Origin of the sequence: Clostridium sp. DL-VIII, assembly GCF_000230835.1 — a bacterium.
In the GTDB taxonomy this organism is placed as follows: Bacteria; Bacillota; Clostridia; order Clostridiales; family Clostridiaceae; genus Clostridium.
Genome location: NZ_CM001240.1, coordinates 925,515 through 1,386,887, shown reverse-complemented (window position 1 = coordinate 1,386,887; position 461,373 = coordinate 925,515). Strand labels below are relative to the sequence as shown.

Sequence of the window (461,373 nt, the reverse complement as noted above, 5' to 3'; positions counted from 1 at the left end):
GCCTCTTTATTTCTGATAAAGAAGCTATTAATCTTTCAATCGCAAGGTTACGATCTCCTACAGAAATTATTGCAAGAATATTTCCTATGTCACCGAACTCTATCTGAATGCCGTATTCATCTCTCAACATATCATATACTTCAATTCCTGCAAGACCTATATCTCTTGTAAATATAGATAGCTTTGTTATATCAAAATCATAAACTGCATCTCCATCAATTAATTCCTTTGAAAAAGCATAGTAACCACCAATTTTATTTACTTCGTTTCTTGCATATTCTGCAATTTGTGTCACTTTTGCAAATATTTCTTTTCCATTTAGCACAAGATCTCTTCTCGCTAAATCAAGTGATGACATCAAGAGATATGATCCGCTTGTTGTTTGAGTTAAATTTATTATTTGACGAACATATCCTACATGTAAATCACAGTTTAAAAGTAAGAAGGAACTTTGAGTTAAAGACCCTCCAGTTTTATGCATGCTGACAGCCGCCATGTCTGCTCCTGCTTCAACTGCAGATACAGGCATATTTTCACCAAAATAAAAATGAGTTCCATGCGCCTCATCTACTAAGACATACATACCATGTTCATGTGCAATTTTAGTAATCTCTTTTAGATTCGAACAAATACCATAATAAGTTGGATTGTTAACCAATACAGCTTTAGCATCTGGATTTTCTTTGATTGCCTTTTTTACGTCATCTACTGACATTCCTAGTGGAATTCCAAGTTTTTTATTTGTTCCTGGATTTATATAAACAGGAACAGCTCCAGTTATTACTAATGCATTGATAGCACTCCTATGAACATTTCGAGGCATTATAATCTTTTCCCCTCTTTTACAAACGCTCATAACCATCGCTTGAACTGCAGAACTTGTTCCATTTACCATAAAAAATGCATGTTTTGAACCAAATGCATCTGCTGCAAGTTCTTCTGCTTCCTTAATAACTGACACTGGATGACAAAGATTATCTAGTGGCTTCATTGAATTAACGTCAACTGACAAACATTGCTCTCCTAAAAACTCCCTAAGCATAGCATTTCCTCGCCCTTGCTTATGCCCTGGAACGTCAAATGGAACTACTCTGGCTTTCTTATACTCTATTAGTGCTTCATAAATTGGTGCTCTTGAGTGGGATTCTTTATTTTTCATTTGCATTCATCCCCCATTAATATATATTAGTTCCACTGAATATCTCGATCATTTCTTTCCTTAAATTGTTTTCAATCTCAAGCCTTTGTTTTGGCTTAATCTCATAAACATCTCTATTAAAAAGATAATTCTGAAGTTCAATTTCTTTTATCAACATTTTAGTGTGAAATATGTTTGACTGATATACATTTATATCCATAGCATCATACTTCTTTAATGTTCCTTCATCAATATAATCTTGTATTGATGTTATTTTGTGATCTATAAATAACTTCTTACCATCAACATCTCGGGTAAAACCTCTGACACGATAATCTATAGTTATGATGTCTGAATCAAAACTTCCTATAAGATAGTTTAATGCATTTAATGGAGAAACCTCTCCACAAGTGGATACATCAATATCCACACGAAAAGTAGCAATTGAGTTATCTGGATGATATTCTGGGTAAGTATGCACCGTTACATGACTTTTATCTAAATGCCCTACGACAGTATCTCTGGATTTCAAAATTTCAATTTCACCTTTATTACAAGATTCATCTATTTTTTGTGTCCCTATATTTTTTTCCGATATCAAAATAGTTACACTTGCACCTTGAGGATCATAGTCTTGTTTTGAAATATTAAGTACATGTGCGCCAATACTCCCTGTTACATCACACAAAATTCTTGTAAGTCTTTCTGAATTGTATTGCTCATCAATGTAAGCAATATAGTCCTTTTGCTCCCGCTCACTTTTTGCATAGCATACATCATAGATGTTAAAGCTAAGTGTTTTTGTGAGGTTGTTAAAGCCGTATAACTTCAGCTTATTTTCCAACCCTAACATCACAACCTTTCTGGCTAAAATAAAATTATAGTTGCAACTTATAAAAACATTTTTTATCATACAACATTGACATTTTACTATATTATCTTTAAAAATGCTACTGTTTACGTCAATATTTCTTTAGTATGCTTCATAAATTTATTTGAAGTCATTATTTCTTCATTTTATTCAAGAATACTTCTTATTTCTCATACATATATACATTATTTAATTGTTTTTTTTCATAGCTTTTTCTTTCACATACTTATTGTATTCTTCTATTGGATAAACTTCCGGTTCTCGTACTTCTTCTAAGAAATGTGAGGCTTCAGCATCAGCATTACTAAAGGCCAAAACAGATTTATACATCTCTATAGCCTTATTATAATCTCTATACTCATCTTTAGGTACATACGCTCCCATATGCCATCTTATCATTAAACATTCTTCTAGAGATAGTTTGACAAATTGCTGAAGTAAAATTACACTTTTTTCTCCGTGACCTAAAGGAATTCTGTCATCAAATTCGTAAGAAGCATATCCTATCCACTTTCCAGTAATCTCATCCTTTTTTAGTCTCATAGTTTTTTCATAAAGATTACATTTACATAAATCATGCAGATACCCTGCTAAGTATATAGTATCATCACTAAGTCCCAGTTTATATTGTTTGTTCTTTTGAAGCATTAATTCAACAACATTGTCCGAATGATATGCAAGCCCTCCATCAAAATTCGAATGAAACTTTGTTGAGGCTGGTGCCGTAAAATAATCCGTTCTTTCTACAAGGTAATTTATCAATTCATCTATTCCATCTCTTTTAACAGAGTTTAATCTTTCTAATATTTTGTCTTTTAATTCCTGCATTTCCTCCACTGCTTTAGCTTTTGTCAATTCTTTTAAATCGCGTAAATCGCTCATTGATACATCTCCCTTACACTTATAGTTAGGTTCCTATAATTCTTAATTTTTTCCTATAAGCATATATATATTCACTAATATCATGCTCTTTAACTATTTTAACACTTTTATAAAAAAACTCATATCATTTAAGCATATAAATGATACGAGTTTTTTAATTAAATGTATTCCTTTTTAATTTCAATTGTTACAGATTTCTAATTATTTCGTCATAACCTGTAAAATACAAATTATTCATCTATTACTGGCAATGAACTTAAATTGTTTGATTCATCATCATCTCTTAAACTTCTTAAATATTCTTCGCCTTTTCTTGAGGTTGAAACAGATACTCCTGATATAGATCCAGCTTTAGCTAACTCTACACCTTTTTCTTTAGTTATTTTTTCTCCATTTGAAAGCTCATATCCTGTTATTTCTCCAGAATGCTTTATTATTGCTTTTATGGAATTCTGTTCAGCATTCCCATATGATTTAGACTCTAAGTTATCCTTACCAAATTCCGAGATATTTTTACCAGCATCACCTGATGCATTTTCCATAACCAACACCTCCACTTTTTAGCTTATAAATATAAATTCATTCTAGAAAGCTTCATTATAATATTGCCCAATAGATATGCATTTAATTCATAGAACTTTTCAAGGAAAACTTCATCAATCCCTTGAAACATCGAAGTCTTTACGGTTATAAAAATATATGCAATTTCAGCAATACACCACATACGTTTATGTCTAGATATTTATATCGAATTTCTGTAATTCTGCTAACAAGTTTTTAGGATCATCTAAAACAATTCCTTTTAATCCTAATTTTCTAGCTGCTTTCACATTAACTTCCGTATCGTCAATGAATATAGTTTCACTTGACGTTAGATTATATTCTTGTATTATTTTGTCATATATTTCTCTCTCAGGCTTAAGTAATTTTTCTTTAAATGAAAATACTCCTCCATCAAATAATTTGAACAAATCATATTTTTCATCCATATATTCAAATGCAGCACAATGAAAATTAGATAAATAATATACTTTATATCCATTTTCTTTTAATTTTTTTAATATGTCCACACTATTTTCTATAGGAATTAAGATATCGTACCAATTATCGAAAACTGCATTTATTAAATCTTCATTCTCTATATTTCTGCTAATTATATTTCTTCTAGCATTTTCTTCATTAATTGTTCCCCTATCAAGCATTGGCCATTCTTCACTTTGAAAGATGCATTTATATATTTCTTCCACCTTTTCTTGAGCAATTTTGGATTCAGCATATTCTTTAGGGCTGAAATCTATCATTACATTTCCAAGATCAAATATTATATTCTTAACCAATTTTTCTCCCTCCTTAAAATTATTATCAAGATAATACCACTATAATACTTTTCAAGCAATATTATCAAATGATTGAGCTTCTTTATTTATAAAGTATAAAAAACATCATTTATCACATAATACAATTGTTAATTACATTATTCTAATTTATAGGAGGAAGCTTAAATTATGAGTCCAAAAGAATTATCGTATATTAAAGATACACTAAGTCATGAAAAACATATGCAAACAAAGTGCACAGAATGTGCAAATCAAATTCAAGATGCTGAGCTAAAATCATATGTTCAGCAATTAGCTAATACTCACCAAAGAATCTTTAATCAATTCTATCAATTATTATAATAAATAAAGGAGATTTAAGTTATGAATGATAAAGAGTTATTTGAAGACATTTTAGTAGCAGTAAAAACTAGTTCTGATTTACTATTACACGGAACTATAGAATCCTCTACTCAAAATGTTCATTGTGCTTTTGATACAGCCTTGAAAGATACCTTAAACATGCAAAATCAGCTCTACAATAAGATGTCACAAAAAGGATGGTATCCTTCAGAGCAGGCTGATCAAAATAAAATAAATCAAGTTAAGCAAACTTTCTCAGCTCAAAAATAAAAAATTCTAAAATAATTAATGTTAAACAAACTCTTCACTAAAAAAGCAAGGAGCTGTCGCACTAAAGTGTGAGGCTCTTTTACTATAAAAAATAAATCTCAAGTCTAATACGCTTGAGATTTATCGTAAAAAATATTACTACGCAGCCAAAAAACATTTTAGCAAAAAACTGCACTTCTCATAAAATAATAAGAATTTTTGAAAACTAAAGCTTTTTTGTTATTTTGTTTCACTTTCTCTATGTGACCTGTCTCTCAGTCTGCTTATGACTTTTTTTTCATTATATCTATTATATGGCCATACTCTCGTTTCCACCTTACATCTTATCCACTCAGCTTTCAAATATATCTGTACAATTTCATCAATATCTTCATTTAATTCACCAATTTCACACTCATATTTTTCTATTATCTGATTACTTTCATTATTTATTCTTTTTACCAATTCCGGATTGTTCTTACATGCTAGTTTAACTTGATTTTTTAATCCTATCAGATTTAATCTCTCTATTGAGTCCATTTTCTCAAAATTATTATTACTCATTGCTAAATCCCAAATATCCTGCAATACTTTTTTTTCACTTATTACTTCAATAACTTCATAAAATTCATTCACAAGTTCACTATTGTTTTCTATAGATTTGATTTTATTCTTACAATAATACATTAATAAATAACTATTAATTGTAGATTTTAGTTCTTCTACCTTAGAAATTAATTCTATATCAAGCTTTCCTGTAAAATTCAAGTGCATTTTTATTAATGCTACGACTTTTTCCAATTCCCTTCTATAAGCTATTTTATTAGTTCCATCTTTTGTTCTTACATATAAATTAGTTATATTACTTAATTCTTTTAAACATGCAATATGTGTTCTAAATGTGGTAATCCATACTACTCTAAATCTTGTAATATTATTTATGTAGAGACTTTTTTTATTTTGAGATAAATTTAATACACCCGTCAAAAATGTTATTAGTATTCCTGTAAATGTTATTATATCAATTATCGCTAATTCAGTTTCTCCAATTTTCATATCTTGCTCCTAATTTTTATGGTTTATATTTTTCTTCTTTTCGCAAATCAATTGGTAAAAAATACATAAAAAAGAACTAAGATTGTCTTTCTCAGCTCTTATTATTGTATTTATTTTATTCATTTTTTCTTCTTTTATTCTATCCATTTAAGTATTGTCTACTTTACTTTATTTATTTTCTAAAAGATTTACTATATTTTATTAATTTTCTACATATTCTATATGATTTTTTATCTCTGAACCTCCTGCAAGCTTTTACCATCTTCTCCACAAACACATGGTATTATTTATAAAATTAATGTATAATGTATAGCAATATACATTATATAACAATTTGTTAATAATTAATTCTTTTTATAACGAATTAGTGAAACATTAGGAGGAAATAATGAAAATTTCAAAGAAAGTTAACCATAACTTTATTAATACTAAAAACAAATCAAGTAATTCTTCATTAAAAAAGGCATCATTAATCGAAAAGATTAAGAAATTAAATTTTAAACCAAGAAAAAATTATAGTTCTCCAGCTACTAGTAATCTTACCAAAAGTAAAATTAAGTTAAGCAAAAGTTCAATTAGCTTTAAGGTACTTTTGACAGTTTTGCCAGTTGTAATTATAACTTTATTATTACTTACAATTTTTACTTATACTCTAGGAGAAAATGCTTTATATTCTAATAGTGAAGAACTACTTACTCAAATAAGTAATATTACCGCGCAGGATATAAGTGATGTAATGGATGAAAAAGTTAAAGCAATTGAGAGTTTAGCTCATAATCCAACTATTGTAGATCAACAGGCAACTATACATGATAAATTAAATATATTATCTGAAGAAAAGAATTTTCAGCAGTATTCTGATATGGGTATAGCTACTCCTGACGGAAAGTTAACACTTCTAAGTGGAGCTACAGTTGATATTAAATCTTATGACTATTTCACTTTTGCCCTTTCTGGGAAATCATATGTTTCAGAACCTTTTCAAAGTAATTTTAGTAAAGATTTATTAATAGCAATATCGGCTCCAATAAAAGATGAAAACAAAACAATTGGTGTTTTAGTTGCATTTAGACACGGAGATGATATATCAAATCTTAGTAAAAAAATATCATTTTTAAATACTGGTAAAGCATATGTAGTTAATTCTAGTAGTAAAATAATTGGACATTCAAACGATGAGTATGTGCAAAAAGGTACTAATCTTAGTGAAATCATAACAAATCCTGATAAATCAGCTCCTTATGATTTAATCAGTAATATTTCTCAAGGAGGAAGTGGTTTTGCTGAAATTATCTCTGACAATAAACTTCAAACTCTATCTTATTCTGTAGTACCAAGCACTGGCTGGTGTGTTATCGTAACTGCTGAAAAAAGTGATTTACTAAAATCATTTGGTTCCTTAAAATTTGCTAATATAGTAACTGGTATTGTAAGTCTTATAGTAATATCCTTAGTTTTAATTTTTTCAATATCAAGGATTTCTAAAAAAATACTATATGTTGTCAGTATAATGAAAGATTTTTCACAAGGTGATTTTTCTACTCAAATAGATGAAAAACATTTAAGGGATTCTTCTGAAACTGGAGTTATGTGTCATTCATTAACAAATATTCAACATTCTTTAAATAACAGTATTGATACAATTAAAACAAATTCTGAGAATCTCAATGAGCAGTCCACTGGTCTTTCATCTATCTCTGAAGAATTATCTTCACTTATTGGGACTATAGCAAAAGCAATCAGTGATATTTCAGAAGGAACAGCCAATCAAGCTAATAATTTAACTAGTAGCACCGATAATTTAAACAAATTTGCAAATAAACTTTCAACTCTTACAAATAAGGTTAATGACGTTACTATTACTTCTTCAGATATTGGTACTAAGGCAAAAGAAAGTAACGATGAACTAAAAATACTAATTGCTTCAATAGAACTATTAAATACCAATTTCAATAACTTTAGTAATGCACTGACATTAATGACTACAGATATTAAAGAAGTTAATAATATGACAGATTTAATAAATGGAATATCTGAACAAACAAACTTGCTTGCTCTAAATGCTGCAATTGAAGCTGCTAGAGCTGGTGAAGCTGGAAAAGGATTTGCTGTAGTTGCAGATGAAATAAGAAAGCTTGCAGAAATGAGCCAAAGTTCTGCTAAAAAGATTTATACCATAGTATCAAAGGTTCTTAAAAATACTGATGATATAGTACTTAGCACAGATAGTATTACCCAAGATGTTAAAAATCAAACAAATATTATTAATAATACAATTGTTGCATTTAAACATATCTCCACAGCAGTTGAAGATATGATTCCTAAAATGTATTCAATAGCTAAAGATTTTACTGAATTGGATTCCGAGAAAGATTCTCTGGTAACTAATATTACAAATATTTCTGCAGTATCAGAGCAGATTTCAGCAACCACACAAGAAATTTATTCTTCATCTGATGAATTAAACTCTGCAAGTTCTGAAGTTGCTGCTTCTGCTCAAAAGGTAAGCAGTTTATCTGATGAATTGACACAAAGCTTTGATCAATTTAAATTTTAAATATCCCTAAAGTAGTATCGTTTTATACATCTTTGCAATAAACTATAGTAAAACAATTAACAAAAAGGTGGTAAAATGAATCCTCTATTAAATATGATACTTGCTTCCATTTTTAACGGTATTACGGGAGGAAATAGAATGAATAATCCTATGATGCCTAATCAAAATAGCCGGGATGGAACAAATCAAATGAATGGTATGAATAATCCTAATATGATGACTGGCAATCCATTATTAAATATGCTTATGGGCGGCCTAGGTGGCGGCATGAATGGTATGAATGGAAATCCATTAATGAACATGTTAATGGGAAACATGGGAAATAACATGGGTGGTGCTAACAATAACAACAACATGGGCAACAACAGCGGCAACATGGGTAATAGCAATGGTAATCCACAATTTAATAATGGAAATAATGCTAACATGAATGATATTGGTTCACTCTTAAATATGCTTATGGGCAATCAAAATGGTATGAACCCTAATGGTATGAATATGAACAATATGAATAACATGAATGGCATGAATAATAATTCAGGTAGAAATTCTCATTCCAAAAGATAATGAGAATGCTAATAGGCAGCTTAAAACTTAAGCTGCCTATTTGGATTTATAGGTAAACATGTTTGGACTTAGACTTATGTTATAGCTAACCGAAATTATAAATATTTTTATTCCGAAAAACTATGAAAACATCGCTGAAGGTTCTAAGTTGCAGGTTGCATCCACATTAGCATGCTCCAACTTTTAGTTTGACAAGCTAATGTGGAACAACCTACAACTAAGAACCTTTAACAGCTCATTTTCAAATGTTTTCTTCACAAAAATATTTATAATTTCTAGTGGAGATATCAACTTAATGACTAAGAAATATAATAGACAAGATTTATTTTCTTCATACGTCTCGCCCATAAAAGTTCTTAATGTGAGCTTGTTCTATTTGCTGTTTGTCACCAACTTGTTTCGAAATGGGTGCATACTCACATTTACAACTTTCAGCGAAAGTTTCTCAAGCCCTGTGGAATAAGAATGTATGTGATTTCGGTAAGCTACTACATGAGCCTAAGTTTAAAGTTAGATATCTATGTAGAACTAATATATAGATTAAAATTAAAGTGCAATATAGAAACTGATTACTATATATACTTAGTATATAAGCTAGGTCGCTTAAAACCTGTTGTTTCCTAATAGATTAGTCACTTTATTTTATATTTGGAAATTAATTATAAAAAATTTTTTCATAACTATTTACTTTTTTATAGTAAGCGGTTACTATAGAATTATAAAGGAGGAATAAAGTATGGAAAATATTAATGTGTTAAAAAATAATTTTATTGAACTATTTAATAAGGAAAATGAAAATGTTTTCTTTTCGCCAGGAAGAGTTAATTTAATTGGTGAACACACTGATTATAATGGAGGTCATGTATTCCCATGTGCTCTTACTATTGGAACTTATGCTCTGGTAAGAAAAAGAGATGATAAGAATGTATTAGTTAGTTCTTTAAACTTTAAAGAGTTAGGAATTATAGAATTTAGTTTAGAAAATATGATTTATGACAAACAACATGATTGGGCTAATTATCCTAAAGGAGTAATTAAAACTTTTGAAAATCATGGATTTAATATTCCTGCTGGTTTTGAAATACTTTTCTATGGTAATATTCCAAATGGTTCTGGTTTATCTTCCTCTGCTTCAATCGAAGTATTAATGGGAGCTATATTAAATGACCTATTTAACTTAAACATTGATATGGTGGATATAGTTAAAATGTGTCAAGAAGCCGAAAATAAATTTATAGGTGTGAATTGTGGAATAATGGATCAATTTGCTGTTGGAATGGGAAAAGATAATTGTGCCATTCTTCTAGATTGCAACACACTAAATTATTCTTACAGTAATATAAATATGGACGGCTATAAAATAGTAATCGCTAATACTAACAAAAAACGTGGATTAGCTGATTCAAAATATAATGAAAGACGAAGTGAGTGTGAAACTGCCCTAGCAGAAATTCAAAAAATCAAAAATATAACTTCCCTTGGTGAGCTTACAGAAGAAGAATTTGATCAAATAAAAAATTGCATTTCTGATCCAATAAAAATAAAGAGAGCCAAGCATGCAGTTTATGAAAATAGAAGAACATTAAAAGCAGTAGAAGCCCTAGAAAAAAATAATTTATCATTATTCGGAAAACTTATGAATGATTCTCATGTTTCCTTGAGAGATGATTATGAAGTTACTGGTGTAGAATTAGATACTTTAGTTTCTTTAGCTTGGAAAACAGAAGGTGTAATAGGTGCTCGTATGACTGGTGCAGGTTTTGGCGGCTGTACAGTCAATATAGTGCAAGAAAACTGCATCGATTCTTTTATTGAAAAAGTTACAAAGGAATATACTGATAAAATAGGCTATGAACCAAGTTTCTATGTTGTTAGTATCTCAGATGGTGCGAGAAAATTAATTTAGGCCCATGAAAAATTTATACTCTATACGTTGAATTGTAACAAAAGAGGTTTATCATAATATATATGCTCTAAATTTATTAAACTTCTCATTTTTAAAGTTATACTGTTGATAATTATTACAATATAGTGTAAATTTAGATGAATTAGCTTTTTAGAGCATATATTTTTAAGAATAGAGGAGATGTTAATATGTCAATTTTAGTTTGTGGCGGAGCTGGATATATAGGTTCACATACAGTACATGAACTTATAAAACAAAATAAAGATGTAATTGTAGTTGATAACCTACAATCTGGTCATATCAAAGCCGTAAATTCAAAAGCAAAATTTTACAAAGGTGATATAAGAGATTCTGAATTTTTAGATAAGGTTTTTTCTGAAAATAATATTGAGGCTATAATACATTTTGCTGCTAATTCCCTAGTTGGAGAAAGTATGGAAAAACCATTATTATATTTCAATAATAATGTATATGGTATGCAAATTTTACTTGAAAGCATGGTAAAACACGATATTAAGCATATTGTATTCTCTTCAACTGCAGCTGTATATGGAGAACCTAAGAAAATTCCTATACTTGAAGACGATGAAACACATCCTACTAACACTTATGGTGAAACAAAACTTACTATGGAAAAGATGATGAAATGGGTTAATAAGGCTCATGGAATAACTTTTGTCTCTTTAAGATATTTTAACGCAGCTGGTGCGATAGAAGATGGAAGCATTGGTGAGGATCACTCTCCTGAAAGCCACCTAATACCATTAATTCTTCAAGTTCCTCTAAAAAAGAGAGAGGCCATCACTGTTTTTGGAGAAGATTACGATACTCCAGACGGAACATGCATTAGAGATTACATTCATGTACTTGATTTAGCAGATGCACACATAAAAGCTGTTGATTATTTACTAAAGGGTAATGAAAGTAATATTTTTAACTTAGGTAATGGAGTTGGCTTTAGCGTAAAAGAAATGATAGATTCAGCGAAAGAAGCTACTAATGAAGAAATTAAAGTCATTATAGGTGACAGAAGAGCTGGAGATCCAGCAAGATTAATTGCTTCAAATGAAAAAGCAAAGAAAATATTAGGCTGGAACCCTAAATATACAGATGTTAAAGATGTAATAAGTACCGCCTGGGGATGGCACAAAACTCATCCAAATGGCTTTGAAGACAGATAATAAATACTAGTTATGAATTATAAGTTAGGAGTTTAAGGAAGAAAATCCTCAGGCTTTTCAAAAAACATTTTAAGAAATCCCCAAGTTGGGGATTTCATCTTTAACTTATAACTTATTATTTATAATTCATCACTAAAAATCAGGGAGGTTTTAGCATGGTAAATATAAACCTTGAAATAAACAGACTTATAAACTTTGCATTAAATAAAAAACTTATAACTGCTGAGGATATGATTTATTCTACAAATATGTTGCTTGGCACATTAAATTTAAATGAATTTGAATTCATTAATATTGAAGAAAATTTAGAAACTCCAGCACCTATTTTAGAAAATATTTTAGATTATGCTTGTGAAAAGGATTTACTAGAAAATACTACTACTGAAAGAGATTTATTTGACACAAAAATCATGAACTGCGTAATGCCAAGACCTTCAGAAGTCATAAATAAATTTAATGAATTATATAATTCATCCCCTGAAAGGGCTACTGAATATTATTATAATTTAAGCATAGCTTCAAATTACATAAGAAAAGATAGAATTGATAAAAATATTATCTGGAAAGCACCTACTGAGTATGGTGATCTAGATATAACTATAAATCTGTCTAAACCAGAAAAAGATCCAAGAGATATAGCCAAAGCTAAATTAATTAAATCAAGTTCTTATCCAAAATGTCTATTATGTAAAGAAAATGAGGGCTTTTATGGCACTTTAAATCATCCTGCCAGGCAAACTCATAGAATTATCCCTTTAGACTTTGGAGAGAATCAAAAGTATTTCTTGCAATACTCTCCTTATACTTATTATAATGAGCATTGCATAATCTTAAACGATAACCATATACCTATGAAGATAAATAGGGATACTTTTAGAAACCTATTAATATTTACAGACATACTTCCCCACTATTTTGCCGGTTCTAATGCAGACCTTCCTATAGTTGGCGGTTCTATACTTTCTCATGATCATTATCAAGGCGGACACTATACTTTTGCCATGGAAAAGGCTTCTGTAGAAAAAAGTTATTCTATTTCAGGATATGATGATGTAGAAATAGGCAGAGTAAAATGGCCTATGTCTGTTATTAGACTTTCTAGTAAAAATAAAAATCTATTATTAGATTTAGCAGACCGTATATTAATTTCCTGGAGAAATTATTCTGATGAATCTGTAAATATATTAAGTCATACTGAAAATGAACCTCATAATACCATAACTCCTATTTCAAGAAAAAGAAATGGTAAATACGAACTTGATTTAGTGCTTAGAAATAATAGAACAAGTGATGAACATCCACTTGGTATCTTTCATCCACATAACGAAGTTCATCACATAAAAAAAGAAAATATAGGACTTATAGAAGTCATGGGGCTTGCAGTTCTTCCTGCAAGATTAAAAATAGAACTGAATATATTAAAAGATAAATTAATTAATAAGGTAGCAGATATTTCGACTGATGAATCCATATCCAAACATTCAGATTGGTATAAATATCTTCTAAAAAAATATCCTAATATATCTTCTGACAATGCTTACGACATATTAAAATCAGAAGTTGGTTTTAAATTTTTAGAAGTATTATGCCATGCCGGAGTATTTAAAAGAAATGAACAAGGATTTGCTGCTTTTGATAAATTTGTAAGTCATATAAAGTAATACATCAGATATGCTATATATAACTTAATATTTTATGAATATAGCAAAATACATTATGAGGTGGAATAATTATGAAATTAACTATAGCAGATGTGGCTAAAAAAGCAAATGTATCCGTTGCAACTGTTTCTAGAGTAATGAATGGGAATTATCCTGTAAAAGAAGAAACTAAAAAAAGAGTCTTAGAAGTAATAGAAGAACTAAAATATATTCCTAACATGCAGGCACGCGAGCTTACTAGGCAGAAATCATCTACTATAGGTGTTGTAGTTCCAAGTATTAATAATATGTTTTTCCCTGAAGTTATTAATGGTATACAAAACATCCTAAAACTTAATTCCCAATCTCTAGTTTTAGTTTGCAGCGAAAATGATAAAAAAGAAGAACAAACATGTATTAACAATTTACTATCTAGAAATGTATCCGGAATAATTGTTATAGATCCAAATACCGAAAATATTAAATCTAAATTTTATAATAATATATCAAAGCAAACTCCCATAGTCTTTGTCAATGGACATTCAGTGTCTGCAAATATTTCATCTGTTGCCAATGATGAAGCAATGGGAGCAAGTATGGCATTAAATCACCTCTTGGAAAACAATCATAAAGATATCTTATTTGTCAGGGGAAAAGATAGTTACTCTTACGATATAAAAGAAAAAGTATATAAAGAAACAATGACAGCACTAAATAATTTTAAACCCGAAAATATTATCAACATAGGTAATGGAAACAGCAGCGAAACTGTTGATAATACTCTTAATATTTTTATAGATGTATTAAAAACTTCTTCCGCTACTGCTGTTTTTGCATGTAATGACCTTATGGCTGTTGGAGTTCTTAATGCCTGCAAGAAATTAAATTTAGAAGTACCTGCTAAATTATCTATAATAGGATTTGATAATATAGATTTAAGCAAATTTGTAGAACCCAAACTGACTACCATCGATCAAAATATGTTTCTCCTTGGAACAAATGCAGCCATTTTATTATTAGAAAAAATAGATTCTAACAATTCTTTAAGTAAGCGTATAATACTCATAAATTCTTTAATTGAACGCGATACTGTAAATTCTATATAATCATAAAATTTAATCTTTTATATCTTACTTATTTAATATTAGAATAAAAAAACAAGCTTATAGAATTAAAGCTTGTTTTTATGTTTAAGTATTTAATTTAGATTCTATAGTAACTATATATGTTGCTATTAAAAATTTACAATGTACAATTGTAAACTGTACATTGCAATATATATAACTGATATTTTATTAAGATGATTTTGGTTTATTAATTATCCTCTCACATAATCAGATATATGCGATACGCTTTTTTCTAATTTCTTATCTACTTTTCCTGCTTCTTCAATATGTTGTGTAATTTGATTATTAGTTACTGTAAGAATATTATTAACTTCGTTTATTGTATTAAATGTTTTATCAACATTATTTTTTTGTGAGTTAATTGTGTTAATTAATTTTCCTGCTTCACCTTCAACACTATTAAATGAATTTAAGGCTTCCTCTATCTTTTCAAGTGCACCTTTTGACGAGGTTACACCTTCTGTCACTACTAATGTACTTTTTTCAACACTCTTCAATACCTCTCTTGTTTGTGTATCTATTCCACTGATTAACTTAGTTATATTACTACTGCTTTCACCAGTCATTTCTGCTAATTTTCTAACTTCATCGGCAACTACTGAAAAACCTTTTCCCTGCTCTCCCGCTCTGGCAGCTTCTATTGCTGCATTAAGCGCAAGAAGATTTGTTTGCGATGCTATTCCACTAATCAATTGAGCTATTTCTCCAATTTCCTTAAGTTTTTCACCTAAAGAAGTAATATTTTTATAGGTATCTTTCGTTTCTACGTCTAGGTTTTCAATTACCTTAACCATGCCTTCAATTGACTCTTTACCTTCAATTGATTTTCCCACAGTATTTTTTGTAGCATTTAACAAATTTTCTCCTTGGTTATGCAGCTCATCTGTTGAACTATTAGTCTGCTCAGTTAAATTTAATACTATTTTCATTTGCTTTTCAATTTGTCCAGCTAACTCTGCAAGCACATCATGTTCACTGTTAACTTTATTATGTTGATTTATTATATCTTCAATCTGAACACTAATTTTCTTTAAAAATTCTATTGTATCAGTATTTTTTGTTTGAGTTTGAATTTTTTCTTCATCTAAATGTTTTTCTTCAACAAATTCATTTTCTGTACTTTTTCTCTTGAAAACATTAATCATATATATCCCTCCAATATTTGTTATAGATATCAAGCTTTGAACTTAACTTATGTGGTAGCTTACCGAAATCACAAAAATTTAATAAGAATAGATAATTATTTTATATACAAATCAAATTTCTAAGTTATATATCTATATATTCAATAATTATGTTATCGAATAATTTTATAAAAACTAAATCTAAATAATGAAGAAATATGCGTATTATAAGTAAAATCTAGGTTAAAATTACTTATTGAATTAGAACATACATTCGTATATAATATTATACAAATGTATGTTCTATAAATCCTCACTTATAAAGGAGTGTTAAGATAATGGACCTAATGGAAAAATTAAAAGTTTTATCTAATGCAGCTAAATATGATGTATCATGTTCTTCATCCGGCTCAAAAAGAAAGAATACTAATAATGGAATAGGTAATGCTTCTGAAAGTGGTATTTGCCATAGCTTCACCCCTGATGGCCGCTGCATTTCCCTGCTTAAAATATTATTTTCTAATGATTGTGTTTTCGACTGCAAATACTGCATAAATGGTGCCTCAAGAGACTTTTTAAGAGTTAGTTTTACTCCTGATGAAGTTTGTGAGCTTACTATCAATTTTTACAAACGTAATTATATAGAAGGACTTTTTTTAAGCTCTGCTGTAATCAATAATCCTAACTATACTATGGAACTATTACTTAAAACTGTGAAAAAACTTCGTATTGATAAAAAATTTAATGGATATATTCACCTTAAAGCGATACCTGGTGCTGATGAAGCTTTAATTGAAAAAGCCGGAATCTATGTTGATAGAATGAGCGTTAATATAGAACTTCCCTCAAGTGACAGCCTTAAACTCTTAGCTCCTCAAAAAAGTAAAGATAAAATTTTAAAACCAATGGGCGTAATTAAAAATTCCATAAATAATTATACTGAAATGAAAAAAAACATAAAGAGTACTCCCCTTTTTGTTCCTGGGGGACAAAGTACTCAGCTAATTGTTGGAGCTACTCCTGAAAATGATGGAAAAATACTCAAGCTTTCAGAAGCTCTTTATAGCAAGTACAGTTTAAAAAGAGTTTATTACTCCGCTTATGTTCCTGTAATTAAGGATAACAAACTGCTTCCAGATATAACTCATCCACCTATGCTTAGAGAGCATAGACTTTACCAGGCTGATTGGCTTCTTAGATATTATGGCTTTAAGGCAAAAGAACTTTTAAAAAATGATGATGACAATTTTGATTTAAATTTTGATCCTAAAACTTACTGGGCTTTATCAAACTTAAATGAATTTCCTGTAGAAATTAATAAAGCTCCTTATGAGAAATTATTACGCATCCCTGGTATAGGTGTGACTTCTGCTAAAAAAATCTTAAAAATTAGGAGAGTTCATAACTTGACCTTTGAAGACTTGAGAAAACTGAGAATAACCCTTAAAAGAGCAAAATATTTTATTACCTGCAACGGTAAATATCATGGTAATGTTTTATTTGATCATATTAGAATAAAAAATAAACTTTTAGAAGGGTCTATTTCAAAAACTGCAAATATAAATCCTGATCAGATATCATTTTTTGACAGCTTCTCGTTAGATGAGACATATACACCTTCTGGAATCATCCTTCCTAATGGTTATGATTTTTCTTCTAATGCAATTAACCACAATAAAAATGTATCATCAAATTTTTTATTACCTAAAGTTAATGCTATTAGCTTAGGCGAAAAAATTACTGCAATAAACGGAGAATTTTAATTATGTTAATTTACATTTATGACAATACTTTTGAAGGGTTATTAACTGCTGTATATAATGGTTTTTACTCAAAGAATCCACCTGAATTTATTTATAGTAAATCTGAATCTAATATCCCTCTTTTACTAGGAGAAATTATTGAAGTGACAACTGATGAAATTAAATTTAATAAAGTCAAAAATGCAATTATAAATACGATAGATCTTCTTGCATTAAAAAAAATATATATGACTTACTTAAGCAATTATAAAGATAAATCCATTCTCATCTTTAATTATTTGAAGATAGCATTTAAGCTTAAGCATGAGGTTCACAGTTTTCTTAATATTGATGTAATAAGGCTTGTTGATGATATAAACAGACGGGTTATGTTTGAATGTCACAACTTTGAAGGTTTTATAAGATTTAATTATCTTGATGAAAAATTCTTATATGCTTCTATAGAACCTGACAATGATATTTTAGAGCTTATTGGAGAGCATTTTAAGAAAAGGTTCCCTAAGGAGTATTTTATTATTCATGATATCTCTAGAGAAAAAGCCTTAATATATGATACCCTTTCCTATGAAATTATAGAAATGGCTGCAGATATATATGAAAAGCTTAGACTTCATAATGATGAATATACAGAACTTTGGAAAACTTATTTTAAAGCAACAACTATTGAGGAAAGAAAGAATCTTAGATTACAGCGCAGAATGATGCCAAAAAGATATTGGAAACACATACTAGAAACAGATGCTAGTGATAAATGATAAATTAAGAGTGGCAAGTTTAGGAAGAAAAAACCTTAATATCACAATTAATATTTTACAGGAGACGCAGAACCTTCTCCTTGTAGTTTCCTCCTAAAGCTTATCATTTATTACTTACTATTTGTCACTAGTTATTGTTTATCTCCGTTTATTATAACTTCAAGTTCTCCTGTTTCAGGACTGATAAGTAAGCCATGCACCCTTACCTCTTTAGGAAATAATGGATGGTTTTTTATCATTCTTACACTTTCCTTTATTGACTCCTCAACTGATTCAAATCCACGAAGCCATTTTTCAACATTAATCCCTGCATTATTTAAGGTTAATATAGTTTCTTGTTTTATGCCTCTATTTATCATTTTATCTACAAGACTTCTTGTATCCAGATTGCTCATTCCGCAGCCATGATGCCCTATTACAAAAACATCTTCCGCACCAAACTCATACACAGCGACTAATATACTTCTCATTACTCCGCCAAATGGATGCATAACAGTTGCCCCTGCATCTTTAATTATTTTTGCATCACCATTTTTTATGTTCATTGCCTTTGGTAGTAACTCTGTTAATCTAGTATCCATACATGATAATATAGCCATTTTCTTCTTAGGTATCTTAGTTGTTACATATTGTTCATAGTCTTTGTTTTCAACAAATCTCCTGTTGTATTCGATTATTTCTTCTAATTTACTCATTTAGCCCCACATCCTCATTAAATTTATTTTTCAATCTAGTTTCCGTAATTTTATTTTATTATTATAATATTATATTAACTTTAAAATATTGTAAAGCTAACTATTGTTTTCTATATATTCTCTATAAGGAATACGAACAGAAACTCCAGTGCTATCAAATTTATATTCTGTACCTTCAAGTGGAGGCCTATTATGAACTAAATTCATTCCAATATCATAGACTGCTTTTGTCATCTCATATGCATCTTGAATAACTGTTCCTGCCATTTCTCCCTTTCTAATTAATTCTCTTGCTTCTGGTATAGCATCAACTCCAACTACTGGTATGGTCTTATTTACATCTCCTTTGTTATACCCATATTTTTGTAATACTTCAATAGCCCCTATTGCCATTGCATCATTATTAGAAATTATAGCTTCAATTTTATCACCATTTTGCAGAAACACTTGTTCCATTGCCACTATGGCTTGATTTTTATCCCAGTTGCAAACTTTTAAAGCTAGTTCCTGAGTTTGTATTCCTGCATCATTAATTGTTGATACAGAATACTTAGTTCTTCCAATTGCCTCTAAATTATCCTTATTTCCCATTAAAATAACATATTGCATTATATTATCATGATTTTTATCCATGGCTGCTTTATTTTGATTCCACAACCTTACAAGTATTTTCCCTTGAAGCATTCCTGCTTCTTCTGGATTTGTTCCAACAAAATAAGCTTTATTGTATGACCTAAGTGCATCCATATTAGGTTCTTCTATGTTAAAAAAAACTACTGGAATGTTTTTCACCTTAATTTTATTAATGATACTTTGTGTTTCTTTAGGATCTATTATATTTATTAATATAAGATCTGTATTTCCTTCTTCTAGTACATTATTAAGTAACTTGTCTTGCTCTGCCTGATTATTTTTAGAATCATAAAAATTAAATTCTATTTTTCCTTTATCTTGATTTTGAATATTCTCCAAATTCTCCTTTAGCAACGCATTATATGGATCAGCTGGTTCACGTAACAATACACTAGCTCTAACTGGTCTATTCGTTTCCGCTTGGGCATATGCAGCTGGACTATAAAAAAATACCTCAATGATTGATGTTACAACTACAGTTACTATTAATATCTTCCTTAATAATTTCATTTTAGCCTCCATATTATCATTATCTATTAAAAGCTAATTTTATTATGCGTATTAGTAAAAGCATTTATGCTAATAGCACAAATAAGACATTTTACAGTTACTAATTTACAATATATAATTAAATAAAAAAAGCCTTTACGGCTTTTCTTATTCTTGATTATATTCTTTCATTATTTATAATTTCACTTTATCAATTAACAATTCCGTATATAATATAAATTTACGCGCATCTGAAATAATCGTTATATTATTTACCTTCTAAAAATGAATCTACATTTTGGCTTGTGACTTCAGTATGAGAAGTTCTAATATATTGTCCCTTTTCTAATCCATCAACTGAATTGATATTTCCATGTGTAGCTAATGTATATGCAATATTGAAAATGCCCTCTGCCTGTTTTTTTGAATCATTATAAATAGTTCCAATCATGGTTCCATTCTTTACTGCTTCTAAAGCTTTAGGAATTCCATCAACACCAACTACTAGAGGTCTATTTTTTACATTAGCATTGTCTAATGCGTATATAGCTCCAAGTGCCATATCATCATTATTACTGAATACCACCTCAATTTTATCACCAAAATTCTTAATCCATTGTGTCATTTTTGTGGTTGCCTGAGCATTTTGCCAATTTGCTGTATCATCTGCAAGCTTTTCTAATTCGATTCCACTTTGAGTTATAGTTTTAATACAATATTCAGTTCTAATTAAGGCATCCTGATGACCTGGTTCTCCCTCAAGCATCACATATTGAATCTTTCCATCCCCATTTTTATCTACATTTCTGCTATTTTCTTTATAAGCATTTATAATAATATCTGCCTGCATTTCCCCTGATTGTTCCGCCTTAGCTCCTACATAATATAATTTATTCCATCTTTCCATATCTTCTTCCACTGGTTCACGATTAAAGAAAACAATCGGTATATTGGCTGCCTTTGCCTTGTCAATAATAGTTGATGCTGCAGTTCTATCAACCAAGTTTACACATATAACATCGTAATTTTGAGCAACAAATTTATCTACTTGATTATTTTGATTAATAGAGCTTCCCTTTGCATCCAAAACATCTATGCTCATTTTATATTTGCCTTCATTTTCTTTTTCCTTTTCTTTTGCGGCTTCTTGAATATTTTGAGCAATTAGGGAGATAAATGCATCATCCTGCCTATACAAGGTCACACCAATTTTTATCTCTTTAATGTTATTATAACTTCCTGCCTTTACATTTGCGTCACATGCTGATAATACATTAAATACTGAAATTATTGCTAAGAATCCTGATAATTTTTTAATTAACCTCACTATAAATCCCTCCGCAATATATTTATATTAAATATTTATCTAATGAATGGAAACAATAACCTTTGGTTTTCTTCTGAATACATATTTTCTCTATTTACTACAGTTGAAGAAATATTACTATTGTCCATGTTTTCACCTTTAATTCTATTTACTGCTGATTTTATACTTAAATACCCTACATTAAATTCATTTTGAATGGCAATCGCTTTTATTGTTTTATCTTCCAATAAAGAAATTATTTTGCTTGTGCTTCCTGCTCCATAAATCTCAATGGATGCCTTCTCTTTGTTTGTATTTATTAAATCTTTCTTTGCCTCAGAAATACCTTCTAGTATTCCTGTATCAAAGGTAACTACTACATCAACATTATTATTTTCCAACAAGCTCTTTCCTTGATTATAGTAATTCTGCTGCTTTTCATCTTTAAGTTCCCAAAAAATATAATTATTTTCTGCATTCTCCATAACACTCATGAAACCATCATATCTTTCCTTTATACTACTGCAATTTAAATTATTCTTTATAATGGCAATATTACTGCACATCTTTCCATTTTTTATTACTTCTTTTCCTAAGTTAACCCCAAGGTTATAATTATCACAGGAAATACTTGGTTCGACATGCTTTGAGTCAACAGTTGATTCAAATAATATAACAGGCACCTTTTTCATTGCATTTTCTATTGGATTAGCCATTTTTTCAAAATCTACAGGTGATATGATTATTGCATCCGCGTTATTTTTAATTTCCCTTTCTATTAGTTGATTTTGTTCATCAATGCTATTATCTTCTGATAAAGTAACAAAACTTGTATTTACATTCATTTCTGAAGCCGCCTGATCAATTCCCTGTTTCATTATCAGTAGACTTTCACTATTCTTTCCTCTAGTTATAATTGATATATTATATATTTTTTTGTCTTTTTCATGCCATAGAGTATCATTTAAGAGCAGTGGAAAAAATGAAATTAATAATAGAAAGGCAATAATAATTATTATTTTTTTTCTTTTTTTCACTAATCTTCTTCCCCTTTCTTCTTAAGCTCATAATAATCCATGCATGGCATATGAATCCGAATTGTAGTACCTTCATCCGGTTCACTATAAATTTCAAGACCATACCTTTTTCCAAAATATAATTGTATACGTTCATTAACATTTTTTAGTCCAATACCTGAACTCTTCTTTTCTATCTTACTTTCACTAGTTAGAAGTGCATCAGCAACTTCTTGCGGCATACCAAGACCATTATCAACAACATCAATAAACAAATCATTTTTCTCGGCATGAGCTCTTACTAAAATCTCACCATCTCCCCCCATAAATTCCATGCCATGATAAATAGCATTTTCAATTAGAGGTTGAACTATTAGTTTTATGCTTGCGAGATTGAGTACGTCTTTATCAACATCTATGCTATATGTAAATTTATTTTTATAACGTATATTTTGAATTGTTAAATAGTTACGTGCATGTTCAATTTCATCTTTTACCGTTATTATATTTTTTCCCTTGCTTAAGCTTATTCTAAATAGTCTTGCCAAAGCTGTTACCATAATAATAGCTCCATCATAATTTTCATTTTCTATCATCCATATTATAGAATCTAATGTATTATACAAAAAGTGTGGATTAATTTGAGCCTGAAGTGCGTTTAATTCACTTTTTCTCTTAGATTCCTGCTCAGCCATTATATTATCCATAAGCAGATGCATTTGATTAACCATAGATTTTATTGCTTTTCCTAAATGCTGCACTTCATATGACCCACTAATTAAAACTTCTACATCCTTTTCTCCGTTTTCAAGTCTTTTTACAGACCTCTCTAACGATTTAACAGGATTAGCTATACGTGAGGATACAAACATATTAAGAAAAACAAGAATAAAAATAGCAAAAAACATAATAAATGCTGCAAAAACTTTCATTTGGTAATAATCCGATGTTATATCGGCCATCGGGGTCACGCCTATTATCTTCCATCCTGTATAACCAACAGTTTTTACTGTAACTAGTCTCTTTTCTCCCTGAAAGGTTTCTATATGATCTCCATCATCATAAGCAGCTTCATTTGGGTTATTTTCTTGAATTAAATTTGAATAAATTAATTGTTGTCTAGGATGATATATTATTTCTCCTTCACGGTCAATTAAGTATACATACCCAGTCTTACCCATGTTTACATTTTTACAAATCTGCTCAATACCACTAAAGTTCATATCTACTAATAACACTCCAAAGGTAGTTTTTTTGTTACTTGTCAATTCTACTGCACGGCTTAAGGACACAACCCAATGATATTTATTGTCTAAATCTACAAATAAGTTTTGTACATGAGGTGTTGAGAAATGTAAATTTTCTTTTCTACTCATGGCTTTAGAAAACCAATCGCTTTCTCTTGGATCAACTGAACTTTTCAATTGTCCTACTGGAGATGCCGCAACAACTTGACCATCTTCTGAAAATACAGAGATGCTTATAAGTGAATCTTTGTTGGTCTCATAGAGCAGATCCATCTCCTTATCCAAACTATCCGTAGCTATATCCTTCTTTTTTATTACATTATAATAAGTTGTATCAGATACCTTCATCATATTTCTTAAATAATTATCTAAATTTAAATTTACCTGTTCAAGGATAGATTTATTATTTTCAGATATCATCTCCTCAGTTGAATTTATATAACGTAAATATAGACCTCCTCCAACAATTATCATTCCTACAACAGCTATTACTGTAAATGAAACTGATATTATATATTGTATACTTGCATTTTTAAACCATTTTATTATCCTTTTCATTTCAAATAAATTAAGCATAATAATTCACTCAATTCTTTCTGTACTTTGACGGTGATACTCCAAACTCTTTTTTAAAAACATAACTAAAATAATTTGCTTCTGGATATCCAACCTTATCTGCTATCATATATGTTTTATAATCAGTAGTATTTAAAAGTTTCACAGCTTCTTCTAAGCGCACTGATGTTAAATAATTAACAAAATTCATGCCTGTCTCTCTTTTAAAAATTGTAGAGAAATATGTAGGACTAACGTGTAATTCAGAGCATAGTTTCTCCACAGAAATATCACAGTCACTATAATTTTCTCCAATATACTCTTTTGCTTTTTCAATAAGTAACATTGATGAATTTATACGTTCCTTTTTTATAGAAACGTTTACCTTGACAGCCTTTTGTATTAGCCATTCTTTTACTTCGTGTATAGAATCAAAAGAATCCAAATAGCTATAACAATTAAAGTCTCCTCCAAAGATATCATTCATTTCTAGCTTATAAGTTTGTACAAGTTTTAATAAAGATGTCATCATTTCCATAATATAAATTCTATATTGGTTAAATGGCAAAAGTAAATCTTCTACTTTCTTAAATAAATTTTCTATTGTTTTCGCAATTTCATCTTCTGTAGATATTTTTATTGAATTTAACATTGCACGTTCCTCTTCTTCATCAAATCTAAGCTGGATAGAATTATCTGGTTCTACATCATCAATATAAATTGCTTTACCCGTACCAAGTATAAATCTATAATCTAGTGCATTTCGCGCAGTTCTATATGAAGAGCTTATTTCTGAAAAGCTAGGGTAAGTATAACCTATTCCGGCTGATATTGTTAAATTCATAATACGTTCATATACCTTACAAACCTCATTTATTCCTTTTATAAAAGATAATATATCTTCCTCTTCTTGAAAATTTCCTATAACTACAACCGTATCAGAATAAAGAAAGCTTACAAACTTACAATATTTATATAAGGTTTCATCTACTATATTTTTTATGGATATTGGTACCAGACTTGTTTCTTTTTCAATTAATTCATCGCTACCCTCATTTAATTTTAAAGTACCATCCGCATGAATTAGTGCTACATTTACATATTTATAGTTAAAGTCTATACTTAAATCTTCTGCTTGTTCTTTCCATTTTTCTTCAGTTATCTTTCCCTCTATAGCTCCTACTAAGAATTGTTCTCTGATTACCGGAAGACTTTTCACGTAGTATTTATATAAATTTTCTAAATTTCTCTTTTCACTATATTCCCTATCTAACTGTTCCTTAAGCCTTTTTAAAACTTCAATTAGTTCGATTGAGTTAATTGGTTTTAAAACATATTCAACTACATTTATTTTGATTGCTTTATGAGCATATTCAAAGTCATCATATCCTGAAAATACTATTATTTTCGTAGATGGCATTAATTCTACAAGTTTTTCCCCTAATTCTAGTCCATCCATAAATGGCATCTTAATATCAGTCATTATGACATCTGGCTGAAGCTTTTCAGCTTTTTCAAGTGCTTCCTGTCCATTTTCTGCATCTCCAACCACCATGAATCCGTTTTCATTCCAATCAATCTTTTTTATAATACCGAGTCTTATTTCTTCCTCATCATCTACAATCATGATTTTATATAAACTCATTTAATTACCTCCAATAGATGAACTAAATTATTCAAACATTTCATAAGATTCAGATATTATTATACATTAAGAACTTAATTATTACCAGTAGCATTACAAATTTTTTCCACAACCTTCTTTGTAACAAAAATACAGGTAAATCTTTTATATTACATTAAAAGATTTACCTGTATTATACACTTTCCTTATTTAATTTCTATTTTCTTCTATACTTTGCCATATCGATAGCAACAGCAACGGCAATTATAATACCTTTAATAACTTGCTGCCACATAGGACTTACAGCGATAAATTGTAATCCATACTGAATAACAGTAAATATTAAAACACCGCTTACTATTCCTCCTACTTTACCAACACCACCATTTAGTGAAACACCACCAACAACGCAGGCCGCAATTGCATCAAGTTCGTAACCATTACCATAATTATTGGTTGCACCAGCTGTTCTAGCTGCCTCTAATACACCTCCAACACCATATAAAAGTGCTGCGAAGATAAATATTCCCATTATAGTTGCAAATACATTAACACCTGAAACTATAGCTGCTTCACGATTACCTCCGATTGCATATACATTCTTACCAAATACAGTCTTATTCAAGATGAACCAAACTAGAATAATAAATACTACAGCAATTGGAACTAGAATTGATATTCCTGGGAAACTTCCTATTTGAAATAGTTTTGTCTGTCCTAAAGCTATAAAATCCGGTCTAATACCACCAATTGGTTGTGATTTATTAGGTGGCATATCAAAATACAAAGAAGTTGCACCATAAACTATAACTTGCGATGCCAAGGTAGCTATAAATGGATGCATGTCATATTTTGCTACTAAAAATCCATTGAATACTCCAAATAAAGCGCAGGCAAGTACAGCTAGTATTATAGGAATAATAACTGCTATCTGCGGTAATCCTGGGAAAAACCTATTAGCATAGTCTGGATTTTGAAGCATTGAAGTAGATATTACTGCTGCAAGTCCAACCATACGACCTGCTGATAAGTCAGTACCAGCAATAAGTAATGTAAAACAAACTCCAAGGGCAACAATCATTTTTGTTGATGATTGTGTTAATATATCAAGAAATACAGCGTACTGCATGAACCTTGGCTGAATTACCATGATTACAATAACTAGTATTAATAGTGCTAAAATGATAGCATTATCTGTCAAAAAGTTCTTAACAGTTTTTGCTGAAAAAACAACATCCATATCCGCATTTTTCTTATCTATATATTGCTTGCCTCCAAAGATAAGTACTGCTATACCAACTCCCATAATATAAATTGGTAAATCATAAAAAACCCTTGGATTTAGAATAAATTTAAAAACAATTCCTAAAACCACAAAAAGAACACCTATACCTAAAAATATTTTTCCGAATTCTTTTCGTGAAATTATCTTTTCTCCACTCATATTATATACCTCACTTTCTTTCTCCTATAAAAGTCCATTTATTATTAGATTTATTTACAGAGGAGATATGCCTTATTGCATAAATTTTGTAGCTAAATTCATAACCTTTACAGAATCAGCTTCGCTTTGCTCTAAAATTCCAGTAACCTTACCTTCACACATAACCATTATTCTATCTGACATTCCAAGCAATTCTGGCATTTCAGAAGATATCATAATGATTGATTTACCTTGCTTAACCAATTCATGCATTATGGTGTAAATTTCATACTTAGCACCAACATCAATTCCTCTTGTAGGCTCGTCCAATATAAGAATATCTGGATTTGTAAGAAGCCAGCGGGCAATTAAAACCTTTTGTTGGTTTCCTCCCGAAAGGTTTTGAATTAATTGTTCTAAGCTTGGAGTTTTAGTTTTAAGTTCATTATTTGACCTTTTAGCAGCTTCATATCTGCTAGAATCTTGTAATACACCAGCTTTAGAATATTTCTTTTGACTTGCAATTACAGTATTATCTAATACAGAAAGAATACCAAAAATTCCACTAGCACGCCTTTCCTCAGTTAAAAGTGCAAAGCCACTCTCTTTCGCATCTCTTGGAGTTTTAATTTTAATCTCCTTTCCATCTTTCTCTATCCTTCCAGATTCTACTTCACGAAGTCCAAACAAAGCTTCTACTAATTCTGTACGTTGTGCACCAACAAGTCCGCCTATTCCCAAAATCTCGCCTTTGTACAATTCGAAACTTACGTTTTTAAAGGATTTAGGTAGCGGAGATGAATAATCCTGTACTCTTAAAACCACCTCTTTTGTTGGTTTATATGTTCTTGGTGGAAATCTATTAGTCATATCACGTCCAACCATACGCTTTATTATTAAATCTGTTGTAAGGTCCTTTGCATCCCAAGTTCCTACATACTGACCATCTCTCATAATTGTTACTTCATCTGATATTTTAAGAATTTCCTCCATCTTGTGGGATATATATATAATTGCACATCCCTTATTTTGAAGCTGTTTTATTATTTTAAATAAATGCTTAGTTTCATTTTCTGTTAAGGATGAAGTTGGCTCATCCATAATGATAATTTTTGAATTATAGCTAACAGCCTTTGCTATCTCAACTAATTGAAGATTAGAGGCTGAGAGTTTTCCTGCCAATATTTCTGGATTAATATCTAACTCAATTTCATCAAACAATTCTTGTGTCTTTTTAATCATGGTTTTTCTATCAACTGCAATTCCTCTCATTGGAAATCTGCCAAGCCAAATGTTTTCCATAACTGGACGGAAACGAATTGGGTGTAATTCTTGATGGATCATTGATACGCCTAAATCCAATGCTTGCTTTGAAGTATTTATCTCCATTTTCTTTCCATCTAGTATAATTTCGCCACCATCTTCATGATAAATACCAAAAAGACACTTCATTAAGGTTGACTTTCCTGCACCATTCTCTCCCATTAGTGCATGAACGCTTCCCTTGCGGACTTTGAGTGTTACGTTATCTAGTGCTTTTACGCCTGGAAAAACTTTTGTTATATTATTCATCTCCAGTACATATTCACCCATTAAAACCATCCTCCTTTTATAAATAACAATTCTGGGATGAGGACTTTACCACGTATCCCTATTTAAGTTATGAGTTAAGAGTTAGGAGTCAAGGAATAAAAGCCCATAGCTTTTAAAATATCCTTTATAAAATCCCTATGAGGACTTTATCCCAAACTCATAACTCTTAATTCTTAACTTTATAAGTTTTAGGCACATGAAGATAAATAACAAGTCCAAAGTTATCATGAGTATTTTCATCAGGCAAGAAGATAAATTGCCATCACAGTGGGACTATCAGGTCGATTTGCCGCTACAGCATGATATAAAATATGCTGACAAATGGACTTGTTATTTTTTTGATTGTGCCTTATTTCATATAATCTTTATAATTGTCTTGAGTAACCTTTACATAGTTTATCCATATATATTTTCCATCTGTTACATCATAACCAATGTTATCTTTATTGATTTCTTTACCTTGAGCAGCTGCTAAAGCAATGTTTACAGTTGCTTTACCTTGGTTTGCTGCATCATTTAATACTGTTCCAAGAAGAGAACCTTCCTTCATAGCTTGTAATGCTGGTGCTGTTGCATCTACTCCAACTACTGGAATATACTTGCTAGCATCTCCTTTATTATATCCTTCTGCCTTTAACGCTTCTATTGCACCAAGAGCCATATCATCATTGTTACAAAGAACTGCTTCTATTTTATCAATACCTTGTCCTGTAATAAATGCTTTCATAAGGTCAGTTGCTTTTGCTTTATCCCACATTGCTGTATCTGCAGCAAGCTTTTCTGTTTTAAGTCCAGCATCTTCTATAGCCTTTACAGAATATTGTGTACGAAGAGTTGCATCTTGATGTCCTGGTTCTCCTTGTAGCATTACATATTGCACTACTCCATCCTTATTTTTATCAGCTTCTGGATGTGCCTTGAAATAGTCAGCTATTAATTCACCTGACATGGTTCCAGATTGTTCTGCATGTGCACCTACATACCATGCTTTATCATAAGTCTTCATATCAGCATCTGATGGTTGACGATTTAAAAATACTATTGGAAGATTCTTAGCCTTTGCTTTTTCAATAATTGGGCCTGCAGATGTACTATCAACCGGATTTATTGCTAAAGCGTTTACACCTTTTGTAATAAAGGTATCTACTTGTTCGTTTTGTGTAGGCTGCTTATTTTGAGAATCCACTAACTCAATAGTTGCACCCTTATCCTTAGCTTGAGCTTCCATAGCTGTACGAACGCCTGTCATAAAAGTATCATCAAATTTATATATAGCTGAACCAATTAAAACATCTGAAGATTTAGAGTCTGATTTCTTATCTCCTCCAGCACTTCCTGAATTACTGCTTGATCCACAGCCTGCCATTGTGGCAGCCACCATAACTACTGACATAACGATTGGTAATAATTTTTTAAACCTTTTCATTTATACCCCTCCACATTCTTTAAGTATACTTCGGCACAATCAAAAGATAGATATAACATCTTTATCTATTATTTCTTTATATGCCTTAGAATAAAGATTTGTTTTTTGTTACTCGTTTACATTCCTAATTATATAGGCTTTATAATTTAATCTCCATATGAAATTCTTCACAAAATTATCGAAATTCTTAGGAAATATTTTCTAAAATGCTATCAATTTCATTACATGAATTTTCTTAACCTTAGAGAATCTATAGTTTCGTACAAATAAAAATAGACTTATCCTTGCAAAATATATGCTTTGGATAAGTCAATTAATTATCGATTAGAATCTAAAATCACGTTTTCCTTCATGTAAATCTTCAAGATGTTCTAATACAACTTTTCTCACTTTTTCATTAGGTATTCTTGGAATTTCATTTTTGATTGCTTCTTCGCCTTTTTCTTTTGTGTCAGCAGATGCATAGTCTTCTAAATATTCTTTTAAAGTCATAAGAGCATTAGGCTGACAGCAATTTGCTATCTGTCCGGACTTAACAAGGCTCATAAATCTATCTCCAGTTCTTCCTTCTCTATAACATGCAGTACAGAAACTTGGTATGTGTCCCCTTTCAAGTAACCAGTTTACGATCTCATCTAAAGTTCTATTATCACTTACATCAAATTGTGCTGAATTGTCTTCTTCTTTTTCTCTTTCTGCATATCCTCCAACACTTGTGGATGATCCTCCACTTATTTGAGAAACTCCAAGTTCAAGTACCTTCTCTCTTGATTTTTGAGATTCTCTTGTTGAAACAATAAGACCTGTATATGGAACTGAAATTCTAAGCACTGCAACTATCTTTGCAAATATATCATCTGAAATTGCATTACTAAATTCTTCCGGATTAATATCATCAGCTGGTCTTATTCTTGGTACACTTATTGTATGTGGTCCAACTCCCATTGCTGCTTCTAAATGTTCTGCATGCATAAGAAGTCCAACAAAATCATATTTGTACATATTCAATCCAAATAATACTCCCATTCCAACATCATCAATTCCGCCTTCCATAGCTCTGTCCATAGCTTCTGTATGGTAAGCATAGTCGTGTTTTGGTCCTGTTGGATGAAGTTCTTCATATGCTTTTTTATTATATGTTTCTTGGAATAATATATATGTTCCTATTCCTGCTTCCTTTAGTTTTCTATAATTATCAACAGTAGTAGCTGCAATATTCACATTAGCTCTTCTAATAGCGCCATTTTTATGCTTTATGCTATAAATTGTCTTTATACTTTCTAGTACGTATTCAATTGGATTATTTACTGGATCTTCCCCAGTTTCTAGAGCGAGTCTCTTGTGCCCCATGTCTTGGAGTGCAATAACTTCTCTTTTAATATCCTCTTGAGTAAGTTTTTTTCTTGCTATATGTTTATTTTTATAATGATATGGACAATAAGTACATCCATTAACACAATAATTAGAAAGATATAATGGTGCAAACATTACTATTCTATTCCCGTAAAATTTCTGCTTAATTTCTTTAGCTAACTTGTACATTTTTTCATTTTCATCTTCTAATTCACATTCAAGTAAAACTATCGCTTCTCTATGGGAAAGCCCTTTGCAATCTTTAGCTTTTTCTAAAATTTGATTAATAAGTTCTCTATTATTCTTATTTTTCTTTGCATACTCGAGACTTTCTAATATCTCTTCTTCATCGATAAATTCTGTTGCTACTTTTGATTTAACATTATACATCAATCAACGCTTCTTTCTTTAATTGAATTTTTTGTTGTGTAACACGCTCTGATTTAAAATTTTATGATTCAATTTGGGCAAAAACAGTTTTATTTTGCAGTTTTAGAATACATTGTTTTTACACTTATGCCTTCAATCATACCAAGCTTACCTGACAATGAACTTATAATATCATTTGTGGCATCTATAACTACGCTTATTATACCGACATTTTTTTGACGGTAAGGTATGCCCATTCTTCCAACCATATACTGTGAATATTCATGTAAGATGCTATTAAGTTTGTCTGTTGAATTCATATCTTCCACTATAATTCCTATCAATGCAATTCTTGTTTCCATATCTTTTATCCCTTTCAAGAAGAAATTACCTATCTTTTCATATAAAGTGAAACTTGGCTTCAGAGGGAGTTTTAATCTCCAACTGAAAGTTAGTTGAACTTATCTAGGGCCGCGCCACTGTTATCTACCACTTTGATATAAGATGGGAGTGTTACAGTTGCTAAGCATCAGATAAATTATGCTATAGAAAAAATAAATCCTTGTGCCAAAAAAGACGCAAGGATAGCATATATCTCTATATCTATAATACCGCCTTGCCATTTGGGCCGAACCCTCATGTATCTCAGAACGATTACCATTTAGAAGTCTTTCTTCTTTGGCTTCCCATTAAAGTCAGACTACAATTTTATTTTAACACAAATATTGTTTATATCAAGCTTTGAAAAAATAAATCCTTGTGCCAAAAAAGGCACAAGGATACCATATATATCTATTGTAGAAATGTTCTCCTATGATTAATAGCAGATTACAATTCCTCCATCATCAGCATAGACTGTACTTAAACCTCCACCTTCAAAAACAATAATATCTTTGAAATTGTATTTACTCTTTATTGCTTCCTTAAGTTTCTCTGCCTTTTCCTTTGCGTTTATATGCCCTATTCCGAGAATTTTATTTTTAAAATCTATACTTTCTTCACCAATCATATCAACCAGTCTATTAAAAGCCTTTTTCTTTCCTCTTACCTGTTCTTTAAGAGTAATTTCTCCATCTAAAGCAGTCATAATTGGAATAACTTGCAGTAATGAACCCATTAAAGCTTTCATGCTGCTTATCCTTCCATTCTTGACCAAATTATCTAACTTTTCTAATACAAACAACGTTTTCATACCATGTATATACTCTGTGACCTCTTCTACAATGCGCTTATTTTGAACTTTTTCTTCAATCAATTGTTTTATTTTTAAAACAACTAAATCAGCCCCTGAAACCGCTGTTTTACAATCAAAAACATGCACAAAGCTCTCTGGAAATTCCTCTAATAACATTTCTTTAGCTAAAATAGCACTGTTGTATGAGCCGCTAAGTTTTCCCGAAATAGTAACAATAAAATTGTCTTTAGATTTTTTTAACGCTTCTAGAAAATCATTCGGTGATGGACAAGCAGTTCCTATTTTATTTTTACTATTTTTCATTTTTTCAAGCAGTACAGTTCTATCTAAATCTTTATCAATTATTTCCTCATCATCAATTATAATTTTAAAGGGTATTCTTTCCATATACTCTTCATTTCCGAAGACTTCATAATTAAAATCTACACAACTGTCCACTATTATTCTAGCTTCCATTATATTCACCCATCTTTTCATTCAATTCTAATCTATATAAATATTAAGTTTTTTATTATTTAGTTTATACTTTCACCTAATTATATATTAATTTTGCTATCATTAACAGTTTTTTTTATATTTACTTCCATAAGCAATATCTAACTAAGTAATAAATTTCTTAGGCTATTTATTTAAGTTGCTTTATATAATTTCAGTTTTTTCTTAGTTCTTTATGGCTTTTATTCATTTTACTACATTTTCCTTTCTTAATTGTTTCCATTTAAGCTAACTCTATTTAAGATGTAGAAAAAGAAAAACTCCAATATAAATTCTACTACTAGAATATATTGGAGTTTTATCTATATGCAATTCTTAAATTATAAAACCTAATAAGAATATTTATTATAAAAATGTATCAATATTTATCCAAAAGATTGAAATAAATTATTTCAATGTTCTGCAATTCGTATACCTACATATTATTTAAGATTCCATTAACCCAACAACTTTTCCAATAGAACGATCATATAGGTACTTTTCAATTTCTTCCAATGATTTTCCTTTTGTTTCATAAAGGACATATTTTGCAAATAAAAATCCTATTACGCAAATTGCAGCAAAACCAAAGAATATTACAGACAATCCCACTGTCTCAAGCAATATTGGGAAGAATAGTGCTACTAAAATATTTCCGAACCAATTAACTGTTGACGCAATTCCAGTTGCAAGTCCTCTAACATGACTTGGAAATAATTCTCCAACTACAATCCAAGTAACAGCAGCCCAAGAGTATGCATAAAATATAACATATAAGCAGATGAAGAAAAATACAGTCCAAGTTGCCCATGCATGATTGCTTTGTGCCGCAGGATAAATTAATCCTACCAATAATAAACATGTTCCCATACCAATAGATCCTGACATGAATAAACTACGGCGTTTGAATTTATCTACAATTAGTAGAGTTACAATTGTTGCTAATACAAATACAATACCAATACCAACTGTGCTGATAACTCCAGCTATTGATGAACCAAAAACCTTCTCTAAAATTTGTGATGAGTAATAAAAAATTGTATTAGCTCCTTGAATTTGTTGTAATAGTGTTAAACCACAGCCTGCAACTACGGCAGGTAGAGCTCTTTTTCCAAACAAATCTTTAAATGAACCTGAATCAGAGTGGTTTACATTAATAATTTCCTTATATTCACTTTCTGCTTCCTCAGAAGAACGTAATGCTAGTAATACTTGTCGTGCTAATTCGTTTTTACCAATTCTAACCAAGAATCGTGGTGATTCTGGTAATAAGAAAGCTCCGAATAATAATATCGCAGCTGGAACCATGGCACCACCAAGCATCCATCTCCATCCCTCAAATACATGTACAAATGCATAATTTACACCATATGCAATAAGCATTCCTACAGTTATCATTAACTGATTTAAACCAGATAGCTTTCCACGTGTCTCAGCAGGACTAATTTCTCCCATATACATTGGAACCAAAGCTGAAGCTCCTCCTACAGCTACTCCTAAAACAATACGGGAAGCAATCAAAAAACTTGTACTATTAGAAATACCAGAACCTATGGCACCAATTGCAAATACAATTGCACTCCACATAATCATCTTACGGCGACCAAAGCGATCTGCTAATGAAGCCATTAGCGAAGCTCCAATCATAGCTCCTGCAAATAATCCGGAAGTAATTAACCCTTCTAACCATGGATCAATATTCCATGTTGTCTTAATTCCAGGTAAAGCACCGTTAATTATCCCGATATCATACCCAAACATAAACCCTCCAAAAGCTCCAAAAAAGTAAATTAGTGCTGGTGATATTTTTCTCTTCATTGTAATCTTCCTCCTTAACATTGGTTTATAATATTTATTCAGGTAAACTCTCATTTTCTAATTCAAGAGATTATTGAATTAGAAATATACTGTTGTGTTAAAATAGAAATTGCTACAAATGAATGCAAATTAGGTTTAAATTATTTATATTGCTACAACTATAAGATTGAAACTGCTTCATATTGGCCAATCTACATTCGGAAATATATATTTCTGTTTACGTTTACTTATATTCTATAAAAATACCCTTTAATTTCTTAAGTAATTTCAACTTTCATACTTAAATCAAGTAATCTACTGCTGCTTGCTCAATAGGAATTCCTTTTTTATAACGCTTCATAAATTGTTCAAAACCATCTACATCCTTTTGTTCAGGTTTTACTTCTTCAGCTACGTAACCAGCAAATACTCTTTTTGATAAAAACTCTGGTAATGATATAGAGTGATTCTCCTTCTCTTTCAGATAACTAGCCAATAATGCAATTCCCCAAGCGCCACCTTCTCCTGCTGTTTTCATAACAGATACTGACGTATTTACTGCAGCTGCAACAGCTTCTTGTCCAACAATAGGTGTCTTAAATAATCCTCCATGCCCAAGTAATTTATCCAATTTTACTCCCTCGTCCTTTAATAAAATATCCATTCCTATTTTCAATGCACCTAAAGAAGTAAAAAGATGTGCTTTCATAAGATTTGGCAAGCTAAAATTACTTTTTGGCTTCCTTACTATCAAAGGTCTTCCTTCCGAAACACCAGTAATATTTTCACCTGCGAAATAATTATATGCAAGAACTCCTCCACAATCTGGATCACCCAAAAGCGCTTGGCTATATAGTCCCATATAAAGAAGATCTATTGGAATATTTACATTTATCGCCTCAGTAAATTGTTTAAATATATTAACCCATGCTTCTATATCAGAGTAACCATTATTAGCATGAACCATCCCAACCAAATCTCCTGATGGTGTAGTTACTAAATCAATCTCTGTATGCACATTAGCAAGTGGTTTTTCAAGTACAACCATAGCGAAAATCGATGTACCTGCTGAAAGGTTTCCTGTACGCTGTGCAACTGAATTTGTTGCAACCATTCCTGTGCCAGCATCTCCTTCTGGTGGACATATCGGTATTCCACTTTCAAGATTTCCACTCACATCAAGTTTTTTTGCTCCTTCTGGAGTTAATATACCTGCATGTTCTCCTGCTAATAATACTTTAGGTAAAAGCTTTTCTACATCTATTGAATGTTTTGTAACTTCTGATAAATTGTTAAATGTTTTCAACATATCGTTATCATAATTATGTGTATTCATATCAATTGGGAACATTCCTGATGCATCACCAATACCTAAAACCTTTTCACCTGTCAATTGCCAATGAATATATCCAGCTAATGTAGTTAGAAAATCCAACTTTTCAATATGAGGCTCATCATTAAGAATAGCCTGATATAAATGTGCTATGCTCCACCTTTCAGGAATATTGAACTTAAACAATTCTGTTAACTTTCCTGCTGCTTCTTCTGTCATCGTATTACGCCAAGTCCTAAAAGGAACAAGAAGATTTCCTTGTTTATCAAAAGCCATATATCCATGCATCATTGCCGAAAAACCGATCGAACCAATTTTTGAAAGCGTAACTCCATATTTTTCTTTTACGTCGGCAAAAAGTTTTTGATAACTGTACTGAAGACCACTCCAGATTTCTTCTAGTGAATATGTCCAAATCCCATCCTCTAGGCTTGCCTCCCATTCGAAGCTTCCGCTAGCTAATGGTGAAAAATCGTTTCCAATAAGAACCGCCTTAATACGCGTAGAACCAAATTCTATTCCTAATGATGTCTTACCATTTTGAATTTCTTCTATTCTTTTCTCCTTTATAGTCATATAAAAGACCTCCCCTCAAAATAATCACAAACTATTTCCTTAAAATAATAGTAAACGGTTAACCTAAAACAAATATATCACATTTGTACGTACATGTCAATACAAAAAGAGCCAAAAATCCTCGCCTGGTCTTTTTTGTTATATACATTTTTCAGTTTTTTATTTATCCATAAACCGCGTGTTTCTAGTACTTCATAATAAATTTCAAAACTAATACGAATAGAATTCTTTTCTGAAAGAATTTAGTAATTCTAACATATTCAATTCATTCTAGGGGATTGCCCCGCATCTTGTGCATACATGAATCATTTTATATATTATCTAGCTATAAATATCATTAACACACAATATTTTTTTATATTAGTTATTTATACGCTCATAAAAATATTGATATGTTACTATTAAATTCCACTTTATTATAAAACATGGTATGTAAATCAGCTTAATATTAAGAGTAACTTACCCAGTGTCTGCCACCATTCCTTGTATTTAGTTTTTTTCAGTGGTCAGACATCAGATAAATTATCTTATTATATTACTTTCTATATATGCCTAATCCATATTATTTTCATTCTTTTTCAATTATCAATTAATCATCCTTCCTTATATATTTAATTTTTTAAGATAATTTATATTAATAAGCTACTCTTTTTATTACACACATCTTTATACATATCTTTTTATAAATTTTATTTTTTCAAAGGAAGCCTATTAATTCTAATATTTTATAGATAAAGTATTAATTATTTTGAAACAACTTTAATTGTTCTTTCAACCACATTCTCTACAGTAAAGCCAAACATTTTAAATAATTCTTCGGCTTTACCTGAAGCTCCAAAAGTATCTAGAGAAATAACTTCTCCATCAAGTCCTACATATTTATGCCATCCAAAGCTTGTTAATGCTTCTACTGCAACTCTTGCTCTTACTGCTTTTGGCATTACAGACTCTTTATAGCTTTCCTCTTGAGCATCAAATAGCTCAAAACTTGGCATGCTTATTACTCTTGCATCGATTCCTTTAGCTGAGAGTTCTTCTGCTGCCTTAAAGATTAATTCTACTTCTGAACCTGATGCCATTAATAGTACATCTGGTGTTTCTTTCTTAGAATCTTTAAGAATATATCCACCCTTTAAGGCTCTCTTTGGGCATCCATCATATAGCGGTAAGTTTTGTCTTGTTAATACTAATGATGTTGGTGTAGTTCCATTAGTTACAGCATAATACCAAGCTGCTGCTGTTTCCTTTGAGTCAGCTGGTCTAAATACTGTCATGTTTGGCATACTTCTTAGTGCTGCTAACTGTTCAATAGGTTCATGAGTTGGTCCATCTTCTCCTACTCCAATACTATCATGAGTTAATACATAAGTTACTGGAAGTTTCATAAGAGCTGATAATCTCATAGCACCCTTCATGTAATCACTGAATACAAAGAATGTTGCGCAGAATACCTTAAGTCCGCCATGAGCATACATACCGTTAGTTATAGCTGCCATCGCATGTTCTCTAACTCCAAAATGAAGATTTGATCCACTTCTGTCTTCTGCTGAGAAGTCGCTACGACCATCCATATGAGTCTTATTTGATGGTGCTAAATCTGCTGAACCTCCTATAAGGTTTGGAATTAATTTAGCTAATCTATTTATCATTATTCCTGAAGATTGTCTTGTAGCCATTTCTTTATCAAAGCTCCAAAGTTCTTCATTATTTAATAAGCTTTCCTTATCGATTTCTCCACTCATCCAAATTCCATATTCTTTTGCTAGTTCTGGATAAGCTTTTTCATATTCCTTAAATAAGTTATTCCATACTGTTTCTTTAGTCATACCTTTTTCTATGTGCTCATTCATATTTGTATACACTTCGTCTGGTACGTAAAATGCTGGCTCAGCCTTCCAGCCTAAGTTTTCCTTCATAGCTTTTACATTATCAGCACCTAAAGGTTCTCCATGAGCTGAAGCTTTACCTTGTTTTGCAGGACATCCAAATCCTATTTGGTTTTTAACTATTATAATTGATGGTTTAGCTGTTTCTGCTTTTGCTTCTTCTATTGCAGCTTCTATAGAATCTATATCATTTCCATCTGCTACTTTTAATACTTGCCAGCCATAAGCTTCGTATCTCTTTCCTACATCTTCTCTAAATGCTATATCTGTATTTCCTTCAATTGAGATGTTGTTTGAATCATATAATACGATTAATTTTCCAAGACCTAAGGTTCCAGCAAGTGATGATGCTTCTCCTGAAATTCCTTCCATAAGACATCCATCACCAACTATTGCATATGAATAATGGTCAACTACCTTATAATCTGGCTTATTGAATTTTTCTGCTAAGTGTGCTTCTGCAATAGCCATTCCCACTGCATTACATATACCTTGTCCAAGTGGTCCTGTTGTAATTTCAACACCTTTAGTGTGGCCGTATTCAGGATGCCCTGGTGTTAAACTTCCTATTTGTCTAAAGTTCTTTAAATCCTCAACTGTAAGTCCATATCCAAATAAGTGTAATAATGAATATTCAAGCATTGAACCATGTCCTGCAGATAATACAAATCTATCTCTGTTATCCCAACTCGGATTCTTTCCATTATGATTCATCTTTGTCCACAAAGTATACGCCATTGTAGCAGCTCCAAGTGGCAGTCCTGGATGTCCTGATTTTGATTTTTCTATCGCATCTGCTGATAATACTCTTATTGCATTAATAGATAATTTATCTAACTCTCTACTCATTTTTCTCCTCATTTCACTTTTAAAATTTCTAATATTACGGCTTAAGCCTCATTATTACTATAACTTTTTATATTGTTTTATTGTTATATTGTTTTTTAAGTTAAATTCTTTTATGTTTTTATATTTAAAGTGTTTAATTATTAACTTTATTAATTGCTTTCTTTTTAAGTTCTTTTATTTTAACTTGATTTATTGTTTTAAATTTAACTTCTTAACTGTTTTTATTGTGCTTTATTTGTAAATTCTTATATTCTTATATTCTTATAAATAAACAAATTATAAACTTGACTTATATATAGAATAATTATCTATTTAAGCTAAACTTCTGTGTGCATCTATACTAGAAATCATATACATTTTTATGAAGCATGCATTTGAAATTGAGCTGCTGAAAGTTCTTAATGGGAGCTCGTTCCATTTATTGCTTGTCACGAACTTGTTTCGGGAACATGCAGAAATGGATGCGAGCTTGCATTTAGAACTTTCCAGCAAAAATTTCATAAGTCCTGTGGAATAAAAATGTATTTGATTTCGGTAAGTTACCACATAAATCTAAGTTCAAAGTTATTTGTCTATATATTCTTAAGAATATAAGAATTTATATTTTCAAGAAAAGCTGTAAGCTTTTCCTCCTCAACTGTTAACTGTTAAACGCTGCTGCCCAGTCTGCCTTAAACTTTTCAAGTCCTTGATCTGTTAAAGGATGTTTTATCATCTGCATTACTAAGTTATAAGGTACTGTTGCTATATCTGCTCCTGACTTTGCTGCTTCTATTACATGAATTGGATTTCTTACACTTGCTGCTATTATTTCTGTTTCTATTCCATGTACTGCAAATATTTCTGCTATATCTCTAACTAAATCCATTCCTATCATTGATATATCATCTACTCTTCCTAGGAATGGGCTTACATATGTTGCTCCTGCATTTGCTGCAAGTAAGGCTTGTGTAGCTGAAAATATTAATGTTACATTTGTTTTGATTCCTTCTCTTGCTAATACCTTTGTTGCTTTAAGTCCTTCTGCTGTCATTGGTATTTTTACTATCATATTTTTATGGATTGCAGCTATTTCTCTTCCTTCTTTTATCATTCCTGCTGCATCCTCGCTTACTACTTCTCCGCTTATTGGTCCATCTACTATTTCTGTGATTTCCTTTATTACTTCATTGAAATCTCTTCCTTCTTTTGCTATTAGTGATGGATTTGTTGTTACTCCACTTATTACTCCCATTTCATTTGCTTCTTTTATATGTTCTACATTTGCTGTGTCTAAAAAAAATCTCATTCTCTTAACATCTCCTCTTTATATATAAAAATAAATTACTTCTTACACATTTATTTAAGTAAACTTAACTTTCATTCGTCTATTAAATAATTCCATAGAGCAAAACCATAAATTTTACTTTAAGGAGAATTTCAAAATAGGAGTTCCAATCATAATTTTGAAATTCTTCTTAAAAATATAAGTTTGAGTTTATCATATCTTATTGACCATAGTATGCATTTACACCATGTTTTCTAAGATAATGTTTATCTAAAAGATGTTGATTAACACCTTTTACATCTTTGTTTAATGTCATTGTTTTATAGGCCATTTCAGCAACCTTGTCCAATACAACTGAATTATAGACTGCTGCATCAGCATCTTTTCCCCATGCAAATGGACCATGATTTTTTACTACAATAGAAGGAATTTCCAAAGGATCCTTATCTCCAATTGTTTCTACTATTACATTTCCTGTTTCTTTTTCATATTCGCCACTGATTTCCTCGTCTGTTAAATCTCTAGTACAAGGAATATCACCATAAAAATAATCTGCATGAGTTGTTCCAAAAGCCGGTATGCACATTCCTGCTTGAGCAAAAGTTGTCGCCCATTCTGAATGAGTATGCACAACCCCTCCTATATTAGAATACTGCCTGTAAAGAACTAAATGAGTTGGAGTATCTGTTGATGGCTTATATCTTCCTTCAACAACATTGCCTTCTAAATCCACAACCACCATATCTTCTGGCTTCATGGCATCGTAACTAACCCCACTTGGCTTTATAACAACTAATCCTGTTTCTCTGTCAATTTCACTTACATTTCCCCAAGTATAAATAACAAGTCCTTTTCTTTGAAGTTCCATATTAGCTTCATAAACTTTTTCTTTTAATTTTTCAAGCATATTAACACCTCGTTTTATTATAGTATAGATTAATATTAAAAATTATAGAGAATAATTTTTATCAGCAATTATTTCTTATTTTTTCATGACATTTTACTATAGATTTCAAGAAGAATACTTAACATTTATTTTTATCAGTATACGGTTACATGAATTTTAATCTTGCAGCCTTTTTTATAAATATTAACTTCTTCCTGCTGAATTAAGCATCATACTTTATTTATATAAAACACTTAAACTTTATTCCTCCGTTTCCTCTTGTTGTACATATGTACGTACAAGTATATGCGGAATATTTTAAATTATATTTAAATTTATTCTTACTTTATATTATTAAAGTAAGAATAAAACTTAAATTCTTGAACATGAATCCCTAACAATAAGTTCAGCACTATAAGTATATTGAGGCTTATCTATTCTACCTTCAATCATATCTATGATACATTTTGCTGCCCTTACTCCCATTTCTTCTTTCGGATGTTTAATTGTTGTAAGCTTAACATCAGATGAAATAGCTAAACTTGAATCATCAAAACTTACAATTGATAAATCTTTTGGTATTTTTATATTTTCTCTTCTGCAGTTATCTATTATTCTTAAAGCAACTTTATCATTATAACAAAAGATTGCAGTTGGTCTATTATCAAGGCTTAATATTCTCTTGATAAATTGATCTATATACATTTCCTGATTATCAGTTATATATTCTCCAACTATATTTTTGTCAAAATTCAAGTTGTATTCTTTAAGAGCTTTTATATAACCTCTTCTTCTCTTTTCACCTTGCAGGTCATCAGCTTTAAACAATGCTGCAATATTTCTATGGCCAAGCTCTAGTAAATAATTTGTTAGTTTATAACCACCTTGTTCATCATCTACCACAATATAAGCCGAGTTTTCTTCATCACAATTAGCATTTATTGCAATATATTTGATATTCTTTTTTTCTAATTTTTTTATGCTATCATGATGTAAATTGTTTATGGTACTTTGTGCTGGTTCTACTATTAATCCTGCTATATCTTGATTTATAATGTTTTCAAAACAAATCCTCTCATTTTGAATGTCATTATTACTATTGAATAATAACAGGTTATATCCTTTTTTTCTTAGTTCTTCTTCTATACCGGATATAATTTTAGGAAAAATGTAATCTGATATGTAAGTTGTGAGTACAGCTACATTTTTCTTAGTTTCATTTGCCTTTTTATTAGAATAAAAACTTCCTTTTCCTCTTTCTTTGTATATCCAGCCTTCCTGTACCAAATAATTAAGCGCTTGTCTTACAGTGTGCCTGCTTACATTGAATTTATTAGCTATTTCATTTTCAGAAGGTAATTGGTCTCCTGCTGAAACCTTATTTTCTTCCATAAGGTTAATGTAATATTTCTCAATAATTTCGTGCTTTGTTTCAGCTTCTTTCATTTTTTCAACTACTTTCATCGAATAAAATGTGCGTCATTATCTCAAACTAATTTGTAGTTTTTAATTTGTACGCACTTGATATTTAGATTATATATTGTTTTCAAAATTATATCAACAGTTTATTACAAATTTATTTATTACAAATTTACTTTTCATAAATTATTTATATGGCGTTTAATTTCTTTATAAAAACGTAGTATAACGCTTGATATACTTGTTCGAATACCGATATTTCACTTATGCACACTTTAAAAATTCGCTTAAAGTTTAAACACTTTTTAAAATAATGTTTATATTTTTTAAATTTTAAGCTTGTACGTACAATGTTATTATATTATAATATTGTTGTACATATATCATGATTATTTATGTACATGAGAAGCTATATCTAGTTTCAATTAATATTCATTATATCTAGGAGGAATGTTATATGATAAAATTAAAAAACTATGAATTTTGGTTTGTTACAGGAAGTCAACCTCTTTATGGTCCTGAAGTAATAGATCAAGTATCTGAAAATTCTAAAATAATAGTTGAAGGTTTAAATACCAAAGATCTACCTTACAAGATAGCATTTAAAACAGTTGCTACTGATTCCCAATCAATTAGAAAAGTATGTAATGATGCGAATAATGATGAAAACTGTGCTGGTATAATCACTTGGATGCATACGTTTTCTCCAGCTAAAATGTGGATTCATGGTTTGACCCAGCTCAGAAAACCTTTACTTCATCTTCATACTCAATTTAACAAAGAAATTCCTTGGGGAACAATTGATATGGATTTTATGAACTTAAATCAAGCCGCTCATGGAGATAGAGAATTTGGATATATTGGAGCTAGATTAGATATCCCTCGTAAAATAGTAGTTGGTCATTGGACTGATGCTTCAGTTGCAGCCGATATAGCTAGATGGATGCCTTCTGCTGTTGCAGTTACTGAAGGGCAAAACATTAAAGTTGCCCGCTTTGGTGATAACATGAGAGATGTTGCAGTTACTGATGGTGACAGAATTGAAGCTCAAATCAAATTTGGCTGGACTATTGATTACTACGGAGTTGGTGATTTAGTTGATTCAATGGAAAAAGTTACTGAAGGTCAAATTGATGAACTTATGAATGAATACTCTAAATTATATGATATAGACCCTAAATCTTCTATAGACTCAATTCGTGAACAAGCTAGAATTGAGATAGGTCTAAGAACTTTCTTAGATTCTAAAGGATATACTGCTTTCACAACTAATTTCCAAGCTCTTCATGGAATGAAGCAGCTTCCTGGACTTGCTGCTCAGCACTTAATGGCAGAAGGCTATGGTTTTGGGGCTGAAGGTGATTGGAAAACAGCTGCACTTTTAAGAGCTATGAAAATTATGGCGAACGGAAAGGGTACAGGCCTAATGGAAGATTATACTTATAACCTTGATTCCGAAAATGGATTAATCCTCGGAGCACATATGCTTGAAGTCTGCCCTACTCTAGCTGGTACAAAGCCAGTTATTGAAGTTCATCCACTTGGAATTGGTGATAGAGAAGATCCTGCTCGTTTGGTATTTAAAGGTGCTTCCGGCCCTGCCGTTGCTGCTTCATTAATTGATATGGGAAATAGATTCCGTTTAATTGTTAACAGCGTTGATGCTGTTGAAATGACTGAAGATATGCCTAATTTACCAGTAGCAAGTGTACTTTGGAAACCACAACCATCATTAAAGGAAGGTGCTAAAGCTTGGATTCTTGCTGGTGGTGCTCACCATACAAGTTTTTCATTTGTAATTAACGAAGAGCAATTAGTTGACTGGGCTGACATGGTAGGTATTGAATGTGTAGTAATCAATAACGATACTAAGCTTTCAACTTTTAAAAATGAACTAAAGCTTTCAAGTATTGCTTGGAAATAATCAATTATTGTTAATCCCATAATTATATAGATTAAATGGTAAATATACTATAATTCAGGAAACCTAAAGTACTAAAATTGCAAATAAATATTTCCTCCATAAAATAATATTTACCATCTTATTTCCCTATTAATAAAAAAGATAAAGCTTAGGAAGAGAGCTTTATCTTTTTTATTTAATTATTGGATGCCTAAGTTCCACGATGGTTCCTTCTTCATATATGCTCTTGTAAGTCAATCCATATTCATCCCCATATATAATCTTTATTCTCTCATTAACATTGAAAATTCCATATCCTATTTCATTTTCCTCTATGTTTCCATTTCTTAGCATATGATTTATTTTATTTAACATTTCTTTTTGTATTCCCTTCCCATTATCAATTATAGTAAAACATAAATAATTTTCTTTAACCTTGCCTCTAACTATAATTTTCCCATTTCCTCTCTTTTCTTTTATTCCATGATAAATTGCATTTTCCACCAAAGGCTGCAATATAAGTTTTGTTAATTTATATTGCAATATATCCTCATCAAAATTAATTTCATAATTTAATCTATCCTCATATCTTATCTTTTGTATTTTTAAATAACTTTCTATATGTTTAAGTTCTTCTTTTACACTTATGATTTCTTTTCCTTTGCTCAAACTTATTCTAAGCAAGTTAGTAAATGCCTCTATTATTTCTACTATATCTTCCTCCTTATGTTCTTCTGCCATCCACCTTATAGTATCTAGAGTATTATACATAAAATGTGGTTTTATTTGAGCTTGCAAAACATTCATCTCAGCTATTCTCTTATTCTTCTCTTCTATTTGAACCAAATTTATAAGATTATTAATTTCTTTAACCATAGTATTAAAAGAATTTCCAAGTTCACCTATCTCATCATTATATTTAGCTTTAAAAGATACTGACAAATTTCCTTCCTGAGCCATCTTCATAAGCTTCTTTAATTTATGAATTGGCTTTACAATAGATTTTGTGAAAATTACAACCAAAATTTCAGCTATTATAAGTGCTATAATAGCAACAGCTACAGAATAATAGTTTATATATTCAATAACACGTAAACTTTCCTTTTCCGGAAATACTCCTATCGTCCTCCAACCAGTATACTCAGATTCAACTTTAGTTAATTGATAGTTTTCCCTATTTATATTTTTTATTATTATTTTATTATCACTATCATCAATCCACTCGTTTTTTATTCTATACACTATATTATTTACCGGAGTATACACTATATCATTATTTTTATCCATAATATAAACAAAGCCTGCTGTACCTGGCTTTGAATTTTCTATAATATTCTTTATGGCATCTAACTTAATGTCAATTAAAATTACTCCTTTTATCTTATCTTTTGATAAATCTACAACTGCTTTCGATATTGAAAAAACTTCATCAGCTGAATACTTAAAAATATTATCAATATTCCTCCCAGTTGGCTTAGTGAATAAGTGTATTTTCCATGGATCGTTATAAGCCTTTGAATACCATTCTTCATTAGTCAATGATTCTCTCGATACCTTATTCATAACATCGCTTATATAGCCACCATTACTGTTAACTATCATTATTCCAGCTATTTCTGGATTAAACTTCACAAAATTATATATAGACTTATATGCCTCATCTTCTATATCATCATTCTCAAGTTTATTATCGTTTAAAAATTTTATTATCCTAGGATCTATAGACATATAATTGATTATATTTTCAGTATTGTTAACATAAGATTCTATATTGTTATTTATTTGCTTTATTATTTGATTAGTATTTTCATTTTGAGAAAAATTAATTGAATTTCTATATGACAAGTTCCCTAAAAGAGTAATAGTTGTTGTTAAGATTAAAATGACACAAAAAAAATAAAATATAAGCTTACTGCCTATGCTTTTATTCATAAAGTATACTCTCAATTTATTCAACATAATTCCCCCAATCATAAAAAGCCACTCTTCATCCAAATTATACCATTTAATGTATCTTATATGTAATATAAATTTTAGTTTACGCAACTCACAATTATAGGTTATGAATTAATCTATCAAAATGTCAGTTGCAAGTTATACGTGTAATTAACATATCTATAACTGACACTAGACCTAAACATATATTTTCACTAGAAAAACAGATACATTGATATCATCTTAACTATCATGTATCTAATTTCATCCTATATATGCCTAAGTCTAAATTATCCTGTATATACTAGGTTATAGCATTTTTTCGTTTTTCATCTCTAATAACGATAACTCTTTGTAACACTATAAATATAAACAATAACATTCCAACTGCTATTTTAGTCCACCATGAATTTAAGGTTCCATTAAACATTATAAGGCTTTGAATAATTCCTGTTGTAAGCACTCCAAATAATGGTCCTATTATATTTCCATAACCACCAGTTAAAAGTATACCTCCTATTACGCATGCAGCTATAGCATCCATTTCCATACCATTGCAATGAAGTCCATAACCTGAAAGTGTATATATTGTAAATAATAAACCGCCTAAAGATGAGCAAAATCCTGAAAATGTGTATACAAGTATTTTAGATCTTTCAACTGGCAAGCCCATTAACTTAGCTGAATTTTCATTTCCACCAATAGCATACACTGTTCTTCCAAACTTTGTGAACCTAAGCATATAATAAGCTGCAGCTACTACTATTAAGCTTACAACAACATTAATCGATATAAATGCATCGGGCAATATCGGTATTCTAATTGATGAAATTTGAGTAAATACGGGATTATCAATTATAATTGTATCTATGCTTATAATATAACTAGCGCCTCTTGCAAAGAACATTCCTGCAAGGGTTACTATCCATGGATGTAAGTTGAATTTTTGGATTAAAACGCCTTGAACTGTTCCAAAAAATAGTCCTACTATAAGAACTATTATTATTACTAAAAATGGATTTACTCCCTTTTGCAGTAAGCTTGCAGCAATCATACTTACAAAAGCTATCATAGCTCCTACTGAAAGATCTATTCCTCCTGTTAATATTGCCACTGCTTCACCTGTTGCAACTACTATCAAATATGCATTATCTATAAATAAATTAGCAAATACTTGCGATGATAAAAAGCTATCATATAGAATAGAGCCTATTAAAAATAGACCTACAAATAGTGCGATTGTAGCATAGATTGCAATATAGTCCTTGTTAATCTTAAATATTTTCTTATTTGCTATTGATCTATTCATGCTCTAATCACCCCTTTTTCTTTTATTTCACCTTTAGGAGTTTTTTTCACTTTAAGCATTTTTCTAAACTCTGGAGATTGAATTATACATACGACTATAACAACTATGGCCTTTACCACTAAGGTTATTTCTGGCGGAACTCCTAAGCTATAGATTGTGGTTGTTAATGTTTGAATAAATAAAGCGCCTACTACAGTACCTGCAAGATAAAATCTTCCTCCAGACATAGAAGTTCCTCCTATAACCGTTGCAAGTATCGCATCAAGCTCAAGCCACAAACCTACATTATTAGCATCTGCACTTTTTATATTAGAACAAAGTATAATCCCTGCTATTCCTGCAAGTATTCCACTTAAAACATAAAGAGAAAACACAACTTTTCTAGATTGAATCCCTGCAAACTTTGATGAATTACTATTTACACCTATAGATTCTATAAATAACCCTAGGGCTGTTTTCCTTATTAAAAGATACATTAAAAATGCAATTATTATGGCAATGTATATTGCTACCGGAAGCAGTATATAACCTGTCCCAATAAATATAAAATCTTTATTAGTAAAGGTTAATATTTGTCCATCTGTTATAAGCTGAGCAATTCCTCTTCCTACTATATATAAAATCAGTGTACCAACCATAGGCTGAACCCCTATATAAGATACTAAAAATCCATTCCAGCCCCCACATATAATTCCACTTATAACTCCTATGATCACAGCTAGCGGAACAGACCCACCATCAACTATTACGGTTGCTGAAAGTGCAGCACTTATTGCTATTATAGAGCCAACAGAGATATCAATTCCTTGAGTTGCTATAACAAGTGTCATACCTATAGATATTAAGATAAGGGGAGATGCACGATTTAATATATCAATGGTATTTCCAAATAAATGTCCATCCTTCATTGTTATACTTAAAAAGCCAGGCGTCATTATGAAATTGAACAGCAGCAATACAATCAGACTAGTCAACGTCCAAAATATTTTTGAACTATAGATTTTTTGAAAACTGCTTTTTTCCTTATTCTTTATCATGCTGTTGCCCCTCCTGCTATAGTTTTCATTATATTAGCCTCCTCTATTTCATCCCCAGTTAATTCACCTATAACATTTCTATCTCTAAGTACTATTACTCTATCACAACATTTGATTATTTCTGGTAATTCAGATGAAATAAATAAAATAGTCATACCATCTCTTGCTAATTTTAAAATTAATTCTGTTATTTCTCCTTTTGCACCTATATCTATTCCTCTTGTAGGCTCATCTAAAATCAATAATTCCGGCTCAGTTGCAAGCCATCTTGCTAAGATTACCTTCTGTTGATTGCCGCCACTTAAATTATTTATTTTCTGTTCCATGCTTGGTGTCTTTATCTTTAATAGGTCTATATATTTTTTTGAAATTTCCTGTTGCTTTTTCATGGGCAAATATTTAAAAATGCCCCTATTAGCTTGAAGGGCTAGTACTATGTTTTCTCTTATGGTTAAATCACCAACTATACCTTCTACCTTTCTATCCTCTGGGCAAAATCCCAAGCCTTCTTCAATTGCTTTTTGAGGATAAATATATGAATATTTCTTTCCATTTATAGTTATCTTACCACTTGTAGATTTATCTATTCCAAATATTGTTCTTGCGCATTCACTTCTACCGGAGCCAAGAAGTCCTGCAAATCCAAGAATTTCTCCTCTTTTTATCTCTATATTAAATGGATTAATGGTTCCTGTTCTTCCAAAGTTATCAGTTTCTATAAAATTTTCTCTTTTAACATTTTCAGTTTCCTTTTTGCTTCTTGTATTTTTTTCTATTTCACTATAGTCCTTACCTATCATTTTAGAAACCAATTCAATTCTTGGCAGTTCATTCGCATCATATGTTCCAACTAATTCCCCATTTCTAAGTACTGTAATTCTATCTGATACTTCATACACTTGATCCAAAAAGTGAGTTACAAATATTATTGACATACCTTCTTCCCTAAATTTTTTCATGATTTTAAATAGTTGTTTTACTTCATTATCATCTAAACTTGATGTCGGTTCATCTAAAATCAATATTCCTTGCGATATATCAACTGCCCTTGCAATAGCTACCATTTGCTGTACTGCAACAGAATAATTATTCAATGCTTTTTTTACATCTATCTTTAAGTTTAATCTCTCTTGCAATAATTTATCTGCATCACTATTAACCTTTTTCCAATCTATTCTTCCATTTTTCTTTGGTTCACGCCCAATATATATATTTTCTGCAACTGTTAGATTTGAACATAAATTAACCTCTTGATAGACAGTGCTGATACCAAGATTTTGAGCTTCCTGCGTAGATGAGATTTTGATATTTTGTCCCTTTAATATAATTGATCCCTCATCTATTTCATAAACTCCTGTTAATACTTTAATAAGTGTTGATTTACCTGCACCATTTTCACCCATAAGGGCATGAATCTCTCCCCTCCTAAGATTAAAATCTACGTCTGAAAGAGCTCTAACTCCAGGGAAGAATTTACTGATATTTTTCATTTCTAAAACTATATCCAAATTCCCCATTTATATCACTCCCCGTCTTTTATAAAATCAATTAATAGTTAAAAAGCAGGTGCTAAAAGCTTAAGATAAACTCCTCTTAGACAATTAGAAGTTATTGTTAATAGATAAAATCTCTTTAATATTTTATTTATTATTTTTTACGAAAAGCCCTTTCGGGCTTTTCTTCATTAACTCTTAACTTTAAACTCTCAACTTTTAACTAGACTTAGTATTTTCTATTAGGTAATTCTGCTGCTGCATCCTTTTGTAAGAATTGACCTTCTTTTGAATTTATGCTCTTTTCAACTTCTTTACCATCTAGTATATTTTTTGAAACTTCTAATAATTGTGGTCCAAGTAGAGGGTTACATTCTACGGTTGCATTTGACTTACCATCAACCATTGCTTGGAATATATCCTTAATGCCATCAACTGAAACTATAAATATGTCTTTTCCAGGTTTTTTACCATATTCTTCTATAGCTTGTATAGCTCCCATTGCCATATCATCATTATGAGACCATAGCACATTTATCTTATCTCCATCAGATTTCAAGAAAGCTTCCATAACTTCCTTACCTTTTGCACGAGTAAAATCACCTGTTTGTGATTTTATTATCTTATAGTTAGGACAGTCTTTTATTGTATCATTGAATCCTTGCTGCCTTCCAACCATGGCTGTAGATCCAACTGTACCTTGAAGTTCTGCTATATTAAGTGTTGCATCTTTTCCAAATTGATCTATTATTATTTGTGCTGCTTTTTTGCCTTCTGCAACCATATCTGAGCCTAGGAAACACTTATAGAGTGAATCATCTGATACTGTTACTTTTCTATCAACAATTACTACTGGAATCTTAGCATCTTTAGCTTCCTTAAGCACTGTATCCCATCCTGTTTCAACAACAGGATCTAAAGCTATTAAATCAACTTTTTGAGCAATAAATGATCTTATTGCTTTTATTTGATTTTCTTGTTTTTGCTGACCATCAGAGAATTTCAAATCAAAATTAGGATCTAAGGTTGGAATTGATTTTATTGAGTCTGTCTCTGCAGTTCTCCAACCACTTTCTGCTCCAACTTGTGCAAAGCCAATTACCTTTTTAGCAGATGAACTTTTAGCAGCAGTTTGTGCTGACTGACCTCCTGATCCTGAGCTTCCGCAGCCCACAAACATACTAACGCATAAAACTGCGCTTGCCATTAATGCAATCATCTTTTTTAACTTCATAATTCTTTCCCCCTATATTTATGATCTCGTTTTCATAAATTAATTATATATCTATAGTTTAAAATTGTATTTGCATTAATTAGCACTTTTGTGCACTTTTATGATTTCATTGAATTTATATTTTAGGCATATGAAAGAAAATAACAATTCCAAAATAGGCTTGGCAGATGGACTTGTTATTTTTTTATTATGTCTTATTCCAATGTATCCTTGGTAATTTTTTTACATTCTAATAATACCTTTTTAGGAATGTCCCCTTCTTTATTTAGAATTTTTATAGCATATTCAACTGCTTCTTTTCCTCCAGTTTTGCAAGTAAATGTCCCTTGTAATATTCCATTTCTGACTAATTCAATCCCACCCTCATGTCCCTCAAGTCCATCGACTCCTATTATTTTGATATTTCTTGAATTTGTATTTACTGCAGCATAATATGCTCCAAGTGCCATATAATCACTATGAGCAAATATTATATCCACATTTTTATCATCTTTTAATATCTCTTCTATTTTATCTTGTGTTTCATTTTCCTGCCAATTTCCCACAATCGTTCTATCAATATTAATGTTTTTATAGTTTTTAATAGCATCTTTGAAACCATTAGTAATCTCTTTATCTGTGCTTGAATCTAGTACTCCTTGTATTTCTATAACATTAACTTTATTATCACTCGCCAATTCTCTCACAAAATTTCCTGCTTGAAGCCCTATAGATTCAGCATCAGATCCTATATATATTGTGTAATCGTATCCACTTACAGCTCGATCTAACATTATTACAGGTACAGATTTGTTCACTTCCCCTACTGTTCCTGTAAGTTCTTTCGAATCATTAGTTGATACTATAAGTACATCAGCCCCAAAATTTATCAAATCCTGAATATCTTTTTTTTGTTTTTCAGTATCTCCTCCTGCATCCTTAAATATTATCTTTATGTTATCATACTTTTTAGCTTCTTCTTGAATTTCTTTATTCATTTGAACTCTCCATGGCTCATATAAATTAGCTTGAGACATTCCAATTATAAAAATATCTTTTTTTTCAGAGTTTGTCCTATAAACGTATATTGTTAAAAAAATCAATGATGCTGCAAACATTATAATTATGCAAAAATAAATTATATGCTTTTTATTCTTCATTTTATTTTCCTCTCTTATATTCCGTTGGAGAAACTCCAACAACCTTTTTGAAAGCTCTGCAAAAATAATGTTGATTACTATATCCAATAAGCTCAGCTACATCGTATATTTTAATTGTAGGTTCTTTCATAAGATACATTGCTTTTTTTATTCTTGTGTTTGTCAAATAATCAATAAATGATAATCCAGTTTCTTTTTTTAACAACTTGCTTAAATAAGAAGATGTTACTTCAAGCTTATCGGATATATCATTTATACTTAAATTATTTAAATAGTAGCTTTCTTCTATATGCTTTATAGCTGCCAAGGTCATCGGATTATATTTTTTCTTTACATTAACACTATTTATTAATTTTAAATACTCACTTTTCACTTTTAAAATTCCATCACACACATTTGCCTGTTCAACTATTACATTGCATTTTAAATACTCTATTATTTCTGTTTCTAATTCATTTCCAATACTTACCCACTTGATCATATCCTGAATACTACTTATTAATATAATATTTTCACTGTCATCATTAAAAATAAACTTTTCTTTAAATTCCTTAAATTTATCACTTAATAAATTAGCAATAGCAAAATCCAATAATTCTTTATTCCACTTTTCACCAATCGCTTCAAAATTTAACTTCCCCAAAAGTTTTATAACAATTATTCCAACTTTCTTATCAAACTTTATATTAAAAAATTTTATTTCATTTAACATCTCTTCATCATTTATCTTATTACTTAACCATTCACTAAAAAAATTCTTTTTTAATGTATCTATGTTTTCATTTACTTGCGCTTTTACCCATTCTAAATAATTATTTTCTTTTCTATCTTCAGCAATTTTACAAACTGCCTTCTTAATTATTTCTTCAATATCTTTTCTACTTACAGGTTTTAAAATGTAGTCAAAAACATTGAATCTTAGTGCCTTTTGTGCATACGCAAACTCATCATACCCACTTATTATTATTACAATACTGTTATTATTTATAGCTCTTAACCTCTCCAAAAGATTTAATCCATTTAAGAATGGCATATTTATGTCTAGAAGAATTATATCTGGTTTTTTTTCAGTTATCACTTTCAGTGCAAGTTCCCCATCTTCTGCTTCCCCCACTATCTCGATATCATAATCCTGCCAATTTAAAATACCTTCAATTCCTCTTCTAATCTTAGGTTCATCATCAGCAATAACTAATTTCCACATAGAAACCTCCAGCTCTATTTTTTACCAATAAATTCCTTTTTATACTTAGTAATATCTATATTAAATGTATATTTACATTATTTCAATATATATGGAAAATTATTTTATTTGAACAATTGTATGTATAATCTCTTTGTACTATAATATACTTGTACATACATGAAATCAGGTCTTTATGTAAATGTATACAATAAGAATTTTACTTAACTATTATTAGGAGGTGTTCACAATGGCAATAGAAAAAAAACTTTTTGGAAAAATGCCTGATGGAAGAGAAGTTGATATTTATACTTTAAAAAATGCTAATGGAATGGCAGTAGAAATTTGTACTTATGGAGGTGCAATTGTCTCATCACTTGTTCCTAGTAAAACAGGTGAGTTTTGCGATGTAGTTTTAGGATATGATACTTTAGAAAATTATTTAAAAGGAGATAGATTTTTTGGTGCTTTAATAGGACGTTTTGCAAATAGAATCCAATATGCAAAGTTTACTATAAACGATAAGGAATATAATGTAGCTCAAAACAATGGTGAAAATCATCTTCATGGTGGAATCAAAGGTTTTGACAAAGTTGTGTGGGATGCAGAAATAATTGATAGTCAATCCAACTCATTGCAGCTTTCCTATCTCAGTGTTGACGGCGAAGAAGGATATCCCGGTAATCTTAAAGTTAAAGTGAATTATGTACTTACAGATGATAACGCTATAGAAATAAATTATAACGCAGTTTCTGATAAAGACACAATAATAAATCTTACTAATCATACTTATTTTAATTTATCTGGTCATTCCTCTGGAGATGTACTTAACCAAAAACTTATGATCAATGCAGATAAATTCACTGTAAACGATGCGTATTCAATTCCTACTGGGGAAATAAAAGCTGTAGAAGGAACTCCTATGGATTTTAGAAACCTCACTCCAATTGGCCAAAATATAAATAGTGATTATGAACAAATTATTCTTGGAAAAGGTTTTGATCATAACTGGGTATTAAACACTAATGGTTCAGATAAAATAAAAGCTGCTCAGGCAATTGATGAAAATACCGGTATAGTTTTAGATGTTTATACAACTACTCCTGGAGTTCAATTTTACAGTGCAAATTATTTGAATGAGTCTGATATTGGTAAAAATAAATCCGTTTATAATAGAAGAAATGCATTCTGTCTTGAAACTCAATATTTCCCTAATTCTATAAATTGTAACAGCTTTAAATCTCCGCTCTTTAAGGCTGGAGAGGAATATAACCATAGAACAATTTATAAGTTTTCTACATTATAATAAACAATAATGTAGAATACATTTATTAGTTAATGCCTATGAAAGAAAATAGGCTTCATAGATTGATTTGTTATTTTTTGATTATGCTTAACTATATGTTATTCTATTCATAAAAATATAAGTAAATATTACAATAAAAGCTGAGTGATTCTTTAATTGTCTCATTATTTATAAATTGGACAAGTAAAGAATTTCTCAGTTTTTAATAACAAAATTATGATATCAATTTTCCTATATTCAGCATTTCATAAAACTTGATTTTACATGTATACTCTTATTTCTGTTCTTCTAAAATTTTGTAAATTGCCTTTGCAACTCCTAAATTATCATTTGTATCAGTTATATATTTTGCTATTTCCTTTATTTCAGGAATAGCATTTCCCATAGCTACTGATTCTGTGAATTCTGTAAACATTGAATAGTCATTAAAACTATCTCCAAGTACTAAAACTTCCTCTCTTTTAAGGCCCATCTTTTCAGCTACTTTTGCAAGTATAATTCCTTTTTGTGCTGTAACATGAGTAATTTCTATATTATCAATAAACGAAGAGGAAACAGCAATTCCTTCTATTTCTCCTATGACTTTTTTCATTTTATTTATAAGTTCTATGTTATTGTGAAAGGCCACAAATTTTCTAACTTCTATTCCGCTATTTAAGAATTCGTCTAAATCCGAAATATAATTGAGATTAATAAAATATGGCTGCATTTTAGCAATTTCTATAGCCTCATTTTCGGTAAGTTTTGGATTAAAAGACAAAGTCCTATATACCATCTCTTTTAATGCTTCTTCTTTACTATCCGTTGTATATATACCTTTATTTGTAAATATTCGTGCAGATACTTTTTCTTGGTGAAGTATATTTATAATTTTAGATGCTTTATCAAGTTCTATATTAATTTCTTCTAATATATTTCCATACTCATCTCTGTATTCTGCACCATTCATGAGTACACATTGACATATTATATTATTTTCTTTTAAAAGTGGCTCCACAGTATCATATTCTCTTCCTGTTGAAATAGCAAATACGATTCCTGCTTCTTCTGCTTTATTTATAGCTGCTACAGTTTCTTTATCTATTTTATGATTTTTATTTAATAGAGTTCCATCCATATCTGATGCAATAAGTTTTATCATTTGAAATCATCTCCTTAATCTTATACATTATGCTTCTAACAATATCTATTATAGCAGAATTTATCTAATAACACTAAGAAGCTTCTTGCACTTTCTACTCATTCCAATTGTTTCTACTTCATAATTCATCCTATATTTTTTCCAAACTCATCTTTAATATGTCCTCATTTTTTCCTTAAGCTTCTTTGTATAACTTGAACAATATTGACAGTAATTTTATAAATATCTATCAAATTATGCTTATAACTTAAAATTGCTCCTTCGTCTAAGTTAAGTCAATGACAAAAATAGTTACAAGTGATAAATAGTAAGTTATAAGCTAAGAGTAAAATCTCTTTTATGAAAAAATGAGTTTTCAAATCTTATATTTGAGATTCCTTCCTAACTGCTTACTTATTGTCACTTGTAACTATTATAATTCTTCATAATCTACATAAGCTAAATATTATCTATATAGATATATCTTAAGAAATGGACTTATAAGTTAAAATATATACCATACCAGAAAGGACAGGTACTCTTTTATGCAGTGTTACATTAGAGAATTTGTTGTAGGTATTTCTTCATCAGAAGTTGTTCCATTTTTGCTTGTCACAAGCTTGTCTTGGGAACATGCTAAAATGGTGCAACTTTTGATGTTAGAAATCCACAACTAATTCTCTTAAGTAACCGAAATAATAGAGTACCTGTCCTTTCGGTTAGTTATCTCATACCTCTAAACTTAAAGTTGGATATGTATGCTGTTAGTTAGAAAATGTTTGTGTTCCCATACATTTTCCGTTTCCGTTAATAACGCCTATTCCAACTTTATTATAAGAAGGTTTCATCATATTTGCCTTATGCTCTGGTGAATTCCACCATTGATTAAATAATTCAACAGGATCATAATTATTATATGCTATATTTTCACCCGTGGACATATACTTATAACCTATTGCATCTAGCCAGCTTGTCCAATTATTTCCTTCTGGAGTAGTATGGTCAAAATAATTATATTGTATCATATGATCACTTTTATACCTGGCAATCTGTACTAATGTATTATCTAGCATTAATGGTTGTAATCCAGCTTCTGTTCTTTTCTCATTCATTAATTCAAGAATTTGACTTTCAGCAGAAGCTTGTACACTTATAGAATAATTGTTTGGCAATTGTGGCAAGCCACTTACATCTACCGCACTACTATCTGCTGCAATCTTACTGCTTTCTGCTAAGTAATCCTTTGTTTGCTGTAATTCACCAGATTCATTAAAGCAATATAGCTTATCTGAAATATTTACAGTTCCTGTTTCCATTACTCCATTGCTATCTGCGTAATACCATTTTCCATCATCTCTTATCCATCCCGTTTGCATAACTCCAGAATAGTTTAGATAATACCACTTTTCGTTATCCATAATCCATCCTGTTTTCATTTCCCCAGCCGAATTCAAATAATACCAATTCCCACTATCAGAAACCCAGCCTGTTTGCATTATCCCATTTGTGTTTAAGTAATACCATATTCCTGAAACATTTTTCCATCCTTTAACCTTAGTATTTTCATCTAGATAGCTCCATGTTCTATCAGAATTTTGATACCACTGTGCAGATGCTCTAAACGGTAATAGTGCAGTAATTGTTGCTGTTGCAATACATACATTAATGATTCTTCTCGATACAGCTTTTTTCATAGCTTTTCTCCTCTTCTTTTGTACTTAGTAGTTACTACAATTATCATCCTTCTTTATTAAACGTTTTCATTTATATTCTTTTATTAGGTCTCATATTTTAATTTTAACACATATCCGCCATTTTTCAATGGTTCATAATAGATTATTTCATTGATTAACTCTAAATTAACATTATATTTATATTATTTTAAAATACAATGTTTTTACTACTAATCCTTATCTGTAATGAAGACTTTTAACAATTTATATATAAAATCATATACTAAACATTAGATAATATTAATGAGGATTTGTGATGTATAATAAAGGTGATTTTCATATTCACTCAACCTTTTCAGATGGAGGATGTACCCCTAAAGAAATAGTGATGATGGCTAAGAAAAAAAATGTAGACATTATTGCTTTAACTGATCATAATAACACAGATGGCATAGATGAAGCTATTTTAGAAGGCTATAAACTTGGTATTAAGGTAATTCCAGGAGTTGAACTTTCAACTGTTTATAAAAAATCTAAAGTTCATATTTTAGGATATTTTAAAGATAATAGTTACAAAAACGAACTTCTAACAAAAATATTACAAAATATAAAAAAACATAAAATTTCTAAGATTAAGTACTTATTTGAAGCTCATATGCCTTTTGATAATAGAAACGATAAATTATGTGTAGAAAATGGAATAGAAATTCTGAAATTTTTTGGTGCAGTAGTTATCCTAGCACATCCTGTGCTTTTAAATAGATCTGATTTCAAAGAAATTATAAAAATGAACCTTGATGGTCTCGAAGCTAAATATTTTAGTAACAAAACTGAAGATACTGAATATTTTTTAGAAATAGCAAAAAATAAAAATTTACTTTATACAGCGGGTTCAGATTTTCATAATTATAATAAATTTCATAGAACTCACGGCTTAATAGGTGATGTTTATCTAAATAGAATTGAAATATATAACTTTCTGACAGGCGGTAATTTACCTTATTTTTAAGTCTATTTTATTAATAAATATACTTTCAATTATAGTCGAAAACTAAACTCTAATAATTCTTCTTTATTGTAAAAAATTGTAACTATAATATAGATAAATCTATATTATAGTTACAATTCTAGTTGTAAAGCTTATTCACCACATTATCCCAATTTTTAAGCATACATTCTGCTATTTGAGAATCATACATTATACCTTTATTTTTATTTATTTCCTCTCTGCATATATCATCACTTATTGACTTCCTATATGGTCTATCACTCTTCATTGCATCTACAGAGTCACAGACTGCTAGTATCCTTGACGCTAATGGTATTTCCTCTTCTTTTAACCCTTTGGGATATCCACTTCCATCCCATCTTTCATGATGATATAAGACCACTTCAGAAATATCCTTAAAAGTACTTGCTTTACTAAGTATAGTGTATCCTATGAAAGGGTGCTTTTTCATTAATTCCCATTCATTAAATTCCAGTTTTCCTGGCTTATTTAAAACACTATCGGGCACTCCAATTTTTCCGATATCATGCAAATCTCCCGCAATGTGTATCAGCTTTAATTCCTTTTCTGTCATTCCCAAAATTTTTCCTAGAGTATATGCCATTTCCGCCACTCTAGTTGAATGACCATATGTATAAAAGTCCTTAGCTTCTAATGTAGCTACCATACTGTTTATAATATCCTGATACATATCATAATTATATTCCTCAAGCATTTCTTCACCACCCTTTTTGCTTTCTTCTCCTCATTTCATATATTATCACACTATTAACTTTGTTTAAACAAATATTTGTTAAAATTAAGGTTATTTTTACAGTATTAACTTTAAAATAACACAATATCCTTTTTTATAATATTAACATTCATTATTTTTTTTAATCATTTTCGTGAATCTTAGAATAAATTTTATAACTTCATTCAATATTATTATTAAAAGTGATAACGCTACTACTTTAATCCACATTAATAATGATAATGTCACAGAATTGAAAAATGTGGTGAAAAACTGAGTGAATATGATTTGTGCTATTCCTGTAATTAAAATTGTCTTAATAGCTGTAGTATTCTTTAAAAAATTAGGTAATATACTATCTATACCAAATTCTCTACAATTGAAAGCATTAAATAATGCATTAAACGCAAATAATCCAAATAAAACAGTTTCCATTTCACTTGCTGACCCAATCTTCTCTTTAGATGCACCTAAAACATTAAATTTCATTTGAATAAATAAAACCAATGTAACATATATAGCATTAAACAATATGCTTGTAATCATGGTTTTGGTGATTATACTTGAATTTCTGGCTACTGGCTTTTTATTAAACACATTATTTCTTATAGGTTCTAATCCTAAAACTAATGCTGGTGGTCCGTCCATTATTATATTAATCCACAATAACTGAATTGTAGTAAATGGCATATCAAAGTTTAAAATTTGTGATATAATCGCGATTAAAAATGCAATTATATTTACTGTTAACTGAAACTGTATAAATCTTTGGAAGTTTTCATATACTCCTCTTCCCCACTCTATACCATGAATAATTGTGGCAAAGTTATCATCTGTTAAAATTATATCAGCTGCATTTTTAGAAACTTCTGAACCCGAAATTCCCATTGCTATACCAACATCTGCTTTCGTTAATGCTGGTGCATCATTTATTCCATCTCCTGTAACTCCAACTACTTCCCCGTTATTTTGGAGTGCTTCTACAATTCTCATCTTTGTTTCTGGCTTACTTCTAGCTACAATTGCTATATTTTTAATTTCATTTTGCAACTCTTTATCACTTAAGGTATCAATATATGTTGCTTCCACTGCTTTCATTCCATTTTTAAGCATTCCGAGCTCATTTCCTATTGCAACTGCTGTATTTATATTATCACCAGTTAACATCTTAGTTTCAACGCCAGCATTCTTAGCTATCAAAATAGCATTAGCTACATCCGGTCTTAATGGATCTTTTATTGCTACAAAGCCGCTAAATATTAATCCACTTGTTTCCTTACCTGATTCCACTTGTCTTAAAATACTTATTTCACTAGTAACAGCAGCTTCCGCTTCTACCTCGTCTATAATTCTAAATCCAAAGCCTAAAATCCTCATTGACTTAGCTTGAAGCTTCTGTATATCCTGCATAATTTCATTTTTTCTTTCTTTTGTTAACTCTTTTTGACTACCATTTAAAATTTCATGAGTAGCATTAGATAATATTACTTCTGGAGCACCTTTAGCAAGCACTACTTCATCTTTATTTATCTTTACTACTGTTGCCATAAATTTGCTCTTAGAACTAAATGGTATCTGATGAATTATTTTATTTTCTTTTCTTTCATCTTGATAATCATATTCCTGCAAATATGAAAGCAATGCACATTCTGTTGAATTTCCTAAATAATTGAACTTTCCATTTTCAAAATTAATATGAGCAGTGGAATTAATAAGACAATTTTTTATGAAATATTCATCTATCTCCTTTTTATCTTCTAGAAATCTTCCATTCAAATAAAGATTTTCTACAGTCATTCTATTTTGTGTTAGAGTTCCTGTTTTGTCCGAACAAATCACACTGACAGAACCTATTGTCTCACATGCTTCTTTCTTAGTTACCAATGCATTAATTTTAGCCATTTTCTGCATTGTAATTGCTAAAGTCATGTTAATCATTGTTGGCAGCCCCTCAGGCACAGCTGCAACTATTAAGGCAATACATACTATAAATGCAGTTTTAACTGGATCTATTGAATCTAAAAAAGGTATTATTCCAGATGTATCAATATTTAATTTATCTGACAACATCATCTTTACTACCATAAATATAAATAGTATTGCTGCTATAACGCTAGATATTTGAGTGATTACTTTCCCAAAGTCACCCAATTTTCTTTGAAGAGGGGTTTCTTCTTCCTGTCTTTGAAGTTCTTCTGCAATTTTACCCATTTCAGTATTATCACCAATACTTGTTACTACCATCATTGCTTTACCATAAGCAATTAGAGTTCCGCAAAAGCCCATGTTAACCTGTTTTGCAGGAATTGGATCTTGAGCCTTTTTATTTCCGCTTATTTTTATTTCTTCCATCTGAATTATGGCCTTAGCATCTTTTTTTACATCATCAGATTCTCCAGTTAACATATCTTCTCTGACCTTTAAATCTATAGTTTCAATAAACCGGCCATCTGCTGGAATCATATCTCCAGTTTCAAGATAAACAAGGTCTCCTGGTATCAAATCACTTTTGCTTATTTGTACTACAGTAGAATTTCTCAATACTTTCACAACAATATCTTCTGTCATTTTAGCTAAAGCTTCAGCAGCTTTCTTTGATTTTCCTTCTGTGATTATACCAATTGTTATTCCTATGGCTACAGCACATACAATGCCAATAGAATCATAAACCTCACCAATAATTGCACTTACCAAAGCTGCAACTAAAAGAATAAGCATCATTGGTTCTAGCAAAGCGCCCTTTATATCTTCAAATATGCTGCCCTCTTCTCTAGTTGTAAATTCATTTTTTCCATATGTCTGATTTCTTTTTTCAACTTCTGTTTCTTCTAAGCCGCTTTCTAAATTGACATCTAAATCTTTTAAAACAGATTGTATACTTTCATTGAAATATTTCATTAATTAAACTCCTTTTACAGTAACGCTTTTAATCTAAATCTCTATACTTGTCTTAATTTAGATACACTTATAACTTGCCAATGTGTTTTCGAGCAAAAAATATATAGCCAATAATAAATTAATCTAATTATTGACTATTTTCTTATATGTTATAAGCTTATATTAATTTTAACATATTTTCAATTCTATTTATATATTCATAAATCACCATATGTTCTTTTAGGCACAATCAAATAAATAACAAGTCCACTTGCCAGCCTATTTTCCATCATCCTGCATCGGCAAATTGGCCTAATAGACTCGCTATGAGGTAAATTCACCTCCTTGCCTGATAAAAAATATTCAAGGCAACCTTGGATCTGTTATTTATTTTCATGTGCCTTATTTTGTCATTTCTTCCTCTCCGAATGCCTGTATTATATTTAATATTTCCTTCCCATAAGCTTCGATTTTCTTAACACCAACTCCTCTAATTTCTAATAATTCATCAAAATTTTGAGGTTTACTATTTGATATTGCAACTAAGCTTGTATCAGAAAATATTATATATGGTTTTATGCGCTCTCTATAAGCTTTGTCTTTTCTCCACTTCTTTAAAGCTTCGAAAAGTTGTTTATTTAAAAGAGGTTCCTTTTTATCTAGAATTTTAAATACCACCGTTTCTTGACTTTTTAATAGTTTCATTGATCTAGCATTTAACTTCAGCATTGAATATGTACCTTCTTTTAAATCAACAAAGCCTTCATTTAGAAGACTCTTAATTAAATCCTTTATAAATGTGCTGTCATATTCCTTCATTAATCCATATGTAGTTATCTTATCAAGATTATTTTGAACTATCTTTGGTCCCTTAAATCCTTTTAGAATATCTATAAGCACTGATATTCCATATCTTTCTTTAGTTCTAAAAACTGTTGCCAGTATCATCTGGCTCTCTCTTGTAAAGTCTTTTAATTCATCATTATTTAAGCAATTGCCGCAATTATTGCAATAATTCAGTTTACGCTCATTTCCAAAATAATTTAATATATACTTTCTATAACACTCTTTAAAAATACAATAATCAATTAAAGCTTGGAACTTTTTAAGTTGAATCTCCCTTCTACTTATTAAGGAACTTTTGTTTATTATGTATTCTACCCTGCTTATATCTGCCTCACAATAAAATAAATAGCAGTCACACCTTTCTCCATCTCTGCCTCCTCTGCCTATTTCCTGATAATAAGATTCTATATTTTGAGGAAGAGTAAAGTGTATTACAAATCTAATATTTGATTTATCAATCCCCATACCAAAGGCATTGGTTGCAATTATTATATCTATATTTTCATATAAAAATTCTTCTTGAAATCTTTCTTTTTCCTCATCCTTAAGACCACCATGATATTTACCTACATTATATCCTAAATCTTTTAAATAATAATATAAACTGTCTACTTCCTTTCTTGATGCGCAATAGACTATTCCTGCTTCTCCCTCTTTTTCTCGTATTATATCTTTTAATGTTTCCAGTTTATCTATTTCTTTAAGTACACTTATATTAAGATTTTCTCTATTAATATCGCCCTTATATACATATGGATTATTTAATCCTAAGAGTTTTATAGAATCTTCTCTTACTTCCTCAGTTGCAGTTGCAGTAAAAGCTGAAATTACAGGTTTATTTTTAAGACTGCTATAAAATCGTGAAATTTCCAAATAGCTCTTTCTAAAATCATGTCCCCACTGAGATACGCAATGTGCTTCATCTATTGAAATCTGGCAAATATGAAGGTCTTTAATCATATCTCGGAAAATTTTAGATTCAAGCCTTTCTGGTGAAATATAAAGTATTTTATATTCTCCCATTGATGCTTCAATTAATATATTTTTTATTGTATCCATATTTTGAGTACTGTTTATATATGCTGCCTTTATTCCAACCCCAAGCAGATTATCCACCTGATCTTTCATAAGTGAAATCAAAGGAGATATTACTATAGTTACGCCCTGCATAATTATTGCTGGTATTTGATAACAAATAGATTTCCCGCCTCCGGTTGGCATAAGACAAAAAGTATCCTTACCACTCAAAATGCTATTTATGATTTCAAATTGGCCTTTTCTTAGGCTGTCAAAACCATAATATTTCTTTAAAGCATAAAAAACTTTTTGTTTAATATCCATACTTGCATTACCTTTCACTTAATAATAAGAATATAATTTGAAACCTTTTTTACAAAAGTAACCTTTTTCTTTAAATTCATACTAGTTATAGTATATACCACATATTCAAAATCTTAAACAAAAAAACAATAGTTAGATTTTCTATATAAAAAACTAACTACTGTTTTATTTAACGTGTCTAATGTAAGTTTTCTGAAACACCTTCTGCAATCGCTTCTGCTATTTTTTGCTGACTATTAGGATCTGCACATCTTGCTGCCTCTTCTGCATTTGAAATAAATCCAACTTCAATTAATATCCCTGGCATCTTAGTATTTCTAAGAACAAATAAACTTCCTACTGCCGCATTAGCATCACTTTTAATACCTCTATTATTTGCTCCAATTTCATTTGCAATCTTATCATTTATTGCTTGAGCAATTTCCTTAGATTTCTCTATTTTGTCAGAGTCTAAGTCACCTCCATATGCTGCATCTTTAGGATGTACACTATAGTAGGTTTCAACTCCCTCTGCTGTTGGTATACCGTCAACAGCATTATGATGTATACTTATAAATAAATTTGCATTAGTATTATTAGCTGTATCAACTCTATGCGCAAGGCTTGAACTTAATGAACCATAATTTGGCATCTCGCCTTCATCTCTTGTCATAACTACAGTGTAACCTTTTTTTTCAAGTTCATCTTTTAACTTAGCTGCAATTTGAATATTGAGATCTACTTCTTTATAAGTTACACCATTTATTGTATATACTGCTCCACCATCACTGCCGTAATCATGACCTGCATCTATTGCTATTATTTGGCCATTACCGCCTTCTCTTCTGCCGTCTGCTCCAATATTAAAGCCATTTATTTTAGTATTAGTAAGCATTTTACCTGCTTGGTCCAAATAATATGCACTACCATTATATGTAATCCAGCTTCCTGCTGCCATAGCTCCACTACTTTTTAAGTAATACCATGCTTCGCCTGATTTAAGCCAGCCAGTTGCCATTGTTCCATCACCATATAAATAATACCAATTATTATCAGGTTTGATCCAACCTGTTGCCATCTTATGGTCTTGGTTGTAATAATACCAACTTCCATTTGATTTTGTCCAGCCGGTAACTGTACTAGCTCCAGAATGTAAAATCATCTCTTGATATAATGCACTGATTTCATCACCATATGTAACACTTGGAGCCCACTTTCCATCTAATGATTCTACAGTAGGTGCGACTCCTTTAATTGTTCTGAATTGTCTTTGGTCATATGTATTATCTCTTGGATATCCATCTGCTCCTGCATATAGTGCTAAGTGATCCAAGTGAGCTTGTACGCCTTGATCCCAATTATCGAATCTTATATGAGCATCCTTATCTGTATCAGATCCACCAGCTGCTATCTTTAACCCACAAGGATTATGAAAACTTTCATCCAGCACGCCACCAAAGTTACCAAAATTGGTTTCCTTTGCCGCTTGTGCATAAGCAATTGCCGGATTTATATTTCCATGATCTGAATAATATTTAAAATACAACTCTGCTAAACTAACAAATGTATCTGTTGCTCCTCTTGATTTTGCCCAACTTTTAGCTTGATCAGCAGTAACTTGACTCTTTGATATTATGTTAACATCACTGCTATCTGCCTTTGCTTCCATTCCTGGAAATAAACTTATTATCATAGCAATAAAAATTGCAAGCATAATAAATTTCCTTTTAATCTGCATAATACATCCCCTTTCTTTCCATTTTCCATTTTAGCATAATTATGAGAAATTACAATTGTAAATTATGTCCAAGCGCCTGATTTTAAGGATATATAGTAAAAAAATTAAGAAGTACCTTTTCAGACACTTCTTAATTTACATTACCTATATTAAATTTTTTATTTATTTGAAGCTCTATAACCTGTTGAAAAATCAACAACATTCATAAGTTTTTCTCCATTAATAAAACTTCTTAAATTTTTTGCACTAATTTTAACTATCTTGTCCAATGTTTCTGGAATATGATATCCACCAGAAATATGTGGAGTAATTACTATATTTTCTATGTCCCATATTCTATGATCTTTAGGAAGTGGTTCTGGATCAGTTACGTCCAACCCTGCTCCTAAAATATGTCCGCTTTCCACCAAATCGCATAGCGCTTCTGTGTCCAATACATTTCCTCTTCCTACATTTAATAGAACAGCTCCTTTTTTCATACACTTTAATCTTTCCATAGAAAACATCTTATAGGTCTCTTTAGTGGAAGGAAGTGATAATGCAACAACATCTACCGTTGGAAGCAGTTCATCTATTTTATCCATTAGATATAATTCATCAATACAATCTGGTTTTCTACTGTTTGACCTTCTTACACCTATGGTATAAGCTCCAAATGCTTTTACTCTTTTTGCAAATTCTTCTCCAATGTTTCCAAGTCCAATTATCAAAACTCTAGAACCATAGATTGATTTAACTTCACCTTCATCCTGCCAAAGATGTAATTTCTGATTGTTTCTATAGACATTAAGTTTCTTAAATATTTGAAGAAGTACTCCTATCATATGTTCAGATATTGCTAACCCATATGCACCTGTTGCATTTGTAAGCACTACTCCATTATTTAATACTCCTTTCTTTATATAAGCATCACTTCCAGCGCTATTTAACTGTAACCACTTCAAGTTTGTTGAATCACTAAGCATTTCTGCAGGTGGATTTCCAATTATTATATCAGCACTTTGAACTATCTTTTTATTTACAGTATCATATGTTTCATATGTATACTTAGCATTAGGTACTGCACTTTCTATTAACATTTTTTGTTTTTCATTTATAGGTAATAATACAAGTATGTTGCTAACATTCATAAATTTCACCTTCAATCAATTTTTATCCTAAAGCACCATTTTACCTCTATTTAATAATTTTATTCCTTTATTGAAAAATTAACAATATATATTTTAACGAAATTTATTCAAATAAAATATTACCGCCTTATTAAGGAATGTTAAAATTATTTTGGCTTATATTACCTTCTACCAAAATAGCCTAACATCTTTTTATTAGCTCAATGCCATAATCCTAAGTTATATTACTTTATCTACTTTGAATATTGTGATAAACAGCTTTTAAATAATTACAACAAATTCATAAGCCTTATTATATTTTCAGCTGTCTTTTCGATATTTTCTTGTCCTTTTTCTAGAGCTTCATCCAGAGAAGTTGCCCCTTTAGTTATACCAAATATTGAATCTATTCCATTTTCATATAGACTCTCTATACCTTCGCCAATTCTTCCAGCTAGTGCAATCACTGGTTTATTGTATTTTTTTGCAATAGTTGCAACCCCTAAAGGAGTCTTACCATACTGAGTTTGAAAATCTATACTTCCTTCTCCTGTCCAAACCATATCTGCATCCTTTATCTTTTCTTCTAATGCAGCATATTCTATAACCATTTGAATACCTTTCTTCAAAGTACCATTTAAGAATGCCATAAGCCCAGCTCCTAGTCCTCCTGCAGCTCCTGCTCCTGGTACATTTAACACATCTTTTCCACAATCCTTTTTAATCACCTCTGCATAATGCTTTAAGTTATCATCTAATATTGATATCATTTCTTTTGTGGCCCCCTTTTGAGGACCAAATACACTTGAAGCTCCTTGTTTCCCACAAAGTGGATTATTAACATCACAAGCTACTTCTATTACAACTTCTTTCAATCTAGAATCAAAGTTTGATAAATCAATACAATTTAATTTTCCTAATTCTCCACCACCGAAGTCTAGCTCATTACCTTGTTTATCTAGCAATTTTCCGCCAAGCGCTTGAATAACTCCTGCTCCCCCATCATTAGTGGCACTTCCTCCAATACCTATTAGTAATTTCTTCACTCCATGATCTAAACAAGTCTTTATAAGCTGACCAGTACCATAAGTTGTAGTCAACAGTGGATTTCTTTTTTCTGCTGGAACTAACTGTATTCCACTTGCACTAGCCATTTCCAATACTCCTACGTCTCCAGCTCCTAAAATTCCATACTGCGCTTCCACCTTATTTCCAAGCGGTCCGATAACCTGTAAAGAATATACTTTCCCATTAGTTGCATCTACTAAGGACTGCATTGTTCCTTCTCCTCCATCAGCCATAGGCACATGTATACAATTGATATTACTATTTATTTTTTTTATTCCTCTTTCCATAGCCTCACAGGCTTCTTTAGCTGTCATACTTTCTTTAAAAGAATCCGGTGCTAATACAATTGTTAAATTTTTCTTCATACTTAATGCTCCTAACTTCACTTTTATATATTTTTTAAATTATTAATTATAAAATTCTAAAGTATATAAATAATTATATTAAAAATTCGTGTATTATTGTAGCTGTAATGGCCATCAATCCTCCAACAATAGATTTAAACGTCATTAATTTCATACGTTCCTTTATATTCATGAATAAAAAACTTTTTTCTATCTTCAATTTACTTACAATTAAACCACAAAAAATAGCAGAATATATTAAGCAATCTTAAATTGAAAATATATTCTGCTAAAATTCAAGGCCTCCACTTTATTAAGTTATTTTGATTGTAGACGTTAGGTTTTAATCTTACATATAGATGTCTTACTAAAGTTTTTCAACAGACACTTTTAATTTTGCAATTATTATCTTAATCTATAGATTCGTAGCATAATGATGCTTGGCTTTCTAATACACTTCCAATATATTTAGCCACTTCAACGTGTACCGGATGAATTAAGTAAGCATCTAAGGCTTCTAATGAATCATATTTAGTAATCAACATGATGTCATAATTTCCTTTACGTACATCAACCTCTACTTTTATATCCCTAAGACTTTCAATCTTTCCTTTCATGCTTAATAATGTATTTCTAGCCTCTTCAATACTTTCCTTGTTATTGTTCTTGAGCTTAATTAACAGATTATTTGTAATCATTTTTATCCCTCCAGTTTTATCTTTAAATATAGTCGATATTCTATATTTATTACAGATATAGTTATATCCATCTATAAGATAATTATAATATTTATAACTTGACAACATATAGTCATATTATTAATTTATATTTTTAAGCTGGTTAATTAACATTCATTTATCCTACTAAATATAATATTTATGGCATAATTAATCCTGAATTAGTTTAATTTTTATTCAAAATACACTTTCCTTTTCCAAGGCATCCATTACAAGATACACACTTAGTTTTGCTAGTATCTCCACTTTCCCATCTTTTAACTAGGTCAGGCTCCGAAATCAAAGGCCTACACATAGCAAAATATTCGATTGTTGTTTCATTCAATATGTTACTCATAGAATCAAAATTTCTATTTCCTCCAACTAATATAACTGGAACTTTATTCTCTGCTGCAATTTTTTCAGTATACTCTTTAAAATAAAACTCATCTTTAGAATTAAATAACTGATACCACGCTCCACTAATTTCTATAGCATTAATACCTTTATTAGCAAGTTCTTTACATGCATATCTTAATCCTTCATAAGTTATCCCTTGATCAATACCATCCATACAATTTATTTTCACAAAAATGGGATATTCGTTTCCAACTGCTTCTCTAACTTCACTATAAGTTTCCAAAACCATTCTTGCTCTGTTTTCAATTGTTCCACCATATTCATCAGTTCTTCTATTATAATAAGGTGTTAAAAATTGATTTAGTAAAAAGCCATGAGCTGAATGAAGTTCAACACCATCAAATCCTGCTTTTTTAGCACGAACTGCTGCCTCTGCAAAGGCCTTCTGTATATGTTTAATATCTTCTTTACTCATTTCCTTAGGCATAATTTCTACACCTCTATATTCTAGTGCTACTGCACTTGGTGCCAATATTTTTTTGTTTCCTATTTCCCCTGATGCATGGGAGCCATAATGAACCAGTTGAAGGATTATTTTTGAATCATATTCATGTACCATGTCTGTTAATTTTTTATACTCTGGTATAAATGAATCGTCATAAATTCCAAAAGATCCTTCGCTTGGAATATCTGAATCAAGAATATATGTATATCCAGTAATTATCGCTCCTACTCCACCTTTAGCAAGATTCCCATAAACTTCTAAGTCCTTTTCTGTCATATGACCATTTACAGCATATCGATCTCCTGCTGCTGCTCGAATTAATCTATTTTTTAGCTCCATAGTTCCTATTCTAGTTTTATCAAATAAAGTTTTCATCAGTAAACACACTTCCTATCTTCTAATACTTATTTTGATTTTTTACTTTAAAAAATATTAACCATTTTAAAATTTTTTAAATTATTTTTAGTATATTATTTAGAGCATACTCTAAGTCAATAATCAATTTAAGATTGACGGCTAAAATGAAAAGGTAACTTCTTGATTATAAGAGTAATTTAATCATAAATGTTGTAATTTTCCTTGAAATATTAAAATTAGGGCTTGTAAATCAAGCCCTAATTTTAATATTTCAATATATTTTTTTAACTTCTTCGTAATATACAATTATTCTTTTATTTATCTTTTCTTAGATTCTCTTTATTTTGCATAACACATCCAAAATTATAACCATAGTCAAAAGCTTGTTTCAAGTCATCCTCACTTGGTTTAAATTTTATACGAAGTCCATCATCAACAACTCTCATTCTAAGCTGCTTTAATCTTTCTATGATATGTGGAACTGCTTCCCCGCTCCATCCATAGCTTCCAAAAGCACTGGCAAATTTATTACAATGAGTTCTTGCAAAAATTGATGTTGTTAAATCCCAAATAGGTTTTAATGCCTCACCTACTATTGTAGGAGTTCCAAATAAAATACCATCAGCAAATTCAAGTTCCTCAAGTACCTTAGCTTGATCTGCTTCTACCATGTCATAAAGCCTTACATCAATATCTCCACTTTCTTGAATTCCTTTAGTAATTTCATAAGCTAATTCCTTTGTATATCCATAAGCACTTACATATGGTATAATTACTGTCTTCTTAGGATTTGGATTAACAACATTACACCACTTCTTGTAATATTCCATAATTTCGTCTATTCGAGAGTCAAGTACTGGCCCATGACCTGTGCATATCATATCAATTTCTAAATCTTTAATTCTCTCTAAGGCTTTTGACATAAACGGATTTTTAAAAGGTCCAATTATGCAGTCAAAGTAATATTTAAGAGCTCTTAGGTATCCCTCATTATCTGTAACCTTACTTAATAAAATTTCATCAAAGCTATAATGAGCTCCAAAAGAATCACAAGTAACTAATGTTTTATCTTCTTCAATATATGTATACATTGTATCAGGCCAATGTAAATTAGGAAGCATCATAAAACGTAGAGTTTTATTTCCTAATTTTAAAGTTTCATTTTCCTTTACAATTATACTGTTAAATTCATGGTTTACAATGTTTTTTAGAAAACCTATAGCAACTTGAGTCCCAATAACTTTAATATTAGGATTTATATCAACAAGTTTTTCTACACTGCCTGCATGATCTGGTTCTGTATGATTCACAACAATATATTCAATGTCTTTAATATCGACTAATTTATTCAATGCTTCTAAATATTCATCGAAAAACTTAGCCTTTGCTGTTTCAAATAAAACCACGCTTTCATTTGTTTTAAGTAAGTACGAGTTATAAGAAGTTCCAAATTCTGTCTCCATTACAATATCAAATACTTTTAAATTAGGATCTAAAACACCTGTCCAGTATAAATCCTTTTTTAATTCTAATATCTTCATATAAAATCCCTCCTAGTATGTTTTCTACACATAAAAATATTATACATCTTTTTCTAAGAAATGATTAGAGTTCTTGTGCATGAAAATAAATTTACTTATAAAAGTTCTACTTATTTATTAATTTTACATCTTAAATTTGCTTAAATATTTCACTTATTTCTTTTGCAGCTTCTGCAATATCCTTTTGCGCAATAATAGCAGAAACTATTGCAAGTCCATCAATTCCAATTCCTTTAAAATCTCTAGCTGTAACTTTATTTATTCCACCAATCACTACTATAGGGATAGATACATTTTCTCTTATTTTCTTTAGCTCTTTCATACTAGTTGGATTTGCATCCTTTTTAGTTCCAGTTGCATACATTGCACCAACACCTAAATAATCAGCACCATCTTTTTGTGCTTTAAGAGCTTGTTCTAGTGAACCTGTTGACACTCCAATAATTTTATCTTCCCCAATTATCTTTCTTACAATTGCTGCCGGCATATCACTTTGACCTACATGTACCCCTGCTGCATCTACTGCGAGTGCAATATCTAATCTGTCATTTATTATAAGTGGAACATTGTATTTATCAGTGATTTCTTTAACTTTCACAGCAGTACTATAAAAATCAAGGGATGAACAATCTTTTTCTCTTAATTGAATTAATGTACATCCTCCAATAATAGCTTGCTCTACAGCTTCTTCTAAAGTCTCTGTACTCATTAAATCCCTATCTGTTACAAGATAGATACTATAATCTATTTTAGGTTTCATATATAAATCCACTCCATTTCTCTATTAATATTTTTTTATTTAATTTAAGCGTATATCTAATTTTACTAGATATACGCTTAAAACACACTTAAAAAATGTCTTATTATTCTTTAATTTTAGCCATTTTTTTAATTATTTCAGAATTTAAATTACTTATCGCATCTATAATGGAAATATGAAAACTACCTGTTCCAATATTCCCTGCCTTTTCAAATGCAATTTCTCCTGCAATTCCCATTGAAATAATTCCTGAAATAGCTGCAATGAAATAATCTGAACCTGCACCACAATATGCTCCAACTAATGCACTTGTCATGCAGCCAGTTCCTGTTACATTTGATAACATTTTTGTTCCATTTTCAAGTATAGCTACTCTTTCCCCGTCAGATATAATGTCTATTACACCTGTAATAGCTACAGTACAATTAAGTCTATCAGCTAAATTTTTAGCTACATTAATGCCTTCATCACTTCCACCTTTTGTATCAGCTTCTGAAGCATCAACACCTTTTGTAGTTGCTTGTAAACCTGCTATAAATTTTACTTCAGACATATTTCCACGTAAAACACTTATTTTAACTTCATCTATTATTCTCTTAGTGGTAGCATTTCTAAATTCTGATGCCCCTGCACCTACTGGGTCAAAAACAACTGGTATGTTTAATTCATTTGCCTTTTTTCCTGATGCAATCATTGATTCAATAGTTCTTTCGTTTAATGTACCAATATTTATTACAAGTGCAGATGAAATTTTAGTAATATCTGCTGCTTCTTTAATATCATCTGCCATAATTGGTGATGCTCCTAATGCAAGCAAAATATTAGCACAATCATTTACTGTCACATAATTAGTTATGTTATGCACAAGAGGTTTGTTATTCCTAACCTCATCTAATAACTTCCCAATCTCTAAAACTAATTTATTCTCCATAAAACTTCAGTAAGAATTTATCTTTAATAATAGTAATATCAAAATTCTTACTAACCTCCCTCCTTTAAGCAATCCTTTTTTCCATCATATAAGACACATGAATGAAAATATCAAGTTCAAATATGCCATGATTATATACTCCAAATTTATTTTTGATCAAAAAGTTCTACTTTTTCACCATTTAAAATTTTATTAGTTGTTCTTACTGCACACATTTTTCCACACATTGAGCAGCTATGTTTGTCTTCTGGTGGTATGCTTTCAAAATATTCTCTTGCCTTCTTTCCATCTATGGCAACCTTGAACATCTCTTCCCAATCTAATTTTTGACGAGCATCTGCCATTGCATTATCTCTATCTCTTGCTCCTGGAAGTCCATTAGCTATATCTGCTGCATGAGCTGCAATCTTTGAAGCAATGATTCCTTCCTTAACATCTGATAAATCTGGAAGTCTTAAATGTTCAGCAGGTGTTACATAACACAAGAAGTTTGCTCCATTAGTTGCTGCAATAGCTCCACCAATTGCTGAAGTAATATGGTCATATCCTGGGGCAATATCAGTAACAAGTGGTCCAAGTACATAGAATGGTGCTCCATGACATAATCTCTTTTCAATCTGCATGTTTGCTGCTATTTCATTTATAGCCATATGTCCAGGTCCTTCAATCATAACTTGAACATCTTTTTCCCAAGCTCTCTTTGTTAATAACCCTAATTCTATAAGTTCTGTAACTTGTCCTGCATCAGTTGAATCATCAAGGCAGCCTGGTCTCATAGCATCGCCAAGACTTATTGTAACATCATACTCTCTAAGAATTTCAAGCAATTCATCATAATGCTCATAAAATGGATTTTCATTTCCTGTCATCTCCATCCAGGCAAATAATAAAGATCCTCCACGAGATACTATGTTCATCTTTCTCTTATCTTCTTTAAATATTGAAACTGTTCTCTTATTTATACCTGCATGAATAGTAACAAAGTCAACTCCAGCCTTCGCATGAGCTCTAACTACTTCAAGAAAATCCTCTGCTTTTATGTTTAAAAGATCCTTTTCAAGATATCCAATTGCATCATACATTGGAACTGTTCCTATCATAGCAGGAGAATATTCAATAAGTTTTTCTCTAAATTCTTGAGTCTTTCCATAATTACTTAAATCCATTATAGCTTCAGCACCAAAGTCTATTGCCATTTTTACTTTTTCCATTTCTCTGCAATAATCCACTGAGTCTCCAGATATGCCTAAGTTAACATTTATTTTTGTTCTTAGTCCATCACCGATTCCTTCTGGGCTAAGTGATTTATGATTAATATTTGCTGGAATAACTATTTTACCCTCTGCTATAAGCTTAATTAATTTTTCTTCTGAAATTTTTTCTTTCTCAGCTACTACCTTCATTTCTTTAGTAACTATACCTTTTCTTGCTGCTTCCATTTGAGTTTTATAATTCATTTTATTTTCTCTCCTTTATCACATTTTTTATATAACAAAATTTTAAATTTACAATTTTTTAATTCTAGTACATAACTTTTAAACCACTATTTCTTTAGAATTCTGTAAAGATTGTATCTTATTGCTAGTTAACTCTTACTTCTTAACCCTTAGCTAATTTAAATATTTGCTTTTTTGTAGAGTTCATAAAAATGATTAGTAGGTCCTACACCTTTACCAAGCTCAAAACCATGCTCAATTGCAACTGTTATATATCTCTTTCCTTCTTTAACAGCTTCATCAATACTCATATTCTTTGCTAAATTTGCTGCAATAGCAGATGATAAAGTGCAGCCAGTTCCATGAGTATGCTTTGTATTTATTCTTTCTTGCGGTAAAAACATAAAGTTCTTTCCATCAAATAGTAAGTCTGTTGCATCCTCTTCTAAATGTCCGCCTTTAACTAAAACAGCCTTTGGTCCAAGTTCCTTAAGTTTTAAAGCTGCTTCCTTCATTTCTTCTAAATTGCTTATTTCTATACCTAAAATTTCTTCAGCTTCAGGTAGATTAGGAGTAATTAGTGTTGCTAAAGGAAATAATTCCTTAACTAAGGTATCCTTAGCATCTTTTGATAATAAATTAAAACCGCTTTTTGAAATCATAACAGGATCTAAAACTATTACTGGTAGTTTTTCAACCTTTTTTAAAGCTTTAGCTATAGCTTTTATTGATTCAATTTTAGAAACCATACCTATTTTTATTGCATCAACCCTAATATCATCAAAAATAACATCTATTTGTGATTCTATCATTTCTGGATTTATATCTTGAATTCCAAAAACCCCCATGGTATTTTGAGCTGTTACAGCCGTGATAACGCTCATTCCATAAACTCCATTTGCAGAAAAAGATTTTAAATCCGCTTGAATTCCCGCTCCTCCACAAGTATCTGATCCTGCAATAGTTAATGCTCTAAACATAAAATCATCCTTTCATTTAAATTTGATTAGTACTATGTTTTTCATCTATTGGTGACTCATTCTCTATTAACATTTTCTTTATAACAGGAATATTTACAAAGAAATATGCTATTATTGCTCCAACTGTGCAGCTTGATATAAATGGTATTACATAGACAAATACTGCAACATTCTTACCCAAAATAATTTCTGTCACTGGATAAGCTAATAATGCTCCTAATATTCCTGTACCAATTATTTCTCCAAGTACAGCTATACTTGGTTTTCTAAATTTCTTATAAAGAATACCTGCAAGAAACGCACCCACCATGCTTCCTGGAAACGCCAATAAACTTCCTGTTCCCATAATATTTCTTATAAGTGATGTAATAAATGCATTTGCAAGAGCATACACTGGGCCAAGGGTTATTGCACCAACTACATTTACAAAGTGCTGCACCGGAGATATCTTGGCCGCTCCAATTGGTACAGAAAATGTTCCAAATATCACAGAAATCCCAATTAACACCCCACTTAATGCAATTTTCTGCGCTTTACTTCTTTCCTTCATTTTAATGACCTCCTAAAAAATAAAATAGATTATTTTTTTAAGATTTTTTAATTGATTAACTTTGAAGAAGTTAAATATTTTAAGCAAAAAAAATGTATCCCAACGGGATACATTAACAACCATATGCACACAAAAATATTAATATACTTCCCTACGTTGGTACTAACCAAATCAGGTTATAAGAGTCTAGGAAATCAATTTTTCCAATCTCAGCTAAAATATTAGCTCCCCTAGTTATTCAATTATAAAATTATCTTTTACAATTTAAACATTATACCATTAACCTTAAAACGTCAAGCAATATTTTTAGTGATAAATTATAAACAACAATCAATATTTAGTGATAAATTAAAAGTTATGAGTTATGCTACTAAAAGTAAGAATCTAGAAAGTGAATGTTTAAGTTTTATATATGATTAGCATAACTTTCTCTGTTAGCTTTATTCTTAACTTTGTCACTTATCATTCTTAACTGATCTAATTGTTCTTTACTAATACATAGTATTTTCCATATCTTTTAACAGGTTTTATTACCTCAAATCCGTTGATAAGTTCGCCTATCACTTGATCTTTAGCAACCTCAATTAAAATTGTTTCCTTCTTTTTCTTAACACGTTCTGCTGTTATTACGGCAGGTTTTCTGCCTATGTTAGTTCTGCTTTTAGATGGCATTTTATTTCATACTCCTATTAATATTATAATCCTGAGATTATTATATTAATAATTAATATAATTGTGTCTAAATATATTATTTTGCCTGACTTAAAGCATCAGCTACAGCACTCATGATTCCTTTTGAACTATAAGTAGCACCAGAAACTGTATCAACCTGAGCTGTCTGTTTTGAAATTATTCCCTTAGATATAGTTCCAAAGGCCCTATTATAATAATTAGAAGTATCTTTATCAGATAATGTTGTTATATCTGTTATTTTTCCACCTGCTATTGTTACAGAAATTTTAGTTGTCCCTCCTCTAAATCCTTGTCCGTTTCCTGTATATGTTCCATCTTTATATTGTACAGAACTATTGGAAACAGAACCTTGAGAAACCTCATTTGAAGTTCCACTTGATATTACACCTGCCTTAGTTAAAGCATCTGCACTAAAATTACTTAATCCATATGTTCCAATCATTGCTGCTAATGCTACAGACCCTGCTAAATTTTTATTTACATCTTGTCCAAGAATATTTATATTTGCATTTCCTCTAGGGCATATTTCTGTACACTTTAAGCAATTGATACAGTCACCACCTTTAGCACCATCCACTTTATAAAGCTTTAATCCCATAGAACAATTCATAGTACAAGCTCTGCACTTTCCACAATCAGTTTTAGGTTTATTAATTTTTACTATTCCAATTTTGGAAATTATAGAAAATACTGCACCTAATGGACACAAATATCTACAAAAAAATCTTTCAATAAACGCTGCTCCTATTGTAATTAAAATCAAAAGCACTAAACCTATAAATAAGTTATTAAATATACCAGATACATCAGACATTTGTCCAAACACATCCCAAGGACTTGTACTTTGTAAAATATTACTTCCTAATGTCCATGAAATAATTATTATAAGCAGTAATATCACATACTTTGTATATTTTAATATTGAATCAATTTCTTCGCTTATTTTAAATTTTCCTTTGAATATTTTTTTAGATATAGCATATACAAAATCATTATATGCTCCAAAAGTACATACCCATCCGCAAAACCATCTTCCCATTAGTATTGTTATAAGCATCACAGCTGTGAATTCTATTAAGCTTGGAAATGCTTGAATGAAATTAAAATTACCTTCTATAATCATTTTGTACACTGTTTTTATTTCACTAAATGTCATGGAATAAAGTCCAGGCATTATAAAAAACATAATTATTTGTACAGCATGCCTTAAGACCTGTGATTTCTTTATTTTTTTAGCCATCTCTTTTTCTCCTTCTAATAAAATCTTGTATTTTTATAACTGGAAATATTTTTATAGCTGCAAATTAAAAGAGTTAAGAATTATTTATCCTATTATTAGTTATCCCTTATTAATGGTTAATTTTTTATTATTAGAAAAAACATCACTTGCCCTAAATGCGCTATTTAATCCTTTCAACAATAAAAATTATAACAATTAAACCTTAAGACAACCTTAGTGTAAGCTTAGAATTTGCTGAGAATAGCTAAAAATGTGAAATTAATAGAGAATTACACTTATAAAACCAAAAAATAATAGACAGTCTTATGATTGCCTATTATTCCGCTATTGTATCTTATTTATTTTCTGAGGTAAATTCTTCATCTGTTACTATAAAAATTTCATTAATGCTTGATGTGGTATATACCTTTTTATCTTCTGTAACTAATATTGCTTCAACACCCTCAATTGACTCTATAATCCTTAAGGACTTTTCTACTCCAAGAATATAGATTCCTGTTGATAACCCATCGCCATCTATTGAATTATCTGATATAATCGTTGCACTTATAATTTCACTTTCTGATGGATATCCTGTTCTAGGATCCATTATATGATGAAACCTTTTTCCACCTTCTACAAAATATCTTTCATAATTTCCTGAAGTAACAATTGACTTATCCTTAACACTTAGAATACCTATGAATTCCCCTCTAGGTTTAAAAGGATTTTGAATTCCAACCTTCCAAGATGTATTATCCTGCTTATTACCTAATGCAAAAATATTTCCACCTAAATCAATTAATGCACTTTTAATATTATTCTTTATAAAAATATCCCTAACTTTGTCAGCAGCAAAACCTTTTGCTATACCTCCAACATCTAAGGCCTGCTTCTCTTGTCTTAACTTTATTGAAGAGTTACTTTCCTCCAAAATAACATCATTATAATTTACAAGCTTTAATACCTTGTCTATTTCAGACCTTTGTGGAATTCTTTCCTCCTTTGTACCTATCCCCCACAATTTCACTAAAGGTCTTATTGTAGGATCAAAGGTTCCTTCTAAAATTTTACTGTACTCTATAGATTTTTTAACCACGAAATATGTATCACCGCTTACAGTCTCAGCATTTGTTCCAGAACCAAAATTTATTTTTGATATTTCACTATTTTCTTTAAATGCGGACATTTTATCATCAATATCATTTAACTTTTCAAAGGCTTCATCAATTGCAGCTTCCGGCGCATTTCCATATGCTCTCAAATTAATTAACGTTCCAAGAACATAACCGCTTCTAGCCGATTCACGCATTTCCTTACTCCTATTATATTTATTAATAAACTTACTAATTAAAAGAAAAATAATAACTATTGCACATATTGCTAATAAAATATTTATAATACTCACCTACCAAACACACTATTAATTTTATAATAACCAAATCATAACACTTAGGCCTTAGTTTATTCTTAGCATAAGCTTAGAATTTACTGAGAATTACTAATTAAATAAAGGATACTATATTGTTTTGACTACTATGCAGTCTCCACAAAAAATATCCTTAATATTATCTGTAATTTTAATGTTAATTAAACTTTCAATTCATTAATCTTTTATTCTCATGTATACCGTAAATGTTGTACCAACATTTATCTTACTTTTAACTTCAATTTTTCCTCTATTACTATCTACTATGGCTTTAACTATTGAAAGTCCTAAGCCATATCCTCCCTGCTCTCTTGATCTATGACTTTCACTTCTAAAGAATCTGTCATATATCTTAGTAATATCTTTTTCAGATATTCCAGTTCCATTATCTGTTACTTTTATGACTGCAAAGTTTTCACCATTTATACTTTCGAAATCTGTCGCTATGGTTATAATTCCATTATCATTATCTGTATGAAGTACAGCATTTTGAGTTAAATTAAATATAACCTGCTTCATTTGATCCTTGTTTATAATTGCCTGTATATTATCCTTAAGTTTAAGCTGCAATGACCTATTCTTACAAAGTATTTTAAGCTGAGGTTCAACTTCCTGCACTAATTCGTTAATATCTTCTTTTTTAGTTTCTACAACTGGCTTCCCATCTAATCTAGTTAAAATCAAAAGATCATTTACAAGTTTTGTGAGCCTCTCACTTTCTATCAATATGCTATTTAAAGCTAAATCTAACTGTTCCTTACTTCTAGCTGCCCCTCTTAATAAAACCTCAACAAATCCATGAATTGAAGTTAATGGTGTTCTTAATTCATGTGAAGCGTCTGATACAAAGTGTCTCATTTTTTCTTTAATTTCCTGTTCCTTATCAAAAGATTCTTCTATTCTCGCAAACATAATGTTAAAGGATTTAGCCAGCCTATCTATTTCTAATTGTCCATTTCCTTCTTTAAGCCTCTTATTCAAATCAGTTATTCCTATTCCTTCAACTGTATCTGTTATGTCATATAAGGGCTTTAATGTTTTATTAAAAATTGTGGTTCCAAGTATTGTACCTATTATAAGAATCAAAATTGAAAGACCTGCATGGGTATAAAACTGTCTAGCCAAAATTTCATTAATATCATCTATAGGTGTGCTTATTTGTATCAATCCAGATGGAGAAGATATGTTTCCAACTTTTATCCATGCAACCATTTGACAATTATTATTTTTGTCTTCTACAATTTTATATACATGTTCTAAATTCCCTGACTGATTACAGATATCTATATATTGATCTTTTGATAATACTGGAACTTGTACCTCTGGTTTTTTCTTTTCTTTTATATCCTTAGAATCATCATCCCCATCATTATCATCTTTTAGTATTAATCCCTCTGCATTATTAAATAACACTTCCCCATTTTTATTAATTAATGCAGTTCTCATATTTTTACTTGCTAAATTGTTTAAAAGTTGCATGGCATCTTTTTCATCCATAGTATCAACATCTTCTTTAGATACCACATCAATAAAATCCAGACTATGAAACCTTTGCTGTAATACTTGTCTTTTAGTTTCATAAAAGTAATGCTCCATATCTATGTATTGAAAAATTCCCATTGCAATCAATAGAATTATTAATATTACGAAAAAACGAAACAACAACTGCCATTTGAGACTCTTTATTTTAAATTTACTTTTTAAGTTTTTCATTATATCACCACTTTATAACCAACACCACGAACAGTTCTAATAATACTATGTTCCTTATCATCAATTTTATCTCGTAAGTATCTTATATAAACCTCAACAATATTTTCTTCACCATTAAAATCATATCCCCAAACTTTCTCAAGAATTAAAGATTTACTTAATGCCATTCCATTATTTACAACTAAAAATCTTAATAAATTATATTGAGTTGGTGGTAAATCTAATACTTTACCATTATATGTAATTTCATGTGCTCTATCATCTATCACAAAATTACCTAGCTGCTGAATATTATTTAATTCTGGAAAACTATTCCTTATTCTTGCATTAATTCGCGCTAAGAGTTCTTTAAAACTAAACGGTTTTGCCATGTAATCATCCGCTCCAATATCTAAACCTCTAACTTTATCATCAACATCATCCCTTGCTGTAAGCATAATTATTGATGCTCTAATATATTTTTTAATTCTGGAACACACTTCATATCCATTCATTCCTGGCAGCATAATATCTAATATAACTATATGTGGATTAATTTTTTGAGCTAATTCAATCGCTTCATTTCCATCAAATGCAGAGTATACATCATACCCCTCTGCTTCTAAACCCATTTTAATAAAATCAACTATACTTTTTTCGTCATCCACTACTAAAATAGTAATTTGTCCTCTTGTTAATGAATTCATAATATTCCTTCCCTTCATTAATAACATATAACAATTCACAGTTAGTAAATTATGATTCAGGCTCTACATTTTATAATTACACATTTTGAGTCTTAGCTTATAATTTTTATTGCTTTCCAAAAACTTGCTCCTTAAGCCTTAGTCCTTCTTTTGTTGTTGCTACTCCGCCAAGAGCTGTTTCTCTAAGTGCTGGAGGTAAGCATTTACCTACTTTGTACATTGCACTTACAGTATCATCAAAGGGAATTTTAGAAGTTACGCCAGCCATTACCATATCGGCTGTACAAAGTGCGGTTACAGCACCTTGTGCATTTCTCTTAGCACAAGGTATTTCAACAAGTCCTGCCACTGGATCACATACAAGCCCTAAGACATTCTTAATTATTATAGCTGCTGCATCTAAGCTCATTTTAGGAGTTCCGCCCATCATTTCCACAACGGCAGCCGCTCCCATTGCAGATGCTGAACCACACTCTGCCTGACACCCACCTTCTGCACCAGATAGTGTTGCATTTAGTCCTATGATAGTTCCAATTGCTGCTGCTGCAAATAATCCTTTCAGCATTTCTTCTTCATCTAAATTTAATTCTCTACCTGCTGATAGAATTACTGCTGGTAAAATTCCACATGAACCAGCTGTTGGGCAAGCTACTATTTTCCCCATTGAAGCATTGACTTCTGAAGAAGAAATTGCCATTGCCATTGCCATTGTTGTCGCAGTTCCAGTAAGGGTTTTCCCACTCTTTGCATAGTTATATAATTTATGTCCGTCTCCACCTATTAGCCCACTAACTGAATAAACTTCCTTTTCCATTCCTTCGTTTGCTGCTGATACCATAACCTTTAAATTTTGTCTCATTTTATTCATTACTTCTTCTCTAGTTAAGTTCTGCTCTTCCATTTCACACATTATCGCATACTCACTTAGTGAAATATTATTTTTTTCACATATTTCTAAAAGCTCTAATCCTGTTCTTGCTATCATAAAATAACTATTCCGCCTTCCTTTATTTTCAATCCTATAACTTTTGGTCTATTAAATTTGCCTTACTTAAAATAATCTCTATACAATAAAATGCCTTAATTAGTTATGAATTATTAGTTAATGGAGAAAAGCATATAGCTTTTCAAAAATAATATTTTTTTACTTATAACTTTTAATTCATAACTCTTAACTATTTCTCGCTGGACTTATTGAAATTGCATTATAAACCAATTCTATATTTTTAATTTTTTGCATTAATTCATTGTTTACCTTATTATCCATTTCAAAAATCATTGTAGCTTCTTTACCTTTATGATTTCTAAAAACTCTCATAAATGCTACATTTATATTTTCACTATAGAGAATACCTGTTACACTGCTAATAACTCCTGGAACATCTTTATGATCTATTATTAAAGTTTCATACATTCCAGAGAAATCAACTTCATTACCATTTACCTCTATAATTCGAATACTTCCCCCGCCAATAGATGATCCCATAACTTCACAATGCCTATCATCCTTTGTCCTCATAATAAATTTTACTGTATTAGGATGGACATCTCCTAAATCAGCTTCTTTAAATAAAAACTCAATACCTTTTTCTTTTGCAAGCTCCATTGAATTTCTAAGTCTTTCATCACTTGGTTCCATGCCTAATATACCTGCAACTAATGCTCTATCAGTTCCATGACCTTTATAGGTTTGAGCAAAAGATCCATGTAAGAGGAAAGTCACTTCTGCTATCTCTCCATCAGCTATACTCCTCGCAACTTTTCCAAGTCTTGCTGCGCCTGCTGTATGCGAACTTGATGGACCTATCATAATAGGCCCTATAATATCAAAAACTCCTATACCTTTCATATTTCTCCTCTTTCTTACAACTTTTATATAAGTCTATCCTTAGTTTGTATATTTTTTATATTAATTAAACCACAATATCACTAATTTTAGTATATAAAATTAATCATTATTCACAGCTGTAATTCCAATTTCAAAATTCCTTATCTATGAAAACTACACTCTTTTTCTATCATATTTTAATTTTTGAAACAGATTCTATAACAAAATCTTTAAATATTTTAGCTGAAGGAGTCATATATCCATTCTTTAACCATCCCATATGCACAGTTCTATAGCAATGTGGCTCTTTTATTCTTAATACCGATACTTCTTCAGTTATTAAATTTTGGGTGTTAGGAACTATAGAAATACCAAGACCTGCACTAACAAACCCTGTTACCACCATACTGCTTTCATTATATTCCATGGATGTTTTTGGGATGAAACCAATACTTTCAAAAATAGAACACATTTTCCCTTTGATTCCTTCTGAAAAAAACACAAAAGTCTCTTCTTTCAAATCTTTTAGTAGTACTTCTGTTTTATCAGCAAGATGATGATTTTTAGGTACTATGACAACAAGTTCCTCATTTTTTATAGGGACTGACTCTATTTCTTCATATCCTTTAATATCTTCAAATTCATCATAAAAACCAAAATCAAACTTACCATCCTTAAGGTCTTTTAAAATATTAAAAGTTGATTGAATCCCAAATTCAAATTTTGTATTTGGACTTTCCTTCAAAAAATTACTTATAATCGAAGGAATAAAATGTGTTCCAATAGTATACAGTGAAGATATGGAAACTGTGCCTACCATAGGATTAATTGCATCCTGTAATTCCTGAATTCCTTTACTAATCTCATTTATTGCAGCGTTAGCATGTATTAAAAACATACTGCCAAAACGAGTTAATTTTATATTGCGGCCATTTTTTTCAAATAATGGTACATTTAACTCTTCTTCTAATTTTGAAATAGCTTTACTCAAGGCTGGCTGAGTTACAGAAAGTAAATTAGCTGCTGATGTAAAATTCTGTGTTTCTGCTATAGTTTTAAAATATTCTAGTTGCTGCCAGTTCATAAATGCACTCCTTAATTTATAATATTTTAAGTTATATAACACCAATAACAATTTATAACTTTTAGTTATTGATTTGATGAAAAATATCAATTAGACATACAATACATATATTGATATCATTATATTACTTTATAAATTACATTTAAATTTTGATAGGTTAATTATAAATTTAATTTATATATTAGTCAAAAATAATGATGTTTTTTTATTAAGCAAGAAGTTTACATATTTTATTATCATATAGTAAATATATAAATTAAAATGTCTTTTAAATTGAAAGGAGAAAAACTATGAATGAAGTAATACAAAATATCTTAACAAGAAGAAGTATAAGAACTTATAAAGAAGATCAAATTTCTGATGCAGACTTAAATACAGTTTTAGAGGCTGCCCAATTTGCACCAACAGCTATGAGTAAACAAGGCTGGCATTTCACAGCAGTTCAAAATAAAGAAAAAATTGAAAAGTTAATTTCTGCAATCAAAGAAGCTATGTTAAAGTCATCTATAGAACAATATAGAAAAATGGGTGAAAATCCTAATTTTAATCCATTTTATAATGCACCTACAATAGTAATTACAGCTTATGATGAAACTTTACCTACAAAGGAATCTGATTGTGCTACTGCACTTCAAAACATGCTTTTAGCAGCTCATTCACTTAATATTGGATCATGCTGGATTCATATATTAGCTCTTACAGGAGAAGATCCTAAAGTTAAAAGCATACTTACAGAGCTAGGTGTTCCTGAAGATTATGCAGTGTTTGGTACTGCAGTTTTGGGCTATAACAGTAAAGAAGAACCTAAAGCAGCACCTAGAAAAGAAGGAACTGTTAATATAGTAAAATAAAATTTTAACGCTGGCAAAAAGCTTTTATTGCTTATTGCTAGCGTTAGCTATATTATTAAATCATTTTACTTTTACACATACTACATCACCTAAATATAGTTTTATATGGTGTATCGTTCATCTCATCTAATTTTATTTGTTTTTAATAAATTTATCATCAGTTTATGATATGGTTCACCCTTCATTACCCTAAACCTCTTAGAATCTTATTTAATAACTTCAAGAAAAGACTAATACTTTTTTAGCATTAGTCTTAATCCTTACTGTGCAATTCTAATTATAAAACTACGTTTTTTGTTGCAATAATATTTACACCAGTTTCTAATATATTTTTAATTATAATATCACCTATTTTAACAGGAGCTTTTATTGTGACTTTGTCGATTTCCTCCATGCATTCCATAATAAGACCTTTTGGTATTGCCTTTTCGGTTTTCACTGGAACTACTGGTGCTTCTCCGCCAGTAACCTTAACTGTTGAAGTTACTATTCTAACAGGATTTGTAACTTCATTTACTCCATATTCAGCTCCCTTAGGACAGCTATTACCAGTAACAGTTAAACTTTCTTCATCAACTTTTAAATGACATCCCTTAGGACAACTTATACATATTAATTCTCTTTCCATTTTATTCACCGTCCTCTAATGATATTGTAATATCACCTTTAATCTTATCTAGCAGTACCTTACTTAAAACTACTTTTTCCATTTCTGATGGTGCTAAATGAGCTCTCTTAAATTTAGCTATAACTTCCTCACCACTTCTAACTACTAATGCTTTATTGTGATATATATTATTTACTCTCATAAAGATAGTTAATTTATCCTGAACATCATCTATATCAAGTCTTTGTGGTACTGTGTAATTAACATTTGTACCATTTATTATATTAACATATTTATCTTTCTTAAGTTCATTCTTAATATATCTTGCTGCTGAAATACCAGTACGCTTTGATTCTTCTGTTACAAAGTCTACTAAGTCATGAACATGTACTACATTTCCACATGCAAATATTCCATCTGCAGAAGTTTCCATACTTTCGCTGACCATTAAACCATTTGTTCTCCTATCACCTTCAATTCCTGCATTAAATGATATATCATTTTCAGGAATTAATCCAACTGATAACAATAAAGTATCTACATCAAATTCCTTTTCAGTTCCTTTAATTGGTCTTCTATTTTCATCTACTTCAGCTATTATAACTTTTTCAAGTCTTTCTTTTCCAACAATATCTACTACTGTATGAGATAAATATAATGGAATATCATAGTCATTTAAGCATTGAACTATATTTCTATTTAATCCATTAGAATAAGGACATAATTCAACAACTGCTTTAACTTTTGCACCTTCAAGTGTCATTCTTCTTGCCATTATAAGGCCTATATCTCCTGACCCTAAGATAAGAACTTCCTTACCTGGCATATATCCTTCTACATTAATGTATCTTTGAGCTGCACCTGCACTATATACACCTGCTGGTCTATCCCCTGGGATATTAATAGCTCCTCTTGTTCTTTCCCTACAGCCCATTGAAAGAATTACAGCCTCTGCTTGAAGTTCCATATATCCTTCTTCTGAGTTTATAGCATACACCTTTTTATCTTTTGTTATTTCTAATACCATTGTATTAAGCTTAACCTCAATATCTGTATCCTTAACCATATCAATAAATCTGCTTGCATATTCAGGTCCTGTAAGTTCTTCTTTAAATGTATGAAGTCCAAATCCATTATGGATACATTGATTCAAGATTCCACCTAATTCGTTATCTCTTTCTAAAATTAATATCTTTTTTATTCCATTGTTATATGCCTCATATGCTGCTGCAAGGCCTGCTGGTCCTCCACCTACTACTATTAATTCATAACTCATAATACTACCTCGCCCTTCTACTTAGATTTTCCTACTAATAAATAAGAATTATCTTTTTCTAAAACAACACTTTCTAGTGGTACATTATATTCTCTTGCAATTATTTCTTGAACTCTTGGTCCGCAGAAACCACCCTGGCATCTTCCCATTCCTGGTCTGCATCTTCTCTTTACTCCGTCTAAAGAAAGTACTCCAAAGCTTCTCTTTATTGCATCAACGATTTCACCCTCTGTTATAGTCTCACATCTACAAATAATTCTTCCATACTGTGGATTTTCCTTTATAAGTTTAGCTTTTTCTTCTGGTGATAACTCCATGAAGTGAATTTGCTCTCTCTTAGCTTTAAAATTCTCATTCTTTTCTAACTTACATCCTGCCTTTTCTAATATATCTACCACACCTAAAGCTATAGCTGGTGCAGAAGATAAACCTGGTGATTTCATTCCTGCTACATCAATAAATCCTTTAACTTCGTCATTTTCTTCTACTATAAAATCTCCTGTATCTGGATTAGCCCTTAGACCTGCAAAATTTCTTATGCTCTCTCTAAAATTAACCTTTTTAGTTGTATGCATTGATGCTTCTCTTATAGAATCTAACCCTTCTGAAACGGTACCTAGGTCTTCTTTATCTTCTATATCTCTTGCATCAGGACCAACAAGTAAATTTCCATGAACAGTTGGAGTTACTAAAACTCCCTTTCCAAGCTTTGATGGGCATTGGAATATTGTATGACTTACTACGCTTCCTTGACTTTTATCCATTACAAAGTATTCGCCACTTCTTGGAATTATCTTGAAACTTTCCTTACAAATTAAATTGTGAATTTTATCTGCATATAACCCAGCAGCATTTATAACAAATTTAGCTTCTATAACTTCTCCATCACTAGTTGAAATCCTAAATGTATCACCTTTTTCTATAGACACTACTTCTTTTTTAAGTTTAAGCTCTCCACCATTTTGAACTGCGTTTTCAGCTAATGCGATTGTATATTCAAATGGTCCGACTATGCCTCCTGTTGGTGCATATAAAGCTCCTTGCACCTCTTCACTAAGATTCGGTTCCATTTCTAAAACCTCTTCCTTAGTTAAAACCTTTAATCCTTTTACACCAATTTTAGTTCCATTCTCATAAAGGTGATTTACTGTTTTCATATCCTCTTCGTCAAATGCTAAAATTAATGATCCATTTCTTTTAAAAGGAACACTTAATTCTTTACATAAGTCTTCAAACATTTCATTTCCTTTTACATTGTACTTTGCCATTAATGTACCTTCTTTAGGATCATATCCAGCATGAACTATTGCTGAGTTTGCTTTACTTGTTCCCATCGATACATCTTTTTCTTTTTCTAAAGTGACTACCTTTAAGTTATATTTTGTTAGTTCTCTAAATATGGAACTTCCAATAACTCCTGCTCCAATTATTGCTACATCATACATATAAAATCCTCCCTTTATTTAGTTCACAATTTACAATTACTTATAATTGTGATTTATTTCTGATTTTCTTTGCACAAAAAAAGCCAAGCTAAAAACAGGTGTAACATCACCTCTGTTTTTATGCTTGACTCTAAATTCTCTAAGCATTTATCTTTAATTATATCTATATTATACTCTGTAAATGTATACTTGTCCAGTCCTAATAACTTAATATTAAAATTTTTCTGATTAATTTGTGATTCTGTCCCAAATTTCTAAAAAATACTCTAAAGAAAGGTCTCACTTAGTTAAAAGTAATATGTGAAAAGTTATGAGTTGAGGAAGAAAAGCCGATAGCTTTTCAAAAAATAATGTATTTTAGAAATTCCTATGAGGAATCTCCTCCTCAACTATAAACTTTTAACTCATAATTCTTAACTGAGCTTATTCTTCTTCCCAGCCCTCTGCTCTTTTAACAGCTTTCTTCCATCCTCTATATAATTTTTCTTTCTTATCCTCTGATAGATTTGGTGTATAAGCCTGACTTACAGCCCATTTTTCAGCAATCTCCTCTTTTGATTTCCAAAAACCTACAGCAAGACCTGCTAAATATGCTGCACCAAGTGCTGTTGTTTCAGTTATTATAGGTCTTACAACTTCTGCACCTGTAATATCTGATTGGAACTGCATTAATAAGTTATTTCTACTAGCTCCACCATCAACTTTAAGCCTTGTTAACTTACATCCTGCATCCTCCTGCATTGCATCTATAAGATCCTTTGATTGATATGCAATAGACTCTAATGCTGCTCTAATTATATGATTTCTATTTGCACCTCTAGTCAATCCAAAGATGGCTCCTCTTGCATACATATCCCAATATGGAGCACCAAGTCCAGTAAATGCTGGAACGATGTATACACCACCATTATCCTCTACCTTACTCGCAAAATACTCTGTATCAGCAGCATCATTAACTAACTTAAGCTCATCTCTAACCCATTGAATAACAGCTCCTCCAACGAATACTGAACCTTCTAATGCATATTGAACTTTATTATCTATTCCTATTGCAATAGTAGTTACTAGACCATTTTTACTTTGAATCATATTTTCTCCTGTATTCATAAGTAAGAAGCAGCCTGTACCATAAGTATTTTTAACACTACCTTCTTCAAAACAAGTTTGGCCAAATAGTGCGCATTGTTGATCTCCTGCCATACCAGCTATTGGAACTCTTACACCTCCAGTACCACCAAGGTTTGTATGTCCATAAACTTCTGAGGAATTCTTAACTTCTGGCAACATTGATTTTGGAATATTAAGTTTTTCTAAAATTCTTTCATCCCATCTCAATTCTTTTATATTATAAAGCATTGTTCTAGAAGCGTTTGTGTAGTCGGTTACATGAACTTTACCATTTGTAAGCTTCCAAACTAACCAAGTATCTACTGTACCAAATAGCAATTCACCTTTTTCAGCTCTTTCTCGCGCACCATCCACATTGTCTAATATCCATTTTATCTTAGTTCCTGAGAAATATGCATCTAGTAATAATCCTGTATTTTCCTTTACATATTGTGCGAACTCTTTATCTTCTTTAAGCTCTTCCACTATAGCTGCAGTTCTTCTGCATTGCCATACTATTGCATTGTAAACAGGTTCCCCTGTATTTTTATCCCATACTATAGTTGTTTCTCTTTGATTTGTAATTCCTATTGCTGCTACTTCATCTTGAGTAATACTTGTTTTTGCCATTACTTCTTGTAAAACTCCATATTGGCTTGCCCATATTTCTAATGGATTATGCTCTACCCAACCTTGTTTTGGATAAATTTGAGTAAACTCCTTTTGGCTCACTCCCATTATGTTTTGATCCTGGTCAAAAATTATTGCTCTTGAGCTTGTAGTTCCTTGATCTAACGCTATTATATATTTATTCATAATATTGCACCTTTCTTTCTTAACATATTTTATTAAAATACTTCATTAAAATTCTAATATTAAACATCTAGATTAATTTATATCTCTCTTATTTAAGCTTTAAATATGGAATATATAAGCATTGTAAGTAAATTTGCTGAAAATTATAGCCCCATAAAACATTAATTCATACTCCTGCAATATAATATATTATCCTTACTGCCTTGTATAAATTTAAAATCTATTTAGTCCAAATAAACTTATCTAAATAAACTTAGTTTTATGTGGCTTTATTCTCTAATTCTCTATAGCCTACATGTTCCAAATTTCTTTTTTGGTTGTAGATACGCATGTTGCTCCTGAATTTAATGCCTGTATTACCTCTTCTTTGGTTTCAATTAGTCCGCCAGCAACAACTGGCTTATTAGAGTGTTCTGATATAATTCCAAGTACCTTAGGAATTATTCCTGGTAATACTTCTATTGCATCACATTCAGAAATCATGTGATTTTTAACAGTGCTCAATGATAGAGTATCGAAAATAAAAACTCTCTGAACTCCTAATAAATCATATTTTTTAGCGAGTTTTACAACCTGTGGTTTTGTGCTGATTATTCCACTAAATTTTGTTCTTTCTTTGATATATCTTATAACCACTTCCTTATTTGTAAATCCTTCAACTAAATCTATATGAATTATTCCTATCTTGTTTTTAGATGTAATAATTTCACTTATTTCTTTAATATTCATCACATCTCCAAACAAAACAAATATAATTTGAGCATCTGAATCTACTGCTAATCCTAATTGTTCTTCGTTTTTTACTGCTGCTATAACTGGATTTTCCTCTAACAATTCTTTAATATTCATATATACTCCCATGTAATTGTTTTCTTTTTATTTTAAGTATTGCATACTTACCTTTCACTGTCAAATCCAAATATTAATAAGTTTTTATAATATTCCATGTAACATTACATAAAATAATGCAGCTAAAATTGCTCCTACAATTGGGGCAACAACAGGAATCCATGCATATCCCCAATTAGAATCTCCCTTATCAGGTATAGGTAATACTGCATGTGCGATTCTTGGCATTAAATCTCTTGCTGGATTAATTGCATATCCTGTTGGACCTCCTAAACTTACACCAATAGCCAAAATTAAAAATGCTACAAACAATGTTCCCATTCCATTTGATAGATTTTGATCTCCCATTCCTAAAATTGCATAAACTAGTACAAATGTTCCTACAAGCTCAGTTATAAAATTAATTGAAGTATTCTTTACTTGAGGGCCTGTACAAAATACACCAAGTTTGCTTCCTTTATCTTCAGTAGCTTTAAATTGATCATTATAAACAATAAATACCAAAACTGCTCCTAAAAATGCACCAATACATTGTCCAGCTAAATAAATCGGAACTTGAGCCCACGCTACTTTACCTATTACTGCTAACGCAATTGTTAATGCTGGATTAAAATGAGCCCCACTATAATTTCCAAAAATCAATGCTGGAATTCCTACCGCAAAAGCCCATCCTATTGCAATTACTATTAATCCTGCTCCTGATCCACCTGATTTTTTTAATACGACATTGGCTACAACACCGTCACCTAATAAAATAAGTAATAAAGTTCCTACTAGTTCTGCAAAAAAAATTGTCATAGCATTATCTCCTTTCTATTCTTACAACATTTAATTTATTTTTCCTTACTCTTAAAATGTAGTACATATTTTAGTTGATATACACCTACTTTCAAAATAAATATTTTGTTTGATAATCCTAGAAAGCAATACATCAGCAATCTTCAGCGTTAAGAATTATTTTAGTAAGATTGATTAAAAATTCTAAATTGCTATTAATTTTGCCAATAATAATAGCCACATAAAACACCCTTATACTTTAAACAATAATGAATTCTTCATATTGACTAAATATATAAGCTTTAAATTTACCTAAAATAAAGTAGTTCTTCTAAGTAAATTTAGTTTTATGTGGCTCTTTTCTCTAATTCTCTATAGCCTACATTTACAAAGGGATCTCCCCACAGAATCTAAATGTAATTGTTTTCTTTATGTTATTAGTATCACACATTTATTTCTTAGTGTCAAGGATAGTTAATAATATAACAATCCTTATATAATTTATTTTTTATTCTCTTTTCATATAGATCCTAATTAATAGCCAATCTTCATAAGTCATACGATAAAGTGATATTCCATTCACGGATATTATTGCATTATAAATCACTAGAGAATAAAACAAAAGTGACTACTCGAGAATCGCATTTTTAATAATTTATTTAAGAATAACTCTTATTATATGCTCAATATCTTCCCCCATTGAAGTTATCACTTTTCTTTTGATAACAGGTTGTCCATAGAATTTATATTCTTGTCCATCAATATAAACTTCGCTCACTTTATACTCTCCATATTCTTTATTATAACTATTTATATATTCAACTTTAAGTCGTCTTTCAGCAAAATTCATTTTAATAGAAGCTTTACTTTCATCATTAAATTGCCTTGCCAGAATCTTAGGTTCAAATAATAAATCCCCCATTTCACCTTTTATTCCAAACATTTCAGTTAATACTGTTAATATCAACCAACTTGCTGATCCAGTTAAATAATGATACATACCTCTTCCTTTTTCATTTATATATTCAGGCACACCTGGATATATCCTGCTAACATCAAAATTATTACAATGACTGTAAAGTGTATCAATAACCTTAAATCCTTCAAATGCAAAACCCCTTTGATAGAGTGCATTTGCATACATAATGTCCATGTGGCTAAATACAGCGCCATTTTCCTTATGTCCATACGCAAATCCAAACATTCTTCCTAAATCAGTTTTTACTTCATTGAAGTTGGTATTTAATCTGTAGCCACCAACAGATTTATCATAAAGATATTTATCAGCTGCTTTAATAATACTTTCAACTTGCTCCTCTGCTGCCGTATTGCTCATAATTGTAAACACTTGTCCAGTAAGCATCATACGAGTTCCTGATTCTCCATCTCCTTCGACTCTTCTAGCATTATTATCATAGTAGCCATTATACCAACTATAGCCATCCTTATTACTTATCCATTCATTTCTTTGAATATGTTCCTTAAGCCATTTTGCTTTTTCTTCAATGTTACTAATCAATTCATCACAGTCTATGTTAGCTACTTTTCCACTAATATTATGCTTGCATTTATCACAATAATTTTTTAATATACTTTGTTTTTCTTCTACGTTGTCATAAACTTCATTATTACCAGTTAAAAGCAATTGTAACTCTTCAGCTAACTCTATACTTTTTACTTTCTTTACATCTCTTAAGTACTTTAATAACTCAGCAATATCTGTAAGATTTCCTCCATAAAGAGCACTAAAAGCAACACTTTCACCGTGTTTTTCTGCCATATCAAGACCATCATTCCAGTCTGCACCATGTAATTTTAAATTATTATGCTCTCCAACATCATAAAATGCTGTTAAGTGTTGTACTAAAAGATGCTCTAAAATAGTTCCTTTATGTTCTTCTAAATTTTCTGTACGAACTCTATTTCCTTGACTTAAGTCCCATAAATTATCTTTTTCTGTGCCTCTTCCTACTTGAAGATCTTTAAAATAGCTTTGTTTTTCTAAAAGAAAATCTATGTCTCCTGTTTGTTCAATATATAGCTTAGTTGTTAAGAAAGGCCATGCTCCATGATCCATCCAAACACGTGTTATATTATTTCTATCTGCAATAAACTCACCTTGTTTAGTTCCGATAATTGTAGCATTAGTTCCATCAAAACGAACTCCACCAAAATTATCTAAAAGCATACCACGTACTCCGCTTGGATCCATTGCAAGTAGAGCTAAGCAATCTTGCCATAAATCTCTCCAGCCTCTTCCGCCCTTACCATAATCATGATGTGGTAAAAATGAACAGCCATAAATCCTTCTAAGCATTGGTTGGAAATTAACCCAATACATCCAATTATCAAACTGCTTATCCTCTGTTTCATATGAAATATTAATTTTTTTATCCCAATATGCTTTAGTTTTTTCAAGAAGCTTATCAAAAGCTATTTCTTTCAAATTTCTTTCAGCAATATTATTAAAATCAGATTTTGAATCTCCAAAACCTATTGCTACAATATATGTTTTAGATTCATTAGGCTCAATTTTTACCTCATCAAAACGAATAGCTCCAATTGCCTCATAACCTTCTAATTTTGTATCCGCCTTAACTTTAAATTCCTCATTTAATAAAATACTCTTTGGAACTTCAAATGATCCGCCTTCTCCAATATATTCTTCTACTATTGGACAAAAACTTACTGGCTTTTCTCTATCACCTGTTGCTGCAACAACGCCATAAACAACAGTATTTTTCTTATGTCCTCTTTCATCAAATGTCAATGTTGGATTCACTATAATTCCATCTTCTGTGGTTTCTATTCTATTTAAAAGAGATGTCACATGTCTGTGATCTCTAATATTATCTGCGGAACGGCAATATAATGGTATTGCTACAGTTGGTGTTACCTTTTTAGAATTATCACTTGTATTAGTAATTGTTACCTTCATTAATTCTATTTTCTCATCATTGGAAGGTACAAAAGATATTATTTCACTTTTTATACCATATTTCTTTGACTTCCTAGTCATCTTATGCCACATAATTCCTGCTTCTAATTCTGTTTCTTCTTTATCCTCACTAAAAGCTTCTGCTTGCTGAGCTGCTGAAACTCCTGTAGCTGACCATGCACCTATACCTTCAACATATATCCAAAAATTTCTCGATGATTTATTATTATGAAGCTCTTCACTACTTACTGGTGCAAGTAAAAATGTGTTCTGCCCCATCTTACAATCTCCATTTAAAGTTGGGGTTATACTAGACATAACTCCAGCCTCATTTGCAAGTGGAAAATACAAATAGCTATTATTTTCTGGATTTTTAAGCTTAAATGTTCCTTTATTATTTATAAATTTACAATTTGCCATACCGCGAAAACCACCTTTACAATGTTTTATTAAATATTATTTTTTATTTGTTTCTACTAAATCTAATTTCTTACAAGAATCTCTTTCAATAAGCTGCACTGGTATAATTTTATTAATTTTGAGTTTAGCTTTTTCATTAATTTGCTTTACTAATAAATCAACTGCAGTTTTTCCAATTTCTTTACGATCTTGTCTTATAGTTGTTAATTTAGGTGTGATATATCTCGCTAACTCTATATCATCATACCCTATTATTGAAATATCATCTGGCACACTTAAACCTTCCTCTTTTAATGCATCTATTGCTCCAATTGCTATCTTATCTGCTGATGCAAAAACTGCTGTTGGTATTTCTTTAAGCTTTAGTAAACCTTTCATTGCATTATAACCACCACTAACATCAAAATTTACTCCATCTGCAATATATCCATCAAGTATTTCTAAATTAAATTTCTTCATAGCTTTTTCATAGCCTTTTCTTCTTATTATGCTTGGCCAGTTATCTAATTTATTTGCACCCGTTATATGTGCAATTCTTCTATGTCCCAAATCATATAAATGCTTAATAGCCAAATAACAACCTTCTAAGTTATCTGAAGTTACTGTTGATGTATTTTTATTAATTATATCTATTACTACAATAGGGAAATCACTTTCTATAAGCTCTAAAGTTTCTTTATCATATGGGTCCGTACAAATTATAGCGATTCCATCTACGCATCTATATTTGAAATATTCTAAAAAAGTATCATTCTTTAATCTATCGTTTTTAGAGCCGAATAATAATGAATATCCGTGCTTATCTGCTTGATTTTTAAAAGCTTCTATTACTCCTGAAAAGAAAGCATGATTAAGTCCAACTCCAAGATTTTCAAAATATACAATACCTAATGTCCATGTTTTCTTGGTGGATAAGAACTGAGCTTGTGCATTTGGCAAAAATTTTTCCTCATTAAGAATTTTTTGTATTTTGGCTCTTGTTTTATTACTTACATCAGGATAATTATTTATTACTTTTGAAACTGTAGTTGGAGAAACTCCTGCTATTTTTGCTATTTCATAAATTGTACTCATGCTGTATATCTTCCCTTCTATAAGCTTTACATTATCAATTATATTGTCTCTGCAGTAGTATAAATAAAATTTATCTTCAAACTCATTATCTATTTCTAACTTCACAGGCTTATCTTTATTTTCTTTATCAATTTATTAATTTCCTACTCTCTTATAGAATAGTAGCTTGAATTTCTACTACTTCTTTATTTCTAATTTTTTCAGCTAACTCTCCACATACTTCATTTCCTTTAAATTTACTCATATTGTTGTTTGCATCAACTAAAATAATTTCTTCTATTATTCCTTTTTCAGATCCAAAAGTGTCCTTATTATTTTTATTTACATAAACAAGCTTAGTATTTCCTAATATTGTAGTAATCAAAGCACTATCTTTAAAGAAATCTTTTGTTAAAATAGGATTTAGCCTAAATTTCAAAATTCCATCTTCATATACAAATAAATTTTCTCCAACCATCATTAATTTCCAAATATTAAGCATTTCTACAGTTGTACCACTTAATCTTGCTACAAATCCTCTTCCATGAATTCTTTCATCTGGATTGCTGCTACTTGCAATAAACGATGAATTTTCTAGTATACTCCTTCCATATATTTTGGGATTCATAAACGGCGGCATTGCAGTTCTTATATCCTCAAAGAATTCTTCATATAATCCATTTTTTATTAATTCTAAAATGTACTTAAATTCCATGTGCATAAATACTGATTCTCTTTCAAGCCAACCAGCTGTAAAGCTTCTTGCTCTCCCAATTTCGAAAGATACATCTTCTAATGATTCTGAAGTTTTGTACATTTTTAATTTTTTATCATAAACATTACTTTTCTTAATAGATTTATATAATCCGTGCTTTTCAACATAATCTAATTTGGTTTTAAAATATCTGGTAGGACCTTCTAAAAATAGTGGTAAGAAATTAATTTTAAACTCTAATGGTTTTATTACTCCTTTAACTCCTTTATTATCTATTTCATATTTAGCTACATCATAATACATAAATGTAGGAATGTTACCTTCATTCATGTCCTTTGCTTTCTCAATTCCCAAATCAAGCTTAGAAATCATTTTGTTAATTATAATTTCAATAGCTGTGACTTCTATATTCGAATTATTTCCACTTATTGAATATTTGATTTTTTCTCTATATTCTTCTCTTATTGTAGAAACCTTGTCCCAATATTCTAATTGAGTTAATTCCTCATTTAAATTTAATGAAAGAACTTTTTCTACTTCGCATATAGATTCATAAAATTCTTCTGGCAATTTTACTGAGTCTTCTGCGACATTTAAATTTCCCTTTATGAATAGTAATAATCTTTTTAACTCTGCAGTTTCCGAAAAACTTGAACCAAGTAACCCTGGAAGTCCATTCATAGCATCATTCCAACCTGGCTTTCCTGCTTCCATCTCTATTCCAAATCCCATAGGATCTAAAGTCATGAATTTAATTCCTGCAAGAATTAATAACTTTGAAAATAAATTTGTTTTATATAAATTACCATGACTATCAAAAATCCAGCTATCGCATATATTTTCCTTTTTGGCTAAAGCTGCATATTGCCTAACTTTTTCATCTTCAATACTATATTTATATTTTCTAGGCAATACGTATTCTGGAGAATTATAGAACTTATAACTTTCATCCTTAATTAATAATTCTCTTATCTTATCTGGATATATATTTAAATATTCTTCTATTAAATCAAGATTATAAGTCCAGTGATCACTCCAAAACCCTTCACCAAAGTCTGCTTCTATAGATTCACTACACATTTCTATAATATTATTCATAATCTCATTGATTTTTTTACTTTCAATACCATTTATATTTCTTAATGAAGAATACAATTCACCAACAGTGAATTTACCATCTAAAGTTTTTATCAATTCTTCATTTTCAAATGTATTAACTAAATTTAATATATTTTCTTTTTTATTTTCCTCTATATAGAATTTCTTTCCTTTAATAACCAAAGGATTATAACCATCAAGCTGAATTAGATCATTAAATAATTTAATATTTTCTACTCCTGTAAATGGATGAATATATATATCCATTCTTCTATTTTGATTTACATCTCTAAAGTTTCCATTTCCTTGAGAATAGAAATTCGGTTCTATACTAAAGAAGTTATAGTCTCTTTCTAAATCCCCATGTTTTCTAGAATATACATAGTATATCTTTTTATCTACATTCCCAAACTCTAATGGATATCCGCCTCTTAAAACATTATCTATATAGCATTGTTTTATATATTCATCGAATAGTGGATATGCAGTTTTAGTATCCACATGCTTGCTAATACTATCTACCAATTCATTACTTTCACTTATTTTCACATCAAAGTAACTTTTTTTGCATATTTTATTTAATGATTTATTAACATCATCACTATTATTCATATATCCTATATAACTGTATATACATGTTGTATTATTTCTATCTAAGAATGTTGATTTTCCTGTAAACGCGCAAGGAACTTTATTATAAGAAATATTATTACCATTGAGTAATGTTCCGATAATATTATTTTTAAATTCTACTGGTTCTTTTAATGATGTATCATATCCAAATATCTTTTCCGAATCTACTATGGGATTTAATATATCTTCATTTTCATCAAATGCTACGTAAAAATAACTATTTTCTACTGTTCCCATTTGAGTTGTGTCTTCAGAAGAAGATCTTAACTTATAGACAGCAGTTCCATCTCCTTTAATTTCTCCCTGCATATAACTTCTTAACGTATTTCCAATTGCTTTGTAGGTTTTATTATCGGATCCATATGGTAATATTGCAGATAATCCATCTAATATTTCTATTTCCTTTTTTACATTAGATGTATTTACAACTTCTACTTTTCTTCCAAGTGCTGAAAATTCTTCATTAGGAATTGTATAATAAGTTATTTCAATATTTATATTTAATTTGCTATTTATTTCAATTAATCTTAATTCATTATTCTTAATTTTTATTATTCTACTTATATTCTCATTTGTAGTCATAGAAAATGGTTCAAAAACAAATTCTTCTTCATTGCTTTTAACCTTTATAAAAGTTCTAAACCCATTACTATACACCATTTTATAAGCTTCATTAGCTGGAAAAAACTCCATTATACAATTACTTTTATCCCTTATTCCAATACTGCTTATCGCTTGTCCTCTGTTAACGTAAAATGACCACATAGGTATTCCTTCTATACCCGCAATACCTGATAAAAAACTAGCAAAAGGAGCTTTTTTATCATAATCTTCTATAACATAAAATCCTAGCTCATCTATATAATCCTTCTTAAATTCATTTTTCTTCTTCATTAAAACACCTCTTATCTATAGGTCATACTTCCATTTTTATTTCCTAATCAATTTAGTTCCAATAGCTACTGCTAAGGTGATAATTAGTAATATTTAAGTCCACAAAAACTTTTACTTTTCACACCCTAGCACTGCATATATATTAGAAGATTATTTCTACGTTATGCTCCTTACCATCTTCAAAATTCTTTAGGATATTACCTTCAATTTTCTCACCATCAACTTTTATATAATATGAAGAATCTTTCATTCTGTAAAAACCTTTAGGTTTTGAGATTCTGATATCAAAGCTAGCCTTACCAGTATTGAGAATCAAGTTTATGGATTCTTGCTCTTCTGCAAGTATTGGATTTATCTCTATACCTCTTACTGTATATTCAACACCAAATGCATCAAATAGTGATAATGTAAGCCAAGTAGAGGTACCACTAAGTGTAGGCCCTATATTTTCTCCAGTATCACTATTGTTATATTGAGTACAAAATCTTGGATTTCCACATGTTTCATATGGATGTTTCATTGTGTTGTAAGGTAAGACTAGATTTATCATCCAATATGCTGTACTAGTTAGCTTTCTTGCTAATTCATCACTCTCAACTATCTTAGCAGCTTTTAGCATAGCACTAGTAGCCATCATTGTAGCATGCTTAAATATTCCACCATTTTCTCTATCTCCAGGAAAATATTCTCCTGTAGCAGTTCCACTTGCAACCTTCCCTAAATCTGTTGGACTAATAAGCTTTAATCCATAAGGAGTTTTTAAATGTGCCTCTATAGATTCAAGCATTATTTTAATTTGTTCTTCTGTTGCAGAATTAGATAAAACTGCCCAGCTGAAAGAATTTAGGAAATATGTGCCGTCTTTATTGGAATCTGCCGAAAGATTATCACCTTTAGCACCAAGATAAGTAAATTTCCCATCTTTGTATCTATTAAATAAAACTCTTGCAAAGAAATCCTCTTTCCAAGCATATTGTTGCAGATTATCATAAAGTTTATTAGAAGCCTTTTCAATGTTACTTAAATATAATGTATCTTCTTTCTGCTTTCCAATTTCAATCATTTCGTCCATAGCAACCTTTAATAAGAATCCATTCATAACACTTTCAGAATAATCACTTTCAAATGGCTCTCCATCTCTTCCTGTTCTAGCTACCTGTGCCTTGTATCTTCTCTCTTTTTCAACCCCATTTATAAAATTAGTGTCAAGCTTTAGACAGTCATTCCAATCTGCAAAATCAAGTAGAGGTATTCCATGTTTTCCTATTGAAATTTCTCCTGAATATCTTAAAATAGCTTTCATTGTATCATATAAGCTTCTTTTCTTTATTGGATTACTTCCACCAATAACGAACTGTTCATCCAAGAAGCCAACATCGCCAGTAACATTTACATATCTATATACAGCTTGGATTAACCACAATCCATCATCTGACCATTTTCCTGGCTCTTTACCAATCCAAAAGAAATTATGGTATGCATAACCAAATTCAAATACCTTTTCAGCCCATTCCTTTATTAAAGTTTTAACTAAATCTTTTTTACCCATTCCTATAAAGTAATACATTGATGCGTAAATATCTTGAATTTCTCTAAAACCTATTTCTCTATAGCCTTTTTGTGTTTGGTCAAAGGAACGTGATACAAAAGTTTGATATAAAACTTGGAAAGGTAGATTTTTATTAACATAAGTATCGAATTGCTTATCACAAGAATTAACTTGTAGGTAACTACTATATTTATTTATAAAGCTCATGCTATTATTAAAAGCATTTTGCACTTCTTTTTCATTACTATATTTAACAATTAAATTTTGCACTTCAGTTTTAAAAGTATTTTCATTAAAGTTATCGTTTGTCTTATTTGAAACTAATCCTGTTAAGTTATTAATAGAAATTTCAGCTACAGGTTGCAATGTGATTTCACTGCTAACAGCAAAGAAACCTGGTCCTTTTCTATTTAAATTACTGCTAAGTTTGTATAACCCTTCTGGTCTTTCTAATGAACCACTTCCAACGAATTCACTATAACTTGTACAAAATTCCTTAGGAAGAACTACCCCTTTTTCATTATGTGTGATCATTGTATGAAATCTGTAGTCACCACTTGTATACATTGGATAATAATCTGAAGATATAGCCATTACTGAGCCTTCGTCATCAAGTAATACCTTTGCCTGCATAATTACATTGCTGTATAAAACATCCTCCATCAATGCACTTGGCGCAGCACTTCCAAACATACCAGTGCAAACTATTTTTATATTCCTTACACTATTTGTATTATTCTTTATTTTAATTTGTTGTGCCTCAACAGCTATAGGCATATTTTCTTCTTGAGGAAGTAAGAAAATCAATCTTTCAATTTCTAATCCACACTTAGTCTTATAAATAATTTTAGTATGATTTTGAGAATGAATGCATTTCCCTGATTCTATATTTTTGTCTGTAACATTTGCTGAATAGAATATTTGCTTTCCATCCTCCACCAAATAAAACTGACGACTTGCAGGAAAGCCATTTTCTTCTTGAAGCATATCCCATCTTGTGGCCAATACTTGAGTAGCTGCATGAGATCTAAAGCTTCCTCTTCCTAGTTTATCCACTACGCTCTTCGGGGTAGTCTGTAAAGGATGAGAAAAATCAATTCTATTTCCTAACAATAAATTAGTATAAAAATGTGGACCAGGAGCTGGAGCTAATAAATCTATTTCATGCTCTCCCTCTTCATTGATGCTTCCCACACCATAAGTTATCTTTTCTACTATTGTGTTTATCTTATTACTAATCTCAAGGTCTAACTTTATTTCAGTAATTAATCCCTTGTTATATGATAATAAAATAGTGTCATCTACATTTTTAGTAAATTTAATGATCACAGATTCATTGTCTTTTAAAATCGTATCTAATAATATAGCTATTTCTCTATTCTTAAACATTTCTAAAGTAACAGGAATTTTGATTGGTAAATTAGCAACTCCCACTGACTTCCTATATGTGCTATCGTAGAAGATACCATCTATAACAGCTTGCTTTTCAAGCCTTTCATTAAATATTTCTCTTAATTTCTGCTCTGCAGACTGTTCAACTTTTCTAGCTACAACTTCTCTCATTATTTACCTCCCAAATATATATTAATTTTTATACTTTTATTTTCATTATTTAAATATGTCTATTTTTATTGAACTTCAGCGTCCTTATTATTGTATTTTTCTTCAATATCTATGAGCATACTTTTTTCCATAAGCATCACTAAGTAACATACAATACTTACAAAAAACAATGGAAGTATCACTATAAACTTTATTTTAATGAATATATTCCATAATATAAAAGCAGCTGCAATTGAAATTATACATACATAAATTTTCTTAATTAGGTACATTAATGATAATGCAAAAATCTCTTTTTTCTTCAAATAAAACCTTGATAATATAGGAAATATATGAAACCATATAGAAACACATATAAATATCAAAATCACAGGTATAATTTTCACTAGAGTCAAACTAAAATTATTATTAAAGTATAATAATTCAATCCAAGCTAAAGTTAAAATAATTATCTCTAATGTCCAAAAAAATACTGAATCAAGAAAATTTACCTTATAAGCTTCAAAAAAGTCTTTTGTAATATCAATATCTCCCTCTCTCGTTAGCTTACCCATTATACTTAACAATGCTGTTAACGCAGGTCCAATAGGTATTGATGACAACATTAAAATAATAATCATATACACATCTATAGTCTCATAATTGTTCATTCCTAATGCTACAAATATAAATGGAATATTTAAAATCCAAAAATAAAAATTTGCTAATAAAAACCACCATACATAATTAAAAAATTTAACAATAACACCATCATTGAATTCTCTTTTTTTACTCATAATTTTTTCCTATCTCTATCAACAACTTTAATTGATATAGCAATACTCCTAATTTCATCGCTAAATTTAGAAAAAGTATTATTTCTTTTTTATTTTCAACTACACACAAGGAATTAATCCTATGTTACTCTTACCTTTAACCTTTTACTCCTCCAATTGTCAATCCACCAATTATCTTCTTTGACAAGAATGCAAATGCTATCATTATTGGAACAACAGAAATTGCAATACATGTATATATTGCACCAAATTCAGTCTTGTAAACACCTTTTGCAACAACCTGCATAATTGGAAGTGTATACTTATTCATATCTGATATTAGAATAAGAGGTGTTAAATAGTTATTCCAAGTTCCTATAAATGTAAATATAGACATAGTTGCAACAGAAGGCATAATAAGAGGTAATCCTATTTTGTTAAATATAGCAAATTCACCAGAACCATCTATTCTTGCTGCTTCAATTAAGGATTCATGAACTGCACCATCTGTATAACCTTTAATAAAGAAAACAGAACTCGCATTAGCTATTGAAGGAATTATTAAAGGAATATAACTGTTAAGCAAATGCATTTTGCTTATTAATTGATAAAATCCTATGAATCCTAACTGCATAGGAATCATCATTGAACCTAATACAATTGCATAAAGCATTTTATTACCCTTAAATTTGTATCTTGAAAATCCATATGCAGTAAGTGCACTAAAATATCCACTTACTACTGTAACAGCAACTGCAATGAATAAGCTGTTGGCAAATCCTCTCCATATAGGTACACTTTCCACTAACCTATGGTAATTATCTAATAATGCTGTACCTGGTAAAAGCCATAATTTTGATGCTATTTCTCCATTGGTATGTGTACAATCTATGAGCATTATATAAAAGGGAACTAAACATATTATAGTAAGTAAGATTAAAAAGATATACCTAACTATTGTTTTACTACTTGTCCTCATATTATTAGTTCTTTTAACTTTTGTTTCCATTAATATCCCCCCTAATCATTCTCAACATTTCTATTAATAAACTTGAAAGTTATTATAGAAAATATGAGTATCAATATAAATAAACCATATCCAATAGCAGAACCATATCCATAGTTTGAATTTTGGAAAGCAGTATTATATAAATACATAACTACCGTTAATGTCTTATTATTAGGATTTCCTTGTCCACCAGTCATAACATAAGGAATATCAAATGTCTGCATACCACCAATAAGTGATGTTACAGCAGCAAATAATAAAGTTGGTTTTAAAAGTGGCATTGTTATACTCTTAAAACTCTCCCAAGGAGTTGCTCCATCTATGCTTGCAGATTCATACAATTCTGCAGGTATATTATTCAAACCAGCTCCAAAAATTATCGTACTATATCCAAACCACATCCACCATGATATAAGTGACATTATTCCTCTAGAAGAAAATTCACTCAAAAACCAGTTAACAGGTTCCTTAATCAAATGTAAATTTAAAAGAACCTTATTAACCGCACCAGTTTGCCAGTCAAATAGAAATACAAATAACACGGCTACAGCTGCTGGTGTAACAAGGTTAGGAAGATACATAGCTGCTCTAAAAAATTCTTTTCCCCTAATTTTTTTTGCACTATTAAACAATACTGCAAGTAGAAGTGCCAAAACCATCTGTGGAATTACAGCGCAAATCCACATTATCAATGTATTGGCTATAGCCTGATAAAATAAAGAATCATGTATAAGAGTAACATAGTTCTTAAGTCCTACAAAAGTTTGGTTTAGTGACATCCCATCCCACTTTTCAAGACTTATAATTAAAGTATATATAATCGGATATAATGAAAATAATAAGAATACAACAAAATATGGAATAATAAAGTATATTCCATATCTCCCTTTATCTACTCTGTTTTTTTTCTTTGGCATCAAACCGCCTCCTAATTTAAATTACTTATTAGGCACATGAAAGAAAATAATTGACCAAAGATGCGACGCATATTTTGCGTCAGACAAGGAAGTGAATTCTGCTCATAGCGGGCTTATTAGTAGAATTTACTGATGAGCAGTGAACCAAAATCTATGATTTTGTGTGAATCGCTTACTCAGCGAGCATATGCGAGTCGAGCTTCCTCTATAACGTAAAATAGGCTAGCATACTGATCAATTATTTTCTTGATTGTGCCTTAGCTGCTTAAAATATAATAAACAGCTAATAAGTTCTTATAAAGTTATTCTACAGTTATATCTGGGAATGCAGCCTTAACATCTGCTTTAAATTGTTGTAAAAATTCTTCTTTTGTTTTTTGTCCTGTTACATATAAATCTAAATCAGATTGAAATTTATTGTTGATAGTTTCATCATACTTAGTAACTAACTTACCAGAAATAGATGGAATTATCTCATTATATGTCTTAGCTAAATTTTGTCCATCGCAAAAAGCATTTTTTCCATCATCAGTAGTTGCAAATTGCTTACTTACGTCTGGCATAGATGAGAAATCACCATTTGTTTTCATGTCCCATGTTTGGAATTCCTTAGAATTGAAGAACTTAACAAATTGCCATGCTAGTTCCTTATTTTCACTCTTACTGTAGATGCCTAACCAAGTACCACCATTGTAGTAAGCTGCTGGTGCCTTAGCAAGTCCCCAATCTCCCTTTGAGTCTTTAGCATTAGTAGCTATTTCATATGGTAATCCCCAAGTTGGAAGTGCATAAGCTAATACGTTTGTCCCATCTACTGCACCAGCCATTGATGCTGACCATGGTGCTGACCATGTATTAAACTTAGCATCTATATCTGCATCTCTGATTTTCTTTGCATTATCAGCATATTCCATCATCTTGTCATCGATAACTAATTTATTGTCTTCTACCCAGCCATGCGATCTACTTCCAGATGCAATAACGAATCCTTCAGAATAATTTGGAAGTAGCTTAACTGTGCCACCACTTTTTTCGTTTAATTCTTTACCAGTTTCAATTAACGAATCCCATGAACTAAATTTCTTAGAAATTTCGTCTGGATCATCTGTTCCAAGATATTGTTTAGCTAAACTTCTCTTGTAGAATAATCCACCTGGAGTTGCTTGCCAAGATAGTGCTCTAATGCTATTATCTTGTACATTTCTTCCAAGATCTACAACATATTGAGCCTCAGTTTTTCCAATGTCTTCTGCATTATATGGAGCCTTAGAAAGATTTTCATAGTAATCAGTATTAACATATTTGTTTACATTTGCAACTTCTGAAGTGAAAACATCAGGTACACCTGATCCTGAAGCTAATACTGATGAAAGTTTTGTTGAGTATGCATTGTTATCAGTCGGTATAACTGTTAACTTAACCTGAATGTTTGGGTATACTTCATTAAATTTTTCGATAAAATGTGATGATTGAAATTCATCTGTAAATGACCACATGTTGATTGTTCCTTTATAATCCTTTGGATCCTTCTCTGTAAAAGCGGTTGGTTTTGATTCATTTTCACTTTTTGAGCTACCACAACCTGTGAAAACAGATCCCACTATTGCAACTGACATTGCAAATATTAATACTTTTTTTAAATAATTTTTTTTCATAATTACAATTTCTCCCTTATAATTAATTTCTATTAAAATATATGTCCTAAAAAAATTAGCTCAGTTTTTGAAATTTTTTAAAAACTCATTTCCAGAAACCCCTTTCGATAATTTATAAAAAAATATTTATTAATATTTTTTATAATGCAGTATTTCAAAACCAGTTTCGAAAGTTGATAAATTTAAATTTATTTAAGCTTTTTCCTCCTCAATCCTTATTACATCTTTATGATACATAAAAAAAACGTTTACTAGAATGGTATAAAATTACGATATAGTATTAAAAAATTACTCAATTTAAACATTTACACAAAAAAAGAGACTCTTTGCAGAATCTCCTTTAGTTTTTAAATATTGCTTTTTTTATATTCGGCTGGAGTAAAGCCAGTAAACTTTTTAAATAATTTACTAAAATACGCTTTCTCCTTATAGCCAAGCATATCACTAACTTCATAAACTTTATAGTCATACCTCTTTAATAATAGTTTTGCTCTTTCCATCTTTGCTTTTGTTGCATATTCTAAAAAGTTTTCCCCTGTTTTCTGCTTAAATATTGAACATAAATAGTTCTTGCTTATATTTAAACTATTAGCTATAGACATTAATGTAATATCCTCATCTATATGGTTAAGCACATATTCACAAGCTTTTTGAACAATATTATCACTCTTATTTAGATTGTATTCCTTTATAATATTTATAAGCTTCTCTATATTTCCAATAAGTTGTTCCTCAATATTGTCAAGAGTTTCAACTCCTACAAAACCAATCTTAATTATTTGGCTTAAATCATATACTGCTTGTAAAAAACTATATTTTTTGAGCACATTATTGTAAATATTATATATTAACTCTGTTAACGCAATATTAATACTAAAGATATTAAAATTCAATATATTCGCTATTTCTTTTACTAGATCTTTAAGCATAATTACTGAATCATCTTTACCTATAAGTATTGAATTTATTAATTCTTTTTCTTTCTCAATCGGATAAACAAAATTCTTCTGCCTAAGCTCTGTCAATTCGTTTACATGAATTAACTTATTTGTGCCTAACACATATTTGTATTTTAGTGCTTCTTTAGCATTCAAATAACTTTTGTAAATACTATATACTTGATTATAGGCTTTTCCAACCCCAATATTTAATTTTGTTTGCAAGCCTTCGCTGCCATTTGCAAGTATTCTTTTTAGTACTGTACGAAAACTTTGATCAAAATCCGATATTTCACTATCATCGCTAGCTTGTACAATGATAACTTTTTTTCCAAAGTCCCCTTCTAATACAGAGAAATATTTTATAACACTATCATTTAATTCTTTTTCTATTAAATCATTAACCTTGTTATTCAAATGGTTCCATTCACCATTTTCAGTTAAATCCTGACTACTAATAACAATTTCATTGATTTCAATAATCGCCACTTGAACTTTACCTTTAATAAGAGGAAGATTATACTTGGAAATATATTCATCCATCATCATTAGATTTTTTCCTCTTAATAAGTCATACAGTATCTTCTCACCAGATATAACTTTATTTACATTGTATTCATAATCTTTTTTTTCTTTCGTAGTTAGTTTATTGTAAGCACTTATTAATATGTTTTTTAGTTTTTGAGAATCTAACGGCTTTAGTATGTAATCAAAGGCTCCTAGTCTTATGCCCTCCTGCGCATATGAAAATTCATCATATCCACTTAATAATAGAACTAACGTATCTAATTCCTTTTTCCTAATTGCCCTTAGTAGCTCAATTCCAGTCATTTTGTGCATCTTAATATCTGATACAATGAAATCTATACTATGCTCCTTAAGTAATTCAAGCGCTTCTTCCCCATTACGGGCTTCGCAGACTATATTAAAACCGTATTCTTCCCAATTAATTATTTTCTTTAGCCCCATTCTAATAATTGGTTCATCATCTACAATCATTACTGAATACAAATTTCTCCCCCCTTAAAAGTTCTTATTTTATTAATTTAATTTTTCACTAATTGTCTAATCCATTAGGCAGCTTAAGTGTTATTTGAGTATAACACCTTTCTTTAGATTCAATCATAATACCATATTGTTTTCCATAGAAAAGTTTTATTCTGTCGCTAACATTTTTAAGACCAAGGCCATATCTTTTATCTGTCTTTCCATTTATGTGGCTTTGCAGTTCATTCACTTTACTTATATCCATTCCTTTTCCATTATCCTTCACATTTAAATACAGATATGTTTCATCAATATCAAGAGATATAGAAACTATACCATTTTCACTCATTAATTTCTCTGAAAGACCATGCTTCACTGCATTTTCTACTAAAGGCTGAATAGTTAATTTTAATATTTCTCTATCAAGAAATTCAGAATCAATATCAATCTTTAAAATTATTTCAAAATCATATCTAAGAGTCATTAATGATATATAATTCTTAATATGGCTTATTTCTTCACTTAGTGGAACAAACTCATTGTTCCATTTCATGTTATACCTCATCATATCACCTAAAGATGCCAAACAATCCGATACCATATAATTCTCTTCAACAAGTGCCATCATCCTAATATTTTCAAGAGTATTATATAAAAAATGTGAATCTATTTGAGTTTTTAATGCTTTCAACTCTGCTTCCTTGGTTATTATTTCTTTATCTATACTATCCTTAATCAGTGTATCTATAGTTTTCATCATCTGCCTAAAGTTATGAGCAAGTACTCCTACTTCATCATTACCATATACCTCTATACTCGGCATTAAATCTCCAGTTCTGACTTGCTTAACTGCAGCAATTATCTTATATAATCTTTTTAGAATAGTTTTAGTTGCATAATATACAACTACAGATAAAAGTAGCAGTAAAAAAACAGAGCCCCAAATAACCACGTGTCTAGAGTTTTTGATTTCCTGTGAAATACTATTTAATGGTATAACATTTACCAAATAATTGTTTGGAATCGGCGACTCTTTGTATAATATGATATAGCCTTCATTCCCTTGATTATAATTCACTTCTCCTTTTTCATATTCTAACTTATCTTTAATAAATTCTTGAAAATTTTTTTTATCAAAATTAAAACTTCTAAGTAGTGCACTATTTTCATCTGTTTCTATGTCCATGTTTTCCTTATTTACTAACAATATTTGTCCACTTTTCAAATCATCATCTTCATACATTTTGGGAAAGAAGTCTTTAGATCGCATAGTAACTCTACTTATGCCTAAATATTTATCACTCGGATAATTAATTTTCTTATTAAGTGAGACTACTATATCTTTTGATTCATCATTTAAGGTTGATTTAACTACAATATCATTGTCATAGTGACTAACATTCCAATATTCCCCACCATTTTTTTCAATAACTTTTTTATACCATTCATTATCGATGATTCTATCTATTTTATAAAACGTAGGCCAAATCTCATTAACTTCTGAATTGCTAGTAAATATGTTTATTTGCTTAATTGTTGGATTATTATTTTGCAGATTAATTAGCTGTTTATAAGTTGTTTCTCTAAAATCAATTAGTTCCTTTGCTTCTTTATTATTATTACCTTGTAAATATCCCATTACTTTATTATCGGATTCTATAGCGTTAATTATATTTCGCATTATGTACACATTCTTTTCAACGCTATCATATTCAGTACTAAGATCATAATTAGCTCTACTTATTGCATTATGCTTCGCATTATCTGAAAGTGAATGAAATATATATATGCAAAATATTAGTATCGGAATACCGATAATGAATATATACGTAGTTATTAATTTTTTTATTAAACTTTCATTATTTAGTACTTGCTTAATTTTCCCCCACAAAATTACAATATTATTTTTCATTTAAGCAGCTCCTATTTTCATTCATTTAACTACATTTAGCTTTTTCTTATTTTCTTCATATTTTTGCTGAATATATTTTTGTATCTTATCCCAACCCTGTTCTTTTCTATATGCAATAAATTCATTTAATATTCTATCAAATTCATCCTCATTCTTAGCTATAAGTAAATTTTTCAAAGTGCTTCCCCACCTTATATTTATTCTAGAGAACGCTACGCCTTCCTCGCTATCTCCATATGGATAAATGTTATCAAATAAAGAATAATTATATGTCTTTCCCTTTGACCAATCACTTATCATCTTTATCGCTTCTTCACTAGGTGGTGTCCATTTCTGTACCAAATCCCCGTCTTCCAGCATCCAATAAGTACTTGCCGCACCATATTTGTTATCAAAAGCTATTCTATCCTTATTTAGTAAATCTACAACTTCAGGTTTAAACTGTTCTTTTCCATCAATTTCATCCCAGGTAAAACCTTTTATTCCTAAATATAAATCTTTATTGCCCTCTTCACTAATTAAATAACTTAAAAAGCTTATAGCTCGTTTTGGGTCTTTGCATGTTTTTGAAATCAGAGTAACTGTCCATCCCGAAATACTGTCTCCTGCGAGTTTAGGTGTGTCACCTTTAGAGTTTGAAGGTCCATCAATTGCCATATATATTTTATTTTTATCCTTAGAATATAATTCTAGTTGCTGAGCAGACATATCAGAACTTTGATAAAGCATTGCAAAATATCTTCCTTCTGTAATATTTTCTTCTATCTGAGCTCTTTTATCTACAAATATTTCCTTTGAAAGCAATCCTTTCTCATTAGCTGTTCGTAATGTTTTTAACCATCTTATGTAGTCTTTATCTGTAATTTTATTATATACTTTACCATTTTCTTCTCGTGGAACTGCTAAAAAATTTGGTAAAATGCTATCTAACGAAAGATTTCCGTCGTCATTAAACTCATGAAATCCTAATGGTATTAATTCTTTACCATCAACGATTGGAAATTGCTTTTTTGCTCTTTCAAGCGCACTCAAAAATGCCTCTGGTGTACTCATATCCGGTTTTCCTAAAGCTTCATAAATATCTTTCCTTACTAAAAATGTTTGATTTGATGGTTTTTCTTCTTTATAATTATTAAAATCAGTCACTGGACTAGAAAAATTTGGATAGCAATAAACATGTCCATCACTTTGCCTATACCAGTCCAATTTTTGTTTATCTGCCACTTTAATAAAGTATGCATCGTATTGTTCTGATAATTTGTCAAGAGGTAGTGCTAAACCGTTTTCTATAACTCTTTTATATCCATCATCTTGGGAACTTAGTGTAATAAAATCCGGCAATTTACCTGTTTCAATCATAGAATTTAGTTTTTCTGCCTCATCACCGCTTGGAGTTATTAAATTTAAGCTAACACCTGTTTTATCAGTAACATATTTCGAAACAGGATTAGTGCCCCATTTAGTTTGAAACCATGAAAAATCAATGTACCAATCAAATGTTATTGGTGTAGTATCTGACTTCCACCCTTCTTCGTCACAGTTATTTTTAATCACATTACCCGTTTTCTTTCCAATTGTACCGCATGTTGTAAAGACCACAGAAATTAAAATTAAAGTCATTACCCCTCCGCAAACCTTTACAAATAGATTTTTCATAGGCCCTCCTCCATTTTAATACTAAAAAGTTCAAAATAACAATAAATAAGCTTTTAATTACTTATATTCTATAATTTATACTAATATCCAAATAAAAACAAGTATATATAATAATAGTGTAGCATATGCTGAATATGACTGTAAACACTATATAGTTATTCAAAGTATCCTCAATAAGTAATAAAAATGAAAAATAGAACAATTAAAAAATTATTTTTATCAATAAAAAATAAAGCAAGAAATCATGGCTATCATTTCCATTATTTCTTGCTAACATTTCTTTTCGCTATTTAAACTTTCACCAATCATTATGGCTTATACATTGTGATAAATTAATACTCATAAAAAATAGATCCTCCAATGAATTCTCTTAATAATGAATTCTTAGGCACTTCAGCTATTTCTATTTCTGTAAAAAAACCTAAAAAAGATTTTAATCTTAGAGCTTCTGAATAAACTGAACTTTCTTCCGTTATTTTATCTAACTCCTGTAATGCATATGGCTTTAATACTCCAAGTTCATAAACTAGTGTAGAATTAAACGCCACATCAGCTTCTTCCTGATAAACAAATATATTCTTTTTCTCTCCTTTTTTAATGGAAGGCCACATTTTTAAAGTATCTTCTGCCTTATATCCCCTAGATAATGAATCCCTCACTATTCTTCTTACTTTTCTTACATCAGTTGTAGAAATTCTATTATGATTATCTATATTTAGCTGCGTTAATGCTGAAATATAAATTTTAAAAACATTACTATTTAAATTGTTTGAGATTAAACTTGGATTTAGTCCATGAATTCCTTCAATTACTAACACCCCATTTCTAGGTAATTTAACCTTATAATCCTTCCATTCCTTTTCACCTGTTTTAAAATTATAAATCGGAAGTTCGACTTCTTCTCCAATCATTAATTTTTCTAAATCTTTATTTAACAATTCTAAATCTAAGGCATTAATCGACTCATAATCATAATCACCATTTTCGTCTTTAGGTGTATTTATGCGATTCACAAAGTAATTATCTAACGATAATGGTATAGGGATTAATCCATTTACTCTTAATTGTATACTCAGCCTATTTGCAAAAGTAGTTTTTCCTGAAGAAGATGGACCTGCAATTAGAATAATTTTAATATCTTTTCTATCTAGAATTTCATCAGCAATATTGGCAATTTTCTTTTCATGAAGCCCTTCTGCAACCATGATTATATTTTTTAATTCATTATTAACTATTCTTTCATTTAATGTTCCAACATCCTCTAACCCCAATATATTTAACCATCTCTGTGTTTCTATAAAAATCTTAGTTAAGCCCTTTTGCTCCATAAACTCAGCAAGTTCATCCATATTTTGTTCTTGAGGCCTTTGCAATATAAACCCTGTTTCATATTTAAATACATCAAATTTTTTTATTACTCCAGTAGAATATCCCATACATCCATAGAAATAATCATATCTTCCATCAAGTTCGTAAAGATGGACATATTTTATATCATAGTATGTTAAAAGTTTAACTTTATCTTTCATCTTATAACTTTTAAAAATGTCCATAGCATCCTTTTTAGTTGTTCTGATACTTTTTATAGGTATGTCTTTACTTATTATTTCTTGCATTTTTACTTTAATTTTGTCAATGTCTCCTTTGCTCAGAGGAACATCTTTATGCACTTCACCATATATAGCATCGCTTATAGCATGGTCAATTGTTATCTTTGCTTCTGGAAATAAATCTAAAGCAGCTTTTATAAAAACAAACTGTAATGTTCTAGCATAAATTTTCATTCCTAGTTCAGTATTAAAGCCAATGAGTTCGACCTCTCCATCATCCTCTATTATTTCAGTCAATTCACAGTATTTCCCATTAAGTTTACATATAGCAACATCTTTAATTATATCTTTGCAATTGTCAATAATTAATTCATAAAATGTTAAGCCCTTTTTAGCTTTAATAATACCTTTTTCTAATTCAAACCCATTCTTACTCCTCATACAATTAACCCTTTCCTTCTAATAATATTTCACTAGACTTTAAACTCATCTGCCCCCAAAAGCATGAATTCTTTCAAAATACTCAATTATTTTAATTTTTTGCACCCTGTATAGGTAGCATCAACTATATTATATACATTTTTCCTAAAAAAGATAAAAGTATTTTTATTAGAAATATGAAATAAAATAACAAGTCTGAATTTGTCATATATATTTTCATAAGCTAAGAAATGAGCTTACCTATAGCTGACTTGCTAAAACAATCTTATGTAGAATAAATATTTAAAATAAACTAATTCTTTATTCTGTTACTTTTTAAATTGCCCTTAGTATATTAAATTTTATTTTTGCAAATATTACTTTCGAGGTGATTTTTTATATGTTTGTAGTGTCAATTAGAACTGCTATTTTATATTTACTAGTTGTATTAACAATGAGATTAATGGGAAAAAGACAAATAGGTGAGCTTCAACCTTACGAGTTTGTAATAACAATTATGATTTCAGATTTGGCATCTTTGCCAATGCAAGATACAAGATTACCATTACTCCTTGGAATTATTCCTATAATAACCTTATTATTTTTAAAGACAATTCTAACTCAAATAGGTTTAAAATTTCAATCTACAAGAAAAATTGTTGACGGTGAACCATGTATACTAGTTCACAATGGAAAAATCAATTATCCAACTTTAAAAAAACAGCAATTAAATATAGATGAATTATTGGAAGAGTTACGTCTAGCAAATTATTTCAATCTTGATGAAATTCAATATGCAATATTAGAGAATGATGGACAAATATCTATACTACCTGTAGATTATAATTCTTCAAAAAAATCCAATTCAAGTTCTGATAATACATCTAAAACTATTAAAGCTAAATTGCCTAAAGTTCTAATTTCTGACGGTAAGATAAATAACAATTCGTTAACCTCAATTAATAAAGATGAAAAGTGGATAACTGATTTATTAGGTAAGCATAATATTTCATCAATAAAACATGTATTAATTGCCTTATATGATACTGAAGGAAAGTTTAAATATCAACTTTTTGATGAATATGAAAGGGAGCATATAAAATGAGAAATGCAATATTATCAATATTTCTATTTATCTTAACTATGATATGCGTATATTTTCTAAATAATTCTATCCTAAATTTATGTGATAACATCAAAACACAAACAGAAGATATAGAATTAAAAATTAATGATGGAAAACTTGAAGATGCATATTCTGAATCACTTGAATTACTAAACTCAATTGAAGAAAAAAATCTCCTAACTTCCTTGTATCTCAGCCATCAAGAATTTGATAATTTGTTAAATGAGGCTGTGAAATTATCTACGTACTTAATTCATGATGATGAAACAGAAGCTCACGCATCTTTACACTTAGTTAAATATAATAGTGATCATCTAAAAAAATTACAGCTTCCAAGCATTGAAAATATATTTTAGTCTTTTATAATTATGCATCGTTTTATATCTTTATACTATATTGAATTTTATGCATAAAATCCAATATACTTTGCATAAAATATTAATTTTTTCTTATTTTTTTATTTAATTATGTATATTTAATATATTTTTATGAATATTTTTGCATTTATTGCTTGATTATTTTTGTATGTAGCTGTATAATTATAAACATAAATCAAGTTAGAAAATATTTAATTATAAGGCATCTTTTAACTAGCATTTTATCTTATGTGTCTTATATTTCTATTATATAAGGAGGGCTTTTAAAATGACAAAATACAACAAGGTAGTTTTAGCTTATTCTGGGGGGTTAGATACATCAATTATTATTCCATGGCTTAAGGAAAACTATGGCTGTGAAGTTATAGCTGTATGTGCTAATGTAGGTCAAAAGGATGAACTAGACGGTTTAGAAGAAAAGGCAATAAAAACAGGCGCATCAAAATTATATATAGAAGATTTAACTCAAGAGTTTGTTGATGATTATATCTTCCCTACTATTCAAGCTGGTGCTATATATGAAGGTAAATATCTTCTTGGAACTTCATTTGCTAGACCAATAATCGGAAAAAGATTAGTTGAGATTGCAAAAAAAGAAGGTGCAGATGCAATCTGCCACGGATGTACAGGTAAAGGAAATGATCAAGTAAGATTTGAAATGGCTGTTAAAGCATTTGCTCCTGGTATGCCAATAATTGCTCCATGGAGAATATGGGATATAAAATCAAGAGAAGATGAGATAGATTATGCCGAAGCAAATAATATTCCATTAAAGATCAATCGTGAAACAAACTACAGTAAAGATAAAAATATTTGGCATTTAAGCCACGAAGGTTTAGATTTAGAATTTCCTGAAAATGAACCACAATATGCTAAAATCTTAGAACTTTCAAAGACTTTAGAAGCTGCTCCAAATGAACCAACTTATATTACCTTAAATTTTGAAAAAGGAATTGCAGTTAGCTTAAATGGAAAGAAAATGAACAGCGTTGAGCTTCTAGATGAATTAAATAAAATTGGCGGAGAAAATGCTGTAGGAATTACTGATATGGTTGAAAACAGACTTGTTGGTATGAAATCTAGAGGAGTTTATGAAACTCCAGGCGGAACTATTCTTTACAAGGCTCATAAGGATTTAGAAGAACTTTGCCTTGATCGCGAAACAGCTCATTATAAAGAACAAATAGCTTTAAAATTTGCTGATTTAGTATATAACGGACAATGGTTTACTCCACTTAGAGAAGCATTATCTGAATTTGTTACTAAAACTCAAGAAACAGTTACAGGAGAAATTAAATTAAAATTATATAAAGGAAATGTTGTCAATGCCGGTATGACTAGTCCATACTCACTATACAGTGAAGAATATGCAACCTTTGGAGAAGATGGAGTATACGATCAAAAGGATTCTGCTGGATTCATTAATCTATACGGTCTTCCAACTGTTGTAAGAGCTAAGATGCTAGAAAAAGTCAAGAAAGAGGAAATATAATGAAGCTTTGGGGCGGACGATTCAAAAAAGGCACTGACAAATTAGTTAATGATTTTAACTCCTCTATAAATGTTGACCAGAGAATGTATAAAGAAGATATCGAAGGAAGTTTAGCTCACGCTTCAATGCTTGGAAAACAAAATATAATTCCAAAGGAAGCCAGCGACAGAATTACTTCCGGTCTTTTTGAAATATTAAAAAGAATTGATAGTGGAGCTATTGAGATCGATCAAACTTCTGAAGATATTCATAGCTTTGTTGAAGGTACCCTAACCTATTATATAGGTGAATATGGAAAAATGCTTCACACTGGAAGAAGCAGAAATGACCAAGTAACTTTAGATTTAAGATTGCATTTAAAGAAAGCAATCATATCTTTAAACGAAGATATCATAGCTTTGGAAGAAGTACTTCTAGATAAAGCTAAAGAGAATATAAATACTATAATGCCTGGATATACTCATTTGCAAAAAGCTCAGCCAATAACCTTTGCGCATCATATTTTAGCTTATGCTGAAATGTTTAAGAGAGATATTGGAAGACTTACTGACTGCTATAACAGAATGGATGAAATGCCTTTAGGTGCTGGAGCATTGGCTACTTCTACTTATCCAATTGATAGAGAATCGGTTGCACGTGATCTTGGTTTTTCAAAAGTTACCTTAAACAGTTTAGATTCTGTTTCTGATAGAGACTATGTAATTGAGACATTATCCTGTCTTTCAATTATAATGATGCACTTATCGAGATTCTCTGAAGAAATAATTCTTTGGTGTACTAATGAATTCAGCTTCATTGAACTCGATGATGGCTATAGTACTGGAAGCAGTATCATGCCTCAAAAGAAAAATCCTGATGTTGCAGAACTAGTTCGAGGCAAAACAGGAAGAGTTTATGGTGATCTTATTACCTTATTAACTGTTATGAAGGGAATTCCACTTGCTTATAATAAGGATATGCAGGAAGACAAGGAAGCTCTTTTTGATGGAATAGATACTGCTACCCTTTCACTTAAAACTTTTTGTGGAATGATTAAGACTATGAGAGTAAAGAAAGATAACATGAGAAAAGGTGCAGCTCTTGGTTTTACTAATGCCACTGATGTAGCTGATTATTTAGTAAAAAAAGGAATGCCATTTAGAAATGCTCATGAGGTAGTTGGAGAAATAGTTCTCGCATGTATAAAAGAAAATAAGATGATTGAAGAATTATCTCTTGAAGAGTTTAAAGTCTTCTCTCCTATTTTCGAAGAAGATATTTACCACGCAATAGATTTATTGACTTGTGTAGAGGAACGTAAAGTTATAGGCGGTCCTTCTACAGAATCAGTAAAAATGCAAATTTCTGCATTAGAAAACTTTATTAATGAATTTAAATCAGTTAACAATTAGGCACAATCAAAAAAATAACAAATCTATTGTTAACTTTGTCATATCGGGGGTAATTTACAATGGTTAAGATCGGAATAATCGGTGCTACTGGATATGTTGGTGCTGAACTTTTAAGATTACTATTATCTCATCCTAAAGTTGAAGTTGCAGCTTTAAGCTCAGTTTCTTTTGAAGGTCAGGAAATTAGTAATGTATATAAAACTTTTTTTAATAAAACAAATTTGATTTGCAAAACTGCAGAGGATGTAATTGAAAAATCAGATGTTATTTTCACTGCTCTACCTCATGGCTTAAGTGAAGATATTGCGAAAAAGGCTATTGACAATAATAAAATCTGCATTGATATGGGTGCTGATTTCAGATTATCTAGTGAAGATGAATATGAAGAGTGGTACGGCAAGAAATTTACACAGCCCGCTCTCCATTCAGAAAGTATTTATGGACTTCCAGAATTGAATAGGGAAAAAATTAAAAACTGTTCCCTAATTGCGAATCCTGGCTGCTATCCGACAACTATTGAACTTGGCTTAATGCCGCTTTTAAAAAATTCATTGATAAAATTAGATAACATCATTTGTGATTCAAAATCTGGAACTACTGGTTCTGGAAGAGGTTTAACTTTAAATACTCACTTTCCAGAAGAAAATGAAACTTTCGCACCATATAAAGTTGGTGCCCATAGACATACGCCTGAAATTGAAGAAACATTATCTGCTATGGCAGAAGATAAAGTAAGTGTAACTTTTACGCCTCACTTACTTCCAATTAATAGAGGAATTCTTTCTACAATTTATTGTATTCCAAAAGATACAGTTAATCTTGAAGAAATTCATAAATTATATGTAGATTTTTATAAAGATGAACCATTTGTTAATATATTACCTCTTGGGGAAACTGCTTCAATTAAAAATGTAAGATTAACGAATGATTGCTTTATTTCATTACACTTAAATCATAGAAAAGACCAAATTATTGTTGTAAGCACAATAGATAATATGGTTAAAGGTGCTGCCGGACAAGCAATTCAAAACATGAATATAATTCTAGGTTTTGATGAAACTGATGGATTAAATCTAATTGCACCAGCATTTTAAAGAGTTAAAAGGGGGTTATTAATTTGAATATAAATTATATAGATGGTGGAGTTACAGCTCCCAACGGTTTTTTAGCTTCTGGTGTACACTGCGGATTAAAACAAGGCAGTCTGAAGAAGGACCTAGCTTTGATTTATTCAGAAGTTCCTGCAGCTGCTGCAGGAATGTATACCAAAAACAAAGTTAAAGGTGCTCCTATTTATGTTACAAAAGAGCATCTAACTAACAAAAATGCACAAGCAATAATCATAAACAGCGGTAATGCAAATACCTGCAATGGCGATGATGGGTTACAAAAAGCAAAAAAAATGACCAGTCTTCAGGCTAAGGAGTTAAATTTAAAAACTGACGATGTTTTAGTTGCATCTACAGGAGTTATTGGGGTTCCTTTAAACATAGATGCTATTAAAAATGGCATTCCACTGCTTACTGAGAAATTGTCTAAAGAAGGTTTTAACGATGCATCTTCTGCCATAATGACCACAGATACCTTCAAAAAGCAAATGGCTTTAGAATTTTATATAGGCGATAAGAAAATAACAATTGGATCAATGGCAAAAGGCTCTGGAATGATTGAACCTAATATGGGAACAATGCTTTCTTTCCTCACAACTGACTTATCCATTTCTCCAGAATTATTAAATGAAGCCCTAAAATCAAGCGTTAGTGTAACATATAACAGAGTCAGTGTTGATGGAGACACAAGCACTAATGATATGATATTAATTTTAGCTAACGGTTTGGCTGAGAATCCTACTATAACAGAAAAAGATGATAACTATGATACTTTTGTTAAAGTTCTTACTGAATTAAATACACATATGGCTAAGAATATTGCTAAAGATGGTGAAGGTGCAACTAAATTATTAGAATGCCAAATAATAGGTGCAAAAAGTGAAAAAGATGCAGTTACTTTAGGTAAAAGTGTTATTAATTCTAGTTTAGTTAAAACAGCAATGTTTGGAAGCGATGCAAATTGGGGACGAATTCTTTGTGCACTTGGCTATGCAAATATTGACTTTGATCCTGAAAAAGTTGATGTTTCCTTCGAAAGTGCTGCTGGTTATATAAAAGTTTGTGAAGCTGGTAGTTCCTTACCTTTCGATGAAGATATAGCAAAAAAAGTTTTAAGTGAAAATGAAATTATCATCAAGGTCGATTTATTCTTAGGTGATCATAGTGCCTATGTTTGGGGCTGCGATCTAAGCTATGAATACGTAAAAATAAATGGAGACTACAGAAGCTAAATATATGGGGGGTTTATTTTGAATTATACAGAAAGAGCTGAAGTCTTAGTTCATGCACTTCCCTATATTCAACGCTATTATGGAAAAATCATAGTAGTAAAATATGGTGGAAATGCGATGGTGAGCGATGAACTTCGTGAAACAGTTATAAATGATATTATTTTAATGAAATGTGTTGGAATTCAGCCTGTTGTAGTCCATGGAGGCGGACCAGATATTTCAGATTTTTTAAATAGATTAGGTGAAAAAAGTCAATTTATTAATGGCTTAAGATATACAGATGAAACTACTATTGATGTAGTTCAAATGGTTCTTGGTGGAAAAGTAAATAAAGATTTAGTTTCTTTAATAGAAAAATTCGGAGGAAAAGCCATTGGCTTATGTGGCATGGATGGTTCTCTTCTAAAAGCTAAAAAATTAGAATCTGAGGTTGATTTAGGTTATGTAGGTGAGATAACTCAAGTAAATACTGAGATTTTAAAGATTGCTATGGATTCCGGTTATATTCCTGTTGTTGGAAGCGTAGCTTTAGGTGAACATGACAATAAGCCGTATAACATAAATGCTGATATTTGTGCTTCAAAAATCGCAGCTGCACTTAAAGCTGAAAGATTAATACTACTTACTGATGTGCCTGGAGTTATGAAAGATCCAAAAGATATTTCCAGTCTTATTAGTGTATTAAGATTACATCAAATACCTAAATTATGCCTTGAAGGTGTAATTAAGGGCGGTATGATTCCAAAAATTGATTGTTGTGTGGAAGCAATTCGAATGGGCGTTGAAAAATCGACTATTCTCGATGGTCGTGTACCTCACTCTCTCCTTTTAGAATTATTTTCCCCTGAGGGAATTGGAACTATAATTTACTAAATCTATTTTACAGTTAAGGCCGAAATTCTTTCGGAATTTCTTAAATACATTTTTAAATTTCCTTAAGACTCTTTATGCAAATTGTTAACTTTGAATACCTGTTAAATTGAGATACAATGAAAATATAACATAATATAATTTCCAGAAATTCTGAAGGAGTTTCTAACAAAGGCAGTTAACTGTAGATCGTTAACTGTAAACTAAAAAAAGGGGTGATTTCATGTCATATAATTATGATGAAGCAAAAGAGCATGTTGTAAACAGTTATGGTCGTCTAGGTCTTACAATTACTCACGGTGAAGGTGTATATCTTTATGACCAGGATGAAAACAAATATCTGGATTTTACAAGCGGTATTGGTGTTAGCAGTTTAGGATATGGACATGAAGCATGGGTTAAAGCTACAAGTAAGCAGATAAAAACTCTTGCTCATGCCTCTAACATATTTTATACTGAATCAAGCTTAAAGCTTGCTAAAGAATTAACTGAAAAAGCAAATATGAGTAAAGTATTTTTTGCTAACTCTGGTGCAGAAGCTAATGAAGGCTCAATTAAACTAGCTAGGAAGTACAGTTATGACAAATATGGCAACGGAAGAAATAAAATTCTTACTCTAATAAATTCCTTCCATGGTAGAACAGTAACTACGCTAAAAGCAACTGGCCAAGAAAAATTTCATAAGTATTTCTACCCTTTCACTGAAGGTTTTGATTATGTAAAAGCAAATGACTTAGAAGATTTTAAAGAAAAACTTTCAGATGATGTCTGTGCTATAATGCTTGAAGCAATTCAAGGAGAAGGTGGAGTTATTCCTCTTGATAAAGAATTTGTTCAGAAAGTAGTTAAAATCTGTAATGAAAAAGATGTGCTTGTAATATTTGACGAAGTTCAATGCGGTATAGGCAGAACTGGAAAAATGTTTGGTTATAACAACTTTGATGTAGAAGCTGATATAGTTTCTGTAGCTAAAGGTCTTGGTGCAGGGCTTCCTATTGGTGGTATACTTTGTTCATCTAAAGTAGCAGATGTATTCAAACCTGGAGATCATGGTTCAACCTTTGGAGCAAATCCTGTTGTATGCGCTGGCGCTTTAGTTGTTCTTGATGAAATTTGCAATGAAAAATATCTTGAGAAAATAACCAAAAGAGGTGCTTATGTAAAAGAGCTTATTGAAGAAGCTAAAAATCCTCAAGTAGAAGATGTACGTGGCATAGGCTTAATGATTGGAATAAAAGTAAAATGTGATCCAGCTCTAGTTCAAAAAGAGGCCATGAAAAAAGGTTTATTGGTATTAACAGCTGGAAGAGATGCAGTAAGACTTCTTCCACCACTTGTTATAACTAAAAAAGAATTAAAGGCTGGTATAGATATTATTCTTGAAGTTTTATCCAATATAAAAGAATAATTAATAATTTAAGAATTAGCAATTGACAATTAGAATTTGATTTCTTACATTTAATAAGTTTCTTTAAGATTTCTTCCATAATTCTATATTGTTAATTGTCTATTGTACATTAGCTTGGAGGCATTTATTATGAAAAAAGATTTATTAAAAATGGATGATCTTTCTAAAGAAGAAATCTTAGATATATTGAACTTAGCAGATCAACTAAAATATGAACAAAAACATGGTATAGAACATCATCATTTAAAAGGTAAGAGTTTAGGAATGATATTTGAAAAATCATCTACTAGGACTAGAGTTTCTTTCGAAACTGGCATGTATCAACTAGGTGGTAATTCGTTATTCTTGACTGATAAAGATCTTCAAATTGGACGTGGTGAACCAATTGAAGATACTGCAAGATCTCTTTCAAGATTCATACAAGGCATAATGATTAGAACTTTTTCTCAAGAAGAAGCTGAAAAACTTGCTAAATATGCATCGATTCCTATTATAAATGGCTTAACAGATGATGAACATCCATGTCAGGTATTAGCAGACCTAATGACAATAAGAGAAAATAAAAATATCCTAGAAGGACTAAAGGTCGCTTTTATAGGTGATGGAAACAATATGGCAAATTCTTTAATGATTGGCTGCTTAAAGGTTGGAATGAATTTTGCAATTGCTTCTCCAAAAGAATATATGGCATCTGATAAATATTTAAATAGAGCAAAGGAAATTGCTAAAATTGAAGGAGTAAACTTCACAGTAACTACTTCTCCATATGAGGCTGCTAAAGATGCTGATGTATTAATTACAGATGTCTGGGCAAGCATGGGACATGAAAAAGAAATTGCTGAAAGAACTAAGGCTTTTAAGGATTTTCAAATTAATAAAGAATTATTAGAAGCTGCTGATAAAAACGTAATGGTACTCCATTGCCTTCCAGCCCACAGAGGTGAAGAAATCACTGCTGAAGTTTTAGAAGAACATGCTGATTCAATTTTTGATGAATCTGAAAATAGATTACATGCTCAAAAGGCTGTACTTGTTAAATTAATGAAATAAATTTATTAGACCTTTAGAGTAAATTATTGATGTATAAGTGTCAAAAAACAAGTAATCAAAATTTTAGGCACATGAAAAAACAGATAAGTATGCTTGTCTATTTTTCATGTGCCTAAGTACTTTTTACGTGATCTAATGTTTTTTCTTTTCTATTTCTAATTATAAGTAAATTTGTTAAACTCCAAATAGTTACTGCGCACAAAAATGACAGAATGATATTACTTATTTTTATAGTTGCTTTTATATCTAAAGTCATATATTTTATTAATTTTACTTTACAGTTCCAAAATCCTTTAGTGGATAATATCTAAATTGAACTTTTCCTTCAATATCAGCTGCATCCACATAAGGATTCTTCCAAAGTCTTGAATCTGCAGAATCTGGCCGATTATCTCCCAAGAAAAAATACTTTCCTTGTGGCACTTCATATGTTCCATTAAATGCATCTTTATTCTTTACATAATCTTCATTGAGCTTTTCGCCATTTCTAAATACGACCCCTTCTTTTATATCTATTTTATCTCCTGGAAGTCCTATTAATCTCTTTACTAATCTCTCATTAAATTCATTAGAATGAAAAACTATGATATCACCAACCTTAAGATTTTCTTTATTGTATACTTTAGTTACAATAAACTTATCATTAATATTTATAGTTGGCACCATTGAAGGAGTTGGTACATATACATTAAAAAATATGAACTTATTTACTAATAATGCTACTGCTATTGCTGATATTACTGGTATGATCCATTCTTTAAAGAAATTCATATTATTTTTTTTAACTATTCGCACTTTAGTATTTTTTCTTGAATTATTAATTGTGATTTTCTTTGAATTCAATACTTTATTATCGTTTCTAATCATCTCTTAATACCTCCATATTAACCATTACTTTAATAATTTTTATTCAAAATAAAACATCTCTTCGAATTTTTTATCTAATGCTATACATATTAATAATGCCAATTTTGCACTTGGACAAAATTGTCCTGTCTCTATAGAACTTATTGTCTGCCTAGATACGTTAACCATTTCTGCTAAATCTCCTTGAGATAAATTTTTTTCTGCTCTAGCTACCTTTAATCGATTCTGTAAAATTAATTTTTCCTCCATAAATGCCCTTTCTATTTACAAGTTATAGTAAGAAATTGAAATAAAAAAAACATACCGCTAATACTAAAAAAACTTCCTAATATCAATAGTTTTTTATATCTCAAGTAATAATATTTGTAAAATGATTCAGTTGCAACATAAGCCATAAAAATTGTCCATATATCCCCTGTTGGAAGATGTTTATAACATTTAAAGATTGCTAAAGCTAAAATTATTAAGCTAAAGATAAATTTTGCACTTAATCCCGCTTTTCCATTAATATATTGTTCCATTTCATCCTCATTATCTATATTACTTTTCTTGTTTCTTTCCAATATATCCTCTTTATTCATAAAATCAACTCCATTCCTATTAATGATTATTATACCTTAATTTTACATATTGTCAAGTTTACTTGTCATCATGACAAGGGTGCTTGTCCATGGCTTCATATAAAATATAGAAATGGTTAATTGAAAGACCAGATGCCACTTTGTAAAATAAAAAGTCATATTTCCAGTTCCAAACTTAATTGTTAAAAATCCACATATCATAAAATTATTAATTAAGGCACATGATAGAATCATAATAGTAAAATAATTAATCATCTTATGGAGGAGATTACGTGGACATAAAAGAAAAAGTTAAAATATTACCTTCCTGCCCTGGTGTATATCTCATGAAAGATTCTCTCAAAAATGTCATTTATGTTGGGAAATCTAAGAATTTAAAAAATAGAGTTAGTTCATACTTTCAAAATTCAAAATTTCACTCTCCAAAAGTTATAAAACTAGTCCAAAATCTTAAGGACTTTGAATATATAATTACTGATACAGAATTTGAAGCATTTTTACTTGAATGTGAGTTAATAAAAAAAATAAAACCTGCGTATAACAAGCAAATGAAAAGCCCTAAATCTTATTGCTACATAAGAATAAACCTTAACGAAAAAAATCCTGATATATTGATATGCAATGAACATAAAAGTAGCGATGAATGTATTTATTTCGGACCATATACCAATAAAAACACGTTAAGGAAGGCTATTCAAAACATAAGAGAATACTTTAAAATAATCTGCAATAATAATTTACAAAAAACTTCATCCTGTATTAATTATTCCTTGGGATTATGTATTGGAATGTGTTTAAATGATACTTCAAAAAAACAGTATATTGATATATTAAAAAGATTGATCTATTTATTTAACGGAACTGATAAAAGTATTCTTAAAGAACTGGAACTAAAAATGCTTGATGCATCAGAAAAATTTGACTTTGAAACAGCTGCTAAATACAGAGATTATATACAGGCAGTAAATTATTTAATCAATAATGTGAAAGTTGTAAAATTTGTAAAGGAAAATAAAAATATTGTTTTGCTTGAATCTTTAAACAATAGCGTAATTAAACTTTTTCTTATTAACGGCAATAAAATGCTCTTTAGTGAAAAATATTCAATGAATGATTTGAATTTAGAAAAGTTAAAACTAATTATAAAAAACAATATTTCATTTTACTTTAATAATGAAAATTTAAAGAATCCAATAGAAATTGGCCGTGAAGAAATAGATGAGTCTCAAATAATTTATACATATTTAAAAAATAAGTCTAATAATTGTAAATATTTTATAGTTCTTGAGAGATGGTTAAACACTCCAGATGGTTACATGAATATATTAAACGAGCTTGATAAACTAATATCTATTTAGGGATATAGTCATAAAAATTGATATCCCTAAATAGATATCAATTTTTATGATAAATACAATATACTTATTTCCTAACATGCTCTTTTCAGCTTTATACTTATTTATACTAACTCATAATATATTGTCCATAGATTAATCTTTATAATTATATATTTCTTAAAATTTCATTTGCTATAACAATTTGTCCCAATGCTACGCCACTATCATTAGTTGGTATTAATTTATTTGTATACACACTAAAATTTTCATTTTCTAGTTCGTTTATTAGACCTTTAAGCAAAATACAGTTTTGAAATACTCCTCCGCTTAATGCCACTTCATTAATACCTGTATCTTTTCTAATTAGTTTGCACATATCTTTTGCTAAGCTAATTATTGTATTATGAAATTTATCTGACATAGTAGAAGCTTGTTTACCTGACAATCTATCTTTTATAATACCTAAAATAATTTTTTCTGGCTTTATAACATAGAACTCTTCCTTGACTATATCATAATCATAAGTACTTAAACTATTATTTAGCGCAATATTTTCAAGTTCTATGGCTGCCTGCCCCTCATAAGTAATATTATCTCTAACTCCAATTAGACTGGCTGCCGCATCAAAAAAACGTCCCATACTTGAAGTTTCTGGACAGTTAATATCTGCTTCAAGCACAGCTATAATATTAGCTGCTTTATCACCATATAATTTAATTAATATTTCTCCAATTGATAGGTCTGTGTTGTATTCACTCCACATCTTTGACTCAAACATCTTATATATATACGATACAGCCATCCTCCAAGGTTCCTTAACAGCTTTTTCACCACCTGGCATTTTTACATAATCTAAATATCCAAGTCGTGTGAATTCTTTATTATCACAGATTAAAAATTCACCACCCCATATTTTTTTATCAGTTCCATAGCCCGTTCCATCAAAAGCAATCCCAATAACTTTTTTATTTATATTATTTTCTACTAAGCAGCTTACAATATGTGCATGATGATGCTGAACCTCAATTTTGGGTATTGCTGAATTATAGGCATATTGTGTTGAAGCATAGCTTGGGTGCATATCACAAGCTACATACTTTGGGACGAAATTAAATATATTCTTAAAATATTCTATATTATTTTCATAATGTTCAAAGGTCTCCAGATTTTCTAAATCTCCATTATACTGACTTAAAAATAAATTATTTTCTTTTCCTACACAAAAAGTATTTTTCATATTGGAACCACAAGCTAAAATCTCTTTTGTATTCTCCATTTTTATAGGTTCTGGTACATATCCTCTTGCTCTTCTTATCATATAAACTTCATTATTTATCATCCGTACTACTGAATCATCTATTGGCATATGAATATCTCTATTATGTAGTAGAAAATAATCTGCAATCTCAGTTAACTTCTTAACTGCACTTTCATTTTTATATTCTAAAGGTAAACTATTAATATTTGCACTTGTCATAACTAAAACCTTTACGCTATCCTCAAACAATAAATAATGCAAAGGAGTATATGGAAGCATTACCCCTAAAGTTTTTTGATTTGGTGCTATGTACTGTGATAAATTGTAGTTATCAATCTGTCCTAGTATTACTATAGGCTTTTTTGAACCTGTAAGGATTTTTTCTTCTTCTTCATTTACATGGCAGTATTTTTTTACTGTCTTTATATTCCTTACCATAACCGCAAAGGCTTTGTCAGGCCTTTTTTTTCTACTTCTTAGCAGCCTCACTCCTTCCTCATTTTCAGCATCACAAACTAAATGAAATCCTCCAAGACCTTTAATTGCAAAAATTTTACCTTCTTTAAGCTTTTGTCTTGTCCATTTCAATACATCATCAACTTTAATCTCCACTCCATAAGTATCTTCAATCCAAAGCTTAGGTCCACACTCCTTACAAACATTAGGCTGGGCATGAAATCTTCTATTAACTGGATCTATGTATTCCTCCTGGCATTCTCTGCACATAACAAATTTTTTCATGGTTGTATTGGCTCTATCATATGGAATAGCTTTTATTATTGAAAATCTTGGACCACAATTTGTACAGTTAGTAAAAGGATATTTATATCTTCTATTGGATGGATCGTTAATATCCTTAATACATTCTTCACAAACAGCTATGTCTGGAGAAATTAAAGTTAACTTTTCTTTTTTGCTTTCGCTTTCTCTTATTTCAAAATTTTCATAATTAAAAAGCTCTTTTTTATTTACAATTATGTTGTCTATTTTAGCTAAGGGAGGCTTTTTGAATTTAAGATTATTAATAAATGTGTTTAAATTATCTTCTTGTCCTTCTATATCGATGTATACTCCTTCTGAATTGTTATTTATCCATCCTTTCAGTTCTAGTGAAATCGCCTGCTTATAAACAAAAGGCCTAAATCCCACGCCTTGTACAATTCCTTCAACTTTTAAAAATAATCTCTTAATAATAACACCTTCAATCAATAAAAATTCAGAGATTTTCCTTTTAGCCTTTCAAAAATTTTTTCATATTTCTGTAAAATATGAGTATAGTTCATACCTCAAGATATATACTTGTTTTTTTAATTTTATGATGCATTGCTTAATCCCTTATCTGTCTATTAAATATGCTTAAGCACAATCAAATAAATAGCAAGTTCATGTGCCTTACATTATATATTGTTCATCGATATCCTAACAAATTCTAGGCAATTGCTCTCCTGAAGGCATATCTACTATTCTTTTTCCACCTATAATAGTTTTTAAATAAACCTTTTGTGATGATTGTTCTACTACTTTCCCAATAATCGCTGCATTAACCCCAAGTGAATGCTTTCTCATTACTCCAAGCACATAACTTGCATAAGCCTCTGGGACAAAACAACACAGCTTGCCTTCATTTGCAACATATAAAGGATCTAAACCTAAAAGCTCACAGCTTCCTTTCACTTCTTCACTTATAGGAATTGAATTTTCGTCTAATTCAATAGATACTTGGCTTGTCTCTGCAATTTCATTTAATACCGCTGCAACACCGCCTCTTGTAGCATCTCTTAACACATGGATATCAGAACATACTTCAATCATGGAATCTACAAGAGAATTTAAAGGTGCACAATCGCTTTTTAAATCTCCTTGTATGTCTATTCCACTTCGCTGGCACATAATAGTCATTCCGTGATCTCCTAATGTTCCATTTACAATAACTACATCGCCAGCCTTGGCATTGCTTGCTTTAATATTTGTATTTTCATAAATCGTCCCTATTCCTGAAGTATTGATAAATACTCCATTCACACCGCCTTTTTCAACCACTTTAGTGTCTCCCGCAATAATTTGAACTCCTGCTTCTTTTGCTGCTTCCGTCATAGATTTCACAATAAGTTCTAGTTTTTCTAATTCAAAGCCTTCTTCTATCATAAATGCACTTGTTAAATACAAAGGCTTAGCTCCACTCATGGCTAAATCATTTACTGTACCACAAACTGCAAGCTTTCCAATATTTCCACCATTAAAAAACATAGGTTTAACTACGAAAGAATCAGTGGTAAAAGCAATTTTACTGCTATTTAAGGCAAACTGCGCTGAATCATTCATTTCATTTATTATTTCATTATTAAAATACTTTAAAAACAAATCATTAATTAAATTGTTTGTTTGTTTTCCTCCGCTGCCATGACTTAATAATATTTTATTATCCATTATTTATACACCCCCAAGAGTAAGTTTACTGTTATATAGATATCCAACTTGAAAACTAAATTTATGTGGTAGCTTACCGAAATCACATACATTTTTATTCCACAGGACTTGTGAAATTTTCGCTGAAAAGTTCTAAATGTGAACATGCATCCATTTCTACATGCTCCCGAAACAAGTTCGTGACAAGCAGTAAATGGAACAAGCTCTAGATGAAACTCGACTCACGTTCGTTCGCTGAGTAAGCGATTCACGCCAAATCATAGATTTGGGTTCTCTGCTTAAGAACTATACCTATAGTAAGCTGCGCAGGTACCTTCTGAGGATACCATACAGGAACCTACTGGATTCTCTGGCGTGCAGGCTTTTCTAAACAATGGACATTCAAAAGGAGTTATCTTTCCTTTAAGTATGTCACCACACCTACAGCCTGGACTTCCATCATAATCTTTATAGTTTATGTCAAAATGCTTTATAGCATCAAAATCTTCGTATTCCTTATTAATCTTATATCCACTATTAGGAATAGTGCCTATTCCTCTCCATGTACTTTTAGTTATTTCAAAAACTTTATCTAAATATTCTAAAGCCTCTGAATTTCCATCATCTCTTACTATTCTTTTATACTCATTCACTATTTTATAATCCCTTTTATCTATCATATTTATAAGTGTATTTAAGCTCTTAAGTATGTCTAAAGGCTCAAAACCAGTTATTACTCCAGGAATGTTATATTCATCGCTTAAAAATTCATATGGTCTTTTACCTATAACAGCACTAACATGTCCTGGAAGTAAAAATCCATCTATATTGATTTCTTTATCCTCTACAAGAGCTTTCATTGCAGGAGGAACAATCTTATTAGCTGTCAAGAAAAATAAGTTTTTTATTCCTTCCTTCCTTGCCTCTATGGCAGTTATTGCTGTCATTGGCGTTGTTGTTTCAAATCCAACTGAAAGAAATACTACTTTTTTTGATGAATTGTTTTCTGCAAGCGTTAATGCATCCATCGGTGAATATACAATTCTGATATCCGCACCTTCTGCTTTTCTTTTCATTAAAGAAGTCTCTCTTCCTGGCACTCTTATCATATCTCCAAAGGTCGCAATTATGACATCTTTATTTGAAGTCAGTCCTAAAGAAGTATCAATATAACTTTGAGGAGTAACACATACCGGACATCCTGGTCCAGATATTACCTTTATATTGCCTGGTAGTATATCTCTTATACCATATCTAAATATAGCCCTAGTATGTGTACCACAGACTTCCATGATATTTATCTTTTCATCTGTTATATTTTGCAGCAATTTTACGAGGCTTTTAGCATATTCTCCATTTCTAAACTCGTCAACAAATTTCATTATCTGATAACTCCTTTATTAATTCTAGAGTTTTTTCTGCTTCTTCCTCATCGATCGTTTCTATTCCACAGCCTGCATGAACAAGAACATATTGTCCAATTTTTGCATCTGGAATTAAATGCATGAAAACTTCTCTTCTAATACTGCCTATTTCTATAACTCCTTTAAATCCATCTAAACTTAAAACTTTCCCGGGAACTGCTAAGCACATAGTAAACCCTCCTATAATTATTGTCTCTTTCTTGGTACGTAGAGTTTTATATTTCAACCTTTACTTCTCCTCATTTTTTCTTTCCACAAAATAAACAATCCATATACTTATTTCATATAATATAATTATTGATAAAATTGAAAATTTATACTTCCATTCTAGTTATAAAGCCGTCTGTTATAGAAAAATATACAAGATTTAAAAGCAAATACACCAATTTTAAGAACAAATAATTTTTAATGTGGCCATTATACCCCGTTAAAACTCTATCTTTTTCTATTTAATTACTGTATATTAGTAATAACAAGAATTTAAGGCATAATCAAATAAATACCAAGTCAACTTGCCGGTCTATTTTCCATCATAAAGGAAGCCCGACTCGGATATACTCCCTGAGTACTCTCAGAATAAGCGACCCTCATCAAATCATAATCATAGATTTGAGATGTCTACTTAACTAACCGATTCACACAAAATCATTTTTATAGGGATGTTAACTCATAAGCGAATTAACTAAATTCAAGTAGCGAAATCAAAGATTTGTACCCTTGCTTATCTGCTTATCGGTAAATTGACCTAATAGGCTTACTATAAGAGCAATTTATTTCCTTGCCTGATGCAAAATATTCACGGCAACTTTAGACTTGTTATTTATTTTCATATGCCTAAAAATCTTAAATTATAATGAGGTGAGATTTTAAATGAAAGTATTACTTATTAATGGTAGTCCAAAAGCTCAAGGATGTACTTATACTGCTTTGAGCGAAATAACTAATGAATTAGAAAAAGAAAATATTGAAACAGAAATTTTCCATCTTGGAAATAAGCCTATACGTGGATGTGCAGGTTGCGGAGGCTGTCATAAAAATGGAGATGGTAAATGTGTATTTAACGATGATGTTGTAAATGCTTTTTTAGAAAAGGCTAAAGAGGCTGATGGCTTTATATTTGGTTCACCTGTCCATTATGCAGCTCCATCTGGTGCAATCACATCATTTTTAGATAGAGCATTCTTTGCTGGAGGAAGTACATTCCAATTAAAACCTGGTGCTGCAATCGTAAGCTGCCGTCGTGGTGGATCAACTGCTGCTTTTGATCAATTAAATAAGTATTTCACAATTTCTAATATGCCAGTTGTATCTTCACAATACTGGAATATGGTTCATGGAAATACTCCTGAAGAAGTAAGGCAGGATTTAGAGGGAATGCAAACTATGAGAGTTTTAGGTAGAAACATGGCATGGCTTCTAAAATCTATAGAAGCAGGAAAAAAGGCTGGAGTCTCATTACCAGAAAAAGAACCTAGAGTTGCTACTAACTTTATACGTTAAGATAAAACTATGGTTATCCAGCTTTAAACTTAGACTTATGTTGTAGCTTATCGAAATAACATACACAAAAAGTTTAGCTTAAATAAATAATTATTATATAATATAAGCTAAATTTATGAGTTGTTTATTTATGAAGAACTATATATAGTCATCACTGTCCAATACATTGCTTTAATATATATATTGTAACTTGCAACATATATCAAAAATATATGTTGCAAGCTATGAATCTATTTTATATACGTATTTCTATAAACTTCCTCCATTTGTGGCAATTACATTTTTAAACCATTCAAAGCTTTTTTTCTTATATCTTTTTAAATCTCTCATATCAGTTTCATCACGATTGACAAATATAAATCCATATCTTTTTTTCATTTCGCCTTGAGAGCTTAAAATATCAGTACATCCCCAAGTTAAATAGCCTATGACATCTACACCTTCTTCTATTGCAAGCTTCATTTGCTCAATGTGTGTTTTTAAATACTCTATTCTATAATCATCTTCTACTGTGTTATTTTCATTCAATTCCTCTTTTACACCAATCCCATTTTCTGTTACAAAAATCGGCATTTTATATTTTGCATATATATCTTTTAAAGCTATTCTAAAACCTATGGGGTCAACAGCCCATCCCCATTCATTTTTCTTTAATAGCGGATTTGGACTAACGCCTTTCATAATATCATTATCTTCTTCTCCATAGTTTTCTACAATTGTACTTTGATAATAACTGAAACTCAAATAATCAACTGTATTTTCTTTTAAGAGCTCTACATCCCCATCTTCAAATACTGGCTTTATATTTTTCCTTTCCCAATCACTTGTTACATACGATGGATATTCTCCATAAGTAAATACATCAAAGTATAAATCATTAAAAAACTCTTTAAACTTTAAATTTGCTAATGCATCTTCCGGTTTACAGGTTGCTGGATATGTTGTCATATAAGTAACCATCCCGCCCATTTTACCATCTGGAATTATTTCATGTAAGAGCTTCGAAGCTTTAGCATGAGCTATAAAAACATTGTGACATACCTGATAAGATAGTGCTTCTCTATCCACTGCATTTGTTATTGTCACACCCCATAATTGTGGACGAACAAGTACTAAATTCTGCTCATTAAAGGTTATCCAATATTTAACTTTATCCTTAAAACTTTCAAATACAACTTTTACATATCTTTCAAACAAATCTACAACTTTTCTTGATGCAAACCCATTATATTTTTCAGCCAAAGCTTGTGGTAAATCAAAATGATAAAGAGTAATAACTGGCTCTATTCCATTAGCTATTAATTCATCAAATAAATCGTGGTAAAATCTTAAACCTTCTTCATTTACTTCACCTTCGCCATCAGGAATGATTCTAGTCCACGAAATGCTTGTACGATAACTATTAATGCCCAATTCTTTAAATAATGCAATATCTTCCTTATACCTATGATAAAAATCAACAGCTATTTCCCAATTAGAAAAACCTTCTTTTACTTCTCTCTCATCAACTATAGAAATTCCTTTGCCTCCTTCTTTTGAAGCTCCTTCACTCTGAAATGACGTAACTGCACTTCCCCATAGAAATCCTCTTGGAATTATTTTAACTTTTTCTTCCTTCACAGTAGTTCCTCCTCTTATTCACAAAATCTAAATCTTATATTAATTGTAAACTCACTAAATTCAACTTTCATTACCTGTCTATACAAGAAATTTTGAAGCTATGTTATAATGTTTTTAATTATTAAGCTTATTATTTGGAGGTTAAAATTGAAAAGCGATTATATTATTAATGACTTAATAGAAAAGATTACATCAAGAAAAATTGAAATAGCCTCTCGTATTCCTTCTGAAACCCAATTATCAATCAAATATGAATGTAATAGGCACACCGTAAGAAAGGCAATTGGACACTTAATTGAGCGAGGATATTTATTTAAAACTGATGATGGTTCAACCTTTGTCAGTGATATCACTCATTATAATAATAGTATTCTTTTTTTATCTTCTCTATCAGATTATTTTAATTCAGAAAATATTAAATCAGAGGTTAAAGAATTTGAATTAATTAAAGCTTCGGCTAAACTTAGTGAATTGCTCCAAATTGAACAAACTTCTAAGGTTTGGCTTATAAAAAGAGTCCGCTATATAGACTCACGTCCTATTCATATGGAGGAAATTTATATGCCTTATTCTCTATTTCCTAATCTTACTGCTATGGATTGTACGGCAAGTCTTCTTTCTTATATTGAATCTCAATATGATTATAAAATAAGCCATGGTATTAGAACTGTGAGTCCTGTTAAATTAAATGAATATAAAAGTCAGTTATTAGATTTACCTAATGAATCTATTGTTATGCAAATTGAAAACATAGGTTATTTAACTAATAAACGAATATATGAGTATTCTATAAGTACAACGCGAGAGAATAAACTCCAATATTACTGCAGACGATAGAATTCAAGCCTTGCTGTGTTTAAATAATAATATTTTCTAAAAATTAATATACTTCTTACTTATGGAAGAAAAATAGGACTATTATATAAAGAAGAAAAACTACAATACATTTAATTAGATTTTCAAATTTCAATACAATGTATTATGAGTGATTTTCTTAATTTTACAGTCCCATTTTTAAGTATTTATAATTCTAAAAATATATTACTTTATAAATTTAGATTTTATTTAAAATTACTTCTTATTGCAGGTATCACATTCTTCTTTACATGTTTTGCTACTCTTTTCTTCATGATTACCATCCATTAACTCTTCCGAAAATTCTGTTGAAAACTTAGATTTATATTTTCTATTATTTATCTTCATGTATGTATTTTTAGTCGAATTATTTAAGAAATTCATTCCCATATAAATTAATGAAAAAAATGCTACCATTAGCAATCCCACTATAAGTGCTGGAGCCTGATCAGGAATAAGAGGCATACTAAAAATAACAATTATCATACTTATTAGACCGATCCAAGATGTGTATGGATACCCAGGCATTTGGCACTTTCCATCTGGCGGACATCCATTTCTTTTACGGAAGCGTATATGAGTTGCCATAATTACTGCATAGGTAAACAGTAATGCAAATCCACCAGAGCTTATTAAGAATAGGTATATTCTAGGGAATAATAATCCAAAGCCTAAACCTAAAAGCATAGAAAAACCTGAAACTAATATTGCCTTATAAGGAATATCTCCTTTATCTTTCAACCACTTCGGAGCATCTCCTTCATCTGCAAGAGATCTTAGCATTCTTGCGATTCCAAACATAGATGCAAGAGATGCAGAAAGTATAGCTGTAATAAGTACCAAATTTATAATATTACCTACCCATGTAATTCCCCATCTATTAAGTGCTGCTACCATGGGACTTATGTCTTCATTAAGCTCCGAAGTGGGAATTAATGGTAGTAATGCCGCAATATAAAGTATATATAAACCAACAAGAGTTATGACCGTATAATTAATTGCTTTAGGAATTGTTTCCTTAGGATTATATGCTTCTGAAGCTGCGAGCCCAATTATTTCAAACCCCGCATAAGCAAAAACAACTATGAGCATGCTTCCGGCAATGCCTCCTGTTCCCCCTGGTATTAGAGGTTCACGCATTAATTCTCCTGCCCCAACAGCTGCTCTTCCTGAAATTATTCCTGTAACTAATAATAATGATATAATTATGAAAGAAATTATAGTTATTAATTTTATTGCAGAAAGTCCACTTGTGAGCTTACTTAATTTGTCTGCCCCTAAAAGATTGAGCAACGTTACACCTATTATTATAATAGTACCACCAATGGCTATTGATATGCTTGGAATCCATTCCTGTAACAAAATGGACACAGCTGTAGCCTCACTAGACATTGAAAGTATCATTCCAACCCAATAAACCCAGCCTACAACAAATCCCATTCCTGGTCCAAAAGCTTGGGTTGCAAAAGTTCTGAAAGATCCTGAATCAGGATTAGCCACAGTCATTTCCGATAAAGCGTATAATATAAAATACACCATGAATCCTCCTAATATGTACGATATTATAATAGCAGGCCCTGCTGCATTTATAGCCACAGATGAGCCAAGAAAAAATGACCCTCCTATAATGCTTCCAAGTGCCATCATTGTAATCTGCCAGGCAGATAATCCATTATATTTTTTCTTCATAATATTTCCCTCCACTTTTATGCATCTAAAACTTCGTGTTTACTAATGCTTTAAATAGCTTCTAGAATATTATTCCGCAAAATCGATATAACATGTGTCAATTTAAATATAAAGTTATTTAAAATTGTATTTATTATATAGGTTCTAAAAAAATTAGTTCATAAATATCTAATTTAACCTCTCAGTTCAGTTATTACTAACCAAGTAGCTCTATAAAGAATGAATCATATTATTTAGAACTTATATATATATATAAATTTTCGTTCAAATCTACAAATAATAATAAAAAAAGCTAATGCAATAATATTAAAGCATTAACTTTTATCTTGAGTTAATTTTATAAATATACTTTTTTAATTTAGTTTTCTTCTTCTATTTTTCCAACAATAAATATATAGGACAACGCACCTATTAATGCTAAAATTCCTATCAATGCTATTGCTGGGGTAAAGTTTCCGCCTGATACAATTATACCAATAACAATTGGAATTACTATTGAGGATAAGGCTCCTGTACAATTAAATACACCACCAGCTAAACCCACTAAATTTTTAGGTGCTAATAATGATACAAACACCCAGGTAATAGTAGCTAGTCCATTTCCAAAGAATGCTATAGCCATAAACATTACTATTAATGGAGTACTGTCAACAAAATTAGCTCCTATTATAGTAGTTGTTAATAATAACCCTATTATTATCGGAGTTTTTCTTGCTACGCCCATAGAAACCCCTCTTTTTATAAGATTATCTGATACAAAGCCTGAAACTAAAACTCCGCAAAATGCTGCTAAATATGGGACTGATGATACAAAACCAGATTTTATAAAACTTAAATGTCTGTATTCTACAAGATAAGTTGGGAACCAAGTTAAGAAAAACCAAAATGTTGATGATATAGTAAATTGTCCAATATATATTCCTATCAACTTTCTATTAGAAAACATCATCTTTAAATCACTAAATTTAAATTGTGTTTTAGGTTTAACAGAAGTTAAACTTGCATCTGCCTCTATTATGGCCCCTCCATCTTTTATATAATTTAATTCAGCATCATTTATACGTTTACTTTTGTTTGGATCTCTATATAAAGCATACCACACTATAGACCATGCTATGCCCACTACTCCTGTTAGTATAAACAAAAATTTCCACCCGAACTTATCTTCTAGTATAAATAACAATGGACTTACAAACGCTAATCCAACAAATTGTGCTGATGAATATATTGCAATGGCAGATGCGCGTTCATTTGTTGGAAACCAGCTCGACGCAACTTTATTGCTAGCTGGCATTACTGGTGCTTCAAAGCATCCTATAGATAAACGTAATCCTAATAATGAACCGAAACCACCAACAAGGCTTTGCAATAATGTAGCCAGTGACCATATAAATAAGCTGCAGGCATATACAGCACGTGGTTTAAATTTATCAACTAAATATCCACTAGGTATTTGTAATGCTGCATATACCCAGCCAAATGCTGAAAATATTAATCCCATTTGAACAGTTGATAATTGTAAATCTTTTGACATATGTGATGCTGCTACAGATATATTAGAACGATCCATGTAGTTTATTACTATATTCATAAATATTAAAGCTAATACAAAGTACCTGATTTTAGTAGGTTTCTCTTGAACCCCATTAATTTCATGATTTCCGTTAATATTCATATTCTATTCCTCCTTATATGTGAGTAAGTTATTTTGTCAATAAACTCTTACTTCTACAAGTTCAGCCCTTTGACTGCCATTTGTGGATTCAATAATAATTCTCAATTTATTTGTTGAAATTCCCTTTAAATCCTTAAATATTTGTTTTCTCTTACGGTTATCTTTTTTAACTATAATAGTTTTCCATTGATTATCTTCCCATATATCAATCTTATAATCTTTTACTAACTCAGGTATCACCGAAAAATCAGTGTAGTGATGATGAAGATTTATAAGATCTTCATTTACATCGTCATTAAAAGTAATATGAATTTCATTAATTTCGATATTATTTTCCCAATCAAGCTCAATCCATTGATTACTATCTCTTATTTCATCAGATACCCACATATGTGAACCCCCATAAGGTCTTAGATAACCATCTATGATTTTATCAGGAGAATATATATCTGTTTCCCCATTAATCTTAAAGCAAAATTCTTTTCTAACCATATCCTTCATTGACCATTCAACAATTGGGTTTGCTCCTATATAATCATCTAAATTTGTATTTTCTATTGCTTTTTTAGTAAAGGAAAGTACTCCTGTTAATGGTTTATAAGATAAATGTACTGATACTTTATCATTAGCTCTTACAATTAAAAATATATTTTTCCCTATTTCTGATTTTAAGTCTAAACCAGTTTTAATCCATTGATTTTTTCCTTGTTGTAACCTTATCTTCGCACTCTTTTCAAGACTCTTAGGGATATAGTTTTCAGCCCTGCCTGTATTCCAAAGTTCGACTTCCAAATTAGTTTCTTCTAAACTTGAAACTAATATTTCTATATCATCTATCTCTCCTTCGATTGGAAATAATATACCAATATCAGTAATCAAATTATACTCAGCTTCTGAATTATTGATTTCTATTTTTTTTAGATAACCAGATGCTTTTACCGATGAAAATTGAGCTTTATCCTCTTCATCCTGATTTTTTATTCCTATAATAGATCCATCCTGTTTTAATAACATTTGCTGTAATTTCGTGATATATTTCTTATACACATCTCTTGGTTTGATTTTCTTATCAACGCATAGGACTGCTGCTGCTCCAACTGCTTCACCTATAGTTGCACAAGTAGCCATAACCCTAGTTGCTCCAAAAGCTATATGTGATGCACTAATATTTCTTCCGGCAAACATCAGATTTGATACGTTTACAGAATAAGTGGAACGGAATGGAATGTGAAAAATGCCATCTGCTTGTATATTTCTTGAGCCACTACTTTCTTCATATATTCCCTTTTCAGGATGAAGATCAATTGACCATCCGCCAAATGCAATCCTATCCTCAAATTCAGTCTGATTAATAATATCATTTTGATTTAAGACATAATCTCCAATAAATCTTCTGTACTCTCTCTTACCTGGTATTGATCCAACCCATTCCAATGTTAGATTATCAGCATCATAATTTCCTGAATTTTTTATATAATCCCATATTCCATAAACTAATGCCCATAATTCATCCCTTATGATTTCATTATTTTTAACAATATCTATTTCTCCCCCTAGTTCTATCCACCAATAACAACATCCAGAATCGCTGCATTTTATAACTCTATTTTTAGGAATACTAGTTTTACTAATATCTTTTGCAAAATTAGGCGGTACAAATCTAACTGTGTGTCCAACATCTTTAGTGTAAAATAATATAGTGCTTCCTAATAAAATCTTATCAGCCTTTTCAGGTGCTAATAACTCATTAAACTCATGGCGTGATTCTCTTCCAATATTATATTTAGCTCCTGCCAATGCCCCAACTAAGCCATCCCCTGAACAATCCAAATATATATCGCTTTCAAATTTAGTCTTTATTTCTGATCCAACAGTCCATCCTATTACAGATTTTATTTCATTTTCTCTTTCCACCTCAACTACATCCAACTCTGACACTTCTGTATTTAAAAATAATGAAATATTTTCTTCATCCTTTACTTTCTCTAGTAGCAATAAATCCCATATATAGGAATTCCCATCTGGATTTCGATATTGATTTTCTAAGAACAATTCTCCCATGATTCCTGTTTCCCTAGCATATCTATTAATACCATGCTTAGTTGCTCCACAAACCCATACACGAATTTCACTACTAGAGTTTCCACCTAAAACGCTACGATTTTGAATTAGTGAGACAGTTTTTCCATTTCTAGCAGCAGAAATTGCAGCACATACACCTGCTAATCCGCCTCCTATTATAGTTATATCTTTTTTTACATTTTTGTAATCCATAACGCGCTCCCTTTATAGACAGATTAATTTACTTTTATGCTTTAACTAACTTTTATTTAAATGTTTACAATGCATTGTATAGTTCTCCATAACCAGCATTAAACAAGATTATACATTATTTTTCTTATCTCATCCTCACTGATTATATTTCTATAATATATCAACACGCTTATTTTTTGAATTCACTAACATATCATTTCCATATACTTTATTTCATATAGGAACTAGAACTTTTCTTAATTTAACTAAATAATATAAATCAAAATTAAAATGTTTACATTTTAACTTTATTTCTTTATAATTTCTATATACTTTTTTGTTCTTTAGGGGGGATTTACAAAATGTTTGCGTTAAATAATTTAAATATAACTATTAATCAACATATTTTCTGGGATAAGAAAGAGCATTTTTTACTGGATGAAGATATAGATTCTAATTGGGTGTTATATGCTATTGAAGATGGTGAATGTGATTTTGAAATCTCATCTCATAAAGGATTGGGGAAGTTTGGAGATATTATTATTTGCCCTCCTGGCATGATTTTCAAAAGAAAGGTTATAAATGAGTTGACTTTTCACTTCATAAATTTTTCAATACATAATCAAGATGATGTAAGCTCTTTTCCTGTTGGTAAAATATCGGTCTCTGATCTAAAAAGACTTAATAATACATATTATTACTTAAAGCTATTTTGTCATAACAATAATAAAGAGCTAAATCAATGGAAAAACTCATTAATAAGTGACATTATTAAACTTTATTATATAGAGACACAATTCGGTAATTTTCCTAAGAACTTCGTTCAAGATGAACTTATAAATTACTCTCTTAAATATCTAAATAAAAATGCTTATAATTCAATTAAAATTAAAGATTTATCTGATTCATTAGGACTTAGTTCTGTACAATTCACAAGAAGATTTAAGAAATGTATTGGGACGACTCCAATAGAATATGTGACTTCTCTACGCTTAAGAAGAGCTCAGGTATTATTGCTAAGAACAGATGACACACTAGAATGTATTGCTTCCAAATGTGGCTATGATAATGGCTTTTACCTTAGTCGAGTATTTATGAAAAATTTAAAAATCACTCCTTCTAATTATAGAAAAAAGTATAAATAAAACTCTAGCCTCACTAAATAGACTAAAGTTTTATTATTATGTAACATATAATTATTTTTCAATATAATTAATTACATTTTTCACTATTAAATTTATTGTTCCATCGCCATTTCTTTGTATTTCAAATTTACTTGAATCATGATAAGTGTTTTCATTTATGTACAAATCAATTTGCTTATCAATATTAAGTCTGACTCTTTTTAATTTTTTCTCAACCCAGGTCTTATCGACTGCTACTTCTTCATTTAGCCCTTGTTGCTTTATATAACTTGAAAATCCCTCTTTTACTTCGGGCTGTTCATTAAATAACTCTGCTGAAAAGTCATCAATATTTATTGTGTCTTCTTCTTTAAGCTTAGCTTTAATGGCTGTTCTAATCTCTTCTGCCTTTCCTGCATCTTCTGTAATATTTTTTCTAGTCCAGTTTTCAGCTGCCTTTACAAAAGTTTTCGTCATATCTCTCTCATTTGTAACTATATTGGCACCTAAAAATGTATTTATAAAATAGTTTGCTCCATATTCATCTTCTTTACCGCTTCTTTGCTTATCCAAAATCATCAGATTGTATCTATCAGTATCTTTAATAGGCTTAATAAATGCAGCTTTTTGAATCTTTTGCCCACTACCTGGAAGACCTGCTAGCTGTGGCACTATTCCTATTCCTATTTTTTCATCAATAAACTGAACTTCATGAGTAAAATTTTTAACATAATCCATTTTAAGTATTCCAACCATTGGACCTTGATCAGTTGTTATTGATGTTATGATTAAATCCCCAGATGGAATATTCACATTAGTCTTCATTATCAAAAATAATTGACTCGCCAATTCTTTTGATACATTAACTAAATCATTATCTATACCCTTTAAATAATTTTGTACAACTTCTTTTACTATATTTCTTTCATAATTAAATCTTCCATATTTAAGTTCATCATCCTTTAAACACTTTTCTACATGCTTATATAAAAATGCATATATGTCTTCATCTAATTCTAAACTATATTCGTTTAAAATAGGTTCTTCCCCATTACTATCTAATATGTGAATTATTGCTTCATTTATATTAATTTCATTTATGTATTCCATATGTATTTCACCATCCAAAAATATTTGTACATTAGATATTATAAACTTTAATTAAAATAAAAAAAAGTTTTTCAATATTTTCTTTTAATGTGCTGGTATTTCTTGATTTTTTCCAAATGCTTTTTCATATTTAGGGCATCCAAAGTGCTTTGCAAACCACTGCACAACAAAAGGACATAAAACTGCAGATAAAATTGCTGCACAGGATATCTGTATAGTTGCTACCTTTACGTATGGAAGAAAAGCAGGTACTATTTGTCCAATCATCGCTGGTACTGCAATAGTGTTTCCTGCAACAGATACAGTTGCCATTCCACCATATCCCGGCCTCTTTAATATAAAACGATCTACAATAAACGCAACTGGTCCAGTTACAAGCATTACTATAATAAAAAGTAAAATTCCGCTAAATCCAGCTGTTACAACTTTCTCAAGATCAATATTAGCTCCTAATATAAATCCCATTATTGGTAATATTAATGCATTACCTGTTTTTGTCGCTACTCTAATTTCTTCGTCAATACTTGATAGTAAAATCCCTATGCATATTGGCAGCAAAATAGTCGCATATTCCTGCCAACTGATGAAACTAGCACCTGAAACCCCTATAGTCATTAATGATAACATAGGTCCCGAATTTAAATTAAACATGGATCTTGCTACAATGTCAGCATGATCTCCATAATTCTCCATGAGCCCCATATATAAGCTTCCATTATTGTTTGTTAAAGCACATAATAGTGATAAGCTGCATACTCCTAAAATCCCTTCATATCCAAAGAAATGAAATACAAGAATATATGCACCTGCTCCTGCTAAATATTTAAATAGAACATGACTACCTCCACGTTTTAACGCTTCTGGAATGTCTTTAACTTTCATCTGAGTTCCTGTAAATAATAAGGTTAAAAACATGATAATTCTTAATCCATCATCAGAAAGCAGCGCTTGACTATAACTACCTATCCTTAAAATCCATGGACAAAGTGTATTTAAAATAGCTGCCACAAATAATGGTATAATCATTGTTCCAGCTGGCACCTTATTTACTGAATTCAATAACTTCATTGCTCTCTCCCCTCTTCATCTAATCGTTTTATTTCTTATTAATACTTATTTAAAAACGCCTCTTATTTTTATGTACTAACTCTACTTTAAATACTTTCTTTATACTTTTCAAGTATAAACTCAAAAATAAAAAAAGTGAAAAAGAGAACATTTTTTACGAATCCATTATGATTCTTAAACGTCTCTTTTTCACTCTCTGATACTTTTACTTAAGATATGTTTTATAAATTATGATATAACTTTTTATTTACATAACTTTCTAAATTCATCTGCAACAAATTGTACTTGTGTTCCTACAACGACTTGTACACTTGTTTTTCCCGGCCTAATTACGCCTGATATTCCTGCAGATTTAATGACTTTTTCATCTACTAATGTTTGATCTTTAACTTCTAAACGTAATCTAGTTACACAGTTATCAATAGAAGTTATATTTTCTTTTCCACCAACACCTCTTAATATGACAGCTGCTACTTCAGTGAAGTTATCATTTGAAAGTTTTACATTAACTTCCTCTGCATCATCATCTTCTCTACCTGGTGTCTTTAAGTTAAACTTTGTAATTACTATACGGAATACAACATAGTAAATTACACCAACAACTAAACCAATTGGAATTAACATAAGCGGATTTTCAGCCATTGGAGCTTGGAAACTTAAGAACCAATCTACAAAACCGGCACTAAAGTTAAATCCAGCTCTTACTGGTAATAATGTACATACGAATGCTGAAAGTCCTGTTAAACCTGCATGAACTAAATATAATCCTGGAGCTAAGAACATAAATGCAAATTCTAATGGCTCTGTAACACCAGTGAAGAATGAAGATAATGCTGCTGCTAATAATAAACCATAAACTACTTTTTTCTTTTTATCTTTAGCTGTATGATACATAGCTAAAGCACCTGCTGGTAAACCAAACATCATTACTGGGAAGAATCCAGTCATATACATACCTGTCTGACCTTTTACTCCTCCTCCAGTAGTTCCCCAGAACTTACCAATATCATTAATTCCAGCTACATCAAACCAGAATACTGAATTTAATGCATGGTGAAGACCGAATGGTATTAATAATCTATTAAAGAATGCATAAATACCTGCTCCAACTGCACCTGTAGATATAATAGCTTCACCAAAAGCTACTAATCCTCCAAATATAATAGGCCATGCGAAAAATAATATTACTGATGCAATAATTGAATATAATGCTGTTACAATAGCAACACACCTTTTTCCACTGAAGAAACCTAATGCATCTGGCAATTTAACCCCCTTAAATCTGTTATAGCAAGATGCACCAATTAATCCTGATAAAATACCAATAAATTGTGTTTGAATCTTTCCAAAAGCGGCTGGAACTTCCTTAACATCAATGTGCTTAAACATTGCTACAGATGCTGGATCTAATAAAGTTGTAATCATAAGCCATGCAACAAGACCTGCAAGCCCAGCTGTTCCATCATTATCATCAGACATTCCAACAGCAACACCAATTGCAAATAAGATTCCCATGTGGTCAATTAAAGCACTACCTCCTTTTAAAAGGAAGGCTGAAACCACATTATTTGCTCCCCAGCCTGTAGGATCAATCCAATAACCAATACCCATTAATATACTAGCAACAGGTAAACAAGCTACTGGAAGCATTAGTGATTTCCCTAGTTTTTGTAAATACTTCATCATAATAATATAATTCCCCTTTCATCATATATGATATATAAAATTTTATTTTAAGGATTTTATATCCTAAAATACATAATTAAGAACAAAATCACAAGTGGCTATAAAGCTCAATATAACTTCTTAAATAATAAAAAAAGACTTTTTTATTTACTATAATTATAGAAAATAAAAAAGCCGAAAAGGATAATTGAAAATTTATCCTTTTCAGCTAATGCCCACTTTAATCGGTTACACGCCTACACATTTTTCTTATACATATCTTACCTTAATTTTTCTCTATAATCAATACCTTTTTGATTTTTTTTATTATTGACACTAATAATTTAAAATAATATAATTATCAATATAGATGTGTTACTGTTAAATCAGGCATAAGTTTACGTTTTTTCCGGAAGCTTATGCTTTTTTTTTATTACTAATACACATGAAATAACAAAGGAAAGGAAGTGACTATTCCTAGTAACTATAGGAATATAAAATATGTTTAATTTTTTCAAAAAGAATACAACAAATGAAACAAAATTATTAGCTCCTGTAACTGGTAAAACAATAGATTTATCACAGGTACCTGACCAAGTTTTTGCAGAAAGAATGGCTGGGGATGGAGTTGCTATAGATCCTACTGGTAATGTCATAGTCGCACCTGCTGATGGACATCTAGCTCTCGTATTTAACACTAAACATGCATTTGCCTTAGCATTAGATAATGGCGTTGAATTGCTAGTTCATATAGGAATTGATACTGTTTCCTTAAATGGTGAAGGCTTTGAACAATTAGTTGAAGCTGGAAATAAAGTTAAAGCTGGGACACCAATTATAAAGATTGACAGAGATTTTATATTAAGCAAAGGTTTTTCTTTAATAACTCCTGTTTTAGTTACAAATATGGATGCAGTAAAAGATTTAAAAGCTGATGTTAATAAAGATGTAGTTGCAGGTCAAAGTGAAGTAGTTACTTTTAGCTTATAAAAAACAGCTAACATATTTTCAATATGTTAGCTATTTTTTTATGCCTCTATAGTAGCCCTTCTAAATCTTTCTATATGCATTGCTAAATATGCTATCTCATCTTCAGCAATATCTTTTTCCAATCTATCTATCAATATATTGGATACTCCTTTTGCTATTTTATATGATAATTTATACTTGGACTTTATTTCTTTTATAAAATCATTTTTGATTGATATATCTGCTGCTATTCTCTTTATTGCAAATTTCAAGTGGGTTAAGAACCTTGCATAATCTAAAGACGTTTTATCTATTTGTATTCCTAGCTTCTCTTCTATAAAGCCAATTATAGAATTTATTAAATATGTATTTTTTATTGTATTTGATACTTTTCCAGAATTTCTAGCTGAGTGTATATGCAATGCTATAAACCCAATTTCACCCATTGGAATGCTTACCTTCGTTTCATTTTGTAAAATTTCTGAAACTTTTTCTCCTAATTTATATTCTTTAGGATATAGAGCTTTAATTTCTACTATGAAAGGATTTTCTATTTCCTCGTTATTGGACAATCTTTTTAGTGCAAAATTTAAATGATCCACTAATGCAATGTGTATTCTCTCATCCAAGTTTTCTTTTAATTCAGCTTCTATATAAGATATCATTTTTTCACATAATATTAAAAATTCTTCATCAACATTTTCAATTACCTGCTTGAAATTTCTTAAATTATCGTCATCTTCAATAACAAATATTTTCTCAACTTCAGTACCTTTCTCAATAACATCTCCAAGCTTCTTTCCAAATCCAATGCCCTTACCAAAAAGTACTCTTTCCTTCTCATTCATTTTTACAGAAACTATATTATTATTATAAGACTTTATTATGACTGCTGAATCAATAATTGTACTCATGCTCCCACCCTTTTTATTAATTATTATAATATATTTAATTTTAATATATTATGTACGTGGCGACCTCATTCTTCACTAAATTAAAATACCTTTTATTTATTCCTGTTGACTTAAGGCTAAGGCACAGTCAAAAAAATAATAGGCCAGTATGCTTACCTATTTTGTGTCATACTGCGTCAGCAAATTTTACTAATAGACCCGCTATGAGTAGAATTTACTTCCTTGCCTGACGCAAAATATGCGCCACATCTTTGGTCTATTATTTTCTTTCATGTGCCTAAATCATAAGGTTATTACCACTTAATATTTATATAAATTTAAATTGTTACGTTTAAAATTTCTAGCATCACATTTATTAAAACATATTTCATTATAAAAGTCTTAATTTTTTATTATATGTTCTTTAAATTAAAAATTCCATTTCTAATTCCTTACTTTGTAAAATATATTATTTTTATGTTAAATAATTCTACTTTTTTATATTCATTTTAACGTAATATATATTTTATTGTAAAGTATATAGTGAAAAATATTTTACTATGTTAATTGCAAAAATTTTACATAAAATTAAAAGGCAGATTCAAAAGAATCCGCCCCATTGCGTACATTTATTAGTATAAAACCAAATTATATTTGCTTATTATATCACTAACAATTATGCTTGTCAATTTGTGCAGTTTTACAGTTAATTGTGGAATTTTACACTTAATTAAACTTACATATTAATACTTTTCGAAGCTTCTTCTCCAGCGGTTGCTTGCCTGCCTGCAGCATATACAAATGGCATATATATTAGTACGCTTACAACTAAACATATTAAAGCTGTAACTCCTCCCATAATTGAATTAGTAGATATTATTGCTCCTAAAATTGGTGGTGTGGTCCATCCTGCCATTAATGATACCTTTGGTACAAATCCTATTGCTGTTAGCATATATGCTATTAATACAGAAGCCATTGGAGCAAGTATAAATGGGAAGAAGTACATAGGATTTAAAACTATTGGAAAACCAAAAATTACTGGCTCATTAATATTAAAGCATCCTGGTCCAATACCTAAATTAGCAATCATTCTTTGTTGAGATCCTGCCCTCTTTCTTAAAATATATACGGCAATTAATAATCCTATAGTAGTTCCTGAACCTCCCATATTCACATAAGAATCCAGAAATTGACTATTCAATATGTTTTCTGGCTGCAATCCAGCATTTAATTTATCTGTATTAGCCAAAAGTAATGGAAGCAATAAAGCATTTATAACTGGTGCAAGTATATTAGCTCCATGCAATCCAAAGAACCATAATAGTTGTATTAAGAAAACTATTATAAGAACTCCGCCTAAACTTCCTACAATTCCTTGTAGTGGTTTTTGTAATGTGAAAAATAAAGCTTGATGTATATCTGCTACATGCATTAACATAAATAATTCCTTAACACCTGCTGCTATTGCTAAAATTATAATTGATGGAAATAAAGCTGCAAATGACTTAGCAACTGCTGGTGGTACCCCTTCAGGCATTTTTATTACTAATCTAGGATTGCCTATTAATTTAACAAAGATTTCTGTGCCAACCAATGCTACTATTAATGCAATAAACAAACCCTGTGAACCTAAAAATGTCATTGGAAATGCCCCGTCAGGAGTTGTTGAATACAAAATTATTGAAGCTGCTGTTACTACAATTCCAGCTGCTAGTCCATCTTTATCGTATGATGTTGCCAAATGATATGATATTGTGAATACAATTAATATTGACATAACGCCAAAAGAACCATTCCATATAGCACCACCCCAAGCTGTCCAACCTGTTGGTAATAACCAGTTCATGAAATTTTGATATCCTTTAAATCCTAAGTTATTAAACAATACCGCAAAAGCGCCTGCAATTATTAAAGGTGTAATTGTAGCAAAACCATCACGGATTGCTACTAGGTGCCTCTGAGAGCCAATTCTGGATGCTATAGGAACAAAATGCTCTTCCATCCACTCAAAAAATTTGTTCATAAATAAAATTCCCCCTTTATTATAAAAATATTAATTTAACCTAAAGCCAAAGTTCATCCAAGGTTTGATATAATCTAATAAAAATATTTCATCATCTGCTATTCTTCCTATCACATTAGTCTTACCTGAATTCTTCATATCTTTTAAAGCGACTTGAAGCTCACCTGCATACCTAGTATATAAATCTGAATCAATTAATATATCTCCTCGTCTAATATCAACGGTATTTGCTGCTGGAAAACTTTCTCCTTTGTACTTAACTCTACTTTGTGTAGACCGTATCATGTATTCAGAAACGTCTCCTCTGCTAAAATGATATTCTTCCAGAACAATTTTCTTATCTAATTCTGTTGCGCTATCATTAAAGTTGACTTTAAATGTCAATTTTTCTTTATTTAATTTGCTCAACAATTCAAGTTCCTCTTCTGATGCAAAGGAATTTGCTATAATTACATCATCAATTAATCCAGTAGCCAAAAAGTGTTTAGTTTGTATATCTATTGCCAGATCTCTATGCATTTCTAATGTACATAGGCCTTCTGAAACTGGCCACGGACCATACTTAGCATCTTTTGAATTTACAAATGCTGCTGTGTTTAACCCGAGTTCTTTAAACTGTTTTGAGCATTTTATAAAATGTTCAAGAGAAATTCCTGTATATTTGTGTGGATAAAAATTATGACATCCATATAAATTATTTGGATTAGCTTGATAAGATAAAATATTATCAATATACTTTGTTCCATTACTCATATTTAATTCTATTTTTAGTCCGTATTCATTAAAACTCATGATTGCTTCTTCATGTCCGCTAAAGCCCATGTCTAATCTTATCCCATCTAATCCAATATCTTTAAATACTTTCAAATCATAAATAGAAGCACCTAATTTTTTAAATATGTTCGGCTCTAAATCTGCAATGATCTCCATATTTTCTTCCTTTGCAGCTTTTGTAATAACTTTAAATTCTGATATTATATCTTCTATATTCCTATCCGCTATAGAGATTAAACATGTAAATATTCTTTTAAATCCATATTTTCCAGCCAAATGAATATAGTTTACAATTTGAGTTATATTGCTATGGCTTGGATAAACTGAAATTCCTAGCTTCTTCATTGTTTCACACTCCATTTTCTTCTTTTAATTTGCCTATATATAATCTCTACCTTCTACTTTCTGCAAATAAAGTTCTCTCTTTTATAAATTTTTCATGCACATCTATGATCTCAATTGCAAGATATTTTAATGTCATGCTAGTCATAAAGTGATCCTGTGCATGTACCATAAGTAGTGAAAGTTCTGTTTTTCCACCATCAGCTTCTTTTTGTATTAATGATGTTTGTATATTATGTGCTTTTGATAATTCTACCTCAGCTTTTTCTATTAACTTTCTTGCCTCAGTTATGTCTTCATTTTTAGCACATTGAATTGCTTCTATTGAATAACTTCTAGCTTCTCCACTGTGTATTATAAGATTCATAATTATTTCTTCCATTATGTTTTACTCCTTTTAACTACTTATTTCCTATAAGCTCTAATGCTCTCTTTAAAACCTTTTCTCCATCCATCGTTCCATAATGCATCGTATTTATCACTTCTACTGGTACATTTTTATCTGCTAAACTCTTTTTAAATTTTGACAATAAAAATCTTACTTGAGGCCCTAATAGTAACACATCTATATCATTTATATAATTTTTAACTTCTGATTCTCCTGTAGCTTGAACACTACATTCAATCCCCTTTTCTTCTGCTGCTTTTTCCATCTTAGAAACTAATAAACTTGTTGACATTCCTGCTGAACAAACCAATAATATTTTTTTCACTGTAAACGTCCCCCTTTAAACTATATTATTTTCAATATACTAGCTATATTTTCTTACACCATTAATATATAGCAATTATAGTGCCAACTTTCAGCATACCTGTAAATTTTATCAAGTGCCTTAAGTACTTGGTTTCAATTATAATTTTTAATGTGTGTTATATGGAAGAAAGTGTGCAATTCACTTTACACACTTTCTTTATTCTTACACAGTAATTAAATTTTCTTTGATCATTCTAAGTATATAGGCTAACTCATCATCTTTAATTCTTATTTCATAATTATATTCTAAAACTTGCACAGCTTTTTTGATTAATATAAATTCCTTGCTATACTTACTTCTGTAATCTTCTAAGTTTTTGAATGTAATTTCTTTTCCCCCGTGTTTTAATCTGTCTATGAGGAAACTGACATGAATTAATATTCCAATCTGTGCATCATGTTGTATCTCGACATTTAAATTTTCTTCTATCTGTCTTATTATTCTTCTAATATCTGAAAGTAATTTTATGCAGTTTAATTCCTTTATCTCATTGACTAATGCTTTTTGTACTTTTAAGAAATCATATTCAATATTTATTAAATATTCTAATTCCTTTATGCCTTTTTCTACAAAAATATCTTGTGCGGGTATAAATGGTACCCCTTTAATAAATATATTTACTGTTCCTACAACCGCTAATATTACATACCTTTTTTTTAATTCACTTACTTTCTTTAAAAAGTCCTCTCTATCTAAAATATCCAGAGGAATAAGTTCTACTCTTTCTATATTTTCCAGACTAAGGTTTATTCTTGTTTTTATTCTCTCTGCTGCCCCTTCACCTGTAAAGCATGTCGTAATTATAGCAAGTTCTTTTTCTTCTTCATAATCTTCATTAGACATTTGTATAGATGCCTTTCCTATATCTTTACATGAACAATATATCTCATCTAAATTTCTTCCAATTAAAGCTTTTCTTCCAGCTTCCATAACAGTTAGCGTTGTTACCATATCTATTGTTTTAATTTTAATTCCTAATTCGCTTCCGATAATACTTCCAAAGTTAATCAATGATCCCATATCTACCAATATTAAAATGCCTTTTCCACTATTCATTCCTTTGATTTTTTCCTTAGCCTTTTCTAACATGTACTCCGGCTTCATTGTCAGTGGCATATCCAATGCTTGTATATATTCCTCTCCTATCAAAGAATTTGCCACTTCTGCCATGCTGCTGGCTGTACTTGTCCCATGCATCATGACCAATATTCTAACAGTTTCTTCTAGCTGTTCATTACTTTCCTCATTATATTCAGATAAAAACATAGTTATATAACCGATTTCATCCAGTGGAACATCTAAATTAAATTCTTTTTCTATAATTTTAACTATCTCCATTGCCACAATAAACTCGTCTCTATATTGTACCCTAACAACATTTAACTTTGGATGATATATTTTCTTTCCTGAAACAATTCTTTTAATACTCCCTTGCAAATGAAGTGATAGCCCAAAGAAAACCTTTTGTTCAAATTCCCTGTTTAATTTTTTTGATGCTATATTAAGCATTTTTTCAACTACATTTGCTACCTTAAAATCAACAACTTTAGCAATCTCATCTTTTTTAAAATTTGAATTTATGGTACTAATATATTTTTTAAAATACTTCTCTAAATCAATATTCAAAATATCATTAATCTTACTTTCATCAATACCTTGATTTTTTAAATCTTCCATTTTATTTTCTATTATGGAATAAAAGCTGCTATCTTCAGAAGTTTCTGACTTATTAAGCTCTAAATCCAAATTTTTTAATACATTATCTTCACTTGAAAATCTTAAAATATCTGTCATATTTTTTGACAGATTATCTATTTCTTTTCTGTATTCACGAATCTTCATTATTCCTTTTTGAACCTTTGGCTGTAAATCACTTTCATCAATTAAAATATAGTTATTTTTGTTTATTTTGTAATTCAAAAATGCCTTAGCACAAGAAAGTTGAATATCACTTTTTAACTGACCTATATTATTAGGGCAATCATATAGTAAAAAAGATATAACTGAATTTTTGCTAATATATATACTTTTCCCTAATCGTAATGATTCTGCTACTATAAATTCATTTAATAAATAATATCGTTCTTCAAATGTTCTTTCTCGTAATGGCGGTAAGACTATCATCATAGGAATTCTTCTCATAAAAGTTTTTAACAAAAATGATTGAGGTTGTTCAGTTGTTGCAGCTATAATCTGAACTTCAACCTTTATTTTCTTTTCAGTATCGCCAAGACGCCTGAAATATCCTTTATCAATAAAAGTGAATAACATCTCCTGACCTTGTGGCGATAACCTGTGTATTTCATCTAAAAAAAATATTCCTCCATCTGCTTTCGTTAATAATCCTTCTTTATCACTATCTGCACCCGTAAATGCTCCCTTTTTTACCCCAAATATCTGACCTACTACTAGTTGTGGATTATCAGCATAATCTGCACAGTTAAATCTAATAAATGGTGCATCATTCTCTATCATATTTGACTCTTTAGCAAAACTGTACATAACTTCCGCAAATAAAGACTTTCCAACTCCAGTTTCTCCAAGCAAAATAGTGTGTAAACCTCTAGGTGGATATAATATTGCCGCCTTTGCCTGCTGTATGGGTAATTTAAGCGATTGCTTAGCTCCTACAAGTTTTTCTAAACTATCCTGCTTTCTAGATAATCTGCCTAATCCATTTTCCAACAACTCCTTATTATGAGGCTTTGAATTCTTAATACTGCTATATATAACCGGTCTTCCATCTCTTTTATTTACCCTTTTTTCTTTGTATAATCTATTTAAGTATCTGCTTATATTAGCTCTATCTAATCCTATGTATGAACTTAATTCTGCTGCTGTTATTCCCCTCTTCTTATCATTTTCAAGTTCTATTAAGCACTTTATAACTTCTTCTTTCCTCGTTAATTCTCCCATAAATTTTTCCCTCACTAGTAATAGATAGTTTTATTGAAGCCCAAGATTAAATGATTTCGCACATATTTTTCCAGTTTTTACTTAATTATATAATACGAATATTTCCACTTGCAAGAACATTGGGAATTTTTATATACCCATAGCAGAAATAATTAGAATAAGTTATACTTAATAAATGAATACTATTTCAAATAGTTAAACTGCTATATTATAAAAATTTACTAATGGCAGAGATTACATAAAAAAACTAAAAAGGAGATAGCTTTTATGCAAGAATTAGAAACTAGAATTGTTGATATCGATGTTGACTCTATAAGAAATATCTTGTTATTAAATGGTGCAGAAAAAGTTAAAATGGAAAATCAAATTAATGACATATATGATTTTGAAGACGGCAGGCTTTTAGCTGAGAAAGGCTATGCACGTATCAGAACAGTAAATGATATGCTTAATAATAAAATTATATATTTCATGACTACAAAGAAAATGTTGTCACAAGAAAGATTTAAAGTAATGGAAGAAAATGAAGTCATAATTAATAATAAAAATATGGGCGAAGGCATCTTTAAATCTTTAGGATTAGTACTCAAGGAATCTAATAAAAAATATAGAGAGAGTTATAAATTACATGATTGCTTAATTGAAATAGATATAAATGATAAAAAATTTTGTCCGTTTCCTTATTTAGAAATAGAAACTACATCTGAAGAGAAATTAGAGAGAGTAGTAAAACTGCTTGGATACGCACTCGATGATACAACTTCTCAAACTATTTACGATATTTTATCTCAAAGAGGATTACTTAATAAAGTTCCTAAAGGACTTTGATAAGGCACAATCATAAAAAGGAGGACCTTATGGAAGGTTATAGTGAAAATTTAAAGTATTTAAATTTACTAGCCAAGCAATATCCCACAATTGCAGCTGCATCCACAGAAATTATTAATTTGGAAGCAATTTTAAACCTGCCTAAAGGAACAGAACATTTTTTAGCCGATCTTCATGGTGAATACGAGCCTTTTGTTCATGTTTTGAGAAATGGATCAGGTGCAGTAAAGAGAAAAATTGAAGAGGTTTTTGGTAATTCCTTAATGGACTGTGAAAAAAAAAGCTTAGCTACGCTAGTATATTATCCTGAACAAAAATTAGAAATTGTTCTAAAGGAAGAAAAAGATATAAATGATTGGTACAAAATTAATTTATATAGATTAATTGAATTATGCAGACATGTATCATCAAAATATACAAGATCAAAAGTAAGAAAGGCTCTTCCTAAAGATTTTAGCTATATTATAGAAGAATTACTACATGAAGAAGCAGATAATGCTGACAAACAAGGTTATTATGACGGAATAATGAATACTATTATTGAAATCGAAAGAGCCCAGGAATTTATAATAGCCTTATCCAAGTTAATCCAAAGACTAGTAATAGATAGGCTCCATATAATAGGTGACATATATGATAGAGGCCCAAGACCTGATATTATAATTGATACTCTTATTGATTATCATTCTGTTGACATACAATGGGGAAATCACGACATATTATGGATGGGGTCTGCCTCAGGTAATACAACATGCATAGCAAATGTCTTACGAATAGCAGCGAGATATTCAAATTTAGATGTAATTGAAGATATTTATGGTATAAATTTATTACCGCTTGCAACTTTTGCACTAAAGCACTATAAGAATGATTCTTGTACTGAATTTATACCTAAAAATTCTGATGAAACTGTACACGGAACTTCTGAAATTGAACTTATTTCAAAAATGCATAAAGCTATTACAATTATTCAATTTAAACTTGAACATGAAATAATTACGCGAAGACCTGAATTTAAAATGGAGCATAGATTGCTTTTAAGTAAGATAAATTATAAAGACGGTACCATAACCTTAAACAATAATACTTATGAACTTAATGACAAAAATTTTCCTACAATTAATCCGAAAAGGCCTTTTGAGCTTACAAGTGACGAAAGAAAATTAATCGAAAAATTGCAAAGTTCATTTATAAATAGTGAAAAACTTCAAAAGCATGTTTTATTCTTATTTAATAAGGGAAGAATCTACTTAACCTTTAACTCAAATTTATTATTTCACGGATGCATCCCTTTAAATAAAGATAAAACTTTTAAAAGTATGACTATTAATGGAAAGGATTATCAAGGCAGAAGGCTCTTGGACAAGTTTGACTCTTTAGCTAGAGAAGGTTACTTCAGTAATAGAGGTAGCGAAGAAAAACTATATGGAATGGACATAATGTGGTATTTATGGACTGGTGCCTGCTCTTCTCTTTTTGGTAAAGAAGATATGGCCACCTTTGAAAGATATTTTATAAGCGACAAAACTACCCATAAAGAAAAGAAAAATCCATATTATGATTTTAGAGATTCTGAAGAAATGTGTAATATGATTTTCGAAGAATTCGGCTTAGATCCATCAGAATCAAAAATAATAAATGGACATGTTCCAGTAAGAAATAAATTTGGTGAGAATCCAATAAAATGCAATGGAAAATTAATAGTTATTGATGGTGGCTTTGCTAAAGCTTACAGAAGTCAGACTGGACTCGCTGGATATACATTGACTTATAATTCATATGGATTGCAATTAATATCTCATCAGCCTTTTAAATCAATTGAAGATGCATTTAGTAGAGAAACAGATATTTTATCTTCAACTAAAATAGTAGAAAAATTGGATCGAAAAAAAGTTGGAGACACAGATGTGGGAAAAGAACTTAAAAACCAAATTAAAGATTTAAAATTGCTGCTAAAAGCTTATAGAAAAGGTCTTATAAATGAAATAGGATAAACTTTGCATCAACTTGCGATCTAACAAAAGTATTACTAGAAATCAGCACTTCTAGTAATACTTTTTGTTGTTTATTTAATACTTACAGTTCTAAATTCTATTTTATCACTTCTATGGTGTGCTTTTGAATATTCAAACGGCTGACCATTATCCAAGAAGCCTACCTGTTCCACCTCTAATATTGGAAAATTATCTGCTATCTGAAGACACTCCTGTTCCAATTCGTTTGGTAAAATTGCACGAATTATTCTATGACCACTTTTTATTTTTAACTTTAACTCTTTTTCAATATAACTATAAATTGAATTCAATAGAACATCATTTTTAATTCCTGGTATAAGGCTTATAGGCATATACATATATTCAACTACATATGGTTCATCATTAGCATATCTAGTTCTTATCATATAATAAACAAAATCATCACAAGTTATTTTTAATTTAGTTGCTATTTCTTCACTTGGATGAATAACTTCAAAGTTAATAATTTTCGAAGTTACCTTCTTGTCCTTATGAGCTTGGGAAAATCCGCCAAATTGTTTTGCCAAGCTTAATTCTTGAACATCATCATCATCAAGTGCCTTTACAAAAGTTCCTGAACCTCTCCTCTTTATTACTAACCCTTGGATAACTAGCTCATCAACTGCTTTTTTTATTGTAATTCTACTCACACCATATTGTTCACACATCTCTTTTTCTAAGGGTAGCTGTTCATTAGGATTATATTTACCACTTAATATTCTATTTCGTATATCTTCAGCAATTTCCTCATACTTTGCCATAATATTTTTCCCCATTCCTTATAATATAACTTTTTACTTTATTAAGTATATCTTTTCCTTATCTTATTATATACTAAAATCGGCTATTTCCGCAACTTTACCTATTTTTCTTTATTTACTCCATTAATATTTTAACCTAAAAAAGCTATATTTAAATAAAAAAAGCTATATAAAAATAATTTTATATAACTTCAAACTCAAATCATCTATTTTAATAATAGTTTAGTTTTCTTATTTAATTTTTTCTGCCATCTTTTCATCTATTATTACAACTACATCTTTATGCAGCTTTAAGATTGTTGCTGGATTATTTGTTGTAATCTTTCCATTCAATAATTCTTTTATTGCATCTGCCTTATCTTCGCCTTTTACTAATAATAGTATCTTCTTCGCCTTCATTATTTGTCCAATTCCCATAGATATAGCTTTAGTAGGAACTTCTTCTATCGAATTAAAGAATCTAGAATTTGCTTCAATTGTACTTTGAGCTAAATTAGTTACATGTGTTTCTGAGATTAAAAATTCATCTGGTTCATTAAATGCAATATGACCATTGCTTCCTATCCCAAGAATTTGTAAATCAATTCCACCTAATTCATCAATTCTTTTATCATAGTTTTTAGTTTCTTCGTCAAGATCTTTTGCTAATCCATTCGGAACAAAAGTATTCGATTTATTTATATTAACGTGATTAAATAAGTTTTCGTTCATGAAATATCTATAACTTTGGGGATTCTCTTCTCCAAGTCCAACATATTCGTCTAGATTCACGGTTTTTATTTTAGAAAAATCTATTTCTTTATTTTTATTCATTTCAATAAGATATTTATATAATCCAACTGGAGTGCTACCTGTTGCAAGACCTAAAATAGCCTCTGGCTTTTCATTAATAACTTCTTTAAATGTTTCCGCTGCAACTTTACTCATTTCTTCATAATCTTTAACTACTAGTAACTTCATTGTTTATACTCTCCTTTATTGTTAATTTTTCAAACAAACTCTATATCTATATTTATCTCCTCTTGCTATAGTTATGGTATATTCAATGATTTCTTCTTGCTCATATGCTATTCTTTCGAATTTTAAGGCTGCATGTCCTTGCGGTACCTCTAGATAAACACTTTCTAATTTGTTTATTAATACACTTTCTATCACTTCTTCTGCAGAAGTAATCTGAGCATTGAATACATTTTTAAATATTTCATATAAAGGATTTTCTTCAATCATCTCTTTAGAAAGCTTTTTAAATCTTTCATATGGCAGATATGTTATTTCATATATCATTGGTATATCATCAGCAATTCTTATTCTTGAAATTTTAAATACAAGTTCATTTTCTTCCATTTCCAGTTTTCTAGCCACTTTATTGCTGGCTTCTATAACCTCAAAATTTAATAATTTAGATGTAGGATTCTTCCCATGTTTTTTCATTTCTTCAGTAAATGAAGAAACCTTTATTAAATCTTGCTCTACAACTCTTGGAGATATGAAGTTTCCTTTTCCTTGTACTTTATAGATATATTTGTTTTTTTCAAGCTCGTCTAAAGCTTCTCTGACTGTCGTTCTACTAACATTATATTTTTTACAAATTTCTCTTTCCGAATCGAGCTTGTCATTTTCCTCCATACTAGTTTCTATTTTTTCAATAAGAATATTCATCAATTGAACATATAAAGGAATTGTTGAATTCTTGTCTATTGCATCCATAAATACACCTCATTTAGTTCTAGCAGTTTATCAACAATTATACTCTTACTTATTTGAAAAGAAAATATAAATCGCTCAATTTAAGTAGATTATTTGAAAATATTGTTATAAAAACTAAGTCTAAAGTGGTAATTACCACTTCAATAACAGTATAATTTATTATATGCCACATGTCAATATATACTTGAAAAACCTTTTATAAATGCGGTATACTTAATACATACAACTGATAATATCCACTTTTCATCAACTACAGATTCACAGTTTAAACTTATAAATTTAATGACGAAAAGTATTCTACTTTTCTAAACATTTATACCTGCAAACTATATGATTTTAAAAATTTCTTTATATAAAGGAGGAGAAAAATGTTAATAAAAAATTGTAATATTATTTACTTAGATAGAATAGAAGAAGGCTCAATTCTTGTTGAGAATGGCAAAATCAAAGCAATAAATCCTAATGATTATGGTGATGAAAATATAATTGATGCAAAAGGTTTATATGTATCCCCTGGTTTTATAGATGTTCATATCCACGGTGCAGGCGGTTATGATACAATGGACGGTACCAGTGAAGCAATTAATACAATTGCCAATACCATAATTAAACATGGAACAACCTCATTTACTCCTACAACCATGACTGTTTCTATAGATGAAATCAGAAAATCCTTGAAAGTAATAAAAGATTTGAAAACAACTGGTAATGACGGGGCACATATTTTAGGTGTTCATTTAGAAGGTCCTTTCGTAAGTCCCAAGGCAATTGGTGCTCAAAATCCTAACCACCTTTTATCTCCATCAATTTCGGCGTATCAGGATATAATAAAAGATTATGAAGATATTATTGTCTCCATAACACTCGCACCAGAAGTCGATGGGGCTAAGGAGCTTATTAAGTATATAGCTGATAGTGGGGTTATTTGTTCTTTAGGCCACACAAATGCAACTTATGAAGAAATGCTTGAGGCAATTAAATGCGGAGCAAGTCATTCAACTCACCTTTATAATGCTATGACTCCTTTAAATCATAGGAATCCTGGAGCTGTAGGTGCTGTTTTTGATAGTAATATAACCACCGAAACCATTTCAGATGGAATTCATATTTCATATCCTGCTTTAAGAATTGCATATAATCAAAAAGGAACTGATAATGTTTTATTAATATCAGATGCTATGATGGCCTGCTGCATGCCAAATGGAGAATATTCATTAGGCGGGCAAAAAGTCATTGTAATTAATGATGAAGCGCGTTTAGAGAATGGTGCTCTTGCAGGATCTGTACTTACTCTTGATAAAGCTATAAGAAATGTATATAAAAATTCAGATATACCACTATATGAAATTGTGAAGATGGCCTCTTTTAACGGCGCTAAACATTGTAAGGTTGATGACCACAAAGGACAAATCAAGGAAGGTTATGATGCAGATTTAGTATTGTTTGATGATGACATTAATATAAAGAAAGTATTTGTTTCAGGGAAAGAAATATAATAAATCACACATACTTTTAAAAAATTAATTTACACTTAAATTTAATTTATACGCTGGATATCCATCTATATATACCCATTTATTTAAAAGTATAAAAAGATTTTTTTATCAAATAATATTACTGAAATTAAATTTAAGGAGTGATTTATATGTCATGTAATAAAAGTATAGGATGTTCAGTAAGACCTTGTAAATGGCACGGTGGTGATGAAAATTATTGTACCTTAGAGCAAATTAAGGTTGGAACTCATGAATCAAGCCCTAAACAAAAAGAGTGCACTGATTGTGAATCTTTCCAATTGAGCTAATTAAACAAAAGCAGCTGCTGTATTACTTTTCAGCAGCTGCTTCATGATTTTTATCGATTCTTTAACAAATTAACAAATAATACTTAGACAATTTTTTTATAAAAGTATTCTATTATTTTTCTCTTTGGAAATAATTGCATAATGCGCCTAATTTATTTGCATCATTCCCATATTCACATGTTTTTATTTCAGGTTTTATGAGTCCCTCCAAACCATGCTTAGTCATTATATCCAATCTTTTATTTATTTCTTCAACATAATTTTTTCTTTCGCTTATTGCTCCCCCTAAGATAATCACTTCTGGATCATAAGTATATTGAATATTATAAATACCCATAGCCATCATAAAGTAGTACTTATCAACTTCCTTACAGGCAATTTTATCTCCCTTATCACACAATTCAAATACTTCTTCACCATTAAGATCTCCCTCGTCCAAACCTTTTAACTTTGCAACATTTTCTGCTAATACTTTAGTAGCTCCAATTTTACTCCAACTTATGAATTTAGGAATTTCTCCTAATTCATAATTCATTACACAATATCCAAATTCTCCACCGTGTTTATGAATTCCAACATGAATTTTCTTGTCTTTAACTATAGCTCCACCAATGCCTGATCCACAGACTATAAATGCTAAATCATTATTGTCCTTTCCTGCACCAAGCCAGCATTCTCCAAGAGCTGCGCAATTTGCATCATTTTCAATTTCAACATTTATTCCTGTACCTTCTTTTAATATTTCCTTAAAATTAGGTCCATGTATATATGGTATTGCACTTGTACCACCAATTAATCCAGTATCACTATCAACTGCTCCTGGAGCACTTATTGCAATTCCTTTAACATCGTATTTTTTCTTCATCTCATTTGATATCTTAATTAATTCACTAAAAAATTCATCAGCTGTTTTGGCACAAGCAAGTTTATTGCTCTCTTTGAACTCTCCTTTTTCAGTAATGACTGACCATTTTGTAGAACTCCCCCCAATATCAAAAACCATAAAATTTCTCATTTTATAAGCTCCCCTTTCCGATGCTTTTTAAATTTCGATTTGATATATGAAATAATTATCATATAAGAAATTTATTACATATATGTATTTTAATACAAAACTTTTACATAATTCAAGATGCTGTCTTAATTTAAGACAGCATCTTTATAAATTACTTAAAACCCGTTATTTTCTGACACTTCTTTAATCCATCTTCCTGATTTTTTAATAGTTTTCTTTTGAGTATCTAAATCTACAGCAATAAATCCATATCTATTTTTGTAAGCATTTGACCACGACCAGCAATCTATTGGTGTCCATGTATGATAACCAAAACAATTTGAACCTTCACTTATTCCCTTATGAAGATATTCTAAATGTTCTTTATAAAAATCTATTCTATAATCATCCTCTATTATGCCTTCGGAATTTATATACTTTTCTTCTCCTTCAACACCCATTCCATTCTCTGAAATATACCAAGGAACATTATTATAGTTATCTCTTATATTAATTGCAATATCATACATACATTCAGGATATATCTCCCATCCTCTATAAGGATTCATCCTTCTTCCTGGCATTTCATAATCATCAAAGTACTTATTAGGCATCCATCCATTTGATTCATCAAACTTTGTTTCCTTAGCCTTAGCTCTTCTTGGTTGATAATAGTTAACGCCTAAGAAATCAATCTTATTATTTTTAATTATTTCTAATTCTTCATCTGTTGCTTCCCATATAACCTTATCATTTTTTAATACCTCTACTAAAGATGGTGTGAATTCACCTTTTATTGCAGGATCCAAAAATGAATTATTAAAGAAATCTTCTACAAATCCAGCTGCTTTTATGTCTTCTTCATTTTGCGATCTTGGATATGATGGAGTTAAGTTAAGAATTATACCAATCTTTCCTCCATTTTTATGACATTCTGAAGCTTTAAACTCTCTTATTGCTTTTGCAGAAGCTAAGTTCAAGTTATATAAAACTTGTACTGCTTTCTTTCCGTCTACTATCTTTGGATAATGGAATTTATATAAATATTCTCCTTCAACAACTACCATAGGTTCATTAAATGTAGTCCAATGTTTAACTCTATCTCCAAATAGCTCAAAACATTTCTTCGCAAAAATCGCAAATAAATCTACAACATGCTTTGACTCCCAGCCTCCATATTTATCATATAATTCAACTGGAAGATCAAAGTGATGCAAATTCATGACTGGAAGTAAGTTATTCTTTATACATTCGTCGATTACATCATTATAAAACCTTACTGCGTCCTCATCAACTTCTCCTGTTTCAAAATCTTTCATTAATCTTGTCCACTGAATTGACGTTCTAAAACTATTTAAGCCGATTTCTTTAATTAGTTTTAAATCTTCTTTGTAGCTATTATAAAAGTTTGATGCTACATCGGGTCCTACTCCATTAAAAAATGCTTCTGGTTCTATATCAAACCAATGATCAAATACGCTATCATGTTTTTTGTTAAATCTTCCTTCACTTTGTGGTCCTGATGTTGCTGATCCCCACCAAAAACTTTCTGGGAATTTATATTTTATACTCATATTTTTCTCCTCCTGCTTCTTATGTTTATTGGCACTTTTATTTTGATAGATTACATATTCTATTTAAGTTAACTGTCAATTGCTAACTATTTAAAGCATTGCTGCTCCAATAAGACCTGCATTATCACCAAGTTCAGCTATTCTTATATCTACGATTTTAGGATCGGCAACCTTTTTCTTTGCACATTCAATAATCTTAGCCAGTAAAAACGTGTTATTTATCAATACTGCTCCGCCAATAACTATAGCTTCTGGGTCAACTACTGCTATTATATTGGCAATTCCTATTGAAATATTGTCTATCCATTTGTCTATTACAAAAATAGCTTTTTCGTCATTCTTTTTATACAAATTAAATACTTCTTTAGTTATCAATGTTTGTCCATATTGTTCTGATGCTACTCTAGCTATATTTACTCCACTACATTGGCCTTCCAAGCCACCTTTATTTAATCCTCCCTGACTGTAATTATCTTCATTTATTATCATGTTATAGATTTCGCCTGTCTGGCTATGGGCTCCGTTTATGATTTTCTTGTCTAATATAAACGCACCACCTACCCCTGTGGAAATGGTTATATAAAATACCGATGTACATTCCTTTGCACTTCCAACTATACTTTCTGCAAGTCCTGCCACATTAGCATCGTTATTAACGTTTACAGGGAGTTTAAGCTTTTCACTTAAATATTGCTTTATATTGAAATTTGCCCACTCCTTTAAATTAACTGGATTTAATAATTTTCCTTCTTTTAAGTCTATAGGTCCTGGCACTCCAACTCCAACTTTCTCAATCTCATATTTACTCCATTCTTTTTCAATATGATTAACCAGCTTATCTAAATTATAAGGTGCACCCTTGCTCACTTCATTCTTCACTTTAAAAACATCAATTATTTCACCTTTTTTAGAAATAACTGCAGCTCTTAAGTTTGTCCCTCCTATGTCGATTCCAACTAAATAAGACACTTTAAACACCTCCTTAAACTTCTTTATAAATAAATGTATTATTCTATCACATAATTTATAATTCAATTATATATTAGTATATACAATTATTCAACATATGTCATATCTTTTAATTAAAAAAATATACTTTTTATACAATTAACTTTAATAAATATATTTTTTCTACATTATTTATTTCAACATAAAAAACCATATATGAAATAAGCAATGTATATTTCCTTCTTTTCATAACACTTAAACTCTATTTTTTATTTTTACATATATTTTCTCTAAAATTAGTATATAGTAAAATAGGGCTTTTGTTATTATCTTAAATAACAAAAGCCCTACATACTTATAATTTTTCACGCCTCTTAGTAGATTTTATAAATAACTCTTTTAGAGCTTCTTTATCATCATTTTCTATTGCGTGTTTTATTTTGTCTAATTCAACCTCGAAATTTTCTATACTCGTCAGCAGATTTTCCTTATTTCCCAGGAAAAGTTCACTCCATAAATCTTCATTTATATTTGCTATTCTAGTTAAATCCCTGTAGCTATCTCCAATAAAGCTTCCAGTTTCTCTTCCTTCTAAATCACTATTAACTAGTGCTACAGCTAAAGAATGAGGAAGCTGACTTGTATATCCTATCATCTCATCATGATGCTCAGGAGTTATCCTTCTAATTCTCTTAAATCCAAGCTTATAAACTAAGTCTTCTATCATTCTTAAATTTTCTTCTTTATTTCTAGCTACTGGTGTTAAGATATAATTTGCGCCTTTAAAAACTGTACTGCTTGCAAAATCTATTCCCTTTTTTTCTCTTCCTGCCATTGGATGGCCAAAAACAAAATCAATATTTTCTGGTAAAATCTTTATTATATCATCAATAAACATTTTCTTAATTCCAGTTGCATCTGTTATTACAGCACCATCCTTAAAGTTTTCATTATTGTCTGTTATAAATTTCTTAACTAATCTAGGATATAAGGAAATAATTATAAAATCTGCACTTTTAACTATTTCATCCCCACTAGTAAACCCTTCTTTTATTAATCCAAGTTTTTTTGCTTTTTCTAGGGACTCTTCATTAATATCTATACCATATACATCATCATACCCAGCTTCCTTTAATGCCATGGTAAATGATCCTCCAATTACTCCAAGACCTACAACTACTATCTTCATATTAATAGCTCCCTTTATCTACACAGAATTAAATTTCTTTACCTTCGATATCTGCTACTGCTTTAACTTTAGCCATAAGTGCATCAAATTGATCTGGAGTAAGTGATTGCTGTCCATCACTTAATGCATTTTCTGGATCATTATGAACTTCTATCATAAGACCATCTGCTCCTGCCATAATTGCTGCTTTAGCCATTGGTTCTACTAGGTAAGCATAACCTCCTGCATGACTTGGATCTACAATAATAGGTAAATGTGATAATTTCTTTATCACTGGAACTGCCTGTAAGTCTAATGTATTTCTTGTAATAGTTTCAAAGGTTCTTACTCCTCTTTCACAGAGAATTACATTTTCATTTCCACCAGCCATAATATATTCTGCGGACATAAGCCATTCTTCTATAGTTGCTGATAAACCTCTCTTTAATAAGATAGGTGTTTTAGTCTTACCAACTTGCTTTAGCAAATCAAAGTTTTGCATATTTCTAGCACCAATTTGAATCATATCAACATTTTCAACAAAAGTATCTAAATAATCTGTTGACATAAGTTCTGTTACTATTGGAAGGCCTGTTTCCTGTTTTGCTATTTTTAATAGTTTTAAACCTTCAAGTTCTAATCCTTGGAAGCTGTAAGGTGAAGTTCTTGGTTTAAATGCTCCTCCTCTCAAGAAGTTAGCTCCAGCAGCCTTTACTCTTTTAGCTACTTCAATGATTTGTTCTTCGCTTTCTACAGAACATGGACCAGCCATTATTCCAAGTCTTCCACCACCAACTATAGATCCTTGAACATTAACTATTGTATCTTCTGGTTTAAATATTTTATTGGCTTTCTTAAAAGGTTCTTGAACCTTCATAACTCTATCAACGCCTTTAAGTACCTGCATTTTTTTAGGATCAATTATAGATGTATCTCCTATAATACCTACTATATAGTAAGTGTCGCCTTTTGAAAGATTAACCTCTAATCCTTTTGCTTCGATTACTGATGTTACCTTTCTTACTTCTTCTTCTGTTGCCTTTGGGTTCATAATAATTATCATTTTTACTTTCCTCCTGTACTCCTACTTTTAATTTTTTACTACTATACTTCTATACTACTTTTGTCAACTAGCAGTTCACAGTTTGCAGTTCATAGTTGTATTTGAAATATCTGACTAGATTTTTCAAAATTATATTTATATATTTTCTTCTACTATTTACTGCAAATTATTAATTGCTAATTAACTTATATAATAAACTATTTAGACATCTTTTTCAATTCTAACGCCTTCATAGCTAATATATATCCCTGTTCTCCAAAACCACACATTTGGCCTATACATGCTGGTGCAGTTACAGATTTCTTTCTGAAATCTTCTCTTGAATGTACATTAGATAAATGTACTTCAACTGTATCTATATTAATTCCTTTTATAGCATCATGAATCGCATAACTATAATGAGTATAAGCTCCTGGATTTATTATTATTCCATCATACTTCTCAAAATATGCTTTTTGAAGTTCATCTATTATTTCACCTTCACAATTGCTTTGAAACAAGGTTACTTCATGACCTCTATTTTTGCCTTCTTCCTTAATATACTCACATATATCTTCAAAGGATTTTGTGCCATAGATTCCTTTTTCCCTAACTCCAACCATGTTTAAATTAGGGCCATTAATGACCATAATCTTCATTAATATTCCTCCTAATCTAGCTCTAAATTAAGTTTTATAACTTCTTTCGCTATACTTATTACATTTTCAAGTTCATTATCATTCCTGATAATTTCATCTGCATATAAATTATATAATTCATAGCGTTCATCATATAACTTGATTAATTTATCTCTGCCTTCTTTTAACAAGGGTCTTCCTGAAATATCTATATCTTTCAAAAGCTCCTCTAAAGGCCTATCTATAAAGACAATATAAGACTTTTCTTTTAATATATCCATATTCTCTTTTCTCTTTATTACGCCTCCACCTGAAGAAATCAGTATATTATCCTTTTTAGATAATTCCCTGCAGGCTAAGGTTTCAAAATCTCTAAAGTAAGTTTCTCCCATTTCAAAAAGCTGAGGAATTGTCTTAGATGTCATATCTTCAATATATTCATCCATATCATAAAATTTTAATTTTAGTTCATTACTTATTACTTTGCCGATTGTGCTCTTTCCACACCCAGGCATCCCAATAAGCACTACTTTGTCTTTCATATATGCCACCTACTTAAATTCATCTTCAAACAGTGAATGTAACTTTTCTGTCACATCCTTATCCAAAGAATGTTCCTGCCATATTTCCTCAGATTTTATAGCTTGCCCAATGAGCATTTCGATTCCTCCGCATACTTTTTTGCTTAATTTTTTACCTATTTTTAAAAACTTTGTTTCCTTAGGATTATAAATTATATCTATTAAGGTATTAAAATTATTTATTATGTCTTCATCAACTGGTGTAGCATCTACATTAGGATACATTCCAAGAGGAGTCGTATTTATTAAAATATCTCCTTTTATATCGCCTATTTCTTCATAAGTTTTAATTTCAATTTTTTCATCATTATAATCAGAACTGATACTTTTTCTTCTGGAAACTAAATAAATCTTTTTAATTCCTTGATCCAGCAAATAGGTTATAACAGCTTTAGCTGCTCCACCATTTCCAAGCACCATAGCTATATTATCTTTAATTTCAATACTATTATTTTTAATAATAGTTCCAAAGCCAAAATAATCTGTATTATAACCATATAACTTTCCATTATCTAAATGGATTGTATTTATTGCACCTATTTTTTGTGCTTCTTCCGATATAAAATCTAAATATTTCATTACATCCTGCTTATACGGAATAGTAACATTTACTCCCTTTACCTTAAGAACTTTTATTGCCTCTACTGCTTTACCTAATTCTTCTTTTTTGACCTCAAAAAGCTTGTATGCACCTTCAATATTTGAAGCTTTAAAAAAATTATTATGAATTTTAGGTGAAAGGCTATGAGATAATTTTTCTCCGAACAATCCATAAAAATCCAAATTAATCCCCCCACTTTATTCAGTTAACAGTTAACTATATTTCTTGTATCCTCCAATAAGTTTAAAGTAAGCACTGCTTTGCTCTATTAGACTTAATGCTTTTCTGACTTTTTCACTTTCCAGATTTCCTTCAAAATCAACATATAAGAAATACTTCCATGCCCCTTTTTCCATTGGTCTTGACTCAATCTTCATCATGTTTATGTCATTTTCTGCAAAATGACTTAATAATTTATATAATGTCCCAGCTTTATGTTCAAGAGAAAACACTACACTTACCTTATTACAACTAGAATTTGTTTCAAGTTCCTTTGATATTATTATAAATCTTGTAGAGTTTTCACTTTGATTATTTATATTTTCTTTTATTATTTCTAAATTATATATACTTGCAGCTCTTTTACTTGCAATAGCTACCTTAGACTTATCATTTAAATCACTTACAAGTTTAACGCTATCGGCAGTACTATGAAAAGGAATCAGCTTCCAATCATTATGCTTTTTAAGAAACTCCGTACTTTGCTCGAAGCCTTGAGGATGTGAATATACTTCTTTAATGGTTTCTAATTTTGTATCTTTTACACCAATTAAATGTTGATTTATCTTAATACATTCCTCACCAACAATATAAAAACCATATTTATATAAAAGATCATAAACTTGTGAAATAGCACCTGTTGACGAATTTTCTATTGGAACTACTCCATAATCAATTTCACCATCTTTAACTGCAGCAAAAACATTTTCAAATTCTTCATAAGCCTTTGCTGCTTTGATATCTCCAAAGTACTTCATCATGGCTTCCTCCGTAAAAGATCCTTTAACCCCATAATAACCAATCTTCTTTTTATTTATAGAACTTTGACGTTGCGTAAATTTATATTCTCCAACAGCCTTTTCAATTTTTTTATTTTCAAGTTTCTTAGCAATTTCCATTATCTGAGTGAAGAACTCTCTAGTTCCTTCTTCATAGTTTTTATTTTTAAGATATCCTAAGTTTTTTTCAATAACTTCTTTTTCTCTACTTTCATCAAAAACTGCTAAATTATTATTCTTTTTATATTCTCCAACTTTAAGAACTACATCCATCCTCTTTTCAAATAATTCCGTTATTTTTTTATCTATTTCATCAATGCTCTTTCTATAATCATCTAATTCCGTCACTTTACTCTCTCCTTTTAGATCTGTTATAAATCCACAATTAACAGTTTTGAATAAAGATTTTATAAAACTTGCGTTCTAAACTCTTAATTCTTGACCTTTAACTGATTAAATCTAATATTCCTATTGCAGTTACTGCTTCAATTACTGGAACGGCTCTTTGCACAATACATGGATCATGTCTTCCTTCAATTATAAGCTCTGATTCTTTTTTTTCTGCAATATCTATTGTTCTTTGAACTTTAGATATTGATGGCGTCGGCTTCATTGCAACCTTAAATAATATTGGCATTCCATTTGTAATTCCGCCTGTAATTCCACCATTATTGTTTGTATAAGTCTTTACCTTATCACCATCATAATAATATTCGTCATTGCAATTTGAACCCTTAAGTTTACTCATTTCAAAGCCCTTTCCAAATTCTATTCCCTTAACCGCTGGAACAGAGAACATTAAGTGAGCTAAAGTTGACTCAACTGAATCAAAAAACGGATTTCCGATTCCTGCATTTATACCAAGAACAGTGCATTCAATAGTTCCTCCAACAGAATCCTGCTCTTTTTTTGCTTTAAGGATTGTCTCCCTCATTTCTTCCTCTTTTTCTGAAATTAAAAGAGGCAATTCTTTATTTTTTAAATCTTCTAAAAGTTCTTTATTTAATTCGACCTCATAAAAACTTTTATCTTCAATATCACCAATACTTTTAATATGAGCCCCTATACTTATTCCCTTACCTGCTAGTACCTGCTTACAAATAGCACCTGCAAATACTAATGGTGCAGTAATTCTTCCCGAGAAAGATCCGCCACCTCTATAATCATTAAATCCATTGTATCTAACATACCCTGGATAATCTGCATGACCTGGTCTCATTAAATCCTTAAGCTTTCCATAATCCTTAGAGCGCATATCTGCGTTTCTGATCACTGCACAAAGAGGAGTTCCTGTGGTCTTTCCTTCAAAAAATCCACTTAAAATTTCTGGTGCATCAGCTTCTTTTCTTGCTGTAGATAAGTTACTTTTCCCTGGAGCACGCCTAGCCATTTCCTTCATAACTTCTTCTAGGTTAATTTCAACACCAGAAGGAAGACCATCTATTGTAATTCCTATTCCAGTCCCATGTGACTCACCAAAAATAGACACCTTTAATTTATTTCCCCATATTCCACTCATCAAATACACCTCCTAAACTTTTAAAATCTTCCCAAAACTGAGGATATGATTTAGAAACACATTCGTAATCCTTAAGCACTATTGGATCTTTACATACAGTAGATGCTATAGCTATAGTCATTGCAATTCTATGATCCTTGTGACTCCAGACTTCTGCTCCGCCCTTTAGCTCTTTAACTCCCTCTATTATTAAACCATCTTCTCTTTCTTTAATTTTAGCTCCTAACTTATTAAGCTCAGACGTTACAGCTGCTAATCTGTCGCATTCTTTAATCCTGAGTCTTCCAGCATTTATTATTTCTGTTGTACCTGTGCTTAGTGCTGCAACTAAAGCTACTACAGGAATTATGTCTGGGCATTGAGAACCATCAATTATAGTTGCTTTTAGTCTTTCATTTGCTATTCCGATTAACCCATTATTTTTATTAATTATATCTAATCCCATTCTTGTTAAAATATCTATTACTTCTTTATCTCCTTGAAGAGAGTCTAACTTTAAATCATTTAAAATTACATTATTTAAAAGTGCATCTGCACAAAAGAAAAATGCCCCTTGAGAATAATCTCCTTCAACTCGATAGTCCCTGCTCTTATAGGTTTGATTTCCCTTTATTATAAATTCTTCATAATTGTTATTTATAATCTCTATACCAAAGTCTTTCATTGCACTTAAGGTTAAATCAATATATCCCTTTGATTCCATTTCTGTTGTTATTAGAATTTTAGAATCTCCATCTAAAAGAGGAAGAGTAAATAATAAACCTGTTATGAACTGCGAGCTGATATTTCCTTTAACTTTAAATTCCCCTGACTGTAATTTACCTTCTGTCTTTAAATCTAATACGCCTTCTTTATAGGAATACTTTATATTCTGTTCATCAAATATATTATAGTATGTATCTAAAGGCCTTTTCCCTAAATTACCTCTTCCAACAAATCTGTTAACACCATCAAATAACGCTGCAATAGGTACTAAAAATCTTAAGGTTGAGCCTGATTCATTACAATCTATAAGCCTTTCGCTCTTTACTAAATTAACTTCAATATTTTCAGGACTTTTAATCCCACAAACTTCAAGATACTCTTCTTTTTTTGTTATCCTTGCTCCTAATGATGACATAGCTTCAATTGTTGCTATAATATCATCAGAGTAATCTATATTTGTAACTTTACTTACTCCATCTCCAAGGGCCGCACAGATTACTGCTCTATGAGCCATGCTCTTAGAGGGTGGTATCTTAACTTCGCCATTTAATTTCTTTGGATATATTTTAAAATCTCCCATTTCATCACCTCTTAGTTAGGCACAATATAAAAAATAACAAGCCCATCTGCCAGCATATTTTCATGCACCTTAATTCACAATATAAAATTCATGATGTATATTACTTATTTGAAAAACTCCACACTAGTCTTTTCTAAAAACGACTCACCAATATTTTTTAGTAATACTACCTTCAAGGAATTATCGATATTTTTCTTATCTAAAGCTATGGTGTCTAAAATTGCAGAATTATCTTTTATCTCGACTTCATAAGGAAGCCCATATTGAATTAGTATTTCTTTAATTTCTTCACTTACACCTTTTTCAGTAAGTCCTTTATTTTCTGCAATTCTGCTTATTTCATACATACCTATAGCAACGCCTTCTCCGTGAGTAAATTTTTTAAAATTGTAATAAGTCTCTATTGCATGACCTAAAGTATGTCCAAAATTTAACAGCATTCTTTCTCCTGTGTCTTTTTCATCATTTTCCACAACGCATTTTTTTATAAAGCAGCATTTGTGGATAATTTTTTCAATATTGTGCATAACTTCTTCTTTAGTTTTCAAACTCTTTAAGAAATGGAAGAATTCTCTATCCTTTATACATCCATATTTAATTACTTCACCCATACCATCTTTAAAAAACTTTTCATTTAAAGTTTTTAATACATAGGGATCTATTAAAACAGCTTTAGGTTGATAAAAACTTCCAACTAGATTTTTACCTCTTTCTAAGTCAACTGCAACTTTTCCTCCTACGCTGCTATCAACCTGAGCCAGTAAAGATGTTGGTATTTGAACAAAATCTACCCCTCTTAAAAAAGTAGCTGCAACAAATCCACCAAGATCTCCAATTACTCCGCCACCAAGAGTTATAATTAAATCACTTCTTGTAATTTTAAAATCTAAAAGTTCATTGTATATTACAGGCAAAGTGCTGAAAGCTTTTGTTTCTTCGCCTGCTTCTAAAGCCATTATTTTAACATCATATCCTGAATTAACTAAGCATGATTTTATCTTATCTCCATAATAAGAATTTACGTTTTTATCAGTTAATATAAATATTTTTTTTCCTTTGTAAATCTTCTCAATTTCAACATTTACTTCATTCATCAATCCTTTTTTGATCAGGATTGGATAACTTCTTTCTCCAAGTTCAACAACTAGATTTTCCACTACTTAACACTCTCCTTCTTATTAATCGTGTAACCTACTATACTTCTGTTTTCTATAGTCATTGTTTGAATAAAAATTCCAATAAACTACTTATTAAGCAGTCCCTTCAATAACCTTCAGTACTTCTATTTATATTTGCCCCCTTACATATATTTAATTATATTTAAAAAAAATGGAACTCATATATAATGAGTTCCATGAAATATCGATGTTATAAGATATTGAAATACTCTATGAAAATTAAAAACTCATTAGAAAGATATTTTTTTCAGTTTTTTTGCAAAATAAATAGCCAGCGCTAAAATAAAAGCCCCAGAACATAAAATAAAAAAAGCTATAAAATTTTTGCATAACTGATTTTACAATATCCTTTTCCATGATTTTCTCCATTTCTAAATTAATAGTTATTATTTACGAATAATAACACAAAATTTTCTTTTAAAATTTATCTTTTTTCCATTATAACAAACTATATCACAATGTCAATATTTATTATTACTTTTTCATTTTTTATCTCTATATAATATTTATTTATCATTCAAAATTTTACTTATTTATTATTTTCACAATTTTAGACTTTATTTTTTTAAAATTTAACAAAACCCGCCCTTGACTGTTTTATCTTTAATACTGCTCATTCCTAAAGAAATATCTCCATATGATAGTTTGTCCTTAACATTTCTATCTGTATGTTTCTAACCAAAATATAAATATAAAAATAAAAAAAATATAAGTACACATAATAAAAGTACACATAAAAAGCAAGGTGATGATGCAAATGACAAGTAAAAGATTTCTGTATACTTTTATGATAATTTTAATATTACTTTCAATAGGCTGTAGTAATAATAGTCTACTTAAAAATAACAGTTCAAGAAAAATTTTAAATGAAGATTCCTTAAAAAAAAATGATGGACTTAACACAGATTTTTCTAGCTTTACTGGCTTTGATATGCCTAAGGATAATGTAAAATTTATAATTAACGGCAAAACTCTTAAGCTTAATTTACCAATATACTTAGATAAAAATCGATATTATATATCTCTAAATGAATTCATTCAAGAACTTGATGGAAAAATAAAAAAACGTAATGACAATCTAGTTATACGTCTTAATAACGATATTTACACAATTTACTTACATGATAATATCATAAAATCTCCAAATAATAATTTTCCCTTAAAGAAACCATTATTAGTTAAAGATAATTTTTATTATATTGGATTATCTGATTTTTCACGCATGTTTAAACTTTACACCAGGTGGGATAAGGATAATAAAATAATAAGTTGTAAAATAGATGGTTTTCCAAGTGCAAATATCATCCCATATAAATCAAAAATAAAACAAATAGGTCTTATTCGTTTTGAAGATATAGGAGTAAATTCACAGCCTTACTCCAAAGAATATTTTGAAAAACTCCGCATAATAGCAGACTATATGAATCAAAAGAAAATCCCTTATCACATAGCATGGATTCCAAGGTATGTAATTCCTAGTCAAAAAGTTGATAATGACCCGTTAACTAAAAATAATTTTGAAATAGCTGAAATGGTATATAGTTTAGATTTTTTTACTACACATAATGGATCAATTGGCCTCCATGGTTATACTCATCAATCTGGTAATACTGAATCTGGTGCTGGTTTTGAATTCGGAAAACTTAATCCTTCTGAGAGTACATTTAAAGAAAAAATCGAAAAGGCTATCAAAACTGCATCATACTTGGATATACCGATTGATTTCTTTGAAGCACCACATTACGAAATTACACCAGCCCAAAATAAAATTGCAGAAAAATATTTCAAAATTTTATATTACCCATTTAATGATTTTGGCAAGGAAAAAGCTGATTTAAAAAAGCCTCAGCGTAGTCCTTATAACAAATCATCATTTTATATTTCAACTCCTCTTGACTATATTCCTGCTAAAAAAGAGGAAGAAGCTTTAGCTAAGATTAAAGAAACTAGTACAAATAATATGGGCAGTGTATTTTTTCATCCTTTTTTAGAAAATGATTATATATCTTTAACTGAAGATGATAATTCCGCCCCAACCTTTACTTATGCTGAGAACTCAATCTTAAAAAGGTTAATCGGCATATTAGAAGAAAAGGGATTCAAAATGATTAAAGTAACAGATCTTTAACTTCCTACTCATAAATTAGTAAGTTTTAGCTACAATATACTTCTTCTCTCCTGGAAGAATCTTTGCAGCAATTAATGTAGAAATTATTATAATTGCAAATCCAGATAAATACATTATATTGTACCCAAACTTACCTTGGATTGCACTAAAAATTTGAGGATAAACAAAATTAGCACCTGCTGAACCTAATATTGTTACTATTGAATATGTGCCTGCTACAAATTTGTCATCAACAACATTTCTAATATATTTAAATAAGAAAGTCAAATAACACCCATACATTAATCCATGTAGTTGATCACCTAAAACAACCAAAGGCACATATCCTGTTGAAAATAATAATATTCTTGCTGATGCTATAATAAAAGCCACAATTAAATATTTTTTAGGTTTATTATTCTTTAAAACCTTACCAACAAACATAAATGATAAGAACTCAACAACAACCCTGAAAAATATAGATTTACTATATATTGAGTTAGCTAAAGCAGTATTTCCTGTTATATCTATTAAATAGGTTGAATATGCAAATTCTATTGCATTGTATGTTCCAATAATTAAAATACTAGTGAGACCAAGAATTAATGAATTTTTATTTTTTAATATATCTCTTAGTTTTACCTCATTTTTCTTAGCATCTGCTTCAATATTATTAAATTTCAATCCTATAATAAATATTACAATACTTATCATAGCAATTCCCATTATGTAAATAGTTTTAAATTCAAATCTTTCAATTATAATTCCACACAAAAGTACTATACAGCCAAAACCTATAGATCCCCATTTTCTTATTTGAGAATATTCCATACCTTGTTTCACGGATAGTCTCTCCACATATATTTCATATATATTTCCAGTTGTTTGTACAATAATTCCATATAAAATTGCAAAAATGTATATTGTAAATTTATTTGCAATAATAAAAAATATAGTCATAAGGATCAATGCACTAAAATGTATCATAACAAATTTCTTTTTATTGTTACTCCCAGAAAGTCTGCCTACTAAAAATTGCTGAGAAAAAATTGCAGATAGTGCACCTATGGATACTACCTTTCCAACTTCACTTAATGATAATCCAACCACTTGATTTAAATACGGTACATAAAAGGTAGTTACTATACTTAACACTCCATAAACAATGTAGGTAGATAATGAATAATAAAACTTAATTTTGTCTTTCACAATACTGCTCCTATCCAAAGTATATGAAAATAGCGTATTATGGATAATTCATCTCAATATTCAAAGGCTATATTTTTTCATATCTTTTGTTTATCATAGCTTATAATTTATATCTTAACTTAGGTATAGTCAAGCTTTTTTATAAGTTATACATAGATTCCTAATTTATCATTAATTCCTTAAAGAATAAAAAAATGATTTCTTTATTGAGAAACCATCTTTTTATTCATTCTATTTATAATTTAAATAAATAATGAAGACATATTAAATGCCTATAGTATTGGAGATACTAATCTAATTAAAGATTCTTTGATTCTAAGTGAAATGCTTCTGTTATCATATATTTCCTTTGTTATTTCCTCAGAATCTTTAATATCTTTCATAAATTCAATTTCTCCATCTCTTGCAATTCTATTATCAAAAATAAATGCATTTACCTCAAAATTAAGCTTAAAACTCCTGATATCCATATTAGCTGTTCCTATACTCATTACTGCACCATCGGCAACTATAGTTTTTGAATGGATAAAACCTTTTTCATAATTATAGACCTTTATTCCTGCTTCTAATAACTCACCTATATATGAGCTTGCCGCCCACTTCATAAAGAAATGATCTGGTTTTCCTGGTATTATAATTCTAACATCTACTCCTGATAACGCTGAGATTTTTAATGATTCTAATATTGGTCCATCCGGTACAAGATATGGAGTTTCTAAATATAAATTATTTTTAGCATTATTAATCAGCTTTAAATATGCATTCCTAATATATTCTTCCTTATGGTCAGGTCCGCTTGTTACAATTTGCATGCCTACATCACCAAAATCTTCGCTAAATTCTTCTGAATAATTTTCATAATTCTCTATATCTTCCTCAGAAGCATGGCACCAGTCAAGCAAGAATCTTTCATTTAAATAATCAACCGCTTCACCCTGTATTCTCACATGTGTATCTCTCCAAAAACCAACTTCAGGATCTTTATTTATATATTCTTTTCCAACATTAAATCCACCTACATATCCAAATTTACCATCAATAACAACAATTTTTCTGTGATTTCTATAATTTATACGTGTATTAAGATGTGGTAAAATTCCTGGGAAAAATATCGAAAACTTTCCTCCAGCATGAATATACTCTTTAAGTGCTTTTTTCGTTAATTTTCTTGAACCCATACTATCTACTAATAGTCTAACTTCCAGACCGCTTTTTGCTTTTTTTGTAAGTTCATCTATTATACTTTTTCCAAGTATATCATTCTTAAAAATATAATATTCAATATGAATATATTTCTTTGCATTTTTTATGTCTTCTATTAATTGTTTAAATTTATCTTCACCATTTACATATACATTAACTCTATTATTAGTTGTGAGCCTTGCCCCTGAATGGTTGAAATTCATATTTATTAAATCGAGAAATCTCTCCCTTACATGATGACAATCATCATTGCCTATTTCATATTTATCACTTAAGTTTTTTCTTTTATTCTCATCAAATTTTATTTTCTTTTTGAAAATCTTCTGTCTGCTTAAATTTTGTCCAAGAAGAATATAAATAATAAATCCTAAGCCTGGTAAAACCATAACTATTAAAAGCCATGCCCATGTTGTGGTAGGATCTTTTCTCTCTATAAAGATTAACGATAGAGAAAGAAGCGTATTTAAAATTAAGATTATAACTGTTAAGCCTAAGAATATATTCATCAATTCACTTCCTTATTTTATGACATATCTTTATTCAGTTTACCAAATATCTCTTATTTTTTTTATGCTCTCATATTATTTTATCATAATAATCTAATATATTGCGAAGGTATATTAAATAAATTAACGACTTGATTGTGACTTATACCTCTAAAACCTCACTAAAAAAGCTATCTTAAAATTATTTTTCATTCTAAGATAGCTTTCAATGAACTCTAATTATTTTCATCTTACCCAATTTCGTAGATAATTATTAAAATAATAGTCATTATATAAACTTTTTCTATAATTTAATTTTATTATTGCAGCATATATAATTCTATGAGTTAAACCTATACCCTGTTCCCCAAAGCGTTTCTATGTATTCTGGATTTCCAGGATCCTTTTCAATCTTCTTTCTAAGCTTCTGTATATGAACCGCTACAGTAGCTGTATCTCCATAGTACTCTTCTCCCCATATTTTATCAAATAATTGTTCCTTAGTAAAAACTATATTAGGATTAGAAGCTAGAAAAACCATGAGTTCATACTCTTTTGTTGTAAGAATAACTTCTTTTCCATTTATAAAAACTTTATGTGAATCAGTCATTATCTCTAAAGCTTTATGGCTAATAATGCTAACTTGTGTTTTCTTTCCAGATAACCTTTCATATCTGATTATATGCGATTTTATTCTAGCTACTAATTCTGCTGGACTAAAGGGCTTTGTTAAATAATCATCTGCTCCAAAACCCAGGCCCTTTATCTTATCAATATCTTCACTTCTTGCTGATACAATTATTATAGGTATTTCATATTTTTTTCTAATCTCTTCTACTATTGAATATCCATCTTTACCTGGAAGCATTAAATCGACGATAATAAGATCAAATATCCCCGTAAGGGCTCTCTTTAAGCCTTGACTTCCATCTTGAACTATTTCAACCTTATATCCATTTAATTGGAGATATTCTTTTTCTAATTCTGCAATATTTATATCATCTTCAATAATTAATATTTGTTTCATGTACTTCCTCCTTTTTATTATTTACTGGGAGCTCTATAGTAAACGTACTTCCTTTTTCAATGATGCTAGATGCATAAATTTTTCCTCCATGAGCTTCTACCATTTCCTTTGCAATTGCAAGACCTAAACCTGTGCTCATAAAATCTTTTGTACGTTCTGTATCTATACGATAAAATCTATTAAATATATTAGAAAGTTTATCTTCTGGAATTCCAGGTCCATTATCCTTAATTTCTATTTTAATCCATTCATTATTACTACTTAATTCTACTTGAATTATCGCATCTTCCTGCCTTCCATATTTCATAGCATTTCCTATAACATTTCTAATAACTTGATATATTCTTTTTCCATCTATGTTAACCTCTAATTGTTTAGATAACCTGTCTTCAAATTTAAATTTAATATTTTTTTCTTTAAGGATGAAATCAAATTCTTCCATAAGATCATTCATAAATGGTCTAAGCTTAACTACTTCAAAATTAAAATCTAATTTCTGCATATCTAATTTTGAAAATAAAAATAAATCGTCAATAAGATTGTTTATATAAATAGCATTATTATGAATTATATTCAGATAATTATTTACCTTATCTGGTGAGGTTACAACACCATCTACCAATGCCTCAATATATCCATTAATTGAGGTAATCGGCGTTTTTAAATCGTGAGAAATATTTGCTATAAGTGCTTTTCTATTTTCTTCATATTCCCGCTTCATTTCTTCAGACTGCTTTAAAGTTTCAGCCATTTTATTAAAATCATATATTAAAATTCCAATTTCATTATATACATCATTATCAATTTTTATATCATAATTACCTCTAGCTATCTGCTCAACACCATCTTTTAATTTTTCTATGGGTTTCATAATTCTTTTTTCCATTTTCATAGTGACATATATATGAGAACTCTGATGAACAACAAAAATTACTGCAAAGAATATGGTAACTGCCTTTATATCTACGAATTTAAATATAGAAAAAACAAGTAGTATACTTATTAAGATTCCCGTTGGACGCATCCATCTTAAATATCTATGTATTCTATTAAATTCATTAAATTGTTTATGATGAGATTCATGATGTAATTTTTGATGCTCATAAACTAATTCATTACGCAGTTTATGCAATTCATTAAGCTTTTCAAAATATTCCCGATGTTCTTCATCAAATTTATGACGAAAATGAGAATGAATTTTTCTTTTAAGTCTTCTAATCACGTCCACCACCTTGAAATAAATTTTAATTGTTACAATGATTATAACATTGCAAATTACCTTTTGATAAATTAAATTACATTAAACTCACATATTAATAATCCTAATAAAGAGCAACATTCATATTCACCTTATGGATGTTACTCTTTTTATATATTTTATAATGATTCTGCTACTACTCTCAAGAAAGCCCTAAAATGCACTTATATTCATTATAGATGTGCATTTTATAAGTTAATTGATTCTTATTAACTTACCAAAGTAGATCTAACGCTCCATTTACAGCACTCTCACCTGTAGACGAAATTTCAACTTTTTCAACTTCATTATTTTTATTTGCGTATATTTTTAGCTTAGCATCACTATCTTCAGAAAATAACAATTTCTTTATAAATTCATGATGCTTGTGAAAATCTTTATCACTGCCTTCATTCATTTGTTTTATATGCTCCATCAACTTTTCCTTATCTATTCCCTCATGGAATTCTTTATGCATATCTTTGATTTCCTTGAATACTTCTTTCAATTCTAAAGATATTATAGTTTTTTCATCCTTCTCTTCAACTTGTACATTATTTAATAGATTCAACATAAAAGTAATTTTTGAAAGGCCTCCCTTTATTCCACCGTGACCATGCATTCCATGATTATGCATATGCATTCCTCTGTGGAATCCATGATGTGGACAATCCTTTATATTAAATTCTGAATTACTTTCATGTTTTACTTTTTTACCCTCAGCATCTAAATCAACATTTATATTAGCTTTTGTTTCTCCACTTTTAGTATTAGTTTCAAATTCATTAGAAAAAGATAATACTTTCACATCTCCTTTTGCTGCTTCTAGCTTTATATTCCCTTTGAAAACTTCTTTTTCCTTCATAGTCTTAAAAACATCGTATAATACTTTAATTTTATTCATTTATAACGCCTCCTAATATTTTCAAGAAAACTCTACTCGCATCCATTGTCTGCTTAAGTATCTTAGTATTTTTCCTTGATGTTATGAGTTCATTATAAAATCCAACTTTAAAAATCCCTTAAAACAATTTTAAAAATTTTATAAAAAAATATAAAAAAAATGTAAAGGTAAATCTACTTTCAAGCATACTTATATCAATAGTTTATATACAGGTTATTATCTATAAACTTATTTTTTATAAATTGCCAATGTATCTTCAAGTCTTCGGATGACTTCTAATCTAATATTTTCTGGTTCAAGACATTCACATTTATCACCAAAGTGAAGTATGATACTATACCAATAATCATCTTCTACAAATGGAAGGTAAGCTATAAATTTATTATTTTTGAAAGGCTCAACATTGTCTTTCCCACAAAATTCTATCATTAAATCTTTTATTGATTCATCAATAAGAACTTTAATTCTAATAATTTCTCTATCTGTTCCAAATGGTTCATTAAGGGATTCATAATCAAACTCTCTTAAAAAAAATTTTTCATTAAGTACTTCAAGCGATGACATATGGGATAGTCTAAAAACTCGAAAATCCTTTTTGGTAGTGCAGTAGCCATGGATGAACCAGTTTAAATTTTTAAAGAATAATTTATATGGTTCGATTTTTCTTTGACTCTTATTACCCACTCGATCAAAATAATTAAAAGATATAAATTTATTTTCACGAATAGCAATTTTGATTTTTTGAACATATAGTTTTGTGGTTTTATTTTCAAACCAAGGGGAATGATCAATAGCAACTTGGTCAGATTTTGATTCAATATCTTTAATTTGTTCTGCTGGAACTAGACCTTTCACTTTTGCAATTATATTAATTATTTCTTCACTTGGAAGGAGTGAATGAACACTCCCAAGTCCTATTAATAGCTCTGTTATATCTGAAATTGTAAAGATCTTTTTTTCTATCTTATATTCTTCCATAATACTAATACCGCCGTTAACACCAGGATAAGAAATAATCGGAATACCTGCTAAGTTTATTGTTTCTATATCTCTATATATTGTTCGCGGTGTGACTTCAAACATCTCAGCAAGCTTTGTGGCACTTACTTTTCTATGTTCAAGCAATACCATAATAATTGATATTAATCTAGCAATTTTCACTTATACCACCTCAAATAAAATATTTTTGACATTAATATAAAACCATGACATACAGTTGTCAAGGTTTTGTATGTTATTATAAACCCAACAAGATGATAATAATAAAATATACAAATAGATGCTTAGCAAATTAAGCGGTATCTATGAATAATAATTTTAGAAGGAGAAATAAATTTATGAATAAATCAAGGACAGTTTTAGTTACAGGAGCTAATCAAGGAATTGGCTTTGAAACAGCCAAAGAACTTGGAGCTATGGGGTTTACAGTACTTCTAGGAGCTAGGAGCAGTGATAGAGGTAAAGAAGCTGAAGAAACTCTTGTAAAAGAAGGGATTAAGGCACACTTTGTTCTGCTTGATGTAACAAAGCAGGATACTATTGATAAAGCTGCAACATTTATAGAAAATAATTACGGTTCTCTTGACGTTCTTATCAATAATGCCGGGATAGCTGTCGAGAAAGGAAGACAACCAAGCCAGTTGGATACTCAAGACCTAAAGGAAACTTTTGAGACAAATTTCTTCGGATTGTTTGCTGCTACTAAGGCTATGCTTCCATTATTAATGAAATCTACTGCAGGCAGGATAGTAAATATATCTAGTGGAAGAGGTTCATTTGCAAACAATCTCAAGCCTGTTGACAAAAGCCTAAACGCCTTGGCTTACAATACTTCCAAATCTGCTGTTAATATGCTTACATTAACTTTCTCAAAAGAACTAATCGACACTAATATTAAGATTAATTCAGCAGCTCCCGGCTACACAATTACGGCAATTAACGACTTCAAGGGCCACAGGACTGTTCAGCAGGCTGCAGAAATTATAGTGAAACTTGCGACTCTAGATGAAAATGGCCCTACAGGTGGATTTTTCGATGAAAATGGAACCGTTCCATGGTAAAACATAATGCTAAATCATCAACATGAATTAAAATTAAGGCAAAGGTGTTAAATCGATAAAAGTATAAGCTAAATTAGGCTAAAAAATAGAAATCCCTTTTAAGGGATTTCTAAAAATTCAATTAAAGAAAGAAAAGTACTAATGCTTTTTCATCCTAACTATTAACTTTCAACTAACCTTTACATTACATTTTGAGGAGTTCCCTTTAGCCATTTTTCAATATTGTCAAAAACAATAACAGCTCTCTTTTCAAAAGCTTCTGCTGTAGCGAAAGCAACGTGAGGTGTTACTATTAAATTCTTTGCTCCAAATAATACATGGTTAGTAGGAATTGGAGGTTCAACTTCAAATACATCTACCCCTGCCCCTGCTATTTTTTCGCTGTTTAAAGCTTCCGCAAGAGCTTCGCTATCTACAACAGGTCCTCTTGCTGTATTAATTAAAATTGCATTTTTCTTCATTAAAGATAGGTTCTCTTTATTTATTAATCCCTTAGTATTTTCATTTAATGGAACATGAAGTGATACAATATCACAAGTTGACATTAATGTATCTAAATCCACAAATTTAACTCCTTCTATTTCCTTTTTAGTTCTACTATAAGCATATACTTCACATCCAAAAGCCTTGGCAATCATTGCTGTTCTAACACCTATTGCACCTGCACCAACAATTCCAAATTTCTTTCCTGCTAATTCAAAACCAACAAGTCCATTTTTAGTTCCACCTTCTCTTGTTACCTTATCACAAGGTATTATATTTCTATACAGAGAAATCACCATTCCAAATACTAAATCCGCAACCGCAACTGTTGAATAGCCTGCACAGTTACATACCGTAATGTTTCTTTCTTTGCAATAATCCATAGCAACATGATCCACCCCAGTAAAAGCTACACATATCATTTTCAAATTTGGACAATTTTCAATTACTTCTTTTTTATATGGAAGATTAGAAAGCACTACAGCATCAGCATCTTTACTTCTCTCTATTAGAGTTTCAGTATCCTCTACTCTTGTATCATAATATATTACATCTAACTTATCGCCTAAGGTATCCTTTGCCATTCCCAATAATTTTTCCTTGCTTATCCCTAATGGTTCTAAGATTACTAATTTCATTTTTATCCATCTCCTATTCATATCTCGTGTACTTACCTGTACACTTCCTAAAATGATATTATTTTGCAAGTTTTTTATTTTTAATAACTTTAACTCCATTACTTGTTCCAATAATAATATAATTACACATATTTATAAATAAACCAACTTCTAAAACTCCAGGTATTTCTTTAACTTCACTATAAATTTTACCTATATCTATAGGCTTTCCTATGTGTAAATCAACAATGTAATTACCATTATCAGTTATAAAAAACTCATTTGATTTCATTCTTGTTATAGGACTTAAAGAATATTCTTTAAGTTTTCTTATTACATGTGTATAGCCATATGGTAATACTTCAACTGGCAAAGGAAATTCACCTATACTGTCTACTAATTTACTATCATCCATAATCCATATTACTTCTTTAGCTAAATTAGCAACAATCTTTTCTCTAAATAATGCTCCTCCACCTCCTTTAATTGCACTAAATCCCATATCTATTTCGTCAACACCATCAATTGCTAAGTCAATTCTATCTATTTCATCTATTTTAACTAATGGAATCTTCAATTCTTTTGCTAACTTCTCAGTACCTTTTGAAGTTGCAACTGCTTTTAAATCCATTCCACTTTCAACCAGTTCTCCAACCTTTTTAATCATGTAATATGCTGTAGAACCAGTTCCTAATCCTAATATCATTCCATTTTTTATATATTCTGTTGCTTTTTCTGCAGCAATTCTTTTTGCCTCCATACTTACCTCCTAATACCCTAAAGCTTTACATGTTCATAAACAATATTTCCATATAATAAAATATTGTTTAAATTATCAATCTCTTCTGTTTCCATTCTCATCGAAATTCTTTTTTAATTCCTTCTCAACAGGAAAAATAGATACAATTACTATAATCGTTTGTATGATAATTAATGTAAAATTAATTATTCCTTGAACTTTATCATCTAGTATAATTCCAATTATACTAAAGCCAATAGATACAACTAACATTATTAAGCCTAGTTTTGTCCATAACTTGCCACAGTATTTATGAGCAAATTCCCAAGTCTCTTTACTTTTCATTGACCTTGAAGTTCTATAACCATAAAACCCATTAATATTTTTAGGACTATGTTCTTTAAACTTCACGCCAAAAAACAGCATTATGATTGGAATAATTAAATTGCAGACAAATATAACTATTTTAATTCCCATATACCCCTCCAAAATTTATACTGAATATTTTGTATGGATTACAATTCTACCTCTTGTAAACTCATCTTAAAGGTATTTCAATAGTACTAAAGTTCCAATTCATTTCTTTCAATTCTATAAAAGTATATCTAACATATTAAATTATACGCTTATATTATTATTTTTTTAATATGAAATTAAAATTTTCATGAATGATCCATTCCTCAATACATGTTATTGACTTTTTTTAGCTTATTAATATATAATGATATTAAATTTTATATTACGTGCTATGAATAGGAGTATTAGTAATAAATATATCTTAAGAGAGCTGTTGTTAGACATTTTATTCTGTCTTAGGTGCAAAACAGTGATGTGTTATTATGAACTTGCCTAGGAGCTTACTTGCCAAAAGCAAGTACGGTAATACCGTTATAATATCGAGTGAGAAGAATCAATTTATTTGTTCTTCTAATTAAGAGTGGTACCACGGAAATTACGCTTTCGTCTCTTTTATTTAAGAGATGAAAGCCTTTTTTTAGTTAACTGTTAACTGATTAAGTTAGCTTTATATTATTAAAATTATAAAAATTTTCTACGCAGTTATTCAGATAATATTTTACAATTGTTAGAGATCGCGCAGTGATCTCCTCCTTCAACTGTAAACTGTTAACTGTTAACTGTTAACTGATTAAGTGGAGGTTGTTATGTCAAATTACGGAACTAAAATCGATGAAAAATGGCAAAAAATATGGGAAGAAAATGAAACTTATAAGTTTAATCCTGAAAATTCAGCTAAGAAGCTTTATACACTTGAAATGTTCTCTTATCCATCAGGTGCTCAGCTTCATGCCGGCCACTGGTTTAACTATGGACCAACTGATTCATGGGCTAGACTTAAAAGAATGCAAGGCTACAATGTATTCCAGCCAATGGGGTTTGATGCTTTTGGATTACCAGCAGAAAACTATGCAATAAAAACTGGTATACATCCACAAGATTCTACTTTAAAAAATATTGAAACAATGGAAAAGCAATTAAAATCCATGGGAGCTATGTTCAACTGGGATAATGAAGTTGTTACCTGCCTTCCAGATTACTATAAATGGACTCAATGGTTATTCTTGAAACTTTATGAAAAAGGATTGGCTTACAGAAAGAAAGCTCCTGTAAACTGGTGTCCATCTTGTAATACAGTTTTAGCTAATGAGCAAGTTATTGATGGAGTTTGCGAAAGATGCAGCACAGAAGTAGTAAAGAAAGATCTTACTCAATGGTTCTTTAAAATAACAGATTATGCTGATGAGTTACTTGATAAATTAGATGATTTAGATTGGCCTGAAAAGACTAAATCTATGCAAAAGCACTGGATTGGGAGGTCTTTCGGAGCACAAGTTACCTTCAAGGTAAAAGATTCAGATTTAAAATTTGATGTGTTTACTACAAGAGTTGATACTTTAAATGGAGTTACTTATGTAGTTTTAGCTCCTGAAAACAAATTAGTAGATGAATTAACATTGCCTGAATATAAGGATGCTGTAGAAAGCTATAAAGAAGCGGCAGCTAAACAATCTGAAATTGAAAGACAATCCGTTACAAAGGAAAAAACAGGAGTATTCACTGGATCTTATGCGATAAATCCTATCAACGGTAAAGTAGTTCCTATTTGGATTTCTGACTATGTATTAGCTACTTATGGTACTGGGTGCGTTATGGCAGTTCCTGCTCATGATGAAAGAGACTTTGCTTTTGCAACTAAGTTCAATTTACCGATTGAAAGAGTTATAACTGATAAAGAAAATACTGATCCTAAGCTTCCATACTGCGAACATGGAATACTTGTTAACTCAGGTAAATTTGACGGTTTAGAAACAGATGAAGCTAAGAAGAAAATAGTTGAAGAACTAGAAAAAGATAAGTTAGGTGAAATGAAGGTTAACTTCAGACTAAGAGACTGGTTAGTATCAAGACAAAGATACTGGGGCGCTCCAATTCCAATTATCTACTGCGATGATTGTGGCATAGTTCCAGTACCTGAAAAAGATCTTCCAGTAAAACTTCCTTATGATGTTGAATTTACTCCAGATGGTAAATCACCACTTAGTAAATCTGAAGAATTCATAAATACTACTTGCCCTTGTTGTGGAAAGCCTGCAAAGAGAGAAGCAGATACTTTAGATACCTTTGTATGTTCTTCATGGTACTATTTAAGATATGCAGATAATAAAAATACAGATGCACCTTTTGACCCTGAAAAAATCAATAAGGTACTTCCTGTTGATAAATATGTTGGTGGACCGGAACATGCATGTATGCATTTATTATATGCAAGATTTGTAACAAAAGCTTTAAGAGATGCTGGTTACTTAAACTTTGATGAACCATTCTTAAGTTTAACTCACCAAGGCTTGATCTTAGGACCAGATGGACTTAAGATGAGTAAATCAAAAGGAAATACAATTTCTCCTGATGATTATATTAAAGAATATGGTGCTGATGTATTTAGAATGTACTTAATGTTTGGTTTTGGATACACTGAAGGCGGAGCTTGGAGTGACGATGGAATTAAATCCGTAGGTAAATTCGTAGATAGAATCGAAAGAACTTTAGAAACTTGTAGAGAAGCCATAGCTTCAACTGAAAATACAAAGGATTCTATTGATTCTCCTGAAAAAGAATTAAACTTCTGGAAGCATACAGCTATAAAAGGTGTTACTGAAGACGGAAATAAAATGCAATTTAACACTGCAATAGCAAGACTTATGGAATTTACAAATGCAGTCAGTAAGTACCTTCAAGAAGAAGTTAAGAATACTAAGTTCTTAAAAGAAACTGTAAGTGATTTCTTAAAATTACTTGCTTCATTTGCTCCTCACTTTACTGAAGAACAATGGAGCTTACTTGGAAATACTTCAACAATCTTTAATCAAAGATTACCAGAATTTGATCCTTCTGCTTTAGTTAAAGATGAAGTTGAAATTGCCATTCAAATAAATGGTAAGATAAAAGCTAAGATTAATATTCCTTCAAACTTAGATGAAGAAGGTATAAAGAAAGCTTCTCTAGAAAATGATACTATTAAGGAAAATACTGAAGGTAAAAATATAGTTAAAGTCATTGTAATCAAGGGAAGACTTGTAAATATAGTTGTAAAATAAAAATCAGACTATTTTATAGTAAATAACACAAAAGTAATAAGTTTAGACTAACTTGCTAAACTTATTACTTTTTTTGCTTACAATTTACTATTTATCTTTTGCCTGTAATTAATAATTCGATTAATTGTACTCTTAATATATATTGCGATTTGCAATGCACAGTTTACAGTAAATTTTTGATTGTAACATATATATTATTTAATATTTTCCGAAATCTCTATCGCTTAAAACTATTTTAGTATTCTTAGATGTTGATGATGTTTCACTAAATTCCATATCATTTACTCTATTGTAAGGCTGCTTAATAGCTTCATTATTTAGTTGAGTGCTTCTATCAATATTATTATTTTTTAATTTAAAAGTAGCAACCATATTATTAAGCATTTTAGCTTGACTTGAAAGTTCCTCACTAGCTGATGCACTTTCTTCAGAAGTTGCTGAATTTGTCTGTACCACTTGCGATACCTGTTCAATACCTACATTTATCTGAGCTACACCAGCTGCCTGTTCCTCTGAAGCTGCAGCTATTTCTGATACAAGAGTTGCCGCCTTTGATACTCCATCTACTATTTCATATAAAGCTTTTGCTGTATTGTTTGCAATTTCAGTTCCTTTTTCTGCTTTCTTTATAGATCCTTCTATAAGTGTTGTTGTTTCTTTTGCTGCATTAGCACTTCTTGCTGCTAAGTTTCTTACTTCTTCTGCTACTACAGCAAAGCCTTTTCCATGCTGTCCTGCCCTTGCAGCTTCTACAGCGGCATTAAGCGCAAGTATATTAGTTTGAAATGCGATTTCATCTATTACCTTTATTATTTTAGATATATTTGCAGAAGATTCATTTATTTTTCTCATAGATTCAAGCATTTCTCCCATATGCTTATTCCCTTCCTCTGCATTTTCTTTTACTGCTAGTGCAAGTTCCTTAGCTTCATTGGCATTATCGGAATTTTCCTTAATTTGTGCTGCCACTTCAGCCATAGATGATGTCAGCTCTTCAATAGCACTGGCCTGCTCCGTAGCCCCTTGTGATAAAACCTGACTGCCAGTTGAAACTTCATTTGCTCCTGAAAATACCTGATGTGATGCAGTATTTATTTCACTTATAACAGAATTTAGAGATTCTATTATCACATTTAACGAACTAGAAATTCCCTTAAAGTCTCCTTTAAATTCTCTTACAGTTTCAATATTAAGATCTCCCATTGAAATTTTTCCTGTAACTTCAGAAATTTCTTTAACAATTGTTCTTAAGCGTTCGCCTAGATTATTAATTGATTTTCCTAATAGTTCAAATTCTCCTTTATAATTTCCAGTAATCAGTACAGATAAATTCCCTTGGGACATTTCTCCCATTACACTAATAACTTCATCGATTGGCTTCACAATTACTTCTATTAATTCATTAATTCCTTGAATCATTTCTGCCCATGAGCCCTTGAATTTAGATGCATCCGCTCTTTTTGATAAATCGCCCTGTTTAATTTCATTGATTATATTTATCTGCTCCTTTGATATGTTTAGTAAATTAATTCTTAAATTATTTGCATATTCATTAACCAAACCATATCGTCCCTGGAATTTTTCAAGTTCAGTGGAGAAATCTCCTTCTGAATATTCTTTTAGTACTGCAAATAACTTTATAAATATTTCTATTGATATCCACATGGCATTATTTATAGAATCCGCCATTTCTTTGTAAACTCCTTTAAATTTAGAGCTATCTATTTTATCTCGTGTATTTCCAACCCTAAAAGTGCCTTGAAGCCAGTGTATCTGTTCTTTAAAGTCATTTATGTTTTTTGATATTATTTTAAGCGAATAAGCTAATTCGCCTATTTCATCATTAGTTTTAATATCTATCTCATTTTCATAAAGGTATCCATTTTCAATGTTCTTAGCGATATCATTAAGTTTTTTCATAGGCTTACAAATTGAATTTATTAATAATAATCCCAATATCGCTGTAACTATAATAGATAATGCTGAGGCAATGACCATATTATTTTGTACTTCTCTTATTAATTGTACGTTTTCCATGCCCTTATAAGCTACAGTAAATAAAATTCCCTCCATTACAATTATCAATATAAAAGCTAGACCTATTTTACCCCTGATTTTTAATCCATTCATATAAATATTCCCGTCCTTTCTATACTAACTTCTGCCCATAGACCAATTATATCAAAATATACTATATTATGATATAATTCTTAGATAAATTTAACAATATTAGCATTATAGTAACAAAAATACTAATTAAGACAAAATTTTTTCTTGAACTTAATTTAATTGAAATTGATTACTACTTAAATTTTTAGCTTTATTATATTTCTTTCTAATATTCTGAATAAATAAAAAAGTTGAAGCTGCTACAAAAATAATTTTGCAGTAACTTCAACATTTATTTTAATAAAATTTATTCACTTGATAGACATCTATATATTTCATCCAAGTTGTATTTCATTGCCTCTATATAATCTTTATCATCTTCTTTAGATTCTAATGTTAATATAGGCACCACATCTGCTTGAACTTCTTTTGCTAATGTTTCTGAGACCTTAGGACTTGCCAATGATTCTGAAAAAACAGTCTTTATATTATTTTCCCTACAGTAATTAACTAACTCTTCTAACTGCCTCGGAGTTGGTTCTCCTTCAGCAAATAAGTTTTCTACTGATTTTTGCGTCAAGCCAAAATCTCTGCACAAATAACCAAAAGCTGCATGACCAGTAATAAAGTTCTTTTTATTTAGTGTATCAAATTTAGGTTTATATTCATTATATACGCCTTCTAATTCTTCCTTAAATTTATTATAATTTTCTTCATAATAATCTTTATTCTTTTCATCTAGCTTAACAAGAGTATTTTTTATGTTCTCAGATTGTATTTCTGCATTTTTTAAACTTAACCAGCTATGAGGATCAATTGCATCTCCTTCTTTTCGAGCTTCTATCCCAGCACTTGAATCTACAACAAGCACGCCACTTTCCTTAATAGCTTCACTTACTTGATCCACCCACTCTTCCATCCCTAAACCATTGTAAATGAAAGCTTTGCTGCTAGTTAATGTCTTAAAATCCCTGGTCTTAGGTTCATAATCATGTGGATCCATGTTATCTGGAACTAAACAAGTTACTTCTGCCTTGTCTCCAGCAATTTTCTCTGCAAATTCTTTTAGAGGATATATTGAAACTACAATATTTAATTTATTATCATTTACTTGTGGTGACGTAGTTTTTGCATTTATTCCACAGCCAATCAGCGTAATACTCATTAGTATTGTTAACGCTGCCGCCATAATTTTCTTTTTCATCTCATACCTCTTCTGCATTTGATTTGCATTTGCGCTCTGTTAATAATATTACTGTCAAAGTCCTAATATGTCAATAACAGAAATTTTTATTCTATAAAGTTAAGAAAATAAATCAGCCTATATCACTATTTCTATGCAAAACATGATATAGGCATTATTATAAACATATTAGTCACACTCAAATAAATAGCAAGTTCATTTACCAGCCTATTTTCATGTGTCTTAATTTAAATTTATTAGTTTATACTCATATTGATTCTTATTTAAGATATTCTTTTCTATTTCCTGACATGTAAAAAATATTATCTGATTAAAATTTTCATTTATTAAAAGTTTTAATGCTGTCTCTCTTCTTTCATCATCATATTGAACAAATGCATCATCTAAAAATATTGGAACTTCTTTATTCTTAAATAACATATTTATAAAAGAAAGTCTTAATGATAAATACAATTGATCTTTTGCACCATTGCTTAAAATGTCACCATCAAGCAATACTCCTTCATGTCTTATTCTTAATTTATATTCTTCAGATATTTTTGCTTCTTCATAATTTTCATTGGTTAAAAAATTGAACTTATTTATTACCTTTTCATTTAAATCAGGGCCAACATTTTTTTTAACTTCATCAAATGCTTCCTGAAGTATGTCACTTGCTAGATTTATTGCTTTAGATTCCTTCTCTAACTTTATAATTTTTTCATTATTAATCAGTATTTCTTCTTCTATTTCCGGAATTTCTCTTTTTCCTATATACCGTTTTTCTATAAGATGTTCTAAATCTTTTATCTCTTTTTCAACTTTTAATAATTCATTTGATTGTCTTCTGATCTCATTATCTATTTCTTCTTCAGATTTATAAGAATAATTTATATCCTGACTTACTATTTGTTTCATTTCCTCTTTTATTTCATCTATATTTCTATCTTTTATTAAAACCTTATAAGTTTCTTCCACACTTTGCATGGCACTTTTTATTTCTTTCATCTTATTTATTTTCTCTTTATACTCTTTTAAGTAGATATGCATATCTGCTATTTCTATATTTTCCAAGCCTAATATAGAAGTTTTCTTTCTAATTTCTTCTTCCTTATCAACTAATTGTTCATTTATATTTTCTATCTCTTGCTTAATTCTATCAACTTCATATTCACTTATAAGAATTTTTTCCTTTAATTGTTCATATATTTCTAATTTACTTAATACTTCATCTAAGGAACTACATGATAACACACTATATAATGAAGCTATTACTCCTTTATTTCTGTTATGACTGGATTTTAATTCTGTAATATTATATTTGTTAATCTCTTCTTCTTTACCCTTAACCGCTAAGTTAGTACTATCTTTATAGCTTTTAAACTTATCATATTGAGTTAATTTATTAATAAATTCCTCATAAGATTTACAATTTGTCTTATTAATATACAAATTTAATTTTTCTTCATATTGCGAAATTCTTTCCTTTATATTTTCAACTGACTTCTTATTTTTGCTGATAAGTTCTTCATTCTTTATTGCTATAGAATATTTTAAATAAAATCTTATCAATAAAATAAATATAGGAATACAAATGATCATAGCAGGAACTATTTGCTTAATTGCCCCATAAGTAAAAAATAAGACACTAACAATACCTACTATATATATAATATTTACCTTTGTTCTTAAGCCTTTTAAATCTACTTCTTTCTTATCATAACCTTGATTCTCTATCTTATATTTCAATTCTTTTAGAGCTTCCTTGTATGAATTAAGTAATTGTTCTATTTCCTCTCTACTCTCACTTAATAATTCTAAATTTTCAATAGCTGCGGCTTTTTTGCTTATATCCATTTTAAGTCTAGATATGGAATTTTTGAGATTAATAATATCATTAAGTTTGTCCTCTAAGTTTTTTTGCTCAGCTTTTAAGGTGTATATCTTATCTTTAATATTATTTCCCATAGAAGAAAAGACTTTATAACTTCCAATATCATCACTTTTTCCTTTTAGTTCTTTCTCTAACTCAGTAAGTTTATTTAATTTTTCCTGCTTAACATCTAATAAACTTAAGTATCTGGAACATTTCTCATTAATATCATCTAAAAACTCAGTAGTTATATAGTCATCACCTTTTTTGAGTTCTTGTATTATAGCATCTTGTTTTCTTTTTAACTCTTCGCCTTTTATTAGATAATCGCTTATTTCTTTATAATCTTTTTGAAGCTTTATTTTCTTTACATACTTCTTATACAAATCTAATTTTTGAATCTGTTCATTTATATGAATCTTTAACTCTTTTTTTCTTATTAAACTTTCTTCATTATCAACATTTTCTTCAGCTAATTTATATGCTTCCCAGAGTTCTGCTTTAAGAGCATCAGCATTATCCTTCAATAAATCAAGTTCTCCGCCTTTTCTAACTCCAGTTAATTGTTTTTTCCTTTTTTCTAACTTTTCAATTATTTTTTTTACAGATGTGTTTTCATCTCCGGTGTTATATATATTTGTTATTTTTTCCATTATTTCTTCTTCTTTATCTTTTGAAACCATAACTCCTAATTGCCCTATAAATAAAGTTTTTATGAAAGTTGCCAGATTTATATCTAAAAAATACTTTCCTGGTTCATTTTTATTTTCAATTTCTATAATCTCGCCAGTTATCTCATCTAAGATTTCGCAAGTATCATCTTTTTTGGTTGCTCCAAAGCTTCTCTTTATGATATATCCTTTTTCTTCATGCTCTAATACTAGCTCACCAGAAATTTTTTCCCCAGTTAACGGTGAATATTTTTTTCTATCATTAAACTTTCCCCTTGAATTATCAATTCCATACAACCATATTTTAATGAAATTTTCAATTGTACTCTTTCCCTTTTCATTTTTTCCATAAATTAAATTAAATCCATCCTCAAAATCTAATCTTTTTTCTTTAAGTCCGGCAAAAGCTTTTATATTAACATTTTTAATTTTCAAAAAACTCACCTCTTTTACAAGATAAGATGTATCTCTTCATAAATTTTTCCATATGTTCACTTATACCAAGCATAAATCTACAACTCACAAGTTCATATGTTGTTAATTTATCCTTCATAAATTTTTACCTCTTCTCCCGAAATACTTTGAAGTCCTATTTTTAGCGCTAAGGTTATAAGTTCCTTTTCCTCTTCTGTCTCTGCGCTTTGCAGTTTATCATATATTTTCTTAGCAAACATGCTTTTAAGAGAATATCCCTTCATTAATTCACTCAAATTCAATTTAATTTCACTTTTATCTATAAGTTTTATAAAATAAAACTCTCCCTTAAGAAGATCTTGCAAAACTTCTTCATTAATTACAAATCCCTCGGATACCTGTCCACTTAAAATTATCTTATAAAAATTATTTTTTCTATAATCATTTGAAATTTCATTAACAATTCTGCTCTTTACCTCGCTATAGCCAAAACATCCTTCAATGTTTATCTCTTTTTCATAATAGTTTCTAATGGATGTTCTAATAAACTTACTTTCAAGAAATCTATCTTTAATCTCTAATAAAACTATTCCTTTATCTTCAAGTTCATCAAAACCTCTTCCTTGAGGACATCCACTATAGCTATAGTAAGTATTTTTTATTTTCTTTACTTCTGAAAATTTATGTCTATGGCCTAGTGCTATATAATCCATATTACTTTCCGCTATATCCTCTTCTGTAATAGGATTATACTCATTTCCATCTTTTATAGAAGCAACTTCACCATGTATGACCATTATATTGTTATAGTCCTCTACTCTTTTCACTTCTTTTAGCATAGATTTATTAACATGGGAAGTATTAAATCCAGCACCCCAAACTATAGTCTTTAGATCTTCTAATATTACTTTTTCCATCTTTCCCTTGAAAATATAAACATTTTCAGGCCAATCTACAATACTATAAAAAGATTTTTCATTAAATGGATCATGATTCCCTGGACTTATAAATACTTTAATGGTATTTATTTTTTCAAGACAATTTTTAATAAAATAAAGAGTAGTTTTATTTACAGATAAATTATCAAAAATATCTCCTGCAATTAAAAGAATATCTATTTCTTTCTCTAGTGAAATCTGTATTATCTTTTCAAAAACCTGTTTTAATTCTTCTTTACTTTTCAATGCTTCTTTAGGTGACATTCCACTAAAAGGCGTATCAAAATGTAAATCTGCTGTATGTAAAATCCTAATCTTTCTCATATAATCACCTATAATTATTCTATCGAACTTTTGTTCTAATTTTATCACGAAATTCACAATCAGTCCAAAATGTTTAAAATTTTAAGGCATATGAAAATAAAATTTAGTACACATAAAGAAGAGATACATTGCGCAACTGCGTAATGTATCTCCCTGATTTTAGAATATGATTATGTTATTTCAACATATTAGCTTTTGAATTTAATTTAAAATTTAATAACTTTAAACTAGATTCTGCTTTCATATTCCTTTACCATTCTTTTTACCATTTCTCCGCCTACTGAACCACATTGTCTAGAACTTAAGTCTCCATTATATTCTTTAAATGGAACTCCTAGTTCTTGAGCTACTTCTGTCTTGAATTTTGCCAAGCCATTTTTTGCTTCTGGAACTACTGTTCTATTACTATTGTGTGACATAACGATCCCCTCCTCGGTTAATATGGTATACATCAATAGACAAAATATTTTATTTCCCCTACCGACAATAGTATTTTAACCTTAAAGGTAACTTTTATTCTTATTAATATATGGTTAATCTTCAATATTAATCCTAATAATCCGAATTACTTCTTGTTATATTTCATATACTTTTCTTAAAAACATGTAATTCTTCAGTAAACTCAAATAATCATTATACCACCATTTCCTTTAATACAGCCTGTATATCCATTTTTAAATTAATAGAGATATCATTTTCATCATTAATTAAGCTATTTAATAAATCTATTGCTATCAAATTCATTTTATTAAGTTCTCTATCCATAATTAAATCTGCGCTTTTAATCCTTTTCAAGTATCTGTTCATATCTTTGAAAAATATGAAAATTTCATCTTTAATCATCTTTTTAGATACTGCTTCTGAATTTATGTCTAACAATCTTTTTCTTAAATCTATTACCTTTAGTGGAAACAATAAATACATTTTTTCTTCGAATAATCTTCTAAAATCATATTTCCAACCTTTAACTACATTTATTTTATATTTCATATTTTTTTTATTAAAACTTGGCTTGCGTTCATATACATCTGGTACTCGAACTTCTGAGTCTAATACTATCATGCATTTATCCTGACATTCTTTTAAGTTACTCATAATATTTGAATTATTTTTTCTTTTACTAAAAGTAACTATGTTCTTATTCGTTAAGTCCTTCTTACTTATTATTATTCCTAGATTCTCATAATCACTAATTTTAAATTGTATCTCATATTCAAAATTTCTATACTCATCCTGAGCGAAAATTTTAATATTATAATTTAAATTTTGAGAAATTACTATTTGACTATTTTCAATACATCTAATTTGGGTGTTTATCTTTAAATTATCATTATATATTGCATTTATAAAATCTATTATTAGCGTATCATTATTTAATAAAAAAATTCTATCTATAATCAAACTTATATCTTTTTCATTATCAACTCTTTCATTATTTAAGTCATCTGACTCTTTGCTATCTTTAAATAAATTAAATTTTTCTTCAAACGTAATATAAGACTCTTCACAAACTCTTTCATTCTTAATTTTATCTGATATTAATAATTGGCTTTTCTTTTTTTCATCTCTTACTTCATTTAATAAAATTAGTTCGCTCATTTTGATTCCACCTCAAAATGGATTATTGCCATAATATGCTTGCACTATTCTAATATTGAATTAATTTTTTATAAAAAATAAAAAAGCCGTAGCACAACGTGCTACGACCTTTGTGGCAGGGGCAGTAGGATTTGAACCCACAACCAATGGTTTTGGAGACCACTACTCTACCGTTGAGCCATACCCCTAAGACATTAAGTATTTTATCATGCAATCATGGTTAGTGTCAAGAAAATTATTATTTTAATTTTTTAATCCAAGAAATATTATTATTAAAATAGAATCTTTGCCTTGTAAATACTCATTTATAAGGTAGTTTTTTAAATATTTCTTGTTTAAGTACAAATATTATTTTATAATAGAGTATAATGCTTTGATTCTCGAAGTATTTTGATTATCGAAATATTTTATTGTCGAATTTCTCGTGAAAGGATATATGTAAAATGAATTTTAATTCTCTTAAGATTGGAAATTTAATTGCCCCTATTCCTATTATTCAAGGAGGTATGGGTATTGGTGTTTCATCTTCAAATTTGGCTGCTGCTGTTGCAAATGCTGGCGGTGTTGGAATTATTTCTGCTGCACAGCTTGGTTACAATGAGGATGATTTTATAAAAAACCCTTTAGAAGCGAATTTAAGGGCTTTAAAGAAGCATATTACTCTTGCAAAGTCTAAAGCAGTAAATGGAATCATTGGTATTAATGCTATGGTTGCAACAAATAATTACGAAGCTCATATAAAAGCTGCAATAGAAGCTGGAGTTGATTTAATAATATCTGGAGCTGGACTTCCTACAATGCTACCTAAAATAGTAAAAGGTTCTTCTGTAAAAATTGCACCAATTGTATCTTCTTTAAAGGCGGCAAAAGTAATTCTAAAGCTTTGGGATAAGCATGATAATGTAGCCCCAGATCTTGTTGTTATCGAAGGCCCAAAAGCTGGTGGACATTTAGGTTTTAAGGTTGAAGAATTAGAAGACGGAAATATAGATTTTGACAAATCCGTTGCAGATATAATAGATGAAACAAAAAAATATGCAAAAAAATACAACAAAGAAATCCCAGTAGTAGTTGCTGGAGGAGTTTTTGATGGATATGATATTGCTAAGTACTTAAAATTAGGAGCTAGTGGTGTTCAAATGGCAACAAGATTTGTTGCAACTGAAGAATGTGATGCTTCTGATGAATTTAAGAATGCTTATATCAATTGCAAAAAAGAGGATATCCAAATAGTAAAGAGTCCTGTAGGAATGCCAGGAAGAGCTATTAGCAATCCATTTGTTAAAAAGGCTCATTCTGAAGGCGAAAAAGTAACTCATTGTTACAATTGTCTAACGCCTTGTAATCCTGCGACTACTCCTTATTGCATTAGTAAAGCATTAATAAACGCAGTAAATGGTAAGATTGATGAAGGTCTTATATTCTGTGGTGAAAATGCAAGTAGAATTACTAAAATTACGACGGTAAAAGAACTTATGGATGAATTGGTTTCAGAACTAAAAAATGCCTAAAATAAAAAATTGTCCACAAAACAACTTATTTCTAAAGTAAATCTTGTGGACAATTTATTATTTTGTTCATAAATTTGTGAATAGTCCATTTTTTATTTGATTATGCCTAGAGCTACGCACTTATTAATAAAGCAAAATATGTCATGCACTGCTTATATTTTATGAATTTTTGCAGGCTATCACTTCAACTTCACATAAAACTCCCTTAGGAAGTTCTTTTACAGCCACACATGAACGTGCTGGATTGCTAACAAAATATTTTGCATAAACTTCATTAAATTTAGCAAAATCACTCATGTTTGCAATAAAACAAGTTGTTTTAATAACATTCTTAAACTGAGTGTCACTTGCTTCTAATATAGCTGAAATATTCTTCATGACTTGAAGAGCCTGTTCTTCTATATTAGTCCCTACTACCTCGCCAGTTACAGGATCTAGTGGTATTTGTCCTGATGTAAATAATAAATCTCCAAAGCTTATTGCTTGTGAATATGGTCCTATGGCTGCTGGAGCCTTTTCTGTGTTTGTTACTTTTAACATTTTTCATTCCCCCAAATCAAAATTAACTTATTTAATTATCAATTATACATATATTATCCTATATATCAAGTATATAAAGGTTAATTCAAAAAATATATTTTTAAATGACCATCATTTCATCTCCGCATTTTATCTTTCCGCCTTTAATAACTTTTGCGAATACGCCGTTTGTTGGCATGATGCATTCTCCCATTTTTTTATAGATTTCACAATGACTGTGACACTCTTTGCCTATTTGTGTCATCTCTAAAATCACATCATTGCACTGTAGCTTTGTTCCAACAGGCAGTTCTGTAAATTTTATACCGTCTACTACTAGATTTTCACCAAATGCTCCATCTATCACATTAGCACCCTTTTTATTAAATTCATCTATTTTTTCATAAGACAATAAACTTACTTGTCTATGCCAATCTCCTGCATGAGCATCTTTTTCTATTCCAAAGTTTTCTATAAAATTAGCCTCTTTAATGTTAGTCTTTTGTGTACCACGTTTTTCACTTATACATACTGCTATGACTCTCCCCATAACTAACCTCCGATTTGTGACATTTTCCTGATTTCAATTTTATCTGATTTCTTCTTTTCATTAAATTCATGCTTTTCAGGTTTACTTAAAATACCAATTTTTATTGCGTTTGTTAATTCTTTTTCATCAATCCTATTTCTAATTAAATTTTTTATATCAAATCCTGATCCATAACATAAGCATGGTTTTAAAAAACCATCTGCAGTAACTCTTATCCTATTACAATTCTTACAAAATTCATTGCTTACTGCACTAATAAATCCTATGCTGCCCCTAAATTCTTTATTTCTATAATATGTAGCAGGCCCATTACCATCTATGTTTTCTATCTTTGAAAACTCCCCATACTCCTTTTCAAGGACTTCCAATATCTCTTTGCTTGATACTCCTGAAAAAGATTGACCTAAACCCATTGGCATCATTTCTATAAATCTAACATCTACATTTTTTTCTTTGCTAATTAATGCAATATTAGTTATTTCATCAAAATTAAAATTTTTAATAGGGACGCAATTTATTTTTACTTTTATTCCATTCTTTATTGCTTCCTTTATACCTTTAATAACTGCATCAAATTCTTCTCTTCTTGTAATATCATTGAATTTTTCTTTTACCAGTGAATCTAAGCTTACATTTATACTATCAATTTCTGATTCCTTAAGCTCTTGAATTTTATCATAGAGAAGTGCTCCATTTGTTGTCAATGTGACATTATTTATAAGGGGTAACCTTTTAATGCACTTTATAAGTTCTATTACATCTTCCCTAAGTAGCGGCTCTCCACCTGTTATTTTAATCTTTTTAATCCCTAATTCAGAGGCACTTTTACAGATTTTAATTATTTCATCAAGAGTTAAAATTTCATCATTCTTTAAAGAATCAACATTACCTTCTGGCATGCAGTATTTACATCTAAAATTGCACTTATCTGTTATAGATATTCTAAGATAATCTATAGTACGTCCAAATAAATCTAACAAAATCTGCACTCCTCCCTATTTATCTTCATTTGAATTTTATCCCAGCTAATGACTACGCTTTCTATAATATACTTTTATTTTCTATATCCCCGCTTTTACCGCCTGTTTTCTTGTATAGATATACTTCACCTATTTCCATAGTTTTATCCATGGCCTTACACATATCGTAAATTGTAAGCAGTGCTACTGTTACACCAGTTAAAGCTTCCATTTCAACCCCTGTCTTGCCACTTATCTTAACAGTACAGGCTGCTTCAACTTCAAGTTCCTCTTCATGCATTTCAAATTCAATGCTGCTTTTAGTAATCATTAGAACATGGCACATTGGTATTAAATCTGCTGTTCTCTTAGTGGCCATAATTCCAGCAACCCTTGCAACTCCTAAAACATCGCCTTTTTTAGCAGTTCCATTTTTTATTGCTTCAAATACATCCTTATTTACTTTTATTTTTCCTTTTGCAATGGCTAATCTTTCTGTAACTTCCTTTTCAGTTACATCTACCATAATTGCATTTCCATTACTATCAAAATGATTTAATCCCATATTTATCACCCTTTCTTACATTCCTTTTCCAAATCCACAATTAGGAAACGTGCATACATTACATGATAAACATAGACCTCCATGCCCCATTTCAATTAAGTCTTTATCGTATAACTTTATATCTGCCATTATTCTTGGTAGAACTAAGTCAAAAATTGTGCGCTTAGAATACATTACGCAGCCCGGCAAGCCAACTATTGGAATATTATCTTTATAATAGGCTAATAAAAACATTGCTCCTGGAAGTACTGGCGCACCATAAGATATAATCTCAGCATCTGTTCTTTTTATGGCACTTGGTGTTAAATCATCTGGATCAACGCTCATGCCTCCTGTGCAAATTATCATGTCTGCACCCATTTTTAAAAACTTATCAATAGCTCCAGTTATATTTTCAAGATTATCATTAACTATTTCCTGTCCTAAAATTTCAACCTCATATTCTGATAATTTCTCTATTATAACAGGGCCAAAGGTATCATTAATTCTTCCATAAAAAATTTCATTCCCAGTAGTAACAATGCCGACTTTCTTTTTACTAAATTCAATAACATTGAGCAGCGGTTCATCTGAAGCTATTTTCTCAGCTTCCTTCATTTTTTCTTTTTCTATAACAAGAGGTATAATTTTAGTTCCTGCTAATTTATCCCCTTTTTTAACTGGAAAGTTTCTATGGCGAGTTGAAACTATAATTTCTCCCAAGGAATTAATCTTATTTAACCTTTCTACATCAACTTGTAGAATTCCATCCACCTCTGATATAAGTTCAACTTTGCCTTCTTTTACTTCAGTTCCACTTATATTTTTTCCTCTGCATATCCTAAATAAAACATCTGCTGCTTCATTTTCATGCATCATCTTCTCATTTTTTTCCCATATGTAGATATTATCTTTTCCTAAGGAAAGTAACACCGGAATATCTTCCTCTTTTATAATATGACCTTTCTTGAAGGCAACTCCTTTACTTACTCCTTTTATTATCTGAGTAACATCATGACATAACACATTACCAACAGCCTCTGTTGTCTTTATCATCTTCATATCTTCTGCCTCCTTTTTCCTTATATGTCTCTCCATAGCTAGCCAATAATCCTCGTATATAGATACCCAAATCAAAAAGTAAATTTATAACATTGTAGAAGTCTTTTAATTTATAGTTCTTACGCCAATGTATATGTCAAAGTCTTAAATTGGATATCTATAGATAAAATAATTATAAACTTAACTTATATAGAATAATTATCTATGTTAAGTTAAACTTTTGTGTGTATCTATACTAGAAATCATATACATTTTTGTGAAGCAGGCATTTGAAATTGAGCTGCTAAAAGTGCTTAAGCAGAGAACCCAAATCTATGATTTGATGATGGTCGCTTACTCTGTGAGTACTCAGCGAATGAATGTGAGTCGAGTTTCCTCTAATGTTTGTTCCATTTGCTGCTTGTCACGAACTTGTTTCGGGAGCATGCAGAAATGGGTGCATGCTCGCATTTAGAACTTTCAGCGAAAATTTCATAAGTCCTGCGGAATAAAAATGTATGTGATTTCGGTAAGCTACCACATAAGATTAATTTTAAAGTTAGATATCTATATACTCAAATAAAACTTTTATATTCCCTCCACAAGCCATCCCAAGCTTTGATGCTGCTGAATTTGATAGATTATAACTTTCTACAAGTGACTCTTTCCTTTTAATAAGATCTAAAGCTAGTTCATAAACAGCATTTTCTACGCTTCCTCCACCTATGGTTCCACTAAATTCTCTATTCTCATATATAAGCATCTTAGTTCCAACTCCTCTGGGAGAAGAACCATGTTTTTCAATTATCGTTGCAAGCACCATAGGTTCCTTTCTATTACAAATTGGATTTAAAATATCTTCATCTATGTTACCTGTCTCTATTTTATTCTTTTCTAAAATTATTTCCCCAGCAATACTTACAGCTATTTCGGCTGGAGTCTGACCTCCAATATTAAGTCCAATTGGTGTATGTACCTTTTCTATTTGCTCTTTTGTATATCCATTTGCTAACATATTATTAATGACAAAGGCAACTTTGCTTTTACTACCAATCATCCCAACATAAAAGAAATCCTTTGTTAATATCTTTTCTAAGCATTTTCTATCGTCTTTATGCCCTCTTGTAACAATAACAAAATAAGTGCTCTTATTAGGTTTTACTTCTTCTATTGCTTCATTAAAATCTTTACATAAAACTCGATCTGCCATAGGAAATCTTTCAGCACTCCCAAACTGAATTCTGTCATCAATTATAGTTGTCTTAAACTCCAGCATCTTTCCTATATTACACAAAGGCAATGCAATATGTCCTCCACCGCAAATAATTAGATTAGGTTTATCCAAAATATACTCTATAAATACTTCTGTCTCATCATCTAATACTGCTGTATATGTTCCTTTATTTAAATTAACATTATTTAAAATTTTCTTCCAAAACTCTGAAATACTTTCACTTTCCATGAATATAGTATCTTTGCTCTTTACGAGCTTTTCTCCTATAATACTTTTCCCGTTATATTCACCACTCATTATTGTAATAACATGAACTTCCCCATTTACCTTCAACAAATGTGCCAATTTATTATAGAAAAATTTTTTCATCTCCTTGCCCCCTTTATAATTATCTATAATTGCTTATTAAAATTTAACTAAGATTAAAGCATAAGCCTATTCTGCCTCTTAATCTTAGTTTAACTTATAATAATATGGATGCTCTTATTTTTCAAGCATTCCCATAACTATTTTCTCTGCTGTTATTGGTAATGTTCTTATATTTACTTTTGTAGCATTGTAAACTGCATTAGCCAAAGCTGGAGATGGTGTATTTATTACAATTTCACCTATTGATTTTGCGCCAAATGGTCCTGTTGGTTCGAAACTGCTTTCAAATTCTACTCTTATATTACCTACATCAAGACGAGTTGGTATTTTATATTGCAGGAAGGAATCATTTCTCATCCTGCCATTCTTGTCATATGTAATATCCTCATATAAAGCCATTCCTATTCCTTGGACTATTCCACCTTCAGTTTGAATTCGCGCAAGATTTGGATTTATAACAGTTCCGCAGTCTACAACTGCAACATAATCTATTATTTCAAGCTTTCCTGTTAATTTATCTATTTCAGTTTCTACGATTCCAACCATAAACGGTGGTGGTGAAATCAGCGAAGAATTTGATTCACTAGCACTTAACATACTACTTCCTGCAATATATGTGGCATTAGCTAATTCCTTTAAAGTAATACTTTTATTATCTTCAAGTGAAAATATCTTTTCACCATCAAAATCTAAATTTTCTGCTAAGCAGTTAAGTAACTTAGAACTTTCTTCAATTATCTTTTTTCTTAATGTCTCACAGGTCTTCACTACTGCCCCACCAGTAATATAAGTGGTACTTGAAGCATAAGAACCTGTATCATAAGGTGATTGGTCTGTATCAACTCCATGGACAATTATGTTGTCAATAGCACAATCTAAACAGTCTGCTGCCATCTGAGCAAGTATTGTATCACAACCCATTCCCATTTCTGATGCACCTATCATTAATGTGTAAAAACCATCATCATTTAACTTTATTTCAACCGCTGCAGTATCTACATTAGATATTCCTGATCCCTGCATAGCCATAGCAACACCTACTGATCTCACTTTTCCATTTTCCATATCTCTGCATGGATATTTTTTATCCCAGTCAATCATTTCTTTTGCTTTTTCTAAGCACTTATCTAACGCACAACTATTAGCTGTTTCATTATAATAAGCAGGCATAACTTGTCCTTCTTTTACCATGTTAATTTCTCTTATCTTAATTGGATCCATATTAAGCTTGGCTGCTAATTCATTAACTGCAGATTCTAATGCAAATATTCCTTGTGTTGCTCCATATCCTCTATAAGCTCCTCCACCCATTGTATTTGAATAAACAACATCAAAATTAAATCTATATGCATTAACTTTACCATAAAGCGGCATCGATTTATGTCCAGATAGTCCAACTGTAGTTGGTCCATGTTCACCGTATGCTCCTGCATTTGATAATGTGTATACATCTATAGCTTTAATCACACCATTTTTGTCTGCACCCAGCCTGACTTTTATCTCCATTTCATGTCTAGGACTTCCGTTAGTCATACTTTCTTTTCTAGTAAAAATCATTTTAGCTGGTTTTCCTGTTTTCAAGGTTACCATAGCAGGAAAAATTTCTGCTACAACACTTTGCTTAGCACCAAAACCTCCACCGATTCTCGGTTTAATTACTCTTATTTTAGATTTTGGTATTTCAAGGGCATTTGATAATATTCTTCTTACGTGGAAAGGAATTTGAGTTGAACTTGTTATATTTAATCTTCCATAAGTATCCAACTCAGTAAAGGTTCTAAAAGTCTCCATCATGGCCTGGCTGTTAGCTTTTGTATGATAAGTTTGTTCAATTACGTAGTCACATTTGCTTAATTCTTGTTCTACATTTCCAATTTCGAGTTCATCACACGAGCAGATATTTCTTTTAGCGTTTGCTCCAACATCACATAACACCTTAAAATCTTCCTCTGGATGCACTAAAATCTTATTGTCCTTAGCTTCTCTAAAATCCAATATAGCATCTAAAACCTCATATTTTACTTTAATTAGTTTTAATGCTTTATCTACACATTTATTATCAATACCTGCAACTATTGCAACAGGATCTCCAACGCATCTAATTTTTTTATCTAAAATTAATCTATCATAAGGGCTTGGCTCCGGATAAGATTGCCCTGCCATAGTGAATCTAGATTTAGGAACATCTTTATAGGTTAAGATACATTCAATCCCTGGTACTTTATTAGCTATTTCTATATTAATATCTTCCACTGAAGCATGAGCATGTGGACTTCTTAGAACTTTTACAATTAAACAATTACTTGGTGCTATATCATCTGTATACACTGGCTTACCTGTTACAAGCGACATTGCATCTTTTTTTCTTATCCCCTTGTTTACAAAACTCATCTTAATTCTCCTTATTTAACAAACTTTTCTGTATAATTTCAACTACGCTCCAACATTATCAGCTACATATTCAAATATTTTTTCACTGCTCTTAACTGGCTCATATATCCTGTGCATCGGCACAAATTTCCTACAAGATATTGTTTAATTTCTTCTTCAGTTGGATTTTTCAGTTCTTTCTTCATTGCTAAAATATTCATTACAAAACCTGGACTACAGAATCCACATTGTTCTGCTCCTTGATCCGCCATAAATGCACCAAATTCTTCTGCCTCATCTTGCAGCCCTTCAAGTGTTGTTACATGAAATCCATTTACCTTCATGACTAAAGTGCTGCAAGATAAAATTGGTCTTCCTTCTAGATGTACAGTACATAAACCACAATTTGCAGTTTCACATCCTCTTTTAACACTATAAAAGCCCTTGCTTCTTAAATAATCAATTAGCAGCATATCAGCCTGTATATCATCTTCAAACAACTTATTATTTATCCATAATTTAATTTGCATAAGTGCCTCCCGTGATTTCCTCTATTGCTCTGTTAACAAGTACTTTAGCTAGAATTTGTCTATATTCTTTGCTTCCTCTCATATTGCTTTCAAATTTAACATTTTTAATTATTCTGTTCAATAAAGACTCAATTTCTTCTCTACTTGGAATTTCACTGAGTATCTCTTCTGAATGCTTGACTGACATTGCCTTCTGAGGTCTGGCACCTAATACTACTCTCCATTTACCTTCATTTCTGGAAACCGCAACTGCTAATGTTGGAATATCTGTTGCACTCATTCTATGTGTTAAATATGATACTAATCTAGAATCTTTTTTTATTATTATTCTTAATAAAATATCATTATCATATTGCATATCCTTATATACATCTAAATGAATTATCCCGCCTTTATAAAGCTCTACATAAGCATCTAAAGCCGTTAATACTGTTAAAATATCAGAAAAACCAAAACGTGAATAAATACTTCCGCCAATAGTTGCACAATTTCTAAATTGTACTCCAACTATATGAATTAATGATTTAGTTATTGCACCATTGAAATAAGAATTTAAAGTTTTATGTACTTCTAAATCTCTTAATGTGCACATGCATCCTATTTTAAAAGCTTCCTCATCTTCTTCAATCTTATCTAGTCCAAGTTTAGATAAATCAATTGCTGTATCAATATTACGATTTCCCATTTTGAGCCAAGCTATCCCGCCTAAAATAGTATTATTCTTTTTCTGATTTAGCTCATAAGCCTGCTCTAGGTTTTCTGCTACCACATAATTCTTAATCGTAAACAAATTCTTCTTACCTCCATTTTAGGCATTATCAAAAAAATAACAAGTCAATTTGCCTGACTATTTTTCATCATCAGAAGAACTATAACAAGGAGGTTAAATTGCATGCGCAATTTAATTCCTTGTCTGATGAAAAATATTATCGGCATATTTGGACTTGTTGTTTTCTTTCATATGCCTTATTCATATGTAAAAATATTATTTTTACATTCAATTGTTAATTCCCATATTTCATTAATAAACCTTACACATTAAAATATCCACTAAGCATTTATTAATATACGTTTAGCGGATACTTTGATTTTAAATATTCTATGTCAATTTTTGATTATGTCTTAATTAGTCTCAATAAATAAATTTAGTATTTCTAAATTTATTTTATCACACTTACCATCCGCATTCTATAAATTTTGACAATCAACGTATTATCTTTTTGCAAAATTTCTTATAGCACCCACAATAACATGTCATTCCTTTAATTTATCTCTATTTGTTTTATATTCTCTAATTCTTTTCTTGTATCAATATCTGTTATCTCCAATTTATCATGAATTTCAAATCTTACTAAATCATCTAAATTTCTATTTATTATATACTTCCCGCCAATGTCTCCATTTAAGTTTATCAAATCATTTTTATACTTTTTTGAAAAAATAGCTGGGTTTCCTAAATTGTCTCCATATTGTAAACAAGCTAATCCCTTATTACTTTTCATATATAAATCTATTAATGCTTTTATGCTATCCAAGGTTATAAATGGTTGATCGCATACCATAAACATATAAGCATCTACATCCTGATATTTCTGTATTCCAAGTTTAATTGAATGAGATATTCCAAGTTCATTATTATAATTCATGATCACTTCTACATTACGCTCTAGCAAGGCCTCCTTAATTTCTTCATACTTAGTAACTAATATAATTTTATTAAAATTTATTTTTAAAACCTTCTCCATAATATTCATATACATTGGTTTATTATTAACTGTAGCTAGTAATTTATTTCCTTTAAATCTATTACTATTACCTGCTGCCAATAAAATCAAATTTATTTTCATAATATTTACCTTTTAACTACACCTGAAAATTATTTTTTTGTATAATCCCTTTCATTATTTGTTAACACATGTAGACTTGCTATTTTTTTGATTGTGACTCAATCTTTTTATAACCAATAACCGCTGCACCAATTGCACCAGCATATTGGCTTAAAACATTTGTTATTACTTTTTTGTTAAGATATTCTTCAAGGGTTGCTCTAAATATTTCTGAAGCTGCCAAGCCTCCACTAAAGAATATATCCTGATCTAAATTAAGTTTTTGTGCAAAATTAGCTGTTCTCTTACAAACGGAATGGATAATCCCAGAAGCAATATCTCCCCTATCCACATCTTTTGCCAAAAGGCTGATAATTTCACTTTCTGCAAAAACAGTACACATGCTAGATATATTTACTGGGTTTTTATCCTTAACAAATTCATCAATATTATCAATATCTTCTTCTAAAATTCTCATCATAACCTCAACAAATCTACCAGTTCCAGCAGCACATTTATCATTCATTACAAAATCTATAACATTCAAAGAGTTATCTAGCAAAATAGCTTTTGAATCCTGCCCGCCAATATCTATAACACCTCTAATAGTTGGATTTAAGAAAGCTGCTCCCTGAGCATGACAGGTTATTTCAGTAACAGTTTTATCAGTCTCTTTTAATAAATCTCTGCCATACCCTGTAGCTATAGTATATTTAACCTCTTCAGAATAAAGTTCCTTATAAATTTTATAGATACTTTCCTTTGGTTTTGCTGAAGTTTTAATAATAACTTTTTTGATAATATTCCTGCCATCAAATACCACACCCTTAGTAGTTGTTGATCCCGAATCAATCCCTAGAGTACATCCCTTCATAGCCTCTCCTTATGTTCTTATTCAAGAATTTCTACATAGCCTATATAATTTATACATGTCGTATTTTTCTATTCTTATTAAACTATTGTGCTTATCTGCACCAGAAAAGTTTAACTTAAATAACTACTTATTCTATATACAAGTCAAATTTATAAATTTCTTATCTATAAACAGATATAAATATTAAGAAATAACTTTATAAATTAAAATATATATCGTACCAGAAAGGGCATGTACTCTTTTATGCAGTGTTACATTAGAGAATTTGTTGTAGGTATTTCTTCATCAAAAGTTGTTCCATTTTTGCTTGTCACAAGCTTGTCTTGGGAACATGCTAAAATGGTGCAACTTTTGATGTTAGAAATCCACAACTAATTCTCTCAGTAACCGAAATAACAGAGTACATGTCCTTTCGGTTGATTATCACATAACTCTAAATTTAAAGTCAGATATGTTAAAGCATTTCTATAAATGCAGCCATCCTTGTATTTAGCTGCCCTATATCGTTAGTAGAAAAATCAGTTTCAACACTCATATATGGTTTATTTTTTTCATTATTTACAAATCTCTTAATTGATAAAGTTTCTACGTTATATGTATGGCAGGCAGTTAATATTACATCCACTACTGCATCTACCTTATATTCATCAATCATTTTATTGAGCAGTTTAATCCTATTAGGATTAGGACTCATACACGAGCATCCGATTGATAAATATTTACGAGAGAGCGCATCATAAACGTCTGGATTTTCTTCATCTACTAATTCATCAACAGCTTTTGCAACACTGCAATTTTCAAAAGCAACTACATAAGCTCCATTATCTTCAATTGCTTTAATTACTTTTTCAGCCGCACCACCAATAGGGCATCCAGTAATTAATATACGTGGTTTAGATTCATATTTCTTTTTAGTTTCATATTCTGAATTAATTTTTTCAATCAGCTCGTTCATTTGCTTTGGGATTTGCTCTTTATCAAAACTAAAAGTTGTTCCATTTATAACTTTAAATATATCTTGACCTAGCATTGCAACTGGCTCTCTTTTACCAATCTCATAAAATCTCTTTAAGGCCTTACGTTCATTATTTTTTATTTTAATTGCTTTTCGTATATCATCTTCACTTATCTTTACATTAAACATTTCCTCTAAAATTGATTTTAATTTAATAATTTCATTTTTCCATAGTCTAAGTCCTGCTTCACTTTGAGAATTTGGAAGTTCCATAACATGCACTGGTTTAAAATCCGAAAGATATTCATACATTTTCTTTTTACCATCACAAGTTGTTTCTCCAACAACTAAATCTGAAAAGAAAAAGAATGGACATTTATCAGTTTTTGCAAACCCATAACTGGATTTAATTAATGGACATAAATTACGTGGAAGATCCTGCTCAGCATCGGCAATAGTTTCATCAGAGGTTGCACATAGTGAAACGGTAGCAGCCCCCATAGCTAATGCTATTTCCTGTGGGAAGTAAGTACAAAATACACCTATTAGCGGTATATCTTTATCTTTTAGTTCCTTGGCTTTAATAAAAGCATTCCTTCTACCATCTGCAAATTCTTCAAATATTTCTGGTAAATTTTTTTGTAACTCCATGATTCTTGCCCCCATCTTAAGCACAATCAAATAAATAACAAGTCCATTTGCCACCCTATTTTCATGTGCCTTATAGTGTTTTTACGTTAAAGTATCTATTTTATAATTATATGTTTATCGCTTTTATCAATAACCTGCCCAATAATTCTTGCATCAGAAGTAAATGATTCAATTCTTGACAAAAACTCTTTAGCATCATTTTCTGGAAGTGAGATCAGTAACCCACCTGAAGTCTGCGGATCTATTAACACATCCTGCAGTTCTTGTGCAATATTTGAAGCCAACTTAAACTTATCTTTCAAATAATCAAGATTATTGTACATTCCTTCTGGTATAATCCCCATCTTCGCATAATCTAGTGCCTCATCTATAACAGGCACACACTCACTAAAAACTTCTATTGTTTTATTACTTCCACTTGCCATCTCATAACTATGACCAACTAAACTGAAGCCAGTTATGTCAGTACATGAGTGTACATCAAGCCCTTTTGTACACTCTTTAGCATATTTGTTTAGTGTGGACATTATAGAGGTAACTTCTTTGATTTTACTTTCACTTAGTAATTCTGCTTTTGCAGCAGTATTCATTATTCCAATACCTAATGGTTTTGTGAGTACCAGCAAATCTCCAGATTTTGCATTACTATTTGAAAGTATTTCACTTGGATGTGCAAATCCGCTTACACAAAGTCCATATTTAGGAGTAGGATCTGATATTGTATGTCCTCCAGCAATTACTGCTCCTGCTTCTTTAACCTTGTCATATCCACCAGCAAGTATTTCTCTCATAACTGATGTATCTAAACAGGACGGAAAACAAAGTAAATTCATGGCTACTGCAGGATTCCCTCCCATTGCATAAATGTCACTAAGAGCATTAGCAGCTGCAATTTGCCCAAAGGTGTATGGATCATCAACCATTGGCGGGAAAAAATCTACTGTCTGAATTGCTACTGTATTATCATTAATTTTATATACACATGCATCATCATTAGTATCAAATCCTACAAGTAAATTGGGATTTTCAAATTTAGGCAGGTTACTCAAAACATTATGAAGAACACCTGGACCTATTTTAGCAGCACATCCTGAAGTTTTAACCAGGCTGGTAAGTTTTATATTCTTGGTCATATAGCACCCCACTTTATTAGTTTACAGTTCCAGTCCACAGTTTACAGTTATAATGTAATAACTTTTGACGATTCTTTCATTGCATTTGTTATGTCATACATATTACTTACTTTTCCTGCCTTCAGCTCATTTTCTAACTTGTAAAAGTTAAGGCATGCTCCGCAAGTTAAAATTTCAACACCCTTTGTTTCAAGATCTTTCAGATGCTCTATTGCCTGTTCATTTAGTGTTGGAACCTTTACTCCATCATTCATAAATAAAATTGATTTAGGTAAATCACTAGCTTCTGCTATTGTATAGAAGAACATTTTCATTAGTGATTTTCCAAGTTCCTCATTTCCAGCACCGATAATTTCTTTTCCAACAAAAACGGACCAACTTCCTGTTTGATTTTTATTTTCTTCAAATTCATTCAACATTTCATTGCATTCTATACATTCATTATCTTTATTTATAAACTTAACTTTAAATATATTATTTTCTTCTTGTATATCTATTAATAAGCTTTGACTATTGGCCAACTTTTGTAAATTTTGCACCGCAATATTATTATCAACTTCAATTGTAAAATTTCTATTTCCATTATCTATTTCTTTTTTTGCCATTATTACTGGAATTGGACATTCCTTTCCTTTAGCATTAATTATCTTATTCATGAAGCATTCCTCCAATTTATCTATATTTTAATCTCCTATATGTATTTAAACAGTTGAGTATATTATATTTATTAAACTATATTAACTCTGATTAAAAAAATATACAAATACTTAATTATTTAAAATTATACTGTATTTTTAATAAACAAAAAAGTAATTATTTTTTGAATATAATTGTATTGTTTATTAATGCTTAACTATAGAACTCAGGTGAAAAATTGCCTCCAACACCCCTCCTCCAATAGATCTAGCCTTATCCGAAATTGTAAAACAATGATCTTTTTCACATCTTGGATCTATATCTCCGCTCTTCATTCCCTTATGTACTTCTACCCCTTTTTGCAGCATTCCACGTACTATTCCATTTAACTGAGCGAAAATTGGTTTTTGGTTTACATAGGCTACAATGTCACCCTTTTCTACATAATCACCTATTTTAGATACCGGCATTATTTTGCCATCACTTGCAGCTCTTATTATTCTTTCCTTTGTATACCCTCCAATATTTCCTGGAACTCCAGTATTAGGTATAGCACTTCCCTTATATATTGCTTTCCCTAAATAATGACCTCTTTGTGTCTCTATAACACAATGACAATCGATTCCTGCCTCAAATCCTGGCCCAAGTGCAATTACAATTGGTGCTTCTCCGATTGTAGTTCCTAAATTTTCTTTTGCAATAATTGCATCTATTACTACATTAGGTTTTAGTTCTTTTATTATTTCTGCTTTTTCATCTATTATTATTGGAATTTCTCCATTTTCAATAGTCTTTTTAACTCCATCTAATCCTTCTGCAAATTTTGCTTTAATTCCTTCCACTTCTACTTCCTTATCATATACAGCCTGAGAAAAAGCAACTGTTCGTCTAACTGTGGTAGGCTCTTTAATTTCTGTCATAATAACATTAAAACCACTCATTTTTAATCTATGAGCAACTCCTGTTGCTAAATCTCCTGCACCTTTTATAAGTATAATCATAATTCTACCTCTCTATTTAAAGCATATTATTAATTATGTAATAAAACTAACACTAAAACAATATCATAGAATTTATTAAAACAATTTATTATTTATATAACTTCAGAAATTTTTTCTAATTCTAATGCTGTAGATGCAAGCTGCTGCATTGATGCAGATATTTCTTCTGTAATAGCTGCTTGGGCATCTCCTAATTGAGCTGTGTTTAATAAAGTTTTAGTAATACTTGAGACATTATTTTCAATTGATTTAAGTATTTCTGCTATATCTTTTACTGATTTTGCACTATTGTCTGCCATTTTCCTTATTTCCTTAGCTACTACTGTAAATCCGCGTCCTTGCTCACCTGCACGTGCAGCTTCAATTGCTGCATTTAGACCAAGAAGATTGGAACTTGTAGCAATTTCATTAACAAAGCGCAATATTTCAGATGTTTTTTCAACTTCAACCATCATATTTTCTCCATAATTTTTCAGAGATTCTAAGTCTTCTGCAAGTTTAATAGCTGTAGATGCCGCTTCTTCTGTTGTAGCATTTATTTCTTCTGATGTATCAGCAATTATTTGAGCCGATTCATACAATTTTTCTTGAGTATCAATGCTTAGCCCTATACTAAAAGCTCCTATTATAGATCCATTTTCTCCTTTTATAGGCATAGCGCATGTCTTTATAGGAATTCCATAAACCTCTTTCGGTAAATTTAATGCTATCTTTTCACCCATCTGTTGACATTTATACAATCCAGACTTCTTGTTAATCGGTGCTCCTAAAGATAATTTTGTATCAACCTCTTTACCTGGACGATAATATAAAATCTTTTCCTTATCAGTTATTACAAATGCACTATCTATATGTAAAAGTTTTTGAAAAATAGGAATAGCCTTAATCAAACAACTAATGATTTCATTTTCATTATTATTTAATTCTTCCACAAACATCCTCTCCTCTAAATATTATTTAAATTCTAACACATTAATATATCTATATAATTTGCAATAATAACGTCACATTATGATTAATTATATAAATACATATACTAATTATGAACTGTAACCTTTTTAATGCAACTTGTATGCATTAAAAATAATTACAGCATTTACATAAAGGCTCAATAAATTATTGATAAAAAAATTTCTACGCTATACGGAAAATACCACCCAACTTAAATAATATTTATGAATTTCTGAGTTCGAATATTTTCTAATGTTCTTTGTGTTAATATTGATGCCATTTTTTTACGATATTCAGCTTCTGAACGTACATCATCAATAGGCTTTATATTATCCGCAGCAACCTGTGCTGCTTCAATTATTATCTTATCAGTAAATTTTTTCCCTACTAATATGCTTTCAATTTCAGTTATCCTAATAGGTGTAGGAGCCACAGAACCCATTGCAATTCTTGCTTGAGTTATTATTTTGTCTGCATCCACTGAAATAAAAGAAGCTATATTTATAATCGAGATAGCCAGTGCTTTTCGCTTGCCAAGTTTTTCAAAAGCACTTCCTTGGCCTGGCTGCTGCATACTGAATGAAAAACTTAGTATGAATTCACCTGATTTAAGTACAGTTCTCCCAGGACCCATAAAAAATTCATTAAGTGGGATTGTTCTAACACCTTGAGGTCCATTGACATTAACAACGGCATGATAGGCAAGTAAAGCTGGAATAGTATCACCTGCAGGTGAAGCATTGCCACAATTGCCTCCAACAGTACCTCTATTACGAATTTGTGGCGAACCTACAGATGCTGATGCTGCTGCAAGTGCAGGTGCCAACTCAATAATATCAGCTGAACTGGAAATCTGTGAATGCGTAACTGCCGCACCAATAGTTATTGTATTATTATGTACCGTAATCTGTTTCAATTCATTTAAATCACTTATATCAACAAAAGTGCCAGATTCGATACGTCCTAATTTCATTTTTACCAACAAATCAGTGCCTCCAGCTAGCAAATGGTAGTCCGGATATTGTTGCATAGTACTAACAACCTCTTGAATTGTTTGTGGTTTTATATATTTATAACTCATATAATCTCCCTCTCATTGTATATTTTTTGATTATTTTCCACATTATTAATTCTTTCAAAGGAACATATTCTATATCTACTAATTCCAAAACTTTCTCACGTATTGCAAATGCTGTAGAAAACCTTCCGCGAATTCTAGATAAATCTCCATATGTTTGAATGCTTTCTTCTAAACGCTTTTCCAAAGTAACAAATTTGGAACCCTTGCATATTTTATCTGCTAAATATAAAATCGCTGATTCATTCAATGGATCATATTCATGGAAAACAAGATCCATATGAGTAGCTATCATTGGTGCCAAAGAAGAATAGCCTAACCTTGTAACAAGTTCCGCTGCCCTTGCTGCATGATTAGGCTGAAATTTTTCAACATCGTGAAGCAGCCCTCCAGCTGTCAAAGCTTGTATGTCAAGTGTTAAACCTTGACTTGATATAATACATTTTGCAATACTAACTGCAACATAAGCAACTGCTATACTATGTTCAACAACAGTGCTTGGGAGCTTTTTTTCTGTATAAATATCTAAAATTTCTGGTAATGTAGGTAGCATATAAACCCCCCTTATTTACCTTGTTTTCGTGCTTCTTCTATGGCTTTTAATACCTTTTCCGGAGTAATCGGCAATGAATGAATTCTAACGCCAATTGCGTCATATATAGCATTTGCTATAACAGCTGCCGGCAGAACTAATGGAGGTTCTCCTAATCCTTTTGCTCCAAACGGTCCTGTATTTGCCTTTTCTTCTACGATAATCGAATCGATAGGTGGGATATCTACAGCTGTAGGAATAACATATGTAGCAAAAGAAGGATTTTGTATCTTACCATTGGATTTTTTTACTTCTTCAAACAAACCATAGCCAAGGCCCATTATTGTACCACCTTCAATTTGTCCTACAACTTGCAACGGGTTTACTGCCTGCCCAACGTCATGAGCTGCCACAATTCGCAACACATCAATTTGACCAGTTTGAGTATCAACCTCAACCTCTGCAACCTGACTTGCAAATGAATATACTTCATAAGGTTCACCTTGACCTGTTTCTTCATCTAACGCTGTAGTAGTTGGATTATATCCTCCATGTCCAATAGTCATAATTCCTTTCCCCCTGCATCTAGACACCAATTGTGGCACAGTAATATCCGTAGATTCACCGTTTATAAATACAGCTTTATTTTTTAATGTAACAACTTGCGGCGAAACATTATGCCAGATTGCCACTTCATTAACAAATATGTTTTTAACTGCTTTAGCTGCCTCTAAAACTGCATTTCCAGAAATATATGTCTGTCTGCTTGCTGAAGATGCACCTCCATCAGGTGTAACTCCAGTATCAGCTGAAATAACTTTGATATCATAAAAATCAATTCCTAGTTCTTCAGCTGCAATTTGTGCTAAAATAGTATTTGAGCCTTGCCCCATATCAGCAGCACCAACCATCAAATTTGCACTTCCATCTTCCATTACATCTAAAAATGCACCAGCTGGATTTGGCTGTCCGGTATTCCCAATACCAAAGTATAAGCACCCCATTCCAATACCTCTTTTTTTATATGGAGCTAAAACTTTCTTGCATCTATTTTCCATTAATTTATCATATGCCGGAACTAGTGTACCACTTATATCACCTTCAATATTCATTACTTGCCCCGTTGATGTCATACTACCTTTTTTTAGAGTGTTTCGCAAACGAACTTCTAAAGATGAAATTCCTGCTTTTTCTGCAATCATATCCATTTGCTGCTCATAAGCAAATGCTATTTGTGGTACACCAAATCCTCTCATAGCACCCGCAGTTGGATTGTTTGTGTAAACTGTATATGCATAAATTTTAACGTTAGGTACATCATAAGGACCAGCAGCATGGACTGCTAGACGAGTTATAGGTGCGGGGCCATATGATGAATATGCACCAGTGTCAGCCACTACATTCACATCAATAGCTGAAAGCTTTCCTGTCTTATCAGCTGCTGTTTTATACTTAATAATGCACGGATGCCTCTTAGAAGAAGTAATAATCGATTCTTCTCTAGAATAAACAATCTTTACAGGACGTCGAGTTTTTAATGCTAAAAGAGCTAAATAAATTTGTACTGAAACATCGAGTTTACCACCAAAACCTCCACCTGTAGGAGCTTGAATCATCCTAATTCGACTTTGAGGCATAGCTAAATTACGAGCAATTTCACGACAATCAAAATGTGTGTTTTGAGTTGATGCTTTTATAACAATAACATCATTGTCCATATAAGCAATTCCAGCTTCCGGTTCAAGATACGCATGTTCCTGCATTTGGGTATGGTATTCATTTTCAACAACAATATCAGCATTCTTAAATGCTTCATCAATATTTCCTCGTATTATTTTTCTCAGCGCCAAAATATTATTGTCTCCATGAACCTTAGGTGCATCTTCTTTCATAGCCTCTACAGGATCAAATACTCCTGGAATTTCTTCAATCTCGACTTCAATAAGTTTAATTGCTTGGTTTGCTATTTCTTCACTTTCAGCAGCAACAACAGCCAGGCCATCACCTATTTTTCGAATTTTATCACTTACAAGTACAGGTTCATCCTTAAAAATAATGCCATGTCCATTTAGTCCTGGTACATCCTTTGAAGTTAGCACTGCATGAACTCCTGGTAACGCAGCAGCCTTGCTAATGTCTATTTTTTTAACAAATCCGTGTGCAATCTTACTACGCAATACCTTTCCATACAGCATACCATACATTTTTATATCTGCACTAAAACGAGTTTTACCTAGTACTTTATCTAAAGCATCTTTACGAATAATAGTTTTTCCTACTACAGATAACTCTTCCATGTTTATTCCTCCTTATTTACAACATTTTCGATAGCATTAGCAATCTTCTCATATCCTGTGCAGCGACATAAATTTCCTGATATTGATTCCATGATTTCCTGTCGATTAGGTTTAGGATTATTATCAAGCAGTACTTTGGCTGACAATAACATTCCAGGCGTACAAAAACCGCATTGTACAGCACCTTCATTTATAAAAGACTGTTGAAGTTCATGAAGCTTGTCATAAGTGCCTAATCCTTCTATAGTCATCACATCTTTTCCATCAAGCTGTGGTGCCATCACTAAGCATGAGTTAGCTGTTTTTCCATCAATAATAATCGTGCAGGCTCCGCAGTCTCCTTCACCACATCCAATTTTAGTACCTATAAGGTCAAGGTCTTCTCTTATAACATCAACTGCACGGCGATTTGCCGCAACTTCTAAAGAAACTTTTTTTTGATTAAGTGTAAATTGAATTTGAACTTTTTCTGTCATATTATTATCCCCTTCTTAAATATTATTTTTATTCTAAATTACTTAAATGCTCTAATTTCTTTATGTTCACTTATTCTAATTACTTGCAATCTTTAAGCCAACGATATAATCCTCTATAATAGTTACCGTACTGTATATCAAATCATTCCAATCAATGGCCAATATATCAACACGCATATTGCATATACTGCACACGCTAATATTGATAAAATTGTCCCAAATTTTGGAAAAACATCAGAACCTATCTCACCTGTGTCATAGCATAATATATTCGGAGTTGTATTAAAAAACATTATTATTGGATATCCCCCTAGCATCATAGCAGACGGTATAATTGTCAAAATCGGATTTATATTTGCTACGCTGGCAATACCTATAAGTATTGGAAAAAATACATTTGCCATTGTAGCTGTCCCTACAAATACCACATGCATAAATTGCACCACAATAATCAAAATAATAATCATAGTAGCCGCTGAATAATTTCCTAAATGGAGAGAATTAAAAATCCCTTCTGCCATCCATTTAGCTGTACCACTACTACTCATTGCAGCTCCCAAACTTATTCCGCCACTAGTAATAAAAACCACACTCAAAGAAATACTATTTTTACAATCATCCCAGGAAAGAAAACCTATCTTAGGAATACATAAAGCACAAGCACCTAGCAGACAAGCTGTTGTACTATCAACTCCAACTTTATCTCCAAAAGCCCATAGTATTATAGTTATACCTAGTACTATAATAGCTTTTACTTCATTTATATTTAACTTTCCAAGTTCATTCATCTTCCCCTGTATAAATGATTTTCCACCCTTTAATTCTTTTACTTCAGGTTTAAACATTATTTGAATAATCCCCCATGCTACAAAAGTCATTATTAGTGCTGGAGGAAATCCCCAAGTAAACCACTCTCCAAAGGTAACGGTTCGTCCACTAGCATCAGAAATATACTGAACAGCCATAGGATTGCTTATAGTTGATGTTAAAATACCCGAACTAATAGTTGAATTGGTGCAACATAATGTCAACAAAATATTAGCTCCAAATTTTGTTTTTTCCCTACTTTCACCTCTAAATTTATTAATAATATTAATACATATTGGAAGTAACATAGCTGTACGTGCAGTAGATGATGGAACCATAAATGCAAGAACAATATTTACCATTAAAATTCCCAAGGTTATATTTCTTGCTGATGTACCTATCTTTAGCATTATTAAATATGTAATCCTATCTGCCAATTTAGATTTTAACATTGCTGCTGCCAAAATGAATGATCCCACTATTAAATAAGTAGATGTAGATGAAAATCCCGACAATGCATCTTTTATTGAAACAATATTAAATATTGCTAATACAGGTACAACTGCTAAACTTACAATTGATGCTGGAATTGCTTCTGACAAGTACAATACAAAGGCTGCTGAAAATACTGCTAAACATCGTTGTCCCTCTACTGATAATCCTTTGGGACATGGTAATAGTAAAAATATAATTAACACAACAATTGAAATAGGTATCCCCCATTTCAACTTAAATTTCTCAAATTTCCCCAATGTTTTTTCTTGTTTTATCTGCTTCATAGTAACCCCTACTCTAGTTTTCCATTACTTTCTATTACATTCTTATACCAATAAAAACTCTTCTTTTTTATTCTTCTTAGATCTTTTAAATCAAATTCATCTCTATCTACATAAATAAATCCGTACCTCTTTTCATAACCTTGATGAGTACTTACAACATCAATAGCAGACCATGGGCAGTATCCTATAACATTAACACCATCAGAAATAGCTAATTGCAGCTGCTTAAGATGTTTTTTAATATACTCAATTCTATAATCATCATTAATTACATCATTATCTTCTAATACATCCGGACCTCCAATACCATTTTCTGTAATTAAAATTGGTAAAGAGTATCTTTCATAAACTTTTCTAAGTGTCATTCTAAGCCCTACTGGATCTATAACCCAGCCATATTTTGTTTTATCAACATACGGATTTTCAGCTGCACGATATACTCCTTGTTCTCCTAGCATGATTTGTTGATCTCCTGCTCTCGCTGATATATCAGAAGCATCATTTTTACTTTCTGCAATAGTAGCAGTTGAATAATAATTAATAGCAATAAAATCAGGATGTGCATTCCTTAAAATATCCATATCGCCTTCTAAAATTGTTGGTTCTAAGCCTCTATCTTCCAAATAACTATAGGCTAAGCTATTATATCGTCCACACACCGCTGCATCCAAGAAATTCCAACAGCGTATAGATTCCCAGTTGTGTGCTGCAATTGCATCCTCTGGTTTGCATGTTTCCTGATACATGGCAGTAGTATTTATTGCTGGTCCTATTTTACTTTTGGGACATATTTCATGACATAATTCCATCGTCTTTGCTTGTGCTAAAAGAATATTATGATTTTGTTCATATAATTCTTTTTTAGTAGGCAAAGAAGAACCTTTTGGTGTTCCTATTGCACCTGGATGAAGAATCATTGTATTTTGTTCATTAATAGTTAACCAATATTTTACTTTTGATCCGAAAGCTCTAAATAAAACTTTTGAATATTCCACAAAAGCATCAATAGTATTTCTATTTCCCCATCCCCCTCTCTCTTCTAAGGAATATGGCAAATCAAAATGAAATATTGTTACAATTGGCTCAATATTATATTTCAATAATTCATCAATTAGATCATTATAAAATTTAATCCCCTTTTCGTTTATTGCACCAATTCCCTGTGGAATAATTCTTGTCCAAGCAATGGAAAATCTATAGGCTTTTAACCCCATTTCTGCAAATAATTTTACATCCTCCTTATATCTATGATAATGATCACTTGCTACTTTAAAATCTGATGTACTTTCCGGGTGGTCACACATATCAATTACGGACAAGCCTTTTCCATCTTCATTCCAAGCACCTTCTACTTGGTATGCAGACGTAGATGCTCCCCACAAAAAATCTTTTGGAAAATTTTTTAATTTTTTATAAATCATTTATTAATGCCTCCAAATTATTCAATTTATTTAATAGTTAAAATTTTATTATAAGAATATAAAGATTGAGCTTAAATAATATTTAAGCTCATCTCCTAAAAAATTAAATATATATTTCTTTTATTTAACAGTTATAACTTTCTCTCCAAACTTTACATTCTTTGAATCTTCACTTATTATCTCTGTATACATATCAGGATTAACAACTAGTACTGGAGTTATTGTATCATAACCAGCTTTTTTAATTTCTTCTATATCAAAGTCAATTAATTTGTCTCCAACACTTATTCTTTCTCCACTATTAACATATGTTGTATAATATTTTCCTTTTAGATTTACTGTATCAATTCCTATATGTATTAGAATTTCAACTCCTTCATCTGATTGAAGTGCAATTGCATGCTTAGATTCTAAAACTGTTGCTACTGTTCCATTTATCGGTGATACCACTGAACCCTTATCAGGTATTATTGCAACACCCTTCCCTAATAATTCTCCTGAAAAAGCAGCATCATTTACTTCACTTAATGGAACCAATTTTCCCTCTAAAGGACTAAACAGATTTACATCTTTGCTAATATTTACACCATTATTACCATCATGAGTTAAAATCACTTCTTTTTCTTCATCTACTGGGTCATCAAAACCTAAAATCCAAGTTACTATAAATGTTACTACAAAAGCAATCACACATGTAATCAAAGCATTTACAATATTCATTGGATTTTTACCAATAAATGCTGGAAGTGCTGCAAGGCCTGGTGAAACAAATGCATAACGTACAAGTCCTGAAAGTCCTGCGTAAATTCCAGCACATCCTCCACCTATCATAGAAGCAATTAATGGTCTCTTTAACTTTAATGTTACACCATACAAAGATGGTTCTGTGATTCCTAAAAGTGCTGTAACACCTGCTGATCCTGCAAGCTGCTTAAGATTTTTATTTTTTGATTTAACTGCTACACATAAAGTTGCAGCACCTTGAGCAATATTAGAAGCTAACATTCCAGGTCCGTTTATCATTTCTGATCCTTTATTAGTTAACTGCATTGTTGCAATTGGAGTCATTGCCCAAGCAGTACCAGTTACTACTAATGCTGGCTGAAATGCTCCCATTAACATCGGAATTAACCAGCTGGCTTTTCCATTAATAATTTCTGCAGTAGCTGCAACTATATCATTGAGGTATACTCCAATAGGTCCTATTACAAGTAATGCAAGCGGAGCAGTAACTAGCAATATAATTAGCGGTTTTGTAAAAAATTTTATGATTGATGGTGATACTTTTTCTGCAAATCTCTCTATATAAGACATTGCCCATACTGTAAATAATATTGGAAGAACTGACGATGAGTAATCTGCTAACCTCATTGGAATTCCAAAGAAATATACTGGTTTTCCAGCCGTAACTAAAGCACTTAAACTTGGATGTAACAGTACTCCTGCAAGTGTCATTGCTAATATTGGACTGCATTTAAATTTAATAGCTGCTCCATATGCAAGCAATACAGGCATAAAAAAGAAGGCTGCATCTGCTATCATGTTGATAAGATAATACGTCTGACTATCACTAGATACTATTCCTGCCAAATTTAAAATTGCAAGAACAGCTTTTACCATACCAGCACCAGTAAGTGCTGGTATAACTGGTGTAAATGTTGTTGAAATTATACTTATAAATTCCGCCAATATACCATTTTTTCCCTTAGAAGCATTGTTAGCTTTTTTATTAGAGCTTTCTAAATTTCCTGTCTTACTGATAATTTCTTTATAAGCTTGTTGTACTTCATTTCCAATTATAACTTGAAATTGTCCCCCCTTGTTAACAACTCCAATAACCCCTTCCAATTTTTCAAGCTTTTCTTTCTGAACTTTTGACATATCATAAAATTCAAATCTAAGTCTTGTTGCACAATGAGTAAGAGTTTTTATATTTTCCGTACCTCCTACAAGTTCTATTATCTGATTTCCTACTTTTTTATAATCCATATGATAATCCCTCCAGAATTTTATACATTTAATTAAATTTTAGCATCATTATATATTTTCCTTATGAAGAATTAATTATAAAATTAATCTTCTAATATTACTCCTTTAGTTTCAGTCCCAAGAACCCATACAAACACTGCACCTAAAACAAAAGATACTGCTACTATTGCAAATACCCCTGTTATACCAACAGATGTCAAACCATATCCAATAACAATTGGCGCAAGCATTGATCCTACACGTGAAACTGCAGATGCTGCACCAACTCCAGTAGCACGCACACTGGTTGGATATAACTCTGGTGAATATGTATAAATAACTGCAAAAATACCTGAAACAAAGTATGATGTTAAAGCACCTAAAATCACTACTATTGTTGAACTAACACCACTTCCAAAAGCCAATCCATATGCTATAGTAGCTAGTGCCGATAATAATAAATTAGTACCAAGTACTGTCTTACGTCCTATTTTATCCATAAGATAAGCACAAATAAATTGATTAGGAACAAATGCTATCTGCATAATTAAAACATAGAAAAAAGATTGAACCATACTATGACCAGCTTTTACAAAAATAGATGGCATCCAAGAAAACAATCCATAATATCCAAAGAACACAAAAAACCATACTCCCCAAAGCATAACACTTGCTTTACAGTATTTATTAGAAAATAATAATCCAATACCGCTTTTTTTATTGATAACTTCTCTTTTATTATCAGAAATTTGTTCTATTTTTACTTCCGGAATTGATAAGCCTTGAGTAATTAGTGTTTCTTCTATATTATTTACAATTTCTTCGGCTTCTTTTATTCTACCTTTTGATATTAACCATCTTGGAGATTCCGGTAAATGTCTACGAATTACAAAAACAAAGAAAGCCGGCATAGCACCTATAACAAAGGTCCATCTCCATCCTACTGTTGGAATAACAAAATAAGCTATTACTGCTGACGCAAGCCATCCTACTGCCCAAAACGTATCAAGTAATCCCTGAACTTTTCCTCGCCTTGAAGCTGGAATAAATTCACCTAAAATAGCTGTAACAATAGGTGTTTCACTACCAAGACCTACTCCTACAAAAAATCTAGCAATTAAAAGAAATGTGTAATTCGGTGCAATAGCGCAAATTAGTGAACATATCGAATAAAGAAGCATAGTAACCTTAAATACAGATTTACGCCCAAATCGATCTGCTAAAGCACCTGAAATGCTTGCTCCAAAGAGCATTCCAAATAAACCAACACTTAAAAATATACTTACCTGTCCAGTTGTTAAATTCCAAGACTTTGTAAGTGCTGCAACAATAAATGTAACTATACCTACGTCAAAGGCATCAAATGCCCAGGCAGCACCATTAATATTTAATAATTTGTAATGAAATTTTCCTACCGGAAAATTTTCCATACGTGAAATAAGCTTTTTTGAAGATAATGTATCATTGCGTTGTAATTCTTCCATTAATAAAATCCCCCTTAATTATGTATTAAAATTTTGTTCATACTTATTGCTTTATTATTCAAAACCTCCCCTTTAGTAAATTTATTATTTTACTCCTTTCTGGATTTTTAATTGATAATTATATCTGAATTTTTTCAAATATCCATTACTGAGTTTGATTCTGCTGCTTTAATTCCTTGATTACATCTGTTGGCGTAATTGGCAGTTCATAAAAATGAATTCCTATAGCATCTTCAACAGCATTTACAATAGCCGGTATAATTGGGATCAACGCTGGCTCTCCAACTCCTTTTGCCCCAAATGGTCCTGCTGAGGCATTGCTTTCAACAATTATAGGATAAACTTCCGGTGTATCTAATGCTGTTGTAATTAAATATTTTGAGAATTGCGGGTTTAATATTGTTCCATTCTCTACAATTATCTTTTCCAATAAAGCAAATCCCTGCCCCATAGCGCAGCCACCTTCAATTTGTCCTTCTATCATTTTTTCATTAACTGCCTGCCCTACGTCATGGGCAGAAACAACTTTTAATACTTCTATTTTACCTGTATCCGTATCTACTTCTAACTCAACAACTGTTGCTGCATATGAATACACTTCAAAAGGTATTCCACCCATAGTTTCATCATCTAAATAAGTTGTATTTGGATTGTAGGAGCCTGCTCCTAGTGCCAGTTTACCTAACTTTTTCATTTCTGACATTAATTCATCATAAGACATTTTTACAGTTTCATCTTCTTTAAAATATATTTCTCTATCTTTAAAAATTAAATCTTCTATATGAACTTTTAAGAAATCAGCTGCAACTTCTCCTAAAGTTTTCTTTGCCATTTTGCAGGAATTTCTCGTTGCATTCCCTGATATGAAGGTTTGTCTACTTGCAGATGTTGCCCCACCTTCTGGAGTAACACCTGTGTCTGCGCTAATCACATGAATATCATCATAACGTAAGCCCAATTCTTCTGCTGCAATCTGTGCCATAACCGTTGTAGAACCTTGTCCAATGTCTGCACAGCCTACAAGTAAATTGGCAGTTGCATCAGGCAATACTTCAATAAATGCACCGGATGGATTAGGAAGACCTGTATTGCCAATGCCATACCACATACATCCAATTCCTTTTCCTCTCTTCTTCACTTTTCCATCACCTCACATTTCATTACTTCATTTGCTTTTTCTACAGCCTTATTAATGCATTCTACTAATCCCACACTATCTTTTAATATTTGTCCTGTTGCAGTTTCGCTTCCAACTTTTTGTGCATTTAGTAATCTTAATTTAATGGAATCTATATTTAATTTTTTAGCTAGGGCTTCTATCTGCCCTTCATGTAAAACTGCTACCTGAGGCACTCCAAAACCTCTAAATGCTCCTCCCATTGGATTGTTAGTATATGCAAAAGTTGTCTCTACCCTTACATTGGGTATCATATATGGTCCAGTACAATGAACCATAGCTCTTGTAACAACAGCAGGTCCATAAGAAGCATATGCACCAGTATCTGCTGTCATTATTACATGGTGGGCTAATATTTTTCCATCTTTAGTCGCTCCTGTTCGTGCTGTCATCGTCATTGCATGCCTTTTTGAAGAAACACAAGTTGACTCTTTTCTGCTTCTTACCATTTTTACTGGTCTTTCTGTGTAATATGCAAGCAATGCTAAATGGCATTGTACTGAAATATCCAATTTCCCACCAAATCCACCACCAGTAGTAGCTTGTATACTTCTCACTCTATTATTAGGGAAATTTAAGGTTGAAGCTATTTCGCCTCTGTCAAAATGAGGATTTTGCGTAGAACTATAAACTGTTATTATTCCATTTTCATATTTAGCGACTCCTGCTTCTGGTTCTATAAACATATGTGAAAGTCTGGAAGTTTTATAAGTGTTTTCTACTATAACATCACATTGTTCAAATCCTTTATCAATATCACCGTGAACTAAAGTTTTCTTATTTAAGATATTGCTTGTTCCATGTATTTTAGGTGAATCTTCTTCCATTGCACGTTCAAAAGAAAAAATAGGTTCTATTTCCTCATATTCAATTTCTACTAATCCAGCTGCTTTTCTTGCTATTTCCTTTGTTTTAGCAGCCACTAAAGCTATTGCATCCCCAATCCTTCTAACCTTATCATCCACTAAAACAGGCTCATCCTTTAAGATAATTCCTATTCTATTTTTCCCCGGAATGTCTTTATAAGTTAAAATTTTTATTACACCATCTAACTTTAAAGCCTTACTTGTATCAATTTTCTTTATATAAGCTGAAGCAACAGTACTTCTTACAACTTCACCATATAACATATTCTCAAATTCCATATCACCCGCAAATTTGGTTTTTCCCAGCACCTTATGAAGAGAATCCTTTTTCACAACACTTTTTCCTATTACTACAAAATCATCCATAAACTAAATTAAATTTTTTATAGCTAACTTTAATGGTTAAAATATAAAAAATTTTCCCCTTTCCTAATCTTCTATGGCAAGTTCTACTGCTTTAATTATTTTTGCATATCCTGTGCACCTGCAAAGATTACCTGACATTGCTCGTCTAATTTCTTCTTTTGTTGGATGAGGATTTCTCATAAGCAATGCTTTTGCAGACAATATCATGCCCGGAGTGCAATAACCACATTGTACTGCACCTGCCTCTATAAAAGTTTCCTGCAGTTTATCTAATTCACCATTTTTACTTAGACCTTCTAATGTAATAATTCTGTCACCATCTATTTGACCTGCTAGCATAGTACACGAAGTAACTGCATTTCCATTCCATATTATGGTACATGCACCACATTCGCCTTCTCCACAGCCTTCTTTCACACTTGTAAGTTTAAAATCTTCTCTTAATAAATCTACAACTCTCTTATTTGGATTTACCTTTATATGTACATTTTCACCATTTAAATTTAATGAAATTTCTATTTTTTCCATATTGCCTAGTCCCTTCTTATGCAATTTTAAAGTATTCTAAAACTTCATCAAAAACTGTCTTAAATACACCTTTTACACTTTCTTTTTTATAATCAACTTCTAGGGGTCTGCTTTTAATGCTTTCATAAACTGCTTCTGAAAGTAAATCAAAGCAGCTATATAAAGTTTCTTTTGAGATTTCTTTTCCTACTAAAAATTCTTCCACATTGAAGAATTCTAATGGATAACGCGCTAGTGCTCCTCCCATAACAGATGCTTTTGTGCAAATGTTATTATTACCTCTTTCTATGACCATAGCACCACCAATATCTACAATAGCAAGTGCATTTCTCTTTCCAAGTTTACAAAAGGAAGTAGCCATATTTTCAGTTGGTTTATCAAAAAAAATTTCTGTCAATAATTCATTTTTTTTAATCTGGCAATTTCCTTTTCCTTCATAAAACTCTCTAAGGCTCATTACCCTTTGTCCATATGAATTTTTTAATACTACTTTAGCATTTAATGCTAAAAAGGCTGTAATTGAATCTCCTGCTACAGATGCATTAACAATATTGCCGCCAACAGTTCCTAAATTTCTTATTTGAGGTGAACCAACTTCTGAAACTGCTTTATATAGCACTTTTATATTTTCTTTAATTAAAGAATTTTTTTCTAATTCTGAAAAAGTACAAAGAGCACCTACTCTTACAACATTTTTATCTATCTGAACGTACTTCAATTCCTTTAATTTATTTATGTTTATTACCTGTTCAGCATTAACTCTGTCATCGTTAATTGCTATTACAATATCAGTACCGCCTGCTACAATATAAGTATTTTCATTGGCTTCATTCAAAAATTCTAACGCCTCTTTTACAGTTCTTGGTGATTTATATGTAAATTCTTTCATAACACGCCCCCTATTTTAAAATAATGAATTTTATATTATATTTTCTTGCAGTTTTATAAAAAAAGGTGCTTTAACAAAAACATATTTTTTTGTTAAAGCACCATTGCTTTTTCATATCATAAATGTTTTAATAGGACTTGTCAATATAGATTTATAATTATTTTATTTTGAAATTTTTACCTTCTATTTTCTATCTTTACACCTGTCTTGACAGCTGATTTTTGCTTGTAAAGTCAACTGTACTGTACACTGTAAATTCAGCTCTATTTTACAACTTTTCATAATCTGCAATTTTAAAATTTACGATTGACTTTATTTTTAAACATAGCTATACTTAATAGCAGGAAAATATTTTTTCATAAAAAAAGCAATGGCGCTTAATTCGAAAATGAATTTTTCATTTTTAAAAGCGTCATTTTTTTATTTATTAATCTTAATTAAGGAGGACTTATATTCTATGAATACAATTATTATAAAAAATATCGGAGAAATAGTAAGCGGAGATATATCAAACCCTATTCTTAAAGAAAACACTATAATTATTGAAGACAAGAAAATAATTGCAATTGGTAATGAAGATTTATTAACTTCTTATTCTAATGCTGATGCAACAATTATTGATGCCAATAACACTACTGTTATTCCAGGCTTAATTGATTCTCACGTACATACTACTTTAGGGGATTTTGCACCACGTCAAAAAACTTTAGATTATATTTCTAGTGCCCTACATGGTGGTGTAACTACAATGATTTCAGCTGGTGAATGCCATACTCCAGGCAGACCAAAAGATCCTGAAGGCACTAAAGCACTTGCTATTCTTGCTTCAAAATCTTTTTATAATGCACCTCCAGCTGGTGTAAAAGTACACGGTGGAAGTCTTATATTAGAAAAAGGTTTAGTAGAAAAAGATTTTGAGGAATTAAAAAAACAGGGAGTATGGATTGTAGGAGAAATAGGTCTTGGGAGTGTAAATACTCCTAAAGATGCAGCACCTATGGTAGAATGGGCGCATAAATATGGTTTTAAAGTACAAATGCATACTGGAGGAACTTCAATTCCAGGAAGTTCAACTGTAACTGCAGAAGACGTAATAGCAACAGCTCCAGATGTAGTTTCTCATATTAATGGAGGTCCAACTGCAATTTCCCTTGAAGAAGTTGATAAAATCATTGATAAAACTAGTTTTGCTCTTGAAATTGTACAATGCGGAAATCCTAAAGTTGCAAATTATGTAGCAAAACAAGCTGAAAATAAAAATATGCTTCATAGAATTATTTTTGGTAATGATGCTCCATCTGGTACTGGACTAATTCCACTTGGAATTCTTAGAAATATATGTCAAATTTCATCGATTTCAGAAATCCCGGCAGATAAAGTTGTAGCAATGGCAACTGGAAATACAGCAAAAGTATATGAGTTAAATACCGGAATAATAGCTGTAGGTAAAGAAGCCGATTTAGTTATTATGGATGCACCTATGGGAAGTATTGCTGATACCGCTTTGGAAGCCTTTGAAGCTGGAGATATTCCAGGTATAAGCATGGTACTTATTAATGGCGAAATAAAAGTGTCAAAAAGCAGAAATACACCGCCAGCAAAGCGTCAAGGAAAAATTATTTAATTTTTATTTTTAAAGGATTGGGGATATTTATTATGGTAAATATTAATGAAAACTGTAAAGGCTGTGGAATTTGCGAAAAAAATTGTCCATTAAATTCTATCAAGGTTGAAAATAAAAAAGCACAGGTTGAAGCTAAGTGCGTAGAATGTGGAATTTGTATACGTGTATGTCCATTTAAAGCCATAGAAAAATCATCAGTTTCAGAAAAAAGCGTTGTCTGCAGTTCTTGTCCAATTCAATGTCATGTAAAAGAAGGATTTACAGGAGCTTGCAAGCGCTATACAAATGAAAATGGTACTTTAGTTCGTAATCGTGCTCTTGTTATTAATAATGATAAAGTTTCAGAAATAAATCCAAAGCTTGCAACTCCTATAATAACTGGAGTTGGAGCTGGAACTACATATCCGTGTTTAAGACCAGCTCCTCATATTGTCAGTGAAAATCGTAATGGCATTGATGTTGTAACTGTAGTAACCGAAGCACCATTAAGTTATAGCGGTGTCACAGTTAAGTTAGATACAAATTCACACATTGGCGAAGCCGGCGATAAAATTTATCGTGATGGGAAAATTGTAGGAATGGTATCAACAGAAGAATATGGTTCTAAAATGTTAAGCATTGGTGGTGCTAATCTACTTACATCCAAAGAGGGATTTATTGTCGCTAAAACAATAGTAGAACTTGCCAATGGAGAAGAGGTTAATCTTTCTGTAAATAAAAAAATTTCTTTAAAATTAAAAACAGGTTTACCTCCAATCATAGATGGTATTGAAGAAACAAAAATGCGTGTTGGCTGCGGAAGTGCTACTGTTGGACTTTTTGCAAGAAAAATGAAAGAAGTTTGTGATGAAGTAATAGTAATTGATCATCATGTAATAGGTCTTCTTTCAGAACATTTAGCTGGAGCAGAGGTTGGTTTATCTTGGAGCGGAGTTATATTAAATGGAAACAAAAGCTCACGCGGAAGATATTTTGGAGATATGGGCGATGGAATTGGTGGGACAACAATTAAAAACCCAAAGGATATTATAAAAGGATTTGACATGAACATAGCTAAGATAGGAATGAAAATACTTGTTACAGATACTACAGGAAAGACTAGAGCATTTTTTGAATTATTAGAAAATGGTGAGATAAAAGAAATTCAATTAACAAAAGAAGCAGATGAATTAGTTACACTTATATATAATAACTGTGAAGATTCCAAAGTTTCTGTAATGTATGTTGGTGGAACTGGAGGTAGTGCAAGAGGCGGTGTTGCTGTAAATCCTATTGCAGTTACTAAAGCTGTCCATGAAGGAAAAGCAGTATTAACCATTGGCGGCGCGCCAACCTTTGTAATGCCTGGTGGAGGAATTAACTTTATTGTAGATACTGAAAAGGTAGTTAACAAAGCATTTACCTGGGTTCCTACTCCAGCTACTGTAGCTCCCGTTGAATACACAATGACAAAAGCTGACTACGAAGCAATCGGCGGACATATGGAAAAAATTGTAGACATTAATTCCTTTGAAAAAGAGGACTAATATATGAATTCTGAATTTATACAAATACTATCTGATGGAAAAGTTTTTTTTGATTATGGTCCTGTGTCCATGGTGATATCAGCATTTGATCACAAAAAACCATTAACTGATTTATGTGTTTCTGCTTTTGAGGTTATAGAAATAACTTTAAAGGAACTTTCAATTTCACTAGATATTTTAAAACAAAAACCTTCCTTAATAAATCCTCATTGTTTAGAAGGATTATCGAGAAAAATGTATGATGCAGTAATTATTACTAAAAATCCTGACTTAACCCCAATGGCAACAATAGCTGGAATAATGTCAGATAAGGTTGCAGACTGGATTTATGAACGTGGAGGAAAAAAAGTAATTGTCAACAATGGCGGTGACATTGCTTTAAGATTATCTGATGGAGAAAGTGTTACCGTTGGAGTTCTATCAGATTTGAATACAAATAATATAGATGCCACACTTACAATTTCCAGTGAAGATACCATAGGCGGTATAGCAACCAGCGGACTTGGGGGAAGAAGCTTTACTCAAGGAATAGCTAATGCTGTTACAATATTAGCTAAAACCTGTACCCAGGCAGATGCATTAGCTACTCATATTGCTAATAAATCTTATGTTTCATCTAAAAATGTCGTCACTGTAAAAGCTGGGAATATAGATCCAGATAGTGATATTAAAGACTTAGAAGTAGTTGTTAGTGTCTCACAATTATCTCATAAAGAGATTTCTATGGCATTGGAACAAATGAAAGAAGAAAGCAAATATCAGCTTGAATTAGGAAATTTATACGGAGTTTTAGCTAATGTTCAAGATAAATATTTATGCTATCCAAAGGAATATTTTATAAATAAATTAAAAGGAGATAAAGATTATGAATGTTGAAATTAGAAAAATTGTAACTAATGTAGAAGAAGTATTTTTTGAAGGTTTTAAATCACTTGAAAATCCAATAAAAAAATGTAGTGTTGCAGCAGTAATAAAAAATCCTTTTGCAGGAAAGTACGTTGAAGACTTAAGCGAATTGAGTAATATAGGAGAATACCTTGGAGGATATTTAACTGCCATTGCAGTAAAAACCATGGGAATTGAAAAAAGTGAAGTAAATAGTTATGGAAAAGGTGCTATTATTGGTTTAAACGGAGAACTTGAACACGGGGCAGCTATTCTCCATCCTAAATTAGGTAAGCCAATGCGTGAAGAAGTAAATGGAGGTAAAGCAATTATTCCATCATCCAAAAAATCTGGTGGCGCTGGAACAGCTCTTGATGTACCTTTACACTATAAAGATGCTGCTTTTGTTAGAACTCATTATGATGCTATGGAAGTTAGAATTCCTGATGCGCCAAAAGATAATGAAATTGTTGTAGCACTTGTTGTTACAAATGGAGGACGCCCACATCCTCGTATAGGTGGGTTACAAGTTAGTGAAATTAAAGGCGAAGATGGTTTAAGATAGTATATTTTTATATGAAATAATTTAAAAAATAGCATGAGTGTGAGCACATATTATGACTTAAAGTTAATAGTAAAGCTCTCCATGCTTTTTGTAAATTTTAAGTAGATAAATAAAAATAGATAGTGTAAAGTGAGCTATGAAAAACAGAAATAAAAAATTAGCTGCCAGTATTAGTTAAAATTATCTGATTTAGTAAGATTGTAATCAATTTTGAGAACAACAAAAGACCTCCGTTAGCGAAGGCAAAAAAAGTAAACTATATTAAAATTAACAAGAGCTCATGAGCATTGGTTTTCTTGCATATAAAGTATAGTTTGCTGACCAAGGCTAATAAGTATTTGCCATTTAGCAGGCATGTTATCAGCTTGTTTTAATTGATCAATCTCATTTAGAGGCCGCCAATAATTATAAGAATGTGGGCGCAGAAAGTTGTAATACGCAACCCAAAGTGAGACTCCGTAAAGGGCACCGTCTTCACTCCCATAGCCACAAGTAACACGATATGATGATTTAAAAGTACGATTTAAGCGTTCTACTACTTGTTTAACCCAACGGTATTCTTTAGAAACCGCATCATCATTTGTAAGTCCTATTACTTGAGTGAGGTCGAAAATCTTATCTTCTTCTAGTTCAAATTGTTGTCTAGCTAGAGGATAAGCACTATAACCATCAGCAATAAATTTTAGCATTTTATTAGGGAATGTTTGAAACTTATCAAAAGCCATTCGCATAGCGAGTATGCATGGACCAACAGCTCTTGTGTCAGATACCTGATAACCAAGAATAGACTTTTTACAAGCATCCATAACAATCCAAACATAATGCCTGATGCCTTTTACTTTTATGTAGGTTTCATCGGCAGAAAGGATTTTAGAAGGTTTGTAATCAAAGGTATCTACAAATGGTTTAATTACAGCAGCTGCAGTTAATGCATAGTTAGCAACCATAGTATGTGATATTTTTATAGCATGTATCTCCGCTAAAGCGTGAGCGGTTTGTCTAGTTGAAAGCTTTAGATTAACATGGTAAGTCAAACATAATCCCATAATATGAGGATTAAACTTTTTAAAATTAAAGTTGATAGCACGCTTAGAAAGTGTATGTAAATTCATCTTAAAGAAATCAACAATAAATTCTCTATAAACATAGTGAAGTTTGTATTTATATTTATCAGAAGATTTTATATTACTAGGAAGTCTTTTAAGACAATCTAAGTAGTATGAACACTTGGGATTTGTACATTTATGAATGCGAAAATGCTTACGATCTTTCTTTTGAGAAAGAGTATGACCACAATGAGGACATACAAGTACTACAGGCTTAGTAACATAATTACTTTCGTTGAAATTTTGCCCACAAATCTTGCATTGGAACTGACCTCTATTGCCGTTGTTATCGTAGATATAATGATGTGACCCTTACCCACTTTGATAGACACAAGGAACTCGTGGTATATTAGAAGTGAGGGAAGGATGATATATTATGAAGAAGAAATATAGTGTGGAATTTAAAATAGAAGCAGTAAAAAGATTAGAAAAAACGGGAGAGCAATTAAGTAAAGTAGCAAGAGAATTAGGAGTAGCACCAACAACAATGAATGGCTGGGTTCAAAAATATAAAGAATCGCCTGAAACTCCCTTTCCAGGTAGCGGACACCTTAGACCTGAAGATGAGAAATTAAAAAAATTGGAAAGAGAAATCAAAGAACTTAAAGAAGAAAATGAAATATTAAAAAAAGCGGCAGCCTACTTCGCCAAGAACCAAAAATAAAGAGGTTTGAGTTTATCAAGGCTAATTGCAATAAATACCGAATAGCGAAGCTGTGTAATGTTCTAGAAGTGTCTAGGAGCAGTTATTATGCATGGGATAAAAGGCCTGAGAGCAATAGATCTAAGGCAAATAAAATACTATTAGAAAAAATTAAAGATATCCACAATGGAAGCAAAAAAGTCTATGGTTCTATAAAAATCAGAAAAAAATTAAATGATGGCAAGAATCCTCCAATAAATCACAAACGTATAGAGCGATTAATGAATGAAAATGGCATAAAATCTAAGGTTAGCAAAAAGTTTAAGGCTACTACTAACTCAAATCATAAACTTCCAGTAGCTAAAAATATTCTTGATAGAGATTTTTCTGTGGAGAAACCCAATGAAAAAATGGTTAGTGATATTACATATGTATGGACTGATGAAGGCTGGCTTTATGTAGCTGCTATAATGGATTTATGTGGACAAAAAATTGTTGGCTTATCAATGAGCGAAAGAATGACAAAAGATTTAGTGATTAATGCATTAAACGACGCGTATAATAGCGCTGGAAGGCCTAATGGTGTTATTTTACATTCAGACCGCGGGTCTCAATATTGCTCAACTGATTACCAAAATTTAATAAAAAAGTATAATTTTATTTGCAGCATGTCTCGTAACGGTAATTGTTGGGATAATGCTCCTATGGAATCTTTTTGGGGAAAAATGAAATGCGAATGGCTTTATGAAAATCACTTTAAAACACGAGATGAAGCCCGTGCAGCTGTATTTGAATATGTTGAGATATTTTATAACAGACAAAGGATACACGCTTCAAACGGTTATATAACACCAGAACAATATTATAACAATGCAAAGAAAGAATTAAAAGTAGCATAGATTTTGAGATATTACGATATTCTGCGAATAAGTTAGATATTACGAGTTTAAGTTGTCTATTTTATTGGGGAAAGGGCAATGAGGTGCACCACACTTTGGGCAGATAGTTCTACTAGGAATAGACTTACCGTTCCGTCGTTGGACGTGTTTTACTACCTTGTTATATTTGTACTTGTAATAAGCTAAAAGAAATTTATAGTCAACTTTTTCAAAACGAATAATTTTAGGAAGTTTATCTACTTTGAATTTTTGGTATTCTGGGCTGTTAGAATCATCAAAAGCCCATTGACTCAAGGGAATATTTCTTGAGATAAACAAAACAAGTTTATAAATAGTTTTAATTAAATATTGATTATATAAAAGTAAATAAGTTATAATTGAATCCAAGACAATGACATCCTTTCATGTTGTTTTTGGTTTTCGAAGATTTAATTATAACATGAAATTAGGGGGTCATTGTTTTTTTATACAAAAAAACGTTCGAACCCTTGATATATAAAGAAAAATTTAAGAAGATTAGTGTAAATACTTTACGCTAACTAAAAATAAAGGATGGGATATATATGAAAATTGGATTTATCGGTTTAGGAGCTATGGGTAAACCAATGGCATTAAACCTTATTGCATCTGGATATGAAGTATATGTTTATGATGTAGCAGAGGAAATAATTAAAGAAATGGAAGCTGAAAAGGGAATTCCTTGCTCTACTCCCGTTGAATTAGCAAGGAAAGTAGATGTAATAATAAGTTCTTTACCAAATGCTAAAATAGTCGAGTCAGTAATGTTAGGTAAAAATGGTGTGCTTAAGGGTTGTAATAAAGGTGTTACAATAATTGATATGAGCAGCGTAGCTCCAAATACAACAAAAGAAATTTCTAAAATTGCACAAGATTATAAATTAACATATATTGATGCGCCTGTAAGTGGCGGAGTTACTGGTGCAAAAAATGGTACTCTAACAATTATGGTTGGCAGTGATAAAGAAACTTTTGAAAAAGTCTCTCCTATTTTAAATATTCTTGGAAAAAATATTTATCATGTAGGACCAGTTGGTTCTGGAGATGCAATTAAAGTTGTAAACAACTTACTTCTTGGCTGTAACATGGCTGCTTTAGCAGAAGCTTTGATTCTTGGAGTAAAATGTGGATTAAGTGCTGAAACCATGCATGAAATTATAAAAGTAAGTTCTGGAAGAAGTTATGCCTTTGAAGCTAAAATGGATAAATTCATTATGGCAGATAATTTTTCAGGTGGATTTGCAGTTGATTTACAATATAAAGATTTAGGCTTAGCACTTGAAGCAGCAAAAGATACGCATATGCCATTGCCTATCACCTCTGCTACATCTCAAATTTTTGAAGCAGCACGTGCAAAAGGCCTTGGAAAAGAAGATATGTCATCTATAATTAAAGTTTGGGAAGATTTAACTGGAATAAACATACATTAAAAATATGTAAAAAGAGAGATTTACACAAGTAATAATCTCTCTTTTATATATATATATTACTTAAAACTTTATATTTTTATCAAAACTTTTTATGAAGTGCCGCGCAATAGTAGATATATATTTATTTGAAATCCATATCAAAGCTGACTTTGATTCTATTGACGGCTCTATAATTTTTTTAATTTTTAAATTTACATCTGGTATCAAATTAGAAGAAGTGAATGGAACAATGGCAATGCCTATTCCAACCTTCGCCCAACTAAGAGAAGACATAATTTCATCATTTTCGCAAATAATTTTAGGTACAAAACCTTTTTCAGCACAAGCATCTTCAATAATATTATGAAATCTTCGATGAATTATGAGTGGCTTATCTTTTAAATCATTCAAAGGAATTGTGTTCTTTTCTATATTTTCATAAAATTTTGGTTTAGCAATTGTTACAAATAAATCATTAAATTCCTTCTCTAAATTCTTATCTTGTATATACAACGAGTTATATTTATTGGTATTAAATGGTTCTCTTACAAATCCAATATCAATAACTCCATTATTTAGTAATTCTGTAATTCTAAAACTTCCCCCTTCCCATACCTGAAAAGTTATATTAGGATATTTCTTATTGAATTCATAAATTTTTTGAGGAAGTATTGTAACACCTGCTGAACCAACAGTTCCTATATTCAGAGTTCCTTTTGTACCTTCATTTAGATCTTTCAGCTCATTAATAGTAGAAGTAAATAAACTTATCAACTGTTCAGATTTATGCTGAAGAATTAGTCCCGCTTCCGTTAACTCTAAATTTCTACTGTTTCTTTTAAATAAAATTACGCCTAATTCCTCTTCTAATAATTTTAGTTGCAGACTAAGAGGCGGTTGTGATATATTTAGGCGCTTTGCAGCAGCTGTTATTTGCCCTTCTTCAACAATAGTAAGAAAATACTTAAGTTGCTTAATATCCATTTATGTTACTCCTTCTTTATCTATATATTTTATATATGAATCCATTTAAATTAAGTATTTTTAATATAGTTCTCTATTTGTTATAATAATAAAAAAGTATTACTTTTACAATATAAAAAATTTTTTTAGTTTATATAATTTAAATGCATTTAAAATTAGGAAAGGATATATATGAATAAAAAAGTAGGAATTATAAGTGCTGGGCATTTAATAACAGACATATATCAAGGTGCATTGCCAGCTATGCTTCCTTTTATAATAGCCAATAGAAACTTAAGCTATGCTGCTGCTGCACTAATAATCTTTTCGGCTAATATTAGTTCATCAATAATACAGCCCTTATTTGGGATTTATTCTGATAGAATATCAATTCCTTGGACATTACCTTTTGGAGTTTTATGTGCAGGAATCGGAATAGGGTTATCAGGAATTACCTCCAACTATTATTTATTGCTTTTTATTGTAGCCCTTAGTGGAATCGGAGTTGCTTCTTATCATCCAGAAGGCGCAAGACTTGCAAACAAACTTTCAGGAAAAAATAAAGGAGCTGGAGTAAGTACATTTGCCGCAGGCGGAAATATAGGTTTTGCTGTAGGTCCAATGATAACAACAGCTATCTTACTAGCCTCCGGTTTAAAAGGCACATTACTTTTAAGTATTCCAGCAATTATTATGGGTTCTATTCTTATTTGGCAATTACCAAATTTCTCAAAGCTAGATAAAGATGAAACAATAATTAACACTGATTTTAAGAAAATACAGGAAGAAAAAAGCATTGATGAATGGAGACCATTTTCTAGGTTAACCTTAACACTTCTTTGCAGATCTATAATATTTTTTGGTTTAAATACCTTCTTGCCATTATATTGGATACATGTATTAAAACAGTCAGAAGTAAGTGGAAGTATTGCTTTATCTACATTAATAATCGTAGGTGCATTTGGTACTCTTATGGCTGGAAGACTTGCTGACAAGGTAGGAAATAAGAAAATAATATTAATTGGCTATTCTTGCTTAATCCCTTTAATGTTAATATTTATAAATCTTACTAATTCTACACTAGCCGGCTTAATATTAATTCCATTGGGACTTGCCTTATATGCACCATACAGTCCAATGGTAGTACTTGGTCAGAAATATTTACCAAATCACATGGGATTAGCATCAGGTGTAACAATGGGGTTAGCCGTGACAATGGGAGGTTTAGTTTCTCCAATATTGGGATGGATATCTGATAATCACGGAATACATACAGCAATTTCATGTTTAGTGATCATGCCATTTATTGCAGTCGCACTTGCGATAAAGCTTCCTAAACCAAAAATTGATTCACTTAATTAAAATGTAATATTAAACATTTATGAACAAACATTTTATATAAGCACTCTATTATGTACCTTCTAAACTTGACCTAAAAAATATAAAATGTTATCATTAATAGCGAAATATATGTTTTTTAGACAAAGATGTCATTGCAATTAAATTTGTAATGGCATTTTTCACTATTTACTTTAATGTCATTTACACAGGGGGGAATAATTAATGAATACACTAGAAAGGCGTAATAAAATAAAACAAATTTTATATGATAACAATACTCCAATAAGTGGAAACCTCTTAGCAAAACAATTAAATGTAAGCAGGCAAATAATTGTGGGTGACATTGCATTATTACGTTCAGAAGGCAATGAAATATTAGCAACCCCGCACGGATACCTAACCACTCTAAAAGAAAATTCAAATTATCTTACAAAAACAATTGCCTGTAATCATAAAAAGAATGAAATATCTAAAGAGATCTATACAATAATTGACAATGGTGGTGCTATTCTAGATGTAACAGTAGAACATCCACTATATGGTCAAATTTGCGGTTCTATGCATATTTTTTCACGCTATGATGCTGATGAATTTATTAAAAAATCACAATTACACAGTTCACCATTGCTTTCTAATCTAACACAAGGAATTCATCTTCATACTATTAGCTGTAGTAATGAAGTTATCTTAAACAGAGTGTTATCAGCCTTAGATGAAAAAGGAATTCTAATGAAATAATTATACTGATAAAAGGTGTTGAAATTTATCACCTTTTATCAATATAATCCTTCTATATATGTTGGATATTAGAATTGCATTCAAGAATTTTATGACTTTAAACTAATTGCAATATATACAGCAGCTATATCTTCTTACCTAAATTATTGTAATTTATTTCTAAATGTCGTCATTATAACTTCCTTTACTCCAAAATTGAATAATTCCTTTGATACCCCTTTAGCTTTTTCTAATTCTTCTGCTATATCTACTTTATTAATAATAATTTTATAAGAGCCTATTACATTTTTTCTAGTGCCTTTTTGATTTGTTAATATATTAGCCATATCCCTTGGATTAATAATATGCTTTTCATCTGTCTTTAAAAATTCTGAAACTAAATCCGCTCTATGACATATTTCCTTTATACTTTTTCCTAAAGCATCAATACCACATACTCCAATAACTAGACTGCTTCCCTCTAGTATTACTGGTTCATGTTCAGCTGGCACTTTAATTGGTAGCCTCTTTGATCCATCCGCTTCAACCAAAACAAAATCCGCTAATTCTATAAGTTCTTTAGCCCTCTCCATTGGAAGACCACTTATTTTTTCCAACGTTTCTTCTTTTGATTTGTACATTTTATCAGAACATATACCTTTTTCAAATGCCTTTATTCCAACTGTAATTAAATTCTCATGGTATAAAAGCTTAATAATATCCTCCTTTTTTCCTGTAAGCACTACATTATTTTGTGGCATAAACATATGAGTAGTTGTAGTTACAATTACCTTTTTTTCTAATTCGCTTAATTCTTTCCCTAATTCATAAATTAAACTTGTTTTACCCCCTCCGCCAACAAATGAGATGGTTTGATTTTTATTAATATCTATTTTTAATGCTTTAACTAATAAATTGTGTTCTTTTATCTCTCCATTAATACACTCGAAAACTTTCATTCTTTCTCCTTTAGTTAATATTTATATTACTTTTCTAGAACAAAATCGCAGGCGACTTTTGAGCCGTAGACTTTTTTACGCATCTGCCTTTCCGAATGCATGTGAGAAAAATCTGGCAGGCGAATATGATTATTTTTTATTCTTTTTTCACGCTAAACCTAATGAAATTCCCTTTTCCATAAGTTATCCCCACAAGGAGTACCAAGTCCACAAATCGTCAAAAAATATAAGTTCTAAAGAAATAAAAAGCAAAAACCTCCAGTTATTGCTATACATTTTGATGTTATAACATAACAGGAAGTCTTTAAATCAGTTGTAAGTTAATGAAAAAAAGCACATTGCTTTTCTTCTTTTTGTACTGACAAAGTCTCTTAACCTTGCTAATATACTTTTTTATAAGTATTTTTATATATCGCTATCTTTTTCCTTATTACCATGGTTTAAAAATGCATTAAGAATTACAGCGACTACAGATGCCGAAACTATACCACTACTAAAGATTGATTTAAAAATTGTTGGTGTATTATCAAGTAAATTAGGTACAGTAGTAATTCCAAGTCCTATACCAATTGAGCAAGCAACAACAAGCATATTTGAATTTTTATTAAAATCTACACTTGAAAGCATTTGAATTCCTGCAACTGCAACCATTGCAAACATTACAGTTGTAGCCCCTCCTATAACAGGTTGAGGTATTATAGTTGCTAAAGCAGCAAATTTAGGAATTAATCCTAAGGCAACAAGAATAATACCAGATGCTACAACAACAAATCGGCTCTTTACTTTACTTAAAGCTAAAAGTCCCAAATTTTGATTGAATGTTGTATATGGAAACGAGTTAAAAATTCCTCCTAAAATTGTTGCAATTCCTTCTGCTCTAAGACCACGTACAATATCTTTTTCAGTAATTTCTTTTTCACAAACTTTTCCGATTCCAAGGAATGTACCTGTTGATTCAATCATGACTGTTAACATAACAAAAGTCATCATGATTATTGATCCAAGATCAAATTGTGGTAAGCCAAAATTAAATGGATGTACAAAACTTATCCATTCTGCATTTCCTATAGCAGAGAAATCTACTTTTCCAATAAACGCAGCAACTATTGTTCCCAAAATAATGCCATTTAAAACAGACACTGCTTGAAAAAATCCTTTTAAGAATTTGTTAGATAGTAAAATGACAATCATTACAAATGCTGCTAATAAAAGATTTTCTATGCTTCCAAAGTCTTTAGCCCCTGAACCTCCACCAATACTTGTAACTCCTACATTTACTAATGAAAGACCTATCATGGTAACTACTGTACCAGTTACCACCGTTGGGAAAAATCTTAATATTTTTCCATACAATGGTGCTACTAACACAACAATAATTGCAGCTACTATTATTGAACCATAAGCTGTTTGCATTCCTAAGTTCTTACCAACAATGATTAATGGTCCAACTGCAGCAAAGGTACAGCCTAAAATTGCTGGAAGCCTAATACCAATATATGGTCCTATACCAATTGCTTGCAATAAAGTAGCGATACCACAGGTAAACAAATCTGCTGCTACTAAAAGTGCCAATTGCTCTGGTGTTAATCCAACTGCTCCTCCAATAATTAACGGAACTGCTACTGCACCTGCATACATAGCTAGTACATGTTGTAAACCCAAAATAGCAAGCTTGCTTACTGGCAGCTTTTCGTTTATTTTACTTTCTTTTTCTAAATTGTTGTTTGACATAATAAACCCCCTTAATATTTTTCTTAAGTAATTTAAGGCATTGTCGAAAAAATTATGCCTAAATAATTTCAATTTTATCTATGTATATTTAAATATTACATAGCTGGAAAATTTGTATAAATAATTTATTTCTATTCAGTTTATCTCTTAGCAATATTATTCTATCATAAAAAATAAAAAAGTCGAATATTTTTTTTATTATTTAAAATATAATTCGTTAAAACACAAACTTTTTTTAAAAATATGTGTATATAATTAAGTTTTCATTCCATTTACCTTCTCTTCCTGCCTATCTTTATATAATTATAGTTATATTTATGGGAAATCTCACCATATTATAATATAAACATCTTTTTTATTAGGCACCTTAAAATAAATAATAAGTCCAAAATTGCAAAATTTGTAAAAATATGCTACCGGATGGACTTGTTATTTATTTGATTGTGCCTTAATACCTATAGAAATTTTAAAATTGCAGTTATTCGTTATTTAATTTTTTATTTTGCCACATATGTTCCTTGAGGCTAGACTTTTACTTAACTAAAAATATCTATTTTACTTCGTAGCAGTAACTTTCTGCTTTTTATAATACGTATTTTCTAAAGGGTACTTGCATCTGAATACACCATCTTTTTTGTAATATGCATTTTGACAAGCTGGTGCCCCCATTACACATACTATTTCACCAATTCCCTTTGCACCAAATGCAACACTGTCAGGATTATTTTTTTCAACTAAATGCACTTCAACGGTCGGCATTTGATTTGCCCTAAAAACTCCTAAAGTTCCAAGCTTAGCCTGTGGAATTCCACCTTTTAACGGAAAATCCTCTGTTAATCCATATCCAAGTCCCATTGCCACTCCTCCTTCAACTTGACCTGTTGCTGAGAGTGGATTAATTATTCTTCCTACATCATGAGCCGCAATCACTTTAACTAATTTTCCATCTTTATCAATAATAACAAGCTGTGTCGCAAATCCATAAGAAATATGACTCACTGGATTTGGTTTTATAGATCCAATTGGATCTGTTTTAAATTCAAATTCTCCAATGTATTCTTTCTCTTCTAATTCTTCTAAGGTATGTCCATCATTTAAATCTGCTTTTAATTTTAAAGATGCCTGATGAGCTGCTTCTCCAGCAAAAGTTGTTTGACGTGATGCTGTTGTGGTACCTGAATCCGGTGTATATTTTGTATCAGGATGCTCTACAATAATTTGCTCTGGAGTTAGTCCAGTTGTCTCACAAATTATTTGCAGCAAAACAGTTTGTATTCCTTGTCCTATAGCACCTGCTGAAGACCTAGCATGAACCTTTCCATCCATTATTTTTAAGTTGCAGCGTCCTATATCTTGTACACCTACTCCAACTCCAGCATTTTTCATGGCACATGCAATTCCTACATAATAATTTGAGTCTGCTTCATATCTTTCAAAATCATCTTTTACTGCCTCTAAAGTTTCTACCATTGCAGTGCCCCCATCTGCAATCTGCCCATTGGGTAATGACTGACCAGGTCTTATTGCATTTCGATAACGAAATTCCCATGCTGAAATACCTGCTTTTTCTGCAAGCTTATTTATTAAAGGCTCTACAGCTGCACAAGACTGAGTTACTCCAAATCCACGAAAAGCACCGGCTGGTGGATTATTTGTATAATAAGCATTTCCCTCAATATCTACATTTTGATAATTATAAGGACCACCTGCATGTGTGCACGCTCTTTGTAAAACTGGTCCGCCTAAAGATGCATAAGCACCTGTATCTGATGTAAGTCTTGCTTTCATTCCTTGAAGAATTCCATTTTCATTACAGCCTATCTTACAATAAATTTCCATTGCATGACGTTTTGGATGATAATTTATACTTTCCTGACGGCTAAAAAATACTTTTACAGGTCTCTTTGTAAGATATGCGCAAAGAGCTGCCTGATGCTGTACACTCATGTCTTCCTTTCCACCAAAGCCTCCTCCAACAACTGCACTTTGTATTCTTATTTTCTCCATAGAAATTCCTAAGTAATTACTTATTTCGTGATATTCATCATAAATCCCTTGAGCTCCTGTAATCACCGTTACACCATCTTCATCTTCTGGAATACCAATAGCAGTTTCAGGTTCCATAAAAGCATGTTCTGTTGGTGGAAGTGTAAAAGTACCTTCAACTACAAATTTTGAATTTGCAAGAGCAGTTTCCGCATCTCCACGTTTTACTTCTTCATGATCAAACACATTATTTTTAGGAATAGTAAATTTACCAAACTGCATAAAGCCTTTACCATGAATTTGATAAGCGTTAAGAGCAGCAGCTTCTTCTGGATTTATAACTGGTTTCAATTCCTCATATTCTATTTCCACTGCTTTTACAGCAGCTATTGCTTCTTCTTTTGTTTCTGCTACAACCATTGCAAGTGTATCTCCACAGCACTTTGTTTCTTCTCCAATATCAATCATGCCTGGCCAGTCTTGAGCTAAGTGTCCTATGTATCTATTTCCTGGAATATCCTTTGCTGTATATACAGCAACAACTCCTGACATTTTAATTGCTTTACTTGTATCAATGGATAATATTTTTGCACGAGCATACTTACTGAATACATTTTTTCCATATAACATTCCCTGAAAATTGTAATCATCTACATACTTCGCTGTTCCTATGGTTTTGCCTTTAGCATCAACCCTACAGGTTTTTTCTCCAACCTTGCCTGTTTGCTTTAGCTTAGGTACTTCTAAATCTTCTCTCAGCATTTTTGCTGCTAGAAGAATGCCTTCTTCTATTTTGGCATATCCAGTACATCGACAAATATTAGTCCTAATTGCCTGCTTTATATCTTCTCTTGTAGGATTTGGATTTTTATCTATTAAACATTTACCGCATATAACCATACCTGGAATGCAGAATCCGCATTGTACAGCTCCAGCAGCTGAAAAAGCATATACAAATACGTCTCTTTCTCTTTCAGTAAACCCCTCTATAGTTTGTATCTTTTTCCCTTCAAGTTTGGAAAGCTTTTGAATACATGCACGAGTTGTCTTCCCGTCAATAATAACAGTACAAGTCCCGCAGGCACCTTCTCTGCAGCCATCTTTTACAGATGTTATCTTAAGTTTTTCCCGAAGAAAGTCCATTAATACCATATCTGTTTTTGATTCGTAATCTTTACCATTTATATTTACCTTAAACATTTTGAAACTCCTCTCCAAGAAAATTTGGTATGCCCATAGCTTTTTAATTGATAATATACAATTAAGAATTAATAATTTATAATTATGATTAAAAATTATTAATATAAATTCTTTTTTCAAAATAATCTGAATATATTTTTCAAAAAGACTTGTAATTTAAGTCACTCTGTTTATGCAGTCTCGTAGAAAATTCTTCATTATCTTGACTTTTAAATTTGTTTTTTATCTTATCATAAATTCATTCAATATATGCCATTATATATGATAATGACATATATAAACTTTTTTCATTCATTACTAACTGACTTTTACCGATCTTCTCTAAAATATGGTTCTCCGAGAGCCTGTGGTGATGAGTTAAGATTATTTTTCTTTAATCCTCCTAAAACTAATACAATTATTGTAGCTGCATAAGGAAGCATAGCTATAAAGTATTGATTAACCTCTATTCCTGTTCCTTGTAGTCTTATGCCCAATATATCTAATCCACCAAATAAAATAGCTCCAAAAATTGCTTTTAATGGGTTCCATCCTATGAATATTACAAGCGCTACTGCAATCCAGCCTCTGCCTGCAGTTACATTTTCTGCCCATGAAGGTATGTAAACTAAAGATAAGAAACTGCCTCCAAGTCCACATAGTGCTCCACCAATCAATAAATTAGCATATTTATATAAGGAAACATTTATCCCTGCTGCATCTGCTGCATAAGGATTTTCACCAATCATCTTCATATTTAATCCATACTTTGTGAAGTTAAGATAAATAAAAATTACTATTGCACATAAATAACCGAAATATACAAATGCACTCTGATTAAACAACGCTGCTCCTATAAAAGGTATATCGCTTATTAAAGGTATCTTAGCAGGAGCTAAAGCATTTCTAAAATTATCTGACAATGTCTGCCCCACATAAGCCTTTCCAATAAAGCTGGAGAAGCCACTCCCAAATATGGCTAAGGCTAATCCAGTAACTACCTGGCTCGCTCTAAGAGATACAGTAAGAACTGCATATATAAGTGCTCCAACGGCGCCTAGTAATCCACTGCATAAAAATGCCAAAATAACATTTCCTGTGTTATATCCAATAATAAATCCGCCAATGGCACCCATGAGCATCATACCTTCAATTCCAAGGTTCAAATTTCCGACTTTTTCACCCAAAACACAGCCAAGTGTAGCAAATAATAAAGGTGTTCCTGCTATAACTGCAGATGATAAAAACAAACTAATTTCCATATGATTCACCTCTTTCAGTCATATTGGTTTCCATTTTAGATTTAGCTGAAACTTCAAACACTACCCTGTACTGCAAAAAGAATTGGCAGCCTAAGACACAAAATAGAATTGTAGATTGTATAATATCAGCTGCTGCCTGTGGTATTTGGAAGGCTGTCTGAATATATGAAGCTCCCTGTATTAAAACAGCAAATGCCACCGAAACCACAAATGTCCATATTGCATTAAGTCCCGAAAGCCAGGATACTATTATAGCTGTATTACCAACATTGGATGTTAATTGAATATTAAGTGTATTTGTAACAGCAGAAGCCTGTATTACTCCTGCAAGTCCTACTAAACCACCACTAATAAATGTAGTCAAAAGTATAACTTTTTTTACATTCATTCCAGCATATTTTGCAGTATTCTCACTTTCACCAAGTACTGATATTTCATAACCTTTCTTTGTGTAATTTAAAAATACATGTACCAAAAGAACTAAAACAAGTGCTATTATCCAGCCTATATGAATTCCAAATACTTTTGGCAAAACTGCATTATCACTGAAATTTGCAATCTTAGGAAAGCCAAGTGATGCTGGATCCTTCCAGCGTTGATATTGAAGATATGTGATCCACTTTAGGGCAATATAATTCAGCATTAAAGTAATAATAGTTTCGTTTGTCTTAAATTTCGCTTTTAATATTCCTGCTATTAAAGCCCATAAACCTCCACATAATATTCCTGTAACTATCATTATTGGTATTAATAAAACTCTAGGTAAATTTGTGAAATTTAAAGCTATAAGAGTTGCTCCAAATCCACCCATGAGCATCTGACCTTCTCCTCCAATATTCCAGAATTTCATCTTAAAAGCTATGCCTATACCTAAGCCTGCTATTACAAGAGGTATTGTCTTTACAATTGTTTCGCTGATTCTGTGTCCAGTACCAAAGGATCCACTTATCATTGATATATACACTTCAATCGGATTGTGACCCATAAATAAAATGAAAATACCAGTTAATACTAATGCAAGTAAAACTGCAAGTAATTGAAGGGATGCCTTTTTCTTTTTACTTAATTTTTTAGCTTTAACTATTCTCACCCTAATCATGTAAGTCTTCTCCTTTCTGAGATTGTATTTTTTCATTGCAATCCAAAGCAGCCTCTTCAATATGGCCTGCCATCATAAGTCCAATCTGCTCTTTAGTAGCATCTTTTCCATTTACAATGCCTATTAATTTGCCGCTGCATAAAACCATTATTCTATCACTTAATTCTAAAAGAACATCTAAATCTTCTCCTACAAATAGTATTGATACCCCTTTTTCCTTTTCTTTGTTTAAAAGATCATATATCTGATATGTAGCCCCAATATCCAAGCCTCTTACCGGGTAAGAAGTTATAAGCACATCGGGACTTATACTTATTTCCCTGCCTAATAATATTTTTTGAATATTTCCTCCTGATAATTGTTTTACTGGATGATCTATTCCTGGTGTTTTGATTTCTAACTGTTCAATCATATTCTTAGCTTTATTTTTTAATTCATCTCTTTTTAAAATAAGTCCTTTTTGCTCATAATATTTTCTTAGTAATAAATTATCAACAATCCCCATACTGCCAACTAATCCCATACCCAATCTATCTTCAGGTATGAGTCCCATTTTTATTCCCTTTTTATAGACTTCTCTTGGAGATTTATTGGTAATATCTTCACCTTTAAATAGGAGCCTGCCACTTTCAATTTTTTGCAATCCAAATAAAGCTTCGCAAAGTTCCTTCTGTCCACTTCCAGCAACTCCAGCGACTCCTAAAATTTCGCCTTCCTTCATGGAAAAGCTCACATCATCAATTACATTTATTCCTAAATTATTCTTAATTGAAATATTTTTTATATGGCATATTACATCATTCTTATTTGAAAATGCTTTATTTATTTTCAAATCACTTTTGTGCCCTACCATAAGTTCTGTTAATTCATTTATATTTGTATCAGCTATATTTAAGGTTTTTACATTTCTTCCTTTTCTCAAAACCGACACTTTATCACATAATTCCATTACCTCATGCAGTTTATGAGTTATTATTATGACTGAACACCCTTGTTCTTTCATCCTTCGAACTATGTTAAATAACCTGCTCACTTCTTGTGGCATTAACACTGCTGTAGGTTCATCTAATATTAAAATATTAGCTCCTTTATATAGTACTTTAATAATTTCCAGCATTTGCTTTTCCGCTATAGACATTTGATTTACTCTTTTGTTTAATTCTATTTGAAGATTATATCTTTCACATAAGTTTAAAATATTTTTATCTACTTCTTTATTTTTAGTAAAAAAGTTTCCCTTATTTCCTGCAACTATATTTTCTTTTGCTGTAAATCTCTCAACCAATTTAAAATGCTGGTGAACCATACCTATTCCATATTCTATGGATTCCTTTGGAGACTTAAACTGAACTTTACTTCCTCTTATAAAAATTGAACCACTATCAGGATTGTAAATTCCTGATAGCATGTTCATTAAAGTACTCTTTCCAGCCCCATTTTCTCCAAGGAGTGCATGAATTTCTCCACTTTGCACTTTCAGATCTACTTCTTCATTAGCTACTACAGATCCAAAAGTCTTTGTTATTTTGCTTAGTTCAACACTCACATATTGTTCCATAAGAGACCTTCTTTCCTTTCCTCATTATTATTTCAGCCTTATTTACTTATTTGACCATCTACTCCTTCTACAAGCCAGTCAAAACTTAACAATTGCTCATCTGTCATCTTTTGCCCTTCAGCTACTTTTACATTTCCGCTTTGATCTTTAATAGGTCCTGTAAATACATCCCAAGATTTATCTTTCATTTTAGCTTTAGCTTCATCAACTTTTGCTTGTGCTCCTTCTGGTGCATTCTTAGTTAATGGTGCTATATCAACTATTCCTGTATCTATGCCGCCCCAATAACTTTCTGATTTATATGTTCCATCCATTACTGATTTAACAGCTTGTACATAATAAGAACCCCAATTCCAAATAGCACTTGTCATATTGGTATTTGGTGCTGCCGCTGACATATCTAAATCAGATCCAATACATGCTACACCTTTTTCTTCAGCTGCCTGCTGAGCCGCTGTTGTATCTTGATATTGTCCAAGCACATCAACACCCTGATCAAGTAATGATACAGCTGCTTCTTTTTCTTTTGCTGGGTCATACCAAGTATTAGTCCAAGTTACTTTTACAACTGCATTAGGGTTTACTGATCTTACTCCAAGAGTAAATGCATTTACTGCTCTAACTACTTCCGGAATTGAAAATGCTGCTACATAGCCAATTTTGCCTGTCTTACTCTTCATACCTGCAATAATTCCAGTAAGGTATCTGCCTTGATATTCTCTACCAAAGTATGTGCTCATATTATCAGCAGTCTTTACTCCTGAACAATGGAAGAACTTAACATCTGGATGATCCTTTGCTACCTTTAAAATGTAATCCCCATATCCAAATGAAGTTGCGAAAATGATTTTGGCTCCTTGGTCAATCATGTCATTAGCTACTTTTTCTACTTCCTGACCTTCTGGTACTGATTCTTTAACTATGGTTTCAACATTAGGAAGTTGTTGTTCTAAATACTTACGTCCATTATCATGTGCCTGGCTATAGCCTCCATCTGTAGCTGATCCAACATAAATGAAGCCTACTTTTAATTTGTCCCCTGAAGCCTCTGTCTTCGCCTTTCCATCATCCTTAGCACCTTGTGTAGTTGAACCACATCCAACTAGCAGCATAGTAGAGCAAGCTACTGCACTAAGTATTTTAAATAATTTTCTTTTGATACTCTTATTCATAAATATTTCCCCCTTTAAATTTATTTGATTTTGTATTTATGTTAAAAAATATTGAATAAGCCTTAATGCTACTTTCTTTCTATAAGCTGCTGTAGATCTTTGATCACTAATAGGAGTCACTTTTTCTGAGTAAGCTTTTATTATCTCATCCAATTTCACTTGTATTTCCTTTAAATCATTTCCTAGCATTAATTTTTCTGCATCTTTAACTCTAACTACTGTTGCACTTACTGATCCCAGCGCAATCCTTATATCTCTTATTTTTTTGTCCTCTATTTTTGCAAGTCCTACAAAGGATAATTTTGATATGGCTGAAGCTTTTCTAGCTCCAACCTTTTCATAATGAGTTTTATTAAACTCCAACTTTGGTATGATTATGCTTTCCAAAAGCTCATCTTTATTAAGAGCAATCTTCCTTGGTCCTAATATAAAATCTTCTATATTAACTTTTCTTGAAGAACTTTCACTAGTTAACTTAAGTTTTGCATCCAACGCATATAGGATTGGCAGAGTATCTCCAGCAGGAGATGCATTACATATATTTCCCCCAATAGTTCCCATGTTTCTTATGGCTGGTGATGCTATCTGTCTTATAGCTTCTTTTAATATTTCTGGAACTTCCTCCTCTCTTAAAAGAGAGGATAATGTACATGCTGTTCCTATTTCTACAGCTGACGCTGATTTTTTAACTTCCTTTAATTTTTCTAAATTTCCTATATAAAGCAGGTCTTTATTGAATTTTGGAAGAAGCGACGCAGTGTTTTTGTTCCTAACCATTAGATCAGTTCCACCAGCGTAAATCATCACGTCTTTCTCCTTCAGTATTTCTAATGCTTCTTTAAAAGTGCGTGGATAATATCCTTCTACCATAAGCCATCACCTCTCTCGGCTGCCATAAGTATTCCATTTATTATCATGTTATAACCTGTACATCTGCATAGATTTCCTGATATGCCTTCTCTTACGTCAGCTTCTGTTGGCTTAGGAAGCTTAGACAATAATGCATGTGCTGCCATTATCATTCCTGGTGTACAAAATCCACATTGTACTGCTCCTGCTTCTGCAAAGCATTTCTCTAATACTTCAAACTGTTTTGTTCCTGCCAGGCCTTCAATAGTTATAATTTCTTTCCCTTGAACAGAACCAATCGTAACTAGACAGGAATTAACTAATTCCTTATCTATGATTACAGCACAAGCCCCACATTCACCTTCTCCACAGCCTTCTTTAGGTCCTGTTATATCTAAGTCTTCTCTTAAGAAGTCTAAGAGTCTTTTAGTATTAGCTTCCTCTGTAGTAATGGTCTTATTATTTATTTTCAAAGTAATTGCTTTACCCATTTGTTATCGCCTCCATTATCCATTCTGGAGTTACAGGTAATCTATTAACCTTTACTCCTAAGGCATTTTCAATTGCATTTGCATAAGCTGGTGCTGTTCCTACCAATGTCAATTCTCCTGCTCCTTTAGCCCCAAATGGTCCAAGATCACAAGGATTATCTACTAATTCATTTTTAACATTTACAACATCTTTAGCAGTTGGAATAATATAATCCGTTATACTGTGCTGCTTTATCTTTCCTGTTTCGTCACATTCCATGTTTTCACAAGAACCATACCCAAGTCCTTGTATAACTCCACCTTGTATCTGACCTTCCATTATGGTCTCATCAATTGGAATTCCAACATCAAATACTGTGTATATTCCTATAACCTCTGTAACAGCAGTTATAGTATTAACTTGAACTTCTACCACATTTATTCCCCATGAATAGCTAGGATATGCATCTCCATTAAATTTCGTAATATTCCAAGGTATTAAATCTGGATGTTTATAATTTTCTTCTATTAACTGTTCTTCTCCTCGAATCCAGCTTTCCTTAAGCCTTATTGCCGCTCTCTCAAGCAATTTCCCAACTACCATAATTGATCGTGAAGCTACTGTTGGGCCTGAATCTGGAACTCTATCTGTATCGGGATTCTCGTATATTATTTTCTGGTAATCAAGGTTAAGTACTTTTGCTACAATTTTCTTAAAAGTAGTTTGAAGCCCTTGTCCCATATCTGTATTAGCTACTAAAATTTCTACATCATCATTCTTGTGCTTTAAAAGTTTAACTTTAGCTTTAATAAAGTCTCTTTCGCCACTTCCAGTAAAACCACAGCCATGCAAAAATACTGACATTCCAATTCCTTTTCTCATAATGCCCTGCTCTTTAGAATACTTTTCATACTTTTGGCTAAAGCCGCTTAACCTCTCAGCTTTTTGAAGCATTTCTTCAAGCTTCACGTCATAAGTAAATTTTCCACCTGTACATGTGTCATCACCAGTTTTTACAAAATACTTATGCTTTAATTCCAATGGTGTACATCCTATTTCTTTTGCTATATGAGCCATATGTGTTTCAATTCCAAAGATGCTCTGTGGACCTCCAAAGCCCCTGAAGGCTCCTGTAGGTACAGTATTAGTTCTAACTACACGTCCCTTAACCCTGACATTTGGTATTTTATAAACTCCTATTGCAGCTAACAAAGCCCTTTGCAGTACAACTCCAGATACTGTCGCATAAGCGCCACCATTTAATATGATCTCTACATCCATTCCAATTATTTTATTATCTTTATCAAAAACTGTTTTATAAGTTAACAATGCCGGATGCCTTTTGGTAGTAAATGACATATCCTCAATTCTATCTAAAATTAATCTCACCGGCTTTTTAATTTTATAAGCAGCTACTGCAACTTGTGCTCCTAGTAGAGAAGGATAATCTTCCTTACCTCCAAACCCGCCTCCAGTTGTAGTTTGAACAATTCTAGCCATATCTTCTTCGCAGCCTAATGCTTGTACCACTGCTCCCTTAACATAATATGGACATTGCATAGTCCCATACACAGAAATCTTTCCATCTTCATAAGTTCCTACTAATCCTTGAGTCTCTAAATAAGCTTGTTCTTGGTATCCTGTATAAAATTCTTCTTCAATAATTCTTGAAGACTCTTTAATTACTTCTTCTATATCTCCCTTTTCATATTCATACTTATCAATTATGTCTTTAGAATTTTTCATATCAAAAACAGGAGTGACTTCTTCATATTCAACCTTAATAGCTTTTAAAACATTAATTATTTCTTCAAGTTCAGGACCTACTACTAAAAGTATAGGCTCCCCTATATAATTCACTTCTTTATCTGAAAAAACCGGCATATCATTTTGAATTATCTTTACCTTATTTACTCCTGGGACGTCTTTTGCCTCAACAATATAATATCCATCCTTTAATTCTGGAATAATGATATTCTTTATGACTGCTTTAGCTTTTTCTGAACGCAATGTTTTGGCATATAAACTGTCTTTAAATTTAATATCTGCTATATATTTAGCACTTCCATCCACCTTAATTTTATGATCAGCTTTTATAACTGACTTTCTTATATCATCCATAAGCCAAATCCTCCAATTAGCAATTGACAATTAACAGTTAATGATGAAATTTCTTTACGGAATTTCTCACAAAAATCATTTATTTTATTGTGCCTTATACTCTTATACCTTTATAATTTGCAATTAACCCTTAAAACACATTTTGAATTGCCTTCTTTGGACATCTTGATTCACATAGTCCGCAACCAAAACATTTACTTGTATCTACCGTTACTTTATTTTCCTGAGTACTGATTGCAAAATATGGACAGGCATTTTCACATAATTTACAATTAACACATTTATCATAATTAATTGTTGGATAAATAGGGTCGTATTTTACATTACCAGTTTGCAATTCAGTATTTAGCACTTCCTCTACAGAGTTAAATCCAAACTTCTCTAATGCACTTGGAAGTTCATCAATTATCTTCTTATATAAATCTTTCCCTTTAAGCATTGCAGCAGATAGCATTTGAACCGCACTAGCTCCAGCAAGTAAGAATTCTATGACATCTTCTGCACTGGCTATTCCTCCAACCCCTATGATTTCACATTGTGGCACCGCTTTCTTAATCTTATGAATCAGAGCTAGTGCTATTGGTTTTATTGCTGGTCCTGAAGTCCATACTTCGCCTTCCTTATTCCCTAGCAAAACCTGTCTAGCCGCTGCATCAATCTTCATGCTTGGCCCTAAGGAGTTAATAGCTACAACTCCATTTCCTCCATTTTCTATGACCATTTTTGCAAATCCAACTGGATCTGGTATATGAGGACTCATTTTCATATAAACTGGCTTCTTCGTATGCTTTCTTATGGTCATTAAGGTTTCTTTTATTGTTGTTAAATCCTTACCCACATAATGAGTGGAAATTTCAAAAGCATCTGCAAATTTATCAAGTTTAGGTATTAGATTATCCATGTCCTCTTTTGAATACCCAACGCTTACGAATAACGGCTTCTTTATTTCTGCCTTTATCTCTGGAAGAAACTTATCTATCCATAGTTCTGGATTATATTCTGACCACAATTCAGCATTCATGATGAAGTTTTGTCCTCCAAATATGCATGGTCTAACTACTTCTGCACCTTTGCTGGATATTGTTTTTGTAACAATTCCTCCAACTCCAAAATTTGATATTATCTTCATTTTTTCACTATCACCAACTAATGGTCCTGACGCTGGCATCAGCGGATTTTCAAAATTTATTCCACTTAGGCTTGTATTTAAATTCATATTATTTCTCCTTATCTTCAATAAACATATTGCTTTCTTTTGTATCCCTGGAGCATAATTATCAAAATTGTTATTTAGTACTTTTTTGAGTCTTACTCCAAACTTCTTTAGCTATTTTTCTTGCTTCTGCGTATATCTTTTCTTCGTCTTCCAATAGTTTATAGTCTTTTAATTTAATCTTTCCGTTGCACCAGACATTTTTAGGCTTAAAATTATCCAACATTCCATAGAAAAAATGTCCAAATAGATTATCCTCATTCATTGGTGTAGGCGCATTATATTCTAAAGTTAAAAAATCCGCTTCGTATCCTTGTTCAATTTTTCCAAGCTTACAGTTTAAAATCTTGCCTGCATATTCATAATTATTTTCTATAACCTTTTTAAGATTATTCAGTGAGTATGCTGTAGGACTTTTATATTTTAGATGCATACCAAACAATAGATTTAACATTTCTCTAGTTAGATTGAATCCTAATCCATCATTACCTAAAATGCATTTTATATTTCTCTTTTCAAGCTCTAATACATCTGCAAGTCCTACTGCATTATTAAGGTTAGAAGTTGGGTTTAAAGCCACATAGATTTTGTGCTTTGCTAGAATATCCATATCTTTCTCCGTCAAATATATACAATGAGATAAAATTGAATTTTCTCTAAGCAGTCCATATTCTTCTAATCTTTCAATTGGAGTCTTATTATACTTTTTGATGCTGTCTATATTATCTTCATCACTTTCTGCAACATGTATATGAATTGGCATTCCTTCACTTTCTTTTGCTATCTTCTTTAAAGCTTCATCACTTAAGGTTAAACAGGCATGCATTCCAAACAATCCTCTTTCCATGTTTGTGATATTTTTGCCAAACTCTAAATTTTCCTCAATACATTCATCTATAGGAAATCTTTCACTACTCTCAAAACAGAATACTCCTCTTATTCCCAAGTAATCACATAGAGCTCTTTTTAATAAATTTAAACTTCCTCTGATTTTTCCACTGGCATGATGATCAACTACAGTTGTGATTCCATTTTTTATAAATTCCATTCCACTTACAATTCCACTATAATAAATATCTTTTTCTTCAAGAACTCCATCTAGCTTCCACCACATCTGCTCTAAGAGTTCCACAAAATTTTTAGGATTAAACTCTGTAATCCAGCCTCTAGCAAAAGTCGAATATATATGGCTGTGACAATTCACAAATCCAGGCATTACAATCTGATTGTTACAATCAAAAACTTCATCTGCTCCTTTAAAATTTTCCATCGAACCAATTTCTATTATCTGTTTATTAAACAGCACATAAGAATTTTCTTTTAAAGAATCATAATTGAATATCCTAGCATTTATTAACGCCTTAATCATATTTCTAACCTCCTTGCTAGATATTGACCTTGTCCTCCCAAAAATTTTCCTTCTTTAACTATGAATTTTCCTTTAGAAATCGTTGCAGTTATTTCCCCCTTTAAAACTTCGCCATTATATACAGAGTTATCATCAACTACTCTTGTTATTTTATTTGGATCAAAGATTACTATATCTCCATCACTGCCTGGCATTAATAATCCCTTTTTAGGATATAAGCCATGTATTTTTGAAGGCTCTGCTGTAAACTTAGGGATTATATCTTCTCCAAAAAGAGTAAACATATTTAGGAACGAATATTTCACTCCATCAATGCCCATAGGAATTTCACTTGTATATTTCTTATTTTTTAACCTTTTTGGATATGGACAATGGTCCGTACCTATTACATCAATTGCATCTATGTTATTAATCAGCTTTACTCTCTCTTCTTCACTTCTTAGTGGAGGAGTCATAGTATATAAATATCCATCTTCTTTTTCATATAATAAGGAATTAAATTTAAAGTAATGAGGTGCACTTTCTAATATTATTGATGAATGTAATTGCTTAGAATAGATTTCTTTTATTCTTTCAAGGGTTGTCCCGCAATTAGTATGAACTATATATAGAAGACCATCCCTATATCGTGCCATTTCAGCAAGTTTTAAGACTTCAGTAATTTCTGAAATTGCAGGTCTTGAACTTTCATGATCTTTTACTAAAACATTTTTCTCTTTTATCATGTCATTGTTTTCCGCATGAACTAATATTCTCACTTTAGCTTGTTTAGAATATTTAAGCAGCTCATCGATATAATAATCTTTTGTCTGCCTATTAGTTGAAGCATAGGTTGTAAATAGTTTTACAGTTGGCATTCCAAGCAGGCAGCTTTTATTTAAAAGATCTCTGACCTCTCCTTCTGGATTTCCAAGAGTCACATGAAATCCATAATCTATTACACTCTTTTTAGCAAGTTCATATCTGTTATTAAAAGCTTCATCCAATTGACTAACATCTTTAATTGGATCTAAAAAATCTATAAATGTTGTTATTCCTCCCATTGCAGCTTTCTTAGATCCACTAAAGAAATCATCTTCCGATACATTGGCTTTAGCTCCTAAATTAAAATGTACATGTGCATCTATAAAACCTGGCAATACCATTTTCCCTTTTGCATCATATTTTTCTGTGCTTTCCAAATCAGATTTTGTTATGGTATCTATCACTCCATTTTTTATATAGAGATTACTTTGAGTAAAACTTCCATTTAAATATAATCGTCCATTTAATATTCCTAAATCAAACAATAATATCTCCTCCTTCCTATATTTAATTTTAATATTTGGTAATATAACTTATTACTTTTAATCTATATTTTCAACTGACTTTAAGCAGCAAAATTTCGAATTTTTATGATGTAACTTGAAATTTCCAATACCTATGTATATGCAAAAAGAGGCCTCATTTCCAATTTCAGAAATAAGACCTCTTTGTCCGTTTAATTTAAATTAATTTTTTTACTTTTATTAAAAATTATATATCTTTATTAACACAAAAGTCAATAATATTAAAAAATCTTTTCAATATGATTTTTTTATTAGAGTTTCTTTTACAGATTCATAATCCTCATCAGTGTCAACATCCATTAAAATTCCTATGTCATCTATATTTAAATATGAGCATTTCTTTTTACTTAAATATATTTTTAAATTAGAACCTTCATCTTCAGCTAATATATCATTTATAAGTGAGCTGCTTAACAAAATTGGATGTCCGCCTTTGTTATTATAACTCGGAATAACTATGTCATTTTTCTCTTTTATTATTTTTTTAACTACCTCTTTACTTATTAACGGATAATCTCCAGGAGTAAGCAAAAATCTATCCTGAGTAACACTTCGTATTCCCTTTTTTACAGAGCTAAACATTCCTTTATGAAATTCTTCATTATATACTACTTTTACCTTAGCATAGCCTTCAACTAACTTGTTTATCTTTTCGTTTTTGTAGCCGCTGACTACTATTATTTTATCGCATTCATCATATAAAGACTCTATGCACCTTTGTAATATCGCCTTTTTATTAATTTCCAGTTCCATTTTAAAGGCATTAGCCCTGCTTGAATATCCAGCTGCAAGTATAACTCCATCTACACCCATATAAATTCTTCTTTCCTCATGTTTTGTGCCAATTTACTAGTTTTCATTTATTTGCTTTATAAGTGTTCCATAATTTCCTTGTGAGTATTCACCATTTTTTATAACAATATTTCCATTCACAATCACATAAGATATACCTTCTGGATATTGTTCTGGTTCTATGAACGTTCCCTTATCTATTATCTCGTCTTTATTAAAAATGACTATATCTGCTTTAAAGCCTGGTGAAATATATCCTCTATCTTTTATTCCAATTGTCTCTGCAGCCTTATAAGTCATTTTATACACTGCTTCTTCTAAGGATAGGGCTTTAAGTTCTCTTACATATCTTCCAAGACCTCTTGGAAAAGCACCATATACTCTTGGGTGCGGCTTCCCTCCAAGCAATCCATCTGTACAAAAATTTTGTTCTTTTCTCTTCATGAATTTAATTACAAGTTCCTCAGAACCATAATAATCAATCATACCTACAGCATTTTCTTCCTCAATCAATAAATCTAAAGTTGCTTCTACTGGATCTTTTCCTCTCATTTCACCTAGTTCTTTTAAGTTCTTGCCTATCACATTTTTGTTTTTATCAGTTTTTACTGAAGTAATGTATATTCCATCAATGCCTGCAAATTCAACGAAATTATCCCAGTTGCAGTTAGTCTCGTAGATTTCTTCTATTATCTTAGGTCTCAACTCTTCTGATTTGATTCTCTCAAGCATTTTGTTAGTTCCACCGCTGTGAACCCAAGGTGGAATTATAACACTTAACATAGTGCTTCCAGCTTCATAAGGATATTGATCAAAGGATATCTTAACGCCGTCTTTCTCTGCTTCTTCCATAAGTGAAATTATTTCCTCTGCTTTATCCCAGTTATTCTTCCCACATATCTTAAAATGAGAAAAGTGTATTTTCACTTTACTTTCTCTTCCTATTCTGATTATCTCTTTCATAGAATCTATGATTTCATTTGCTTCGCTTCTCTGATGTACCACGAAAATCTTATTATATTCTGCAACCACCTTGCAAAGTTCAATTAATTCTTCTGTATCACCATAAGCACATGGAATATATATGAGACCTGAAGATAATCCAGCTGCCCCTGCTTCAAGCTCTCTTCTTAAAATCCTCTTCATGTTTTCAAGCTCCTCTTTACCTGCTTTATCAGCTGAAAGCCCCATTGCTTCCATTCTGATATTACCATGAGGAACAAGATAACATATATTAGATGTGAGACCTTTAGTTTCAATTTCATGAAAATAATCCGTAACAGTTTCATAATTCCATGAAATATCATCGCTGTCCCCTTCAAGTCCGCTTAAATTTTTTCTCCAGTCCTTAATATATTTCTTAGGTAAAGGTGCCATTGATATACCATCCTGCCCTAAAACCTCAGTGGTTATTCCCTGATATATTTTAGGTCTAATGTCTCTGTCACTTAGTATCTTCAGGTCAGAATGACTGTGAGTATCAATAAATCCTGGTGCTACAACCTGCCCTTTAGCATCTAGTATATACTTCATTTCTTCTTTTTTATTACTTAACTCTCCGATTTCTTTAATTACAGAATCTTCTATTATAATATCTCCAACATACGCCTGCTTTTTACTTCCATCAACTATAGTTCCATTACTTATCATCCACTGCATTTTTATAACCCTTCCTTTCTCGAAGCACAAAATGTCATGAAACCATTCCCCTAAGGCTTATGATTCTAAGCCTAATAATGTCTCCATTATTTTGTAATAGCCCTCACATGCACCTGCAAGCTGCTCTATTTCAATATATTCATCTATAGTATGGGCTATATTTTCTTTTGATGGACCAAAGCCTATAGTCTTTATATTAGCTTCTCCTGCGTAGTGGCTTCCATTAGTGCAGAAGGAATAGTTAGTTATCTTAGAATCTAATCCTATATTTTTTAAACCTTCAAAGGTTTTTTGTACGAAAGTTTCCTCCTCTTTATAGCACCAGGCTGGGAAAAATCTTTCTCCTTCAATGAATTCTCCTGTATGACATTTTTCAGTTCCCTTAGCATAAGAAACTTTGTAATCTATATTAGGGAATTCCTTTTTCAGCTCTTCAAGTAATTTTACAATAGGTTCTAAAACACCTTCTTTAGTCTCTCCAACTAATAATCTTCTATCATAAGTCACCTTACAATAGCTTGGAACAACTGATGCTCCTGGATAAGGTGAAGATTTGATATCAGTAAGCTCTAAAATTCCTTTTCCTAAAAATTCATCTTCCTCATATTGGATTTCCTGAAGCTTATTTATGACTTTAGCCATACTATAAACTGCATTAATTCCCTTTTCCGGATTAGCAGAATGAGCTGGAACGCCAAAGGTCTCTACTACAATTTCAGCGCGCCCGCGTTGTCCTATTTTTAAATTTAACTCCGAAGCTTCACCTATAACCACATAGTTAGGTTTAACAAGCTCACTTATATTCCTTGCTGCAACTCCTTCAAAGCACTCTTCATGAACAACTCCTGCAATATATATTTCCCCTGGAAATTCTCTATTAGTGTCCTTCGTAAAATATTCTGCTGCTGTTATCATAGCTGATAAAGAGCCCTTCATATCTGAAGTACCTCTTCCATAAATCTTGTCATCACATATCTCCGCTCCAAAAGGATCATGCTTCCATTCTTCCAAATTTCCCACTGGAACTGTATCTATATGAGCATCGAAAAGTACTTTATTACCTGGTCTATTTCCTTTTATTTTTCCAACTATGCTTCCATATTTATCTACAATAACTTCATCAAAACCTGCATTTTTCATGTTTTCTTCAATGCATTTAACTACATTTCCTTCATTTCCAGAATAACTTTCTATCTTTATAACATCCTGACAAAGCTTTATTAGCTTTTCTTTTTTCTCCTTATCCATATAAAACTACCTCTTTCCTATATTTCTCTTCCACATACATACCTTTTAATTATGTTTCTCTTATCACCTAAATAAACTAACTTTTCTAATCTTTCTTCTATATTTCCTTTATTAACCTTCCATAAGCTGTCATCATCTATTATTAACGCATCAAATTCATAACTCTTTTCAAAACTTCCAACATTCCCAAAAAAGCTTCCTCCGCCTTTCGTTGCCAAGTAAAAAACCTCTGGAAGTGTTAACGCTTTTTCTTCTTCCTTAAAGCATACAGCCCTCATTTTTGACAAACTAACTGCTGATTTCATAACAGAAAGCAGGCTTAAGCTTTCTCCTCCAGCTATATCTGAGCCGAGTCCGATTTTAACTTTTTTCTTCCTAAGCAATGTATTTATAGGTGCTATTCCACTAGATATATTTACATTAGAAGTTGGACAATGTGCTATAGTTACATTATTATCCTCAATTGCATTTATCTCATCCTCTGTTAAATATACACAGTGAGCCATTATTGTTTTGGTCTGCCCAAAGAGATTAAACTTATCATAAACCTCACCATAATTTTTACATTCAGGATGCAATTCTTTTACCCACTCAATCTCTGATAAATTTTCAGATAAATGTGATTGTACCGGCATAGATTTACTTACTGCTATACTTCCTAATTCTTTCATTAAATGGCCTGTACAGCTCGGAACAAATCTAGGAGTAATTATTGGTTTTACATACTTATACTTCTTGCTGGAATTCTCTATCCACTTTATAGTAGCTTCAACAGATTCATCACTATTTTCCTTTAGCGACTCTGGACAATTTCTATCCATATTCACTTTTCCAACATAGGCTTCTATTCCTTTTTCTTCAAGGAGTTTCATCAAAATCTCTGTAGATTCAGAATGAATAGTTGCAAAAATAACTGCTCTTGTAGTTCCTTCTTCATATAATTCATCAACAAATTCTTTATACACCTTTTCAGCATAGACCTTATCTATGAATTTTGCTTCTTCTGGGAAAGTATAGGTTTCAAGCCAAGGCAAAAGCTCCTTATCGTATCCAATTCCTTTTATAGCAAATTGAGAAGCATGGGTATGCAAGTCTATAAATCCCGGAATTATTAATTTATCTCCATAATCTTCAACTTGCACATCTTTAAATTCCTCAGGCAATTTTTCATAAGTACCATCAATAATGCCATCCTTAACTATAATAAATCCCTTTTCAACCACATTAAACGAATCACTATTTTCAGTATATATAATATTTCCTTTTAATATTTTTATATTCTTTTCTAGGTCTCTCATACTCTCCCCCCCTTAGTCAGTTCACAGTTTGCAGTTTACATTTAGGTACGAAAATTTTTTAACTTTTCTTTATTGTTGCTATTTGTGCTCTTCCTTCAATTTGAATTAGAATTATAACATAGATGTTGTGACTTTATTTAATTTAAAGATTATTGAGCTCTTAATAGAAGTAATATATAACTTTACTTTTTGTTTTTTTGTGTATTGCACTAGAAATTTCATACATTTTTGTAAAAGAGGCATTTGAAATTGAGCTGTTGAAGGTTCTTAATTGGAGCTTGTTCCATTTACTGCTTGTCCTAAACTTGTTTTAGGAACATGCTGAAATGGATGCATGCTCAAGTTTAGAACCCTTCCAACGAAAATTTCATAAGTCCTCTGGAACAAAAATATATGAAATTTCGGCTGCCCACCAAATAACTCTAAACTCAATGTTATTTATCTATAACTTGGGTACTTTCCATTCCAGACTATGTCTCTATAACTTTCTTTATCTGTATTTCCTTCAGTGCTGAAGCAGAGAATTCTTGAATTTTTATCAAGTTTCAATTTATCTTTTAACCACTGTAAATCTGGATTTTCCATAATTTCAGCTACAAACCCTAATGTCACTGCTCCGCTTTCCCCTGAGATTATTTTTTTATCATCTCCAACTGGATTTCCCATTGTTCTCATCCCTTTTGCAGTAATAAAATCTGGGCATGACACAAAATTATCACTATAGTCTCTAAGAACTTTATATCCTATGCTGCAAGGTTCTCCGCAGGCAAGCCCTGCCATTATTGTATCCATATCACCTGTTACAAAATGAAGCTCTCCATCATTTTTCTCTGCTGTCTTATAAATGCAATCAGCCTTATTAGGTTCTACTATTGTCGTTATTGGCCTGTTTTCTCCATAAACACTAGCAAAAAATCCTTGAACAGCACCTGCAAAAGCTCCAACCCCTGCCTGTAAAAAGATATGTGTTGGCATTTCTGCTTTCATTTCCTGCAGCTGCATATATACTTCGTATGCCATTGTGGTATATCCCTGCATTATCCAAGTTGGAATCTTCTCATATCCTTCCCACGCCGTATCCTGAACCATTACCCAGCCATTTTTCTCTGCTAATTCATTTGAAAATCTTACTGCCTCATCATAATTCATATCAGTTATTGCAGCTTCTGCACCTTCTGCCTTTATGTTATTTAGTCTCTCTAAAGAACTTCCCTTCGGCATATAAACAATAGATTTTTGCTTTAATCGATTTGCTGTCCATGCCACTCCTCTACCATGATTTCCATCTGTCGCAGTAATAAAGGTTATATCTCCAAGTTTTCTTTTCACCTCATCTGAAATCATTTTTTCATATGGAAGTTCATCTATATCTTGTCCTAATTTTTCCGCAATATAATTTCCTATTGCATAACTTCCACCTAATACCTTAAAAGCATTTAACCCAAATCTATATGATTCGTCCTTTACATATATATTGTTTACTCCTATAGTATCTGCCAAATTTTTAAGCTCTGTTAGAGGTGTAATACTATAATTATTAAAACTCTTATGAAATTTCTGTGCCTTCCTAGCTGCATCAATGTTTAAAAATTCCAACGATGTCTTCTTTCCTTTTTTTCTCTCCTGACTAACATTCTTAAATTCCTCACTCATTCTGACTTTCTCCTCTACTTTTAATACATAAATACTTGCACTTAAACTTACAGTTTTCAATGTACAATTTAAGATAATACATTATCCAAAATTCCCTCAGCATATTTAAACTTATTATTTTCTCTCATATACCTCTAAAATTCTTCATTGAATTTCTAAGAATACACTTTAAGAAAAGCTGTAAGCTTTTTTCTCTACACTGTCAATTGTACATTTCTCACTATCAATTTATTCATTCTTTTTTACTTATATTTAATCAACATGACATTAGGCATTATCTAAAAAATAGCAGGTCAATCAGCCTAACTATTTTCTTTCATAGACCTTAAATCTCTAGAAAATTTTATAATTTCCTTTATGCAAAAAAGGTCATCACTAATAAAATAGCGATGACCTCGTTGCCACTTATAAATTTAGTATGACTAAACTTATTTAATATAAGTATAATATCACTAACAAATAATATTGTCAATGAACTCTTAATTGTTATCTATTTTTAAAATTGAGGAGGAGTTATAGTTGAAATAAATATCATTTCTTCATCTCCAGTATTTATTATCTGATGAGGAGTTGTTCCAAAATAGTATATTGTATCACCCTGCTCAAGTGTATATTCGTCTTCACCTATCTTTATCCACATCTTTCCCTTAAGAACATAAGTTACTTCTTCACCTGGATGAGTCAGCGGTTCACTACAAGTCATAGCTCCTGGTTCTAATTTAGCCATAAACATCTCCATCTGTCTATCCATATCTGGAGATAATAACTCGTAAGTCATATGAGATTCGGAGAATCTTATTTTCTTTCGTTCATTTCTCTTTACTACCGGATTTTTACCTTTATCATCTACTAAAAAATAAAATACAGCTACACCTAAAACTTCAGAAATCTTACGCAGTGATGAAATCGAAGGCTCTGATAAATCTCTTTCTATTTGACTTAAAAATCCTGATGTTAAATCTGTTTTCTCTGCTAACTCTTTAAGACTTAATCCAAGTTGTTGTCTTCTTTCTCTGATTTTTTGTCCGATCATGCAACGTCTCCCCCAATACTTAGTACATATTTACAACCTCTTTATATATTTACCATTATCTATTAGCTAAAAAAAATAGTCAACAATTCAAAATCATATTTTTCCTCTTTCATATTGCTTAGGCCAGATTGTTTCATTATCCAATTCATAATCTGCATTTAGTGGCCAATATGGATTTCTTAATAGCACTCTTCCTAAAAATATCATATCCGCTCTGTTATTTTGTAATATTTCCTCTGCCATCTCTGCTGTTGTTATAAGGCCTCCAGCAATTACAGGAAGTCCTGTCTTTTCTCTTATTATCTCAGCAAATTTTATTTGATATCCAGGATATGCCTTTATTCTTGCTGGAACAACTGCCCCTGAACTAACATTTATTATATCTATACCTTCATCCTTAACCAAGTTAATTATTTGTGCTAATTCCTCTGGATGATTTCCTTCTTCAACATAATCCTCTGCACTTACTCTAAGTATTATAGCCTTTTCCTTAGGCCATACTTCCCTAACTGCCTTTATAATTTCTTTTAAAAATCTTGCTCTATTTTCTGTATTTCCACCATATTCATCACTTCTCTTGTTTGAAAGTGGTGATAAGAATTGATTAATTAAATACCCATGAGCACCGTGAATCTCTATAATATCATATCCTATTTCCAGGCATCTTTTTGCAGCTATTTTAAAAGCTTCTATTACTACCTTGATATCATCTTTAGTCATTTCTTTTGGAATCTTATACTCATCATTAAATGCTATTGCACTTGGAGCTATTGTTTCTAAGCTTTTAATTTCGCATTTTCTTCCTGCATGTCCTAACTGTATTCCCATGACAGCTCCATAATTTTTACAAGTATTAACTATTTCTTTTAAGTTTTTAATTTGAGAATCATCCCATATTCCCAAATCTTTATCAGTTATTCTCCCTCTTCTCTCAACTCCAGTAGCTTCTTGTATTATAAGACCGACTCCGCCAATTGCCCTTGTAGCATAATGTATCTTATGCCACTCTGTAGCTAATCCATCATCTTTAGCAGTATACATACACATAGGTGCCATTGCAATTCTATTTTTTAATTCTAAATCCTTAAGCTTAAATTTTGAAAAAAGTTTTGACACAATTATTCCACCTTTCGCATAAGTTATTATATTTTATATGTTTATTTTTAACGCATACCTTAGCTTATGTCTTATTTATTATAATATTACATAATTGTGTACCTATATATCAACACTTTATTGCAAATATATTATATATGCTTAATCATTAAATTATAATAGCACGGATACTTACTACAATATAGTAAGTATCCGTGCTACATTATTTTATATTTATTAATTATCCTAAAAAATAATCTATGACAGTATGTCCATTACAGTTAGGCTTGTTTGAATGTATCTTAACTGTAACAGTTGTCTTATGGAGAATACTTGTATTTATAACACAGGTTACTTCTTCATTGGCTCTAACTTTATCCCATTTACCGCCGCCGCCATCTGAAGATATAATCTCTGCAGAATAAATTCCATCTTCTGGAGTTGTAATCTTTCCGCGAATATTTACTTTTTTACCAAAGCCATATTCACTATCTGTATAAATATAGTCTCCATTATTATCAAAAACAAAGTCAATACCTACACTGTCTCTATCCTTATTTTTATCGAATTTATCTTTTATCATGAAAATTACCCCCATATACATTTTTTACTGTCTTTGATCTATTATTTATAATACGCAGCCTAGCATACCTTTGCATATTATATCTAAAGTAAACACTAAACTTCATATATTAATCATTTCTAATCCATATTTATTATATTCGCCACACTCTCTAATGTTGCATTAAATATGATATAATTAACACACTTATCTTTTAACTAGAATTATCGGACTATGTATAGGAGGATTAAAAGTTGGACACGTATCATGTAGATGAATTATTATATCCAATAGGCAATGGAGCTACTATTCCTATACTTGGAGTTGTTAATAATAAAAATTATATTATAAAAACCTTCAATAATATTGAAGGAAATAAAACTTTAATAAATGAATTGGTTTGTCATTACATAGCTAAAAAATTAAACTTTCCAATTCCTGATGCCAAATTAGGGATTATAGATGAAAATACAGTAATATCTAAAAAAGTATTAGAGCTAGAGGACTTTTCTGATTCCTGTTTTGGATTAGCTTTTTGTTCAGAATTTTTAGAACCTGTTACCGTAGTAACCTCAACCAAAATGCTGCAACTTGCAAGTAATTATGAATGGTTATTGCCTAAATTAATGTTATTTGATCATTTAATTTATAATAAAGATAGAAATAAGGGTAATCTTCTTATTTCACTTTCAAAATCCAATAGACAACTATACATTATAGATCATAGTCATACTTTTAATCTAGAAGCGTTATGGAATACCCACGCACTTGAATATAAAATTATAGATGAAGATTTTAAAGATTCTGCTATAATGGCTGATAATTGGTACCACTATGCAAAATTCAAATCAGTCTTAAATCTTGACCTTAATGTTATGAAAGAAACAGTAGATTACTTCAAAGAAAATTTAACAAAAGACTTTTTGGAAAGTATCGTTGATAAAATCCCTGAAGTATTTGAACATAATAAAAATGAATTAAAGGCATTAATTCAATATTTATTGTATAGAATGGAGCATATTGACTACTATTCAGATTTAATTCTAAATACTAATTATTAGGGAGTGATTTCATGTTTAATATTGATTATTCTATTTTATGCCATCATCCATCTTTGGTTTCAAAGGACTGCATAACATTAGCTATTTTATTATTTAATAGAGATACAAAAGAAACTGCTTTAATTTCAACCCAAAATTGGGATAGAGTCCATTTATTTAATGAGAACTTAGATATAGATTTAGTCAAATTACAACTTGAAGGCATCGAAGATGAAATTGTCGATATCGCTAAGGCTCCTAAGTTTTCATTAGAAAAATATACTAAGTTTTATATTAATGATTTAAAATTTACTGAAATTATTTCAACTAAGGCAGATAATTTTGAAGACTTTGTAAAAAAATGCTCAAAACAATATTTAATTTCTGATTTTAATGAAAAAATTATTATAAAGTAGCGTATTGCTTTAATAGCTGAGCTTCTACCTTTTTGTGTAACAGCAGAGCGCAAATTGCCTGCTTACAAAGTGGTAGGTGGATATCGCGATATAGAAACTATGACTAAAATCTTAAATGAAAATAACATTGATTGTTTTGCTCTTTGCCGTGCGTTCATATATGAAAGTGATTTGATTAATCGTTGGCAATCTAGGGACTTAGAACCTGCAAAATGTATCTCTTGTACTGGATATCTTAAGTCTAATAGTACGTGCGTCTTTAAAAAGAAAGCTACAAATGTATAACAAAAATTGTAATGCTAAAGAATAAAGATGTAACAGTATCAAAGCTTAAGTTATAAAAGTGAACCCAGCAGAAAAATTTATATTCTCTGCTGGGTTCACTATTATAAATAAATAATTTCTCACTTCATTTCTTCAATAAGACTGCTCTCCATTAATTTCTCTTCAATCTCAGTTAAGTACATGCATAAGTATATTTTTGTGTATTTTTAAATTTACTACTAAAAGACTTTGTAAAATACACTTTACATTTATTGCATTTTAATATATAGTTTTAATGTAAAGTTTATTTTACATTAAAAGAGGTACAGATATGAAAAATCGCATAAAAGAATTAAGAGAAGAGAAAAATTTAACACAAGAGGATTTAGCAAATTTATTAGAAACTTCAAGACAAACTATAATATCACTTGAAAAAGGAAAATATAACCCTTCAATTATGCTTGCTTACAAAATATCAAAGGTATTTAATAAAATAATTGAAGAAATATTTATTTTTGAATAGGAGGTCTATTGAAATGGAAAATAAAAAGAAAACTGACTCCATAATTATAGGTGCTGGAGTATGGGCAATATTTTTTATAGGTATAGGAATTTTTGATTTTGTTACCCAAAAGAATGGTTATTTGATTATGTTTTGTATAGGTATATTATCACTTTTATACTTTATATATTTATTGAAAACAACACAAGATAACCTATCAGAAAGATATGAGGACGAAAGAAAGATATTAATAAATGAAAAATCATCAAGTATTAGTTACAATATACTTTTTGCAGGTATTTGTATATTTGAGTTTCTGATAAATGGTAAAATTATTGACATTACTACTGATCTATCACTTGTAATAATTATGGCTAGTGCAATAATTATAAAAGCTGTTACTTATTTAATTTGTAAATATAAATATTAATGTTGAAAATTAAGTAATATGTAATGATATTTAATTCATAATCTTCTTTTACTATACATTATCAAAAATAAATAGCCAATTGCTGAATCTCATTATTAAAGTTATCTGAACTTGCGATTCTTTACTGTGTAATTGTAATATATTATAATGTAGCTTTATCATAACTAGGTAATTTGCCCTTAAAAAATAAAAAAGCCGTAGTACAACGTACTACGAAAGCTATTTTTCAATAAATCTGATAACCATGCTATTTTGAGTTTGTACATAAAACGTTAAAATTGTGTTTTGCCCCTCACTTTGCCCCTTATAAAATAACATTATTTAGGATATAATAACACTAAAGTTTTCCAAGGTGCTGCTATTGGAAATTATTTTGTTAAAATCTTCTTAACTGTAAATAACTTATATTTTTCAATTTTATAAACTTACAATAAAATTAATATTAATTCAAGAATATTAATATTTAGTCTTATGCTTTTTGAATGTAGAAGCAAAATTTAATGTTAATTTTTACATTTTAAATAAGCCGAGTTCTGTATTCCAAAATTAGTATATTTTATTGTACTTTATCGTATCTTAAAATACTTTATAGTTATTGATAACACTAGCTTTAAATTACATGGAATAATTTACCATATTAAATTCTATTTTAGTATATTTTACTGATGGTCGGAAGAATGTCGGAAACTTTTATTATATTATCAGTTGACTACTAATGAAATTTCTATTTATATTACTATTACATATGCTTAAATTGAAAAGTAGAAGTATTAATTTTCTTCTACTTTTTCATCCCTATTTATTTTTCTATCTTTAATGATATGTTTCCTAATGAGGCGTGTGCTGAATGGTTTTATTACATTATAACTTAGCATATTTTATTATATCTATTTGTCATTGGAAACAAATCAAACCTTAGATTATAAATATCATATCTTTACATATTGTATTTTAAAATAATATAGCATATCTTGTTGATGGACGGAAGATTAGTGAAAATTTTAGTTCTTCCGTCAATTTCATAATTTTAATAATATCAATGCTTAAACGTTACTATTATAATTCACTTAATTATATAATATTTTCCAAATCTCTAATAAAATCTAACACATTCAAATTATCTGGTACATTTTGAGCTATCTCAAATTGATTAGCTATTTTATTAAAAACCTCTTCTTTACATACTTTAATTTTATCAAGTGGAATATTACATAGTGCTACCCACAATAAATAAAAGTTTTGATTTGTTCGGCTTTGAACATTGGCTCGTTTATGAGATATTAATATATTAAATTTTTCAAAATTATCTCCTGTTAATTCTTTTAATTTATCAATGAATACAGATACATTATTTACTGAATCTAAAAAAGAGGTATCATTGTTTTTAGTAATATTATCAAATAGTGTTGTTATATTAGATTTCTTATTCATTCTGGCATTAATTCTTTTATTTCGAATGAAGATATTAATTGTTTCAGATGACTTTACCTTATCTTTTAAAAATCTATAATCCGCATATGCCAATGTAGTGATTAGCTCTTCATTTTTCATACGTTGGTCTGATTGTTTAAATAATTTATTAGCATATTCTCTTGATATATCTTTAATCTTATATACTACTTGCATATCAATATATGCATTCCACATTTCAAAAGTATTAGGAAGGATAGGATATGGTTTTGTATTTAACCTTAAAAACAAGTCAATTGGAGAAAATTTTTCATTGTTTGCTTGATTAATTTCAACAATATCAATTGGAAAATCTAAAATTTTATCCTTTAAACTGTTATCCTTTTCTTCGATTCTATCTATATCTAAATTATTTAGTTCCTTTAAAATTCTCAATTTTGATAGCTTAAATTTATCTATATTAGAGGATTTAAATTCACCATCTTCATCTTTATAAACTTCACCCAAAAAACCAATAATTGATAGTAATCTTTGTTGTCCATCAATAACTTCTGAAACAGAATCATCTCGCTTATAAATAAATATTGGTGGAATTTTGATTCCAAGTAAAATACTTTCTAGAAGATATGATGCTTTCTGTTTGCTGATTACTTCTGAGCGCTGATATTCTGGCCTTATTGAAAATTTTGATGATTTGATATCCGTTAGAATATCATATATTGAAGATGAAGCTGGATCCGTCTTTGATAGTTTAAACTCCAAAAATTGATTACTCTCAATACCTATTTCCATTATATTTTTATATAGTATTGAATTTTTAAAGTACATTGTAAAATCAAAACCATATTCTCTATATAAGTAATTTGATACCAACAAATATCTATTAATAACAGATTTATAATAATGACTACCAGTTTGTGCAAATATACTTTCTAAGCTTTTATTTTCAGTATTTATATTTTCCCACAGTTTTAAATTAGATTCTGCTTCATTTATAGCACTTGCCATTTTTAAGCAATCAATTTCTTCAAATAATACTTGCTTTTCTTTGTAAATTAATGTAAACGCCCAAAAACTCACCTCATAAAATAGTATATTATTTGCCAAAGGAGACTTAATATTACTCATATGTTTTTTTAATTCATTAACTTTTTCTACTATGCTTTTGTAATAACACAAAATCTTTTCAACCTCAGCATTCTTAAACTTTAAATAATAAAAGGTTTTAATAGAATCTGTTTTTGATTTTGCAGAAGCATAGCTATGTATTGGTATAAATGGTAATGCAATAAGAACTCTTATTCTCGACAATAAGTAATTTACCCTATCTCTTCTTTGTAATTTTTGTTTTCTATGTGGTACAAATAGAGCAACATTTTCATTAAGGAAAGAAGTGTTTTCTTCAAATAGTTTTCTAAATGATTGTGCAATTTTATCATCTATGAATTCAGCTCGTTCTATTTCATGTGGTTTCAGTGCTGTAATACCAGAATTATATCTTCTAAATATTTCTTTCTTAATTTTGTCTTTTTGTCTCTCCGTTAATGAAGGTTCATTTAATACACTAAAACGTAAAATTCTTATTTTTGTATTTATAAATGAATCCGATATCTCTTCTGGTAATTGAATAAATTTCTTTCCACTTAAATTAGTAAGGGATTTAAGACCTTTTTCAGAAAGAACAAGTTTGTCTTCTAAAAAACGTTTTATAGTTTCATATCTTTGTCTACCATCTATAACTTCTTTTTTAATTCCATTATCAAATAGTACAATAGGAGGAACTTCTGTTCCTAATAATATACTTTCAATGAAATATGTGGCTTTATCATCGTCCCAAACATATTTTCTTTGATAATATGGTTCAAAATCAACAGTATCAGAAAATCGTTTGTTTAAAAAAGTATGTGAAATTGACTTTACCGTATTTTCTATCCTTAAATTATTCTTAAAAACATCTACTATATCACTACAATCAAGATCAAAAAGTGCCATGATTTAACCTCCTATATATTCTCTCTCTTTTATACATTTTTCTTTAAATCCATCAATTTCTTTGCTTACTACTGAGCCTTGAAAAAAGAATTCATTATTATAATTAAAACGTTGTTTTACAAGACCATCTACTGCAAATCTAAACACATATTGCCAACTTAAATTCTGGAAAGCATTTTTTATTTGATGCACTGCTGGCAACCATTCATAAATGTATCTGCATTCATCAAAAATCATTGCATCCATAAACATTTTTGTTTCCTTTGCTCTATATGATATTCTTTTAGCATTATGAGATACATAATGCATAGGATACGAAAGCTGATTAATGGTTAAATCTAAAAACATATTCTTATTTGGCTTGTCCAAAAACTGATACATACTTCCTGAATCAAAATATTCAAATAATTCTTTAATATCTCCACGTATATTATCTCCATTCTTTATAGTTTGAATTATTCTCATTGAACTTAACAAATCAATATTTTGAGGAGTAATACCTGTCATTTCACTGGCTAATTTATTTATCTTAGAAATACCCCTATCTGTAGAATTAAACCCTTCAAAAAACTTATTACAAAGAAAAAACTTGTAAACTGAATTATTCTTGATTGCATTAACATCCTTGATATCTATATAATCGCACATAGGTGGAATAACATCTATAAAGTCACTCCAACATCGTGAATTGGCAAATCTTAAACTTGGCACAGTTACTGACGCTATATCACAAATAAGTGATGTTATCAATTCTCCATAGTAGTAATCGAAATTATCATCTAATTCATTAAATTTGCTTTGATTAATTTCTTTGAAAAATGCTTTTTCATCATCTATTAGTCTAGCATTCGAATTTTGTTTTAATAAAAAATATTTTGACATAATGTCTACATATATAGATCGCTCAGTATGGTTACCTGCTTCTATTTCCGCAAAATTTGTTAACAACATTCCTGGAGAATTTAATCTGTGATACTTAAATAATGTTGAAATACATCTTAATGCATGTTTGTCAGATATTAATGATCCACAAGCATCTATATATACAATGTCAAACTTTTTAGGAATAGACTCGAAAAACTTTTCAATAGACATTTTTATTATTTTAGGTTGCTTAAAATTAGAATTATCATAAGAGTCAAGCGCTTGGGTATAGATTCCTCTATTCATCTCAAAAGCCCATATATTTTGTGGTAATATTCCTAGAGAAATTAACTCATTAAAATCATTTTGTGGTTCTGGTCCAGATAAATAACAAACAGTTAAATCTTCGGGTTTCTTACTTCCAATTTGAACAGCCCAATGTCTCTCCCATTCAACAATATAATCTAAGTCTATTTTAAGAGTTTCATCATAATCATGCCCTTCAGCTAGTGAAAGAAGATAATTATATATATTTCTAACATAATAGTTATCCACACAACTAGCTGAATTTCTATCAATTGTAAGAGACTTTACAGCATGTTGAAGCATTATTCTCCGCGCTTTATTTTTAATATCTTGTGTATAAGTAATATCCATATAATTTTCTCCTGCTAAAATTTTAATGAAACAATTAGTTTTTTGACTCTATAGTTTCCCAGATACTAGCTATAGATAATATGAGAATTTTCAAATTACTATATTGTTTATTTTTGATACGTATATAATGATAACCCATCTCTTTCATCATAAATAGTCTATCCTTATTATACTACAAAATTTTATAAATTCACCTATATTATCCCAAGTAATCCTAATTATTATAATATAATATTCCACCCAATTTCCGCTCTTATCAACGCTCCAACCATCAGGAGTAACGCAATCACACTACATCTTCCCACTATCATCAAAAGCATAGCACCAACTATCTACACACTTCCACAAGGGTTTATCCTTGCTTCCTCTCAGCATTTTACAACTTGAATCTAAGTAATACCATGCTTTATTATTTTCATCATAGTGCCAGGCATCTTGTAACGCATATCCCCTACTATCAAATATATACCACTCTCCATCAATCTCCTGCCATCCATCTTTTGATGTATAGTAGCTTTTATCTTCTATATTTAAGCAATACCACCACCCAATGTCATTTCTGTTCCAACCCAAGTTCCATTCTCCACAACTAGAATCATTAGCACCAACTAAACCACAAACAATAGCTCTAGCAATAATCTCCAGATCATACACATCTGCATCCTCACTATCAGCAAACAAACACTCAACTAAAATTGCAGGCATAATAGTTTCATTTAGAACAATCAAGTTTCTTGTTTTCATCCCTCTGTTAGGTAAATTCAAAGCACTTGATAATGATGTACTTATTTTAACTGCATATTGATTTGCTACTTCTGATTTACCAGTAACCAAGACCTCTGGACCAGTTCCTCCCCCTGCATTTATATGAATTTCTACATATAATTCCACATCTATTGTCTTTGCAATTTCATTAGCTTTATAAGCTCTTTCATAACAATCTTCACAGCTATAGCTATTACTCTTATCAATTCTAAGTAAATTAACTCCATGTCCTTTTTCTTTTAAATAATCTGCAACCAAAGCTCCAATATCACGACTGCAATTGCTCTCATTTAGCCTATCAATAACTCCGCTCCCAACATTTCCACTTGCAGTATGCCCTACAGCTATTATAAAATCGCTCATTTTTATACACCTACCTCTAATTTTTTTACTTTTTCATATAAGTTATACACCTTTAAAAAGAGCAGCTATGCTGCAACCAAGAACTTCAATATAAAAAACCTAAGTAACAACATAAGTCTAATTATTTTTATACTCCTATATACGTTATATGTAATCTAGCCATATATACTATATATAGAGGTAAATTTAAAACCAAACACAATATATGTAAAATAATTACTTTAATTCATAACTCTTATATTGAAAATGGAGGTTTGTATGGATTTTGATTTTATTGAAGCTTTAGTTACCAGATGTAAAAATAATGATGAAGAAGCAAAAGAAAAATTAGCTTATGAATTTAGGCCTTTAATTTATAATATTTCTAAAAGAACTTTCATTGATGGATATAACCCATATGATATTATCCAAGAATGTTACCATTCACTTTTCAAATCTGTTTCTAGGTACAATTTAGAAAAGCATAGATTTGTTGCCTATGCTACTAATGCCATTAAAAATAATATGAATGATTTAATAAAAAGAACTAAAAACAGAAGATCTACTGAAGGTAGTGATGCATTAAGCTTACATGCTTATGTTGAAAATGATTTTCCAGGTCTTGAAATTTCCACTGAAACTTCATTATGTGAAATGTGTGACTATGAAGATTTAAAATTAGCTCTTAAGAATTTAAATGAAGAGGAAGTTGAATTTATAGATTTTGTATTCTACAAAAATTACACTGTTAAAGAATATGCTTATTTGAAAAATATGTGTTACTCTACTGCTATTCTAAAAAAGAAAAGCATTTTAATGAAAATCCTTGAAAACATTTCATTGTATTATTAAAGCTAAACATCTAACAGCTCCAAGGTTATCCTTGGAGCTGTTATTATTACAATATTAATCAATTTAATTAAAAATATGGTTTCAGTTGTCCTGTACATTTATTAATTGCATATTATTTTGACATTTAACACTCCGAAAACTCTAGACACATATTTTTGATGCTAATATCAGCATTAAGTGCTTTCAATAAATCTAATACAATGAGTAAATCAATGTCAATCCCATAATCCATTTCACCAACACATAAAAGAACATCATGTACAGTGTAATCATTATTAATATTTACATTTTTAAAAGGCTTCATTAAAACAGATTCATAACCTCCAACGCCATGCACATTAATAAGCTCTTCATTCCCATCAAAATGAATATAATCACTATTTATTAGAGTAGTAGCTGAACCAGTATCTATCAATACATTTTCAAAATGCAGCAGCTTATTATCAATAGCCAAGTCCAAGGAACAAAATAATAACTTATGTTCGTACCTTAAATTTATCATCTCATTAATCCGATCCTTTCGATTTTAAATTCAAGGCTTTCTTTCCGTGTATCACCAATATTTAATTTACGTGATTTATCCTGTTTATGAAGATTACAATAATACTTGTAAGCTGTGTTTAAATCTGAAAACACTTCTACTATTGCTAAATCTTCAACAATTAATTTATTATCTTCCTCATATTGTTTCAATCCATCAAATACAACCCATTTATTAGGATAAGTCTTTCTTACCTCATTCCATAGCATATCTAAAGCCTCCTTTTATAATATCATTTTTTAACTTATTGCTTTATCTCACATATTTAACTTAACACATTGTCTATACTGTAATTATAACCTATATTTAAATTTCTTAAAACATCTCAAATTCTCTTGTTTACAGATTCTTATTTATTATAATTTCATAGTTCTAGAGATTAAAAATATACTCTATTCAAAACTAAAATTATTCACAACCTCTGTAGTTTTGTCCACATAATTATCAACAACATGATCTATTCCATCACAAATCTGTTTAAGGCTGCAGCCTTGGCATTTATCTAATATACCATCCTCTATCAATGAACATTTTAAATCATCTTCAAAAGTGGAATTTCTAATTGCCAATGCTATTTGTTTTTTATCAAAAACCTCTCCTTCTTCTGATCCAATCTTAATTTCATCTCTAATCATTTTTAAACACCTTCCATTAATTTATTTACAGCTTAAGAAAATTTATTAGCTGCTATTATAGATATATGTTTTATGCTCTGACGTAACATTAAATTAAAGAATATTTTTATAGCTGTACACCCTCTCAACCAGCATTTTAGGCGCATATTCTGAAGAATATTTATGGTAATATGGTTTAGAATATTTATGGTGAACCATATTAGAATATGCTTCATTTAGCCATATATCCTAAGTAAGATAAGTAAGAATCAAAAAGTGAATGCCCAAATTTTATATTTGGAAACATGAACTTTCCCTATGGGCATCTTGCATTTTGTTATTCGAACTTAGTTAACTAGCTCTGCTAGTTAACTTCATTAAAATTAAAAGGAGACTATTTATATGGCAAGAAGAAAACAAGATAAACTACCTATAAATGATTTCGCAGCTGAAGAGAATATAGATGTTTGCAGATTTACATCTGAACCTGTTGCAAATGGAGATTGTATTTCATCATTTTCATTCGATGATGATTCCATAAATGAAAATAAAACTAATTTTACAATATATAATGAAAATATGAACAATATTAGTACCTCTTCTAAAGCTACCATAGACTTTAATATTTCCTCTACCACTAATCCAAATGCATCAAATCAAAATAGTACCTTAGAAGATAATAGAAAAGCTACTGTAGTAAATGGTATGGCTCCACCTATTAATGGAGAATTCTTAGATGTGAAGAGAACCTATATGCTTAGAGCTTCTACTGTTAGAAAAATTAATGAACTTAAAAGTATCCATCCTCAATTAAATACTTATGTAAGTACTATAGTTGATTTAGCTATAGCTCATTACTATGAACATATAATTAATGGTGGCAGTCAGTAGTAAATAATTTTCCTAATTTATTGCTAATCGTAATATTGATATTATTTTATTTGTTTTATGAATCAATATGCTTTTGCTCATATATCCCTTATGGGAGGTGATTAAATTATGGAAGTGAACGAATTAATAAATTTGATAGTGAATAATGGTTTCCCTGTAGCTGTTTCTGCATATTTGCTGATTCGCTTAGAAAAACAAATTGTTAGCTTATCAAGTTCAATTAATAAATTAAATACCATAATATCAGCAAAGCTTGGAGTAGCTCTAGATGTAGATTCTAGTGATGATCCTAATAAAGTAGCTTGAATAAAGGCGATAAACATTTTATTTAAGTGTTTATTGCCTTTAAATTTATTCGTACTTCTTTAAAGGAAGATATTAATATACTTTAAGCAAAGAAAATCTACGTTTTAAAGAACCTCATTTAATAAAGTTTCTACTCTCCTATATTCCTTTCAGCTTGAACTAATTAATATCTTTTAATTATGCTCGTTACACTCGTAAGTTAATGTTTCTCTCAATAAAAGGAGTTAAGATGGACAGAATAAAGCTATTACAGTTATGATATAATTTAAAATTTAGCTATAGCTTTATTTAGTCCATCTTTTGTAATTCAATAACGTCGCTTCGCTCCTAAGGAATAGAAGTTCCAGCTATTTTATGGATTACATTATTTTTTAGTACTTTAATATTATGGTGGTATGTTCTAAACATTAATAAAATCCATATAGCTTCTACTTCTCATTGTTTGTTGTAGCCTGCGGCAGCAAGGAATAAATATATATGAGCACTGCGTGCTCCTTGTGGCTACGCCACTCCATTAGTTTAGTTTTATTTCTATGTACTTAATTTGAATTCTATATATATGACTAATAAGTTTACTATATTTTATATGCCTATACTGTTATATTATAGATAGTATTGCTATAGCTATAGCTATATACGTATTTTTTAAAGGACATGTTGTTTTTATAAATTGATATCTGGGCACTTGATCCATCACCCAAAAAAGGGGACAGGTTATTGCCTCCTATTTCTAAGTCGTTAAAAGTCTCTTCCAAAGTCAGAGCCTTTTACCAACTAAGAACTAGGTAGGATTAAACTAGTCCTTTGTTTGGGTACCCGATGGAGTGCGTCTGGGTGGTGATGTTTGCTGATACATTAATAAGTAGATAATTTACAGTATTCCATTTCCTAATAGTATATTAAAATTAGTCCACCCCTCTTACAGGAACTGAAGTATATATTTTATTTTATGTGCTTAGCAACTTTAGTATATGACTCTTGTACAAAAACAACAGCATGGTGAAGCACAAGGCTTATATTCAGGTTGTATGGTAACTTTATAATTTATGGATATACTGGAACTTTAGATATTAGGTCAGTACACTGACAAAAGGTCGGGGCCTTGGACATGCCATCACTAATATATAATTAAATTTGATCGGAAGAGTGCTGGCAGGTCCATCTTGTACTTGCTTGCCGGCTAGTCATTTTTAGTAATGGCGTTATTTCCGCTACAAAAAATCCAATAACTAAAAATAATCAAAATTATATTACAGGGAAATTATTTTTAGTCATTCGGTTTTTTTCGCTTCAATAACACTCATCCCTAAAAATGACAGGCTGAAAAGCAAGTACAAGAATGCCCCTATAGAAACTTTGGAAAATTCTTTTATATTGGGTTTATTGATATATTTATGATATACTGTGATTTTTTCATCCAAAAGCTTGAGAGAATCTATTAAATAGGCTTTTTTCATATTTTAGGGTATATTTATTTAAAATTAAAGTAAAGACACGCTGTGCTTTAATCTTGACTTGAATTTCAAATAAATATGTGTAGTCAATATGAAAAAATCTATGTGGTATTATGCTGTCTGGTGGGATACGCTCTCCTGTAAAGCTCATTGCTGCTTTGAAGCTTGTCCACTTTTCTGTTCTAGGTAAGCTTTTCCTTTTCCTCTTGGAGATTTCTCCCCTATACCTAAAATGAATTTCTGTTAAAAACAAAATAATTGCCATGTCTATAAATTTTATCAGGAAATCCCTCTTCAATTGCTATTCTTATAATCTTTAAATTGATATCAATGTATATCATCTTATAACCTTCTTTTCCTATAATATTTTCTCTTTTGGGGACTTTCGCCCCCTATGTACTTAGTATTCAATATAACAGTTCGTTTTCTCCAACGCACTTTAGAACATTTTCATGTTCATCCTCAAATTGTTCATTCATTTCTTTTTCCCAATCAATGAACGAGCTACCTTCTATTTTACTTCTTATTGATTTCCACATTCGAAAATCATAGTCATTAATACTATAGATGCCTTTTCTAACAATGCTCTTACTGAAGCTTAGTTTTAACCCATAGAGACTATGGCAAGCGCCTTCATATTCTATTATTATTGAACCATCTTTCAATCTGTAAGACATTTCAGAAAATCTAAAGTCCTCTAATTCAGTTAAATATTCATATTGTGCAATTAATGTCTTTGTTTGATACTTCCTTTTATCCATTTTGTACAACCTTCCTTTCATGCCCTCCCTCTATTAATATTCTCTCCATACCTAGAAATTTTATGCATTTTTATGTACAAAAAAAGTACCTGTTTTTAGATACTTTAAATTGTTCTTTATTCTCCCACACACATTTTAATGTATGCTCTTAATGCATTACTTACATTCTTTCCATTCCTATGACAATATGCTTCAAACTTCTCATATAATGCCACTTCACACTCAAAATGAGCTTGTTTAGTTGGTGCTTTTTCTAGTTTAGGTTTTTGTTTATTGTCCATACTTTCGTCACTCCTTCTCTGTCAAATATTGTGTCCATTAATTCAAGTATTATACATTCCGACCTAATAAAAAAAGTACATTTAGGTACAAGCATTTACGAATATTCGTTCCCATTAATGGGCATAATTATAGTATAAAGATTTATATAATAACTTTTATATTTAGAGAGGATTTGCGTAATCATGAGAAAATTCACATTTACAAAATGGCTCAATACTAAAGAAACTTTTAATTCATTTGGCCACTACAAATATTGGTTGTCCACCATGTCCAAAGAAGAAGCTAAAAACACTGATTTCTATTATCACGAGAAATATCAATACTTTTTAGAATATTTACAAACTGAATGGGATTAGAGACACATGCCTATCTACGCCTATTAGAAACTTAATATATAATATGAAGGGAATGAACCTAATGACATTTACAACATGGCTTATAAAAGAAAAAGGCTTTGTATCAAAAGCTCAATTTGATTCACTTGTAAATACATTACCTTACGCAGTAAGAAGTAAATTAATTCTATACTATAAAATAGAATATAAACATTACCTTGATACAAGACCACTGCAACTTGAAATTGAAATTAAATAAACCTGGAGAGGTACTTTCCCAGGTCTATTTCTCATAATAATAAGCATTGCTGCTACAAAACCAAGCTTATAAAAATATAAAACTCTAATACCTGACTATACCAACGTCAAAACTTAAAATATTGAAAACCTACAGCATTAACTGCCAAAATTATAGGACAAGCTTCTGCTGTTTTTGGGGTAATTACCAAGCTCCATAGAAAATAAATATTGTACAGGGGTGAGTGCTCGCAATCCCCTTTACAATATTTATGTTCTACTGGTATAATTGCTCTTCCCAAAAACATTATTTTAAGAAAGCTCTATTATTATAATCTAAAAATTAAACTTCTCTTCATTCTACAATATCTTATTTATTAGAATTTTTGTTTATATAGAGCTTTTTAAAAATTTCTTTGTTGGTATTTCCATATACCTTAATTAAATCCAATTCCATAAATAAAAAACTATCTACTGAAATAAATCTACTATTCTGAATACTAATCAAATAATTTTTATATACTTCTATTTCTCTGGTGCCCTATATCCAGCTGCCTGTGCTTCCTCAACTGTCTTAAACCAGCGTGCAACATTTTTTGTTCTACTATAATATGTACTACCTGGTACGTGATATATATGATTTACACTTCCTTTTATAAGACCATTTCCATTTTCATCTACATATTGAGTACCACCTGAGCTACTGCTTGTAACTGAATTACTACTTCCACTAGAATTACTTGAATTTTTCTCCTCCATTACCCCGCTTGCTGATAAGTGGTAGCCATCAACTGTAGTATTTTTTTCCATTGAGCCATCGGAACTTAGGTAATACCATTTATCATTACTTTCTTTCCATCCAGTCTGCATAACTCCCAAATCATCTAAATAATAGTCTTTTCCATTATCTTTTACCCAGCCTGTCTGTAAAATTCCTGAAGAACTTAGATAGTAAGACTTATTATCATCCTTAATCCATCCTGTTTTTGTCTTCCCATCTTCTCCATAATAATACCATTTCCCATTTTCTTGTGTCCATCCAACTTTTTTAACATCCTGAGGTTTCTCAATTTTTTCTTGCTTTTGTTCTCCTCCTGTATTTTCTACCACTTCGTTCTTACTTATTGTGCTATTAGTTACCTTTGTAGAATTGCTCGAATTAAAAACTCCAACTAAAATCAAAAAAATAATTGTTGCTGTTCCAAAATATTTAAGAACATTTTTTCTGTTTCTCTTACTTTCTTCCAGCCAAAACATTAACTTATTAGGCTTAATAATTCCTATAATAAGGCAAATTAAACTAACCAAAAATAAAAAATTAATCATTCTTATTTCCTCCTATTGTCATTTATTTAATTATTTCTACATATTATCCTAAATTCCTTTTATGTATAAAACATGAAATTTCATTATGATTCTTACAAAAATGCTTCATCATTAATATTCAGCATACCTTAAACAAATCTAATTTTATAAATAAAAAAGAATGATCTACTAGGGTGAATAGATCATTCTAAATATTGGTTATTATATATTTAATAGGGGTAAATAATATTTAACTACTTTATGTTTATATAATACTTGCAATTTGTGACAGTAATATAACAAAATTAAATTTATATTATCTGTCGACTTTTTGTAGGCTTAGGTAACTACTCATCTTATAAATTTAATTATCGATTATGCTTTTTCAGTATTATATATTTTACTATCAATTATAAATATTATTATCTTACGTCCCATCTTTAAATTACTGCATTTTTGAAGTTTTTCATAGCAAAAAATAGAGATACTATTATCTGGAATAGCACCTCAGTTACTCATTCAGCCTATTTTATTAATTTTAATATATTATTACTTCTATCAAAAAATAATTTATCTAAAGAATAAAGCTCTATTGCTTCATCTTTATTTAACTCCAATTTTTCTAATATTGCTTCTTTTGTATAAATATTATTTTCTAGTAATATTTCAAATGCTTGTTTGAATAAATATGGAGTTTCTTTCTTTATTTCTTCATCTAATGGTTCTTTTCTATAATAGCCATATTTTATCATCTGTGAATTTAAATATCTTATTTGATTATCAGTTAAAATATTTGCATTTTGACATCTTTTTATCATCGCTGATATTGAGACTTTCCATCTTTTCTTCAATAGAATAAAACTATCTATAGATGAAGATATGACTTCTTTATTAAAAGCTTCTATCGGCAATAGAAATGCTGATGCAAAATAATTTGCTTGTTCCTCAATTTTGTTATATAGTTCTTTATCTTCTTCTAGTTCTTCTTTATCTATATATCTATGCATTAACAAATGAGCCAATTCATGTGCCAAATCAAATCTTAATCTTGTTACTGACTCCTTATCGTCACCTAAAAAAATATATGGTACTCCATTTTTCCAAATAGAAAATGCATCTATTTTTTTTGTTCCTATCTTTAATTTAGTAATAACAAAACCTTTTGATTGTAATAAATCTACTAAATTATCTATTGGAGACTGATCTAATCCCCAGTATTCTCTTAATCTTAAAGTAAGTTCTTCTATTTTTCTATTGTCTATGCTTTCTACATCCACTTCAGCAAGCTTAGGTATTTGTAATTTAGGCAATTCAAAATATGATTCTATTAACATATATACTTTTTCAATCCATGTAATTCTAGACTTACATGCATCTTTTAATTTCTTAGTTATATTTTTATTACTCCTAAAATATATTATCTCATTTTCTAGACTTTGATTATGATTTGAACAGAAAAAATTTATTGGAAAATCTAAAATTTCTATTAGTTTAAATAATGTTTGTGAACTTGGCTTTGTTTCACCTTTTTCAAATTGTGATATTGCTTGACTTGATACGCCTATTAGTTTTGAAAGTTGTGATAAAGATAGAGCTCTTGCAACTCTAGCTTCTTTTAATTTTGCTGGAACTATCTTATTACTTTTTATAGAACCAAACTCTATAACCTTCATAACTATGTTTTCACCTTCCTAATCTTATTTTACTAATCCTATTGCCTCTTCTTTAAGCGATAGTATTCTCTTTTCAGTTTGCTCTTTATTAGTATCCATTAAAATTGTTTGTTTATACTCTTCCAATGCATTAAAAGTTTCTTCTACTTTTTTCATATCCCAACTAGGAATCATAAAATCTAAATGATCTATTTCTTTCTCCCTAACCCCATATCCTAAAATCATAAAAGTATGCTTTTCTTCACCGATTTGTGCTTCATTATTTTCAAAAATTAACATTTTTATTTGTTTTCTATGCTTCGCATTAACTTCTGATTCTTTCAACATATAATCAGAAATCTTATTACTGTTATGAAGCGTATTTCTTCTAACCGTTTTATGTATCTTCAATCTAGTTAATTTATTATTTAAAAATAAAGCCTTACTTTTGAATTTATTGACATCTTTTAATTGAACCTTAAATGGAAATTCCTTGGATAACACATCATCTTCAAATTGTCTTTTTATAACAAAGCTTAGGATTCTAGTTCTAATTTCTGAAAACGAATCTGACCTTGTCAATTCTGGATAATCTTCTAATAATCTTTTGTATGCTGAAACTCCAATATACAAAATATAATATATACTTTCCCTTTCTTCCTTTTTTATCAATTCCTCTATCTTCTCATTAACTTCCACACCAATCACCTCATTCCTATTTTATATATAAATTATAGCATCAGTTTTTGTATATCACAACTTTTTTATCAAGTAAATATTTATTTTTTTGTCTTTTTATCAACTAATACTTTTTCATTTCAATTTTCAAAATCTCACTTTTATTATATAGGCGCCGTCAATATACTTGCTTTTCTCCCTATCCTTATTAGTGATGAGTGTTATTGAATCGAAAGAAATCGTATCACTAAAAATAATTTCCTCTTTAATATTTATTTCTATTATTTTTTGAGTAATACGTCATTAAATATATATCTTTTTATTTTAATTGCAATTGCATTATAGTCCAAACTGTTCACCTGAAGAAAGTTTATTAGGAACTACAACCCACCCTATAGAGTTAAAAGTCTCATCCATGCCATAATTATTATTTTGTGTAAATATAAATCCCGTTTTAATTCCGACTTCTCCTAACTTTAACAAAGAATGATTTAGCATCCTTTTTGCAATTTCACTAACTCTATACTCATTAGATACAGCAATATGATAAATAAATCCTCTTATTCCGTCATGTCCACATAATAAAGCTCCTATTACTTTTCTATCTACTGTGCATGCTACCGAACTAACACCTGGATTTCTCTTGATATATTTTATCAAATCTTCTTTTTTAACAGAATTTTTTAAAAAAGATAACTCCAAAGCTATACTCCACAATTCAAGTACGTGATTTACGTCTAGTTCATTCATAGCTCTAATTATTATCTCATCTTTCATCTACTTCACCTCGTTTAATATAATTTTTAAATAATAATTAATCTTGTCCTTAATTATATATTATCATCGCATTATTCAATTTTCAAAGAACATTGTTTTATTTAGTGCATACTTTTTATAAGCTACACATTACCATAGGTACTATTAACTAATTTTTTCTAAAGAGCGCCGTCAATGTACTTGCTTTTATGCCTGTCCTTGTTAGTAATGAGTGTTATTGGAGAGTAAGAAACCGAATCACTAAAAATAATTTCCTCTTTAATATTTATTTATATTATTTTTAGTGATTGGATTTCTTAAGCGGAAAGAACGCCATTACTAAAAAGGACTAGTAGGTAAGCATGTACATTGTGGACCTGCCCTCACCTTCCATCAAACCTTATCTCTATTATCCTGGTGTGGGCAAGTCCAAGGCGCCCTTTTATTTATGCACCTGCAGCATCATCTCCATTAACTCAATGCACTAAATACCATAAGTAGCACATTCTCTGTAATCTGCCCCAGAAAACCCAATTACCACAAAGAAGGCATGTACATTTAGCTAAATAACGTTTCCCGAAGTGTTCTAGCTGAAATTAAAGACTAAATCTTAATTTTCATAAATTCTAAAAACACAAAAAGAACATAAAAATTCATAGCCTTTAATATTTTAGCTTGGACATTTACGGGACAACGAGTTATTTAGCGAAGTGTACATGCCTTCTGCGCCCACCGGGAACCCAAATAAAGGACTAGTCTAATGTATAATAGCTCTTAGTATATAGGAGGTTGAAGCTTGCCGGAAAACTCCTATATGCTTAGAGCTATATGCTGATGACCTGTCCTTTTTTGGGTGGTGGATGGCGGCGCCAAAGAATTATCTGTCTTAAAAACTTTTACTATATAAAATGCGTATATAGTAATACTAACCATACTAAACATATATAAGGTGAATAACACATTAACTTTAATAAACTATGAGCTTAAGCATACGATATATATAAGCAATTACAAATACTCGTGATTATATACAAAGATTAAAAGATTGGAGTGCCAGCTCCAACAAATATATTTTCAATTGTCTCAGCCCTTTAGTGCTAGGACAATTTCTTTGCTGCCGCAGGCAATCAAATCAATGAAAAATGCAAGCTATAAACCTACACCTTAGCTTCACATATAATTTCTAAGCATATTAGAATAAAAAAATATTAGTTTTTATACTATAATATAGCTTGTACTTTTCCTCCTTAATCATATGTTTTAGATATTACACAAAGTGAATGGGGCTGTCGCATACTGATATGCTCCCCTTATGGTAGACGCATAAAATAATAAAATGTTGGAATCGTCAAGGTTTTGTAGACACAAAGTTAAGTAAATTTTATGAATTTAATTCTTCGAATTGAGATGGAGAGAGATATCCCAATGAAGAATGCATTCTTTTAATATTGTAATAAATTTCAATGTATTTAAAGATTTCTTTTTGAGCTTGTTCAGGTGACTCGTAATGGGCATCTTGAATAAGCTCTCTTTTTATTGTTCGATAAAAAGATTCCATTACCGCATTGTCGTATGGATTTCCTTTTCTACTTTCACTATGAATAGCATCATATCGTTTCAATAATGCCTGAAATCTTCCGCCTGTAAATTGAGATCCTTGGTCTGTATGTACAATTAAACCTTTTTCAGGGTGTTCTTTTCCGTATGCTTGCATAAATGCATCCATTACAAGAATATCTTTCATCCTATTGTTCATAGACCCTCCAACAACTTTTCGGGAATATATATCTATAAATACTGCAAGGTATAAAGTGCCTTTTCTGGTTGGAATATAGGTAATATCGCCAACCCATATTTTATTGCGTCTATTAGATTCAAACACTTAATTTAGTAAATTTGGTCTTTCAACTGCATTAACTTTCTGATTGTAATGCTTATAACGATAACGACATCCTCTAGGAAAAAGCTTCATATTTCTCATTAAACGAGATACTCTCTTTCTATTAATATGAATTCCTTTTTGATCTAAAACTTTGGCTATTCTTATTGAACCATATCTACCTTTGTGTTCCTCGAAAATTTGTTTTATCTCTTTACTTAATACTTTATTTTCTATATCTCTGTTTGAAGGTTTATGATTTAGATATTTATAATATCCAGCTCTAGATACATTTAATGTTCTACATGCCTTCTTGATGTTGTATTTTCCTTGGTTTTCTTTTAGATATTGAAATCTTATTTGTTCTTTCGCTTCAAGAAGGCTTGGTATTTTTTTAATAATTCTAATTCCTTCTTTAGCTCGATATTTTCTTGTTTCAGCTTCTTTATTTCATACTGATATGAATAGAGTGCAGTTCCATGTCCTGGAAATGCACTCTCTCCGTATTCTTCATATTCACTTATCCAACGGTATAAAGAATTATACGGTATAAAGAATTATAATGAATAGATAATGCTTTCGCTGCGTCAGCAACAGACATACTATCGTCCATGACTAACTTAACCGCTGCTATTTTAAATTGTTTGTCATAACTCCTTCTCATAAAGTAAACCACCTTTTCATATTTTTATTTTATCTTGGTGTCTACTTTATTGTACCATTTCCATATTTTTATTTTTTTCACTGTCTACTTGACAGGGAGCAGTTCATACTTGACAGCCCCATTAAATAATCATTCTGTTCTTTTTTTAACCACTCCATTTGTAGCTATAGCTTCTTTATACCAATTATAACTTTTCTTTTTGTATCATTCTGAAGTAATCACTCACTTTTATTATTTTAATTTACTTTAATTCCCTATTTTTTACTATCTTCAGGGAATATGATTCTACCTTTATGCCTTGCAATTGTTTGAACTTCGCTAACAATTAAGCTGTGTTCTAACATCCTATAACATTTTTCTAAGTTATTATTTTCAATCATATCAAAAAACTCAATAAATTCATTAACCATACGATGTTCATAATTATTTTCATTTATTAAAGAACTAGTTCCGTCATTCATCAATATCTCAAATCTTTCACAAACATTAGCTGGAGTATCTTGATATATGCATCCTTTATCTCCTTGAATATTATTTGCAATAGGTGCCTTACAATCTTTTGCTCCAATACAAACACATTTAAATGTTTCATAATCTAATATTAATATTCCAGATGTATCTATTCCTCTTTCAACATTTGGGTAGTATTCAATATTTTCAGGTTTTCCAAACAAACCTACTGCATAATGAATATTGTAAATATTTAAATCCATTAATGCACCGCCTGAAAATTTAGGATCAAAGGCAGGCAATATATTTCCTTCTTTAAAACTATTATATCTGCTTGAATATTGAGAATAATTGCATTGAACTATTTTAATATCTCCGAGCGTTGGAAGTAACTCTTTAATTTTTTTGTAATTAGGAAGATATTGATTAGTAATCGCTTCAAATATAAATAACTGCTTTTGTTTAGCTAAATCCCTTAAAATCAGTGCTTCATTATATGTTGATGTGAATGGTTTTTCAATAATAACATTCTTATTTGCCTCTAATCCCTTTTTTGCAAATTCAAAATGTAGATTATTAGGCAATCCAATATAAATTGCATCTAAATCAGTATTTAATAATTCATCATAACTATACAAAACTCTCTTAATTCCATACTTATTCTTTAATTCAATCATTGTTTCTTCATCTTTTGGCGTACCACACATCGCTTCTAATTCTACATCCTTTAAAAGTGAAGTGATTGACAAAAAGTCTTTCACTATCATTCCTGCTCCAATAATACCTAATTTCATATTTATTCCTCCATTTTTTATCTAAAAATAGTTTAAATATATTTTTAATTCTATCTCTTTGAAATAACTCTTACTCCATTTTCCCCAGCCACTATTAACTTTGTGACTTCGCTCATAAACAAAGAAGTACCAATTACGCCTACAATATCATTCAGATTATCATTTAATTTCTTAAAATCCTTTATATTTTCAAATTTTACATCTAATATAAAGTTACCATCATCAGTAATTAAATAACCATCTTTATTAGTAGTTGTTCTAACTACAGGATCACCTCCTAAGCTTTTAACCATTTTACTTACATAACTTAATGAATCTTTAACTACTTCTAATGAAACAAAATGCTTACAATTTAATTCTTTGGTTAGTTTTTGTTCATCTATAAGTAAAATATACTCCTTAGCCATTGATCCAATTATTTTTTCTTTTGTATATACACCTCCGCCACCTTTTGAAGCTTGGAAATTCTCATCTACCTCACCGCATCCATCAAAAGCAACATCTACTTCTTCTACAAAACACGTTGGTATTACTTCAATGCCATATTTAATACAAAGATTCTTTGTATTATCAGATGGAGTTACAACCTTAATTTTAAAATTATCTTGTACAGATTTGCTTATTAACTCAATTAAATACGCTATATTCCTTCCAGCACCTAATCCAATTACAGTATTATTTTTTATATATTCCATAGCTTTTTCAGCACATAATCTTCTTAAATTATCTTGATTCACCTTGTTTTATTCCTCCATATTTCATTTCTTATATATTCACATTCTTCATACATGTGTATTTAAAATTCACCTAAATCCGTACGAGAAATCCTTAAAATCAGCTTCTTATATAGAAGCAGGGACTCCTTCTATTGTTTATATTAAATCCTTTACTCCTGTTTCTAGCATTTCCATTTGCAATAGTGTTTGTTCGTCAGTAATTGTTTTACTTTTACCATTTATAATTGCTTCATATAAATCATCATATACTCTTCCATAATCACCATTAACAGATTTCACTTTTTCTTCGTGTATCACACCTTCCTCATCGATATATGTAAGCACACCATAATGCTTAAATGTATCAATACCAAAATCCTTGTTTTCAGGCATATAAAATAATTTTAAATGCTCTTCTTGACGATCTTTTGTTTCCTTTACAAAACATCCTTTTTTGCCATATACAACAAAACTTGGTCTTTCTTTAATTCTAAAGTAACTAGACTTCACAGATACTTTTAACTTTCCATAATATAAATCCAAATCAAAGTAATCATTCATTCTACCTGATCCCAATAATTGTCTTACATCATAATGGATATTATCTGGTTTACCAAAATAACTAATTACTTGATCCAAAGTATGACAACCATGACCATATAAATATGATAAGGTAGGATTAAAGCTTGTAATAGATTCAGGTACTTCTGGTCTATAATAGTCATAATGCATTTCTATTTCTATTAATTTGCCTAATTTTCCCTCCTCGATAACTTTTTGAACTGTTAAAAAATCACTATCAAAACGTCTATTTTGATAAGCTTGAACAATTAATCCTTTTTCTTTTGCCAAAGTAAATATTTCTTTTGCTTCTTTTGAGGTTTCCATAAATGGTTTTTCAACTAAACAATGTTTATTATGTTCCAATACCATTTTTGCATAGTCATAATGACTATTATGCATTGTACATACAACTATCAATTGTATTTCCTTGTCATTTAATAATTCATTTAAGTCAGAGGTATAATTTACTCCCGCAATTCTGCTCCATTTTTCATTCTTAGGATTTCTTTGATAAATTGTTTTTACTTTAATATTTTTTCTTTGTAAGACAAATGGTAAATGATATCTGTTAGCACTTTTACCATTTCCAATATAACCAATTGTAAGCATAGTTAACCTCCTAAAATATAATGGCTATTTTTAAATACATAAGATCATGTACTAAGTTTATTAAAACTCATTCATCTACTCCTGTAATGTTTTACATTTTTATGTTGATGTACTTAACTTCTGAAAGATTATCTACATACTAATTGTTTTTAAACATCATTTATTATAAATTTATTAATTACATATGCTACTCCATCTTCTTCATTACTTTTTGTTATAAAATTTGCCAGCATTTTAATTTCATCCTCTGCATTTCCCATAGCTACTCCAAAGCCTGCATATTCTATCATTGACCGCATCACCAATAGCAATAATTTCTTCTTTGCGGATTCCTAAATGCTGAGCTAACTTCTCTATTCCAGTAGCCTTATTACATCCTTTTTTCATAAATTCTAGCATAAAATCTACACTTCTAATTACGTTATATTCTTCAAATAACTCTTTAGGTATTTGAGACATAATCTTATTAAGCACATCTTTTTCTTCCTCTAACACTACTTTAAGAATTTCATCATCATCCTTTGTCTCTGTAAGAAAGTCTACTACTCTTACTTTAAGATTTATCCTTTTCTCTTCATCTTTAGAAAATTTACTTTCTATATTTACCAAATCTTTATCTTTTGTGAATGCATGAAAATATGTTTTAAGATTCTTTACTTTATTATAAATATATTTTAAGTCTTTACCTTTTAATGTCTCATTACTGCTTATTATTGAATAATCACTACTTCTGCATATCAAGGCACCATTTAAACCAATAACATACTCCTCTTTACCTGTAAGTTGTAATTCATTTAAATAATGTTTTATACCTTGAATTGGTCTGCCAGATGTCAAAACTATTTTTACTCCTAAGCTTCTAGCTACTTTTAATGCTTCCTTAGTTTTAGGTGTAATTGTTTTATCTTCTTTTAAAAGCGTTCCATCCATATCTATAGCAATAAGCTTATACATATTTCACCTCCATAATCATTTACTCAGTACCAATCTTTAGTTTTATTATAATCACTCTAATATTATTTCTACAAACTAAAGAATTTCACCCCAAAGAGGGAAATTCTTTATGTTAACATTTTTATCACTTACATAATAAATTAATCCTATAGACCAGAGTATCATCTTTGTCAATACTCTAGTCTATAGGATTGCTTCACTATAATTTACTTTTATGATTATCAAGATATTCTGAAATCATATCAATGTCATTTGATTCAATTTCAGGATTTATTCTAATAAAAGGAATATTAGTAATATCAGCTATTGTTGAAGTTGAAATTATAAACTCTATCTTTTTAAGATTTTCATCATTCTCATACATAAATTCTTGATAATCATAAATTTTAGAAATTTTTATTTTTTCTCCAAAATGATTATCAATTTTATCTTTAATAAAACTTATTATAGACTCATCGTAATCGCAAACAATAGCAGTATATAATTTATACTTCCACATTCCACTCATAGATACTAAATGAATAGTTATATAAGCTAATTCTATCAATTCCATATTCAAATTTAGTTTTCTTTTAATAATATATGCTATTTCAGTCGCCATTTTAAATTCCGTTTTATAGGTTTGCGTAACTTTTTCCCTTATCTTATTCGGTATACAATGTCTATATTTTAAACGATTTATCATTGGTGCAACATATAAAAGTAACTTATACTTATTATCTGGATTAAAACTTAAATCTATCTTGAACTTATCATGTAAAGTTATCAAAAACTCATCCACTATGCAAATAGCTTCCTCTGTTTCTATGTTTATAATATTTGTTCCATGAAGAAATTGTTTTGATTTAAAATATTGCTGTAAGTTAAGCCATTCTGTTTTTGATAAATTCACTTCTAAATCCTTTTCTACTTTTTCTCTTACCTCAGTCATTACTGGTATAAGATCATCATTTATATCATCTAAATCATTTAAATTAAAGCCTAATTGACAACGCTTAACTGCAACTAATATTTCATAGCATAGAAGTTGGGCACTATGACCTGATAAATAATAATTATATTTTTTAGTTTCAGCACTCACAATATGGTAAAGGTCTCTAGCTCTATCTACTATAATAACATCCTTCTCTTCAAATAAATAATTCCAATACTTAGTAATAGTGCTTACATTAGTCTTTATAGATAAAACCCAGCTGATAATATTTCTTTTTTCTTTTTCATTAGCCTTAAGCGTAATTCCTTCATTTAAAGAATAGCTTATTCCTAATTTCAAATCTTTCTTTAACCATTTATTAATAAGAATAACATCGTTATTTATAGTAGCTTCAGATACATATAAGGATTCTGCTAATTCCTCCACAGTAATATATTTTTTAGTTGTTAATTTCAGCAGTATGTACATCTGTCTCTCTAATGGCAAATTTGGTGTTTCAATTATATACTCATAATCCAACACTTTTCTTATAATATTGTTTTTCTTCAAAACTTCTTTATTTTCTTTATTAAGAAAATAACCTTTTTTTACTTTAGAATCTATTTCAACATTGTATTCTTTTAATAAAACATTAATTTCTTTAATATCATGTCTTATTGTGCGAATAGTCACATTGCAAAGTCTAGCTAATTCATTTCCAGTGATACATTCATCTGTATTTAAAATTATACTTAAAATGTCTCTATATCTCCGATTCAAACTTATAATCACCTATCTCAATACTTTAATATTTACTTTAATATTATCTTATTTTCTTAGATTTTTAAATTAATATGTTAAAATATATACCATAATATTTCTTTAAACTTTGCCTTTCCTTATTTTCTTTTTCAATATTTCTTCTGATTTTTTTATATTCTCAGCAATCCTAAATTTAGCTATCTTTCTTATTAATTCATAAGTCATTGGCTTTTCTATTGGACCAAATTAGCTTGTACAGCTTCCATATCCAAGTCCAACGCCTGCCATACTGGCCGCCATCCAGCAATGTAATATCAAAAGAACCATATTTTTTCATATTGTTCCCCATTATTGACAAATCAAAAGACCACTGAACAAGAACTTATGCTCCTTACTCGGTGGTCTGTTTACTCATTATTCATTACTTAAGTTCATTATATTATTCACCATATACTTCTTTTGCCAATGCAAATGTTGCCCACGCATTAGGCCATCCTACATAGAACGCAAGATGAGTGATTATTTCTGATATTTCTTCAGCACTTACACCATTGTTCTTAACATTCATGATATGATATTTTAGAGAATTATCAAATATCCCTTTTGTCATTAGCGCAGTTACAGTAATAATACTGCGGTCTCTTAATGATAACTTATCTTCTCTTGACCAGACCTCTCCAAAAAGAACGTCATCGTTCAATTCTGCAAATTTTGGTGCAAATGATCCAAGAGCATCTCTGCCTGCAGTTTGTTTTTTCATAATCTTATTTTCCTTTCTTACAATCCTCTGTCTTATACTGCAGCATAGGCAGTGTTTAAAATCTCTAAAATTTCTTCCGCAGTTAAAGCTTTATATCCACCCGGAAGTAGTACAGTTGAATTTGCAATTAGTGGAAGCATTTCTTCTGTTGCACCAAGTTCCTTAAGGCTTGTTATTATACCACATTTTTTTATGAATTTTTCCATAGCATCAATACCTTCTAAAGCAACTTCTTCTTTTGTCTTTCCAGCTTCATCAACACCCCATACTCGACTCGCAAAACGAACAAATTTATCTAAAGCAAATTTCGATATATATCTGTAATATGGAAGTGATATTGCTGCAAGTCCCATACCGTGTGCACAATCAGTATAAGCCCCTAGTTGATGCTCAATCATATGAACTTCCCAGTCTTGAGTTTTGCTTAATCCCATGATTGGATTCATTGCAAGAGTAGAACTCCACATTAAATTACTTCTTGCTTCATAGTTTTCAAGATCTTTTATTGCAATTTGTGCACTATTTATGATAGAACGAAGAAGTCCTTCAATCAAATAATCTGAAGTCACATCATCTTCACCTGAGAAATAAGCTTCCATTAAATGTGACATCATATCAAAAACTCCACTTACCATTTGATATTGAGGCAGCGTAAATGTATATTCTGGATTTAATATTGAAAACTTTGGGTTAACATTTGATGGGAAAACACGTCCATTCTTAAGTTTTACATCATTATTGGTAATAACTGATCCACCATTCATTTCAGATCCTGTTCCTGCCAATGTAAGGATAGATGCAACTGGCACTATTTTATTATCTACAGGTTCAAAATTTATCCAGTAACGTGTCCACGCATCACCAACACAATATGCAGATACTGAAATAGCCTTTGCGCAATCAATTGTAGAACCACCACCAACAGCTAAAATCAAATCTACATTATTATCACGTACAAGAGCAGCTCCTTCCATTACTTTTTCATAAGTTGGGTTTGCCATAATTCCAGATAGTTCTACGATGTTTTTACCATTTTCCTTTAAGATTGATACAACCTGGTCATAAAGTCCATTTTTCTTAATAGCACCTTTTCCATAAGCAAGCATAATGGTATCACCATAATTTGCAAGTTCACTGCTTAACTTATCTAAAGAATTCTTTCCAAAATGTATTGTTGTTGGGTTTTGATAAGTAAAATCTAAATTCATTCTTTTCTCCATTCCTGCGCATTTTTGCGCATCAATTATTTTTCAATTTCATTAATACAATTAATTGTATTCGCATTTCTACTGAAAACAATATAGGGTCTCTCCATTTTTGCTCCTACTATTTTAACTTCCCATATTCTTCATCAGATACAGGATCTAACCACTCGTTAGATCCACCTTCTGCTGGAACTTCCACTGCCAGATGTGCAAACCAGCTGTCTGGTGCTGCTCCATGCCAATGTTTTACTTCTGGTGGAATATTAACTACATCTCCTGGATGTAATTCTTGGGGCTCTTTTCCCCATTCTTGATAATAACCTCTGCCCGCTGTACATAACAAAATCTGTCCACCCTTATGATGTATATGCCAGTTGTTACGGCATCCTGGTTCAAATGTTACATTGCCTATCCCTATTCTTTCCATAGTAAGCATGTTTAAATAACTCTTTCCTACAAAGTACTTTTCAAACATTTTATTTTCTTCTCCCATAGGGAATACAGTAGTAGCTTTTAATTCTTCTAAATTACTCATTAATTTCGCCTCCAAATTTAACACTGTTTCTTGAATTTATCCGATAGCTAGCATCCGTAACACTCTTCCCTCTTCCTCAAGTCGGATGAATGCTCACAGAGTAAGCGTTCATCATCAACTCATAGATTTGGACTTTCACTTATCTGCTTAACCGGGCGATAACGGCTACACGCTCCTGGATAAGTTCAACTAAATTCAGATAGAGTTAAAACTCCATCTGAAAAGTTTCACTTTATGTTGCGCATTTTATATTTATTTAATTACTCAACACAAAATTCTATACTTTTATCCTAATACCTAAACCTAACTTTAGGTCAACTACTTTTTTAAATTTTTTATAAATTTTATATTTTTTCATCTTAAAGATCATTATTATTTTTTGTTAGTGTTTACCAATCAATATAAAATAAATATTGACCTCTAGCTAGGTTTAGGTTATATAATAATTAAATACTTGATTTAATACATTTTAGGTAAAATGATTTTTTGAGGTGAAAGATATGACATATTCAATTGGTGAAGTTTCTGAAATGCTTGAAATTCCCATTTCAACTTTAAGATATTACGATAAGAAAGGACTTCTTCCTTTAGTTGAGCGTACAAATGGTAACGTTCGTGTATTCAGTGAGATTGATGTTCGTTGGTTAAATATGATAGATTGTTTAAAAAACACTGGAATGGAATTAAAAGAAATTAAAACTTTCTTTGAGTGGTGCGAAAAAGGTGATTCTACTATTGATAGGCGTTATGAAATGTTTTTGGAAAGAAAGAGAGAAACTGAGAAGCAAATAGCTATTCTTCAGAAATCACTGGATTTAATTAGTTACAAATGCGAATACTATCGTATAGCTAAAGAAGCTGGTACTACAAACACTCCGGAGTTAATGCAGAATCCTATAAAGGAATTTGAAAAGCAACAGTTCTTTCAAGATGCTGTAGGAGATACTGAATAACCCTTTCATTATATGAAATACAAAGAATTACTCTAAGATTCTTTGTATTAATTCTTTCTACTAGCAGGTAAGCACGTACAGTGTAGTCCTGCCTCAGCTTTCAGTGAATATTTTTTTATTTCTCATTTTTTATTTATTCACTTATTTGATTATTCCATCTTTTAAAATTAATAAGATTTACTAAAATTAAAACTATTAATATAGTAATAAATACAAATATAGAGTATCTTATGCTTACGCCTAAAAATGTATACAACAGAATTACTGGAGTATCAGCTATAAGTATTGTTAAAATATACTTAATTAAAGTAATCTCTGTTAATACAGAAAAGAAACAAACTATATCACTAGGCACAACAGGCGATGAAACGCCTAATGCTAGAATTTGTACACTATTCTTTTTTACCATGTTGTATATTTTAGGATACTTTTGTATTATCTTCTTTTGATAGCTCATACCAAATGTGAGTTTAACAAAGAAAAATAATAACATTTCACTAATTAAATTTGCAATTGCTGTTAGAATAAAAGCTTCTAACGGATTAAACAAAACTCCTCCGACGATTATAAAAACAGTACATGGAATCAAAGTAAAAATTCTTAGAGACGCAATTATTAGAAATAATAATTCACTATATTCCTTGTATGTATTTAAGAATTTTATAATTTTATCAGTGCCATCATTGTATAATTCATACTTAAAAAATATTAATAAAATTGTAACCCAAAATATAAGCACAATACCTTTAAATAACTTGTCCAATTTGACTTCTCCCTTTTTATCTAGAATTTATATTAACACATTAAAAACTATGACTTAATCTATTACAGATTTCAATACATAAGTAAATCACTAATTAACATAAAATTAGAAACTGCAGCAAAATACATATGCAGGTGGCACGTTCCTTACTTCCCTTTTTACACTTACCTTATTAAAGTACTTTTTAATAAAATCTTTCTTTAATAAAGTGTATTGAAATGTGATAAATTTGCCCTCTTCCTTTAAATGCTTTTGTGTTTCTTTCAAAATATTTGAAGATAAATCATTAGGTAAGCTTGCAAATGGAAGTCCTGAGACAATATAATCTATCCACGGGATATTGTATTTTTTCATGTATTTCCCAATGTATTCAGCTGAATCATTAATAACATAAATATCAGATTCATTTTTATATTTATCTTTAAGTAAATCACAAAATTTTTTGTTGCTCTCAAAAAGCAGAATTTTGGTATTCTTTTTTCTTCCTTTTACTATTTTTTCAGTAAACACGCCTGTACCAGAACCATATTCCACAATATATCTTGCACTCTTAAACTCAATATCTTCAATCATCTTGTTTGCAAGATACTTCGAGCTAGGAAGTATCGCTCCAACTGTTCTAGGTTTTGTTATGTATTGTTTTATAAATGATAGTATTTCCATTTTCTCCCCCTTTAATTTGGACTTGATATCATGTCCTATTTCAAAAATAACTAATCTTTACTTCATAGCTTAATAATTCAGAAGTTGTCCACTTGAACGTTTGCACTAATTTATTGTTAGCTCTGGTTCAAAAATATCTAAACTACTTAAAAATAATAGTATTATTGTATTTATCTTCTTAATCTTATAACTCAGTTTATTTAATAATATCTATTTTTTTCAACCATGGTTCAATGTCACTAATATCATTTGCTCTTAATCCTTCCAATATAGTTGAATTTGGACAAAGGCTATTGATTGCTTCCATACTTTCTTTAATATCACTTGATGAACTTGTGCAGAAAGGAACAACTGTTTTACCTGATAAGTTGTAAGATTCAAGAAAAGTATCTATTGTCATTGGTGCTGTATGCCACCAGATTGGATAACCAACAAAAATCACATCATAATTATCTATATTCTCCACTTTTGTCGCTAACTTAGGTCTGGCGTTCTCTTCCTTTTCCTTTTTAGCAACATCAGTTAATTCCTTATATTCATTAGGGTATGGTGTAACAGTTTTAATTTCAAAAATATCACCTTTTGTAAGCTCCTGAATTCTTTTAGCAGCTTTTTCTGTAGTCCCAGTTTGTGAAAAATATGCAATCAGAATCCTTTTCGTGCCATTATTACTCTTTGCTAACGTAGATCCATTTGAATTTGACGTATCACTTGCACTAGAAATATCATCACCATCCTCTGTTCCATCTGAAGAAGTAACTTTTTCCTGCCTAGCAGAAGATGAATTATTACTATTACTTCCACAACCTACAGAAAAGAGTAACAGCATGAAACATAGTATAGTCAATAGAATCTTTTTCATAATTATTTTTCTCCTTATTTAATTATTTTTAGGGTATTTTAATTAAATAGAAATGCAAGTATTATGAATGGCAACAAATTGTCACTGTCAAACAGAATTTCAATTGGTTCTATCACATTACCTGCATTTTTTAACTATTCTATATGCTCAGATGATAGGTTAATGATTATCTTATGAAATTGGTAAATACACCAGTTTCTCTCTCTGGCATCTTTACACCGTTCTTAAGACCAGTTTCCTTACATTTTAAGAAAAATGCCATATTTCTTCCTAGCGTTCTCATAGTCTGAAGTCCTTCTATATCCTGTTTTACTTGCTCAGGAGTAGCACCATGAACCATATTCCAATACTGTGACGAAACAATTGGCATCTGCATTAACCCAAAATATTTATTTAATTGATCATAAGTTGCAGTTGTTCCTGCTCTTCTTGCTGATATAACACATGCTGCAGCTTTTAAATAAAATGACTGTCTGCCTCCGTTTAAATCTGCATAAAATACTCTATCTAAAAATGATGTTATTGCACCACCTGCTGATGCCCAGTGTACTGGTGATCCAAAAATAAATCCGTCATAGTCTGCAGCTATATCAAGGAATTCATTTACTCTATCATCAAATACACATTTCTTCTTAGTAGCACATACCTTGCATGCAATACATCCATTCAAAGCTTTATTGCCAATCCAGAAAATCTCAGTTTCAACACCCTCATTATTTAATGTTTCTGCAACTTCTGTTAATGCGGTATAAGTACATCCTTTTTGATGTGGGCTTCCATTTACTAATAATACTTTCATTCTTATCTCTCCATTTCTTTTATTAAATGATTTACTACAAATTAACAATTTTCACTTTTTTCAACCTTGTCAATTAACTTTGAATCAACTCACTTTCAGAAAAAATTTATTTTAGAATCAGCTTACTACTGAGAGTATACTCTCAGTCAAGCACTTTTCTATTTTTTTATACTATAATAAAGAATTGCCTGTCTGATTGAACCTTTTAACGGTCAAACAAGCTCATTTTGACCACTGCTTTTCGGGATCGTCTGTTAATAATCAGACTGTCTACTGATATTGCTCCATTCCCGCAGTTCAACTAATCTCTCTTCATATTCATCCTGAATGATTTTTACAGCATCACTGCCTAAAGCAAGTCTCTTTGGTAGTTTTTCCTTTTCTACCATATTAACGATTATCTTTCCGGCATTTTCAGGATTACCAGTCTGGTTATGATAATTGACCATATTTTCTATATGCCACTTACCTGCTGTTTCAGCATAATCTTTTATATTCTTACTTGTTCCCTTTAAAGAACTATAAAATTCTGTACGGAAACTCCCCGGTTCAACTGTTAATACACGTATTCCCAATGGTTTGCATTCCTTATAAAGTGTATCAGATGCTAGTTCCATGGCTCCTTTTGCTGCTGAATACATACCATTACCAATTGCTCCTCTCACGCCTCCGATGGAAGTAATGTTAATAATTGTTCCACTTTTCTTCTCTCTCATCAAAGGCAGCACTTTTTGAATAAGTGCTATTGGTCCAAAGCAATTAACTTGAAACAGCATTTGAATTTCGTCCACTTCGCTTTCCTCAATGGCACTACGATATCCATAGCCCGCATTATTCACAAGAACATCTATTGTTCCAAACTTATCACAGGCAGCTTTTACCGTGTGTTCTATAGCCTCCAATTTAGATACATCCAGTGCAACTGCGTAAGCCTTATCTGGATAAACCTCCGTCAGTTCCTTCAATTTTTCTACATTCCTTCCAGTTGCCACTACCTGATTTCCAGCGTTCAGTGCAGCTTTTGCAATTCCTCTTCCAATCCCGGATGAACATCCGGTAATAAACCATGTCCTCATCGTTTCACCTCCCATGCCACTTATCGGATAAAGTTTGTGCTGATGCGCCTATCTTCCTGCTTTGGTCGTTCCACACTCAATTTTTCTCCTGCTTCAACCAATTTTAGAAACCATGCCATATTTCTTCCAAGAACACGCATTATCTGCATTCCTTCATAATCCTGTCGTACTTCCTCAGGCGAATTTCCATGCACCATGTTCCAATATCTTGAAGAAATAATAGGCATCTGACCATGTGCAAAGTATTTATTCATCTGGTCTAACGCTGCAGTAGTTCCCGCTCTTCTTGCAGATACGACAGCTGCCACAGGTTTTAGCATAAAAGCGTTCTTTTCTCTTCCCATGTTTGAAAAGAAGGCTCTATCCATGAAACTTTTCATCGCCCCATCCATAGCCGCAAAATGTACTGGTGAACCAAATATGAATCCATCGTAGTCCGTAGCAACATTCATAAATTCATTTACTGTATCATTAAAAACGCATTTTCCAATCTTCTTGCAACCGCCACATGCAACGCAGCCAGACAAAGACTTTTTCCCAATCCAGAATATATCCGTATCAATGCCTTCCTTTTGTAATGTATCTGCGACTTCCGATATTGCAGTATAAGTGCATCCTTTCTCATGTGGACTTCCATTTACTAATAAAACTTTCATTATTACCGCTCCATTTCTTCTAATAGTATTTTTTATTATATTTTATTTTCCAGCTCTTTTAGCCATATCCGATCCCGCTGGGTAACGCTCTCCCACTACAGTAATTTTTGATAATGCATCATTTAATTTACTAAGATCCTCATAAGTTAAAGCGATTTTTGCTGCTCCTGTATTCTCCTCTAAACGATGAATTTTTGTTGTACCTGGTATTGGAACAATCCAAGGTTTTTGTGCTAATACCCATGCTAAAGCTATTTGAGCAGGTGTAGCACTTTTTTCTTCAGCGACCTTATAAATTAAATCAATTAAAACCTTATTTGCTTCCATATTTTCTGATGAGAATCTTGGAAGTTGACTACGAAGGTCACCCTTAGTAAACTCAGTGTTTTTATTAAAAGCGCCCGTCAAAAATCCTTTTCCTAGTGGTGCAAATGGCATAAATCCAATTCCTAGCTCTTCTAAAAGCGGAAATAGTTCTTCTTCTGGCTTTTTCCACATCATAGAATATTCACTTTCCACTGCTGTTAGCGGGCAGATTTCATGTGCCTTTTTAATTGTGTTAATTCCAGCTTCTGAAAGCCCCCAATGTTTTATCTTACCTTCCTTTATTAATTCCTTCATAGTATCTGCTACTACTTCTATAGGGACATTAGGGTCAACACGATGTAAGTAGTATAAATCAATCACATCTGTTTTTAATCTCTTCAAAGACCCCTCCACTGATTCTCTGATTACTTCAGGTCTTCCATCTAGTACCTGATTTCCATTCACAACTTTTATTCCACATTTAGTACTTATAATAACTTTCTCCCTATAAGGCTTTAATGCCTCACCAAGTAATTCTTCATTTATATATGGTCCATAGACCTCTGCTGTATCAAATAGAGTAATTCCCATTTCAATTGCCTTATGAATTAGTGATATCATTTCTTTTTTATCTGAAACTGTTCCATATCCATAACTCATTCCCATACAGCCAAGACCAATACTAGATACCTCTAATCCACTTCTGCCTAATTTTCTTTTTTCCATATTTCAAATTCTCCTTTCATTTTCAACCTTTTTACTAATTTCAAAATATAACTTGTCACACATATGCATGTTCCCATTATTGCAGCCAAATCAATAAAAAGCCCTCCAGGCCACTCACTAAATTCCAAAAAGAATAAGAATTATACAACACCAGATATGAACCTATATCCCTTTTCGCCCAGGTTCCTGCTCAATAGATAGCTTCTTTTTCTTCAAAAATATAGTAAAAATCACCAAACTTTCATAATACATTAACTGTATCTTCTAATTGATTCTTATTTGTTTCATTTTCTTAAATTTTATTTACCGCTTCTCTGCTATATTATTTATATAAATGCTCTCTAGTCATTTCTAATGTATTATTATTTCCTTTTACAAATAATATTTGATGCAAATCAATCATTCCATTATGGAATGATGCAGCACAAGCCGCTAAATATAGCTTCCACATTCTAATAAATCTTTCGTCAAACATCTTTGAAATTTCATCTATATGATTATTGTAATTTTCATACCAGCAAAGTAATGTTTTTTGATAATGCCGTCTTAAACTTTCAACATCCAATGTGTAGTAGTTTAATTCGCTTCCTATATTTATTATTTCTCGCAGACTAGGAATAACTCCGCCTGGAAATATGTATTTTTTGATCCACGGATCTCCTGAAGATTCTTTTCTTCCGCTAATGTAATGTAATAAAAATAGTCCTTGATCTTTTAATACTGAATTTACATTTTTAAAGAAAAGCTCATAATTAGAACGACCTACATGTTCAAGCATTCCGACACTTACAACTCTATCAAATTTCAAATCACTCTTTTTTAAATCACGATAATCCATTAGTTCGACAGTTAAATACTCTTCTAAGTTTTCTTCTTTAATTCTTTCTTTAAATTTTAGATATTGTTGCTCACTTAATGTAATTCCAACTCCGTGAATTTTATATTTTTTTGCAGCCTCAATTAGTAAATAACCCCAGCCACATCCAATGTCAAGTAAACCCATTCCTTCACGTAATTGTAGCTTTTTTAAAATATAATCAACTTTATTTTTTTGTGCTTCATACAATGTATCATCTTTATTTTTAAAATATGCACAGGAATAACTCATAGTCTCATCTAACCAAAGTTTATAAAAATCATTTCCTATATCATAATGGGAACTTACTTCTTTCTTTTGATTCTTTTTAGATGTAGACGAAAATATCAATTTACTTAATGCATTCTCATTTACATCAAAATCATCTAGTTTTGCTAATACAATATCTAAAGCATCATATAAATCTCCTTCTTCAATATCAAGTATATTATCCATATAAGCTTCCCCTAAAGCTAGTGATGTGCTAGTAAGTAATAAATTCTTACTTATATCTCCATTTACTTTAATCACAAACTTAGAATCTCCCTCACCTATATTTAATACTTCTCCATCTTTAAATTTAACTTTAAAAGGTGTTTGATTTTCTTGCTTGAAAAATTTTTTAATAATTGTACTTTCTAATGACATTAATAATATTCCTTTCTATTTTGCATTTAATTTATCTCTATTCTTTTTTGTTGTATATCCATTTTATATTGCTTTTTTACCTTTATTCCTGTACACTTAATAGCCAACGTGCACGTCAAAATTAAGATTTAAAAAGCTTTATTAGATGGTGAAAGAAAAAAATATACCGTTAACTTCCCTGATATGAAAGTTAATAAATACTTTTTGTGAATTTAGACAACATGTTTCATCATATCAAGCTCTCATCCTTTTTAATCAATATGATCATTAGCTGCCATTGAATTGTTTACTCAAATTATCACATTTCATATTCTTCTTCCATAAATTGTTCTTCCTTACTTGCTTCATCATCAGTGCTTGATAACGAACGGGCAAAACTAAAAGCAAATATAGCTATAACCGCTGCTATTGCACTAATCCATGTAATTGACATTACAGACCATCCTCCTACAACGATTCCTCCAATGACTGCACCTAAGGAGAATCCAATCTGTACAAAGGTACTGTTAAGACTAAGAGCTATTGACGAAACTTCAGGTGCAAGTGACACTAGGTTAAAGTTTTGAGTTGGTCCAAATGTCCAACAAGCTATCTCCCAAATCATAAGTAATATTATAGTGCCCATTGACCAACCTATACCTAATAAAGACACTAACACAAGGGTAATAATTTGAATTGCAATAGCACTAAATATTGTGCGATTGATTCCAATCCTATCAGCCAAGAAACCTCCAGCTTTTGAACCAATTAAGCTTCCAACACCTAAAATCATAAGAACAATACTTATTTTATCTTTCATCATCGGCATAGCTGCTGTAAGAAATGGAGTAATATACGTATCAATAATAGAAAAACAGATAAATACAAATACTGTTACACTAAGCATAAATGCTATTCTAGGATTCTTCAAAAGAGCAAATCTTTTATTAATAGGTACTGAAACATCTCCTTCAAGTGCTGGTATTGATTGCTTAATAACTAATAATGCAAACAAACAGATAACTGCAATAATCCAAAAGATTGCTTTCCATCCATATGCCCCTGCTACCATTCTTCCTAGTGGTACTCCAAATACAAGTGAGGAGCTAAAGCCCATTGCAACATTTGACATAGCACTGCCTTGACGTCCAGGAGCGGCTAACTTTTCTTGCCATTCCATAAGCATTAACTACAAAGACACCTGATCCAATGCCAAGTATAACTCGCGCAGTCATCAGGGATGTAAAGCCTGGCAGCACAAGCATACAGCTGATTCCTAATAATATTATTGCAAGAGCCAGCAGCAGTTGCTTGCGCTGATTCATTTTAGATATCGCCACAACTACAAGTGGCGTTCCTATTGCATTACTTAGTGAATATACAGTAACAAGCTGACCAGCTGTTGATACAGATACACCTACAGATTCAGCAATTTTATCTAACATTCCAACTATGCTGAATTGCGTCGTTCCAACCACAAAACAGATAATAGTCAGCATGTAAATTTTCCAATTGTTGTTTGTTTCTTTGTTCATTATATTCTACATTCTCCTCTACTTTTGTAAATTCATAACTTTAGTTCATCTGTTAAAACTTTACATATTCTTATGCATTTTTCCCTGCTTTATATGCTTCCTGCATTGCTTTATTGCCTTGAATATCTCCAAGCTGCCAAGCACCTGCTCCATAAATTACACCTTTTACATGAGACATTGGAAGACAATCTGTAAATCCACGCAAACTATCGATGGTACGCTCCATTGAACTCTTACCTGCAGCTGCAGTTGCAATAAAGTAAAAATCTTTACCCCTAATTTCCATATAGCGCGGCAATGTACGATCTATCAGTGTTTTCATCTGGCCATCCATAGAATAAAAATATACAGGTGTAGCTAAAACGATGATATCTGCATCTATCATCTGCTGAAGAATATTAGTCATGTCATCCTTCTGCACACAGATACTGCTTTTTTTACAGGCATAACAGGCATTACAACTTCCAATTTTACAATCCCTTATATAAATCTTAGTGACAAAATTACCTGACTCCTCTGCCCCATTTATAAACTGATCACATAAAGTGTCTGAATTACCTCCTTTTCTTGGGCTTCCTGATAAAACTAATACTTTTCTCATTGATTTCTCCTTATATAATACATTTAGGTTAATCAAGGCAACCTATAACCATTTATTAATAACATTCTTCTAAAATTTTCAATATTTCTTGGTTGGTCATCTTCTTATAACTTTCAGCAGAGATTTTGCAAGAGTCCGCAATCTGCTTTAGCAGGTCCTTATCAATATTACCAAGCTCATGAAGTGTTGAAGGCAATCCAATTTCTTTTATGAAATCAGAAAGTGCCTCAATGCCTGCTCTTGCTAGTTCATCTTCTGTCTTTCCTTCTACTTTAATGTTCCAGACATTTCGAGCAAAGCGAGCAAACTTATAAAGGTCGTAGGAATAGATATGTTGATAATAAACCGGGCCTATGACTGCTATACCGCAGCCATGGTTGCAGTTTGTATAAGCATCCAGTTGATTCCCAATATTATGAACTTCAAAAGTCACCTTCTTGCCTAGCTTAATGATACGATTCTCGGACATGGTGCATGCCCACATTAGATTACTTCGAGCCGTATAATCTTTTGGATTTTTGATTGCTGTGCGCAGATTGCGGATAACACTTCGCATCAGCGCCTCTGAAATATCATCAGAAACATTATCTTCATTTGGTTCGCTGAAATAAGTCTCCATGATATGAGTTAAAGTATCGAACCCACCAGACACCATCTTATCCGCTGATACACTGTATGTATATTCTGGGTCAATCATAGCAAACTTTGGATTGCATTTTAGATAATCACGACCTGTTTTCACTTTATACTTTTCATTAGTGATTGTTGCACAGCCGTTCATCTCACTTCCAGTACCAGCAACTGTTACAATTACACCAAGAGGTAGTGGTTCAAAATCTATAACACTCATCTTTCCCCAATACTTATTCCATACATCCTCTGTTGAAACAACCGCCATAGAAATAGCCTTACAGCAATCCAAAACATCTTCACCACCAACACCAAGTATAAACTCTACAGCATTTTCTTTTGCCAGTGCTGTCCCCTCCAATACCTTTTCGTAAGTAGGATTAGGCATAATATTTGAAAACTCAATGACATTCTTTCTAGCTGCATTGAGTATCTCCATAACTTCACCATAGATTCCATTTTGTTTAATATCCTCACTTCCATAGGCAAACATAACATTATCTCCATAATCTGAAAGAGCATTTGCAAGATATTCTTTTACACAACCTCGTCCAAAATAAATTTTTGTCGTATTCTCAAAAATAAAATTATTCATATTTTATTTAACGCACTCCATTCTTGTTTAATCATCCTCTCTCTTTACAGTTTTATTATAAGTAGATCAGATAATAAACAGAAGTTTCAATAAGTTCTCCAGTATCAACCTAAAGGTTGTAACTTAAAAAAATACACAAAACAGTCGTGGATTCTTCAATTACTACTCATCTTTCATTCACAGACTGTTGTTTATAGCTTCTGTGTTCCTAAATCAAAAATATCTTGTCTTGATTGCGATACACACTGCTGTTGCAGATTTTGAGCAATTTGAAAAAATTCTTAATGTATGCGAAAAAAGCCGACAATATTGGTTTTGTTCTAAATGATATTTTCAATAATAAAAAAGATGAAGAATATAGTTATTGTGTATTCTTCACAGACATAAACTACACTACTAAAAAAGCATAGATTATTTTTTCTATACTTTGAAATGAACGCTATATGATGCTTACTATTCCGTTGTTCGTGAGATAAACTCTTATCGTCATTAGACATAAAAAACTCCATTCTACATGTTAAACGAGTGAAACTGACTAAAGTCATTAAAAAGCCCCACGAAAGTTAGGTTATTGATCCAACTTTCGTGGGACAGCTCAGATTTTTCCAGCCTTTTTATTGCATATTTCACATCCTACTATTGCTATACTGATTAGAGACGTTTATCAAAGAAATCTACTCCTTTTTCTACCGCTTGAGCAACGTATTCTGGTTTCCAATATGTTTGGATATGAGTAGCTCCCTTGATGAAGAACAAATCCTTATCGTTCGTACCTGTTGCTGCAGCAAATGCTTTTTCAGTTAAATAGAAAGTATCAGCAATGCTTCCGACCATCATCAGTAATGGTTGGTTGATAAGATCCATACTCTCTGAAGCATCGAACGTAAACAAATCTAGAAGACTACTTAAAGTGTATTTGAATGTAGAGTTTGGATGTTTATGAGTTCTGCCATAATATTCGTAACCCTCACGATAAAGATCATATGGTAACGCTTTTGCTTGTTCATCTGTGAGATCTAATAGGTCAGCTGAGTATAATACCTCTCCACCGGCAGATTCTTGTGCACGAGCAGCTGTAGCTTGTTGCAATCGTTCTTGGATAGTGTCTATTTGAGAATCTAGAAAACCATTGCGACGAACAAGTCCACTGTTAAACGCACTCAAAGTAACAACCACTTTGAAGCGCTTGTCGGTTTGAGCGGCTCTTAAAGTGTAACCACCCCCACCGCAAATACCGAATATTCCAATGCGTTCTGAGTCAACACCAGGATAGATGGAAATAATATCTGCCATACCATGGATATCTTCGACACGGAACTGAGGTTTATCAACATTACGAGGTTGCCCTTCACTTGCACCTTGATATGAAGCGTCGGAAACGATAGTGATATAACCATTTTCAGCTAAATGCTGACCATATAATCCAGCGACTTGTTCCTTAACCCCACCATTAGGGTGTGCAACTATAATTGCAGGGTTCTTCTTGGATGCATCATAATCAGCTGGTGTATAAACATTAGCAGCAATTTTCAAACCATTTAATACATAGCTTATTGGGTGAATATTGACTTTACCAAATTCATTCTTAGTGATAGCACCTTGATATACTAATCCCCATGGATTATCATTAATTGTTAGTAAATCTTCAACGGGTATATCTTTATATAACATCTTTGACATAATTAATTCCTCCATTTTTAATTTATAATAAAGTAAGTGGATAAACATTTTCTATATTACTTACTACCCTCTATGCGTTAACTAAATCCGATACTTTTCAAATTTTTTCATATAAAATTAACTACCAACAATTCTTATTGATTTATAAAACTAGTGTACACCTTAGAGTCAACTCTCAAGCAAGATAAACGTATGCAGGGTTTGAGATTCTTTCCTTGGTTCCTGCATAACTTTTATTATCATAATCTACTCTGACAATTGTCCCTTCTTCATTTACATCTTTATAATAATTCTTTGGTATTAATTTTGTTTTACCTACCATCATATTATCATCACTTTCCTTAATACCAGGTAAATTAGTATCTTCTACTAAAGAATTTTTCTGATAATTATGCGATTTATTACTTTTTCATAATAACCACTAGACATACTTATAATTATATTTTATTTATCATATTGCCTTATTGTCTTATAACTAATTCTTTCTTTGCATTTTATTATAAGTAGATTTAAGAATTAACAGAAGTTTCAATAAGTTTTCCAGTATCAACCTAAAGGTTGTAACTCAAAAAAATCAAAAAACAATCGCGGATTCTTCAAGTTGGCGATAACTGTTGCTATATCCTGGATAGCTTCAACTAAATTCAGGTGGAGTATAAAACTCCACCTGAAAAGTTTCACTTTATTTTTTATTCTTCTACTTCAAAAATCTGAGAAACAGCCTGTATAAATGAACGGACATGTTCAGACGGAGTTGGTGAATACAGCAATCCAAATGGAATTTCATAGTTCCATTCTACTGGAATAATTTTCAATAATGGATGAACATTCTCCCAATAATCAAATACCATTAAGACATCATTGCTATTTCCACACTGATTGAACACATTCACATCATAAAACGAGAAATCTTTTATTGTAATTTCGGGATAATTTTTCCAAATATCATCTCTCATAATATCAATATAACTGTTCCATCCTCTTCTAATCAACATCAGGTTTTCACCAAACAAATCTTGAATTGTCAGCTTACTTTTTGCAGCTAACCTATGATGTATAGATACCGCACAGCAAATTTTCTTTCTTGAAAGTTCCTGCGCCGCACATTTTCGTTGATTTAGAAATTCCCCATCAAAAACGCCGGGCACCAAATCGATGTTTTGTCCAAGATGCATGAGAATTTCTCTTGCGTTTTCAGGAGTGTTTTCAAATGAAACCAATTGAGCCTTCAAATTTGGGCAAAGTTCATGAATCTTTGGCCATAAATCCATTAAAATGCTGCTCGGTGTCATCAATGATGTTCCAATCCTAATTGTATTTATATTTTTCTCTTCCATAGCTTTTTTTGCTCTATCAATAGATTCTTTTGAATACTTAATGATGTAATTTGCGTCTGCATATAGAGATTTTCCAGCCTCTGTTAATGTAAGCCCCCTATGAGTCCTTACAAACAATTGTAATTCCAGACTAGATTCTAGAATATTAATTTGTTTGGTAACCGCAGTAGGTGTAATATATAAAATTTCAGCAGCTTTAGAAAAACTCCCAGCCTCTGCTACTTGTATAAAAGTTTCCAACTGTTTATTGTACATAAAAAAACATCCTTCCATTGCTACCCATATTTCATATACCTCACTTTCCCTTAAAACTGTCAGTAATCATGATGAATTTTGCTAACATTATTTTTTCATATATTCCAAGCTCCTGTTTCTTTTATTATTTTGACATCCCTATTTTCTTCAGCCAATCTGAAACATCTTTATTTGCTTTGTTTACGTTACTTCCACGTACTGCCAGACCTTCTAAAATCGTTGACTGAGGACAAGTTTTCTTGATGTCATCTACACTTCTGCCTAAACCGCTCCCTTCATGAGTACAAAATGGAACAATGGTTTTTCCTGATAAATTATATTGTTCTAAAAAAGTAAATACTGGCATTGGCATAGTTCCCCACCAATCAGGATATCCAACAAAAATCACATCATACGAATCAATGTTGTCAACCTTTGTTGCAAGTTTTGGTCTAAAATTCTCTTCTTGTTCCTTCTTTGCTTGATCTACAACTTCATTATAATTCGTAGGATATGTATCTACTGGCTTAATTTCGAAAATATCTCCTCCAACAGTTTCGTGAATTTGATCTGCAATCACTTTTGTATTTCCAGAATGTGAAAAGTATGCTACAAGAATATTTTTTGCTCCATCCTTATTCTTTATGGAAGTAGAACTATTTGAATTTGACGTATTACCGTCACTTGAATTATCCGTGCCAGTCTCAGTTTTATCTGCTGAAGTAACTTTTCCTTGCTCAGCGTTTTGGGACTTACCACCAATACTACCACAGCCTACAATGAAAAGTGCCATTATGAAACATAGCATAGCCAATAAAATCTTTTTCATTATTAGTTTCTTCCTCCTTTAGTCATTTATAAAATTTTGAATAACTAGAAATTCAGTTACTAAATGTCATCTATTTACGATTATATATAAACAAATCTTCATTACTCCAGCTCATTATCTGCTGTATTCATGAATTCATCTTGATAATTTAATAACAACTCATTTTCCTATTTTTCTCATTCAATTTAACTAGTAACACCTATTTTTTTCAACCACGGTTCAATATCATCTATATCATTTGCTCTTAATCCTTCCAATATGTTTGACTTTGGACAAAGAGTGTTAATTGCTCCCATACTTTCTGCAATATTACTTGCTGAACTTGTACAGAAAGGAACAACAGTCTTTCCCGACAAATTATATGATTCAAGGAATGTATCTATTGCCATTGGTGCTGTATGCCACCAAATCGGGTAACCAATAAAAATCGCATCATAATCATTCATATTTTCTACTTTCGTCGCTAACTTTGGTCTAGCATTATCGTCTTTTTCCTTTTTAGCAACCTCAGTTAATTGTTGATAACTATCAGGGTATGGCGTCACTGTTTTAATTTGAACAATATCACCTTTAGTGAGTTCCTGAATTCTCTTAGCTGCTTTTTCTGTAGTTCCAGTTTGTGAAAAATATGCAATAAGAATCTTTTTTGATCCATCCTTAGTCTTTGTTGAAGTAGATACGTTTGCAACTTGACTTTTATCATTTGTTTTATTACTATTATTAGTACTTATCCATACTCCATTTGAATTTACATAATATCCATCAATTGTTGTGTCACTTGCCATATACCCATCGGAATAAAAATAATACCAATTTCCATCAATATTTCTCCATCCTGTAGCCCATGAACTTCCTTCTGTATACCACCATCCTGCGGAATTACTTTTCCATTCCGCATGTGCCGCAATGGGTACTATTGAGAATAATATCAGTAATGTAAAAAAGCTTGCAAGTAACCTTTTTAATTTTTTCATTATGACATCTCCCTTTATTTTTATAGGTTATGTTATGTTAACACCTTGTGCATTTTATATTAGAAATTTTTATAATATAAAATGCACAAAATATCCTTGAATTATAATTTGAACTAGCATAAAATGGTTAATTTAATAGAACTTTTAAAGTCTGATATAAATCTAATAAGATTATAATAAATCTTAATTTTTCATTATTAGATTTAAATATTTATTTTCATATCGAATTAAAAGAACCTAATTATTTATAAGATTTTTGGTAAATAGAAATACAATCTTCACGAGTCAGTTTTACACGGTCACAAGCAAACAAACCTCCCATTGGTCCCATTGCATTATCTGCCATCTTAGGGAATTCATCTGGAGAAATTCCATAATCACTCATCTTTAAAGCTGCTACATCACAGTCATCTAACAGTTTATTTAGCACTTTAATAAAGTCCATTGGATCACTAGCTTCTTCCATACCCATTGCCTTTGCCATGCGTATGAAACGTTCATCACACACATGCTTTTCAATGATATTTGTAAAATAAGCACGGCATAGCATTATAAGCCCTGCTCCATGTGGAAGATTTGGATGATACGCTGATAATGCATGTTCAAGGGAATGCTGGCTTGAAGTTGTTCCAACACACATAACAGTTCCAGATAAAATATTTGCAAATGCTACACGTTCTCTGGCTTCTATATCATTACCATCTTTAACAGCACGGGCAAGATAACGTCCAGCATTTTCTATTGCAGTAATTGCATACATATCACTCATAAGATTTGCAAACTTAGACACATATCCTTCTAAGCTATGACTTAATGCATCAAATCCTTGATATGCAGTAAAGTTCTTTGGAACACTTATCATAAGTTCTGGATCTTCTATACATAATACCGGAAAAATAAGCGGTGTCTTTAATCCAACTTTTTCATTTGTTTCGGGATTTGTCACTACACATCCTGCATCTGCTTCAGATCCTGTTCCTGCAGTTGTGCTTATAGCTACTATAGGTAATGGCTTATTTGTTACAGATTTACCTTTGCCTGTTCCACTTCCAATATAATCCCATAAATCTCCTTCATTTGTTGCCATTACTGCCATAGCTTTAGCAGAGTCAATGCAGCTTCCACCGCCTAGAGCTACTACAAAGTCACAAGCATTTTCTTTTGCAAAAGCAGCACCTTCCATTACTGTGTCCTTTACCGGATTAGGCTCAACCTTATCAAATACAACTGATTCTATCCCAGCCTTCTTAAGCTCATCTTCTGTGCGGCTTAAGTAACCATTTGCTCTTGTAGATTTTCCATTAGATATCACAATCATTGCCTTTTTTCCTGGTAATTCCTGTTCATGAAGCACATTAAGCATTCCAGCCCCAAATAAAATTTTTGTAGGTACATACATATTAAAACTCATAGTTTTTCCTCCTAAAATTTATTATGAAAATTTACACATATTTTTCTATGTGATATAATCATCTTAAACTTAATAGTCGACTCTAAGTCAAGACTTATTTTGATTTTTATTTTCTATTTTCTTATTTTTAGGAGGAAACTCATGTATTATACAATCAGTGATATATCAAAAAAAATAAATATTTCCCCATATACTCTTCGTTTTTATGCCAAAGAAGGCTTACTCCCATTTGTAGAACGTAGCGAAAGTGGCACACGAATGTTTAAAGATTCCGATTTTGAGTGGCTGTTCATGATAGACTGTTTAAAAAAAACCGGTATGTCAATTAAGGATATTAAGACTTTTATTGAATGGGTAATGCAAGGCGATGAAACAATTGACCAGCGCTTAAATATGTTTCAAGAACAACGAAAAACAGTAGAATCTCAAATATCTCAATTGCAAGAAACCCTTAATGTATTAAGATACAAATGCTGGTATTATGAAACAGCAAAATCTGCTGGTACAACCTCTGTTCCAAAAGAAATGCAAGAAAAAGATATTCCAGCTGATATTAGATATGTTAGAGAAAAATCTAAGAAAATACATAAGCTTGCCTAATATAAAAACAGTATCACCATTAGATAAAATATATTCTCTGGTGATGCTGTTTATTAGTATCTAATTAATTGTATTTACTTTATTTTTTCAAACTAGCCCCATTTGTAGCAATAACTTCTTTATACCAATTGAAGCTCTTTTTCTTATATCTTTCTAAAGTTCCGCTTCCGTCATCATTTCTATCTACATATATAAAACCATATCTCTTTTTCAGTTCAGCAGTTGATGCACTTACTAAATCTATGCATCCCCATGTAGTGTATCCCATAAGCTCAACACCATCTTCAACAGCTTCTGCAACTTGAACTAAATGATCATTTAAGTAGTTTATCCTATAATAATCATTTACACTCTTATTTCCATTTTCATCAGTGATTAATTCATCAACAGCACCTAATCCATTTTCAACTATAAATAATGGTTTTTGATATCTATCATATAGTTGATTAAGAATATACCTTAATCCTTCTGGATCTATTTGCCAACCCCATTCAGATGCTTTCAGATATGGATTGGGTACGCCTGAAATAATATTTCCTTCCCCTTTTTTATTCCTTTCTGGATCTGAAGTTGCACATGAGCTCATATAGTAACTAAACGAAATAAAGTCTACTGTATTTTTTAGTATTTCTTCATCTCCTTGTTCAATCCTTATTTCTATGTTATTTTCTTTAAAGAATCTATTCATATATTTAGGATATTCTCCTCTTGCATGAATATCTGCAAAGAAAAGATTTTGTCTATCTTGCTCCATTGTCTTTAGAACATCACTTGGAATTGGAGTTAATGGATAATTTGGTACCCCGAGTATCATACATCCAATTTTAAACTCCGGATTAATTTCATGGCCAATTTTAACTGCAAGTGCGCTTGCTACTAATTCATGATGCATAGCTTGATATAAATCTTGTTTACTTAATTGTTCTTTTGGAGTCCATACTCCTGCACTCATATAAGGAGAATGTAACGCTGAATTTATTTCATTAAACGTAATCCAATACTTTACCTTATCTTTATATCTTGTAAATATTGTTCTTACATAATTCTCGAAAAATCCTATAAGCTTTCTATTAACCCACCCATCATAGTTCTTAGCTAGAGCAAGCGGTGTCTCATAATGTGAAATTGTAATTAAAGGTTCAATTCCATACTTAGCTAATTCATCAAATACATTGTCATAAAATTGCAATCCTTTTTCATTTGGTTCTTTATCATCGCCATTTGGGAATATTCTTGACCATGCAATTGATAATCTAAATACTTTAAAACCCATTTCAGCAAATAGTTTTATATCCTCTTTATATCTGTGATAAAAATCAATTCCTATAAGCTTCATATTATCTTCTGTTGGTTCGGAAGTTTTCGTTCCTCTTAACCCCTTTGGTAATATTAATATATCTTGAATTGATAAACCTTTTCCATCTTCATTATATGCACCTTCAAATTGGTTTGCAGCAGTAGCTCCTCCCCATAAAAATCCTTCTGGAAACTTAATTGACATAACTATTCCTCCTAATTAGATATGCGAGAATCCAAATCTTGTATTTGGCTATTCGAACTTAGTTAACTAGTTCTGCTAGTTAACTTCCTTAAAAATGATTTGGTGTGAATCAGTTAAGCAGACATCTCAAATTTATGATTTGATGATGATCGCTTACCCAGTAATCGAATGCGAATCGGGTTTTCTTAGACCCTCTCTCAAATTTCTACACCTCTAACAAGAATTAGTCTCCATATTTTTTTCTTTTACTCTTCTTAAATTAATTCATATTTTTTAAGTAGTTATATAATGCTAAAATCAAATTCGAATTATTATACAACTGACAAGTAACCACATCTGGTTTTACCATTATATGCAGCTCTAAGTTATTGTAGTGCTTTTCGATATTCTCTTTTATTTCTCAATCTGAGCAGCTGCATCATTTACACAGCGAAGTGCATTCAGACTTCTTGGATAGCCTATGAATGGCAGACACTGTGAAATAATCTTAATTAAGAACTGCTTATCATTCCCAATCCTCATGTTGGCTGCCGCATGACTTGTAAGTTGAGGCTCACAACCTCCTTGGGAGGATAAGAAACAGAAAGTAATCATTTCGCGTTGTTTGTAATCAAGACCACTGCGCGTATAATAATCTCCAAAGCAGTTATCAGCCAACCAATGATTAATGTGTCGTGATTCTTCTGGTCCTGACTTGTAGAAGTCTTTCATTCTATCTCCAAAGATATCAACCTGTGCCTGAATTCCTTTTTCTAAACGATTTTCTCGTGTAGTTTTGGACTGTCCTTCAAGTGGTAACTTAATCCCTCTTGCTATTAGTATTTCATTAACTCCATAAAGGAATGGAAATACCCTTCCTATTCCAAGGTAAGCTACGGCCTGATATACAACTTCTTTCACTTCTACTGGTGTTACCCCAAAATTAAGTGCAGCTGGTACTATTGCTTTGAATTCATCAATCCCTTGACATCCAACTAAGGTTGCAATAATTGCCATCATTCTAGTACGATCATCTAAATCATCCTGATTTACAACTTCATCAAATGCAAAGTTATCAAATAACTCAATAAATTCCGGATCTGTTTCTAAGAACTTTGATTCATATCCTGAAAGCATCCTCTCATGATACTCTTTTGAAAAATCTGTAATTGCCATTTTAATCTCTCCTTTATTTTCTTTTCTATAATAAACACTTTTTCTCATTTCTTGTTCTTTATGCATTACCCGAACACTAAGAATGTCTCTCTTTTCCGATTCACCTGTTCCATGGTTAATTGCCAAATAACTGATTTGCTTGTTTCATTTTATTTATTATATCTACATCAAAGGGGCAGTTTTACACATGCGCCACATTCTATGCACTCACTAGAGTGATGTTCTAATAAGTTATAATAATTTTGTAACTATTCCTTTTTTATATCTTTCTATTTTATAATCCAAGCGATCTAAGGTTTTTTTCATTTCTTCCATTTTTTGAGCTAACTGTGCGCGTTGTTCTTTTAATAGCTCTTTTCTTGCTTCAATAGTTTCATTTCCTTGTTGAAGCAGCGTAACATATTCTATTAATACTTCAATAGGAATACCTGCTGTTCTCATACATTTAATAAATTCAACCCATCTGCAGTCTTTTTCAGTATAGTCTCTAATTCCACTTTTATTACGGTTAACATTAGGAATTAGTCCGATACGTTCATAATAGCGAAGTGTATCCTGTGAAAGATCAAATTTTTTGCTTACTTCCGCAATCGTCATACGATTTCACCTCCTTTCTTTTAATTATTTTTATTGGATTTTAAATATGCTTAGTGTACCTCATCATCATTTTTTTGTAATTGATTAAATCTCACATACTTTATTAAGAAAATATCAAAAACTAACTCATCTTTGACATTTGCTCCCAATTGCCAATCCCACAGCAATTTGTACTGTAGGATAAACATTACTCAAATCCAGCTCACTGCAACTCATGCTACTTCCTTCATCGTTACAAAAAGGTTAGATGATTTTCCTGTAAAATCGAATTTTTCAAAGAAAGTAAATCACATCATATTGACTGATTCTTTACGGCTAACTGGCCAACTGAGAACGGACAGAACGCCACGAGTCCTTTTTTTCTTAATCAATCCATACACCCCAGAAACGCTTGACTTGGAGTGAGAAAAAAGCTATGATAATTACAACCAAAAGGTTGGAATGAAAGGTGGAATAAACAAGTGTACAATAGACATTTACAGACATTTATTCAGGTGGCCGACAGCGGTAGTTTCTTAAAGGCGTCAGAGGTTATGCATATTTCTGCAAATGCGATAACCAAACAAATCAACTTATTGGAAAATCATCTTGACATCAAGCTTTTTCACCGAAGCACCCAAGGGCTGGTTTTAACTGATTCTGGTAAACTCATCTATAATGAAGCTAAGAAAATGATCCGCCATTCTAATAACATTCTTGTTAAAGCAAAAGAACTTGAGGAACGGCAGAAGTTTGTAGTCCACATTGGGGTTTCTTTGATGAATCCTTCTGATTTCCTGTTGGAGCAATGGAACAAAGCATCCGTGCGCTATCCCAACATCAGACTGGATTTTGTTCCTTTTGAAGATAGCGTACAAGCTTTTATTAATGTACTTGATAATCTTGGCAAAAGAATCGACCTGATTGCGTGTCCTTATCAAACTTCTTACTGGGGTGATCGTTATAACTATTTCCATCTGAAGGATTTACCCATGTGTATTTCCTACTCTAGAATTCATCGTCTGGCGACAAAAACAAAACTCACCATTGAGGATCTTCACGAAGAAACATTGATTATGATGAAACGAGGTCTGAGTGCCAATAATGATATGTTACGTGATTGTTTGGAACAGAATCACCCACAAGTACAAATCAAAGATATTGACTTTTTAGACTATGATATGCTTAATCAGATAGCTACATCCAATGATTTGATTGTCGCCGCAGAATACGGGAAAAACATTCACCCTCTTTTAACTATATTGCCAGTGGATTGGCAATATACAATGCCCTATGGTTTGATTTACACAAAAGAGCCTCGCAAAGAGGTTTTGCAATTCATTATAGCAATTGGAGAAGTGGAATAACCCAATTATGTGATTCCCTTTCCATACCTAAAGGCACCGCTCCAGGTATTTCGCTGAATCAGTGCCTTAATTCATCTAATAAAGTTTATGCCTACACTACTTTGCCGAATTTGTAATTAATTCATACAACTTCGCATCATAATCTTTTTTTTCATTTGATTCCACATCAAATACCATTGTACTGTGATTATTTGCCGTATATGGTTTCCACGCCAATTCATCTGTAGAGGGATTTCCATCCTTCATAAAACTGTATAATGTCTGCGACATAGTTTTTTCAACCTTATGAGCATTAACTTCATCTCCTCTTATGAAATACGGAGCTTCCTCAATAGAATTGAACCAGTAAGGAATATCTCCGCTATGAGTCATTGTAACACCGCCAAATATCGGTTCAGAATACGCGCTTACATAATTATAAACAGTAACACCTGCATCAGTAAATTTCTTTAATATCCCATCCTTTGGTGAAATAAGCGCATATCTGGAAATCATACCAGGAGTTGATAAATATAAGCTTTCTATTAGTCTGTGAGTTGGATATGCCTTTTTATATTCATCCGCAATTGCTTGTGCCTGATCACCATACCGTTCTTTCAGAAGGTTTAATGCATCATTGTCATCATAATCTGGAAAATGTGAGCTCTTCTGATTGCCATATGCTAAATTGGGCATATTCCCATTAAATTCCGAATATGTAGTTCCCCACATCCAGGTTCTTTGAGCAGCATATTCATTCATCTTACCGGTTCCTGGTTCAAATAAGGGAGCCGTAAATGTTCCATCTCCATAACGTGTTTCCCAATTACATCCCGCAGCTGTAGCTGCCTTAAGCAAATCTTCATAATCCATACTTTTCAATCTATCAATAACTTCATCATCTTTCAGTTTCAAGTAATCAACCAGTAATTTTGTATTATTTACCCCTTCTTGTTTTGAAGACGTAGAATAGTACCCACTTAAAACAGCAACTTTATCAAAAAGGCCCCTGTGCATCTGACATACAAGCCAAGGTTGTTACTTTATCGCCTCCACCGGACTGTCCTACAATGGTTACATTCTTCGGATTTCCACCAAAATGTGCAATATTATCTTGTACCCATCGCAAAGCAACAACAGCATCCTCCATTCCAACTAATCCTGAATCGGCATATTTCTTATCATAAGCTGATAGGTCCAGAAATCCAAGCACATTTAAGCGAGTATTGACGGAAACAAATACAGCATCATTTGTATCTGCAAAGCTTTCACCCGTATAGAAGGATAGCTCACTGGAAGCACCATTATTCAGTCCTCCGCCATGAAAAAAGACTATAACTGGCTTGTCTTCTTTTAAATTATTCGTCCATACATTCAAATACTGGCAGTTTTCATTGCCGACCATGTCCGCCGTTCCATTTGAAGGTGTAAAAAATTCATATGGGTTAACATGCCCAGTGCTTGCAAGCGTTCTGTCCTGTGGTGAAACTTCCCCATAAGTAAGTGCTGAATGAAAATTATTATCATAGGAAGTAATCGGGGTAGGATTTTTAAATCGTTCCGCTGTAGCATATGGAATCCCCTTGAAATTATAGACATTTCCTTCCTTATATCCCATCAATGTGCCTGCAGATACATCTACAAATGCCTGTGATACGGCTTTTACTTCATCTGCTGATGTCTCGCTCTGGTTTTCTGCCTTAGGTTGTGTATTATTCGCACATCCGGTTAGCAGTATAAATGCTATTCCTATGATACATGCTTTTATCAAACCTTTTCTTTTCATATACTGTATCCATCCCTTCTTCTAACATATAAATAATTCCAAATTATTTTTCAACAGACAATTTTTAAAGGTTAGCATGGTTCATGAAGTATGACCATTATTCTATCTAATCAGAAACTCCATGTTTGAGTCTATCACCTTTTTATAACCCTTCAGGTGGTATTTCATTATCACCATTGGGAAAAATGTAATTCTAGGCGATGAACGTACAAAACACTTTGGAATATATTTTAGTAAATAACAAATATCTCCCTTATATTGTTGATAAAAATCCTTTCCAAAATCTTATATTAATCATAATTTCCTTTCTTACATTACCTTCATTACCGGCTCCAGAGCCTTGACATCATTGTCGGTCAGGGACATAATTTCTGAATAATCTGCCGTATTGCTAACAATGACTGGCGTAACCGTTTCATATCCATCCTCTGTTATTGCTTCCAAATCAAATTCCAGCATCAAATCGCCCTTTTTGATTTTCTGTTCATTTTTTACATGAGCAGTAAAATGCTTACCATTTAAACTTACAGTCTCTAATCCTACATGAATCAACAGTTCTATGCCATTGTCTGATTTAAGACCCAAGGCATGTTTTGTTGCAAAAATTGCTACCACTTCCCCATCAAATGGAGCATACACCTTTCCTTCACTGGGAATAATGGCAAATCCTTTTCCAATCATCTCTGCAGAAAAGGTTGGATCGTTCACCTGATTCAATGGAATTGTTTTTCCAGAAACCGGAGAATATATAGTGTTTCCTTCAATTAAATTTTCTGTATCCAATTTCTTTTTTTTTGCATCTGTCTGTTCTCTCAAATCTTCTGTTTCATCATTTTCCTCTACTTCTACTGGATCCTCAAATCCCATAAACCATGTAAGCACGAAAGAAAGTACAATAGCAATTCCAGCTGTCACAAACGCCATCACAATATTATTAGATTTTTCAGGACTGAGGAACTGTGGAAGCGACACTATAGAAGGTGTTGCAAACGCATGTGCTGCAAGCCTTACAAATCCGGCAAAGGCACCAGTAATACCGCTAGCTATACAAATAGCTGCCATGGGCCTCTTGAGCGGAATACTCACTCCATACAAACCAGGCTCTGTCACTCCTGCCAGCAACGCAGAAAATCCCGATGCAGATGCAATCTGTTTCATATTACTGTTTTTAGATTTCAATGCTACTGCCATACAGGCAGATCCTTGCGCCAAATTACTTATCAACATAGCCGGAAGCATAAGGGACTCCCCAACTGGTGTTGCTAATGCTGCCATTGTCACTGGTATAAATGCCCAGTGCATTCCTGTCATAACAATAAACGGCATAGCTGATGCCATTATAATCATGGCCACAACACTTGCATGGTTCTGAATACCAAGTACTACTACTGCAAGACCATTTCCAATAAGAGAACCTAGAGGTCCTAAAATAATAAATGCTACCGGTGCAGAAATGAGTAAAATCAACGCAGGCTTTAAAAAATTTTTAGTTACAGATGGAGTAATCTTCTCAACCAGCTTTTCAATATAGGACATCCCCCATGCTGTTAATATAATTGGAATGATGGTAGACGAATAGCTAGCCGACGTTACCGGAATGCCAAGAAAATACACGCCTCCTGTTGCATTGTTAAGAAGTGCAATGAAATTCGGATGTAAAAGCACACCTGCCACTGCAGCCACCATATATGGATTCGTGTTAAACTTCTTCCCTGCGGAATATGCAATAAGCACAGGCATAAAATAGAAAGCACAATCCCCCATAACCGTTAAAAGCTGCATAGTCTGATTAGTATCAGACACAAAGAATCCCATAATAATAATTAAAACTTTAATCATACCTGCTCCAATGATGGCCGGTATAATAGGTGCCATGCAACCCGATATTACATCAAGAATAGACATCACTGGGTTCTGTTTCTGCTTATTCAACTGATTTCCATTTGAAGAGTCCTTGAAGTTCCCAAGTTTTAAGAGTTCCTTGTAACATTTTGCCACATCATTCCCTATGATAATCTGGTATTGACCGGCTTTTTTCATCACTCCAGCTACCCCTTTAATAGCTTTTATCTGATCATCACTTACCATTTCTTCGTTCTTTAATACAAAACGAAGCCTGGTCATACAATGTGTAACACTTATGATGTTTTTCTCGCCACCCACTTTGTCCAGGATTTTTTTTGCAATTACTGAATAATCCATGTAAATTCCTCCATTGTTCATGATTTTATCATTATATAAAGAGAATCCAAACTAAGAAAAGCTACGCGCCGCATTCCTTATAATTTGAATTTCGCCTTATTAAGATAACGTTTTCTTGTCCTACATACTACTTTATCAGTCTCCAGATATGTTCGATTAAATTCGCCATCTCTTATTAGGAGCTGACTTCATTTGATACTTCGATATGTTTAATGGATATTTTCTCCACCAACTGCTGCAACTTGCTACTTACCATTAAACTTTCTAATTTAAAAATCTTCTCAATTTCTTCCACTCTTTGAATAGTACTCACTCAATCAGCGACTTTTCATTGCAAAAGCAACTACCTTGATACAATTATTTTAATACAAAAAGTCTTGATTTGGAACGAGAAAAAAGCTACGGCGGTTCCAACCAAAACGTTAGAACATTCATTAATACACTTACTTATCTTCGCAGGCTGATCAGCCTTTCAACTATCCCCGGATCATAGTGAGCCAAAAACAAACTTTTCCCTTCATCCAGTGCAACAATCGCTTTCATCTCACCATCCCAGCACAAAATCAAACACATTGAAATTTCCATCCATACGTTCTTAATGCGTAGTTGCAGGAAATACATATTATCCGTAAAAAAATTTTTAAGAACTGAAAAAGGCCTACACAGATATAATCATCCATGTAGGCTTTTGAATAGATATATTTTTTGTTATCTTACATAATTTTTCACAAGTTATATCAGAGCTATTTCAGAATAAAAATATTTTTTATAAAGTTACTTTGTTTATGATGGTAAGTTTTGTATTTTAAACTCACAACTACAAGCTCTTTATTTCAAGGCTGTCTGACAGTCGTCGCTATTGGGATAGTATAATGCTTGTCCTTAATAAAAAAACAGCCGTTTTAACATATAGAAAAGCCACTCACTGTAAGATAAATTAATTTAGATATTGTATAAATGTAATTTCAGCCTAATAATAACTTTTAGCTCTTAAAGATATTATCTTTTGGTATTTGGGAGTTTTTACTTATTCCTTAGTCCAAACAAGATTAATTGACATTACTTCTTCCTTTTCTGGATATAGAAGAACTACTATGAGCTTCTACTTTGTCTTTAAGTTCCACTATATATATATATATTATGCAGTAAGAACTACCCGATTGTATCAAATAGTTCTTACTATATACGCATTAATTTTATCTTACTAAGCCTGTTAAATATTCAACTGTTTGTGGATCATAATGTGAGAAGAATAAGCTTTCGCCTTTATCTAAAGCAGCAATCAAATCCATATCCTCTTTTGTTAATTCAAAATCAAATACGTCAATATTTTGTATCATTCTTTCCTTGCTAACCGATTTAGGAAGCACTGATACTCCTCTTTGAATAAGATATCTTAAAGCAACTTGTGCAATTGACTTACTATATTTATCTCCAATTTCTTTTAATATTTCATTGCTAAATAGGTTGTTTTTCCCTTCGGCAAAAGGTGCCCAAGCTTGAATCTGAACGCCATACTTTTTCATTACTTCCTGAGCCTTTACTTGTTGATTAAATACATGTGTTTCAACCTGATTTACTGCTGGAACAACTTCATTGAACTTAGTTAAGTCGATTAATCTGTCTGGATAAAAGTTACTTACACCTATTGCTTTAAGTTTTCCTTCTTTATATAGTTTTTCCATTGCACGATAAGTTCCATAATAATCATTAAATGGCTGATGGATTAATAATAAATCTAAATAATCCAATTGAAGTTTTTTTAATGATTCTTCGATAGATTTCTTTGCATTTTCATATCCAGCATTAGCAATCCATACCTTTGTAGTGATGAATAATTCTTCTCTTGGAACACCACATTTTTTAACAGCGTTACCTACAGCTTCTTCATTACCGTAAGCCTGTGCTGTATCGATTAGACGATAACCTACCTCTATTGCATCTAGTACACATCTTTCACATTCTTTTTGATCTGGAATTTGGAATACTCCATATCCCAAAATCGGCATTTTGACACCATTGTTTAATTCTACATATTTCATACTAATTTCTCCTTTATTCTAATTTTTTCTGCTCTTCGCAATTTAACTTAAGCAGAACTATCTTTACACAATTGAATTAGCTGTGCTAAAATTAGTGTATCCCATTCGAGTAACTCGAAGTCAAACACTTTTCTATTTTTTTCTACCTGTGTTACAAATATTAATTTAAATCGCTAATGCAACAAAATCCCCTTAATTTATTAAAAATGTGTTTCATCTATATCAATTTTAGATAAAGCTTCATTAATACTAGCTAATTCTTCCTCCGTTAATGTTATATTATCAGCTCCCAGATTTTCTTCTAACCTATGCATTTTTGTTGTACCAGGAATCGGAATAATATAAGGTTTTTGAGCCAATTCCCAAGCTAATACGATTTGTGCTGATGTTACATTTTTACTTTCAGCTACTTTTGCGATTAAATCCAATAATGATTGATTATGATCCATAACTTCTGGTTTGAATCTTCCCATAAAGCTTCTGAAGTCACTTTTTTCATATTTTGTATTCTTTGTATACTTACCACTTAAGAATCCATTGCCTAAAGGACTATAAGCAACAAATGAAATACCTAATTCTTCACATAAATCAAACAATTCTTTTTCTGGTTCTCTCCACACCATTGAATATTGATTTTCAATAGCCACTAACGGACATACTGCATGAGCACGTCTCATATAACCAATTGGTGCATTTGATAATCCCCATGCTTTGATTTTTCCTTCAGCTATTAATTCTTTTATTACTCCAGCAACAACTTCAGGTTCTACTTTAGGATCAACTCTGTGTTGATAATATAAATCAATACAATCAACCTTTAATCTTTTTAAAGATCCTTTTACTTGTTCTCTAATAGATTCAGGTCTACTATCTAAGATATTTTGAAGTTTTCCATCAACAATTTCTTGGCCAGTAATACCAAATTTTGTAGCAATAACAACTTGATTTCTCAATGGCGCTAATGCTTCACCTAATAACTCTTCATTAGATTCACCATAAACAACAGCTGTATCAAAAAAGTTACATCCTAATTCAACTGCCCTGCGAATCAATCGAATCATCTCTTCACGGTCTGCTGGTTGTCCATAAGCATGATCCATCCCCATACATCCTAGACCAATTGCAGAAACCTCAAGATTACTATTTCCTAATTTACGTTTTTTCATTTTTTAATCCCTACCTTTCACTATTTTTTATTTATTAAATCATTCCTAATTTCTGGAGACACCTCGATACTTCTTCTGACATACTCACGCTACCTCTACTAATTGAAAATCCTCTTAAAACATTTGATTTTGAACAAAGTTTCTTTATGTCCACTTGACTGTTACCCATTCCACCTCCTCCATGGGTACAAAATGGAATAATAGTCTTATCAGAGAAATCATATGATTCTAAGAATGTAAATACCCCCATCGGCATTGTGCTCCACCAATTTGGAAAGCCAATATATATTACATTATAAGAACTCATATCCTCTACTTTAGTTGATAGTTTCGGTCTACTGTTACTTTCTTTTTCTTTCTTAGCCACTTCAACTACTTCATGATAATTAGTTGAGTACACTTCTACTGTATCAATTTTAAACAAATCACCTTTTACCTTATCATTTATTATATTTGCTATTACTTCTGTATTTCCAGAGTGTGAAAAGTATGCAATTAAACTTTTTGCCATTTCTATCCTCTCCTATTCTTTTTGTTTGTTTTTAATATAAATATATTTTATACATTTAGTATTGTTGAAATTCCACCCCACAATATTCTACAGCTATATATTTTATTCTGTAACCCATTCTCCAATCATACGAGCGTGTTGCAAATATTCTTTATTGTGTAAGCAAGAATCTGGAGTACCACAATTTGTAAACACCTCTGTTTTAAATTCTTCAATAGATCTTTGAAGGCTTGGAAGCGTTAAGATATTATTAACATGGCGTTTCATTTCTTCAGTTGAAGACCCTGTGCAAGTCAATAAAACTCCAACCTTTTTCTTTGGACCTATTTGATAGGTAGGGCAGCAAAATGTACAACAAAAACGATCAATTACCGTAATAGCCTGTGAAGCCATGCAGTTATAATAGATCGGTGCTTCAGCAATAATTCCATCACTTTCGTGTATTAAAGTTAGCAATTGAGAAAAATCATCTTCTTGTACACATTTACCACTATCTTTACATTTATAGCAAGCTTTGCACGAACAGATATTCTTATCCCTCACATCTACTCTTTGAACTTTTGATCCTTTTTCCTTCGCTGCTTCCATAGCGGCTTCGATCAATGTATCACCGTTACCTCCAACTGTAGGTGTAGTAGTAATAAATAATATTTTTTTCATGACTGTCACTCCTCTTTCTATCTATATATTTATCATCTGCATCAGGTATCTATTTTACATACTTGTTCGATGATTTCAATTTATTGGGTAAATTCTCACAATATATTATGACATCGTATGTTTATCTTATAAAATTAGTGAATATCCCTATTTCACGCTCTGGCATCTTTGCACCGATCTTAAGACCAGTTTCCTTACGTTTTAAGAAAAATGTCATATTTCTTCCTAAAGTTCTCATAGTCTGAAGTCCTTCTATATCCTGTTTTACTTGCTCAGGAAGTAGCACCGTGAACCATATTCCAATACTGTGACGAAACAATTGGCATCTGCATTAAAACAAAATATTTATTTAATTGAGTATAAGTTGCAGTTGTTCCTGCTCTTCTTGCCGATATAACATACGCTGCAGGTTTTAAATTTAATATTTTTCTATTTTGTTAAATTATTATATTCTTCATCAGTTACAGGTTCTAGCCATTCTACTCCTCCCTTTTCAATATTAGGCAACATCGCAATATGTGTAAACCAGCTATTCGGTGTTGCACCATGCCAATGTTTAACATTCGGAGGTATCTTTACTACATCTCCTGCATGGAGAATCTGTACTGGCTTTCCTTCTTCCTGATAATATCCTTCTCCTCCAGTAACAAGCAGAATTTGACCACCTGGATGTTTATGCCAACTATTTCTTCCGCCTGGTTTAAAAGTTACATTAAATGTAGGACAATTAAAATTCTCATCATTAGATACCAGCATTTCAACCCATTCTTCCCCAACAAAATGTTCCGTATCAGTACTCTTTTCACCTTTTGGGAAAATTACACCTTCACTTAAATCTTTCACATTTTCCTCATTGGCAGTTGAACTAGCTTCTTTTGTTCCTGTCTCAGTATTTCCATCATCATTAGTATAGGTGGTTTTAATTTCCTTTTGTGTACCGATTTCCTAGCTGCTTACAACACTTCTTTGGCTATTATTACAAGCTACTAAGCTAACAGCAATTATCATGGTAATTGCTAATACTAGTAAACCTTTTATTTTTTTCATAATTTTTCTTCCTTATAAATATTTTATTTGTTTTCACATGAGATTTGTAAACATTAATTTTCCATGTTCTTTATATTTGGTATTATACTAGGCGAATTAGATTATTTATTTGTAGCATTAGCTGCTCTGCTACTTAAAACCCTATCCAGAACCTCGCTTGCATTATCAGCTTGTTTCTTGCCAACTTTTAATTCGAGTATAGATATTATGTTTCTCATCTGTGCCTCAGTCAGTCCCACATTAAATCCAACGTTGAAATGACCCTGTAACTGTGGATTGACACCATCAATACTTGATAACGCTGAAATGGTTGCTATCTCTCTGCTTTGGAAATCTAGTACATCTCGTCCGAATATGTCCCCGAAAAGATGTCCTTTCAAAAAATCATCAATAACGGGAACAAAAGTATTTCCACCACTGGCAGGCATTCCTGTCAGTCTAGTCTGAATTTCAGTTCCAAGTTGTATACTGTTTTTATTATCAGGTAATGGACTTGCTTCCTTACCAACCTCATCCTTTATTCCTTTTTGCTCCCGTTCTTCCATAACAATTCTAAAAGTATTAATACCATTCAGACTACGAGGAAATCCTGCATATGCATACATCTGAACCAAAATTTCCTTAATTTCATTTACAGTTAAACCTGCATCCAACCCTTCGTTCAAAGCTATTTTCAGTTTCTCTAAATCACCATTAGCAGTAAACGCTGCGATTGTAACTATACTCTGTTGCTTGATACTCAAGCTTTGGTTATTTGTTGCTTGTGTTTTAAATTTATCGTTTACTTCCGATGCTGTCGCTTTGCCTGAAAATCCACTCACCGAAACGAGCAGTGAAATCGATAAAATCATTACTATTAATTTTTTCATTTTCTTCTTCCTTTCTCAATAAAAAATTAAACAAAAACTTCTTACCTTCCTCTCTTTTTTATAGTTATTACTTTAAAAAAGAATTCTTCTCCCTTTATACTGGTTATTTTGTATATCCTAAATCACTTAGCCAGGAAATAATATTCGGCGCATCCTTCTCAACTTTGTTTCTTGATACCGTATATCCCTTATCACTTACCGTTGCATTAGGTTCAAGCTTCTTAATAGTACTGATGGTATTTGAGAAACCACTGCCTCCATGGCTGTTAAATGGGATAATCGTTTTACCGGACAAGTCATATTCGTCAAGAAAAGAGTATACAATCATCGGCATATCCCCCCACCAATTTGGATAACCTAAGAAAATAGTGTCATATTGTTCTATATTGTCAATATGAGATTTTATTACAGGACGCGCATTTTTTTTCTGCTCTTCTGCTGCTAAATCTACAAGAGTGGCGTGATCAGTGGGATAAGGTGTTTCAGGCTCAATACGGAAAATATCTGCACCTGTATTCTCCTGGATCACATAAGCCATATACTGTGTATTTCCCAAAACTTTTCCATCAATGACCACAGTACTGTCGTCTTCCGCCTTGGTCATATTGCTCGGATCTGTAGTTTCTGGCATAGAAAAATAAACAACAAGTGTTTTTGAGTCTTTCTCAGTAGAGGGAGTAGGTTTGCTAGACGAAGCAGAATCCTTAGGTGCTTCACTTTGGCTGGAATCACTATCTGTACCGTTCTTTGCGGTATCAGAGGAATCAGGCTTTGAATTGTCAGTAGATGATGTACCTGTTCTGCTGCACCCAATAAAACTGAATAAAAGAACACAGGTCATCATAAAAGCAAATAATTTCTTCATATAATTTAACACACTCCTTTAATATCTAATAAATCATTATTTCATCCTAAATCCTCCCCCAAAAAATCTTGGAAGCAAATTACAACGCGGACCTTTTATTTGATTTATTTTTTAAACTAATTCTTCTTTTAAAATATTTATCCCTAATTTTAGTATTGCGTGAAATCTTATTTAATAATTTTGTTAATTATTTTACTATCTCATCACTAGTTATATATTTACATTTTTATTATAGATAAATTTGAGAATTAACAGAAGTTTTAATAAGTTCTTCAGCGCAAACCCAAAGGTTGTAACTTATTTTATGAACAAAAAATCCACGAAGTAATTACATCGTGAATTTTAAATAATCTATTTTTTTAACAGCCATTTCATGATATCTTCATCATAAGCAAACAGCGCACCTCCACCATGTTCATGCGTAGCTCCCCTTTGTATAAAATAATCATGATTTTTCACATCAAGTACTAACAACTGATTGATTTCTTCTTCTGTCATTCCCTGTGCTTCATATAATTCATGCAGTTTATGATATGCCTCTTTTGTTGGCCCTGAACCATAATAATCATCGTTCTCACCTACTGCAAAATATACCGGAATATGTTTATCAACGACTGGTTCATAGGCTCCATCCCATCTTGAACTGCAATGCAGATATGCTGTAAATAAATCCGGTCTTTTTCCTAACACGATAGACATGGTTTCTCCACCTCCTGAATAACCGTTGGCATATACTTTTGTTTGATCAATATTGTAATTACTAAGAAAATATTCTACTAACGCAATTGTCTGGTCAGCTGATTTCTCACCCCAGTCTTCAAGCTGGGGTGCAACAATAATCATATTCGAATTATATTTTTGTGCCTCGAATCCGAATTTCTCCGCACCCAGATTTACGCCAACACCTTGAAAATATAATCCTTCATAACCTGGAAGTGTAAAATATAATGCATATGGCTCGCTTCCATCATAGCTTTCAGGAATATACACGTTATAATGAATATCACCATTTGTTTGCGAATGAAGTACATTGTCTAGTAAAAAATTTTTGTACTTTTTTATTCCTTCTGTATTAACTTCCTCTACGGGATTTTTTTCTTCACTCACGGGTTCTTTATTGTATTCCTTTCTATTTTCACTACTTACATTCTCATTAGTTTTATTTCGTGAATCATAAAATAAAAACAAGTACCCAACACTTATGAAGCCCAAAAGAAGTAATATTACAATCAAAATAACTTTTCTATTTTCCATATTTCTTTCCAATCCCTATAACTACTAGATTATTACGCAGCTCCTTATTTCCATGCACTAATGGATACCATGCCTTTATGTTACTTCCTTTCATAAGTCAAGTCCCTGAATCCAATCTGTAATTACTTTGGTTTGATCCTTTGCCATATCAACGCCACGAATTGGCAATCCTTTGAGTACAGTTGCATCAGGCTCAAGCTCCTTAATTGTCTCATACGTTCCACAGTCACCGCTTCCCTCATGGGTATTAAAAGGAACAATAGTCTTACCTCTAAAATCATATTTATCAAAAAATGTAAACATAATCTGTGGAAGTGTGTACCACCATATGGGATATCCAACAAAAATCACATCATAATCTTCAACAGTAATTTGATTTTTTATTTCTGGGCGTTCATCTGCATCTTTTTCCTGTTTGGCAATGGCATCTATTTGTGGGTACTCAGAAGGCAATCCTGGGTATGCTTTTACAGACTCAATTTCTACCAAATCTGCACCTTTCTTTTCTGCTATAATTTTTGCGAACTTTTCTGTGAATTTATCCTTCGATGGAAATATCGAAAGATATGTGACTAATATTTTTTTGTAACTCATAAATGTATTTCTTTCCTTAATATAAAATCCTTGTATATGACATAGATGCCAGTTTAATGCTATCCTCACTTATTGTATAAACCTCTGTTACAACAAATGGATTTTCCAACTTCTCTTCCATCTACTATTGCAATCATCTTTATTTTGTTCAATAGAACAACGGTAGATTCCAGCTGCTGAATTGTTTTATCCTCTCTTACTTAAACTAATAATTTCCCCCATCACTGCCATACGCTCTACTGTTTCTAGATGCCTATTTCTTTTTATCAAGTCCCTCTTTTTTAGCCCTGCGGAAAAATATGATCTGCAGCTTGTAAATTATTTAAATCAGCATAATGAAGTGAGTATTTCCTTTAATTCTTTCAGCCGGAAACTCATAGGCTGCTGGCTCAAGAGCCACAATTGCACGAACATTATCGCTTTTAATTGCAATATCCCATCCGTATCCATCACTTTGAGAATGTGTACAAAGAATACCAGTGTCTCAAGACTTAATTCCGTGCACACATAAAATATATATTTTTAATATAAAAGAATTGTATTTATATTAAAAATAAATGTCGACTTAATTACGTCTTGAGCCACTAGTTCTCATACCTCTAATTTTTTATTTCATGACTCCAATTTTATTCAGCCATTCAGATACAGCTCTTTGTACCTCTTGTGCATCTCTTACATTTGCACCTGGCATTTGAAAAGCATCAAGTATGGTAGAATCTGGGCAAAGCGCCTTGATAGAATTAACAGTTTCCCCCAATCCATATCCTCCATTTGTATTGAAAGGTATGATCGTTTTTCCCTTGAAATCATATTCTGATAAAAATGAAGCTATAGGTCTTGGAATGTTCATTGCCCATGTGGGATAACCAATATATACGGTGTCATATGAATCCATATTTTCTATCTTAGTTTTTAGTTCCGGTTTAAATCCAGCGTTAAACTCATCAACATTTCGTTGTACAGTTTCATGATAGTCAGCTGGATAAGGTTGAACCGTTTGAATATTTACAAGATCCCCGCCAACAAGATCATGAATTTGTTTTGCAACAATTTCTGTACTACCAATCAAGCCATCATTTCCAACATTCAAGCTTGCCGATGATATTACATCAACATTATCGCTAAAGTTTGTATTGCCAACTCTTGAAAAATATACCACGATGATTTTCTTAGTAGTCGAAGACGAGGTTTGTTCCTCCCTCCCACTTACCATACCGGACGAACTATTTTCGGCTGTGGAGCTGTTTCCAGATGTCGATGATTCCGTACCACTGTTTTTTGAAGCGTTGACTGCTGTTTCCCTACTGCCGTTTGAGGTACATCCTAAAAACATAAATAGGAGCAGGAAACAACCTAATAGAAGAAAAATACGATTTTTCATGCTACTCACCTTGTATAATGAACATATAGTAAAAATTCATTATACTTTTCCTTTCTTAAATATTTTTTACTATACTTAACATAAGACGTTGTGGATTAGTTTTTTCACTTTGTATAAGACATAGATGCCAGAATGCTATCCTCACTTATTGTATAGACCTCTGTTACAACAAATGGATTTTCCACTTCGTCTCCATCTGCAATGGAAGTCATCTTTATTTTCTTCAATAGAACAACAGTAAATTACATCTGCTGAATTGTTTTCTCCTCTCTTACTTAAACTGATAATTTCCCATCACCGCCATACGCTCTATTGCTTCTGAATCAGTATGCCAGAAGAACAATATTTTGTTCTCATCCAGTGCCAGGATTATCTGTCTTTATTTCAATACTGCTCCATCCTTAAATGCATTTCCAACTTTTTCTCCAAGTACACGGTAGGAACCCGTTGCAGAATCAAATGAAAGTGGCTGTAATTTATTGAAATCAATATTGCCATTTTCATCAATGATTGATTCTTCTGCACTCATGTTTACTACTTCACCAACTACTCTTAATTCTCCAAGTTCTTCGTTCATGCTGACAACTTTGCATTCCAAAGTCAATGGGAATTCATCAATGATTGGAGCGTCTACATGGATGCTCTTTGTTACATGAACCCCAGCTTTTGTAATCTTGTCTGTATCCTTTCCCGATTCAAGACCAAAATAATCTGCAATAACCAGATTATTTTTGTCTGCAAAACTTACGGTAAATGCTTTTTTCATCTGCAGATTATCTGTTGTCTTATGTTTAGAAAGATTCAATGCGACGTGTTTTCCTCCACACTGTCCTCCCCATGCAACATTCATTGCATCTGGCATGCCATTCTCATCATAAGTAGCTACGATTAATACTGGTAATGGTGTTACGATTGTTTTTGTTCCAAAATCTTTCTTCATTTCTTTTATCCTTCTTTCTTTTATAATTTTTAATATATAGTTTTACCCTGCACTAAGAGGTAGTAATATTATATGACTATATCATAGTTGTTTAATAGGATATTAGATACCCAATCCCAAAATTGCCATATTGCATTCGTAATAATTCCGGATGCAAAGGCATTTCACTAGCTTCCTGTGAAGTAAACTTAACTTCCATTGTTTCTGTCGCACCGCTCTGAACAATTCCTTTCTGGAAAAGCCCTTTCGCATATGGAGTTGTCATAAGTGCAAGTACCTTGGCTCCTCCAACTGCTATTTATATCTCTTCTGATGTTTTTTGCGGGTATATATCTGTAACAGCATTGAAACATAATATGCGACACATGCAAATAACATCATCATAGCAAGATATTCGGCAAAGAATAGTATTGCTGGCTGATCAGGATCAAAGAATACAAACATGTTTTTCAAAAACATGTAAGAGGCTATATCATTTTTAAGAAAGGCATATAAACCATATGCAGCAATGATGATCGCTATCAATGGAAGCACTGCTTTATATGGACGAGAACCCGACCGAATTCCAGATGACTTATTGGCTATACCCTTAATCATGTTTCCATGCATACCGAGATGCAAAGACATTAAAACAAATCCCCAATACGCTGACAGCATATGCAGTTCCCGTGCAAAGGATGCACTCCCATTTATTGGCAGAAAAGAAAACACGTAGCGTGACATAATAATGCCGCTAATCATTAATCCAATCATAGATGCAAACACCATCAAATTTATAGCAGTCTGCAAGATTCGCTGCGGTGTGTATTTTCCTCGGAATAGATTTAGATACCAATTGGCATTTAGGCCATTATGGAGGATAAACGCTGCAAACATCACAGCTCCAATCCATTCATGTACTTTCTGCCCTGTTAGCGCATAGGCCATAAGAACTGGTAGCAGTACAGTTAATAAAATATCAGTTGTAATTTTAAATTTCAGCTTTGCTGTCATTCTTTCATCCCCTATTATGTTAAGTAATATAAACATTATTATTCTTAACTATTACATAGAAAAATATCGAGATATGTAGACCTCGATATTTTCTTCCTCCCTTCTACACTTTAAAATGTCATGTAAGCATAACTTACACCATATTTTATTTAAACTATTAATCGTTCTTTTAAAAAACATTTTATCACTTAGAATCTACTCCAAGTGATAAAATATCTTCTCTTATCAAAATATATGATAAAACCCCTCTGCATTTTCCAATTAAATGCAATTGAGAATTTAATTAATGTTATATAATTTCTATCAAATTAATTTATTTCAGTATTCGTTACCATATATCTATGAGAATTCACTTAATTCAGGAAATCTGTGGTAATACTATCCTTTTTCCAAGCTTCCAGTTCAGCACGATCTGCATCAAGTGCATCACTAACTACTTGAACTGCATCGCTTCCCAATAACAGTAAAGAAGGCGGATTTTGAGCTTCGACAGCCTTAATAATAAGCTGTGCCCCCTTTGCTGGATCACCAATCTGATGACCATCTGTAGTATCATTCTCTATTCGACGGAGTCCGGCAGTTTTTGCATAATCAGTCATAGCGGTTTGAGATTGCTGCAATGAGCGGCCGGCAAAATCAGTCCTGAATGCACCCGGTTCAACAATTATCACCGATAAACCAAGAGGACTGACTTCTTTCTGAAGACCTCTTGACAGTCCCTCAAGTGCACATTTCGTTGCCGAATAGTAACCAGATCCAGGTGCAGTAGTACGAGCGGCAATCGAAGATATATTCACGATTGTACCATGTCTTCTAGTCCTCATTCCAGGTAATACAGCCTTAATCAGTGCTACAGGTCCAAAGAAGTTTGTGGCGAAAAGTTCATCTACTTCTGCTTCATCTGCTTCTTCTACAGCAGCACGATAACCATGTCCTGCATTATTAACTAGAACATCCACTCCACCAAATCGAGCCTCTGCTTGTTGCACCGCCTGAGTAATCTGCTTAAGGTCATTCACATCTAATTGGATAGCTAATGCTGTATCAGGATAGGAATCTACAATATCTTGAATAGCTGAAAGCCTCCTTGCAGTAACGACTGCATTATCTCCATGTTTTAGTACAGCTTGAACAAGATTACGGCCGAGACCGCTTGAACAACCAGTAATTAACCACGTAGACATATCATCACCGCTCTTTCTTTTAAAATAGATTTGTTTAATATATGCTTTTTCATTTTCAAAACCTCCTGTTATTAATTTTTACAACATTTTTTTGTATCAACATCAGTTTCCTTATTGTAGTAAGACTTAAGCCGAGGATAGAGAAAGATCACATAAGAAATTAATGCAACGATCACAAATATAGTTAATCCAGCAAATGCTGTTTCATATCCAAAGTATTTAATTCCCACTCCCAAGACTACAGCTCCAAACCCATATGCCAAATCCGCAGTTGAAAAAAGCGTAGCGCTGGCAATGCCACGTCGGTTTTCTGGGCAAAGCATATACGCCGTGGTCTGCAACAGAGGAAAAGCCACTCCAAACCCAAAACCAAACAAAACTGCCGACACCATGAAAATAGCAAAATTTTCAGCCCAATTAAGTACAACCAATCCACTAAACATCAGCACAATTCCGGGAATCATAACCGCAGTAACACCATGACTATCTGATAATCGTCCGACCATTAAGCGGACTACAAATAGTGCCAAAGCAAACACAGAAAAATATAGACCTATATTACTGACGCCACGATCAATACCATAACTAGCAATATATGCCATGATAGCACCATATGGCATAATTGTGAATAAAACCACCAAACAAGTAGTTAACACACTCTTTTCGAATAATATACTACATTTAGATGATAGCGATTTTGCCGGTGTGGCGGTAATATCATGGATAGCCTCATGTGTTGAAATAAAACCTGACTGAACCAAACTTCGCTTTCTCTCGTAATTCAGTAACATGCCAACTCCTAAACTGATTATCCCTGCTAACACGCCAGCTCCAAATAGCCACCATGCACCATGTTGCTGCAGCATATGCAGTCCCAATTCAGGACCAAGCGCCATGCCGATGGTATTGGCCAGAGTATAAAATCCAATACCTTCTGCCCGTCTGGACGCAGGTACCAAATCCGCAGCCATAGTGCTACCAGCAGTAGAAGACGCGCTAAAACCAACGCCTTGAATCAAACGTATGATTAAAATTCCAGGCAAAGACACGAACAAACCAAAAAAGGTGCGGCTACAGCCATTATTATGACACCAATAAGATATACTGCTTTACGTTCCCAACTATCAGCCAGATTCCCCCATATTACTCGTGGAACAAGAGAACCTATAGTATAGACTAAGATGATAATCCCCCCCACTGAAGGATCAATAACTCCTATGCTACGTGCGAACAATGGCAAAGTCGGAGTAAACATAAATGTTGCAATGTACATAAAAACAGCCGCAACCAAAAGTAAAGTAAAATTTTTTGTCCATAAAGGCTCTAAGTAAGATTGCTTTTTCAAATATAAAACTTCCTTTCCAAATAGTGCTTTTCTATTACTAAGTATTGTTTAACATCGGCTGCCCCATCTGTGCTTTCTGCTTTTGAAATTAAGCTGGCATGCAGAAATCTGATCCGTTTTAAGTTTTTAACTTCCGCCATCTCATGACCCATTACTTTTCCTACCAAATTGGAAATGCTTACGCAAGCGGGTTTGTATTAAATTAATATCGATTATGCACGGTTATATAATCTTTGTTTTGATAAGCACCTCCTATGAATTAATTTTGTATATTGGAAATTTTATGCCATTTTTTTTGTAAAAGCAGCACCTTCCATTACTGTTTCTTTAAGCGGATTAAGCCGAACCTTATCAAATACAACTAATTCTACCCCTGCCTTCTTGAATTTCTCTTCTGTACGACTCAAATAGCCATTTGCTCTTGTAGACTTTCCATTAGAAATAACTATTATTGCTTTTTTCCTAGTAATGCCTGCTCATGAAGCTGGTTCAGCATTCCTGTTTCGAATATACATACTGAAATTCACAATTTTCCTCCTTAATTTATCATGAATATTTACCATATACTCTTATATGCGATACCATTCTTAACTCTAAAATTTAACTAATTAGAAAAAACATAAAAAAGATTTTCACCAGCTAATTACTCGTAATCACAGCAAATAGCGATATAAGTTCGCTATCGTGATTATATTTAACTTCATATTAAGTTTTCTAGTACACATTCAAAGATTAGTCGTTAGTTCTGTTCATATGCTTTTCCCAAAACTGAATTGCGTATTCAATCCACCCTGCCGCATCTGTACCAATTCCAAGTCCAAAACCATGACTTGCATTCTTATATTTTCGATATTCCACATCTATTCCGACAGATCTCATGGCATTCACACGCCTTTCAACATTGTATACACTAGCAATAGGATCGTCTTCACTAGATGTGACAAATGTCGGTGGATCATTTTTAGTAAAGCGTTGATGTCCGGTATATGCCATAACAACAATACTTGGTTTAGGAACATCACTGCATTTAAAGCTGATAGCTCCATAGGATCCAATATTTGCTGCCATCCGTGCACCAGCTGAGCTTCCCCATACAGAGTAATCTATCTTGCTGACTCCTAGCATATCTGCATTCTCAAAAATATAAGGTATAGCTGTCGCCAAATCTTCGCACGCCCTTTGCTCACCTCCCACACGGTATCGCAGAACGAATGCATTGTACCCTTTTTTGCTCAGCTCTATGGCGTGTGGAAAACCTTCCTGTACAGATCCAACGTAAGAATAACCACCGCCAGGGCATACAATGACAAAAGGTGCTCCTTGCTTTCCTTTAAAGAAAAACAGACCAGTATTTTTCTTTTGATAATCCTCATTCTTTTGTTGTTGAGTATAAAAATCGTAAAATATAGTTTTACCTTTCTGAACTTCGTCAATCATATGATTGATGGTATTCACAACTTGGTCAGGAATTACATGGCTATGATACGGCAAAAGAGATCCGACACTACTCAGCTCCATATTCTCATCATATCCACATTCCAACGGTAGTATAAATTGACCGAACCCCTGGAATGCAGGATGAGTTATGACATTAATGATGGTATCATTAGTACTGATATGGGCATAACCTCTAACTTTGCTTACTTTATCGTTATTCATTAGATCATCTCCTTCATTTAGGCTCTTACCTGTATCACTATTTGAATTCAATGTATCTATCTTGCCATTATAAGTACAGCCTGTTATAGATATACTCAAACATTCAATAGTAAAATAATTATTGTTCGCTTATCTTTTCTTACCTTTAAACATTTCCGAAAAAGTTAACCATTCTACTTTCTTACTAGTTTTTTTATATTCTTATTATAGATAAATTTGAGACTTACCAGAAGTTTCAATAAGTTCTTCAGTAAAAACCCAAAGGTTGCAACTCTGTTTAGCAAAAAATCCACGAAGCATCTGCACCGTGGATTTTTAACTTGATTTATTTTTATTCTTTTGTATCATAATACAAATTTAGTTGCTATTCATAGAATACAAAATCAGAAGTTAAATTATCATTCTGAACATTATATTAAAATTAGTGCCTTAACATTTAATAAAAATTCATATGATGGCCAGAAATAATTTGAAAATGATAGGAGACGTATATCAAAATGAATAGTACATATACACAACTTATAAATAATTTAGAATATTTGAAAATGATAGCTCATTTGAATGAAGTTATTGATTTTACCACAAAAAATAAGCTATCTTTTGTTGATGCCCTTATTAAGCTCACAGCTCACGAGATTCATTATAAAGAATCAAATATGATTAAATCTATAATTAAGGTTGGAGCTTTTCCACATCAAAAAAATTTAAGCATTTTGACTTTAATTTTCAACCTGGCATTAATAAGGATCAAATATTAGTTTTTTACGCTATGTTTTTTAGAATCATTAGATGCTAGAATTAAGCACTTTAGTAAATATAATCTGGTTCCAATAGTTCCATAAGTCTTTTATCATGATTATGCACCAACTCAGATTCTGTATCAAGAATCATAGTTGCTCCATTTTTACGATCATATGCTTCCCATTTTGGTAAGTCCTCTGCACTTGGTGTTCCTGTTTTTGCAAAATTAATCCATGCCTGACTAACTGTTTTAGCCAGTTTCTGTGTATTGGCATCACCACTTACATTATCAAATACAAATGGAATTTCTGCACCATGACTTGATCCACGCGTAGCATCTTCCCACGTAAATACATATGCATAGACAGGTGCTCCGCCTTGATCTGCCTTATGTGACATAATCTTTAACATCGGCAAACGGATAAATGTATCTACATTTTGTGCTCCGGATGCATTCTCATTAGGATAAGCCTGTGCAAATGCGTTTTTTTCTTCCTCTGTCATATTAGTGTGGGCACTGGATGGTACCATAGTTGTCCACTCATTCAAATTACTTCCAATAAGAAGAGGGATATCCTTTCCTGCATCAGCAAAGCCGTCTTTTGTTACAGGATTGGTAGGCATATAATCTTCATCTATAACTGGTCCCCATTCCATGGCATAATCATTGGTAAAAGCAGCAGGAATTTTATATGTATTGGCCGTATCCTGCAATGCTTTTGTAGAAGCTTCCTGCAAATCACTGTTAGAAACATTCTGGAGTTTTTCAATGTTGTCAGGTGTAATATCAAGATTTTTTAATATATGCTCTGTTAATGTTTTACTTTCTTCCTTTGTGGAGAACGTAACACCCATGGTTTCTGTTGCTCCACTTTCTACGATTCCTTTTTGGAAAAATCCCTTAGCATATGGGCTGGTCATCAGAGAAAGTACTTTCGCACCACCACCCGACTGGCCGAAAACTGTAACATTACGTGGATCACCGCCAAATGCTTCAATATTATCCTGAATCCATTTTAATGCTGCAACAATGTCTGTAAGTCCAACATTTCCAGAATACTTATACTTCTCACCATAAGCAGACAGATCCAAATGCCCATATACGTTCAAACGATGATTTACAGATACAACCACAGCATCTCCACTTTGGCTTAGATTCTTTCCATCATTCATAGCATTATTGGCTGTTCCTGTAGAGAAGCCACCGCCATGCAGCCAAACCATAACTGGGCGTTTCTTACCGTCGCCTGTTCCAGGAGTCCAAATATTCAGATTCTGACAATTATTATCTGTCCCAATCTCATTATTATTTGCTGACATTCCAAGAATGGCACCCTGTGGTGACATTGCACCAAAAGCGTCTGCCTTACGAACGCCATCCCAAGGTTTAACTTCATCTGCAGGGACAAATCGCTCTTTTGCTTCTGCATAAGGAACTCCAAGATAAGTATAAATACCATCATTATCTGTTCCTTGTACAAGGCCTGCTGTTGTTTTTACAACCCCGTCTGTCTGCTTAGATGCACTTTTTGTTTCAGTAGCACTCTCTGACGCTGCTGTACCCACGAGTTCTGTGTTAGATGATATTGTCTGATTTGCTGTGGAATTTCTGCAGCCTATCAATAGGCTGGCACAAGTTACCATAACCATTACTATATTTAATAACTTTGTCTTTTTCATAAAATCTCCTTTTTATTAAAATTTTACTTTAAATTTTCTAGCCATACTATTACTTCATCCTTACTGTTCTCCACTTCATTATGTGTAACTGAATAACAATCTTCAGTTACATTGGTTTCCGGTTGCATTTCTTCTATGGTGCTTATCGTTCTTGAGAAAACACTTACTCCATAGCTATTGAATGGAATAATGGTTTTCCCTGCACGATTTTCCAATATAATAGGACATGGCTATGTTTTTTTATTGCTTGCATACTCGAACCAAAAAGTAGTCAACCCATCCTTGCAACTCACGCCATAAAGCATATCGTGAGCTTTTAAGAATGTACTGACGATGGAAAGACCAATGCCAGTTCCTTTCTTTCGTCCGCCGTGATGTTGACTACGCTGATATCTTTCCCAAATGATTTCGCGGTCTTCTTCCGGTATTGGTTTTCCCGGATTTGTAACAGACACTCGTATTGCGCTATTTGACTCCTCAATAACTACGGAAATTGTTCCTCCGTCCACAGTATGATTAATTGCATTATTCAGCAGATTACGCATTACCTGACTGATTTTCAGCGCATCTATATTAGCTGAAATATCGTTCCTTATGGATTTCAAACATATTGTAATTCTATATTCAGCAGCGCTCTGTTCACATTGACTAATCTCAGACTCTACAATTTCATAAAGATTATACAAATCTTTTTTTAGCTTGATATATCCGGCTTGAAGCTGAGAGTAATCCATAATATCACTGACCATCTCACTCATTCGACCCGATTCCTGAATAATCAGGTTTAAATCTTCATTCCGTTTTTCATCATCTTTCCAGTTTATATCACGCACCATTTCGGCATAGCCCCTGATTAAGGCCAGAGGTGAGCGTAGCTCATGCGATACATTGGCGATGACTTCTTTCCGAAGAACGTCCACACGTTGAAGGGCCTGACCAAGCGCCTCTACCGAATTAGATAATTGACCTAGTTCATCATTTAAGGAAATCCCAGGCGTTGCAGTTAGCTCTCCTTTAGTAAGCCTATCCACAGTACACTTAATCATGTGTATAGGCTTTACAAAATGCCGTGATAACAATGCCGCCACCAGGGCTGCGACAAGTGTTAGAATTATACTCAGCATCACAAGCTGATTGCGATTAATCTGAAGTACAGTATGCAACTGATCCATTGTCTGATATAAAACAACTAAAGCCTGACTATTGCTATACATAACAGGGATGCCTATTTCCAGCGCTATTGGTTCAGAATGATTCCGGATAATTTTATTGTACGATTTTCCCTGCAAAACCTGCTGATATTCTTCGCTCGTTTTTAAATACTGTATAAATCCAGACATAGATTCCATTGACTGTGTATCCAATTTATGCCCTACACTGTAAAGAGCAATCAACTTTCCATCTCCGTCAATTACCATCATCTTTCCATTGGTAGTCTTGCTTAATGAAAGTATTAATTGCTCATTATAGGCAAGATCTTTAGTTTTCAACTCTTCCATAATAGGTTTCAGACGGCTCTGTACCTCAGAGACAGTAGAATTCACATAGTTCTGCTCGAATAGAAAAATATGCACAACCCACATGAAAGCAACACTAAATACGACCAAAAGCATCATAATCAGCCACAAGCGCACGACAATTTTGGAGCGAAATGGCGATCTCGTACATATTTTACTCATATTCAAATTTATAACCCACCCCCCATACGGTTTGAACGACTTTTCGGTAAGTGCCTAAATGTTCCCTGAGAGATCTAATGTGTGTATCTAACGTACGAGCGTCACCATAGTAATCATATCCCCATACCCTATTTAATATCTGTTCCCTACTAAGAACAAGATGTTCATTTTGTGCAAGATACAATAATAGATCAAACTCTTTCGGTGGTAAATTAAATACTTTTTCACCCGCTGTCACTGTTCTCGATCCAGGAGAGATGCAAAGATCTTCAAATAAGAGATTATCACTTGATTTACTCCCGCTACGCTTGAGTACAGCTCTGATACGAGCTATCAGTTCCTTTGGACTAAATGGCTTTGGTACATAATCATCTGCCCCAAGGTTAAATCCAAGTAGCTTGTCATACTCCTCACTTCTAGATGTAAGCATAATAACCGGAATTTGACTCTCTTTTCGTATTTCTGCAAGAGCTTCAAAACCGTCGAGCCCTGGCATCATAACATCCAGTACAGCGATATCAAACTGGTTTTCCTTTACTTTTTCAATTGCTTTTTCTCCAGTTTCAACCTCTTCGCACTGGAAACCATCCAATTCAGCATATGTTAGTATCAATTTTCGAAGATGTATATCATCATCAACAATTAGCAATTTTGCCAACATAATCCCTCCATTCCATGTGTAAATATACCATTTCATTGAACTTTAGTAAATAGTACCAGAAATGCCACATCGTCGTAACACAAGTGAGAACAATGCTTATACGATTATGCTCAAGACTGCCATTAACCTCTAGATGTTGATGTGTTCTTTTATCTCGGTGTAACCTGTATTGCTGCTATGCCCTCGACAGGACAGTTTCGTTCGCAAGTTCCACAACCCACACAAATATCTGTCTGAACTACTGGCTTGTTTTCCCCTTCAAGATTAATTGCCACACGCAAACATTGCTCGCCACAAATAAAGCAATCTTTGCCCTGGCTCCAAGCCAGACAGCGAGACTTATCGATAGTTGCCTTTCCCATGTTGACATTTTCTACTGGTACCTTTGCAATTGCTCCGGTAGGACAGACTTCCTGACAAGCTAAACATAAACTACAATTTGCTTGACGTGCGATGATATAAGGTGTTTCGAATACATCAATACCATCAGAAAGTGGCATAAGCTTTAACGCATTGTTCGGGCACACTTCTACACATCGACCACAACGATTGCAAACAGCTTTGAACTCAGACTCAGGAAGCGCACCAGGTGGTCTCAATACTTTTTTATAAATACGACTAGCCTTACCCCAGATCGATACCACTATACCAACAATAAACACACCTGCAAATTTTAGAAATTGTCGACGAGTAAATTGATTTTTATTACTAGTATTATCTCGATTTATAATTTTGTTTTTTTTACTTTCTTCATTAGATGAGAAATTATTTATCCTAAAACTTATTGTTTTTGTAGGGCAAGTAGATGCACATTTTCCACAAATTAGGCATCCTTCTCCAACAACACCTTTCTCATTTGGTGCGGCTCCTGCTGGGCATTGGTTCATACACTTATTACAGTGGATACAATTGCCATTTGTCTGATATTTAAACAAACGTAGTTTTGAGAGCAATGAGAATAATACACCTGTTGGACAGAATATAGTACACCATATCCTTCCCAAAAAAACAGTAACAATAAAAATAAAAATCAATATCCATGGAACAGTACCTAAGAATATTCTCACAATTTCATGGCTGAATAAAGCAAAAGGAGTTAGTGAAGATGCAAAATTGAATTCCAAAATAAATGGAATCAATAGTAAGCATAACCATAAATATCTTATTGGCAGTAGCTTTATTATAATGTTTTGTCGAAACTTCGCCCATTTTTTTAGGGCTATATGCTTAAATATAAGATTACCCAATATATCTGCAAACGTCATGAAGGCGCCAAACGGACATAACCAGCCACAAAAAAATCTGCCTACTAAAAGCGTAGCAACAATGATTAGTATTGGTAACCATGCCCATGCAGGGAATACGTATTCAAATCGTAACTGACCAAGCAACATCCAAGGATCAAAATGTGAAAACCATTCTAGGACATAAGCTGACTCGTCCAACGGATAAACTAGATAAGTAAAAAGAAAAATGAAAGTAGATAGCGACAAGATTTGCAGGGCATATCTTGAGTAGCTCAATAACTTATATTTCATAAGTAACACCTCTTATTCTAACGGATATATTTGTTTTGCTAGCTCATATTCTGCAAGCTGCTTTGCTTTTTTTCGTTTTATGACTGCCATGGAAAACAAAATGCTGACCTCATACAAAGCAAGCATTGGAACCGAAAGCATAATTTGCGACAAAACGTCCGGCGGCGTAAAAAACATGGCAATAGTTAAAATAATCAAAACGGCATATCGCCTTTGACGTCGTAGCTTTTTCGGAGTAAGCAGTCCAATCTGACTCAAAAAGCATGTGACAAGTGGGATTTGAAAAATGAGTCCAAATGGCAATAGCAAGTTTTCCAAAAACGAAAGATATCTGCTGGCCGAGATCATGACCGAAAGTCCTTCAGTATAACTAAGCAAAAACGTGCTTAATCCAACCTGTAGAACATACAGATATGCAAATACGATTCCCACTGCAAAAAGTATAATTGAAAAGAAAACATAAATGAAAAACGCTTTTTTTTCATGCTTATACAAAGCCGGAAGTGCAAATGTAATTATTTGCCACAACACAATTGGGCTTGCAAGGATAATCCCTGCTACAAGGGCTAGTTGCAACTGTATCATAAACCCTTCGGTAACACCCATTATAACGGGATCTTTCCCTAATCTTCGGATTGGATCAAATGCAAGATTCATTAGAGGATCTCTTAATAAGAAGTAACAAATCAATACACCAATTATGATGGCAACACAAGAAATGATTAGAACACGACGCAGATCATTCAGATGCCCAAACAGAGTTGTATTTGCTTCCTCATTCTTCATACTGAACCACCATTTTATGGCTTACTTTGATCATCTTTGTCATTAATTTCTTTTTTTATTGAAGCTTCTGTTTTATTCAATGCGTCTTTAAATTCTCCGATGCTCTTACCTAATGATTTCCCGATTTCCGGTAACTTACCTGGCCCAAAAATGACCAATGCGACAACTAGAATCAGTATAAGTTTAGTAATACTTATATCTCCTAACATCTTTTCACCTCTTCAAATTTTTATAGTTTTAATTAAAGACTAGTTTTATGCGTTTAATTTTTTTACAGTGATTTTTGATAAGTCCATATTTCCAACACCTAACTGTGATGCCTTAACTATATAAGTAATATCGTTTGGATCTACGCCGAAAAGATTTGCTCCATAAGCATCCACTGCAACAGGATCAAAACCAAAAACCACTTGGTTCCACTCTTTTATTGTTCCAGGACCTGTAGGGCCATGATCAATGATGCCTTTGATAGCATCCATAATAATGAGATCCGCTTTGCGATAACGTGACAACTCAGCAATACACGAAGCAAGATCTGTGCTATGAAAATACCCACGATCCCAAACTAACCCCATCATGTTTTTCATGCTCATGGTCACCTTGGCCATCATGTGATTTTTGAGAATAGGCATATTAATAAAAACATCAGCGTTTAATACATCCTTGGAGAACAAAACACTCTTTAAGTTATCGCCACCCATATCCACCGATTGAAAATTATTTTGCGCATTGATGTTATAAGCCTTTCCTCCAGCTTTTTCTACAGCATCTTTAATGCCACTTGTAACTAAACAGGTTGGACCAGAAAATGGAAAATCCACCACATTAACTGCTTTTGCTCCAGCTGACAGGCATTGTTTCACCACAGCCGCTACCAAATCTGGATTGGTTGTTGCTGCTTCCTCTGGTTTACGCGGCACGCTAAAATTAGCTTTGATAACAACAGTATTTCCACTTTTTATAAATTGTCCAATTCCTCCAAGTTCACTGAAACCTTTTTCGATTAAAGCCGCAGGATCTGTTCCTGAAATTGCAAGTAGGGAATCTTTGTCTACTGCCGATGAAGTAGATGAAGATGATGAAGATGCGGTACTTGAAGTATTATTTTGACTTCCACCTGAATTTGATCTTACGTTGACACCACAGCCTGAAAGACCTGCAGCAACCAAGCCGACTGCCATACCTCCCAAAAACTGCCTTCTGCTCAATTTGTTCTGTTCACTCATAATATTTCATCTCCTTTTCTTAATAATGACTTTTCTATCATATGTAATCTTAAGGAAAAATTGTGAGAAATTTGTGAGAAAACTATGAGAAAAGAATAAAACTTATAATCATAATATTTATTTTATACCATAAACGATACGATTATGAAATATCAAAAACAAGCAAATATAAAAAATATAGATTACAATGTACAAGAAGAATTTTACATAGGCAAAAATAATAAAAAGTTAAAAGTAGAACACTCTTTTGACCAAATGAAAACAAGATATAAATTTTTGAAGATTTATGTGTAAATTCAAATAACATATTAACAGAAAGCATACTTCTTGCTATGGCACATAATATAAGCAAACTACATAGTAAAATACAAGCTGGGGGTACTGGTAATCATTTATTTAAATTAAAAAGTATCACGTATAAAAGATCTTTTATAAAAGCAAGTCATGTCACCCGTAAATGGTGGTATTCTAAATACAAAAATAAGCTATCGTTAATACGACAGCCCCTTTTTTGACGGCTAGTATAAAACTTGTTTTGATATAGCCCAATCTTATTAAAGCATATAGTCCTCAAAATGTGTGGCATTACTTCCAATGGGATTTTATGTTATACTAAGTTTACATTTTGTATCGAAATGACAGTTATAGGTAAAGCACCATTCTAGCGAAAAGGAGTGATAATTTTTTACGAAGCTTCATGCCCGACCGAAACCGAAGATATACACTTCTTCTCTTGTGATTCCGGACTAGAAATACTCCATGTCCCTGGATTACTGTTATCAGGTATACGATGATTCATGATATCAAGGTACCATTTTTCTTTATGCTCAATATATTGGTATCTTTCATTCATTTCCTTCAATTGTTCCTCTAGTTGCTTCTTTTGCTCCATAATAATTTCATATCTTATTTCTATAGTGGATTCTCCCTGCAAGCACAGGTCTACATAGTCCTTAACAGCTTTTACGGACATACCAGACCCCCTAAGATTCTTTATTCCAATCAGCCAATTCTTAGACTCTTCATCAAAAAGCCTGTTTCCATTCTTATCACGTTTTAAAGTAGGTACGAGTCCTATATCTGTATAATACCTCACCGTATGTTCCGTCATATTAAGGAGTTTTGAAATCTCTTTTACTGTATACATTATTACCTCGCTTCTATCGTCAAAGATGAAATATATTTTAAAAATAATTTTTATAAAATTCTTGACTTCGAGTTACTCGAATGGGATACACTAATTTTAGCACAGCTAATTCAATTGTGTAAAGATAGTTCTGCTTAAGTTAAATTGCGAAGAGCAGAAAAAATTAGAATAAAGGAGAAATTAGTATGAAATATGTAGAATTAAACAATGGTGCCAAAATGCCGATTTTGGGATATGGAGTATTCCAAATTCCAGATCAAAAAGAATGTGAAAGATGTGTACTAGATGCAATAGAGGTAGGTTATCGTCTAATCGATACAGCACAGGCTTACGGTAATGAAGAAGCTGTAGGTAACGCTGTTAAAAAATGTGGTGTTCCAAGAGAAGAATTATTCATCACTACAAAGGTATGGATTGCTAATGCTGGATATGAAAATGCAAAGAAATCTATCGAAGAATCATTAAAAAAACTTCAATTGGATTATTTAGATTTATTATTAATCCATCAGCCATTTAATGATTATTATGGAACTTATCGTGCAATGGAAAAACTATATAAAGAAGGAAAACTTAAAGCAATAGGTGTAAGTAACTTTTATCCAGACAGATTAATCGACTTAACTAAGTTCAATGAAGTTGTTCCAGCAGTAAATCAGGTTGAAACACATGTATTTAATCAACAAGTAAAGGCTCAGGAAGTAATGAAAAAGTATGGCGTTCAGATTCAAGCTTGGGCACCTTTTGCCGAAGGGAAAAACAACCTATTTAGCAATGAAATATTAAAAGAAATTGGAGATAAATATAGTAAGTCAATTGCACAAGTTGCTTTAAGATATCTTATTCAAAGAGGAGTATCAGTGCTTCCTAAATCGGTTAGCAAGGAAAGAATGATACAAAATATTGACGTATTTGATTTTGAATTAACAAAAGAGGATATGGATTTGATTGCTGCTTTAGATAAAGGCGAAAGCTTATTCTTCTCACATTATGATCCACAAACAGTTGAATATTTAACAGGCTTAGTAAGATAGAGGAAACAAACTTTCTGAAAAAACCATGCATAAACAATTTATATGCATGGTTTTTAATTTTATAAAAATTAATCTAGTTCTATAGCTTTTTCTAACTTCTTATTAGGTCTTGTTTTCCATAATATAAGGAACGAGAAAACAATAATTACAAGGCATACCCAATAAACATGACGAAATCCTGCAAACTGAGCAATGATACCGCCGCCTAAATTTCCTACTAGCCTTCCAATAGTTGACCCATTTGAGTATATAGTTGTAGACATTCCTGGTGAATTAGGCATAAGATCCGTGAAATAACTTAAACCATTTCCCATGATAATAGCTACAGTTGTTGCCTGCAAAAGCTGTGCTGCTATTAGCTGCCATGAATTTGTAGATACACTTAAAATCACATAATAAATAATAGAAATAAAACAGCCGTAAATCATCAAAGCATGATTAGATATTTTTTTACTAAGGGCCCCCAGCACAATCATAATTGGAATTTCCAAACCAGCAGAAATACTTACCACTAATCCAACATCTGCATGGGTTCCATGAAGCTCATTTATAATAAATAATGGGGTATTAATTCCATTAACAGCATTGACTGCAAACAGTAATATAAAAGCTATAAATGGCAGCATTATCTGCCTGCTTTTTAGTGAAGTAACTTCTGTACTTTTTTTCTTGTGAGTATTATTACTCTTAACTACTTTTCTACTTTCTAAAAAAAAGAATACAATAAATGAAATTATAATAAAAATCATGAATGTCCCCAAAAAGAGTCCCTTGTATCCCAAATATCCTAAAATCACCGTCCCTCCTAGCGGTCCTATTAGAAATCCTAGAGATACTAAAGAACGTAAGGCTGACATAGCAAAGGTTTTATCATCAGATTTACTTGCATTTGCTGATTCCTGAGCATAAGCATAAATCTGTGGCATGGCTGCCGCACCTAATCCTGTAAAAATACTAACAACAATTAGTAGAATAAAGAAGTTATGAAAAACTAAATACGAAGCATATCCCAAAGCAGATGATATCATAGCTGAAATAATAATCCATTTTCGATCCATCTCACTATCTGATCGTTTAGCAATAAATGAATTTACTACCACTCCACTCAATGATGTAATCGCCATAAAAATCCCAAAAGCTCCTGCACTCATTCCTAGTTCCTCAGTACAATAAAGTGACAAATAGGGCTGGGTAATAGAAATTCCAATACCTACTAGCAGCATGCAAATAATAAACAGACTATATCCATTAATGGCAAATAAGTTTTTTAAACGTCTATACACATTTTCCCCCTCCCTGTAGGTTCCAAACTAACAATTATGTTATTCTTTTTATTATCCTTAACTATTGGTTTACTAACTCTTTTAAATATTTTAACAATTAAAATTATGATTTATAATCTCAATTAATTTAAATTCTTTATTTTCATATTCAAATTTTAAAATACAACAATTCCCAAGTCTTTCTTTTTGATCAACAGGGCTTGTATGCTTGTATGCTGCCAATATCTCATAAATTGTCTACAAGCTGCTCCATGAGATACTATTAAAACAACTTCATTATCTTCTTCCATTATTTTTTCACAAGTATCAGCAACTCTTTTTTGAAATGCTTTCTCTTCTTCTCCACCATAACTCGCAAAGAAGTTACCATAAGGAAGTGATGGATTTAAATCTTCACTTTCACCTTCAAAAGTTCCAAAATTCCATTCCTTTAAACCTTTTAATCTTGTATAAGGAATATCAGTTACAATTTCTAACGTATCACAAGCTCTTTCAGCTGTTGAACTATATGCATGATCAAAAATAATATTGTGCTCTTTGAAATATATTGAAGCAGCCTCTGCTTGTTTAACTCCGAGTTCTGTAAGTGGAGAATCACACCAGCCTTGAACTTTCCTTCTAACATTAAATAACGTTTGTCCATGTCTCATCATATATACTGTTTTTTTCACTGTCTTTCTTCCTACCGCATAGTAACTTATATTATTATCATAAACCTTTGAGTTTACTCCATGTCAATGCTTTTTTAGATTTTCATTCAATGGATACAATTTATTTGAAAGTGAATTCCTCTAAGATTATTGGAGGCATTTATGTTTAACAAGTATTATGATTGTAAACATCTAACAACAACTCAACGCATTATAATTGGAAAAGGTCTTCGAAATCCGCATTTTCATTTTAAGGTATAAAAATAGAGCCTTTGCTTCATAGTTAAATCAACTATTTTGCAAAAGCCCCATTTATTTTCAAAATTTATTTAACATTCTCTTGAATCCACTTTTCAATATGATCAGCTATCTCACCATTATTTAAATCCTCGAACATAAAATGATCATTTCCTGTAATACCTTCCTTAGGAAGATCTACTACCGTACATTTTCCACCCTGAGCGGTATAAGCAGCCGCAAAATCATAGCAAGTCTGACGCATTCCCTGCCACATCTTTGTTGCTTGAATTGACGGATCCCCATTATCGATATAATCACCAAAATAAAATGTCACTGGTATATTCTTGTCTGTAACTGCCTTATAATCCTCTGAACCAGCAGCTGGTGCTCCGCCTGGCTCGATTGCAACGATTGCTGCAATGTGATCTGTGTATCCTGCTGCTGTCCATCCTGGACCACCACCTTGAGAATGTGTTACCAAAATTGAATTTTTTCCTGTTCTTTTATATACCTCATCAATTGTTGCGGCTAATGCCTTTGCCACTGTCTTATTATCAAAGTCTGCTCCCATATCTGATTTCATACCTGTATCCGGTGTCATCTGCCTAAAGAACTGATCTACGGATGTATCATCATTTGGAAACTGAGATCCTTCATTGACAACAGATTTTCCGTTTTCCCAGCGTCCGATTCTAAACTGGGTATACCAGCGTTGATCTAATGTCTTCGTACTGATATTACCACTTACAGAAGTCATACCAGCCTCTCCACGTCTCGGTTCATCCACTAGGAATACACCGTGTCCTTTTTTCAGGAACATCTCAGACCAGCCTTCCCTGCCATCTGGCGTTGTCATCCAGCCCATACGCGACTGTCCATAACCATGTAGAAACACCATTGGAAGTTCTGTATTTTTTTCTGGAATTTGGTAGAGTACATTCGCGTGATCTACATGAGAAGTCTGTCCTGCTCCACTTTCCTCCCACTGATTCTCTGGATTAAATGTACCATTAGAAGTCACTGTAGTTCCTCCTGCTGAGAAGATTCCCTGCTCTGCAATAGACAAAACTTTTGAATCAGTATCGTCTTTTGTTTTAGTATTATTCGCAGCATTTCCACATCCAGCTAATAATACTACACTTATTACACCTGTTAACAGTAACGCTGTTATTTTTCTCTTTTTCATTAATTTCTTTTCCCCTTTTTTATTAATTTCTCTTTTTCTTATTCTAAAATCATGTTTCTCACACTGGTAACATTAACTATTTTATTGTCTCTTCACTAGTTCTCTCTTTACATTTTTATTATAAGTAAATTTAAGAATTAACAGAAGTTTCAATAAGTTCTTCAGTGTAAACCTAAAGGTTGTAACTCGAATTTTAAAAAATCCACGAAGCATCGTGGACTTTTAACTTAATTTATTTCTCATTCTTCTAATATGTAGTATTATGTCAAGAAAACGTACAAATCAAACTTTAACCAGCATCTCTAAAACCCTGTTATATAGGTTATGATAGCAAGGTTTTAGAAATGGCTTTTTAACAAAATGTTAATATTTATAATTTGGTGCAAGTAGTGATAGCAAATTCTTATCATGATTATACGCGAGCCTTACCTTGTTATCAAAAATCATTGTCGCACCACTTTTACGATCATAAGCTTACCACTTAGGTAAATTGTCGGTACTTGGGTTACCAGTCTTTGCAAAATTAATCCATGCCTGACTCATGCGGTCTTCAAGAATCTTTGCATCTTGACCTCCACCAATTATTGTATCCGCTTTATCTATATTATCAAATACAAATGGTATCTCGGATGTGTGGTATGCAGTGAAAACACCATTCATAACCGGAGATTCCCAGCTGAAAAGATATGAATAAACAGGTGCGCCCTGTTCATCTGCCTTGTGAGACATAATCTTTAACATCGGCAGTCTGATTGTAGTTGAATCAACATATACTGCATCTGCCTTCTTTTTATCAGGGTATGCTTGAAGAAATGCTTGTACAACTTCATCCGCCTTATCTCCATAAGCTTCCTTTAGATGCTGGTCAATTTCTGCTTCAGTCCATGTATTTGGATTATCTGACTGTGCTTTCTCCATATTGAAGACTTGTGACATAGCTGTCCACTCTGTTATGTTTGATCCAATCAAAAGCGGTATATCCTTACCAGCTTCCGCAAATTCTTTATCTGTAACCGGACTTGTAGGCATATAGTCTCCATCTACTACCGGTTCCCATGATAATAAATATCCTCCTCCAAGTGCTGCCGGAATATGAAGTTCTTCTGCTGCCTGCTGAAGTGCTTTGTCAGATGCTTCTGTTAGTTGTTCATATGGAATAGTCTGAAGTTTTTCTATCTGATCCCCAGTAATTCCAAAGTTTTGAAGTGTAAGTTGTGTCACCCTTTTACTTGCTTCTTTTGAAGTAAAGCTAACTCCCATTGTTTCTGTGGCACCGCTCTCAACAATTCCTTTCTGGAAAAGTCCCTTTGCGTATGGAGTCGTCATAAGTGCAAGTACCTTTGCACCTCCACCTGACTCTCCAAATACCGTAACGTTATTTGGATCACCACCAAACTGTGCAATATTGTCATGAATCCGAGAAAATGTCATTACACCAACTAATGCGCGCAAAACAATTTGTTTGTTCTCTATCATATATTGTTTCCTCCATTTTTAAATTGAATTATTCATTACATAACATCTCAAAAATCAACTATCCCACTATAAAAGTTAATCCCCCCTAATATTAATATTTCTTCAAAACTCTAAAGCTATAGCCTTTATGTTATGTAATCTTGAATACTAGAACTTAGCATAGAATAATTATAGTCGAGAAAATAATTTCACTAAATATACATATTACAGATAAAGTTATATATTTTACAGATTTTTTCGCGAAAACTCCATAACAAATAACAAATAGCACTTAATTCATAGAACAATTTTTACTGCACCAAATTTTGTGATTTTAGTTTTTACTACTAACATACACTAAGATTTTAACCGATTAGCATATGCCTATGCTGGACTAACAAAATACCGAGGCTTGTAATCCTCGGTATTTACTGTTCTATTTATTCTCCAACAGACCAATTTCATTAAGCCACTGTTTGATCTTTTCTTCTTTCACTTGGTTTACTGTAAGACCTTTTAGTACTGTTGCATCCTTGCAAATATTGTTGATATATTCCATACTGATATCTATATTATTGTCCTGACTTGTGCAAAATGGTACGATCGTCTTTCCCCTCAGATCATAGCTTTCTAAGAAAGTTCCTATTGCCATTGGAGCATTAAACCACCAAATTGGATAACCAACATAGATTACATCATAATCATCTAGACTATCCAGCTTGTTTGCCAGCTTCGGTCTAAGATTCAGTGTCTTCTCAATCCATGCTGTTGCCGCAGTTCCCATAAAACTTGTCCTATAATAACGATCTGTATAAATCTGATACATATCCGCTCCAGTTTCTTTCTGTATCATTTTTGCAGCTATTTCTGTATTTCCTCTATTTCTATTTAAACTTGCTGATGTTATTGCATCAATATCTGTATCTGTTTCAATAACACCTGCTCTTGTAAAATACACAACAAGGGACTTTGTTCCTTCATTTCCTTTGACAACCTCATTTGTTACATTATCTATGGTTTTACCTAGCATCAGATACCAATACCCAAACACTGTTATTATGATCAAAGCTAAAATTGCTACCATTCTAAACTCCTTTTTTTTTAGTTAATTGCTTTTTTACCATCTCATTAGCACCCCTTTTCAGACAAACTTATCTGTTCGTCAACCTTTTTGTCAATTACTTTCTGCTCGTTCATATCAAAAACAGGAAGAAAATTATCCACCATAGTACCTATCAATAAGCATGTCCTTTCTTTTTATAAATATCGTAACTAATCCAACTTGAGAGCTTAATAAGAAACCTTGGAATTATAGGTACATAAATCCAAGGTTTTAAATATAGTTAATTTAATTTTTATATAAATTTCTTAAGTTGGTGATACTGGTCGTATGCTAAGCCCTTCCTTTACAGTAGCTACTGGCTGCAATTCTTTGAAAGTACTACTAAAACTATTATAAAGGTCTTACGTGCTTTCATATTACTTACATTCCTTTAAAATTTCAAAAACCTCGTCCCTTTCAAACTTTTTACAGCATCCGGCTGTTAAATTACAGGTGTCTGCCACAGAACGCAAGATTTTTTCATCTGTGATACCCATTTCTGAAAGTGTGGTTGGCAGTCCAATTTCTTTTATAAATGCTTCTAGTGCATCCACACCTGCCAGTGCGATTTCTTCTTCGCTCTTATCTGTCTCGTCCACATTCCACACTTCTCTTGCAAGGCGGGCAAACTGCTTTGTTCCTTCTGGTGCCATGTGACGATACAATGCTGAATGAATAGCTGCCAGTCCCTGACCGTGATTACAGTCTGTGTATGCTGCTAGCTGGTGTTCAATCTGATGTGCCTGGAAATCCGTAACTTTACCAATCTTTAAGATTCCGTTTTCTGCCATGGCCGATGTCCACATAAGTTCACTTCTGGCATCCATATCTTTCCCATCGATAAGTAACTTGCGGATATTTCTTATCGTACTTCTCATAACTGCCTCATTAATTTCATCAGATGTATTGAAATCTCTCGGTGAACCAAGATAAGTTTCCATGCAGTGACTTAACGTATCAAAGGCACCAGAAATCACCTGTTTCATTCGTAGTGATACTGTATATGCTGGATCAAGAACTGCAAAGCTTGCATAGGTTCCCATGATTGCACCTTTCCACAGTTTATCCTCATAGGTAATGACTGCCCATTGATTCATCTCAGCTCCTGTTCCAGATGCTGTAACCACTGCTCCCATCGGTATTCCAGTTATTGGAAACTTATTGGACTTGTATTCCATATCCCAGATATCTTCCTCTAAAGCTGCCTGCGCCGATACCACTTTACAGCAGTCTATAACAGAGCCACCTCCAACTGCTAGGATAAAGTCCACATTTCTTTCCTTTACAAGTTTTGCACCTTCCTGTACCTTTGCATAGGTAGGATTTGGCATGATACCAGAAAATTCAACTACCTCTTTTCCAGCCTCCGTAAGAAGCTGTACCAATTCGTCATACACTCCATTTTTCTTAACAGAGCCTCCACCATATGCAAGCATAACTGTTTTGCCTATTTTTCCAAGTTCTGCTCCTAACGCTTTCTTAGCAGCACCTTCTCCAAAATATACCTTTACTGGGTATGAAAATATAAATTCATTCATTATTAATTCCTCCTATTCTGGTTTTTCCATATTATTAAGTTCTGATACTCCGACAGCAAATCCTTTTAATTCCATTCCAGTTACTCTACACGCATTTTTAATCAGATATTCAATGGTATCCACTGCTTCCTGACTCGGTGCTCCTCCCTGTGCAAAGAAATAAAGTTTTTTTCCGCGAAGTGTTTTAGCTTCTGGCAGCATATAAATTCTGTCAAAGAAAGTTTTTAGAAGTCCACCGACTGAGTACCAATATACCGGACTTCCAATCACCAAAGTGTCTGCTGTTTTAATTTGAATGAACATCTCCTTTATCTGATCGTCCTCAAATACCTGCCCATACTGATAGATTTTGTAGTCAGCCATTTGCAAAATATCATACTTTATTCCTTTTAAATAATCTGTTCCCATTTGAAACGTATTTCCATTTTTATCTGGACTTGTGTTCATAAATAATATTTTACTCATTGTGTATCCTTTCTTATTCTGCCTTTGCAGTAACTTCATCAATAATATTCATCGCATTCAATGTACGTGGATAGCCGATGTATGGCATACATTGTTCAACAACCTGATACAGCTTTTCCTTACCATTACCAACACCAAAGTTTCCCATTGTATGACCACGCAGCTGATTCTCACAGCCACCCTGTGCTAGAATATAGCAGAAGGTAATCATCTCTCGCTCTTGATTATCAAGTCCGGTTCGGGTGTAATAATCGCCAAAACAGTTATCAGCCAGCCAGCGATTTACATTTTTTCTTAAAACCGGGCCGTTGATCTGTCTGTCAGCCATTCCTTCACCAAACAACTCCACCTGCTTTGCCAGACCTGCATCAAAACGACTTTCTGCATTTGTGGTAGTTTGTTCTTCCAATGGAAGTTTGATGCCGTGCTGTTGCATGATTTCACTTGTAACAACCACATAATCATAGATACGGCCAATTCCCAAATATGCCGTTGCCTGATAAACAACCTCACGGATAGCTACTGGGTCAATCCCTGCATTTAATGCAGCATGTAGCATATTCCGATATTCTCCCATCCCCTGACATCCAAGCAATGCAGAAAGGATACATAGCATTCGCTCTTTTTCTGTTAGGCTTCCAGTATTGACTACTTCATTCTGAGAAAAGTTCGCAGTAATTTCTATCCATTCTGGATCACTTACTGCCAAAGTACTTTCTGCTCCTTTAAACAGTTCGTCCATTCTTTTCTTTGCTGCTTCATTCATATTGAAACCTCCTTTTTTTACTTATTTTGGTTGTTAGCTTCTATAATTTCATTCAGTTCAATATGCTCGTTTCGGTATCTTGCATCAGGATTTTTTTCTGGTATTACAATTCCAATTGCTTTCTGTGGACATGCATGTGCACAAGCTAGACACGTCTGACAGTTACCTGGTATATGAGCGGCTCTTCCATTCTCTATTTTGATCGAACTGGATGGACAAACCTTCTCACAGATACCGCATCCTACACATTTTTCTCCTACCTTTAAAAGATGCTGCCATGCATCAGCAGGCATTTTGCTCATATTTCCAAGAAATTGCTTATGTGCTTCTCTATCAGTATCTGTTACTTCAGAAATCATTTTCTTTTTGTTTTTAATATCTTCCACGATTTCAGCAATATGTTCATCTACCTTCTTATCAAGCAAAAGCTGCTCATTCATATCAAAACTTGGAAGCCAGTTATCTACCATAATAATAATATTGATATAGCTTGCTGTTATTCCACATTCTTTACAAAGATTATCAGCCAGTTCTGCTGCGCCGCCATGACGATTTCCATAAGTCAGAATCAGATAAAAATACTCTGTGTCAAATGTACTTTTTTTCAAAAATTCCTTTACCATAGGTGGGACTTCATGCCCATAGACAGGAGACACAATACCTATACTCTCATCTCTATAGCTTAATTTCTCCTTATTTATAATTTGTGGGATGCTAATTGGTTCGTCGTCGATATGTTTTGCTACATAAAGGCTATTACCTGTACCTGTAAAATAAAATAACATTTGAAACCTCCTTGCATAACTTTTTTCTTTTTGTTATGATTAGATTGTATCAATCGGTTGTAACAACCGGTCAAGTGTTTTTAAAAAATTTTTTAAATCTGAATTTCAAAACAAAAAGGAGAATGAAATATGTATACGATGAAACAGGTTTGCGAAGCTACCGGATTGACCTATGAAGCATTAAAATTCTATTGTAATGACGGTCTCGTACCAAACGTAAAACGTGATAAGAATAATCGTCGCATTTTTGATGACAGAGATTTAGCATGGATCAAAGATTTGACCTGTTTAAAGAAGTGTTCTATGAGCATTGCAGATATGAAAGAATATCTTGCACTTTGTCTGGAAGGGAAATCATCTATTCCATCTCGTCAGGAAATGTTGAAAATAAAAAAAGAAGCATTACTTTCCCAAATTGAAGAGATAAATGCTTCTATTAATTATATTGACTGGAAACAAAACTTTTACGGAGATGTACTTAGTGGCAAAACAGAATACACCAGCAATCTGATATAATATTTGTGTCTCATATCTTTAACGTCCTACTGATGCGAAACACAGATTGACATTTCATCATAATTTCGGATACCCCATAACTTTATCCAGAAACTCGGTTGCCATGGTTTCAAGCTCATCCGGCTTGCTGGCAACCTTTCTTCAAGTAAATCAAATCTTTGTGGCTTTATATGCTTCTGCATGCAGTGGTTCACGTAAAAATTCAGACAGTCCCTCAACAAATGTGTTAAAATGAGCAGTTTGTGTGTGATGCTTATTAGCATTCTCATCCTCAAACTTCTCTATAAAAACAAAATTATCAGGTCGTGCAGTATCTTCATAGAAATTGAAACTTATACATCCCTCTTCGACCTGAGTTGATGCTGTCATTTGTTTGCAACTTAATCAAATGCAAAGTTGTCAAAAAACTCAATAAATTCTGGTTCTGTTTCTAAGAACTTTGATTCATATCCTGGAAACATCCTCTAATGATACTCTTTTGAAAGATCTATAATTGCCATTTTAAATCTCTCCTTTATTTTCGTTTTCCTTGAATACTTTTCCAATTATATGCTCCTTCAATCCTTCTATTGCCCCATCAGGAGATTCATACTCTGAATCCCCATCTGTAACAATAAAATAGAAATCTAAGGTTAATTACCAAATAGCTGGCTTGCTTGTTTCATTTTTTTAATTATATCTACACCAAATGGGCAGTTTTTTATACATGCGCCACATTCTATGCATTCACTAGCACGATGTTCTAATAAGTCATAATGATTTTTTAACGTTTCTGGGACTTCTTCTTGAATTAATGCTAAATCCAGATATTTATTTACTAATGCAATATCTATTTTTTTTGAGCATGGAGCACAATGTCCACAATACATACAATGTCCCTTAAATGAACTTCGTGGAGCATTAGCAAGAACTTCACTATAATCCTTTTCTTTATTACTTGCAGATCCATAGGCGGTTGCTCCAAGTATTTGACTTGTATTAGATACTCCAACCATTACAGATGTAACTGCTGGTCTTGTCAGGCAATAATGCAAACATTGTACTGGAGTCAATGCTTTTTCAAAAGGTGATTCTTTGTCACTTAGTAATATTCCAGCCGCATACCCTTTCATAACAGTTAAAGCAACACCTGCATTTTCGCAAGTTTGATATAGTTTATCACGTTTTGGATCAATGCCTTCATACGTTATATTTTTAAAAGTATCTTCTTCAAATAATATGTTTACATCTTCGCTAGCAGGCAGCATATCATAAGCAGCATTAATACTAAATAAAATCACATCGATTAATCCAGTTTCAACAGCTCTAAAAGCAATATCCGGATTATGTGTTGATATTCCTAAAGATTTAACAATACCTTTTTCTTTTAATCCTTTTGCATATCTAATTATTTCCCCATTAAAAATGTTATCAAAATCTTTTTCATCATCCACATAATGAATCATCCCAACATCAACATATTCTAATTGCATTCTAGTTAAAAAATCTTCATATGCGTTAATAACTTCATTAATATTCCTAGTACGTCGATATTGTCCTTCATCCCAGACTGTACATAGATGTCCCTCAATAACAAAACTATTTCTAGAATATTTGCTTAAAGCTTTTCCAACGTTACTTCTAACTTCAGGATTTGAATTATATATATCAAAAAAATTAATACCTTCACTCATTGCACAATCAATATTTTTTTTACAATCTTCATAGCTTTTATTCTCAAATCCCTCACCGCCAATGCCAATTGCACTCACTTTAATTCCTGTTTTTCCCAAAATTCTGTACTCCATCTTCTAATCCCCCCCGTAAAAATCATTTATTCATGCATCCAAATTCTAAAACCTATATCATTTTCAATCTTCTTTCGCTCTATGTAGCCAACCTGACACATTTTTATATACATAATTTATATCCTTTTACCTTATTTCAAGTCCATCCAATATTATTTACTTCAGACAAGTTTTTAAAATTACCTACACTTCTGCCTAAAGCATTACCTTCATGTTTATAAAATATTACAATTAAGAATCTCTATATAGAATTTAAAACAACAATGAGTTATTCAGCGTCTATCACAGCATCTTGATAGAGTTGTTGCTTTCCAAACTCCTTTTCACAATTATTATTTAATTCATGAATATTTGTAGTACCAGCTTCTTTAGCTATACGATAATATTCACATTTGTATTGAAGCGATTCTAAATATATTATCCATAAGTACTCCTTTACTCCTTTTCGCTAGTAATGAATATTATAAGTATAAAATCATTTTTGAATTCTGTCTGTAAAAATATGCATGATAATAACTTAAAACTTATCATGCATATTTTTATAGCTTTATATCTTTTTATGTATTTCTATGAATTTTATTTAGACTTTATTTATAAGATTCCTGATAAATCTTAACACAATCTTCGATACTCAATTCACTTCTGTCAAGCATAAATAAAATACCCATTGTATCCTTTGCATTCTTAGCCATTGTCTCAAATTCTTCTGGTCTTATTCCATAATCAGACATTTTAAGATCTGCAACTCCACATTCTTCTTGCAATTTTACTAACATTGTAATGAAGTTCATTGGATCTTTCGCATTTTCCATTCCCATTGTCTTTGCCATTTGTATAAATCTTTCATCACATACATGCTTATCAATAAAATGTGTAAAATATGCTTTACTAAGCATAATAAGACCTGCACCATGTGGAAGTTCTTGATGATAAGCTGACATTGCATGCTCTAATGTATGTTGACTTGTAACAGCCCCTACGCACATTACTGTCCCGCCAAGAGTACTTCCAAAAGCTACCTTTTCACGTGCATCTATATCATTTCCATCTTTTACTGCTTTTCCAAGATTCTTTGCAACATTTTCAATAGCAGTAATTGCATACATATCACTCATTAAGTTAGCAGCTTTACAAATATATCCTTCTATACTGTGAAATAATGCGTCAAACCCTTGATAAGCAGTAAATTTAGGAGGAACTGTCAACATAAGCTCAGAGTCTACTATTGCATAAACTGGAAATAAATCATTATGTCCATTACCAGTCTTTTCATTTGTTTCCTCATTTGTTATTACCATTCCTGCATCTGTCTCTGAACCTGTCCCAGCTGTAGTTGTAATTGCTACAATAGGAAGAGGTTTATTTTCTACTGGCTTTCCTTTCCCAGTTCCTGTGAATATATAATCCCAGTAGTCTCCATCATTTGTTGCCATTATTGCAATTGCCTTAGAAGCATCTATACAACTTCCTCCACCTAAAGCAACAATAAAATCACAATTATTTTCTTTTGCAAAGTCACCGCCTGCCATAACTGTTGATTTTAACGGATTCGCTTCTACTTTATCAAACACAACTGATTCTACTCCTGCTAATTTCAACTGCTCTTCTGTTCTATCAAGATAACCGTTTGCTCTTGTTGATTTTCCTTTTGAAATAACAATCATTGCTTTTTTACCAGGCATTGGCTGATTATGCAAATTGTTTAATTCTCCTGCTCCAAATAAAGTTCTTGTAGGTACATACATATTATAACTCATATTAAATCCTCCATATTAATAATTCTTTTTCTTTTTATGCTCATATTCAAGTCATATATCTTATGTAAATATAATACCTTTTTAAGCTAGTTCATTAAATATACATATCCCCGATAAAATTGTATATTTTACTGATTATAAATCTTCCTTTAGTAATGGTTCCAATTGTTCAGTCATATTATCTATATTTTCAAAAAGGACACTTTTTCTAGTATCAAATTTATTAATCATGTCTATATGCATTGTCATATCATGATATGATTTTTGTGATGCTGATATGTAATCATCGATTTGTTGAATTCCATTAGAAGACTCATTAATTGCATTAATAATTTCCTTATGTACATCATCTAGTTTTGCTGCAGTATTCTTTATTTCTTTAAAAATTTCATTGGTATCCTCTACACTTTGTGCACCCTTTTCTAAAATTTTTTGTGAAGATTTAAATGATTTGCTTAATTCTTCTGTACCACCTTCTACATCAGAAACACTGTTTTTTACGGAGGAAACCAGATTTTTTATTTCACCTGATAACTTTCTTACTTCTTCTGCAACTACAGAAAATCCCTTACCATTTTCTCCAGCTCTTGCCGCCTCAATAGATGCGTTAAGTGATAACATATTTGCTTGATTTGCAATGCCTACAATTTCATTTGTGCATTTCTTAATTTCATCAACCGAATTTTGTAGCATATGAAAAACATTATCCATTTTATTAAAGCTTACATATACCCTGTTAGCATTCTCTCTTAAATCATTTCCTTGTGTTTCTGCTCTATTAATAGATTTAATAATGTCATTTTTAACTTCTTCAAATCCTCCTGAAGCAGTGTTTATCTTAGAGAGGATATTATTAAAATTATTATCAATTTCTTCATTTAGTCTGGAATTATCATTTAAAACCTTTTTAAATGATAATTCAATTTTACGAATCTGTTCTGAAGTATTTAACTCTTCTGTAGTTAAGTTTTCGTTACATTTCTTAAGATAATCAATAGCATATACAATAGGTGAAATATCTTTTTTTTCCTTGATATAATTAATCTCAATTGTATCCTGAGCTTTATCTTTATTTCTAGATTGAAATAATTTCATAGTAATTCTCCTTTCAAACTTTATCCGATTGCTAGCATCCGTAATACTTCCTCTCACTCTATGAAAGCGACTATGCCAAATTTGAAAGCTCACTGAGAAAATTCTGCTAACCAAATATAAAATTTGGAGCATCATTTTTTTGAATATCTGCTTTTTTTCAAGTGGGAGATAACGGCTACACGCTCCTGTATTAATTTAACTAAATTCATGTGCAGTGTAAAAATCCACCTGAAAAGTTTCTCTTTATTCAAATGCAAAACATACCATTGTTAAATTTACGTGTTGTGAATTAAAATGCTCTCCCATTGCTACAATTCCAACGTGATTATCAGTAAAATTCATTGTTTTCAAATAATCTTCCCAATAATTTTCATTTTCAAAAAATGTATATCTGCCCGTGCAATTCATAGAAAAAATGCCTGAGATATTATGCATGTCCTTTTTAATTGCAGTTACTGTATTATTAATAACTTGTTTGTAATCATCTAACTTTAAAATTGAAATGATATCCATATTGTTTATTCGTTTATAGCATTGCAATCCTCCATCATGTAATTGAGCAATACCCATTATGTAAAACTCATCACCAACCCATTTTCCTAAAGGGTTTTGAAAGTATTGTGTGTTTATTTTACTTGGGGAAATATTAAGATAATCACAATAAACTGATTCTGCCAGTTTCCCATTTAATTCATAAAGAATATATTTTTTTGAATCTGCTTTAGTTACTACCATTTTTAAATCAGTTGGTTTATAAATAATTTCCTTAAAAGCATTTATCCTTCCATTATTTTTAATAAACGCATATGCGCAAGCATCTTCATATATAACACCATTACAAGAAACCTTATTGCAATCAACACCAGCTCCTATTAAAGAAATATTCTTATTTTCTAAGATACTTCCTAATGTTGTCATTAGCCGGCTGTGATTTCCTGTAGCAAAATCAATACAAATTGTATTTTGCGACTCTGCTTTTACCCTTTTAATATCCTCTTCCATTCGACTAATATACTTAACTGGCATAGAAGAAAGTCCTAATATAACATTAGCCGCTGCACTAATACAATCAGAAAATGCAATTACTGTTATTCCGTTTTCAATTGTTGAATACTTTGTATAACTAGTACAAGTACATCCGATACTTGGAACACCTGGATACAATTGCTCTAATTCTTCTACATGGTCTTCAAATTTGTTTTTATTTGATAATAGTATTATTAAAGAAGGATTAACAAATCCTTTTACTGCTTCAGCTAAATTACCACTTCGACTTATTCCAATTTTTTGTTTCATAAGCAAATCTCCTTTCAATAATAGTTAGTTATCACTCTAAATTATTTAGTGATTTTATAATAATTTAGGATGATATTATTATATAAATTCATGACTAACTAATGTCTATCACCATATTTTATGCATTATGATAATGAAGCTGGTTGTTAATAAAAAACAACCATAGCTCTATGCCGACTTCTCATTTTGATTCTTTTAACGTAAGAATAACATTGGAATTTAATTTAATAACTGTATGTATTACAGATAAAATTATATATTTTACAGATTTTTTTGAGAAAACTCCATGACAAATAACAGATAGGTATCAAAGCACTTATTTCCTAGAACAATTCTTACTGCATCAAGTGTTCAACCTATTGCCATAGAGGTTTTTCCAAAACATAGCATTGAGTTAGCTACTTGCACTCGCTTAATGTTTGGTTATCTTAAATCAGGTATTTGTTTGCCTTTTCCTATATTATTTATTACATGAGAAAAAATCTATGTATAAAAGTGAAGCTATCCAATCAATTGAAGCTTAAAGAACTTAAATTAATAACATGAAATTAAAACGACGCTCATCTTATAATGAACATTCTTTTCATAAATATCTTTGTGAAAATTTAATCTTATGGTAATCCTATAGATCTATTTCTAACGGATTTAAGTGCGACAGCTCCATAGTTTATTAGAAATGAGTTTCATCTATTTACTCAAAAATAAAAAAACAACTTCTATATGAACCATTAAATTCAACATATTGACCATCAAGACCTTCTATGTAAGTCAAATCTTGAAGGCATCATATGCTTCTGCATATAGTAGTTCACATAAAAATTCAGACATTCCTTTGACAAATGTGTTAAAGTGAGCAGTTTGTGTGTGATGCTTATTAGCATTCTCATCCTCAACAACGAAATTATCAGGCCGTGCAGTATCCTCATAGAAATTTAAGCTTATATATCCCTCTTTATCCTGAGTTGATGCTGTCATTTGGTTTACAACCTCTAAAAACTCCTCTCGTTTTTCAGATTTGATATTTATAAATACATAAATAATAATCCTTAGAATCTCTCCTTTAATTTGTTCTTTATTCTATTGTCCCTATGTTCTTTGTAATCTAATTTAAGCAACGCTATGCTTACGCAACTGAATTTTCTACAATAAAATTATTGTACCCCATTCGAGTAGCTCTAAGTCAATGATTTAATGAAAACGAATGAAAATTATCTTCTAAAAATATATTTATATTACCATAGTTGAATCTATATATCCCTTTCAATAATTTTCCTACAATCCTATGTCTTCCACAAAATCATTGAATTTAGAAAGAGTAACAAACTCACTCTTTAACAGTTTGTTGTTCAGTATCTCATTTCATTTTACTTAAGGAATAAAAAGTATATGAACAAATGTTGATAGTACATTTCTACATTTTGCCAATATTTCCAAAACCCTGTTATATGATTTACGATAGCAAGGTTTTAGAAACGTCTTTGGCAAAATGTTAATATTGATAATCTGGTGCCAGAAGCTTCATAAGCTCTTTATCATGGTTATGCATAAGCTTTACTTTGTTATCAAAAATCATTGTCGCACCACCTTGACGGTCATAGGCTTCCCACTCAGGTAAATTGTCAGAACTTGGTTTACCGTTCCTTGCGAAATTGATCCATGCCTGGCTCATTCGGTCTTCCAGAATCTTGGCATCTTCACCTCCACCAATCGTTGTATCCGCTTTATCTATATTGTTAAATACAAATGGTATCTCTGATGTGTGGTATGATGTGAAAACACCATTCATAACCGGAGATTCCCAGCTGAAAACATAAGAATAAACAGGTGCTCCCTGTTGATCTGCCTTGTGAGACATAATCTTTAAAAGCGGTAGTCTGATTGTAGTTGAATCAACATATATTGCATCAGCCTTCTTTTTATCAGGATATGCTTTAAGAAATGCATTTACAATTTCATCTGCCTTATCTCCATAAGTGTCCTTCAAATGCTTGTCAATTTCTTCTTCACTCCATGTATTTGGATTATCTGACTGTGCTTTCGCCATATTGCTGATTTGTGAAAAGGCTGTCCACTCTGTGAGGTTTGATCCAATTAGGAGCGGTATATCCTTGCCAGCTTCCGCAAAGCCTTTTTCTGTTACCGGACTTGTAGGCATATAGTCTCCATCTACTACCGGTTCCCATGATAATCCATATCCTGTCCCAAGTGCTGCCGGAATATGAAGTTCATCCGCTGTCTGCTGGAGTGCTTTGTCAGATGCTTGTGACAGTTGTTCATATGGAATAGTCTGCAATTTTTCTATCTGATCTGCAGTAATTCCAAGGTTTTGAAGTGTAAGTTCTGTCACCCTTTTACTGGCTTCCTTTGACGTAAAGCTAACTCCCATTGTTTCTGTCGCACCACTCTCAACAATTCCTTTCTGGAAAAGTCCTTTTGCATATGGGCTTGTCATAAGTGCAAGTACCTTAGCGCCTCCACCTGACTCTCCAAATACCGTAATGTTATTAGGATCACCACCAAACTGTGTAATATTGTCACGAATCCATTTAAGAGAATCTACGATATCAGTAATTCCTACATTTTCAGAGTATTTGTACTTTTCACCATATTGAGAAAGATCAAAATGTCCAAGAACATTAAGGCGATGGTTTACTGAGACAACTACAACATCTCCTTTTTGGCTAAGATTCGCGCCATCATAAGCAGCTGTTTGTGCAGATGATCCTGTTGAAAATCCACCGCCATGTAGCCATACCATCACCGGTCTCTTTGCATTATCATTAATACCAGGTGTCCAGATGTTCAGATTCTGACTATTATTGTCCATAGCAAACTGTCTAGACGGATTTTCCCAGCTGCTATCAGATCCGCCTGCTCTCTGTTGTTGTGGCGATATCGGACCATAATCAAAAGCAAGTTTGACCCCATCCCAGTGCTCTACTTTCTCTGCTGGAACGAATCTTTCTTTTGCCTCAGCATATGGAACTCCATGATAGGTATAAATGCCATTCCTACTGTATCCCTGAACTTTTCCAGCCTCTGTCTCAACAACAGCGATATTAGGCCCTGCAACAACTGTCCCAGATTGTTCTGTTGCACTTTCTACTGATGTTGTCGAAGCCTTTGCAACAGAATTTTTTTCCGTTATGCAGAAAGTAGTTACAAGAGAAAGTGTCATTACACCAGCCAATACAGTCAAAATAATTTGTTTGTTATTTCTCATAGATTGTTTCCTCCATTTTTCAAAATAATCTCTAAGCCTTCATTTATACGACTTTCAGATTCCTTTTTATACAGCTCTCCATTTTTTATTATAAATAAATTTAATAATCAACAGAAGTTTCAATAAGTTCTTCAGTATAAACCCAAAGGTTGTATCTTTAAACCAGATTCCGGTAACTTTTATTTATATTATTTACAAAGTTTAAGCCTTTTCCCAACACTACTAAAGCATTTCATTAATACATAATCTTATTCGTAATTTTACTAATAGTATTAATTTTGCTTTTCATTACTAATCTCATAATATAACTTTGGATGATTTTGGGATGTACCATTCCAATATTCTCTTACCTCTTAATGTATTTTTAATTCTTCTAGTCACTCTTATATCTCTTTCTAATTCATCCTTTAACATTTTAGTAGTAACTTTATTATGAATACAATTTAGTAATACTATCAAACTTATCTATTTCTTTATTTTCTTCTTTAATCATGATTTTCTTTGGTTTTACAATCTCTATAACTGGCAAATCAAATATACTAATTTGTCCTTCAATAAAACATTCACTTTTCATATTCATCCTTTCAATATCTTTAATCTGTTTTAGTTCTTTTGTTCATAGAAAACCAAATAATTTTCATCTATTTATGTAATATCAATCATTTATCCATATATCCTTTATGAAAACAAAATGAAGGAGGTAAAACACATGGCTGTAACTAAATCAATTGAAACCGCATCCCTAAGCATTGAAGTTCAAAGCGGGACTGATAAAGCAGGGGACGCAATCTACAGTAAGAAGACTTTTTCTAGTGTGAAAACAGATGCTGCTCCTCAAAATGTCTATGATGTTGCTGATGCAATAAAAGACGTTATGGAAGCTAAGACTAGAGATTACTTTATTAATGAATCTTCTATTTTAGCAAATGCATAAGATCATGATCTTACGTAAATTTTTAAGATTGGAGGTATGTTAAATGGAATATACTTTAGCTATGACTTTTTTAACTGAAGCTGGCTTAAAGACTACTTTAAGCGTTAGTGGTGTTAAATCTACGCTTACTAAAGATGACGTCAATGCACTTATGGAAACTATAATTTCCAAGAATATTTTCAAAACTAATTCTGGCGATTTAGTTAAAAAATCCGGTGCTCAATTGACTCAAAGACAAGTTACTAAATTTGAGATAGCTTAGTCTTTTAATAAAAATGGAGGTTTTTCCTGATTTCAAGGATAAATCTCCATTTTTTATATACCATCCTCATAAAATATATAATTCATTGTTCTCTAATTTTTCTCATTATAAAATCTATCCCTTTTTGAAACACCATTGTTTTTATATTAATTTTCGTTTCCCCACTAGGTACTGAGTATTTCTGCTCCAATACTCTAAAATATCCTAAATCTACATACTGCTGATAAGGAATATTATTTTTGTCTAAAACCTTCTTTTCCCGAAGCAAAGAAAATAAACTATTTCTTCCCATTCCCTTAATTCCAAGAACTTTTGCAACATGACCCATTTCAATAGAGTCTTTAGATCCTGCAACATCATCGTAAAATTGTCCTTTAGGTTCCAGTAATTTTACTTTCTTTTCAGCTTCAAACCTTGCTTTTCTTTCTTCTTTTAACTTAGTAGCTGCAGCAATAAGTAAATCTGGATTATCTAATAATTCATCTGTAGCATACATTCCTGTTTTTCGTATACTAGGTAATACCTCATCAAAAATCCATGATTCAAATTTTTCTGCTCCTGGTAATTCAGATTTTGCAGCTAGGCGAAAAATATCACCTTCAGGTATTAAACTCATTTCTACATTTTGAATAGCATCCGTTCCATCTTTTCTCTTTCCGGTAATTACCCCTATGTCGTGTTTCACGACGCCCCTGCAATGTCTTAAAAGTGCATCTCTTGGATTTTTATATCCTAAAGCTTTTGCTATATCAATTCCAACGGCATAATCCTTATTATTAATCTTCATCCATCTTATTTCACCAAATCTTTCATTTTTGAAAATTAGTAAGCCTCCCACTTGCTTATCCCCTTTCATAAGAATTTTATCTTTTAATACTCTATCAATAATACAAAATATTCATTTTTTCATATGACTTATTTTATAACCTTTAAATTTGGTTTATTAGATTCTTTTCTATAATCTTCATTAAACTCATTAATAAAATAATCAAAATTACATTTAACATACAGCAAGCCTTTTCTTTCATTCCAGCTTAAGGCATATATCTTATTTATTCTGATTTCAGTGTCTTGATTATATATAGTCCATCCATCTCTCCACATTCCAACTGGTGTAATATCACTATATAGATTAAAAGGTATACTTTGATCTATATTTCTTATACAGCCTTTTTCATCCATTTTAAAATAAAGGCAGCCATCTTCATTCATATTAACGTTTTTCCCCTGACATTCTCCACCATGCCTATAACACTTTTGACAATAAGCGCATTCCAGGCGGTTAGGTAAATTTTTCGGCCTGTCCATTTTAATCCTGCCTTAAAGCCTTTCTACAACCACTACAAACAGGCAAATTATTAAATTCACTTACATCTTTATCGCTTCCACAAAATATACAACCCTTACTATATTTCTTCAACACTATATCATTATTAACCTTAACTATTTCAATTGGATCTCCTTCATTAATATCAAGTACTTTTCTCATTTCTTTTGGTATTACAACCCTTCCTAATGGATCAACATTTCTTATAATTCCTTCGATTTTCATTTAAAACAACTCCCTTTAACATATTAAGTTTTGTTAAATATTCAAATTATAAAAATATTATTTAAGTCTATAATTATTCCTAATATCCTTCTCCATTTCAACCACATAATCTTTTGACAATAGCAATAGGTAAGATTTTGATGCAATCTCTATCTTTCCCCCTGCTTCACACCGTACGTGAGTCTTTCGAGCTCATACGGCGTTCCAACAATTTATTATATTTAATTAAATAACTGAATTTCCTACTAACTTTCTTAAAGAATTAACACGATTTATCCCTTGTTTATCAAGGGTCAACAAACCTAAATAATTTTCAATGGTATCCAGTTTGGTACAGTGTATAATCTTATGCACTTCGCCACATACCCAAACTAAATTTTTATATTCATCAGTGCCACCATCACATTTCTGTTTTTTGTGGTGACATTCCATGTTACCTATTTCTAAATCCAATCCTGTTATATAACATTTACCTTGTTGCCCAGCAATTAAAGATATTCTATTATCATTAAATTCAGCAGTATTATCATTTGCTGTTCTTAGTTGGTAATCAATTAGATGTTTATAACCCCTAAGATTTTGGTGTATTTTCTTTCTGCCAAGTTTTGTATAATTACATATATCTCGATGTAAATGCATTGCATTGCTTGTTTTGCAACCATAGATAGGAAACATAGTGATACCATTAATTGTTCTTATCCTACCTTTATAATGTCCATATAAGCGTTTGTATGTTCCGGTAAATTGAGGTTTATTTGATATCCATTGCTTTAAGCGTATTTCTAAGTTTTTTGTAACTAAGAAATTTATTTCACTGAAATCATGTGTTATCTTTGTTGCACATTTATAATAATTATGCATTCCTAATATCATTGAATTTAACTTTAATACTTCCTTACTATTCCCATGCTTTTGAATTTCTTTTATTTGAGTTTTAAGCTTGTTTATAGTAATCTTTTTAGCTTTATCACACATTCTGCTTTGGCATACGTATTTATTATGTTTGGGTTTAACCATTAATTTGAAACCTAAATATTCAGTATAATTTTTCCTGAGATTGGTTACCTTTGATTTTTCTGGACTTATATCTAGGTCTAATCTTTCTTTTAGCCACATCTTTGTTGCTCTAAATATTTTAAATGCAGTTTTATAATCTCTACACAATATTTTAAAATCATCCGCATATCTTACTAACCATATTTCTTTTAAATTACTTCCTTTAATTGCTCTGTATTTTTGCGATTTACCACTATATTTATGGTTTGTTTCAAATGTTTCCCACTGAGAGCTTATCCATCAATCTAATTCATTAAGAACAATATTGGATAATAAAGGACTAATTATACCTCCTTGGGGAGTACCTTTATTAGATCTTCCCATATTTTGTATTTCTGATCTTAATATCTTTCCAATTATACTAATCAAGTTTTTATCTTGAATACCTAAATTCCATATTTGTTTTTTTAGCTTGCTGTGGTTAACATTATCAAAGAAACCTTTGATATCTATGTCCACTACATAATGCAGATGGGCATTATTCATTAAATGCATGCCTCTCGCAATGGCATGTTCAGTTGACCTATTCGGTCTGAAACCGTAACTATGTTTATAGAATTTAGCTTCACATATTGGTTCTAAAATTTGTTTAATACATTGTTGAATAATTCTATCTTCAATACAAGGTATTCCTAAAGGTCTAGTTTTACCATTTGGCTTAGGAATTTCAACTCGTCTTACACTTTTCGGAGTATAGTTGGCTAATTTATTTGGGATACGCTTAACAAATTTCTCTGTTTTCATATCTTTGAAAAAACTTATATCAAGTTTATCAGTTCCACAAGTTGTAGAACCTTTATTATTCTTAATATTTCTATATGCTAGTAAAATGTTATTCCTTGAAGTTATATATTGCATTAGATTATTAAACCTAAATCCTTCAGTTGATTTTTCATATAATTTATCAAATATACTTTGCATTGTGTAATATTCATTATTTCTTAGTGATTGTCTTTTCTCTAATTTAAAGCTTTCCCCCAAGTCTATTACTTCCTCCTTTGTATAATTACAAATTCAGCTTCATATCTCTTAGTCTTACTCGAACCTTGAAATTATTCAGTATTTAATTATCAAATAACAATTGTCTAGTGGCTATCGCTCCGTTTCCATTACAGAAATGTTCCTTGCTTCATGCCACCACTCTCACTTAGATTAAGATAAGTTATACTTTACTGTTTTCCTTATCAATACTTCATCGGCAGTAAAACCTCCATATTCTAAGCTTTCCTTGTTCAGTTATTACCATCTTTACATATATCCGTAGGTCATCAGTTTAAGCCTGTAAATTTCATAGTGCCTTTAACACTATATGGACTTTCATAACGAAAAATTTTACTAATCCACATTTACGACACATCTGTGTCATGCCCATTTCTGAGCACTAATATTTTAGACCCGTACATTCCCGATTTCGTCAGTCCCTTTGGGACATCCTAACCATAGATATTTTATAGACACCCGACCTATCATACACTCGACTACCTCTAGTTCGCTATTCCTCAACATTACTTGTTAGGGTGTACTCTCAGCCGACTTCACCGAGCTTATAACCCTTAATAATTTACTTTATTAAATGCTATTCGGAGTATTAGTGTAGGCGTTTCAAGGCGTTACCCTATCATTCCACCTATCGCAATAACAGTTCTAATTCACTAAATTTTATTAGCTAAACTAGGCTATTCTTTTCAAATAGTAACAAGTCGCACTTTCATATAATTTATGATCTAATACAATGCTACCTTCTATTAGATATGGTTACTATTATTATATCTATATACGTATTTTTTAAAGGACTAGTTAATTTACTTTATAGTTCTTTGGGTGCCGCATCCACCACCCAAAAATAGACAGGTCATTGTTTGGGTTCCCGGTGGGCAATGTCATCAAGCTAAGCTTGGATAAACTGGAAATTCAAATTAATAATATTCAAAAAATATGTTTTTAAATATTATTCCTCTATAATAAATACTACATTATTAGGTATTGACGGAGGAATTTTTACATTGAAGAAAATAAATTATCTCAAAGAAGGAATAAGAGTTACAAGTTTATTGATAGATGATATAATGTTTTTATTTGAATTTAGAATGAAAGATACATATTTTACACGAACAGGAAGAAGCAAGATGAGTTTTAAAAATATTATTTTATTTATGATAAACTTTGTTAAAAAGAGTTTACAAATTGAGTTGGACAATTTTTCAAAGATAGCATCTAATCCCAATATTACAAAGCAAGCCTTTTCACAGGCCCGCCAAAAGGTTTCACCTAAGGCATTTATACATATGCTTAATCAAGTAAACAAGTGGTATTATAAAGATACTCCTTTTGAGAAATATAGTGAATATAGGTTACTTGCTATTGATGGTACAGTTTTAGAAGTAAATAATACTGAGGAATTACGAAATGAATTTGGATATATAGAAAATCAAAATAAAAAAGTTGCACGTGCGAGAGCATCAGCATTATATGATGTAGAAAATGATATGATAATATCTTCTAAATTGACACATTATAGATGCGGAGAAAGAGAAATCGCAGAAAACCTAATAGATCAAATGGTTAATTTAGGATCATATAATGACTTAATACTATTCGACAGGGTACCCTTCGAAAGATTTTATAACATTTATTGAATCTAGGAAATTAAAATATTTAATTAGAGTAAGTAGTGGATTTTTAAGAGTAGTTGTTAACGCACCGAAGGCAGATCAAATAATAGAAGTAAAGCATATAGATAAAATTTTAAGAATGAGAGTTATAAAACTTGAGTTGGAGTCTGGAATAACAGAAACTCTGGTAACTAATTTATTTGATGAAGATCTTTCATTAACAGATTTTAAAGAACTCTATTTTAAGCGTTGGGGAATAGAAGTCAAATATAATGAAATAAAAAACAAATTGCAAGTTGAAAACTTTACAGGTCAAACGGTTATAGCTATAGAGCAAGATTTTTATGCAACAATGTATTTAGCAAACATGGTTGCATTAGCTAAGAAAGATGCCAATCAAGTTATAAAAGAAGATTGCAAAAATAAAAATTTAAAATTTGAGTATAAAGTGAATACAAATGTATTGATTGGAAAGCTCAAAGACACATTAATAACAATGATAATCACAAGAAATCCGTGGAAACCGTTCCAAAATACTTAAGTCTATTCAAGGAGAAATTGAAAGAAATATAATACCTATTCGACCTGGAAGAAAATTTCTTAGAAATAATCATAAATCTACTCAAATGGACAATAGAATGAATAAAAAAAGAGCTCTATAACGCTAAGCAATATACATTAATTTACAAACTATTATCTGTAATGATGATGGTTTATTTCACATATCTAAAAGTACAAATAGAAAAAATTAGCCAAAAAATAAACCTACTACTAAATAGATTTATTTTCCTTATTTATGCTTTTGGATAAATATTAAATTATAACTTGATGACATTGTCCCGGTGGGGCACTTCGGGATGGAGGCTCTAATGAATAAATTAAAATATATAACTATGTAGTTAAATTCTTTCTTTAAAATATGTATAAGAATATTTATCCATCCCTCTGACTGTAAATGTTGTTTAATGTACTTTTACGGTACATTGATAATTATTGTTTCTGGTATGAAAAAATACAGATAAAGTTTAGTTTAGTTGGTCAGACAAGCTGACAAGAATTTTTGGGGGCTTGGACCTGCTATCACTAATGCTTAATAAGTTATTGTAATCGTGACAGCAATTCCATCTTGGACAGGCTTAGGTTTATTACTATAATGTTTGATTACATGGTTTTTCCGCTCTAAAAATCCAATCACTAAAAATAATAAATTATATTACAGTGAAATTATTTTTAGTGATACGATTTTCAAAGCTGTTATCTACTTTTAATTATGTAGAGGTATTAAAAAAGCCAGTCCAAGACCGCCCCCATTTAGAAACTCTAGAAGATACCTCTTATATAGTTTTTTCGTATAACACGGTACATTTATTTAAAATACAGCTCAAGACACGCTTCGCTTTTGGTCTTGACCTCTATTTTAAATAAATGGGTAAAGTTTATATGAAAAATCTATGTGATATTATGGTGCCTGGTTGGACATGCTGTTTTTAAGGCATTGATGATTATTCATAAAAAGGCTTGTACTATTTTCTTTTATCATAAGATACTGGTGCAAAGTGCTTGTCCTTATTATTCCTTTATTTGTAGGGAATTTCTCCCCTTATGTATTTAGTATGGCAGTTCTTCACATGACAGGCTTTCTAATATATTTTCATGTTCCGCATTTACTTGTTTATAATATTCTTCTCTAACTTTTTCTATATCCTCATTTTTTTCAGCTTCGTAATCTACAAAACTGCTACCCTCAATTCCGGCTCTAAATGACTTCCAAAATTCATAATCATAATTAGTAACACTAAATATACCTTTTCTTCCTATATTCTTTTTATAGCTTAATTTCAAGCCATAAAGACTTAAAGGAGCGCCATCATACTCAATTATTATTGAACTGTCTTTTAATCTGTAAGCTGTTTCTGAAAATTTAAATTCTTCATTTTCACTTAAATAGCTGTATTCTGCTATTAATGTTTTTGATTCATACTTTCTCTTTTCCACTTTTATGACCACCTTTTCTTTTTAGTTCCTCTCCTCCCATATTTTATTATGCCCACTTATATAAATTTTAGACATTATTTATGTACAAAAAAGCACCTTTTTAGGTACTTTCATTTTTTATAAATTACTCTCCAATACATAGTTTCATATATCCTCTTATTGCTTTACTAACATCTTTACCATTTCTATGACAATATGCCTCAAAGCCTTCATATAACTTAATTTCACATTCTACATGCAGCTGCTTTGTTGGTGGTTTTGCTTTTCTAATTATCTTTTTATTTTCTATTATCCTTCCACTCCTTCTCTGTAAAATAGTCTAGCCAATAATTAAAATTCTTATACTTAACTTTCAATAAAAATGTGCAAATAAGTACAAGTTATTGCGAATATTGTTCGCAATTTAGGCAATAATTATAATATAGCTATTCAGAAAGGACCTGAGAAAACATGAGGAATTTTATATTTACAAAATGGCTTACTACTAAAGAAACCTTTAATTCATATGGTCACTATAACGAGTGGTTATCTAAATTACCAAAGGAAGAATCTAAAAAAACTAATTTATATCATCATGAAAAATACCAATATTTTTTAAATAACCTCCAGACTGAATGGGATTAGAGAAATTCATCTCTCTGTTCCTAATTAATATTAAAGAAAGGAATGGTCCTAATGACATTTACAACATGGCTTTTAAAAGAAAAAGGCTTTGCATCAAAAGCTCAATTTGATTCACTTGTAGATACATTACCTTATGAAGGGCGAAGAAAATTAATTTTATATTATGAAATAGAATATAAACATTATCTTGATACTAGACCAATACAGCTTGAACTTAAAATCATAACCACCGGCTAAGCCTAACACCAACAACTTAAGAAATTAATAGTAAATTCCCTCTGAAACGGATTATAATAAAAGTAACAATAATGCATATCCCAATTTTATTTTGAGGAGGTATATGATTATGGTTAATACTTTTGTAAAAAGACTAGACACTTCATATAAATTAATTTTTTCTGAAGAAATGAAGACTATTAGTAGAGGAAATAATCCCAATATTTTTCAAAGAAAAAGACTTATGCCATTATCTGATATATTATTATGTTCCTTGAATAAACAAGGATTAAATACTGATTTTGAATTAAGAAAATATTTTATATTTCAAAAAGGCCTAAATGAAGTAAATATAACAAAAGAAGCTTATTTAAAGCAAAGAAGAAAGTTAAATCCAGAAGTGTTTAAAGCTTTAAACGCTTATTATATTTCAAACTTTTATAACTGTTGCAAAAATGAAGTAAAGAAATTTAAAGGATATCTAATTTTTGCGATTGATGGTACTGATTTTGAAATTCCGAATACTAAAATTAATAGAGATTATTTTGGAAGAAGTGCTAATGGAAGAAAACAAAATATGGCACGAGCTACTGCATCAGGTATGCATGATTTAGAAAATGATTTTTTTGTTGATGTTTCAATTAAACCTTATAAAACAAGTGAAATTGAAATGGCAAAGGAAAATATTTTAAAGTTAAAGCAAATTATTGATTATAAAAAAATAATAGTTATGTTAGATCGTAATTACCCATCTATAGAACTCTTTGATTTCTTAGAAAATAATAATATAAAATTTGTTGTTATAATCAAAAAAACTGATTATAAAAAAGAACAGTTTCTCTTTAGTAATGATGATGATTTAGTAAATATAGAATTAACTAAATCTAGAATTAATAAATTAAAAAGAAAATATCCAGAGTTTTGTTCTAGAATAAAATCTAAAAAAAGTATTACATTAAGAATGGTTAAGGTAAAAATTAGTGATAAAACAGATGAAATGTTATTGACAAATTTATTAAAAGAAGAATTTAATACTAACGATATTTCACAATTATATGGAAGAAGATGGGGCATTGAAATATCTTATAATACTTTGAAAAATAAAATTAAAATAGAATCATTTACAGGATTTCTCCCTAGTTTTGTTTATCAAGATTTTTTTTGCACAAATGTTCATATATAATATTTTGCAAGATGCATTACATTTAGCTAATTCTAAGCTAAAAGAAATACTTTATAAAAAACAATTGATGCATAATAAGAATTATAAAAATAATAAGAATATAAATGAAAATAATGCAATAGGACTTTTAAAAGAAAAGTTAATAAAAATAATGATGACAGTAAATGATACAATACGGGGTAATGAATATACAAAACTAATTACAGAGATGTTAAAATACATTTCTGAAGTTCGTCCTGAAAAACCTTCAAACGTAAGGATTAAGAATTTATCAAATAAGTATAGTTGTAATTTGAAACCAAGTTTTTAAATATAATAAATTTAAATATTAAGCAAAGAAAAAATTTTGATTCTTTTCTTTGCCTAATAGAGTAGTGCAAATTTTCTATCAATATAAATCATTGTTAGAGTTAATAAAAAAAATACAATTAAGCTATGCTAAGTTGTTGGTGTTAGGCTAAGCCGGTGGTTTGCTCAGCCCTATAAGGGCCTATTACTGGCTGGGCTGAAAGCCCTCCGAACGGGTCTGCCTCCCGCATGTTTTCCCATGTTGCCGCTAAAGCGGCTTTTATTTATTGCTCTTTTTTACTGGCTCACCAGTAAACGGGTCAACTAGTTCCTTTATGCTCATTTGTTCATACGCTAAATCTTCTTGTAGCTGATTTCTTATATATTCTTCTATCTTCTTTTTATTTTTTCCTACTGTATCAACATAATATCCTCGACACCAAAATTCTCTATTTCCATATCTGTATTTCATATTCGCATGTTGGTCAAATATCATCAAACTGCTTTTTCCTTTTAGATATCCCATAAAACTCGATACGCTTATCTTCGGTGGTATTGATACTAACATATGTATATGGTCCGGACAGGCTTCTGCTTCTATTATCTCTACTCCCTTCCATTCACATAATTTCCTTAGTATCTTTCCTATATCATTCTTTATCTTTCCATATATTACTTGTCTTCTATACTTAGGTGCGAATACAATGTGATACTTGCAATTCCATGTTGTATGAGATAAACTATTTGTGTCTTTCATTAGACATCCTCCTATACTTTTTTATTTGCGGTTGGCTAGACCTGCATTTATTTTAGCATAGGAGGTTTTTTCTGCTCAACGGCATAAGCCTTTTTTCTTCCACTTGCTTAGCAAGTGGTTTACTTTGTTACACAATAAAATAATCCTGAAGAGGTCCTCTTCAGGATTATTTTATTTACTTTTAATATTCTACAAACTGCGGAATTAACTACCAAAATTATAGGACAAGCATCTAGTGTTTTTGGGGCAAATACTTAAGCTCCATAGAAAATAAATATTGTACAGGGGTGAGTGCTCGCAATCCCCTTTGCAATATTTATTTTCTGTTAGTATAATTACTCTCCCCAAAAACATTATTTTTAGATAAGCTCCATTACTATAATCTTAAAATCCAACTTTTCTTTATGCAACACTATATCCATTTATTGAAATTATTTTTATTAATGGAGTTGTTTAAAATTTCCTTTTTGGTACTTTCATATACTATAATTTATCTGATTCTATAAATAAAAAAGAATGATTTACTAGGGTGTCATAGACCATTCTAAATACTGGTTGATATTTATTTAATAAGGGGTAAATAATATTTAACTACTTTATATTTATATAATACTATGGGGTTGTGACAGTTACTTATATTATCTGCTGACTTTAATAGTATTTTGAATATAAAAATACCGCAAATTCATTCTAGATAATGCGGTATCATCATACAATATAAACATTTCTTTTCGTGTTACTCCAACAATATAAGCTTATCATTTAATTTTTTTATCTCTTCTTCTATTCTATCATCTAATTCTCTAGGGAAAACATAATCATTAAATCTTTCTGTCTCACCTGTAATTAATCCTTCAAATTCTTGAGTTATAACATTAAAATGTGTTGCTTCTTTACCTAACAACTCCCTCAATTCACCATCTTCTACATATCCACTTTTATCAACTATTAATTTCTCTAGTTCTTTGTCTATTTCTATAATTTGTTTTAATAAATTTTTATCATTGTTACTAAAAGCATCTCCTCATAAGGCTGGTAAAGTTCTGTAATCTGGTCCTTTATCGTTTGTAAATATTTGATATAACATTCTACTTTTCTTCCTCAATTGTGTGAACGGGCCATAGAATTCGTTAAGTTTTTAGCAATTTCCTTTCTGTCCTCTTCTTTAGCTTTAGATTTTAAGATTCTTGTATTCGTGATATAAGCAACTAGAAGGGATCCTATTCCGACAATTACAGGTCCATATGCCTTAATAACTTCATAATTTTCAGCCATAAACACTTCTCCTTTACCTATGAATTTCATTAAGATTTTTCAACATATTGAATTAAAATATATCACTCCTATCAATCAAATAAACTAATAGTATTATAGCGACTAACAATTCAAATTAAAAATATTGTCTATATCTTATATTTATTATATTATCACATATTTCATTAAAATGAATACTGCATTATTTAATTTTTAAAGAACAAATTTTATTTACTACATCAACTCTAAAATATTGATTCAAACATATCTATTTATTCTTGTAGTATTAATTGCTTACCTTCGAATGATCTATCTTCTCAACCGACACCTATATAGTCAAGCACTTTTCCCCATCAGTACTTCTCGCATGTTTGTTTATCTATGCAGCACTCATACATCAAAAATGCCATTCTTTTTCATTATTATCTTTAAGTCTATCAAACCTATGAGATTTTTTCTCCATATGGATACCAAACTGATCCATTTTTATGCAAGTGTCAGATAAGTATTTGTTTTAATTCTATCCCATCGTATGGCTTTAAACAAATTGCTTTATTGCTATACACCTAGATTCAAATAAATTACTCTAGTAGGTTCACTTCCCAACCTATATAAAACAACATATTTTCTCTAACATTTCTAACACTCATTTTCTACAAGCTATTCATCATTATAACTACTATTAAACCACCTTTTTATATATAGCGCCGTCAATGTACTTGCTTTTCTGCCTGTCATTATTATTAATGAGTGTTATTGAAGCGTAAGAAATCGTATCACTAAAAATAATTACCTCTTTAATATTTATTTCTATTATTTTTAGTGATTGGATTTCTTAATCGGAAATAACGCCATTACTAATAAGGACTAGCAGGCAAGCATGTACATTGTGGACCTTCCCTCACCTTTCAATAATTCTTATCTCTATCCTGTGAGGGCAAGTCCAAGGCGCCCCTTTCTTTATGCGTATGCATCGCTTCTCCATAAATCATGTAATAAAACAAACAGGACCTCTCTATAATCTTTAGAATAGTTCCTTATCTCTATACCCTCTCATTATTATATTGGATTTAAGGCGCAGCCTTTAATCCCATCGCTGCACTAAAAACAATCTCTGAAGAAAGTGTCAATGTAATACTAGAAGCAGCGCTTCTGGTATTACGTATTGACTCTTTCTGCGATTAAAATTTAGAAGTAAATTCAAATGATCCTCTTAGAAAATAAAAATATTAACTTTCTCTTCCAATTCTCACATTTCAATAAAAACTTTTATCTGAGTATGCAGGAGTATCTACATTTCACAATATGCCAACTGCCATAGTAACACCTTCTATATAGTCTGCACCAGAAAACTCCATTACCACAAAGAAGGCATGTACATTTAGCTAAATAACGTTTCCCGAAGTGTCCCAGCTGAAATTAAAGAATAAACCTTCATTTTTCTAAATCCTTATAAACACAACAAGACCATAAAAATTCATGGCCTTTAATATTTTAGCTTTGACATTTACGGGGCAACGGATTATTCTAGCGAAGTGTTCTTGCCTTCTGCACTCGCTATGGACCTAACTAAAGCATAAAAGATAACTACATCTATCGCAATCTAAATAGCAGTATTCATTTGAAATCTCTATCTAAAATTACTATGTCTATATCTTATATAGTGTATATCTTTCAGTATTGCTTATCCCGGTTCAATTTAATTGTACCATATATTGTAAGTTAGTAGTTTGCTGTAAATAATTATTTATATGAATTACAATACTCTTCTATAGCATCAGCAACATTTTTTGCATATGCTACTGCTTCAACTACAGTTCTAGCACCTGTAACTACATCTCCTGAGCTGAATACTCCTGCCCTTGTTGTATTACCTTTTTCATCTGCAATGATAAGTCCGGCTTTATTAGTTTCGAGTTTAGTTGTATTTGAAACTATATTTGTTCTTGGACTTTGACTTACAGCAATAATGGTAGAGTTACATTCAAAAAATTCTTCTTTTCCTTCTTCTGTTTCTGTATTACGTAACTTTATTCCGTTTTCAAATATTTCTATTGGAGATCTGCATATTTTAAATATAATTCCGTCTTCTCTGGCTTCTTCTATTTCTTTTTTTGTTGCGCTCATATTTTCAAAGTCACCTCTATAAATAACTGTAACTTCACTAGCCCCATTTCTTTTTGCTGTTCTTGCTGCATCCATTGCAACGTTTCCAGCACCAATTATTGCAACTCTATTACCTAATCTAAATGTTTCTGGAGATTTTAAATAATCTATAGCAAAATGTACATTTCCTAAAGTTTCCCCCTTGATATTTAAAGTTTTAGGATTCCATACTCCAGTTCCAATAAATATAGACTTATAATCCTCATCAAATAATCTATCAATACTTATAACTGGTCCTATAAGAGTATTAGGTCTAATCATAACTCCAAGCTCGATTAGCTTGTCCTCTAGTTTATCAATTAGGTGGTTTGGTAATCTATATTCAGGAATTCCATATCGTAATACTCCCCCGATTCTCTCATGAGCATCAAATATAGTTATTTTATATCCTCTCTTTGCCAGAATAAAAGCAATTGTTAATCCTGCCGGACCACCGCCGATTATAGCTATTCTATCCTTATTCTTCGGTAAGTTCTGTAATTTTACTTGTTCCAAATATCTTTCTGATATTTCCTTTTCTATTTCATAAAACTTTACTGGTTCTTGCTTTATTCCTCTTATACAATTTCCTGCACATTGGCTTTCATGTGGACAGACAATTGAACATATCACCGAAAGAGGATTATTATTAAATAGAATTTCCCCTGCTTTATTTAGTTTTCCTTCTTTATAAAGCGCTATTATTTCTGGAATTGGAGTATTAATTGGGCAATTTGCTTGACATCTTGGATTTTTACATAATAAACATCTATTTGCTTCGTCTAATAAAATCATATAATCTAATCCCCTTCGCTAACTAAATTTTTTTAATTGGATTTTCCATTTTACACTATATCTAATGGCATTTTTCTAGATGGCTTTTTAAATATTTTATCTAACCTTGCAATATCTGATGGAGACAGAATAATTGATGCTGCTTTAGCATTCTCTATAACATGTTCAACACTTGCTGCTTTTGGAATTGATATAATATCATTTTCACGTATTGTCCATGCAAGTGCTATTTGCAATGGTTTCACATTATGCTCTTTAGCAATTTCATTTAGAGTATCATCTCTTAATATATTTCTTTCCAATGATCCACCTTGTGCTAATGGGCAATAGGCTATAGTTGGTATGTTATTATTTCTTTGCCATGGTAATAAATCAAATTCTATACCTCTTGAACCAATATGATATAAAACTTCATTTACAGCACAATTTTCACCATTGGATTTATGGAATAACTCCTCCATATCATCTTTATCTAGGTTTGATACTCCCCATCTTAATATTTTTCCTTGCTTTTTTAATAGTTCCATTCCTTCTATAGTTTCTTCAAAAGGTATTCGCCCTCTCCAATGAAGAAGATACAAGTCCAAATAATCAGTTTTTAATCTTCTTAAGCTATTTTCACAAGCTTCAACAATTGAATTTCTTCCAGCATTATGCGGATATACTTTTGAAACTAGGAAGACATCTTTTCTACAACCATCTATAACATGACTAATTAATTCTTCTGATAAACCATTTCCATACATCTCTGCTGTGTCAATGAAATTCATCCCAAGTTCTAATCCTAACTTTAAGGCCTTAATTTCACTATCCCTTTTACTTTGACTTTCCCCCATAAACCAAGTCCCTTGGCCAAGGGCTGAAACCTTAGTTCCATCTGGTAAAATTACTTTTCTCTTTTCTATTACTTCTCTCATTTCTAATATTTCATTATTGGGCATTTAACTCATCCTTTCAATAATTATCTTTATTTCAATAATTATCTTAATTCATTAAATAGGGCTTAAGTGAATTACAATCTTATACTTATTATTATAAAAAAGTAATTTTATTCTTATAACTACATTTGTTTCTCTTTATAAAGTTCTATATCCTGTCTTAAAATCTACAATATTCTTAAGCTTTTGATCCTTAGTAAATCTTTCTAGATTTTCTGCACTAATTCTTACAATTCTTTCAAAGGTTTCAGGAAGATGATATCCACCAGAAATGTGTGGAGTGATAATTATATTCTCTATATCCCATATTCTGTGTTCTTTAGTTAGTGGCTCTGGATCAGTAACATCTAAACCAGCTCCTAATAGATGATTACTTTCCACTAAATCACATAAAGCATCTGTATCAAGTACATTTCCTCTACCTACGTTTAAAAGTACTGCTCCTTTTTTCATCAATTTAAGCCTATCCTTTGAGAACATTTTGTAAGTTTCTTTAGTAGACGGTAATGAAAGCATTACAACATCTGCTGTTGGAAGTAAATCATCTATTTTGTCCATTAAATGTAACTCATCAATATATTCGGCCTTTTTAGTATTACTTCTTCTTACCCCTATTGTGTATGCACCAAAGGCTTTTACTCTCTTAGCAAACTCTTCTCCAATATCACCTAACCCAATTATTAAAATTTTAGAATTATAAATGGATTTAACTTCTCCTTCATCCTTCCAAAGATGTAGTTTTTGATTATTACTATAAAGATGAAGCTTTTTTAATAACTGAAGAAGAACCCCAATTATATGTTCTGATATTGCTAATCCATATGCACCTGTTGCATTAGTAATCATTACACCTTCTTTTAGTACTCCTTCTTTTATATAAGCATCAGTTCCTGCACTATTTAACTGAAGCCATTTTAAATTCGGAGAACCTATAAGCATTTCTGCTGGAGGGTTTCCTATTATTATTTCTGCGCTTTGAACTGCTTCTTTGTCTACAGTTGCATAAGTATCATATAGATAAATAGAATTAGGTGATACACTTTGTATTAACGCTTTTTGTTTCTCGTTTACAGGCAATAGTATAAGTATCTTGTTAGCATTCATTTTCTTACCCCATCAATTTTTGAGATAATAAAAACATGAACTTATCTTTATAAATAATTTCATGTTTTTATTAATTGGTTAATATTATTTGTTTGCTGCTTTTTTCTAAACTCCATCTCAACTCAAAATACCTTGAATTTGCCTAAATGTAGTTTTTGCAGCGTATGGTTATATTTATATAAGTATTTAAGTTTGGATTTGAAATACTCATTACAATAATTTTATCTAAACATAGTGGTTGCTTAAATTATAGTTCTTTATTAGATAAAATTATAATAAACATTTTTTTATATCTTAGGTAATTGTAATTAATTTATCATCAGTACAAAATTATATTTAAATTGAAGTATACGGCTCATTAAATTTTGTAATTCATTATTAGGTTTTAATTTAATATAATTGCAATAAGTAATTTATTAATATCTTAAAAATGAGATATTGTAAAAGTAATTACTGCAATTATATACTTATCTACTGTAATTTACCAAATTCTTTTGGTTGCTTATAGTTTTTTACAACAATTTATTCTCTTTGTTTATGATTTATTAAATGATTTTATTATTATAAATGGAATTGTAATAAATAAGTTGTTAGTTTTTTTAGAGATAGGATGTTATAAAATAAGTATTACAATCCTATTATAATCTAAGGTAATTTGTTTGAGTTTTTTAATAACTTTTTAATAAGTTTCTATTTTCTATGAACTTCTACATTTGCTAATTTTTCATAGTATTTAATTATACTTGAATGGTCTTCCATTTCATGTCCATCAACCTTTAATGCTTCCATGATTTCACGTACAGCTGCTGTTAATGGTAATGGAACACCTACTCCATGAGAAGTTTCTAATACATTATTTAAATCTTTTATATGAAGATTAATTCTGAATCCTGGATCAAATTTTCTATCCATAATTAGTGGTGCTTTTGCATCTAAAACTGTACTTCCAGCAAGACCACCTCTAATTGCATTGTAAACAAGTTCTGGACTTACTCCAGCCTTTTGAGCTAATACTAAAGCTTCTGACATAGCCGCTATATTTATAGCTACTATAGTTTGATTACAAAGTTTTGCTATATTTCCAGCACCAATTTCTCCAACTCTTACAACTGAACCAGCCATCGCTTTAATTACATCATAGTATTTGTCGAAAAGTTCTTGCTTTCCTCCAACCATAACAGAAATAGTTCCATCAATAGCTTTTGGTTCTCCGCCACTTACTGGGGCATCTAGCATTTCAACACCTTTTTCAGCTAATTTTTCGCAGATTTCTCTTGATGCAAGTGGTGCAATTGAACTCATATCAATTAATGTTAATCCTGAATGAGCTCCTTCAATTATTCCACCTTCTCCAAGTGCTACTTCTTTAACTTGTGGTGAATTTGGTAACATTGTTATAACCACGTCAGATTGTGTTGCTATTTCTTTATTGCTTAAGCAAGTTTCTGCACCAAGTGCCTTTAATTCTTCTGCTGCTTCTTTAGCAAAGTCACTTACTATTAATTGATAGCCAGCTTTCACTAAATTTTTAGCCATAGGTTTTCCCATGATTCCAAGTCCTATAAATCCTATTTTCATCTATAAATCACTCCTATTATTAATTTTAAGAATTATTTAGCTTTTTTAATTTATTTTATCTAGCTTTAGATAACCTATGTAACCGCCATCTAAAATCTGATTTTATTTTATATTATAAACATCTAAAGCTTTTAAAACTTCAGCTAATTTCTTACGACTTTCGTCACTCATTGGCCCTACTGGTTTTAATGCTACTCCAGCATCAACTCCAACCATTCTAAGTGCTTCTTTTATAACTCCTGGGAAAGTTCCAAGAGCATAAGCATCTCTTAATGGTTGTAATTTATTTTGTAATGCTTGAGCTTTTTCATGATCACCATTCATAACTGCATTGTAAATCCCTACAGATATCTTAGGTGCAACATTCGCACTTGAAGCAATAGCTCCTTTAGTTCCGTTGCATAACCCATGATAAATGAATGTATCTATACCACATAATACTGAGAAATCTTCTATATCTTTTGTAAGTTCTAGATACTTATCCATTCTTTCAGAACTTCCACTACTGTCTTTAATACCTATTATGTTGTCTACTGCTGATAATTTTAAAGCAGTTTCAGGCATTATTGAGTTATGGGCTCTACCATCACATCCATATAAAATTATTGGCATTTTTACTGAATTTGCAACAGCCGTATAGTGTTCTACTAACTCATCTTGAGTTGGTGAAACAAAATATGGAGTTATTACTGAAAGGGCTGAAATTCCTCCAACCTTTTCTGCCATTTGTGCAGTTTTTATAGTATTAATTGTTGTGATTTCACCAGCTCCAGCATAAACTGGTACTCTTCCGTTTACGTGTTCAACAGTTACTTCCATAACTCTTTGCTTTTGTTTATCTGTTAATCCATATATTTCTCCCGTACTTCCTAGGACAAATACTCCATGAACTCCAGCTTCTAAAGTATAGTCAATAACTTTTTTTAATGCACCTTCCATTAAATTTCCTTGCTCATCTAAAGGTGTTACTAAAGCAGGGATAATTCCATTAGGTTTAAACATACCAATTACTCCCATCTATTATTTTAATTTTCTTTCATGACTCAAGTATAAATTTATTATTCTAAATGCAGCTTCTTTCACAAGTTCTGAACTATTCTTAATTGCATCATCTAATGACATTGGTTTATCTATTATGCTAAATATTCCATCAAATCCTAGTTCATATAATGTCTCTGTTCCATCACCTATTGAACCAGCAAGTGCAATTACCGGAATATTCTTCTTTTTAGCTTCACTTGCTACACCAAAAGGTGTCTTCCCAAACTTAGTTTGATAATCAATTCTGCCTTCACCTGTAAAAACTAAATCTGCATCTTTCAATTTTTCACTAAGTTCACTTTCTCTGATAATAATATCTATACCACGTTCTAATTTGGCTCTAACTACCGCTATTAATGCAGCACCCATACCTCCTGCTGCTCCAGCTCCTGGAACATTAATTACCTCAAGATTAAAGGTATTCTCTAAAATCTTTCCATAGTGGCATAAATTATTATCCAAAACTTTCATCATTGGTTTATCAGCACCTTTTTGCGCTCCAAATATAAAGGAAGCTCCATTATCTCCGCAAAGAGGATTTTCAACATCACAAGCAACTTTTATATCACATTCAAAAATTCTTTCGTCAAAACCTGTCATATCAATTTTATATAATTGATCTAATTCAGCTGCTCCATCGCTAATTTCCTTGTTAGCTTTATCTAAAAATCTTGCTCCTAATGCTTTCAACATACCTGTTCCGCCATCATTGGTAGCGCTACCACCTATTCCAATTATGAAATTCTTGCAACCTCTATCTAATGCATCTTTTATTAATTGTCCTGTTCCATATGAAGATGTTATAAGAGGATTTCTTTCATTTTCCTTTAGTAATGGTAATCCTGAAGCCGCTGCCATTTCTATTACAGCTGTTTTTTTATCGCCAAGTAGTCCATAAAAGCCTTTTATTTCTCTCAAAAGTGGATCTTTAACTTCTACATTTATTATTTCCCCATTTGTAAGTGAAACTAAAGACTCAACTGTTCCTTCTCCGCCATCAGCCATAGGTACTTTTTCAATTATAAAATCTTTGTTATATTCTTCAAGTCCCTCTTCAATAGAATTTGCTACTTCAAGAGCTGTCAAACTACCTTTAAACGAATCAGGCGCTATAACTATTTTCATAATTCACCTCCAGTCACAACAATTTAATGTCCATATGACCCTTTTAATATTTTGTAGATTCTATTATCAACTACCTTTTAACTCATCGCCTAATTAATCAGCATTGATAACTTTTTCATGAGTTAATTATACTTAAAATAAGAACAGTAAACAATGTGCATATATACAAAGAATTTAGATTTTTTAAGCATTTTTTTGTGTGATTTTTATACAACATAAAACTTTATCTCTTCAATGTTATCGACTTTCTTGCATATGTTTACAAGTGTTTAAAATAGTTTTAGTTATTTTGTAACACTCTTAGTGAATATAATCTTTCTATTGCACCTTTTATCCGTTTTAATTTTATAAGCAAACAGAAGACTTCAAAATGTAATTATTCCACAAGATTCCTGTTTGCTGTTAAATTAGTAATCAACATTCCTTTAGATTTTGACTCAACAAATCAATTATTTATATTTAGTCAACAGAAAAATAAGCTATCCCAGAACAGAAATTAATTTTCTATTTTGAGACAGCTTTTATATTTTTTCTATTTTAATTCATATTTAGCTATGTAACTATAATCGACTAACTTATATCTTAAAAATATACTTACTAACTTTTAATAACATACTCGCGTATAGACTTAACTTAAACCTATTTTAGAAGAAATTACTTAAAATTAGCACCCCGATTAAACCAAATACTGATAAAAGACATGTATATGGAGTTCTTACCTTTATAGCATCAACAACAGATAGGTTGAAATATTCTTTAAACATCCAAAATCCTGGATCATTAACATGTGACGCAAACATACTACCGCATGATGTAGCTAAAACCATCAATTCTATATTAACCCCTGATGTTGCTATCATTGGTAATATTATACCAGAAGCTGTAGATATAGCTACTGTTGCTGAACCAACTGCAGTTCTTACGGCTGCTGCAATAATCCAAGCCAATATTAAAGGTGAAATATTTATATTTTTAGTAAGTTCATTAACTGCATTACCTATACCTGCATCAACAATTACTTGTTTAAAGGCACCACCAGCACCAATTACTAATAGTATCATGGCAATAGCTTTTACTGAACCTGCTAAACTTTTCATTACTTCTTCCATCTTTTTGCCACGGGCAATACCAAGAGTGTAAGTAGCAAATAATACAGAAATTAGTAAAGCAATTGGTCCATCACCAATGAAGTTTATATATTTCAACGCTATTGAATTTTTATCTAACAAGAGCTCACCAAAAGTTGAAGCAGCAATTAAGAATATAGGAATTAACGCTGTAAATACGCTTATACCAAACCCTGGTAGTTCCTCTTCTTTAAATTTTTGTCTAGATGCTAATCCTTCTGGAATTGAAGCTTTTGCACTTAAAGCCCATTTTGATTTATTATAAAACAGTTCTAAAATTATTATAGATGGTATCGCAATCAAAAGACCTAAAAGTAACGTTTTACCCATGCTTGCTCCATATGTTGAAACAACTAATGCTGGGCCTGGATGCGGTGGTAAAAATGTATGTGTAATTGATAATCCAGTAACTACTGGTAAACCGGCAGACATTAATGGAATATCCATTTCAATAACTACAGTATAAACTATAGGGATTAATACGATAAACCCTGCTTCATAAAACATTGTAATACCAACAACAAGTGCAGTTAATAACATTGCCCACCTAGCATTTTTCTTTCCAAATTTGTTAATAAGAGTTGTAGCTATACGAGAAGCTGCCCCTGAATCAGATAGCAACTTACCAAGCATTGCTCCAAATGCAAGAATAAATATTAAACTTTGCAGTTGACTTCCAACTCCCTTATACATAGACGCTGTAACTTTGTCTAAAGGCATTCCTAACATAAGACCAACAATTAAAGAAACTAAAATTAGTGAAATAAATCCATCAATTTTAAATCCCATCATTAATATTAATAATATTAATACACCAAATGCAACTGTAACTAGTGCCATATCACTCTCTCCTTTAATTAATGTATTTCTAATTTCGATTTTTAGATAATAAGATAGAATTTAGACTATAAAATGTTAATTTTATATACTACTTTCATTTTTTCATCATTTAAAAAACTTAATTAAAATTTTCACATTCTTCATATTTTCCAAAAAACGTTTTCTTTTACAATATACTTATATAAGTTTTAGAAATCCCAAATTATTTTCTAGAAAGAAGTTGGCTTTCTTAGAAATAATTTATATATAGATTATCATATTTTTAACAATCTAATTCAATATTCATTTGCACGAATATCAATCGTTTTCAACATGTTTTTTTCATTCGTATGCATAATTCGTTTTTCTTTAGATAGCTTATTTTTTCTTAAACGAGTGCTACCGCATACGTACAGAAGAAGCTATGACACCGAAAAAAATATTAAAGTTAGCTGAAGCAACTCATGAACTTTATGGATTTGAAGATTTCAAATTAAAAGGTGGCGTTTTAAGAGGGGAAGAAGAAATTGAAGCTATAATTGCTTTACATGAACGTTTCCCAAAAGCTCGTATAACTCTTGATCCAAACGGCGGATGGTTATTAAGAGATGCTATAAGATTATGTAAAGATATGCATGGAATTTTAGCTTATGCAGAAGATCCATGTGGAGCTGAAAATGGATTCTCAGGAAGAGAAGTAATGGTAGAATTCAGAAGAGAAACAGGACTCCCAACAGCTACAAATATGATTGCAACTGACTGGAGACAATTTGTACACAGTCTTTCATTACAATCAGTGTCAATTCCTGAAAAACCAGGCTTAGGTATAGAAATTGATATGGATCAAGTAGCTAAAGCTAACGAGTTATACAACAAGCACTGTCTTGGTGCACGTAATGATGCAATGGGAATGCAATACTTAATACCAGGATGGGAATTTAATAATAAAAAACCTTGTATGGTGAGATAATTTATACCTTTATATCAATATTTACTTACAATAATAAAAAACAAAAAAAATTTTAGAGATACCAAATAGGTATCTCTAAAAAAAGTTATTTATTCAAGTTCAAGTCTCTGAATTCTGCCTACTATTATCCAATAACTTAACACAGCTATAACTCCATGTATACCAACAAATAGTAATGCACCACTAAATGATCCAGTTTTGTCAACGATCATACCTATAATAACAGGAACTATAATCCCAGCTAGATTACCAAGACCATTGAAAACACCACTTGCTACACCTACGATTTTTTTCGGGGCTGTATCACTTATTACTGTCCAACCTAATGAACCAAAACCTTTTCCAAAGAAAGCTAAGCACATAAAAGCAATAACTACTGTATTTGAATCAGTATAATTACATAGAATAATACTTGCACTAAGAAGTAATCCAATAGTTATAGGGATTTTTCTAGCAAGACTTAAAGATCCTGATTTTTTCAATATACCATCTGATACAAAACCGCTTGATAAACCTCCAATACATCCAAAAACAGCTGGTAATGAAGCTACAATTCCTGCATTTAATATAGAAAAATGTCTTGCAGTTACCAAATAATTAGGAAACCATGTCATGAAAAAATACGTAATAGCATTAACACAATACTGAGCAATAAAAATACCTACAAGCATCCTGCTTTTAAATAGTTTACCAACATCACTCCAGCTGAAACTTGATTTTGCAGCAGCCTTCGAGTCTGCATTTCCAAGATTACTATCTAAATCAATTACTCCTCCACCTTCAGTTATATAATCAAGTTCAGCTTGATTTACTTTAGGGTGTTTTCTAGGTACGTGGAAAAGTTTTAACCATGCAGCTAGGAATACAAATCCTAAAGCTCCCATTATCAAATATACATATTCCCAACCATACTTAAATGCCAGCAATCCCATAAAAGGTGAAAAAATAGCAATGGAAACATATTGTGCACTATTATATATTGAACCTGCAACACCACGTTCTGATGTTGGGAACCAAGCAGCTAGTATTCTTCCTGAACCTGGTCCAACTGGAGTTTCAAATGCTCCAAGACAAATTCTTAGAAATATAAGTAACCCGAAAGAAAAGAAAAACCAACCACTAAATCCCATGGCAAAGGTAGCCAATGACCAAAATGCTACACCAATAGCCATAATCTTTTTCGAACCTATTTTATCTCCCAGCCACCCTGATGGTAATTGTCCTATAACATAAGCCCAACTGAAGGCAGACATAAGAACTCCCATACTAGTTTTGTTTAAACTTAAAGCTTTTTGCATTCCACCAGCAGCAATTGAAATCGCTGCACGGTCCGCAGTACTTAATGTTAATAATGCAAGTATCATAGCTAATGCTACAAACCTGTATTTAGTACGCTTTCCTATATTACTACTAGTTCTAGTATTTTCTTGTATCATAAATTTCACTTCCTTAAAATATCTTCATTCATGTATTCGTTATCATTTGACTTAAAATTTGATAATGAATAAAACAACATTTAATTTCTAACCATAATCCCTTAAAGGCCTTCGCGAACACCTTGTGATATTATTATCATGTTTTTCTATGCTTCATTCAATATTCAATCGCACAAATATTAATCGTTTTCAAATTTTCTTTTTTATCTATTTGCACAATTATTTTTTTTAAACACTCTTTATTAATTTACTATTATTTCTTTTTCCCAACACATATTTAACCGAATTTAAATAGAAGATACTCTCATTCCTGTTTACTTATTTACTGGAGTGATCACTTTCACATTCCCTCTGCAAGTCATTGCACTAAGTTCTCATGTATAATAACTATTAGTCACAGAAATAAAAAAACATGAATGGTTGTTGGAGCTCTCCTTGATTCCACTCATGATTTTTAATTAAACTCTATTATATATGTACTTTTTTAGGCTTTTTATAATGTGTTACTTCATTATATATTAATATAGCTCGTAACAATCATCATAGTTATATTCGGCATACTTGGTTAATCCTCATAGTGTCAAAAGTCAGTACCACCCGTAAAACGGGCTTGCACTACGCCTAAAAGGCTAAAAAATATATAAAAGCGTTTTTTTGATTAAAACTGTTCATATATTTTTTAATTATGAGGTTATCTTAATATTTTAAATATAGTTGTAAAACTTAAATTCTGAAGTAAATTTATAGTTTTTGCACTAACTGTGTTAGTTTAGATATATATTCATGTTCATAAAAAAATATAGTTCACAAGCCTTTATTAGTTTGATTTTAAACGGTATAACCGTCCATTCACCACACGCATAGCATGTGGTTTTTTCACGCTAAAGCACATAATAAAATTCTATCTAATTTATTTTATAATGTGATTAAATATTAATTTCGTTGCTATCTATCTCAAAATTAATTATTGCACTATAAAGCCAAAATAAATCAGTATATTTCCTAGGATTTCTATTGGTTAACTTGTAGATTTTATCCAAACGATAACCTAGCGTATTTCTATGAATATATAGCCTATTTGCTACATTGTTTAATTCCCCATTCTCTTCTATAAGTACTTTTAGTGTTTTCCTCAACACTTTATTCTTATCATTTACTTCAATTAATTTATATGTTGCTTCCAACTCATTGACTTTCCATTTTGCATTATTTTGAAAAAATAACATAGCATACTTTAATGACTCAAACATATAAACATTATCTTCAGGATGCATTTTCTTTCCAAATTCAAGTGTTTCCTTTGCTATATCAAAAGACTTATATATTTCTAATAGTTTATTATATATTTTCCCTGTAGATATATTATTACTAATTCCCACTTCATTTTTTATTTTTAGGTTAACCCTTTTTAATTTTTCTTCATAATCTTCATTTTTTCTATTATGTTGCATGCATTTGTATAATAATACAATAGTATTTGAATTAATTGCAGCTGCTAATGATTCTTTAAATGCTCCCTCTAATATACTTATTATTTTACTAGTTATTGTCAAATCATTTTTTGCTGATAAATTTTCAAAATTTAATTCAATAATAAAAATAATCATTGGATGATTATATGATAATTTAAATTTTTTAATGTATTCATCTAATAGAATAACAGAGTTTGGCTTATTATAGATAAGTGCAAGCATCATCTCCTCTTTCATTCTATTATTCCATTCTAATTCTTTCATTACGTGTTCTTGTTCTATCATCATTTCTGCTGCCATTTTAATTAATTTTCCATATCCTAAAACTTCTTTAGGCTTGCCTGTAATTCCTATTACTCCAACGATTTTATTTTGAAATTCTATAACTATATTTGTACCTGGATGAACACCATTTAATTTCTTACTTTCATTTTCACTAACATTAAATTCCGACTTTCTTTGCAATGCAATAATAGCTCCTTCATGAATAGTTCCAATCCTTTCTTTATCTCCCGATGCTATTATAATACCATTTTCATCCATTATATTAATGTTATAATTAACAACATTCATAGTTCGTTCAACAATCCTTTTAGCTAATTCCTTACTTAATAATTCCATAAATCACACTTCCTTTTGCAATGTATAAATAAAGTTAATAAAATAAATGTTGTTATCTCGTACTATTAATTCATATTCTTTATTTTAATATTCTCACAACAAAATAACTTATGTCTAGAATTATTTTTACAAATTCAAAAAGATTTCATGCTTTATCTAATTTCACTTATTTTTTATAGAAATATTTTTATCAAAAATAATGTTAGATTGAATATTCTAATGTTTTTACCACAGAACATTCGATCTAACATTCATAATAATACATATCTTCTTTTAGCTATTAATTTTCTTTATAAATTATTTCTCACACTTTATATTTTTTATACATTTTCCAACTAAATCCATACTCGCTATATTATTTATACAAACCTTAATATGTAATAACTCTTACATATTTTTTATAATTGTTACTCCTTTCTATATATTAAGTCTCGTTTAGTTAGTAATAAAATTGTAATAGTTTTCACACTTTTTTCATCATTCAACTGGCTAAATATTTTCTTTTTATATTATGCATATGCACAATATGATTTATTAATATAGGACTTTTATTACTAAAATCATTATATATAAAGTGGAATGATACTAAAATAACTATTAAAATATTATATTGCACTTTTCACCTTGGAATATAATATTCCTGCTATGGATATAATTCCTATAAAACTTTCTCATTTTATAATTTATAAATTGAACTTAATTCTACTATATTTATAATTAAGCATGTTCCCCATCATTAGTTTTAAATTTATTTGTCAACCTCTCAAGATTAACTACCATATCACTAAAACTATGTACTGAAGCTGTCATTTCTTCGATTGAAGCAACCTGTTCTTCTGTTGTAGCAGAAATAACTTGCGTTTCACTAGATACTTTTTCGGAAAGTTCAACTATGTAATCTAAATTTGTAAATACTTCTTTACTACTATTGTTCATATGATTTATTGAGTAGCTAACTTTTTTCATGTTTGTTGAAATTTCCTGTATGGACTTAAATATCATTTCAAAATAGCTGTTAGCTTCCCCTATTACCTTTGAGCCAGTATCTACTTCTTTTACGCCTTTATTCATAACTAAAATTACATTTTCATTTTCTTTTTGTATACCACTAATAATGTTACTTACTTGATTAGCCGCCTCGCCTGATTGCTCAGCTAACTTACGAACCTCGTCAGCTACAACTGCAAATCCTTTTCCTTGTTCTCCAGCACGTGCTGCTTCTATAGCTGCATTTAGTGCTAACAAGTTTGTTTGCTCAGATATTCCTTTTATTACTTCCGTAATTTGACTTATCGCTTTTGAGTGTTCTCCTAATTTAACTATAACCTTAGCAGTCTCATTAACTGATTTTTGAATGTTTCTCATACTTAAATTCACTTCATTTAGCGCCTCACTACCCTTTTCAGAATAGTTTGATGCATTATCAACAGCTAAAGAAACAATATTGGACTTTTCTCCCATATCCTCTACTGCATTATTTAAATTTCCCATACTCAGATTTATTTTTTCTATTTTAGCACTCAGTTCAAAAGTTCCTTCTGCAATTTTATTTGTATTATCAGCTGTATTCGTTGCACCATTAGCTTGCTGTTCGCAGACCTCTATCATTTCTCTTGAATATTCTGAAACCTTCGATGAATTTCCTTTAATACTATTTATAACTTCTTCTAAATTATAAATCATTTTCTCGAAGGATTTTCCTAAATTCCCTATTTCATCTTTTGATTTTATATTAATGTTATGAATTGTTAAATCCCCTTCAGAAATTTTATTAGCAACACATACAAGTAACTGAAGCGGTTTAACTGCTCTTCCTGCAAGTATGAAAACAATTCCACAAGTTATAGCTAATATTAATAACCCTATTAAAGAAGTTCTAATTGCATTGTCTAAGCTTTCATGTACAACGATACTTTGTGGAACTTCTGCACAAATTAACCAACCTGTTTTTTTATCTTGAATATAACTTATAAGCATCTTTTGTCCATCTTTAGTAACCATTTCAGAATCACTTTTTCCTGACAATCCATCATTTACAAAATCAAAGTTCTTTAAATCTTCACGTTCTTCCAAGTTGCTCATATCTTGAGTAGGGTGTGCCAACATTTTACCATTCTTATCTAAAATATATACTGTTACACCATCATCTGAAAGTTCTTTAACAAAATTATCGATCATACTAATTTCAAGTGTTCCTTGTAATACCCCTATTACATTTCCATTAGAACTATCTCTTACTGATGATGCTAAATTTACTTGAAGAGTTCCTGTAGTTTTACTTAAAAGAACATCTGATACAACTTCTTCATTACCCTTTACAGCTGATTGAAAATAATCACGATCATATATGTTTGCTAATTCCGAATCATTTGTTTTTACAAACTGCTGCCCATTTATTTCTGTTAAAGTAATTCCAAAAAGATCTGGATGCACTTTTAAAGCCTCCATAATAACTGGTCTGATTTTTTCCGCATCATAAGAACGAACAATTGGATTTCTTGCTAGAAGCTGTATTCCAGATAAATTTTCATCAATTAAGTTAATTATTTTCTGATCAACTACTGCTGTTCTCCTAAGGTTCTCTGATTTTGCATTTTCTATAAGCTGATTTTGAGAAATATATAGATTAACTACTGTAAAAATTATAATTGGCAGAGAACTTACTACTAAAAGTAATAATGTCAATTTCTTTTTTATATTCATTGCTTATCCTCCTAAATTCTTAAATGTAATGTTCTTTTTGAATTAGCTATTATAATTTCTTGGTAAGTCATAAAATACATTAGCCCAATATTTAAATATTTAGAAATTGACTCATGCATCCTTATTATTTCTTCAGTTTATTTCTATATGTTCCTTATTTTTCATATTTATTTTTAAAAAATTCAGAGTTCTAGCTGATATATAATATCTCATCTAGAACTCTTATTGATGTTATAGTAAAATTTACTTTGCAATCTCTAAATTATTATGTTTTTCATTGATCATTTAATATTAAATTACAAAATTATTAATCACTTTCTAAAACTTTACTAATATTCATATATTAGAATTAAATAAAAAATATCCCAAAGCATATAGATACTTACAAATTTTAAAAAATAAAATCTATACAAGCCAATAAATTGTATTCCTCAATTATAAATCACTTCTATTTTCACGTGTTCAATTTTATTTTATAAATTATAAGAAATCTGCTGATTCAGTACTTTCTTATTTTTATACTATATCTACTTGTTAAGTAATTGGTGCTGGATTAAAAATGCACAAGTCATTATGAAGTCCATATTTTTCAGCATAAGATTTTTCTTTTCCACTCGCAACATCAATAATCTTATTAAATAATTTAGTTCCAGTTTCTTGAATAGTAGATTCCCCTGTTGCTATAGGTCCAGCATTTATATCAATCAAATCCTGCCACATATCCTTCATATCATTTCTAGAACATACTTTAATTACAGGGGCAGCTGCTAAACCATAAGGGGTTCCTCTACCTGTCATAAATACTTGAAGCGTAATACCTGATGCAAGTTGACATGGACCACATACAATATCACTGGCTGGTGTTGCTGCATATATAAGTCCTTTTTTAGTAGGTCTTTCACCTGGTGATAAAACTTCTACTATTGGCGAAGTTCCTGATTTTGCAATAGAACCCATGGCTTTTTCTACGATATTTGATAATCCACCTTTTTTATTACCTGGAGTAGGATTAGCGCTACGATCAACTTGTCCATTCAATAAATAGTTATCATACCATTTCATTTCAGCTGCTAGTTTTTTGCCTACTTCTTCGTTTATGCAGCGTTCACCAATAATATGTACACCATCACGAACTTCAGTAACTTCTGAAAACATTACTGTTGCTCCAGCTTGAACTAACATATCAGCTGCATACCCTGCACTTGGATTTGCTGTAACACCTGAAAAAGCATCACTACCACCACATTGCATTCCAATACAAAGTTCTGATAATGGAAGAGTTTCTCTCTTTCTCATATTTAATTTAGCCAATTTCTTATCAGCCATTTCTATTAATGCATTTATCATGGCATCCATTCCCTTTTGTTCTTGAAGAACAATTACATTTTCTGGACTTATATCAGCTTCATCCAATAACATTTCCACTGTCAATTTTTCACAGCCTAAGGCTACAACCATAACTTCTCCACCAAAATTAGGATTTTTCACAAGATTTTTTAATGATCTAATTGGAACTTTAGCTTCAGGTGCATTAATAGCAACTCCACATCCATAAGCATGGTTAATTGGTACGATATCGTCTACATTTGGATACTTTGGAAGTAGTTCTTCTTTCATTTTCTTTACAGCTACATTTAAGACACCTGTTACACATTGTACAGTTGTGCTTATTCCTAGAATATTTCTTGTACCAGCATAACCTCCATTAGGATTTTTATATCCTTCAAAGGTTTTCACTGGAGCCTCAGGAAGATCAGTAACAATATTTGTTGCGAACTCCATTTTATCTACAGAAGGAGGTACAGGAAGTTCTAGCATTTTTTCATTAATCCAGTCTCCTTTTTTTATTGGATTAATCGCATAACCTAAAACGATTCCATAACGAACAATTTTACCTCCTTTTGGGATATCACATAGTGCAATTTTATGGCCTTGAGGAATATCTTGATTGGCTAATATATTATCCATAACTTCTGTTCCAGCTGAGATTGCATTAATAGCAATTGCTACATTATCAAGGTCATTAATCTTAATATAAGTTTTTCTTCCCATATATATGTCTCCTTTCTTAAACTGCCAATAAAAAATATATTTAAACGTTTTTTATTTGTTTTTCTTTCATTTTTATTGTATAAAATAAGTAAGTATTAATCAAATTGATTAAAATAAGAGTACTCTTAGAAAAACTTATAGAAGGTGATATACATGGATTTGAAACAACTTGAGTATATGGTTAAAATTGCAGAAGAAAAAAATATAACAAAAGCAGCTGAAAAACTCTTCATTACGCAATCAGCATTGAACCAACAGTTGTTAAAATTAGAAAAAGAATTAGGTGCTTCCTTATTCTATCGTTCTAGAACTAATTGGCATTTAACTGAAGTTGGTGAAATATACATATCTGCTGCCAAAGAAATTCTTGGTTTAAAAAAAGAAACATATAACAAAATCAGTGACTTAATTAATCTAAAAAATACTCATTTGTCCATAGGTTTAACTCCTGAAAGAGGAATATCTATGTTTGCATCAGTTTATCCTGAATTTCATAAATTGCACCCAAATGTTATTGTTGAACCAATGGAACTTAGCGTGAAAGAACAAGAGGTTATGATTAATTGCAGGGAATTAGATTTAGGATTTTTAACCTTATCAGATGATATTCAAAAGACTGATTTCTCATATAAATATATTTTAAATGAAAACATTATAGTTGCTCTTCCTTCTTGTCATCCTCTAGCTGAAAGTGGAAGCAGATATGGTGATTTTCTTAATGAGATTGACTTAAAATTATTAAAAGATGATGAATTTGTATTGATTTCAAAGAGCAGCACAATCCGTGATGCTGTAAATCCATTATTTCAAGCTGCTGGCTTTACCCCTAATGTATTATTTGAAACAAAAAGTTGTCAAACTTTAATTAATATGGTTGAAAAAAATTTGTGCTGCACCATATTACCAGAACATTATGCTATAGATTCCAATAATATTGCGTACTTCTCTCTGCCACAAAAACCACAATTAAGAATTGTTGCCGTACACAAAAAAGGTGTCTACTTAAGTAAAGCTACAGAAGATTTTATCAAACTTGCTTCGATTTATTGGAATACTTTAAGAAAAAATTTCAATCTTATTCAAATTTAAATTTACTTAGAAATATTCTTATTTAGCTAATTTCTCTAGTTTATATTTAGACTTTTGCAATGCAAAAAGCCCTGAAATGCATTAATCAGCATTTCAAGGCTAATTTAAAAATAAATATTATCAAAACCAAAATTTCTAAAATAGCATTAAACTTTTAATATTTATTTTATACTGATATGTATCTTACTTCATCTATCATCTATCGCTAATGCAACAACCCAATAGTATTTTTATCTTATAGTTTTAAGAAGTTAAGGTGAAATTCTGGATCTTGAGATTTTTCTAATTCTTCTCCTAAGTCCCTAAGAAATATTTCCGCAGCTAGAGATATTTTCCCTTCAAATAAATGACCACCTACAATATTAAAGTTTCTATCTGATAATGTTATATGATTATGAACAAGAACATCACCGTTTGATAATCTCCCAACATTCCCCACAAGACTTGTTATTTCTAAATATTCCTCAATATCTTTAGTTTCATATACTTTTTCTTTTGGGTTAAACCATCCTAATTTAACACTAGAAATTGCTCCAATTCCTGTGAAATATCCACCTCTAATGTTTTCACTTTCACATAATTTAGTAATTTCCTTAACTAAATCATCGCCTTTATCCATCTTTATTACATAATCGGAATTTATTTTTCTGAATTTCATGTAGATCCCCCCCAATTATTTTTAATTTCTTAAATTTATATATTTCAGTGCTATAAATATAATGCTTTTGCGCACATAAATCATTATGTATTTGCATAAAACTTAACTATTATCTTTACATTTTTTTGTGCATATTACTAATTTAAATTTATTATTTATTATTTTATAATTATGTATAAACTTAAATAAATCGCAATATCTTTATAATATTTGTAATTAGTTATTATACTTTTTCTAATAATGTTATTAACTAACTACAGATATTTACTACAAAATCTATTGATAAGAAAAAGCTTAATTATATTATTCTTATCTTTACTACAAGGAGATTAAAAATGGAAAAAATAAATATACTTGGTACAGGCTCTGCTATGGTTACTAAATGTTATAACACATGTTTCACTTTATCTAAAGATAATGGGCATTTTCTCATTGATGCTGGTGGCGGTAATACAATACTTACCAACCTAGAAAAATTAAATATTCCTATTAACCAAATACATAATATGTTTATATCCCACAATCACAATGATCACATACTAGGCAGTATTTGGGTTATTCGTGCTGTAGCTCAAAGTATTTTGAATGATAAATATACAGGTAATTTAAATATTTACTGTCATGAAACATCTATAACCGCGATAAAAACAATTTCTTCATTTGTTCTTCAGAAGAAATTTTTAAAACTTTTTGATAATAGAATATTATTTAACGGAATTAATGATAATTATTCTACTACTATACTTGATAGACCTACTACATTCTTTGATATACATAGTACAAAAGATCTTCAATATGGATTTAAGACAACACTCAAAAATAACAAGACTTTAACATTTTTAGGGGATGAACCTTATAGGGAAAACGTAAAAAGTTATTGCACAAATGTAGATTATTTACTTCACGAAGCATTTTGCCTTTATTCACAACGAGAAATATTTAAACCGTATGAAAAGCATCATGCCACAGCAAAAGATGCTTGCAAAAATGCTCAAGAATTAAATGTAAAAAATATTATTCTTTATCATACAGAAGATACAAATTTGGCGAATAGAAAAGAATTATACATAGCTGAAGGCAAAGAGGACTTTTCTGGAAACATATATATGCCAGATGATTTAGACATAATTGAATTAGAATCTCATGATTCTGTATCTGATTTATAATCAGATACATATAAACAACATTTAATATAATTGAACGCAGTGTAAACACACCAAAATGAGATACATTTCTAAACAGAATGCATAAAGTTGAATTGAATTTGGTTGAACCCTTTCAGCTATATTTCTGTTATGCTTTAAGTACATAAGTAAGTATCTCATTTTGGTCATAATATACATATAAATTTCAAATAACTATATCTCCAATTAGTAGTGCTATTTTATTCTATACTCTTATTTCTCATACTTAAAATAATTTCTACTCTCTCAAATAAAAAAACTTCTATAACATAAAAATCTAGCAATACTTTCATTTACATTTATACATTTTAAATTTCCTAAATTTTATCTTTATTTATCATATTATTAATTTTCATCTTATCTAATTCTGCATTGAGTAACATATACTTTTTCTCATATTTTATTATTTCTATTATATATACTACTGTAACCACTATAGTAACTACACACCCATCTAATAAAAATAATGTTAAATTATTTATTACATCAACTACAAATCCTCCTAAATCTTTTTATTTTAATGCTTACCTTATTTCTAAATATTTAATCATATAGTAGAATTTATTTATCCTGATTAACAATAACTATCTCTTCACCTGACATTATTCCAACATTAATAGGACGATTAAATTCATTTATTCCCTTAGAATTAAAATATAAAGTTTTATCATCGAATTCAACTAATAATTCTCTACTAAGTGTTTTTACTATTCTTCTGCAGCTATGTGAATATAATTTTATGATATTATCAAACTTATTACCTATTTCTTTATTTTCTTCTTTAATCATGATTTTCTTTGGTTTTACAATCTCTATAACTGGCAAATCAAATATACTAATTTGTCCTGCAATAAAACATTCACTTTTCATATTCATCCTTTCAATATCTTTAATCTGTTTTAGTTCTTTGGTTCATAGAAAACCAAATAATTTTCATCTATTTATGTAATATCAATCATTTATCCATATATCCTTTATGAAAACAAAATGAAGGAGGTAAAAAACTATGGCTGTAACTAAATCAATTGAAACCGCATCCCTAAGCATTGAGGTTCAAAGTGGGACTGATAAAGCCGGGGACGCAATCTACAGCAAGAAGACTTTTTCTGGTGTAAAAACAGATGCTGCTCCTCAAAATGTCTATGATGTTGCTGATGCAATAAAAGATGTTATGGAAGCTAAAACTAGAGATTACTTTATTAATGAATCTTCTATTTTAGCAAATGCATAAGATCATGATCTTACGTAAATTTTTAAGATTGGAGGCATGTTAAATGGAATATACTTTAGCTATGACTTTTTTAACTGAAGCTGGCTTAAAAACTACTTTAAGCGTTAGTGGTGTTAAATCTACTCTTACTAAAGATGACGTCAATGCACTTATGGAAACTATAATTTCCAAGAATATTTTCAAAACTAATTCTGGCGATTTAGTTAAAAAATCTGGCGCTCAATTGACTCAAAGACAAGTTACTAAATTTGAGGTGGCTTAGTCCTTTAATAAAAATGGAGGTTTGTCCTAATTGAAAGGATAAATCTCCATTTTTTATATATCATCCTCATAAAATACTATAATTCATTGTTCTCTAATTTTTCTCATTATAAAATCTATCCCTTTTTGAAATACCATTGTTTTGATATTAATTTTCGTTTCCCCACTAGGTACTGAGTATTTCTGCTCCAGCACTCTAAAATAGCCTAGGTCAACATACTGCTGATAAGGAACATTATTTTTATCTAAGACTTTCTTTTCTCTTAATAATGAGAAAAGCCTATTTCTTCCCATTTTTCTTATACCAAGAACCTTTGCAACATGGCCCATTTCAATAGAGTCTTTAGATCCTGCAACATCATCGTAAAATTGTCCTTTAGGTTCTAGTAACTTTACTTTCTTTTCAGCTTCAAGCCTTGCTTTTCTTTCTTCTTTTAACTTAGTAGCTGCAGCAATAAGTAAATCTGGATTATCTAATAATTCATCTGTTGCATACATTCCTGTTTTTCGTATACTAGGTAATACCTCATCAAAAATCCATACTTCAAATTTCTCTGCTCCTGGTAATTCAGATTTTGCAGCTAGGCGAAAAATATCACCTTCAGGTATTAAACTCATTTCTACATTTTGAATAGCATCCGTTCCATCTTTTCTCTTTCCGGTAATTACCCCTATGTCGTGTTTCACGACGCCCCTGCAATGTCTTAAAAGTGCATCTCTTTGATTTTTATATCCCAATGCTTTTGCTATATCAATTCCAACTGCATAATCCTTATTATTAACCTTCGCCCATCTTATTTCTCCAAATCTTTCATTTTTGAAAATTAATAAGCCTCCCACTTTACTTATCCCCTTTCATAAGAATTTTATCTTTTAATACTCTATCAATAATACAAAATATTCATTTTTTCATATGACTTATTTTATAACCTTTAAATTTGGTTTATTAGCTTCTTTTCTATAATCTTCATTAAACTCATTAATAAAATAATCAAAATTACATTTAACATATAGCAAGCCTTTTCTTTCATTCCAGCTTAAGGCATATATCTTATTTATTCTGATTTCAGTTTCTTCATTATATATTGTCCATCCATCTTTCCACATTCCAACTGGTGTAATATCACTATATAGATTAAAAGGTATACTTTGATCTATATTTCTTATACAGCCTTTTTCATCCATTTTAAAATAAAGGCAGCCATCTTCATTCATATTAACGTTTTGCCCCTGACATTCTCCACCATGCCTATAACACCTTTGACAATAAGCGCATTCCAGGCGGTTAGGTAAATTTTTCGGCCTGTCCATTTTAATTCTGCCCTAAAGCCTTTCTACAGCTACTACAAACAGATAAATCATTAAATTCACTTACATTTTCATCATTCCCACAAAATATACATCCCTTACTATATTTCCTCAAAACAATCTCATTATTAACCTTAACTATTTCAATTGGATCCCCTTCATTAATCTCCATTACTTTTCTCATTTCCTTTGGTATTACAACTCTTCCTAATGGATCAACATTTCTTATAATTCCTGATGCTCTCATTTAAAACAACTTCCTTTCACACATTGATTTATGCTTAATCCTAAAATTTAAAATACATATTCAAAACTTAAAAATTTTCCATAAAAAACCATTTCATATGAGTTGATAATTGATAATTGTGAATTGTCACTTAAGTCTATAGTTATTCCTAATATCCTTCTCAATTTCAACCACATAATCTTTTGACATTTCATATATTCGTGAGGCAACTCCTTCATCAAATACTAGTAATCTATCAATAGAAAATTCACTGCTGACTATGATAGGCAGAAAATTAAGATACCTATAATTAATGATTTCAAAAATAATATTTACATCTGTTTCATTGATTTTTCCCTTGAAGAGGTCATCAATAAGCAGTACCTCGCATAATTGATACTTCGAAATGGTCCTGGTGTAATATTCTTCATCAATCATATTTTGTTTTATCTTTGTAATCACATCTCGATATGGCATATACACTACTTTAATCCTTTGTTTTAAAAAATTTAGTGCAACAGCAATGCTGCAGTGTGTTTTACCGCTGCCAACCTGACCGCATAATAAAATACTATTTCTTCGCTTATCTCTAATTTCATCAAAATCAGTACAGTAAGCTCCTGCAGTATCCTTTATCCTTTGAGAAGCCTTATTCCAAACTTCAAAACTAGAGAAAGTAAGTTTACTTTGTTCAACATTAATTCCTGAATACTTCCACTCACTTTTTAGCTTTTCTATTTTCCTGCATTCACAGGCTACAGCAAGAGGCTGCATATGTTCCTGCTTAATAAGTATCCATCCTGTATCGCAGCATTTACTGCACTTATATGAGGTTTGCCTGAATTCTCTTTCTTTCATCTTCTGTAAGTTTTCGTGGTTCCTTTGGCTTGAATCCTGCAAATTCATTTTTATCTGCTGTGCTACTCTTTCCATTGCTTCTAACCCCATTTTTCTTCACCTCCATATGATCTTCTGGATACCCATCTCTCCTCCAGTTTTTTAGTACTCCAATTGCATACTTTATGTCATGGCAATTTTTTTCAAAGCCGACATCCATGGCCATCTTCACCCGCTTTTCTCCATGAATATCAATAGCTGATCTAAGTGCAATATAGTCACATACACCAACTTTTCCTGTTATTTTTTCATGATAATGCATAAGCTCTATGGCTTTAATATCTATATCCTCATCTTCTGCACATTCACTTTTAGTATTATTATGCTGCTCAAAGAGACTAGACTGACTTACTTCTTCGCTGGAAATTGAATTTTTATTACTCTCTATGTTTTTATCTTTATCTATTTCTTTTTTCTCTTTCTTATTCTTTTTCTTATTCTCTATCTCTATCTCTATCTCTTTCTTATTCTGCTCCGTTACTGTAACGTTACTTTCATTTTGCGTAACGTTACTAGTATTTTTAGTACCATTACAATTATTATCAACAGTTTCTATAATGTTATTACTGAGATCTTCATTATTATTAGCAATTTCCGCGCTGATATCACTAGCTGCTTCATTAGTAGCAGTATTAGTTTTATCATCAATAACTGTATTTTCTGAAGATTCTTCACTAGTTTCTAATTTTTCTAATGCCTCATTTTTATTTAGAGCTTTATTCTCTTCTAAATTTTTCTTTTCTTCTATGGTTTTATTTTCATCCAAATCCAGATCTTTTTCTAAGTCTATATCTTCTTCTAAGACCTCATCATCATGAGTCTCTTCCTTATTGCTTTTAGCTGCTTTCTTATCTAATTTTTTCTTTTCTCTATGGTTCTCAGCTCTTTTTCTATTTTGTTCACGTACTCTTTCCATTCCTTCTATATTTTGATGTTTGTCCCAGTTTACAATTCTAATTACTTTATCATAATCTATTTCAATCATCCCAAGACGAGATAATGTTTTCAGTGCAAGTTTAATTGATGCTAAAGGCCTAGAAAATATTACAGCAAGCATTTTATCTGTATATGGCATATCCTCTGATAAGAATATCTCCCCATCAGCATTAGTCTTAGCTGCTTGTATAAGTAATCTTATCCATAAATAATGAACTGTATCTCTCTCTGGCATTGCATCTATTAATTTCATTTTCTCATCATCAGCCATACAAGTAGCTAATTTAATCCATTTAATATCTGCCATTATTTTCACGCTCCCATAAATAAAATTTTCTAAACCTTTCAAGCCCATCCCAGGATGGACTTGTTCCAATTGAATTGCAAATATAGATATAACATTTGAAGATTTTGAAATTCATTTATAAATCCCTTTCTAATCTACCTATCTTTTATGCTCACATTGCTTATCTATCCAATTTTGCAGTTTATCTTTGTTTATAAAAATTCTCTTTCCTATTCTAAAACAAGGAAAATCTTTTCTTCTTAATAAGTTGTCATACATCATGCTCCTGCTGCAACCTAAAATTTCTATACACTCTACTGGAGTTATTACTATTTTAGTTACATTTTGTTCCATACCTTCTCCCCCTTGAACCATTCGTTAGTTATTCATATTGAATACAGTCTCTACTTTTTCACCTAATGCATTAGCTATGCTTTTCATTATTTCAAAACTAGGATTTATTCTTTTTCCTTTTGCTAAAAGGTATACATACTGTGCTGATATCTTCGCTGACTTTGCTATATCATTGTAACTTAAAGCTTTTCTTTTTCTTAGCTTATCAATTTTATTCATAAGGCATCTCCTTCCAAAAATTAACTTATTGTTTATATTATATTAAACTAAAAGTTAATTACAAAGTTGCATATAAGCTTAAAGTTCATTATAATTTGAAGTTTCTTACATTTATCACTCCATTTGCTAACTTTTTCTCATTTTACAAAAGGTTTTTATTGCCAAATATTAACTGCTAGTTTATAATAAGCTTAAACAAATAGTTCAAGAGGTGTTTAATGTGTTATCTGATAATATTAAGAGATTAATGATTATTAATAATATTTCAGCTAAGAAATTAGCAGAAATGGTATGTGTAAGTCCTACTCATATTAGCTATATATTAAATAATAAAAGAGAACCAAGTATAGAATTATTAAGTAAAATAGCAGCTGCTCTTAAAGTATCTATTGATGAAATCTTTCAAGATAAATCTTCAAATTATCCAAGCTCTTCATTGAAAAATGCTTTTACTCATGAAAAACAAAAACAGATTAATACTGTTGCTGCACATTTGGAAGAAAAAAATTTAACTCCGCAAAAATTGAAATTGCTAAATGACTACATTGATATATTATTTAATGATGAATTTTAATATTTATAATCTTAATTTTTATTTGAATAATGCAAAAAACTACTTTACCTGTTTGAATTAAATATAATTATTTTTTACTAATATCAGGGGTGATAAAGTGAGTTATGAGAATTTATTAATTGAAGCAGAAGAAAAAGGTATTAAAGTTAAAGAGAAAAACATGTATATAAATTTAAAGGGAGCTTATAAAAACAATAAGATTTTAATAAATCTTAAAGTAACTACTAATGTAGAAAAGAAATGTATTCTTAGCGAAGAAATTGGACATCATGAAACTTCTTGCGGAAACATTCTTGATGACAATAAAATTGTTAGTAAAAAACAAGAGATCAAAGCTCGTAGGTGGGGATATGAACACACTGTAAAAATAGAAGATTTAATCAATGCCTATGAATATGGTGCAGTTAATTCATTTGAAATTGCAGAATATCTAGAGGTTACTGAACAACACTTACTAAACACTATTAATAATTATAAGAAACGTTATGGTATTTTTGCCGAATTTGAAAACCATTTCATTTATTTTGAACCATATCTTAAAGTTGAAAAGAAAGATAACTTACTAGATTATTTAATTAGTCTGTAATTAACCAAAATATAATAATTTTATTATAAATAATATATCTAATTACTAATTATATATATTATATTTTGTAATAAACTACGGCTAATTGCACATACTAAATTCACATACTTGAGCATTATAAATAGCAACTTTCAGTAACATTTATTCTCAAGTATGTTTATATCCAAACTATAGAAGGAGTAAATATAATGGCAAAAACGATATACAAGAAGAAAATAAAATCTGGCAAGGAATATTATTTTTACAGGTTCAGGCATAAAAATTTAAGAACGCCAAAAGATCTTTATGCTCTTACAGTCAAAGAATTAGAAAGTAAGATAAAAACTTTAACTACTGAACTTGATAATAATATAGTTGCTAATAAAGAATTCTTTGATACTTTTTTTACTGAATGGCTTTTTAATGTGCAATTTCTGCATATAAAACCATCTACCCAAACTCTATATGAAAGTATATATCGAATACACATAAAAGATTGTGAGCTTTCAGATATTAAAATAAAAGACATCTGTGCTTCTGATATTCAAAGATACTATAATAATTTAATAAAGAAAGGGGTAACGCCTCATACTGTTAAAAGTATTAATACTTTAATAATTCCTTGTATAAAATATGCTTATAACACAAATATAATAATAAAAGATTTCACATCTGCTATAGTACTTCCCAAGGAAACTCAGCAAACAAAATTATCAAAAGATACTAAGATTCATCCATTCACATTAGAACAACAAAAAAAGTTTGTTAATATTATAAAAGATCATCCATATGAAGCTTTATTTTTGACTGCTCTATATAGTGGCTTAAGACAAGGTGAATTATTGGCGTTAACCTGGGATGATATTAATTTTAAAGAAAGATATATCAATGTAACTAAGACTCTTGCTGAAGTCTCTAATCCCACTCAAGAAGGACGTGGCAAAATAGATAGAATTCTTCAGACTCCAAAGACGCAAAAAGGCTATAGAAAGGTTGATATTCCTAATTTTTTAGTATCAGTGTTAAGACATCATAAATTAAATCAAGCAGAAAATAAATTTAAAAGTACTAAAAGATATGAAGATAATAATTTAGTATTTTGTAATAAATATGGTAAATATATAAGCAGTAGAAAACTACGTCAAAGTTTCAAAGATATATTAACAGGGAATAATCTTGATATAATAAAATTCCATGATCTGCGTCATACCTATGCAACCCGTTTATTTGAGCTGGGAGAAAAAGAAAAAACTGTTCAAAAACTAATGGGTCATAGTAATATTGTAGTTACAATGAATACCTATACCCATGTTCTTGATGACATAAAAGAAAAAGCCGCATCTAAATTAGATGGGCTTGCTGAGATGATGAAGACTGTTTAAGAAGCAGTCTTCCTTTTATAAAAAACCACACTATTAATAATTAACATTCCATTTTCTAAGAAAATACTGCTTAACGCTGTCTAGGATATTTCTAAGTTCTTTCTCGTCTTGTACAAGTTTAATATTTATATGTCCATTTTTGCTACACTGTGTTTTATAATCTTCTAGTACTTCTACATATAAATTACCTGTAATTCCTCCTCTAATCATTGGTTTAAATCGCTCAAAAATTTTTATGTGATTTTTCCCTTTTACAAATTTAAAATTGGTTCCCTCTGAATCATCATACTCCTCTAATCCATGCTCCAGCATTATAGCCTTAACTTGCTCATATGACATATCATTCTTTGATTTATACATATGTATCTCTCCTTTAAACTTATATACAAGATTTAAGTCCAATTTTTAAAGTCAAATCAGAAACTTTTTATATTTTTATTATAAGGTCAAATAGTAATTTGTAAATCTGACGTAGTAAATTATAAAAATGTTCATTGAAAATCGAATAATGTGTTATTTACAAAGTGTGCTATAATTGATTCATAATAGTAAACTACTTTTATGTAGAAAATATTTTGGGTATTTTGAAAAATTACAAATTATTAGGAGGTTATATATAAATGGGGGTAACATTAGAGTTTCTCATTGGAGATGATAAAAAAATTATTAAGGGCGTTAAAGATATAGATTTTGAACTTTTAGATGATGAGCATTGTATAGCAAAAAAGGCGGATTTTTCATTACATATCTCACCAAAAGACTTAAATACTCTTTCGATTACACTTTCAACATTTAATAAATTAAAGCCTATGGGAGTAAGAGAAAATTTATACATAATTATTGATGAAGCAGACCATGGGTTATTTTGGATTGATGAAAAATGGGTAAATTATGTATTTATGATTAATACAGATGAATTAGAAAAAATAACCGACGAATGGTTTAGACAAATGCAAAAACAATATCCAAATGAAATATTAGAAGTAACACAAAGTGCAATTGATGCTATTAAAGATTTACATGAATTATGTGAATTTGCAATAAAAAAAAGAAAAACTGTTTTTCATTACTGGTGTGGTTAGAAATTATAAATTGTTGCATGATTTTCTTATATTATGTATCATCAAAAATAAATAACAAATTGCTGAATCGCATTATTCAAGTTATTTGAATTTGCGATTTTTTTACCGTGCAATTGTAATATATTATAATGCAGCTTTATCATAACTAGTTTAATATAAAAAATATAACTTTGTTATTGATTTATATAAAAATCAACACTTCATATCTCTAAATCTAAAACCAAAGATTATTGCGATTCTATTTACCTTAATTCATGTATAAATACTCACCATAATTCTCTCTATAATAAACATAAATAATCTAATAAAATTATATTAAAAATTTAATATTTCCAGCTAATTTTGATACCAGCTCGTACATTTTTGCCCCTTTTTTTGCCCCTTATTGCCCCTCACAAACGAGTATTAGCTAGTACATGGTAACATTACCCACACCGAAAAATCGCTCTATAAGCTATTTCCGAGGGTAGCTTGTTTTTGAAAATAAAAAAGCCGTAGTACAACGTACTACGACCTTTGTGGCAGGGGCACTAGGATTTGAACCCAGAACCAATGGTTTTGGAGACCACTACTCTACCGTTGAGCCATACCCCTAAGAGACAAGATTTATTATATAACATATTTATAAATTAATCAATAAGTTTTTTTAACAACTTTTATAAACCCGATTTCAATTTCCTCTTACATATTATGACCATTGAGATTACAAATATGCATGTGATTTCTGGCATACATAAATGCGCACAAAGATTTAATTGATATAGATAAAAAAACTCTTATTAAGTTACAGTTCAAGGAATATATATTCTTAATTATACAGTCAGTGTTATATATGACCTTTGTAAATCTTTAAATTCAATGCATTTCAATTAAAATGCCCATTTAGATACTATCTCATCTTCCTCAGCTAAAGGCATTTCTCCATCACTAACCCAGCATATTACATCATCATGCTGCAGTTCTTGGTCCGTAATTTCACAGGTGATTCCCTTTTTCCTTTTTTTGTTTATCCTTTTGCTTTTTTTAATCGCTAAATTTATAGGAGGCTTATCCCTTGAACTATTACTTAGTGCTTCTTTATTCATATCAGTATTAATTTCCATCATATATTTATCCGTAAATTGTTTATTTTCCTTACCTGAGTTTTTGAAATTTAGTGTATCCTCATTATATTTACTTTCACCAGCTTCTACTAATTTTCCTTCCTCTGCTTTAATTTCATTGTTTGTATTATTATGTATGTTTAGCTCATCTACTTCAGTTTTATTTTCACTCTTTTCTTTACTTATATCTTCTAACTTTCCCTCCTCATTCTCAGATTTATTTTTTTCTGCTTTTTTGATATTCTGATGTTTTGCAAAATTTATCACTCTATAAACCTTAGCCTCTGTTAATTCAACCATTTCTAATTCTATAAATACTTCTAAAGCTGATCTTATTTGATCAGCCTCCCTGTTAAATTCTATTGCTAAAGTTTCTACTGTATATGGTATATTTCTTGACATATACAAGTCTCCTTCTAGATTAACCTTTCCAGTTAAAGCCACAAGTCTTGTCCAAACATAGTGAATTAAATCTCTATTAGGTTTTGTATCTATTATTTTAAATTTTGTATCCTCATACATATCAGTTCTAAATTTTATATATTTTCTTTCTCTCATAATTACCATTCTCCTTCATTTTCAATATAGATTTTCCTTAATTAAAACTTTTCTTTGAATACTAACAATTCATTATCTTTATTTATTCATATAGGATATATGGTTTACTTGGAGAAATTACATCAAAATAAAATTTTTTTATTTATATTTAAGTTGCAATAATGTAGGGATATTAATTACATAAATAAGAATACTAATTTTATGTAATTAATTTTAGACATAGCTAAAAAGACTACTAAAAAGAGCTATCTTATTGTGAAATAACTCTTTTTAGCAGTCTAAACAATCAAATATAGTATTGTCCTTTATGTGTATCAACAATCTAAATAACTAATATTAAGTAAAAATCAACTTATGACGATGTACTGCCAGAAGCTTTATCGGCTTTTTCTGGAGCTAATTTAGCCAATTCTTGTACATTATATAAAATCAAATCATCAAAAGAATATTCTCCATAATATTTCCATAATTTCACTGTATTGTATCCTGATAAATCTAACTTAGTTCCTGCTTCTCCATCAACTATTATAATTACTTTCTTCGGATCCAAATTATTGATTTTTATAAATTCGCCAATTTCATGATTATCAAGTTGAATAGTATTTAAATTTAGAGATTTAGTTAAATAATCAAAATCATTATTTAGTGTTATGAATTTATATTCACTAAGAGATTTTAGTTTGTCACTATATTTCTTTAAATTATCGTCAAATTCTTTTATTGCTTTGTTATAATTGTCTTCATAATAATCTCTATTTTGAGGATCTCTATCTTGAATAGCTGACTTTACATTATATAAAGCTACCTTATACTCTTCTACACCTTCAAAATAATACGGATTTTCTTTAGTATCGCTGCCTTGAGTATAACTTAAAAGCTTTATACCTCTGGCTAAATTTATTATTCCAAGATTACCTTTTTTTAATTCGTTAATAAGTGAATTACTCCATGGTTCAAATGAAGTACCAGAATATATAAATAAATCCATATTAGATATGTTATCTAATACGTCCTCACTATACTTAAATTCACTAATCTCCTTTTCATCAGTAAGCATATAATTCACACTATTCTTATCTTTTGTGATCTTCTTAACCATATCATATTGCGGTTTACTAACTGTCATTATATTTAAATATTTATCTCTATTTTCTGTTCTATTATTGTCAGTGTTTGCTAACAAAGGATTTGAAAAAAAACTCATACCAAAAGACAATGCAATAGTTATTATTATCATTGCAAAGGTAATCTTCTTCAAAATAAGTCACCTCCAAAATTGACTGACCTCTTATAATTTTCTTTCTAATATACTTATTAATTAATAAATATAGAACAATTTATAATTTATGTATCAAAAATAATTAATTCTTCATTCATTTCTTATATACAGTTTAGCATACATTTTACTTTATTATACCAACATATTCACAAGAAATATATACAAATTTATTACATTTTTTCTGAATATTTAATTTATGTAATATTAAAGTTACTTATAAACAATATTTTTAATTTGCTTTTATATAATTTTGATATAAAATAAAAGGATGAGAATTTATAAGCCTCGTTTTTATTATTTTCACTCAGAATGTATTATAAACTATTTGGATAGAATTTTAAACAAAAAAATCGCAGATGACTATAGAGCCGTAGGTTTCTTTATACATCTGACTTTTTTAGCGTGTGTGAGAAAAATTTAGCGTGTGAATATATTCTCACTTAAAGGAGGTATTTCATGGAATTTGAAATTTATAATGTAGCTGATACCACTAAGCTTGGAATAGAATTAGGTAAATTATTAAATGCCGGTGATATAATCTGTTTAACTGGAGATTTAGGGGTTGGCAAAACTCATATTACTAAGGGAATTGCACAAGGCCTTGGAGTAACCGATACTATTACAAGTCCAACTTTTACAATTGTTAATGAATATGATAGTGGTAGATTGAAACTCAACCATTTTGATGTATATAGAGTAAATGACCCTGATGAAATTTATGCAATCGGCTTTGATGACTATATTTTTTCAGATGCAGTATCTATTATTGAATGGGCAAATTATATTGAAGAAATTCTACCAGATGATTTACTTCATATAAATATAAAAAAGGATCTTACTAAAGGTGAAGATTACAGAAAAATAATTTTAACTCCTTATGGAGGAAGATATGATTATATAAAGGAGTTGAAGATATGATTATACTCTCTATAGATTCATCTTCAAAAGTAGCAACTGCTGCTTTAATGAAGGATAATAAATTACTTGGAGAAATTACTTTAAATGATAAGAAAGAGCACTCTGTCATTCTCATGTCCATAATCGAAAATTTATTAAAAGCTAACAATTTAAACATAGATGATGTCGATGGATATGTTGTTTCTAAAGGGCCTGGTTCTTTTACTGGCCTTAGAATAGGTATGGCTACAATAAAAGGGCTTAGCTTTGGAAGTAATAAACCTTATGTCAGTGTATCAAGCCTAGATGCTTTAGCACTAAGCGCAGCTAATTTTGATGGAATTATATGTCCTATAATGGATGCCTTAAGAAATAGTGTATATACTGCATTGTATAAGGGGCATGCTGCTAATTCTATAACTGATATAAAATCAAACAATACAGATTTTGATCTTCCAGTTACACTAGAAAAAGTTTTAGATTATTCTGCTCTAGATCTTAATGAGCTCGTAGAAATTATTAAAGCAAAAGAAGAAAAAGTTATATTTATTGGTGATGGTGTAGATAAATATAAAGATTATTTAATTGAAAATTGTCCAAATTGTTATTTTCCACCTAATCATCTTAATTTAGTTCGTGCTTCTTCTTTAGGCGAAATAGGTAGTGTATTATTGAAAAATGGTGATTTTGATAATCCAAACTCTACTCCATTTTACCTGAAGAAATCACAAGCTGAAAGAGAATATGAGCAAAGGATGAAATAGATATGTGTGTGACTATTGATTTGATGAAAGAAGAAGACATTGATGAAGTTCTAGAAATAAGTTCATTAAGTTTCTCTGTTTCCTGGAGCATGGAATCCTATATACAAGAATTATCTAATCCTGTAGCTAAATACTTTATAGCAAGACTTGATGGGAAAGTTATTGGTTTTGCAGGAACATGGATCATTTTAGATGAAGCACATATAACAAATATAGCTGTACACCCAAACTTCAGAAAGCAAGGAATTGCATCTAAGCTCCTTAATGAATTGATTAATTATTGTAAAAATGAGCGGGCCTGCAGAGCCTTTACCCTTGAAGTTAGAAGCAGTAATACAGCCGCAAAAGCATTATATGAAAAATATAATTTTAAGCAGGATGGAATTAGAAGAGGATATTACGAAGATAATAAAGAAGATGCCATTATAATGTGGCTAAGATGATAGTAGAGTTCCCTAGGAACTCTACTATCATTTTTATATCAATTCTATTTCACTATTATCTAATATTTCTGTGATCTGTTCATTAGGCTTTTCATTTGTTATTATTGCATCTATATCATCAATCATAGCGAATTTATAATTACCATCTACATTAAATTTTTTATTTTCCATTACCAAAAATGTTTTTTTACTGGATTGTATTATAGCTGCTTTGGTTATCCCATCCTCAATTTCAAAAGTAGTTATACTTTTATCAAAAGCATCAATTCCACAGCTACCTATGAGGGCTTTATCAAATTTATATTTTTTAATGAAATCATTAGCCGCTGCTCCAATAAAACCATTTAATGCTTTATTCAAAACACCTGCTGCAACTACAACTGTAATATTATTCTCTGACATCGCTAAAATATTTGCAATCTCAAGCATATTAGTAACAACTATCACTCTTTTTTTGCTTTTTAAGAGAGCTTTTGCTATTAAAATATTAATTGTAGAAATATCTAAAAATATAGTTTCCCTATCTTGAATTAATTCTAAGGCTTTCTCTGCAATTATGCTCTTAGTTGAAATATCTACCTTTTCCCTTTCTGAAATATCATATATTTGAGAAGACTGCCTAACTTGAATTGCCCCTCCATATGTTCTTTTTAGTTTTCCTGTATGTTCTAACTGTTTTAGATCTTTTCTAATACAATCTTCTGTCACATTAAATCTTTGACTTAAATCTTTAACCTTAACTTTCCCCTGCATATTTAATATATTTAATATCTCATCTAATCTTTCTTCCGTAAACATATAACTCATTCTCCTAATTATTTATTATTAAGGCACATGAAAATAATATTCTCGAATATTTTTCTATAACTATAATAATACACAATATATAAGGGACTTTCAAAATTTTTAGAATTATTTTGATCGTCCCTTTTTATTAAAACTTTATATTTGGATTTCAACTATTTTATTAGGCATTATAGAAAAATACCAAGTCAATATACCCTATTGTTTTTCAAAATCTGACTTTGGAACTCCACATAATGGACATACCCAATCATCAGGAATATCTTCAAACTTTGTTCCTGGTGCAACTCCATTATCTGGATCACCTAATGCCTCATCATAAATATAACCACATACTGTACAAATATACTTTTCCATAATAAAAACCTCCTCTAAATTTAATTATTATTCAAATACTAATATTTATTAATTTATATTAAATATATTTAAAGCATTTCTGCAATTGCTTTACCAAATTCCCTGCACCTATTTAATGCATCTTCATCAGAATCCCATAATTCTCTTATTTCTGAATCACCGTATCATTTATTCTAAAACTCATTGAAACACCCCTTTTCTTATCTCTATATTAATATAATACCAGATAAGGAACTATTAATCAATAGTTGTTATTAATTAACTAATTTTATTAACTAATAAAATTATAATTATTCTATTTAATTTCTCCTCATCTATTTCTAATAATTACTTTTCCCAAAAAGCATAAAATCAATTCGTAAGCCTTTATTAGTAAAAAAAGCTGTTACAAAATGTTTTTAACCATTTTGTAACAGCTTTTTCTATATTTCTATATAGTTTTTGTTGTTTCTTCTATACTTCCAAAATTAGCTTCTGCTTTAAAGATTGAAACCGAAATCCTTTTATATAATACATAAGTTAATATTGATGTTATAAGTGCCTTTATAGCATTAATTGGTAATAATCCTGCAGTAATATACCACATAAGATAAGCATTATCCACATGCATTCCATAAGCAGGTAATAATAGATATACATTTCCTATAATTCCTACTATCTGCATAACAACTGCTCCTAATATCATTCCAAGAATAGCATTTTTTTTGCTTTTCTTTTTATGGTACACAAGTCCAGCTGGTAGGATTAATGCAACTCCAAATAAAAAGTTCGCAACCTCTCCAACGAAGCCTGTACTTGTTCCTTTTATAGCTAATATTACAACATTTTTTAATAACTCTATTATTATTCCTGCCATTGGTCCAAAACCAAATACCCCCAGCATTGCTGGAACATCGCTTAAGTCAAATTGTAACCATGGAAATGGCGGTATTATTGGAAATTCTATATACCTAAGTATAAGTGCTATTGCTGCTAATAAAGAAATTTTCACCATTTTACTTGTTTTTTCGTTCATCTTTCTACCTCCCAAAAGATTATCTTCCTGGTGTAGCTTATTAGTTATTCTATTTTCAATTAACTGCATTTGAACGTTTGTTTTTAAACATTAAAAGAACCCTGATGTTAAACATCAGGGCTTAAACTCAAAGAGCTAAATTACAAAAATCAAAATCTCTAATAGGTTACCTTCTTTCATCCAGACTATACTGTCGGCTTCGGAATTACACCGAATCTGCTTATTTTAAGCTCGCGGGCTGTACCGCCGGTAGGGATTCACACCCTGCCCTGAAGATATTATATTTTTTATTTTCTTAATTATATAACTTTATTATATACTTTTCAATATGTTTTTATTGTTAGTAAAAATATTAATTTCTAATTATAAAAACAAATACTAATTACATAATCTGTCTTATTGTCCTATAAGCTTGTCATTTTTTAATATATGTTCAGTCAACCAATCGTTTAGAAAATTCAACACTTCCATTAAGCTCTCATCTTGATTTTCATCAACATTTTTTAAATCAATTGCTTCAAGTTTTTTAATAAATGCATCATGTTCTACCTTTTGAGTGAACATTCTCTTATAGTTTATACTTTCCATATATTCTTCTTCTGATTTAAAATGAAAAACAGTGTAATCCTTTAGTTCCTGTAGTATTTCTACTATTTTGTCATACTTATCAATTGTAAACTCATCTTTTAGTAACATATAAGCTTTATCTGCTAATTCAAACAGCTTCTTATGTTGCTTATCAATTAGTTCTACCCCAATTTTGTACTCTTCTTTCATTTCATACATAAATAAAACATTCCTCCTATCATAGTTTAAACTTCATCCATCCTATTATTTACTAATATATCACCTTTTTCTGACAAAGTCACTATGAAATACATGATTCTTTAATAAAAATTCCAAATTCGATAATTTTTACGGCTAAAAAATTGGAAATTTTTATCTATGATTTATTACTAAACAAATGTTACATTTTTAGCTTTCTATATCTATTATAAGCTGCCATTATTTCTTGCTTTCTAGGTATAGCTAAGCTTCCATTTCCGCCTTTCACCCTTTCAATAAACAATAACCCATTTTTATCTATTTCATTAATTATTTTATCCACAAACTTTTCTAAACTTAGATTTTTATCCACAATATTATCCTCTGCCCATTTCATAATAGAACCTATTGCATTTAGCTGCTCATTATCTACTATTTGCTCTACAGCTCTCAAATTTATCTCTTCCTTATTTATGCTTATTACATCTAACCCTATTGTTTTTATTTTTATGCCCTTTTCACCAGCTTGAATAGTTCCTTTTTTAACTACTCTATTAAATGAAATATTTATTTTTAAATTTCTATCATTAATTCTTTTTATTATCTGTCCACTGCTTAGTTCTTTAGCCTCTTTTGTAACATCCTTAGTTTCATAATTATCCATTTGAATCACGCAATCTGCTACATCAAAAAAATCTCCACAGCTTCCAACTACCATTATTGTTGAGATTCCTTTTTGTTCATATAAAGGCTTAACTACTTCAATAAATGGTGTTATTGGTTCCTTTTCTTTTGAAACTAGCTTTTGCATTAACTCATCTCTCATCATAAAGTTAGTAGCTGAAGTATCTTCATCTATTAATAATACCCTGCTGCCACTTTCTATTCCTTCTATTATATTAGCTGCCTGCGAGGTGCTTCCACTTGCATTCTCTGTACAGAATTCTGTAGTATTTTTTTCATTTGGCAGATTATTTATAAATAACGATATATCTGTTTTTGTTACACATCTATTATCTTCTGCTCTCACTTTCAGTGCAGATCTATCTGTTATTACAAATTCTCTTCCATCACCCTCAATATGATTATAAACGCCAAGTTCTAAAGCTCTTAATAATGTGGATTTACCATGATATCCTCCTCCAACTATAAGCGTTATTCCCTTTTTTATTCCCATTCCTTTAATTGTACCTTTACTTTGCGTATTAAACTCCACTTCTAATTCCTTAGGTGAAATAAATACTTTCCCATTTTTTAATGGTCTCGAAGATATTCCACTTTCTCTAGGTAAAATTGATCCATTGGCAATGAATGCAATTAGGTCTCTTTTATATAGCTCTTCTCTTATGCATTCCTGATCTTCCATTAGCTTTACTCTATTTATCATCTTTTCACTATTGATGTTTTTATATATCAAAGTTTTCTCAACAATATTTGGTATAACATTATATAAAATTTTTTCAAGTTCCTTTGCTAAAACGCTCCTGCCTCTTGCAGGAAACCCAACATAGAACCTTGCTTCTAGCTTATCATTATCTATAATTATTGAAGTTCTTTCTAAGATTTGCTGATGGCATTTACTTATAACTATTAAGCCACTCTTTCCTGAGCCAAAAATTCTTTCACTACACTTATTTATATTGTAGTAAAATTCTCTTGTTAAATAGTCTGCTGCTGCAATATTTTTATTCTTACTATTAAAAAGCTCCTTTGGAAATCCCGCCATTTTTTGATTTACTATCACTCTAATTCTAGACGGTGCAGCAAAAGGGTCACCTTGAACATGATCTATGCTCAATATATAATTTTCAAAATCATATTGCCCTTCTATGTTCTTATATAGCTTATAACTTTTCCCATCAATTCTATCTAATTCTATTTTTAATTCTTCTAAGTTTTTCATACAATTCACCTGTTTTTATTCTAATATTTAAGATTTTTTCTTAGTATATTTTGACTTATTTAATGATATCATATTATTTTATAGATAAACAAATCAGGAACTTAATTTATTACTTGTAATTTACAACTTGTCACTGCTTTAATTATTGTCTTAATCTATAAAAAATATGAGTTTTAAGTTATAAGTCTAGTCTCTATTCTGGGTATCTATAGCGTTCCATTCACATATTAGTGAAATATTATTTTCTTCAAGATTTGCTATTATATTACCATTCATTTTTTCCATTAAACTTTTGACAATTGATAATCCAAGTCCTGTTCCTTGTCCTTTTCTCACCTGATCTGCCATGTAAAATCTATCAAATATATGTAATATATCTTCCTGGTTCATATTTGTACATATATTTGAGATTTTTAAAACAGCCTCATTTTTAACTTCTTCTAAATTTATTTCAATATCTCCTTCAGCATACTTTAATGTGTTTGAAAGTAAATTATCTATTATTCGCTCTAAACTATCTTTATCTCCCACTATAAAGATTGGTTTATCTAAAATATTTATCTTGGGATTAACTCCTTTACTTTCAAACACTTCATAAAAAGATAGAAGTTCTTCATGTACTATATTGGTTAAATTTATCTTTGTCATGTTTAATTCATAATCATCACTTTCTATGGATGCTAATTCAAAAAAGTCATTTATAAGTACATTTAGCTTATCAGTTTTATTCCTAAGTACATTTAACGCAGTTTCCCTATCTATCTCGTCATTTTCAAGTAACTTTAAATATCCTATTATTGATGTCAATGGAGTTCTTAAATCATGTGACATGTTAGCTATTCCTTGCTTTAAAGTATTTTTAACCGCTATTTTTTCCTGTTCATTTCTCTTATAAAGTTCTAAATATTCATTAATCTCAAAAGCTAAGCCTTCTATGTTTTTATCTGCTATTTTAATATTAACCTTCCTATTTGTTTTTCTCTCTCTAAATTCCTTAACTTGAATTGTAATATCTTGTATCTGCTTCTTATAAAAAAACAACTTAAAATTCATAATTATTACTAGTATAATTAGCATTAATAAAATAGCAATTAATAAATACATTTCATATCTCCTGATTCATCTAAGGCACTATCAAATAAATAACAAGTCAGCTTGCACGGCTATTTATTTTCATGTGCCTAATATAATTTTTTAGTTATTTAATATCCTCATATTTTACAAATAAAATGCTTCCTCCAATTGTTATTATAAAAGTTATGATTGATGATATTATACATTTAATAATTTCAAATAGAGATGCAAATCTCACCATTGCATGCATTCCTGCTATATAAGGTAAATAGTACAATATATGCGAAACATATGGATATTTACCATTTGGAAAAGCATACTGAAATGAGATAATTAATACAAAAGGTGCAACAATTGTACAAAAATTACTCTTCGTTATTATAGCTGTCATAAATATTATTGATACTGTTGCTAAATTATACATTATTCCAAGAATAATTATCCTAACTAATGCTAAAATAGTATCCAGATTCAATGAATCACAAAAACCGTGCATCAATGAAACATAACTGACTAAAACTGATATATATATTATTTCTAAAAGTAAAGAAAATAGCATTGTCACAAGAATTTTACTTAACAATACTTGAGTTCTTTTATATCCATAAACAAAACTCTTAGTTATATTACTACTTTTAAAATCTTTCACTATAAATCCTAAGGCAAGGAGTGCAAAGAGAAAATTTCCTAAAATAATTGCACAAAACCCATCCCCATCTGTTAAAACATATGCTCCATTTAATGTAATGCTTTCATAACTCTGATTCATTTCTCTTTCATGATCCCAAAAAATCATGAGTAAAAATCCAAACGCAAATGCTAAAGTTATCATTCCAATGAAATATTTACTTTTCCTTAATTTATAAAATTCTCCTCTAATTAAATTAATCATTACATTTACCTCCAACTAATTTAAAGAAATAATCTTCTAATGATTCACCCATCTGCATTATTTCTTTAACCCCTATCTCATGTTTAGCTAAAGCCAGCGTAATCTTTTCTCCATCAAATTCATCATATATTCTTATAATATTATCTGAGAAAACTTCGTAATCTTTTATTCCAAGCTCATTTTCTAAAATAAGTGAAACCTCTGAGGAATCCTTTACTTTTAAATGAAGGTAATTCCTAGATTTATCTGCTAACTCACTCGCAGTTATTTCTTCAATTAATTTTCCATCATTAATAAAGGCGTATATGTTACAAATTTGAGTAAGTTCAGTCAATATATGACTTGATATTAGAATTGTTGTTCCTCTTTCTTTATTTAATTTAAGTAGAAGTTCTCTTATTTCCTTTATTCCAACTGGATCTACTCCATTGATAGGCTCGTCTAAAATCAAAACTTCCGGGTCACTTAATAATGCCATTGCAATACCTAACCTTTGTTTCATTCCCAATGAGAAGTTTTTGGTTTTCTTTTTTTCAATATCATTAAGCCCTACTGACTTTAAAGCTTCATCAATGCATTTTGTTCCTGGAATTCCTCTTTGAATTCTAATAAGCTCAAGGTTTTCCTTTGCTGTCATATTAAGATAAATTGCTGCCGAGTCTATTAATGTACCCATCCTGCTTCTTTGCTTTACAATCTCCTTTTCATCACTATGTCCAAACAACTGAACCTGTCCTTCATTTGGTGCAGCAAGCCCAGTAATTACTCTTATCATAGTCGTCTTTCCAGCTCCATTTTTACCTATAAAACCATATATATCACCTTTTTTTATCTTTATCGATATATTATCTAATACTTTCTTCCTCTTGTATACCTTGGTGATATTATCTGCTTTAACTATATATTCATTCATTGTTTATTACTCCTTTCTTCGTTACGCTCTTATAATAAACAATGGCACTTAAGAAAACTTTGCTAAAATATTTCAAAAACCTTAAATCTGTTATTAAAATCTATTTCTCTAAATTCACGTATTTTTATACACATTGTTTAAAATATTAAATGCGCCTTACTTATTACTTTTTCAACCTATACCCCATTGCCCAAATTGTTTCTATGTAATCTTGTCCATTATTACCCGCCCTTGATAATTTATTTCTTAATCTGCTCATATGTACATTCACAGTATTATCATCCCCTAAGTATTCCTCTCCCCAAATACTTTCAAAAATATTAGCTTTACTATACACCTTACTAGGATTCCTCAATAACAACTCCAATATTGAAAACTCTCTTGAGGTCAGCGTGATAATGACGTTTCCCACTTTTACTTCCTTACTTTCCATATCTAACCTAATGTCTTTATAACTTATAATATTATCTTTCTTTTCTTCAGCTGAAGAAAATTCTAAATATCTTCTTAAATTAGAATTAACTCTTGCAATTACTTCATCTGGATCAAAAGGCTTACAAATAAAATCATCAGCACCTTTCTCCAATAACTCTAACCTAGTTTTTTTAGCAGTCTTTGCACTTACAACAATTATTGGAGCCTTTGTTATTTCCCTTATTTTTAGAATGACTTCCTCTCCACTGATTCCGGGAATCATCAAATCTAATAAAATCATCTCCCACCTCTCATTTTCAATGCACATTAAAGCTTCTGTTCCAGAGAAAGCAGCTCTGGCTCTATATCCCTTTCTCTCAAGAATACTGCAAATCAAATTATTAATGTCATTTTCATCTTCCACTACTAAAATCTTAACTCTCTTATCCATAACTTCCTCCATTAAAATCTTCATAGTTACTTTTAATATTTATCTCAAGCTTAATATTAAATAAATTTACGATTATCCTTTAATTATATTTCATGTAAAAATTATACTATATTATCTAAAGGTAATTCTTAAATAATTATTAATTCAAAACAATGTTTATAAAAAATGGACTATAAAATAAAAATATCCACATGAATTATAATTTCTTATAGTATTCATGTGGATATTTTATTTAAATTTATATGGATGCCCCGACTTACAATTCGAAATATATACTCAACATTTACTTAAGCTTATATGCATACAAAGAAAAGAAATACATGTTTGTGGAGTAGGCATTTGAAATTAAGCTGTGGAAGTTCTTAATTGGAGCTTGTTCTATTTATGCTTGTCCTGAACTTGCTTCAGGAACATGCATAAATGGATACAAGCTTCAGTTTAGAACTTCCCAGTGAAAATTTCATAGTCCTACGTAATAAACATGTATTTCTTTTCGATTCATATACGCTTAAGTATAAGGTTTATATGAATTATAAACTTTTTACTTTGCTCATAACTTCTGCACAGTATTCTGTTACTCCTGCAGCACCACCATTTTTGTATGCTTTGTTTAAATCACTACCAATTCCGCTACAATCTGCTCCTGTAGTAATCCATTCAGTTATATTATCTTTATTTACTCCACCAGTAGGCATTATGTTAAGGTCTGGGAATATTGATTTTGCTCCACCTATGAAACCTTTTCCTACAACATTTCCTGGGAATACTTTTATAAATCTTAAACCTAATTTATAAACCTTATTTAATTCTGACATTGTCATTAATCCTGGAATTACTAATGCTTTTTTAGCAATTATATGAGTGATAACTTCTTCATCAACACATGGAGAAACAATAAAGTCCGCACCATTTTCAATACATGCATCTGCTGCTTCTGTGCTTAATACAGTTCCAGCTCCAACACAAGCATCCTTATATTCTTCTTTTAATTCTTTTATTAACTTAGGTGCATCTGGCACACTCATAGTTACTTCTATAATCTTCATTCCGCCTTTAATAGCAGCGATACTTATTTCTTTCGCCTCATCATATGTCTTAGTTCTAACAACTGCTACTGCTTTTTCTTCTTTTAATGTGTTATAAATTTTTTCAAACATTCTTACACCTCATTTAAATTTTAGTTTTAATATATATTTTCAATTCTAATTAACAATGAATAATAAAATTTCTTTAAGACTTGAGATACTTATTAATTGTTAAATATCAACTGAATTTAGCGTTCTATTTTTTTTGCTTGTCCTAAATGAACTAATACATCTTCATAGTTAGGTAATCCTTCATTATCGCCTTCTACACCTACAACTAAAGAGCCAACTGCATTTGCAAACTTAACACATTCTTCTAAAGTTTTACCTTCACAAAATGCTGTTAAAAATCCTGCTGCAAAGCCATCTCCCGCACCTACAGTGTCAACTAAAGCTTTAGGCTTAATAGCTTCTACTTCATATACATTCTTGCCATCTGAACCTAGTGCTCCTTTAGCTCCTTTTTTAACAATAACTTTGTCTATTCCATAACCATGGAATGTTTTTATTGCATCTTCTATAGTTGTTTCTCCTAGTAGAATTTCTATTTCTTCATCCCCAACAAGAAGAATATCAACATCAGGCAGTAATTTTTCTATATATGCCTTTGCTTCTTCCTTTGTCCACATTTTCAATCTTATATTAGGATCAAAAGATACAGTTAAATTGTGTTTTTTCGCTAATTTTACTGCTTCTAATATAATTTCCTGATTATTTTTAGTTATAGATGGAAATACACCAGTAATATGAAGTACTTTTGACTGCTTAAAATATTCTTCATTTAACTCTTCACTTTTCATCGTGCTTGTTGGTGAATTTTCTCTATAATAAAATGATCTGCTAGATCCATCAGATAAAACTTCTCTAAAATAAACTGAAGTTGGATGTCCATCTACAAGTTCAACCTCTGAAGTGTCAATGCCCTCTCCTCTTACAGTTTTTAATATGTACTTCCCAAAATCATCATTACCAAGTCTGCTTATCCAGCCTGATTTTAATCCTAATCTCGCACATCCTATTGCTACATTTAATTCCGCTCCACCAGTTTTCCTTTTAAACGTATCACAGAATATTATTGGGCCTTTCTCCTGAGGGCACATTGCAATCATTGCATCCCCTATAGTAATTACATCTAGCATCGATAATACCTCCTAATAAAATTTACTCTTCTTCTGTATAAAATACAAGTCTAATTTTAACATGTATCTGCACTTTTTCCTAATATGAAAGAACTAGATTGATATAATTTACTAAGTCTAGTCCTTTCATATTTTTATATATTAATTTTTTATTATAATACTATTACAATATACCTTTAATATACTCTTCTATTTCCTTGCATTTACAATTATTAAAGAAATACTCTTTGAATTTTTCTCCGCTTACAGCACCTTTTAGTAAATCCTGATCTATTTCCTTTAAAATTGTTACCATATCTCTATGTGTTATTTTCTTAACCTCATCTAATATCTTTTTATTTCTTTGCTCTGGAACAACTCTTTCCTTTGGATATCCTTGACCACTTTCTCCTTGAAATAACTTTTCAAAGATATACTCTAAGTTTAGTTCTGCTCCCCATCCAAATCCTTTTGCAAACGGTAATGCTATTGCATTTCCATCATTGATTTGTGCAAACATATAAGCATCTGAAGGATCTACTATGTGACCACATAATACTCCTGGGAATGAATTACATGCAAGCATTGCACCTTCTCCTGTCCCACATCCAGTAACTACATAATCAGCTGCTCCTGAATTTAAAAGAATAGCTGCTAAAATCCCATTTTGAACGTATGTTAATTGTGCGCTATCTTCTGCACTGTACATTCCATAATTGAATACTTCATGTCCTTTTGGTTCTACTACCTTTTTAAGTGTCTCATATATAAGCTCATTTTTCGCTGCTTGACTGTTTTCATTAATTAAAGCAATCTTCATTTTTATTACCTCTCAATTATTGTGGTTGTTTTCCAATGTAAGCTAGGATTCCACCGTCTACATATAATACATGACCATTTACAAAGTCTGATGCATTAGATGCTAAAAATATAGCTGGTCCTGTTAAATCTTCTGCTGTTCCCCAACGTGCTGCTGGAGTTTTTGCAATTATAAATTGATCAAATGGATGTCTTGAACCATCTGGTTGAAGTTCTCTTAATGGAGCAGTTTGTGGTGTCTCTATATAACCAGGTCCAATTCCGTTACATTGGATGTTATATTCACCATATTCAGATGCAATGTTTCTTGTTAACATCTTAAGTCCACCTTTAGCTGCTGCATAAGCTGAAACTGTTTCTCTTCCAAGTTCACTCATCATAGAGCAGATATTTATTATTTTTCCATGTCCTTTTTTAATCATTCCAGGAATTACTGCCTTAGAAACTATAAATGGAGCATTTAAATCTACATCTATAACTTTTCTAAAATCTTCTGCCTTCATTTCAAGCATTGGAATACGTTTGATTATACCTGCATTATTTACAAGAATATCAATAACTCCAACTTCCTTTTCTATCTTTGCAACTAATGCTTGTACTGCTTCCTCATCTGTAACATCACATACGTAACCATATGCCTTTAAACCAGCTTCTTCATATGCCTTTAATCCTTTATCAACTAATTCTTGATTAATATCATTAAATACTATTGTAGCTCCTGCTTCTCCATAAGATTTTGCTATAGCAAATCCAATCCCATATGATGCACCTGTTACTAATGCTATTTTACCTTCTAATGAAAAATTTTTGATTATATCCATAATATGTTCCTCCTCAAATTATTATTTTAAACTTTAACCATATCAAGCATAAGAGATAGGATTTATTTTTTGACTTGATAAGGTCAAATTAAATCTTAACCATACCATATTTAATATACGAAACATGTAACTATTATTTTATCAAAGTGAAGTTATATATTAATATAATTCAAATCCATACGTTCCGTATCGTGGAATAACGTTTCACTTTCCTAATATTATTTTAATATTCCTATTTCCACTTGTCAATGATGCATAGCTAAAAATGCCTAAAATTTTTTATTTGTTAAAATATATATTAGCGATTACAATATACTATAAAGACAAAATTATGTAGGAGGATTTAATATGTCTCAAGATTTAAACAATTCTAATTTGGTTCAATCAGTAGAGCGTGCTATAGACATACTTGATTGTTTATCAGAATATCCAAAAGGTATTGGAATTGGGGAATTATCAAAAAACTTAGGTTTAAGCAAAAGCACTATACATAGAATAATCTCAACTTTGAAATATAAAGAATATGTTACTCAAAATAAAGAAAACGACAAATATCAGCTTGGAGTGAAATTACTTAATCTCTCCTCTTCAATAATTAACAGCATGGATTTAATAAATATTGCTAAACCATATTTAAATGAATTTGCAAATAAAGTTGATGAAGTTATACATCTTTGTATTCCAGATGAATCATACTCTAATATAATTTACGTAGATAAGGTATCCTCTGAAAATACAAGTAGAAATATAGTAATGTCTTCAAGCATAGGGAAAAAAGCTCCAACTTATTGTACAGCTTCCGGTAAATTATTATTATCTCAATTTTCTGATGATAAAATAAGAGAACTATTAAAAGATACAGAGCTTGTTAAATATGCTGAAAATACAATAACTGACTTAGATATGTTTTTTAATGAAATTCATGAAATACGAAAAAATCAATATTCTCTTGATAATATTGAATATGATACTGGAGTTATCTGTATAGCTGTACCTATCTTTGATAGAACTAATAAAATAATTGCAGCTACAAGCCTTTCTTCAGTAACTCTCTTTAATACCTTGGATGATTTATTGAAATATAAAGATGAATTTATGCAAATTGCTAAAAATATTAGTAAATTGATGGGGTACATACCATCTTAAAAGTTCATTAACTTTTTTAGGGTAACCTAAAATAACCATAAGTCCATTAGTCGGACTTATGGTTATTTTAAATTTTTCTTTGTTACCTTACTAACCATCCACCATCAACTGCTAGAATATGTCCATTAACATAATCTGAAGCCCTGCTCGCTAAAAATACCACTGCCCCCATTAAGTCAAATGGCTCAGCCCATTTTTCTGCTGGAATTCTATCAAGTATTTCCTTATTTCTCTTTTCATCTTCTCGTATTGGTGCTGTGTTTGCTGTCTTTATATATCCTGGTGCTATAGCATTTATTTGAATATTTTTGCAAGCCAACTCATTAGCAAATGCCTTTGTTATACCAGCTACTCCATGTTTACTTGCTGTATATGGTGGTACAAATTTACCGCCTTGGAAGGTTAACATTGACGCAATATTAATTATTTTTCCTGAACCTTGTTTGGCCATTATCTTTGCTGCCTCCTGGCTTAAGAAATATACCGCATTTAGATTAATATCCATTACTGCATTCCAGTCCTCTTCATTATATTCAAGGAGTGGAGCTCTCTTTATAGTTCCTGCATTATTTACTAGTATATCTATTTTTCCAAACTCTTTCATACTAACTTCTATTATATTTTGCCTATCTTCTTTTTTAGTCAAGTCAGCTTGTACGAATACAACTTTTCTACCCATGTTCTCTATTAATTCTTTTGTTTCACTCCAATTTGTTCCATGAGTTGTAATTACTAAATCTGCACCTGCCTTAGCTAGAGCTGCTGCATACGCCTGTCCAAGTCCTGTATTTCCACCTGTAACTATTGCTACTTTCCCATCTAATCTAAAAAAATCCATTGAAAATTCATTTAAAAAGTTTGCCATTTTTGCTTCGCCTCCATATTAATTTAATATTTCTTCTTAACTATTAGATATAGTCATCGTTCCGCATTATGAAACGCTGTTTCATTTTTATAAATTAATTTTAATGGCATACTTAATAATTGTCAATGACACTATTCTGGAAAACTTCAAATCTAAATGGTATCAGATATCAAAACATATTTCTTTAATGCCTCCGCAACACCATCTTCGTCATTTGTTGAAGTCACACAGTCTGCATGTATTTTCACGTCTTCTGGAGCATTTCCCATCGCTATTCCAAGTCCTGAATACTTTAACATATCTATATCATTATAATTATCTCCCATAGTTATTATCTCTTCTTTAGCTACACTAAACACTTTTTGCAAATAATTTATAGCAGTTGTTTTCGATACCGTGCCTTGCATAATTTCTAAATATGTTGGCTTTGATAGGTATAAATTTAAGTCATCTGCTTTAATATTTTCTTTTAGTTTAATTATTTCATCTGGATTAGCCATACATAAAATTTTATTTGGTCCTGTCTTTTCTTTTTTCCATAGCTCTATTAACTCTTTAAAATCAGATATTTTAGGTATAATATTTGTTATATCACTTTCTTGTTTTGCCCAATTATCCATTTCTTCTATATACCATTCATCATCTTTATATAGACTCATGTGTATATTATAATTTTTAGCTACTCTATATACTTTTTCAAGATCCCATACATTTATGAATTTCTTATCTAACACTGTCTTGTCCTTATCTAAAATTAAAGCTCCACTATAACAAATAATTGGTTGTTTTATTTCAAGCTCCTTTTGCAAAAATGTTATACCTTTTGGCATTCTAGCTGAAACTAATATTACAGGTATATTCATTTTGTTTACCACCGCACCAATTGCATCTTTGACACTTTCACTAATTTGATGGTTAGAGTTTAACAAAGTTCCATCAATATCTAGGCACACCATTTTAAAGTTATTCATAAATTCAACTCCTCCATATAATCTTATTTAAATTTTCTATTTTTAATTGGTAACTATAAGATTAATATCATTTAACTCTATAATATCTATAAATACAGAAGGTGGTATTTTATTAGTAATAATTACATCAATTTGATTCCAATTTACTCCCTTGTAGTAACTTAAAGTTTTAAATTTTTCATATTCAGCAAGAACAATAACTAAATTGGATTTTTTAATAGCTGCTTGTTTAATTGAGGCATCTTCTTGGTCTACATAATATATTCCATCTTCTGTTATTGAAGCTGCACCTAAAATCGCAATATCAAATCTTATATCCTCAAAATAATTTGTGCAGTCTAATTTATAAAAGAATCTATTTTTTTTATTTAGGCTTCCACCAATAGATTGCACATCCACATCCTTTTTCTCAGAAAGTATTTCAATGTTATCTAATGAATGTGTTAATACCCAAATAGGTTTATCTATTTTTTGAGCTAAAAAGCTTACAGTTGTAGAAACATCAAAAAAATAATGCTTGTCTTCCTTAATAAACTCCATTGCTTTTTGGGCAATATTTTTCTTTTCTTCCGAATAAGTTTCTATTCTCTCCCTATATGCTTTAATAGTATCTTGTAAAACCGGCAAGCTGATTCCTCCATGAGTTCTAACCGCTGTTCCTTCACTTATGAGTTTCACTATATCACGTCGCGCAGTATCCCTCGATACATTAAACATTTTACAAATATCATGAATAGACATATAGTTATGTTCATTTAAATACTCTAATATTTTCAAAAGTCTTTCTTCTTGATACATTTTTGATCACCTACTCCCTTAACCATATGAATTTCTTCCTCTAAAATCATTATAAGCATTTTTAAGTATTTATTCAATATAATTAAGTATGTTTAAGCATTTTGCTTTTTTATGCTATTTAATTTTATTAAACTAGAATCGAGTAAAGGCTATCTACAGGTTTAACCTTAATATAATTTTTAAAAGGATAAAAAACAAGAACCTTGCACAATTCGGTTTTCATGCAAAGTTCTTATAATCCACTTATTTTTATTGATTATATTTTATACAAAAATCAAGCTGCTGCTCTAGCAATATAATATTTCAAATAATAATATTAATCTAAAAATTATTGTAATATTCCACAAGCAACTCCTAAAATACCTACTGCAAATAATCCAAATATGATTAATAATGGATTAACTTTTTTCTTTAATAGATACATACACAAAAATGTTAGTAGAAGAGGAACTAATCCTGGCATTAAGCTGTCTAATACACTTTGAACAGTTGTAACAACTTCTTTACCATCTTGCCCTGTATATTTAGAAATTACAAATGGTATATTGACAGTTGTCCATTTTGAAACAAGACCACCTATAACGAGTAATCCAAGTACTGAAGAGCCTTCAGTAAGATATCTCAATTTATTTCCTGACATGTCAGAAACCAACTGAGTACCCTTTTCATAACCATAGAATATTCCATACCAGTTTATTGAAAGTCTTATTGCATTAAATACCAGGAAGAAAATTAATGGTCCAATAATACTTCCAGTAAGTGCAAATCCTGCGCCTAAAGCTGCAAGCACCGGCCTTACTGTTCCCCAAAATATTGGATCTCCAACTCCTGCAAGAGGTCCCATAAGCCCTATTTTCACACCACTTATTGATGCCTCATCAATATCAGCTCCATTTGCTTTTTGTTCCTCCATTGCTGCTGTTATTCCCATAATTGGTTTAGCTACATATGGATGTGTATTAAAGAATTCCAGATGTCTTTTAAGTGCTTCTTTTAATTCATCACCTTTATACAATTTCTTTAATGCAGGTATTAATGATACACAAAATCCTACAGACTGCATTCTTTCAAAATTAAATGAACCTAAAAGGAAATTTGAACGGATGAACATTTTTACTAAATCACTTCTATCTAATTTTTTCTGACTCATTGTTGTATCCTCCTTCTGTATTTTACATTAAATCTGAATCATCAACATCATCTATACTATTACTAGCTGTTGCCACTACTACTTTTCCTTCATTAGCTATTGATTTAATATGGAATATTGCTGCAATTACGCCTACAGCACCAAAACCAATTAAGTTAAAGTTAGTGAATGCTGCTATTAAGAATCCGATAAAGAAAAATGGCATTAGTGATTTACTCTTCATCATATTAATAACCATTGCATACCCAACAACTACAATGAATCCACCAGATACTTGAAGTCCTCTTGTAATTACTGTTGGTATAGCTGCAAGTGCTGCATTTACAGCATCTGTACCTGCAAGTACACCTACGATTGCAGCTGGAATAGCTACACGTATTGCTTGAAGTGATAAACCTATAATATGACACATTTCTATTCCTCTTGTATTACCAGCTTCAGCATATTTATCAGCCAAATGTTGGAAAAATACTGTTATTGTTCTTACAAATATAGTCAATACTTGTCCTGCTGCTGCTATTGGCACTGCAACTGCAATACCTGCTCCAATCGATTGCTTTCCAACAATTACAAGGATTGCTGATATTACACTTGCAAGAGCTGCATCTGGTGCCATTGCCGCACCAACATTCATCCATCCAAGTGCTAACATTTCAAGTGTTCCACCTAATATAATTCCTGTTTTAAGATCTCCTAATACAAGTCCAACTAATGTACATGCAATTAGTGGTCTATGGAATTGTGCTTCGTCCAATACACTAGCCATACCAGCAACTGCTGCAACGATTACTAATAAAATTAATTGTAAAGTGCTCATTTATAAATTCCCCTCTTTCTTATAAATTTAAAAATATATATAAACTATTATTTATATATCTATATAAGATTTAATTCCTTAAGTCTATCCATTAAGTTGATTTTAGTATCCTTGGCTAATTTTCTTACTTCTAATTCAATACCTTTTTCATGAAGCTTTTTGAATGCTTGAATATCCTCATTACTCATACATAATGCATTTGTGATTTGCTTTGTACCGTCCTTATAACACATACCGCCAACGTTTACAGATTTAATGTCAACTCCACCGTCAACCATCCTAAGTACATCTGTTGGATTTGTGAATAAAAATAAAGTTTTAAAGCTATTAAACTTAGGATCTTTATATGCTTCTATCGCTTTTGCTACTGGAATTACATATGCTTTTATTCCAGGAGGTGCTACTTGAATTACTAATTGCTTTCTCAAGCTATCAGCTGCAACCTCATCACTTACAGCCATTATTCTGTTGCAACCGCTCTCCCTTGTCCAAACTGTTGCAACCTGCCCATGAATTAACCTATCGTCTATTCTTACAAAACTAATTTCCATAACTATATCTCCTTCATATCTCTTTTTTCTTTTATATTAAGTTACATATATATTTACATGTAATTTTTTTCACTAATCATTTACATCAATTCATCATTCATATTTTCTTGAAAATTTTTAGATAAAGTTTTTATAGCGTCTTTTCCTGAATCCGTTGCTACCTTTAGCAGTTCTGACATAGATAAAAATTCTCTACTTCCTAATACTTCTAAAATCATTGGAAGATTCACACCCGTAACTATTTCCATATTCTCATTCCTTACCGCAATCAAACTAGCTGCATTAAATGGACTACCTCCAAAAAGATCAACCATAAATAAAACACCGTCTTTAGAATCCATTTTCTTTATGAGCATATTATACTTTTCTACTAAGGCTTCTACGCCCTCACCTGGTTTAAATGTAACAGCTCCCACATTTTCCTGAGTTCCAAAAATCATTTCTGCAGATTTAAGAATTTCTTCTGAAAACATGCCATGAGTGCCTATTATTACTGAGATCATTATTGCATCATCCTTCCATTAGTACATATATTATTTTTATACCTTTTTTAATAGCAATTGCCATGCCAAAAAAGGGTGTAAATATATACATTACAGTATAGAACTTTATTTTCAATACCTTAGAAAATTATATTTTTATAGACTACACTATGGTTTCTAAATTTACACTCTTATATTTACGTTTAACACAGTTATATGTAAATTCTCACTTTAATTCACACACTCTTTTAGGCTTAATACATAAAATAATAGTTTATACTTTCTAAAAATATATTTACTCGAAATAATTTATCGTTAAATAGTGAAAAGTTAAGTATAAAAATTATGAGTACTTTCAATACTCATACTATTTTTATACTTAACTCTTCGCTGGCTATTTTTATTAAATAATTATCAACCTAAACATAACTCCTTTAAAATATTTTTGTTTCTATTTTATTCAATACTAATCTGTCATTTTTATGATATCTGCTATAAAATATATTTCATCATCCGTTAATTTTATTGATAACGCATCTTTAAAAATCAAACTGGCTTCCTTTAATACCTGAATAGTTTTTTCATCAAAATTTATATTTTCTTCATCATAAACTAGTCCATTATTTCGAATCATTCTTTCTAATGCACATGCGACATGAAACATAATTCTTAACTTAGCTGAATTTTGGAAACTTATATTTAATGATTTCTCAATCAAATGCAAAAATTCATCTAATAATGAATAAATTTTCTTTGGATTAAGAAATGTTATGATTTCCGAAAGGTTTTGTATACAGAGATCTTTAAAAATCACCTGTTTGTTTCCTTTGCTTTCAACAGGCTTAATATTTTTCCCCTCTAAAATACTTACTAAAGTATTTTCTCCACTTCCATCAATTAATTGCTCTATTGATATAAATGGTATTCCAAGCTTTGGATTAGAAATGCCTATAACAGCTAAAATATTGCTTTCCTTAGAAATATGAGTAATACTATCTTTTAAATTTTTCACTCCTAGTGAAACAACATTAATCTTTTCAGTACTTATATTCCTTATAACATTTTCAACTAATACTTTAAGTTTAAGCGCTGCACCTTTTCCTGTAGAACAAACTGTAACTATAACTTTTTCTTTTTGCTTCTTGTTTTTGGTTATATATTCAGAAATATTATTTGAATATCCTCTAAAATCTGTAAGTAAATATGAATACACTGAATTTAAATCCACATCGCAAACAGAACATTTTCTAACTGCCTCTAAAACCAAAGGGGTAGATACCATATCAATACTTTTTATTTCTATGCCTGTCTTTTCTTTTATTACTTCACCAAAACTATTTAGTGAACCCATATCTACCAAAAGTAATACCCCTTTTCCTTCATCAACCAGTTTAACTTTTTCAATAACCGTATCCAGTATGTCTGCTGGAGATCTTTCAAGTGGCATGTCAACCGCTAAAATGTTATCTGCTTCGAAAAGTTTTTTAGCTAAGCTAACCATACTCGTAGCAATATTGACTCCATGAGAAGCCACAACTATTCCCACTCTCTCCTGACGAGATGATTCTTGTATTGAACTTAGGAGTAAAGCCAAATATTCAATTTCTACATCTGGTATAATAAGGTTGAAATTTTTTTGTATAAGTTTATGAATTTCTTTAGCAACTTTATACTCATTACTCTCAGCAGAAATTGATAAGGTAATATTGGATTCAAGTGATACAGTATTTTTTTTGATACGATTAAATAGAGCGCTAAAATGAAGACTTGTAGCATAAATAAATCTTTCATTTAATTTTCTATTCAATCTTGTTTCCGCTATTTTTTTTATCTCCTCAGCAAAATCAATAATATCCTTATCTACAATCTTCAATAGTCCTTCCCTTCGGTTAATATCATTTTTAAACCTATCGTAAAATTGTTTTAAATGAATATTTATATCGGTAGTTATAAAACTATTTATTTCATTATCATCAAGTCCTTCCTCCTTTAGTAATGAAGTTTTATTTTCTATTATGCTGTAAATATTAAATGGTGTTTCATAATCATCAGTTTCTAAAAAGGTTTTATTTCCATCAGGTTGTATAGTAATGCTATTAGGCATCATATTCCACATTGTTGTATTGTCTCCTGTTTGATTTCCAAAAGCTAATATTCCACTTTTAATATTAGGAGGTAATAAAGTCAAATTTATCTCAATATTTTTATCTGTATTTACAGAATTAAAAAATCCCTTAGCACATACTAACTGTATATTTGACTTTAATTGTCCAACATTTCCATATGTAGTACTGCCTATTAAAGCTTTAATTGCTTCTGATGAAATCCTAATGGCTTTATTCACTCTTTGGGCTTCTTTTGAAAACAAATATTGGACTAATTCTAACTTTTCATCTATAGATCTTTCATCAAATGCTGGTATTGTTATTGTTATAGGAATTCTTCTAATAAATGTATTTAATAATGTAGAATTTGGGTCCTCAGTTGTAGCCCCAATTAGTAATACGTTTGCTCTTCTGCGTCTGTCCGTTTCTCCAAGTTTATTATATGTTCCAGTATCCATAAAATAAAAAACCATTTCTTGACCTTCTGGGGGTAATCTATGAATTTCATCTAAAAACAAAATTCCACCATCAGCTTTTTCAACTATACCTTCTTTCTCTTTTTCTGCCCCCGTAAATGCTCCTTTTACATGTCCAAAAATATGAGATAATAACAGTTGTGGATTATTACAATAATCTGCACAATTAAAAATAATAAAAGGAGGATCCTCTGGTAATTCTTTAATGCTCTTATAGTATTTATACATCATATTGGCAAACAAACTTTTCCCGACTCCTGTACCGCCAATTATCAATGTATGAAGTCCGTTAGGAGGATACAATAATGCTGCTTTAGCTTGTTCAATTTGATTTTTTAAACTTCTATTAAAACCAATAAGGGAATTAAATGATGATCTATCCTTCTTTTCATCAGATATATCAATGAAGTCCTTAATATCTATACCTTCTTCATAATCAAAGACACCCTTTATATTTAATAATTTAATGAATTGTTCTTTTTCAAAATAGAGTACAGGCCTATTTTTTATTTTAATTATTTTTTTTTCACGGCAAAGATTGTTTAATTCTCGTGATACATTACTTCTTAAAACCCCAAAATGCTCACCAATTTGTTGTGCGCTAAATCCCTTAACTTCTAATAATTTTTCTTTTGTAAATTCTTTAGATTTTAATAATATATAATTATAAATTTTCTCAATTTGCTTCATATGTTATACCTTCCTTTGAGCCATAGTAAAAAATAATTATTCTAATCATTGAATTTAGTGTCACCGTTTCCTATTTTTAATTAATTCACTAGGAAATATGACTTTCTAAAAAAATAAAATGCCTCTTTGTACATGTAATATTTTTGAAAAAAATTCATATTTATTCTTATAATATAACTTATATTCAATTAATCATTCAATATAAATCAAAATAATTCATAAACAGTCGTAATAGAATTTTCGAAACATTTTTAACTAAGCTTATCCATAAACTGTAAATTTCTTTATTATTTCTATAAATATTTAAAGCAATCCTCATGCCAAATAAGCGTGTAATTTAAAATGTTAACTATAACTTCTATTTCAAAGTCCTCCTCTATTAACACAAATGTTTTTTACACACTCATAATTTATATCACACACTATAATTTACTTTTGATACATTTATTTTTTGTTAATCTTAACAGCAAAAAACCTTGCATAATCTAAATATCATGCAAGGTTTATATTCTTTTACAACAATAAAATTTATTAATCAAAATATATTATTAATGTTAACTTTCCTTTTGAATTATTTCGTCTATAGCTTCATTATCTAATCTATGAATAATCCATTCCCTCATGGGTTTTGCCCCAATACTTTTATAGAAATTAAGAGACGGCTCATTCCAATCCAAGCAAGTCCACTCAATTCTTTCACATTTATTTTCTTTTGCTATATGAGCTAAAACCTCAAAAGCCTTTTTACCTATTCCATTTCTTCTATATTCCGGTTTTATATATAAGTCTTCAATATATATCCCCTCTCTTCCAACAAATGTTGAAAAATTAAAGAAGTATATAACATATCCTACAAATTCCTTATTCATTTCTATAAGCAATGCTTCTGCTCTATTATTGTGAAATATGGATTCCCTTAGTGATTCTTCTGTTGCCTTTACTTTATCCAGCATTTTTTCATAAGCTGCTATTTGTTTTATAAAATCTAATATAATTGGTATATCTTTTTCTGTAGCTCTCTTAAAGCTAACTTTATTGACTGATTTCTCAATTTCTTTCATTTATCTCTACCTCCATCTATATCTTCTTACTTTGAATGTTTTAGACAAGTTAAATGTTATTTATAATATTTTTCTCACTTTAACAGAAATTGCTTTATCTTTTTCTCTGTATCTGACCCAGGAACAGCGGTGAGTATAGACATTTTCAAGTCAGAATTTGATACAAGCATATAAATAGTATGCTCAAACTCTAGTTCTCCTAAAATTGGATGATTAATATTCTTAAGCATTCCCTCATCTTTCTTAATGTCGTACATTGACCACCAAGAATCAAATTCTTTACTTTCGTTCCTGAGCTCAGTTATAAGATTCTCAATCCATGGATCCCCGACAAACTCTCCATACATTGTGCGAAAGCTTGCAATCATCTTTTTAGCTGAAACTTCCCAGTCAGTGAATTTCTTTTTATATTCTTCATTTGTAAACATAATTCGTAGCATGTTACGTTTAGAAACATTAATCTGATCGTAATCAAGAATAATTTTTGCAGAAGCTCTATTCCACGAAATAACATTAAAGCGAGCATCCTGAATGGTTGCCGGGGAAAATTCTAAGCTGTCAAGCACATGTTGAAACATAGGATTGATATTATCACCGTAAATTTGAAAATCAGTCGGTGCCGTATGCTGTGCAAGAATATAAAGATGTTTTATTTCCTCCTTATCAAGCATCAAGGTTTTAGCTAAACTTTCAAGTGTTTTTAGAGATATTTGTATAGGACGTCCTTGCTCAATCCACGTATACCAGGTTAAACCAATTCCTGAGAGCAAGGCCACCTCTTCTCTTCTAAGTCCTGGAGTTCGGCGGCGTATTCCTTCAGGCATCCCAACCTGCGATGGCAAAATTTTCGCCCTACGCGATTTTAAAAAATCCCCTAATTCCTTATATCGTTGCTTTTCATTGTACATAACTTCTTACCTTTCTTTATCATAGCAGTATTAGTACTAGTATAATTACATATCTATTACTATTATAAATAATCTGATAATATAAATACAATACTAATTAAAGATTGGAGATAATGAAATTATGAAAAAAATAGTCGCTTTTATGGGAAGCCCGAGAAAAAATGGCAATACTGCTACCCTTATTAATGAAGTTATTCGAGGGGCACAAGATGCTGGTGCAGAAACAACTGTTTATAATCTGTATGATATGAACATCAAGCCCTGCCAAGGTTGCTTTGTCTGTCGTAAGACCGGACAATGCGTTATGCAAGATGATTTTCATGACATGTTTAGACATATTATTGATGCCGATACTGTGATTTTTGGATCTCCCGTATATGTTATGCAGATTACAGCTCAAATGAAGCTGTTATGGGATAGACTCTGTGGCTTGTTTGATGAAAATTTCAAGCCTAGATATGGTACTAAAGACCTGATAATGGTATATTCTCAAGGAAATCCAAATGGACAAGCTCTTCAAACAATCTTTAAAGGAAATGAAGCTATGCTTAAAATGTTTGGCTTAAATGTAGTTGATACTATTTTGCAAACAGGTGGCCAAGACTCCAGTGTAGCAGCTAATAATAAAGAACTTTTATTAAAAGCTTATGAAGCAGGAAAATCTATCTAGAGAACCATCAATAATATTCTTTGCGAAACAACTGTTTCACAAAGAACATATAAAAGGAGCTTTGCAGTAGCAATTTTCAGTTGCTGCTGCAATAGCTCCTTTCTAAAAAATCTTCACTTCTTATAATATATTTCTCACTTTACTTCTAATTTAAATATTATTTTTAGGTTTCTATCCTTCTGCCTCTATTACCTTTATTTCTTCTTGTTTACCTTGTTTTAATAAAAGTGTTGGAATAATTACAATAGCAGTAATTATTGAAATAACAAGCATGGTATCATTAAGAGCTTGGAGCTGTGCCTTAAGTGCAACTTCTCCAAACATTTTGTTTAAGGCAATTCCTTGAGCATTACCTGCTGACATCCCGCTTTTAATAAACACCCCTTGAAGCATTTCATATAATTTCATGCTATTTTTATTAAAAGATGTCACTTGAGATGCTAAGTTAGAGTAATCAATCACATTTCTATGCTGCATAACGCTTGTGATAATTGTAACTCCTATGGAAGTCCCTACCTGTTTTACTGTATTAGTTAAAGCAGATGCGTTTGACATTGCAGTCTTTGGTAATCCACTAAAACCTACTGTTTGAACAGGTGCCATAAGAAATCCGACACCAAATCCCCGAATCATTAATAAAATCATAATCGTCATATTAGGTGTATCCAAAGTAATTTTTGACATACTATAACTGTTAATGCCTATCAAAATTAATGCAAATACAGCAAATAACCTAACATCAAATTTATTACCAATTTTCCCGTATAAGACCATAGATATGGCTGTAGCTATTGCTTCTGGAAATAAAATCAAACCTGTATTCATTGAATCAAGTCCCCTTATTTGTTGAAGGAATATTGGCATCAGAAACACACCACCATAAAGAGCTAACATTGCAATATTCATGATAATATTACTCATGCAAAAGGTGTAATTCTTTAATAGTTTTAAATCAAGCATAGGTTCTTCAATGAGTAATTCATTCACAACAAATATTACAAGACTGTAACACCCAACAATCATAAGCACAATATTTTTTATATCGTTCCAGTCCAAATCACTTTTCCCAAGTACATAAAGAACGCAAGACATTCCGATACTTGAAGTTAAAAATCCAATAATATCAAATTTCTTTGATGACTTATGTTCTGATTTTTTGAATATGAGTATAGCCATTATTGTGGCAACTATTCCAACTGGAAGATTTATAAAAAAAAGAAATCTCCAATTAAAATTTTGAATAATATATCCCCCTAAGCTTGGCCCTAAAGCTGGAGCTGCCATTACACACATTCCCATTACCCCTATTGCCATTCCAAGTTCGTTTTTATCAAAAGTAGTCATTAATATTGTCATACCAAGCGATATTATACAAGCTCCTCCAATTCCTTGAATTACTCTTGCAATTATCATTATAGTTTCATTCCATGAAATCCCACACAATAGTGAACCTAAAGTAAATAAAATTAACGCAGTAATAAATACGTTTTTAGTGCCAAATTTATCTCCAAAATAACTTGTTGATGGAATTACAACTCCTAAGGTTAGGGTATATGCACTAACAACCCATTGTATTTGATCTATGGATGCGTTAAAGGTCTGCATCATTTTAGTAACAGAGATATTAATAATGCTGGTATCTAGATTTACCATAAAAATTGCCATAATTACAACACTCATAATAAGCCATTTAGCTGATGATTCTTTTTTATTTTCCATGCTCCCACCTACTTTATATGTATTTTTATGTCTGCATTTGTACCAGGTAGAAGCTTAGCATCATTTTCCTCAAGTTCAATTTTCACAGGTACCTTTTGAACAACCTTAGTAAAAGTTCCTCCTGAAGAAGATGGGAGAAGTGAAAATGCTGAATTTGAAGCCTTTCCTATATATTCAACTTTACCTTGAAATACTTTTCCATCAAATTGATCAATTTTTATATCTACATTTTGCCCTTCTTTTAATTTTTCGACCTTGGTTTCTTCTATATTAGCAGTTATATAAAGTTTTTCTTGGTCAACCATTACCGCAAGCGTAGATCCAGCCTGAACATATTGCCCCTCCTCAGCTTCCTTTTTAATAATTATCCCATTAATTGGCGCTCTAAGTAATGAAGAATTAACATTTTCATCTGCTATTCCCTCTTCATCTATGTGTCCTACAATTTGATCTTTAACTAAAGTTTCTCCTTCTTCTACACTAAATTCAAGAAGACTTCCTGAAATTTTTGGAGTTATATCTATAAAATCTCCAGCTACCTGTGCATCTTCAGTTGAAACAAAATACTCATTTTCATACCAATAATAAAACCCAACTCCGCTAAGAGTTATTAACATAGCTATAGCTATACAAAAAATTATTATTTTACGCTTTCCTTGCATTTTTATCATCCCTTCCTAACTTCTTACGCCAACTTTGGCAAACATGCCAGGTTTCAATTGTGCGCTTGAATCTATTAAAGTTATTTTTACTAAAACATTATTACTCTTAGAATTTAATTCTGAATTTATTACTGATATAGTTCCTTCAAATTCTGAATCTTCTATCTCCGACACTTTAACATTTACAGCTTGTCCTTCTTCTAGATTTTTTGCAATACTCAACGGTACATATGCATTCACGCATAAAGTGTCAGGATTAGATATCGAAATAAGAGTGCTGCCAGGTGATACTATTTCACCTTTATTTATATTTTTAACAGTAACTTTCCCTGAAATAGGCGCTGTGATAGCTCCATTATTTAATGCTATTTGTGCTGTTTTTAATGCTTCTTCAGCTTGCTTTACTTGAGCCTTGTAAACATCTATACTCGTTTCTGTAGCACCATTTTTAAGCATTTCTAATTGTTCCTCTGCTGATTTCTGCCCTGACTCAGCTGAGGTAAGTTGCTGCTGTGCAGTTTCAAGTTGCACCTCTGTAGCTGCACCAGCCTCAACTAAAGCTTTTGTACGATCATAATCCTTTTTAGAGGCATCATAAGTTGCTTTAGCACTATCCAGGGCTGCTTGTGCTTGCTCTATTTGTTCAGGACGTGTACTGTTCATAGCATTAGTTAAATTTGCATTTGCAGTATTTACTGCTGCTTGTGCTTGATCTACCTGAGCCTGCAAGTCCTGAGTATCTAATTTAATGACAGTATCACCTTGATTTACAACTGACCCTACATTAACTGATATATCTGAAACTCTTGCAGAAATTTTTGAGGATACATTAACTTGATTATCTGTTTCAAGTTTTCCTGCCATGATATATATGGATTTTTGCTCATTAACCTCTTCTGCTTGAACAGCATTTTCATTTCTATTATTATTTGCGGCGCATCCTGTAAAAAAAGATGTTCCTATAAGAACTGGTAATACAATTAACAAAACATATTTCTTCATAAATTACTTACTCCTTTAACAAATTAATTATCGATAAGAACTCTCATTCTCATTAAGCCTTGAAATTTTCATCACTGAATTTATGTAATTAGTTAGGATTCTATTTAAAGTTACTATAAAAACTTTAACTTTTTCATCATCAATCTAACCTCTGACAGACATATCCTTTATGAAATATTTTTATTTTTTTCATAATAATGTTAATGAATAAAAATAAAAGTATCCAGCTCTATGTATATGACCTTGTTTTACTTTCAACGTTCAGCCCAAAAATCAATAGATTTTCTTCCATTATTCCAAACCCAAGTTAGCCACATTACCAACTTTTCCATAAAATTTTAACAAGTTTTATAATTTAATTGTGTATTCATGCCCCGAATCTATTTATTTGCTTTACAAGAAGTAACAAGGGAATCTTAATTTTAAGTCCCATGTTATTCTTCCCAATTAGATTATTTACTCGCTTTATATATCGGAAGTAAAATATTATCAATAATATCCTCAGTATTCGTTTCTGTGATTCTTCCATGCAAAACAAGCTCATTTATAATTAGTATAGCTGGTAAATTTAAAGCCTTTTCAGAAATAGTATCTATTGAAAGTGAAATCTCTTTGCGCTGATTAGCCCTCGTTATAATAGTTTCAGTTGATTCACGAAGACCATTTCCGTTGTTAATAACATTAAATAAATCGTAAGGCGTCATATTAGAAAGCATATCTAAAATCACATCTCGTAGATCATCAGGTCTGATAATTTCAAATAGATTTAAAACATTAAATAAGGCAATTAAATCTTCTCTTAGCGAACCATGATCACTGACTTCTAATTCTATTGATGGTAGATGTCGGCTTAAAGCGGCAAAAATAAGATAACATTTTTGTGGCCATCGGCGATAAATAGCATTTTTGTTGGTTTTTGCAGCGCGAGCTACGTCATCCATTGTCAATTTGCTATATCCCATTTTATTAAGCAATAACCAAGCCTCATCTAAAATTGCATTTTCAAGTATAGCGCCACGGCGTCTACTAGCATTATTGTTCATGATACAACCTCCTATTTTTGGTCTACATAATTCCACCATAATATAGTACCATAAACACCAATAAATAAAATAACAAGAATCGTCAATTTACTGATCCAATTAATAAGCTGAGGATTATTCAAATATATTCCAGAAATTGTCCATGGGATATAACGGCCTAACGGCTGTGATCCAAAAATGGCAGCTATAATTATAGCTACAAATGAAGTACTAACTGGAGCCAAAATTCCCCGTGTCATGCTGGCGATAAGAGGAAATAGAAAACTAAGACTACAATTATAGAGTGTTACTATCCCTAACCTTTTTAGAAGAGTTCCAGTCAATAACACATCAAAATTTGTCAAATCTAAGCTCAAGCCTATGGCAAATGTCGCACCAATTGCTAATACCGTTATGCCTAAAAAACATAATCCTAAAGCAAAAAATTTTGAACATACCAAACTTGTGCGAGAAATTGGCAATGATAAAAGATCTTTAAAAGTTTGATCCTGATACTCTCTACCAAATACCCAGCTGCTTAAAATACCAAAACCCATCAATCCAATAACAGTAGAATACATAAAAAAAGTATTTTTCAAAAATTCTTCCCACGTTTTATCCTGCATATGGATAAGTAACAAAAAGCTATAAAAAGCTAAAATATAAATTGGTATATGACCTCGTACTATTTTATAAAACTCAATTTTAGTCATTGACCATATCTGTTTCATAATGATTTGCCCTCCTTAATTGTTCTAAGAAAGAATTCTTCTAAACTTTCATTTACAGATTGAAAAATCATTGGATTCAATTTCTGATTTTCTAACTGATGTAATAAAGCAGAATATTGGTTAATAGGTATATTCGAAACAAGTATTTCCTCTTCACTTACTGATGTGCATTGCAAGTTTTTTGTAGCAAGGTAATCAGCAAGATTCTCGACAGAGCCATCCGTTTTTATGTAAAGCTTGGATTCTCTACAGGTTTCAAATTCTGAAAAATTTAATTCTCGTAGCAGGCATCCATGTGCTAATATCCCAATTCGACTTACCAGCTTTTCCATCTCATCTAATAGATGGCTTGAAATAAAAATAGTTGTCCCATTTTTAGCCATTTCTAATAAAGACTTACGAACAACTACAAGCCCCTCCGGATCCAATCCGTTTGTTGGTTCGTCTAACAAAAGAATTTTTGGCCTATGAATAAGCGCCTTAGATAATCCAATTTTCTGATTGTTTCCTAATGAAAGATCTTTTACCTTAACCTGACGATAATTATCTAACAATAGCTGCTGTGAGATGTTATCAATTCGTTTCTTAATTTCTGAATCGGGTATTAGTCTTTGCTTTGCATATAATATAAGATTTTCTTCTACAGTAAAGTTTGGATAAGCATGTGGGGTTTCAATTAAGTAACCAACCTGATTCCAAAATTCAGAAGGCAGCTTTGAAATTGATTGTCCAGAGTAATAAATTTCACCAGATGTAGGATTAATCATTTTAAGCAACATCCGCATTGTTGTTGTTTTTCCTGCACCGTTTAATCCTAAAAAACCATATATTTCACCTTCATTAGCTGTCAGATTAATATCATAAACACTATTTTTTGATCCGTAACTCTTTGTTAACTTCTTCGTTTGTATTATTGACAAAACGTAGACACCTCCAATGTTATACTTCAATTAGGGTACTCCAGTACCTTAATTGAAGTATAACATTGGAAATTATAAAACGCAATACTAAATATTCATATTTTTTTATTTATTCTTATCATTATTATTAGATTCCTGATCTCTATGAAACCATTTACTACTCATTTCCCTCAATATATAAAACTCTTCTTTAATTAAAGAGAGATATACATAGAAACTATTTTTAATGTCCAAAAAGGAGCTATTTCAATAAAGGATTTCAGTCCGCTATTGAAATAGCTCCTTATAAATTTAAATTACTCTTATTTTAATATATTGATTTATATATTTCTAAAATCTCTGATACATTTGTATCCCTTGGATTACCTGGAGTACATGCATCTGCCATAGCTGATTCTGCAAGCGCCTTTAAATCTTCTTCCTTTACGCCAATTTCCTTTAATGTCTTAGGTATTCTAACATCCTCTGAAAGTTTTTTAACCGCATCAATAGCTGCTTTTCTGTATTCATCCTGAGACATATTGTCTACACCTTGAACTCCCATTGCTCTAGCAATTTCTCTATATTTTTCGCCAGTTGCTTGTGCATTGTATTCCATAACATATGGTAAAATTACTGCATTAGCAATTCCATGTGGAGTATCGTAAAATGCTCCAAGTGGATGCGCCATTCCATGAACTATACCAAGACCTACATTACTAAAACCCATACCCGCAACATATTGTCCAACAGCCATATCTTCTCTTCCCTTTGGTTCATTGTTTACTGCACTTCTAAGTGAACGTGAAATAATTTCAATAGCTTTTAAATGTAGTGCATCGGTCAATTCCCAAGCTCCCTTTGTAATATATCCTTCAATTGCATGAGTTAATGCATCCATGCCTGTTGCCGCTGTTAATCCTTTTGGCATTGATGACATCATTTCCGAATCAACAACTGCTATAACTGGAATATCATGTGGATCAACACATACAAATTTACGTTTCTTTTCTTCATCAGTTATTACATAATTAATTGTAACTTCTGCTGCTGTTCCTGCTGTTGTTGGAACTGCTATAATATCAACACATTTATTTTTTGTCTCTACTGCTCCTTCAAGACTTCTCACATCTGAAAATTCAGGATTATTAATGATTATTCCAATAGCCTTCGCTGTATCAATTGATGATCCTCCACCTATTGCAATTAAATAATCTGCACCAGCTGCTTTAAATTTATCTATACCTGCTAAAACTACATTTATAGTTGGATTAGCTTTTACTTCATCAAATATTTCAAAATCCAAATTATTTGCTTTTAATAAATCTGTTACTTTAGTAGCTACATTAAATTTAATTAAATCTTTATCTGTTACAACTAATGCCTTTTTATACCTTCTTATTTTAGCTTCTGTGATAATGTTTTCAATAACACCTGCGCCTATATAGCTTGTCTCATTTAAAACCATTCTGTTTGACATAAAAATCAATCTCCCTTTTTATATTTAATTTATTGTTAAATAATTAACTGTTCGTACAAAAAAAATTTATCCAAATATATTTATTAATTGAAGATTTTTTTATTACCCTTGAGAATTCTCAAGGGTAATTTTTTTATATTATAATATATTAACAAGTTATCTAAGGCTATTGCTGAATACGGAGAAGTAGGCTCATACCAAAAATTTTTTCATAGCTTAGCCTCAAATAACTCTATTAACCTAAATAATCTTCTGAGATAGTAACATTAAAATCCTTTGCTAAATCTCTAAAGTTTTGAGAAGTTATAGTTTGCTTTTTTCCACCCATAGATAATACTTTAACTAAAATTTCAGCTGACTTTTCAACTGTGTCCATAAGTCCAAAAGTTAAATCTAATGTTTCTCCTGAGCAGAACATTCCATGATGTGCCCAAATAACAACATCATGTCTCTTCATTAGCTCACCTGTAACTTCTGCAATAGCAGCTCCACCTG

Annotated in this window: 407 protein-coding genes, 2 tRNA genes, 4 pseudogenes, 2 riboswitches and 1 other annotated feature (2 of these 416 running past the window's edge); of the genes and pseudogenes, 81 read left to right on the top strand and 332 right to left on the bottom strand. The window is 31.0% G+C overall.

Annotated features, from left to right (window positions below):
- The 5 genes from CDLVIII_RS06250 to CDLVIII_RS06230 all read right to left on the bottom strand — a co-directional run.
- Nucleotides 1–1,159, bottom strand: the 5' portion of a protein-coding gene (locus CDLVIII_RS06250) for an aminotransferase class I/II-fold pyridoxal phosphate-dependent enzyme (RefSeq protein WP_009168589.1). It extends 299 nt beyond the left edge of the window; 1,159 of the gene's 1,458 nt are visible here — the first part of the coding sequence; the start codon lies at nucleotides 1,157–1,159; the stop codon falls past the left edge of the window.
- A gap of 16 nt (nucleotides 1,160–1,175) precedes the next feature.
- Complete coding sequence (speD, locus tag CDLVIII_RS06245) at nucleotides 1,176–1,994, bottom strand: adenosylmethionine decarboxylase (RefSeq protein WP_179117810.1); 819 nt, start codon at nucleotides 1,992–1,994, stop codon at nucleotides 1,176–1,178.
- 204 nt (nucleotides 1,995–2,198) lie between these two features.
- Complete coding sequence (locus CDLVIII_RS06240; RefSeq protein WP_009168587.1) at nucleotides 2,199–2,891, bottom strand: HD domain-containing protein; 693 nt, start codon at nucleotides 2,889–2,891, stop codon at nucleotides 2,199–2,201.
- 230 nt (nucleotides 2,892–3,121) lie between these two features.
- Nucleotides 3,122–3,433, bottom strand: a complete 312-nt coding sequence (locus CDLVIII_RS06235) for a DUF3892 domain-containing protein (RefSeq protein WP_009168586.1) — start codon at nucleotides 3,431–3,433, stop codon at nucleotides 3,122–3,124.
- A gap of 192 nt (nucleotides 3,434–3,625) precedes the next feature.
- Complete coding sequence (locus CDLVIII_RS06230) at nucleotides 3,626–4,228, bottom strand: HAD family phosphatase (protein WP_009168585.1); 603 nt, start codon at nucleotides 4,226–4,228, stop codon at nucleotides 3,626–3,628.
- 168 nt (nucleotides 4,229–4,396) lie between these two features.
- Here CDLVIII_RS06230 and CDLVIII_RS31090 point away from each other — a divergent pair, with 168 nt between their 5' ends.
- Nucleotides 4,397–4,570 (top strand): hypothetical protein, encoded by a 174-nt coding sequence (locus CDLVIII_RS31090; RefSeq protein WP_009168584.1) that lies wholly within the window; start codon nucleotides 4,397–4,399, stop codon nucleotides 4,568–4,570.
- Between the two features lie 21 nt (nucleotides 4,571–4,591).
- Nucleotides 4,592–4,840 (top strand): spore coat protein, encoded by a 249-nt coding sequence (locus CDLVIII_RS06225; RefSeq protein WP_009168583.1) that lies wholly within the window; start codon nucleotides 4,592–4,594, stop codon nucleotides 4,838–4,840.
- Nucleotides 4,841–5,059: 219 nt separating this feature from the next.
- Here CDLVIII_RS06225 and CDLVIII_RS06220 read toward each other — a convergent pair whose 3' ends face one another.
- Complete coding sequence (locus CDLVIII_RS06220) at nucleotides 5,060–5,875, bottom strand: hypothetical protein (RefSeq protein WP_009168582.1); 816 nt, start codon at nucleotides 5,873–5,875, stop codon at nucleotides 5,060–5,062.
- 388 nt (nucleotides 5,876–6,263) lie between these two features.
- Here CDLVIII_RS06220 and CDLVIII_RS06215 point away from each other — a divergent pair, with 388 nt between their 5' ends.
- From CDLVIII_RS06215 to CDLVIII_RS06190, 6 genes are all read left to right on the top strand, one after another.
- Nucleotides 6,264–8,432: a methyl-accepting chemotaxis protein gene (locus CDLVIII_RS06215; RefSeq protein ID WP_009168581.1), complete on the top strand. Its 2,169-nt coding sequence runs from the start codon at nucleotides 6,264–6,266 to the stop codon at nucleotides 8,430–8,432.
- Nucleotides 8,433–8,570: 138 nt separating this feature from the next.
- Nucleotides 8,571–8,999 carry an RNA-binding protein gene (locus tag CDLVIII_RS06210; protein ID WP_242835845.1) on the top strand — a complete coding sequence of 143 codons (429 nt, stop codon included), beginning with the start codon at nucleotides 8,571–8,573 and terminating at the stop codon, nucleotides 8,997–8,999.
- 736 nt (nucleotides 9,000–9,735) lie between these two features.
- Nucleotides 9,736–10,905: a galactokinase gene (locus tag CDLVIII_RS06205; RefSeq protein ID WP_009168579.1), complete on the top strand. Its 1,170-nt coding sequence runs from the start codon at nucleotides 9,736–9,738 to the stop codon at nucleotides 10,903–10,905.
- 188 nt (nucleotides 10,906–11,093) lie between these two features.
- On the top strand, nucleotides 11,094–12,086 hold the full coding sequence (gene galE / locus CDLVIII_RS06200; RefSeq protein WP_009168578.1) for a UDP-glucose 4-epimerase GalE: 993 nt from the start codon (nucleotides 11,094–11,096) through the stop codon (nucleotides 12,084–12,086).
- A gap of 155 nt (nucleotides 12,087–12,241) precedes the next feature.
- Complete coding sequence (gene galT, locus CDLVIII_RS06195) at nucleotides 12,242–13,747, top strand: UDP-glucose--hexose-1-phosphate uridylyltransferase (protein WP_009168577.1); 1,506 nt, start codon at nucleotides 12,242–12,244, stop codon at nucleotides 13,745–13,747.
- A 71-nt stretch (nucleotides 13,748–13,818) separates the two neighbouring features.
- Nucleotides 13,819–14,832, top strand: coding sequence for a LacI family DNA-binding transcriptional regulator (locus CDLVIII_RS06190; RefSeq protein WP_009168576.1), 1,014 nt, complete (start codon nucleotides 13,819–13,821; stop codon nucleotides 14,830–14,832).
- A gap of 212 nt (nucleotides 14,833–15,044) precedes the next feature.
- On the opposite strand, the gene CDLVIII_RS06185 is transcribed toward CDLVIII_RS06190, so the two are convergent.
- Nucleotides 15,045–15,998 carry a methyl-accepting chemotaxis protein gene (locus tag CDLVIII_RS06185; RefSeq protein ID WP_009168575.1) on the bottom strand — a complete coding sequence of 318 codons (954 nt, stop codon included), beginning with the start codon at nucleotides 15,996–15,998 and terminating at the stop codon, nucleotides 15,045–15,047.
- Between the two features lie 317 nt (nucleotides 15,999–16,315).
- Here CDLVIII_RS06185 and CDLVIII_RS06180 point away from each other — a divergent pair, with 317 nt between their 5' ends.
- Complete coding sequence (locus CDLVIII_RS06180; RefSeq protein WP_009168574.1) at nucleotides 16,316–17,740, top strand: putative DNA modification/repair radical SAM protein; 1,425 nt, start codon at nucleotides 16,316–16,318, stop codon at nucleotides 17,738–17,740.
- Nucleotides 17,741–17,742: 2 nt separating this feature from the next.
- Nucleotides 17,743–18,495, top strand: a complete 753-nt coding sequence (locus tag CDLVIII_RS06175) for a TIGR03915 family putative DNA repair protein (protein ID WP_009168573.1) — start codon at nucleotides 17,743–17,745, stop codon at nucleotides 18,493–18,495.
- Between the two features lie 131 nt (nucleotides 18,496–18,626).
- On the opposite strand, the gene CDLVIII_RS06170 is transcribed toward CDLVIII_RS06175, so the two are convergent.
- From CDLVIII_RS06170 to CDLVIII_RS06085, 18 genes are all read right to left on the bottom strand, one after another.
- The gene (locus CDLVIII_RS06170) at nucleotides 18,627–19,190 is read right to left on the bottom strand and encodes a carbonic anhydrase (RefSeq protein ID WP_009168572.1); all 564 of its coding nucleotides are present in this window, start codon (nucleotides 19,188–19,190) and stop codon (nucleotides 18,627–18,629) included.
- Between the two features lie 96 nt (nucleotides 19,191–19,286).
- The gene (locus tag CDLVIII_RS06165) at nucleotides 19,287–20,333 is read right to left on the bottom strand and encodes a galactose ABC transporter substrate-binding protein (protein ID WP_009168571.1); all 1,047 of its coding nucleotides are present in this window, start codon (nucleotides 20,331–20,333) and stop codon (nucleotides 19,287–19,289) included.
- Nucleotides 20,334–20,580: 247 nt separating this feature from the next.
- Nucleotides 20,581–21,639 carry a galactose ABC transporter substrate-binding protein gene (locus CDLVIII_RS06160; RefSeq protein WP_009168570.1) on the bottom strand — a complete coding sequence of 353 codons (1,059 nt, stop codon included), beginning with the start codon at nucleotides 21,637–21,639 and terminating at the stop codon, nucleotides 20,581–20,583.
- Between the two features lie 35 nt (nucleotides 21,640–21,674).
- On the bottom strand, nucleotides 21,675–22,655 hold the full coding sequence (locus tag CDLVIII_RS06155) for a substrate-binding domain-containing protein (protein ID WP_009168569.1): 981 nt from the start codon (nucleotides 22,653–22,655) through the stop codon (nucleotides 21,675–21,677).
- Nucleotides 22,655–24,457: a sensor histidine kinase gene (locus CDLVIII_RS06150; protein ID WP_009168568.1), complete on the bottom strand. Its 1,803-nt coding sequence runs from the start codon at nucleotides 24,455–24,457 to the stop codon at nucleotides 22,655–22,657. Before CDLVIII_RS06150 ends, CDLVIII_RS06155 begins: the two co-directional genes overlap by 1 nt.
- 10 nt (nucleotides 24,458–24,467) lie before the next feature.
- Nucleotides 24,468–26,081: a response regulator gene (locus tag CDLVIII_RS06145; protein WP_009168567.1), complete on the bottom strand. Its 1,614-nt coding sequence runs from the start codon at nucleotides 26,079–26,081 to the stop codon at nucleotides 24,468–24,470.
- Between the two features lie 196 nt (nucleotides 26,082–26,277).
- Nucleotides 26,278–27,504: a galactose/methyl galactoside ABC transporter permease MglC gene (gene mglC, locus CDLVIII_RS06140; RefSeq protein WP_009168566.1), complete on the bottom strand. Its 1,227-nt coding sequence runs from the start codon at nucleotides 27,502–27,504 to the stop codon at nucleotides 26,278–26,280.
- A 72-nt stretch (nucleotides 27,505–27,576) separates the two neighbouring features.
- Entirely contained in the window at nucleotides 27,577–29,076 is a 1,500-nt protein-coding gene (locus tag CDLVIII_RS06135; RefSeq protein WP_009168565.1) for a sugar ABC transporter ATP-binding protein, read from the bottom strand.
- Between the two features lie 349 nt (nucleotides 29,077–29,425).
- On the bottom strand, nucleotides 29,426–30,502 hold the full coding sequence (locus tag CDLVIII_RS06130) for a galactose ABC transporter substrate-binding protein (protein ID WP_009168564.1): 1,077 nt from the start codon (nucleotides 30,500–30,502) through the stop codon (nucleotides 29,426–29,428).
- A 324-nt stretch (nucleotides 30,503–30,826) separates the two neighbouring features.
- On the bottom strand, nucleotides 30,827–32,245 hold the full coding sequence (hydG, locus tag CDLVIII_RS06125; RefSeq protein WP_009168563.1) for a [FeFe] hydrogenase H-cluster radical SAM maturase HydG: 1,419 nt from the start codon (nucleotides 32,243–32,245) through the stop codon (nucleotides 30,827–30,829).
- An 89-nt stretch (nucleotides 32,246–32,334) separates the two neighbouring features.
- Entirely contained in the window at nucleotides 32,335–32,586 is a 252-nt protein-coding gene (locus CDLVIII_RS06120) for a TM1266 family iron-only hydrogenase system putative regulator (protein ID WP_009168562.1), read from the bottom strand.
- 455 nt (nucleotides 32,587–33,041) lie between these two features.
- Nucleotides 33,042–33,875 carry a DegV family protein gene (locus tag CDLVIII_RS06115; protein ID WP_035301683.1) on the bottom strand — a complete coding sequence of 278 codons (834 nt, stop codon included), beginning with the start codon at nucleotides 33,873–33,875 and terminating at the stop codon, nucleotides 33,042–33,044.
- A gap of 465 nt (nucleotides 33,876–34,340) precedes the next feature.
- Nucleotides 34,341–35,711: a sugar porter family MFS transporter gene (locus CDLVIII_RS06110; RefSeq protein WP_009168560.1), complete on the bottom strand. Its 1,371-nt coding sequence runs from the start codon at nucleotides 35,709–35,711 to the stop codon at nucleotides 34,341–34,343.
- A 280-nt stretch (nucleotides 35,712–35,991) separates the two neighbouring features.
- The gene (locus CDLVIII_RS06105; protein ID WP_009168559.1) at nucleotides 35,992–37,599 is read right to left on the bottom strand and encodes an FGGY-family carbohydrate kinase; all 1,608 of its coding nucleotides are present in this window, start codon (nucleotides 37,597–37,599) and stop codon (nucleotides 35,992–35,994) included.
- A 743-nt stretch (nucleotides 37,600–38,342) separates the two neighbouring features.
- A complete protein-coding gene (gene tkt / locus CDLVIII_RS06100) occupies nucleotides 38,343–40,334 on the bottom strand; it encodes a transketolase (RefSeq protein WP_009168558.1) in 1,992 nt (663 codons plus the stop codon).
- 640 nt (nucleotides 40,335–40,974) lie between these two features.
- Nucleotides 40,975–41,622, bottom strand: coding sequence for a fructose-6-phosphate aldolase (fsa, locus tag CDLVIII_RS06095; RefSeq protein ID WP_009168557.1), 648 nt, complete (start codon nucleotides 41,620–41,622; stop codon nucleotides 40,975–40,977).
- A 199-nt stretch (nucleotides 41,623–41,821) separates the two neighbouring features.
- Nucleotides 41,822–42,508, bottom strand: coding sequence for an L-ribulose-5-phosphate 4-epimerase (locus tag CDLVIII_RS06090; protein WP_009168556.1), 687 nt, complete (start codon nucleotides 42,506–42,508; stop codon nucleotides 41,822–41,824).
- A 351-nt stretch (nucleotides 42,509–42,859) separates the two neighbouring features.
- Nucleotides 42,860–43,951, bottom strand: coding sequence for a GntR family transcriptional regulator (locus CDLVIII_RS06085; protein ID WP_009168555.1), 1,092 nt, complete (start codon nucleotides 43,949–43,951; stop codon nucleotides 42,860–42,862).
- Nucleotides 43,952–44,363: 412 nt separating this feature from the next.
- On the opposite strand from CDLVIII_RS06085, the gene araA reads away from it, so the two are divergent.
- Nucleotides 44,364–45,830: an L-arabinose isomerase gene (araA, locus tag CDLVIII_RS06080; protein ID WP_009168554.1), complete on the top strand. Its 1,467-nt coding sequence runs from the start codon at nucleotides 44,364–44,366 to the stop codon at nucleotides 45,828–45,830.
- Nucleotides 45,831–46,001: 171 nt separating this feature from the next.
- Here araA and CDLVIII_RS06075 read toward each other — a convergent pair whose 3' ends face one another.
- The 7 genes from CDLVIII_RS06075 to CDLVIII_RS06045 form a co-directional block, all read right to left on the bottom strand.
- Nucleotides 46,002–47,765, bottom strand: coding sequence for a sensor histidine kinase (locus CDLVIII_RS06075; protein WP_035301682.1), 1,764 nt, complete (start codon nucleotides 47,763–47,765; stop codon nucleotides 46,002–46,004).
- 283 nt (nucleotides 47,766–48,048) lie between these two features.
- Nucleotides 48,049–49,053, bottom strand: coding sequence for a galactofuranose ABC transporter, permease protein YjfF (yjfF, locus tag CDLVIII_RS06070; protein ID WP_009168552.1), 1,005 nt, complete (start codon nucleotides 49,051–49,053; stop codon nucleotides 48,049–48,051).
- Nucleotides 49,050–50,090: an ABC transporter permease gene (locus tag CDLVIII_RS06065; RefSeq protein ID WP_009168551.1), complete on the bottom strand. Its 1,041-nt coding sequence runs from the start codon at nucleotides 50,088–50,090 to the stop codon at nucleotides 49,050–49,052. The genes yjfF and CDLVIII_RS06065 overlap by 4 nt, the downstream gene beginning before the upstream one ends.
- On the bottom strand, nucleotides 50,087–51,607 hold the full coding sequence (locus CDLVIII_RS06060) for a sugar ABC transporter ATP-binding protein (RefSeq protein ID WP_009168550.1): 1,521 nt from the start codon (nucleotides 51,605–51,607) through the stop codon (nucleotides 50,087–50,089). The genes CDLVIII_RS06065 and CDLVIII_RS06060 overlap by 4 nt, the downstream gene beginning before the upstream one ends.
- Nucleotides 51,608–51,812: 205 nt before the next feature.
- Entirely contained in the window at nucleotides 51,813–52,817 is a 1,005-nt protein-coding gene (locus tag CDLVIII_RS06055) for an ABC transporter substrate-binding protein (RefSeq protein WP_009168549.1), read from the bottom strand.
- A 194-nt stretch (nucleotides 52,818–53,011) separates the two neighbouring features.
- Nucleotides 53,012–53,956, bottom strand: a complete 945-nt coding sequence (locus CDLVIII_RS06050) for a substrate-binding domain-containing protein (RefSeq protein WP_009168548.1) — start codon at nucleotides 53,954–53,956, stop codon at nucleotides 53,012–53,014.
- Nucleotide 53,957: 1 nt separating this feature from the next.
- Nucleotides 53,958–55,160 carry a response regulator gene (locus tag CDLVIII_RS06045; protein ID WP_009168547.1) on the bottom strand — a complete coding sequence of 401 codons (1,203 nt, stop codon included), beginning with the start codon at nucleotides 55,158–55,160 and terminating at the stop codon, nucleotides 53,958–53,960.
- 229 nt (nucleotides 55,161–55,389) lie between these two features.
- Here CDLVIII_RS06045 and CDLVIII_RS06040 point away from each other — a divergent pair, with 229 nt between their 5' ends.
- A complete protein-coding gene (locus CDLVIII_RS06040) occupies nucleotides 55,390–56,445 on the top strand; it encodes an aldose epimerase family protein (RefSeq protein WP_009168546.1) in 1,056 nt (351 codons plus the stop codon).
- 274 nt (nucleotides 56,446–56,719) lie between these two features.
- Here CDLVIII_RS06040 and CDLVIII_RS06035 read toward each other — a convergent pair whose 3' ends face one another.
- Nucleotides 56,720–57,586: a Cof-type HAD-IIB family hydrolase gene (locus tag CDLVIII_RS06035; RefSeq protein ID WP_009168545.1), complete on the bottom strand. Its 867-nt coding sequence runs from the start codon at nucleotides 57,584–57,586 to the stop codon at nucleotides 56,720–56,722.
- Between the two features lie 524 nt (nucleotides 57,587–58,110).
- Here CDLVIII_RS06035 and CDLVIII_RS32465 point away from each other — a divergent pair.
- On the top strand, nucleotides 58,111–58,242 hold the full coding sequence (locus tag CDLVIII_RS32465; RefSeq protein ID WP_278245899.1) for a hypothetical protein: 132 nt from the start codon (nucleotides 58,111–58,113) through the stop codon (nucleotides 58,240–58,242).
- Between the two features lie 87 nt (nucleotides 58,243–58,329).
- Here CDLVIII_RS32465 and CDLVIII_RS06030 read toward each other — a convergent pair whose 3' ends face one another.
- The gene (locus CDLVIII_RS06030) at nucleotides 58,330–59,259 is read right to left on the bottom strand and encodes a CAP domain-containing protein (protein WP_009168544.1); all 930 of its coding nucleotides are present in this window, start codon (nucleotides 59,257–59,259) and stop codon (nucleotides 58,330–58,332) included.
- 295 nt (nucleotides 59,260–59,554) lie between these two features.
- On the opposite strand from CDLVIII_RS06030, the gene CDLVIII_RS06025 reads away from it, so the two are divergent.
- Nucleotides 59,555–60,247: a PHP domain-containing protein gene (locus CDLVIII_RS06025; RefSeq protein WP_009168543.1), complete on the top strand. Its 693-nt coding sequence runs from the start codon at nucleotides 59,555–59,557 to the stop codon at nucleotides 60,245–60,247.
- 118 nt (nucleotides 60,248–60,365) lie between these two features.
- On the opposite strand, the gene CDLVIII_RS06020 is transcribed toward CDLVIII_RS06025, so the two are convergent.
- The 22 genes from CDLVIII_RS06020 to CDLVIII_RS05915 form a co-directional block, all read right to left on the bottom strand.
- Nucleotides 60,366–60,962 carry an HD-GYP domain-containing protein gene (locus tag CDLVIII_RS06020; RefSeq protein WP_009168542.1) on the bottom strand — a complete coding sequence of 199 codons (597 nt, stop codon included), beginning with the start codon at nucleotides 60,960–60,962 and terminating at the stop codon, nucleotides 60,366–60,368.
- Between the two features lie 141 nt (nucleotides 60,963–61,103).
- On the bottom strand, nucleotides 61,104–63,878 hold the full coding sequence (locus CDLVIII_RS06015; protein ID WP_009168541.1) for a calcium-translocating P-type ATPase, PMCA-type: 2,775 nt from the start codon (nucleotides 63,876–63,878) through the stop codon (nucleotides 61,104–61,106).
- A 381-nt stretch (nucleotides 63,879–64,259) separates the two neighbouring features.
- Nucleotides 64,260–66,044: a DNA helicase RecQ gene (gene recQ / locus CDLVIII_RS06010; RefSeq protein ID WP_009168540.1), complete on the bottom strand. Its 1,785-nt coding sequence runs from the start codon at nucleotides 66,042–66,044 to the stop codon at nucleotides 64,260–64,262.
- 178 nt (nucleotides 66,045–66,222) lie between these two features.
- On the bottom strand, nucleotides 66,223–67,761 hold the full coding sequence (locus CDLVIII_RS06005) for an N-acetylmuramoyl-L-alanine amidase (protein WP_035301681.1): 1,539 nt from the start codon (nucleotides 67,759–67,761) through the stop codon (nucleotides 66,223–66,225).
- Between the two features lie 158 nt (nucleotides 67,762–67,919).
- On the bottom strand, nucleotides 67,920–68,891 hold the full coding sequence (locus CDLVIII_RS06000) for a D-2-hydroxyacid dehydrogenase (RefSeq protein ID WP_009168538.1): 972 nt from the start codon (nucleotides 68,889–68,891) through the stop codon (nucleotides 67,920–67,922).
- Nucleotides 68,892–69,160: 269 nt separating this feature from the next.
- Nucleotides 69,161–70,303, bottom strand: a complete 1,143-nt coding sequence (locus CDLVIII_RS05995; protein ID WP_009168537.1) for a glycerate kinase — start codon at nucleotides 70,301–70,303, stop codon at nucleotides 69,161–69,163.
- 389 nt (nucleotides 70,304–70,692) lie between these two features.
- Nucleotides 70,693–70,980: a Dabb family protein gene (locus CDLVIII_RS05990; RefSeq protein ID WP_009168536.1), complete on the bottom strand. Its 288-nt coding sequence runs from the start codon at nucleotides 70,978–70,980 to the stop codon at nucleotides 70,693–70,695.
- Between the two features lie 205 nt (nucleotides 70,981–71,185).
- Complete coding sequence (locus CDLVIII_RS05985) at nucleotides 71,186–72,238, bottom strand: NADH:flavin oxidoreductase (protein WP_009168535.1); 1,053 nt, start codon at nucleotides 72,236–72,238, stop codon at nucleotides 71,186–71,188.
- A gap of 296 nt (nucleotides 72,239–72,534) precedes the next feature.
- Nucleotides 72,535–73,761, bottom strand: a complete 1,227-nt coding sequence (locus CDLVIII_RS05980) for an FprA family A-type flavoprotein (RefSeq protein ID WP_009168534.1) — start codon at nucleotides 73,759–73,761, stop codon at nucleotides 72,535–72,537.
- 130 nt (nucleotides 73,762–73,891) lie between these two features.
- Nucleotides 73,892–74,521: a thiamine phosphate synthase gene (thiE, locus tag CDLVIII_RS05975; protein WP_009168533.1), complete on the bottom strand. Its 630-nt coding sequence runs from the start codon at nucleotides 74,519–74,521 to the stop codon at nucleotides 73,892–73,894.
- Nucleotides 74,522–74,624: 103 nt separating this feature from the next.
- Nucleotides 74,625–75,452: a hydroxyethylthiazole kinase gene (thiM, locus tag CDLVIII_RS05970; RefSeq protein WP_009168532.1), complete on the bottom strand. Its 828-nt coding sequence runs from the start codon at nucleotides 75,450–75,452 to the stop codon at nucleotides 74,625–74,627.
- A 146-nt stretch (nucleotides 75,453–75,598) separates the two neighbouring features.
- Nucleotides 75,599–76,909: a phosphomethylpyrimidine synthase ThiC gene (thiC, locus tag CDLVIII_RS05965; RefSeq protein WP_009168531.1), complete on the bottom strand. Its 1,311-nt coding sequence runs from the start codon at nucleotides 76,907–76,909 to the stop codon at nucleotides 75,599–75,601.
- A gap of 158 nt (nucleotides 76,910–77,067) precedes the next feature.
- Nucleotides 77,068–77,868, bottom strand: a complete 801-nt coding sequence (gene thiD, locus CDLVIII_RS05960; protein ID WP_009168530.1) for a bifunctional hydroxymethylpyrimidine kinase/phosphomethylpyrimidine kinase — start codon at nucleotides 77,866–77,868, stop codon at nucleotides 77,068–77,070.
- 16 nt (nucleotides 77,869–77,884) lie between these two features.
- Nucleotides 77,885–78,418, bottom strand: a complete 534-nt coding sequence (thiW, locus tag CDLVIII_RS05955; RefSeq protein ID WP_009168529.1) for an energy coupling factor transporter S component ThiW — start codon at nucleotides 78,416–78,418, stop codon at nucleotides 77,885–77,887.
- A gap of 131 nt (nucleotides 78,419–78,549) precedes the next feature.
- A riboswitch (TPP riboswitch) is annotated at nucleotides 78,550–78,660 on the bottom strand.
- A 235-nt stretch (nucleotides 78,661–78,895) separates the two neighbouring features.
- On the bottom strand, nucleotides 78,896–79,090 hold the full coding sequence (locus CDLVIII_RS05950; protein ID WP_009168528.1) for a hypothetical protein: 195 nt from the start codon (nucleotides 79,088–79,090) through the stop codon (nucleotides 78,896–78,898).
- 76 nt (nucleotides 79,091–79,166) lie between these two features.
- Complete coding sequence (locus tag CDLVIII_RS05945) at nucleotides 79,167–80,351, bottom strand: 4Fe-4S binding protein (RefSeq protein ID WP_009168527.1); 1,185 nt, start codon at nucleotides 80,349–80,351, stop codon at nucleotides 79,167–79,169.
- Between the two features lie 334 nt (nucleotides 80,352–80,685).
- On the bottom strand, nucleotides 80,686–81,642 hold the full coding sequence (locus CDLVIII_RS05940) for an FAD:protein FMN transferase (RefSeq protein ID WP_242835841.1): 957 nt from the start codon (nucleotides 81,640–81,642) through the stop codon (nucleotides 80,686–80,688).
- A 294-nt stretch (nucleotides 81,643–81,936) separates the two neighbouring features.
- Nucleotides 81,937–83,472 (bottom strand): HAMP domain-containing sensor histidine kinase, encoded by a 1,536-nt coding sequence (locus CDLVIII_RS05935; protein ID WP_009168525.1) that lies wholly within the window; start codon nucleotides 83,470–83,472, stop codon nucleotides 81,937–81,939.
- Entirely contained in the window at nucleotides 83,472–84,158 is a 687-nt protein-coding gene (locus CDLVIII_RS05930) for a response regulator transcription factor (protein ID WP_009168524.1), read from the bottom strand. The genes CDLVIII_RS05935 and CDLVIII_RS05930 overlap by 1 nt, the downstream gene beginning before the upstream one ends.
- Nucleotides 84,159–84,264: 106 nt before the next feature.
- Nucleotides 84,265–85,143, bottom strand: a complete 879-nt coding sequence (gene sdaAA, locus CDLVIII_RS05925) for an L-serine ammonia-lyase, iron-sulfur-dependent, subunit alpha (RefSeq protein WP_009168523.1) — start codon at nucleotides 85,141–85,143, stop codon at nucleotides 84,265–84,267.
- A gap of 186 nt (nucleotides 85,144–85,329) precedes the next feature.
- Entirely contained in the window at nucleotides 85,330–86,007 is a 678-nt protein-coding gene (sdaAB, locus tag CDLVIII_RS05920) for an L-serine ammonia-lyase, iron-sulfur-dependent subunit beta (protein WP_009168522.1), read from the bottom strand.
- Nucleotides 86,008–86,176: 169 nt separating this feature from the next.
- The gene (locus CDLVIII_RS05915; protein WP_009168521.1) at nucleotides 86,177–87,070 is read right to left on the bottom strand and encodes a LysR family transcriptional regulator; all 894 of its coding nucleotides are present in this window, start codon (nucleotides 87,068–87,070) and stop codon (nucleotides 86,177–86,179) included.
- Between the two features lie 290 nt (nucleotides 87,071–87,360).
- Between CDLVIII_RS05915 and CDLVIII_RS05910 the strand changes: the two genes are divergently transcribed.
- Nucleotides 87,361–87,921, top strand: a complete 561-nt coding sequence (locus CDLVIII_RS05910) for a nitroreductase (RefSeq protein ID WP_009168520.1) — start codon at nucleotides 87,361–87,363, stop codon at nucleotides 87,919–87,921.
- Nucleotides 87,922–88,198: 277 nt separating this feature from the next.
- Here the strand turns inward: CDLVIII_RS05910 and CDLVIII_RS05905 are convergent, their stop codons facing one another.
- The 18 genes from CDLVIII_RS05905 to CDLVIII_RS05820 form a co-directional block, all read right to left on the bottom strand.
- Complete coding sequence (locus CDLVIII_RS05905; RefSeq protein ID WP_009168519.1) at nucleotides 88,199–88,549, bottom strand: DUF1667 domain-containing protein; 351 nt, start codon at nucleotides 88,547–88,549, stop codon at nucleotides 88,199–88,201.
- A gap of 1 nt (nucleotide 88,550) precedes the next feature.
- On the bottom strand, nucleotides 88,551–89,804 hold the full coding sequence (locus CDLVIII_RS05900) for an FAD-dependent oxidoreductase (protein ID WP_009168518.1): 1,254 nt from the start codon (nucleotides 89,802–89,804) through the stop codon (nucleotides 88,551–88,553).
- Between the two features lie 17 nt (nucleotides 89,805–89,821).
- On the bottom strand, nucleotides 89,822–91,249 hold the full coding sequence (locus tag CDLVIII_RS05895) for an NAD(P)/FAD-dependent oxidoreductase (RefSeq protein WP_009168517.1): 1,428 nt from the start codon (nucleotides 91,247–91,249) through the stop codon (nucleotides 89,822–89,824).
- Between the two features lie 423 nt (nucleotides 91,250–91,672).
- Nucleotides 91,673–93,172, bottom strand: coding sequence for a glycerol kinase GlpK (gene glpK, locus CDLVIII_RS05890; protein WP_009168516.1), 1,500 nt, complete (start codon nucleotides 93,170–93,172; stop codon nucleotides 91,673–91,675).
- A gap of 291 nt (nucleotides 93,173–93,463) precedes the next feature.
- Nucleotides 93,464–94,021: a glycerol-3-phosphate responsive antiterminator gene (locus CDLVIII_RS05885; RefSeq protein ID WP_009168515.1), complete on the bottom strand. Its 558-nt coding sequence runs from the start codon at nucleotides 94,019–94,021 to the stop codon at nucleotides 93,464–93,466.
- 84 nt (nucleotides 94,022–94,105) lie between these two features.
- The gene (locus CDLVIII_RS05880; RefSeq protein WP_009168514.1) at nucleotides 94,106–94,819 is read right to left on the bottom strand and encodes an MIP/aquaporin family protein; all 714 of its coding nucleotides are present in this window, start codon (nucleotides 94,817–94,819) and stop codon (nucleotides 94,106–94,108) included.
- A 634-nt stretch (nucleotides 94,820–95,453) separates the two neighbouring features.
- Complete coding sequence (locus CDLVIII_RS05875; RefSeq protein WP_009168513.1) at nucleotides 95,454–98,156, bottom strand: cellobiose phosphorylase; 2,703 nt, start codon at nucleotides 98,154–98,156, stop codon at nucleotides 95,454–95,456.
- A gap of 36 nt (nucleotides 98,157–98,192) precedes the next feature.
- On the bottom strand, nucleotides 98,193–99,230 hold the full coding sequence (locus tag CDLVIII_RS05870) for a LacI family DNA-binding transcriptional regulator (RefSeq protein ID WP_035302086.1): 1,038 nt from the start codon (nucleotides 99,228–99,230) through the stop codon (nucleotides 98,193–98,195).
- Nucleotides 99,231–99,381: 151 nt separating this feature from the next.
- Entirely contained in the window at nucleotides 99,382–102,549 is a 3,168-nt protein-coding gene (locus CDLVIII_RS05865) for a hypothetical protein (RefSeq protein ID WP_009168511.1), read from the bottom strand.
- A 142-nt stretch (nucleotides 102,550–102,691) separates the two neighbouring features.
- Nucleotides 102,692–105,661: an amylo-alpha-1,6-glucosidase gene (locus CDLVIII_RS05860; protein WP_009168510.1), complete on the bottom strand. Its 2,970-nt coding sequence runs from the start codon at nucleotides 105,659–105,661 to the stop codon at nucleotides 102,692–102,694.
- Nucleotides 105,662–105,726: 65 nt separating this feature from the next.
- On the bottom strand, nucleotides 105,727–106,437 hold the full coding sequence (locus CDLVIII_RS05855; RefSeq protein WP_009168509.1) for a YesL family protein: 711 nt from the start codon (nucleotides 106,435–106,437) through the stop codon (nucleotides 105,727–105,729).
- 136 nt (nucleotides 106,438–106,573) lie between these two features.
- Nucleotides 106,574–107,425 (bottom strand): carbohydrate ABC transporter permease, encoded by an 852-nt coding sequence (locus tag CDLVIII_RS05850; RefSeq protein ID WP_009168508.1) that lies wholly within the window; start codon nucleotides 107,423–107,425, stop codon nucleotides 106,574–106,576.
- A gap of 11 nt (nucleotides 107,426–107,436) precedes the next feature.
- Complete coding sequence (locus CDLVIII_RS05845) at nucleotides 107,437–108,342, bottom strand: sugar ABC transporter permease (RefSeq protein ID WP_009168507.1); 906 nt, start codon at nucleotides 108,340–108,342, stop codon at nucleotides 107,437–107,439.
- A 302-nt stretch (nucleotides 108,343–108,644) separates the two neighbouring features.
- A complete protein-coding gene (locus CDLVIII_RS05840) occupies nucleotides 108,645–109,997 on the bottom strand; it encodes an extracellular solute-binding protein (RefSeq protein ID WP_009168506.1) in 1,353 nt (450 codons plus the stop codon).
- A gap of 347 nt (nucleotides 109,998–110,344) precedes the next feature.
- A complete protein-coding gene (locus CDLVIII_RS05835) occupies nucleotides 110,345–111,946 on the bottom strand; it encodes a response regulator (RefSeq protein WP_009168505.1) in 1,602 nt (533 codons plus the stop codon).
- Nucleotides 111,947–111,992: 46 nt separating this feature from the next.
- Nucleotides 111,993–113,834 (bottom strand): sensor histidine kinase, encoded by a 1,842-nt coding sequence (locus tag CDLVIII_RS05830; protein WP_009168504.1) that lies wholly within the window; start codon nucleotides 113,832–113,834, stop codon nucleotides 111,993–111,995.
- 21 nt (nucleotides 113,835–113,855) lie between these two features.
- A complete protein-coding gene (locus CDLVIII_RS05825; RefSeq protein ID WP_009168503.1) occupies nucleotides 113,856–115,490 on the bottom strand; it encodes an extracellular solute-binding protein in 1,635 nt (544 codons plus the stop codon).
- Between the two features lie 332 nt (nucleotides 115,491–115,822).
- On the bottom strand, nucleotides 115,823–117,481 hold the full coding sequence (locus CDLVIII_RS05820) for a nucleoside kinase (protein ID WP_009168502.1): 1,659 nt from the start codon (nucleotides 117,479–117,481) through the stop codon (nucleotides 115,823–115,825).
- 379 nt (nucleotides 117,482–117,860) lie between these two features.
- Between CDLVIII_RS05820 and CDLVIII_RS05815 the strand changes: the two genes are divergently transcribed.
- The 9 genes from CDLVIII_RS05815 to argF all read left to right on the top strand — a co-directional run bounded on the left by CDLVIII_RS05815 (nucleotide 117,861) and on the right by argF (nucleotide 127,515).
- Nucleotides 117,861–118,565 carry a DUF421 domain-containing protein gene (locus CDLVIII_RS05815; protein WP_009168501.1) on the top strand — a complete coding sequence of 235 codons (705 nt, stop codon included), beginning with the start codon at nucleotides 117,861–117,863 and terminating at the stop codon, nucleotides 118,563–118,565.
- Nucleotides 118,562–118,942, top strand: a complete 381-nt coding sequence (locus CDLVIII_RS05810) for a DUF4363 family protein (protein WP_009168500.1) — start codon at nucleotides 118,562–118,564, stop codon at nucleotides 118,940–118,942. The genes CDLVIII_RS05815 and CDLVIII_RS05810 overlap by 4 nt, the downstream gene beginning before the upstream one ends.
- Before the next feature lie 289 nt (nucleotides 118,943–119,231).
- Nucleotides 119,232–120,455: an argininosuccinate synthase gene (locus CDLVIII_RS05805; RefSeq protein ID WP_009168499.1), complete on the top strand. Its 1,224-nt coding sequence runs from the start codon at nucleotides 119,232–119,234 to the stop codon at nucleotides 120,453–120,455.
- Entirely contained in the window at nucleotides 120,455–121,846 is a 1,392-nt protein-coding gene (gene argH, locus CDLVIII_RS05800) for an argininosuccinate lyase (RefSeq protein WP_009168498.1), read from the top strand. The genes CDLVIII_RS05805 and argH overlap by 1 nt, the downstream gene beginning before the upstream one ends.
- Before the next feature lie 59 nt (nucleotides 121,847–121,905).
- Complete coding sequence (gene argC / locus CDLVIII_RS05795; protein WP_009168497.1) at nucleotides 121,906–122,940, top strand: N-acetyl-gamma-glutamyl-phosphate reductase; 1,035 nt, start codon at nucleotides 121,906–121,908, stop codon at nucleotides 122,938–122,940.
- A gap of 23 nt (nucleotides 122,941–122,963) precedes the next feature.
- Complete coding sequence (gene argJ, locus CDLVIII_RS05790) at nucleotides 122,964–124,187, top strand: bifunctional glutamate N-acetyltransferase/amino-acid acetyltransferase ArgJ (RefSeq protein WP_009168496.1); 1,224 nt, start codon at nucleotides 122,964–122,966, stop codon at nucleotides 124,185–124,187.
- A gap of 15 nt (nucleotides 124,188–124,202) precedes the next feature.
- The gene (argB, locus tag CDLVIII_RS05785; RefSeq protein ID WP_179117672.1) at nucleotides 124,203–125,060 is read left to right on the top strand and encodes an acetylglutamate kinase; all 858 of its coding nucleotides are present in this window, start codon (nucleotides 124,203–124,205) and stop codon (nucleotides 125,058–125,060) included.
- A 220-nt stretch (nucleotides 125,061–125,280) separates the two neighbouring features.
- Nucleotides 125,281–126,465 carry an aspartate aminotransferase family protein gene (locus CDLVIII_RS05780; protein WP_009168494.1) on the top strand — a complete coding sequence of 395 codons (1,185 nt, stop codon included), beginning with the start codon at nucleotides 125,281–125,283 and terminating at the stop codon, nucleotides 126,463–126,465.
- A 129-nt stretch (nucleotides 126,466–126,594) separates the two neighbouring features.
- Complete coding sequence (argF, locus tag CDLVIII_RS05775; protein ID WP_009168493.1) at nucleotides 126,595–127,515, top strand: ornithine carbamoyltransferase; 921 nt, start codon at nucleotides 126,595–126,597, stop codon at nucleotides 127,513–127,515.
- 270 nt (nucleotides 127,516–127,785) lie between these two features.
- On the opposite strand, the gene lepB is transcribed toward argF, so the two are convergent.
- The 3 genes from lepB to CDLVIII_RS05760 are packed head-to-tail and all read right to left on the bottom strand — an operon-like array spanning nucleotide 127,786 to nucleotide 128,963.
- On the bottom strand, nucleotides 127,786–128,379 hold the full coding sequence (gene lepB / locus CDLVIII_RS05770; RefSeq protein WP_144005414.1) for a signal peptidase I: 594 nt from the start codon (nucleotides 128,377–128,379) through the stop codon (nucleotides 127,786–127,788).
- Between the two features lie 42 nt (nucleotides 128,380–128,421).
- The gene (locus tag CDLVIII_RS05765; protein WP_009168491.1) at nucleotides 128,422–128,631 is read right to left on the bottom strand and encodes a helix-turn-helix transcriptional regulator; all 210 of its coding nucleotides are present in this window, start codon (nucleotides 128,629–128,631) and stop codon (nucleotides 128,422–128,424) included.
- Between the two features lie 11 nt (nucleotides 128,632–128,642).
- Entirely contained in the window at nucleotides 128,643–128,963 is a 321-nt protein-coding gene (locus tag CDLVIII_RS05760; RefSeq protein ID WP_009168490.1) for a DUF6442 family protein, read from the bottom strand.
- A gap of 272 nt (nucleotides 128,964–129,235) precedes the next feature.
- Here CDLVIII_RS05760 and CDLVIII_RS05755 point away from each other — a divergent pair, with 272 nt between their 5' ends.
- Nucleotides 129,236–130,321, top strand: a complete 1,086-nt coding sequence (locus CDLVIII_RS05755) for a GIY-YIG nuclease family protein (protein WP_009168489.1) — start codon at nucleotides 129,236–129,238, stop codon at nucleotides 130,319–130,321.
- A gap of 145 nt (nucleotides 130,322–130,466) precedes the next feature.
- On the opposite strand, the gene hypF is transcribed toward CDLVIII_RS05755, so the two are convergent.
- From hypF to CDLVIII_RS05735, 4 genes are all read right to left on the bottom strand, one after another.
- Nucleotides 130,467–132,749 (bottom strand): carbamoyltransferase HypF, encoded by a 2,283-nt coding sequence (hypF, locus tag CDLVIII_RS05750; RefSeq protein WP_035302085.1) that lies wholly within the window; start codon nucleotides 132,747–132,749, stop codon nucleotides 130,467–130,469.
- 228 nt (nucleotides 132,750–132,977) lie between these two features.
- The gene (gene hypE / locus CDLVIII_RS05745; RefSeq protein ID WP_009168487.1) at nucleotides 132,978–133,985 is read right to left on the bottom strand and encodes a hydrogenase expression/formation protein HypE; all 1,008 of its coding nucleotides are present in this window, start codon (nucleotides 133,983–133,985) and stop codon (nucleotides 132,978–132,980) included.
- Nucleotides 133,986–134,263: 278 nt separating this feature from the next.
- Complete coding sequence (gene hypD / locus CDLVIII_RS05740; protein ID WP_009168486.1) at nucleotides 134,264–135,346, bottom strand: hydrogenase formation protein HypD; 1,083 nt, start codon at nucleotides 135,344–135,346, stop codon at nucleotides 134,264–134,266.
- Entirely contained in the window at nucleotides 135,333–135,557 is a 225-nt protein-coding gene (locus CDLVIII_RS05735; RefSeq protein ID WP_035301680.1) for a HypC/HybG/HupF family hydrogenase formation chaperone, read from the bottom strand. Before CDLVIII_RS05735 ends, hypD begins: the two co-directional genes overlap by 14 nt.
- Before the next feature lie 701 nt (nucleotides 135,558–136,258).
- On the opposite strand from CDLVIII_RS05735, the gene CDLVIII_RS05730 reads away from it, so the two are divergent.
- Complete coding sequence (locus CDLVIII_RS05730) at nucleotides 136,259–136,888, top strand: flavodoxin family protein (protein ID WP_009168484.1); 630 nt, start codon at nucleotides 136,259–136,261, stop codon at nucleotides 136,886–136,888.
- Nucleotides 136,889–137,137: 249 nt separating this feature from the next.
- On the opposite strand, the gene CDLVIII_RS05725 is transcribed toward CDLVIII_RS05730, so the two are convergent.
- Nucleotides 137,138–138,508 (bottom strand): glycoside hydrolase family 1 protein, encoded by a 1,371-nt coding sequence (locus CDLVIII_RS05725; protein WP_009168483.1) that lies wholly within the window; start codon nucleotides 138,506–138,508, stop codon nucleotides 137,138–137,140.
- Between the two features lie 147 nt (nucleotides 138,509–138,655).
- On the opposite strand from CDLVIII_RS05725, the gene CDLVIII_RS05720 reads away from it, so the two are divergent.
- Nucleotides 138,656–139,345 (top strand): GntR family transcriptional regulator, encoded by a 690-nt coding sequence (locus CDLVIII_RS05720; RefSeq protein WP_009168482.1) that lies wholly within the window; start codon nucleotides 138,656–138,658, stop codon nucleotides 139,343–139,345.
- 234 nt (nucleotides 139,346–139,579) lie between these two features.
- On the opposite strand, the gene CDLVIII_RS05715 is transcribed toward CDLVIII_RS05720, so the two are convergent.
- The 3 genes from CDLVIII_RS05715 to CDLVIII_RS05705 all read right to left on the bottom strand — a co-directional run bounded on the left by CDLVIII_RS05715 (nucleotide 139,580) and on the right by CDLVIII_RS05705 (nucleotide 145,001).
- On the bottom strand, nucleotides 139,580–141,052 hold the full coding sequence (locus CDLVIII_RS05715) for an amino acid permease (RefSeq protein ID WP_009168481.1): 1,473 nt from the start codon (nucleotides 141,050–141,052) through the stop codon (nucleotides 139,580–139,582).
- A 358-nt stretch (nucleotides 141,053–141,410) separates the two neighbouring features.
- Nucleotides 141,411–142,727, bottom strand: a complete 1,317-nt coding sequence (locus tag CDLVIII_RS05710; RefSeq protein WP_009168480.1) for an MFS transporter — start codon at nucleotides 142,725–142,727, stop codon at nucleotides 141,411–141,413.
- Nucleotides 142,728–142,763: 36 nt separating this feature from the next.
- Nucleotides 142,764–145,001 (bottom strand): FAD-dependent oxidoreductase, encoded by a 2,238-nt coding sequence (locus CDLVIII_RS05705; protein ID WP_009168479.1) that lies wholly within the window; start codon nucleotides 144,999–145,001, stop codon nucleotides 142,764–142,766.
- 341 nt (nucleotides 145,002–145,342) lie between these two features.
- Between CDLVIII_RS05705 and CDLVIII_RS05700 the strand changes: the two genes are divergently transcribed.
- On the top strand, nucleotides 145,343–146,125 hold the full coding sequence (locus CDLVIII_RS05700; protein WP_009168478.1) for an AraC family transcriptional regulator: 783 nt from the start codon (nucleotides 145,343–145,345) through the stop codon (nucleotides 146,123–146,125).
- A 51-nt stretch (nucleotides 146,126–146,176) separates the two neighbouring features.
- Here CDLVIII_RS05700 and CDLVIII_RS05695 read toward each other — a convergent pair whose 3' ends face one another.
- From CDLVIII_RS05695 to nagE, 3 genes are all read right to left on the bottom strand, one after another.
- On the bottom strand, nucleotides 146,177–147,214 hold the full coding sequence (locus tag CDLVIII_RS05695; RefSeq protein ID WP_009168477.1) for a nucleoid-associated protein: 1,038 nt from the start codon (nucleotides 147,212–147,214) through the stop codon (nucleotides 146,177–146,179).
- Between the two features lie 84 nt (nucleotides 147,215–147,298).
- Complete coding sequence (locus tag CDLVIII_RS05690; RefSeq protein WP_009168476.1) at nucleotides 147,299–148,282, bottom strand: 2-keto-3-deoxygluconate permease; 984 nt, start codon at nucleotides 148,280–148,282, stop codon at nucleotides 147,299–147,301.
- 243 nt (nucleotides 148,283–148,525) lie between these two features.
- Nucleotides 148,526–149,968, bottom strand: a complete 1,443-nt coding sequence (gene nagE, locus CDLVIII_RS05685) for an N-acetylglucosamine-specific PTS transporter subunit IIBC (protein WP_009168475.1) — start codon at nucleotides 149,966–149,968, stop codon at nucleotides 148,526–148,528.
- A gap of 480 nt (nucleotides 149,969–150,448) precedes the next feature.
- Between nagE and CDLVIII_RS05680 the strand changes: the two genes are divergently transcribed.
- A complete protein-coding gene (locus CDLVIII_RS05680) occupies nucleotides 150,449–150,937 on the top strand; it encodes a PTS glucose transporter subunit IIA (protein ID WP_009168474.1) in 489 nt (162 codons plus the stop codon).
- Between the two features lie 38 nt (nucleotides 150,938–150,975).
- On the opposite strand, the gene CDLVIII_RS05675 is transcribed toward CDLVIII_RS05680, so the two are convergent.
- The 6 genes from CDLVIII_RS05675 to CDLVIII_RS05650 all read right to left on the bottom strand — a co-directional run bounded on the left by CDLVIII_RS05675 (nucleotide 150,976) and on the right by CDLVIII_RS05650 (nucleotide 158,622).
- Nucleotides 150,976–151,830, bottom strand: coding sequence for a PRD domain-containing protein (locus CDLVIII_RS05675; protein WP_009168473.1), 855 nt, complete (start codon nucleotides 151,828–151,830; stop codon nucleotides 150,976–150,978).
- A gap of 715 nt (nucleotides 151,831–152,545) precedes the next feature.
- The gene (locus tag CDLVIII_RS05670) at nucleotides 152,546–153,835 is read right to left on the bottom strand and encodes a PTS sugar transporter subunit IIC (RefSeq protein ID WP_009168472.1); all 1,290 of its coding nucleotides are present in this window, start codon (nucleotides 153,833–153,835) and stop codon (nucleotides 152,546–152,548) included.
- 30 nt (nucleotides 153,836–153,865) lie between these two features.
- Nucleotides 153,866–154,954 carry a MupG family TIM beta-alpha barrel fold protein gene (locus CDLVIII_RS05665; RefSeq protein ID WP_009168471.1) on the bottom strand — a complete coding sequence of 363 codons (1,089 nt, stop codon included), beginning with the start codon at nucleotides 154,952–154,954 and terminating at the stop codon, nucleotides 153,866–153,868.
- A gap of 46 nt (nucleotides 154,955–155,000) precedes the next feature.
- On the bottom strand, nucleotides 155,001–155,333 hold the full coding sequence (locus CDLVIII_RS05660; RefSeq protein WP_009168470.1) for a PTS lactose/cellobiose transporter subunit IIA: 333 nt from the start codon (nucleotides 155,331–155,333) through the stop codon (nucleotides 155,001–155,003).
- A gap of 19 nt (nucleotides 155,334–155,352) precedes the next feature.
- Nucleotides 155,353–155,664, bottom strand: a complete 312-nt coding sequence (locus CDLVIII_RS05655) for a PTS sugar transporter subunit IIB (protein ID WP_009168469.1) — start codon at nucleotides 155,662–155,664, stop codon at nucleotides 155,353–155,355.
- A 204-nt stretch (nucleotides 155,665–155,868) separates the two neighbouring features.
- Entirely contained in the window at nucleotides 155,869–158,622 is a 2,754-nt protein-coding gene (locus CDLVIII_RS05650) for a sigma-54-dependent transcriptional regulator (RefSeq protein WP_009168468.1), read from the bottom strand.
- 267 nt (nucleotides 158,623–158,889) lie between these two features.
- Here CDLVIII_RS05650 and CDLVIII_RS05645 point away from each other — a divergent pair, with 267 nt between their 5' ends.
- Together CDLVIII_RS05645 and CDLVIII_RS05640 are read left to right on the top strand one after the other, a co-directional pair.
- The gene (locus CDLVIII_RS05645; protein WP_009168467.1) at nucleotides 158,890–159,450 is read left to right on the top strand and encodes a CYTH domain-containing protein; all 561 of its coding nucleotides are present in this window, start codon (nucleotides 158,890–158,892) and stop codon (nucleotides 159,448–159,450) included.
- Between the two features lie 29 nt (nucleotides 159,451–159,479).
- Nucleotides 159,480–161,444: a fructose-bisphosphatase class III gene (locus CDLVIII_RS05640; RefSeq protein WP_009168466.1), complete on the top strand. Its 1,965-nt coding sequence runs from the start codon at nucleotides 159,480–159,482 to the stop codon at nucleotides 161,442–161,444.
- A 71-nt stretch (nucleotides 161,445–161,515) separates the two neighbouring features.
- Here the strand turns inward: CDLVIII_RS05640 and CDLVIII_RS05635 are convergent, their stop codons facing one another.
- The 3 genes from CDLVIII_RS05635 to CDLVIII_RS05625 form a co-directional block, all read right to left on the bottom strand.
- Nucleotides 161,516–162,226, bottom strand: a complete 711-nt coding sequence (locus tag CDLVIII_RS05635; protein WP_009168465.1) for a GntR family transcriptional regulator — start codon at nucleotides 162,224–162,226, stop codon at nucleotides 161,516–161,518.
- A 231-nt stretch (nucleotides 162,227–162,457) separates the two neighbouring features.
- Nucleotides 162,458–163,186: a glucosamine-6-phosphate deaminase gene (gene nagB, locus CDLVIII_RS05630; protein WP_009168464.1), complete on the bottom strand. Its 729-nt coding sequence runs from the start codon at nucleotides 163,184–163,186 to the stop codon at nucleotides 162,458–162,460.
- A 21-nt stretch (nucleotides 163,187–163,207) separates the two neighbouring features.
- A complete protein-coding gene (locus tag CDLVIII_RS05625) occupies nucleotides 163,208–163,933 on the bottom strand; it encodes a GntR family transcriptional regulator (protein ID WP_009168463.1) in 726 nt (241 codons plus the stop codon).
- 368 nt (nucleotides 163,934–164,301) lie between these two features.
- Here CDLVIII_RS05625 and nagA point away from each other — a divergent pair, with 368 nt between their 5' ends.
- Nucleotides 164,302–165,429 carry an N-acetylglucosamine-6-phosphate deacetylase gene (nagA, locus tag CDLVIII_RS05620; RefSeq protein ID WP_009168462.1) on the top strand — a complete coding sequence of 376 codons (1,128 nt, stop codon included), beginning with the start codon at nucleotides 164,302–164,304 and terminating at the stop codon, nucleotides 165,427–165,429.
- A 149-nt stretch (nucleotides 165,430–165,578) separates the two neighbouring features.
- Complete coding sequence (locus CDLVIII_RS29695; RefSeq protein WP_009168461.1) at nucleotides 165,579–165,737, top strand: DUF1540 domain-containing protein; 159 nt, start codon at nucleotides 165,579–165,581, stop codon at nucleotides 165,735–165,737.
- Nucleotides 165,738–165,849: 112 nt separating this feature from the next.
- Here the strand turns inward: CDLVIII_RS29695 and CDLVIII_RS05615 are convergent, their stop codons facing one another.
- The 12 genes from CDLVIII_RS05615 to aroB all read right to left on the bottom strand — a co-directional run bounded on the left by CDLVIII_RS05615 (nucleotide 165,850) and on the right by aroB (nucleotide 178,242).
- Entirely contained in the window at nucleotides 165,850–166,752 is a 903-nt protein-coding gene (locus tag CDLVIII_RS05615; RefSeq protein ID WP_009168460.1) for an ROK family protein, read from the bottom strand.
- Nucleotides 166,753–166,907: 155 nt separating this feature from the next.
- A complete protein-coding gene (locus CDLVIII_RS05610; RefSeq protein ID WP_009168459.1) occupies nucleotides 166,908–168,305 on the bottom strand; it encodes a glycoside hydrolase family 1 protein in 1,398 nt (465 codons plus the stop codon).
- A 90-nt stretch (nucleotides 168,306–168,395) separates the two neighbouring features.
- Nucleotides 168,396–169,274 carry an ROK family protein gene (locus tag CDLVIII_RS05605; RefSeq protein WP_009168458.1) on the bottom strand — a complete coding sequence of 293 codons (879 nt, stop codon included), beginning with the start codon at nucleotides 169,272–169,274 and terminating at the stop codon, nucleotides 168,396–168,398.
- 334 nt (nucleotides 169,275–169,608) lie between these two features.
- Nucleotides 169,609–170,442: a prephenate dehydrogenase gene (locus CDLVIII_RS05600; RefSeq protein WP_009168457.1), complete on the bottom strand. Its 834-nt coding sequence runs from the start codon at nucleotides 170,440–170,442 to the stop codon at nucleotides 169,609–169,611.
- Nucleotides 170,443–170,470: 28 nt separating this feature from the next.
- The gene (aroF, locus tag CDLVIII_RS05595) at nucleotides 170,471–171,484 is read right to left on the bottom strand and encodes a 3-deoxy-7-phosphoheptulonate synthase (protein ID WP_009168456.1); all 1,014 of its coding nucleotides are present in this window, start codon (nucleotides 171,482–171,484) and stop codon (nucleotides 170,471–170,473) included.
- 197 nt (nucleotides 171,485–171,681) lie between these two features.
- Nucleotides 171,682–172,122, bottom strand: coding sequence for a type II 3-dehydroquinate dehydratase (aroQ, locus tag CDLVIII_RS05590; RefSeq protein ID WP_009168455.1), 441 nt, complete (start codon nucleotides 172,120–172,122; stop codon nucleotides 171,682–171,684).
- Nucleotides 172,123–172,133: 11 nt separating this feature from the next.
- A complete protein-coding gene (locus CDLVIII_RS05585; protein WP_009168454.1) occupies nucleotides 172,134–172,643 on the bottom strand; it encodes a shikimate kinase in 510 nt (169 codons plus the stop codon).
- Nucleotides 172,644–172,652: 9 nt separating this feature from the next.
- Complete coding sequence (gene aroE, locus CDLVIII_RS05580) at nucleotides 172,653–173,465, bottom strand: shikimate dehydrogenase (protein ID WP_009168453.1); 813 nt, start codon at nucleotides 173,463–173,465, stop codon at nucleotides 172,653–172,655.
- A gap of 30 nt (nucleotides 173,466–173,495) precedes the next feature.
- Nucleotides 173,496–174,629 (bottom strand): prephenate dehydratase, encoded by a 1,134-nt coding sequence (gene pheA, locus CDLVIII_RS05575; protein WP_009168452.1) that lies wholly within the window; start codon nucleotides 174,627–174,629, stop codon nucleotides 173,496–173,498.
- A gap of 97 nt (nucleotides 174,630–174,726) precedes the next feature.
- Nucleotides 174,727–175,800, bottom strand: coding sequence for a chorismate synthase (aroC, locus tag CDLVIII_RS05570; RefSeq protein WP_009168451.1), 1,074 nt, complete (start codon nucleotides 175,798–175,800; stop codon nucleotides 174,727–174,729).
- Nucleotides 175,778–177,085, bottom strand: coding sequence for a 3-phosphoshikimate 1-carboxyvinyltransferase (aroA, locus tag CDLVIII_RS05565; protein ID WP_009168450.1), 1,308 nt, complete (start codon nucleotides 177,083–177,085; stop codon nucleotides 175,778–175,780). The genes aroC and aroA overlap by 23 nt, the downstream gene beginning before the upstream one ends.
- A 104-nt stretch (nucleotides 177,086–177,189) precedes the next feature.
- The gene (aroB, locus tag CDLVIII_RS05560) at nucleotides 177,190–178,242 is read right to left on the bottom strand and encodes a 3-dehydroquinate synthase (protein WP_009168449.1); all 1,053 of its coding nucleotides are present in this window, start codon (nucleotides 178,240–178,242) and stop codon (nucleotides 177,190–177,192) included.
- Nucleotides 178,243–179,020: 778 nt separating this feature from the next.
- Here aroB and CDLVIII_RS05555 point away from each other — a divergent pair.
- Nucleotides 179,021–180,391, top strand: a complete 1,371-nt coding sequence (locus CDLVIII_RS05555; RefSeq protein ID WP_035301678.1) for a DUF2334 domain-containing protein — start codon at nucleotides 179,021–179,023, stop codon at nucleotides 180,389–180,391.
- A 15-nt stretch (nucleotides 180,392–180,406) separates the two neighbouring features.
- Here CDLVIII_RS05555 and CDLVIII_RS05550 read toward each other — a convergent pair whose 3' ends face one another.
- The 6 genes from CDLVIII_RS05550 to CDLVIII_RS05525 form a co-directional block, all read right to left on the bottom strand.
- Nucleotides 180,407–181,579, bottom strand: coding sequence for an MFS transporter (locus tag CDLVIII_RS05550; protein WP_009168447.1), 1,173 nt, complete (start codon nucleotides 181,577–181,579; stop codon nucleotides 180,407–180,409).
- Nucleotides 181,580–181,851: 272 nt separating this feature from the next.
- Nucleotides 181,852–183,288, bottom strand: coding sequence for a cardiolipin synthase (cls, locus tag CDLVIII_RS05545; protein WP_009168446.1), 1,437 nt, complete (start codon nucleotides 183,286–183,288; stop codon nucleotides 181,852–181,854).
- 319 nt (nucleotides 183,289–183,607) lie between these two features.
- Nucleotides 183,608–184,294, bottom strand: coding sequence for a response regulator transcription factor (locus CDLVIII_RS05540; protein WP_009168445.1), 687 nt, complete (start codon nucleotides 184,292–184,294; stop codon nucleotides 183,608–183,610).
- Nucleotides 184,272–185,522, bottom strand: coding sequence for a HAMP domain-containing sensor histidine kinase (locus CDLVIII_RS05535; protein WP_144005413.1), 1,251 nt, complete (start codon nucleotides 185,520–185,522; stop codon nucleotides 184,272–184,274). The genes CDLVIII_RS05540 and CDLVIII_RS05535 overlap by 23 nt, the downstream gene beginning before the upstream one ends.
- Nucleotides 185,523–185,766: 244 nt before the next feature.
- A complete protein-coding gene (locus CDLVIII_RS05530) occupies nucleotides 185,767–186,435 on the bottom strand; it encodes a hypothetical protein (RefSeq protein WP_009168443.1) in 669 nt (222 codons plus the stop codon).
- Nucleotides 186,436–186,663: 228 nt separating this feature from the next.
- On the bottom strand, nucleotides 186,664–187,596 hold the full coding sequence (locus CDLVIII_RS05525) for a YafY family protein (RefSeq protein ID WP_009168442.1): 933 nt from the start codon (nucleotides 187,594–187,596) through the stop codon (nucleotides 186,664–186,666).
- Between the two features lie 176 nt (nucleotides 187,597–187,772).
- Here CDLVIII_RS05525 and CDLVIII_RS05520 point away from each other — a divergent pair, with 176 nt between their 5' ends.
- Nucleotides 187,773–188,495, top strand: coding sequence for an SDR family oxidoreductase (locus CDLVIII_RS05520; RefSeq protein WP_009168441.1), 723 nt, complete (start codon nucleotides 187,773–187,775; stop codon nucleotides 188,493–188,495).
- A gap of 179 nt (nucleotides 188,496–188,674) precedes the next feature.
- On the opposite strand, the gene CDLVIII_RS05515 is transcribed toward CDLVIII_RS05520, so the two are convergent.
- The 3 genes from CDLVIII_RS05515 to CDLVIII_RS05505 form a co-directional block, all read right to left on the bottom strand.
- The gene (locus CDLVIII_RS05515; RefSeq protein WP_035302083.1) at nucleotides 188,675–189,616 is read right to left on the bottom strand and encodes a 2-hydroxyacid dehydrogenase; all 942 of its coding nucleotides are present in this window, start codon (nucleotides 189,614–189,616) and stop codon (nucleotides 188,675–188,677) included.
- A 58-nt stretch (nucleotides 189,617–189,674) separates the two neighbouring features.
- Nucleotides 189,675–190,355, bottom strand: coding sequence for a ribose-5-phosphate isomerase RpiA (gene rpiA, locus CDLVIII_RS05510; protein WP_009168439.1), 681 nt, complete (start codon nucleotides 190,353–190,355; stop codon nucleotides 189,675–189,677).
- A gap of 75 nt (nucleotides 190,356–190,430) precedes the next feature.
- Nucleotides 190,431–190,811, bottom strand: coding sequence for an SdpI family protein (locus CDLVIII_RS05505; RefSeq protein WP_009168438.1), 381 nt, complete (start codon nucleotides 190,809–190,811; stop codon nucleotides 190,431–190,433).
- Between the two features lie 262 nt (nucleotides 190,812–191,073).
- Nucleotides 191,074–191,305: a binding site (T-box leader), on the top strand.
- Nucleotides 191,306–191,497: 192 nt separating this feature from the next.
- Here CDLVIII_RS05505 and leuS point away from each other — a divergent pair.
- Nucleotides 191,498–193,948 carry a leucine--tRNA ligase gene (gene leuS / locus CDLVIII_RS05500; protein ID WP_009168437.1) on the top strand — a complete coding sequence of 817 codons (2,451 nt, stop codon included), beginning with the start codon at nucleotides 191,498–191,500 and terminating at the stop codon, nucleotides 193,946–193,948.
- 198 nt (nucleotides 193,949–194,146) lie between these two features.
- Here leuS and CDLVIII_RS05495 read toward each other — a convergent pair whose 3' ends face one another.
- The 8 genes from CDLVIII_RS05495 to CDLVIII_RS05465 form a co-directional block, all read right to left on the bottom strand.
- A complete protein-coding gene (locus CDLVIII_RS05495; RefSeq protein ID WP_009168436.1) occupies nucleotides 194,147–196,078 on the bottom strand; it encodes a methyl-accepting chemotaxis protein in 1,932 nt (643 codons plus the stop codon).
- Between the two features lie 286 nt (nucleotides 196,079–196,364).
- Nucleotides 196,365–197,261, bottom strand: coding sequence for a zinc ABC transporter substrate-binding protein (locus CDLVIII_RS05490; protein ID WP_009168435.1), 897 nt, complete (start codon nucleotides 197,259–197,261; stop codon nucleotides 196,365–196,367).
- A gap of 222 nt (nucleotides 197,262–197,483) precedes the next feature.
- Entirely contained in the window at nucleotides 197,484–200,228 is a 2,745-nt protein-coding gene (locus CDLVIII_RS05485; RefSeq protein ID WP_242835839.1) for an AAA family ATPase, read from the bottom strand.
- A complete protein-coding gene (locus CDLVIII_RS32460; protein ID WP_009168433.1) occupies nucleotides 200,209–200,337 on the bottom strand; it encodes a hypothetical protein in 129 nt (42 codons plus the stop codon). Before CDLVIII_RS32460 ends, CDLVIII_RS05485 begins: the two co-directional genes overlap by 20 nt.
- Nucleotides 200,327–201,460 carry a DNA repair exonuclease gene (locus tag CDLVIII_RS05480; protein WP_035301676.1) on the bottom strand — a complete coding sequence of 378 codons (1,134 nt, stop codon included), beginning with the start codon at nucleotides 201,458–201,460 and terminating at the stop codon, nucleotides 200,327–200,329. The genes CDLVIII_RS32460 and CDLVIII_RS05480 overlap by 11 nt, the downstream gene beginning before the upstream one ends.
- Nucleotides 201,461–201,687: 227 nt before the next feature.
- Nucleotides 201,688–201,879: an alpha/beta-type small acid-soluble spore protein gene (locus CDLVIII_RS05475; protein ID WP_009168431.1), complete on the bottom strand. Its 192-nt coding sequence runs from the start codon at nucleotides 201,877–201,879 to the stop codon at nucleotides 201,688–201,690.
- Nucleotides 201,880–202,093: 214 nt separating this feature from the next.
- Nucleotides 202,094–203,059: a hypothetical protein gene (locus CDLVIII_RS05470; RefSeq protein WP_009168430.1), complete on the bottom strand. Its 966-nt coding sequence runs from the start codon at nucleotides 203,057–203,059 to the stop codon at nucleotides 202,094–202,096.
- 113 nt (nucleotides 203,060–203,172) lie between these two features.
- Nucleotides 203,173–203,247, bottom strand: a tRNA-Trp gene (locus CDLVIII_RS05465).
- Between the two features lie 255 nt (nucleotides 203,248–203,502).
- Here CDLVIII_RS05465 and CDLVIII_RS05460 point away from each other — a divergent pair.
- Nucleotides 203,503–204,570, top strand: a complete 1,068-nt coding sequence (locus tag CDLVIII_RS05460; RefSeq protein WP_009168429.1) for a nitronate monooxygenase family protein — start codon at nucleotides 203,503–203,505, stop codon at nucleotides 204,568–204,570.
- A gap of 159 nt (nucleotides 204,571–204,729) precedes the next feature.
- Here the strand turns inward: CDLVIII_RS05460 and CDLVIII_RS05455 are convergent, their stop codons facing one another.
- From CDLVIII_RS05455 to CDLVIII_RS05320, 28 genes are all read right to left on the bottom strand, one after another.
- On the bottom strand, nucleotides 204,730–205,110 hold the full coding sequence (locus CDLVIII_RS05455) for a RidA family protein (RefSeq protein ID WP_009168428.1): 381 nt from the start codon (nucleotides 205,108–205,110) through the stop codon (nucleotides 204,730–204,732).
- A 100-nt stretch (nucleotides 205,111–205,210) separates the two neighbouring features.
- The gene (locus tag CDLVIII_RS05450) at nucleotides 205,211–205,639 is read right to left on the bottom strand and encodes an MOSC domain-containing protein (RefSeq protein WP_009168427.1); all 429 of its coding nucleotides are present in this window, start codon (nucleotides 205,637–205,639) and stop codon (nucleotides 205,211–205,213) included.
- 2 nt (nucleotides 205,640–205,641) lie between these two features.
- Entirely contained in the window at nucleotides 205,642–206,628 is a 987-nt protein-coding gene (moaA, locus tag CDLVIII_RS05445) for a GTP 3',8-cyclase MoaA (protein WP_242835838.1), read from the bottom strand.
- Nucleotides 206,629–206,680: 52 nt separating this feature from the next.
- Entirely contained in the window at nucleotides 206,681–207,163 is a 483-nt protein-coding gene (moaC, locus tag CDLVIII_RS05440) for a cyclic pyranopterin monophosphate synthase MoaC (RefSeq protein ID WP_009168425.1), read from the bottom strand.
- A 15-nt stretch (nucleotides 207,164–207,178) separates the two neighbouring features.
- Nucleotides 207,179–208,204, bottom strand: coding sequence for a molybdopterin-binding protein (locus tag CDLVIII_RS05435; RefSeq protein WP_009168424.1), 1,026 nt, complete (start codon nucleotides 208,202–208,204; stop codon nucleotides 207,179–207,181).
- A 538-nt stretch (nucleotides 208,205–208,742) separates the two neighbouring features.
- Nucleotides 208,743–209,786 (bottom strand): XdhC/CoxI family protein, encoded by a 1,044-nt coding sequence (locus CDLVIII_RS05430; protein ID WP_009168423.1) that lies wholly within the window; start codon nucleotides 209,784–209,786, stop codon nucleotides 208,743–208,745.
- 114 nt (nucleotides 209,787–209,900) lie between these two features.
- Complete coding sequence (locus CDLVIII_RS05425; RefSeq protein WP_009168422.1) at nucleotides 209,901–212,177, bottom strand: molybdopterin cofactor-binding domain-containing protein; 2,277 nt, start codon at nucleotides 212,175–212,177, stop codon at nucleotides 209,901–209,903.
- A gap of 62 nt (nucleotides 212,178–212,239) precedes the next feature.
- Complete coding sequence (locus tag CDLVIII_RS05420) at nucleotides 212,240–212,686, bottom strand: 2Fe-2S iron-sulfur cluster-binding protein (RefSeq protein ID WP_009168421.1); 447 nt, start codon at nucleotides 212,684–212,686, stop codon at nucleotides 212,240–212,242.
- Nucleotides 212,676–213,476 carry an FAD binding domain-containing protein gene (locus tag CDLVIII_RS05415; RefSeq protein WP_009168420.1) on the bottom strand — a complete coding sequence of 267 codons (801 nt, stop codon included), beginning with the start codon at nucleotides 213,474–213,476 and terminating at the stop codon, nucleotides 212,676–212,678. Before CDLVIII_RS05415 ends, CDLVIII_RS05420 begins: the two co-directional genes overlap by 11 nt.
- A 472-nt stretch (nucleotides 213,477–213,948) precedes the next feature.
- Nucleotides 213,949–214,533, bottom strand: coding sequence for a nucleotidyltransferase family protein (locus CDLVIII_RS05410; protein ID WP_009168419.1), 585 nt, complete (start codon nucleotides 214,531–214,533; stop codon nucleotides 213,949–213,951).
- A 79-nt stretch (nucleotides 214,534–214,612) separates the two neighbouring features.
- Nucleotides 214,613–215,386, bottom strand: a complete 774-nt coding sequence (locus CDLVIII_RS05405; RefSeq protein ID WP_009168418.1) for an acyl-CoA dehydratase activase — start codon at nucleotides 215,384–215,386, stop codon at nucleotides 214,613–214,615.
- 454 nt (nucleotides 215,387–215,840) lie between these two features.
- A complete protein-coding gene (locus CDLVIII_RS05400; RefSeq protein WP_009168417.1) occupies nucleotides 215,841–216,992 on the bottom strand; it encodes a double-cubane-cluster-containing anaerobic reductase in 1,152 nt (383 codons plus the stop codon).
- Nucleotides 216,993–217,087: 95 nt separating this feature from the next.
- Entirely contained in the window at nucleotides 217,088–218,125 is a 1,038-nt protein-coding gene (gene selD / locus CDLVIII_RS05395; RefSeq protein WP_009168416.1) for a selenide, water dikinase SelD, read from the bottom strand.
- A 47-nt stretch (nucleotides 218,126–218,172) separates the two neighbouring features.
- The gene (yedF, locus tag CDLVIII_RS05390; protein WP_009168415.1) at nucleotides 218,173–218,781 is read right to left on the bottom strand and encodes a sulfurtransferase-like selenium metabolism protein YedF; all 609 of its coding nucleotides are present in this window, start codon (nucleotides 218,779–218,781) and stop codon (nucleotides 218,173–218,175) included.
- 186 nt (nucleotides 218,782–218,967) lie between these two features.
- A complete protein-coding gene (yqeB, locus tag CDLVIII_RS05385; RefSeq protein ID WP_009168414.1) occupies nucleotides 218,968–219,762 on the bottom strand; it encodes a selenium-dependent molybdenum cofactor biosynthesis protein YqeB in 795 nt (264 codons plus the stop codon).
- 92 nt (nucleotides 219,763–219,854) lie between these two features.
- Complete coding sequence (locus CDLVIII_RS05380) at nucleotides 219,855–220,694, bottom strand: methyl-accepting chemotaxis protein (protein WP_050816236.1); 840 nt, start codon at nucleotides 220,692–220,694, stop codon at nucleotides 219,855–219,857.
- A gap of 230 nt (nucleotides 220,695–220,924) precedes the next feature.
- On the bottom strand, nucleotides 220,925–221,794 hold the full coding sequence (locus CDLVIII_RS05375) for a xanthine dehydrogenase family protein subunit M (RefSeq protein WP_009168412.1): 870 nt from the start codon (nucleotides 221,792–221,794) through the stop codon (nucleotides 220,925–220,927).
- The gene (locus CDLVIII_RS05370) at nucleotides 221,784–222,344 is read right to left on the bottom strand and encodes an HD domain-containing protein (RefSeq protein WP_009168411.1); all 561 of its coding nucleotides are present in this window, start codon (nucleotides 222,342–222,344) and stop codon (nucleotides 221,784–221,786) included. The genes CDLVIII_RS05375 and CDLVIII_RS05370 overlap by 11 nt, the downstream gene beginning before the upstream one ends.
- Before the next feature lie 11 nt (nucleotides 222,345–222,355).
- Nucleotides 222,356–224,620 (bottom strand): xanthine dehydrogenase family protein molybdopterin-binding subunit, encoded by a 2,265-nt coding sequence (locus CDLVIII_RS05365; protein WP_009168410.1) that lies wholly within the window; start codon nucleotides 224,618–224,620, stop codon nucleotides 222,356–222,358.
- Nucleotides 224,621–224,622: 2 nt separating this feature from the next.
- A complete protein-coding gene (locus CDLVIII_RS05360; RefSeq protein ID WP_009168409.1) occupies nucleotides 224,623–225,096 on the bottom strand; it encodes a (2Fe-2S)-binding protein in 474 nt (157 codons plus the stop codon).
- A gap of 137 nt (nucleotides 225,097–225,233) precedes the next feature.
- Nucleotides 225,234–226,682, bottom strand: coding sequence for a DASS family sodium-coupled anion symporter (locus tag CDLVIII_RS05355; protein ID WP_009168408.1), 1,449 nt, complete (start codon nucleotides 226,680–226,682; stop codon nucleotides 225,234–225,236).
- 8 nt (nucleotides 226,683–226,690) lie between these two features.
- Nucleotides 226,691–228,103 (bottom strand): glycoside hydrolase family 1 protein, encoded by a 1,413-nt coding sequence (locus CDLVIII_RS05350; RefSeq protein WP_009168407.1) that lies wholly within the window; start codon nucleotides 228,101–228,103, stop codon nucleotides 226,691–226,693.
- A 120-nt stretch (nucleotides 228,104–228,223) separates the two neighbouring features.
- The gene (locus CDLVIII_RS05345; RefSeq protein WP_009168406.1) at nucleotides 228,224–230,092 is read right to left on the bottom strand and encodes a beta-glucoside-specific PTS transporter subunit IIABC; all 1,869 of its coding nucleotides are present in this window, start codon (nucleotides 230,090–230,092) and stop codon (nucleotides 228,224–228,226) included.
- 83 nt (nucleotides 230,093–230,175) lie between these two features.
- Nucleotides 230,176–231,555 carry an MFS transporter gene (locus CDLVIII_RS05340; protein ID WP_009168405.1) on the bottom strand — a complete coding sequence of 460 codons (1,380 nt, stop codon included), beginning with the start codon at nucleotides 231,553–231,555 and terminating at the stop codon, nucleotides 230,176–230,178.
- A 145-nt stretch (nucleotides 231,556–231,700) separates the two neighbouring features.
- Nucleotides 231,701–232,693 (bottom strand): molybdopterin cofactor-binding domain-containing protein, encoded by a 993-nt coding sequence (locus tag CDLVIII_RS32455; RefSeq protein WP_009168404.1) that lies wholly within the window; start codon nucleotides 232,691–232,693, stop codon nucleotides 231,701–231,703.
- Nucleotides 232,690–233,964 (bottom strand): molybdopterin cofactor-binding domain-containing protein, encoded by a 1,275-nt coding sequence (locus tag CDLVIII_RS32450; protein WP_009168403.1) that lies wholly within the window; start codon nucleotides 233,962–233,964, stop codon nucleotides 232,690–232,692. Before CDLVIII_RS32450 ends, CDLVIII_RS32455 begins: the two co-directional genes overlap by 4 nt.
- 63 nt (nucleotides 233,965–234,027) lie before the next feature.
- Nucleotides 234,028–234,492 (bottom strand): (2Fe-2S)-binding protein, encoded by a 465-nt coding sequence (locus tag CDLVIII_RS31080; RefSeq protein ID WP_009168402.1) that lies wholly within the window; start codon nucleotides 234,490–234,492, stop codon nucleotides 234,028–234,030.
- A 16-nt stretch (nucleotides 234,493–234,508) separates the two neighbouring features.
- Nucleotides 234,509–235,381: an FAD binding domain-containing protein gene (locus tag CDLVIII_RS05320; protein WP_009168401.1), complete on the bottom strand. Its 873-nt coding sequence runs from the start codon at nucleotides 235,379–235,381 to the stop codon at nucleotides 234,509–234,511.
- A 457-nt stretch (nucleotides 235,382–235,838) separates the two neighbouring features.
- Here CDLVIII_RS05320 and CDLVIII_RS05315 point away from each other — a divergent pair, with 457 nt between their 5' ends.
- The 4 genes from CDLVIII_RS05315 to CDLVIII_RS05300 are packed head-to-tail and all read left to right on the top strand — an operon-like array spanning nucleotide 235,839 to nucleotide 239,981.
- On the top strand, nucleotides 235,839–237,005 hold the full coding sequence (locus CDLVIII_RS05315) for an amidohydrolase family protein (RefSeq protein WP_009168400.1): 1,167 nt from the start codon (nucleotides 235,839–235,841) through the stop codon (nucleotides 237,003–237,005).
- Between the two features lie 32 nt (nucleotides 237,006–237,037).
- Nucleotides 237,038–238,531 carry a 4Fe-4S binding protein gene (locus tag CDLVIII_RS05310; RefSeq protein ID WP_009168399.1) on the top strand — a complete coding sequence of 498 codons (1,494 nt, stop codon included), beginning with the start codon at nucleotides 237,038–237,040 and terminating at the stop codon, nucleotides 238,529–238,531.
- A gap of 3 nt (nucleotides 238,532–238,534) precedes the next feature.
- On the top strand, nucleotides 238,535–239,407 hold the full coding sequence (locus tag CDLVIII_RS05305) for an FAD:protein FMN transferase (protein ID WP_009168398.1): 873 nt from the start codon (nucleotides 238,535–238,537) through the stop codon (nucleotides 239,405–239,407).
- Nucleotides 239,397–239,981, top strand: a complete 585-nt coding sequence (locus tag CDLVIII_RS05300; protein WP_009168397.1) for an amino acid synthesis family protein — start codon at nucleotides 239,397–239,399, stop codon at nucleotides 239,979–239,981. The genes CDLVIII_RS05305 and CDLVIII_RS05300 overlap by 11 nt, the downstream gene beginning before the upstream one ends.
- A gap of 278 nt (nucleotides 239,982–240,259) precedes the next feature.
- Here the strand turns inward: CDLVIII_RS05300 and CDLVIII_RS05295 are convergent, their stop codons facing one another.
- Nucleotides 240,260–241,093, bottom strand: coding sequence for a DDE-type integrase/transposase/recombinase (locus tag CDLVIII_RS05295; RefSeq protein WP_347462169.1), 834 nt, complete (start codon nucleotides 241,091–241,093; stop codon nucleotides 240,260–240,262).
- Nucleotides 241,094–241,463: 370 nt separating this feature from the next.
- Here CDLVIII_RS05295 and CDLVIII_RS05285 point away from each other — a divergent pair.
- Together CDLVIII_RS05285 and CDLVIII_RS05275 are read left to right on the top strand one after the other, a co-directional pair.
- A protein-coding gene (locus CDLVIII_RS05285; protein ID WP_085959790.1) for an IS3 family transposase occupies nucleotides 241,464–242,629 on the top strand; the annotation gives its coding sequence in 2 pieces (ribosomal slippage) (nucleotides 241,464–241,722 and nucleotides 241,722–242,629; 1,167 coding nt in all).
- A gap of 563 nt (nucleotides 242,630–243,192) precedes the next feature.
- On the top strand, nucleotides 243,193–244,077 hold the full coding sequence (locus tag CDLVIII_RS05275; protein WP_009168394.1) for an NAD(P)-dependent oxidoreductase: 885 nt from the start codon (nucleotides 243,193–243,195) through the stop codon (nucleotides 244,075–244,077).
- A gap of 60 nt (nucleotides 244,078–244,137) precedes the next feature.
- Here CDLVIII_RS05275 and CDLVIII_RS05270 read toward each other — a convergent pair whose 3' ends face one another.
- Nucleotides 244,138–245,040 carry a LysR family transcriptional regulator gene (locus tag CDLVIII_RS05270; RefSeq protein WP_009168393.1) on the bottom strand — a complete coding sequence of 301 codons (903 nt, stop codon included), beginning with the start codon at nucleotides 245,038–245,040 and terminating at the stop codon, nucleotides 244,138–244,140.
- A gap of 171 nt (nucleotides 245,041–245,211) precedes the next feature.
- On the opposite strand from CDLVIII_RS05270, the gene CDLVIII_RS05265 reads away from it, so the two are divergent.
- Nucleotides 245,212–246,381 (top strand): MFS transporter, encoded by a 1,170-nt coding sequence (locus CDLVIII_RS05265; protein ID WP_009168392.1) that lies wholly within the window; start codon nucleotides 245,212–245,214, stop codon nucleotides 246,379–246,381.
- Between the two features lie 201 nt (nucleotides 246,382–246,582).
- Nucleotides 246,583–247,098, top strand: coding sequence for a transcription repressor NadR (locus tag CDLVIII_RS05260; RefSeq protein ID WP_009168391.1), 516 nt, complete (start codon nucleotides 246,583–246,585; stop codon nucleotides 247,096–247,098).
- Nucleotides 247,099–247,241: 143 nt separating this feature from the next.
- Here CDLVIII_RS05260 and yqeC read toward each other — a convergent pair whose 3' ends face one another.
- From yqeC to CDLVIII_RS05155, 21 genes are all read right to left on the bottom strand, one after another.
- Nucleotides 247,242–248,036 carry a selenium cofactor biosynthesis protein YqeC gene (gene yqeC / locus CDLVIII_RS05255; RefSeq protein ID WP_009168390.1) on the bottom strand — a complete coding sequence of 265 codons (795 nt, stop codon included), beginning with the start codon at nucleotides 248,034–248,036 and terminating at the stop codon, nucleotides 247,242–247,244.
- 405 nt (nucleotides 248,037–248,441) lie between these two features.
- Entirely contained in the window at nucleotides 248,442–249,767 is a 1,326-nt protein-coding gene (locus CDLVIII_RS05250) for a nucleobase:cation symporter-2 family protein (RefSeq protein WP_009168389.1), read from the bottom strand.
- Between the two features lie 555 nt (nucleotides 249,768–250,322).
- Entirely contained in the window at nucleotides 250,323–252,953 is a 2,631-nt protein-coding gene (gene xdh, locus CDLVIII_RS05245) for a selenium-dependent xanthine dehydrogenase (RefSeq protein ID WP_009168388.1), read from the bottom strand.
- Between the two features lie 308 nt (nucleotides 252,954–253,261).
- Complete coding sequence (locus CDLVIII_RS05240; protein ID WP_009168387.1) at nucleotides 253,262–254,194, bottom strand: ABC transporter permease; 933 nt, start codon at nucleotides 254,192–254,194, stop codon at nucleotides 253,262–253,264.
- Entirely contained in the window at nucleotides 254,184–255,293 is a 1,110-nt protein-coding gene (locus CDLVIII_RS05235; RefSeq protein WP_009168386.1) for an ABC transporter permease, read from the bottom strand. The genes CDLVIII_RS05240 and CDLVIII_RS05235 overlap by 11 nt, the downstream gene beginning before the upstream one ends.
- Nucleotides 255,286–256,851, bottom strand: a complete 1,566-nt coding sequence (locus CDLVIII_RS05230; protein WP_009168385.1) for an ABC transporter ATP-binding protein — start codon at nucleotides 256,849–256,851, stop codon at nucleotides 255,286–255,288. The genes CDLVIII_RS05235 and CDLVIII_RS05230 overlap by 8 nt, the downstream gene beginning before the upstream one ends.
- 38 nt (nucleotides 256,852–256,889) lie before the next feature.
- Nucleotides 256,890–258,023 carry a BMP family ABC transporter substrate-binding protein gene (locus CDLVIII_RS05225; protein ID WP_009168384.1) on the bottom strand — a complete coding sequence of 378 codons (1,134 nt, stop codon included), beginning with the start codon at nucleotides 258,021–258,023 and terminating at the stop codon, nucleotides 256,890–256,892.
- Nucleotides 258,024–258,059: 36 nt separating this feature from the next.
- The gene (locus CDLVIII_RS05220; protein ID WP_009168383.1) at nucleotides 258,060–258,893 is read right to left on the bottom strand and encodes a xanthine dehydrogenase family protein subunit M; all 834 of its coding nucleotides are present in this window, start codon (nucleotides 258,891–258,893) and stop codon (nucleotides 258,060–258,062) included.
- Nucleotides 258,887–259,363 (bottom strand): (2Fe-2S)-binding protein, encoded by a 477-nt coding sequence (locus CDLVIII_RS05215; protein ID WP_009168382.1) that lies wholly within the window; start codon nucleotides 259,361–259,363, stop codon nucleotides 258,887–258,889. Before CDLVIII_RS05215 ends, CDLVIII_RS05220 begins: the two co-directional genes overlap by 7 nt.
- Nucleotides 259,356–261,464 (bottom strand): xanthine dehydrogenase family protein molybdopterin-binding subunit, encoded by a 2,109-nt coding sequence (locus CDLVIII_RS05210; protein WP_009168381.1) that lies wholly within the window; start codon nucleotides 261,462–261,464, stop codon nucleotides 259,356–259,358. The genes CDLVIII_RS05215 and CDLVIII_RS05210 overlap by 8 nt, the downstream gene beginning before the upstream one ends.
- 130 nt (nucleotides 261,465–261,594) lie before the next feature.
- A complete protein-coding gene (locus CDLVIII_RS05205; protein ID WP_009168380.1) occupies nucleotides 261,595–262,680 on the bottom strand; it encodes a 4Fe-4S binding protein in 1,086 nt (361 codons plus the stop codon).
- Nucleotides 262,681–262,750: 70 nt separating this feature from the next.
- The gene (locus CDLVIII_RS05200) at nucleotides 262,751–264,046 is read right to left on the bottom strand and encodes an amidohydrolase family protein (RefSeq protein ID WP_009168379.1); all 1,296 of its coding nucleotides are present in this window, start codon (nucleotides 264,044–264,046) and stop codon (nucleotides 262,751–262,753) included.
- Complete coding sequence (locus CDLVIII_RS05195) at nucleotides 264,043–265,335, bottom strand: amidohydrolase family protein (protein ID WP_009168378.1); 1,293 nt, start codon at nucleotides 265,333–265,335, stop codon at nucleotides 264,043–264,045. Before CDLVIII_RS05195 ends, CDLVIII_RS05200 begins: the two co-directional genes overlap by 4 nt.
- Before the next feature lie 273 nt (nucleotides 265,336–265,608).
- Complete coding sequence (locus CDLVIII_RS05190) at nucleotides 265,609–266,187, bottom strand: nucleotidyltransferase family protein (RefSeq protein ID WP_009168377.1); 579 nt, start codon at nucleotides 266,185–266,187, stop codon at nucleotides 265,609–265,611.
- A 36-nt stretch (nucleotides 266,188–266,223) separates the two neighbouring features.
- Nucleotides 266,224–267,825 (bottom strand): D-aminoacylase, encoded by a 1,602-nt coding sequence (locus tag CDLVIII_RS05185; RefSeq protein ID WP_009168376.1) that lies wholly within the window; start codon nucleotides 267,823–267,825, stop codon nucleotides 266,224–266,226.
- Nucleotides 267,826–267,882: 57 nt separating this feature from the next.
- On the bottom strand, nucleotides 267,883–269,073 hold the full coding sequence (locus CDLVIII_RS05180) for a YgeY family selenium metabolism-linked hydrolase (protein WP_009168375.1): 1,191 nt from the start codon (nucleotides 269,071–269,073) through the stop codon (nucleotides 267,883–267,885).
- Nucleotides 269,074–269,090: 17 nt separating this feature from the next.
- Entirely contained in the window at nucleotides 269,091–270,371 is a 1,281-nt protein-coding gene (gene guaD / locus CDLVIII_RS05175; RefSeq protein ID WP_009168374.1) for a guanine deaminase, read from the bottom strand.
- A gap of 438 nt (nucleotides 270,372–270,809) precedes the next feature.
- Nucleotides 270,810–272,024, bottom strand: a complete 1,215-nt coding sequence (gene dpaL / locus CDLVIII_RS05170; protein WP_009168373.1) for a diaminopropionate ammonia-lyase — start codon at nucleotides 272,022–272,024, stop codon at nucleotides 270,810–270,812.
- 496 nt (nucleotides 272,025–272,520) lie between these two features.
- Nucleotides 272,521–273,057, bottom strand: coding sequence for an XRE family transcriptional regulator (locus tag CDLVIII_RS05165; protein ID WP_009168372.1), 537 nt, complete (start codon nucleotides 273,055–273,057; stop codon nucleotides 272,521–272,523).
- 93 nt (nucleotides 273,058–273,150) lie between these two features.
- Nucleotides 273,151–274,113, bottom strand: coding sequence for an NADPH dehydrogenase NamA (namA, locus tag CDLVIII_RS05160; protein WP_050816309.1), 963 nt, complete (start codon nucleotides 274,111–274,113; stop codon nucleotides 273,151–273,153).
- 280 nt (nucleotides 274,114–274,393) lie between these two features.
- The gene (locus CDLVIII_RS05155) at nucleotides 274,394–274,735 is read right to left on the bottom strand and encodes a hypothetical protein (RefSeq protein WP_009168370.1); all 342 of its coding nucleotides are present in this window, start codon (nucleotides 274,733–274,735) and stop codon (nucleotides 274,394–274,396) included.
- A gap of 233 nt (nucleotides 274,736–274,968) precedes the next feature.
- Here CDLVIII_RS05155 and CDLVIII_RS05150 point away from each other — a divergent pair, with 233 nt between their 5' ends.
- The 5 genes from CDLVIII_RS05150 to CDLVIII_RS05130 all read left to right on the top strand — a co-directional run bounded on the left by CDLVIII_RS05150 (nucleotide 274,969) and on the right by CDLVIII_RS05130 (nucleotide 277,366).
- Nucleotides 274,969–275,775 carry a HipA family kinase gene (locus CDLVIII_RS05150; RefSeq protein WP_009168369.1) on the top strand — a complete coding sequence of 269 codons (807 nt, stop codon included), beginning with the start codon at nucleotides 274,969–274,971 and terminating at the stop codon, nucleotides 275,773–275,775.
- Nucleotides 275,776–275,786: 11 nt separating this feature from the next.
- Complete coding sequence (locus tag CDLVIII_RS05145) at nucleotides 275,787–276,170, top strand: DUF3037 domain-containing protein (protein ID WP_009168368.1); 384 nt, start codon at nucleotides 275,787–275,789, stop codon at nucleotides 276,168–276,170.
- Nucleotides 276,171–276,224: 54 nt separating this feature from the next.
- Nucleotides 276,225–276,455 (top strand): hypothetical protein, encoded by a 231-nt coding sequence (locus tag CDLVIII_RS05140; protein ID WP_035301673.1) that lies wholly within the window; start codon nucleotides 276,225–276,227, stop codon nucleotides 276,453–276,455.
- Nucleotides 276,456–276,765: 310 nt separating this feature from the next.
- Nucleotides 276,766–276,957, top strand: a complete 192-nt coding sequence (locus tag CDLVIII_RS05135) for a helix-turn-helix transcriptional regulator (protein WP_009168367.1) — start codon at nucleotides 276,766–276,768, stop codon at nucleotides 276,955–276,957.
- A gap of 13 nt (nucleotides 276,958–276,970) precedes the next feature.
- Nucleotides 276,971–277,366, top strand: coding sequence for a DUF2178 domain-containing protein (locus CDLVIII_RS05130; RefSeq protein WP_009168366.1), 396 nt, complete (start codon nucleotides 276,971–276,973; stop codon nucleotides 277,364–277,366).
- Nucleotides 277,367–278,437: 1,071 nt separating this feature from the next.
- On the opposite strand, the gene CDLVIII_RS05125 is transcribed toward CDLVIII_RS05130, so the two are convergent.
- From CDLVIII_RS05125 to CDLVIII_RS05115, 3 genes are all read right to left on the bottom strand, one after another.
- Nucleotides 278,438–280,768, bottom strand: coding sequence for a DUF262 domain-containing protein (locus CDLVIII_RS05125; RefSeq protein ID WP_009168365.1), 2,331 nt, complete (start codon nucleotides 280,766–280,768; stop codon nucleotides 278,438–278,440).
- A 3-nt stretch (nucleotides 280,769–280,771) separates the two neighbouring features.
- Entirely contained in the window at nucleotides 280,772–282,289 is a 1,518-nt protein-coding gene (locus CDLVIII_RS05120) for a hypothetical protein (protein WP_009168364.1), read from the bottom strand.
- Nucleotides 282,290–282,580: 291 nt separating this feature from the next.
- Nucleotides 282,581–283,417, bottom strand: coding sequence for an N-acetylmuramoyl-L-alanine amidase (locus CDLVIII_RS05115; RefSeq protein WP_009168363.1), 837 nt, complete (start codon nucleotides 283,415–283,417; stop codon nucleotides 282,581–282,583).
- Between the two features lie 258 nt (nucleotides 283,418–283,675).
- Here CDLVIII_RS05115 and CDLVIII_RS05110 point away from each other — a divergent pair, with 258 nt between their 5' ends.
- Nucleotides 283,676–284,248 (top strand): sigma-70 family RNA polymerase sigma factor, encoded by a 573-nt coding sequence (locus CDLVIII_RS05110; RefSeq protein ID WP_009168362.1) that lies wholly within the window; start codon nucleotides 283,676–283,678, stop codon nucleotides 284,246–284,248.
- A gap of 124 nt (nucleotides 284,249–284,372) precedes the next feature.
- On the opposite strand, the gene CDLVIII_RS05105 is transcribed toward CDLVIII_RS05110, so the two are convergent.
- From CDLVIII_RS05105 to CDLVIII_RS05095, 3 genes are all read right to left on the bottom strand, one after another.
- The gene (locus tag CDLVIII_RS05105; RefSeq protein ID WP_009168361.1) at nucleotides 284,373–284,750 is read right to left on the bottom strand and encodes a hypothetical protein; all 378 of its coding nucleotides are present in this window, start codon (nucleotides 284,748–284,750) and stop codon (nucleotides 284,373–284,375) included.
- The gene (locus CDLVIII_RS05100) at nucleotides 284,747–284,998 is read right to left on the bottom strand and encodes a hypothetical protein (protein ID WP_009168360.1); all 252 of its coding nucleotides are present in this window, start codon (nucleotides 284,996–284,998) and stop codon (nucleotides 284,747–284,749) included. Before CDLVIII_RS05100 ends, CDLVIII_RS05105 begins: the two co-directional genes overlap by 4 nt.
- Nucleotides 284,999–285,181: 183 nt before the next feature.
- A complete protein-coding gene (locus CDLVIII_RS05095) occupies nucleotides 285,182–285,424 on the bottom strand; it encodes a hypothetical protein (RefSeq protein WP_009168359.1) in 243 nt (80 codons plus the stop codon).
- 381 nt (nucleotides 285,425–285,805) lie between these two features.
- Here CDLVIII_RS05095 and CDLVIII_RS05090 point away from each other — a divergent pair, with 381 nt between their 5' ends.
- Complete coding sequence (locus CDLVIII_RS05090) at nucleotides 285,806–286,294, top strand: hypothetical protein (protein WP_009168358.1); 489 nt, start codon at nucleotides 285,806–285,808, stop codon at nucleotides 286,292–286,294.
- Between the two features lie 108 nt (nucleotides 286,295–286,402).
- Nucleotides 286,403–286,600: a YvrJ family protein gene (locus tag CDLVIII_RS05085; RefSeq protein WP_009168357.1), complete on the top strand. Its 198-nt coding sequence runs from the start codon at nucleotides 286,403–286,405 to the stop codon at nucleotides 286,598–286,600.
- Nucleotides 286,601–288,013: 1,413 nt separating this feature from the next.
- On the opposite strand, the gene CDLVIII_RS31075 is transcribed toward CDLVIII_RS05085, so the two are convergent.
- The 3 genes from CDLVIII_RS31075 to CDLVIII_RS31070 all read right to left on the bottom strand — a co-directional run bounded on the left by CDLVIII_RS31075 (nucleotide 288,014) and on the right by CDLVIII_RS31070 (nucleotide 289,096).
- Nucleotides 288,014–288,319 carry a hypothetical protein gene (locus CDLVIII_RS31075; protein ID WP_035301671.1) on the bottom strand — a complete coding sequence of 102 codons (306 nt, stop codon included), beginning with the start codon at nucleotides 288,317–288,319 and terminating at the stop codon, nucleotides 288,014–288,016.
- A 142-nt stretch (nucleotides 288,320–288,461) separates the two neighbouring features.
- Nucleotides 288,462–288,815 carry a hypothetical protein gene (locus CDLVIII_RS05075; protein ID WP_035301669.1) on the bottom strand — a complete coding sequence of 118 codons (354 nt, stop codon included), beginning with the start codon at nucleotides 288,813–288,815 and terminating at the stop codon, nucleotides 288,462–288,464.
- Between the two features lie 116 nt (nucleotides 288,816–288,931).
- Nucleotides 288,932–289,096 carry a hypothetical protein gene (locus CDLVIII_RS31070; RefSeq protein ID WP_009168354.1) on the bottom strand — a complete coding sequence of 55 codons (165 nt, stop codon included), beginning with the start codon at nucleotides 289,094–289,096 and terminating at the stop codon, nucleotides 288,932–288,934.
- 418 nt (nucleotides 289,097–289,514) lie between these two features.
- On the opposite strand from CDLVIII_RS31070, the gene CDLVIII_RS05070 reads away from it, so the two are divergent.
- A complete protein-coding gene (locus tag CDLVIII_RS05070; protein WP_009168353.1) occupies nucleotides 289,515–289,691 on the top strand; it encodes a hypothetical protein in 177 nt (58 codons plus the stop codon).
- A gap of 503 nt (nucleotides 289,692–290,194) precedes the next feature.
- Here CDLVIII_RS05070 and CDLVIII_RS05065 read toward each other — a convergent pair.
- From CDLVIII_RS05065 to CDLVIII_RS05000, 13 genes and pseudogenes are all read right to left on the bottom strand, one after another.
- Nucleotides 290,195–290,995 carry a cell wall-binding repeat-containing protein gene (locus CDLVIII_RS05065; RefSeq protein ID WP_009168352.1) on the bottom strand — a complete coding sequence of 267 codons (801 nt, stop codon included), beginning with the start codon at nucleotides 290,993–290,995 and terminating at the stop codon, nucleotides 290,195–290,197.
- A gap of 503 nt (nucleotides 290,996–291,498) precedes the next feature.
- The gene (locus CDLVIII_RS05060) at nucleotides 291,499–292,647 is read right to left on the bottom strand and encodes an XRE family transcriptional regulator (protein ID WP_009168351.1); all 1,149 of its coding nucleotides are present in this window, start codon (nucleotides 292,645–292,647) and stop codon (nucleotides 291,499–291,501) included.
- Between the two features lie 24 nt (nucleotides 292,648–292,671).
- A complete protein-coding gene (locus tag CDLVIII_RS05055; protein WP_009168350.1) occupies nucleotides 292,672–293,325 on the bottom strand; it encodes a hypothetical protein in 654 nt (217 codons plus the stop codon).
- Nucleotides 293,326–293,643: 318 nt separating this feature from the next.
- Nucleotides 293,644–294,081, bottom strand: coding sequence for a GNAT family N-acetyltransferase (locus CDLVIII_RS05050; protein ID WP_009168349.1), 438 nt, complete (start codon nucleotides 294,079–294,081; stop codon nucleotides 293,644–293,646).
- Between the two features lie 1,360 nt (nucleotides 294,082–295,441).
- A pseudogene (locus tag CDLVIII_RS30565) lies at nucleotides 295,442–296,603 on the bottom strand (IS3 family transposase).
- Between the two features lie 254 nt (nucleotides 296,604–296,857).
- On the bottom strand, nucleotides 296,858–297,847 hold the full coding sequence (locus tag CDLVIII_RS05035; protein WP_009168348.1) for a Gfo/Idh/MocA family oxidoreductase: 990 nt from the start codon (nucleotides 297,845–297,847) through the stop codon (nucleotides 296,858–296,860).
- A 50-nt stretch (nucleotides 297,848–297,897) separates the two neighbouring features.
- The gene (rpiA, locus tag CDLVIII_RS05030; RefSeq protein WP_009168347.1) at nucleotides 297,898–298,584 is read right to left on the bottom strand and encodes a ribose 5-phosphate isomerase A; all 687 of its coding nucleotides are present in this window, start codon (nucleotides 298,582–298,584) and stop codon (nucleotides 297,898–297,900) included.
- A gap of 135 nt (nucleotides 298,585–298,719) precedes the next feature.
- Nucleotides 298,720–299,736, bottom strand: a complete 1,017-nt coding sequence (locus CDLVIII_RS05025; RefSeq protein ID WP_009168346.1) for an oxidoreductase — start codon at nucleotides 299,734–299,736, stop codon at nucleotides 298,720–298,722.
- 149 nt (nucleotides 299,737–299,885) lie between these two features.
- Nucleotides 299,886–300,666, bottom strand: a pseudogene (locus CDLVIII_RS05020) (Cof-type HAD-IIB family hydrolase).
- Nucleotides 300,667–300,889: 223 nt separating this feature from the next.
- Nucleotides 300,890–302,383 carry an HTH domain-containing protein gene (locus CDLVIII_RS05015; protein ID WP_009168344.1) on the bottom strand — a complete coding sequence of 498 codons (1,494 nt, stop codon included), beginning with the start codon at nucleotides 302,381–302,383 and terminating at the stop codon, nucleotides 300,890–300,892.
- A 421-nt stretch (nucleotides 302,384–302,804) separates the two neighbouring features.
- Nucleotides 302,805–303,125, bottom strand: a complete 321-nt coding sequence (locus CDLVIII_RS05010; RefSeq protein ID WP_009168343.1) for a carboxymuconolactone decarboxylase family protein — start codon at nucleotides 303,123–303,125, stop codon at nucleotides 302,805–302,807.
- A 32-nt stretch (nucleotides 303,126–303,157) separates the two neighbouring features.
- Entirely contained in the window at nucleotides 303,158–304,333 is a 1,176-nt protein-coding gene (locus CDLVIII_RS05005; protein WP_009168342.1) for an iron-containing alcohol dehydrogenase, read from the bottom strand.
- A gap of 118 nt (nucleotides 304,334–304,451) precedes the next feature.
- The gene (locus CDLVIII_RS05000; protein ID WP_009168341.1) at nucleotides 304,452–304,865 is read right to left on the bottom strand and encodes a cupin domain-containing protein; all 414 of its coding nucleotides are present in this window, start codon (nucleotides 304,863–304,865) and stop codon (nucleotides 304,452–304,454) included.
- 500 nt (nucleotides 304,866–305,365) lie between these two features.
- Between CDLVIII_RS05000 and CDLVIII_RS04995 the strand changes: the two genes are divergently transcribed.
- Nucleotides 305,366–305,818, top strand: coding sequence for a MerR family transcriptional regulator (locus tag CDLVIII_RS04995; protein WP_009168340.1), 453 nt, complete (start codon nucleotides 305,366–305,368; stop codon nucleotides 305,816–305,818).
- 133 nt (nucleotides 305,819–305,951) lie between these two features.
- On the opposite strand, the gene CDLVIII_RS04990 is transcribed toward CDLVIII_RS04995, so the two are convergent.
- From CDLVIII_RS04990 to CDLVIII_RS04915, 18 genes are all read right to left on the bottom strand, one after another.
- The gene (locus CDLVIII_RS04990) at nucleotides 305,952–306,581 is read right to left on the bottom strand and encodes a VTT domain-containing protein (protein ID WP_009168339.1); all 630 of its coding nucleotides are present in this window, start codon (nucleotides 306,579–306,581) and stop codon (nucleotides 305,952–305,954) included.
- A gap of 105 nt (nucleotides 306,582–306,686) precedes the next feature.
- The gene (locus CDLVIII_RS04985) at nucleotides 306,687–307,244 is read right to left on the bottom strand and encodes an rRNA adenine N-6-methyltransferase family protein (protein ID WP_009168338.1); all 558 of its coding nucleotides are present in this window, start codon (nucleotides 307,242–307,244) and stop codon (nucleotides 306,687–306,689) included.
- A 196-nt stretch (nucleotides 307,245–307,440) separates the two neighbouring features.
- A complete protein-coding gene (locus CDLVIII_RS04980; protein WP_009168337.1) occupies nucleotides 307,441–308,106 on the bottom strand; it encodes a flavodoxin in 666 nt (221 codons plus the stop codon).
- 166 nt (nucleotides 308,107–308,272) lie between these two features.
- Nucleotides 308,273–308,905: a flavodoxin family protein gene (locus CDLVIII_RS04975; protein ID WP_009168336.1), complete on the bottom strand. Its 633-nt coding sequence runs from the start codon at nucleotides 308,903–308,905 to the stop codon at nucleotides 308,273–308,275.
- Between the two features lie 254 nt (nucleotides 308,906–309,159).
- Nucleotides 309,160–309,981, bottom strand: coding sequence for an oxidoreductase (locus tag CDLVIII_RS04970; protein ID WP_009168335.1), 822 nt, complete (start codon nucleotides 309,979–309,981; stop codon nucleotides 309,160–309,162).
- 20 nt (nucleotides 309,982–310,001) lie between these two features.
- The gene (locus CDLVIII_RS04965) at nucleotides 310,002–310,637 is read right to left on the bottom strand and encodes a flavodoxin family protein (protein ID WP_009168334.1); all 636 of its coding nucleotides are present in this window, start codon (nucleotides 310,635–310,637) and stop codon (nucleotides 310,002–310,004) included.
- Between the two features lie 42 nt (nucleotides 310,638–310,679).
- Nucleotides 310,680–311,669: an aldo/keto reductase gene (locus CDLVIII_RS04960; RefSeq protein WP_009168333.1), complete on the bottom strand. Its 990-nt coding sequence runs from the start codon at nucleotides 311,667–311,669 to the stop codon at nucleotides 310,680–310,682.
- 322 nt (nucleotides 311,670–311,991) lie between these two features.
- Nucleotides 311,992–313,173, bottom strand: coding sequence for a cyclopropane-fatty-acyl-phospholipid synthase family protein (locus tag CDLVIII_RS04955; RefSeq protein ID WP_009168332.1), 1,182 nt, complete (start codon nucleotides 313,171–313,173; stop codon nucleotides 311,992–311,994).
- A gap of 298 nt (nucleotides 313,174–313,471) precedes the next feature.
- A complete protein-coding gene (locus CDLVIII_RS04950) occupies nucleotides 313,472–314,332 on the bottom strand; it encodes an MFS transporter (protein WP_278245897.1) in 861 nt (286 codons plus the stop codon).
- Nucleotides 314,259–314,651 (bottom strand): MFS transporter, encoded by a 393-nt coding sequence (locus tag CDLVIII_RS32445; protein WP_278245896.1) that lies wholly within the window; start codon nucleotides 314,649–314,651, stop codon nucleotides 314,259–314,261. The genes CDLVIII_RS04950 and CDLVIII_RS32445 overlap by 74 nt, the downstream gene beginning before the upstream one ends.
- Nucleotides 314,652–314,757: 106 nt before the next feature.
- On the bottom strand, nucleotides 314,758–315,288 hold the full coding sequence (locus CDLVIII_RS04945) for a flavodoxin family protein (RefSeq protein WP_009168330.1): 531 nt from the start codon (nucleotides 315,286–315,288) through the stop codon (nucleotides 314,758–314,760).
- Nucleotides 315,289–315,343: 55 nt separating this feature from the next.
- Nucleotides 315,344–316,513: an iron-containing alcohol dehydrogenase gene (locus CDLVIII_RS04940; RefSeq protein ID WP_009168329.1), complete on the bottom strand. Its 1,170-nt coding sequence runs from the start codon at nucleotides 316,511–316,513 to the stop codon at nucleotides 315,344–315,346.
- 651 nt (nucleotides 316,514–317,164) lie between these two features.
- The gene (locus tag CDLVIII_RS04935; RefSeq protein ID WP_009168328.1) at nucleotides 317,165–318,193 is read right to left on the bottom strand and encodes an alpha/beta hydrolase; all 1,029 of its coding nucleotides are present in this window, start codon (nucleotides 318,191–318,193) and stop codon (nucleotides 317,165–317,167) included.
- 175 nt (nucleotides 318,194–318,368) lie between these two features.
- On the bottom strand, nucleotides 318,369–318,518 hold the full coding sequence (locus CDLVIII_RS31065) for a hypothetical protein (RefSeq protein ID WP_009168327.1): 150 nt from the start codon (nucleotides 318,516–318,518) through the stop codon (nucleotides 318,369–318,371).
- A 364-nt stretch (nucleotides 318,519–318,882) separates the two neighbouring features.
- Nucleotides 318,883–319,785: a LysR family transcriptional regulator gene (locus CDLVIII_RS04930; RefSeq protein WP_009168326.1), complete on the bottom strand. Its 903-nt coding sequence runs from the start codon at nucleotides 319,783–319,785 to the stop codon at nucleotides 318,883–318,885.
- A 124-nt stretch (nucleotides 319,786–319,909) separates the two neighbouring features.
- The gene (locus tag CDLVIII_RS04925) at nucleotides 319,910–320,593 is read right to left on the bottom strand and encodes a flavodoxin (RefSeq protein WP_009168325.1); all 684 of its coding nucleotides are present in this window, start codon (nucleotides 320,591–320,593) and stop codon (nucleotides 319,910–319,912) included.
- 185 nt (nucleotides 320,594–320,778) lie between these two features.
- Complete coding sequence (locus tag CDLVIII_RS04920) at nucleotides 320,779–321,567, bottom strand: flavodoxin (RefSeq protein WP_009168324.1); 789 nt, start codon at nucleotides 321,565–321,567, stop codon at nucleotides 320,779–320,781.
- Between the two features lie 241 nt (nucleotides 321,568–321,808).
- Nucleotides 321,809–322,978 carry an iron-containing alcohol dehydrogenase gene (locus CDLVIII_RS04915; protein WP_009168323.1) on the bottom strand — a complete coding sequence of 390 codons (1,170 nt, stop codon included), beginning with the start codon at nucleotides 322,976–322,978 and terminating at the stop codon, nucleotides 321,809–321,811.
- Between the two features lie 141 nt (nucleotides 322,979–323,119).
- Between CDLVIII_RS04915 and CDLVIII_RS04910 the strand changes: the two genes are divergently transcribed.
- On the top strand, nucleotides 323,120–323,578 hold the full coding sequence (locus CDLVIII_RS04910; RefSeq protein ID WP_009168322.1) for a MerR family transcriptional regulator: 459 nt from the start codon (nucleotides 323,120–323,122) through the stop codon (nucleotides 323,576–323,578).
- Between the two features lie 79 nt (nucleotides 323,579–323,657).
- On the opposite strand, the gene CDLVIII_RS04905 is transcribed toward CDLVIII_RS04910, so the two are convergent.
- The 3 genes from CDLVIII_RS04905 to CDLVIII_RS04895 form a co-directional block, all read right to left on the bottom strand.
- Nucleotides 323,658–325,079 (bottom strand): glycoside hydrolase family 1 protein, encoded by a 1,422-nt coding sequence (locus tag CDLVIII_RS04905; protein WP_009168321.1) that lies wholly within the window; start codon nucleotides 325,077–325,079, stop codon nucleotides 323,658–323,660.
- A gap of 393 nt (nucleotides 325,080–325,472) precedes the next feature.
- Entirely contained in the window at nucleotides 325,473–326,234 is a 762-nt protein-coding gene (locus CDLVIII_RS04900) for a carboxymuconolactone decarboxylase family protein (protein ID WP_035302067.1), read from the bottom strand.
- A 231-nt stretch (nucleotides 326,235–326,465) separates the two neighbouring features.
- The gene (locus CDLVIII_RS04895) at nucleotides 326,466–326,831 is read right to left on the bottom strand and encodes a MerR family transcriptional regulator (RefSeq protein WP_009168319.1); all 366 of its coding nucleotides are present in this window, start codon (nucleotides 326,829–326,831) and stop codon (nucleotides 326,466–326,468) included.
- A gap of 461 nt (nucleotides 326,832–327,292) precedes the next feature.
- On the opposite strand from CDLVIII_RS04895, the gene CDLVIII_RS04890 reads away from it, so the two are divergent.
- Nucleotides 327,293–328,177, top strand: coding sequence for a LysR family transcriptional regulator (locus tag CDLVIII_RS04890; RefSeq protein WP_009168318.1), 885 nt, complete (start codon nucleotides 327,293–327,295; stop codon nucleotides 328,175–328,177).
- A gap of 96 nt (nucleotides 328,178–328,273) precedes the next feature.
- Here CDLVIII_RS04890 and CDLVIII_RS32440 read toward each other — a convergent pair whose 3' ends face one another.
- From CDLVIII_RS32440 to CDLVIII_RS04790, 23 genes and pseudogenes are all read right to left on the bottom strand, one after another.
- A complete protein-coding gene (locus tag CDLVIII_RS32440; RefSeq protein ID WP_035301665.1) occupies nucleotides 328,274–329,173 on the bottom strand; it encodes a carboxylesterase family protein in 900 nt (299 codons plus the stop codon).
- Nucleotides 329,154–329,942: a carboxylesterase family protein gene (locus tag CDLVIII_RS32435; protein ID WP_050816234.1), complete on the bottom strand. Its 789-nt coding sequence runs from the start codon at nucleotides 329,940–329,942 to the stop codon at nucleotides 329,154–329,156. Before CDLVIII_RS32435 ends, CDLVIII_RS32440 begins: the two co-directional genes overlap by 20 nt.
- A 309-nt stretch (nucleotides 329,943–330,251) precedes the next feature.
- Nucleotides 330,252–332,144 carry a beta-glucoside-specific PTS transporter subunit IIABC gene (locus CDLVIII_RS04875; RefSeq protein WP_009168316.1) on the bottom strand — a complete coding sequence of 631 codons (1,893 nt, stop codon included), beginning with the start codon at nucleotides 332,142–332,144 and terminating at the stop codon, nucleotides 330,252–330,254.
- A 1,196-nt stretch (nucleotides 332,145–333,340) separates the two neighbouring features.
- Nucleotides 333,341–334,186, bottom strand: a complete 846-nt coding sequence (locus CDLVIII_RS04870) for an aldo/keto reductase (protein WP_009168315.1) — start codon at nucleotides 334,184–334,186, stop codon at nucleotides 333,341–333,343.
- Between the two features lie 200 nt (nucleotides 334,187–334,386).
- Nucleotides 334,387–335,352 carry an aldo/keto reductase gene (locus CDLVIII_RS04865; RefSeq protein ID WP_009168314.1) on the bottom strand — a complete coding sequence of 322 codons (966 nt, stop codon included), beginning with the start codon at nucleotides 335,350–335,352 and terminating at the stop codon, nucleotides 334,387–334,389.
- A gap of 34 nt (nucleotides 335,353–335,386) precedes the next feature.
- Nucleotides 335,387–335,863: a flavodoxin gene (locus CDLVIII_RS04860; RefSeq protein ID WP_009168313.1), complete on the bottom strand. Its 477-nt coding sequence runs from the start codon at nucleotides 335,861–335,863 to the stop codon at nucleotides 335,387–335,389.
- A gap of 102 nt (nucleotides 335,864–335,965) precedes the next feature.
- Nucleotides 335,966–336,523 (bottom strand): flavodoxin family protein, encoded by a 558-nt coding sequence (locus CDLVIII_RS29160; protein ID WP_009168312.1) that lies wholly within the window; start codon nucleotides 336,521–336,523, stop codon nucleotides 335,966–335,968.
- A gap of 121 nt (nucleotides 336,524–336,644) precedes the next feature.
- Nucleotides 336,645–336,939: pseudogene (locus CDLVIII_RS04850) on the bottom strand (flavodoxin family protein); the annotation flags it as partial.
- A gap of 13 nt (nucleotides 336,940–336,952) precedes the next feature.
- Nucleotides 336,953–337,366 (bottom strand): cupin domain-containing protein, encoded by a 414-nt coding sequence (locus CDLVIII_RS04845; RefSeq protein WP_009168311.1) that lies wholly within the window; start codon nucleotides 337,364–337,366, stop codon nucleotides 336,953–336,955.
- Between the two features lie 305 nt (nucleotides 337,367–337,671).
- On the bottom strand, nucleotides 337,672–338,313 hold the full coding sequence (locus CDLVIII_RS04840; RefSeq protein WP_242835835.1) for a carboxymuconolactone decarboxylase family protein: 642 nt from the start codon (nucleotides 338,311–338,313) through the stop codon (nucleotides 337,672–337,674).
- A gap of 229 nt (nucleotides 338,314–338,542) precedes the next feature.
- Nucleotides 338,543–339,304 carry a flavodoxin gene (locus CDLVIII_RS04835; RefSeq protein WP_009168308.1) on the bottom strand — a complete coding sequence of 254 codons (762 nt, stop codon included), beginning with the start codon at nucleotides 339,302–339,304 and terminating at the stop codon, nucleotides 338,543–338,545.
- A 351-nt stretch (nucleotides 339,305–339,655) separates the two neighbouring features.
- Nucleotides 339,656–340,570, bottom strand: coding sequence for a prolyl oligopeptidase family serine peptidase (locus CDLVIII_RS04830; RefSeq protein ID WP_242835833.1), 915 nt, complete (start codon nucleotides 340,568–340,570; stop codon nucleotides 339,656–339,658).
- A 78-nt stretch (nucleotides 340,571–340,648) separates the two neighbouring features.
- Entirely contained in the window at nucleotides 340,649–341,152 is a 504-nt protein-coding gene (locus CDLVIII_RS04825) for a flavodoxin (protein WP_050816233.1), read from the bottom strand.
- Nucleotides 341,153–341,759: 607 nt separating this feature from the next.
- Nucleotides 341,760–342,365 (bottom strand): flavodoxin, encoded by a 606-nt coding sequence (locus CDLVIII_RS29670; protein WP_242835831.1) that lies wholly within the window; start codon nucleotides 342,363–342,365, stop codon nucleotides 341,760–341,762.
- 272 nt (nucleotides 342,366–342,637) lie between these two features.
- A complete protein-coding gene (locus CDLVIII_RS32430; protein WP_278245895.1) occupies nucleotides 342,638–342,760 on the bottom strand; it encodes a hypothetical protein in 123 nt (40 codons plus the stop codon).
- Nucleotides 342,761–342,912: 152 nt separating this feature from the next.
- A complete protein-coding gene (locus CDLVIII_RS04815; protein WP_009168304.1) occupies nucleotides 342,913–343,473 on the bottom strand; it encodes a flavin reductase family protein in 561 nt (186 codons plus the stop codon).
- A gap of 294 nt (nucleotides 343,474–343,767) precedes the next feature.
- Nucleotides 343,768–344,466 (bottom strand): DUF4405 domain-containing protein, encoded by a 699-nt coding sequence (locus tag CDLVIII_RS04810; protein WP_009168303.1) that lies wholly within the window; start codon nucleotides 344,464–344,466, stop codon nucleotides 343,768–343,770.
- 353 nt (nucleotides 344,467–344,819) lie between these two features.
- A complete protein-coding gene (locus CDLVIII_RS04805) occupies nucleotides 344,820–345,650 on the bottom strand; it encodes an oxidoreductase (RefSeq protein ID WP_009168302.1) in 831 nt (276 codons plus the stop codon).
- Between the two features lie 71 nt (nucleotides 345,651–345,721).
- A complete protein-coding gene (locus CDLVIII_RS04800) occupies nucleotides 345,722–346,693 on the bottom strand; it encodes an MFS transporter (RefSeq protein WP_242835829.1) in 972 nt (323 codons plus the stop codon).
- On the bottom strand, nucleotides 346,678–346,905 hold the full coding sequence (locus CDLVIII_RS31805; RefSeq protein ID WP_242835826.1) for an MFS transporter: 228 nt from the start codon (nucleotides 346,903–346,905) through the stop codon (nucleotides 346,678–346,680). Before CDLVIII_RS31805 ends, CDLVIII_RS04800 begins: the two co-directional genes overlap by 16 nt.
- 86 nt (nucleotides 346,906–346,991) lie before the next feature.
- A complete protein-coding gene (locus tag CDLVIII_RS31060; protein WP_186005547.1) occupies nucleotides 346,992–347,147 on the bottom strand; it encodes a hypothetical protein in 156 nt (51 codons plus the stop codon).
- Nucleotides 347,148–347,276: 129 nt separating this feature from the next.
- Nucleotides 347,277–347,402 (bottom strand): hypothetical protein, encoded by a 126-nt coding sequence (locus CDLVIII_RS31800; RefSeq protein ID WP_242835824.1) that lies wholly within the window; start codon nucleotides 347,400–347,402, stop codon nucleotides 347,277–347,279.
- Nucleotides 347,403–347,727: 325 nt separating this feature from the next.
- A complete protein-coding gene (locus CDLVIII_RS04790) occupies nucleotides 347,728–348,654 on the bottom strand; it encodes an alpha/beta hydrolase (RefSeq protein ID WP_186005546.1) in 927 nt (308 codons plus the stop codon).
- 497 nt (nucleotides 348,655–349,151) lie between these two features.
- On the opposite strand from CDLVIII_RS04790, the gene CDLVIII_RS04785 reads away from it, so the two are divergent.
- Nucleotides 349,152–349,412, top strand: coding sequence for a hypothetical protein (locus CDLVIII_RS04785; protein ID WP_009168299.1), 261 nt, complete (start codon nucleotides 349,152–349,154; stop codon nucleotides 349,410–349,412).
- A 49-nt stretch (nucleotides 349,413–349,461) separates the two neighbouring features.
- Here CDLVIII_RS04785 and CDLVIII_RS04780 read toward each other — a convergent pair whose 3' ends face one another.
- From CDLVIII_RS04780 to CDLVIII_RS04740, 9 genes are all read right to left on the bottom strand, one after another.
- On the bottom strand, nucleotides 349,462–351,075 hold the full coding sequence (locus CDLVIII_RS04780; RefSeq protein ID WP_009168298.1) for a carboxylesterase family protein: 1,614 nt from the start codon (nucleotides 351,073–351,075) through the stop codon (nucleotides 349,462–349,464).
- Between the two features lie 23 nt (nucleotides 351,076–351,098).
- Nucleotides 351,099–351,290 carry a hypothetical protein gene (locus CDLVIII_RS31055; protein WP_035301659.1) on the bottom strand — a complete coding sequence of 64 codons (192 nt, stop codon included), beginning with the start codon at nucleotides 351,288–351,290 and terminating at the stop codon, nucleotides 351,099–351,101.
- A 15-nt stretch (nucleotides 351,291–351,305) separates the two neighbouring features.
- Nucleotides 351,306–352,754, bottom strand: a complete 1,449-nt coding sequence (locus CDLVIII_RS04770) for a histidine kinase dimerization/phospho-acceptor domain-containing protein (RefSeq protein WP_035302063.1) — start codon at nucleotides 352,752–352,754, stop codon at nucleotides 351,306–351,308.
- Nucleotides 352,747–353,415, bottom strand: a complete 669-nt coding sequence (locus CDLVIII_RS04765; RefSeq protein WP_009168296.1) for a response regulator transcription factor — start codon at nucleotides 353,413–353,415, stop codon at nucleotides 352,747–352,749. The genes CDLVIII_RS04770 and CDLVIII_RS04765 overlap by 8 nt, the downstream gene beginning before the upstream one ends.
- Nucleotides 353,416–353,564: 149 nt before the next feature.
- Nucleotides 353,565–354,953: a 4Fe-4S binding protein gene (locus CDLVIII_RS04760; protein WP_009168295.1), complete on the bottom strand. Its 1,389-nt coding sequence runs from the start codon at nucleotides 354,951–354,953 to the stop codon at nucleotides 353,565–353,567.
- Nucleotides 354,954–354,965: 12 nt separating this feature from the next.
- Nucleotides 354,966–355,739 carry a twin-arginine translocase subunit TatC gene (tatC, locus tag CDLVIII_RS04755; RefSeq protein ID WP_009168294.1) on the bottom strand — a complete coding sequence of 258 codons (774 nt, stop codon included), beginning with the start codon at nucleotides 355,737–355,739 and terminating at the stop codon, nucleotides 354,966–354,968.
- Nucleotides 355,740–355,753: 14 nt separating this feature from the next.
- Nucleotides 355,754–355,948 (bottom strand): twin-arginine translocase TatA/TatE family subunit, encoded by a 195-nt coding sequence (locus tag CDLVIII_RS04750; protein WP_009168293.1) that lies wholly within the window; start codon nucleotides 355,946–355,948, stop codon nucleotides 355,754–355,756.
- A 45-nt stretch (nucleotides 355,949–355,993) separates the two neighbouring features.
- Nucleotides 355,994–356,965, bottom strand: a complete 972-nt coding sequence (locus CDLVIII_RS04745) for a DUF362 domain-containing protein (RefSeq protein WP_009168292.1) — start codon at nucleotides 356,963–356,965, stop codon at nucleotides 355,994–355,996.
- Nucleotides 356,966–357,650: 685 nt separating this feature from the next.
- Nucleotides 357,651–358,112, bottom strand: a complete 462-nt coding sequence (locus CDLVIII_RS04740; protein WP_009168291.1) for a MerR family transcriptional regulator — start codon at nucleotides 358,110–358,112, stop codon at nucleotides 357,651–357,653.
- Between the two features lie 185 nt (nucleotides 358,113–358,297).
- Between CDLVIII_RS04740 and CDLVIII_RS04735 the strand changes: the two genes are divergently transcribed.
- Entirely contained in the window at nucleotides 358,298–359,143 is an 846-nt protein-coding gene (locus tag CDLVIII_RS04735) for an aldo/keto reductase (protein ID WP_009168290.1), read from the top strand.
- Nucleotides 359,144–359,211: 68 nt separating this feature from the next.
- On the opposite strand, the gene CDLVIII_RS04730 is transcribed toward CDLVIII_RS04735, so the two are convergent.
- The 9 genes from CDLVIII_RS04730 to CDLVIII_RS04690 form a co-directional block, all read right to left on the bottom strand.
- Nucleotides 359,212–360,426 (bottom strand): sugar efflux transporter, encoded by a 1,215-nt coding sequence (locus CDLVIII_RS04730; protein ID WP_009168289.1) that lies wholly within the window; start codon nucleotides 360,424–360,426, stop codon nucleotides 359,212–359,214.
- A gap of 155 nt (nucleotides 360,427–360,581) precedes the next feature.
- The gene (locus tag CDLVIII_RS04725; protein ID WP_009168288.1) at nucleotides 360,582–361,097 is read right to left on the bottom strand and encodes a histidine phosphatase family protein; all 516 of its coding nucleotides are present in this window, start codon (nucleotides 361,095–361,097) and stop codon (nucleotides 360,582–360,584) included.
- Nucleotides 361,098–361,401: 304 nt separating this feature from the next.
- Nucleotides 361,402–362,502, bottom strand: coding sequence for an alpha/beta fold hydrolase (locus CDLVIII_RS04720; protein ID WP_009168287.1), 1,101 nt, complete (start codon nucleotides 362,500–362,502; stop codon nucleotides 361,402–361,404).
- Between the two features lie 474 nt (nucleotides 362,503–362,976).
- Complete coding sequence (locus CDLVIII_RS04715) at nucleotides 362,977–363,978, bottom strand: carboxylesterase family protein (protein WP_242835821.1); 1,002 nt, start codon at nucleotides 363,976–363,978, stop codon at nucleotides 362,977–362,979.
- 415 nt (nucleotides 363,979–364,393) lie between these two features.
- On the bottom strand, nucleotides 364,394–365,041 hold the full coding sequence (locus CDLVIII_RS04710) for a flavodoxin (protein ID WP_009168286.1): 648 nt from the start codon (nucleotides 365,039–365,041) through the stop codon (nucleotides 364,394–364,396).
- 395 nt (nucleotides 365,042–365,436) lie between these two features.
- Nucleotides 365,437–366,597 carry an iron-containing alcohol dehydrogenase gene (locus CDLVIII_RS04705; protein WP_009168285.1) on the bottom strand — a complete coding sequence of 387 codons (1,161 nt, stop codon included), beginning with the start codon at nucleotides 366,595–366,597 and terminating at the stop codon, nucleotides 365,437–365,439.
- A gap of 12 nt (nucleotides 366,598–366,609) precedes the next feature.
- A complete protein-coding gene (locus tag CDLVIII_RS04700; RefSeq protein WP_009168284.1) occupies nucleotides 366,610–367,062 on the bottom strand; it encodes a flavodoxin family protein in 453 nt (150 codons plus the stop codon).
- 13 nt (nucleotides 367,063–367,075) lie between these two features.
- Nucleotides 367,076–367,828 carry a carboxymuconolactone decarboxylase family protein gene (locus tag CDLVIII_RS04695; RefSeq protein ID WP_009168283.1) on the bottom strand — a complete coding sequence of 251 codons (753 nt, stop codon included), beginning with the start codon at nucleotides 367,826–367,828 and terminating at the stop codon, nucleotides 367,076–367,078.
- A gap of 17 nt (nucleotides 367,829–367,845) precedes the next feature.
- Nucleotides 367,846–368,613: an EFR1 family ferrodoxin gene (locus CDLVIII_RS04690; protein ID WP_009168282.1), complete on the bottom strand. Its 768-nt coding sequence runs from the start codon at nucleotides 368,611–368,613 to the stop codon at nucleotides 367,846–367,848.
- 129 nt (nucleotides 368,614–368,742) lie between these two features.
- Here CDLVIII_RS04690 and CDLVIII_RS04685 point away from each other — a divergent pair, with 129 nt between their 5' ends.
- Complete coding sequence (locus CDLVIII_RS04685; RefSeq protein ID WP_009168281.1) at nucleotides 368,743–369,129, top strand: MerR family transcriptional regulator; 387 nt, start codon at nucleotides 368,743–368,745, stop codon at nucleotides 369,127–369,129.
- 150 nt (nucleotides 369,130–369,279) lie between these two features.
- Here the strand turns inward: CDLVIII_RS04685 and CDLVIII_RS04680 are convergent, their stop codons facing one another.
- The 8 genes from CDLVIII_RS04680 to CDLVIII_RS31050 form a co-directional block, all read right to left on the bottom strand.
- Nucleotides 369,280–369,498: an antibiotic biosynthesis monooxygenase gene (locus CDLVIII_RS04680; RefSeq protein ID WP_009168280.1), complete on the bottom strand. Its 219-nt coding sequence runs from the start codon at nucleotides 369,496–369,498 to the stop codon at nucleotides 369,280–369,282.
- A gap of 263 nt (nucleotides 369,499–369,761) precedes the next feature.
- Nucleotides 369,762–370,916 (bottom strand): aldo/keto reductase, encoded by a 1,155-nt coding sequence (locus CDLVIII_RS04675; RefSeq protein WP_009168279.1) that lies wholly within the window; start codon nucleotides 370,914–370,916, stop codon nucleotides 369,762–369,764.
- A gap of 587 nt (nucleotides 370,917–371,503) precedes the next feature.
- Nucleotides 371,504–372,673 carry an iron-containing alcohol dehydrogenase gene (locus tag CDLVIII_RS04670; RefSeq protein ID WP_009168278.1) on the bottom strand — a complete coding sequence of 390 codons (1,170 nt, stop codon included), beginning with the start codon at nucleotides 372,671–372,673 and terminating at the stop codon, nucleotides 371,504–371,506.
- A gap of 135 nt (nucleotides 372,674–372,808) precedes the next feature.
- Nucleotides 372,809–373,768, bottom strand: a complete 960-nt coding sequence (locus tag CDLVIII_RS04665) for a methyl-accepting chemotaxis protein (protein WP_009168277.1) — start codon at nucleotides 373,766–373,768, stop codon at nucleotides 372,809–372,811.
- A 243-nt stretch (nucleotides 373,769–374,011) separates the two neighbouring features.
- Complete coding sequence (locus CDLVIII_RS04660) at nucleotides 374,012–375,064, bottom strand: FIST N-terminal domain-containing protein (protein ID WP_009168276.1); 1,053 nt, start codon at nucleotides 375,062–375,064, stop codon at nucleotides 374,012–374,014.
- 768 nt (nucleotides 375,065–375,832) lie between these two features.
- Nucleotides 375,833–376,084, bottom strand: coding sequence for an antibiotic biosynthesis monooxygenase (locus CDLVIII_RS04655; RefSeq protein WP_242835949.1), 252 nt, complete (start codon nucleotides 376,082–376,084; stop codon nucleotides 375,833–375,835).
- 469 nt (nucleotides 376,085–376,553) lie between these two features.
- Nucleotides 376,554–378,287, bottom strand: coding sequence for a carboxylesterase family protein (locus CDLVIII_RS04650; RefSeq protein WP_009168274.1), 1,734 nt, complete (start codon nucleotides 378,285–378,287; stop codon nucleotides 376,554–376,556).
- Between the two features lie 430 nt (nucleotides 378,288–378,717).
- Nucleotides 378,718–378,867, bottom strand: coding sequence for a hypothetical protein (locus tag CDLVIII_RS31050; RefSeq protein WP_207636834.1), 150 nt, complete (start codon nucleotides 378,865–378,867; stop codon nucleotides 378,718–378,720).
- A 129-nt stretch (nucleotides 378,868–378,996) separates the two neighbouring features.
- On the opposite strand from CDLVIII_RS31050, the gene CDLVIII_RS04645 reads away from it, so the two are divergent.
- On the top strand, nucleotides 378,997–379,221 hold the full coding sequence (locus CDLVIII_RS04645) for a DUF1659 domain-containing protein (protein WP_009168272.1): 225 nt from the start codon (nucleotides 378,997–378,999) through the stop codon (nucleotides 379,219–379,221).
- A 43-nt stretch (nucleotides 379,222–379,264) separates the two neighbouring features.
- Complete coding sequence (locus CDLVIII_RS04640) at nucleotides 379,265–379,483, top strand: DUF2922 domain-containing protein (RefSeq protein ID WP_009168271.1); 219 nt, start codon at nucleotides 379,265–379,267, stop codon at nucleotides 379,481–379,483.
- Nucleotides 379,484–379,565: 82 nt separating this feature from the next.
- Here CDLVIII_RS04640 and CDLVIII_RS04635 read toward each other — a convergent pair whose 3' ends face one another.
- From CDLVIII_RS04635 to ltrA, 4 genes and pseudogenes are all read right to left on the bottom strand, one after another.
- Nucleotides 379,566–380,321: a phage antirepressor KilAC domain-containing protein gene (locus CDLVIII_RS04635; RefSeq protein ID WP_050816231.1), complete on the bottom strand. Its 756-nt coding sequence runs from the start codon at nucleotides 380,319–380,321 to the stop codon at nucleotides 379,566–379,568.
- Between the two features lie 77 nt (nucleotides 380,322–380,398).
- A complete protein-coding gene (locus CDLVIII_RS04630) occupies nucleotides 380,399–380,791 on the bottom strand; it encodes a hypothetical protein (protein WP_009168269.1) in 393 nt (130 codons plus the stop codon).
- Between the two features lies 1 nt (nucleotide 380,792).
- Nucleotides 380,793–381,035, bottom strand: a complete 243-nt coding sequence (locus CDLVIII_RS04625) for an AbrB/MazE/SpoVT family DNA-binding domain-containing protein (protein WP_009168268.1) — start codon at nucleotides 381,033–381,035, stop codon at nucleotides 380,793–380,795.
- 225 nt (nucleotides 381,036–381,260) lie between these two features.
- Nucleotides 381,261–383,072: pseudogene (gene ltrA, locus CDLVIII_RS04620) on the bottom strand (group II intron reverse transcriptase/maturase).
- Nucleotides 383,073–384,094: 1,022 nt separating this feature from the next.
- Between ltrA and CDLVIII_RS31720 the strand changes: the two are divergent.
- Nucleotides 384,095–384,727 (top strand): hypothetical protein, encoded by a 633-nt coding sequence (locus CDLVIII_RS31720; RefSeq protein WP_083825307.1) that lies wholly within the window; start codon nucleotides 384,095–384,097, stop codon nucleotides 384,725–384,727.
- On the top strand, nucleotides 384,714–385,244 hold the full coding sequence (locus tag CDLVIII_RS31715) for a transposase (RefSeq protein ID WP_201767387.1): 531 nt from the start codon (nucleotides 384,714–384,716) through the stop codon (nucleotides 385,242–385,244). Before CDLVIII_RS31720 ends, CDLVIII_RS31715 begins: the two co-directional genes overlap by 14 nt.
- Before the next feature lie 1,067 nt (nucleotides 385,245–386,311).
- Here CDLVIII_RS31715 and CDLVIII_RS04610 read toward each other — a convergent pair.
- Nucleotides 386,312–386,698: a hypothetical protein gene (locus tag CDLVIII_RS04610; RefSeq protein ID WP_009168267.1), complete on the bottom strand. Its 387-nt coding sequence runs from the start codon at nucleotides 386,696–386,698 to the stop codon at nucleotides 386,312–386,314.
- A gap of 675 nt (nucleotides 386,699–387,373) precedes the next feature.
- On the opposite strand from CDLVIII_RS04610, the gene CDLVIII_RS04605 reads away from it, so the two are divergent.
- The 3 genes from CDLVIII_RS04605 to CDLVIII_RS31045 all read left to right on the top strand — a co-directional run bounded on the left by CDLVIII_RS04605 (nucleotide 387,374) and on the right by CDLVIII_RS31045 (nucleotide 389,031).
- On the top strand, nucleotides 387,374–387,559 hold the full coding sequence (locus CDLVIII_RS04605) for a hypothetical protein (RefSeq protein WP_009168265.1): 186 nt from the start codon (nucleotides 387,374–387,376) through the stop codon (nucleotides 387,557–387,559).
- A gap of 109 nt (nucleotides 387,560–387,668) precedes the next feature.
- On the top strand, nucleotides 387,669–388,721 hold the full coding sequence (locus tag CDLVIII_RS04600; RefSeq protein ID WP_009168264.1) for an IS4 family transposase: 1,053 nt from the start codon (nucleotides 387,669–387,671) through the stop codon (nucleotides 388,719–388,721).
- A 4-nt stretch (nucleotides 388,722–388,725) separates the two neighbouring features.
- Entirely contained in the window at nucleotides 388,726–389,031 is a 306-nt protein-coding gene (locus tag CDLVIII_RS31045; protein WP_207636825.1) for a transposase, read from the top strand.
- A 258-nt stretch (nucleotides 389,032–389,289) separates the two neighbouring features.
- On the opposite strand, the gene tnpA is transcribed toward CDLVIII_RS31045, so the two are convergent.
- The 10 genes from tnpA to CDLVIII_RS04555 form a co-directional block, all read right to left on the bottom strand.
- Nucleotides 389,290–389,766 carry an IS200/IS605 family transposase gene (gene tnpA / locus CDLVIII_RS04590; RefSeq protein ID WP_009168262.1) on the bottom strand — a complete coding sequence of 159 codons (477 nt, stop codon included), beginning with the start codon at nucleotides 389,764–389,766 and terminating at the stop codon, nucleotides 389,290–389,292.
- A gap of 736 nt (nucleotides 389,767–390,502) precedes the next feature.
- Nucleotides 390,503–390,679, bottom strand: coding sequence for a hypothetical protein (locus tag CDLVIII_RS31040; RefSeq protein WP_009168261.1), 177 nt, complete (start codon nucleotides 390,677–390,679; stop codon nucleotides 390,503–390,505).
- A 188-nt stretch (nucleotides 390,680–390,867) separates the two neighbouring features.
- Nucleotides 390,868–391,041: a hypothetical protein gene (locus tag CDLVIII_RS31035; RefSeq protein ID WP_009168260.1), complete on the bottom strand. Its 174-nt coding sequence runs from the start codon at nucleotides 391,039–391,041 to the stop codon at nucleotides 390,868–390,870.
- Between the two features lie 1,722 nt (nucleotides 391,042–392,763).
- Complete coding sequence (locus CDLVIII_RS04585; protein ID WP_009168259.1) at nucleotides 392,764–393,960, bottom strand: NAD(P)-dependent oxidoreductase; 1,197 nt, start codon at nucleotides 393,958–393,960, stop codon at nucleotides 392,764–392,766.
- Nucleotides 393,961–394,010: 50 nt separating this feature from the next.
- Entirely contained in the window at nucleotides 394,011–394,901 is an 891-nt protein-coding gene (locus tag CDLVIII_RS04580) for an aldo/keto reductase (protein ID WP_009168258.1), read from the bottom strand.
- Nucleotides 394,902–395,036: 135 nt separating this feature from the next.
- A complete protein-coding gene (locus CDLVIII_RS04575; RefSeq protein WP_009168257.1) occupies nucleotides 395,037–396,002 on the bottom strand; it encodes a D-2-hydroxyacid dehydrogenase in 966 nt (321 codons plus the stop codon).
- Between the two features lie 690 nt (nucleotides 396,003–396,692).
- The gene (gene garR, locus CDLVIII_RS04570; RefSeq protein WP_009168256.1) at nucleotides 396,693–397,580 is read right to left on the bottom strand and encodes a 2-hydroxy-3-oxopropionate reductase; all 888 of its coding nucleotides are present in this window, start codon (nucleotides 397,578–397,580) and stop codon (nucleotides 396,693–396,695) included.
- A 102-nt stretch (nucleotides 397,581–397,682) separates the two neighbouring features.
- Nucleotides 397,683–398,582 carry a 4-hydroxy-tetrahydrodipicolinate synthase gene (gene dapA / locus CDLVIII_RS04565; RefSeq protein WP_009168255.1) on the bottom strand — a complete coding sequence of 300 codons (900 nt, stop codon included), beginning with the start codon at nucleotides 398,580–398,582 and terminating at the stop codon, nucleotides 397,683–397,685.
- A gap of 18 nt (nucleotides 398,583–398,600) precedes the next feature.
- A complete protein-coding gene (locus CDLVIII_RS04560) occupies nucleotides 398,601–399,746 on the bottom strand; it encodes a glycerate kinase (protein ID WP_009168254.1) in 1,146 nt (381 codons plus the stop codon).
- Between the two features lie 644 nt (nucleotides 399,747–400,390).
- Nucleotides 400,391–401,713, bottom strand: a complete 1,323-nt coding sequence (locus CDLVIII_RS04555) for a gluconate:H+ symporter (protein ID WP_009168253.1) — start codon at nucleotides 401,711–401,713, stop codon at nucleotides 400,391–400,393.
- Between the two features lie 403 nt (nucleotides 401,714–402,116).
- Here CDLVIII_RS04555 and CDLVIII_RS04550 point away from each other — a divergent pair, with 403 nt between their 5' ends.
- Nucleotides 402,117–402,662, top strand: coding sequence for an enolase C-terminal domain-like protein (locus CDLVIII_RS04550; RefSeq protein WP_050816229.1), 546 nt, complete (start codon nucleotides 402,117–402,119; stop codon nucleotides 402,660–402,662).
- Between the two features lie 89 nt (nucleotides 402,663–402,751).
- On the opposite strand, the gene CDLVIII_RS04545 is transcribed toward CDLVIII_RS04550, so the two are convergent.
- From CDLVIII_RS04545 to garD, 4 genes are all read right to left on the bottom strand, one after another.
- Nucleotides 402,752–404,098 carry an MFS transporter gene (locus CDLVIII_RS04545; protein ID WP_009168252.1) on the bottom strand — a complete coding sequence of 449 codons (1,347 nt, stop codon included), beginning with the start codon at nucleotides 404,096–404,098 and terminating at the stop codon, nucleotides 402,752–402,754.
- A gap of 926 nt (nucleotides 404,099–405,024) precedes the next feature.
- Nucleotides 405,025–406,191 carry a sugar diacid recognition domain-containing protein gene (locus CDLVIII_RS04540; RefSeq protein ID WP_009168251.1) on the bottom strand — a complete coding sequence of 389 codons (1,167 nt, stop codon included), beginning with the start codon at nucleotides 406,189–406,191 and terminating at the stop codon, nucleotides 405,025–405,027.
- Nucleotides 406,192–406,908: 717 nt separating this feature from the next.
- Nucleotides 406,909–408,894, bottom strand: coding sequence for a methyl-accepting chemotaxis protein (locus CDLVIII_RS04535; RefSeq protein ID WP_009168250.1), 1,986 nt, complete (start codon nucleotides 408,892–408,894; stop codon nucleotides 406,909–406,911).
- Nucleotides 408,895–409,428: 534 nt separating this feature from the next.
- Entirely contained in the window at nucleotides 409,429–410,946 is a 1,518-nt protein-coding gene (gene garD / locus CDLVIII_RS04530; RefSeq protein ID WP_009168249.1) for a galactarate dehydratase, read from the bottom strand.
- A 153-nt stretch (nucleotides 410,947–411,099) separates the two neighbouring features.
- Between garD and CDLVIII_RS04525 the strand changes: the two genes are divergently transcribed.
- Nucleotides 411,100–412,035: a LysR family transcriptional regulator gene (locus CDLVIII_RS04525; protein ID WP_009168248.1), complete on the top strand. Its 936-nt coding sequence runs from the start codon at nucleotides 411,100–411,102 to the stop codon at nucleotides 412,033–412,035.
- 235 nt (nucleotides 412,036–412,270) lie between these two features.
- On the opposite strand, the gene CDLVIII_RS04520 is transcribed toward CDLVIII_RS04525, so the two are convergent.
- Nucleotides 412,271–412,693, bottom strand: a complete 423-nt coding sequence (locus tag CDLVIII_RS04520) for a PPC domain-containing DNA-binding protein (RefSeq protein WP_009168247.1) — start codon at nucleotides 412,691–412,693, stop codon at nucleotides 412,271–412,273.
- 335 nt (nucleotides 412,694–413,028) lie between these two features.
- Here CDLVIII_RS04520 and CDLVIII_RS04515 point away from each other — a divergent pair, with 335 nt between their 5' ends.
- Entirely contained in the window at nucleotides 413,029–413,859 is an 831-nt protein-coding gene (locus CDLVIII_RS04515; RefSeq protein WP_009168246.1) for an MBL fold metallo-hydrolase, read from the top strand.
- A 579-nt stretch (nucleotides 413,860–414,438) separates the two neighbouring features.
- On the opposite strand, the gene CDLVIII_RS04510 is transcribed toward CDLVIII_RS04515, so the two are convergent.
- The gene (locus CDLVIII_RS04510; RefSeq protein ID WP_009168245.1) at nucleotides 414,439–414,747 is read right to left on the bottom strand and encodes a hypothetical protein; all 309 of its coding nucleotides are present in this window, start codon (nucleotides 414,745–414,747) and stop codon (nucleotides 414,439–414,441) included.
- A 136-nt stretch (nucleotides 414,748–414,883) separates the two neighbouring features.
- Between CDLVIII_RS04510 and CDLVIII_RS04505 the strand changes: the two genes are divergently transcribed.
- Nucleotides 414,884–415,108: a DUF1659 domain-containing protein gene (locus CDLVIII_RS04505; protein WP_009168244.1), complete on the top strand. Its 225-nt coding sequence runs from the start codon at nucleotides 414,884–414,886 to the stop codon at nucleotides 415,106–415,108.
- A gap of 43 nt (nucleotides 415,109–415,151) precedes the next feature.
- Nucleotides 415,152–415,370 carry a DUF2922 domain-containing protein gene (locus CDLVIII_RS04500; protein ID WP_009168243.1) on the top strand — a complete coding sequence of 73 codons (219 nt, stop codon included), beginning with the start codon at nucleotides 415,152–415,154 and terminating at the stop codon, nucleotides 415,368–415,370.
- A gap of 83 nt (nucleotides 415,371–415,453) precedes the next feature.
- Here CDLVIII_RS04500 and CDLVIII_RS04495 read toward each other — a convergent pair whose 3' ends face one another.
- From CDLVIII_RS04495 to CDLVIII_RS04465, 7 genes are all read right to left on the bottom strand, one after another.
- Nucleotides 415,454–416,209: a phage antirepressor Ant gene (locus CDLVIII_RS04495; protein ID WP_009168242.1), complete on the bottom strand. Its 756-nt coding sequence runs from the start codon at nucleotides 416,207–416,209 to the stop codon at nucleotides 415,454–415,456.
- Nucleotides 416,210–416,287: 78 nt separating this feature from the next.
- Nucleotides 416,288–416,680, bottom strand: a complete 393-nt coding sequence (locus tag CDLVIII_RS04490; protein WP_009168241.1) for a hypothetical protein — start codon at nucleotides 416,678–416,680, stop codon at nucleotides 416,288–416,290.
- Between the two features lies 1 nt (nucleotide 416,681).
- Entirely contained in the window at nucleotides 416,682–416,924 is a 243-nt protein-coding gene (locus CDLVIII_RS04485) for an AbrB/MazE/SpoVT family DNA-binding domain-containing protein (protein WP_009168240.1), read from the bottom strand.
- Nucleotides 416,925–417,050: 126 nt separating this feature from the next.
- Nucleotides 417,051–417,677 (bottom strand): ATP-binding protein, encoded by a 627-nt coding sequence (locus CDLVIII_RS04480; RefSeq protein WP_009168239.1) that lies wholly within the window; start codon nucleotides 417,675–417,677, stop codon nucleotides 417,051–417,053.
- 49 nt (nucleotides 417,678–417,726) lie between these two features.
- The gene (locus tag CDLVIII_RS04475) at nucleotides 417,727–419,043 is read right to left on the bottom strand and encodes a phage replisome organizer N-terminal domain-containing protein (protein WP_009168238.1); all 1,317 of its coding nucleotides are present in this window, start codon (nucleotides 419,041–419,043) and stop codon (nucleotides 417,727–417,729) included.
- Nucleotides 419,044–419,181: 138 nt separating this feature from the next.
- Entirely contained in the window at nucleotides 419,182–419,376 is a 195-nt protein-coding gene (locus tag CDLVIII_RS04470; RefSeq protein ID WP_009168237.1) for a helix-turn-helix domain-containing protein, read from the bottom strand.
- 24 nt (nucleotides 419,377–419,400) lie between these two features.
- Entirely contained in the window at nucleotides 419,401–419,595 is a 195-nt protein-coding gene (locus CDLVIII_RS04465) for a helix-turn-helix transcriptional regulator (RefSeq protein WP_009168236.1), read from the bottom strand.
- Between the two features lie 220 nt (nucleotides 419,596–419,815).
- Between CDLVIII_RS04465 and CDLVIII_RS29155 the strand changes: the two genes are divergently transcribed.
- The 3 genes from CDLVIII_RS29155 to CDLVIII_RS04450 all read left to right on the top strand — a co-directional run bounded on the left by CDLVIII_RS29155 (nucleotide 419,816) and on the right by CDLVIII_RS04450 (nucleotide 422,116).
- Nucleotides 419,816–420,169, top strand: coding sequence for a helix-turn-helix transcriptional regulator (locus tag CDLVIII_RS29155; protein WP_009168235.1), 354 nt, complete (start codon nucleotides 419,816–419,818; stop codon nucleotides 420,167–420,169).
- A gap of 97 nt (nucleotides 420,170–420,266) precedes the next feature.
- Entirely contained in the window at nucleotides 420,267–420,755 is a 489-nt protein-coding gene (locus tag CDLVIII_RS04455; RefSeq protein ID WP_009168234.1) for a membrane protein, read from the top strand.
- A gap of 188 nt (nucleotides 420,756–420,943) precedes the next feature.
- Nucleotides 420,944–422,116 carry a site-specific integrase gene (locus CDLVIII_RS04450; protein ID WP_009168233.1) on the top strand — a complete coding sequence of 391 codons (1,173 nt, stop codon included), beginning with the start codon at nucleotides 420,944–420,946 and terminating at the stop codon, nucleotides 422,114–422,116.
- A gap of 33 nt (nucleotides 422,117–422,149) precedes the next feature.
- Here the strand turns inward: CDLVIII_RS04450 and CDLVIII_RS04445 are convergent, their stop codons facing one another.
- Nucleotides 422,150–422,476, bottom strand: coding sequence for a hypothetical protein (locus CDLVIII_RS04445; protein WP_009168232.1), 327 nt, complete (start codon nucleotides 422,474–422,476; stop codon nucleotides 422,150–422,152).
- Nucleotides 422,477–422,736: 260 nt separating this feature from the next.
- On the opposite strand from CDLVIII_RS04445, the gene CDLVIII_RS04440 reads away from it, so the two are divergent.
- Nucleotides 422,737–423,198 (top strand): hypothetical protein, encoded by a 462-nt coding sequence (locus CDLVIII_RS04440; protein ID WP_009168231.1) that lies wholly within the window; start codon nucleotides 422,737–422,739, stop codon nucleotides 423,196–423,198.
- 519 nt (nucleotides 423,199–423,717) lie between these two features.
- On the opposite strand, the gene CDLVIII_RS04435 is transcribed toward CDLVIII_RS04440, so the two are convergent.
- From CDLVIII_RS04435 to CDLVIII_RS04425, 3 genes are all read right to left on the bottom strand, one after another.
- A tRNA-Trp gene (locus CDLVIII_RS04435) sits at nucleotides 423,718–423,792 on the bottom strand.
- A gap of 275 nt (nucleotides 423,793–424,067) precedes the next feature.
- Nucleotides 424,068–424,859: a phage replisome organizer N-terminal domain-containing protein gene (locus tag CDLVIII_RS04430; RefSeq protein ID WP_009168230.1), complete on the bottom strand. Its 792-nt coding sequence runs from the start codon at nucleotides 424,857–424,859 to the stop codon at nucleotides 424,068–424,070.
- 352 nt (nucleotides 424,860–425,211) lie between these two features.
- Complete coding sequence (locus tag CDLVIII_RS04425; RefSeq protein ID WP_009168229.1) at nucleotides 425,212–426,117, bottom strand: zinc ABC transporter substrate-binding protein; 906 nt, start codon at nucleotides 426,115–426,117, stop codon at nucleotides 425,212–425,214.
- A gap of 477 nt (nucleotides 426,118–426,594) precedes the next feature.
- On the opposite strand from CDLVIII_RS04425, the gene tsaE reads away from it, so the two are divergent.
- From tsaE to rimI, 3 genes are read left to right on the top strand one after another with little or no spacing between them, the layout of a single operon-like run.
- Nucleotides 426,595–427,056: a tRNA (adenosine(37)-N6)-threonylcarbamoyltransferase complex ATPase subunit type 1 TsaE gene (gene tsaE / locus CDLVIII_RS04420; protein ID WP_009168228.1), complete on the top strand. Its 462-nt coding sequence runs from the start codon at nucleotides 426,595–426,597 to the stop codon at nucleotides 427,054–427,056.
- A complete protein-coding gene (gene tsaB / locus CDLVIII_RS04415) occupies nucleotides 427,053–427,799 on the top strand; it encodes a tRNA (adenosine(37)-N6)-threonylcarbamoyltransferase complex dimerization subunit type 1 TsaB (RefSeq protein ID WP_009168227.1) in 747 nt (248 codons plus the stop codon). Before tsaE ends, tsaB begins: the two co-directional genes overlap by 4 nt.
- Nucleotides 427,800–427,801: 2 nt before the next feature.
- Complete coding sequence (gene rimI, locus CDLVIII_RS04410; protein WP_009168226.1) at nucleotides 427,802–428,242, top strand: ribosomal protein S18-alanine N-acetyltransferase; 441 nt, start codon at nucleotides 427,802–427,804, stop codon at nucleotides 428,240–428,242.
- A gap of 33 nt (nucleotides 428,243–428,275) precedes the next feature.
- On the opposite strand, the gene CDLVIII_RS04405 is transcribed toward rimI, so the two are convergent.
- The 13 genes from CDLVIII_RS04405 to CDLVIII_RS04345 form a co-directional block, all read right to left on the bottom strand.
- A complete protein-coding gene (locus tag CDLVIII_RS04405) occupies nucleotides 428,276–429,040 on the bottom strand; it encodes a DeoR/GlpR family DNA-binding transcription regulator (protein WP_009168225.1) in 765 nt (254 codons plus the stop codon).
- 204 nt (nucleotides 429,041–429,244) lie between these two features.
- Entirely contained in the window at nucleotides 429,245–429,403 is a 159-nt protein-coding gene (gene rd, locus CDLVIII_RS04400; RefSeq protein WP_009168224.1) for a rubredoxin, read from the bottom strand.
- A 430-nt stretch (nucleotides 429,404–429,833) separates the two neighbouring features.
- Complete coding sequence (locus tag CDLVIII_RS04395; RefSeq protein WP_009168223.1) at nucleotides 429,834–430,418, bottom strand: ECF transporter S component; 585 nt, start codon at nucleotides 430,416–430,418, stop codon at nucleotides 429,834–429,836.
- Between the two features lie 164 nt (nucleotides 430,419–430,582).
- A riboswitch (FMN riboswitch) is annotated at nucleotides 430,583–430,699 on the bottom strand.
- Nucleotides 430,700–430,814: 115 nt separating this feature from the next.
- Nucleotides 430,815–431,204: a hemerythrin family protein gene (locus CDLVIII_RS04390; RefSeq protein ID WP_009168222.1), complete on the bottom strand. Its 390-nt coding sequence runs from the start codon at nucleotides 431,202–431,204 to the stop codon at nucleotides 430,815–430,817.
- Between the two features lie 181 nt (nucleotides 431,205–431,385).
- Entirely contained in the window at nucleotides 431,386–433,086 is a 1,701-nt protein-coding gene (locus tag CDLVIII_RS04385; RefSeq protein WP_009168221.1) for an ABC-ATPase domain-containing protein, read from the bottom strand.
- Nucleotides 433,087–433,272: 186 nt separating this feature from the next.
- Entirely contained in the window at nucleotides 433,273–434,190 is a 918-nt protein-coding gene (locus CDLVIII_RS04380) for a HAMP domain-containing sensor histidine kinase (RefSeq protein ID WP_009168220.1), read from the bottom strand.
- Between the two features lie 94 nt (nucleotides 434,191–434,284).
- A complete protein-coding gene (locus CDLVIII_RS04375; protein WP_009168219.1) occupies nucleotides 434,285–435,052 on the bottom strand; it encodes an ABC transporter permease in 768 nt (255 codons plus the stop codon).
- Nucleotides 435,045–435,965 carry an ATP-binding cassette domain-containing protein gene (locus tag CDLVIII_RS04370; protein ID WP_009168218.1) on the bottom strand — a complete coding sequence of 307 codons (921 nt, stop codon included), beginning with the start codon at nucleotides 435,963–435,965 and terminating at the stop codon, nucleotides 435,045–435,047. The genes CDLVIII_RS04375 and CDLVIII_RS04370 overlap by 8 nt, the downstream gene beginning before the upstream one ends.
- A gap of 163 nt (nucleotides 435,966–436,128) precedes the next feature.
- Complete coding sequence (locus tag CDLVIII_RS04365) at nucleotides 436,129–436,830, bottom strand: response regulator transcription factor (protein ID WP_009168217.1); 702 nt, start codon at nucleotides 436,828–436,830, stop codon at nucleotides 436,129–436,131.
- A gap of 530 nt (nucleotides 436,831–437,360) precedes the next feature.
- Entirely contained in the window at nucleotides 437,361–437,987 is a 627-nt protein-coding gene (gene eda / locus CDLVIII_RS04360; protein WP_009168216.1) for a bifunctional 4-hydroxy-2-oxoglutarate aldolase/2-dehydro-3-deoxy-phosphogluconate aldolase, read from the bottom strand.
- A 116-nt stretch (nucleotides 437,988–438,103) separates the two neighbouring features.
- Nucleotides 438,104–439,054 (bottom strand): sugar kinase, encoded by a 951-nt coding sequence (locus CDLVIII_RS04355; RefSeq protein WP_009168215.1) that lies wholly within the window; start codon nucleotides 439,052–439,054, stop codon nucleotides 438,104–438,106.
- A gap of 163 nt (nucleotides 439,055–439,217) precedes the next feature.
- Nucleotides 439,218–439,853: an RpiB/LacA/LacB family sugar-phosphate isomerase gene (locus CDLVIII_RS04350; protein ID WP_009168214.1), complete on the bottom strand. Its 636-nt coding sequence runs from the start codon at nucleotides 439,851–439,853 to the stop codon at nucleotides 439,218–439,220.
- A 16-nt stretch (nucleotides 439,854–439,869) separates the two neighbouring features.
- Entirely contained in the window at nucleotides 439,870–440,673 is an 804-nt protein-coding gene (locus CDLVIII_RS04345; RefSeq protein WP_009168213.1) for a gluconate 5-dehydrogenase, read from the bottom strand.
- Nucleotides 440,674–441,021: 348 nt separating this feature from the next.
- On the opposite strand from CDLVIII_RS04345, the gene CDLVIII_RS04340 reads away from it, so the two are divergent.
- Nucleotides 441,022–441,819, top strand: a complete 798-nt coding sequence (locus CDLVIII_RS04340; protein WP_009168212.1) for an IclR family transcriptional regulator — start codon at nucleotides 441,022–441,024, stop codon at nucleotides 441,817–441,819.
- 82 nt (nucleotides 441,820–441,901) lie between these two features.
- Here the strand turns inward: CDLVIII_RS04340 and kduD are convergent, their stop codons facing one another.
- The 10 genes from kduD to CDLVIII_RS04290 form a co-directional block, all read right to left on the bottom strand.
- Entirely contained in the window at nucleotides 441,902–442,684 is a 783-nt protein-coding gene (gene kduD / locus CDLVIII_RS04335) for a 2-dehydro-3-deoxy-D-gluconate 5-dehydrogenase KduD (protein WP_009168211.1), read from the bottom strand.
- Between the two features lie 152 nt (nucleotides 442,685–442,836).
- Complete coding sequence (locus CDLVIII_RS04330) at nucleotides 442,837–443,655, bottom strand: Cof-type HAD-IIB family hydrolase (RefSeq protein ID WP_009168210.1); 819 nt, start codon at nucleotides 443,653–443,655, stop codon at nucleotides 442,837–442,839.
- Nucleotides 443,656–443,697: 42 nt separating this feature from the next.
- A complete protein-coding gene (locus tag CDLVIII_RS04325) occupies nucleotides 443,698–444,453 on the bottom strand; it encodes a DeoR/GlpR family DNA-binding transcription regulator (protein ID WP_009168209.1) in 756 nt (251 codons plus the stop codon).
- A 328-nt stretch (nucleotides 444,454–444,781) separates the two neighbouring features.
- Nucleotides 444,782–445,603 carry a PTS mannose transporter subunit IID gene (manZ, locus tag CDLVIII_RS04320; protein ID WP_009168208.1) on the bottom strand — a complete coding sequence of 274 codons (822 nt, stop codon included), beginning with the start codon at nucleotides 445,601–445,603 and terminating at the stop codon, nucleotides 444,782–444,784.
- Nucleotides 445,604–445,625: 22 nt separating this feature from the next.
- Nucleotides 445,626–446,420, bottom strand: coding sequence for a PTS mannose/fructose/sorbose transporter subunit IIC (locus CDLVIII_RS04315; RefSeq protein WP_009168207.1), 795 nt, complete (start codon nucleotides 446,418–446,420; stop codon nucleotides 445,626–445,628).
- A 59-nt stretch (nucleotides 446,421–446,479) separates the two neighbouring features.
- Nucleotides 446,480–446,971 carry a mannose/fructose/sorbose PTS transporter subunit IIB gene (locus CDLVIII_RS04310; RefSeq protein ID WP_009168206.1) on the bottom strand — a complete coding sequence of 164 codons (492 nt, stop codon included), beginning with the start codon at nucleotides 446,969–446,971 and terminating at the stop codon, nucleotides 446,480–446,482.
- A gap of 80 nt (nucleotides 446,972–447,051) precedes the next feature.
- Nucleotides 447,052–447,474 carry a mannose/fructose/sorbose PTS transporter subunit IIA gene (locus CDLVIII_RS04305; RefSeq protein WP_009168205.1) on the bottom strand — a complete coding sequence of 141 codons (423 nt, stop codon included), beginning with the start codon at nucleotides 447,472–447,474 and terminating at the stop codon, nucleotides 447,052–447,054.
- 445 nt (nucleotides 447,475–447,919) lie between these two features.
- On the bottom strand, nucleotides 447,920–450,724 hold the full coding sequence (locus tag CDLVIII_RS04300) for a sigma-54-dependent transcriptional regulator (RefSeq protein WP_009168204.1): 2,805 nt from the start codon (nucleotides 450,722–450,724) through the stop codon (nucleotides 447,920–447,922).
- A gap of 554 nt (nucleotides 450,725–451,278) precedes the next feature.
- A complete protein-coding gene (locus CDLVIII_RS04295) occupies nucleotides 451,279–451,785 on the bottom strand; it encodes a GNAT family N-acetyltransferase (RefSeq protein ID WP_009168203.1) in 507 nt (168 codons plus the stop codon).
- Between the two features lie 74 nt (nucleotides 451,786–451,859).
- The gene (locus CDLVIII_RS04290) at nucleotides 451,860–452,693 is read right to left on the bottom strand and encodes a helix-turn-helix transcriptional regulator (protein ID WP_009168202.1); all 834 of its coding nucleotides are present in this window, start codon (nucleotides 452,691–452,693) and stop codon (nucleotides 451,860–451,862) included.
- 142 nt (nucleotides 452,694–452,835) lie between these two features.
- Between CDLVIII_RS04290 and CDLVIII_RS04285 the strand changes: the two genes are divergently transcribed.
- Nucleotides 452,836–453,363 carry a flavodoxin family protein gene (locus CDLVIII_RS04285; protein ID WP_242835819.1) on the top strand — a complete coding sequence of 176 codons (528 nt, stop codon included), beginning with the start codon at nucleotides 452,836–452,838 and terminating at the stop codon, nucleotides 453,361–453,363.
- Between the two features lie 171 nt (nucleotides 453,364–453,534).
- Here CDLVIII_RS04285 and CDLVIII_RS04280 read toward each other — a convergent pair whose 3' ends face one another.
- The 8 genes from CDLVIII_RS04280 to rhaD form a co-directional block, all read right to left on the bottom strand.
- Complete coding sequence (locus CDLVIII_RS04280; protein ID WP_009168200.1) at nucleotides 453,535–455,082, bottom strand: DHA2 family efflux MFS transporter permease subunit; 1,548 nt, start codon at nucleotides 455,080–455,082, stop codon at nucleotides 453,535–453,537.
- Between the two features lie 8 nt (nucleotides 455,083–455,090).
- Entirely contained in the window at nucleotides 455,091–455,744 is a 654-nt protein-coding gene (locus CDLVIII_RS04275) for an HlyD family efflux transporter periplasmic adaptor subunit (RefSeq protein WP_009168199.1), read from the bottom strand.
- Nucleotides 455,745–455,759: 15 nt separating this feature from the next.
- Nucleotides 455,760–456,746 carry an efflux RND transporter periplasmic adaptor subunit gene (locus CDLVIII_RS04270; RefSeq protein ID WP_009168198.1) on the bottom strand — a complete coding sequence of 329 codons (987 nt, stop codon included), beginning with the start codon at nucleotides 456,744–456,746 and terminating at the stop codon, nucleotides 455,760–455,762.
- A gap of 452 nt (nucleotides 456,747–457,198) precedes the next feature.
- The gene (locus CDLVIII_RS04265) at nucleotides 457,199–457,789 is read right to left on the bottom strand and encodes a TetR/AcrR family transcriptional regulator (RefSeq protein ID WP_009168197.1); all 591 of its coding nucleotides are present in this window, start codon (nucleotides 457,787–457,789) and stop codon (nucleotides 457,199–457,201) included.
- A gap of 11 nt (nucleotides 457,790–457,800) precedes the next feature.
- Nucleotides 457,801–458,499, bottom strand: a complete 699-nt coding sequence (locus CDLVIII_RS04260) for an ABC transporter permease (protein WP_009168196.1) — start codon at nucleotides 458,497–458,499, stop codon at nucleotides 457,801–457,803.
- On the bottom strand, nucleotides 458,496–459,419 hold the full coding sequence (locus tag CDLVIII_RS04255; RefSeq protein WP_035301654.1) for an ABC transporter ATP-binding protein: 924 nt from the start codon (nucleotides 459,417–459,419) through the stop codon (nucleotides 458,496–458,498). Before CDLVIII_RS04255 ends, CDLVIII_RS04260 begins: the two co-directional genes overlap by 4 nt.
- A gap of 307 nt (nucleotides 459,420–459,726) precedes the next feature.
- A complete protein-coding gene (fucO, locus tag CDLVIII_RS04250; RefSeq protein ID WP_009168194.1) occupies nucleotides 459,727–460,878 on the bottom strand; it encodes a lactaldehyde reductase in 1,152 nt (383 codons plus the stop codon).
- Nucleotides 460,879–461,113: 235 nt separating this feature from the next.
- A protein-coding gene (gene rhaD, locus CDLVIII_RS04245) for a rhamnulose-1-phosphate aldolase (protein ID WP_009168193.1) crosses the window boundary here: on the bottom strand, nucleotides 461,114–461,373 show its 3' end. The gene runs 559 nt beyond the window's last position; only the last 260 of its 819 coding nucleotides appear in the window; its start codon lies beyond the right edge, outside the window; it ends in the stop codon at nucleotides 461,114–461,116.

Coding starts and splice junctions, on each gene's coding strand:
- CDLVIII_RS06240 (WP_009168587.1), bottom strand. CDS start 2,891: ATGAGCGATTTACGCGATTTAAAAGAATTGACAAAAGCTAAAGCAGTG.
- CDLVIII_RS06235 (WP_009168586.1), bottom strand. CDS start 3,433: ATGGAAAATGCATCAGGTGATGCTGGTAAAAATATCTCGGAATTTGGT.
- CDLVIII_RS31090 (WP_009168584.1), top strand. CDS start 4,397: ATGAGTCCAAAAGAATTATCGTATATTAAAGATACACTAAGTCATGAA.
- CDLVIII_RS06225 (WP_009168583.1), top strand. CDS start 4,592: ATGAATGATAAAGAGTTATTTGAAGACATTTTAGTAGCAGTAAAAACT.
- CDLVIII_RS06220 (WP_009168582.1), bottom strand. CDS start 5,875: ATGAAAATTGGAGAAACTGAATTAGCGATAATTGATATAATAACATTT.
- CDLVIII_RS06215 (WP_009168581.1), top strand. CDS start 6,264: ATGAAAATTTCAAAGAAAGTTAACCATAACTTTATTAATACTAAAAAC.
- CDLVIII_RS06210 (WP_242835845.1), top strand. CDS start 8,571: ATGAATAATCCTATGATGCCTAATCAAAATAGCCGGGATGGAACAAAT.
- CDLVIII_RS06205 (WP_009168579.1), top strand. CDS start 9,736: ATGGAAAATATTAATGTGTTAAAAAATAATTTTATTGAACTATTTAAT.
- galE (WP_009168578.1), top strand. CDS start 11,094: ATGTCAATTTTAGTTTGTGGCGGAGCTGGATATATAGGTTCACATACA.
- galT (WP_009168577.1), top strand. CDS start 12,242: ATGGTAAATATAAACCTTGAAATAAACAGACTTATAAACTTTGCATTA.
- CDLVIII_RS06190 (WP_009168576.1), top strand. CDS start 13,819: ATGAAATTAACTATAGCAGATGTGGCTAAAAAAGCAAATGTATCCGTT.
- CDLVIII_RS06185 (WP_009168575.1), bottom strand. CDS start 15,998: ATGATTAATGTTTTCAAGAGAAAAAGTACAGAAAATGAATTTGTTGAA.
- CDLVIII_RS06180 (WP_009168574.1), top strand. CDS start 16,316: ATGGACCTAATGGAAAAATTAAAAGTTTTATCTAATGCAGCTAAATAT.
- CDLVIII_RS06175 (WP_009168573.1), top strand. CDS start 17,743: ATGTTAATTTACATTTATGACAATACTTTTGAAGGGTTATTAACTGCT.
- CDLVIII_RS06170 (WP_009168572.1), bottom strand. CDS start 19,190: ATGAGTAAATTAGAAGAAATAATCGAATACAACAGGAGATTTGTTGAA.
- CDLVIII_RS06165 (WP_009168571.1), bottom strand. CDS start 20,333: ATGAAATTATTAAGGAAGATATTAATAGTAACTGTAGTTGTAACATCA.
- CDLVIII_RS06150 (WP_009168568.1), bottom strand. CDS start 24,457: ATGCTTAATTTATTTGAAATGAAAAGGATAATAAAATGGTTTAAAAAT.
- CDLVIII_RS06145 (WP_009168567.1), bottom strand. CDS start 26,081: ATGAGTTTATATAAAATCATGATTGTAGATGATGAGGAAGAAATAAGA.
- mglC (WP_009168566.1), bottom strand. CDS start 27,504: ATGAGTGGAGAAAAGATAATTTCACGAAAAGAATTCGGAAAAATATTT.
- CDLVIII_RS06135 (WP_009168565.1), bottom strand. CDS start 29,076: ATGGGTGAATATGTACTGGAGATGAATAATATAACAAAAGTTTTTCCA.
- CDLVIII_RS06130 (WP_009168564.1), bottom strand. CDS start 30,502: ATGAAAAGGTTTAAAAAATTATTACCAATCGTTATGTCAGTAGTTATG.
- hydG (WP_009168563.1), bottom strand. CDS start 32,245: ATGTATAATGTTAAATCAAAAGTAGCAACAGAATTTATCGATGAAGAA.
- CDLVIII_RS06120 (WP_009168562.1), bottom strand. CDS start 32,586: ATGGAAACAAGAATTGCATTGATAGGAATTATAGTGGAAGATATGAAT.
- CDLVIII_RS06115 (WP_035301683.1), bottom strand. CDS start 33,875: ATGGAAGCTAGAATAATAGTGGACAGTTGTGTAGATTTTAATTATGAA.
- CDLVIII_RS06110 (WP_009168560.1), bottom strand. CDS start 35,711: ATGAAGAGAAAAATATCACCAGCACTAATTTACTTTTTTGGAGCTTTT.
- CDLVIII_RS06105 (WP_009168559.1), bottom strand. CDS start 37,599: ATGACTATAAAGGAGAAAAGAATAGAAGAAATTCAAAATGGTAAGACA.
- tkt (WP_009168558.1), bottom strand. CDS start 40,334: ATGAGTAGAGAGTTAGATAAATTATCTATTAATGCAATAAGAGTATTA.
- fsa (WP_009168557.1), bottom strand. CDS start 41,622: ATGAGATTTTTTTTAGACACAGCAAATGTAGAACATATAAAAGAAGCA.
- CDLVIII_RS06090 (WP_009168556.1), bottom strand. CDS start 42,508: ATGCTTGAAAAATTAAAAGAAAAAGTTTATGAAGCTAATATGGAACTT.
- CDLVIII_RS06085 (WP_009168555.1), bottom strand. CDS start 43,951: ATGAAAGTAGTTGAAAAAATGAAAGAAGCTGAAACAAAGCACGAAATT.
- araA (WP_009168554.1), top strand. CDS start 44,364: ATGATAAAATTAAAAAACTATGAATTTTGGTTTGTTACAGGAAGTCAA.
- yjfF (WP_009168552.1), bottom strand. CDS start 49,053: ATGAATAGATCAATAGCAAATAAGAAAATATTTAAGATTAACAAGGAC.
- CDLVIII_RS06065 (WP_009168551.1), bottom strand. CDS start 50,090: ATGATAAAGAATAAGGAAAAAAGCAGTTTTCAAAAAATCTATAGTTCA.
- CDLVIII_RS06060 (WP_009168550.1), bottom strand. CDS start 51,607: ATGGGGAATTTGGATATAGTTTTAGAAATGAAAAATATCAGTAAATTC.
- CDLVIII_RS06055 (WP_009168549.1), bottom strand. CDS start 52,817: ATGAAGTTAAAAAAGATGATTGCATTAATGGCAAGCGCAGTTTTATGC.
- CDLVIII_RS06050 (WP_009168548.1), bottom strand. CDS start 53,956: ATGAAGAATAAAAAGCATATAATTTATTTTTGCATAATTATAATGTTT.
- CDLVIII_RS06045 (WP_009168547.1), bottom strand. CDS start 55,160: ATGTGGAAATTAGTTATTGCTGATGATGAACCTAAGATTAGAAGAGGA.
- CDLVIII_RS06040 (WP_009168546.1), top strand. CDS start 55,390: ATGGCAATAGAAAAAAAACTTTTTGGAAAAATGCCTGATGGAAGAGAA.
- CDLVIII_RS06035 (WP_009168545.1), bottom strand. CDS start 57,586: ATGATAAAACTTATTGCATCAGATATGGATGGAACTCTATTAAATAAA.
- CDLVIII_RS32465 (WP_278245899.1), top strand. CDS start 58,111: ATGCAGTGTTACATTAGAGAATTTGTTGTAGGTATTTCTTCATCAGAA.
- CDLVIII_RS06030 (WP_009168544.1), bottom strand. CDS start 59,259: ATGAAAAAAGCTGTATCGAGAAGAATCATTAATGTATGTATTGCAACA.
- CDLVIII_RS06025 (WP_009168543.1), top strand. CDS start 59,555: ATGTATAATAAAGGTGATTTTCATATTCACTCAACCTTTTCAGATGGA.
- CDLVIII_RS06020 (WP_009168542.1), bottom strand. CDS start 60,962: ATGCTTGAGGAATATAATTATGATATGTATCAGGATATTATAAACAGT.
- CDLVIII_RS06015 (WP_009168541.1), bottom strand. CDS start 63,878: ATGAAATATTTCAATGAAAGTATACAATCTGTTTTAAAAGATTTAGAT.
- recQ (WP_009168540.1), bottom strand. CDS start 66,044: ATGGATATTAAACAAAAAGTTTTTTATGCTTTAAAGAAATATTATGGT.
- CDLVIII_RS06005 (WP_035301681.1), bottom strand. CDS start 67,761: ATGCAGATTAAAAGGAAATTTATTATGCTTGCAATTTTTATTGCTATG.
- CDLVIII_RS06000 (WP_009168538.1), bottom strand. CDS start 68,891: ATGAATGTTAGCAACATACTTGTATTATTACCTATAAATGAAAAACAA.
- CDLVIII_RS05995 (WP_009168537.1), bottom strand. CDS start 70,303: ATGAAGAAAAATTTAACAATTGTATTAGCACCGGATTCTTTTAAAGAA.
- CDLVIII_RS05990 (WP_009168536.1), bottom strand. CDS start 70,980: ATGATTACAAATAATCTGTTAATTAAGCTCAAGAACAATAACAAGGAA.
- CDLVIII_RS05985 (WP_009168535.1), bottom strand. CDS start 72,238: ATGAAAACTTTATTTGATAAAACTAGAATAGGAACTATGGAGCTAAAA.
- CDLVIII_RS05980 (WP_009168534.1), bottom strand. CDS start 73,761: ATGAAGATATTAGAATTAAAAAAGGATTTATACTGGACAGGTGTTTTA.
- thiE (WP_009168533.1), bottom strand. CDS start 74,521: ATGAAACCTAAAATAGATTATAGTATCTATCTTGTAACAGATAGGGAT.
- thiM (WP_009168532.1), bottom strand. CDS start 75,452: ATGGAGAATAAATTAGTTTTAGAGATTGGGAAGTTATTAGATGAGGTT.
- thiC (WP_009168531.1), bottom strand. CDS start 76,909: ATGAATTATAAAACTCAAATGGAAGCAGCAAGAAAAGGTATAGTTACT.
- thiD (WP_009168530.1), bottom strand. CDS start 77,868: ATGTTTAGAGCATTAACTATTGCAGGATCAGATACTTGTGGAGGAGCG.
- thiW (WP_009168529.1), bottom strand. CDS start 78,418: ATGAAGGAAAGAAGTAAAGCGCAGAAAATTGCATTAAGTGGGGTGTTA.
- CDLVIII_RS05950 (WP_009168528.1), bottom strand. CDS start 79,090: ATGCCATCTAAAAGCAGAACTAACATAGGCAGAAAACCTGCCGTAATA.
- CDLVIII_RS05945 (WP_009168527.1), bottom strand. CDS start 80,351: ATGGCTAAAAAAATAAAGAAATCACAGGTCTTAAGGCATGCTGTACAA.
- CDLVIII_RS05940 (WP_242835841.1), bottom strand. CDS start 81,642: ATGCGTGAATCGGCTAGAAGCGGTTATGTTCTTGGAACGTTAATTAAT.
- CDLVIII_RS05935 (WP_009168525.1), bottom strand. CDS start 83,472: ATGAAAAACTTAAAAAGTAAATTTAAAATAAAGAGTCTCAAATGGCAG.
- CDLVIII_RS05930 (WP_009168524.1), bottom strand. CDS start 84,158: ATGAATTCATTAACAAGAGGACAAATTACTATTTTAGTAGTGGATGAC.
- sdaAA (WP_009168523.1), bottom strand. CDS start 85,143: ATGATAGCAAGAACAGGATTAGAGCTTTTAGAAATATGTGAAAAAAAT.
- sdaAB (WP_009168522.1), bottom strand. CDS start 86,007: ATGAAAGGTATAGGAGTTTTTGATATTATAGGGCCTATTATGATAGGT.
- CDLVIII_RS05915 (WP_009168521.1), bottom strand. CDS start 87,070: ATGAACTGGCAGCAACTAGAATATTTTAAAACTATAGCAGAAACACAG.
- CDLVIII_RS05910 (WP_009168520.1), top strand. CDS start 87,361: ATGAATGAAGTAATACAAAATATCTTAACAAGAAGAAGTATAAGAACT.
- CDLVIII_RS05905 (WP_009168519.1), bottom strand. CDS start 88,549: ATGGAAAGAGAATTAATATGTATAAGTTGTCCTAAGGGATGTCATTTA.
- CDLVIII_RS05900 (WP_009168518.1), bottom strand. CDS start 89,804: ATGAGTTATGAATTAATAGTAGTAGGTGGAGGACCAGCAGGCCTTGCA.
- CDLVIII_RS05895 (WP_009168517.1), bottom strand. CDS start 91,249: ATGTATGATGTAGCAATAATTGGAGCAGGAGTTATTGGAAGTTCCATA.
- glpK (WP_009168516.1), bottom strand. CDS start 93,172: ATGAATAAATATATAATAGCGTTAGATCAAGGAACTACAAGCTCAAGA.
- CDLVIII_RS05885 (WP_009168515.1), bottom strand. CDS start 94,021: ATGAATATTAAAGAATTGTTAGAGGAAAATCCAGTTATAGCAGCAGTA.
- CDLVIII_RS05880 (WP_009168514.1), bottom strand. CDS start 94,819: ATGACAATTTTTTTTGCAGAACTAGTAGGAACTTTATTACTTATTTTA.
- CDLVIII_RS05875 (WP_009168513.1), bottom strand. CDS start 98,156: ATGGCAAATTGTAAATTTATAAATAATAAAGGAACATTTAAGCTTAAA.
- CDLVIII_RS05870 (WP_035302086.1), bottom strand. CDS start 99,230: ATGAGTACAATTTATGAAATAGCAAAAATAGCAGGAGTTTCTCCAACT.
- CDLVIII_RS05865 (WP_009168511.1), bottom strand. CDS start 102,549: ATGAAGAAGAAAAATGAATTTAAGAAGGATTATATAGATGAGCTAGGA.
- CDLVIII_RS05860 (WP_009168510.1), bottom strand. CDS start 105,661: ATGAGAGAAGTTGTAGCTAGAAAAGTTGAACAGTCTGCAGAGCAGAAA.
- CDLVIII_RS05855 (WP_009168509.1), bottom strand. CDS start 106,437: ATGAGTAAAAAAAGAGAATTCAATGATGGTGTTATTGTTAAATTTTTT.
- CDLVIII_RS05850 (WP_009168508.1), bottom strand. CDS start 107,425: ATGGAAACAAAAGTTAAAAGAACTAATAATATGAGGACAAGTAGTAAA.
- CDLVIII_RS05845 (WP_009168507.1), bottom strand. CDS start 108,342: ATGCCAAAGAAAAAAAACAGAGTAGATAAAGGGAGATATGGAATATAC.
- CDLVIII_RS05840 (WP_009168506.1), bottom strand. CDS start 109,997: ATGAAAAAAAATTATTTAAAAAAAGTATTAATATTTGCAATGTCAGTT.
- CDLVIII_RS05830 (WP_009168504.1), bottom strand. CDS start 113,834: ATGAAAAATAATATTGTAATTTTGTGGGGGAAAATTAAGCAAGTACTA.
- CDLVIII_RS05825 (WP_009168503.1), bottom strand. CDS start 115,490: ATGAAAAATCTATTTGTAAAGGTTTGCGGAGGGGTAATGACTTTAATT.
- CDLVIII_RS05820 (WP_009168502.1), bottom strand. CDS start 117,481: ATGAGGAGTAAGAATGGGTTTGAATTAGAAAAAGGTATTATTAAAGCT.
- CDLVIII_RS05815 (WP_009168501.1), top strand. CDS start 117,861: ATGTTTGTAGTGTCAATTAGAACTGCTATTTTATATTTACTAGTTGTA.
- CDLVIII_RS05810 (WP_009168500.1), top strand. CDS start 118,562: ATGAGAAATGCAATATTATCAATATTTCTATTTATCTTAACTATGATA.
- CDLVIII_RS05805 (WP_009168499.1), top strand. CDS start 119,232: ATGACAAAATACAACAAGGTAGTTTTAGCTTATTCTGGGGGGTTAGAT.
- argH (WP_009168498.1), top strand. CDS start 120,455: ATGAAGCTTTGGGGCGGACGATTCAAAAAAGGCACTGACAAATTAGTT.
- argC (WP_009168497.1), top strand. CDS start 121,906: ATGGTTAAGATCGGAATAATCGGTGCTACTGGATATGTTGGTGCTGAA.
- CDLVIII_RS05780 (WP_009168494.1), top strand. CDS start 125,281: ATGTCATATAATTATGATGAAGCAAAAGAGCATGTTGTAAACAGTTAT.
- argF (WP_009168493.1), top strand. CDS start 126,595: ATGAAAAAAGATTTATTAAAAATGGATGATCTTTCTAAAGAAGAAATC.
- CDLVIII_RS05765 (WP_009168491.1), bottom strand. CDS start 128,631: ATGGAGGAAAAATTAATTTTACAGAATCGATTAAAGGTAGCTAGAGCA.
- CDLVIII_RS05760 (WP_009168490.1), bottom strand. CDS start 128,963: ATGAATAAAGAGGATATATTGGAAAGAAACAAGAAAAGTAATATAGAT.
- hypE (WP_009168487.1), bottom strand. CDS start 133,985: ATGGATAATAAAATATTATTAAGTCATGGCAGCGGAGGAAAACAAACA.
- hypD (WP_009168486.1), bottom strand. CDS start 135,346: ATGAAATTTGTTGACGAGTTTAGAAATGGAGAATATGCTAAAAGCCTC.
- CDLVIII_RS05735 (WP_035301680.1), bottom strand. CDS start 135,557: ATGTGCTTAGCAGTTCCCGGGAAAGTTTTAAGTTTAGATGGATTTAAA.
- CDLVIII_RS05730 (WP_009168484.1), top strand. CDS start 136,259: ATGAAAGTATTACTTATTAATGGTAGTCCAAAAGCTCAAGGATGTACT.
- CDLVIII_RS05715 (WP_009168481.1), bottom strand. CDS start 141,052: ATGAAGAAAAAATATAATGGATTATCTGCCTGGCAGATTACAATGATG.
- CDLVIII_RS05710 (WP_009168480.1), bottom strand. CDS start 142,727: ATGAATATTAACGGAAATCATGAAATTAATGGGGTTCAAGAGAAACCT.
- CDLVIII_RS05705 (WP_009168479.1), bottom strand. CDS start 145,001: ATGGATTACAAAAATGTAAAAAAAGATATAACTATAATAGGAGGCGGA.
- CDLVIII_RS05700 (WP_009168478.1), top strand. CDS start 145,343: ATGTTTGCGTTAAATAATTTAAATATAACTATTAATCAACATATTTTC.
- CDLVIII_RS05695 (WP_009168477.1), bottom strand. CDS start 147,214: ATGGAATACATAAATGAAATTAATATAAATGAAGCAATAATTCACATA.
- CDLVIII_RS05690 (WP_009168476.1), bottom strand. CDS start 148,282: ATGAAGTTATTGAATTCAGTAAATAAGGTGCCAGCTGGAACAATGATT.
- nagE (WP_009168475.1), bottom strand. CDS start 149,968: ATGATGAAGTATTTACAAAAACTAGGGAAATCACTAATGCTTCCAGTA.
- CDLVIII_RS05680 (WP_009168474.1), top strand. CDS start 150,449: ATGTTTAATTTTTTCAAAAAGAATACAACAAATGAAACAAAATTATTA.
- CDLVIII_RS05675 (WP_009168473.1), bottom strand. CDS start 151,830: ATGAGTACAATTATTGATTCAGCAGTCATAATAAAGTCTTATAATAAT.
- CDLVIII_RS05670 (WP_009168472.1), bottom strand. CDS start 153,835: ATGAACAAATTTTTTGAGTGGATGGAAGAGCATTTTGTTCCTATAGCA.
- CDLVIII_RS05665 (WP_009168471.1), bottom strand. CDS start 154,954: ATGAAGAAGCTAGGAATTTCAGTTTATCCAAGCCATAGCAATATAACT.
- CDLVIII_RS05660 (WP_009168470.1), bottom strand. CDS start 155,333: ATGGAAGAAATAATTATGAATCTTATAATACACAGTGGAGAAGCTAGA.
- CDLVIII_RS05650 (WP_009168468.1), bottom strand. CDS start 158,622: ATGGGAGAATTAACGAGGAAAGAAGAAGTTATAAAGTGCTTAATAGAA.
- CDLVIII_RS05645 (WP_009168467.1), top strand. CDS start 158,890: ATGCAAGAATTAGAAACTAGAATTGTTGATATCGATGTTGACTCTATA.
- CDLVIII_RS05640 (WP_009168466.1), top strand. CDS start 159,480: ATGGAAGGTTATAGTGAAAATTTAAAGTATTTAAATTTACTAGCCAAG.
- CDLVIII_RS05635 (WP_009168465.1), bottom strand. CDS start 162,226: ATGGCAAAGTATGAGGAAATTGCTGAAGATATACGAAATAGAATATTA.
- nagB (WP_009168464.1), bottom strand. CDS start 163,186: ATGAAGTTACTAGTAGTTAAAGATTATGAAGAAATGAGTAAAGTTGCA.
- CDLVIII_RS05625 (WP_009168463.1), bottom strand. CDS start 163,933: ATGGATGCAATAGACAAGAATTCAACAATTCCTTTATATGTTCAATTG.
- nagA (WP_009168462.1), top strand. CDS start 164,302: ATGTTAATAAAAAATTGTAATATTATTTACTTAGATAGAATAGAAGAA.
- CDLVIII_RS29695 (WP_009168461.1), top strand. CDS start 165,579: ATGTCATGTAATAAAAGTATAGGATGTTCAGTAAGACCTTGTAAATGG.
- CDLVIII_RS05615 (WP_009168460.1), bottom strand. CDS start 166,752: ATGAGAAATTTTATGGTTTTTGATATTGGGGGGAGTTCTACAAAATGG.
- CDLVIII_RS05610 (WP_009168459.1), bottom strand. CDS start 168,305: ATGAGTATAAAATATAAATTCCCAGAAAGTTTTTGGTGGGGATCAGCA.
- CDLVIII_RS05600 (WP_009168457.1), bottom strand. CDS start 170,442: ATGAAGATAGTAGTTGTAGGTCTTGGAGTAATTGGAGGATCATTTACC.
- aroF (WP_009168456.1), bottom strand. CDS start 171,484: ATGATAATTATTATGAACCCAAAGGCAACAGAAGAAGAAGTAAGAAAG.
- aroQ (WP_009168455.1), bottom strand. CDS start 172,122: ATGAAGATTATGGTCATTAATGGCCCTAATTTAAACATGGTTGGAGTT.
- CDLVIII_RS05585 (WP_009168454.1), bottom strand. CDS start 172,643: ATGAAAGACAAAGTAGTGCTTATTGGGATGCCTGGGTGTGGAAAGAGC.
- aroC (WP_009168451.1), bottom strand. CDS start 175,800: ATGAGTGGAATATGGGGAAATAAATTAAAGGTGTCTATTTTTGGTGAG.
- aroA (WP_009168450.1), bottom strand. CDS start 177,085: ATGGGAGATTTTAAAATATATCCAAAGAAATTAAATGGCGAAGTTAAG.
- CDLVIII_RS05555 (WP_035301678.1), top strand. CDS start 179,021: ATGACAAGTAAAAGATTTCTGTATACTTTTATGATAATTTTAATATTA.
- cls (WP_009168446.1), bottom strand. CDS start 183,288: ATGAATATATTCTTAGGCTTAACAGTTATAATCTTAATTTTAAATACG.
- CDLVIII_RS05540 (WP_009168445.1), bottom strand. CDS start 184,294: ATGAAACAAATATTAATTATTGAAGATGATATAAATATTGCAGAATTA.
- CDLVIII_RS05530 (WP_009168443.1), bottom strand. CDS start 186,435: ATGAATAAAATTAAAGTATTATACGATGTTTTTAAGACTATGAAGGAA.
- CDLVIII_RS05520 (WP_009168441.1), top strand. CDS start 187,773: ATGAATAAATCAAGGACAGTTTTAGTTACAGGAGCTAATCAAGGAATT.
- CDLVIII_RS05515 (WP_035302083.1), bottom strand. CDS start 189,616: ATGAAATTAGTAATCTTAGAACCATTAGGGATAAGCAAGGAAAAATTA.
- rpiA (WP_009168439.1), bottom strand. CDS start 190,355: ATGGAGGCAAAAAGAATTGCTGCAGAAAAAGCAACAGAATATATAAAA.
- CDLVIII_RS05505 (WP_009168438.1), bottom strand. CDS start 190,811: ATGGGAATTAAAATAGTTATATTTGTCTGCAATTTAATTATTCCAATC.
- leuS (WP_009168437.1), top strand. CDS start 191,498: ATGTCAAATTACGGAACTAAAATCGATGAAAAATGGCAAAAAATATGG.
- CDLVIII_RS05495 (WP_009168436.1), bottom strand. CDS start 196,078: ATGAATGGATTAAAAATCAGGGGTAAAATAGGTCTAGCTTTTATATTG.
- CDLVIII_RS05490 (WP_009168435.1), bottom strand. CDS start 197,261: ATGAAAAAGAAAATTATGGCGGCAGCGTTAACAATACTAATGAGTATT.
- CDLVIII_RS32460 (WP_009168433.1), bottom strand. CDS start 200,337: ATGAAGGATAAATTAACAACATATGAACTTGTGAGTTGTAGATTTATG.
- CDLVIII_RS05480 (WP_035301676.1), bottom strand. CDS start 201,460: ATGAGAAAGATTAGGATTTTACATACAGCAGATTTACATTTTGATACG.
- CDLVIII_RS05475 (WP_009168431.1), bottom strand. CDS start 201,879: ATGTCACACAATAGTAATAGAACAGTAGTTCCAGAAGCAAAAAATGGC.
- CDLVIII_RS05470 (WP_009168430.1), bottom strand. CDS start 203,059: ATGAGCGAACTAATTTTATTAAATGAAGTAAGAGATGAAAAAAAGAAA.
- CDLVIII_RS05460 (WP_009168429.1), top strand. CDS start 203,503: ATGAATTTTAATTCTCTTAAGATTGGAAATTTAATTGCCCCTATTCCT.
- CDLVIII_RS05455 (WP_009168428.1), bottom strand. CDS start 205,110: ATGTTAAAAGTAACAAACACAGAAAAGGCTCCAGCAGCCATAGGACCA.
- CDLVIII_RS05450 (WP_009168427.1), bottom strand. CDS start 205,639: ATGGGGAGAGTCATAGCAGTATGTATAAGTGAAAAACGTGGTACACAA.
- moaC (WP_009168425.1), bottom strand. CDS start 207,163: ATGGGATTAAATCATTTTGATAGTAATGGAAATGCAATTATGGTAGAT.
- CDLVIII_RS05435 (WP_009168424.1), bottom strand. CDS start 208,204: ATGAAGATGATAAAGACAACAGAGGCTGTTGGTAATGTGTTATGTCAT.
- CDLVIII_RS05430 (WP_009168423.1), bottom strand. CDS start 209,786: ATGAAAAAATTTTTCTATAATAAATTGGCACATTTGTTGAAGGTAAAT.
- CDLVIII_RS05425 (WP_009168422.1), bottom strand. CDS start 212,177: ATGAGTTTTGTAAACAAGGGGATAAGAAAAAAAGATGCAATGTCGCTT.
- CDLVIII_RS05420 (WP_009168421.1), bottom strand. CDS start 212,686: ATGCAAATTAAATTATGGATAAATAATAAGTTGTTTGAAGATGATATA.
- CDLVIII_RS05410 (WP_009168419.1), bottom strand. CDS start 214,533: ATGAAAATAAATTTGATTTTATTGGCAGCAGGTAATAGTAATAGATTT.
- CDLVIII_RS05405 (WP_009168418.1), bottom strand. CDS start 215,386: ATGAAGGGATGTACTCTAGGGATTGATTCGGGATCAACAACTACTAAG.
- CDLVIII_RS05400 (WP_009168417.1), bottom strand. CDS start 216,992: ATGGAGTTACAAAAAAATTTACCAGAAATATTTGAAGAATTTGCAGAT.
- selD (WP_009168416.1), bottom strand. CDS start 218,125: ATGACCAAGAATATAAAACTTACCAGCCTGGTTAAAACTTCAGGATGT.
- yedF (WP_009168415.1), bottom strand. CDS start 218,781: ATGAATAAGATAATTAATGCTAAAGGAAAGGAATGTCCAATTCCAGTA.
- yqeB (WP_009168414.1), bottom strand. CDS start 219,762: ATGATTATACTTATAAAAGGTGCAGGAGATTTAGCAACAGGAGTTGCT.
- CDLVIII_RS05375 (WP_009168412.1), bottom strand. CDS start 221,794: ATGAGTTATAAATATATAAAACCACAAACAATTCAAGAGGTTGTTAGT.
- CDLVIII_RS05370 (WP_009168411.1), bottom strand. CDS start 222,344: ATGCTACCTACATTACCAGAAATTTTAGATATTTATACAGAAAAAAAG.
- CDLVIII_RS05365 (WP_009168410.1), bottom strand. CDS start 224,620: ATGGAAGAGTTATCTGTAGTAGGAAAAACTATTATTCGTAAAGATGCT.
- CDLVIII_RS05360 (WP_009168409.1), bottom strand. CDS start 225,096: ATGACAGAAAAAGTTCAAATTCAATTTACACTTAATCAAAAAAAAGTT.
- CDLVIII_RS05355 (WP_009168408.1), bottom strand. CDS start 226,682: ATGAAGCAGATAAAACAAGAAAAAACATTGGGGAAATTTGAGAAATTT.
- CDLVIII_RS05350 (WP_009168407.1), bottom strand. CDS start 228,103: ATGATTTATAAAAAATTAAAAAATTTTCCAAAAGATTTTTTGTGGGGA.
- CDLVIII_RS05345 (WP_009168406.1), bottom strand. CDS start 230,092: ATGGATTATAAAAAAGTAGGAAATCAGATAATAGAACTTGTAGGAGGT.
- CDLVIII_RS05340 (WP_009168405.1), bottom strand. CDS start 231,555: ATGGAAGAATTACAACGCAATGATACATTATCTTCAAAAAAGCTTATT.
- CDLVIII_RS32450 (WP_009168403.1), bottom strand. CDS start 233,964: ATGGATGATTTTGTAGTAATAGGAAAAAGTGTTGTGAAAAAGGATTCT.
- CDLVIII_RS31080 (WP_009168402.1), bottom strand. CDS start 234,492: ATGGAAAAAATAGAAATTTCATTAAATTTAAATGGTGAAAATGTACAT.
- CDLVIII_RS05320 (WP_009168401.1), bottom strand. CDS start 235,381: ATGAAAGAATTTACATATAAATCACCAAGAACTGTAAAAGAGGCGTTA.
- CDLVIII_RS05315 (WP_009168400.1), top strand. CDS start 235,839: ATGAATACAATTATTATAAAAAATATCGGAGAAATAGTAAGCGGAGAT.
- CDLVIII_RS05310 (WP_009168399.1), top strand. CDS start 237,038: ATGGTAAATATTAATGAAAACTGTAAAGGCTGTGGAATTTGCGAAAAA.
- CDLVIII_RS05305 (WP_009168398.1), top strand. CDS start 238,535: ATGAATTCTGAATTTATACAAATACTATCTGATGGAAAAGTTTTTTTT.
- CDLVIII_RS05300 (WP_009168397.1), top strand. CDS start 239,397: ATGAATGTTGAAATTAGAAAAATTGTAACTAATGTAGAAGAAGTATTT.
- CDLVIII_RS05295 (WP_347462169.1), bottom strand. CDS start 241,093: ATGAATTTACATACACTTTCTAAGCGTGCTATCAACTTTAATTTTAAA.
- CDLVIII_RS05275 (WP_009168394.1), top strand. CDS start 243,193: ATGAAAATTGGATTTATCGGTTTAGGAGCTATGGGTAAACCAATGGCA.
- CDLVIII_RS05270 (WP_009168393.1), bottom strand. CDS start 245,040: ATGGATATTAAGCAACTTAAGTATTTTCTTACTATTGTTGAAGAAGGG.
- CDLVIII_RS05265 (WP_009168392.1), top strand. CDS start 245,212: ATGAATAAAAAAGTAGGAATTATAAGTGCTGGGCATTTAATAACAGAC.
- CDLVIII_RS05260 (WP_009168391.1), top strand. CDS start 246,583: ATGAATACACTAGAAAGGCGTAATAAAATAAAACAAATTTTATATGAT.
- yqeC (WP_009168390.1), bottom strand. CDS start 248,036: ATGAAAGTTTTCGAGTGTATTAATGGAGAGATAAAAGAACACAATTTA.
- CDLVIII_RS05250 (WP_009168389.1), bottom strand. CDS start 249,767: ATGTCAAACAACAATTTAGAAAAAGAAAGTAAAATAAACGAAAAGCTG.
- xdh (WP_009168388.1), bottom strand. CDS start 252,953: ATGTTTAAGGTAAATATAAATGGTAAAGATTACGAATCAAAAACAGAT.
- CDLVIII_RS05240 (WP_009168387.1), bottom strand. CDS start 254,194: ATGGAAATTAGTTTGTTTTTATCATCTGCAGTTATAGCAGGAACACCT.
- CDLVIII_RS05235 (WP_009168386.1), bottom strand. CDS start 255,293: ATGATTAGGGTGAGAATAGTTAAAGCTAAAAAATTAAGTAAAAAGAAA.
- CDLVIII_RS05230 (WP_009168385.1), bottom strand. CDS start 256,851: ATGGAACAATATGTGAGTGTTGAACTAAGCAAAATAACAAAGACTTTT.
- CDLVIII_RS05225 (WP_009168384.1), bottom strand. CDS start 258,023: ATGAATAAGAGTATCAAAAGAAAATTATTTAAAATACTTAGTGCAGTA.
- CDLVIII_RS05220 (WP_009168383.1), bottom strand. CDS start 258,893: ATGGTAGAAGGATATTATCCACGCACTTTTAAAGAAGCATTAGAAATA.
- CDLVIII_RS05215 (WP_009168382.1), bottom strand. CDS start 259,363: ATGGGTAAAGCAATTACTTTGAAAATAAATAATAAGACCATTACTACA.
- CDLVIII_RS05210 (WP_009168381.1), bottom strand. CDS start 261,464: ATGGATGATATAAGAAAGTCAGTTATAAAAGCTGATCATAAAATTAAG.
- CDLVIII_RS05205 (WP_009168380.1), bottom strand. CDS start 262,680: ATGAATTTAAATACAAGCCTAAGTGGAATAAATTTTGAAAATCCGCTG.
- CDLVIII_RS05200 (WP_009168379.1), bottom strand. CDS start 264,046: ATGATTAAGGCGTTAATAAATGCTAGGATATTCAATTATGATTCTTTA.
- CDLVIII_RS05190 (WP_009168377.1), bottom strand. CDS start 266,187: ATGGGTGTAGATGGAGTTATACTTGCAGCTGGATATTCAAGCAGGGCT.
- CDLVIII_RS05185 (WP_009168376.1), bottom strand. CDS start 267,825: ATGCAGTGGATGATAAGTAATGGAACTATAGTTGATGGAAGTAAAAAG.
- CDLVIII_RS05180 (WP_009168375.1), bottom strand. CDS start 269,073: ATGGATAAGGAGAAAAAAGAAAAGCTAATAAAGCTTTGTCAGGATGTT.
- guaD (WP_009168374.1), bottom strand. CDS start 270,371: ATGAGAGACCTAGAAAAGAATATAAAAATATTAAAAGGAAATATTATA.
- dpaL (WP_009168373.1), bottom strand. CDS start 272,024: ATGAGTGAGGAATTTAAGAATGTTAGTCAGGAGAGAAAAAAAGGAAAG.
- CDLVIII_RS05165 (WP_009168372.1), bottom strand. CDS start 273,057: ATGATCGGACAAAAAATCAGAGAAAGAAGACAACAACTTGGATTAAGT.
- namA (WP_050816309.1), bottom strand. CDS start 274,113: ATGGCACCTATGTGTATGTATACTGCTAAAGATGATGGATTAGCTACA.
- CDLVIII_RS05155 (WP_009168370.1), bottom strand. CDS start 274,735: ATGATAAAAGATAAATTCGATAAAAATAAGGATAGAGACAGTGTAGGT.
- CDLVIII_RS05145 (WP_009168368.1), top strand. CDS start 275,787: ATGTTTAATATTGATTATTCTATTTTATGCCATCATCCATCTTTGGTT.
- CDLVIII_RS05135 (WP_009168367.1), top strand. CDS start 276,766: ATGAAAAATCGCATAAAAGAATTAAGAGAAGAGAAAAATTTAACACAA.
- CDLVIII_RS05130 (WP_009168366.1), top strand. CDS start 276,971: ATGGAAAATAAAAAGAAAACTGACTCCATAATTATAGGTGCTGGAGTA.
- CDLVIII_RS05125 (WP_009168365.1), bottom strand. CDS start 280,768: ATGGCACTTTTTGATCTTGATTGTAGTGATATAGTAGATGTTTTTAAG.
- CDLVIII_RS05120 (WP_009168364.1), bottom strand. CDS start 282,289: ATGGATATTACTTATACACAAGATATTAAAAATAAAGCGCGGAGAATA.
- CDLVIII_RS05115 (WP_009168363.1), bottom strand. CDS start 283,417: ATGAGCGATTTTATAATAGCTGTAGGGCATACTGCAAGTGGAAATGTT.
- CDLVIII_RS05110 (WP_009168362.1), top strand. CDS start 283,676: ATGGATTTTGATTTTATTGAAGCTTTAGTTACCAGATGTAAAAATAAT.
- CDLVIII_RS05105 (WP_009168361.1), bottom strand. CDS start 284,750: ATGATAAATTTAAGGTACGAACATAAGTTATTATTTTGTTCCTTGGAC.
- CDLVIII_RS05100 (WP_009168360.1), bottom strand. CDS start 284,998: ATGCTATGGAATGAGGTAAGAAAGACTTATCCTAATAAATGGGTTGTA.
- CDLVIII_RS05095 (WP_009168359.1), bottom strand. CDS start 285,424: ATGATTAGAGATGAAATTAAGATTGGATCAGAAGAAGGAGAGGTTTTT.
- CDLVIII_RS05090 (WP_009168358.1), top strand. CDS start 285,806: ATGGCAAGAAGAAAACAAGATAAACTACCTATAAATGATTTCGCAGCT.
- CDLVIII_RS05085 (WP_009168357.1), top strand. CDS start 286,403: ATGGAAGTGAACGAATTAATAAATTTGATAGTGAATAATGGTTTCCCT.
- CDLVIII_RS31075 (WP_035301671.1), bottom strand. CDS start 288,319: ATGGCAATTATTTTGTTTTTAACAGAAATTCATTTTAGGTATAGGGGA.
- CDLVIII_RS05075 (WP_035301669.1), bottom strand. CDS start 288,815: ATGGATAAAAGGAAGTATCAAACAAAGACATTAATTGCACAATATGAA.
- CDLVIII_RS31070 (WP_009168354.1), bottom strand. CDS start 289,096: ATGGACAATAAACAAAAACCTAAACTAGAAAAAGCACCAACTAAACAA.
- CDLVIII_RS05070 (WP_009168353.1), top strand. CDS start 289,515: ATGACATTTACAACATGGCTTATAAAAGAAAAAGGCTTTGTATCAAAA.
- CDLVIII_RS05065 (WP_009168352.1), bottom strand. CDS start 290,995: ATGATTAATTTTTTATTTTTGGTTAGTTTAATTTGCCTTATTATAGGA.
- CDLVIII_RS05060 (WP_009168351.1), bottom strand. CDS start 292,647: ATGAAGGTTATAGAGTTTGGTTCTATAAAAAGTAATAAGATAGTTCCA.
- CDLVIII_RS05050 (WP_009168349.1), bottom strand. CDS start 294,081: ATGAAAGATGAGATAATAATTAGAGCTATGAATGAACTAGACGTAAAT.
- CDLVIII_RS05035 (WP_009168348.1), bottom strand. CDS start 297,847: ATGAAATTAGGTATTATTGGAGCAGGAATGATAGTGAAAGACTTTTTG.
- CDLVIII_RS05025 (WP_009168346.1), bottom strand. CDS start 299,736: ATGCTTACAATTGGTTATATTGGAAATGGTAAAAGTGCTAACAGATAT.
- CDLVIII_RS05010 (WP_009168343.1), bottom strand. CDS start 303,125: ATGAAAAAACAAACTGCAGGCAGAGATGCTCTTGGATCATTTGCACCA.
- CDLVIII_RS05005 (WP_009168342.1), bottom strand. CDS start 304,333: ATGAATTTAGATTTTACTTATCAAAACCCAACAACAATACATTTTGGA.
- CDLVIII_RS05000 (WP_009168341.1), bottom strand. CDS start 304,865: ATGAGTAATTTAGAAGAATTAAAAGCTACTACTGTATTCCCTATGGGA.
- CDLVIII_RS04995 (WP_009168340.1), top strand. CDS start 305,366: ATGACATATTCAATTGGTGAAGTTTCTGAAATGCTTGAAATTCCCATT.
- CDLVIII_RS04985 (WP_009168338.1), bottom strand. CDS start 307,244: ATGGAAATACTATCATTTATAAAACAATACATAACAAAACCTAGAACA.
- CDLVIII_RS04980 (WP_009168337.1), bottom strand. CDS start 308,106: ATGAAAAAGATTCTATTGACTATACTATGTTTCATGCTGTTACTCTTT.
- CDLVIII_RS04975 (WP_009168336.1), bottom strand. CDS start 308,905: ATGAAAGTATTATTAGTAAATGGAAGCCCACATCAAAAAGGATGTACT.
- CDLVIII_RS04970 (WP_009168335.1), bottom strand. CDS start 309,981: ATGAGGACATGGTTTATTACCGGATGTTCATCCGGGATTGGAAGAGGA.
- CDLVIII_RS04965 (WP_009168334.1), bottom strand. CDS start 310,637: ATGAAAGTTTTATTAGTAAATGGAAGTCCACATGAGAAAGGATGCACT.
- CDLVIII_RS04960 (WP_009168333.1), bottom strand. CDS start 311,669: ATGGAAAAAAGAAAATTAGGCAGAAGTGGATTAGAGGTATCTAGTATT.
- CDLVIII_RS04955 (WP_009168332.1), bottom strand. CDS start 313,173: ATGTCATTAGAAAGTACAATTATTAAAAAATTTTTCAAGCAAGAAAAT.
- CDLVIII_RS04950 (WP_278245897.1), bottom strand. CDS start 314,332: ATGGAATGGCAAGAAAAGTTAGCCGCTCCTGGACGTCAAGGCAGTGCT.
- CDLVIII_RS32445 (WP_278245896.1), bottom strand. CDS start 314,651: ATGCTGACTATTATCTGTTTTGTGGTTGGAACGACGCAATTCAGCATA.
- CDLVIII_RS04945 (WP_009168330.1), bottom strand. CDS start 315,288: ATGAGAAAAGTATTAGTTTTATCAGGAAGCCCAAGAAAAGGAGGTAAT.
- CDLVIII_RS04940 (WP_009168329.1), bottom strand. CDS start 316,513: ATGAATAATTTTATTTTTGAGAATACGACAAAAATTTATTTTGGACGA.
- CDLVIII_RS04935 (WP_009168328.1), bottom strand. CDS start 318,193: ATGTCAAAGATGTTATATAAAGATATACCCGTTGAAGATTTACTAACA.
- CDLVIII_RS31065 (WP_009168327.1), bottom strand. CDS start 318,518: ATGATGGTAGGTAAAACAAAATTAATACCAAAGAATTATTATAAAGAT.
- CDLVIII_RS04930 (WP_009168326.1), bottom strand. CDS start 319,785: ATGTACAATAAACAGTTGGAAACTTTTATACAAGTAGCAGAGGCTGGG.
- CDLVIII_RS04925 (WP_009168325.1), bottom strand. CDS start 320,593: ATGAAAAAGATTTTATTGGCTATGCTATGTTTCATAATGGCACTTTTC.
- CDLVIII_RS04920 (WP_009168324.1), bottom strand. CDS start 321,567: ATGAAAAAATTAAAAAGGTTACTTGCAAGCTTTTTTACATTACTGATA.
- CDLVIII_RS04915 (WP_009168323.1), bottom strand. CDS start 322,978: ATGAGTTTTAATATGTATGTACCTACAAAAATTTTATTTGGGGCTGGA.
- CDLVIII_RS04910 (WP_009168322.1), top strand. CDS start 323,120: ATGTATTATACAATCAGTGATATATCAAAAAAAATAAATATTTCCCCA.
- CDLVIII_RS04905 (WP_009168321.1), bottom strand. CDS start 325,079: ATGTCAATTAAGTTTCCAGAAGGATTTTTATGGGGAGGAGCTACTGCT.
- CDLVIII_RS04900 (WP_035302067.1), bottom strand. CDS start 326,234: ATGGCAATTACAGATTTTTCAAAAGAGTATCATGAGAGGATGCTTTCA.
- CDLVIII_RS04895 (WP_009168319.1), bottom strand. CDS start 326,831: ATGACGATTGCGGAAGTAAGCAAAAAATTTGATCTTTCACAGGATACA.
- CDLVIII_RS32440 (WP_035301665.1), bottom strand. CDS start 329,173: ATGCACAGGGGCCTTTTTGATAAAGTTGCTGTTTTAAGTGGGTACTAT.
- CDLVIII_RS32435 (WP_050816234.1), bottom strand. CDS start 329,942: ATGAAAAGAAAAGGTTTGATAAAAGCATGTATCATAGGAATAGCATTT.
- CDLVIII_RS04875 (WP_009168316.1), bottom strand. CDS start 332,144: ATGGATTATTCAGTAATTGCAAAAAAAATCCTGGACAAAGTGGGTGGC.
- CDLVIII_RS04870 (WP_009168315.1), bottom strand. CDS start 334,186: ATGAAATATGTAGAATTAAACAATGGTGTCAAAATGCCGATTTTGGGA.
- CDLVIII_RS04865 (WP_009168314.1), bottom strand. CDS start 335,352: ATGAAAAAACGTAAATTAGGAAATAGTAATCTTGAGGTTTCTGCAATT.
- CDLVIII_RS04860 (WP_009168313.1), bottom strand. CDS start 335,863: ATGGCAAAAAGTTTAATTGCATACTTTTCACACTCTGGAAATACAGAA.
- CDLVIII_RS29160 (WP_009168312.1), bottom strand. CDS start 336,523: ATGAAAAAAATATTATTTATTACTACTACACCTACAGTTGGAGGTAAC.
- CDLVIII_RS04835 (WP_009168308.1), bottom strand. CDS start 339,304: ATGAAGAAATTATTTGCTTTTATGATGACCTGTGTTCTTTTATTCAGT.
- CDLVIII_RS04825 (WP_050816233.1), bottom strand. CDS start 341,152: ATGAGTTACAAAAAAATATTAGTCACATATCTTTCGATATTTCCATCG.
- CDLVIII_RS29670 (WP_242835831.1), bottom strand. CDS start 342,365: ATGGTAAGTGGGAGGGAGGAACAAACCTCGTCTTCGACTACTAAGAAA.
- CDLVIII_RS04815 (WP_009168304.1), bottom strand. CDS start 343,473: ATGAAGAAAGATTTTGGAACAAAAACAATCGTAACACCATTACCAGTA.
- CDLVIII_RS04810 (WP_009168303.1), bottom strand. CDS start 344,466: ATGACAGCAAAGCTGAAATTTAAAATTACAACTGATATTTTATTAACT.
- CDLVIII_RS04805 (WP_009168302.1), bottom strand. CDS start 345,650: ATGTCTACGTGGTTAATTACTGGTTGTTCAAGCGGTCTCGGCCGTAAT.
- CDLVIII_RS31805 (WP_242835826.1), bottom strand. CDS start 346,905: ATGTTTACTCCGACTTTGCCATTGTTCGCACGTAGCATAGGAGTTATT.
- CDLVIII_RS31060 (WP_186005547.1), bottom strand. CDS start 347,147: ATGGGTCATGAGATGGCGGAAGTTAAAAACTTAAAACGGATCAGATTT.
- CDLVIII_RS04790 (WP_186005546.1), bottom strand. CDS start 348,654: ATGAATAACGATAAAGTAAGCAAAGTTAGAGGTTATGCCCATATCAGT.
- CDLVIII_RS04785 (WP_009168299.1), top strand. CDS start 349,152: ATGAATAGTACATATACACAACTTATAAATAATTTAGAATATTTGAAA.
- CDLVIII_RS04780 (WP_009168298.1), bottom strand. CDS start 351,075: ATGAAAAAGACAAAGTTATTAAATATAGTAATGGTTATGGTAACTTGT.
- CDLVIII_RS04770 (WP_035302063.1), bottom strand. CDS start 352,754: ATGAGTAAAATATGTACGAGATCGCCATTTCGCTCCAAAATTGTCGTG.
- CDLVIII_RS04765 (WP_009168296.1), bottom strand. CDS start 353,415: ATGTTGGCAAAATTGCTAATTGTTGATGATGATATACATCTTCGAAAA.
- CDLVIII_RS04760 (WP_009168295.1), bottom strand. CDS start 354,953: ATGAAATATAAGTTATTGAGCTACTCAAGATATGCCCTGCAAATCTTG.
- tatC (WP_009168294.1), bottom strand. CDS start 355,739: ATGAAGAATGAGGAAGCAAATACAACTCTGTTTGGGCATCTGAATGAT.
- CDLVIII_RS04750 (WP_009168293.1), bottom strand. CDS start 355,948: ATGTTAGGAGATATAAGTATTACTAAACTTATACTGATTCTAGTTGTC.
- CDLVIII_RS04745 (WP_009168292.1), bottom strand. CDS start 356,965: ATGAGTGAACAGAACAAATTGAGCAGAAGGCAGTTTTTGGGAGGTATG.
- CDLVIII_RS04740 (WP_009168291.1), bottom strand. CDS start 358,112: ATGTATACAGTAAAAGAGATTTCAAAACTCCTTAATATGACGGAACAT.
- CDLVIII_RS04735 (WP_009168290.1), top strand. CDS start 358,298: ATGAAATATGTAGAATTAAACAATGGTGCCAAAATGCCGATTTTGGGA.
- CDLVIII_RS04720 (WP_009168287.1), bottom strand. CDS start 362,502: ATGAAAAAGAGAAAAATAACAGCGTTACTGTTAACAGGTGTAATAAGT.
- CDLVIII_RS04715 (WP_242835821.1), bottom strand. CDS start 363,978: ATGATAGAGAACAAACAAATTGTTTTGCGCGCATTAGTTGGTGTAATG.
- CDLVIII_RS04710 (WP_009168286.1), bottom strand. CDS start 365,041: ATGGTAGCAATTTTAGCTTTGATCATAATAACAGTGTTTGGGTATTGG.
- CDLVIII_RS04705 (WP_009168285.1), bottom strand. CDS start 366,597: ATGAATGAATTTATATTTTCATACCCAGTAAAGGTATATTTTGGAGAA.
- CDLVIII_RS04700 (WP_009168284.1), bottom strand. CDS start 367,062: ATGAGTAAAATATTATTTATGAACACAAGTCCAGATAAAAATGGAAAT.
- CDLVIII_RS04695 (WP_009168283.1), bottom strand. CDS start 367,828: ATGAATGAAGCAGCAAAGAAAAGAATGGACGAACTGTTTAAAGGAGCA.
- CDLVIII_RS04690 (WP_009168282.1), bottom strand. CDS start 368,613: ATGTTATTTTATTTTACAGGTACAGGTAATAGCCTTTATGTAGCAAAA.
- CDLVIII_RS04685 (WP_009168281.1), top strand. CDS start 368,743: ATGTATACGATGAAACAGGTTTGCGAAGCTACCGGATTGACCTATGAA.
- CDLVIII_RS04680 (WP_009168280.1), bottom strand. CDS start 369,498: ATGACAGCATCAACTCAGGTCGAAGAGGGATGTATAAGTTTCAATTTC.
- CDLVIII_RS04675 (WP_009168279.1), bottom strand. CDS start 370,916: ATGGAGTACAGAATTTTGGGAAAAACAGGAATTAAAGTGAGTGCAATT.
- CDLVIII_RS04670 (WP_009168278.1), bottom strand. CDS start 372,673: ATGAGTTATAATATGTATGTACCTACAAGAACTTTATTTGGAGCAGGA.
- CDLVIII_RS04665 (WP_009168277.1), bottom strand. CDS start 373,768: ATGAAATTATTTCAATCTAGAAATAAAGATAAAGCTCAGGATACAATT.
- CDLVIII_RS04660 (WP_009168276.1), bottom strand. CDS start 375,064: ATGAAACAAAAAATTGGAATAAGTCGAAGTGGTAATTTAGCTGAAGCA.
- CDLVIII_RS04650 (WP_009168274.1), bottom strand. CDS start 378,287: ATGAGAAATAACAAACAAATTATTTTGACTGTATTGGCTGGTGTAATG.
- CDLVIII_RS31050 (WP_207636834.1), bottom strand. CDS start 378,867: ATGAATATGAAAAGTGAATGTTTTATTGAAGGACAAATTAGTATATTT.
- CDLVIII_RS04645 (WP_009168272.1), top strand. CDS start 378,997: ATGGCTGTAACTAAATCAATTGAAACCGCATCCCTAAGCATTGAAGTT.
- CDLVIII_RS04640 (WP_009168271.1), top strand. CDS start 379,265: ATGGAATATACTTTAGCTATGACTTTTTTAACTGAAGCTGGCTTAAAG.
- CDLVIII_RS04630 (WP_009168269.1), bottom strand. CDS start 380,791: ATGGACAGGCCGAAAAATTTACCTAACCGCCTGGAATGCGCTTATTGT.
- CDLVIII_RS04625 (WP_009168268.1), bottom strand. CDS start 381,035: ATGAAAATCGAAGGAATTATAAGAAATGTTGATCCATTAGGAAGGGTT.
- CDLVIII_RS04605 (WP_009168265.1), top strand. CDS start 387,374: ATGACATTTACAACATGGCTTTTAAAAGAAAAAGGCTTTGCATCAAAA.
- CDLVIII_RS04600 (WP_009168264.1), top strand. CDS start 387,669: ATGGTTAATACTTTTGTAAAAAGACTAGACACTTCATATAAATTAATT.
- tnpA (WP_009168262.1), bottom strand. CDS start 389,766: ATGAAAGACACAAATAGTTTATCTCATACAACATGGAATTGCAAGTAT.
- CDLVIII_RS31035 (WP_009168260.1), bottom strand. CDS start 391,041: ATGGCTGAAAATTATGAAGTTATTAAGGCATATGGACCTGTAATTGTC.
- CDLVIII_RS04585 (WP_009168259.1), bottom strand. CDS start 393,960: ATGATTTTATTAGACGAAGCAAATAGATGTTTATTATGTAAAAATCCA.
- CDLVIII_RS04580 (WP_009168258.1), bottom strand. CDS start 394,901: ATGCCCAATAATGAAATATTAGAAATGAGAGAAGTAATAGAAAAGAGA.
- CDLVIII_RS04575 (WP_009168257.1), bottom strand. CDS start 396,002: ATGAATGCTAACAAGATACTTATACTATTGCCTGTAAACGAGAAACAA.
- garR (WP_009168256.1), bottom strand. CDS start 397,580: ATGAAAATAGGATTTATAGGACTTGGAATCATGGGAAAACCTATGGCT.
- dapA (WP_009168255.1), bottom strand. CDS start 398,582: ATGTTTAAACCTAATGGAATTATCCCTGCTTTAGTAACACCTTTAGAT.
- CDLVIII_RS04560 (WP_009168254.1), bottom strand. CDS start 399,746: ATGAAAATAGTTATAGCGCCTGATTCGTTTAAAGGTAGTTTGACAGCT.
- CDLVIII_RS04555 (WP_009168253.1), bottom strand. CDS start 401,713: ATGGCACTAGTTACAGTTGCATTTGGTGTATTAATATTATTAATATTA.
- CDLVIII_RS04550 (WP_050816229.1), top strand. CDS start 402,117: ATGACACCGAAAAAAATATTAAAGTTAGCTGAAGCAACTCATGAACTT.
- CDLVIII_RS04545 (WP_009168252.1), bottom strand. CDS start 404,098: ATGATACAAGAAAATACTAGAACTAGTAGTAATATAGGAAAGCGTACT.
- CDLVIII_RS04540 (WP_009168251.1), bottom strand. CDS start 406,191: ATGGAATTATTAAGTAAGGAATTAGCTAAAAGGATTGTTGAACGAACT.
- CDLVIII_RS04535 (WP_009168250.1), bottom strand. CDS start 408,894: ATGAATATAAAAAAGAAATTGACATTATTACTTTTAGTAGTAAGTTCT.
- garD (WP_009168249.1), bottom strand. CDS start 410,946: ATGGGAAGAAAAACTTATATTAAGATTAATGACCTTGATAATGTAGCA.
- CDLVIII_RS04525 (WP_009168248.1), top strand. CDS start 411,100: ATGGATTTGAAACAACTTGAGTATATGGTTAAAATTGCAGAAGAAAAA.
- CDLVIII_RS04520 (WP_009168247.1), bottom strand. CDS start 412,693: ATGAAATTCAGAAAAATAAATTCCGATTATGTAATAAAGATGGATAAA.
- CDLVIII_RS04515 (WP_009168246.1), top strand. CDS start 413,029: ATGGAAAAAATAAATATACTTGGTACAGGCTCTGCTATGGTTACTAAA.
- CDLVIII_RS04510 (WP_009168245.1), bottom strand. CDS start 414,747: ATGAAAAGTGAATGTTTTATTGCAGGACAAATTAGTATATTTGATTTG.
- CDLVIII_RS04505 (WP_009168244.1), top strand. CDS start 414,884: ATGGCTGTAACTAAATCAATTGAAACCGCATCCCTAAGCATTGAGGTT.
- CDLVIII_RS04500 (WP_009168243.1), top strand. CDS start 415,152: ATGGAATATACTTTAGCTATGACTTTTTTAACTGAAGCTGGCTTAAAA.
- CDLVIII_RS04490 (WP_009168241.1), bottom strand. CDS start 416,680: ATGGACAGGCCGAAAAATTTACCTAACCGCCTGGAATGCGCTTATTGT.
- CDLVIII_RS04485 (WP_009168240.1), bottom strand. CDS start 416,924: ATGAGAGCATCAGGAATTATAAGAAATGTTGATCCATTAGGAAGAGTT.
- CDLVIII_RS04480 (WP_009168239.1), bottom strand. CDS start 417,677: ATGCAGCCTCTTGCTGTAGCCTGTGAATGCAGGAAAATAGAAAAGCTA.
- CDLVIII_RS04475 (WP_009168238.1), bottom strand. CDS start 419,043: ATGGCAGATATTAAATGGATTAAATTAGCTACTTGTATGGCTGATGAT.
- CDLVIII_RS04470 (WP_009168237.1), bottom strand. CDS start 419,376: ATGGAACAAAATGTAACTAAAATAGTAATAACTCCAGTAGAGTGTATA.
- CDLVIII_RS04465 (WP_009168236.1), bottom strand. CDS start 419,595: ATGAATAAAATTGATAAGCTAAGAAAAAGAAAAGCTTTAAGTTACAAT.
- CDLVIII_RS04450 (WP_009168233.1), top strand. CDS start 420,944: ATGGCAAAAACGATATACAAGAAGAAAATAAAATCTGGCAAGGAATAT.
- CDLVIII_RS04445 (WP_009168232.1), bottom strand. CDS start 422,476: ATGTATAAATCAAAGAATGATATGTCATATGAGCAAGTTAAGGCTATA.
- CDLVIII_RS04440 (WP_009168231.1), top strand. CDS start 422,737: ATGGGGGTAACATTAGAGTTTCTCATTGGAGATGATAAAAAAATTATT.
- CDLVIII_RS04430 (WP_009168230.1), bottom strand. CDS start 424,859: ATGAGAGAAAGAAAATATATAAAATTTAGAACTGATATGTATGAGGAT.
- tsaE (WP_009168228.1), top strand. CDS start 426,595: ATGGAATTTGAAATTTATAATGTAGCTGATACCACTAAGCTTGGAATA.
- tsaB (WP_009168227.1), top strand. CDS start 427,053: ATGATTATACTCTCTATAGATTCATCTTCAAAAGTAGCAACTGCTGCT.
- rimI (WP_009168226.1), top strand. CDS start 427,802: ATGTGTGTGACTATTGATTTGATGAAAGAAGAAGACATTGATGAAGTT.
- CDLVIII_RS04405 (WP_009168225.1), bottom strand. CDS start 429,040: ATGTTTACGGAAGAAAGATTAGATGAGATATTAAATATATTAAATATG.
- rd (WP_009168224.1), bottom strand. CDS start 429,403: ATGGAAAAGTATATTTGTACAGTATGTGGTTATATTTATGATGAGGCA.
- CDLVIII_RS04395 (WP_009168223.1), bottom strand. CDS start 430,418: ATGAACGAAAAAACAAGTAAAATGGTGAAAATTTCTTTATTAGCAGCA.
- CDLVIII_RS04390 (WP_009168222.1), bottom strand. CDS start 431,204: ATGTATGAAATGAAAGAAGAGTACAAAATTGGGGTAGAACTAATTGAT.
- CDLVIII_RS04385 (WP_009168221.1), bottom strand. CDS start 433,086: ATGAAAAACTTAGAAGAATTAAAAATAGAATTAGATAGAATTGATGGG.
- CDLVIII_RS04380 (WP_009168220.1), bottom strand. CDS start 434,190: ATGTATTTATTAATTGCTATTTTATTAATGCTAATTATACTAGTAATA.
- CDLVIII_RS04375 (WP_009168219.1), bottom strand. CDS start 435,052: ATGATTAATTTAATTAGAGGAGAATTTTATAAATTAAGGAAAAGTAAA.
- CDLVIII_RS04370 (WP_009168218.1), bottom strand. CDS start 435,965: ATGAATGAATATATAGTTAAAGCAGATAATATCACCAAGGTATACAAG.
- CDLVIII_RS04365 (WP_009168217.1), bottom strand. CDS start 436,830: ATGGATAAGAGAGTTAAGATTTTAGTAGTGGAAGATGAAAATGACATT.
- eda (WP_009168216.1), bottom strand. CDS start 437,987: ATGTTTGAAAAAATTTATAACACATTAAAAGAAGAAAAAGCAGTAGCA.
- CDLVIII_RS04355 (WP_009168215.1), bottom strand. CDS start 439,054: ATGCTAGATGTAATTACTATAGGGGATGCAATGATTGCAATGTGCCCT.
- CDLVIII_RS04350 (WP_009168214.1), bottom strand. CDS start 439,853: ATGAAGATTGCTTTAATTAATGAAAACAGTCAAGCAGCGAAAAATGAG.
- CDLVIII_RS04345 (WP_009168213.1), bottom strand. CDS start 440,673: ATGGATATAATCAAAAATTTTTCATTAGAAGGTAAAATAGCATTAGTA.
- CDLVIII_RS04340 (WP_009168212.1), top strand. CDS start 441,022: ATGTCTCAAGATTTAAACAATTCTAATTTGGTTCAATCAGTAGAGCGT.
- kduD (WP_009168211.1), bottom strand. CDS start 442,684: ATGGCAAACTTTTTAAATGAATTTTCAATGGATTTTTTTAGATTAGAT.
- CDLVIII_RS04330 (WP_009168210.1), bottom strand. CDS start 443,655: ATGAATAACTTTAAAATGGTGTGCCTAGATATTGATGGAACTTTGTTA.
- CDLVIII_RS04325 (WP_009168209.1), bottom strand. CDS start 444,453: ATGTATCAAGAAGAAAGACTTTTGAAAATATTAGAGTATTTAAATGAA.
- manZ (WP_009168208.1), bottom strand. CDS start 445,603: ATGAGTCAGAAAAAATTAGATAGAAGTGATTTAGTAAAAATGTTCATC.
- CDLVIII_RS04315 (WP_009168207.1), bottom strand. CDS start 446,420: ATGAGCACTTTACAATTAATTTTATTAGTAATCGTTGCAGCAGTTGCT.
- CDLVIII_RS04310 (WP_009168206.1), bottom strand. CDS start 446,971: ATGGAAATTAGTTTTGTAAGAATAGACGATAGGTTAATTCATGGGCAG.
- CDLVIII_RS04305 (WP_009168205.1), bottom strand. CDS start 447,474: ATGATCTCAGTAATAATAGGCACTCATGGCATGTTTTCAGAAGAAATT.
- CDLVIII_RS04300 (WP_009168204.1), bottom strand. CDS start 450,724: ATGAAGCAAATTGAGAAAATTTATAATTATATATTATTAAAATCTAAA.
- CDLVIII_RS04295 (WP_009168203.1), bottom strand. CDS start 451,785: ATGAAAGAAATTGAGAAATCAGTCAATAAAGTTAGCTTTAAGAGAGCT.
- CDLVIII_RS04290 (WP_009168202.1), bottom strand. CDS start 452,693: ATGTACAATGAAAAGCAACGATATAAGGAATTAGGGGATTTTTTAAAA.
- CDLVIII_RS04285 (WP_242835819.1), top strand. CDS start 452,836: ATGGGAAGCCCGAGAAAAAATGGCAATACTGCTACCCTTATTAATGAA.
- CDLVIII_RS04280 (WP_009168200.1), bottom strand. CDS start 455,082: ATGGAAAATAAAAAAGAATCATCAGCTAAATGGCTTATTATGAGTGTT.
- CDLVIII_RS04275 (WP_009168199.1), bottom strand. CDS start 455,744: ATGCAAGGAAAGCGTAAAATAATAATTTTTTGTATAGCTATAGCTATG.
- CDLVIII_RS04270 (WP_009168198.1), bottom strand. CDS start 456,746: ATGAAGAAATATGTTTTGTTAATTGTATTACCAGTTCTTATAGGAACA.
- CDLVIII_RS04265 (WP_009168197.1), bottom strand. CDS start 457,789: ATGAACAATAATGCTAGTAGACGCCGTGGCGCTATACTTGAAAATGCA.
- CDLVIII_RS04260 (WP_009168196.1), bottom strand. CDS start 458,499: ATGAAACAGATATGGTCAATGACTAAAATTGAGTTTTATAAAATAGTA.
- fucO (WP_009168194.1), bottom strand. CDS start 460,878: ATGTCAAACAGAATGGTTTTAAATGAGACAAGCTATATAGGCGCAGGT.